Origin of the sequence: Sneathiella limimaris (assembly GCF_012932565.1) — a bacterium.
Lineage (GTDB): Bacteria > Pseudomonadota > Alphaproteobacteria > Sneathiellales > Sneathiellaceae > Sneathiella > Sneathiella limimaris.
This window is the reverse complement of sequence record NZ_JABBYJ010000001.1, coordinates 1150991-1612363: the sequence shown is the minus strand read 5'-3', so window position 1 is coordinate 1612363 and position 461373 is coordinate 1150991. Positions and strand designations below refer to the sequence as shown.

Genomic DNA, 461373 nt, shown 5'->3' with positions numbered 1-461373 from the left:
CCTCACTGATGCAATTGTGGGCCCGCCTCTATCTTCGAAGGCGCGCCAACAACAGATTTACCAAGCCCGCAAAACCTGAGGGCATGACGTAAATGACAAGAATTAGTATGACCCCGAACACCGCATAGGACAGTCCGGTAGAAATCTGTTCGGCAAAGTTCGGCACCAGCAGAATGAACATTCCGCCAAAGATAGCGCCCCAGATGGTTCCTGTTCCGCCGACCACAAGGCCGATAAAGAGCAGGATCGAGAGCTGGAACGTAAAACTGTCCGGTGCGACAAATTCCACGATAATCGCCCCCAATGCCCCGGCAACACCTGTGTAAAAGGCACTCACACCGAAGGTCAGAGATTTGTAAAGGGACGTGTTTATACCCATGGAGCGGGCCGCAATCGGGTTATCGCGAATGGCCATCATGGCCCGGCCAGAGCGGCTGTTGATCAGGTTCCATGCCACCCAGAACAACAGGAGCATGATGCCAAAGGCAATCAGGTACCACCACTGATCCATACTGATCGGCAGGAATTCCGGCACGCTTGGGCGGAACAGATCCATTCCCTGCACCCCACCGGTTAATCCTTCCAGATGGGAGGATTTGAGGATTTGCGGAACTGCCACCGCAAGGGCAAATGTCGCCAGCGCCAGATAGAGCCCCTCCAGCCTGAGGGCCGGAAGCCCAAAGAGAAAACCCGCCACAAAGCAGACAACCCCACCAAGCGGAATGGTCACATAAACGGGGAAATCCAGATGGTTGACCAGAACCGCCGCCGTGTAGGCGCCGATCGCATAAAAGGCACTATGACCTAAGGAGAACTGCCCGTTAAACCCGGTGAGCAGATTAAGCCCCAAAATCGCGATGGCATAGATAACCACCATAGTCGCCTGAAAGACCGTATAGCCATCCAGTACAAAGGGGACAACCAACCCAATGGCAATGAACAGGGCCACCCATTTCACATTAATCTTGCGACCCTCCAGCAGGCTTTTGTCTGCCGGTTTTTCCATATTGACGTTTACATCTGTAGTCATGACATTACACCCGGGTCACAATTGATTTTCCGAACAGACCGTTCGGCTTGAACAGGAGAACCGTGACGATCAGGACAAGAGCCACTGTCAGTTTCAGTTCACTTCCGATTGCTGGCAGATAGGTTCCGGCCAGGTTCTCGATAATTCCAACGAGAAAGCCCCCTGCCACGGCACCGCCAGGATTGGAGATACCGCCCACAATAGCCGCGGCAAATCCATAAAGCAGGATACCGAGCATCATGTTCGGATCGAGGAACACGATCGGGGCAATCATCATCCCCGCAACCGCACCAATGGCTGCAGCAAGTCCCCAGCCCAGTGCCAGCATCCAACTCACCCGAATACCAACCAGTTCGGCACTATCCGGATTGGCCGCTGCCGCCTGCATGGCCATGCCGATGCGCGTATAGCGGAAGAAGCAGAAGATGCAGAGCAACATAATCAGCGTGACAAAGAACATGCCCACCTCATGCATTCCGATGAGCCCCTGGAAAGAGCCTTCAGGGAAAGGAGATGGGAAGGTCTTGATGGTGTGATCCCAAATGGCGCCCGCCATACTGTTGAAGATGGCCAAAAGCCCAATAAACACAATAATATGACTGAGAACCGGTGCGTTATGCAGGGGCTTGAATATCACCCGCTCAATGGTGACACCGGCAACAAAGGAAATGACAATGGTCAGGAAAAAGGCGAGCCAGTAAGGCACACCCACTGCAATCATGCTCCAGCAGATATAAGTGCTGAACATGGCCATTTCGCCCTGGGCGAAGTTGAAGTGATCGATGGCCTGGTAAATCATCACCACAGCCAGCGCCAGACAGGCATAAATCGAGCCGTTAGCCAGTCCCGTCAGGATTTGTTGTAAAAAAAGATCCATAGCGTTTTTCCTAGTATCCCAAGTAGGACCGCCGGACGGTCTCATTTTCCAAAATTGAATCCGCCGTGCCGGAAAGGACGATACTCCCTGTCTCCAGCAAGTAGGCATGGTCAGCCAGATCAAGTGCAAGGGAGGCGTTCTGCTCGACGAGCAACATGCTGACCCCTTCCTCCGCGTTGATCCGTCTCAGGATTTCAAACAATTCAGCGACAATCAGCGGGGCAAGACCGAAAGACGGCTCATCCAGCAACAAGAGTCGTGGCCGCAGCATTAGCGCCCGGCCAACGGCCAGCATTTGCGCTTCACCGCCACTCAAGGTTCCGGCCTGCTGATTGCGGCGCTGCTTGAGGATCGGGAAATAGCTGTAAACCCGCTCCATATCCTCGGCGATGCCGGCCTTGTCATTGCGGGTATAAGCACCAAGCGTCAGATTTTCCTGCGCGGAAAGACGAACAAATGTCCCCCGCCCTTCCGGCACATGGGCAACACCGCAGCGGGTAATATCCGCCGCACGGGTTCCCGCAAGTTCCTGACCCGCAAGCTTGATGGATCCTTTCAAGGAAACCATGCCGCTGATGGCCCGTAATGTTGTGGTTTTGCCGGCCCCGTTCGCGCCCAGAATGGTGGTCACGCCGCCCTGTTCCAGGTTAAAATCAAGACCGTTCAGGACCTTGGATTGCCCATAGGAGGCCTCCAGCCCTTTGACTTCCAGTAAACTACTCATTTGCCTGTCCCAAGATATGCTTCGATAACGTCTGGATGCTGCTGGATAACGCTGGGCGGTCCTTCCGCCAGTTTGCGTCCCAGGCTCATGGCAACCACCGTGTCGGACACCTCCATGACAAGGCCCATGTGATGTTCAACCAAAAGGACAGTCACGCCATACTCGTTGCGGATTTTATGAATGGTGGCGATCAGATCCGACAGCTCATTGTGATTAAGCCCGCCCGCGGGTTCATCCATCAATAAAAGCTTTGGCTTGCTCAGCAGCGCCCGGGCAATTTCCAGCCGCTTCTTCACCCCAAATGGCAAGTCACTGATCCGTTGCTGGGCCGTATCTTGAAGCCCCAGAAAGCTAAGAACCTCCAACGCCTGCTCCCGTAGACGCCGTTCCTCCCGCCGGGTCCAGGGCAAATGCAGGGCATTGCTGATGTAATCGGTTTTTCCGGTGCTGTGACCGCCAATCATGATGTTGTCGAGAACCGTTAGATTGGCAAAAAGGGCCAGGTTCTGAAAGGTCCGACCAACGCCGAGGGAACACATATTGTGAACCGGCTCATTCAGGATGGAGTGATCCTCTAAAAGGATGTCCCCTGCATTGACGTTGTAGAGCCGGCTAATGCAGTTAAACAGGGTGGTTTTACCAGCCCCGTTAGGCCCGATCAGACCAACGATATGACCCGCCTCGATATCAAAGGAAACCCCGTCAAGCGCGATGATGCCGCCAAAATTCACGCTAACATCCCGGACACTCAATAAGGGCCGCGCGCGCCCGCTCTCGGGCACGACTTTGCTCGCTAGATTATTATTCAAACACTACCATTGGCTACACAGGCCACAAGATGCATATTCTTGCTTTTTATAGAATTACGCCCCTTGGCACCTGAGTGCCCCTCCCATAAAACGTATTCTTAATTTATTGTTCCCTAATTCTGACAAACTTGAACCCATTTGAACAGGGGGAAATAATATTTTTCTAAGAATAAATATGATGTAATTAAATTTCACCAACCACACATTTTATGAAATTAATTTAAAAACAACCAGTTAGGATTAGATCGCAGGGTTTGAGCAGGTACGCCTCATCCTCATGGTATTCCCCTATCTTAAAACATGAATACACACTCAAAATGTGAATAGATTTCACCACTTCACACGTGTGTTTGTGGAAATCCACATCTGAAAACACTTTCACAAATCATATACTCATTATATTATAATAATCGCAAAAGGGGGAGTGGGGGCGACGCTGTTGCAAAAAGAAGAATTGGCAATACGGTCGGGCTGCTGAGAGCCTGAACGGCGGGACCGCATGAGCAAAGATATGTGAGGACAAATCCGAGTGACTACAAACAACGCGAGTTTTGAGACACTAGCCAAACTGTGTAAAGACGGCTACCTGACAGAAGGAGATCAGCGCGGTAGCCTATTGCAATATATGCCCGACTGCCCGTCTAGAATTGGGTATGAGTTTTGGTTGTCACTGTGTAATGGCAACAAAATCCCCAAGGAAAAAGACTTGAGGCCCGAGGCAATACCACCCATCTGCTTCGAGCATATCGGCTTTTTCGAAGTCATTGATGGCGGGGCCGATTTTATGGCGAAAATCTTTGGTGAAAAAGTTTCGGACTGGCAGGTTCTAAAAACCAAGGAATTGGTCTCTACCATGTCCGAGCGGGTCCAGGTTTCCTCTATCCTAACTCGGTTCCGGGATGTGGTCGAACATCGCTTTGCCGCACTTGATGTCTATGAATTCGTTCATGTCCAAGGCTTCAAACGGCATCTGCTCGGCCTCGTTTGCCCGCTTGCCAACGAGGCGGGCGAGGTCACCAAACTCTTCGCCGTCGGATCGCCATTTGAGTTGGGTAAGGATTAAGGGTTCGACCTTCCGCTAGGGGACAATTTCCACATTTGCCCAGTTATTGCCATGGGCCTTCAGGAATTTGGCGAGGGCCTTGCTGCGTTTCTGATAACCCTCAACATCATTGTCCCATCGGTCCTTTGCAGACTTGTGGATTGCCCCAGCGACATCGCGCGTAATCTTGTCCCTGAGCAGATAAATACCTTTGCGCTCGGCATGGATTTTAGAACCATGATCAGGGTCTATCCAGGTGTTGATTTGATCTTCAAACTCAAGATCAAAGCTTTCTGCTTCCCCCTTCATCCACTTGCAGGCCGCATCGCTCAACCCATGTACCTTATAGCCGCCGCCCACATCCGAATGAACGCCAGGGAACCACACCTCTTTGAGGTCTATGGTGGAGTTGGGCTTTAAATCAAAGCGGGTGACCTGGAAATCCTCCCGATCCTCATCGATCGACATCGCATGCCGCAAGTGCCGAATAATGCCGCTTGGAGAGGTGTCATGAAACAGGAATTCCTTCTTGCCAAGTGTTCCCCAGAAAGGAACCGGGATCCCCAAGGCGCCAACCGTATCCCACGCCCCCACAAATTTGACCGGGGTCTTATTTGCGACAGAATAATCCGCCCGAAATTGCTTGGCCATATCTTCGTCTGGATGGCTGGATTTGGTGCGCTTACGGTACAAAGCATAAGCTTCGGGAATTCGGATCGCGTGCTCGCGCTTTAGCAGTCCGCAATTGCGAATAAAGCCGGTCAGAGAGCGAACCGTATAGGCGCCCCGGCTGAAGCCGAAGAAAAAAAGCTCATCCCCCGGATCGTAATTATGAACAATGAAGCGGTAGCAATCCTGGATATTTTTGTCGATCCCTTCGCCTGACACACCGCCCATCAGCTTCTTGCGATCCGTCCCAACACCCCAGTCATAGAAGACGACCTGTTTGCTCCCATCATCCGCGACAGGCTTTACGCTTCTGGCCATCATCAAGACATTGGTCACACCCTCTTCTTCTGGTGAATTCCATGTGCCGTCAGCAAAGACTACAATCCGTTTCATCTTCCCCTCCCCCAAGGTTCCAGACTAGGTCCAATTTACATTAGAAACATATTATAAGTTGAGTTCGCAATGAAAACAACTCCACTTGGGGTTATTTTTGTTTCTTGGGACATAAATAGACCGACAACAATCGGGCTTATTCTAGGTGGCCCTTCCTAGTCAAAGAAGGTTGTCGAGAATACCACAGCTCCTCAGCTAAATCTCCAATACGGTTTAATATTTATTAGTAATATACTAAATAATTGATTTTTAATGTTTCGGCCTCGGCAGTGTTTTTTTTCAACAGTTAGATTTTTATGACCGTGGGAGAGAATATTGAGCTCTAATAATCTCAGACGAGAGTATGAAAAAGCCTTAGCATTTTTTTAAAAATCTTAGTGATGGGATGTGTGTTGTTTCCTCGGATGGCAAAGTTGTAGAAGTCAGTAATCGGTTTTGTGAGATGCTGGGTTATTCGAGTGACGAGTTAATTGGATCACAGCCAGTATTATGGGATGAGGCTTTAACTGAAAAAGAGATTGAGTCGTTAATCGAAAAAATTCTGGTAGGTGGGCAGCGAGTTGAATTTCAGACGGTTCATAAAAAGAAAGACGGCACGACATTCATCGCTTCTGTAAGTGCGGCACCATTTCATTTTGAGGACGAACATCTCATCATTTGCTTAACCCGAGATATCTCAGAACAACAGCGGTTGCATACGGCACTGATTGAAAGTGAGGGCAAGTATCGCTCACTCTTCAATAACATGATGGATGAGGTTCACTTCTGGGAAGTGGTCCGGGACGAAACTGGTGAGATCAGGAACTGGCGACTGATAGACATAAACCCTGCCGCTGTAAAATCTTGGGAGATGGAACGGGAAGACGTGATTGGCAAAACAGCTGACGTTATCTTCTCTCCCGAGGCGGTCAAACTCTTCATGCCCATGGTCAATCGAATATTTAAAACTGGCAAGCCTTATTCCTGGACGACTTATTTTCCCGACCTGGACCAACATCTGCAAATGACAAGTATCCCCTTGGGCGAATATTTTATCTCAACAGGATGGGATATTACCTGGGTGAAAAAACAGCAAGAAGAGGCCGAGTTGGCGAGCCAGGTAAAATCAGAGTTTCTCGCGACCATGAGCCATGAACTGCGAACTCCGTTGAACGCGATCCTGGGTTACTCGCAAATGTTACAAATAGGCGTATACGGGTCATTAAACAGAAAACAAGCGGAAGTCATCGAGAATATCTTGAACGGTGGCAATCATTTATCGCGGCTTGTGGACGACGTTCTGGACCTAGCACGCATCGAGTCTAACCAGTTGCAGCTAAAACTCGAAGATTTTGATGCAAGTGAAACAATCGAAGAATGTGTTCAATGGGTCCATAAAAAATGTATAAGCCGCAATATTCGCATAGACGTCTCACTTGAAGATCGCCAAAAACATGCCGTTAGAAGCGACAAAGTTCGCTTAGCTCAGGTCCTGTCTAATCTGTTATCCAATGCAGAGCGCTATAACATCGACGGCGGCATGATTGAGGTCAAGGCAGAGTTGTTAGAAAATGGGTATTTACGTCTTGCGGTCAAAGATACCGGGATCGGCATCCAACCGGAAAACCGAAATCGGATTTTCGATCTATTTGATCGCGGCATTGATAATCCTGAAGTCGCTGGAGGAGGAAGCGGCATAGGTCTCGCAGTTTCTAAAAGCATCATAGAAAGGCTCGGAGGTTGGATCGACTATAAGAGCGAGATTGGCATCGGAAGCGAATTCTGGATTGCAGTACCGTTGGCCGCGAATAAGGACGCCTTGATTTGGACCGATGATTTGCGTGTTGGTGTTGATGAGATTGACCAAGACCATCAGCAAATCTTCGTTTTAATCAATCGGGCGTCACGCCTAAGTCTGGAGAAAGGCCAAGTCGCTGAGATCATTGAGCAAATGATCGCTTACACTCGATACCATTTTAAGCGTGAAGAAGTCATCATGCAGATTGCCGGATATCCCGATATAGACAATCACTTAAACGGTCATCGCAAGCTGGAAGAACAAGTCGACGAGCTCGCCAAGTCTTGGCGGGACCAACCGACCCCCGAAACTTTACATAAGTTGCAACATTTTCTTCGCGATTGGTGGCGCAGTCACATATTAGCGCGGGACATCAGCATCGCTAATCATGCAGATGGTAAACAAAGAGAAATCAAGGAAGCACTTCTCGCCCGGCGGCTCAATCGGTTCCCAAATACAGTTTCCGTAAGGGAAAACACTCTTAAGAGAGTACCTCCAGATCCCGAATTTAACGCCTGAGGCGAGGTTCAGTAACAGACCCAGATCGCTCGGATTAATAAAAACACTAAAAACTTAAAACACAAAAACCGATTTATACATCAAGACGACAGTTGGCAGCTTCGGGGCGAGCTGCCCCCCCGGATGTGCGGATTGTATTTCCGACTAAAAACCTCCCTTTCCCTCAAAGGAAACAGGCATTGCCAGATGAGGTCCCTTTTTCAAAATATCCTATACTTCTGAAACTGACGCGAATATGAATGAGGGAACAAGTTTTGAAAATAGCGTCAAAAACCCTCGCGAGTTAAACCGTTCACGATGACTAAGTCGACATCCCACCATTGCCCAGCGCCGCTCGGCGGAAACATAGTTGCCTGCGGGGGTATCAAGCCGTGCTGACATTTGCCGTTGCAGTTTTTTTCCTGTTGATTACGCCGGGGCCTGGGGTTCTCACGACCGCAGGTGTTGGGGCCGCGTTTGGCCGCAAGGCAGGATTGCAGTATGTTTCAGGATTATGCGTCGGCAATGCGCTTGTCGGGCTTGCCGTGGTCACAGGGTTGGCGGCCATCATCTTCGCCGTTCCCTGGGTCCGAACCATTCTCCTGGTCCTGTCGGCGCTGTATCTGTCCTATCTGGCGTTCCGGATTGCCACAGCGGGATCAAAAATCGCCTTTATTGAAGCGGACAGCCAACCCGGCTTCTTTTCCGGCGTCACCCTGCAGGCCATAAACCCCAAAGCCTACGCGGTGAATACGGCCCTCTTTTCCGGATTTGCCATCCTGCCGGATGCGTTATTGATGGAGACCGTGATCAAGTTCGGGATCCTCAACGCAATCTGGATCCCCATTCATCTGTTGTGGCTGGCCGCAGGGATTTATGTCGAGCGCATGGAGCTCGCGCCCCACATCCAGTTTCGGGTCAATATGATGATGGCCTGCTCCTTGATGGTGGTTGTCGTTCTGGCTATTTATTCGTTGCTTTAAGGGTTATTCTGACGTTTTTTGTGGTTAGTAAAGCAAGTGTTGGGCAGGTATAGATCCTGAGCAGCAAACAGCGTCGCCCAGAGCTGCATGTCTTCATATTCTTTTCACAGAAGAAAAAGGTGGTAGTTTCGGTACGGACTTGAACCCTGAGACGCCGATTTTAACAGGATTTCATTTATACGTTAAAACAACAAGAGCACCAAACCGCGCAATTTAGAATATCAAAAATACACTGTTGTGGGAAACTCCTGCGTATCCCTAAACTCCAAATTCGCATAAGGAACTGCAAGCCCAGACGGAATATCTACCCAGGTATTTTCTTTATCGGGCCAAAATAAGCGATATTCGTTTTGCCATTTATCTTCTATTGATTTTGTAAATGGATCCCTTGAAATCCCATGTACATAGTTACATGGTCCTTGGTTACTCTGATCCCCTACAGCGTTATCCAACACCTTCTTTAATGCATCAATATCTAAAATCTTGACGCAATAATGTTTTTTGAATTTCAGGGCAGTTGGTACTGAATAGCGGTTTGAGCAGCAGAAGACGAGACCATCCCACGTCTCGACTCTACCAACATGCATTCTTTCTATAATCCCCTCAAAAGGGGAGTATGTATTCTCAAATGTACAATTTTCGATTAGAACTTTTTTAGCTTTCAAATTTAAGGGCCCAACTGAGACTCTATTACCATCCCTAACGACAGGATTTCTTATGCTTTGGCTTACTTCGATTCCTTGAATTGTAAGGCCTTCATCCAGAGTTTGAGTTCCATGCCTTTCTTGTTCATAGTAGGTACTAGCTACCTTCAGGGGAATTGAACCGCCATTTACCCAAGTGGTCGCATGCGCACCCTCCGACAAATGTAAATATTTCTCCAAATTCCACCCCCTCAAGTTTCAAATTCTATCCAATATTTTTTCGCCGCAAAGCTCGCCATCGCCACACATTTAAATAATCTTATACAATAATTTTTCGATAAACAAATAGGATGGAATTGCTTTTTGAGGGACGAAACCTTAAGTGATTTCTTGAATAAGAGGGCAGCACAGAGAACTACCTAGAGTGAAAAAGATACCAACCTGAAAAGGTGAACACAAAAATATCAAAAAATTGTATTCAATCCATTAGGAAAAATTGGTAGCGGAGGAGGGACTTGAACCCCCGACACGCGGATTATGATTCCGATTGGTTCCCGCTAAAATTTTGACATATCAAGTATATTTTTAAATTTAGCGCGGGGTAGGTTCTGATCAATCTGGTCACGAAACCAAGTACGTATTTCCTGCATTTTTCGCAAATAACTGTCTTTTTGCTCTCTTTCAATTTCAGACAAGTCTTCACCTGCAAACGCTCTAGCTCGCAGAGGCTCCCTCAGATTTTGGTTGATGAAAAAATCAGTCGATTGTTCCGAAATTTCTTTAATATAATCTATTTGTTCTTCATCAAGAATGAACTCAAGTTGTCTACAAAGAAAGTTAGCCTGTCTCACTGCATCTTCATTTGGTTTTCCTTCACGCAAAAAGCAGTCAAAGCAATGTATAACCGCTTGGTACACTTCCATTCGCTTTTCGAATAAAGCCTCATCACGTTTCGCAAAAAACAATCTTCGGCTAAGTCGATGAGTTCTAAATTGAAGCAAAAACTGCGAAACTGTAAAAACTGCAATTGTAGCAGAGGATACAGCCATTACGTAATCAGTTACGCTAGCGTTCTCAGCATCCAAAAAATCCAATAACGACAATATGACAACAGCAAAAATCGCAATAACTGCTATTGTTTCAGCTTTCCCGAACACCGTTTCTTGATCAAAATTGGACACACTATCTCCTAAACTATTCTCAATAATGCAAACTATTATTACTAACTATGCAGCCCACAAATCCTGTTCCATCTTGGCCATTAACTCAACGTCCTCTGAAGGGTCATGGAAAAGATGTCCATACACATCATACGTCATATTAATAGATGAATGCCCTAGTATAGATTGAATTTTTTTAGGGGACCAGCTTTGCTCAATATAGAGGGAAGCAGCGGCATGCCGGAGACAATGGAAACTGAATTTCGGCTTACTATTTGCTTTTGTGATCTTGCATTTTCTCATCAACGGATTAAACACCCTATTCGTGATGTTTGAGAGCGTTTCGACGTTCCCTGCCCCATTTGGAAAGACCAATCGTAATTCACCCCCAGGACAGCGCTGACGCCATTCTAATAGTGTTTCACATACCTTGGGTGTCATTGGTATGTCACGGCGCCCAGCACGGCTCTTAGGGTTCCCCATCTCGTTATAACGATCCGCGCGCTGACGTACTTTGATCACCCGATTTTCAAAATCTATGTGATCCCAGGTCAAACCTCGGAGCTCGCTTGCGCGCATACCCGTCAGAATCGCTGTAACTATTAGAGGCTTGTGACGTTCCGGAGCTTTCTCAATCAAGGCTTTGATCTCTGCTTTTGTGGGGATGATCTTTTCAGCTTCATTGCGACGAGAACGAGGTAGCCTTATGTCATTGGCCAGATTAACCTCAATCATGTCTCGAGAGACAGCTTCAGCAAGTATTGCCTTTAGGCTCGCAAGTACCTTCTTCGTCATCGCGAGGGAGTTCTTCTCAAGCATCTCATCAATGAACTCTTGTAGCTGAGAGCGCTTCAATTCATTGAGCCGCAGATCCCCGATCTTCGGCTCAATATGATGATCAAAATGCCCTTGATAAGATCGAATAGTCGCGCGTTCTAATCCACGTAACCGGCATCGTTTCAACCATATCTCCGCGGCATCTCTTATTGTATGTTCCTGTGTAGTCATTGAAACCTCTTTCCTCACAATTTCGTATTCAATGACAACATTCTAGGACGAGCGGAAATTGGTGTCGGGCTCTTTCCCGGCCCGATCAAGATTAGTTCTGGCTGGTGTCCAGACGGACACAAGGCTTATCATTTTTTTGTATAAAATCCGCGTATACACTGATTTTATACATCTGCAAACAAGAATCGAAGATCGCAGAAATCTGGCCTTTTTAGCCCGACAGACAAGACCTAAGATGCTATAATTGCATGTATAAAACAGATAGAGAATTTGAGAGAATTACAAACAAAGATAGCCAAAATGAAAACATTGAAGCTCAAAACAACAAAGCAAAAAAATGAATAATTTGAGTTACATCCGTTCACACCTCAACTGCTCCTTAACACCGTCCTTTAGTGACTATAAAATTTTTTAGGATTAAGAGCTTTGCTCCTTGGAAAAAAGAAGAGTGCTGGGCGTTAAGTACTAAACCGATTTACAGAAACACAACAAACTCACACCTCTCATCAGTATATGAGGTCCAATTATTCCTACGACATGTAAACCCCTTACCTCCCGCCCCTTCGATCCTGGAACAGCACCGATCGTTCCCAGGCAATGGAGACATATTAAAGAGAAAGACAGGTTATGGTTTTATGCTGCCGCACTCAACTCAATGGGAAGCCCTGTCACGTTCACAGTACACTTCACTCAGGACATCCACCGGCGCATGGACAGTCAAACATCGATTAAGCACTACATTGCCCAGAGGTTTAGAAGACAGTTTCCCAAAGTTCCTTATTTCTTTGTCATCGAACTCAATAAGGGGACTTCCAGAAAGCATATACATGGTGCATTACATGGAGGATCCCTCTCAGAAGAGGAAATTCGAACTGGTCTTCAAAAAATTAGTGGCGACAAGAGGAAACTGAAAGGGTTTACTGCGGAGTTTTTCTATGACCGGAAAGCCACTCATACGGATAAACCAAACTGGGATCTTGGGTTTCAAGGGAAAAATGGAATTGCGGGCTGGTCTCAGTATTGCGCAAAGGAAACTAAAAAGACGCAATCCATTCTTTGCACTGATAATTCTCTGATTTCATGCTCACAAAGCTTAAATCGAGAGGCAAAGCGCATTTATACAATCAACCACGTAATTTGAATATTTTCAATAAACGCTGGGCAACTTGAGAAGAAATAATTTAGATTGCTAGCTATCTTCACAAGTAAGGCATTCGCCGGAAGTCAGCCCCAGTGTCAAACAAAGCAATATCATTTTTCTACGCCAGGAGACGCCCTGAAAGGCAGTTTTGGAACCAGCCAATAATGTATCCTGGAACTAAATTTCAGAATATAACGCACCAATACTATAGGTTAAAGCACGATTTGCAGCCTGCACAGAGGTCCTATTTCAAATACTCTTCTGGTAAAACGCATAATTTTTTTAATGATCAAGAGTTCAAAGAAGCTCTATGTGAAGCTGAGAAAAGTAACAGCTTATTGCTGATACATGATATTTTCTCGCTTCTGTGGCTTATGAAAAGTGATGAAAATGAAATTGAAAATGTGTTGGGCGTATTGTTTAGCGATAAGGTTGAAATAATAGATACACTTTATGGGATACCAATAAGGATACCACCTGAAACAATTTTTACCCCACTAAATTACAGAATCAAAATGGAAGAAGGTTACAGAAGATGGCTGGGGAAGCAAAGCCACCTCACACATGAAAACGACACGACCAAAGCATCATCAGTTGCAGCCAGTTGGGCCAGATATACTCGAAGCATTTTAAAACCAAAAATTGAGGCGGTTATCGCTGAACTAAAAAAGGCTAAAAAACCGTCGATACAAACAATCGCTGATGAACTAAATGCACGGGGAATAAGAACCCAAAATGGTAGGGTCTGGTCGCGAGGCAATTTAGCTCACACACTTAAAAAGCTAGAAATCGACCATATGAATTGAGAACTAAAAGCTTACGAAATGTAAAAATGTCTCGAAATGTCTCACTTTGTCACGGCTATTTCGGCTTTTTTCATTTGCATGCTCCTCACATGCGTCCGCTATCAAAGCGAAGTCCTAGGAATAAACAGGGATGCTTTAGGGGCATGGCTCCAGAGTTTTAAGAGACACCAATCGGATCCTTACAGTACCAGTCCACCATATATTTCGACACTCTAGATATAAGGATTACATCTCAATATCTTTTGGTCACAGCCCAAGGACCTTTGATTATTTTTCAAACCTTATAGATAGAAACCAAAGTAAGTCACGAGTGACTTAAGTTATTGTTTTTGTTTATTTTTTTAATCTTTCCTCTATAATCTCGACAATGAACTGGAGGTCAGATCAATGCAATTTCGAATACTAGATTTTCTCATTTGCTCATTTCGAGCTCATCCATTTGAAATAGTGGTTTTCTCCCTAATCATCGTCTTATTGGGCTTGATGTTGCTCATGATTACAGCCATTCCAGGCGATGACTGGCGATACCTACTTGAGTTCATTAAGTTCTTATCTTCTTTTATGGTGGGAAGGCTGATTTTTCTACTCGCACGTTAGAAGTCCTAGTCGGCAAATATAGACATCCCATGCCGCTAGATTTAGGGAATATACAAAATCTCAGTTGAGAAAGTGGCGCATAGAAGAAGCAAATTAAGAGCATAGAAGCAAATAGAACGGCTTACGCTTAAAGCATAAACCGCCCTATTAGTTACATTTTGTGGACTAAATCCTTGTTAACGGAAAGCCCAACTTTTCCAGAGTGCTACAAAATGTTCGTTGATCTTACTAGACGAAAGAAATTAATGCAACCATAATGCGTTTAAAGGGGGAAACATGCAAACACGGACACCATGGAGATTAGGAATTGATTTGGGAACCAATTCACTCGGCTGGGCAGCATTAGAGCTAAATCATGCCAAGACTACACCCATTGGTATTGTTGCCAGTGGTGTTCGAATTTTCTCAGATGGACGCAATCCCAAAGACAAACAATCCAACGCTGCGAAACGGCGCGAACCCCGCAGCGCAAGAAAAAATAGAGATCGAGCCAAACGCCGAACCGAGCGACTCATGCGCGAACTCACTGAATTCAAACTCATGCCGACGGATCCTTCAGAGCGCAAAAAACTTGAAGGTGGAAAACACACTCTTTTAGAGGATACTGATCCATGGATTCTGCGCTACCGAGCCCTCAACGAAGAAATCAGCCTATTCCAGTTGGGGCGCGCGATTTTCCACCTCCACCAACGGAGAGGTTTCAAGTCTAACCGAAAAACAGACCGTGCGGATTCAGAAAGCGGCAAGGTCTTTGAGGCAACACAGCGAACATCTGTTGCATTGGAGGAGAATGATGCCCGCACATTGGGCGAGCTGTTTGGGCACTCCCGATACGAAGCTGCTTGCTTCAACAAAACGGCGCCAAAGGGTGAGCGTAAACCACAACCCCTCGCCCGTGTCAGAAAATCCGGATCCGGATCAAAATGGCAGTATGATTATTACCCAACTCGCGCACTGATCATGGAAGAGTTTCATCTCATCTGGGAAGCTCAAAAGAAATACCATCCAGAAGTCCTAACAGATGAAGCCTACGCCCGACTGGCAGACACAATAGAATGGCAACACCCGCTCAAAGCCCAACCAGTAGGACGATGCACCCTCCTACCGGAAGAAGAACGAGCCGCCAAGGCCTATCCTGTGTATCAACGGGCACGGATCCTTCAGGAAGTAAACGCATTGAGAGTTTCAGATGCGGGAAAAGCTGAATACGCTCTTTCCATCGAGCAGCGCAACAAGGTTGTTAATCGACTGATTACTCCAACAAGTAAGACTGGGAAAGTCACATTTAAGCAGCTAAAGAAGCTGCTTGGTTTAGAAGCTGATGTCTTATTCAATTTGGAGTCTGATAAGCGTCAAGAGCTCCAGGGAGACGAAACAGCTGCCAAACTTATGCAACCGGACCGTTGGGGACTAGCATGGCTGGAACTAACCGCTGATCAGCAACACCAGATCGTTTACCAACTTCTTCACGAAGAGAATGAGGAAGCCCTGATCAAATGGCTTTGTAACACTTGGGAACTCAGTCCGGAACAAGCCTATCAAGTATCCAACTGTCCCCTACCCGATGGCCATGGAAGACTTAGCCTGAAAGCTCTCGAAAAAATAGTCCCTGCACTTGAGAATGACGTGATCGTCTATTCTGAGGCGGTAGAACGCGCCGGGCTCGGCAGCCACAGCCAATTTGCAACCGGCGAGATCTTTGACGATGGGCTTCCCTATTACGGTTACATTCTTGAGAGATCAGTTGCCTTTGGCTCAGGAGATCCAAATGATCCTGACGAAAAACGCTATGGAAAAGTTGCAAATCCAACTGTTCATGTCGCTCTCAATCAAATCAGAGCGGTGGTCAATGACCTGATGAGACGCTTTGGCACGCCAGAGGAAATCGTGGTTGAATTGGCGCGGGATCTTCCTCTATCTGCAAAACGCAAAAGCGAGCTGGAAAAGCTGCAAAGGGAAAATCAGGACGCGAATAATAAACGAAGAGAAATCCTAGATGAACTTGGGGTACAAGACAGCTACGAGAACCGCATGCGATTGCGCCTTTATGAAGACCTGAAGGCCCTTGACAAATGCTGTCCCTTCTCAGGAGAGCCCATCAGCTTAACGAATTTGTTCTCTGATCGGGTCGAGGTAGAGCATATTCTTCCGTTTTCCATCACTTTTGATGATAGTTATGGGAACAAGACACTTGCTACGCGAAAAGCCAACCGGGACAAGGGCAAGAAAGCACCCTATGACGCTTTCGGCCACTCTCCCAACGGATATGACTGGCAAGCAATAGCGGATCGGGCGACAGAACTCCCCTATAACAAACGCTGGCGATTTAGCCCGGACGCATTAAAGCGATACACGGAATTTGAAGGGGGCTTTCTTGCCCGGCAACTGACAGACACACAATATATCTCCAGGCTCACCAAATCCTACCTAGAAGCCCTGTACGGGGGTCAGGGGTACAAAGGGGCCAAAAACCGTGTCCGCGTCATTCCAGGCCGTCTGACGGCCGATCTACGACATGAGTGGGGATTAAACGCGGTTTTGAGAGGACATAACGAGCCGGAGGCAGAGGCCCAGAGAAAGAACCGCAACGATCACCGCCATCATGCGATTGATGCGATTGTGGCCGGATGTACGGATCAGAGACTGGTTCAGCATATCGCAACACAGGCCAAAAAGAATGAAGACAATTTCAGTGAAAAGCTAATGGCAGGTATTGCAGAGCCTTGGGAGGGGTTTCGCGAGGATGTGGAACAGTCAGTTCGCGACATAATCGTCAGCCATCAGCCGGACCATGGCATTCAGGCCGCCATGCATAACGACACCGCCTATGGCATTCCAAAAGGCGAAGAAGGACAGCCAGATAAGAAAGGCGTTCGCACAGTTGTCACCCGCAAACCATTGGATAGCGACAGCTTTAAGAAGCAGGAGGATCTGGAGAAAATTCGTGACCCCGACATTCGCGAACATCTGATGTCCGAAACGGCCGGATTGACTGGAAACAGCTTCAAGGAAGCCCTCCTCGCAGCAGGGAATGCCATGAGCCCGCCGGTATACAAAATCCGTATCGAAGAAAAGCTGCGCGTCATTCCAATGAAAGATACAAAGGGCAAGGAATACAAATCTTATAAGGGGGATGGCAATTACTGCTACGACATCTGGAAGACAAATACCGGAAAATGGACGGGCGAAGTCATCTCAACCTTCCAGGCCTATCAACTGGCCAGAAAAGATGAAAACTGGTGGCAAAAGCCGGTTGGACAGCAAGGTCAGAAGCTGCTGATGCGACTTCGCAAAAATGACTACCTGAAAATCCATCATGAAAACCGAGACATCATTGTCCAGGTTGTGAAATTTACTGATGGTACTCTTGCTTTAGCAGAGCATATGGAAGCAAATGTAGATGCACGCGTGCGGGACAAGGATGATGAGTTAAAGTTCATATTCAAGTCCCCTAGCTCTTTACAAAATGCCAACGCAGTGCTCTTAACCGTTAGTCCATCAGGAGTTTCCAAATCACATCAAATTAGAGAATAAATAAAAATTTAACTCAATCTAATATATCTTTTCCTACACAAGTGAGGGGAAAAGATGAAAAACCGTGTCGTCGAAATATCCTCGGACGGGGCACACCTGTCTGTCGACCGGGGGTTTCTGTCAGTTGCAATGGGCAGGGAATGTGTTGGAAAGGTTGCCATTGAAGATATGTCTGCCTTGATCATTCGCGGACATGGCGCGTCTTTTTCAGCCAATATCTGCGCCCGACTGGCAGACGTCAATGTACCAATTGTCATCTGCAACACCAACCAGTCACCTGCTTCGGTGATCTGGCCTGTCAGCGGTCATTTCACACAAGGCCTGACCATGCAGGCCCAAGCCGTTGCAAACAAACCGATGCAAAAGCGGTTATGGGCACAGTTGGTCAAGAGTAAAATTGAAAATCAGGCCGAAGTCCTAAGATTATACAACCAAGAATTCGAAGACATTGCCTCTATGGCTGGTCGCGTCAAATCAGGAGATATAGATAATCTGGAAGCGCAGGCAGCCCGAAAATACTGGAAGCGGCTAATGGGAGAAGATTTTATACGAAGCAGCCACCAAGGAGCAATCAATACCGCCCTGAATTATGGGTACACCATTTTAAGGGCAGCGACAGCCCGGTCCCTGCTGGCGGCAGGCCTTCACCCTTCCCTCTCAATTCACCATCAAAGCAAGGGAGATGCCCTGCGCCTCGCAGATGATCTAATGGAGCCATATCGTCCTTGGGTTGATGATCGAGTCAAACGAATTTCCGAGCAAATTGAGGGACAGGAGTTTTCCCTGACGCCTCAACATAAAGCGGCACTCGCAGCGGTGCTGACGATAGATATGCAAGCTGCTGAAGGGGCGAGCCCGATGCAAGTCTGCATGGACCGAATGGCCCAGTCCCTCGCCCAGGTTTTTCTCGGCAATCGAAAGAAGCTGGAATTACCAGCCCCACCAATTCCCTTAACACTTGGCCAGCCAATATAATGGCACGTCAGAGATACACAGAACTGAGCGGATATAAATTCATGTGGGTGATGGTGTTATTCGATCTGCCGACCGCAACGAAGAAAGAACGGTATCACTATACCAAATTCCGCAACTTCCTGCTTGATAACGCCTTTGAGATGGCTCAATATTCTGTATATGTGCGACACACCTCTGGCAAAGATGCCGTGCAGGCAATTATTCGAAAAATCGAACGCGCCATGCCACCAATGGGAAAAGTAGACATCTTACAATTTACGGACAAACAATATGAGAACATCGTGTGTTTTAGAGGGAATCAGCGCAGATTATCCCTTAAAAACCCGGAACAGTTCATTCTATTTTAAAAAATAACGATATGTTTTTTGTCATTTCAAAACCCAATAAATCTCGTTATTTCAATACCTTATATTGCGATCAGTTATAGCACTCTGGAAAAGTTGAGCCAACCGCAACATATCCTGCAACATAGTCAATTGCGACCCCGTTATAGCACTCTGGAAAAGTTGAGCCAACCGCAACAGTGGCTTCGGGGGATGCATGGGCAGACTTGTTATAGCACTCTGGAAAAGTTGAGCCAACCGCAACAGATGGAAACCAAGCTCCCAAGCTTCAATAGTTATAGCACTCTGGAAAAGTTGAGCCAACCGCAACTAACCCAGGATGATCCGACCGGCTCCCCGAGTTATAGCACTCTGGAAAAGTTGAGCCAACCGCAACTATGAAAGTTGAATTAACAGATAAATTTGAGTTATAGCACTCTGGAAAAGTTGAGCCAACCGCAACAGATGGAAACCAAGCTCCCAAGCTTCAATAGTTATAGCACTCTGGAAAAGTTGAGCCAACCGCAACACGGTTGGTTTATGGGTACAAGACGAAGCGGTTATAGCACTCTGGAAAAGTTGAGCCAACCGCAACTCAATACCCTGAATGGTAATTACCTGTCAGGTTATAGCACTCTGGAAAAGTTGAGCCAACCGCAACATCCGCGCTTGTTTCTTGTGCTCCTCGATCGTTATAGCACTCTGGAAAAGTTGAGCCAACCGCAACTAATATATAGTGTGGTGCTGACTGGCTGGAGTTATAGCACTCTGGAAAAGTTGAGCCAACCGCAACATATAAGGTCCGAACCTTTACCAGCTTGCCGTTATAGCACTCTGGAAAAGTTGAGCCAACCGCAACGAAGACAAGCTAATGGTTCTGGAAGCGGCAGTTATAGCACTCTGGAAAAGTTGAGCCAACCGCAACCAGTTGGTCAGGGTCTAGTGAATAGTGCAAGTTATAGCACTCTGGAAAAGTTGAGCCAACCGCAACTCATTGAGCTGAAGGCACCGAACGGAAGACGTTATAGCACTCTGGATAAGTTGAGCCAACCGCAACTTGAAACCGCTCCGCCATAAAGCGAAGTGAGTTATAGCACTCTGGAAAAGTTGAGCCAACCGCAACCAATTTGCCAAGGGTGGCCGCCCACCGGTTGTTATAGCACTCTGGAAAAGTTGAGCCAACCGCAACGCGGTGATTTCCGACGCCTTTGTCGCCCTCGTTATAGCACTCTGGAAAAGTTGAGCCAACCGCAACTGGGGCCTCCCTCAATACACCTTGCTAGTAGTTATAGCACTCTGGAAAAGTTGAGCCAACCGAAACCTCGGCGCGGCTTTTGCCTCAACGCAAAAGGTTATAGCACTCTGGAAAAGTTGAGCCAACCGCAACTGGCATTACCAAGACCCCCATTTGGATTTGTTATAGCACTCTGGAAAAGTATAACCAAAACCAAAAGTATTCTTACTTAAAGGAATTTTGGTAGCGGAGGAGGGACTTGAACCCCCGACACGCGGATTATGATTCCGCTGCTCTAACCAGCTGAGCTACTCCGCCACACGAAGAACGGCCGTGGATCAGGCCGTCTGGAGCCCGGTTTTTAGGGTCTTTTGCTGAGGCTGTCAAGCGAAGAAATCAACAAAATTAGCTGCAGGATTAGCGCAGGCGTGAACGGCCCGGATGTTGCGGATCTTGAAGACCTGAAAAGAGGTCATCGGCGGCAAGTCGTTAAGCAACCTCGAGGGTAAGCGGTGCTTCTGTTCCAGCGATCCAGCCACCGCCCAAAAGGCGATCCCCGTCATACATGACACAGGCCTGCCCAGCAGAAACACCGGCTTCGGGCTCTGTCAGGTGAACCTCGGCCCAGCCATTGGCCGCACCATAAACGGTTGCCGGGAACGGATCCTGCGTAGAGCGCACCTTGATCATGACCTCTGTGCCCTGATCAGACAGCGGCTCATCACCAATCCAGTTCATTTCCCGAAGGCTGAGCTTGGAGACCAGCAGGGCTTCGCGCGGTCCGACCACGACCCGGTTTCCTTCCGGGTCCAGCCGCACCACATACAGCGGATCGCCAACCGCAATGCCAAGGCCACGGCGCTGCCCAATGGTGTAGTTGATGATGCCATTGTGACTTCCCAGAACCTTACCGGAAAGATCGACAATGTCCCCTTCCCGACCGGCGCCTGGGCGAATACGCTCAATCACGCTGGCATAATTGCCATTGGGAACGAAGCAGATATCCTGACTTTCAGGCTTGGCCGCAACGGCGAGATTGTATTTTTCTGCCAGCGCCCGGGTTTCTTCCTTGGTTAGACCGCCAAGAGGAAACCGCAGATAATCCGCCTGCTCCTGCGTCGTCGCAAAAAGGAAATAGCTCTGATCCTTGATGGCATTTGCACCGCGATATAGACGAGCGCCGCTAAGGCCGCCTTCGCGGCGGATATAATGCCCGGTCGCCAGGGCAACGGCGCCTAGATCCTGAGAGGTTTCCAGCAAATCGCGGAATTTCACGGTTTGATTACAGCGCACGCACGGGACAGGGGTTTCGCCGCGCAGATAACTGTCGGCAAATTCTTCCATCACACTGTCTTGAAAGCGGCTTTCATAATCCAGCACATAATGGGGAATGCCAATGGCATCAGCGACCCGGCGGGCATCGTGAATATCCTGCCCGGCACAACAGGCGCCTTTTTTCTGAACCGCAACGCCATGATCATAAAGCTGCAGCGTGATCCCGACCACGTCATAGCCCTGATCTTTCAAAAGCGCAGCCGTAACCGAGCTGTCCACGCCGCCTGACATGGCGACGACAACGCGGGTATCTTCCGGTGCTGTATCAAAACCTAATGAATTCATGGCGCGCAATATAGGCTGGTTTTTAGCGGATGCAAGTATAACCGTCACACTATAGCCATGCAAAAAAGGCATCCGTCCCTTGGGACGAGATGCCTTTCTCTGGAGATGTTCCTTTTTTAAGGCGTACTAGCTGAGATAATTCAGAAGCGTTGTCCGATTGAGCTGGGAGAGGACGTTATAAGACGCCTCAAGCGCAAAGTTCGCCTCGTTCAACTTCGTGATCGCTTCGGCGGCATCCACATCCTCAATATTGCTGATGAAGATTTTGGTTTGTGTGATCTGCACATCGATCGCCTCAACGGTCTGTTCCATCACTTTCTGGTTGAGACCGTTTTCACCGCGGAGCTCACCCAGATCCCGCACCAGATTCTCCAAATTGGCGATCTCGCCCGTCAGGAAAGCCTGATCCTCATCGCGAAGCGGTGTGGTTACAGGTCCTGCTGGCCCGGTTGGAACGGGCGCAGTTGTTGGAAGAGTTCCGTTCTGCCACATGACAAGACGCTGAACCGCCGTCATGATGTCGAGCCCGACCTCATCCGCCACCAAGCCGATTTCCAGGGTCCGGTTTTCATCCACGCGAACGGTGCGTTTCAATGTATTGTTGTCAAAAACATCGGTTGGAGGCTCGAGCGCTGTCAGCAGATCGTTCATATCGGAAATGTTGATGGGAGACGTATCTTTCTTACTCCCTGCGAACAAGTAGCCTTCCGTATTCTGACTGTTCATAAACCCGACAACTGCATCAAATACACCCTCGATGGTGGCTTCCAGACCAAGGGCGGAGGACGCATTGATCGCGCCCATAACGGCCTCTTTCAGGTCAGTTGCAGCACTTTCCATCCCGCCAAGCGCCTGATCATAGGCTGCCAACTCTGACAACACGACGCCGTTATTCTCTTTATGCTGTTCAAGGCGCGACAGTAGTGATTTCGACCCTGTCAATGTCGAGGTATCCTGATAGATATCCTTGTAGAATTCCGCCACGTGACCTGTGGTCACATGAAACTGGGCTTTGTCAACCCGCGCCTGGGCACCCTGCATGTAGCTGAGCAGCGTCTGGCTTTGGTGGAATGTGGATACGCGTGTCATGAGCTTTCTCCTACGACGATGCGTTAAACGATGTTGATCAGAATGTCATACATGTCGCGGGCGGTTGTGATCACACGAGCCGCCGCATTGTAGGCATTCTGATAGACAATTAGATTGGCCAGTTCCTCGTCCATATTGACGCCGGCAGATTCCAGAAGTTTTTCCTCTAAAACCCCGGCGAGCGCAGCACGGTCCTCTCTTAGGCTGTCGGCACGGGCTGCGTCCAAACCGGACTTGGCCAGGATCTGTGCGGCATATTCACCGACAGTCACATTTGAGCCGGGCAGACCACCCCAGGTATCAAAGCTGGTCGCTGTATTTGCCAGATCCTGAAAAGAGAGAGCACCCCGGTTATCAGAAAGGTTCAAGGCTGGTGTTCCTGTTGCATCCACACGGGCCAACGCCATTGACATGGGAGACGCCAGAATATCCGAGCGGACAGTCAGGCCGGAACTCTGATCAACAGGATAGCGAAGACCCACCCCGAACATGTCGGCAAAGGAGACACCGGTAGCGCCTCGATCAGACGTATCATTACTGACATTGATGCTGTAGTTCTCATAGCCTGTAACATTTGAGATCACAATGGCTCCGTCTGATGTCAGGCTTGCCGTTGCAGCGGGTGAGAGGTTTGTGTTCAGCTCGTTAATGATATCATTGACGGTGCCGCCAATAGCGCCAAAGTCAATTGTGAAGCTGCTCTGAACCTCGCCATTTGGCCCTCGGTTTTCAATATCAATGGTTCCAGTGAACCCGTGCGCATCACCGGCCGCCAGACCTGTATCAAAATTTGTTGGAACCGAAGCTTCCACAAGGTCATTAAGGCCGAAGAAATGGGAAAAGCCCTTGCCGCCTCGCAGGGAAGGATCTGTATCCACCTGCTGAACACCGACGCCCGTTGCACCGCCCTGGGCCGTCATTTCCAGAACGCCATTTGTCAGGGTCAGTGTTCCTGCACCAAGGGCACCGTTCACCTCAGCCAGCACATCGGCCATTGTTGTCGTTCCGCCCGCATCAAAATCAACGGTATAGGAAGCCACGATGTCGTTATTGGTATCAAAACTGTAGAATGTTGCCTGACCGGTGAAGCCATGATCGTCTGTTGCGACGACACCGCTATTGTGGCCTGTCAATGTTGCAGGAGGTGGCACCGCCACATTGGCGTTATGGACAGCGTTCAACTGTTCAGCCATTTCACCAGCGAGCGCGCCGATCTGATTTGCCATGCCTGGCAATTCCACATTCCGCATATCCAGCCAGCCCCGCAAGGAACCGCCGGTTAATTCCGGATCAAGGGCAAGACCAGTTGCCGCGACTGTTTCTGTTGTCGTGTTATAAACGTTAATCGTCACCTGATCGAAAATCGTTTCCGAAGTCACAGTTGCAGCTGCATCGTAAACCAGCTGACGAGGTATAAAATCGAGAAGCTGCTGACCGGCATTGGTGATAACGGCCACGGAGTTATTGCCTTGCGGATAGGTTTTCACATCCACAATATCAGCAATCTCAGAGAGAGCCTGATCCCGTTTATCTTCCAATTCACCGGTTGGCTTGCCGCTGATTGTTGCGGAGGAAATTTCCTGGTTCAACTCGTGGATCCGGAGGATCGCCCGGTTTACAGTCTCAATCTCTGTGACAATATGATTATCTGCTTCTTTGCGCAGGGCCTGGATCTGTGTCTGCAGCCGGTTTGCCTCGATTGCGAAATTCTGAATTTCTGTCAACGCAGAGGAGCGGGCAACCGAAAGCGTTGGATCCACTGTCAACTGGGACAAAGAGGTATGAATGCTATCCACCTTGCCAGTTAAGGATGTGTTTTCTGCCGGATCTCCAAGCAGGGCCTGTAACTTGCCATAAATATCGGACATGGCAGCATATTGTTCGGTGCTCGCAGTGGAAAGGCGCAGTTCGCGCTGAATGAACTCGTCAGTGACACGGCGGACATCTTCGATATCCACACCAGCGCCCTGCCCGCCAAGAACAATTGTGCTGTAGTCCACGACTTTGCGGGCATAGCCTTCGGTCTGGACGTTGGCGATGTTGTTCGACGTAACATTGAGCGCCTGCTGGTGAGCCAGCATACCCGTGACACCCGAATTCATAATTGCAGTCAAACTCATGTTCTTCTCCACTTAACCTGGCTTCAGCCTATGGGCAGTTTTCGCCGGGTTACTCTTTGTAACCTGTCTAAAAGGCAGTTTTTTCCGATCTCTCCACAATCCTGAAAACTGCTTTAACTAATTGAAAATACTGACCTTAATAGATTTTAGAGACCTATATTTTCAACTGGACATGCCACAACTGACATTAATCTCACCCCATACTATGCAATATGGATGCCAACTCCTCGAAACTGAGCCTGAAAAGATCCCCCTATTATAAAGTGTAACCAGTTTTCCGAAGAGAAGCCCCCTCTGGTGGTCACCCTGAAAGACGGTTTTTGCCACCCTAGGCAAGAAAGGGACTCGTGGAGCTGGCAGAAATTGCCTGAACCGACTAGACCCACCGAACCTTGATATGCCCAACAACGCACAAACCATTGATTTTATTGATTTTTATTTTTTTTGAAAAACTGGCCCGCCTTTTGCTTGGTATGGGGCAAACCGCAATAGGTTCGTGAAATACATAAGTGAGATTAAATCAATGGATGTATCACAAGTCAGACATGATACCGACAAGTCCTTTAACTGGGGCCCAACCTTTAAGGATGAAGCCAAGGACGATTTCGCCCGGCACCTTGCCGATGCAGATCGCGCCGAGCGTCCAGAACCCGAAGAAAAGGTCAAAGCCCGCGAGGATGTCGATGATGTCAACGATCACGATGATGACCGAGTAGAGGATACGGATACTGCTGAGCAGAACGACGATACCTACTCCGACAAACCAGCAGTTGCCGCTGACAGCACTGAGACAGTTACCGTCGCTCCTCAACAGGTTCCGGCAGCAGCAAGCCAGGTAACAACGCCCAAGGGTGATGGTGAGGCTACAGCAGCAGTGACCACTGGCAGCACCACTGCAGATGAAACTGCAGCGACATCTGTGGCGGACCCGAAATCGAAGAGTGCAAACGCCGAAGCAGCTTCTGGTGAAGGTGAAACAGGTAATGTTTCAGGCACCACTAAAGAAGTAGGTCTTGAGAATGCAGCCACCAGAACAAGCGGCCAGGCAGCTGAACAAGCCGGTGCTGCCATTGCAGCCGCTAGCCAAAAGCAAAGCGCTGATCCAAAATCAGCGACTGCGGCAGCGTCCAGCACACCAGCCGCAACAGCAGCCGCTACAGCAGTGGGTAAACAAGTAACCAAAGGCGAGAATGGTCAGGTTGCGGATACCGCTGCAAAGGCAAAGAACAATACGCCTGCTCAGGCGGCGGCAACCAACATGACACAGACTGAGGAAGTTCAGTCAAAAACAGCCAACCAGGCACAAACTGTCAATCCGCTTGAAAAAATGCGGCAGGATGAAATGGCAAAGATGACCGAGAAAGAGGTCCTTTCCGCCAAGATTTCTGAAATGCTGGCCAGCGGCAAGGGCAAGATTACAGTAGCCTCGGCCGCCAAGACTGGCACAGCAACCGCGTCTGCTGGATCCATGGTCAGTGGTGGAAATACACTACAAGCCAGCACTGCCGCAACTCAGCAATCCGCAGCAGCATCGGCTCCAAAAGCTGACACTGCAATCGCAATGGTCACCCAGTCAGCCCAACAGGCTGAGACACCGATCATCATTCCAAACGGTGATTTGGCGACCTCCTTGCTGACACCACAAGTGCAGACAGACACGAACGCCGTGACGAGCTCCACTGCCGCCCCAGGCGCTGCAATCGCTGGCGTTGATTCAACCAGCAGCAGTTCAGCCAGCCAGGCAACTCAGGCCAACAGGGCAACAGCCCAGGCTGGAAGTCCTGCTGAGCAAGTCTCTGCCCAGCTGAGCAAAGCTGCCAAGGATGGGGTTGATCAGATCAAGGTTCAACTGAACCCTGCGGAGCTGGGTCGGGTCGACGTAAAGATGGAACTGGGTCATGACGGACGGGTCATGGCGGTTATTTCCGCAGACAACCCAGACAGCCTGGAAACTCTGCGTCAGGACGCTAACCAACTGGCAAAAGCTCTGCAGGATGCAGGTTTCAAAACAGGCTCTGACAGCCTGAACTTCACTTTGAACCAGGGCAACGATCAGGGTGATGCCAATCAGCAGTTTGCTGGTGGTTCACCACTCAATTCAGAAGCCGCTGATGAAGAAATGGCACTGGAAACAGCAGCCTATTCAAATGCGGCAGGATCAGACAGTGGTCTGGATATCCAGGTCTGACCCTTGAAGGAGTAATGTGATGAATATCGAAGAAGCAAATGCTCAATATTATAAGGCAGATAGCACCGCCAATAAATCTGCGGTGAACCTAGCCGATAATTTTGACGACTTCCTGACCATGCTGACCACCCAGTTGCAGAACCAGGACCCGCTAAACCCGACGGATTCCAACGAATTCACAAATCAATTGGTCTCCTTCACCGGGGTTGAGCAGTCCATTGCGACAAACCAGCATCTGGAAGCCCTGATCCAACTGCAATCCATCAGCCAGCAGAACAATGAGGCGACAACCCTGATCAGCTATCTTGGCAAGACGGTTGGTACTGATCTGAACGTGGCCAAATTGGATGGTGAAGGCGCGGCCTGGAACATCAATCTGCAGACAACTGCAGATGAGGTGACCTACTCAATCTATGACAAAGCCGGAAACAAAGTTCATACGGAAAGTGCAGGCACACTTGGTAAGGGCGACCAAACTTTTACGTGGGATGGATCGCTGGTTAATGGCGGCCAGGCTCCTGAAGGGGCTTACTATTTGGTGGTAGATGCCAAGACCGACGGTGGCAGCCAGGTAGATGTGAACTACAGCTTTAAAGGGCTGGCCAGCAAAGTAGAAACAATCGATGGACAACCGGTCCTTATGGTGGGCGGGGTCCCACTTGGACTTGCAAATATCACGACTGTTGAGGTCGCGAACACTGATACTGACGGCGCGTAAAGCGTAATTAGTAACCTGTCTGCCTCTTTAACCGGAGCAGACCTGATTAAAGGAGTAAAGAAATGAGTCTTACAGCAGCAATGTTCTCCGGGGTATCGGGCCTAGCAGCCCAGTCCATGTCAATGGGCATTATCTCTGATAACATCTCAAACAGTAGCACAATTGGTTACAAAGACACTCGGGCGGTTTTCTCCACCCTGGTGACAGAAAGTACAACCAACACAACTTATTCCCCTGGTGGTGTGATTGTTCACCCAAGCCAGCGGGTTGATACACAAGGTTTGATCACAGCAGCGGATGCCGACACACATATGGCAATCGCGGGCAACGGGTTCTTCGTTGTGCACACCCAAAGTGATCCAACCGCATCAGGCGGTAACTACCTGTTCACCCGTGCAGGAACTTTTGAGCCGGATGAAACAGGCCTTCTGCGTAATGCACAAGGATATTATCTGCAAGGTTGGGCGATTGATCCGGACGGAAATATTCCAACCAACCAATCTGACTTGGCAGCACTGGAGCCTGTTAATATTTCAGGCCTGACCGGTAACGCTGAGCCAACCACAACGATTGAGTTGAAAGCTAACCTGGCGAAAGAGCAGGCTACATTTGGTGCTGGTTATGTCGCTGGTGATATGGCCAATGGCACAACAACGCCTCACTTTGCACGGTCCTTCCAGATTTATGATAGTGTAGGTGCGGCTCATTCCGTTACCTTCAACTTCCTGAAAACCGGCACGGGTGTCACGCCAAACGAATGGACGCTTGAAATTACCGCCGACCTTGATGCGGATGGTAATGAAGACGTTCTTTCAACTGAAATTGTTGCCTTTAATACAGACGGCACGATAGATCTGTCTTCAGGCGCAACGACCCAGACCAACACCATTAACATTCCATGGGCTGCAACACTGGGTATTGAGACTCCACAAGCCTTGACCCTTGATTTTGGTACGGATGATCAATCTGACGGATTTACACATTTCGCCGGTAACTCTGAACTGGTTTCTTCAGAAGTGAACGGTGCCTTGTTTGGCTCCTTCAACTCTGTCTTTATTGACGAAGAAGGAAACGTGATTGCCAAGTTTGACAACGGTACATCAAAATATATCTACAAAATCCCGGTCGCGACCTTCCCGAACCCTAACGAAATGGGCAACTTGGACGGTAACGCCTATGATGAAACCCCTGAATCTGGAACATTTTCCCTCAGGGAGGCAACCATTGGCGGCGCTGGCCGAGTCATTAGTTCGGCGACCGAGGCTTCGACAGTGGATATTGCAAACGAATTTACAAAGATGATTGTAACCCAGCGCTCCTATTCAGCTGCAAGTAAGATCATCACCACTGCAGACGAAATGCTTGAAGAACTTATCCGAATTAAGCGATAAATTCTTAAGTAACTGAAAATACTCCTTTTTTCCCGGCCAAAATGCTGCTTTTGGTCGGGAATTTCTGCCTTTTTTTGCCGAAAGATAAAATTAACCATCGGCTTTAGCAGTTTGTTAAATTACCGGCGCTACTATCCGATCTCAGCAAAGATTACGAGTTGGAGTAAGGTAGCACCATAATGCAGCCCTTATCAGAACAAAGAACCAGTAAAATCATCGGCCTCGATGGCAAGCCGATGACCGTTGATGATTTGCCACCAAGAGACACCAAGCGCTGGGTGATCCGTCGCAAGGCCGAGGTTGTCCAAGCCGTTCGCGGTGGCCTGATCAGCCTGGATGAAGCCTGCACAATGTATAAGTTGTCAGTCGAAGAATTCCTTTCCTGGCAAAAGGCAATCGACAAGCACGGTTTGCCCGGACTTCGGACCACCCGGATCCAGCAATACCGGCCTCCGAGCCCTCCAGAATTTGAAAATTAACTTTTTTTAGGGAAACGAGTCAAAAATATCACACCCTAAAAACTGACTTTTCGCGCAGCGATTTGGCCTGAAACCCGCCAAATCGCTTTTTTATTTTCTTTTTCTAATTCAATGACTTCCTAAAAATAGGCAATTTTTTCCTAAAACTCGGCAAATATTGCCGGTCGTTAACCTTCTGTTTATAACAAGTCGTTAGATTACGGTCTCATCGGACAGTGTTCTAACTTGTACTTTTTGCTTTAAAGGTGTCGATCGTGAACGGATTAAGTCAGCTTCTACAGAACCTCGGTACTATCAGGCTCGCCATACTGGGGTCTGTCGCCGTGGGTCTGATCGCCCTGATCATGTTTATGTCCACGCAGCTTGGAAACGCAGACTATGCGCTGCTCTATGGCAATCTGGAACCAGAGGATTCCGGAGCTGTGATCAGCCGGCTGGACGCTCAAAACATTCCCTACAAACTTGAGAATGGTGGCCGGGATATTTTGGTAGTGCGCGATCAAGTGGATAAACTCCGCTTGGGCATGGCGCAGGATGGCCTGCCAAATGGTGGCTCTGTTGGCTATGAAATCTTTGATAATTCAGACGCTTTCGGCACAACGGCTTTCGTTCAGAATGTTAATCTGGTGCGCGCCCTGGAAGGGGAATTGTCCCGAACCATTCGCGCGCTAAACAATGTTTCGACAGCTCGTGTTCATATCGTCTTGCCAAAACGGCAGGTCTTCAGCCGGGAAAAACGGGAAGCCTCTGCCTCAATCGTTCTAAAACTTAAAGGCCGTCTCAGCGAAGACCAAGTTGCTTCTATTCAGCACATGGTCGCTGCAGCAGTCCCCACATTGGCCGTGAACCGGATTTCAATTGTCGATAGCCGCGGAAATCTGCTGGCACGGGGCGATGGTAAAGAAAACCCAGGCAACGGTTTCAGCAGCCAAAGCGAGTTCATGAGGGTTTCTTATGAAGCGCGCCTGCGTGAACAAATCGAAGCCTTGCTTGAACAATCCCTGGGCAAAGGAAATGTCCGTGCCCAAGTCAGTGCGGAAATGAACTTTGACCAGAAAACGGTCAAATCAGAAACATATGACCCAGATGGACAGGTTGTCCGCTCCACCCAGACTGTTGAGGAAAGTAACTCTTCCTCCGATACAACAGGGGGCGCTGAAGGTGTTACCGTTGGCAACAACCTTCCAGAAGCAGAAGCAGCTCAAGAAGGGGGTGCAGGATCTGAAAGTGCCTCCAACCGGGTCGAAGAGACAGTCAACTACGAAATTTCCAAAACCATCACCACAGAGGTTCAGGAAAGTGGTCTTATCCAACGCCTAACAGTTGCTGTTTTGGTGAACGGGCGTGCCGCGGTAGATGCAGATGGCAATCAAACCTATGAACCACTGGATCAGGATGCCCTTGATCAGGTCGCCCGATTGGTCAAATCCTCAATCGGGTTCGATGAGGATCGCGGTGACCTTGTTGAAGTCGTCAATATGCCTTTCGTGCAATTGGCTCCTGTCGAGTTTGAGGAAGATCCGGAAACAATTGAACTGTTCATGGGCCTCACCAAACGCGACCTGTTCAAGATGGGTGAGATGGCTGTCCTTGCGATCGTTGCCATCCTTGCTCTGCTTCTGGTCGTACGGCCATTGCTAACACGGGCTTTAAGCGCAGATGATGCTGGTAATGCTTTGGCGGGTCCTGGCGGCGCCGTCGGTGCAATTGCAGGTGCGCCAGGCTACGCAGCAGCAGGTGGAGGTGTTGCCCAGATACCGGGCGGCGCCGGCGGTACTACCGCAGCCCTTGAGGGCCCTGCAGGTGAAAAGGATCTTGGCCTGCAATCCGAAACCCTATCTGAGCTGGATGAAATGATCGACATTGCCAAGGTTGATGGACAGGTCAAAACCTCTGCCCTCAATAAGGTTGGCGAAATCGTTGAAAAACATCCAGATGAAGCCGTCGCGATCATTCGCAACTGGCTCTATCACGATAAGTAATCCAGGGAAGTCTCATGGCGATCACAGATATCAAACAACTGTCTGGAAATGACAAAGCGGCCATCATGATGCTGGCGCTTGGGGAAGAACATGCTGCTCCGATCTGGAGCCGACTGGATGAAGAGGAAATCAAGGAGATTTCTCAGTCCATGTCGAATCTTGGTACAGTGTCCTCAGAAGTTATGGAAGCCCTGTTTGTTGAGTTTGCTGGCAGCATCTCCTCAACCGGTAACCTGATCGGCACATATGAGGCAACAGAGCGACTTCTGCTGAAAGCCCTGCCTTCCGACAAGGTCGACAACATCATGGAAGAGATCCGCGGGCCGGCGGGTCGGACCATGTGGGACAAGCTGGCCAATGTGAACGAAGCGGTGCTGGCCAATTATCTGAAAAACGAATATCCGCAGACCGTGGCTGTGGTCATGAGCAAGATCAATCCAGATCATGCGGCCAAGGTACTCTCCACGCTTCCAGAGGATTTCTCCCTCGAAGTGGTGAACCGGATGCTGCAGATGGAATCTGTTCAGAAAGAGGTTCTGGACAAGATCGAAGATACACTTCGCAGCGAGTTCATGAGCAACCTTGCCAAGACCAACAAGCGCGACAGCCACGAAATGATGGCTGAGATCTTCAACAATTTTGATCGCAACACTGAAGGTCGGTTCATTGCCGCCCTGGAAGAGCGGAACCGCGACAGTGCAGAGAAGATCAAGGCGCTGATGTTTACGTTTGAAGATCTTCTCAAACTCGATCCTGCAGGTGTCCAAACCCTGCTTCGCAATGTGGACAAGGATCGGTTGGGCATTTGCATGAAAGGCGCTTCCGATGCCGTTCGGGACCTTTTCTTCAGCAATATGTCTGAGCGTGCGGCCAAGATCCTTCGCGAGGATATGGAGGCCCTGGGTCCGGTTCGTCTGCGGGATGTGGATGAGGCCCAGATGGAAATCGTGAATATCGCGAAAGACCTGGCTGATAAAGGTGAAATTATGCTCGCTGACAGTGGCGGTGACGACGAGCTGGTTTATTAAGGGCGTTAGTAATGAGTGCAACTTCCAAATTCCTGTTTGATACCGAATTCGGTAGTTCCGTTAAGAAGGAGCCTGAAAAAGTAGAGGCCCCGGAACCGGAATTGCCACCGGCTATCTACACGGAAGAAGACAAGGAAAGATTATGTGCCGAAGCCCATAGCGCCGGACAAGCTGCCGGCCGGGAAGAGGTTCTGCAAAGTGTTGAAGCGACAACTGCCCAAATCATGAGTGACCTGAGCAGTCAACTGCAGCAACTTGCGCAGGCCCATGAGGCACAGATGGAAAATGTTCGCTGCGAGGCCGCTAGCCTTGCCTTTGCCATTGCCAAGAAACTGGCCCCTTCCCTAATTGCCCGCCAACCGGAGCAAGAAGTGCTGCAGATGGTACAGGATTGCCTGGCTGATTTACATGACGAGCCGCGCATTGTCCTCAGAGCCAATGAACAGGTTTGTAACAGTCTATCCGAGAAAGTGGATATCCTGGCCCAACAATCCGGATTTCAGGGAAATATCATCCTGTTACCGGACGATACAAAAATCGATAGTGACTGCCGCATTGAGTGGGCAGATGGCGGCGTGGAAAGAGACGTCACCGACACAACACAGAAACTAGAAGAGATCATTCACCGATTTGTCAATTCGGCAGATGAAGCAAAGTCATAAGGGTCCTGAAGGAAGATGCTTATGACAGTTATGGAGAGTAACAGTGGCAGATAATGAAGATTTAGAGCTTGATGATCTGAGCGCCCAGCCTACGGACGAGGCAGGTGCTGAAGGGGCCGATCAGGAAGGGGCTAACGCCGCTGCCGAAGACGGAGCAGAGGATCACGATATTCAGGATGATTCCGATATCGCCCGCACAGCCGCCGATCTGGAAGCTGTGTTTGATATTCCAGTGCATGTTTCTGCTGTTCTGGGCAAATCCAGAATGCAGGTCAGCCAGCTTCTAAAACTCGGCCGGGGGGCCGTTGTTGAGCTGGACCGCAAAGTCGGTGAAGCGATCGATATTTATGTCAACAACCGTCTTGTCGCCCGCGGAGAGGTTGTTGTTGTGGAGGACCGGCTGGGTGTCACAATGACCGAGATTATCAAGTCGGATCGCAGATAACTGGATAACCAATAATGAACTTGGATTTTGCGACAATTTTTGGGCTTTTTGGCAGTTTTGCTGTGATTACGGCAGCCGTCCTCATTGGCGGCTCCGCAACAGCTTTTTATAACCTGCCATCAGTTCTTATTGTGCTGGGGGGCACTTTCCTGGTCACAACCATGAGCTATTCGCTCTTTGAGGTCTTGCGCTCTCAACGCCTGATCTTAAGGGCCCTTTTCAAGCCGCATCGGCGCCCCATTGAGGTCGCCATGGATATGATTGAACTGGCAGAGCGCTGCCGGGGCAGAGGTATTCTAAAATTACAGGACTATATCAGTCAGGGAGATCCAGAGAGCTTCCAGAACAAATCCCTTCAACTGGTTGTGGATGGTCTGCCTGCTGACGAGGTCAACCGGATCCTCAGTAACGAGTTAAAAGCCATGTCAGCCCGTCACAACTCTTCTGCGGGTATGCTTCATCGGGCAGCCGAAGTTGCACCCGCCATGGGCCTGATCGGAACACTGGTGGGACTTGTCCAGATGCTCAGCAGCCTGGATGATCCGTCGACAATCGGACCAGCCATGGCAGTTGCCCTTCTGACAACATTTTACGGCGCGGTTCTCGCCAATATGTTTTTCAGCCCACTTGCGTCGAAACTGGAACGCAATTCCGCTGAGGAAGTACTGATTAACCGCATTTATATCGCCAGCGCCACCTCCATCGGCAGACAGGAAAATCCCCGTCGCCTGGAAATGGTACTGAATACCTTGTTGCCGCCGACCGAGCGCGTGCAGTTTTATAATTAGAGTATCGGGAGAATAAGCAGATGCGTTTGCTTATAATTGGATCATTAAACGGACAAATCGGGGCGGCCAGCAAAATTGCTATGTCCCGGGGCGCGAAAGTCAGCCAGGTTGAAGATATTGAAGCCGCGTTGACCTCCTTGCGCTCAGGTCGGGGTGCAGATATGGCGATGATTGATGTCAATCTGCCTATTTCGCAACTGGTTGAAAGCCTGACAAACGAGCGGATCAACCTGCCCATTATTGCCTGTGGCATTAACACCGAAGCCAAGGCTGCGGCCAATGCCATTCGCGCAGGTGCCAAGGAATTTTTGCCGCTGCCCCCAGATCCGGAGCTGATTGCTGCCGTTCTGGAAGCCGTCGCGGAAGATAATTCCCAACTGATTTTCAGTGACCCGGCTATGGCCGAGGTTGTGAAACTTGCTGATCAGATTGCCCCCTCCTCTGCCTCCGTTCTCATCAACGGTGAGACCGGTACCGGTAAAGAAGTGATGGCAAGCTATCTACATAAGAAAAGCAACCGCTCTGATAAGCCGTTTGTTTGTGTAAACTGCGCAGCAATCCCTGAAAACCTTCTGGAATCTGAATTATTCGGACATGAAAAAGGTGCCTTTACCGGCGCGATTGCCCGGCGGATTGGTAAGTTTGAAGAAGCCAATGGCGGAACCTTGCTGCTGGACGAGATCAGCGAAATGGATATCCAACTGCAGGCGAAGCTACTTCGGGCCATTCAAGAGCGGGTGATTGACCGGGTTGGTGGTACCAAGCCAGTTCCAGTGGATATTCGAATTCTCGCAACCTCCAACCGGGATCTGGCAGAAGCTGTTCAGGAGAGAACCTTCAGGGAAGACTTGCTGTTCCGGCTGAATGTTGTGACGTTGAAAATCCCACCGCTTCGGGAACGTCCATCTGATATCGTGACCCTATCCAAACATTTCGCCAAAAAATATTCTGAAATGAATTCCATCCCAGAGCGGGAAATCAGTCAGGCTGCGCTTGAAAAACTGAAACGCAATGGCTGGAAAGGTAATGTTCGGGAACTGGAGAATACGATGCACCGGGCAGTATTGCTGGCGCAGGGTGATGACATTGGTCCAGAAGCCATTCTCATGCCAGATGGCAGCGCAGTTCCTGAAACTCCTGCAATGGCAGGTGCAGCAGCGCCTGCAGCAATGGCGAGCCCATCAGCATCCGCAGCAACTGCAGAGGCTGCAGAGGGCGGCAGCATGGTTGGCCGAACAGTTGCAGATGTTGAAAAGGATCTGATCCTCAACACGCTTGAACATTGTCTTGGCAACCGGACACATGCAGCCAACATTCTTGGAATTTCTATTCGAACCCTTCGGAACAAACTGAAACAGTATTCAGGCGAAGGTGTGGAAGTTCCGCAAGCCGGAACAAGCCGTCCGGCAATGTAACGACCTTTTGGACAGGGATCAGTCGCATAAATGAGTGACAGTCAGGAACAGCAGCAAAGCGCAGGACCCGGTGGGTATAGCCTGCGCGACATCCGGAACATCCTTGGACAAGGAGACATAGGCCTTGCCCTTGGCGTGGTCTGTATTCTTGTTGTTCTGATCCTGCCCATGCCAAGTTGGCTGCTGGACTTTAGTCTGGCGCTCTCGATTACCTTCTCGGTCATCATTCTGATGACCTGTCTGTTTATCGCAAAGCCTCTGGATTTCAGCTCATTTCCAACGGTTTTGCTGATCGCCACAATGATGCGGTTATCGCTTAACCTTGCATCAACGCGACTTATCTTGTCAGAGGGACATACGGGACCTGCCGCCGCAGGTCATGTAATTGAGGCCTTTGGTAACTTTGTGATGGGCGGTAATTTCGTGATCGGGATTATTGTCTTTGCCATTCTGGTAATTGTGAACTTTGTGGTTATCACCAAGGGTTCTGGCCGTATTGCTGAGGTCGCAGCCCGCTTCTCCTTGGATGCCATGCCTGGTAAACAGATGGCAATCGATGCCGATCTCTCCGCTGGCATGATTGACGAGAACACTGCCCGCTCCCGCCGGAAGGAACTGGAGGACGAAAGCAGCTTTTTCGGTTCAATGGATGGTGCGTCTAAATTCGTTCGCGGTGATGCCATTGCCGGCCTTCTGATTACCTTCATCAATATCATCGGCGGTATCATTGTTGGTGTCGCGCAAAACGGCTTGAGTTTCTCCCAGGCGGCAGAAAGCTATACGCTGCTGACGGTTGGTGATGGACTTGTCAGTCAAATTCCGGCGCTGATCGTTTCGGTTGCGGCCGGCATGCTGGTGTCGCGCGGGGGTGTAACTGGAACCGCGGACAAGGCCCTGATCGGACAGCTGGGTGGATATCCACGTGCCCTTGGGGTTAGTGCCTTCCTTCTGGTTAGTCTTTCGTTCCTGCCAGGTATTCCAATGATCCCGTTTCTGCTGCTGGCAGGTACAATAGGATATGCGAGCTATTACCTATCCCGACAACGCCAACAGGAAGAAGTGGCCGAACAACAAAAGGTTATTGAAGAGCAGAAAGAAGCAATCCCAGCAGAAGAGCCAATTTCAACGGCCCTCGCCATTGACGATCTGCGTCTGGAGCTGGGATATGGATTGCTGTCCCTGATCAATGATACTGAAGGCTATCGCCTGACCGATCAAATCAAGGCCCTGCGCCGCCAGATCGCTGGTGATATGGGTTTTGTGATGCCAAGCGTCCGGATCCTCGACAACATGCAATTGCCCGCCAATAATTATCTGGTTCGGGTCAAAGAGCTGGAAGCAGGTGAAGGTGATGTCCGGCCGAGCCAGCTTCTTGTCATGGACCCACAAGGTCTACCCATTGACCTGCCCGGTGAAGAGACAACTGAGCCAACGTTTGGTCTGCCTGCCGTTTGGGTAGATGAAGGTCAACGTGAGGAAGCCTCCTTCCGTGGTTATACTGTTGTCGATCCTGCAACCGTTATCACAACTCACCTGACCGAGATCCTGAAAGATCACATGGCGGATCTGTTATCTTATGCAGAAACCCAGAAACTACTGGACGAATTGCCAAGTGCCCATCAGAAGCTGGTTGCCGATGTAATCCCAACCCAGATTACGGTCAGTGGTGTCCAGCGTGTCCTGCAAAACCTGCTTACCGAGCGGATTTCCATCCGCGATCTCGCCAGCATTCTGGAAGGTATCTCTGAAGCGACAGGATATACGCAGAATATCAATATGATTACCGAGCATGTTCGTGCGAGATTGGCACGGCAGATTTCTGCGACCAACACTGCCCCGGATGGCTTTATTCCGCTGGTTACTCTGTCCCCCCAATGGGAGCAGAATTTCGCAGATGCAATCATTGGTCAGGGTGAAGAAAAACAGCTTTCCATGGCGCCAAGCCTGCTACAGGAATTCATCGCCAACATTCGGGATAATTTTGACCGGCTTGCGCAACAGGGACACAATCCTGTTCTGTTGACCAGCCCAGCAATTCGTCCTTACGTTCGATCAATTATTGAAAGGTTCCGCCCCAGCACTGTGGTCATGTCACAAAATGAAATTCATCCCAAAGCCAAATTGAAAACTCTGGCGCAGCTGTAGGGCAACAGTAAATGCGTATCAAATCATTCACCGGCAAAGACATGGCTGATGCCATGACACAGGTTCGCAACGAGTTAGGAGATGATGCGATCATCCTCTCCACTCAGGACCTGCCATCAGGAGAGGCTCAAGTGACTGCGGCAATTGAAAAACAAGACCCTGCACCACCAACCTATCAGCCCAAAAAATCAAATGGCTGGGCAATGGACTGGGATAGTGACTGGCGACTGGAAGCAGAACAACCCCATGAAAAACGCAAAACACTGCCAAAGCGGGTTATTAAAAAGAAAACGCCTGAGCCGGTAGCAGCGGCCCCGAAAGCCAGCCCGGCCAAAGCGGATACAGCAGAACCGGAAGATCGTCTATTCCTGCGCCAGAAAGCAGAGCAGGAAGTAAAACCAAAAGCGGCCCCCAAACAGGCGCGAGCAAAGACTTCAGGTGCGCAGCCAATTCAGGTTACCCCGCAGGTGGAAACTCTGGTTCAGGCCATGGCATTTCATGGCGTTCCAACGTTACTGGCGGAGAGGATCATTCGAACCGCAATCAGCGCCAATACGGATGACACCAATCTGGCGCTAGCCGCGTCACTTGATGAGCATTTCAACTTCGCGCCAAAATTCACTGCACGGAACAAGCCATTGATGCTTGTGGGCCCGCCGGGAGTGGGTAAAACCATGACCATCGCAAAAATGGCGGCATCTGCAACAGTGGATGGTCGCCCTGTCCACGTCATTACAACAGATAAGAGCCGTGCGGGAGCCGTCGATCAGCTAAAGGCCTTCACGGATATCCTTAAGTTGAAACTCTGGGTGACAAATGGGGCGGACGGACTGCCGGAAACCCTGGCCAAAAAAGAACTCAGAGATGGCGCCCATATTCTGATCGATACAGGCGGCATCAATTGTTACGAGATGAAAGATCTTGAAGAGCTGGCGGATCAAATTATCGCCAGCGGTGCCGAAACCCTAGCGGTTCTGCCCGCTGGACTGGATGCCGCCGAAATGAGTGATACCGCAGCCAAGCTGTCTTCTATTGGAGCCAGACGGTTGCTGATTACACGACTGGATACGACCCGTCGATATGGCGGCGTCCTCACGGCAGCCGACAAGGCTGGACTCAGCTTTTCCTATGCAAGTGTCTCACCAGCAGTTGCCACGGGATTGCACGTTCTTACCCCCGTAAATCTCGCCCGATTAATCTTACGTGATCCGACCCAGCAGGGCGTCAGTAGCGAATTTGACAAGGTTCAAAAATGACAGATACACATAGTCCTTTAACCCAACGGCCCACGGCCCATCCCGCAACCGCCACAGCGGGCAAGAACCTGATTACTGTCGCTTCTGGCAAAGGCGGCGTGGGAAAAACAATTATCTCCACCACACTGGCGCATGCCCTGGCAAAGCTTGAAAAGAAAGTACTGCTTTTCGATGGAGACGTGGGACTTGCCAATGTGGATATTCAGCTGGGTGTCATGCCGGAATATGATCTGGCGTCTGTCATCAGTGGTGAGAAAAAACTGAAAGATGTCGCTTTTCACTATGAGCCCGGTGGTTTCGATATTATCGCAGGACGATCAGGTTCCGGCTCTCTTGGAACCTTGGATTCTGATCATCTACAGGCCGTCCACGAGGAGCTGGTCGAGCTTGGCAAGGATTATGATTACATCATTCTAGACCTTGGCGCCGGTATTGATGCCGCTGTCAGGACCCTTTCCTCTGCCAAGGGGCCAAAACTGGTGGTCACCAATGGGGAACCAACTTCGCTCACCGATGCCTATGCCTTTATCAAGGTGACCCATCAGGCCCATCAAAATGCAGATACCAGAATTCTCGTAAATATGGTAAAATCGCGAAATGACGGGCAGAAAGTCTACGAAAAGTTGTTAGCCGCCTGCCGTAACTTTTTGCAGTTGGAGCCGCATCTTGCCGGGATTATTCCCCAGGATGACACTGTCGGTAAGGCTATCAGGTCCCAGTCGGCATTGTTAAGCCGATATCCAACCAGTGAAGCGGCAAGCGAGATAGAGCATCTTGCCCAAAGCCTGATCCGAAGCTAAGGGCCTCGGATCAACATGTCGGGTAGATTGTATGAGCGGAATAAAATCCACATCAGGCTCAACGCCACCGACACCTGTTGAAAGTAACAGGCCTGCGGGGACGTCCGCCCAACAGATTACACCCGTTAGTCCCTCTAATCCGGCTGGGGGTCAATCCAATCCCGCAGTCCCGCAACCAAACAGTATTTCCAGCCTTTCTGAAGGATCCATGTTGGCCGCAGTGGTCACCGCACGAGCGTCTGGCGGTGATACGATGCTGCATACAGAGGTTGGCAATTTTCGTATGCATAGTCGCTCCCCCATTCCAGTGGGTAGCCATGTGGTACTGGAATTGGAAGCTCTGGATGACATGATCGTTGCAAGGGTGATTGCCATTAATGGTGAAAAACTGGCAGCGCCGCCCTCCGTATCACTCTTGCCTGTGGTAAACGCTCCGAAACAGGATGCCTATGCACTGGTTAATCAGCTAGCCAATCAGCAAGGGGGAAGTGAAAATCAGTTACAAAATCTGACAGCCGCGCTGAACAAAGCACCAGCGCGCTCGCCAGTTGCACCAAACGTTCCGCCAGCTGCAACACAAGGCCAAGGGCAAAATCCAACCAATGCTGCAACCTCGTTCTTGATCCCGGGCAATACGGCCCAAGGGCAAAACACCTCTGCACTTAACAGCACCTTGCTTGCCGCATCTTTATCCGCAGGAAATAACACAAGCCCAACACCGCCGTCATCAGCTGGACCAATTGCCGCCTATGCCCATACGAAAAGCCCGGGCTATAGATCGCAACCCACGACGGCTCAAGGCCCTGTTGGCCCACAAGCAGCAACTTCACCGCCAGCGTCAGGGACAACACCAACCGGTCAGCAGCCTGTCGCTTTGGGACTGGAACTGGTTCGCGCCACAATAGATAATCCTTCTCTCAACCAACGATTGATAACCTCCCTTGGCATGGCGCCCCTATCACCCGGCACGAAAATGTCGATGGTTGTGCTCTCTCCAGACGCGGTTCCCAATGCAGCACCAGACCTGCAAAAAGGTATCGCCACCGGAACTGTTATCAGCCTATCTGGCAGTCTCGCCGGGAAAGGCGGCGCAAGAGCCGTTCAGGTGCATGTACAGTCTCCCGAACTTGGTCTTTTGCGATTTGTAACGACAAATCCCCCAGCCAACGGAAGCCAGATCGCTTTGGCTGTATCAGAGAAACTGGAAGCCTTCCCCTTACTTGCCTCTCTGGGCAGTAGCGGCCTTTTTAAAACCCCACATCTGCCTTTGTTAAGTGGTTGGGAAAACTTGCGCCTAGCCCTCAACATTACGGCGTCCCATGACCCGGATCTTGCCAACTTACTACTGAACTCTCGAATCCCGACGGCCAGCTCCGGCCTGGGAGCAAGCCTTCTGTTTTTCCTTTCAGCCTTGAACGGCGGAAATATCAATAAATGGTTGGGTCAGGACTTTCAGAACTTGATGGAGCGAAGTGGTCACGGGGATCTCATGCGCAATCTTCAGGACGATTTTGCAACCTTTTCCAGGCTCAACTCGGATCAAGGTGGACATGACTGGAAGAATTTCACCTTCCCGTTCCTGATAGAAGGGCGGCTTGAACAACTTAAGATGTTCTATCGTCGCCATGGTCGGGAAAATGATGGCCAAATTGAAGATGAAACCCGGTTTATCATTGAACTCGATCTCAGCAAGAGCGGACCGGTTCAATTGGACGGATTATTCAGGCCTAAGCATTTTGACTTGCTGTTCCGTCATCAAAAAGAATTGGAGACAAGCCTGAAAGACCAGGTCAGCCAGATTTTCATCGAGAATATGGAAATTACCGGTCTAACTGGCAGCTTAACTTTCCGGCAACTCCCAACATTTCCCATTCACCCAACCGAAGAATGGGAAGTTAGAAATCCCAACCTGACACAGGTTTGAAGGTCAGCTCCCTAACTTATGAGATGGATTTGCGGCGATACATTTCGATGGAGAAGCTGTCCATCTCTTCCTGATAGCGTTTTTCCTGCTGCTCTTTCAGAAGCCTGAGACGATTTTCCTCTGAAATTTCGTATTTCTTCAGTTCCTGGAACAGTTCCGCCATTTCAGAGCGAGCTTGTTCGATTCGACTATCAAGTTCTTGAATGCTGGCTTGCAGGTTTTCGCGGCGCAAACGCGCCCCCTCAGCATAACTGGCATAATGCAGGGCAGCGGTCGAATCACCGGAGGCAATCTCTTGCTCACGAACCTGTTCCTGGTTCAGTTTTTCCAACTGAGCCACGAAATTTGCCCGTAATTCTTCAAGATCGGACACTTCCCGACGTTTTTCATCGACTTTAAATTTCTGAACCCTGATCAGGTTTCCAATACCGGCCATGAACTATGTACCCCTCTTCAACATGGCAATTATTCTACTGGCGCTGCTGCCGTTTCCTGCGGCGCAACGTTCAATATCTCAGCCAACAACTGATAGCATTCCTCAAGTGATGTATTTTCATCCTTCTGCTGGGCGAGGAACTGCTCCAGCAATGGATAGTAATGAATGGCTGCATCCACGTTTGGATCGCTTCCCTGACGATAGGCCCCAAGCCGAATCAGTTCCGCCATATCCTCATATGTGGATAAAAGCTGTTTTGCCGCCATGATTACCTGGCTTTCTTCAGGTGTATTACAGCCCGGCATGGTTCGGGAAACCGACTTCAATACATTGATCGCCGGGTAACGTCCCCGTTCAGCAATTTTCCGTTCCATCACGATATGACCATCCAGAATACCGCGCACCGCATCAGCGACCGGCTCATTATGATCATCCCCCTCAACAAGAACGGTAAAGAGCCCTGTAATGGTTCCCTTTCCGGGGCCTGGTCCAGCGCGTTCCAGCAATTTTGGAAGCTCACTAAAGACTGTAGGTGTGTAGCCTTTACTGGTTGGCGGCTCCCCACCAGAGAGCCCCACATCCCGCTGCGCCATAGCAAAGCGGGTCACACTATCCATCAGGCACAGCACGTCTTTGTCCTGATCCCGAAAATATTCAGAAAGAGCCAATGTCAAATAGGCTGCCTGACGGCGCATTAAGGCCGGCTCATCGGAAGTTGCAACGACAACGATACTCTTTGCCAAACCTTCTGGCCCCAGGTCATCCTCGAGGAATTCCTGGACCTCGCGACCCCGCTCCCCAATCAGACCAATAATGTTGACGTCAGCCTGAGTGTAACGCGCCAGCATGGATAACAGGACTGACTTACCAACGCCAGATCCCGCGAAAATCCCCATTCTCTGCCCACGGCAGCAGGTTGCAAACGAATTCAGTGCTCGAACGCCAAGGTCAATTTTCTCCCCAACTCGTTGGCGGGAATGGGCAGGCGGCGCTGCATTTTTCAACGGAACAGGCATGCTGCCTTTCCGAAGTGGCGGGCCACCATCAATGGGTTCACCCATGGCATTGACCACACGACCAAGCCAGCTTTGATCTGGAAACACAACGGGATCGGGATCTGCAATCAGGGCTTTACAGCCCATGCCCACCCCCTCAAGAGAGCCAAATGGCATAAGCAAGGCCCGGTCATCGCGAAAGCCGACAACTTCACACTGAACGACCTTATCGCCACGGGCGAGGAGATCAACACGACTGCCAATACTTAAGTGGCGCTGAATTCCACCAACTTCCACAAGCAAGCCCTGGATCGCGGCAACGCGTCCATAGAATTGTTGTGTAGACACCCGACTAATCTCGGAGATAACACTAAGCACCCGATGCTCCCTGACTACTTTTGTTCACTGACATTTATCCTCTGGACATACACTTTGCCTGACATCTTTTAAAGTTTCGTAAAGGATAAATAATCCTCCTTGATAAATTAGTTAATTTTTTAGCTTTGCCGTTAACCATTTGTTAAGCTAGAATCTTAACAATATCGCCTTAATAGGAGGTCCAACTCAATGCGGGTATTATTAATCGAAGACGATAGTTCAATGGCACGTGGCATCGAATTGATGCTAAATGCCGAAGGTTTGAATGTTTATACCACTGATCTTGGCGAAGAAGGCGTAGATCTTGGCAAACTGTATGATTACGACATCATTATCCTGGATCTGGGATTGCCAGACATGTCCGGTTACGATGTTCTGAAAAAACTACGGACAGCCAAAGTGTCAACTCCCATCCTGATCCTTTCCGGTATGTCTGAACCAGACGACAAGGTTAAAGGACTGGGCTTTGGTGCAGACGATTACTTAACCAAACCATTTAATAAAGATGAGCTGATTGCACGGATCCACGCAATTGTCCGTCGCTCTAAAGGGCATGCGCAATCAACCATCTCAACAGGCAAGCTCACGGTCAACCTGGACTCCAAATCTGTAGAAGTGGACGGACAGCGTCTACATCTTACAGGTAAGGAATATGGTATGCTGGAACTCTTGAGCCTTCGCAAGGGCACGACCCTGACGAAAGAAATGTTCCTCAACCACCTCTACGGCGGTATGGATGAGCCTGAACTGAAAATCATCGACGTATTTGTTTGTAAACTGCGCAAGAAACTGGCGTCAGCAACAAATGGGGACAATTACATCGAAACAGTTTGGGGACGCGGATACGTACTTCGGGATCCAGAGGAAAGCCGGAGTGCCAAAGCAAGCTAAACTCAAAATAACATCTCTCAACCAAAAAGCCGCCTTGTTCACAAGGCGGCTTTTTTAAATGGATTACTGCTGCGGCATAACCGCTAACAAGAAATGGATATAGATCAACCCGCTGCTGCGAGCACCCCACCCTGGGCTGGCGTGTATACACCTTTAAGGCCGCTCACAGGGTTCAGATCATCACAAATCCCCAGAACCGTCTCAGCACCGCCAAGGAACAGGGCACCATCACGCGCCATGATCTTATGCATCTGCTTGAGAACCTGAGCTTTTGTCGGATGATCAAAATAGATCAACACATTCCGGCAGAAAATGACATCGAACGTCCCAAGGCTACTCAAAGGCTCCAGAAGGTTCAGTTTCTGGAATTTGACCATAGCCCGAATAGAGCTATCAATCTGCCACATTTCCCCGATTTGTTGGAAATATTTGATGAGCAATTGGATCGGAAGACCCCGCTGAACCTCAAACTGGGAATAAAGACCAGATTTGGCTTTCTCCAAAACTTCATTTGAGATATCGGTCGCGAGTATTTCAACACGCCACCCTGCCATCTTGGCCGCTTCCTCTTTTAACAGCATCGCAACAGAATATGGCTCTTGCCCTGTTGAGCAGGCTGCATTCCAAATCCGTAAAGTCTTGTTGGCAGACCGTGTCTTCAGAAGATGCGGCAGGATGTTTTCCTTGAAGATGTCGAAAGGTTTATTATCCCGGAAGAAGAACGTTTCGTTCGTCGTCATCGCTTCCGTGATATCTTCTTTCAGCTTTTCATCGTTCGACCGGCGAAGCTCGTTTGCCAGATCCTCAAGTGTATTGAGGCCCCGCTGACGCGCCAATGGGACAAGTCGGCTTTCAAGCAAATAGACCTTGTCTTCACTCAGCACGAGCCCAGATCGATCTCTTACGAGGGTACTAAAAAGCTGGAAGTCCTGACTATTCATGACGGTCTCCCTGTTAGTGCGTTCTCGATGGCTCCTGGAATGCTTGTCAGCGGCAGTACCGCATTTGACAGTCCTGCAGTTGCAACTGCACCAGGCATACCCCAGACAACACTCGATTCTTCATCTTGAGCAATTACGTACCCCCCGGATTTTGCCAATTGCTCACAACCTTTCTGTCCATCCTGCCCCATACCGGTCAAGATGACCGTTAGAAGACGGCTACCAAAAACGGTATCCAGGCTCCTGAGCATAGGATCAACCGCCGGGCGACAGAAATTTTCCGGCGGATTTTGATTGAGACTGATTTTCAAGTCAGTACCATCTTTAACGACAGTCATATGCCAGTCACCCGGTGCGAGATAAATATGACCGTTCTCAACTTTTTCACCATCGACAGCTTCGCGGCACGGGATGCCTGCGATCTTGGAAAGATGCTCTGCCAAAATGGCGGTAAAAGTCGCAGGCATGTGCTGCGTAATAAACACAGGAATTGATGCCAGCTTCCCTTTCAACTTCTCAAACAGAGAGAAAAGAGCTTGTGGGCCACCTGTAGATGAACCGATTGCTAAGGCTTTTGGCAACAAACCGTTGGAGCGGAAAGGTCGCAGCTCCACATTCGCGCCTTTGTAAAGCCCGCCACTCGCTGAGGCGACAGGAGGCAATTCTTTACGCGTAGGCTGGACTGGCGGAGGTGTCTGCTCGCCGAGCTTCCGGCGACGGGTTTCACCAAGAGCCTTGATCTTAGCGACCAAATCCCGATGAAAAATCTCCTTATCGTCAGCCTGACGTGTGCTTTCCGGTTTTGGAATATAGTCAGCAGCCCCCTTTGCCAAGGCTTTCATACTGATATCAGCATTTCGCAAGGTCAAAGTGGATGCCATGATGACTTTAACGTCCCGATCCATCTCGATCAGTTTCGGCAACGCCGTCATCCCGTCCATTTCTGGCATTTCGATATCCAGAACCACAATCTCAGGACGGTGTTTTTCAAATTCTTTAAGTGCTACGGCACCATTTACAGCTGAGGCAACAACTTCAATGTCGGCTTCCTCGTTCAGCCAACGTGATAGGAACCCCCGGATAACCGCGGAGTCATCAACAATCATTACCCGATATGGTGTTTTCATTCTCGTTCTAGTTTCCCCGATCAACGACGGAACAATCTGGTTCACTAAAGGACCCCTACCTGCGAAAATTTGGCTTCAATAATCGCCCGATCAAAAGGCTTCATGATATATTCATTCGCGCCGGCTGATATTGCTTCCCGAATATGGGCCATATCGTTTTCTGTCGTACAGAAGACAACAACAGGCTCAGATCCCCCGTCTGCTTTTCGAAGTTCCCGAAGAAAATCGATGCCGTTCATAACTGGCATGTTCCAGTCCAATAGAATGACATCTGGCATCTTGTCCAGACACACGTCCATGGCTCCCTTGCCATCCTCCGCTTCAATACAGGCAAAATTCAGATCCTGCAAAATCCGCCTGGCCACCATACGGACAACTTTTGAATCATCCACAATCAGACACGAGGTCATAACGATATTATCCCTTATAGTTTATTAGGCCGCGACGGATGCTCCTGCGAAATCAAGCAGACGATCAATCTGCAAGATCACAATCAGCTTGTTTTCAGACCGGTAGATCCCTGAAGAAACTTCCCGCCATCTCGGCTCAAGTGTTGCCGGGTTCATTTCAATCTGATCCGTTTTCAGGCTGAGAACCTCCCCGACGCTATCAATAAGAAGTGAATAGGGTTCACCGTGATGCTCCACAACCACGCTCATCTGATGAGCTGCATCATCCGGCGTTGGAAGCCCAAGACGCTTACGAACATCAATGCATGTCACAATGCGTCCCCGGAGGTTCAGTGCACCAGCCACTTCCATTGGAGCGAGTGGAATATTTGTCAGTTTAATGCTGCCAAGGACATCATGAACCTGCAGAACAGGGATTCCGAACATCTGTCCGGCAATCGTAACCGTTACAAATTCCTGCAATTCGTTGCTACTCATCTAGCACCTCCGCCAGCACGCAATGTTTGAGACAATGTATTCATCAGGGCATCCCGATCAAACTTAGCCACATAGTCGGAGAAACCAACCTGACGACCACGATCGAAATCCTGTGGTGTTGTATGGGATGAAAGGGCGATAATTGGTGTGTCCGCCCAGCGATCATCTTTGAGAACTTCTTCAGCAAACTGGAAGCCATCCATTTCAGGCATCTCAATATCGCTGACAATGATATCGAATTCTTTGCCAGCCTCCCGGAGTGCCAGCGCCTGTTTTGGGTTTTCCGCAGTGCTGACTTCATATCCAGCTACAGAGAGGAGTGGAACCAGCATGTTCCGGAAGAACGGGCTGTCGTCCACTAGCAAGATTCTCTGGTGAGCACGGTCAGATCCAAAGGCTGCTGTTTCGTTACCACCGAACCAGTCACCGAAGCATTTCTGCAGATAGTAACCGACATCCAGAACATCTGTCGCCTTACCGCGGATGATGGCACTACCAATCATTCCCTCGACATGAGAGGACATTTCGACATTCAGCGTATCTTCTACGATATCAACGATTTCATCGACCACCAGACCCATGGTCCGGTCATTATCCGTAAAGACCAGAATTGGCTGACGGCCGGTTTCGACCATTTTGCAATCCGGGCTCATAGTGACCAGAGGCATGATCTTGCCGCGATATTGAACAACCATCTGACCATTTGTCATTTCAATGCTGTCCACATCAACTTCTTCGAGGCGAGCAACCAGAGAAAGCGGTACAGCTTTCGGCTCCTGTCCACCTGCACGGCAGATCAGCATTGCAACCTTGTCAGTTTCCATTGAGCTCTTGCCTGCTTCTTCCTCAACCTGGTGATCCGCGATGACGTTTTCGCCAGTTTGTGAGGCAATACCGTTTGGATCCAGGATCATGATCACGCTACCATCACCCAGAATTGTGTTTCCGGAGAAGATGGAGAGGTGACGCAGGATTGGAGCAACCGGCTTCACAACGATCTCTTCAGTGTCGAAGACGCGGTCAACAACAATACCAAATGTGTAGGCGCCGACCTGGGTTACGATAATAAACTCTTCAGAGCCTTTAACTTCACTCTGTTCAGCAACTTCATCTGCAGCAGTTTCCAAACGCAGGATGTCATTCAAGTGAACAAGTGGCAGCAGACGATCCCGCAGTCTCAGGACCGGAGAGTCATTAATCTGCTCAATTGTGTTTTCGCTCTCACCATCCGTTGAGGCGCGAACCAGTTCAACAACACTAATTTGTGGAACTGCAAAACGCTCACCAGCACATTCAACGATAAGAGCAGAGACAATTGCCAGTGTCAGTGGAATCTTGATGGTGAAAATAGAGCCTTTACCGTCTTCGGATTTCAGCTCAACCGTACCGCCAATTTTCTCGATGTTGGAGCGGACCACGTCCATTCCCACACCACGACCAGATACGTTTGTAATTTTCTCAGCTGTCGAGAAACCAGGACGCATAATATAGTTCTGGATTTGCTGAGTGCTCATATTCTCAAGCTCAGCTTCAGAAGCCAGACCGTTTTCAATGACCTTCTTCTTGATCTTGTCAACGTTCAGACCGCGACCATCATCCGAAATGGTGATGATGATGTGACCACCTTCGTGATACGCATCCAGGACTACGCGACCTGTTTCCTTCTTACCGGCTTGCACCCGCTCTTGAGGAGTTTCAAGACCATGGTCAGCAGAGTTCCGAACCATATGTGTCAAAGGATCCTTGATCAGTTCGAGAACCTGACGGTCCAGTTCTGTTTCTGCGCCGTGCATGACCAGATCGATCTTCTTGCCAAGTTCGTGGCTGAGATCCCGAATAATACGTGGCAGCTTGGACCAGGCGTTGCCAATTGGCTGCATCCGGGTCTTCATCAGACCTTCCTGAAGCTCAGTTGTTACATGGCTCAAGCGCTGCAGCGGCACAGTAAACTCATTATCATCCATTCCGCGAACCATCTGCAAAAGCTGGTTACGGGTCAGGACAAGCTCACTTACCATTGTCATCAGATCTTCCAGAAGCTCCACGTTTACGCGGATGCTCTGGTTGGCAAGAGAGGATTCTTTCTTGGCTTCTTCACCACCGGCAGGCTTCTTAGAAACAGCCGCTTCTGCTGGCGCTTCTGCTACTACTGGTGCTGGTTCTTCCACCGGTTCGGCTTCCAATACAGGCTCATCATCTGGTCCTGGCGCTGCGTTAAACGCTGCTTCCAATTCTTCCAGTGAAACCTCACCTGGTTTTAGATCCCGATCTAGTTCCGGCTCAACCGGAGCTGCGGCAGGTGTTTCTTCAGGTCCTTCTGCTGCCTGGAACGCGGCTTCCAGTTCCGCTTCACTTACCTCGCCTGCTAGCTCAACAACGTTATCATCTGAAGCGGCAGGCGCGGCAGTGGCGGCGGCACCTGTTCCATAAGCAACATCGTTCAGGCGGGCAATGAGGTCTGCATCATCACCTTCTGGTTCCTGCTCTGTCTGCTCCAGCGTATCCAAGAGATCTTTAATCACGTCCATGGCTTCGAGAATGATCGTCACCACATCCGGGGTCACAGTCAGTTCGTTGTCACGAATTTTACCGAGAACGTTTTCACCGGCATGGGCGACTGCTTCCAAACGGGGAAGTCCGAGGAAGCCGCAAGTACCCTTGATGGTATGAACAAGTCGGAAAATGTTGTCAATCTGACTAGGATCGTCAGGATTTTGTTCAAGCGCAACCAACGCCGCGTCTACGATTCCAATATTTTCGTTGGTTTCGGTCAAAAATTCGCTTAACAGATCATCCATGGTCTTATTTTCTCCCCGCCACAGCAGGCCTTACATATAAACTTTGCCACTAAGATGAGCGTAGAATGATGGAAAGAGGTTAACAAGCGGTTACGCCAGCGACCCCTTTTGGAAGAAAATTAGAAGTTTGTGAAAATTAGAGTGAAATCAGGAAAGCCGCAGCCTAGGCAGGACCTAATCTTGCGCCGGCAAACAAATAAAGGCACCCGAGGGTGCCCTTATTAACCAATTTTTTTTACCAAGAATTATTTAAGCGGATTTTGCAGTCAGAACTACAAGGTCTTCCTCCATGCTGGCAATTTCCACCTTGAAACCATAGTTTTCGCAGATTGCCATCATGTACTGAGCGCCAACATTTTGGGTCGAGAGCTCCTCTTCGTTGTAGCCATCTACAAGTGTCTTGGTGATTTCCTCACGAAGTCCTGCCCGCATTCCCGCTGCCCGAAATTCAAAGGACCAATTTCCATCCGCCACATCACCAGAGACGACAAGCTTGCCTCCTCTTGACAAAGCACCAGCCGCAATCGCTGTCAGATTACAAATTACCTTAATGGCTTCCTTCGGCAGATTTTCAGCACCTCCTGCTTCATCCGGCCAATCCAGCTCCACTTTTCCAAATGAAAGAAACGAACGACATAGGGCTCTTGCATCCCGAACGGACACTTCTGCACCCATACCACTAGCAAGACCATAGGCCAGACGATAAAACTGAAGCCGGGCCGCCGCCTCTCCGGCACTTTGGCTCACGAGCTCAACCGCCTGCTCCCGCATATCGGCATTGCTCTCGTCCTGCAGCAACTCGATACCGTTATTCACCGCCCCAACCGGCCCGATGATATCGTGACAAAGCTTTGAACTCATCAAGGCCGTCAATTTCAGATCAATCATTGTCTTTGGCATCCCGCATAATCACATTGAGGTTGAAAGGAACCTTTTACCCGTGGCGGACAGTTTGCTACACTCTACCCCTAACAATCAACCAAGTGATTTCAAATGATTGCATTTTTTTCTCCTGGCCAATTTGTAAAACACCCCGGAAAACCTGACTGGGGCATTGGACAGGTTCAATCAGCGATAGCTGATCGGGTCACGGTCAATTTCCAGCATGCTGGCAAACAACTCATCATTGCCAGCATCGTTGAACTGGAAGGACTGAGTGATCAAGAACTGCAGGAAATGCAAAAAAAGGCTTTTGGTGAAGATTAATCCCCCTGTCAAAAAAGGGACAACCAATCGCCGCTGATAAGATAATGGGAGTCGATCCAGCACAAGCCAGCCCTCGAGAGAACGATAGGGTAAGCACAGTGTTTGGGAATGTGAGGATAGGTCATTGAGCAAGACCGCATCATTTGCGCAGACAACTGCTGCGCCGGGCAAGGCACGTCAGAACCGCAAAGGTCGCTATGCCCCAAGAGGCCGTCAGGCGAGCCCGCGGGCTTTAGAAGAAGTCAGGGCGATCTTGAAAGATATGCCCCGGGACAAAGACCTTCTAATTGAACATCTCCATCGGTTACAGGATGAGTTCGGTTATCTGGCTAAAGATCATCTGGCCGCGCTTGCCACAGAAACACGTCTGTCACTTGCAGAGGTTTACGAAGTTGCGACCTTCTATCACAACTTTGTTGTTGCTGAGACAGAGGAGGATTTACCGAGGCTGACCGTCAAGGTCTGCGATAGTTTAACTTGTGAGCTTAAGGGTTCCAGAAACCTTACAGAACAGCTGACGGAAAACTATGGCAAGTCAGTCCAGGTTACCCATGGCGCCTGTATGGGGCGCTGCGATAAAGCACCTGTTGTGCGCCTTGAGGATCAATACGTCACCAAGGCAACAATAGAGAATAGTAAATTCGCCATTGATAAAGCGCTGACAGGCAATACTGCATCTCAAGTCGATTTGGATCACTTGTCCTATTCGGACTATTGCGAAAATGGTGGTTTCAAGCTGCTCCAGAAAATCTGTGACGGGGATCTGGATTATCAGACTGTCATTGATGAATTGAAGAAAAGCGGGCATCGCGGACTTGGTGGGGCCGGTTTTCCGCATGCCATGAAAATAGAATCTGTCTGCTCCATCCCCGGACCGCGCCTGATGGCCGTGAACGCAGATGAAAGCGAGCCAGGTACGTTCAAAGACCGCTACTACATGAACACAAATCCCTATCAGTTTCTGGAAGGCATGCTGATCGGGGCAGATCTGGTAGATGCTGAGGCTATCTACATCTTTCTGAGAGATGAGTATCCGGATACAGCCCGTATTTTGAAAACTGCGATTGCAGATCTTGAGATTGCAGGACTGACAAAGGGACGGCCCATACATTTAAGGCGCGGCGCAGGCGCTTATATCTGCGGCGAGGAAAGCGCCATGCTTGAGAGCCTGGAGGGGAAACGTGCCCTGCCCCGCCAAAAGCCGCCATTTCCAGCACATGTTGGCCTTTTTGGTCGTCCGACCCTTATCAATAATGTGGAGACCCTTTACTGGCTGCCCGACATCTTAACCAAAGGTGCCGACTGGTATCAGGACGGAGGCCGCCATTCCTCAAAAGGGTTCAGGACTTTTTCCCTCTCCGGTCATGTGAAGAAACCTGGGGTTTATAGGGTTCCCGCCGGTATAACAGCGACAGAACTGATTACAGAATATGGCGGCGGCATGGAAGACGGGCATGTTTTCCGCGCATACCTGCCGGGCGGGGCCTCAGGTGGGATGCTGCCTGCCAGCATGGCGGATATCCCGCTCGACTTTGGAACGCTGGAAGAACATGGATGCTTTATTGGCTCTGCTGCGGTCATTGTCCTGTCAGATCAGGATGACCTGAAAGATGTTTGCCGTAACCTGATGCGGTTTTTTGAGGATGAAAGCTGCGGTCAATGCACACCCTGCCGGATCGGAACGATCAAAGCTCTCGATCTTATGGCAGCTGACAGCTGGGACCAACCTTTACTAGAAGAGTTGAGTGCCGTGATGCGCGATGCCTCTATCTGCGGCCTCGGTCAGGCTGCACCCAATGCCCTTCTTTGCCTGATGAAATATTTTCCGGAGGAGCTGTCATGACAAAGAGCATTCGCTTCACCCTGGACGGACAGGAAATCGAGACGGACGGCAGTCAAACCATTTGGGAAATTGCGAAAGAGGCTGGCAACTTAATCCCCCATCTTTGTCATGCGGATCGACCAGGTTACAGAGCTGATGGCAATTGCCGGGCTTGCATGGTGGAAATCGAGGGCGAACGCGTCCTCGCACCAAGCTGTATGCGAACTCCAAGTGAGGGAATGGTTGTCAAAACAGAAACTGAGCGGGCCAGCAAGGCACGTGAGATGATCATGGAAATGCTGATCGCGGATCAGCCCACCAGAAACAAGGCCCCTGATCCGGAAAGCCACTTTTGGCAAATGTCGGATCTTACAGGAATAAAAAACAGCCGATTTGCCAGAGATCGCGATGCGGACCTTCAGGACATAACTCATCCCGCCATGAATGTGGACCTTACAGCCTGCATCAACTGCGACCTTTGTGTCCGGGCCTGCCGGGAGGTTCAGGCTAATGATGTGATCGGAATGGCAAGTCGTGGGTTCAACTCAAAGATTGTGTTCGACTTCGATGATCCAATGGGTGATAGCACCTGTGTTGCGTGCGGGGAATGTGTGCAGGCTTGCCCGACAGGCGCCCTGCTGGAAAAATCCTGGGTTCCTGATAGTCAAATTGAGCGAAAAGTAGACAGTGTCTGCCCTTTCTGCGGTGTGGGGTGTCAGCTAACCTACAACGTAAAAGGCAATCGGATTATCTCTGTTGATGGGCGAGATGGCCCGGCCAATGAAGAGCGGCTTTGTGTTAAAGGGCGTTTTGGATTTGACTATATTCACAATCCAGATCGGCTCACCAAGCCGCTCATTCGAAAAGACGGAATTGCCAAATCAGATATAGAAGGATTGGACCCTGCCAATCCTTACACCCATTTTCGCGAAGCAACATGGGAAGAGGCACTGGATAAAGCTGCATCGGGGCTGCTGGCAGTGAAAGAGAAAAAAGGGCCCCGTGGGCTCGCTGGATTTGGATCTGCCAAAGGATCAAACGAAGAGGCTTATCTATTCCAGAAATTGGTGAGAACGGGTTTTGGCTCCAACAATGTGGATCACTGCACCCGGCTCTGCCATGCATCCTCGGTTGCGGCGCTACTGGAAACAGTAGGATCTGGTGCCGTCTCCGCCCCGTTTAATGAGGCCGAGAATTCAGATGTCATAATCATCATCGGGGCCAATCCAGCGGTTAATCATCCCGTCGCAGCGACTTTCTTTAAAAACGCTGCCAAGAAAGGAACAAAACTGATCATCATTGATCCGCGGCATCAGGCGCTTAGCCGACACGCGGCCTACCATCTGCAGGAAAAACCGGGCAGCGACGTTGCGCTTCTCAATGCCATGATGCAGGTCATCGTTGATGAAGACCTAGTCGACAAGGATTATATCGCCAATCAAACCGAAGATTTTGAAAGCCTGAAATCTCACCTTCATGGCTATCGCCCAGAAGAGATGGAAGACATAACGGGCGTCCCGGCTGATGATGTCCGCGGCGCAGCCCGCCTGTTTGCGAAAGCCAAGGCGGCAATCATTTTTTGGGGTATGGGCATTAGCCAACATGTCCATGGGACAGACAATTCTCGCTGCCTGATCTCTCTTTCTCTGATGACTGGACAGGTTGGACGCCCCGGTACCGGCCTGCATCCGCTTCGCGGCCAAAATAATGTACAAGGGGCTTCCGATGTGGCCTTGATCCCTATGTTCCTCCCCGACTACCAGTCAGTTGAGGACCCCATTGTTCGCGAAAAATTTGAAAACTTCTGGGGGGCAGAACTCGACCCAAACAATGGGCTGACAGTTGTCGAAATTACCGCTGCAGTTCACAAGGGCGATATTCGCGGCATGTATATCATGGGTGAAAACCCCGCAATGTCCGATCCCAACGTAACCCATGCCAGAGAAGCTCTTAGCATGTTGGATATGCTGGTCGTGCAGGATCTGTTCCTGACGGAGACTGCGGCTTATGCAGATGTCATTTTGCCCGCTTCCGCCTGGCCGGAAAAGGACGGGACAGTTACCAACACCAACCGTCAGGTCCAGATGGGCCGGGCAGCTCTTCATCCCCCGGGCGATGCGCGTCAAGATCTTTGGATTATTCAGGAAATGGCCAAGCGATTTGGCCTAGATTGGCATTACGACCACCCAAGAGACGTTTTTGCTGAGTTGACCCAGGTAATGGACAGCATAAAAGGCATGAGTTGGGAGAGGGTGGATCGTGAGCACTCCATTACTTACCCCTGTAGCTCTGAGGACGATCCGGGGCATCCGCTGATCTTCACGGATAGCTTCCCAACCCCGAGCGGACGCGGCAAGTTTGTACCTGCTGATCTCATTGCGCCAGATGAAGTTCCGGACAAAGACTACCCGATCATTCTAACAACCGGGCGATTGCTCGAACATTGGCATACAGGGTCCATGACTCGCCGGGCCACAGTCCTGGATGCGGTAGAGCCTGAACCCACGGTTCAGATCTCTCCGGCCATGATGGAAAGTCTTCAGCTCACCTCGGGGGATTTTGTCACTGTTCGCTCCCGCCGGGGAGAATTGCGCCTTCGCGCCCGTGCCGATGCAGCGATACAACAGGGTATGGTGTTTATCCCCTTCTGCTATGCAGAGGCGGCCGCTAATCTCTTGACAAATGATGCCCTGGACCCATTTGGTAAGATTGCTGAAGTCAAGTTCTGCGCCGTTCAGGTGGAGAATTCCTCTCAATCCTAATTCCGTCCCAGGTACGATAGAAGTGAAACGAATAGGTATATTGCAGACCGGCAAGGTCGGCGGCCCACTAGGCGAACAATTTGGTGAATATCCAGACATGTTTATCAACATGCTGGGGGCCGATAGCTTTGACTATGTAACCTATGCGGTTGTAGATGGGGAATTTCCTGAAAGTATCGAGGACTGTGACGGCTGGATCATTACAGGTTCCAAACATGGCGCCTATGAGGATCATGACTGGATCCCTCCCCTTGAAGCTTTTATTCGCGCGTTAGCAAAAAGCAACCGGCCAACTGTCGGTATCTGCTTTGGTCATCAGATCATGGCGCAGGCTCTCGGCGGTGAAGTTGTCAAATCTGATAAAGGCTGGGGCGTTGGGTTCCATGAGTATGAAAATCTGGAAACCGGCAAGAGAGCCAAGCTCCTCGCCTTCCACCAGGATCAGGTGATCAAGCTACCAAATGGGGCAACAGTTACCCATCGGTCCGACTTCTGCCCTTTTGCAGGTATTCGTTATTCTGAAAGCTGTCAGTCTCTGCAACCTCATCCAGAACATGGCCCGGGCTTTACAGAGGCCTTGTTGAAAGAGCGCCGCGGCAAAGCCATCGAGGAAAGCGTCGCTGACATCGCCCTTGAAGGGTTGCAGCAAGACAATTCCCACGCTGAGTACGCAAGCTCCCTCAAAGCGTTTTTTGAGAAAATGTGAATAATACAATGATGGCGATTATCAACAGCTTGTGCTCGATATCTCCGATAGCTTTTGGATGAAGCTTGTTGCCCCAGCCTGTCCTTTAACATTAAAAGAGGACAAAACCCATTTGTCTACTGGCTTAAAAAACCAGTAATCTATTGCGACGTGGCCTTCCGTCATAAAAAATACAGAAACCACACGAGCAATTCTCTCTCCGCACTCACGTTTTTTTAGGCTGTCGTGACTAACATAATCACCGTAAATTTTTATTGCATCGATAAAGTCACCAGCCTGCTTGCCAAATTTTACGTAGTTGAATTCTGAAAACCGGTCTTCATCTTTTGAAGTTTCTGCGATTTTCTTCGCAAACTCGTCAGCATTTCCCTTGCGAACTTCCTCATTCAAAATTTTAACCATCTCATCAACTTCATCTGCATAAAGCGATGTAAATGGATTAGCCAAGACTATAAAGCTCAATACTAATGATAGCAGAAATAAATGACGCAACTGCTCCCCCTCCCAATAAACATGAAGGTTTCAACCTATCCGGACATAAAAATAAATTCAACACACGGCTTCTGCGCCATTTATCTTTTTTCTCTGTGTAGATTTTTTACCAAAGACCTCACGCCTTTACTTTTCGCTCTCTGTAGAAGGTGTAGATGCCCATGGCGACAACGATTGCGCTGCCGATCAGCATGCCCGCATCGGGGATATCGCCAAAGACGAGGATGCTGAGGATCATTGAGAAGATCAGGATCGTGTAGCGGAACGGAGAAACAAACCCCACCTCACCGACCCGGACAGCGCTAACACTCAGGATATAGCCACAAATGACGAAAATAGACGCGGCGAAGAGGATGGAAATCCCTGTCCAGGTAACTGGTTCCCAATCAATGAAGGCCAGTGCGATTCCTGAAACAACGGTAATGCAGGCAGAAGTTATCAAGGAGACAGCCGACGATGGTACAGCCCTTGAAATCCGCCGGGTCGAAAGATCGCGGATCATGATAAAAACCACAGCTGCCAGCGCAAAGAAGGAGATAGATGTGAAGCCTTCCGTCCCCGGTTGCACAATGATTATTACCCCCAAGAAGCCAATACCTACCGCCATGTAGCGGCGCCAACCCACTGGTTCCTTCAAAAATATGGCGGCGCCAACTGTCACAGCTAATGGCAGGGATTGCAGAATGGCTGTCGCATTCGCCAGCGGCATATTGAAAACCGCATAGAGAAACAAAAACGCTCCGATAACTTCGCCAAAGCTCCGAAGCCCGATAAGCTTCCAGTCGGACAGAGCAATTACGCGAAACGGAGTCCGCTTGTAAATTGCCATCGCGCCCAGAAAACCTGTGGTAAAGAGAGACCGCAAAAAGATCGCCTGCACCAGCGGAAAATAAGCTGACGAGGATTTGATCAAGGCATCATTAATGGCGAAGGAAGCCATACAGGCGGCCATCAGAAGAGCCCCCTGCATATTCTCGGAGAGGTTTGTTTTCATAAAATCTATTAGGTCTAGATTTACAAAAAGCGCAATCTCTTTTTATAGTGCAATGCAACTTAACCGCGACCTGATAATCGCCTGAGACAGAAAGCGATCCCCATGCCTCTTTCGACAATTGCCTTTGATGCAGATGACACGCTTTGGGAGAACGAAAAAATCTTCAAATTGACCGAAAAGCGCTTTCTTGAACTTCTCTATGATCATGGCGCTGATGAAAGTCTGTACGATCATTTGCTGGAAACCGAAAGACAAAATCTGCGTTATTACGGGTATGGCATCAAAGGATTTACGTTATCCATGGTCGAGACGGCAATCCGGATCACAAACGGGACAGTTCCTGCCCATATCATTCAGGAAATTCTGAATGCAGGACGGGAAATGCATGATCACCCGGCAGAGCCTATGGCGGGCGTTACTGAAACACTCAAACAATTAGCAGGAACCTATCGGATCCTTCTGATTACCAAGGGTGACTTGTTTGACCAGGAACGAAAGCTTGCTCAATCTGGCCTCGGAGAATTGTTCGATGGTGTGGAGATTGTTTCAGAAAAAACAGAGGAAACATACCTTCGAATTTTTGAACAGTATGGAGATGGACCAAAGCGGAGCATGATGGTCGGCAACTCGCTGAAATCAGATATTGTGCCAGCGGTCGCCGTTGGTGCCTGGGGCGTACATGTCCCTTCCGAAATTGAATGGGCCATGGAAAAAGCGGACGCCCCAACCGGAAACGCCCGCTATCATCATCTGGAAACGATAACTGAACTTCCAGCGCTCATTGCTGAGATTTCAGCAGATAATTGATAAGCCTTCATCCTTTTTATTTGAGGGCCGTTACCTGAATTTCAATTTTCATGGAACTATCCATTAATTCGGCCTGAAACATGGTCGCGGCCGGCTTGGCAATAGAGAAAGCTTCACGAAGCGCCGGCCAACAGGCTTCAAAATCGTTGCGGTCGGGCAGGATATAGGTTGTCCGTACCACCTTATCGAGGGAGGAGCCTGCCTCCTGTAAAGCTTGCTCAATATTTTTGAGGCACTGAACGGTTTGCTCAAGCGGCGTTTCAGGCATGGACATGGTGCTGTAATCATAGCCTGTGGTTCCGGCCACATGCACGTACATATCATCAACAACTGCACGGGAGTAGCCAATTTGCTCCTCAAAAGGAGAGCCCGAAGAAATATGTTTGACCATCTTTAAATCCTGTCTGTGGGGGATCAATACTCAAAAAGAAAGGGCCATGATGTTGGTCATGGCCCTATCTCTTAGCTTTCGCGGATCATATTGATGATCCCGGAGAAATCCATCTCGGAACCATCACTGGCCGCATATTTCTCATAAAGTGCCATGGCGGCTGCACCAAGTGCTGTATTGGCGTCGTACCCTTTGGCCGCTTCCTGCGACAGGTTCAAATCCTTCAGCATATTTTGCGCCGTGAAGCCAGGCTTATAGTCATTATTGGCCGGTGACGTCGGAACAGGCCCTGGAACTGGACAGTAAGTTGTGAGTGACCAACACTGACCAGAAGCTGTCGATGCAATATCAAAAAGGGTCTGGTGATCCAGCCCCAGCTTTTCACCCAACACGAAGGCCTCTGATACCGCAATCATGGAAATCCCGAGGATCATGTTGTTGCAGATTTTGGCTGCCTGACCATTACCAGATGCGCCGGTATGAACAATATTGGCACCCATCACCTCTAGAACTGGTTTTGCCGCTTCAAAAGCACCTGCTGGACCACCTACCATAAAGGTCAGGGTTCCCGCAGCGGCACCACCAACACCACCGGAGACCGGTGCATCTACCATCATCATGCCGCGAGCTGCTGCAGCCTCGGCAACTTCACGAGCCGTCGCGACATCAATCGTAGAACAGTCAATAAACAAAGTCCCTTCATCAGCGGCAGCAAGGGCGCCATCATCTCCAAGGTAAACACCCCGCACATGATCCCCTTTGGGCAACATGCTGACGACGATGTTGACGCCTTTTGCAGCGTCGCTTGCGCTGGCAGCGGCTTCACCACCTGCATCGACACAGGTTTTAACAGCAGCTTCAGAGAGATCGAAAACTTTGACATTATGTCCGGCATTCAGAAGATTTAGGGCCATTGGGCCGCCCATATTTCCAACACCGATGAATCCTATTTTTGCCATTGTGTCCTCCCAGGCAAAAAAGGCGTCCCGAGTTTTTCGGAACGCCTTATCTTTGTTACTTATGTGTAGGCATGACAAATTCCGCACCGGCCTTGATTGAGTCCGGCCAACGGGATGTCACGGTTTTCACTTTTGTATAGAAGCGGACGCCTTCTGGACCATGCTGGTTGTGATCACCAAATGCAGATGCTTTCCAGCCACCGAAGCTGTGGAAGGCAAGCGGCACGGGGATCGGAACGTTCACACCAACCATACCGATTTCCACATTGTTGGAGAAGGCACGAGCCACGTCACCGTTCCGGGTGAAGATTGAGGTACCATTACCAAACTCATGCTTGTCGACCATTGAGATCGCATCGTTGAAGTCTGGCGCGCGAACAACAGACAGAACTGGACCAAAGATTTCCTCTTTGTAAATCCGCATGTCAGTTGTCACATTATCAAACAGACAACCACCCATGTAATAGCCGTTTTCATAGCCCTGCATGGAGAAGTTCCGGCCATCAACAACCAGATCCGCACCTTCAGTGATACCAAGGTCAACATAACCCTTCACTTTTTCAAGATGCTCTTTGGTTACCAGTGGACCCATATCGCCATCATCAGCACTTGGACCGACTTTCAGTTCCGCAACTCGCGGAGCAAGACGTTCCATCAGCTGGTCACCAGCATCGCCAACCGCAACGGCAACAGAGATCGCCATGCAGCGCTCACCGGCAGAACCGTAACCAGCACCGATCAGAGCGTCAGCAGCTTTATCCATATCTGCGTCTGGCATAATGACCATGTGGTTTTTCGCACCACCCATGGCCTGTACCCGCTTGCCGGCCGCTGCCGCGCGGGAATAGACATATTTCGCAATAGGGGTAGAACCCACAAAGCTGATGGCTTTAACGCGCTCATCGTCTAGGAGCGTATCCACTGCAACCTTGTCACCGTGAATAACATTCAGCACACCTGCAGGAGCGCCTGCCTCCAACATCAGCTCAGCCAGACGAACTGGCAGAGATGGGTCTTTCTCAGATGGTTTCAAAACAAAAGTATTACCGCAGGCGATGGCAACTGCAAACATCCACATTGGAACCATGGCCGGGAAGTTAAACGGTGTAATACCGGCAACAACGCCAAGAGGTTTCCGCATACTGTACATGTCAATGCCAGAGGAAACATTGTCAGAGAACTCGCCTTTCAGGAGATGCGGAATACCGCAGGCAAATTCAACAACTTCCAAACCTCGGATGATGGAGCCTTTCGCATCGGAGTGAACTTTACCATGTTCGCTGGAGAGCAGAGCTGCCAACTCATCCATGTTATCTTCAACAAGCTGCTTAAACTTGAACATTACCCGTGCGCGCGTAATCGGCGATGTATTTGCCCATTCTGGAAAAGCTTCCAGGGAATTGGCAATTGCATCACCAACTTCTGCCTCAGTTGCCAAAGGGCATTCTTTTGTCTGCTCGCCCGTGCTTGGGTTATAGACCGGGCTGGTCCGGCCGGATTTGCCTTCGACCAGTTTCCCGCCAATGTAATGCTTGATCTGGGTTGTCATCTGTTTCGCTCCCATAAAGGTCATTTGATGTCCGGTACTTTACATGGGTATAAATGCAAAGTAATCAGGTAAGATTGCAGATACTATGTGCAAAAATACACAACCGGATACTGATGATGTTTGACTGGAATGATATCCGTTTCTTTCTGGAGCTTAGCCGCAAAGGCCGACTGACGGAAGTGGCTAAAGCCCTGAAGGTAGACCATACGACTGTGAGCCGCCGGATTGCAACCCTGGAGGCGGAACTGGATGCCAAACTGTTTGAAAGTTCCCCCCGTGGTTATGTTCTCACCTCAGCAGGCGAGCGATTACTCAAAGAGGCAGAACAGATGGAAAGCGCCTCCGCGACGATCCAGGATATGGTGGGCGGCGCTAACCGAAACCTAACAGGCGTTGTTCGCCTGGGTGTCCCGGAAGGATTTGGCAGTCAGTTTTTGTCCCGCGATATGCCCCTGTTTCAAGCCCTACATCCCGAGATCGAGCTTGAGTTTGTCGCCAATGATCGATTTGTAAGCCTCTCAAAGCGGGAGGCTGATCTCTCCATTACGTTGGAGCGCCCGAGATCAGGTCGTCTAATTTCAAAGAAACTGACCGACTATACGCTGCGCCTTTATGCAAGTAAGAGCTATCTTGCAAATCATGCTCCGATCAAAACCATGGCGGACTTAAAGGACCATAATTTTGTGTCTTATATTGATGAGCTCGTCCCGGATCCGCAAATGCTGTATTTGAGCGAATTTGTCTCTAACCCGAACGTAACTTTAAAAAGTTCCAGCATTGTGTTTCAATTTCAAGCGGCCCTGGCCGGTGGTGGCCTGAATATCATGCATTGCTTTGTGGCAGATCAATATCCGGAACTGGTTTGCCTGCTACCCAATGAAATTAAGGTTGAGCGGACCTACTGGCTGAATACTCCTGAAGATATTCATGATCTGGCGCGGATCAAAGCGGTGAGCCAGTTCCTCACCGAACGGGTAGAGGCTCGACGAGAAGAGCTGATGGGCTTGCCCCTTTCTTAGGTTTCTCGTTTTCAGGACACAAATTACTTTTAATTAAGAAAAATCTGATTCAATATATTACATCAATCAGAGTGACCCCATGTTGCAAATTGCTGTCGAAAAAGTCTGTGATGTCATAATCAAGGCCCTTGCCCTAAATTCTTCCTATGAGGAAGAAGGAGGAGACGATTTTGTTGATCTCCCGGTTATCGACGATGAGATGGAATTTTCTGAGAAAGAAGATGATCGTTATATTGAGCTTCGGCGGGTGATTAACAAATTTAACATCGAAGAAAAGCAGGATCTGGTTGCTCTCGCCTGGATTGGACGCGGATCATTTGGTGCTGATGAATGGGAAGATGCACTGGCAGAAGTAGATAATATCAATCCAGAACATATTGCCGATTACCTGATCAATATGGGCCAGCTAGGGGATTATCTGGAGGAAGGGCTATCCGAACTTGGCTATTCCTCAGAAGAGTTTGAAACCGGCATTCGCTAAGACTAATCGATGAGCCGATTTGCTGCTTCTTCAAGATCCTCAGGTCGATTGATGTTGAAAAAAGGATCTCCACCCTCAATCGGCCATTCCACGCTTCTCAAGCTATAACGTTCTGCAAAAACCAGTATTTTCCGAAGATTTTCTTCTGTTACAGCTTTTTCAAGATCTTCCAGCAATGCAAAAGGCCAAAGGGAAATAACCGGGTGAATCCGGTGATCTGAATAAGCCATGGAAATTGAGTAAATCTTGCCACTTAAACCCTCGGTTAAACGCTTCACAAGATCTAATGGAATAAAGGGTGCGTCAGACGGCACGCACAGCAAATGGGTCGCCTTGCTTCCTTGATCTTTAAAGTACTTAAGACCCGTCAAGATCCCAGCAAGTGGACCCAAATGCCCATCCACCATATCAGAAACAATTGGGTAATCATCTCGAGAAATCGGGGTATTACTATTGATCAGGATATCACTGACTTGTGGCTTTATGGTTTGGATCACTCGATCCATCAGGCTCATTCCACCCAACGTTTTCAGGAATTTATGCTCCCCGCCCATACGACGAGATTGTCCTCCAGCCAGGATGACACAAGGTGGCAATGTTGAACCAGCTTCTGTCATTGGCTTCCCTTTCTTTGATGTTTCCTGTCTTCTTCCATAACGGCTTCTGGATCAGCATCAAATTCAAGACGATCAATCCCCGAAACACATTGGAAGCGCTTCCCTTTAGCCCTACCAATCAGAGTGAGTCCGGCTTGCCGGGCAAGCTCAACGCCCCAGGCTGTGAAACCGCTTCGTGAAATGAGGATCGGGATTTCCATCTGTACCGTTTTAATCACCATTTCCGACGTCAGGCGCCCGGTTGTATAAAAAATTTTATTTTTAGGAGAAATCCCCTTGGACCACATATACCCGGCTATTTTGTCAATTGCGTTGTGACGGCCTACATCCTCCATATAGATAAGAGGAGTATTTCCCTCACACAAGACACAGCCATGAATGGCACCTACCTTCAGATAGAGAGAGGGTTGCCGATTAATTTTTCTGGATAGCTCATAGATCCAGGAGGTTTTTAAAACTGCAGCCTGATCCAATGCGACATCCTCAAACTTTTCCATGACATCGCCAAAAACGGTGCCTTGCGCACATCCTGAGGTCTGGATCTTTTTCTTGAGCTTATCCTCAAAATCAGCCTCATTCTCCGTTCGGACGATCACAACCTCCAAATCCTCATCATATTCCACACCCGTCACCTGATCCGATGGGCTCAGCATATTCTGGTTCAGCAAATACCCAATGGCGAGATATTCTGGATAATCGCCAATGGTCATCATTGTCACTATTTCCCGGGAGTTCAAATAAAGGGCAAGCGGTTTTTCAACGATTACTGGTATCGAAAAGGTCTGACCTTCGTGATCAAGGCCTTCCACTTCCTCGAACAGGCGAGGATCTGATATGTCGGGTGAGACTTCGAATTCCTTCATGCGCCCACTATCTCCCTCATCTCAGTTCTTGTAAAGGCCATGAATTAACAGGTGACACAAAGTTGAAATTCCGTATTGTGCCGAAAACGGAACTGACAATTGCCAAAGGCTGGACATGATCGAAAATCGCAAAACCCTTTCCGAGACAATTACCCAGATCGCCATCGATGCTGGCGCTGTTATTCTGGAAATTTACAATCGGGATTTCGAGGTCAATACCAAGGACGACAGCTCCCCGGTTACGGAAGCTGACGTGGCTGCGGAAAAAGTCATTCTGGAAGGCTTAACCAAGGCAACGCCAGATATTCCAGTACTTGCAGAGGAAAGTGTTGAAGCAGGCCGCGTACCGGATCTATCAGGCGGAACATTCTGGCTGGTTGACCCATTGGACGGCACCAAGGAGTTCATCCATAAAAGAGGCGAGTTTACGGTCAATATAGCGCTCGTAGAAAATGGCAAACCCACTATGGGCGTCATTCATGTACCTGCAAAAAACACCACATATTATGCCTATGATAAGGGCGAAGCCTACAAAATTGACGAGGCAGGCAACACGGCAAAGATCACAGTCCGTCCGACGCCAGCTGATGGCCTGACGGTGGTGGCAAGCCGGTCTCACCGGACCCCGGAAACCGATGACTACATCAACAAGTTTGATGTCGCGGATCTTATTTCGGCAGGTTCCTCCCTCAAGCTTTGTCTAGTGGCAGAAGGAAACGCTGATCTTTATCCACGGATGGGTCGCACTATGGAATGGGATATTGGTGCGGGTCAGGCTATTTTGGAAGCGGCAGGCGGATCAGTGGAAACCCTGGATGGCAAGCCACTTGGCTATGGCAAAGACGGCCATGACAATCCCTATTTTGTTGCCAAGGGGAATGTGTAACGCACATCCCCCTTTTTGGGATCCGATTAGAGACATTCCTGAAACTTGACTGGTTGACCAGCAGAAGGACCTAGGAGTTCTCCATCCCGCATGACCTGCCGACCGCGGATGATGGTTCCAACCGGCCAGCCCTCGACAACCTTGCCTTCAAATGGTGACCAACCGCACTTGGATTGAAGCCAGTCAGACGTAATTTCCTGTTTGCGCTTAAGATCGATCAAGGTGAGATCGCCGTCAAAGCCCAGAGCTATGCGCCCTTTTCCTGCAACGCCATAAATCCGAGATGGGCCAGCTGAGGTCAAGTCCATCACATGCTGCAAGGAAAGCTCTCCCTTGTTACAGTGATCCAGCATAAGCGGCAACAGGGTCTGTACACCCGGCATCCCAGACGGGCTCGCTGGATAGGCATTGGCTTTCTCTTCTTTGGTATGTGGGGCATGATCAGATCCGATCACGTCGACAACACCATCGCGGACACCCTTCCAAATTCCCTGCCGGTGATCTTCGGTACGAATGGGTGGGTTCATCTGCGCATAAGAGCCAAGCTGATCGTAGCAGTCTGGTGCGGAGAGAGTTAAATGCTGCGGCGTTGTTTCAACGGTTGCAATGTCTTTATACTGCGCGAGGAGATCCATCTCATCCTTGGTCGTGATGTGCAGGACATGAATGCGGCGGCCGGTTTCCCTTGCAATCTTCAACACGCGTTCTGTTGCCCGATAGGCAACAATCTCGTCCCGCCAGATCGGATGATTGTGAACTGTATCGACTGCAAGGTGACGCCGCTCCAACAGTCTTGGTTCATCCTCAGCATGAATGGCAACCCGGCGAACGCCAGCGCTTAGTACTTTGCGGATATCTTCATCATTATCGACAAGCAAACTACCTGTGGAAGAGCCCATAAACAATTTAACGCCGCTTACTCCTTCCTGCCGCTCCAGCATTGGAAGATGCTCCACATTCTCGGCTGCTGCCCCAATAAAGAAGGCAAAATCAGTCCAAGCCTTCTCCCGTCCGCGGCGAACCTTATCAGCCATATCAGCAGCGGTCAGCGTCAACGGATTGGTATTTGGCATTTCAAAGATTGCAGTAACGCCGCCCATGGCAGCGGCAGCTGTTCCTGTTGCCAGATCCTCTTTGTGCTCAAGCCCTGGTTCGCGAAAATGGACCTGACTATCGATCACGCCAGGCAGGATATGGAGGCCCGAGGCATCAATCTCATCTTTCGCGCTAACGCCACCCACATCCCCAATCGCAACGATCTTTTCATCTTTGATGGCGATGTCCAGCTTGTCGATGCCACGATGAGAGACGACGGTCCCGTTTCTGATGATCAGATCTGCCTGCATGGGTATACTCCTTTTGCCGTTTGAGGACTTTGTATCCTTCATTTAGGAACTTGCCAAGAGATGACCACTTGAAAGGTCAAAAGTTACTGATAGGATACAGGACCAGTTTGGTCTGATTAGTTGGATGGAAACCGAAGAGATCATGAAATATACCCCCCTCTCAAACCGTTCCCTGCTCCGCCTGACAGGTAAGGATTGCTTCGAGTTACTGCAAAATTTAGTGAGTAATGATCTTAAACCTACGAATGAGGGCAAAGCTGTATATTCGGCCCTGCTGACACCACAGGGAAAATTCCTACATGATTTCTTTGTTATTGCTTGGAAGGATGCCCTTTATCTGGATGTACTCGCGGAGCGCAAAGATGATTTGATCCGCCGCCTCACCATGTACAAGCTACGTGCTGACATGACTATTGAGGACGTCAGCGGCAGCTATCAGGTTTATGCCCTGTTTGAGGGAACGCCAGAGAAAACTGATGACAATAAACAGTTCCTTTATCCAGATCCGCGCCTTCCTCAATTAGGGTGGCGTTTGATTGCAGAGAATGGAAGCCAACCAGCGAGTATCGCAACCGCTGAAAAAGTAACCCTTGAAGATTACACTGCCCATCGTCTGGCGCTTGGGGTTCCAGAAGGCGGCACAGACATTGTTCCAGAGAAAAACTTTCTGCTTGAGGTAAACTTTGAAGAACTTCATGGGGTTAGTTTTTCCAAGGGCTGCTATGTCGGACAGGAGCTCACCAATAGGACGAAATTCCGAGCAAAGATCCGCAAACGCCTGCTCAGTTTTACTTATGACGGCGATCTGTCAATCGGCGACGGCATTTTCCTTGATGGAAAAGAGATAGCCACAGTGACTACATTCCAAAAACCGCACGGTCTGGCCCTCACCCGCTTGGAAGCCTGGCGGAAAATTGAAGCTGAAAATCCAACCCTTGAACCTGCTGGATTGGTTCTTGCCAAACCCGAGTATGTAGTCTTGCCTGAACTGGAAGACGAGAAAGACTGACTTGACTTTCAGACTTCCCCTCAGGCATTCTTCAGCAAGAACAAAATGGGAACCCACCTCAAATGAATAATGGTCTCAAAATAGGTGACGATGGGGTTCATCGTTGCAGCTGGTGCGGGGATGACCCTTTTTATCAGGCCTATCATGACACAGAATGGGGTGTTCCTGTATTTGATAGTCGTGCCCTTTTTGAAAAACTGATTTTAGATGGTTTCCAAGCTGGTCTTTCCTGGATAACCATCCTTCGCAAACGGGAAAACTTCATCCAAGCCTTTGATGGATTTAAGCCAGAGCTCATTGCCAACTATGATGATAAGAAGGTAGCTGAGTTGATGTCCAACTCCGGCATCATCCGAAATAAAGCAAAAATTTTGGGAACCATAACTGGGGCCCAGCTTTTTCTAGAAATCGAAGAGAAAGAAAATGGCTTTTCAAATTTGCTGTGGAACTACATAGACGGCAAACCACTGCAACCAAAACGTCAATCCATGGCGGAGATTCCAGCGGAAACCGACCTCAGCCAAAAAATTTCGAAAGACCTTAAATCACGCGGCTTCAAATTTGTCGGCCCGACCATCGTCTATGCTTTCATGCAGGCCGTCGGAATGGTAAATGATCATCCGGTCGATTGTTTTAGATACCCAGAACTGGCAGAGGACTGATATGCGTCGTGACAGCGCTGACATGGTGACCTATTACACAGAGAAATATGGAGATCGTGTCCTGGAACGGCTAGAAGAAGCCGCCGCCTTCTGGGAGGCCGAAGGGAACCTGCATTACCGAAACCGATTGCTGAGAGTTCGGGATCGCATCCTGCTTGCGGCAGAGGACCCTTCACCAATTTCCGACGAGGAACCCAAATGGAAGCGCGCCTAAAAGCGGAGATTTGGGTCAAAGCCCATATACGAACCTGCAACTTCATGAATGTTCCTGCCTTTGTTGTTCGGCGCGGGGATGAAACCGCAGGATCCGTACTCATAAAAATTAACCGGTTAAATGATAAATGTATGGTTTTAAGCCCTGTCACCAACTTTGAAACGGGCAAAAGACAGTGGATGCAAAGTACAGGGGCTGATTGGGTCAGCGAAGAAACCGCCGACGCCTATATTGAAAAGCAGCTTAAATTTGATCCTGATTTATGGGTTCTGGAAATTGAAGATCAGGAGGGTCGGCACTTTCTGCAAGAAGATGTGGTTGCTTAACGACCTCAGAAATTAATTTATCTTGGTACAATCTGCTTAAGCCGTCGCCCCAAAGCCTGATCCAGTTCTGTATGTCGATCCAGCAAATCTAAATACCACTGATACCGATCTCGAAAATGTTCCGACAGCATGCGGTTTTCTTTAACATAGGACCGGCCCATTTCTTGTTTTGCCAGTCGATAGTCGCGCTCATTCACTAGACGGACCAATCCTTTCGCAAAATCATTTGGGCTTTCGCATATCTCACTGAAGTGTTTGTCTGGATCTGTATCCGCATAAACGACAGGGCTTGCCAACGGTACAGCCCCTGCACCGGCACTTTCGATGAATTTCAGATCAGATTTCATCCGATTAAACTCACCACCCGCCAATGGCATAAAGGAGATATGGCAAGTTCTTAGCGTTTGCAGATACTGCTCGTAACTGCCAAGACCATGAAATTTTTTGTGAGACGTTTCAAGCCCATCAAAGAATTTTCGATCATGTAGCACTACAAATTCAAAAGGTTGAGTAAGATCCTTCAGGACTGAATTTACCGCTGGAAGGATGTCTCGATAGTCCTGCTCCCGATTAAGTGCGCCATAGAATATCCGCACAGGTTCATCTGAGGCATCCAAAGCCCTCTCAGGGAAACTGTTCAGCTGGTTGGCAAACACTCCAACTTCTGGGTTATGGCGACGGATCAGCTTAGCGAGCGACTCATTCGTTGTTTGAACCGCATGCACTCCAGCGAAAGATAAATAGTTATTTTCAGAAATCTGAGGCCAGGGAGAGGGATGATCATCGAAATCCACAATGATTAAATAGCCTGCTTTTCGAAGTGCCAGCAAGATTTGTAGCGATGACTTGAACGTCAAAATAGGTCGCTGCCACAGGAAAATCTTTTCAATCCCTTTTTCCTGCCGATTTAAAATGGATTGATCTTCAGCAACTTGAACCTGAACACCAGGCAGGCTTTGCAGGGCCGATAGGGGCTCATGCATCCGCACATCGTTGACCCCACCAACGGGTTTCAGGACTTTCCCCTGAATGCGAATTTGACGCTTTGGCCTTATTGTCAGACGGAGCTGGAAATGTGAGGGAGTAGCAATCCGCCTTAAACTGGATTGCAATTGATCATCAAGGGCATACCTATCCTGCATCTCAGCGAGAAAATCATCAAAACGCTGATCGGTAATCCGATTTATCCGATCCAGAAAAAACTCTCCCTTTTGGATTTCATCACGGAGGTTTTTAGTGAAGACATCTGCTCGCTCAGAGAGAATACTGATTTCCTCTTTCCCAACCTCTACCAACCTTTTTGCTTCTTCTTTTAGCTGGTCGGCAGAGAACGGATTAATAAGCTCCAAAATAAGAACAGCGTCATCTTCCAAATGAGGTTTCAGGTGCTTCGAAATGCGTGGGATTAAATCTCTTGCTGGCGTCGTGTCCAATAAAAGAACAGCGTCATACTTGATTGTTTCATTTTCCAACAGATGGGATGCAAAGGCCAAGAGGTCCAGATAAACTTCCTCATTGGTGGCAGGTGACAGGGAGGTGAACTCGGTCTTCAGCAATTCACCTTCGCGTCCGACGATAGCAACTCGCCTGGCATGTCGGGGGATACTTTGCACAATTGCCATCTGACGATCCGTCATCACTGATTTAGATTTCATTCCCCTCTTGCCTCTCGGACCGATTTTCTTAAACTCTAGCAGCTTCGATATCTTAAGAAGGTCGAAGCCGGAACCCAACCGGAATTTTTATGAAACTAGAGTGATGATATGCAGCAGTACCTGGATCTTCTCAAGACGATCAGAGAAAATGGCACATATAAGGGTGACCGAACTGGAACCGGGACTTACAGCATTTTTGGTCACCAAATGCGCTTTGATCTGTCCAAGGGTTTTCCAGTCCTGACAACAAAAAAGCTGCACCTTAAATCCATCATTCACGAACTTCTCTGGTTCTTGGCCGGCGATACCAATATCAAGTATCTGCAGGAAAACGGAGTGCGAATCTGGGATGAATGGGCCGATGAAAATGGCAACCTGGGACCTGTATACGGCTACCAGTGGAGATCATGGCCTGCGCCTAACGGAGAAAAAATTGATCAGATCGCCAAACTGGTCCAGCAAATCAAAAGTAATCCTGATAGTCGCCGTCACATCGTGACCGCCTGGAACCCGGCGGATGTTGATGATATGGCCCTTCCGCCCTGCCATTGCCTTTTCCAGTTTTATGTGGCTGATGGAAAGCTCTCCTGCCAGCTCTATCAGAGAAGTGCAGACGTTTTTCTGGGGGTTCCTTTTAACATTGCTTCCTACGCGCTGCTCACCATGATGCTTGCGCAAGTGTGTGATCTAGAGGTGGGCGATTTTGTGCATAGCTTTGGCGATGCTCACCTTTATTCCAACCACCTGGAACAGGCGGACATGCAATTAACCCGCACGCCAAAAGAACTTCCTACAATGGTTATAAATCCAGAAGTCAAAGATATCTTCGCTTTTAAGTTTGAAGATTTTGAATTGAAAAACTATGTAGCCGATCCGCATATCGCTGCACCGGTTGCCGTCTAATGTTCAAAGGGAACATTGTCAGCGCTATTCTCGCGGTTTCGGAAAATAATGTCATTGGCTCAGACGGAGATCTTCCCTGGCGTCTTTCAAATGATCTGAAATGGTTCAAGAAAAACACGCTTAACAAACCAATGATCATGGGCCGGAAAACATTTCAGTCTTTACCTGGAATTTTACCCAATCGCACTCATATCATTTTGACCCGGGACCCAAGTTTTCAGGGAGAAGGCAACCCTGTCGCAACAACAATGGAACAGGCCCTCGAGATTGCCGCCAAGGATGCAAACGAGAAATCAGTATCCGAAATCATGATTATTGGCGGGGGTGAGATCTACAAGCTTTTTGCAGATCAGATAGATCGCTATTACCTGACGCGGGTTCATACCGAGCTTGACGGCGACACATTTTTTGGTCCCCTAGCAGAAGCAAGTTGGCGGGAGACCTTTCAGGAAGTGCACCGAACCTCCGAGCGAGATGATTTCCCGCATACCTTTCGAATTCTCGAGCGAAAAACGGAATAACGCTCAAAGATATTTCGCCCCTTTCAATCTCAAGAGGGAATGTCTATATTACAGATGTTGGGCAACCAACTATGGCGATAAACGTTTCGTGGAATAAACGTTGCGGACCCGGGGGCGGTACCCGGCGCCTCCACCAAATTCTCTTTGGGGGCGAAATAGGTTCGACGCGCGCAGTAAAGACGTAATTTTCGCTCGGTGAGATACCACCGTTATCGGTTCAAACTTTACAAATGCAAACGATAACGAAGCATTTGCCGTAGCTGCTTAATAGCTTAGCTACACGGGGTTCGAAGGGGCACCTGGCAACAGAAGCCCCTTCACTTTATTGAACCTTCCAAGCGCGGTTATCCAATTCATAAAGCGCGGAAAGTTTTAGGGCAGGAGTGTGAGAGTATGGCTGGTGATCTTAATTACAATCTTCTGGTAGAGCGCGCTCTATTGAGTGTTGTGCGTGAATCGCTCAATCATGCCGCGGCTCACGGTTTATCCGGTCAGCAGCATTTCTACATTACTTTCAAAACCCGCTTCCCTGGCGTTGTCATTCCTGATCATCTTCGGGAACGGTATAGCGATGACATGACCATTGTGCTTCAGCATCAATTCTGGGATCTGGAAGTAACCGACGAAGGCTTCAGCATTGGACTTAGCTTCAATCATCAGAAAGAAACACTGGTAATCCCTTTTGCCAGCATCACTGCCTTTGCGGATCCCTCTGAGCAGTTTGGCCTGCAATTTACGGTTTCCACACCGGCAGCGGAACTGGATGCGACAGATAGTAGTGATGAGGAAGCCAAAGCTGCTTCTGCAGATACAACCGACACTGACTCAGAAGAAAACAAGGCCGGTGAAGTCATAACACTGGACGCCTTCCGTAAAAAACAATAAGACTGCACTCATCATTTGACGGGAACGGCCCGCCTCATCAGTTGCAGAACCACGGATGATGAACCGGGCTGACGTGTTTTAAACAGGTCTGACGGGACATATCATAATGCCAGAATTTCATTTTCAGGATATTTTCGAACTGGGGAAAGACGAGACCCCTTATCGCAAACTAACCGACAAATACGTGTCAACGATTGAGGTTGATGGAAAAGAAATCCTCAAAATCGAGCCTGAAGCCCTTGAACTGATCACTGCGGAAGCCATGCGAGATGTCGCCCATTTATTGCGACCTGCACATCTTCAGCAACTTGCCAATATTCTCAAAGACGATGAAGCCTCTGAAAACGACAAGTTTGTCGCGACAGAACTTCTAAAGAATGCCAACATTGCTGCTGGCATGGTTCTTCCTGGCTGTCAGGACACTGGCACCGCCATCATCATGGGCAAGAAAGGCCAGTATGTCTGGACAGAAGGTCAGGACAAGAAAGCCCTGTCCAAGGGTGTGTTTAAAACCTACACAGAAACAAACCTGCGCTATTCCCAGCTTGCCCCAATCAGTATGTTCGATGAAAAGAACACTGGTACAAACCTGCCTGCGCAAATTGACCTATATTCAACAGACGGGGATTCTTATGAGTTCCTGTTCATTGCCAAGGGCGGCGGATCTGCCAACAAATCTTTCCTGCATCAGGCAGTACCAAGTGTTTTAGCGCCAGATCGGCTTGTTCCCTTTATTGAAGAAAAAATTGCTGAACTTGGCACAGCAGCCTGCCCGCCATACCACCTGGCTGTGGTTATCGGCGGCACATCTGCTGAAGACACAATGAAGACTGTGAAGCTGGCTTCAACCAAATATTACGATACGCTCCCAACCAGCGGTAATGAATATGGCCGCGCGTTCCGGGACGTAGAAATGGAAAAAGAGATCCATAAAATAAGCCAGAACATCGGCATTGGCGCTCAGTTTGGTGGTAAATATTTCTGCCATGATGTTCGGGTCATTCGCATGCCGCGTCATGGCGCCAGTGTTCCGATTGGCATTGGTGTTTCCTGCTCTGCCGATCGGCAGATCAAAGGCAAGATCACCAAGGAAGGTGTATTCCTAGAGCAGCTGGAAACCGATCCCGCAAAATATCTTCCAGAAGTATCTGAAAACCAATTGGAAGAAAGCGTCGTCAAAATTGATCTCAATCGTCCAATGAAAGATATTCTGGCGACACTGAGCCAGTACCCGATCAAAACACGATTAAGTCTAACCGGCACCATTATTGTTGCGCGTGACCTTGCCCACCGCAAGTTGCGGGAACGCTTGCAAAATGGCGAAGACCTCCCGCAATATTTCAAGGATCACATCATCTATTATGCAGGTCCGGCCAAGACACCGGAAGGTTATGCCTCTGGCTCCTTCGGCCCAACGACCGCAGGCCGCATGGACGGATATGTTGATGAATTTATGGGCCATGGCGGCAGCATGATCATGTTGGCCAAAGGCAATCGCAGCAAGGCTGTCGTGGATGCTTGTAAGAAACATGGTGGTTTCTATCTAGGCTCCATTGGTGGACCTGCTGCTATTCTGGCTCAGAACAATATTAAAAAGATTGAAGTTCAAGAGTTTGAAGAGCTGGGCATGGAAGCTGTCTGGCGCATTGAAATCGAAGATTTCCCTGCTTTCATCGTTACCGATGACAAGGGCAACGATTTCTTCGCTAAGAAGTAAACCGTTCGGGATCGCTCTGTGATGCTTGAGAATGAAATCATCAAACATTCTGTAAGTATCGCAGGGCATCGAACCAGTATCTCGCTGGAAAAACCTTTTTGGGATCTCTTCAAGGCAGCTGCTAACCAAAAAGGACAAAGTCTCAATTCACTGATCGCTGAGATTGATGAAACCCGCAGCGGCAATCTGTCTAGTGCCATCCGACTGTATGTTTTACAGGAATTACTTGATGGCAACTTACCGTGAAGACTTGAACTCTCTCGCTTATTACCTAATCTTTAAGATGGGCGCTGGAAACTAAATCAAGGGTAACGCGACTATGGGTGACGTGGTCAATCTGAATAAATTTCGAAAAGCAAAAGCGAAAACGGATAAAGAACAGCAAGCTTCGGAAAACCGCCATAAATTTGGCCGAACAAAACAAGAGAAGAGCTTGGAGAAACAGGAACAGGATCGTCAAAAATCCTCTCTAGACGGAAAACAGCTCTCTCCGGAAAACCCAGAAGAACAGTAATTTTTCAGTAGATTGCAAGAGATATCAGCTCCCTTTTGACTAAGGCCTGAAAGCTATTCAGCTTTCTGCCTCTATTATTCATTGATTTAGTCATATTACTGCAGCATTTCATGCGTATCTGTGCCTGCGAACAGAATGTTCTACAGGAGAAAACCATGGATAGCCTGACCCCTAAATATCAGGAACCTGAACTGGAAGATTTATTTGGAGACCCCGTACTGCTTGCTGTTTTAAAACGGGATGGTTTAACAATTGACGATGTCAAAGAAGTCATTCAACGCTATCAAGAAATCAAACTGTGCCAGCGAGTAACCTTAAACTGAGGTGATCAGCATCACTTATAGCGTCAACTGTCCGGTTGGCGCTTTTTTGTTTGCATCGTATACTATTCCCCTAAAAAACAAAAATGACATACGGGATGAAACATGACGGCCAGCAGCAAATACAAGAAGCAAAGCGCGACCATCCGTGGTCTCAAGATGGCATTTATTGACGAGGGAGAGGGTGATCCTATCGTCTTTCTGCACGGAAATCCGACGAGCAGTTATCTATGGCGCAATGTCATGCCGCATTTGGAAGCTCATGGCCGACTAATTGCCCCAGATCTGATTGGAATGGGTGATTCCGAAAAACTTCCCGATAGTGGGCCAGAGAGTTACCGCTTTGTCGACCATCAGCTTTTCCTGAAAGAATTGCTGGAATATCTGGATGTTAAATCAAATGTCACCTTAGTCATTCATGATTGGGGATCAGCGCTCGGCTTTGATTGGGCCAACCAGAACCAGGAGGCTGTAAAAGCCATCGCCTATATGGAGGCCATTGTCCGTCCGATTGACGGGTGGGATGACTGGCCAGAAGATGCACGCAATATCTTTCAAGCCTTTCGAAGCGAAGCTGGCGAGGAACTTGTTCTGACCAAAAACATATTCGTCGAGCGGGTTCTGCCGAGTTCCATCATCCGGGACCTTGAGGATGCTGAGCTGGCTGAATATATTCGACCTTTCGCAAATCCAGGTGAAGACCGGCGCCCTACCCTTACATGGCCACGTCAAATCCCCATTGGTGGAGAGCCGGAAGATGTAACTGAAATTGTTCAGTCTTATGCAGACTGGCTATCTCGGAGCCAGGATCTACCGAAACTTTTCATCAATGCAGATCCAGGCTCAATTTTGGTTGGCAAGCAGCGCGACTTTTGCCGGAGCTGGCCCAACCAGAAAGAGGTGACAGTGAAGGGCACTCACTTTATACAAGAGGACAGCCCTGCCGAGATCGGCAAGGCCATTGCCCAATTCCTGAATGACCTGCCATAAGAGGAGAGCTTCCGGTGGCGCCACAGAAAAAAATTAAGCTGAACCCCCTGCAAAGTAAAACTCTGGTTCTGTTGCAGGTCTTGGCCAAGGATCCTAACAGCTCCATGCCTATTGAAGGATCCGAGGATGTAAGGATCACGAGCCTTCCTCACGCCCATGGCAACCATATGCATGTTGGGCCCTATGTCATTTCTTCGAAAGATGCGACCGGTCTTGATAACCCGGCTGTATTCGTTGCCTTGGCCCGAAAAGGACTGATCCAGGAAAGTTATGAAAATGGTATTGTCATCACGGCGGAAGGACTTGCTTTTTCCACCGGTTTGGAAGACAAATTTATGAGCGTTTCTGATCACTGAACTAAGGCACGCGATGACAACGACTGTTGAAAGAAAACTGACAACCATCCTCTGCGCTGATGTTGCAGGTTACAGTCGTTTGATGGAACAGGATGAAGTTGCAACCTTAAATGATCTGAAAATTGCACGCGTCCTTTTTCAAGAACAAATCGAAGCACATGGTGGGCGACTGATCAATATGGCTGGCGATGGGATCATCGCTGAATTCCCAAGTGTTGTTAATGCTGTGCAAGGCGCAGTCACCATCCAGAACTTGCTGGAGGAAAAGCATGCAAAGGGTGATTTTGATGTCCCGATGCATTTCCGTATTGGCCTGAACCTTGGCGATGTGATGATTGAAGGTGATGATATTTTTGGCGACGGTGTCAACATAGCATCGCGCCTTGAAGCCATGGCGCCAACCGGCGGTATCTGCATTTCTGGAACGGTTTACGATCACGTCAAAAACAAGCTACCCGCTAGTTTCACATATCTCGGCGAGAAACATGTAAAGAATATAGAAGGGGCGGTGCCTGTCTATTCGCTTGGCCTTGCAGGAGAAACTGCCGGAACGCAGACACAAACCGAAACGATCACCAACTCGCCGGAAGAAAACTATTCCCCTGAAGATCAAGAAGAAGCAGAGCTTAGAAAACAAGTCCGGCGAAAAGCCTCCTATTATCGGCGCTGCATGATGATGGGCAGTGTTATAATATTCCTCTTTTTCATTAATATCCTCTCCTCACCCGATTACCTTTGGTTCATTTGGCCAGCCCTGCCCATGCTACTCGTTTTAGCCATGGATGGATTTCGGGTATTTGGTAAGGGACACTTTTCCGACGACTGGGAAAACCGGGAAATGGAGAAAGAAAAGCGGCGGCGCAATCGCCACCGCTAAAATCTACACATAATTATTAGAAGCCTTGCTCAGCGCCCATTTGACCCATGCGCTTGCAGATTTCATGAAATCCAGAGACTGTTTCCTCAATAATTTCTGCCACTGGTTTCTGACCGTGGATAAGGGCTGCTGACTGTCCCGCAAGCCCTGCGCTTGCCTCCATATCCCCGCCAAAATAAAGCTCTTGGATCCGCTTAAACATATCCTTAGGCATCACACCTTCCTCAAAGATTTCCAGTGTTCTGTCCGTCTTCAAGGCGCGAATGCATGGGGTGGATTTTTTGTTGAGAACGACTGTACCTACATCCTCGGCTGAAATGATGGCGTTCTTGTAATTGTCATGAACCGGGCTTTCTTTGGCAGAAACGAAACGAGTTCCCATCTGAATAGCTTCAGCACCTGCAGCAAAAGCCGCCGCCATACCACGGCCATCCACAATGCCGCCAGCAGCGACCATTGGGACGTCAACTCTCTCCCGGATGGCTTGCAACAACACAAGTAGGGAAACCTCTTCGGGGTTCTTAAACCCACCTCCCTCACCGCCTTCGACGACAAGTCCGTCCACACCAGCCTCAACAGCTTTTAGCGCCGCCTTAACTGTTGGAACCGCATGATAGACGATGATGTCATGTTGTTTCAGGATATGGATCAGTTTCTCAGGATTACCTGCTGATGTGGTAACAAATTTTACACCGGATTCAGCAACAAATCGGATCATATTTTCATCGCGCAAAAACAGAAGCGGAAGGTTAATTCCAAACGGAGCGTCCGTCAGCTCCTTCATCTTGTTAATTTCAGCGATGCAATTCTCTGTCTCACCAGATGACGTTTCAATAATTCCAAGGCCACCAGCATTACATACGGCAGATGCCAACTGGGATCTCGCGATCCAACCCATTGGTGCTTGAATTATTGGATATTTGGCTCCTGTGTGCTGCAAAAAGCGGTTCATAAAGTTTCCTGCCTGTGTTTTTACTTTTCAAAAAATCAATCAAATTGCCGATCTAAATACTGCCCCAACTCGGTCAGTGTCTGATCTTCAGAAACCACTTTGATGGTTTTCATACCCATAGCAGCCGCCGGTTTCAAGTTAATACCAAGATCATCCAAATATACGATCTCAGCGGGCTCAACACCCATCTGTTCGCACGTGTAGGTATAGATTTCCGGGTCCGGTTTACGCATACCGATTTTACTGGACTCAATGACCTGATCAAAAAGAGCCATGACGTCCAGAACCGCCTTCTGAGCTTCTTCAGAGCGACTCATTCCCGGGCCTTTTCCCGCGGACACATTATTTGTCAGACAAACGCACTTGAAATCTTTTCGAATGTCGTTGAGCGCAGCTATCATTCGAGGCCGTAACGCCCCAGACAACAGTTTTATAACTTCGCTGCCAGGTACAGGATGTCCAAGGGCAGTACTTTCTTCCAGGAAAAGCTGGTCGAATTCCGCAGCTGTTACCATACTCCGTTCGAACTTGGCCCAGGCATTGCGATCCGGGTTCGTCGAATTCACTGTTCGCAGGAAGTTCACGGGAAGACCGTTCTTTTCCTCAAACAGTTTGAACTGCTCGAAAGGGCTCGTCGTGAGAACCCCTCCAAAATCCCAGAGGACTGCCTTTATCATTCGTTTTCCTTTATTGATTGTTCAACTCTTACGAGGCCGTTAGACTTTGATTATTTCTTAATTGATGAGGATAGTGGCAGTATGAAATTTGCTTGTCAAATCTGGACTTGTCACGCTGTCATGCTTATCTATTAGAAAATTACCAAAACAAACCCGGGGTGGATAACGCGGTATGAGAAACACAATCATCTTTGCAGTTTTGATGGGTCCCTTGTTCGCAGGCCCCTTATTAGCAACGGAAAACGCGGATCTGGAAAAATTCAAAAAAACCAACGCTTGCGAGAAATGTGACCTGCGGAATGTGATGTTACAAGGCAACGAGATGAAAGGCGCAAAATTGGAGAAGGTCAATTTGCGTGACAGTCTTTTAAAGAACACGACATTCGATGGTGCGGATCTCTCAGGTTCCGACCTTCGCCGAGCTGATCTTGAAAAAGCCTCCCTGCAAAACGCGGATATTTCGGGCGCAATTCTACGAGACACCGATCTGGAGAAATCTCTGCTCAATGGCACATCTTTCAAAGGTTCAGATCTTCAAGATGCAGATCTTGAGAACACAATCGCTGAAAACGCTGATTTCAGTGGGTCTGACATGCGGAAAACAAACTTGAAACGGGGTGTTTTTAATAATAGCTCTTTTGAAGATTCCCAACTTTCAGAGGCTAATCTCAAACGCGCAGTTGCCCGAAACGCAAATTTCGAAGATGCCAAACTGAAGAGTACTCGCTTGACCCGAGCCGACCTTAGCGGCGCAAATTTTGAGGATGCGGATTTGTCCCTTGCCAACTTTTACCGGGCAACGCTTGTTGGCGCCAACTTCAAGGATACTAACCTGGAAGGTGCTATCTTCTGGAAGGCTGATATCTCTGGGGCGGACTTCTCGAAAGCAGATGATCTGGAGCAGGATCAGCTGACAGGCGCTTGCGGGAATTCAGAAACACGCCTGCCAGGAAAACTTAAAGTCCCAGACTGCGAATAAGACGGGACAGACAGGGCTAGATAATTTTTCCAGGGTTCATGATATTGTCTGGATCCAGCGCAGCTTTGAGGGTCGCCATCACCTCGACAGCCCCTTCACCAAGCTCATTTTTCAGGTATTTTTTCTTACCCAATCCAACCCCATGCTCGCCGGTACAGGTCCCTTCCATGGATTGGGCCCTTGCAATTAAGCGCGCATTTAACTCTTCAGCCTCAGCAATCTCCGCAGGGTCATCCATGTTGAGAACAAAGGCCAGGTGGAAGTTCCCGTCGCCAACATGTCCAACGATTGGCGCAATTAGCGAGCTTTTATCTAGATCCGCTTTTGTTTCCAAGATGCAGTCTGCAAGTCTGGAAATCGGAACGCAGACATCCGTAGCCCACATAGAAGCTCCGTTGCGAAGAGCACGTGCTGCATAGGCCGCGTTATGTCGGGCTTCCCACAACTTGGTGCGATCTTCTGGCTTGCTTGTCCACTTGAAGTCTTCAGCTCCAAAATCCTTGCAGATCTCCCCAACCATTTCCGCTTGTTCAGCGACACCCTGCTCACTGCCATGGAATTCAAGGAACAGAGAAACCTGGACAGGTAAATCAAGGCCAGAATATTTATTAATCGCATCAATCTGTACGTCATCCAGAAACTCAATGCGTGCAATTGGAATACCACTTTGGATCGTCAGAATGACCGACTGGACAGCGCTTTCCACGTCTGGAAAAGAGACCGTGGCTGCAGAAATGGCTTCTGGGATTCCGTATAATTTCAGGGTAATTTCCGTGATAACGCCGAGTGTCCCTTCGGATCCAATATAGAGCCGGGTCAAATCATAACCGGCAGAGCTTTTCTTGGCCCGTCCGCCTGTCTTGATGATCTTACCATCGGGCAAAACAACCGTCAGATTGAGGATATTGTCCTTCATTGTTCCATAGCGCACCGCATTCGTTCCTGATGCGCGGGTCGAAGCCATACCGCCGATGGTCGCATCCGCACCCGGATCAATTGGAAAGAATAGCCCTGTATCCCGCAAATGTTCATTCAACTGTTTCCGCCGGACACCTGGCTGCACGACACAGTCCAGATCCTCCTCATGAACTTCGAGGATCTGGTCCATTTGGTTCAGGTCGAGAGAAACACCCCCTTCGACCGCGTTGATATGTCCCTCCAGTGATGTTCCTGCCCCAAAAGGAACAACCGGGATCTTGTGTTTTGCGCAGATTTTAACAATCTCAGAGACTTCCTCTGTGCTCTTGGCGAAGCAAACCAAATCAGGGGCACAAAGCTCATGCCAGCTTTCATCCTTGCCATGTTGATCCCGCACCGCTTGTGACGTTGAGCATCGCTCTCCCAGTAAGGCAGTCAGTTCTTTTTTCGCAACATCAAGTTTTTCCATGGGGATGGACATATTTTCCTCTTTCCAATGAGATCGACAGCGGAATTAAAAAATTAGTTTCATTTGATACCATTTTAGTCACGGAAGATCAAAAGCTTTTCCTCACACAAATTTTTGATTACTCTCTCCGCCATGATTGAGAATAATAAAAACATACTTCGCCAGTTGACCGTTCTGCCTGAATGGATTGACCATAACCAACATATGAATGTCGCCTATTATGTGCTGATTTTTGATCAGTCGCTAGACGTTTTGCTCGATAATATCGAATTGACCCGTGACTATCGGGCACAGTCCGGGAACACCGTGTATGTCCTAGAAACCCATGTCTGCTATCTGCAGGAAGTGAAAGAAGGCGACCCGCTTGATATTACCTGCCGGGTTATTGATTGTGATGAGAAGCGCATTCACCTCTACCTAGAAATGTATCATGGAAAAGACGGCTTTCTCGCCGCGACATCTGAGCAGATGATCCTGCATATCGATGCTGCTGGTCCGAAGGCAACCCCAATGCCAGCTTTTATCCAAAATAACCTTGAGACATTAAAACAGGAACAAGCCCACCTTCCGATGCCTGAAAAGCTGGGATCGAAAATTGGGATCCGGCGAAAGACAGCTTAAACCATGCCAGCCCTTACCAAACACCAGGTCAATCTCCTGCTTATCGCAATTGGCCTCGCGCTCAGCTACCTTCTTGTCCCACTTGCGGAAGGTTCCATTGGCAATATCATTCAAAAGTCGAGCGCCTGCGTTTTTCTGGCCATCTTGGGTCTGATGGCGACAGAACAGAAAAGGATTTCCAAGCTTTTATGCCTGGCACTCCTGTGTTCTGCGGCTGGCGATGCGTTTCTGGCCATTAGAAATGGGGATTACTTCACCCATGGCCTCGGGGCGTTTCTTATTGCGCATCTACTGTATATTTCCATCTTTGCCAAAACCCAAAGCTGGAAAGAAGTGGCAACGTGGCGAAAAGGAGCTACCGCGTTAGTCGTACTGTTCGCAGCCTCTATGCTGGGTATGCTCTGGCCAGAACTTGGCGCCCTTAAAGCACCCGTCTTCATATACATTGCTGTTATTTCAACGATGGCGCTTTTGGCACTAGGATCCCGACTGGACCCAAGACTTGTTGTGCTAGGTGCTATTAGCTTCCTGATTTCAGACGCGACAATTGCAATTAACAAGTTCCTGTATGCATTCGAGCTATCAGGTCCGCTTATCTGGATTACCTACATCGGTGCTCAAGTGCTATTGACACTCGGCATCATCAAAGGCTCACAAAAAATGCCGGTCGCATGAACCGGCATTTGAAACTTAAATGTTAAGCTTGATCAGGCTGCAGCCGTCTCATCATCTCCGCTGCTGATTTTCGAAATCAGGTAATCCACATTTTCTGCATCGAAGCGATCTTCAAAATGGGTTAAAACCCGCTGGATAACCGCATCGCGGAACCGCTCCCGATCTCCAGGGTCACCATCATACTCAAGCTCGTTTACGAGATCGACAGCGACACGCATCATTTCGACCAAACCTGCTGGGATATCCAACTTCTTACAAAGCTGTTTAAGACCATTTCCGCCTGCATCATTAACCAGCATATGGACGTTAGAGACTGAGATGTCTGCGCCCTTAGCAAGAGCCGTTTCGAAGAAATCAATATCGCCGACACAGAGTGCACGCAGAATAATTGTTGGTGTCAGACGGCCATTATCATAGAGCTGATCGATCAGGCGTTTTAATTCGCCCTGACTTGTGCCCTCTTTCAACAAACCAATCATGGTTTTCTCACGACTAGCAAGGATAAGGTCCGTTGCTGTTGCAGGTGAAAGCTCATGATGGCTGACAAGGTGCTCGCGAAGACGATCGGAAACCAAGCTAACCAACCGCTCAGTAACGGTTAGCGGCAATTTGCTCCGATAGGCCATCGGTTTATTGACTTTTTCACTATCGCCAAATTTGTCCAAAACCTTCTCGAAGGTTTTTTCGGAAATCTGCGCCGTATCATTTTCCATCAGGGTAGCGACGACATTCTCGTTCCCTGTATCCGCCAATTTCTCAGAAATAGCTTCAGATACGTTGGACCTTGCGGCAATTGCCGTTTGATGCTCTTCCGATTTAGAGCTGATAATCTCTGCCAGATCCTCATCGCTCAAGGCTTCAGAAGCGCTCAGCATCGGTGTAGCGACTTCAGAAATATCACTGGCTAGAGAGAAAGCAATATCATGAGGGAGATCTGGAAGCGTCTTCAGGGTCTCTGCCAAGGTCTGTCGGACCAGAACCTCTGCATCAGATACCAACAGACGGAAAATCTGTTCAGCCTCTTTGCGTTCCGTCTCACTGAACTGCTGACTTGTCAATTCAGTTGCGATTTTTTCAACCGTTTGTGCCCGCGCACTGGCAGAGCGATCAGAGAGTAGACGCTCTACGTCTGCCGGGCTAAGAGAACCGTTTTCAGACACACTGGCTCCATAAAATAGAGTTAACCTAGTTAGGCATCTAAATGGATTAATCTTAATATACTGTTAACTGCAGTTGCATAATCACAGTTTTTCACACCAAAGAACTTGGGTTCGCGACAAATTGACACAGATTTACATCGCGCCTTAATTTTTAATGTAATAGGATTATATAAGAGTAAGTCTTCGAGCTAGAGAAAAAAGAGGATGGTAACATCTATGAAAAAATCTCATTTGCTGACAGTCGGTATAGCTACTGTTTTAAGTGTATCTTCGTCAATTGCCTTTGCAGAAGGTGACCCTGCAAAGGGTGAAAAAGTCTTCAAAAAATGTCAGGCCTGCCACACTGTAGAAGAAGGTGGTAAGCATAAAGTTGGCCCTAACCTATTTGGCATTGTGGGCGCTTCCGCCGCAGCCAAAGATGGATACAAATATTCAAAAGCCATGAGCGAATCTGGTTTGACTTGGGATGAGGCAAACTTGGATGAATATTTGAAAAAACCAAGAAGCTTCGTCAAAAAAACAAAAATGAGTTTTGCGGGACTTAAAAAAGATAGCGATCGCGCCGATGTCATCGCTTACTTGAAAACCCTGAAATAATTCGGCCCCAGAGGCCAAAAAAAAGCGGCCTTGATAGGCCGCTTTTTTATTGTGAAATTCTAAGTCCTACTCACGTACAACCAATACGGAGCAGTTTGCGTGACGAACGACCCTTGCAGCGTTCGGACCGAGCAAATAGTCCTGCATCTTAGGTCGATGCGCCCCAATAATGATCAAGTCACATTTCAGTTTCTTCTGCATACGCAGGATTTCCTCATAGGCGTTTCCATGGCCAACGATATGCTGAACCTTGATGTCTGAGGGGATATTGTCTTTGACAAACTGATGCAGTTTATCATTCACCTCCTGCATCATTTTCGCTTCATGATCCTTTGGAAAGAAGGATCCGACAAGGCTCATTCCGAAATCCGGCGTCACTGTCATCACGTGCAGAGTAGCTTCCGCATTTTTTGCGTAATTGACAGCCTCTGGCACCATTTTTACCCAACTTTCTGGATGCTCCAGATCAATTGCAAGAAGGATATGCTTAAACATCGATAATCCCTTTCCTTCAGGATACGGTTGCAGATGAGGCTGCGCCGGAAGGATTCCGCCGCCGCTGCATAAGGAAAATCAACCCCAGAATGACCAGAGCCGGAATATAGAGCAACTCCCGTGCAGGTTGGTCTGATGGGACCAGCACTTGCTTGATCACTTGATCAAAGTCGAGACCTGCAGCTTCGGAAGGACTGTCAAAAGCTGCATTATCAATGATGACTTTGTCATCCTCAATCAACAGCTCCAACCCAAGTGCTTCCAAACGCTCAGCTCCTGTTCCATCACTTTCAATGGGTAAAATGGCTGTAATGGTAAGCGGGTCTCCAACATCATCTAGCCCATCAACGATTAGTCGGATTTCAGTTCCTGTTTCAACAGACCCCAGAACCGCCTCGATTTCCGTTGCAGATTTCTGCTCATACGGGGGAACAATCAAGTCCATCCAGAAGCCTGGCCTAAACAGGGTAAAGGCAATCAGGATCAACAACGCGGATTCCCAAATGCGGGATTTCGCCATGAAGTACCCTTGCGTCCCAGCGGTAAAGAGCAGCATAGCTGCCGTTGCGACAATGAAGACAAACACGCCCTCCAACGGGGTCACATCAATCAACAATAGCTCTGTATTGAAAATGAAGAGGAATGGCAAAATAGCTGTTCTTAACGAATAGAAAAACGCCACAAACCCTGTTCGGATCGGATCTCCACCAGAAACTGCCGCGGCAGCAAAGGACGCAAGTCCCACCGGCGGGGTCACATCTGCCATAATTCCAAAATAGAATACAAAAAGATGAACCGCGATCAGCGGCACAATCAAGCCATTTTGCTGACCAAGACTGACAATCACAGGCGCCAAAAGGGATGACACCACGATATAGTTAGCAGTTGTCGGCAACCCCATACCCAGGATCAGACTGAGGATTGCTGTAAAGATCAACATCAGCAGGATCTGCCCTTGGCTCAAAAACTCAACCAGTTCGGCAAGAACCAACCCAACACCAGTCTGCGAGACCGTTCCCACAATGATGCCGGCTGCAGCTGTTGCAATACCAATACCGATCATGTTCCGGGCACCGGAAATCAACCCTTCAATCAGCTCTTTGAAGCCTCTGGCCGCTGTTCCGCTCAAGGCTTCTTTGCGGAAATAGGCAAAAAGTTGACGTTGGGTGAGCAAGATGAAGATCATCAAGGCCACCGCCCAAAAAGCAGAAAGCTCAGGTGACAGACGCTCGATCATCAAACACCAGATCAGCACCCCGACCGGCAACAGGAAGTGAAGCCCAGCCAAGATCGTTGGACGGGGTTCTGGCAATGCTGTTACTGGCGCATTGGGATCATCCATAACCAGATCCGGTACTTTCGCACAAATTGCAACCAGCGCCACATAGGCCAAAATGATCAGGGCCCCAATTACCCACGGAGCAAAAACAGGACCTGCCATTTCTGTGATAAAGCCAACCAGGAAGAAGACACCAAAGGCACCAATGACCAAGTTGCAAAGGACGATGCCACCAGTGGACACAACACCCAATAATTTCTGCTCATCAGTGATCTGCTTTTTCACGCCAAAGACAAGAACGGCCTGCAGCGCAAAGACGATCAATACAGCAATCAACTGGTTCAGGTTCGTGCCAAGCATTTGGAATAGCATGAAGAGATAGTAGATCGCACCACCAATAGCCAAAATAGCACTGATCGTTATGCCCATAGACAGCAATGCCAGCTTTGTGGGTTTCGGCTGAACTGCCCTTGGCAAGCCTTCCATATTGCTCTTCATTGCTTCCAGATGAACAATATAAACAAGCGCAATATAAGAAATAATGGCTGGAATGAAGGCGTGTTTCACGACTTCGAAATAGCTGATGTCAACATACTCCACCATCAGGAAGGCCGCAGCCCCCATAACCGGGGGCATAATTTGCCCGTTTACGGACGATGCTACTTCAACGGCACCACTTTTTTCAGGTGAGAAGCCCACCCGCTTCATCATAGGAATGGTGAAGGTACCTGTGGTTACCACGTTCGCAATGGAAGATCCGGAAATCAGTCCCGTCATGCCAGAGGCGACAACGGCTGCTTTCGCCGGACCACCCCGCATATGTCCCATCAATGAGAAGGCGACCTTAATGAAATAATTGCCTGCGCCGGCTTTATCCAACAGTGCACCAAACAAAACAAAAAGGAATACAAGACCGGTTGAAACGCCAAGGGCGATACCAAACACACCCTCTGAGGAGAGCCATTGGTGATCTGCTACGGCACCAAAACTTGCGCCTTTCCATGCGAGGAAACCAGGCGCATACGGACCAAGGAATGTGTAGCCCAGAAAAACGATGGCAACGACCATCAAGGGAGGACCCAAAGCGCGGCGTGTCGCTTCGAGCAACATCACAATGCCGATTGACGCCACTATAATATCAAAACTGCCAGGGTTACCTGGCCGGTCACTCAGTCTAGTTCCAAAAATGCTGTTAATCAGAGAACTATCTGCAATGAAGATGTAAAGGGCACAAAGGCTTCCCACTATGGCCAAGATCCAATCTGTGAAAGGGATCCGATGCCGAGGGGAGGTTTTCAAAGCCGGATAGGCCAGGAAAGCCAGGAAAATTGAAAATCCCAAATGGATAGGACGCGCTTCCCGACCAGAAAATACCCCCGTTCCGATCAGGTAAGGCAAGGGTGATGCAATCCAGATCTGCCAAAGTGACCAGATCAATGCAACAGCCGCCATAAATATCGCAATTGATTTATTGTCAGGGGTCCGCCCCCCGGTATCCGTCGAGGCTACAAGATCCTCAAGTTCAGCAGTGCTCAGACTACCTTGATTTGATGAAGTATCTGTCATACTCCCCCCTGCACCAAATTCCCTGTAAATTTTCATCAGGCCCGTTTAAGGCCAGAGTAATGCAGGGTGGGGATAAGCCCACCCTGCTCAACTGATTACATCAAACCAGCTTCTTTATAGTATTTGATCGCACCTGGATGCAGAGGAGCAGACAGGTTGTTTTTGATCATTTCTTCTTTTTTCAGGTTAGCGAATGCAGGATGCATTTTCTTGAACCGATCGAAATTCTCAAAAACCGCTTTCACGATTTCATAGACAGTTGCTTCATCAGTTTTTGTGGATGAAACAAAAGTCGCACCAACACCAAACACTGGAGTGTCGCTGTCTGTGCCTTTGTAAGTTCCACCTTTAACGGCTGTCTTTGCATAGTAAGCGTTTTCGTCAACCAGCTTGTCGATTGCTGGACCGGTTACAGGAATCAGTTTCACATCGCAAGTGGTTGCTGCTTCTTTAATGTTACCTGTTGGGTGACCAACGGTGAAAACAAAAGCATCGATTTTGTTATCGCAAAGTGCAGCTGAATGCTCAGAGGATTTCAGCTCGGATGCGAGCGCAAAATCATCCATGGTCCAGCCCATTTTTTCCATGACAACTTCCATGGTTCCCCGCTGACCTGAGCCTGGGTTGCCAATGTTGACACGTTTGCCTTTCAGATCTTCGAACTTTTCAATTCCAGCGTCTGCACGGGCAACAACTGTAAATGGTTCTGGATGGACTGAGAAAACAGAGCGAAGTTCTTTAAATGCTCCGTCAGGGAATTGCTTAGGAGCAGTTCCGTTATAAGCATGATACTGCCAGTCAGACTGAGCAACACCCATGTCCAGATCGCCAGCGCGGATACCATTGATATTTTTCGTGGAACCGCCTGTTGTATGCGTACATTTGATGTCGTGATCTTTTGTACCGCGGTTAACAAGTTTACAAATTGCGCCACCAACCTGGTAGTAAACACCTGTTTGGCCACCGGTACCGATTGTGATGAACTTTTCCGCCTGAGCAGATGTAGATGCCGCCATCACGCTGGCATAAGCGATAGCAGCAGTTGCTGCCAGTGAAAAGAAACGTTTCATATTTTACTCCTCAACCTGTCATTATTGAGAGATCTATTCAACGGCTTGCGCCAAAGACAGATCCGTTAACAGACTCCAAATGAATCCTATGTAGACAACGACCGTCGTTTTCTGCTGAAAACTCCGTAAGTCAACTACGCACTACTTGATACGAAAAATTTGAGGTCAGCGGCTGTCGCAAGCGGACGGCCAATTGCCTCGGAAACTTGAAAGACCTGCCTGACAAGATCAGCATTGCTTTTTGCAACTGACCCATCCTTTAGCAAAAGGTTATTTTCAAAGCCTACTCTGACGTGCCCGCCCATTGCAATAGCGGCGCTCGCCGCCGCATGTTCAAGGGGTCCAAAGGCACAAACGGACCACGGATCACGAGGATCACGGACCGCTAAAAATGGCAGCAAATCTGCAGGCCTTGAGACCTGATCCTTTGCATACCTACCCAACACAAACAAGAGGAGCGCGGGACCATCAGGAACCACACCCTGCTCTCTGAGTGTATTGAATCTCCTCACATCCTCAGAATCGTACAAAATGAACTGAGGAAGAACTGACTGCTTACGCAGTTCTTCAAAAAAATCTTTCGCCAGCGCTTCACCGCCCTCAGGCACCAGTTCTCTGATCGCCAAGGAAACTGACGGTGGGCATAATTCCAGCGCCATCTTCATTTGTGCTGCAGCGCTGTAAATTCCAACGGCTTCACTAGTTGCCTGAATTAGAATGTCATCACCGCAAACTTCCCGAATAGCCGCGATGGCCTCACGATATAAGTCCACATCCAAAGAATGCTTATCTTCTGCGTCCCTCACATGAAGATGAATGGCAGAAGCGCCCGCCTCCAGACAGGCTTTCGCTTCCGCAGATAGTTCTTCAGGTGAAATAGGCAAGTTTGGGTGGTCAGCCTTGGTTTTGCGCGCTCCGTTTGGCGCGACCATTATCATCAAGGGATCCAGCTTCAAATCGGTCATGACTTTATCCCTTCAAACCAACAGCTAGCGCTGTATCCAGTTTGTCGACGATTTCACCGACCTGATTTTCTGTCAGGATAAAAGGTGGAGCCAACAGAATATGATCACCCTTACGGCCATCAATGGTGCCGCCCATGGGGTAGCACATCAGACCTGCATTCATGGCAGCCTTCTTGACTTTGGCGTTGACCTTTAGAGCTGGATCAAAGGCTTCCTTGGTTTGCCGATCAGCCACCAACTCAAGCCCAAGGAACAGTCCTCGCCCACGAATATCACCCACATTGGGGTGCTGGCCGAATTTGGCCTGTAATGCATCTTTTAATTTCCCACCCATGGCGCGTACATTGCTGAGAAGATCATTTTCCTCAACGTATTTTTGTGCAGCAAGTGACGCAGCGCACGCTAAAGGGTGCCCCATATATGTATGCCCATGCTGGAAAAACCCGCTTCCATCCGCGACGGCCTGAACAATTCGCTTGCTCGCTAACATGGCGCCAATTGGCTGATACCCTGCGCCGAGGCCTTTGGCCGTGACCAGAATGTCTGGGGCAATGCCTTCCTGCTCAACAGCAAAAAGAGAACCAGTTCGGCCCATACCGCACATCACTTCGTCCAGAATGAGTAAAATGCCATATTGATCGCAGATTTCCCGGATGCGTCTGAAGTACCCCTCAACTGCTGGCACAGCACCCAGCGTCGCTCCAACAACCGGCTCACAAATAAACGCGCAAATTGTCTCGGGGCCAGACTTCAGAAGGGAAGCTTCAAGTTCGTTGGCAACCCGCTGACCAAATTCAAACTCACTCTCTCCATCCCTTTTCTCACGATATTCATAACAAGGGGAAATCAGATCCACTGGCATCAGAAGCGGCGCATAAGGCTCCCGTCGCCATTCATTACCCCCTGCAGAGAGCGCTCCTAGAGTATTTCCATGATAACTTTGCTTGCGGGAAATAAACCGGGTTCGTGAACTCTCTCCCGTTTCCAGGAAATATTGACGGGCCAGTTTCAACGCCGCCTCAACAGCCTCTGACCCGCCTGAGACAAAGTAAACCTTGTCCAGATCCCCCGGTGCCCGTTCTATCAGAAAGTCAGCCAGTTCTTCCATCGCCGGATTTGTGAAGAAACCGGAATGAGCAAACGCAATGTTCTTTAATTGGGCTTCTATAGCAGCTGCCACGGCCTCATTGCTGTGACCAAGGCAGGAAACAGCAGCACCACCGCAAGCATCCAGATACTGCTTACCTGTGCTGTCTGTAATGTAGGCCCCATCACCTTTTACAGCGACAGGGTAGTCTGTATTCAATACGCGATGGAACACATGTGTCATCGAAAGTTATCCTTGCCAATAAGTCTCAGCTTCCCTGAGACGTTGATCCGATTTTTCAAGAGCGTCGATAGCCTCATCCCCGAGGCGGGTTACAATCGCAGCAACAAGCGCCTGCACCGTAATTAATGCCCCACTGAGCGAGCGATAGAAGGAGGGGCTCCGATTTCCAACGATAAACAGATGAGCTGCATTTTCAGCCAGAGGCGAGACAGGGCTATCCGTAATGGCGATAATTTTGGCGCCTGCTGTATGGGCAAAACGGACCGCTTCAACAGTCTCTCTCGTGTACGGGTCAAATGCGACCGCGAGCAAAACATCATCAGGTCCGATTTCGGTCAGTTCTTCTATAAATTGACCGGCTGCCCCTGTGATCATTCTGGCAGATGGGAAAAAGACCCGCGTAGCATACTTAAAGAAAGACACAATTCCATTGCATTTTCGAAGACCGATCATGTGAACCCGGTCCGCATTGACAAGGGTTGCAGCCGCATCTCCAAGTAACCTTTCATCCATATTGCCGAATGTGGTTTGCAGGTTATCTTTCTCAGCGCTCAACAACGTTCCAAGTAAGCCCTCTGATGATAAGCCGCCTTGCTCTAGTTGAAGTTTTCTGGCGCGCGCGGCATAGCCACTGGCTGGCCGACTGACCAGTTGACGGAACCGGTCCCTAAGATCGTTATATTTCTCAAATCCAAGCTTGGAGGACAGGCGAACCATGGTAGCTGGCGTGACAAAAGCCCGGCCTGCGATTTCTCGCATGGAATAGACGGCCACATCATCTGGAGAGCTCAACATATAACGAGCCGCAACTTGCAATTGCGGGCTAAGCCCTTGATATTCTTTCTGAATAGTCGCCAGAATATCTGACATTCCTGCCGCCCTCACCCTCTTCAAAAGGTCTTATGCCTTCCGTGTCTTCATATGAGAGTAGACGCAGCTTTCTGATATTGCAACAATTGTTTCATTTTTGCAAAATAAGAATCAATTGCTCCGAATATGACATCCATCACAAAAGCAAATTTTTCTCTGATTTTCTGAAACTTTAAGGGATCGGTTAAGACCTTGTTTACTCGTCCTCGCTATGATCAGCGCATGAGTATTTTCGCGTCCCTAATTCTTTAATTTATTGCTGAGCATAGCTTTGGTTTCAATTAACGCTTCATCGCTGGTACCAACGACAGATACAAATCCTGATGTTGATCTGTCGATTGATTCCGCCTTAAACCTTCAGCCCGATTTACAAACCGTGACGCCTCTCGTGCTGGAGAAGACAAATCGGCTCAGCAGCAAACTCAGTGAATTTGGTATTTTTCCCTCCAAAGTAACGGACAAACTTGGCAGCTCCGTTGATCTATTTGTGTCCGAAGGGAAAACCAATATCGCTTTTGTCGACGTCGAAATTGGTGAAGATCTCATTCTTGAGTTTTTGCGCAAATATGCAATGCGCTACCCACACCTCTCAGTTTTTGTCATTGATGGGGGTGTCGACCTGCTCAATAAGGGGGCCGCTGATCGTATTCCTTTTGATGCACTTAGCAAAGAGCGGCTGGAAACGGCCCTCATTCATGCCCACCGGCTCCGGAAACTGAATACTTTTCTGCCTTCTTCTGTCAATTTGGCAAAAGGGACACATGCGTTTGACACGTTGACCTCTTTGGTCAGCCGGGTTTCGTTCAAACAAAAGCTGCATGCAAAAACCCATGAAGCGAAGATGGACAATGAGGAAATCTCACTGATCATCCTGGATATCGATAGTTTCAAGGGCGTCAATGAGAGTCGTGGCCATGAATATGGCGACCTCATCTTGGCAACAGTCGCCGAACGTCTTCTCCAATTTGCCCCCGAAACAGCAATTGTTGGTCGGATGGGGGACGATGAGTTTGCTCTATTGCTAGATCAAAAAGCGCTTTCCAAAATTTCAGACACAACGATTGCAGCACGCCTGTCTCATGAATTGCGCCAACCCTATTTCCTGAACGGTCACACGACAAACCTGAGCGCGACCATGGGAATTGCAAAACTGGATCAGGAAGACACACCTGACACCCTATTGCACAAAGCCCTTTCAGCACTTTACACTGCCAAACGCGATAAAAACCGATTCATGGTTTACACTCGGCAGGAAGATGCTGAACGCCGCGAGCAATTAAAACTCGTCCACGAACTTCCAGAAGCTATCGAGAAAAACCAACTTCGCCTACATTATCAACCGATGATCCGGATGCATGACAGCACGGTCATTGGTGTTGAGGCTCTCGTTCGTTGGCAGCACCCAAGCCGGGGACTTCTCTTCCCTGATAGCTTTGTTCAATTGGCAGAAAGTTCTGGCAGCATTGAACCGCTCACACGCTGGGTACTTGACGCCGCAATTCGTCAGGGTGCAGACTGGCTCAAGACGGGCAAGCGATTAACCGTTTCAGTCAATATCTCAGCTCTTATTCTACATAATCCGATCTTCCCGGATATCGTCAACCGCCTTCTGGAGCAATCTGGTTTTCCGGCAGATTTGTTGAAGCTGGAAATCACAGAAAGCGCAATTATTTCGGATGTGGTTCGGGCCACTGATGTGGTCAACCGGCTGCACGATCTTGGCGTGAAAGTCTCCATCGATGACTTTGGAACTGGATATACCTCACTAGCCTATATCCGCAAGCTTCCTGTTGACGAAATCAAGATCGATAAAAGCTTTGTTCTCAACATGAACACGGTAGCGGACGATGCTGTTATCGTTCGAACACTGCTGGAACTTGCACGCAATCTTGATCTTTCAGTAGTTGCCGAAGGTGTTGAGGATCGGGAGACCTGGTACATGCTGGCTGGCCTTGGATGTCATGTCGCCCAAGGTTACTATATGAGCCGACCAGTTGATCGGGAAACCTTCGAAAACTGGCTCTTAGACTCCCCTTGGGCAATCGCGAAATAGCGCTGCAAACCAATAAGCACCCTCCTCTATTGGTTTTCTTTCCAACATCTATTTGACGCCTGATCGCTTCCTGATACACTGGTCAGGATTTCTCCTCCTGCTGCCTGAAACTGGCAGAGAAAATGGGAAAATTCACCAAAACTGAAGCAGAAGGACCATCATGACCGATTTCGGGCCGGACGTAACTATCAACTATGCGGCATACATTCATCCAAGCGCCTTGATCTATGGCAAAGCCACGCTGGAAAAGGGTGTCTCCATGTGGCCCTATTCTGTAATCCGCGCCGAGTCCCAGGAAGTCACTATTGGAGAATTTACCAATATACAGGACTTTGTGATGATCCATATTGGGGATACCACTGGAACCCATATTGGATCCCATTGCTCAATCACTCACCACTGCACGATCCATGGCTGCACAATTGGAGATAATTGCCTCATCGGAATTAATACAACAATCATGGATGGGTGTGTTATTGGTGATAATTGCATCATTGCGGGCCATAGTTTCCTGAAAGAGGGCACGATAATCCCAGATAATTCAATCGTTATGGGAACCCCTGGCAAGGTGGTTAGAACGCAGAACAACTATGCTCGTTGCCGCCTAAATGCCTTCATGTATTACCGAAATGCCCTAGCTTATGCGAGTGACAAGCATCGTGAGTGGGCGAGCGAGAACTGCCTGGAAGCGATGAACGCCGAAATGGAAAAACTTCGGGCTGAACAGCAACAACTTGAACAGTAGAGGAAGCCACCTTTTCGTGGTTTGAAGACCAAATGGAACATCCATATCTCATGTATCTTGGAGACGTACCCGATCAACTGGGCGCAAAAACAGCGAAAGGTATCGTAGATTGGCGGCCAGAATGGTGTCTGGGACAAGTTCGCCTGGCGGATTGTAAAGCAGATCTCGGCATTCAGGATATCTCCATCGCAGAAGCTGCCAAAAATGGTGCCAAAACAATGGTAATCGGAATCGTAAATTCTGGCGGCTTCTTACCTGAGCATTGGGTTCGGGATATCATTGAAGCCATGGAAGCAGGTATGGATATTGCCAGTGGTCTGCATATCCGTCTCGGCTCTATTTCTGAGGTCAAAGAAGCAGCAGAACGTTTAGGCCGTAACTTGTTTGACGTCCGTCACCCAACGCAGGACCTGCCAACAGGAAAAGGGACACCACGTTCTGGCAAACGCCTTCTCGCAGTGGGCACAGATTGCTCGGTTGGAAAAATGTATACCGCGCTTGCTGTTGAAAAAGAGATGAAAAAGCGGGGTATGAAAGCCGATTTCCGGGCTACGGGTCAAACTGGCATCTTTATCGCAGGCACGGGTATTTCAATTGATGCGGTTGTTGCAGACTTTATTTCGGGCGCTGTGGAAGTCCTCTCCCCTGCCAATGATGAAGACCATTGGGATATTATTGAGGGACAGGGCTCTCTCTTTCATCCGTCTTTTGCAGGCGTTAGCCTTGGTCTGCTCCACGGCTCCCAAGCTGATGCCCTGATCCTCTGTCATGAGCCAACAAGAACTCATATGCGGGGTTTGCCTCATCAACCGCTGCCAGACCTGAAAGAATGCATGGAACTGAACCTGACGACTGCCCGATTGACGAATAAAGACGCTAAGTTTGTTGGTGTCAGCGTCAATACTTCTGGTCTGTCCGTTGCTGAAGGGGATGCTCTTTTGAAAAAGCTGGAAGACGAACTTGGTCTTCCTTGTGTAGATGCCTTCCGCACTGGTGTGGCTCCGATTATCGATAATCTCTGATGTCTATGCGCAATCTTATCGCCTATCAGGAAAGCTGGCCGATCCGGGGAAGTTTCCGGATCAGTCGTGGTGCAAAAACCTCTGCCGATGTTGTTGTCGTGGAAATCACAGACGGTCGCTTTACAGGCCGCGGAGAATGTGTTCCGTATCCCCGTTACGGGGAAAGTCCATCTACTGTTATGGATGAGATTTCGACAATTCGAGAGGCGATCAATCATGGCGCCAGCCGCACTGATCTGTTGAGTCTACTACCTTCTGGCGCTGCGCGTAACGCTGTCGATTGCGCCCTTTGGGATCTAGAAGCGAAACAAACAGGAAAATCTGTTTCAGAACTGGCTGGAATTCCATCGCCTGGTCCTTTGATTACGGCCTATACTCTTTCTCTGGATACGCCAGAAAAGATGGCTGGGGCGGCTTCTGCCAATGCTCACCGCCCTCTGATCAAACTAAAATTGGGGGGAGAGGGTGATATTGAACGAGTAACTGCCGTTCGAGAAGCTGCACCCAAGACAAGACTGATTGTTGATGCAAACGAAGCCTGGGAGCCAGACATGCTGGGAAGTTATTTTCCGGCAATGGCAGAACTCGGTGTCGAATTAATTGAACAACCACTTCCGGCAGGTGAGGACGACAACCTGGGCGAGCTAGATCGGCCTGTTCCCATCTGCGCTGATGAGAGTTGTCATGACACATCCACCCTTGATCAGGTCGCCAGCAACTACGACTATATCAATATCAAACTGGACAAGACCGGAGGCCTCACCGAAGCCTTGCAGATGGCAGAAGCCGCACGAGAATTTGGACTGGGGATCATGGTCGGATGTATGCTCGGAACCAGTCTTGGAATGGCACCAGCAATGCTTTTAGGTGGAATGGCTCGTTTCGTCGATCTGGACGGCCCGCTCCTATTGGAGAAAGACCGTCCAGATGGGATCCAGTTCGACGAAAGCGTCATGCATCCCAGCACACATGCTTTGTGGGGATAAGTCCCCTTATTCTGTTATCAACGGAAACTATGCCCGTGGATCCAACCAACAACATAATGGCGGGTTCCACGGGTAACTGGTGTTATGCGTTGTAGCCAGTAGGATGGAAAAACAACCAGCGTTCCCTGCTGACGAAATCCTTCTGTATCCTGTCCCATATTATGTAGATGGATATCTCCACCTTCATAACTATTGGGATCTGACAGCTGCAAAATGAAGGTCAGTTTTCTAGAAGACGTAAAACCGCCGCCAATATCTACCAGCCATTCATCATCAGCTATATCGCCTTTCTTCTGGCGAACCATCCACGGCATATCGTCAGCAGGAAATCCGGTTAGTTCAAAACGCCAACCATCAGAATTTACCTGACAGGCCCCATAGTTTATCTGATCCAGTGGATACCCATTTTTACCAAGCGGCAGGCGCTGACGATCAATTGCCTTAAATTCTCTCGCATCAGGAAACACCGGTGCATTTCCAGGGCCCAATGGTAACTTGGATGTCCAAGCCCCCGAATTTGCCTGGGCAACGATTTGGGCACATTCCTGAGCTGAAAACACAGGCCAATGCATTGAAAGTGAAACATTTGTATTGCGAAGTGGCAGCATAGAAATCTTGTTCACAGCATCCCCCTATCGAAAACTCGGACCATGGACCCAGCCGACAACAACTTTTCGTGCGCCTTTTGTCATGGGTGCAACCCGATGTAGCCAGAATGACGGGAATACAATCAGCGTTCCTTTTCTTGTCAGTTCTTCCCGTTTCTTTTTGATCCTATGAAAACCAAGGTCACCCCCCTCATACTCGGAGCCTTCAGTCAGTTGTAGGGAAAACCCTAGCTTACGGGAGGCGGTTGCCGCCTGACCAAGATCCACATGCCAATCATTATGATCACCCTGGCGGCAGTAATCCATGACCCACGGCATATCATCTTCGGCGAACCCTCCAAGATCGAAACGCCAAATTTCTGAATTTGCGCGGCTAATCTCTTCAGCAATCCGGTTCAGCGGAAAGCCCATGTCATCAACAGGAACTTTTTGCTGATAGTTGCTGCGAAAATCCTTCTCGACTGTGAAGACACCCTTTTCCTGAACGCCCCCGACCATGGCCTCTTCCCATTTGTCGTCATCCAGCGTTTCCAGAATTCGATCGCATTCTTCCTCTGTGAATACTGTATTCACGTACACAGCCGCTGTGCCTGAATTCCGCATGGGTGCGGACGGCATAACAATCATACTCGTTCTCCCTTTAGTCACAGACGCTGCTGCTTCCCCTTAAGCGGCTACAGTTGTGACAAACGTCACACTGTGACGGTTGTCACATTTTTAGGCAGATCGATATAGAAAAGCAAGATAGGAATTCCAAAAAATAGAGTACACCGACCCTTTGGAGCTCTCTCACTAAATCAGATTTCCAAGTGAAAGAAGCTAGCCTTCATGATAAAGGTAATCATGTGATCCCATAACGAAGAAGAAACAGCATAATGCCTCTAAACACTCTGAGCTTAAAAGATCTGGAATTTCACCTGAATGACATGCTGCATGTTGATCGATTGTGTGACAGGGAGCGCTTCAGAGACCATGACATGGATGTTTTTCAGGCTGTGCTGGAAACAGCAGGAAAAATCGCCGGCGATCTTTTTGAGCCTCACAATCGAAAAGCTGATCTCAACGAGCCGACTTTTGATGGCAAAACAGTTCATATCATTCCTGAAGTCAAGGAGGCCCTCGATGCCTATATTGAGGCCGGCTTTATTGGCATTCAGCATGACTATGAGGTTGGCGGAATGCAAATGCCAACCTCTATCGCCATGTCCTGCAGCGCCATTTTCAACAGCGCTAATGTGGGAACGTCGGGTTATCCCTTCCTGACTATCGGTGCCTCCAACGTGCTTAGGGCTTATGGATCTGATGAGCAGAAGAAACGCTTTATGGAACCCATGGTGGAGGGGCGTTTCTTTGGAACAATGTGTCTATCCGAACCGCAAGCGGGATCTTCGCTTTCTGATATTAAAACACAAGCTGTCAAACAGGAGGATGGCACTTATCGCATAACTGGCAACAAAATGTGGATCTCGGCTGGGGAACATGAACTTTCTGAAAACATTGTCCATCTGGTTCTCGCCAAAATTCCGGGTGGCCCACCGGGTGTAAAGGGCATCTCTCTGTTTATCGTCCCAAAATTCCTGGTCAATGACGACAGATCGTTAGGCGAACGGAACGATGTTTCGCTTGCTGGCCTAAACCATAAAATGGGCTATAGGGGAACCACAAATACGCTATTAAATTTCGGGGAGAACGAAGGCGCTGTCGGCTACCTGATTGGCGAAGAGCATAAAGGGCTCTTTTACATGTTCCACATGATGAACGAAGCCCGTATTGGTGTTGGCCTCGGTGCAGTAAGTCTTGGCTATGCTGGCTATCTCTACAGTCTCGATTATGCGAAAAATCGACCACAAGGCCGGCATCCCGATGGGAAAGATCCTAACGAACCCCAGCGTATGCTCATTGAACATGCAGATATTAAACGCCTACTCCTCTCCCAGAAAGCGGCGGTAGAGGGGGCGCTGGCTCTTTGTCTATATGCGGCTGATCTAGTTGATGATGAGAAAACGTCAACAGATGAACAGACCCGAAAAGACGCAAGTCTGCTTTTAGATACTTTGACCCCAGTGGTAAAATCCTGGCCCAGCGAGTTCTGCCTGGAAGCGAACAAACATGCCATCCAGATCTTGGGAGGGTATGGATACACCCGAGATTATCCGGTGGAACAATATTACCGGGACAACCGGTTAAATCCGATCCATGAGGGCACCCATGGGATTCAGGGACTGGACCTTCTCGGGCGAAAGGTCGTGATGAATAACGGTGCCGGGTTTAAATTGGTCGCTTCCCGCATTAGTGAGACGATTGACGCGGCTATGAAGGTCGAAGGCCTTGCCCCATTTGCTCATACACTGTCAGTCTCACTCGAAAAAATTGGAGAGACAACCCAAAAGGTCGGCGTTGAACTCGCTAAAGGAAATGTCAATCTGGCACTTGCCAATGCGACGCCTTATCTGGATATGTTAGGCCACCTGATCATTGGCTGGCAATGGCTTCGTATGGCCATAGTCGCCAGAGAAAAATTAGAAAACGGTACAACTGCAGACGCTGATTTCCTTAACGGTAAGATACTTGCTTGCCAATATTTCTACAGGTATGAAATGCCGCGCATTCCAGTTTGGGCCGATCTTGTTGGCTCAATCGATGAGACGACGTTCAATGCAACCGAAGAGTTTTTCTGATGGCACTACGCACAACATAATGGTATGCCGGGCGGCAAATATAGAAACCGCCCAACTCATTTTAACTGGACTATAAGACTTGCCGGAAACTTCAAAACGCTCCTTCCTTTTCTTACAGACCATAGCCAGTCCCTTCTTTCGAAAACTTGGACGAAAGCTCCAATCCGAGGGCTACTCCATACGAAAGATCAACTTCAATGGCGGTGATTGGTTCTACTGGCATGGCTTGAATGAAATCAACTATCGAGGGCGGCCTGAAAAATTTGAAGACTTTCTCGGCACTCTAATCAAACAAGAAGTTTTTACCGATTTCGTTCTTTTTGGTGACTGCCGCCCCTGGCATCTAAAGGCCATTCGCCTTGCACAAAAAACCGGAATCCAGATCTGGGTTTTTGAAGAGGGATACCTCCGCCCTCATTGGGTGACATTGGAAGAAGGAGGTGTCAACGCCAACTCTAGTTTTGAGTTCGATCCTTCCAGTGAACTTTCGAAAACGTCCGAATTCCAAAAACTCTCAGGCGGTTTCAAGCAACGCGTAACCTTTGATTTTATCTATAATTTTTTCAACATAATACTAAAGTGGCGGTTTCCATATCACAAAACCCATCGCCCGTACCCAATTCTGATTGAGTACGCCTATTGGATTAGGCGACTTTTTAAGCTCTCATGGCAAAGGCGGCAGGCACGAGCGGACATTGAAACCTTGTCCCGTCACGAGGGGCCTGTGTTTCTGTTTCCACTTCAGCTGGATTCAGATTTTCAGATACGACTTCATTCTCCTTTTCAAGGTATGCCCGGAGCAATAGATCATGTATTGAAGGAGTTTGCCGAAAAAGCGCCTGAAAACGCGCATCTATTGATTAAAAACCATCCTCTTGATAACGGGATGCTGAACTATCGATCTCATATTCAAAAAGAAGCACGTAGATTAAATATTTCAGGCCGTATCACCTTTATCGACGGTGGTGATTTGAATAGAATATTATCCTATGCAAAAGGCGTGATTACAGTAAACAGCACAGTTGGAATCACTGCCCTGGAAATGCAATTGCCGGTTGCCTTGCTTGGAAAGTCAATTTATGACTCTCATGAATTGATTTACCAAGGAAGTGTTGAGGAATTCTGGACCAATCCGGTGAGTACAGATCCATTGGTATTGGAGAAATTCAAGGACCAGCTTCTCAGAAATTGCCATGTTAATGGCAACTTCTACACAGAAATCGGTATGAATCTAGGTGTTAAAAATTCTTTTCGTAGAATGATCGAAAGTAGTAGTTTAGAGTTACTCCATGACTGATCAGAATTCTAAGCGTATCCCAGCGTCCAACGCCGGTAAAATCGCCATTGTTGGCTCTTCCGTTCGTCTTCCTAAAGGTTGTGATACCCCTAGCCGTTTTTGGGAAGTTTTGATTAATGGTGATGACCTCATCTCGGAAATAAGCCCTGATCGTTGGAACCCAGAAACCTTTTACTATCCGGCAAGAGATATTCAGGGAAAAGCCTATACAAAGGCTGCTGGACAGTTAGAGAATATTTGGGATTTTGACGCTGATTTCTTCAACATCTCGCCGAGAGAAGCGGCTCAGATGGACCCTCAGCAACGCCTATTGCTCGAAATGAGCTGGGAAGCATTTGAAGATGCAGGCATAAAACCATCCAGCATACGGGGCAGCAATGCGAGTGTCTGTGTAGGTATTTCATCCAACGATTTTGGCACGAGCCAATTCGGTGATAGCGCGACAGGCAACTCCTTCTTTATGCTCGGCTCAACCATGAGCATTGCGTCCAATCGCCTCTCCTATTTTTATGATTTGCATGGCTCCAGCTTTTCAGTCGATACGGCCTGCTCCTCATCTCTTTATGCACTGGAGCAAGCCTGTAACAGGATTGCCTCTGGTCAATCGGATATCGCAATTTGTGGCGGCGTCAGCGTCTTGTTGACCCCCTTCCCTTTTATCGGCTTTTCACAAGCCAACATGCTATCCCCCGATGGACGCTGTAAAGCTTTTGACAGCCAGGGTAATGGCTACGTTCGCTCTGAAGGCGGTGGCGTTCTAATCCTGAAAGATCTGGACCAGGCCTTGGCAGATGGGAACCCAATTATTGCCACCATCGAAGGTATTGGAACAAATGCCGATGGGCGGACAAACGGTATGTCATTGCCAAGCTCTGATCATCAGGAAGCCCTGTTACGCCGCGTATACAAAAGCGCCAACATCGCACCAGATGAAGTTCAGTATATCGAAGCCCACGGTACAGGAACCATTGTCGGCGATGCTGCTGAGGTTGGTGCGATCGGTCGCTTCTTTGGCGAAGAACGAAAAACGGATCAACCCTTGCTGATTGGGTCTGCCAAATCAAATGCAGGTCATCTGGAAGCAGGATCAGGCATGATCGGGCTGATTAAAGCTGCACTTGTTGTAAAAAATGCGGAAGTGCCGCCTTCAATCCACGTCAAGGAACTCCGTCAGGATATACCGTTCGAAGATTACAAAATCAAAGTCGCAACGGAACACCACACCTTCGACAAATCAACCAAAATGACGGTTGGCGTGAACTCCTTCGGGTTCGGTGGTGCGAACGGACACGCAATCCTCAGCTCTTACAGTCAGCAGGCTGAAGACCAGAAAACTGTCTCCACAGCAGATGATACGCAACTTCCGCCACTCCTGTTGTCAGCCAGATCTGAGTTCTCGTTAAAAGCACTCTGTCTCGATTACGTTGAGATCCTCTCACAGCCAGAATTTAGCTTGAATGATTTCTCAACCCTTGCTGCCTCAACTGTATTCCATCGCGAAGATTTTGAATACCGGCTTGGTCTGTCTGCGAATACGCTCGATGAAATCCGGCATGCTCTGCTGAAGTATGCAAAGGAAGATACTGCTGACTTCCCTTGCCAAACAGGACACACACATGGGGCGGATAAACCTATTGCCTTTATCTTTAATGGTAATGGCTCCCAGTATGTAGGAATGGCAGCCGACCTTCTCAAAGAAAATGAAACCTTTGCCAAGAAGATCCGTCAGATAGATGCCATAGTCCAAAGTAAAGCTGGTTGGTCAATTGTTGAGACGCTCAAGAACTCAACCGAAGAACATATTGCTGATACCACTGTTGCCCAGCCACTGATTATGAGCATTCAGATCGGTTTGATCGAGGTCTTGAAAAGTCAGGGCATTGAGCCTGAAGCCAGTATTGGTCACAGTGTCGGAGAGATCGCCGCAGCCTACTCAGCGGGCCATTTGTCTCTAGAGCAAGCGGTTACTGTCATCCTCACGCGGAGTAATGCTCAAGGCAACACCCGCGGCCATGGCGGCATGGCAGCTATTGAAATAGCGCCCGAAAAGCTGGATGAAATTATCGCTGAGCTTGCCCTGGATGTGGAAATTGCAGGATATAACGGTCCGACCAGTCTGACATTGTCTGGTCATGACGATCAACTGGATATCTTAAAACCATATTGTAAAAAGAACCGAATTCTCTTTAAAAAACTGGATCTTGAATATCCCTTCCACAGCTCTTTAATGGATCCTGTTGAAGACGAAATTCTCACCAACCTTGCAAAACTATCTCCAGAAAATGGCTCCGGTACACTCATTTCAACTGTGACCGGCCAAGAAATTTCAGGTGAAGAGCTCACAGCAAATTATTGGTGGCGAAACATCCGTAAACCTGTGCTTTTTGATCAGGCCATAAACTCCGCCTGGGATCAGGGCTGCCGCATGTTCTTGGAAATCGGACCCAAAGCGATCCTGGGCGGTTATCTCAAGAACAGCTTCAAACAGAAATCAGAAGGCTTTAGTGTCCTTCCTGCAATTACTGGCAAGGCGGATGCGGATCGAATAGCTCACATTCTGGAAGCCGTCTATGTTGAAGGCGGTCGGATTGATTACGCGTCCCAATTCTCAAAACCTGTGAAATCTGAGTTGCTGCCGACCTATCCTTGGGATCGGCAAACTTATCATCTCGAAACCACCTCTGAAGCTCGATTTTCTCTAACGGCTGATTGGGGAGGCCCTCTGCTCGGTGAGGCGCTTAATCCTGAACAGACAGAATGGATGGTTCATCTGGGCGCCTTGAAACCTAATTTCTTGAAAGATCACCTAGTCAACGACACGGTTATCTTTCCCGCAGCGGGCTTCTTGGAAATTGTGCTTGCAGCAGGTCGCAAAGCGTATGGTGAAGGCAATCTGGTTGTTGAAAACCTCGAAATTCATGCACCCCTTGCCCTCGAAGAAAAAGCTCTTCGCACGCTGATCGTTGACCTTGATCCAGTTGATGGCAAGGTTCAGATCCAAAGTCGCCCCTACCTTAGCGATTCAGCAGGTCTCACCAATGTGACAGCAAATGTCGTAAAAGATACCTCGTCCGAAATACCGAACTGGACTTGGGCAGATCATAACGATGCGCTCGCTGAGGCCCCGTTTGATAAATCCGGCTTCTATGAACTGACCCAATCGTTGGGACTAACATATGGGCCCAATTTTCAGACCGTACAGCAAATCCAACTCGCCGAAAATTTAGTCAGTGCCAAAATTCAATTGGCAACAGACTGCCTTGAGACGGCAGATCTTTATAACCTCCATCCCGCGATTGGCGATGGATGTCTACAAAGCTTGTTCACCCTGCTGACAGATCCAACCAATTCGGTAAAAGCAGCAACCTACCTGCCATCCGTTTTCGGTAAGGTGCGCCTCTATCAGCCCGGAGCAAAGGCGGTCCGCTCAATTGCCCGTATTAATCGGATCAGCAGCCGCTCGATCATTGCAGACTTTAGGCTGGTTGCAGAAGATGGCAGTCCAGTAGCAGACCTGCAGGATTGCCGTTTCCGCCTGTTCGAAAGCCAAGGGCAAAGCAAAACGCCAACGCTGTACCAACAAAACTATGTTCCAACTCCACTCTTGGAAGGGCATCCTCTGCCTTCTGGTATTGAGGAGGCTAACCTTCCTTTTGAAGCAACCAGTGATGCAAGCAGTTATGGTGAAGAAGTTGCCCCTCTGACAGATGCGCTCATTTCTGCCTTTGTCTTGGAAACACTGGAAACCTTGGGCGCAAATCTAAAGTCTGGCTTCCGGGTTCTTGATCTGATTGCCACTGAACAGATCGATCCGGCACAATCCCGGTTTGTGAATTTTCTGCTCAATCTCCTCAAGGAAGATGGTTTACTTGAACGCGAAGACGACACGTGGAAATTGGATGAGGAAGCCGAACTCTTTGCCGCAAGTGACATCTGGCGGCTCCTGATTGCAGATCATCCAGAACTTCTGCCAGAACTCACCATGATCGGTCGGACAGGACAGAACCTTCCGGAAATTCTTTCTGGTGCTGTTCTTCCAGAGGATCTGCCCATCCACTCCGAAACCTCTTTGGCAAAACAGTTGGTGGAAGGATCAGCCTATTCTGCCACATCTGACACGGCTTTAAATTCAGCACTTGCCGAGTTCCTGTCATCCTTACCAGAGAGTATTAGCGTACGTATTCTGGAATTCGGTGGTCAGAATATTCTCAGCACAAAATCTTTCCTTAATCAGGCACCAAAAGACCGATTGATTTACGATTTTGTGGCGACAGACTCCAATGCGCATCACCGCGCACGCCTGGAATTTTCAGCAATGAACGGGGTTTCCTGCCAATACCTGGAAGACACGTCTGGTGAAGCCCTTCAATCCTATATGGAAAATGCCCCTCAGTATGACGTGATTATTTTTAGGGGAACACCAGTTACACCACCTCGTTATGAGGTCATTGCGCCAATGATCCGTTCTCTGCTGAAACTGAACGGACGGTTTTTCCTCGGCCAAAATAGTGGTGGCCGCATCTCTTCTTTCCTTGCAGGCGGCGCGCCCAATTGGTGGGATCGGAGTACCTCTACCAATCAACTCCGGCCACTGACCTTAAACGAAGCCACTTGGATGCAACAATTGGCTGGCAATGAAGAGTTTGAAACCGAACTACTTCTTTCTACTGACAACACGCCATTTCACAACAGCATGCTGCTGACCGGCTCCCACGTTAAAAATGCGGCTTTGCCTAAAGCTCAGCCTGACGTAGAAGCCTCTGGCCTGAAACTGATCATTGTCTCAAATTCAGAGGATGAGCTGAAACTGGCCAAGCGGATTGCCGCGCTAGAAGGGCCGAAAGAGCACCATATTCTAAAGCTTGGAACAGAGTTTACGCCTGACCTACAAGAGGAAATGGGCCTTGGCGCTGCAACTACAGAAGAAATCAGCAGTCTTTCAAAGTTAATAGTGGATAGCGGCAAGACGGTTGAAAGCTGCCTCTATCTGGCGGGCCTCTCTCTCCATAACGAAGCGGAAGCTCTTGCAGCGCAAGATGTTAGATGCCTTCCTCTGGTAAACCTTCTTCAAGGTCTATCCCCTTCTCTGCTCAGCAAAACACGGTTGCTGCTTGTTACACAAGGCAGTCAGAAAATAAATGAAACGGATCAGACCCAGCCTCTACACGCACCTCTTTGGGGCTTGGGTCGAGTCATTACCAATGAATTCCCGGATTTGCAGTGCAAGCTCATTGACCTTCCAGCTGGAACTAAAGCCCTTTTTGGAACGGCAACCGCTGAGATCCTCAGTCGAGAACTGGAAACATTCGATTGGGATCGGGAAATTGTGATCCGTGAAGGTGGCCGGTTTGCTTCGCGCATTCGGCAAGCAGACCTGACAACTCAATCCGCAACTTCGGATAGCCACTTCCGTCTTGATTTTGCAAAACCCGGCGCGCTCGAAAATTTGACCTGGTTTGAGATGGATCATCAGGAAGAACTTGGCGCGGATGAAATTGAAGTCGACATGAAATCAACGGGCCTCAACTTCCGTGATGTTATGTTGGCCATGGGCATTCTGAAAGATGAAGCTGTCGAAAACGGGTATGCAGGCCCCACCCTCGGCATGGAAGGTGCTGGTATCGTCAAGTCAGTTGGCAGCGGAATCACTGATTTCGCTCCAGGTGACCGAGTCATGTGTTTTGCCCCCAATTGCTTCGCCGATATCATTCGCACCCGGACAACTGCCGTTGCCAAAATACCGGACGAAATGTCCTATGACGAAGCGGCAACAATCCCGAGTGTATTTTTTACCATTTACTATGCACTCCACTATCTTGCGCGCGTGGAACCTGGGGAGAAGGTCCTCATCCATGGTGCTGCCGGTGGCGTAGGTCTTGCCGCCATACAGTATTGCCAGCATATTGGCGCCGAAATTTATGTCACAGCTGGCTCTGCTGAAAAGCGGGATTTCCTGAAACTGCTGGGCTGTGAAAATGTGCTTAATTCACGCACGCTCGAATTCGCAGATCAAATTATGGAACTGACCAACGGCGAAGGCGTGGATGTTATTCTGAACTCCCTATCCGGCCAGGCAATTCCCAAAAACCTGTCTATCCTGAAACCCTTCGGGCGTTTTCTGGAGTTGGGTAAACGGGACTTCTATGCAGATAGCAAAATCGGTCTTCGTCCATTCCGCAACAATATTACCTATTACGGGATTGACGCAGATCAGCTACTTGCTGAAAAACCAGCCCTTTCCAGTCGCTTGTTTAAGGAGATGATGGAGCTGTTTGAAACAGAAGCCTTCAGACCTCTTGTGCATCTGAAATTCAAACCCTCTCAGATTGAAGAAGCGTTTCGCACCCTGCAGCAAAGCCGACATATCGGCAAAATCGTTGTGAGCATGGATGACACAGCAGATCGTAAAACTGTCGCTGCACAAAAACAGGCTACAACGCCTCAATCGCATTACGATGGAGCATGCCTGATTACCGGCGGACAAGGTGGTTTTGGCTTAGCCACAGCAAAGAATTTTGCATCCAAGCACTTTGATCATCTGGTTCTCATCGGCAGAAGTGGCGTTAAAACACCTGAAGATCAGGCCATTATTGACCAACTGCGAGCTGATGGCATTCAAATCGACCTCTACAACGCAGATGTTACTAAACGACAGGAACTTGAAACTCTGCTCGCTGATCTTCGCAGCAAAAAAGTTTCTATTTCTGGCATCATTCATTGCGCAATGGTTTTGGAAGACGGCTTGATTGCCAATATGGCGCCTGAAGGACTTCAGAAAGTCGCCGCCCCAAAAATTGCTGGCGCTTGGAACCTACATGAGCTGACCCTGTCAGATCCGATTGAACTATTCCTGATGTACTCATCAGCAACGACCTATATCGGCAACCCGGGTCAGGCAAGTTATGTCGCTGCCAATAGCTACTTAGAAGCCTTAACAGATTACCGCCGTAGACAAGGTCTGCCTGCAACCACAGTCGCATGGGGTGCAATTGATGATGTTGGTGTCCTCGCAGCAAATGAAGACGTGAAGGATATCCTTGTCAAACGGACGGGACTAAAAGCCATGAGCTCTGCTGCGGCACTCTCTGGTCTTGAAGATGTTGTCCTTGCAAATAAAGATAATGTCGCAATGCTTCAACTGGACTGGGGCAATGTAACACGGAATTTTGCTGTGGGTTCAACCTCACGGTATCTGGATATCCAACACCTTGTTGGCGAAGCCGGCTCTGTTGAAGATGCTGATGATTTCATTGCCTCGCTTGAAGGTAAGTCTCATGATGAAATCGTGGAACTCGTCCAAGCTCTTGTCATCAGCCAGATTTCAGCCATCACGGGTTCACCAACTGATAAAATCTCTGCCGAAAAGTCCCTATTTGACCTCGGAATTGATAGCCTCATGGCCCTGGAACTGACCATGGAACTTGAGCGCAAAACAGGCATTGAGCTATCGTCGATGAGCATTATTGGTGGGGGTAACATTTCAGATTTGGCCGATAAAGTTGCTTCTTTGCTAACCGGTGAAGGAGAGGCAACCGAACAAGCCGGAAGCGAGATGGATGTCCTGATGGCTCAGCACGGGATCACTGAAGATCTTGATGACAGTCCTGCGAAAAACAACTAGGTTCATTCCCGCAATCGGTAAGAAAATTCTCAGGTCAGAAGAGTAGTTATGACAGATCAGAAAAAGCCGCAATTTGGTCTTTCCAAGGATGATAAAAAAAACCTGCTGAATAGTCTTCGGGCTAGGAAAAGGCCATCCACAACGGATACCAAAGCAGATGATTTTCATCCGGTCATTCCAACGAGCCATTATAAAATTGAGGAATTTCCGGAATACCAGAAGCTTCATCTTCACCGGATTGTTGCTGAAAAAGCCAAGATCGAAAATCCATTTTTCCGTCTTCAAGATGGTATGGCTGCCAGCACTGTAAGCGTTGGCAATCATCAACTGATCAATTTTGCCAACTACAATTACTTAGGTATGAACGGCCATCCTGAAGTCAGTAAAGCAGCCCATGACGCTATTGATACATATGGCACTTCCGTTTCCGCCAGCCGCATTGTCGCTGGTGAGCGGCAAATCCATCAGGATTTGGAGAAAAAACTGGCCGAAGTCTACAACGTGGATGATGCCGTAGTTATGGTCAGTGGGTACGCGACCAACCTGACTGTAATTGGCAACCTTTTGGGACCCAAGGATCTTATTCTATACGATAATTTCTCTCACAATAGTATTCTGCAAGGGACTCAGCTGTCTCAAGCCAAACGGCGCATGTTCCCCCATAACGACATGAATATGCTGGATCAGATCCTTAAAGACATTCGGCATCAGTATGAACGCTGCCTGATTGTTGTTGAGGGAGTGTACAGCATGGATGGTGACGCGGCTCCTCTTGACAGGTTGGTGGAGATCAAAGATCGCTACAAATGTCTTTTGATGGTCGACGAAGCCCATAGTCTTGGTGTTCTTGGGGCGACCGGACGCGGTGCAGGAGAACATTTTGGCGTTGCTGGCCAGGATGTGGATATCTGGATGGGAACTCTCTCCAAGACCACAGCTGGGTGCGGTGGCTATATTGCAGGGTCGGCTGCACTAATTGAATATCTGAAATTCTCTGCGCCGGGATTTGTCTATAGTGTTGGCATGCCACCGCCTGTCGCGGCTGCAGCACTTGCTAGCCTTAATGTAATGCTCCGCGAACCAGAACGGATTAAACGGTTTCGGGAAAATGCCAACCTATTCATCAAGCTAGCGAAAAAAGCAGGGTTAAATACTGGACTAAGCCAAGGCCATGCAGTTGTCCCAATTATCATCGGGAACTCAGTGAAAGCAGGACAGCTCTCCTCCAGCCTATTTGATGAAGGCGTTTATGCCCCACCAATCATCTACCCGGCTGTTCCTGAAGAAAGCGCCCGTCTTCGCTTCTTCCTCTCTAGCGAACATACAGCCGAACAAATTACAGAAGCCGTTGAAAAAACCAAATCATGTTGGGAAGCGTTAAAAACTTAGTACAAAGTCTGCCTCAACATCACATGAACTTAAACTTCCAGTTTGGCGACGACCTGGCCTTCTTCGACCGGATCTCCCTCGCCAACCAAGAGTTCAACTAACTTGCCATCCTCAGGTGCATCGACCGGGATTTCCATCTTCATACTTTCCAGTATGAGGATGGCATCGTCTTCTTCGAGTTGCTGGCCGATCTCGGTTTCGATCTTCCAGACCTTACCGGCAATTTCGCTTTCCACTTCAATGATCGCCATATTGTCCCCCTCTTGTTCTGATTGTTATGGGCGAAGTTCATGTTTCCACAAGTTTCGCCCAATGCCAATCAAATTTCAATGGGTTGGTGATCAGGTGTATTAGGCATTTTCACCAGCACGGGCAGCTTTTTTCCGCTCGTGTGGATCCAGGTGACGCTTGCGAAGCCGGATATGGTTTGGAGTTACTTCTACGAGTTCATCGTCATCGATATAGGCGATGGCCTGCTCCAGACTCATTTTCCGAGGTGGGGTCAGGCGAACTGCCTCATCAGAGCCAGCAGCCCGGATGTTGGTCAGCTGCTTGGCTTTCAGTGGATTGACTTCCAGATCATTGGGGCGGTTATGCTCACCAAGGATCATGCCTTCATAAACCTCAACGCCGCCGCCAATAAAGAAGGCCCCGCGCGCTTCAAGGTTCCAGATGGCATAGGCAACAGATTTACCCGTTGCATTGGAGATCAGAACGCCGTTCCGGCGACCTGGGATTTCCCCTTTATAAGGCGCATAGGAATGGAACAGTCGGTTCATGATACCGGTACCGCGGGTATCGGTGAGGAATTCGCCGTGATAGCCAATCAGGCCGCGTGTTGGACACAGGAAAGTCACGCGGGTTTTCCCACCACCAGAGGGCCGCATGTCTGTCATCGTGCCTTTGCGAAGGGCAATTTTCTCAACCACAACGCCTGAGAATTCCTCATCCACGTCAACGACCACTTCTTCAATCGGCTCCAGCCGCTCGCCAGTGGCTTCATCTTTGCGGAACAAAACTCGTGGCCGGCTGATGGACAGCTCAAAGCCCTCGCGGCGCATGGTTTCAATCAAAACACCCAGCTGCAATTCGCCGCGTCCTGAAACCACATAACTGTCTGCTTCCGGGCTGTCTTCGACCCGGATGGAAACGTTACCTTCGATTTCCTTCATCAGACGATCGCGGATAACCCGGCTTTGAACTTTGTCACCATCCCGCCCAGCAAGGGGAGAGGAGTTAATGGCAAAGGTCATGGAGATGGTGGGTGGATCGATTGGCTGCGCATCCAGGGGTTCTGTCCCATCCGGTGTGAGAAGCGTGTCTGCCACGGTTGTTTTCACAAGACCTGCGACAGAGACAATATCGCCTGCGCGGGCTTCCTCAATGGATTCCCTCTCCAATCCGCGAAAAGCGAGGATCTTGGCTGCACGGGCATCCTCAATTTTCTTACCGCTCCGGGACATGCCCTTGATGGGATCATTTGTCTTCAGAGTGCCAGATTCGATCCGGCCGGTTAGCAAACGACCCAGGTACGGATTACTTTCAATGGTGGTAACCAGCATCCGGAAGGGGGCGCTTTCATCAACGGTTGGCGCCGGAACATGCTTAACGATCAAATCAAAAAGCGGATCGAGATTTTCCTTTGGCTCAGAAAGGTCGGTAACGGCCCACCCTTCTTTTGCTGAGGCATAAAGTACTGGAAAGTCGAGCTGATCTTCATTCGCGTCAAGCGCAACGAGAAGATCAAAACATTCGTCGAGGACTTCTTCAGGGCGACCATCAGGACGGTCCGCCTTATTGATCAGGATGATCGGGCGAAGGCCAAGGCCCAAGGCTTTCTGCGTCACGAACTTGGTTTGTGGCATGGGGCCTTCAGCCGCATCGACGAGGACGACAACACCGTCCACCATGCTGAGGATCCGCTCAACCTCACCGCCGAAGTCGGCATGGCCTGGGGTGTCAACGATGTTGAGGCGATAGTTGTTCCACTCAACGGACGTACATTTGGCGAGGATGGTAATACCCCGCTCCCGTTCCAGATCGTTGGAGTCCATGGCCCGTTCAGCCACCTGTTGGTTTTCCCGGAACGTTCCGCTCTGTTTCAGCAGTCCATCCACAAGTGTGGTTTTCCCATGATCAACATGGGCGATAATCGCAACGTTCCGAATTTCCATGATAAATAACGCAATCAACTAATTAAAAAAGGCGCGCGCAGTATAGCGATGACGCGCCAGATAGCAAGGTGTTTAATCCTCGCTAAAATTGGCTTAAGCCCATATGTGTTTAGGAGCTAGATAGCTGCAAAGCTATAGCCAAAATGGTTTGTTTAACCTACAATTGGACACTAATTTCATTTATTCAAGCAGACTGGGAAAAGAGCGTGTCCTATTCCATCCGCATGGCAAATCCAAGTGATGTTTCGTCGATTGCCGACCACCTATGTAGAGCCGGTGGGGGATTAATGGAATTTCTATTGCATAATGTTGTCCCAGATGTTTCACCAGAACAACTGCTTGCAGTTGTTCTAACAGAACCCCAGTCAGCCCTGTCCTATAGTAACAGCATTGTTCTGGATGAAGATGGCGAAGTAAAAGGCGTTATGCTTGGTTATCCTTTCAAAGACTTCAATATATCAGAAGAAATGCAGATGTTCGTGGATCAGGAAAAGTTGGATGCAGTCCGAAGCCTCTATACCAAAAAAATTCCGCGAAGCTTTTACATTCATGCCTTGTCCGTTGATGATAGCGTCAAAGGAAGAGGTGGTGGTAAAGCACTGATTGATATCGCCAAGGAAATCGCAGTAGATGAAGGTCTGGACAATCTGAGTTTACATGTTTGGCGAGACAACGAACCAGCCAGAATTCTGTATCAAAAAACTGGCTTTCAAGAGGTTGAGGATATCCCTATGACTCGTCATGATCTTCTGCCACACGATGGGGGAATGATCCTTTTGAAGATGGATATCGAATGACCAAATCTCATCAGCCGGAGTTTCTTGGCAATCTTCAATTCCTTCCAGAAAGCCTGTTTTATCTACCATGAAGCCAACTAAAACCGTAGCGATTACTGGCGGTGGGGAAGGGATCGGGGCTGCCCTTACAAAACTGTATGCTTCGCAAGGGTATCATGTGGCGATTGCAGGTCGAAATGTGGATAAGCTGAAGATAGTGCAATCTGCCTGCACCAAGTTGGGTGGCCTAGTCAGCTATACAGATCTTGATGTCCAGGATGCAAAAAGAGTGAGTGAATGGCTACATGGATTAGATAATGATAGTGATCTGCAGATTGTGATTGCCAACGCGGGCATTACCGGCGGGATAAAACCTGAAGATCAATTAGAGGCGATTGAAAACACTCAATCGATACTCTGTATAAACCTACTTGGTTCAATCAACACATTACAACCGGCTGCAGAAATTTTTCTCAAGAAGGGAACTGGGAAAATTGCAGCGATCAGTTCCTTGGCCAGCTATGTCGGCTTTTCAGGTTCACCAGGGTATTGCAGCAGCAAAGCCGGTCTCAGAATTTACTGTGAAAGTTTAAGTAGGCTACTCCAAAATTCAGAGATATCAGTTACTACAATATTCCCCGGCTATGTGAAAACCTCGATGGCTGATAGAGTAAATGCAAGCAAGCCCCTGCAAATTTCGGCTACGGAAGCTGCCCAAAAAATAGCAAAAGCAATAGAGAAGGGAAAACCGGAGTTTGGTTTTCCTTGCAGCCTTTGGGTTGGTGTGAGATTCTTAAGTATATTACCAGCTTTCCTTAAGCATAAATTAGCAAATTTTTTTGACTACAGTGTCAATTCACAATAGGTTCAGTCATCATTCTTGATGATTAAGACCTTTGGATAATTCTGTACAGAAGATTGCATAGCTAATCTTTGCGTTTGCAATGGAAAAACAAGACACATGTGGATCACATTTTCATCCATATTCTTACTAATCTCAGCAATATGGCTTTTGGATCATATTGTACTCCCAAAACGAGAACGCAGTCGTAAAGGGCATCTTTTTACACTTTTCACGATAACCCCACCGATTATGTTCTATGTCAGTGTCTTAATGCTGACCTACAGACCAATCTTCTCACTTCTCATATCAACTGTAACTTACGCTGTTATTGTCGTTCTGAATAACGCGAAATTTAAGGCTGTCAAAGAACCTTTGGTTTATAGCGATTTTCAGCTTTTTCGTGAGGTCATTCGGCACCCCCATCTCTATGTAAAATATATTGGACTTGCTAAGCTCATTGCTCTGCTCTCATTGGGCGCAATTGCAATTGGAGGGTCAATATACTTCGAAAAACCATTTATCGAAAGAAACGCCACAGCTGATTTCTTCCCAACGCTTGCATTCTTCGGAGTCACACTTGGCGTTATTTACATGATTGTGAAAGGGCCATTCCAAAATGAGTTCAAACGTATATTACTCAGTTTTGGCCCCACAGCTGACGTCAAAGAAAATGTCACTCAGCTAGGTCTAGTCGTTTGCTTGATTTTCTACTTTTTTCTTGCCGGCACGGATAAAATCGAACTGGAACAACCCAAAAGAGCCAAAAAGCCCGGTAAAACTCCTTCCTTCCCTCTCGCAACGACTAGTTTCCACAAAGATAGGAAATCCAAAAGAGAGTTACCGAACATAGTAGCGATCCAGGCGGAGTCATTTTTTGATGTTCGGTTCATGCATCCTGACCTGGATAGCTCTATACTGAGGCATTATGACCACGCTAAAAGAAATTCAACATATTTTGGTCGGCTTAATGTGCCAGCCTGGGGTGCCTACACCATGCGAACCGAGTTCGCATTTCTAAGTGGTTTGCCAGAAGACGTACTAGGGCATCATAAATTCAACCCATACCTACAACTTGCAAGCGCACCTTTTTGGACAATCGCTCATAACCTGAAAGCTCTCGGGTATCGGACGGTTTGTATTCATCCTTTTGCAGGGACCTTCTTTAATCGTAAGAAAATTTTTCCGAACTTAGGCTTCGATAAGTTCATTGATATGGCAGAATTTGAAAAAGAAGATCAGTTCGGTCCCTATATCAGTGATATTGCCCTAGGGAAAAAGGTCATTGAAACTTTAACAACAGAAGATGAACCTCTTTTCATTTTTGTAATTACCATGGAAAATCATGGCGCCTGGCCGCTTGATAGGCTCACGAAGTCAGGAATTGAAATGCCCCCTAAACAATCATGGCCTCTTGGTTGCTACTCACTCAGTCACTATCTGACACACATGAAGAATACTGATCAAATGATCGGAAATCTAACCCAGCATATGAGCGCTACAAAGAAAGACTCCATCTTATGTTTCTATGGAGACCACATGCCAAACCTTCAGAACGCATTTCGCAAAACCGGCTACACCGATCACAAGACAGATTATTTCATATGGAAAAACTATGGTTTCCGAAGCCGTGAATTCGATACATCTGTTGACACCCTGGGCAGGCTAATCCTGGATGCAGGATTGAATGATCGCAAAGATACTCATACGGAAATCAATAATGAGGCAATCACCGGTTAGGCCTGGGGCCTGAGCAAATCGATCATTATTTTTCTTTGCACCGCCGGGCTAAATTTTTTGTTTGCTAGCGTACACTTTTCTTCCCAATTGGGGTCATTTTTCAGGCTACTTGCCTTCTGAAGAGCTTCTGCAATTTGATTTGCCTCGAACTCATGAAAACAGAGGCCCATCCCCGTCTCTTCTACAACCTTTAGAATATCTGGAAATGCGGGAGCAACAACAGGCAACCCCGCCTGAAAGCTCTGAAACAATTTATTAGGAAGAGCGTAATAATAACTCAGACACCTATTTTCAACACCGATAAAGCTGACATCTGCAAAACTGATCTCCTGTATCACATCTTCTGGCGGCACAGGGCCGCACAGTTCAATTCTATGAGAAATAGAGAGACTTTCAGCCAACTTGAGTAATTTTTTGTCATTTTCTGGAGGGCTGCCTCCGATACAAACCAATCTGAAATTCTCAGGAAGAAGTTGCAGGGCACGTAGCAACCACTCCAAACCACGCCCGTTTCCCCTGTAACCGACATAAAGAATAATTTTATTCTGGTTGTTTGCAGGCTCCGGGGAAGTCCCTACATCCTCTTCCCCACAAACTTGCAACGGAATGTTGTAAATCACTATTGGTGTATTGCGTAAGTTGTATGCATTAGCTAGATATGCTGCGATCGACGGAGAGGGAACCGTCACAACATTAACCTGCTTCAATGCCTTCCGCTCAAGCCACCTGCGCTTTCTCTGTAAATTCAAAGAATATCTGGCATTACGATGCTGCTCAAGTTCTGGGGAGTCATAAATAATTTGGCACCCAGTCTGGTTTTGTACTTTCTGAGCTACCTTAAGAGCATTCAGTCCGCAAGCGACAACAACATCGGGCTCGAACTGCAACAGTTTTGGCTTGAGCTTAGCGACGATTAGCTCGGGCAGGAAATAGCGAAACAGGGACCTGATAAAGGGAAGATTAACGAGGCCTATCAGTAGGTCTGTCTTATTTTTTAGTCCAGCCAGTTCGTATTCTTCCGGCGTCAGGATATACCTAAATTGCTCTATCCCACTCTGCTTATCAAAAGGATTCCCCTTGAATTTCCCATAGCGAGTACAAAACAGAACTTGAAAACCAGAGGTTGATGCAACTGTCGCCCAGTTACGGAGCCTTTGATCATTATGACCACTTTCACTTCCTATAACGGCGACAGTCTTCTTCATTCCCTGATACTACCTGTTACAATCAGGACCATTTTACACGTGGCATAATCTTCCGAGTGGCAATCTTATCCTTATACTTCAGGATTTTTTCTATCATGGCGGCCAGAACATCATCTGTCATGAAATGAGGTTCCAGTCCCAGTTCGATCAACCCGTGATGTTTCGCATTATAATAATGCTCTTCCATTTCCTTCCGCGGGTTTTCGATATTTTTGATTTTCACATCCAAGCCCATTGAGTTTCCAACACGATGAACCCGATCGGCAAGTTCATTGACAGTAAACTGTTCCGTAAACTGATTGAATATTCTGAGCTCACCCTTATTCGCAGGGTTGGTGGCCGCCAGTTCCACACAATTAAGCGTGTCCATCAAATTTAGGTAACCACGGGTCTGCCCACCTTTTCCATAAACAGTCAATGGGACACCTGCAATTGCCTGAACGAGAAAACGATTAACGACTGTTCCAAAAATATCATCGTAATGAAAATTGGGGAGCAAATCATCGGACAGCTGACTTTCTTCAGTTGACAGTCCATAGACCGGCCCCTGCATCAGATCAGTCACACGCAAGCCATAAGTCCTTACGTAGAACCATAGAAGATCAGTATCCAGAACTTTGGTCGTATGGTACAAACTACCAGCTTGGCGGGGATACAGAAATTTTTGGGTTCGACCATTATGCTCGATATCAATCCACCCCTCCTCAATATCAATGTTAGGCGTTCCATACTCACCCATCGTACCAAGCTTAACAATATGACAATCTGGACAATTTTCCAGAACGCTCCAGATCGTATTGAATGTCACACCAAGATTGTTTTGAAGCGTCATCTGGGCTTCATGAAATCCTTTCATTGAGTACGGTGCAGATGGCTGCTCTGCATAATGAACAATAGCTTCTGGCTGAAAGTCCTTTACGACCGTATTGAGAAACAGCATGTCAGCACAATCGCCAATCTTGATCTCAACCTTCTTCCCAGTTTGCTGATAAAAAACTTGTGCGCGCTCATCAAGATTAGGAGTTGGGATCAAAGCTTCTGAGTCAGTTTCCAATGCAATCTGACGTCTCTGATAATTGTCCACGGCCATTACATCGTGACCTTTTGCCGCAAAATGCATGACAGTTGGCCATCCCAGATAACCATCTCCGCCCAGTACCAATATTCTCATTGTCTCGCTCTTCGTCCTCTCGACATAAGTGTCTCAAAATTATTTTCCACAAAAGCGGATAGCTTTTATTTACAATCAGTTCCTGACCTGTGCTAAAGGTCTAGTCAGTTTAGATATATGAACCCAATTCATAGACGAATGAGACCGGAAAGTCTTCATGCAAATCCAATTAAATAAGTTAAGTGAAAAACCACTTTCTCCAGAAGTTGGCTTAGTCGTCGGCACTCGCCCGAGTATTGTAATGTTTGCACCTCTCATTCATAAAATGCGGGAAAGAAAAATCCCACATTTTGTGATCCATACAGGACAACATTTTTCGCCAAGTATGGATTCTGCTTTTTTTCAGGATCTCGAATTACCCCAACCCGACTATAAGCTGGAGGGCGTGTCAGAAAATAAAACCCATGGCAGCCAAACCGCAGCAATGCTGCAAGGCGTCGAGAAGATTTTGCTTCAAAGACTACCTTGCTTTTTCCTAGTGGGCGGAGATGCCAACACCAATCTAGCAGCCGCATTGGCAGCCCGAAAGCTCCATATTAACATTGGGCATATTGAAGCTGGAGAACGCTCATTCGACAAAAGAATGCCTGAGGAGCACAACCGAATTATGATCGACCATATTTCGGATTTCCTGTTCGCAACCAATGAAAACAGTATCAAGAACCTGAAAAACGAAGGCTTAACCAGTCATGTGTTCCTGACAGGTAATCCCATTGTGGATGCAACCCTACGCCACTATGAACTGACGAAGAAGAATGCGGAAATTCTCAGAGAGCTCAATCTGGAGCCAAACCGGTATTTGCTACTGACAACACACCGGGAGGAAAATGTTGACACTGTTGCCAACTTGAGAGGATCATTGCAAGGTGTACAAGATTTTGCCGCACAGAAAAGTCTGCCAGTGATATTTCCTGCTCACCCCAGAACTTTGAAACGGATTGATGAATTTGGCCTCAACGATTGGCTAAAAGATCTAGACCATATCAAAGTAATAGAACCTCAAGGGTACCTCAACTTTCTGGAACTGTTGGCCAGCGCCAAACTGGTTTTTACGGACTCTGGGGGCGTACAACAAGAAGCAGCAATTCACAAAGTTCCTGCCGTTACTCTCAGAGACAATACTGAATGGATTGAAACTCTTGATCTTGGTGCCAATCAGCTAGCCGGTTGTAACCCTGAGAGGATATTGGCCTCAGGTAACGAAATGATTTCTAAAGAAAGAAATTGGCCGACACCATTTGGAGACGGATCGACATCAGATCAGATTGCAGATATCGCAAATGAGGTCATCGGGCATTACAGTGCGAGCTAACCGTCAGCCAACCTGTTCTTGATCTTATCAAAATGATTAAGAAATCCGTCGGCAGTTGGCTTTCCTGTTTGTTCAAAGCCATAGAGATATTCTGATTTTAGCCAGGTTAAGAGTTTCAGCTGCTGCAAAACACGGCGCTGTCTAATCCCCACGGCTTCGTCCTGCAATTTTCTAAATCCGGCCGCAATATCTCGTGCAAATATTAGACTATCACTCTGATCGTAAAGAGAAAACCCACGTTGCAAGACTTGCTTTCCGTGAAAAAAAGCATCTATTGTCGAACCGGAGTTGATTGTACAGACCCAGTTGGATTTTTGTAGAAAATCACCGATCGCAGCAGTTGATAAAAAGATTATCTGATTATCCACATACTGCCTCAAGACCCAGGAGATATGATCACTCTCCAGATCTCGAGGATGTGGTTTGAAAACAACCCTAACACCAGTTTCTTTTGCTGCAACGCTAACCTCGTGAACAAAACCCCGGACAGTCACCTCAGAGTCATTTATGATTTGCCGATCCCGGCCGCTTTGCAAGGGAACAGCAACATAATTGTCAATTTTGACTGAACCATTTTGATCTTCAGGATATTTTGTTTTCTGCCCCTGTTTGTAACTTTCAATCCAATCAAGATCAGGTTCAATATTCGAAAGTAAGCCCGGAAGTTGCTCCCTAAATCCCGACTGCTCCCCCAAACCTCTATCAATAATGATTGACTGGTAGAGTGGCCCTGTTTCGAAATAATAGACAGTTTCAGCGCTAGAAATAACAGGTTTCTGCCATTCAAAACGCCCATTGAAACAAAGCAAGGTTTCTATTTTTAAGTTTTTCAGGAGCGAGTTCCGTGCAATATGAAAACGAACACCTCTCTTCACTGCCTTCCAAATCCACCCAGCAGGCGGAATAGCCTGTGGACTGATAAATATTGGCCAGCCCAGTTCGGCAGCCGTCTCTATCACCATATCATTCCAGTGATCAAGATGGGCCCGCCAGGCAAAACAGCAAATCGCACCTTTATATCTCAAGTGCGGGCCTCTGCTGCTTCTGATGCATGACTTTCAGCTTCCGAGTCTTTCATCTCTTGGTTTGTATTGTCATGAAATCTTAAATCCGATCCAGAAGGATCAGGTTCTGGATCTCTGTATTTGTGATATTGGACCTTAGCGTGGAACAATTCTTCTTTTGGCAGTTCCAGGCAAGCGACATGGACATCGTGGCCATTCTCCACGAGGGTTTTACTCATTCGGAAAATTCTGTCGTTTCGCTCAAGCCCCTTGCAAGCGAGTATAACTGTTTTGCCCTGTTGTGGTCCGCTTTCAGCCATAGCGGTTTGTACAGCTGCGAGGAATTGCTTTTCCTCCTCTTCCCAACACAACAGTTTATTGGCCTTTTTTAATGATTTTTCGAGTTGTTTTTGGCGCCTCTTCTCAAGAGAGAATAAGATTTTTTCGGCCATATCGCCAGGATCAGTCGCCTCATAAACCTCCCCAATATCGTAGTCGGCAACAATTTTTCCGATATCCCGCAAATTAGGGGCAACAAGGGGAACAGACGCTGAAATAGCCTCAAACACCCGATTAGGAAGACTAATTTCATTGTTTAAATTGCTGGGCCTTCTGACAATAGCCATAATATCCGCACCAGAGATATAGCGGATCAGCTCTTTCGGCTCACGGGCTTCAATAAATGTACACCTTTCAAACAAGCCGATTTTCCGGAGCTCGACATTTATATCTTTGCCTCCTTCCAGACGTTGGACACCGCCCAGAAAGACAAACCGGATATAGTCTGGAAGCTCTTTTAGCGCCTCCATCGTTTCTTCAAAACCATCCCCATAGTTGATGGTATTCAGAAAAAGGACAACCTTGTCATCCTTCTTACAACCGACATCCTTGCGGATTGAATTACTGGATTTAAAAGGCTGCGTATATCGACAGTTTCGCACGACGGTTGGCCGCGCGGCCCCTGTCTGTTCGGCAACCACATCTGCCAATCCATCACTAATACTGATCAGACTGTCTGCCCGCCGGATCAACTCATATTCAGTACTCATGATAAAATCTGCGGCATAGATATTGGTTGCATACCCTTTTTGAGCGGCAAGAGATCGATCCCGATAGTTCGGCACCTCTACGGCATCATAAAGCACTCTGGCGCCATATTTCTTTCGAAATAGCTCTGCGGCCTGCAATGAGTATGTATCATGGGCCAAACATAGCCTGACTGGTCCATCGGTAATATCTTCGTAGGCAAATTGCGCGAAATCGAAGGTTTTCTTCAAATGCCGAAGCCACAAGGCATAGTTTCGGTTTTTACGAAGCTCATTGTAGTTTGCAACAACAGTATCGCGGCGCTCTTCCAGCTCTCCAATCCGCTTCAGCAGCGCCAGACGTTTTTTCTCCAGATCCGCTAGCCGTTCAAGCAGCGCCTTGTTGGTTTTTCTCAGCTGAAACTTGACCTGCTGAATATGCCTGGAAATTTTTTCGTGCGCTTCCGGATCAGTTTTTTTCAGTTCAGCCAGAATGCGCTGGCCACCTCCTCGAGAGGATCCCTGTTTCTTCCACCTGGACGTAAAATCAAAAAACCACTTCATAACTCACCGAGCTTAGTATCCGAATGTCATCACTTTAGCAGGAGATATAGAAAGTTCTAGCGTTTGGATAAAGCTTTTGAAACACCTCTCGGAGTTTTCTTCTGCTCTGTACCATCCTCTGACGGCATTTCCATATACCTGACCCCGTTGACCTGGAGCTGTGGGTCGGGGATTTCGAGTGCCATGACGGTGATGTCATGCCCCCAGTTGGCCAGGGTCCGGGTATGTCGGTAAAACCGGCGGTTCGTCGTCAGCGGCTTGTTGGCCAGGCACAGGATCTTCCTCGGGGGATCCGAGGGGCTCAGAACCGGCGACATCGCGGCCTCAAAGGCGCCCTCTTCCTGTGACCAGCACATCTCCTTCGCCGTCGCTTCCATCCGCTCCCGGTAATAGTCCAAACGAGACAGCATCTTCTCTAGGGATCGGGCTATCGTCTCCGGCTGGCTCCCCTCATACACAACCCCACAATCATAGGTCTCGACAACCTCCTGCACATAAGGCAGGCTCGAGACCAGCATCGGCACCCGGCTCATGATCAACTCAAACACCCGGTTCGGCAGCATCGTTCGATGATTGCCAATCGTCGGGCGGATCGGAATGATTCCGATATCCGCCCCGCTGCGATAGCGGATCAGATCATCCGGTCCCTTCAGGTCGAGAAAATGCACCCGCCCTTCCAGGCCCTGACGGGCAATTCGCTCCTTCAACGGATCGCCCAGAAACGCCGGGATCCACCCCATGATCGCCAGGTGAACCGTTTCCGGCAGATGCTTCAGCGCCGTCACCGTCTCCTCAACCCCACAATCAATAAAGACCGAGTTCGGATACAGAACCAGCCTGTCCTCTGGTTTCAGGCCACAATCCCGACGGATCTCGTCATCCCGCTCAACCTCTTCATAATCCAGGCAGTTGCGGACAATCTTGGCCGGAACCACCCCGTCCTGAGCCCCATACCAGCCCGCAACCCCACGAGTGCCGACCATCAGTGCATCCAGCTGCCGGTAGATCTCCAGCTCATGCCGGTGGACCAGCGCCGTGCCCCGCTTCTCAGCCGCAAACATCTCACCAGCCCGGCCAGAGCGGCCGCTATATTCTGGATATTCAACCCCGTCATAAACCAGGGGACAGCCATAGCGCTCCTTGACCACACGCGCTGCCTCAAGCCCCAAACTGTCATGCAATAAACATAGATCATACTCTTCCGAGCCAAGCGCAGCCTCAACCCAGTCCGCATACCCAAAAACACGGTCAAAATGTCGCTTCCAGATCTTGTTGGCGGAACGGAAATTTGCCCTTACCGTTTTGACAGCCGCTCTCGACTGCTCCAACTGTCGGGTCAGTTTAGTAATCTCTAGCTTCTGCTGCTGAAGTTCCTTCTTTAAGGAGGCGGGATTTTCTTTTACCTTCTGAACACTCTTCCCGCCCTCCCTGTTTTCTGGGGAAGACTCAGTGTTAGTCAAGCGCAACAGCTTTTGGAGTGTTTTTTTCACGAGGTAAACCAGATAGTAGTCGAATTGGGTCAGGTCACTGAATATCAGCCTTCCGGACCTGACACAATCCCAACTTTGGGAGAGTTCGTCTCACTCCTAACTCTCATCCCCAACGGAAATACCCAGCGCTGTCAATTGTTCACTGGTTAGAGTCCCGAGGTCCGCATCACCGAGGAAATTGTCATTAATTTCAAACTGCATGGCAACGCCGCCATCCGGCACGACCGTAATCTCTGTTCCTGATCCCTTCTCCATCAGTTCAACCATCCCTGCCCGGTCAGCTGTGGCAATTTCATAGAAATCAAAGATCTGATCAAGATTAACTGAGAGATCATCATCAAGCCCGTCAAAATCAATAAAGGGCATATTGAAGAGCGTATCGACCTCATTGGTATTCAGATCCCGAACCTTGAGCATCAGTTCCTCAACGATAATTTCGTAATCTGAAGTATCTCCTTCAAACAGCGCCGTTGCGGCATGATAACCATTGAGAATATCTTCGCCGGCACCACCAATAAGCGTGTCGCCGCTATCCCAGGCAAACAAGGAATCTGCCCCAGCCCCACCGACGAGCAAGTCAGCTCCATTGCCATCCCTCAGGATATCATCGCCGTCCCCACCGTAGAGCTCATAGCCAAGACCATCGCTGTTGGACGCATCCAGACTGTCATTTCCACCCATTCCGTACATCACCCCACCGCCAGCAGGATCCAGGATTACGTTATCGTTGTCGTCGCCACGCAGGGTGTCTTCAAAGTCGGAGCCATAGATATTCTCAACATTGGAAATAACATCGTTACCTTCTGTGGCTGAGCTCGCAACACCTGTTCCGAGGTTAACCTGAACCAGCGATGCGGCGTCTCGGTAGTCGACAAAATCCTCACCAGTACCACCATCAACCGTGTCATCACCGGCACCACCGCGAAGTGAGTCATTCCCTGCATAACCCAAAATCTGATCTGCACCCTCGTACCCATAAAACACACTTGCACCAGCATCTCCGAACATCTGGTCTGCGGCATTGGTTCCGTATACTTCTGAATTACCATCCGCATAAACAGCATTCAATTCAGGTCCAATCTCGTCCGAGACAAAGATTCCAAGATCCGCTAAGTCCGATGCAGTAAGAGTTCCAACACTATATGTCGGTAAGCCCATATAATATAACCGATAGTATGAATGAAACTCGCCTCCGACAAAAACCTCTATCCGATGACCAGAGGTCTGAATGTGTTCAGCTCGTGTGTCTGCGCCCATGATCCCCAACGAGTCAAACAACTGATCAAAATCAATATACGTATAATCCCCATAGGAAGTAACATCTTCTTCAAAACGATCATCAAAACTGAATTCATATGCATTAATGACAGTATCTTGATCAGACGACACAAGATCATTAACTTCTATATAATCTTGAAAAACATCTATTTTGTATCGCTCAGCGGCCCCCTCATACATCAGAGTAAGGTTGCCATTTCCTTGTATCGTGTCATCACCCTGCCCCCCTCTTACTTTATCGGAATATGTATCTGGATTTGACTGGATAAAATCGTCTCCACCGCCTCCGTCTATAACATAGGCACCTCTCGACCCTCCTATGATCGTATCGTCATATCTGGATCCAATTATTCCCATCGGTGAAAATGAATTTTTTGTAAAATCTAACAACGTATCCGTGAAACCGTAGCCATCGTCACTAACTAAACCTGAGCTCAGATCAACTGAAATTCCATGTTCAATTTCGTCATCGCTATAGGAAACACTCGAATCATAGCCGCCTGAGATGCGCAATGTATCATTCCCTCGACCACCAAATGCTTCTCTGGCTTCGATATAGTCGTCTCCATCCCCACCGTAGACAGTATCTCCAAACGCCGAAATACTATCATTACCGAATCCACCGTAAATTGTATCTTCGCCATCATATCTGCTTGAAATTGTATCGTCGCCTAGCCCGCCATAGACAATGTCCGATCCGGCATCATCAGATATATTATCGTTGCCATCCCCGCCGAAAATGGTGTCATTACCGTCCCCACCATCAATCGTATCATCACCGTCCCCACCACTCAGGGAATAGCCATTACCTTCAGAGTCGATAACACTGATGCGATCGTCACCTCCCCTACCGTCTATTTCTCCCCCCCCTCGAATGTCAGAAATATAATTGTTTTCATCATTCCCAAGTAGGGTATCCCGATAGTCGGCGCTCTTACCCCCAAAAATATTTTCAATATTTAAAAGGGTATCATTTCCATCTCCCGTCGCAGTACCAGCATTCAAATCAACTCTGATTGCGGCCGCAACCTCGTCAAACCGAACAGTATCAGCACCATCTTCACCATCCAGGTAGTCATCACCTGAACTGCCGGTCAGTATATCATCACCTTCTCCCCCAAAGAGTTGATCTTGTCCACCATATCCGTAGAGGTGATCATTCGCAGAGGACCCTATGATACGTTCATTTTCATCAGTTCCGTTTGTATAACCACCAGATGCAGCTGCAACAGTAACGACCCTGTAAAGTCCATCGCCAAGCAGAAGATCATATTCAATATTTTCAACCCCATAGAGTGACAAAATTTGATCGCCGGCAATGTGGGTAATTTTAAGATGATCTCCCATATCCTGAACATCGTAGTCGGAGGCTCGCCCACCTAAATAGACGGTATCGACACCACCGCCACCTCTGACAATGTCATTTCCCAAATTTACATAGAATAGGTTGTCTTTGTCATCGCCAGCCATCGTATCATCATAAGCTGAGCCCCTAATCGCCTCGACCGTGCTAATCCGGACAATGCCTTCGCTCACAGAAACGCCAGCGGCCAGATCCACATCAACACCGTTTTTCGATCCGGAAAAATCAATAAGATCTAGGCCGCGCCCCCCGATCAATGTGTCAGCTCCACCGCCGCCAATCAGCGTGTCATCGCCACTACCGGCGCGCAGCTCATCCGCGCCTGTCCCTCCATCCATGTAGTCATTTTCACTGCTCCCATAGAGCGTGTCATCACCCGCGCCGCCATGCAGGGTATCATCCATATACTGGCCATAGATCAGGTCATCCCCGCTGCCACCATGAATGTAATCTTCGTCCTGACCACCGTTCAGATAATCATCACCCCCCTGCCCCATGAGGGTATCCCACCCACGAGAGCCTCTGATGGAGTCAAAATCTGTACCGCCATAGACCAGATCGTCCCCAGGTCCTGCATGCAGCCAATCCTCCCCTGCTCCGCCATCAATGGTGTCATGACCTAAATGCCCGACAATCCTGTCATCGCCACCGTTCCCGACCAGGTTGTCATCGCCCTCACTACCTCTTAAGGAGTCGGCAAAGCGGGTGCCGTTGACATTCTCGATATTACTGATCTCGCCCGCTTCATCCAGCTCATAGATACCCCTGGACAGCTGCACATAAGCTTTCACATTCGAGCTGGAAAAATCCACCCAGTCACTGCCAAAGCCACCGCTCAAGGTATCAACGCCGCCACCGCCGATCAGCGTATCATCACCGGCCCCTCCCCATAAGTACTCCCGAAGTGAAGAACCTGTCATGGAATTTGCGCCATCGCTTCCTCGAACTAACAGACCGTCAATGCCACGCAAAATCTCAATATCCGGGGCATTATCTGTTAGCTGGTAGGCGTCAACGATCCCATCCTGATTACCATAGAGCTCCCTAATTCCGTTGATGTCATCCGTTTTCAGGCTATTCATACTAGAGCCATATGTCGGCCACATAGCCGAGTTTCTGACATCACTGTGCTTTAACCCTAATGAATGGCCTATCTCATGCAACATCACACGAAAAAAGCTAGTTGCGGTCCAAAATGATCGCTCTGTCCCGTCTAAAAAAATATCCCCACCGTATGCATGGCGTGGATTTGGATATGCACCAAAAGCTAGATTATTCCCCGAACCATCAATGCTGCCCATAGAAATTCTGATGTCTGCACCCCACCCGTCACCAAGGTTTCCACCCTCATCACTCACTTGCACAAAATTAACGTTGGCGACGCTACTCCATGCTTCAAAAGCTTTAGCTGCCTGGGCTTCATAGTCAAAGCCCAGCTGTGCGTCTATATCCCAACTCCGCCCACTATATATGTCGACATCATCAATGTAATTCGGACCCACAAAACTGTAAGTCAGGGTTCCGCCAGACACGCCATCAGTTTCTGGCTGTTCTCCCCAAGTGTAATAGTTCGTTGAATAGGCTGCACCAATTTCGTGATGATGATCAGGATCTGTCATAATTTGTACGCCACTTGATTTCCACAGATAGACTTTCTGTTTAACACTTTCTTAACCTTTCACTATCAAAAAAGGAGAACAAAGTAAAACCCTACACCCCAAAAAGATGAGGCGACAGTCACACCATTGCTGATTGGCAGATGCCCAATCCCATTTTCCTTCCCAATTTTTTTCACGGGAAAGTGCAGAATTTCTGCCGTTCGGAAAAACTAATGCAGAATTCTTAATTTCAGTGGTTTTGACCTTTACTTGCCTCAAAAAATCAACAGTATACAAAGGGTGTGTTTTGGCACGGCAAATGACGAATAGCAAATTAGCGAATCTGACGAGTTGGATTAATGAAAAAAATTCTTGTGACCGGTGGCGGCGGATATATCGGATCATCCGTTGTAGATATTTTGATTGACCGGGGTTACCACCCAGTGGTGTTCGATACCTTTTACTGGGGAGCTGAAGGGATCGCCCAACAGAATAACAAGATTACTGTCATTGAGGGAGATGTCAGGAGCAGCCGTGACCTGATATATGCCCTGCAGGGAACCGAAGGCGTGATCCATCTTGCCGGGATAGTTGGCGCACCGGCCTGTGACAAAAACCCGCTTGCTCATTTCACAACCAATGTTGAAAGCACACAGACACTCGTCAACTGCATGACCGACCCTGAAATCGGATTGGTCAGAGACTTAATCTTTTGCTCTTCCTGTTCCGTGTATGGAAATGTGAACGGCCTGTTCGACAAGGTTGATGAAGGCTCAGAAACCATGCCGCTATCCTCCTATGCAGATGGAAAGCTCCGCGCGGAATCGATTATTATGGAGAAAGCCAAACAGGTTCCCCATTTCTCCCCAACGATCCTTCGACTGACAACTATTTTTGGCTGGTCCTTGCGCCCCCGTCTCGACCTGGTGACCAACCTGTTTGTTTATAAAGCCCTGAAAGACAAAAAAATTACGATCCATGGTGACGGCATGCAGTATCGCTCCCTGATCCATGTCCGGGATGTAGCTCGCGCGCTGGTTGATGCACTGGAAGCTCCCCGTTATGTCCGGGATCGGCAGATTTTCCATGTCGGTGAGGAAACCAACAATGTGACCGTTCGGGATCTGGCTGAAATGGTGAAAAAATATCTTCCAGAAACAGAAATCGAATATCAACAGGTTGAAGAAAGCGATCGCCGCGACTATCGGATCACTTGCCAGAAAATCAAGAACCGCCTTAACTGGCATGCCGATTACTCGGTGGAACAAGGTATTCAGGAACTGATCGAAAAGTTGCAGTCTGGCGTTATCGATCTGGAAGGGCCTCAATACCGGAACAACAACTTCGATTATCGCTAATCATTCCTGATTTCCCACTCTTTTCAAACATGAGAAAACCCATATGAAAATCAAGGTTGCCTCCCCCTCGATTAATCAGGCAGATGTGGAAGCGCTGAACGCGTCACTCCTTTCCGGCCATTTGACCTCAGGACCACGGGTTAAGGAATTCGAGCAGACTTTTGCCGACTATGTTGGTGTTAAGGAAGCTATTGCGGTGAACTCTGGAACAGCGGCCCTTCACGCTGCTCTCGCTGCCAAGAATATCGGTTTTGGAGATGAGGTCATTGTACCTGCCCTGACTTTCTTCTCAACAGTGACTGCGGTTATCCACCAGGGTGCTGTTCCGGTGTTTTGTGATATCACGCAGACTGATTTCAGTCTCTGCCCTGAAGACTTGGAAAACCATATCACCCCTAGAACCAAAGCGATCATCCCAGTCCATTATTTTGGCCACTCTGCCGAAATGGATAAAATCATGGAGATTGCCAATCGGCATGGGCTTTCTGTCATTGAAGATTGTGCCCAGTCTCATGGAACGATCTATAAAGGGAAAATGACTGGTAGCATTGGTGAATTTGGAGCGTTCTCCATGTTCGCCACCAAACACATGACCACCTGCGAAGGGGGCATGATCACAACCAATGACCCGGACGCTGCCGATTTCATGCGAAAGTTCCGGAGCCATGGTCTTGAGGGACGCAACGATCATACAATGCTCGGCTATAACTATCGCATGCCTGATCCTCTCGCCGCACTGGGTAACAGTCAGCTCAAAAGACTGGACCAGATGAATAGCGACCGGATCGCTGCTTCCGAGAAAGTCATTGCCGCCATTCAGGACATCGACTGGCTGGAAACGCCGATTGTTCCGGAACATGTAAAGCATACCTATTTCTGGTGTCATATTCTGATTGATGAAGACTTACTCGGAATGAAGACCTCTGAGCTGATCCAAAAGCTTTCTGAAAACGGAATTGAGTGCCGAAACAGATATGAAGAGCCGCTGTACAAACAGCCGCTCTTAAACGCAAATCTTCCTGAAATCCTCAAAATTTCTGGTGGGGACAATCTACCTGATTATGGTCGTCTCTTTCTCAAAAATTCAGAGCGCGTTGCAGGAAGCATTATTGGTCTTCCTAATCGTCCAGATTTGAGCGAGACAGAAATTACGAGAATAAGCGACGTCTTGAGATCCTTTTAACAAGACGTTTTTACGTACAGGCTGGAATAAGATGTCCATCATCTTGATAGGCGGGGGAGCGCAGGCAAAATATGCTGCTGAGACATTCCATCAGTTGGGGAAAAAAGTCTCGGCAGTCATTAACCTGCGAAATGGTCAGGAGCCACTGGAATGGTGCCATTCCTATGGGTTGAAGGCATATCCCCTAAAAGATCTTTCTCAAGTCATTCTGGAAACAGAAACCACAAAAGCCCTGCTATGTACTGCGTCCGCGAGCGAAAAAAAATCGCTGGAAAAACTGATTCAGGAAACCGGATTGGCTCTGACCTCGGCCATTCACCCCAAGGCCAGCATCGCCTCAACCGCTCATGTAGATGTCGGATGCATCATAAACGCCGGCGCTGTTATTCAGCCTTTTGCCCGCATAGAAAAAAATACCATGATCCACGCTAATGCTATCGTTGAACATGATTGCCATATTGGTGCGTTCTGCAACCTTGCACCTGGGTGCAAACTGGCCGGCTGGGTTACGCTGGAAACAGGTGTTACAGTATTTACTGGCGCCTCCATCATTCCAGGAAAGACAATCGGTGCAGGAAGTATTATTGGAGCCGGCGCTGTCGTAATTGACGATATCCCTGTAAATAGTAAAGTTGTTGGTGTCCCTGGCAAGCCGTCACCGACCAACCCCAAGGAGCTGCAGAATTGAACACCCCCAAGAGCCGTGCCTCAATCATTTCCTACAAGTTCATTCGCCACCACCCGCGGGTCAATAAAATCGCGGCCGCGATCGCAGACCAGGGTCATGAAGTCACAGTTGTCGGCTTCAGCGATCATGGCGACTTCAAGAAGGCAAGAGACTGGAGAACAAAGGTCAATTTTCGATTATTTCCCAAGCCGAACTTCCGTCTTTTTCTGTTTAGAATAATCTCCTTTCCCCTGGTTCTCATCTACAACATTCTGGCCCGCATCTAGGTGTAATTATGTCTACCACGGACAAGGTCTTTTGGATCGACGACAAAAAGCTGAAAAATGCCGATTTAAGTCTGGATTTTTCAAGACAGAAGCCCCTGAAAACTCTTCAGAGGTTATGGCAGTTTTTGGGAAAATTCAGAAAGAACAAGATCGTCCCTAACTTCCTTCAAGCCATAGGGACAGAGGGCACAGAAAAATCAGTAATCTTACGATGGCAAAGCCCTGAAAACCTCAAAAACTTTGTGCTCAAAATAACTCCGAACGGCACACAACAGCACCGCTTTGCATCCATCGATGGAAACCAACATAGTGTCAAGTTAGGTCCATTACCCCCTAGCGTATACCGATGGTGTATTATTGCACAAATGAAAGACGGTACTCGGGTAAGTTCTATCACCCGCAGCTTTCAGATGAATAAATCTGGCACTATTTCTTCACGGCCAAATGACATAACGCTCACAGCAATAATTGGGGAGATGTTTACACCTGAACTCGACAGAATACGTCTAGCGCAATTCCAGAAAAATCCAACGGATCAACCTTTCCAAACGACATCTGAAGTCATACGCAAAGGCAGTCGTTTCCTGAAACGGCCATTTCTCGTTTTCCTCAACAAGCAAATACAGCGATTGCGGAAATTTATGTGCGGGCAAAGCAAGGGATCGCTGCGCTTTGTCCGCATGATAGAAATTTTAATTTTTTCATCCCTCGTTTTAGTTCTCATCCGAAAGCGCAGAACCAAAATTTGGATTGCCCACGATCTATATGCGATCCCGGTCACATGGCTGCTGGCGAAGCTGACACGTGGGAAATTTATGTATGATGCGGTGGAAATGAGCCTGGGTCGGCAGCGCAAAACACCTCCTGGCTGGCTGAGTCGGAAAATCATCTTATGGTCTGAAGGGCGCAGTCGGAACGCGGACGCTGTCTTCGTGGGATGCCCTTATCTCAAAACGGAAATTGATGCTCGAAATGAGATTAACTCAACACTCATCTTAAACGGGCAGTTACCCGAACATGCAGAGACAGACATCAACCTCCGAAAACTGTTGAAAATTGAAGACCGACCAGAATTCAAGATTGTCATTTACGTTGGCTTTATTGCACCGGGGCGTGGGCTTGAAGAATTTGTGGAAGCCGTCCAATATTGTAAATCGAAAGTCGTGCTGGTAGCGATGGGACCAGGTCCCGAAAGCTACGCCGGGAAATTACAGATCCTCGGGGATCGAATAGCAACGGACAATTGCTGGGTAAGCCTTCGAAAAGCCGTAAAAGAAGACTTTGTCGTTTCCATATGTAAGCAAGCTGATGTCGGCATTTCACCTGTCAGCCGCGAGTTTGGAAATGGGAAATATGTTTTGAACAATAAGCTTTTCCAGTATATGGCTGCGCAAATTCCTATTTTGGCAAGTGACGTCCCTGGTGTTGGAGGTTTTGTTCAACGAGAGAAAATTGGCTTGGTTTTCGATGAACGGGACCCAAAAGACATTGCACGTGCAATCGACGACATTCTGGCCTTGAAAGCCGAAAATAAGGACCTTCAAAAAAATGTCGAGGAAACTTCTTTAAAATACGGGTGGCCTGCTCAGAAACTTCTGCTATTGGAAACGTTTAATTCTGCTGTTGAGAATCCATCAGGATTAGAGGAAGCCGGGTAATGGACCCTAGTCTGATTGTTATTGCATCAGGGAGCAGTAGTGGGAGCCATCTGCTGGCAAGGTTACTTTGTCATTTTCCGCCGCTTTGTGCCGGACCCGAACTTCAGATCTTATCTCAACCTGGATTGCTGAACGAAGCGGCCTACAAAAAGACGCTCCACGACGGGCTAAAACTTGACGCTCCATTTCATGTTCCCTTCCTCTCAGATACCGCGTCACACCTGGACCTGCTGGATAGAAAAATAATTGCGAACCGTAAATTCTACTCTTGCTCGACACAAGAGCAGAGGGAAATGATGGTCCACTCTACAAATTCAATACTTGAACTGATTGCATATCTGAAAAAAGATCTGATTGAACAACACGGATGGAAGAAGGATGCGGTTCTCATCGACCATGCTCCAATGTCATCAATAATGCTGAATGAAGCTGTCGAGAAAATCCCTGGGCTTAAAGTTATACATATTGTCCGAGATTTGAGAGATGTAATTGCATCTATGAGATCGCGACGTGCAATTGGCCCAAGATTTAAAGACCTGACTGTTGAGGAGATCGACAATTTTACTGCGCAGCAATGGAGCCTGTTAAATCACGCTGCCAATCAAATCGACGCTTTACCGAACTATGTGCGCATCCGATATGAAGAACTTGTGAAAAACCCGTTGCGGACTGTTGTCGATGCCCTAAGAGCAATCAAAATAAATTATGTTCACCAAGCGAAGAGGGATATTTCCGTCAACATTGAGCTTACCAAGCAGGAAGGTTGGAGAAACAGCCCCAATCAAAAAGTTTCAGACCAATCGGTAAATCGTTATGAAGATGAACTAACACCAGAGACCGTCAACAGGATTTTCCAGCTAGAGTTTGATTTCAAGAATTCTATAGGAACAGTCTGCCCTGCTGATCTGCAAAAACTTTACGGATATCCGACAGACTTTTCGCCAACTCGTTTTTCCTAGAGCAGTCTTTGCCGTAATTCTTCTTTCAAGACATTTGGTAGTTTTAAAAACTCGCGAATTTCAGCCTTGGTCATTAACTCTTCATTCGAAGAATTAAACACTCGGTCAACAGGTTTCGGCTCTCTACCATCGTATGTATATTCAAAAGAAGAATAAATATTTCTTGCCGCTGGTGTTACAACAAGAAGATCCTCTAGCTCAAAAGTCCGCCGAATTTCTTCATCAGTATTCAGCTCTTCAAACATTTTCTCGCCTGGGCGAGAGCCAATTATCCTAATCTCGATATCCTTTGGGTCACGACCGTATAGCGGAGAGATTTCCTCAATCATGACTTCGGTTAGATCAGCTATATTTACGACTGGCATCTTGGTGACAAACACTTCACCGCCCTTAACCAATGTTAGAGCCTCAAGAACCAGCAAGGCAGATTGCTCCAGGCTCATAATATAGCGACTCATATCTCTGTCCGTCAGCGTAATAGGTCCCCCATTGGCAATCTGCTTACAGAATGTAGGAACGACCGAGCCAGCTGAACCGGCAACATTCCCAAACCTGGTAGAAGCGTAAATCGTCTGTGCACCATCAACAGTTAAAGCGTTAGCTGCTGTAATCAGTCGCTCACCCATCAACTTGCTGGTTCCCATAACGTTAGTTGGATTCACCGCCTTATCAGAACTGGTAAACATGACCTTTTTGACATTGGCAGCTCGAGCGGCATTGATAACACTTTGAACACCCAAAATATTTGTATTAATCGCCTCTGCAGGCATGACCTCGCAAAAAGGGACATGCTTAAGGGCCGCTGAGTGAATAACGTAATCCATATTATGGAATAGATCTTTTAGCACCCCCTCATGTGAGATATCACACAGGAAAGTTCGAAAGTTAGGCGTATCAAAATAATTCAATTCGACATCATAAAGTGCCGTTTCGTTATTATCGAGAATTCTCACCTCTGAAACATCGACTGTAGACAAGAGCTTGACGATTTCTCCACCCACGGTGCCAGCACCGCCAGTAACAACGATCTTCTTACCGATGAAATTTTCTAGAATTTGCTTTTTATACATACTGATTATCTTGCCTCACACGCATCTTTAATAAGTTGCATCGCTTCCATGACCTTAACTGAGTCAGCAACAGTACTTCTGCAAGGAGCATTTCTAGAGCTTATCGCCCTGACGAACGCCCGCATCTGCACATCAAACAACCTTGAGGTCACAAACTCAATTTGATTATAACCGGGCTTGTAACCACCGGCTGGGGAAATGAGATAAACATAGTTTGGAAATTCTTTCTGAATTGATCCAAAAAAAGATCCATTGTCCCCTTGGACTTCCATAAATTGTGTAAAAGCTGGCGTTATCAAATCTGCCTGCAGGTTGATCAAGATCCCACTTTCCGTTTGAACCTTCAAAGTGACATAGTCCTCTGCATCGACAGATTGCTCTATCCCCTCGACTTCACGTATTGGGCGTCGCAGGTCCAAATCATTAATCTCGACCGAAATGACTTTACCAAAATACCAAATCGCCAGATCAAGCATATGGACCAACATTTCATTGATAGCCCCACCCCTTTCGCACTTCAGATGCTTCCACAAGCGGTGCCCCCCTCTTCCACCTATCCGAAATGAGACACTATTGATATTTCCGAGAACGTCTGAATGTCGATCGCTTGAAAAAACCCGACTGGCTTCCTCAAAAGCGGGAGCAAATCGATATATGAATCCGACCATTCCAATGAGATTACGCTCAGAAGTAATCCGTTCGAGTTCCTGGGCTTCCGCTAATGTATTACAAAGTGGCTTTTCACAAATCCAATCCTTGTTGTTCGCAACTGACATTCTTATAAGATCAGCATGTGAACTGGTTGGTGTACAAATATCCACCGCTTTGACTTCTGGGTCAGAAATTGCGTCCTCTACAGATTTGACGGGAAGTTGTTGTGCTTCACTTAGAGAAATAGCCGCATCAATATTACTGTCCGCAATCACGATGTCTTCGATGCCGGCAGCCCTTAATCCGGAGATGTGTTTCTCCGCCTGCTTTCCACAACCAATAAGCGCAATTCTCATTTAAAAAACCTAGATAATTAATAATTCCCCCATTAATAGCGTTTCAAACCACCTGATGGAATAAAAACTTCTATAGTTTGCTAATTTTTATTAATTGCTCCACCCTTCTTTCGACGCATTCGATATACAAGTTCCCATTTGATTTCCCTTAGAGTTTTACCCCGATAGACTTTCAAATGGGATGCCAGCTTTCCTGCACGCCGCCTTAAAGGAGAGGATCGTTCCAGATGAGCTGTTCTGAGCATAGGAAGATACAACTCTTTCGAGTTTTTTGATCGATAGAAAACTTCATCAAAACAATCCGAACCAGTGTTTCTTATTGGAAACAATTGAAAACAAAATGCTTCAATTAAAAAGTCCTCGAAACTTCGAAATTCTTCCAGCGAAAGCTGCCCACTTGCTGAACCTTTTTTCAACAAAGGGAGCAATTCTGCAGGATCTGTCAAATCATATGTAAATCCCCTTCTTCCGTAAAAAGGGCTACCAAGAACAATGGGTTTCAACCCAAGAGCAGCAGCATCAATACCAGCCTGAGAAGACAATAAAATCACCCAATCCGCATTCGACATAAGACATTCCAGCGGCTCGTCTTCATAGATGAGGACCCGTTTCTGAAGTTCGTCAGGAAAGGAAGAAATATAACGCTCCAACTCACACTTTGTTTTTGGGGATTTTACATTTGTACGACGTCTCTCCCAAGGATGAGTTTTAATCCGCAGCATGTAATCGGTCTGCTTCAATATTCTATTGATAATGTCTTTGTAAACTGGCCAGGATGCAATTCCGGTTTCACCTGTCTCTATCAAAGAAAAATCATTCATTACTTGAGTAACTAATAGGATTTCTTTTCGATCGGTTCGCTCAAGATCCACAAAGGAAGAAGTCCCAACTTTGACATTCTTGTTATTTTTTGATTTCAAAACCTTCCATGCTAATGACAGATATTCTGCACGCTCCAGCTCTGACGTCCAGTCTGGCAATCTTTGGATTTTTTCATTGATCCTTAATTGTGAGTTATTTGCAATCGGAGTATCGCGCTCCTCAAGATAAAACTCGTTGCCTGTCATGAAATGCTCAACTACAAAACTTCGGATACGGGATATTTTGGCAAGTCTTAATAGGGTCTTCGTGTATATATAACTGCCAGAAAACACAATGACATGGGTGAGGTCTGGTTTTCTTTTCAGTAATGTTCTCCAATAGTCGATCCACTCCATGGCTGCCGCCATGTTGAAAAGCAGCGTTTCTCTCTCTAAATCTATAATCTGCTGAAAAAGCTCGCTTCTTGAGGGGGGCAAAGAGCGCGACTGCCAGCTTTCATAGGTCAGCAATAAACTCATAAGCTCAGACCAGCAGCAATCATAGACTTCCACGCCATGATAGTGAAACACTTGCAGTTCGACATCTTGCAGCTGTTTCAGTTTTTCCAGGTATGGCTTCAACTGCTGCTGCCGCCACAAATAATTTCCATGGGCAGACAACCATTTTTTTGATGCCTTGTGATGAGTTAGAAGCTTGTCACCGTGCTTCAGATACCGTAATAAACTGGAAAAGCCCCTTTCGTGGAAATGCCAATCATCGGCTACCAGGACATGCATAGATTGTTTGCTCACGGCCACGATTACATTTCCATCAGCTTTTCTGGCGCAATGTCATTGTAGTTTTGCTTTCCAGAAAGAATATTCTCAAACAGCTCAAAATAGGTTTCTATTGTCGTCTTCCAGCTCGGAACAAGCCCTGCTTTCAACAGAAGCTCTTCTTCCATCCCCTTCAAAAGCGTTTTTCCATCAGCAGCAAGAGTATTCAAAAGGCTAACGTCCAACTCAAGGGAACCAGTTAAAAAGTGGCCATTTCTGGCCTCTTCAATCCAGTCCTTAATCATGCCAATTTCAAATCCGATTACAGGAGTTCGACTTGCCACCGCTTCCGGAATACTTGCAGGCCCACCCTCTGCTGTACTGGTTATCAACAACAGATCGATCATCTCATATATATGGGGGAGCAGTCGATACGGAAGCATCTCCCACAAACGCACTGAGAAGCCCAGCTGAGCTGCAAGTTTGGCTTCATGAAGACGGCCTTCACCCACAAAGACAAAGTCAAACTTTTCAGGAGACAGAGATTTAAGAATCTCAGCAAAATAAGTCTCCCCTTTGATTAATCGCTCATAGCGTTTGGAAATAAAGCCTATCGTCAATTTACTGGAATCTGTTTGCTTAGAACCACATCGCTTAAAGGCGTCAGCACAACCATGCGGAATGATGATACAGTTCTTGAAACCTTTTTCCGCCAAAAACCCCTTTTGACTTTTGTTCAGGCACACAATGGCTTCGGCCTCTTCATACCGCTTCCTAAACCTTTCAAAATCCAGCCAGTGCAGTGGATCCTTAAAATCATGGTGCACTGTCACAACAGAATTTCTAGGAAGCCTTCTCTCCAAATGGGGTCGATTGAATAAGTAGATGTCTGTTAAGCTCATACGATTTACAGACTCAGCTACCCGCCAACTATCTGGGCGGTATCGATTAAACCAACGCGCTATGTCGCTGAAAATCCGGCTTTCCATGTGAACTGAATTCACAATATTTAACTGCTTCCTGTTGCTCACAAAACTCCGTTCTTTCTTCGCCACTATTGTCACTTTAAGGACTGAAAAGGTTGGCCTACCCAAAAAATAAACCTACAATTCACTTAAGATAATACGTCCCTTTTCAAAACGCAAAATGCGAGAGCAACTCAAACATGACCAAAGACACCCAGCATGACATTCCTACCACCATTCAGGAAGGAAGCACCATAAATGTCGGCCTAAATGAGCAATCAATCGCATTTCAAGTTGGAAATAACGGAATTGTTCGGAGCGGCTCCGTCATCTACGCAAATGTCACGGCAGGTGACTATTTTCAAACTGGTCACAACGTCATGATCCGTAGTGACACAGAGATTGGCGATCATGTTGTAGTCGGGACAAATACGGTTATTGAAGGGACCGTAAAAATTGGAAACTTTGTCAAAATAGAAGCGAACTGCTTCATTCCTACACATGTCACAATCGGAACACGCGTATTCATAGGCCCCAATGTTGTCATGACAAATGACATGTACCCTTTAAAACTCCGCGATGAATATATTCCAAAAGGTCCCACTCTAGAAGACGGCGTCACCATCGGCGGCAATGTCACTATTTGCCCCGGTGTAACAATCGGCAAAGGATCTTTTATTGCGGCAGGCGCTGTTGTAACAAAAGATGTCCCGCCTATGTCGCTTGCAATGGGGAACCCCGCCCGGACAAAGCCTTTACCAGACCACCTCAGGGAAAATAATATGGCATTGTCTTGGCGTAAATATCTGAAAGCGTAAATCCAGACTAATGGCCCCACTTTTTAAATTCATCTGGAGACTATTTCATCGGGAAATTTGGTCTCTCGGTATCTACCGAAAAGGAATTGACCAATTTCTGAGCGATCCAATCTCAGAACCTCAATGGATCGAAACCAACTCGACCTTCAGTTTTCTGGCTGATCCGGTCCTTGCCCCAATAAGACAGGACGGCTCGGAGAAAACAATCCTGATCGCCGAAAGGATGAATTTCCTCAAAGGGCGCGGCACACTCGCCTATGCAGAGCTCCCTCAAAATGTGAATAGCCCTCTTAAGTGGAAAGTCATCAAAAATGAGGCATTTCACCTTTCTTATCCCTGTTATTTGAAGATCCCCACAAGAGAGCCGGAAATCTGGGCTGAAGGACATGAAACCTTTTCAATTCCAACTTTCGAATTCTCCAATAATGCATCCTCCCTCACGCGCAAAAGCAGTATCAACCTGGGCGGGATACCTTTTGTAGACCCAACCCCGTTTTGGCATAAAGGGCTTCTTTGGTTATTTGCAACACGTCAGGATGACAACCCAAATCAAAACTTATACCTGTACTATGCGGCTCCTCCGTTCAACGAGTGGCAGGCCCATCCGCAAAATCCAGTAAAGGAAAATTTATCATCAGCAAGACCCGCTGGCAGTCTTTTTCACATGAAAGATGGGGAGCTGATCAGACCTGCCCAGGACTGTAGCAGAACATATGGCGGAGCCGTGACCCTGAACAGGATCACAGAGCTTTCCACACGCCATTTCCAGGAAGAATATTTCATAACATTAGCGCCTCAATCCGACTGGTCTTATTCGGATGGACTCCACACGATTTCGACATACCAGAACATGACAATCATAGATGCAAAAAAGTGGCGTTTCAGCCTTATCGAGCCAATTCGTCAGCTCGCAGTTGGATTATACAACCGAAAGCGCCGTCAAAAGCTTACTAGGCAATTCCAGTCGTAACTTCGTTTTTTATAACCTCAGCAATCAGCGCCTGCACTTCCTCTTCAAGATAAGGATGCATCGGCAAACTAATCAGAGTCTTACTCAAGGCTTCGGTAACTGGAAGATCACCCGGAGCAATCAGACCATCCTGATACGCAACTTGTTGATGCACTGGTTTAGCATAGTAGATCTGAGCAGGAATGTTTTTATCCTTCAGCGCTTTCGCAACTTGATCTCTCTTGTCAGTCGAAATGGTATATTGAGCCCAGGCCGACTTCATGCCTTGTGGGACTATTGGGCACACGACGCTGTTACCCAGATGCTTAGCATAGTTTGCCGCGACAATCTGACGGCGCTCCAATTCATCCTCAAGGATCTTGAGCTTCTCTATCAGGACAACCGCCTGGAGTGTATCTAGCCGGGCGTTCATTCCAACGCAGATGTTATCATACTTCCCGGTTCCGCGACCATGAACCCTTACAGATTTAATTTTTTCGGCCAGTTCATCATCATTTGTGAAAACTGCCCCGCCATCGCCATAGCACCCAAGTGGTTTCGCCGGGAAGAAGCTGGTTGCCGTAACCTCAGCCAGCGCCCCAACTTTATGACCCGCAACTTCTGCACTAAAGGATTGAGCCGCATCTGATATGCAATGCAATGAATATTCCGCGCAAATTGCTTTGATGGACTGATAGTCAGCAGGAATACCAAACAAGTCGACAGGCATAACTGCCTTCGGTTTCAGGTTATTCTCTGCAATCACCCACTCAATAGCAGCCTTCAGACTTGCCGGGTCAGTATTGAAGTAAATGGGATCAACATCTACAAAAACTGGGGTTGCGCCAACCAATGCAATAGCCTCAGCTGAAGCTGTAAACGTAAAGGAAGGAACGAAAACAGCATCACCTTGTCCAATTCCCAATGCCATCAGCGGTAAAACCAGTGCATCCGTCCCACTAGAACAGGAAATGGCATTTCCCACATTACAGTAAGTCTCAAGCTCCTTCTCAAGCTCCTGAACTTCGGGACCCATGATATAGATCCCGTGATCAAGGACCTTCGCAAAACCTTTTTCAACAGCCTCCCGCACCCGCGCTTGCTGGGTTTGAAGATCAATAAAAGGAATATTTTCAGGCAAAACACTCATAGGATTTGGTCCACCATAAAATGAGCAGGAAGGAATGCAGCAGTTTGAGGTTAATCATCAAAGATTTTAACGACGACACCGGTTGCCAAGGCCACCTTATACAGCACATCGATAATATCTTTCATCACCAGGAAAGTCCGGCTATCACTATCAGGTAAGACCATAATCTGATCTCCAGGCTGGATAGCGATATCACTTCCCCGAATAAGCTGGCCGTTCTGACGAAGAACCAGAAAATCATCGTCATTAGCGCGCTCAGAAAAGCCACCGGCATGCTCAATATAATCGCTGACATGATAACGATCATCATAAAGGACGGTTTGGGGAATTTCGACCTCGCCTACAATCATGACTGTGTTAGTCCGGCTTGGTACAACAATTGTGTCACCGTCTTCCAGCGTTGTCGATGTATGGGTTGCTTGACTGGCCAATACAACGCGCCCTTCAGGTTTAAGTGCCTGAGCTTTCTCAATAAATTTTTCAACAAGAGCGGCTTCCTGAGCCCTGATCCCGGATTCAGATTCTGTCGTTACTTTTGCCGTCAGAACGGAACGCTGTAAGCGACTAAGTGACTGCTGTAGGGCAAGCAACTGCTTTTCCGCGACACTTTCCCTTTTCAGATAGACGGAGTCAGGCAATGCCTGATCAGGGTCAACTTCAATCCGCGCCAATGCTTCATAGACCGTTGACCATCTTGGTAGCACAACATATGACGGGCCATCACTGACACCATCCACTTTCACCAAAATATTCTTTCCAACTGCGTCAGAAATAAACTCTATCGTATCACCTGCGTTCAACCGACGATTATCGAAAGCCTCAATGGGAACGTAATCAGAGTACACATCTCCACCAACGGCACCGTTCACGATCACATGCGTAACATCTGGTTGCGGCCCAGCGATCTGCTTAATGTAACTTCCAGTTCCCGGATTTGCTCCAAGTTCAAACACATAGGAATTACGAATTTTTCCCTTTGTTGTGATGGTCGGCAGTCGTTCTGAAACAACTATCACATCGTTGTTTTCAAACTGAAAATTATCAATCTCACCAGTGTACAGGAACTGATAGAGATCCAAGCTGGCTGCTTTTCGATTACCTCTCATCACGGTAATATTTCGAAACGACCCTCTCTCAAGGTCAATACCACCTGCCTGCTGTAAATAGTAGATTGCCGTGTCAATACGATCTCCTGCATACCTACCAGGACGCTTGACCGGTCCTGTCACAAAGACACCAATGGGCTGAGTATTTAAAAGATTTGCATAGATTTTGACATTATCGACAAATACTTTTCGAATAGCATTCGTCATAACACTGTTAAGCTGATGTTTTGGGACACCCTTCAGGTAAACAGGGCCTACATCTGGAATAAAAATATTGCCTTGCGAGTCAACATCAGCAGACATGATAAGACTTTTTGCGCCCCACATCTGAATTGAAATTCGGTCTCCAGTAGATATGCGATATACCGGATTGTCTGGGGCCACTCTTGAAACAACCGCCTGACCCTTGAAAAGACTGGCACCGAAAACTTCTGGTTCAGCCTGAGAACCCTGTCCATCAGGAATTTCTATTTCGGTCGGAGGTTGCTCTTCTGACAAGCTCCCTTCATTTGCAACGGGCGCGATCTGCTGCAGTTGTGTGGTATCTTGCAGACCTGTATTTTGAAGGATTTCCGTCGACGTTTTGTCCAATGTCTGAGAACTTGCGTTCGCCATTATCATGACTGACAACACGCACCCGCCAAGTAACTGGATGAGAGATTTTTTAAACATAGTGACTGTCTTCCAATTCTCAGTTCTCTGTTTTCTAGTTTCTATACTGTCTGCCAATTAGTTTCCAGACTTTCCCTGACTGACAACTATAAAAAGTTTGACTGGAATTTGTTTCCGCCCCTGATTTCACTTCAAACATTTTGCAATTTTGAAGATTGCCAGAGACATAAGATCTCAAGACAACTGCATTTACGGCCCCACCGAAGAGGGGATCATTCACAAAGACGGACTGATTTTCATTGGTGACGGCCACAGTTTTCAGCAATTGGCTCTTATCACTAGATATTTTGTATCCACTCGTCTCCACAACTTCTGAGGCGACAGATCCAGTTGATTTGGTCGATTGTACAGTCGAACAACCAGCCAACATCATCATACCTATTCCCAAGGCGGTATATTTTCTCAATTTTGCGTTCATGTTCATACCAAACCTATTGATCTTTCGCCTGTTCTTGATCCAATTGTTTTTCAAAAGCCATCTTGACCTGATCCAAGTGCTGGGCCTTGGCTTCATCATTCTTTGCTGTCTTGATCATCCGCTCCGCCTCATCAAAACGGTTCAAGTTTATCAGACACATCACGACAGCTTGCCAATAGTTCCCTCTGTCAGGGTATTTATTAAAGAGCGGGTACCAGAGATCAAGTGCTGTTTCATATTTTCTCATCTCCATGAGCACTCTTGCCAAGTTAATCTGCGCAACCTCATCATCTGGAAACAAGTGCGTTGCTACTCTCCATCTTTGGAATCTTGCAAGGTTAAAGGTTGCAGCCCTGGCAAACTCATGGAGACTCTTTTGAAGTTTCTCCAGTTTTTCATTGTCTGTACTATCACCACCGATGCTGGTAGAACGGGACCGCCCAACGAATTGAATAGGCTCATGCGTATAAAGCTCGAACGGGTCGTCATCAAACAGAGATGCCTCCCATCTACGCTGCCTTTTTCTCACCAATGATGTTAGCAGAAACAAAATAACTCCCACCAGCAAAATCGAGCAGACACCATTGAAGAAACTGAACTGATCGGTTATCGGGGCAAGGGCAAAGATCGAAAAGATCAAAAGACAAACAGATATGAGCAGAACAGCAACTGTTTTCCCAAAAAAAGCAAATATGCTGTTCAACATAATCAAAACGACGAATATGAAAGCTGGAATTGTCGAATTAAATATCAGAGACCGGGATATGGAATAAAAAGCATCTAACTCCTGCCTATTGGCAAAAAAAGTAAATTCCAGATCGACAAAAATTGACGAGACAGAAAGAACAAGCGCAAGCCATAGAAACGTGTAGGCAATAAATTTACCTGCCCAACCGTTCGTCTCTAAAAGACCTGGGTCACTTTGGCTTTCCTGTGCAATATCCGCGTTCATTCCGCTTCTCTATGTTTACCGTATACTTGCCGTTGAAGCTTAAGATATAGATTTCCAAGTACAAGCAATAAATTAAGCTCGTTTAACATTACCCCGAAGAGACCCAGTTACGAACGCTTGAAAAACTTATAACATCTCACAATGACACGGAAAATCCATGAAGGTAAAATTCGCCTCAAGGCCGCATCAAGTAAAAAAACTTTTGGAAAAACCTGTAAATTATGCACAGTATTCGCTGTAATCTCTAGCAAAGGTATTCCAGCTTCAAGTCGCGCCTCTTGAATCTTTTGTTTCTTTTGCAAATCATCAGATCGCAACCAATCATTCAGTTCCTCGGCTATGACATACCTGACCCCGTTGACCTGGAGCTGTGGGTCGGGGATTTCGAGTGCCATGACGGTGATGTCATGCCCCCAGTTGGCCAGGGTCCGGGTATGTCGGTAAAACCGGCGGTTCGTCGTCAGCGGCTTGTTGGCCAGGCACAGGATCTTCCTCGGGGGATCCGAGGGGCTCAGAACCGGCGACATCGCGGCCTCAAAGGCGCCCTCTTCCTGTGACCAGCACATCTCCTTCGCCGTCGCTTCCATCCGCTCCCGGTAATAGTCCAAACGAGACAGCATCTTCTCTAGGGATCGGGCTATCGTCTCCGGCTGGCTCCCCTCATACACAACCCCACAATCATAGGTCTCGACAACCTCCTGCACATAAGGCAGGCTCGAGACCAGCATCGGCACCCGGCTCATGATCAACTCAAACACCCGGTTCGGCAGCATCGTTCGATGATTGCCAATCGTCGGGCGGATCGGAATGATTCCGATATCCGCCCCGCTGCGATAGCGGATCAGATCATCCGGTCCCTTCAGGTCGAGAAAATGCACCCGCCCTTCCAGGCCCTGACGGGCAATTCGCTCCTTCAACGGATCGCCCAGAAACGCCGGGATCCACCCCATGATCGCCAGGTGAACCGTTTCCGGCAGATGCTTCAGCGCCGTCACCGTCTCCTCAACCCCACAATCAATAAAGACCGAGTTCGGATACAGAACCAGCCTGTCCTCTGGTTTCAGGCCACAATCCCGACGGATCTCGTCATCCCGCTCAACCTCTTCATAATCCAGGCAGTTGCGGACAATCTTGGCCGGAACCACCCCGTCCTGAGCCCCATACCAGCCCGCAACCCCACGAGTGCCGACCATCAGTGCATCCAGCTGCCGGTAGATCTCCAGCTCATGCCGGTGGACCAGCGCCGTGCCCCGCTTCTCAGCCGCAAACATCTCACCAGCCCGGCCAGAGCGGCCGCTATATTCTGGATATTCAACCCCGTCATAAACCAGGGGACAGCCATAGCGCTCCTTGACCACACGCGCTGCCTCAAGCCCCAAACTGTCATGCAATAAACATAGATCATACTCTTCCGAGCCAAGCGCAGCCTCAACCCAGTCCGCATACCCAAAAACACGGTCAAAATGTCGCTTCCAGATCTTGTTCGGTTTTAACATATCTAACACCGAACGTTCAGTCGATTTTTTGACCTGGGAATCCCAAGGTCAGTGGCGATTTGACAGAAACAATTCCAGGTCTAAGGACAATATCAACTTCCTGCTCGGGCCAAACCCCGGTATTCAAGAGGTTTCTCAAATCGACATTTTGGTCAGGGAAGGCAGCAACCAGCGATCCATTCGCTTCATAGATATTCGCCCTTTTCCACTCTGCCTGTTTGATACCTAATGACTTCAATTGCTCGACCATGGAACTGTTTACAACAGTCTGACCCAAATTCTTAAAACGATATGACAGCTCATCCATTGCCTGGTCCAGGACAGTCATCAACTCTCTGCATTTCTCTATCACTGCACAATCTTCGTCGTCATCAGCAAGAAACGCGATTTCATGAACTGTTGGCAAATGCTGGATAATCAGCTTAAGCTCCTTCAATTTCAATGAAAGAGGTATACCAAGCACCGGTTCGATGCCTTGCCGACGGCACACTTCTATCGCCTGTGAAAACTGTTCAGTGACAATCGATGGATATGTCCAATTGGCATCTGATACAGAAAGTACAACACCACTATCTTTAATGTGTTTCGGAATATCCGTTTCCAGGAGCTTTTCCGCTGTCAGGTACTCCCAGTTATATCCATATTCCTCCATCATTCTTACCCAAAATGGATCTGACTTAAACCTTTCGGCATCGGCAAAGGTCAAGTGATTAGCCCAGTCACCCACCACGCCTTTCCGCATATGACTCTTTTTTTCCTCATGCTTCCGTCCGGTAGCAGCTCCAAATTCTGTATTCAGAAGACAGGTCTCAATGATTTCATTAGTTGTGCGGACACCCAAAAACTCAAAAATTTTCGAAGTTGTGATGGAAAAATTCTGGTGTAAATCTTCGTAGGTGAATTCAAACAAGGACTGATGTCCTTTAACCGCTTCATAGCCTTGAAAATAATGTCGTGTTCTCGTCATAGCCGCATCAAAACTGCTTTGCTGGTCAGTCCATTGCGCTCCAGTTCGCTGATAGGAAATCAGCACATCTCTTGGATCTCGAACTATGTAAATATATTGGGATTTGGGAGATGCTAATAAAATGTCTTTCAAGACCACAGAATTAGCTGGAGATTTCGTAATAAACCGCTTTCCGTGAGGATAGAAACCAGCCTCCCCCACCTCTATCTGCTGCAGCCTATTTTGCATCAATTCTGCAGTTACGCCTTGTTTGGCATTATGAAATTCAACCTGCCCTGGCACCTCAAAGATCTCTGGATGAGCCGCGATGACCCGTCTCGCCCATGTAGTACCGCCACGGGCAAAGCCACACAGGAATATACCCTTATCCAAAGGTACGGGTTGCACCGGAAATACCTTACCTTTGACTTTTGGCTTGGGAGAAGGGCCTTGATGTTCGTTTACTTTGTCCGTTTTTAACGAGGACGGCAACTCGGATACAGCCTTGTTAGTGATATCTTTTATAGCCTTTTTTTCAGGCTTAGAAACCGGCATCTGTTTCTTAAATCCGAAAAGATTTTTAGGTATACTAAAGAAATTGTTTCTAGCATCCAAATGAGAGACAAATTCAACATTATACTGTACGGCACCCGATCTGAAATTATCCGGATGATTAATCAGAAAAACTGGGTTCCTTTTTTTCAGCTCGTTATTTAGCCCTTCGAAATACTCGGTTTTATTTCTCATTTCAGGATAGAGTAAAATATCCCTATTCAGGCGCCAAATATTGGCGAGGCTCTCCTGAAGACCCAATCGGCTAAGTCTCTCAGGGTTATAAAAACTGCTGGAGCTGGCACCGAGCTGCTCTATCAGATCTGGGGCGAGTGTTTTATTTGCCAAGGAAGCGACGCGACCGATCTCATCTCCATGATGATTGACCAGCTCAATTTTTGAGAAGCATGATTGCATCTCTTTCAGGTTACTTTTGAGGAAAAGCTCCATCCCATCAAGTGCATCCTTGAGTTTATACTTACCGAACGCCAGCTCATTCGTCTCATCAGACAGTTTTGCAATCTCTGCCTCTACAGTCTTGGCATCCTTTACCCAGTTCATGAATTGGGCATCATCTCCATGAAAGACCGAATACCTAATCCATGAGGAGAATGGACCAGCATGCATTCCAACTTGTACTTCCGGGCTTTGCAAATGACGGAAAACCCTGTATGAGGCTTCCCGTTCACGATCAAGAGGACTAAATCCCCAGTTCAGAAAAAAGGTACTTCTATACCCTTCTTGTAAATTCACGTCAGCGACCGCCATCGCAGCCAAAACGTCCCAGGCATGAACATCATGATACAGGCACAGAACTGAACGCTCGGCTCCTTCACGGAGATAATCACTGACCCCTTTAAAGGTATATTCATTGAGCCGGAATAATCGCATCAAAGCAAAATATTTGCTTTGCCATTCAGAAAAAACCGGCCTCAGATGTTCAAACACCTCCTCCCGACCCAGCTGCTCAAATGAATTGTCAAGCCTCTGCCAGTCCTCAACACTCAGAACACCAAGAACATTCAATTTCCCACCACAATTTTGGGCGGTTTTCAATTTTTCTAGAATTGCTTTTAGAGAGTCGGGTACTGCCTGCCGCTTTCTATAATTTGGTAAAATCCGATCCCACGCTAAATTCATTTGTCTCTCTATGAATGTTACTTGCTCAATTGGAATATGTTTCTTCTGATAAACACTTGCATGGTTATTACATGCATCCAGAAATGTACAGGTCTTAAGAGCTCTACCTTAGCCACAATATCAGACAGAATAAACCCGCTTGTATGGCGCATATGACAGAGGACCTGAACTGCGCAAAATGGTGGAACAAAAGCTCTCAAGGGTCTCAAATGAGACTTGGTTAGCCAAGTTCTCCAAATCAGCATAGTTTCACTTGTTTGAAAAAAATACATTCTTTAGACTGCGCCAGATTTCCAAGTTCTTGTACAGAGCCGATATGCAAGCTAAAAAGACCAGCATGACAACTCTTCTTTCCAATTGGTGGACTGCTTTTTCAATTCATATGAGAATTGTATGGGCACTGGTTATCAGGGAAACCCGTACGCGTTTCGGACGTCAGAAAATTGGTTATCTCTGGGCTTTCATCCTGCCTTTGCTACAGATCTCGGTCTTTTACCTCATTCGAACCTATGTTGGTCGGCTAACCCCCGTCGGCATGCCATTGGAACTTGTTCTCATTACAGGTTTCATCCCGTGGTTCTTGTTTTCTGATAATCGAACACAATGTACCAACTCAATTCGGGGTAATCGAAATCTGCTAACTTACCCCTTGGTAACCGTCTATGATGTTCTCATCGCCAGGACGACGTTGGAATTCTCCACAAAAATTGTTGTTTTCTGCATTTTGCTAATCGTTTTTCACACTGCATTAGGAACAAAGCTAGAGGTAGACGATGCCATTGGCTGCATTTTTATCGCCAGCTGCCTCGCATTGTTTGGAATGGCATTTGGCCACATTGTCTCGTGCATAAGCTTTTACATTCGGGCAATCAACGAACTGATTGGTGCGTGCTTTCGCGTGATGTTCTTTACGAGCGGTGTCTTCTTTATTGTTTCAGACCTCCCTGCCGCCTATCGAGAAATAGTTCTATATAATCCTATTGCTCATATGATAGACCAGTTCAGAGGTTTTTACTTTGACAGTTATGAAGCCCGGTACAGCAATTTAGAGTATATCGTCCAAAGTCTCTTGATAATGTTGATTATTATGTTTCTCGTTGACTCTGCAACGAAGCAAAAGCAAATGACCGCTGAACAATGATATTATTTGACAGAGTTTCAAAAGGATACCCAACAAAAACTGGATATAGGGAAATCCTCAAGAATATTAGCATTGCCCTCCCAACGGATAAACATATCGGGATTCTTGGCCGAAACGGCTCTGGGAAATCCACAATTTTACGAATGATCGGTGGCTCAGAACGCCCCGACAAAGGACGAATTAGAATTTCCAACGCGCGCGTATCTTGGCCACTTGGGTTTGCAGGTGGTTTTCATGCAGAACTCACAGCTAAAGAAAATATTCGCTTCATATCTCGGATATATGGGGCAAATATCAATTACGTCACTGAGTTTGTCGAAGATTTCGCGGAAATTGGCGAATATATAAACATGCCAATCAAAACCTACTCTTCAGGTATGCGCTCTCGAATTGCCTTTGGCTTAAGCTTGGCAATTGATTTTGACTTTTACCTAATTGACGAAATCACTTCAGTTGGCGATCAATGGTTTAGAGAAAAAGCCCAGAAAGCTTTTGCCGCTAGGCGTCACCGGTCTGGCCTGATCATGGTCTCCCATAACCCGGGAACGATCCGAAACTATTGCGATATGGGCTTGGTTCTGAGAGATTCAAAGTTTATTGTCTTCGAAGATTTGGAAGATGCGATCTCATTTTATAAAAAAGGCTAATGTAAGTTGAATATTCCTGCAAAGCAAAATCAGGAGCTCACGAATAAAGGGGCCCAAGAGATCACGACTGACAAGTCTGGGAGCCAGACGCTGCAAGAGACTTCTCAATACCCTGCCAACCCGCAACGAAAACGTTCATTGGTTGGTGTTTTTGTCATACTTGGATATGCACTTCTAGTCCTGGTCCCCAGTACATTTGCCTTTGTTTACTATTATTTTGTCGCGTCTGATATTTATGTAAGCGAAATGCGGCTGGTTGTCAAAAGCACTGAATCCTCCCACTCCCCTTCTGCATTGGGAGGTATAATGGGAGCATTGGGACGGGGTGCAGGTAGCCAAGACCTCAACATGGTGGCTGAGTATGTTCACTCCAATGATCTGCTTGAAAAGCTGTCTCATTCAGTTCCGATCAGGACGATCTATTCAAACTCCAATATAGACAGCTATGCTCGTCTTCCCACAGATGCATCTCAGGAAGATCTCAAGAAATACTTTGAAGATTTTGTCATTGTTTCTGATGATGGTACTGGAACGCTAGAAGTTCAGGTAAAAGCCTTCACGCCTGAGGAAGCTACATTGATTGCCATGGAGATAACCCGCCTCAGCGAAGAGATGGTGGATCAGGTCTCAGACCGCGCCAAACACGACTCAATCAAGTTTGCTGAAAAAGAACTCGAAAAAGCGAAAAACAAATACCTAGAGTCTGCCAAACGCCTAGCTGATTTTCGAAGTTCTTCTCAGTTCGTAGATCCAAATGTAAACGCTGCCGCCATCATGGCTCAAGTGTCGAAACTGGAGGCTCAAATAGCACAGGCGCGCACTGAAATGGCAGAAATGAGAAGCTACCTTGCCGATACAAGCCCTCAAATCGTAGCGATAAAATCTAAAATCGCTGCTCTTGAAGTCGAAAAACAACGGGAATTAAAACGGCTTGGAAACTCAAGTGCCTCTGACATGAGTGCACAATTGGAAGCTTTTGAAGAACTCCAGTTACTGGTTGAGGTGAACAAAAAAGTTTACGAAGACACTTTAATAACGCTGGATGCAGTTCGAAATGAGGCTTCCCGTCAAAGTGTCTACCTGGTGCCATTTGTCCCTCCAAGCTTCCCGGAAGAGCCAACGGAACCAATTCGCTGGAAAGAAGTCCTCTCAATTTTTATCGGGCTATCCATCATTTATGGACTTTGCCTGCTGATAATCTCGGCAATTCATGAACATGTCCGAACATGATGCTTGGGAAGAAAAGCCACGAACCAAAGATCAGCAATCCTCTTTTCAAAGGAATCGGTGGTTCCTAGGCCTTAGAGTTGCAAATGACCGTTTTCAGGGAAGCATTCGCTTAAATGATAGCGCTTCCCTGGAAGATGTCCCAGGTGAACTGCAGAAAATTCTGGACAGCTATATTCAGGCCTTTCAACAAACCTATGGAAGCCTGAATGCCGACGCGCGGCTTTGCCTAACGGATATCAACCCAGACCTTTGGCCAGCGCATAAAAACGGCACTTTATTGGCAACTGAGAATGGTATAACTCTCACGCACTTGGCTGTTAAGAGCTTTCCCCTGCCACTCTTCAAACCATCCCCAATTAAGCCAGGATGGATCTACCATCTCGCTAAAGCGGGAAAAGTCCTTTCTCAGGCGGACATCGTCACCTTGTTTTGTCAGTTGCTGGACGTTCCGGTTTACCGGTTGACCAAAAGCGGAATTGAGGAGCGACACCAATGGGATAGGGATAAGAAAATTGCCATTCTATACGACCTTTTCCAGAAAGACGGCTGGCAATTTCCAAACCAAACTAGCCTGAAAGCACAAGAAAACCTGCTCTATGATGTTCTTGCAAAAAGCCGGTTCAAGCGTCTTTTGCCGCCCGTACTTGCCTGTCTTGGGTTTTCTAAATGGAAACGCGGCCATATCAAAAAAATGCTCGCACCCTCAAAAATTAGGTTCTTCAACGATGATGCCGCGGCTTTAGACTGGAGAAATGAAAGAGATGGCGAAATTTTAGTCTGGTCATCAAAGCTCCCACAATTTCCAGGCCTGGCATCAGAAAGGACCAGTGTCAGCATTATCCATATGGAAGACGGCTTTATCCGCTCAAAAGGACTGGGTGCACATCTAGTCCCTGCTCAATCTCTGGTGATAGACAGAAGTGGCATTTACTACAATCCCTCTCAGGCAAGTGATCTGGAGAGGTTTTTAAACACACATGAATTTTCAAAATTCGAAAAAGATCGGGCTGCAGAGCTTCTGAAAACTATCCTTGAGAAGAAACTTAACAAGTATAATCTGCAAGACGAGCCTCTGAAGCTTCCACTCTCAGAGAAAAAAACCATCTTGGTCCCTGGTCAGGTCGAGGACGATGCCTCTATTATCACCGGAACAAATGTCATTCAATCTAACCTGAAACTCCTACAAAAAGTTCGAGAAGATTTTCCAAAAGCCCGTATTCTCTACAAACCTCACCCGGATGTGGAAAAGGCAGGTAGAGAAGGTGCGATTTCAGTTGAGAACGCCAAAGAATACGCAGACATTATTCTAAACACCGGATCGATAGACCAGTTACTCCCGTCTATTGACCAGGTTTGCACCATGACCTCCCTTCTGGGATTTGAAGCCCTGCTTAGAGGCATTTCGGTGACAACTTATGGCGGCCCGTTTTATGCCGGTTGGGGACTGACCGATGACAGAGGAGGTTTAGATCTGTCGCGACGACAAAGAAAATTATCAATCGAACAACTCATATTTGGAACCTTAATCCACTATCCATTCTACCTGGATCGTGAGTTCCGGATCATCTCTGCAGAAACATTTTTAACCACAGAGTTCTGACTAAACCCGCCAAAAGGCAGGTTTTTTAATGGCTTACCATTTCCAGGTTTTAGGATCCGGGTAAGGTGTTTTCTGATCCAGGTATTTAAGACCTTTTACGCAGCGAAGGATATACCAGATGAGCAACGCCAGCAGTACGAGAAAGCCAACAAAGACTGCTGTCAGAGCCGCACCAATAAATCCGATCAGGAGGGAAATCCAAAAGGTACGGATCTGAAACTGGTAATGGCTTTGTACCCAGGGGGCAGCATCACCCTTATTGACATAGGCCATGATCACACCGACCACATTGGCCATTGGCACAACGATAGCCGCGAGATAAAGAAAATAGACTATCTGGGCCATCTTGGCAGTCCCTTGCGCCTTGGCCTCACTCACAACATCCTTGGACGGCTGGTCAGTCATCCTAAACCCCTCTAGTAGCTGTAAATTTTAATATGAACCGTACTCAGATGAACGAAAGATGTCCATCAATTCCTAGTCATCACCCAAGGCATCATTGAGCATGAAGTAAACCTTACCAATGTCAGAGCTGGAATAGGTCTCAAACAACATCTTGGCATGTTCAGACTGTTCAGTCTCCTCCAGGAGCTGACGGAAGGACCGACGATATTCATCCACATAGCGACGGAAATCCCCGCTTTCTTTATAAAGCGTCTTGATCTTGTCTTGATCCCGGGATTTCAACAGCTTCTTAGTGAAAATACTTTTCTCTCCCTTGCGATATCGGTTCCAGAGCTCTTCTGGAAGCGTGTTATCCAAGGAGCGAGCAAGATCGATCGAAATTGAATGCAAGCTGTCAATAATAAGAGCGGAAGCTTTTCGGAAGGCCTCCCCGCCTCTTGATTTCTGACGGGCGGAGATCTCTTCACTTTGCTGTTGGACCCGTGCAGAAGCCTCTTTCAACCGTTCGGCCTGCTTCTGGAATTTCAGGCTGGAAATCAACGCTTCTTCAGCAGCTGTTGTCGAAGCATCCTTCAGGTTCTTGCTCTCTTCCTGCAACAGGTTGGATGTTTGTTTCAGGGAATTCTCGACCTGCTGGGCGGTTACTTCCAAGCGTTTCTTCTGTTGCTCGAACTGCTCCAGCATCCGCGCGGATCCAGCCTGTACATTTCCAACATATGCGGCCAACTGCTCAGCGCGTGTTTTGAAAGTATTGGCGGTCTCTTCAGAAAGGTGGTTGGCCCTCTCTCCGGCCTGGTTCATTTGATCGGTCAGACTATCCAGATCCACCTGGAAACGAGCACGGGTATTCTCAATCTGCTTGCGATGACGGTTCAGTGCCTCATCCGCTGTCTGCAGACCGCTCAGCATCAACTCACTAGCCTTAGCAAGCTCCAATGTTTTGCGCCGGTACGCATCCCCTGCCACATTGGAAAGGCCTCGTGTTTTCTCCAGAAGGCGCGTCCGTTCGCTCAATGATTTCTCTATATATTCGGATTTCTCAGCCAGATCTCGCGCGACTTCCGTCATGGCCGCTGTCTCCTCGCGCAGAACCTTTTCCAGACTCTCTGCATTCATCCGAGCATTTTCGGAAAGCGCTGAGAGATCCTCAAACTGTTCTTTGGCGGCCTTGCTTGCATCCTCAATCCGGGTCACATTGGCATGAGTTTCATCCGACAAGCTGGCCCCCTCAGCACGGGCCCGACTGGCTGCCTCTTCAAGACCTTCCACATATTGATGAGCCTGATCACCAAGAGCTCTCAGCTCGGCAGAAGTTTTCTCTGCGATCCGTGCAAGCTCTGCGCTTTGCGACTGAGCATTTTCGCCAGACTGGCGGGCCTGCAATGTCGCCCGTTCTGCGCTTGCCATCAGGTCCTGATGATGACGAACCGCTTCCTCGATTGCCATGGAGAGTTTAGAGCTGGAAAGCTCAGCACCTGTTGCCAGATCCTTCTGCTTCTGCTCCAACTCAGAAACCGCTTCACGCAAACTGCGAGAGGTCCGAGTGCCAGATTGTTCAATATCCTGAGTTTCCCGTTTCAGCCCTTCACCCGCTTCTTTCAACTCTTCACGCATACGGCTGGCTGCCACATTCAGCGCTTCTGCCTGCCGCTGGAAGCCACTGCCAAGCTGGGTGATTTGGTTGTTAGCTTCCAGGCTGGCTTTAGACAGATTGTCCACGTTGCTATCAAGTCGGGCGGCAATATCTTGGGAGAGCTCATCAATCTGACCCACCGCCTCTTGCAAGGAGAGGATCTGCTTCTTGAACTGATCCTGGATTTCTGTGGTACGACTGGCAGCGCGGTTGGTATTGCCATCCAGCTCTTCTGCATAGTCGCGAAGCCGTTCCTTCAGGTCATCCGCATTGGCAAGCGACCGGGCGCCAGCGTCTTTCAGCAAGGTCTCGCCTTTTTGTAGGATCGCCTCCACATCGCCAAGGTTGGTCTGCGTGGCCTTAAACATATCCTGCATTTGCTGCATTTCATCACGAAGACCCTGCATGGCGCCGCGAATTTCGTCGGCAAGCTCGGCCGACATACCGGCCATTTTGCGTGCTTCATCAGACAACATGCCACTGTTATGCCCAAGATCTTTCACTGCCTCGTCGGCTTCACCGCGGAAATCAGCCTGGCGCGCCTGAAGAGTTTCCATGGCTGTTTCGATCTGACTAATGCTTGTAGCCATTTGATCGCGAAGATCCAAGAGTCGCTGCGCACTGGCCTGCCCGGTTTGTCCCATATCACTGGTCCGCTCCCGCAGCTCATCTGAGGCTTTTTCGAGCTCCGCCCGGCTCCGGCGGCTTAGATCCTCTATCTCCTCAATGCGCTGTTTGAACTGATCACTACCGCGATCCATTTTCTCCCGCGCCAGATCGGAGGTGTTATCAATGCTGCGGATTTGGCTTCCAAGCTCGTCACTGACACTGCTCGCTTTTTCCAGCATCCGAACGGCCGCGGCTTCAAGCCCCTGACTGGTTCCGGATAGCAACTCTGTCATGGCTGCAGCCTTGGCTTCTGATACCGCAACCGCTTCTTCAAGTGCCTCTATCTGACGGGCTAGAGAAGCTTCAATCGCGGCTGTACGGTCATCCGCTAAGGCGTAGGCTTCTTTCAGCTTAGCATCCTGTTCCAGTGCAATTTCATCAAGCCGGCCAGATTGTTCAGAAGATTCCTTCAACAACGCATTGATCACGGCAATTCGCGCATCCAGCTCGCCCTGTAGCTGATCCGTATCTTTCAGAAGTTTATCAACCACCTCGCGCGCAGCAGATTGCTGCCCTGTCAGTTGCTGGTTGACTTCGCGAAGACGGGTTGCGGCATTTTCTGTCTCTGCCTGAATTTCCCGGGCATGACGTCGCAAGGTCATCGTCAGACTGGCAACGCGGGCCTCGGCTTCCGGGCTTGGATACGAAAGCTCCCGCAGCAAGGCATCCAGACTTGCACCTTGCAGGCGATTATCAATTCCGCGCCGGGCATACGCGCCGAGCAGCCAAAGAAACGCCAACGGAGCAAAAGCACCAGCAAAAAACGCCCCAATTTCATGGGGCAGCATCTGCAAGACATTGGCCCAGCCAATATTTCGGTCTGCATATACAAGGACAGCCGCTAGCCAGATCACCGATGTCAGAAACAGCATCAGGAAAAACAGCCGCGATGCCATGGTTGATCGACGAACAGATTTCTCCTGCTCGTGACTTCCCAGTACAAGTGGAGCTTCATCCCCATCGTCGGCATTTGGATGTTTCAGCAGCATGGTCTTTCCCTTTTAAAACCGTCCCTTAAGAGTCGTTTATAAAGGAGAAAAGGTCAAGAGGATGACTACCTTGCCGTGAAATGAAAAAAGGCCGGAAAAATTCCGGCCTTTAATACACAGATTAAAAACCCTGTTTAGCGAACAGCGCCCTTTGCTTTCAGGTCTGAAATGGCAGCAGCATCAAATCCCCAATCGCTAAGGGCTTCATCGGTATGCTGGCCAGCCGAACAAGGTGGATGCTGAATTTCACTTTGGGTGCGAGAGAATTTTGGTGCCGGACCCGGCTGCAGAACTCCGTCAATTTCCACAAAGCTCCCCCGCGCCTTGTTGTGCGGATGATCCGCCACTTCCGAAAGGCTGAGAACGGGCGCAAAACACACATCCGTGCCTTCCATGATATCGCACCACTCGGCACGTGTTTTGGTCTTGAAGACGCCAGCCAGTTTTTCCTTCAGCATCGGCCACTGGCTTTCATCCATCTGTTTTGGCAACTCTTCCTGATCAAGACCCGTCAGCTCCAGAAGCAATTTATAGAATTTGCCCTCGATGGAGCCAATGGACACATACTCACCATCTGATGTTTCATAAACATCATAGAAATGGGCACCACTATCCAGAATGTTAGTGCCCCGCTCATCAGACCAGCGACCGGCTGCTTTCAGACCAAAGAAAGTGGTCATCAGGCTGGCTGCCCCTTCCACCATGGACACATCAACAACTTGCCCCTTGCCGGACGTTTTTGATTCCAAAATTGCCGCCAAAAGGCCCATAGCCAAGTACAGGGCACCACCGCCAAAGTCACCAACCAGGTTCAACGGGGGTGTTGGTGGGCCATCTTTACGGCCGATTGCATGCAGCGCACCGGACAGCGCAATGTAATTGAGGTCATGACCCGCCGCTTTCGCCATAGGTCCATCCTGCCCCCAGCCTGTCATCCGGCCATAGGCAATCTTCGGGTTACGGGCAAAGACATCATCTGGTCCAAGTCCGAGCCGTTCCATCACGCCGGGGCGAAACCCTTCGATCAAGCCATCTGCCTGCTCAATCAGTTTCAGGATGGTCTCCCGCCCTTCCGCGGATTTACTGTCAACGGCGACCGACCGGCGCCCGCGCATTAAAAGATTGTATTTTGGATCCGTGTGAACACCCAGGCCAGCATCCTCCATCCGGTCAATCCGAACAATGTCCGCGCCCATATCTGCCAGGAGCAGCGCACACATGGGCCCTGGTCCAATACCGCCCATTTCCACAATTTTCACACCAGCCAAAGGTCCCATTTTTATTCCTTTCTTATTTCCGCCCTAGGGCAAGCCCCATCTGGTTTTGCCTCTAAATTAGTAAGTCAGCTTATTATGTCCGGCATCTTATTATGAATTATGAGCGCCTGTCACCCACCCATGATTGATTTTCATCGCTTTTCTCCAAAATGCGACAAAGGGTCCTAAATTAGCTGAACTAAAGAATTGCACCTACCTTTCAATCGGCGCTATACCAGAAAGGGACACAAAATAATTGGAGGGGTTTCCAATGGGTAAGATAATTGGTGGCGTTGTCGCCGCACTCGTGATCATCATCGCGATTGTTGTTGGTGTTGTGTATTTCAATCTGGACAAAATCATTATCGCAGCCGTTGAAGAATATGGCTCCGAAGTGACCCAGTCAGAAGTTTCCCTCAATGAGGTCGACATCGATATGACTTCCGGCAAGGGTGGTCTTCGCGGTTTAACCGTCGGCAATCCATCTGGTTTTGAGGAACCAAACGCTTTTGAACTGGGAGAGATCGCTGTTGAAGTGAATATCGCAGATACAAGCGGTGAGCTGATCCACATCACGTCAATCAAGGTGGACGCGCCACGAGTTGTTTACGAGCTGAAAGAAGGCGGCAACAATCTGGACGCGCTTAAGAAAAATGTTGATGACTATGTGAAAGCCATGGGCGGCAGCGAGAGCTCCAGCTCAGAAGAAGGTGAAGGTCCAAAGCTGATTATCGACAGCCTCGTCATTCAAGGCGGTAAAGTGGTGGTAAAAGCCCCGATCACGATGAATAAAAGCATTGAAGGCAACCTTCCAACCATCACCCTGAAAGACATCGGCAAGGAAGAAGGCGGCGCGGATCCCGGTGAAGTCGCGGCGAAAATCATCGAATCTATTACCGCTGGCAGTATGTCTGTGATCGGTGATCTTGGTGTTGGCAAGACCCTTCAATCCCTGCAGGATGGTCTTGGATCCGTTACTAAAGGTGTCACTGATGGGGCGGCTGGTGCTGCGTCTGGCGCATCAAAAGCAGTTGAAGGTGTTGGCGGTGCCGTTAAGGGACTGCTCGGCGGATCTTCTGACTAATCAGACATAAGCCAGAGAAATGAGAGAGGAAGTTAGGGCATGGACGAGATTGAGCAGAATCTGGAAGCAGTGAATAAATATCTGGATATGGTCATCGAGTTTGGCGTTCAGTACGGTTTCCAGATCGTCGGCGCCCTCGTCTTCCTCCTCTTCGGCCTGATGGTCGCTAACTGGATTGGCAACAGGGTCACCAAAGTGGCCCTCGCCAAGAATATCGATCAAACATTGAGCGGATTTATCGGCAGCACCATCAAACTGGTGTTGCTGGTGATGCTGGTGATCATCACCCTTGGCAATTTCGGGATCAGCATTGCCCCGCTGATTGCTTTGGCCGGTGCCGTTTCCTTAGGCGCCACCTTGGCGTTGCAAGGTCCGATCTCCAACTTTGGCGCCGGGATTGCCATTATCCTGACCCGGCCTTTTGTGGTTGGTAACGTGATCAATGTCCTGGGGGTTAGCGGTGTGGTCGATAAAATCACCCTCGGTATCACCTTTATTACCGGGGAGGATGGGGAACAAATCTCAATCCCCAATAAGGAAATTGTCGGGCAGGTCATCGTCAACTCCCATGACACTCGCATTCTGGAAACAACAATCGCGGTGCCCGCCGGTGTTGATACTGACCAATTAACTGAAAAGTTGTTAGCGATCCTCAAGTCCCACCCGGATATTGTGCAGGAGCCGGATCCGCAAGTGGGTATCCATGATTTTACTTATGGTGGCTATATCATGGGACTTCGCTCCTGGGTGCCGGGCCGGAAATATTTCCAAGTCAGGTATGATGTAAACAAATCCATTCGGGCGGCGCTTAAAGAGCTGAAGGTAGAGCTTCTGACACCAGCCAATATGTCTCTTGCCTTGCCCGACCTGGCAAAGGCTAATCAGACAGCTTCTGCGGGAAAAGCGTCCAATCAGCCTTCAGCCTGAGCAGTCATGTCCGCCTCTGATTAATGGCGAACCAGCTTGAAGCCTTCCTCTTCCCGGGGTGGCTCGAAATAGCCGGTGACCATCATAAACTCTTCCGGGCTTGAAAACTTGCTGCCTTCCGGTTTGTCCTTATTGCGCTTTTTCAGCTGAACAAGGCATTCCGCATTGCTCCGATCCAGAAAATGCAGTTCATGATCAACGGCGGTTTCATTGATCAGGCTCTTGAACCAGGCCCGCTGCGTGCGGGTATTGCCCGGAAAATCCATGATCACGGTAGCGCCGGAATTCAGCAGCTCCATCACATGATCTTTCAGGATCCGCTTTAACCGCGCAGAATGGGTGATGTATTTCTCAAATGTTGTGATTTCATCGGGGAACAGCCGGCTCAGCCAGACATCTTCACTGATCAGGATCGCCTTCTCTTTCTCAGCCAAACGGGACGCCAGCGTGGATTTGCCGGAAGCCATCTTTCCGCAGAAAAAGTGCAACTTGGGTGAGTTGGAACTTGGGGAACTCTGATACGTCTTCATTTTCTTCTCCTCTCAGTGCCCGGAGGGGAAGAAAAACTGCACAACGATCCAACCCCTCAAAAGGGCGGACGTTTTGAAACCTTTTAAACCTCCGCCATTCTATTTTTAAGAATGACGGCCACAATGGTCATATGTGCGAGTACGTTTTTCATGAGCGCGATGTTAGCGACGGATTTTTAGGATGTAAACCCAGAAAATGCAGCTCGTGAATTTTTGATGGAGGAGAGTATGAGAAACTTTAACTGAGGTTAAAAATATTATCCGGATAAGCAAAAAAATACACTTCTCGAAACCCCCGCAAATCAAAACCACAAGCTTTTTTTAGATCAAGCTTCCCACTGCTGTTACGTCTGTTAGCGTATATGAGCAGACGAACATCTTCCCCAAGAGCTCTTTGATATTGCTTTAACTTTAGCGCCTTCTTGTTTATTGCATCTTGAATTATTGGCTTTGGAGACATTCTGACGAAACCTCCCCTATCATTTAATAGATACCAGTCATCCATGTAGGCAACCGTCACAAACACTTTAAGGGTCGGACCAAGCTTAAACTCGAAATACTGACCCTTCTGATATTGTTCAAGCTTCATATCAAGTAAAACGCGAGGCAGTTTTTCTATATTTTTGGAACGAATATCTCCTAGCAACTTTACAGTCAATTTAACGTTAGAGCTTTCGTGATACTCTGCTTTTAAACGATTAATTATTTGCTGGTTAGTCCGCTCTCTTCTCTTATCTTCGGATCCAGAACCAGATATATAGCCCTTGAACACCTCTGTAAGCTCCAAACCAAATTCTGAACTACCGCTTTCAATTAGAAAATCGGGTCCAGGAGGTACACAAGGCGAAAAAACCCAGTCGACATCAAGTAGCCGGATCGCTTCCTCAAGAATGAAAATTTCGTGCTTCTTTTTTTTGTGTTCTGTAATACTCAAAGTTCTTAAAGCGACCCTCTATTGATCTAGTAAAAAACCTATCACAAATTTGGCCTATCAACGAACCATTTGAAAAGAACAACTCGGCGCTTGCGCAGCTCTTGAAAAAATAATTCTAAATTTTCTATGGGAAAATGGTGGGTGTAACAAGATTCGAACTTGTGACCTCTGCCATGTCAAGGCAACGCTCTAACCAACTGAGCTATACACCCTCCGGCATGCATCTGCATGAGAAGTGGGCGTCTTATAATCCGCTGGGAAAAGCTTGGCAACCCTCTTTTTTGCGCATCTTCCCAATTCGCGGGTTTCAGGACGCCTGCTGGGCAGCCAGGGCCTTGTCTACGGCCTCAACCAGAGAATTCAAATGAAAAGGTTTTGAGAGAAGCTGGCTAAAGTTTACTTCTTCGCCCGCGTCTTCCATGGTGATGGCGGAAAAGCCGGTGATATAGATGACCGGCACTCCCGGCTTCACAGCTTGCGCCCGCATGGCCAGCTCCAGCCCCCCAAGGCGATCCATCACAATATCAGTGATCAGGATATCGAAAGGCCCTGCCTGCAGGGCGGGAAGCGCATCCTCTCCATCGGCAAACGCGAGGACTTCGTGTCCTGCATTTTCCAGGCTCCGCGCCAGGAAATGCCGCATGGAGTTGTCATCTTCCGCAAGTAATATACGAGCCATAAGGGTATGTACGCCACTCTGTATCTAGCATTGTATTCTTATTTTCAGCCTATACTATAGACATCTGGAACGCAAAAGGCGTGAACCAAAATGGCGGTTTTTAGCGGTTCACATTTGCGTTAAAGGTTAGCTGAAGTGGAGTTACGGGTGAAAAGCCTAGAATCGCATCCTATCGAGATTACATACCCGGAAGATTGGCGCCTGCCCCTGATTTTTTCATCACCCCACAGTGGCGATCATTACCCAATAAGCTTTGTGGAGGCTTCCTGTCTCAGCCTGACCGACCTTCGCCAGTCGGAGGATTATGCCGTCCATCATTTGTTTGAGGCCTGCGTTCCCTTGGGCGCTCCGCTTCTCACGGCGCGCTTTCCCCGTGTCTTTTGCGACGCCAACCGTGAAGCGTGGGAGCTGGACCCGGACATGTTTGAAGATCCGCTGCCGCCCTTCGTCAACCGGCACTCCCCCCGGGTCAGTGCGGGTCTTGGGACCATTCCGCGCATCGTCTCGGCCGATGTGGCCATTTTCGATCGCAAGCTTTCCTTTGCTGAGGCAGAGCACCGCATTACGGCCTGCCATATGCCCTACCATGAGGCCTTGCAGCGCCTGATTGAAAAATGTCGCCGGCAATTTGGGTTTGCCTTGGTGATTGATTGCCATTCCATGCCTGGCAACTCGGGAAGGGAAATGGCTGAGCCACCGCTCAGTGACTTTATCCTTGGCAACCGTTTTGGCCGCACCTGCCCTCAGGAGATTACTGATCTTGTCGCGGCAACCTTGCAGGAAAAAGATCATTCAGTTGCGTTCAACTCACCTTATGCAGGCGGCTATATTACCCGCACATATGCTGATCTGGCGCGCAACATCTATACCCTGCAGATTGAGATCAACCGCGATCTTTATATGGATCCGAAAGCCCTTTCCCTCATCCCAGGTGCCCAAGATCTTCAGGAGGTGTTAGGCTTCCTGCTCAAACGACTTGGCGATTATTTCCAGAAAAGTGGTCAGAAATATAAAACGGCATAGGCTTTGCATCGTTTAGGGCAGAACCGGTATCAGGAGAACCTAAATGCCTAAACTGACGACGAACTTAATTCTCTTCTTTGTTCTGCTTGCGACCACGCCAGCGGCGGCTGGCACCTTTCCAGCGGGAGGGGCTAAGTATTTGGAAACATGCAGAAATGCCACCGAAGCCATGGAGAAAAAATTCAAGCTTCCCAAGCGGCTTTTAAATGCAATCTCACTTACCGAGACAGGCCGTTGGCACAAAGCAAGCCGGGAAATAATTGCCTGGCCCTGGACAGTTTATTCCGAAGGACGTGGGCGATATCTGCCCAACAAGGAAGCTGCCATTGCCGAGGTACAGAAACTGCGCGCCAAAGGCGTGAAGAATATCGACGTAGGCTGCATGCAGGTGAACCTTTACTGGCATCCAGAAGCCTTTGACAATCTGGAGGATGCTTTTGATCCCAAGATCAATGCCAATTATGCCGGGAGCCTCCTGAAAAAACTGCAAAGGGAACATCGTTCCTGGACAACAGCTGTCGCCTATTATCATTCCCAAACCCGGAAATATTACATCCCGTACCGCAAGAAAGTCATGAAGATTTGGCAGGAGCAAAAACGCAAAGATAGCGAAGCGCGTATGGCCAAGGCACGTGAGGCCTACAAAAAACGCCGCGAAATGATTGCCCGAAAAATGGCAGAACAAAAAGCCCTGCGCCTTGCCAAGAGAGAGGGAGAGGAAAACAGCTGATCAGGCAGATTTTGCTGGCTTTTCGGCCCGCTCTTTGACTTCTTCCAGCTCCCACTCGATCAGGGCTTCTTTACGCTCAAGCCCCCAACGATAGCCATGCAGCTTTCCGTCACTGCCCATCACCCGATGACAGGGCACAATTAACGAAACCGGATTGGTGGCGCAGGCACGCCCCACCGCACGGGAAGATTTGGCCCGGCCCATTTCAGTGGCCACCTGATGATAGGTTTTTGTCTCTCCCGGTGCGATTTTCAAAAGCTCATTCCACACCAGCCGCTGAAAGGCAGTTCCATAAATATCCAGCGGCACATCCAGTGTTACCTGGCCCTTTTCCTCCAGATACCGCGTGATCCGTTCTGCCCAGTGGCTAAGAACCCCAAGCTCCAGACCAATTTCTGCCTTCGGAAATTCTTCAGCCAATTCATCAATCAGCTGGTCATCATCATCTCCAAAATAGACAGCACAAACGCCTTGGCGCGTTCCCGCGACCAGCATACGCCCGAGGAAACAATCCACGATACTGTAAGCGATCTCCGCCCCGCGCCCACCTTTAGCGTAAGAGGCTGGTGACATTCCAAGACGAACGCTCGCCGCCTCATATAACCGACTGGATGATCCAAACCCCGCACCATAGGCCGCATCAGCAACCGTTCCCCCGGATTTCAGGTTTTCTTTCAGTCGCCGGTTTCGAAGTGCATCGAAATAATCAAGTGGGCTCACCCCAACCAGTTTCTTGAATGTCCGGGACAGATGATCCTCGCTATACCCAACCTTTGCTGCCAGCATCTTCAGGCTGGGCTTTTTCTCAGGTCCATCAGCCAGCCAGGTTTCCAGCAGGGAACAGATGTCCCGAACCATCCGGATTTTATCTGAGACGATGATGGAGCTGTCCGGCTGACATTTCCGGCACGCCCGAAAGCCCGCATGCCTTGCCGCCAGCGCACTGCCAAAATAAGTCATATTGGCGGGCTTTGCCTGACGGGAGGAGCAGGAGGGACGACAAAAAATACCGGTCGTCTTTACCCCATAAAAAAAGACACCGTCATATTCCGCATCCCGGTCCTTGACGGCTTCCAACATCACTGTTTCTGTCAGCATTTCAAAATCCCTTTCACCGAACCTTGTGTGAAGGGTTTAGCAAAGACACGCAACTGAAAATATCCGCTTTCCGTTGTTCAATTGAGGAACCAATCAGGTCTTGGTTTTCTCCAGTTCTGGCTCGTCTTTTTCATCATCCGGCTCAAGCTTGTTTTTTCGGCGGATAATGATATCCCCGTTTTCCAACATTTCCGGGGCCGAATATTGAGGGATTGCATCCACGAACATCTCCAGCGCTTCCATCAGTTTGCTGATCCCTTCCAGCGCCAGATCATCAGCCCCCTTTTCATCAGCAAGACTGCCCCCAACTGCAGCAAACATGAGACCAGCACCTGTAAAGCAGCCAATCAACAGTTTTCTCATCTTGATCTCCTGTGTCCGTAAATCACAGTTTGAACAATGGGACGTGAATGGGGCATTTTCAAGAATAGTCCGAAATTTTCGCCTCTCACCTTGCGCATCCATGCAAGCCAACTAAACTGGCGGTGGATGGATCATTGAAAAGGAAATTATAATGGGAAATCTTGTTGGTCTTGGGCAATTCTGGGGCGGTAATTTTGGCTTCTTCGGCGGGTTAGGCGTGTTTTTTATCGGTCTTGGCGTCCTCTGGTATCTCTCCCTATACAAAAAACAGTTGGAAAAAGCTGGTAAGATCTAAGGTAACTGAAGGACCTGCATCTGTTTATGTCAGATAAATTGCCCTCCGAACAGGCATTCAACCTGATCGCTGTCGTGGATTGGTCCGCTGCGGCCAGCCCGGGCCCCAAACGGGAAAGCCCGGACCGCTGTTGGATCGGCTGGTCGGATGTGGCGGGGAAAGAGGGCATTGAATATTTCCGCACCCGCCATGACTGTCGCAAGCGCCTTCAGGAGCTTGCAAGGCAATCCGGTGGGCGGGCGTTACTTGCCTTTGATTTTCCGTTTGGCTATCCGGCGGGCTCCTCCCTTGGAGGTGGCCGGGCCGCCGCAACAGCAATTCATGAGCATCTTATTTCAGAGCCTGATGATGCCAATAACCGATTTGTCGCGGCATCAATCCTCAATCAACGCCTGTCGCCTCACCCGGGCCCATTTTGGGGGCATCCTGTGGGACAAACTCACAGCCACCTCAGCCGAACCAAACCCCCATTTCACCATCGGGGTTTTTCCGAATGGCGGATCTGTGAGGCCCTGTTAAAGAAACAAGGCTTTGGGATCATGAATGTCTGGCAATTGCTGGGCCAAGGGTCTGTCGGTAGTCAGACCCTGACGGGACTATATGAGCTTCTGAACCTGGCACTGCAGCTGGAAGAGGATCATTCCGTATCCTTCTGGCCTTTTGAAACCAATTGGGATCAAAAGCTCGATGGCATCATCTTGGGAGAAGTCTGGCCAAGCCTGTCTGATCATCAATCCGTTGATCACCCTATTAAGGATGCTCGCCAGGTCACTGCTTGTCGGAACGATCTCATGACACGAAACCGCAAAGGTCACCTCCAGGAAGCCCTTGCTGCCCCTGATCTTCCTTCTGACGAGCTTGCAGCAGTTACGAGCGAAGAAGGCTGGATAATCGGCATGAACCACCTAATAGCGTGACAGAAGATCGCTTTTGCTGGGCTGAAACTTCTCATCGATCCAGAATTGCTCCAGCTCTTTCAGCTTTATGCCAATCTCTGGCCCCGCGGCAAGGCCGGTCTCCAACAAATCCTGACCGCTGACCGGAAACTCCGGCATTTGCCATTTCATCCCCTCTTCCTGCTGGAGCTTCCAGTGAGGGTTATCCGGATCATCCGCAATCAGCAAACTAACCTGATCATAATATGTATCCCGCCCCAACCGATAGATCTGCTCCTCAAAGGGACGGCTATCCGTTGCCAAATCCCGATAGGTCCATAAAGCCTCCAATCGCTTCATTTGCCGGTTAGACAGGCGCAAACCATGGCGCATGAAGGATGGATCCGGCAATTCCCCTGCAATCAGGGCTGCCAGCCTCAGGATTGGGTCCGGTCGTCTCAGTTGGGTGCGCATCAACCCCTGAAACCGGATCCAGTTGGCCGGGCTCTTAAAAACCTGTGCCCAGACCTCAGTCTCGATCATTTTTTCAACGGCAAAGGATGGATCATCTGTCGCCAGTAAAGTCAGGATCTCCTTGGCAATCCGCTCAGCGGACAGCTGCCGAATTCCGCTTCGCTCTGTCCGGCAGGCCTCCATGGATCGCTGATCAAAGATGGTTCCCGAAAACCGGCCCAAAAAGCGGAAATAGCGAAGGATCCTTAAATAATCCTCCTTGATCCGCTCAACCGGATCACCAATGAAGCGGACAAGGCCTCGCTCCAAATCTGCAAGTCCTCCAAAATAATCATGAAGGGTTCCATCCCCCTCCATATAAAGCGCATTAAACGTAAAATCCCGACGGGCTGCGTCTTCCTGCCAATCATCGGTAAAACGAACTTCTGCGTGTCGGCCATATGTTTCCACATCTTCGCGCAATGTGGTGACTTCAAAGCGCCGCTCACCCAGCATAGCGGTCACCGTTCCATGCTTCAGGCCCGTTGGCAGCACGCGGATCCCTTCCTCTTTCAAGGCATACATCACTTCGTCCGGGGGCAGACTTGTACAGATATCCAGATCTTCACTCACTATTCCAAGAAGCGCGTCTCGCACGCAGCCACCAACAAATCGCCCTTCTCCACCTGCGCCTTCAAGACAGGCTAAAAGCTCCTGACTTTCTGGATAAAGTAGCCATTCAGGCGGTTCTGTCTTCAGATCTTTGAGTGTAAACACCGCCCCCTCCCCGGCTAATCCGGTTCGCGCGGCAGGATCTGGCCTTCGATCAGCTTTCCATCTTCATAGCGGGGTGGAATGTAAACACCATCCTTGGGGTTGTCCTGAACGGCCCAGAGAACGATAAAGCTGCCGCCCATCAGGACAAGGCCGATGATCGCCGTAATGGCAACAGATCTGCCTTTAACAGTTCCCTCGCCCCCGGCCCGCTTCACCATCAGCAGGTAAATCCCGTAAATCACGAACGGGATCAGGAACAGCATCAAATGGAATAACATCCCCCTAATCACAGCTTTTTCACCCTTTCTGACAGATCTTTCAGCATTCCTGCGGTTGCACCCCAGATGTAATAATCATTATACGGCATGGCATACCAAAACCGTTCAACCCCGTTATGAAATCCGGAATGCTTGCGGTGGTTCGCTTCATCAAGCAAAAATCGAAGCGGTACCTCAAAAATTTCTGCAACCTCGCTTTCCTCCGGCGTCAAATCAAAGGAGGGCTCGACCAGTCCAACCACAGGAATAACCGTGTAGCGGGTCACTGTTATGTATGTGGAAAGGCTACCCACCACTTCCACAAGGGATGGGTCCAGCCCAATCTCTTCCTGGCTTTCCCTGAGGGCAGTGGATACGGGACTATCATCATGTGCTTCTGCCCGGCCACCCGGAAAACTGATCTGGCCCGCATGTTTCTTCATATGGGTGGCACGTCTTGTTAGGATGACAGAGGGTTCAGCCTCCCGCACCACAATGGGAACAAGCACGGCCGCAGGTTTGAAATCATGAACCTGGCCAGGAAAGCTCGCCGGATTAAGGTCATGATCCCCCCGCAAGCCTTCTGCATCGGCCATCCGCATAATATCCTGCTCTGGCACCGGATCCAGTAACGACTGGAAACTCTGCCTCAGGATATTTTTGTCACTCGCCAAATAGTTCATCTACTGTCCCGAACTCGTAAAACTTTCCGCTACTCCAGACCCCAAATCGTTTCACACCATTAATCTCTTCTTCTGTCGATAGCTCCACCAGATCATAAAAGACGGATCTGACAATCAGGGCTTCCAGATTAGATCTGACCAAAACATAGGGAGAGGGCTCTCCCGTTTCTTTTTCAAAGGCCATGCGAATGGGGTAGTCTTCATCTACAATAACATATTCATCCACATGTGTCCTGAAACTTAGGACCTGATCACGCCCTTCCCCCTCGTGAAACATTTCCACGGCAACAAAAGGGGCATCGTCCACCGTGATGCCGATTTTTTCAACCGGGGTCACCAGATAGTATCGTCCGTCCTCGTCATAGCGAAGAACACTGGAAAAGAGTTTCACAAGTGGTTTTCGACCAATGGGGGAGTTCATGTAATACCATGTCCCGTCCCGTGCAATGCGGATATCCAAATCTCCACAATAGTCGGGATTCCACAAATGCACAGGCGGATGCTTCTTATCCTTTATCTGTTTAGCAATTTCACTCAGTGCGTCTGTCGTCACAGGACTTGTCATATTTTAGCCTTATCCTAGCTTATTCTGTATGATGTATTAATATGTACTCATGGCGCGGTGAATTTCAAAAGGAACTTGGGGATCTGATGGAAAAACTCGACGGCACGGCTGAAGAAACCCTTGAGGAAATCGGGGTTCTATCAAGCAAACTGGGGGATCTGAAAACCGAAATCGGCCATCAGATTTTTGGACAGACCGAGGTAATTGAGCAGACGCTGATAACCCTTCTTGCGGGCGGTCACGCACTTTTGATCGGTGTTCCGGGACTTGCCAAGACCCGTTTGGCGGAAACTCTCGGCAAAGTCTTCGGCCTCAGTGAAAAGCGGATCCAATTCACGCCGGACTTGATGCCCGCAGATATTCTCGGATCAGAAATCCTGGAAAAAGATGAAACCGGCCGTCAACAATTCCAGTTTGTTCCGGGCCCTGTGTTCAGTCAGCTTTTGATGGCGGATGAGATCAACAGGGCAAGCCCAAGAACCCAGTCAGCCCTTCTGCAAGCCATGCAGGAGAAAAAAGTGACAGTCGCCGGTGTGTCTTATGACCTGCCAGAGCCTTTTCATGTGCTGGCGACCCAGAACCCGATTGAACAGGAAGGCACCTATCCCCTGCCAGAGGCTCAGCTTGACCGCTTCCTGATGCAGATCAATGTGGAATATCCGGACGCGGAAACCGAACGCCGTATTCTGGTAGAGACAACCGACAACCGCTCTGTTGAGGTGAAGTCGGTCTTTTCTGCAGAAGATTTGATGAAGGCTCAGCTGTTAGCGCGGGATATTCCGGTCACTGACCAAATCATCGAAACAATCCTGGAGCTTGTGCGCAATGCCCGCCCGGAAAGTACCAATAACGAACTGGTCCGCCAGTATGTCACTTGGGGACCTGGGCCGCGGGCCAGTCAGGCATTGATCTTAGCGGCACGGGCGAAGTCGCTTCTGGATGGTCGCTTCAGTCCATCAGTCGATGACATTCTTGAATTGGCACCCCCCGTGCTCAAGCACCGCATGGCCGTTTCCTACGCTGCCAAGGCAGAAGGGATTGATGTGGGTGCAGTGATTTCCTCCCTGCTGGAGGCGTACCGATAGAATGGGGTTTAGGGAGCAGTTTTCACCAGCCAACTTGAAACTGCGGGGCGAGGCCGAAAAACAGGCGGCCGCCCTTTCCTCTCTCCTATTGCAGGCCCACCAGATCATTGATCATGTGGATATGGGCCAGCATGGCCGTCGCAAAACCGGCAAGGGGGAGGATTTCTGGCAGTTCCGCCCCTATACACAAGGCGACAGCAGCACGGAAGTGGACTGGCGCCAAACCGCCAAGCGCGGCGATCTGTACATCCGCCAAAAAGAGCTGGAAACGAGCGAGAGCGTCTGGTTCTGGCTCGACAGTGCCGTGACCATGCCATACCGATCGCACCTTGCCGACCTTTCCAAACAGGACTATGGCCGACTTCTTATTCTGGCCCTTGGCCTCCTTCTGAACCGGGGGGAGGAGAAATATAACCTCCTTGGAAAAACCAACAAGGCAGGGCACGGGACCGGCCATTTCGAAACTTTCGCCGCCGATCTTTTCACTCAAGCTAGCCCGCCTTTGAAAAAAGCCCTTTTGGCCAGCAAAACACCCAAGCAATCGCAGTTTGTTCTGATCAGTGATTTCCTCACCCCAACTGAAGAATTGCTGGACGCGCTGAAAATAGCCATCAGTTCAGGCGGACGGGGTCTGCTGCTCCAGGTTGTTGACCCGGCTGAGGAAAAACTTCCTTTCACAGGGCGCACGAACTTTCTGGATATGGCAGGTAATCCAGTCATCACTTTTGGCAAGGTGGAGAGCATTCGCGAGGATTATGAAGCCCGCTTTGCTGCTCACTGCCAAAGCTTGCAGGACTTGGCCCGGCAGGTCGGCTGGCGGCACCTGAAATGCAGGACTGATGACCGCCCATCGGAAACCCTGGCCCGGCTTTATGGATATCTGAGGGAGGGGATCTGATGTTTACTGCCCTCACATCTCTCTCTTTTGCGACCCCATGGGTTCTTGCTTTACTGTCACTGCTGCCCGTTTTTTACTGGCTCATTCGCATCACTCCGCCGCGGCCGAAATCTGTCACATTCTCGGCCGTCTCTTTCCTGCTGCAGCTTCCTAATCGGGAAGACAGCACCGTTAGCATCCCCTGGTGGCTTCTTCTGCTTCGTCTGCTGATCGCAACATTGATCATTCTCGCCCTCTCCGGGCCCCGACTGAATGCACCAGATGAGGTCTCTGGCGATGGTCCGGTCGTTGTTTTGGTGGAAAATGACTGGGCGGCCGCCCCTCATTGGGAGGATATAGAAGCGCGCCTCACCAGCTTGCTTGAAAACCTCAAAGGGGAAAGCCGTCTTGTCTATCTGGTGCCGATGGCCAGTATTCGTGTGAACGAGAATGAAGGCCTGCGTCCCCTCACACCCGATCAGGCGTTGGAGCAGGTTGCCTCCCTGCAGCCGGTATCCTGGCATCCCTCTGCAGATCATCTAAAATCAATCGTTGATCAACTATCTGAGCTGACCGCACCGCGGATCTACTGGATCAGCGACGGCGCAATTGCTGGTGAGGATACTGATCCATATGAGGCTGAACTCACCCGACTTTCTGATCTTTTTGCGATCACACTCTATACCCCGGCTGACCGCGACGCACCGGTGATTGTTGGCAAACCGACATATGAAGATGGCAAGCTCAATATTCCGCTGACCCATGCCACAGACGGTCTCGCGCCAGAGGGAAATATCCTCATAAAATCGGCCAATGGCAGTATCCTGACCGTTCTGCCCTACCTCTTTGAGGAGGGATCCAAGACAACACTGACAGCGCGCCTTCCCATCAGCCTTTATAACGAAATTGACCGGATTGAGGTTCAAAGCGGGCAGTCCGCCGCCTCTCTCTACCTGATCGATAGTCGTAGCAAACGCAAAACGGCGGGAATTGTCATTAGTGACGATAGCAACCCGGCGCAAGCACTCCTCAGTGAAGTTCACTATCTGGAAAAAGCACTTCAGCCTCATTATTCCCTGCTCAAAGGGAATGTCGAAAAACTGGTGCAAGAACAGGTTTCCGTTATTTTCCTTGGCGATGGTGGCATCAGTGTTGATCAGGATGAAACAGCCCTCGCCGACTGGGTGAGAGACGGGGGAACATTGGTTCGCTTTGCAGGCCCCCGCCTTGCCAACTCCAAAAGTGAACTCACGCCGGTTCGCCTGCGCGAAGGATCCCGGAACCTGGATGGCAGTATTTCCTGGACCCGGCCCCAGCCCCTTGGTGCTTTCGGTGAAAACAGCCCGTTCGCAAATCTGACCATTCCAGAAGATGTGACCGTCAAAAAGCAGATCCTCGCCCTGCCCACCGTTGATTTGAGTGAGAAAACCTGGGCCTCCCTAGCGGATGGAACACCACTGGTTACCGCCGATGTCTGGGAAGATGGCAATATCATCCTCTTTCACACCTCAGCGACCCCCAGCTGGTCGAACCTGGTGCTTTCCGGTCTTTTCGTGGATATGCTGAAAGAAATCGGCAGTTTAAGCCGAAACAGCCGTCAGGACATTCAGGGTGGAACTCCCCTGCCACCTTATCGGCTTCTCGATGGTTTTGGGCGCTACACCGATTTCAAACTGGATGCTGAGCCACTTGATCTGGGGGCAGAGACGCCCCTGGTTGTCAGCAGAACCCATCCCGCAGGCTTTTACGGCACCGAACAGCAGAAAGTTGCCCTTAATATCGGCGACGGTACAACCGCATATAAATCTTTAAGCCCGCTTCGCTTCACAACACAATTCTATCCGCTGCAATTGGCGGCGGAAATGGACATGGTTCCCATTCTGCTCACCCTGCTGGTAATGTTGATCCTAATCGATCTTCTGCTCGCCATTTACTTGCAAGGCAAGATGCCCGGACTGCCTGGACGGCGTGCCGACAATACCATCAGCACTCTGTTGATCGCGGTTGTCATGGGTTTTGCTTTGCTATCAGCCAAACCTGCGACTGCGCAGTCTGAAAACCTGGAAAAAGAGATGCTGGCGGCCCTCGATACCCGCCTTGCCTATATCCTGACCGGTGATCTGGAGGTAGACCGCTTCAGTGCCGCTGGCCTTGCTGGCCTCAGCCTCACCCTTACCCGGCGAACATCGGTGGAGACCGAAGCGCCGCTCGCCATCAATATTGAGCGGGATGAGCTGTTATTCTATCCTTTCGTCTATTGGCCCGTAACTCCCGACTTTCCTGAACTGAGCACCAATGCCATCCGGCGGATCAATCAGTATCTGAAAGAGGGAGGAACCATTCTTTTTGATACCCGAAACCAGCATCTGGCGGCGCGCTATGGCGGTGTTCTCTCCAACAGTCCGGAAAATCTCCGCCTGCAGAAAATCGTCGCCCGCCTGCAAATCCCGCAGTTGGTCACCGTACCGGTAGATCATGTGCTGACCCGATCTTTTTACCTGATGCAAAGCTTTCCCGGCCGCTACGAGACCGGCAATGTCTGGATTTCCTCAACCGAAGAGGGAGACGCCAATGATGGCGTATCGCCTATCCTCATCGGCAGCAATGACTGGGCTGCCGCCTGGGCGCTTGATGAAAACGGACGTCCCATGGCGTCTGTCATCCCAGGAGGAGAACGACAGCGCGAGCTGGCCTGGCGGTTTGGTATTAACCTTGCCATGTATACCCTGACCGGCAGCTACAAGGCGGATCAGGTTCATATCCCAGCCATCCTCAACAGGTTGAGCCAATGACCGAGAGTGCACATTTCACCAATCTGGCGTTCGATCCGCTCCTCTCAGTTGAGTGGCTGGCGGTGCTGGCTGGTATTTCGCTACTGGTCCTGATCTTTGGTCTGTGGCGGCGCTCACGGGGGATCTCTATCCGCTTCCTCCTGCTTGCCCTTGTTTTTGCACTCCTCGCCAATCCATATTTGGTGACAGAAAGCCGCGATTATCTCAATGACACGGTTCTTGTGATCACGGACCAGTCGGGCAGTCAGAAAATCGGCGACCGACAAAGCCAGACAGCCGCCGCTCGCCTCGCCGTTGAAGAAAGGCTGCGGAATTTCGAAAACCTTGATGTCGAATTTCTGGAAATTACCAATAACCCCTCAGGCCTTGACCGTCAGTCTGAAGGAACGGCGCTCTTCAAAGCCCGGGATGACTACTTAAAAAGCTTTCCCGCCAATGGGGTCGCCGCCACGATCCTCATTACGGATGGGCAGGTTCATGATGCCCCCGCCGCCGAAGAGGCAAGTCCAGATGCAGGACCCGTTCATGTGCTTTTAAGCGGTGAGCGCGACGAGATTGACCGCATCCTCTTTGTTGAGACCGCGCCAAGTTTTGGGATTGTCGGCAAGTCCGTCACCCTTGGTTATAAAGTGGTTGATCACCGCCCGGACAATGTCGCTAGCACTGTTGTGGTCACCGTCAAGCTGGATGGTCAAGTGATCCGCCGCATTGCCAGTCGCACAGGGCGCAGCGAAACATTTGACCTGGAAATTCCCCATGGCGGCGCCAATCACATCACGCTGGAGGTAGACCCGCTGGATGGGGAACTCAGCGAGAAAAACAATCTTGCCGTTGTCACCGTAAACGGCGTTCGGGATCGCCTGAAAGTGCTTCTCGTCTCCGGTGAGCCGCATATGGGGGAACGGAGCTGGCGCAATATCCTGAAATCCGACCCGTCGGTTGAGCTGGTGCATTTCACTATTTTGCGCCCGCCGGAAAAACAGGACGGCACCCCCTTGAAAGAACTCTCCCTGATCCCCTTCCCGATTGTGGAATTGTTCGAGAAAAAACTGGAAGAATTTGACCTGATTGTCTTTGATCGCTACCGGCGAAGAGGCGTTCTGGCCTCCCGCTTCCTCAATAACATTGTCAATTATGTTGAGGGCGGCGGCGCCCTTCTGGAAGCGGCAGGTCCTTCTTTCGCGACCCCGCTCAGCCTCTATCGCACGCCACTTTCTGTGGTTCTGCCGGGTGTTCCAACCGGGTCCGTTTTGGAAGAGCCTTATCTGCCAGAAGTCAGTAAAACAGGCCACCGTCATCCCGTCACCGCATCTCTTGAGGATCGCTATCAGGCCCGCAATTGGGGTCGCTGGTTCCGTTTGATCGATAGTGAGGTCACGGGCGGCGATGTGCTGATGACTGGCCCAACTGATCGCCCCTTACTCATTCTCCACCGGCAGGGAGAGGGCCGCGTCGCCCAGCTGATGTCAGATCATGCCTGGCTGTGGGGTCGGGGTTTTGATGGCGGCGGACCGCAATCTGAACTCTTTCGCCGGATCGCGCACTGGCTGATGAAAGAGCCCGAACTGGAAGAGGAAAACCTGACCGCAAGGCCTGTTGGGGAAAATCTGCAGATCACCCGTCAGACCCTGGATCTGGACGACACTGAGGTTGAAGTTACCCATCCAGATGGCACCAAGATCACTGTCAATCTGGAAGAAACAGGGAAAGGACAGTTTCAGGCCGTCACGCCCCTCGCTGGACGCGGGCTCTATGAGCTGAAAACAACGGGCGTGAATAACATGGTCGCGGTAGGCTCCCTCAACCCACTGGAGGAGAGGGACATTCGCGCGACCGAAAATCGCCTTCGTCCTGCCACCACGGCAACAGATGGCGGTATTCACTGGATCTCCGATGGGGCCATGCCGGACCTTCGCCGAACCGATCCTGCCAGCAGCCAGTCCAGCGACTATTGGTGGGGACTTCGTGCCAATAACCGGTTCGACGTCACCGGCTATTCCCGGACGACACTTCTGCCGCCCTATCTTGGGGTTCTTCTACTGCTCAGTATTCTCGCAGCTCTTTGGTGGCGGGAAGGCCGCTAACTCAGCGGCTTAACGGCAGGCAGATTTTTTCTTCGCAGCAGGGACACCTTCAACCATGCCGCTCACACCTTCCAGCGCCCCATCTGCAAGTTCGCAAACCAGGAAGCGATGGGACTCAACCGGTCCCGGCATCTGAAACCCCTGATCAAAAGCAGACACAAATCCGAACTTGCCATAATAGCCCGGATCACCAACCAGAATGACCAGCTTATGCCCCCGTTCCTTGGCAATTTTCAGGGTGTCCCGAATGAGGCCAACACCAATGCCCTGCCCCTGAAGATCCGGCTGCACAGCTATTGGACCAAGCAACAAAGCCGGGGTCTTTCCGCCGATGGTCAGCGGCCAATAACTAATCGTCGCCAGAAGTTTACCTTCCTTTCGCGCCACCAGACACAGCTCTGGGATCGCTTCGGAATTTTCCCGAAGCTTATAGGCAGTCTTGCGGTGCCGATCCGGCCCGAAGGAGAGATCAAGGAGGGTTTCAATCGCAGCCGCATCCTGCGGCTTTTCCCGGGTAATTTCATACATGACGACGTCCTAACCTGACAGGGACAGCCTAACACCATCCGGCCAGCAATACTTCAATTTTTAAGGAATAAAAAACAGGCAGCCCTTCGGGCCGAGTGCGCGTTACGCACTCCCTATCGTCGTCGTCGGATGATGGTCATTACCTTGTTCATAAATTCCAATTAGCATAACCCTACTGGCAAATAAAGCTTTTTAAAAAGACGCTTGCGCAATTCCGTCCGGAAACGATACTTTTAGGGTCAATGGGGCGATAGAGATAACAGACAAACAAAGAGGCCTGCATGTTTTATAAAACATCTGATCATCATGGAATGAAGCATAATCCGTTTAAGGCGTTGGTCTCTCCACGGCCAATCGGCTGGATCAGCACCCAATCCACAGATGGGGAATTGAACCTGGCGCCTTTCAGCTTCTTTAATGCCATGGCTGAAAGCCCACCTGTCCTCGCCATGGCTTTCACGGGCAATCATATTGAGGGCGGCGCAAAGGACTCTCTTTCCAATATTCGGGAAACTGGCGAGTTTGTCGTCAATATGGTCACCTATGAGCTTCGGGATGCCATGAATGCCAGCTCAGAAATGGTGGGACGTGCGGTCAACGAATTTGAGCTTGCCGGGCTCACCCCTGTGCCAAGCGAAATTGTTAAACCGCCGCGGGTCAAGGAAAGCCCGGTTAATATGGAATGCAAGCTTCTGCAGGTCATTGATCTGCCCACCAGCAACCCGGAAGTTCCCAACATCATGGTTTTGGGGCAAGCACACGCAATTCATATCAGTGACGATATCATCACTGATGGGATGGTGGATATGAGCAAATATCATCCACTGGCACGGCTCGGATATCGGGATTATACCGCTGTCATGGATGTCTTTAGTCTCGACCGGCCAGATCAGGCCCGCCAAGACAGGACCCACCGCTAACTGCCATAGAAAACGCCGCGGATTTCCCGGGCCAGCTTTTGCCGGATGGCCTGGGCAAAATTGGTAAAATCGGCGGCGATTTCCACGAAGGCACCATATCCGCCGATCACATGGGCTTCGTAATATCTGTTCAGGGTCGGCTCCTCATTCAGGATGGGAAGCCCGTTTATTGTAATCCCTGAGGCGACAATCTGGTCACGGATCTTGTCAGGCTCCGCCCCCAGCGTCACCCGACCATCACCGGAAACATCTATCACCTGACGGGTTCCGCGATGACCATCCCGTGCCAATAAATCAACAGCAAAACGAAGGGCGGGCGTTATGGCTGTTCCCCCAAAATCAAATGCGCGCGGCACATATTCAAGCCGATCAGCAAAGGCTTCTGCCTCTGCATCCGATCCGATTTCCGTCCAGTTCACACTCAAGGCCTGCTGATCTGATCCGGCCCATTGCATCATGGCAACCCGGATACGCCCGACCGCTCCAGATCGGATCGCGTCCTTCACCTCAGCACTTCGAAAGGCAGCCACATAGCCTCTCATCTGAAGGTCATATTCCTCGTAATTGACACTGGAAGAGACATCAACGGCGAGCACAAGCTGCAGGTCCACCAATTCATTTGCCCTGGCAGACGTCAGACATACACAAATCCCGGCCAGCAGCATTGCTACGACCTTTTGTATCTGAAATGAAGCTCCCGTCACTGTCATGCCTCTATTCTATCTCGGATCATGTCGGAATTTTGTCCACGTGCTCTTCAACCCATAAAAAAGGCGCCTGATCAGCGGCGCCTTTTTCATCTTTCAAGTTCCGGGCTAATACCCCCGCCAACTGTCGATCAGCTCTGGCAGGAATAGGGATATCTCCGGGATATAGGTAATCAGGATCAGGAAGAAGAGCAGCAAGCCAAGCCATGGCAACGCCGCCCGAACCACCCAAAGAATGTCCCGTCCCGTAATCCCTGCGGTCACAAACAGGTTCAACCCCACCGGCGGCGTGATCATACCGATCTCCATATTGACCACCATGATGATCCCCAGATGAATAGGATCGATGCCATACTCCATGGCAATCGGGAACAGGATCGGGGCCATGATCAGCAGGATCGCTGATGGCTCCATGAAGTTCCCGGCAGCTAGCAGCAGCAAATTCATGACAATCAGGAAGCCCCACGCAGGAAGCCCCATCCCCGTAATCGTCTCCGTTATGATATGAGGGATACGCTCGGTGGTCAGCACATGGGCAAACAGCATGGCATTGGCAATAATAAAGAGCAGCACGAAGCTGATCTTGGCACCGTCCAGAACCGTTTTCCGGACATCCGCAGAAAAGCCTGCTGTTGCAATGGCGTAAACGCTCTGCCAAAGGTTACGGGTGATCGCTGCCCCCAGCGCCTCACCGTCTTTACGCCAGGGAACACCTTTCAGAGGACCCATATCCCGATAGCCGACAACAGCAATCAGAAAGGCATAAACGGTGGAAACCGCAGCGGCTTCGGTTGGGCTGGCAACACCGCCATAAATCGCCCCCAGAATAATCACGATCAGGATAATCCCGCCAGACGCACTAAAGCCGGAGGCCAGGAACTCTCGAAGTGACGCCCGCTCCTGCGCAGGCAGCCCCTTGATCCGGGCGTAAATATAAATGGCGATCATCAACAGAAGACCCATCATGATCCCGGGAATAAAACCCGCCATGAACATGCGGGCGGCTGACACTTCCGTTGCCGATGCGTAGACCAGCATCACGATGGACGGTGGGATCAGGATCCCCAGCGTTCCCGCATTGGAAATAACGCCCGCAGCAAACTTCTCGGGATAGCCGGTTTTCACCATGCCAACAATCACAATTGAGCCGATGGCAGCAACAGTCGCCGGGGAAGAGCCGGACACCGCCGCAAACAGCATACAAGCCATCACCGAGGCCATGGCAAGACCGCCCCGAATATGCCCGACGCAGGCCACCGCAAAGCGGATCAAGCGTTTCGCAACACCGCCGGTTGACAGGAATGCACTGGAGAGCACAAAAAACGGAATGGCGAGCAGCGTATAATGCTCCGTGAGGTTATCAATGAACTTGAGCCCCATGGAGGCGATACTGTCACCGGAGAGAAAATAGATGGTCACTACACTGGAAAAGCCAAGTGCGATCGCAATGGGCATGCCCATCAGCATACAGGCGAACAGAATGATGAAAAGGATCGTTGCAGTCATCGGCCATCCCCTCCCGCATCAGCGCCCGGTTTTTCGGCCAAGTCCTCCAGCGCGTCCTTCGCTTCATCAGCAAGATGAAAGCCATACTCTTCTTTTCGGATCATTTTCCAAAGAAGCTGCAGAAACCGGAAGAATAACAGGCCAAAGCCAATCACCAGGATTGAATGCGCCATCCATTTCTTGATGGTCATATCCTGCATCTCCAGGCCGATTTTCTGCATCTTGCCCAGATACTCCCAGGATCCCACAAACAGCAGGCCGCAATAGAATAGGCACAGAAGCACCGCCACGATGGAAATCCAGCGACGCGTTTCAGGCTGAAAGATTTTAACAAAGGCATCCACGCCGATATGGGCACCGACCCGGACACCATATGAGGCCCCGAGAAGCACAAACCAGCCTGAAATAAGCAAGGTCAATTCCTGCATCCACAGAAAGCCTGAATTGAACCCGAAGCGCATCACAACCTCAACAAAAACCAGCAAGGTCATGATAACGAGAAGGAGGGAAATTATTCCCTCCTCCAGTTTTCCGACAAATTGACGCAAGTTCTCTCCCCCTTGTCGTGCAAAGTCGTTATCCGTCTAGGACGGTAAGAGCCTCTTAGTTGTTAGAGGCGACTGCAGCGTCGATCAGGTCCTGACCGATTTCACCAGCGAATTTATCCCAAACCGGCTTCATGGCTTTCACCCACATCGCCCGTTCTGCATCGCTCAGCTCCAGAATTGTGGAACGGCCTGAATCTGCAATCCGCTTGCGATCTCCGGTTACTTTCTGTTCTGCAATCATGTTGCCATGGGCAATCGCTTCCTTCATGGATTTCTCCAGAACCGGGCGAACATCATCTGGCAAGTCATTCCAGAATTCAGCTGAAGTCACCACAAGATAGTCAATCAGACCGTGGTTGGAGGCTGTGATATGCTCCTGCACTTCAAAGAATTTTTTGGAATAGATGTTGGACCAGGTGTTTTCCTGACCATCAATGGCTTTCGTCTGCAAGAGCAGGAACACTTCTGAGAATGGTTTTTTCAGCGGTGTCGCTCCCACAGCTTCAAACTGGGCGGCCAGCACGTCAGAAGACTGGATCCGGAATTTCAGACCATCCGCATCGGAAGGCTTGCGCAGCTCCTTGCTGGCAGAAAGCTGCTTCAGACCGTTATGCAGATAACCCAGACCTAACAGACCTTTGCTGGACATGGAGCTGAGAAGCTTCTGCCCTTCTGGTCCGCTTTGGAATTTTTCAACGGCTGTCATGTCCTTGAACAGGAATGGCAAATCGAAAACCTGCAGTTTTTTGGTATATTTGTTGAACTTGGACAGGGATGGTGCCGCAAGTTGCACGTCACCCAATAGCATGGCTTCCAGAACGTTATTGTCATTGAAAAGCTGGGAGTTCGGATAAACCTCCACTTCCACTTTTCCAGGAAGACGGCTTTCTGCCAGTTCCTTGAATTTCAGGGCCATCTGGCCTTTGGGGGTATTTTCCGCCACCACATGGGCAAACTTGATCTTGATGGCATCTGCCTGGGCTGTCGCCATTCCCAGCATTAGGGCAAGGGCAGTTGTTGCAGCTGTCAATACACGCATTCACTTTTCTCCTCTGTTTTTCTGGATTTGGGCCGTTTGTCCATGGCCTTCTTGATTATTCGGGTATCACTTTTTGCATACCTCTTGGCTCTCAATCTACTTCACATTTTATCGAAAAACCATCCACTGTGTTAAAGTATGATAATTTTTTTCTTCATCTGGCCTCTTGCATGGGAATTGGCGACGGTCTTAAAGTAAAGGAACCTGTACCCGGCCCATTCCTTCCGAAGTTGATTTTCTTCATGTCCATTCCCTCCTCCTATCATGCACCCTTATACGTTCTGGCTTTTGGGTTCATTTTTGGAACGACTGTCAGTATGGCAAAGTTTGGCTCGCTGCATGGGATTGACCCGGTGAGCCTGGTTTTCTGGCAAATGGCGTTTGGGGGATTACTGCTTCTGGCGACAGCCCTGTTTCGGGGGCACCCCGTTCGACTTGGGGGCCGGTTTCTGCGCTATTATTTTGTCGCGGGTCTAATGGGCAATGCAATCCCAACCACGCTTGCCTTTGTCGCCTCCGTCAAAATCGGGGCGGCACTGACTGGCCTTGTCTATCCCTTGTCGCCGCTGACAACATATGTCTTTTCGATCGCCCTTGGCATTGACTGGATCCAGTCCCGCAAAATCGCTGGCACGCTCCTCGGGCTCGCCGGCGCAGCGCTTATCGTGTTGCCACCGGTATTAGCAAGCCCTGGCACCACAAGCGGAGAGATCTCCATCCTTTGGCTGCTTCTGGCCTTCACGATCCCCATCTTCCTTGGTATTGGCAATGTATATCGGCGCATGGACTGGCCGCACGGCTCTCGCGGGTTACCCTTGGCTGCGGGCATGCTGCTGGCCACCAGCATCCTGATGGCTCCGCTCTTTTTCTTTATCGATGCCCCAGTTTGGCCTGATTTATCCGCCAGCATTGCACCTTGGATTTTTGCGGGAAATATCCTTCTGTCATATCTGGGCTTTATGGTCTATTTCGAGCTCCAACGGATCGCAGAGCCTGTTTATTTCAGTCAGATCTCCTATTTTATCACCATAGCCACCATGATTTTTGGCTTTATATTGTTTGATGAGTCTATCGAGTTTTATGTAGTTCCAAGTATCGCACTGATTTTTACCGGCCTGGCTCTGGTCAGTATGAAACCAAAAAAGCCAGCCAAAACAGACTAAAACGAGAGGCGCCCAATGAAAAAAGTTGTCTACGGCATCATCGCAGTTGTTGTCATCCTGATCGCTGCCGTCATTGCCCTGCCCTTTTTGGTTCCGGCTGAACGGATCAAGCAGGAGATCATGATCGCCGCCAATGACGCGACCGGTCGAACCCTAACGATTGATGGGGATTTCGGAGTTAGTATCTTCCCGGTTCTTGGGCTAAACGCCAGCAAGGTTTCGTTCTCTAACGCGCCCAATAGCGAAATTCCGAATATGGCGACCATTGATCAGCTTACGCTTGAGCTGAACCTCATGCCGCTTCTAAGCGGACAGGTCTCCGTTGATAAGTTCATTTTGGACAAACCGGTTATCGTTCTGGAAGTCGACAAGTCGGGCAAAAAAAACTGGGAATTTGAAACCGCCTCCAGCGCGCCTGCAGAAAAAACCGAAAGCAGCGATGGCGGGGCTGCGGATCTGGGGATCAGTGACTTGAACCTGGGTGATGTTCAGATCAAAAACGGGGCCATCACCTATCGGGACTTGCAAGCCGGCGTCACTCACGAAATTAAAAACGCCAACCTGGCGTTAGAACTCAATGGCCTGGATCAGCCCTTTAAAACCGCAGGATCCGCCGTCTGGAGAGACGAGAAAATTGAACTGAACACCGAGCTCGGCGCCCTTCGCGCGGTTCTGGAAAATAAGGCAACTACCGCTTCGGTCGGCGTTAAATCCACCAAGGTCACCCTGACATTTGATGGTAACATCAATAGCCTGACCCCGGTTAATGTCACCGGCGCAACTGAACTGAACGTGCCTTCCCTTAAAGGACTGCTCGCCTGGGCTGCTGAACCGATTGAGGCCAAAGACGGCACCATGGAAGCGGTGATCATCAAAGGCGATGTTGGCGTTAAGGGAGACACCTATTCCTTTACAAATGCAGACCTGAGCTTCGACGCCATCAAGGCAACGGGTAATTTTGCGGCTAACCTGGGCGGCAAGGTCCCCTCGTTAAAAGGCGATTTGAACCTGCCGGTCCTTGATGTGAACCCGTATATGTCAGAAGGCGGTGCGTCAGAAAAACCAGCAGCGGCAGCGCCCGCCAAGTCTGGTGAGAAATGGGACAGCACACCAATTGATTTCAGCGCCCTTAAATCTGTCAACGCAGACTTTAAGCTCTCCGTTGGCCAACTTCTGGTTCAGAAAATAAAAGTCGGCCAGACAAGCCTTGCGGCACTTCTGAAGGACGGGATCCTGAAACTGGACCTTAACGAGCTTGCCCTTTATCAGGGATCCGGCAAGGGCAGCGTAACTGTCAATGCCCAGGGCTCGTCAGCCAAAATCGCCAATACCTTTGCGCTGAAAGGTTTGAACCTCCAGCCGTTCCTCAAAGATGCGGCTGATTTTGACAAATTGGAAGGAACCGGCAATTTTGACATTGATGTCACCACAGCCGGTACCTCCCAGAAAACATTCGTCGATAATCTAAATGGCAAGGGCAGCATCCTCTTTACCGATGGGGCCATCAACGGCATCAATCTTGCGGCCATGGCTCGCAATGTGGCCAGTGCCTTCACTGGCAGTGGGGAAGCCCAGAAAACTGACTTTGCGGAGCTTTCAGGCACCTACACCATCACAAACGGGATCCTGAAAAACAATGACCTGAAAATGCTGAACCCGTTTATTCAGGTGGCTGGCAAGGGCACCGTCAGCATGCCACCCAAAACCCTCGATTACCGGGTTGAGCCAAAAGTCACTGCCTCCAGCAAAGGTCAGGGCGGGAAAGATGCATCCGGCGTTATGGTCCCGGTGAACATCACCGGCAGCTGGGAAGATCCGAAATTTGCACCTGATCTGGCAGGTGTTCTCTCTAATGCGGTCAACACTGACAACCTGAAGGACCAACTGAAGGGAGTTACGAGTGGTGGCACCAGCGATGGAGGCAGCATCACCGACAAACTCAAAGAGGATGCGGGCAACGCCCTCAAAGGACTTGGCGGTCTTTTAGGCGGCAAGAAAAACTAGGCCCTACGATTAGAAACCTTAAAAAGGCGGCTTTCACGAAACGCCGCCTTTTTTGAGGCTATCCCATAACTCTGCCCCCACCAAACCCACCTTACTATCCCGCCTCCGGATCTTGAATATTCTGGATGTTCTGGAGGGAAAATCTTCAATATCCAGCGGTACCAACAGCCCGCTTTCCATTTCGCTTTCAATCAAATGATCCGGCATTCCACCCCATCCATGACCGGACAGGATAATCTCTTTCTTCGCGTAGAAATCTGAAACCGTCCATCTTTCCGCACCCGGCAGCAAATCCCGGCTTTGAGTAAACTCCCCCTGACGGCTATCTGCGACAACAACTTGGGTATAGCGTTGCATCTCCAGCCTGGAATAAACGCGGTTATCTGTGTCTGAAATCAGTTTGGGACTGGCCACTGGTAGGATTGTCACCGTTTCCAGGGCGGCGACCTCAACATCCTCTAGCGGAACACCATCGAGCGTTGCGATGATCACGTCAGCCTGTCCCGTCATCAATTGGTTTAACGCCCCACCCATATTCTCTCTAGCAAGCTTAATATGTGTCGCGGGCCATTTCGACTTCAGATCAGCAACCAAATCCAGCATCGGGAAAAGCGGATACGTCGCCGTCACTGCCAATTTGACCTCTGCCTCCTGTCCAGCGTTCAAAGACTGGGTGACATTTCGCAACAAATGCATCTGCTGTAAGACCTGCTGCGCCTGCTGATAGAATATCTTCCCTTTCTGGGTCAGCTCCGGCCGGTAGGTCTCTCTGGATAAAAGCGGAAATCCGACATCGTCTTCAAGTTTGGCAATCGCATGGCTAAGAGCAGACTGTGCCTTGTTCATTCGACTGGCGGCTGCCCGAAAGCTGCCTTCAGTTACAATCGCATGTAATGTCTGCAAAGCTTCAAGTTTCAAGGGCCACCCTTATGATCGAATAATTAGATCATTTAAATTACAAAACAATATTATTTATTGATCATTAGGTCAATTACCTATGTCTTGTCCCACAACAAGGAGAGACACAGATGAAACTTTATATGAAACCCGGTGCCTGTTCACTTGCCAGCCATATTATCCTGAAGGAAGTAAACGCTGTTTTCGAAACAGAGCAGGTAGATACTGAAAAGGGTCTGACGGCTTCCGGAGTAAATTATCATGCCATCAATGCAAACGGCTATGTACCAGCCCTGCAACTTGGTGAAGAGGAGATCCTAACCGAAGGCCCTTCAATCTTGCAGTATTTGGCAGATACCCACCCCGAAACCGGTTTGGCGCCAGTATCAGGAAGTCTTCAACGAGCACGGATGAACTCCTATCTCAACTATATTGGTTCGGAATTACATAAAGCTTTCAGCCCCTTGTTCCACTCTGCATCCTCTGCAGAAGCCAAGAAAGCGGCCATTCAAAATATCGGTCAAAAGTTTGACTATATTGCCAACCTGTTTGCAGATGGGCGTCGGCATTTGCTAGGAGATGAATTCTCGGTTGCAGACGCATATCTGTTTGTCGTGGTCAACTGGTCAAACTTCGTTGGCATCGAGTTGGCAAACTGGCCTGATCTGGAAGCGTATCAAAAACGCATCGCCAGTCGTCCGTCAGCTGTAAGCGCAATGCAGGCCGAAGGCCTCCTTTAATGAGCACCGAAATACAGCTAATCACTGACCTGATGGAAACTTACTTTACTGCTCTTCATCAGGCAGATCCCGATCTGATAAGGCCGATCTTCCACCCCGATGCCCGATATGTAGATGCCACACAAGGCTTCTATCGCAACCTTTCAGTTAAGGAGTATCTACAAGTTCTGGTAGACCGGGAATCCCCTAAAAGCAAGGGCGCGCAGATAACTGGTCAGATAGAACGGATCGATATTGATCCCGGCGGGATGGCATTCATACGGGCTAACATGCAGATGCTGAACCGCCACTATACGGACTATCTCACCCTCACCAAATCAGAGGGAACATGGTTAATCCAGTCCAAGATCTTTGTCTGGGAAACCCTTTAGTAACCCGAAAGGAAACATCAAATGCCTTATGTAAACATCAAAGTCACCCAGGAAGGAGGACCGAATGGAACCGGGCCTTCGCCAGAACAGAAAGCCCAGTTAATCAAGGGGGTGACCGATCTTCTCCAAGACATTCTGGGGAAGAGCCCGTCCTCCACTTTTATCACCATTGATGAAGTAGAAATGGCCAATTGGGGGATCGGGGGCCTACCCGTTCCAGATTATCGTAAGTCCCTATCCGGCAATTAGGACATCTAAATTAATTCTACCAATCCACCAAGATTTCAGTTTGCTGGATTTGAAAAGGCAATGTTCAACTTTCCTGGCATTGCCTTTTCAGTATTTCTCAGCGTCTTATTTCGGGGATTTTTCCTCTGTAGGGCCGCCGGCTTCTTTCCAGGCACCAAAACCGCCATCTATGTGACAGACATTTTCAAGCCCCATGGACTGGACCGTATCTGTTGCCAGGGCAGAGCGCCATCCAGCCGCGCAGAAGAATACAAATTTCTTGCCGCTGGCAAATTCAGGGCGGTGATAGGGGCTTTCCGGATCAACCCAGAATTCCAGCATGCCGCGCGGGGCATGCATGGCACCGGGGACAGCACCTTCCCGATAAAGTTCCCGAACGTCGCGAATATCCACAAACTGAACATCCTCGTTGCCCAGTAGCGCCTTTGCCTGGTCCACTGAAATTGTCTCAATTCGGCTATTTGCGTCCGCAACCATTTCTTTTACTGTTTTTTTCATTTCTTCTCCGTGAAACTGGTTGTATGCTTCCCTCATCCCATTAATGACAGAAACTCATTTATGCTACAATTTACGCCGGGTCGGCGCTAGTTGGAATATAAGTAATAAAAAAGAGGAAAGCATGGATCTCTCATTTTCAAGTAAGGATAACGCCTTTCGCGAGGAAGTCATCGATTTCATTAATACAAATCTGACCGATGACCTCAAACAGAAGATGGCTGATAACCGCAACAGCTACCTTCCGAAAGAAGACCATGTCCGCTGGCAAAAAGCGCTGAACGAAAAAGGCTGGCTCGCCCCCGACTGGCCTGTTGAGTATGGCGGACCTGGATGGACAACGACCCAGAAATATATCTTCGATACCGAAATGGCCAACCACAACGCGCCAGGTATCATGCCGTTTGGCATTAAGATGTGTGCACCTGTATTGATGAAGTTCGGTAGTCAGGAGCAGAAAGACTACTACCTGCCTCGGATGCTGAGCAACGAAGACTGGTGGTGTCAGGGCTATTCCGAGCCGGGTTCAGGTTCTGACCTTGCGTCTCTTCAGATGAAGGCTGAGGACAAAGGCGATCATTTCCTCTGCAACGGCTCCAAAATCTGGACCACTTTGGCCCAGTATGCAGACTGGATCTTCTGCCTCGTGCGGACCAGCAAGGAAGGCAAGCGTCAGGAAGGGATTTCTTTCCTGCTGATCGATATGAACACACCAGGCATCACCATTGATCCGATCTACACACTTGATCAACCGATCGAAGGTGCGCAGGAAATCAATCAAGTGTTCTTCCAGGATGTGGTTGTTCCAAAAGAAAACCTTGTTGGCGAAATCAACAAAGGCTGGACCTACGCCAAGTATCTTCTGGAATTTGAGCGGGGCAATGCCTATGCCGGTCGCCTGAAACGCGGAGCGCAGAAAGTGCGCGCTATCGCGGCAAAAGAAGTGGATGGTGGAGAGCCTGTAATCAACAATCCGGATTTCCGCAATAAGTTGGCAAAACTTGAGGTCGCCATTCAGGCCCTTGAAATGACCGAGCTTCGGATCCTTAGCAAGCTGACCTCCGGCCAGAATATGGGTCCTGAAAGTTCTCTGATGAAATGTCGCGGAACGGACCTTTATCAGGAAGTTGTCGAGCTTGCCCTTGAAGCTGTGGGCACATACGGCGTCCCCTTCTTGCCGCTCATTCCGGGTCAGAACACAGATCCCGTCGGACCGGATTACGCCAGCGGCGCAGCGCCGCGTTATTTCAATGCCCGCAAGGTGTCTATCTATGGCGGCTCCAATGAAATTCAGCGGAACATTATGGCTAAGCTGATCCTTGGCCTCTGATCCGCTTCGGTTTTTACGAATGAGGGGACGGTTTCGTCCCCTCTTTTATTTGAGAGTAAATGGAGGGTAGATGTCAGACGGCAGCAGCGCCACAATTCTGTCCATGTGGTCCGGACCTCGCAATATCTCCACCGCCATGATGCGCTCCTTCGGCAGTCGCCCGGACTGCCAGCCTGTTGATGAACCTTTCTACGCCTATTACCTGACAGAGACCGGGCTTAACCATCCCATGCGAGCGGAAATTCTGGCAAGCCAGCCTGAGGACTGGCGGCAGGTCAGTTCCGACATCAACGCACCCCTGCCCGATGGGAAAACCCTGCGCTATCTCAAGCATATGACCCAGCATATGTTACCGGATATCGATCTTGGCGCCTTTGCCAGTCACAAGCATTGCTTTCTGATCCGCGATCCCCGTCTGGTCATCGCGTCTTTTTCAGCCAAATATGATCAGGTCACCGCGGAGGCCACCGGCTTTCACCAGCAAATGCGTCTCTTTGAGTATTTCGATCAGCAGGCTGACCATAAGCCCGTCATTGTGGAGGGTGAGGATATCCAGAAAAACCCAAGCGGGATGTTGCATGCGCTTTGCAGCACGCTTAAACTCTCTTTCTATCCCCAGATGCTGGAGTGGGAAAAGGGGCGCAAACCAGAAGATGGTGTCTGGGCTGCTCATTGGTATAACGCCGTGGAAGCCTCAACCGGATTTGCCCCTTACCAGGCCAGAGAAGCGACTTTAACGCCGGAGCAGGAAAAACTAGCCCGGGAGCTGGAACCGATTTATCTTGAGTTAAAGTCCAGGAAACTGAAGCTGGAGAATTAGGAACCCCTATCGATGTTGACCCGCGAAGAACTTACCCGTGAACGGGTTGACATGCTAATCGAAGAGGCCCGCAAACAAGGGCGGTTTGACGCTCTCACCCATGAAGAGCGGGATGAGAGCCGCCATAATTTCCTTCAACAATCCCCTATTTCTGAGGAAGGTCTGTGGGTCTTTGGCTATGGCTCCCTCCTCTGGAACCCGGCTTTTCATTATATCGAGTCCGTTCCCGCCCGGCTTTATGGCTATCGGCGGCATTACTGCCTGCATCTCACCATGGGTCGGGGCAGTCCGGAAAAGCCCGGGATCATGCTGGCACTCGATACCGGTGGCTCCTGTAATGGGCGCGCCTTCCTGATTGAACCTGCCAAGATTGATAGCGAAACCGAAATCCTCTGGCTGCGGGAGATGATTTCCGGCGCCTATTTACCCCGCTGGGTAAAAATGAAGACCGAGGATGGTAAATCCATTGAAGGGCTCACCTTCGTCGTCAATCGGGACCATTCCCGCTATCGCGATCATTTAAGCGATGAGGATCTCGTTCAGCGGATCTGTCAGGGTGAGGGTCATCTTGGCTCCAGCCGGGAGTATCTTGAAAACACCGTCGCGCATCTGGAAGAAATTGGCGTCCGTGATCAGTATCTGCACCGCCTGCTGGCAAAGGTCAAAACCCGCGATTAAACGCACTAAAAACCCAATAAATTGAAATAAAACTGGTCAAATACCATTCTTGCTTTATATCATTCTAAAGTAGATGTGATGTTAAGAGAAAAAGAGAAACCAAGCCAATCACCTATTTTACAATGAACAGTCCTGAATATAAAACTGGACGATTATGGATCGGAATTGCTTTTGTTCTGGTCCTGTTGATCAAGTCAGCATTCGCGCAGGCAGAGGGAAAAACCCTCAACGTTGTCACCTATTATGACTATCCGCCATTTGTTACAGACAAAAACCAAGGCCTATTTTTCAATTTTATTGAAGAACTAAAGGAGCTTGCCGGCCCTGACTATCAAATCAACTCGCAAGTGCTTCCTCGAAAACGCCTAAATGAGCTGTTGCAGGAAGGCCGATCAATCATTGTTCCATTCATTCACTGGAGCTTTTTTCAGGACCCTGAACAAGATCGATATATTTGGACACCAGCCTTTGCCGTTGAGAAAAACCTGATCCTGTCTCATACCAACAACCCGGTGTTATACAGAGGCGAGGCTCAAAATCTCACAGGGTTGAAATTTGCTTCTGTTCGCGGACATGTCTATGTCGAATTGCAGCAGGCCATTGATGAAGGAAAAATAAGAAACATCATAACTAATTCCCAGATTTCCTGCCTGAAACTTCTTCTCAATCAACGAGTTGACTTCACCACCTTGCCCAGCTCAACACTTCAGTTTTACTTGCGAAAACTCAATGCGAAGGAAGAGATCCATATTGCCACAGTGCCCCGAACCGTGTTTGGCCGTCATGTCATGATGACCAAAAATCTGGTCGGCCAACGCGAGCTCCTTAATCAGGTTGTTGAGAAAATAAAAGACTCTAAGGAGTGGCAGAAAAATCTGATTTTCAACGGCCTGGAGCCGGTGGAGTAATAAGATCTGTTTGGGGAAGAAGTGGCCAAAACCTTAAGGTCGCGGGGCTCATGCCGATAAAATTACCCCTAAAACGTAAATGACCCGGCACGAGGGGTAGTGTGCCGGGATCATTACATCTGACTGGTTAGGCCTTGGCCCGTCCAGTGGGGTACTAGGGTACTTGGTACTTGGGGTACGTTGTACTACTTGGTACTTTGGGGTACTTGATACTACTTAGTACTAGTTGCGCATTTCGGGGTACATAATACTACTTGGTACTAATCGAATATCGAGGGGGGGTGATATTCGAACAATCAGTGCGCGTCTGATCGATGAAGACAGTATCCCCAGAATTGATGTAATTCGCAAGTCAAATTGAAAAATAGTCTTTTTTTAAAAACAATCTTTTATCAAGGACTATAGATATATTGCAGTTATTTTTTGTTCATTACTTTAACGTTTCTCTATATCAATTATGTAATACTTTTATTTCTTTAGATCCTTATTTTGAAATAAATTTGTTACAATTTTTCCGAATCACAGTGCAAAATTCAAAAACCCAATAAAAAACGGCGCTTCCGTAAGGAAACGCCGCCTTTTTCGTAATTCTGTGTGGGAGCTTAGGCCGCTTTCTTGCGACGGCTCAACCAACCCAGACCCAGCATCGCACCACCGAACAGCAGCATTGCGGGCGGAAGTGGAACTGCGGACAGCTGCACATCATCGATATAGCCGCCGTAGCTATCGCTTGTTCCGTCTGCCCAGAATTCTAGGGTGTACCAACCTGAACTTGTGATAGTGAAGTCTTGAACAATATTCCACCAACCATAACTTTTTGGAGCTGAGTTTCCGTTGATACCGAACACGGTACCATTGTCATTTGTTTGACCATTGCTGACTGCACCAATTTCCAGATCGTAGTTAATCCAGTTAGTCGAAACATTTTCGGTACGGCCCAGATACTGGAAAGACAGCTGGTACGCACCGGAATTCAGATAGACCTGCTGATACATGCCGGAGTTGGAATGACTGTCCAACTCAACCTTGTTGCTACCTTCATATGCTGTAGCACCGCCAACGTTACCGGTCTGAACCTCAATACCTGCTGTACCCGCAAATTTTGTCCAGCCATCGATGGAGTCATATACTGACCACGAGCCGTTAGACTGTACTGGGTTTTCAAAACCACCATTTGTCAGGAGAGCTGCAGAAGCGCTAGAAGCGCCAAATACACCAGCTGCCATGGCGACAGCTGCAAACCATTTTTTCAAAGCCATATCTTCGTTCCTCTTACAGAACGCCCCCATTTTGATATGCACTCGAGATAATGTGATCTGTGCAATCAGAGACGCTAAAGGTTAAACCACGCACTACATGAGAAATTAACTAAAATTTAATATTATTTTTGTCAATCCATTCTTACTCGGCCCCCAGTTTTCTGCCAAAAACCGGCAATATTTTCTCATTTTTGTTAATAAATATGGTTAATTTAACCAATCATATGGTTAACGTTTTCCGGCAAAAGAATCATACTTATTACTTCTGGAGACATTTTCCGGTCACCCAGCACAAAAAAACAGGCCGGGAGGGGGAACCCGGCCTGTCTTCAGTGTCCTCATCTGCTCAGATGGGAGGGGGGAGGTTATTTTTTGAGGAGGTAGTCAAAGGCAGAAAGCGCTGCTTTTGAGCCTTCACCCATGGAGATGACAATCTGCTTATAAGGCACGGTTGTCACGTCACCGCAGGCAAAGATGCCTTCCTTGTTGGTCTCGCATTTCTCGTTAATCAGAACTTCCCCATATTTAGAAAGATCGACAACACCTTTGAGAAACTCACTGTTGGGCAGCAGGCCGATCTGGACAAAAATCCCGTCCACATCTGCAACCTTGACGTCCTCATTTTCCCGGTCCTGATACTGCAGCCCCTTGACCTTGCCGCCTTCTGCCAGGACTTCCTGGCTGGCAACGTTTTTGAGAATTTTGATATTCTCGGTCTTCTCGGCCTGATTGACCAGAACCTGGTCGGCTTTCAGCTCCGGCAGGAATTCCAGAACTGTCACGGATTTCACAATCCCGGCCAGATCCAGTGCTGCCTCAATACCGGAGTTACCACCGCCAACAACTGCTACGTCCTTGCCTTTAAAGAAAGGTCCGTCACAATGCGGGCAGTAAGCCACGCCATTACCTACATTTTCCTTCTCACCCGGAATGCCGAGCTCCCGCCATTTGGCACCGGTCGCAATGATCAGCGTCTTGGAGGTGATTTTCTCGCCAGAGGAGAGAATAATCGTTTTGGGATCACCATCCTCGATCCGCTCAACCTTCAGATGCTCCTTCAAAGTAACATCATGCTTCATCAGGTGATCCATAAGCTTGTTGGAAAGCTCAGGGCCTGTTGTGTATGGCACAGAAATCAGGTTCTCAATGCCCATGGTGTCTTTCACCTGACCACCGATGCGATCCGCGATGACTGTTACTTTCAAGCCTTTACGAGCCGCGTAAATCGCAGCGGATACACCAGCCGGGCCACCACCGATTACGGTCACGTCCTGCAAAGGAAGTTCCTCAGCAGAGGCAGCCAATTCCTCGGTAATGTTTGGGTATTTGGCCATCAGTTTTTCCAGAAGCTGACCGGTATCGATCTTGCCGTTGGCGAAGACCTCGCCGTTCAGGAAAACAGTTGGCACACCCTGAATATTCCGCTCTTCGATCAGGTCTTTATAAAGACCGCCGTCGATTGTCTCGGTAGAGATTTTCGGATTAAGCACGGCAAACTGGTTCAGCGCCTGCACCACATCCGGGCAGTTATGACAGCTCAAGGAGACAAAGACCTCGAACTTCAACTCTTCCTGCACGCTTTTCACAATGCTCTGGACACTATTATCCAGCTTAAGGGCGGTTCCGGAAGAATGGAGCACAGCCAGCACCATGGAGTTAAATTCATGCCCCCCAGGAATACCAGAGAACACAATGCCGTTTGGCGTGCCATCGACTTCCAGCAGGAAGCTGAGCGGGCTGCGCAGCAAACCGTTGGTATCGCGCTCTTCAAACTTCAACTTGTCGGAAACTGAGGCAAAATCCTGCAGGAACTTGACAAGTTCAGCCCGTTTTTCGTGTTCACCGGTTTGCAGAACCAATGCCACTTCGCTTGACATATTTGCGGTATAGCCCTTGAGGGCTTCTAAGATATCATTCGTTAACATGAGTCTGCCTTTGAATTACATGGGTGTAATTTGGGGGTATCTGGCGCCACATTGGGGCCATTTGGGGGTGGGTAGCGGCGCACCGCTACCCAAAGCCGTGTAAGCTGGTCGCTTAGATTTTGCCGACGAGGTCGAGGCTTGGAGTCAGAGTTTCCTGACCTTCTTCCCAAGCAGCTGGGCAAACTTCACCGTCGTTAGCGGCTACATACTGAGCTGCTTTCACCTTACGAACCATGTCTTTTGCTGAACGGCCGATACCCAGGTCATGGATTTCAGCAACTTTGATGATACCATCTGGGTCTGCGAGGAATGTACCGCGCAGTGCCAGGCCATCTTCTTCGATCATCACGTCAAAACCGCGAGAGATTTTGCCTGTTGGATCGCCGAGCATTGGGAATTTGATTTTGCCAATTGCGTCGGAAGAAGCGTGCCATGCAGCGTGTGCGAAGTGAGTGTCTGTAGATACAGAGTAGACTTCAACACCGAGGGCTTTCAGCTCATCATAATGTTTTGCCATGTCTTCGAGTTCTGTTGGGCAAACGAATGTGAAGTCTGCTGGGTAGAATACGAAGATTGACCATTTACCTTTTACGTCATCAGATGTGACAGTTTTCAGCTCACCATCGTGGAAAGCGTCAGTTGTAAATTCTGGGATAGACTTGTTAATGATAGCCATTTTTCTTTAATCCTATGATGAACGTTTAATCAAATTTCGGAACGCCGTTGCCAGCGTTGATTGGGAATTTAGGCACTTGCGTTGTTAAAGTAAATTGAATATTTTTGAAGATATTGATTAATTTTTTTGAACATTAAATGATCACTCTGAAACAGCTCACATACGCTCTTGCAGTGGCCCGGGAAAAACATTTCAAACGCGCAGCGGAAGCTGTGGGGGTCACCCAGTCTGCGCTCAGCACCGCGATTTCCGAGCTGGAGGCCCAGCTTGGCTTCCAGGTTTTTGAGCGGGACAATAAAAAGGTGCTGATCACGCCGCTTGGCGAAAAAGTGCTGGAAAAGGCCCGGGCCATCAAACTGGAAGTGGATGATCTTTATCTGCTGAGCAAGTTCAAAGCAGACCCTCTGAGCTATCCCATGAAGATAGGGACCATCCCGACCATTGGCCCTTACCTGCTGCCCAAGGTCTTGCCGGAGTTACGCCGCCGTTATCCCAACTTCAAGCTGACCCTTTTTGAAGAGCAGTCACATGTGCTGGTGGAGATGGTGCGCACAGGAGAAATTGATACGGCGATCCTGGCCCTGCCCTTTGCCCATGCAGGTCTGCATGCCTTTGAGTTTTGGGAGGAGGATTTCTACGTCATTGCCCATGCGGATGACGTTAAAGAAGGCCAGACGGAAATCCTAGGATCTGAACTTCATTCCTCGGATCTTCTCTTATTAAAAGACGGGCATTGCCTGAAGGATCATGCGTTATCCGCCTGCAAGCTGCCGCCAACCGATGTGGACAGCTCCCTCTCCGGCACCAGCCTCAATACACTGGTGCAAATGGTCGCCGGCCATATGGGCACCACCCTGGTCCCCCAGATGGCACTCGATCAACTCTTGCATGAAAGTTCAGACCTCAAGGCCCTGCATCTGAAGGATCCCGGCCCGCACAGAACCCTCGCCTTTATTACCCGGCCCAATTACGTAGGGGTCAGCAATATCGAGATCCTGATGAAGATCTTCCGCGAGCAGCTGGAAAAACACTGCAAAAAATGACCTTGGGTCATTAATTTCCCAAAACCGCCGAAAATTCGATTGAGCAGGCGACTTTCGGCCCGTATAAAGGGTGGTCCTCTAAACAGGGGAGGATGCCGCCAAAGCAATGATAAAAAAAGATTGAGGAAGTGATTTATCATGTCAGAAAAAGTCTGGTACCAGCATTATGGAACCGCTATCCCCCAAGAAGTTGATCTAAACGCCTATCCCAGCGTCGTGGCCATGTTTGACGAGGCCATTGCCAAATTCCGCGATCAACCTGCATTTGAAAATTTCGGCGCCAAACTGACTTATGGCGACATGGACGAAGCAGGCAACAAGATCGGCGCATATTTGCAGAAAACGCTCGGCCATCAGAAGGGCGACCGGGTCGCTGTGATGATGCCAAATATCCTCGGGTTTCCAGCTGCCATGCTGGGGATCTTGCGGGCTGGTCTTGTGCAAGTGAACGTAAACCCCCTCTACACCCCGCGGGAGCTGAAACACCAGCTCAATGATGCGGATGTAGAAACCATCATCATCTTCTCTGGCTCAACCCCGGTACTGGCTGAAATTCTGGGTGAAACACCGGTCAAGAACATCATCACCGTAAACCTTGGCGACCTTGGCAATCCAAATCTGCCAAGCCCACCTGTGGATGAGCGGATCTCCAATTCTGTGACCCTGCAGACCGTTCTGGAAGAAGGCGCCAAGCTGGAGCTGACCCCGGTTGAGATTACCCAGGATGATCTGATCTTCCTGCAATATACAGGCGGGACAACGGGCCTCTCCAAAGGCGCCATGCTGACCCATGGAAATCTTGTCGCCAACGTGATGCAGTATCGCGGGTTTGTCGGCAGTCTGGTGGAAGAAGGCAATGAGCTGGTCATCACAGCCCTGCCGCTTTATCACATCTTTGCCCTGATGGTGAATTTCATCACCTACTTTATCTCCGGTGCGGAAAATGTGCTGATCACCAACCCGCGGGATATGCCAGGTTTTGTTGAGGAGCTCAAAAAGCATCGCTTCAGCGTCTTCACTGGCGTGAATACCCTTTACGCGGGTCTTCTGATGACCCCTGGGATTGAGGAATGTGATTTCTCCAACCTGCGCAACGCGGCCGGCGGCGGCACAGCCGTTCAGAAAGTTATTTCCGATCGCTGGAAGACGCTAACCGGTAGCCACATCCGCGAAGGTTATGGTCTCTCGGAAACCTCCCCGATCCTGACCTTTAATCCGCCCACCGCGACCGAGTTCAAAAACTCCATCGGGATCCCACTGCCGATGACGGATGTCTCCATCCGGGATGATGAGGGTAATGAGGTTCCGCAAGGAGAGACCGGTGAGATTTGCGCACGCGGCCCGCAGGTTATGAAAGGCTACTGGAAGCGCGAGGATGCAACCGCTGAGGTAATGACCAAAGATGGTTTCTTCCGCACCGGTGACGTCGCCTATATGGATGAAAGCGGATATTTCTACATCGTCGATCGCAAGAAAGACATGATCCTGGTTTCCGGCTTCAATGTATTCCCGAACGAAATTGAAGCCATCGCCGCTGAGCTTGACAACGTGGCCGAATGCGCCTGCGTTGGCGTTCCTGATGAAAGAACCGGGGAAGCTGTGAAGCTGTTTGTGGTGAAAAAGCCGGACACAGAAATCACGACTGAGGAAATTACCGAATACTGCCGGAAAAACCTCACCGCCTATAAGGTGCCAAAACAGATCGTCTTTATCGATGAAATCCCAAAAAGCGCTGTTGGCAAGATCCTTCGCCGCGAGCTTCGCGACGTTTAACAAAAGATCTGACAGAAAAACGACCAAAGGGTCCCGGTAACGATCGGGGCCCTTTTTTTGGGGAAGGCTATTTCAACGGCGCCATAATAATCTTGCGGGACGGGTTCAGGGCTTCCTGCAACTGCTGGTTCGGAACATACCCTTCCAGATCGTCAGAAAATTCCGGCTTCAACCGATCAAGGAAATACATTTCCATGGGCGCTTTGTTCTTCACCTCAATCGTTCCCTGCTCGACAAAATCAAAATAGGGCTGCATCTGCTGATAAATGGGTTTGCTCACATTGAGTCGCCCCGGCTCCCCGCTACTTTCCAGTCGGGCGGCCACATTGACCGCATCGCCCCAGATATCATAAGTGGATCGCTGATTACCAACCAACCCGGCAATCACCGGACCCGTGTGCAGCCCAATCCGAAAATCAAAGGACGGCAAATGCAGCTTATCGCGCTTGGCTTTCAGCTCTTTGATCACCCGGATCAAACTGAGCCCACAAAGGCAGGCATTCAGCACATGCAGCCGATCCTGACCCGGCACACCGGAGACAGCCATATAGGCATCACCGATGGTCTTGATTTTTTCAAGACCATGTTCGCTCACCATATCATCGAAACGCGCAAAATAAGTATTGAGTAATCCGACCAACATGGCCGGCTCAGCGCTTTCCACAAACTTGGTGAAGCCTTTCACATCGGCAAAAAGGATTGTCGCCTCAGGATAGAATTTCGGTGCAACTTTGCCATTCTCAATAAGCTCTTCCACGATCGGGGCTGGGAACATGGCGGCAAGCAAATTGTCCGCCCGTGCCTTTTCCTTCGCCAGCTCAGCATTGGCGCTATCCAACTCGCGCATGGTTTGATCCAGTTCCAGCAAGCGACGACGATGCTCCAAATGGGTCATCAGCTGCTGAGCAAGGCGCCTCAGGCATTCCTGCTGCTCGAAGGTCAGCTCCCGCGGCTGAAAATCCATCACGCATATGGTTCCGATGGAATAACCCTCCGGCGTGACAAGTGGCATGGCGCTGTAGAATTTAAAGAAGGGATCGTTGACGACGAAATGAAAATCCTTGAACCGCTCATCCTGCGTGAGATCTTCGGACAGTACCAGATCTGCCCCGCATACCGTGATGGAGCAAAAGGCAATCTCCCGCGGGCAGCCCTCAAAATCATCGGGCAGTCCATACTTTGACTTGAACCAGAACCGGTCTTCCTCAATAAAACTCACGTAAGATACGGGGCATTCGCAGATCTGCGCGGCAAGCTGACCAATCTCATCAAAGTAAATCTCTGGCGGACTGTCCATGACCCGGTAGGCGCGAAGGGATTTATTCCGATCAACTTCGTTATCCGGCACCGGATATTTGCGTTCCGTATCCATAGGACTCACTCACCCTTAATTTACATTTTACTTATGTATTTTGGGAAATTTCAAATCTGAAATCCAGCAGAAATGCGATTTATCAGACGTAACCGAGCCCTGAAGCATTTGGCAAGCACCAAAAGCCTCGCCAGAGGGGTGCTCTGCAAGGGTGTGAAATCTATGTGGGTTAAGGGCGCCAGGATTGAATTTACTGTTATAATTCAATGATTTTAGGGCGCTGCGTTCATAACGATCAACGGATCCTTTCAAAAAAGATCGCCGATGATGCGGGGACTTGATACGGTACTTCTGTTACAACTCTTTACTACGCGACTGGTGCATCACCGGCGACAAGTTTATTTATCGTTGATTTTGCACGTGACGAATTTTGGATCAGATCTGTTGTACCGGTCTTTTGGAACGGCCCTGTCTTCCTTGGCTTCCTGCCACATGAGCCCTCTGTCCCCGATTGGGTACTTGCCGACACAAGTTCCCGCCCGCACGATCCAGCGCCTGATCACCGGAGGCTGCCACCCCCACTCTTACGCAAGACGGCTCATGTGGGACCCCACCCCCAAAGCTTCAAGCCTTTTCCTCAAAAAAGTGGAATAAGTATTATTTATTCACACCCCATGGTTAATAATTGCACTAATTTAGAAGCCTCCCCCAAACCGCGCTGACAGTTCGGCGTCCGACATGGACTGCAACTCATAAAGGGTTTGGTAGGGATCGCCGGGGATGGCGAAGGCTTGGGCGAAGGCGGGCTCGGTTTTGAGGCCTTCTGATTTCAGGGTACGGATACGCTCCCGGGCTGCGGGACCCCCGAGATTAAGAAGACGTTGCTCGATCAGCAGATGAACAACGGCAGACTGCTCAAGCACTGGACGGTCTTGGGCAAAGATTTCAAATTCAAACCCTTCGGCCCAAAACCGAATGATCAGGCTTTCCCGACCCTCCACCCGGCGACGGACGGCGCTGTAACCCCGATGATTTCCGTAGATGCTGGCCACCTGCGCTACAAAACCGTCCAGATCTTCTGATGCACAAATAATGTCAAGATCACTGTCCGCGATATCCACATCAAGGGGAATGGTCCCGGCCAGAACCGGGGTATAGGGCTTTAAGCGCTCAAAAATCTGAAGCGCCTGCAACGCCGCGAAGGCCGCCTGCTGCCTGGCAGTCCCGCTCCGCAAGGGTTCATGTATTAAAAGAGAGTGTGACATAAATCAGAATGCGAGCATTAAAATCGATACTATAGTATTAATTCTAAATTCAGGTGAACGGTTAAACCGCCCACCACCGCCAAAAAATAAAAGGGTTTGCAGGCGGGGACCCACAAACCCTCAGAGAGATGAGTTAAAAGGTTGTTCAGTCCCCTCTAACCCAGATATTACAAGGCAATAGCCTGAAATATCTTACCCGGATCAGTATCCCCATTTCGATATATTTATCAAACGATTATATTACATAAATGCAATTTTATTAAACTTTTCAATTAGGCCTAGGATTGCCTCGCACACTAAACCACCTCAAAGGTGTAAGACTTGAGCTATAAGTATGGTTTTTCTGGGAAAATGGCTGGGGTGGCAGGATTCGAACCTGCGCATGACGGGATCAAAACCCGTTGCCTTACCACTTGGCGACACCCCAATGCGGCCCTCTTTCTATACAAAGGGCGGGGCAAGCTCAAGCCAAAAAATGAAAAAAATCAGGATTTTGTCCAGAAGGGCTCAGCGGAACAGTCGACGGTCGAGAAACTGGAGCATCTGGGTGAAGACGATCGGCTCCAAAAGCACGTTCAGGCTATAGCTTTCAGAAAGACGTAGAAAGCGGTTCTCCGTATTATCAGCCATATCACCAGAGCAGTCCCGACCCGCCGCAGCCAACATCATGGAAACAGAGAAAACAGGGGAGAGAGCCGTGTCCCGAAGGCCGCCAGTTGACAGCCCCTGACAGTCCCAGCCGATGAGGACCCGTCCAGCGGTTTTGGCCGGCTTCATTCGGGCGACAGCGGCACCCGCCTCAAAAAACCCGAGGACAAAGACATGATCCGGATCAACCCAGTTCAGCCGATCCAGGGCATGCAGGGCAAAGGTCAGCTCCGCCCCTTTTTGGGATTGAATGGCCGCCGCATTTTCCAACAGGGTTTTCTGAGGATCACAAGCGAGTGGTTCATGCCGGCGAGCCTCACTTGAGAGGCTGAGCGCCACATATCCCTGCTCTGCCAGCGCCTTAAGCAGACGTGGCGGTGCGGGCGTGCTGCATCCCTCCAGCATTAAAAGGACCGGCCAGCGTGTCCCCGGTGAACCCCCGGCCATCACCAGAGGTGAGACCCCAGCGCCCATAGTGGTGACAAGGGAAGAGGTTGACCCCCTAACGGGCAAGGCAACACGGGCGGCCTGCCAGACAAGCTCCGGATCACTGCCGGCAGGCGCATCAAATTGAGCGGTCATAGGCTGCGGTGAAGCGGCGCGTTTTGGCGCCTCACAAGCGCCCAGCAAACTCAGGATCAGGAAACAGCCCAGTAAATGTCGCGTCAAACCCGGTCCAAATCCTGTTGATGCCATAAAGTCGGCCTTACGTTGGCTGAACAGCCGTGGGGAAAACCCACCAGGTCGGGTGCTGGGATTTCAGGAAATCAACCGCTTCCTCTAGACTTTTGGGGTCCTCAAACAGGCCAAAACAAGTGGCGCCACTCCCGCTCATCCGAGCGATCCGGCACCCGGGACGAACCCGAAGCTTTTCCAGAACCTGATGAATAACCGGAGCGAGGGCAATCGCTGGCTCCTGCAAATCGTTGGTCCCCTCCATCAGGGTCTGCCAGGTCATCTCCACCCCTTCAAACGGGGGATGCCCGGGATTGGGATTTTCAGGCCAGTCGAGAGCCTTAAACACTTCCGGCGTTGAGATCGCTTTTCGCGGATTAACCAGGATTATATGTAGCGGGGCATTCAGCAGAAGCGGCGTCAACTGATCACCAATCCCGCGCATCAACAGGGGCTGCCCATAAAGGCAGGCGGGAATATCCGCGCCAAGGGCAAGCCCTATGTCAGCCAGTTCCTCATCACCGATTTTCAATCCCCAAAGCTGATTGAGAAGTTTAAGCGCAGCAGCCGCGTCAGCAGATCCCCCACCAATACCAGAGGCAATCGGCAGGTTTTTCTGCAACGTCAAATGCGCGCCTTTTGAGGTATTTCCAGCCGCCTGAAGGGCCTTTGCAGCCCTCAACACCAAATTCTGGGATGGATCTTCCTTTTTTAGGTCATCTGCAAATGGGCCTGTGATTTCCAGCGACAGATCATCTGCGGCTTCAGCGCTTAACTGGTCCCCGCCTTCGGCGAAAACCACAAGGCTTTCCAGATCATGATAGCCATCATCGCGCCGCCCGGTCACACGGAGTGTTAGGTTTATCTTCGGGTTAGCAACTTCGCTTAAATTCATTCTTTCCTTGGCACCTCAGGGGGTAAGCCATTTTGCAGCTTCTCACGGATCAGAGGAATTTGATCCTCCTCCGGATCGAGCCAAAGGGCCCGCTGCCACTGATATCGGGCTTCGCCAAACCGTCCAACCCGCCAATAAGCATCCCCCAAATGGTCATTGATGGTTGGATCCGCTGCCTGCAGGGAAACTGCTTTTTCCAACTGCAGAACCGCGTTCTCGAAATCCCCGATCCGATAATACAGCCATCCGAGGCTATCGACAATATAGCCATCGCGCGGCCGTAAAGAGACCGCCTTGATAAGCAGTTCTTTCGCCTCTTCCAGATTTTCACCCCGATCGACCCAGGAATAACCCAGATAATTGAGGATCTGCGGATGATTGGGGCGCAGTTCCATGGCTTTCACCAAATCCGCCTCGGCCTCATCCCAAGACTTCATCCGTTCATAGGCAATACCGCGGGCATAAAGAAGTGACCAGAGGCGGGGCGCCCCTTCCTCGAGCTTACTGATGGCTTGACCATAGGCCTCGGCAGCCTGTTGCCAATCCTGACGATCCCGGTAGATATCTGCCAAAACCACAAGCGGCTCTGCATCATTCGGGTTCTGAACCGCAATAGCCTTCAGGTTTGAAATGGCGTCCTGATCCTGCCCCAACTTATAGGCAAGCCAGGATTTCCGGATTTGTGCGTTCCGGTAATAAGGTGAGCTTTGCGCAACCTTGCTATAGAAGAGATGCGCCTTTTCATACTGATCCTGGTCTTCGGCAATTTCGGCCAGCAACACATAGGCCACCGGAAATTCAGGACGCAACATCAAGGCAAAATAACTGAGCGTGATGGATGTGCCATTCGCTCGCTCCTGCCCAATGATAGCAGCAGAGCTGTAAAGGGCTTCTGCCGCGCCCTCAATCGGGTTGCTGATCAATGGTTTGATATTTCCGCCACCGTCAAGGGTTTCCAGCAGCGCAGACATCGTCGGGCTTGCCGGATACCGCTCCTGATAATCGGAAAAGAGCTTTAAGGCTGCCTCACGCTTGCCCTGCTCAATCAGGAAAATTCCATAGGACTGCACAAGCCGCACGGCCTGTCCCGCAGGCCCCTTCAGCGCGAGTTCATACTGCTGCTGAGCCAATTCAGCATTGCCAGCCGCATGGGCAATCAGAGCTAAATGGTAGGATTTCAGAAGTTTGAAACCTTCGTAGTTATCGAGGCTTTCAAGCTGTCCAACAGCAAGATCGGTTTTCCCCTGCGCAATATCAGTCCAAGCGGTCAAAACCGGCTTTAGAAGGATATTAACTCCCTGAAGACGGAGATCCGCAAGCCGCTCTTGAACCTGTTCATATTGCTTGGAGCGAAGGGCATCCAGCGCTAAAACAAGACCGATGGTGTCATCCATCTCATCGCGTTTTTCCAGCTCCCGCGCGAGCTGCAGGGCAACATCCATGTCCCCGTCCGCAAGCGCCGCGCCAAACGCGTTCTGCAGCAGATAGGTATCCTGGCTGTCGAGGGCATAAGCCTTGTCAAAATATTTGAAAGCTGCGCTTGTGTCCCGCTCACGAAGAGCCTGACGTCCGGCCAGATACTGACCTGGCAGCGTATCGCCAATTGCCTCACCCATCCCGGCTTCATCCAGGAAGGTCGGCAGAGCGTAATCAACGCCAGTTCCCTCACCGACTGCAGTACAGCCCGACACAAGGCCCAGCGCCACCAGCCCCAAAACAGACCTTCGGATATTGGACCCAAGCTTGTTTGACATTCTGCCTTTACCTCTGCTTCTGCACACTGAAACGCCTAAACCTTTCAGCTATTTAAATACACTCTGGGCAAAGGGTCCAGACCCTTTCGGGTATTTTCCGGACCCTGTCCAACAGAGATAAGGCACATTCTGGCGGATGCCAGCCCCGATTACATGTTCGGATAGTTGGGGCCGCCAGCACCTTCAGGAACCACCCAGTTGATATTTTGGGTCGGATCCTTGATGTCACATGTCTTACAATGCACACAGTTCTGGGCATTGATCTGAAGACGAGGATTTGATCCATCATCATCGGTTAGGAATTCATACACGCCAGCCGGACAGAAGCGTTGCTCTGGTCCCGCATATTCGGCGTAGTTGACCTTCACAGGAACGCTATCATCTTTCAGCGTCAAGTGAATTGGCTGGTCTTCCTCATGATTGGTGGCTGAGAGGAATACAGAAGACGGCTTATCAAAGCTGTAGACACCATCATATTTCGGATAGTCGATCTTCTTGCAGTCTTTGGCTTTCTTCAGTTGACTGTGGTCGTCATGAATTTCGAATGTCCATGGCTCTTTGCCGCGGAAAAGTTTCAGTGACACTCCAGTATAAAGCGTACCGGCAAGCAGCCCCCAACGGAAGGCTGGACGAGAGTTCCGCACCTTGTGAAGTTCTTTATAAACCCAGCTTTCCTTGAAGAGTTCTGCATATTCGTCCAGAACCTTGACCGGTGTTTCACTGCCACCTTTCAGCGCATTGAAAGCTGCTTCAGCAGCCATCATACCGGTTTTCATGGCTGTGTGCGTACCCTTAATTTTCGGAACGTTCACGAAACCTGCGGAACAACCAATGATCGCGCCGCCTGGGAAGACGAGCTCAGGAATGGACTGGAAGCCACCTTCGTTAATGGCACGAGCACCGTAAGCCACGCGCTTACCGCCTTCCAACATTTCCTTCATCATTGGATGGGTCTTGAAACGCTGGAACTCATCATATGGAGAAAGGTATGGGTTGGTGTAGTCAAGCGCCACCACAAAGCCCACATATGCCTGATTGTTTTCCAGATGATAGACGAAAGATCCGCCATAAGTATCGGAGCCCAGCGGCCAGCCGAATGTATGGAAGATTGTTCCTTCCTGATGCTTTTCAGGATCCAAGTCCCAGATTTCCTTGATGCCGATACCAAAGGACTGAGGATCGCAATCATCGCGAAGACCGAATTTATCAAACAGGGTTTTGGTCAGAGAGCCGCGAACCCCTTCGGCAAACATTGTGTATTTGGCATGCAGTTCCATACCGGGTTCAAAAGCTGGCTTTTTCTCACCATCCCGGCCAACACCCATATCGCCGGTTGCAACACCTTTAACGCTGCCATCCTCGTTATAGAGAACCTCGGCTGCGGCAAAGCCCGGATAAACTTCAACACCCAGCTCCTCAGCCTGTTCGGCGAGCCAGCGGCAGAGGTTACCAAGGCTGATAATATAGTTGCCCTTATTATGAAGATCGGCTGGCAACAGGAAGTTCGGGAAGCGAAGCTCACTGTGCTCTGTCATGAAATAGAAGCGCTCTGCCTTCACCTCGGTATTAAGCGGCGCACCCTTTTCTTTCCAGTCTGGGATCAGTTCATCCAGTGCACGGGTTTCGAATACGTTACCGGACAGAATATGTGCCCCGATTTCGGATCCTTTTTCCAGAACACATACGCTGAGATCCTCACCTGCTTCCATGCTGAGTTGCCGTAATTTGATGGCTGCGGACAGACCGGATGGTCCCCCACCAACAATCACAACATCAAATTCCATAGATTCGCGTTCCATATCCAGCCTCTTCTAGCGTCATTATTCATACCACCCCAAACACACTGACCATTCCTGCACTTTGCGGCGAGCTGGCGTCCGGGTTGGGTCTTTTTTCCCCTGACACTATATTTTTTTTGCGGTGCGTCAATCCTGTTTTGTATAATGTTTGGCGGTTTTCTGCCCTTCTGCAGTCCCTCAGTAACAGTCCTGCGCCCCTGCCAACCGGTTGGAATAGCAATTCCCCTACGGAATCCGCGCCCTTGGGTTAAAAAAACTGTCACAAGGAAGGAAGGCCTTCCAGAGAAGCGCGAACGCCTGCTATGATAGGGTCATGATGAGCGATGCAGGATTGAAAGAGATACTGGATTTTTATGTGAGCGCCGGGGTGGATGAAACCATCGCGGAGACGCCCACCAACTGGTTCGAGGTAAAGGACACCCCTGCAAAGCCAGCAGCCGCACCATCATCAGTCGCAAAACCCGCCCCGCGGGGGACTGGTTCGGCAAGCGCGCTGCTGCAAAAGGCGGCAATGGATAAAGCCACGGCCGCCAAACCGAAAATCAGCGCCAATTCCAAGGAAGTAATTGAAAGAGCTGCGGCCACAGCAAAAGCAGCAACGACACTCGCGGAATTGAAAGAGGCTATTTTAGGCTTTGAGGGCTGCACGTTAAAGCAATGGGCAAACAGCACGGTTTTCGCCGATGGGAATGAAGCTGCTGATCTGATGCTGATCGATCGTCCACCATCTGCAGATGAAGACCGAAGCGGACTGCCTTTTGCGGCCGCTCATGGAGAGATGCTGACAAAGATGCTGGCGGCGATCGGGATTGAGAAAGACAGCCAGACTTACATGACAAGTTGCCTTCCCTGGCGACCTCCTGGCGGCAAGACCCCAACGCCGGAAGAGCAAGCAATTTGTCTGCCGTTTATTGAGCGGCACATTGAACTGAAAGCCCCCAAGATGATCCTCTTTTTCGGAGAAGCGGCCGCCTTCGTGCAAAGGCGTAAAGAAGGGATCAATAAGCTGCGCGGTAAATGGATCGATTATGAAGTTGGAGAGCTGAGCATTCCTGCAACAGCGATCTTCCACCCCCACTTCTTAATGGAACATCCGGCCAGTAAACGGCTGGCCTGGCAGGATCTGTTGTCAGTGAAGGCTGTACTTTCTTCGTGACTATGATACCAACTGCCGCAACAAGAAAAGTTCTGAAATCCAACCGAGGCGTTAGCCTGCCCGGAGTATAAGCGTGCCCAACCGTCGTTCTGTCTTAAGTTTTTTCTATTTCAGCCTGTTCATTGTCGTCCTCGCGACAATGGTGATTGGCCATGGTCCAAACCGGGCTGAAGCACAAGAAATCCCAAGGGTCCTGACACTGAAAGACGCCAATCTCTATGCCAAGATCTTTGAATTACAGCATGAGATGAAATGGAAAGCCGCAGACAAACTGATCAAGCAGGTCAACAACAAGATCCTGATGGGTCATGTGCTTTACATGCGCTATATGCATCCGACCCACTATCGATCCACCTACCCAGAACTTCATATGTGGATGAAGTCTTACGCGGATCATCCTAACTCTGATCGTCTGTATCGCCTTGCAATCACACGGCATCTTTCCGACTGGAAGGCAACCCCGAGGCCAAAAAACACGTCCTATCTCGGGGGTACAGGTCCCGGTCAGCCCTTTCATTATTCCAGATCTTATAAGAGTAAGCGCAAACGTTCTGCACAGGATCGAAATAATGTGGCCCATGCACAGCGGGTGGTGCGCCGATACCTTTACCGCGGTCAACCGACCAATGCGTCTGAATATCTCAATCAGAAAAATGTCAGCCGTCTTCTCGACAAAGTGGAGTATGCCCAGCTTGCTGAGAAAATCGCGCAGAGCTTCTTTCTGTATGGCAAAGATGCCGAGGCCATTGAATATGCGGAAAAATCCCTGCAACGTACAACCTATTACGCGCCCATGGCACACTGGACGGCAGGGCTTGCCGCCTGGAGAGAGGAGCGGCTTGAAAAAGCGGCCAATCATTTTGTTGCCTTGTCCAAGGCCAAGAACATCACCGACTGGATCAAGTCACGGGCCAACTGGTGGGCATCTCGCGCATTCTTAAAACTGGGACAGCCTGAAAAAACCAATGAACATTTGATCGCTGCGGCCAAATACCCGCGCACCTTCTACGGCCTCCTCGCCCTGCGCCAGTTGGGCGTTCGCAAACCATTTGAGTGGGATCTACCGGAACTGAAGGATAAAGATATTGACCGCTTGATGAAAATGCCGGCGATCAAAAGGGCCAAAGCCTTGAGTGAGGCCGCACAGTATCATCTGGCGGAACGGGAGTTGAGATCTGCCTTCCCTGCGTCCAAAACCCAAACCGCTTTGCAACTGCTCTCCCTCGCGGAAAGGATCGGCGCCCCGTCTGTTGCCATGCGGATGGGCATCTATCTTTGGGAACATAAAGACAGCCCCTGGGATGCAGCGATCTATCCCTTGCCCCAGTGGCACCCGCACGGCGGCTTCAAGGTGGATCGCGCGCTGCTGTTCGCTTTCATGCGGCAGGAAAGCGGCTTTTATTCCCGGGCCGAAAGCCCAGCAGGCGCCAAAGGCCTGATGCAGCTGATGCCGCGCACAGCCAGTTATATTGCCAAGGACAGCAGTCTTCGCAACCGAAAGAACCGCAAACTCTTCAACCCGTCTTTTAACCTGGAACTGGGCCAGAAGTATCTGCAATATCTGATGCGCGATGATGCGGTTTCCAACAATCTCTTTTACCTGACCATTGCCTATAACGGGGGCCCTGGAAACCTGATCAAGTGGAAGAAGCGCGCCAAAGGCAGCGAAGACCCCCTCTTTTTCATTGAGGCCATGCAAAGCCGCGAGACCCGCCAGTTTATCAAGCGGGTTCTGACCAACTTCTGGATCTATCGCCATCGGTTGGGTCAGGAGCTTCCAGCCCTTGATGATATTGCAGAAGGTCGCTGGCCGGAATATCATCCCCTGGATAGTAAATCCAAAGACAATAAGGTTGCCACCAATGCCCGGAATTGACGAAAGCCGCCCCTTTATTCCCGTTCGAATTGCCGTCCTGACCGTTTCTGACACGCGCGGGCTGGATGAGGATCGATCCGGCAATACGCTTGTCGAGCGGATTGAAAAGGCGGGTCACATTCTGGCGGACCGCAAAATCGTCAGAGATGAAGTCGAGCTTATCCAGGCGGAGCTGAAAGCCTGGATCGCCAACGACGAGGTGGATGTTGTCATTTCAACAGGCGGCACAGGGGTTACCGGCCGGGATGTCACACCCGAAGCCTTCGAAGCCCTGTATGAGAAATCCATCCCCGGTTTTGGGGAGCTGTTTCGCATGCTGAGTTATCAGAAAATTGGCACTTCCACCATTCAGTCACGGTCCACAGGCGGCGTTGCTGGCGGAACGTACCTCTTTGCGCTGCCCGGCTCCACCGGTGCGGTGAAAGATGGATGGGACGATATTCTGGTGCATCAACTGGATTACCGTTTCATGCCCTGCAACTTTGTCGAACTGTTTGATCGCCTGCAAGAACATCAGAAACGCACCAAGAGCTGACTACCGCGCACCCCCTTCAGAAACTGCATGGCCGATATTTAACCGGCCTTTTGACAAAAAAAGAGTTATTTGCTCACCGATTGTTAAGACTTTGGGCTGATAGTTTAAGTTCATCATTACTTCTGGGGGCTTGTGTTCAGCGAAAATGGCTAACTTCTTTACTGTCGGAAAATACCGGTCGCATAATCGTAGAGACCACCGATTTGAAGTCCCCCGCCTCAATATTGTGCTGGCAGGCAAGCATTTTGAAACCTACGACTGGAGCCTGGGCGGATTTCGCATTCAGGATTTCAAAGGCAGACCCCCTGTTGGAAACGTCCTGACAGTAACTGAACTTTCCTATCCACCAGCCCATCATTGCAAGGTCAATTGCAAAGCAACGGTTACCCGAGTGATTCTCGGCCGCAATCAAGTTGCCTTTTCGTTCCAGGAGCTGGATGAAGACGCCTTTAACTTCCTGGAAGCCGCAAGCCTGCAACGCTTATCTATCCTTTCCAACTCCGTCTAAACTCTTCAGATTCAATAAATACTATTTATTGTTCGCTAAATGTTCTTGTTTTGAGCATGGTCTGTGCTAAAATAAAACATGAACATCCGAAATCTGGACAATTTAGGCGAAAAAACCATCCGCGGGCGCGGTGCGACCCAAAACCCGGATGGACGCTTCCTGACCAGCCAGCGGATCGCTGCCGATGATGGGTGGCAGATAGAAGAGGAAGCGCTTCCCCTTCGGACCCAGGTCACACTGGAACATCCCAAAACGATCCTCTCAAAGAACACATCTCCGGATCTGCCTTTTGACCGATCCATCAACCCTTATCGAGGGTGCGAACATGGCTGTGTTTATTGCTACGCAAGGCCAACTCATGCGTATCTGGATCTGTCCCCCGGTCTTGATTTTGAAAGCCAGCTTTACGCCAAACCGAACGCAGCGACGCTTTTGCAAAAAACGTTGAGCCATCCCGGCTATAGTCCCGCACCCATCGCTTTTGGCACCAACACCGACCCTTATCAACCGATCGAGAAAACCTACAGGATCACGAGGGAGCTTCTGGAACTGCTGGTCGAGGTCAAACACCCCTTTACCATCACGACAAAGTCTGATCTGGTCTTGCGAGATATGGATCTTCTAAGGCGTGCCGCATCAGAAAACCTCACTTGCGTTTGTCTGTCCGTCACGTCCCTCGATAATCGGTTATCCAGAAGGATGGAGCCACGAGCATCGGCGCCCCACAAACGCCTCGCCGCGATCGAGAAATTAAGCCGCGCAGGAATAAGGGTGATTGTCCAGATGGCCCCGGTTATTCCGGCCATAAATGACATGGAGATGGAAGCCGTTCTGAAAGCAGCGAGGGACGCCGGCGCAACGCAAGCCGTCTACATCCCGATCCGACTGCCGCTGGAGGTTTCGGATCTGTTCCAAGGTTGGCTGGAAGAGCACTATCCGGACCGGGCCTCCAAGGTCATGAAACTCATCCGCTCCATGCGGGAGGGTAAGGATAACGACGGCAATTTTGGCAGCCGCATGTCTGGGAGCGGTCCTTACGCAGAACTGATCCGCAGCCGGTTCAGCAAAATCTGCCGCGACCTTGGCTTCAAGGGCCGCAAATACGACCTCGCCACCGACCGCTTCATCCGCCCCTCAAAACCAACGGATCAGTTCAGCCTGTTTTAAAGGCAGGAAAAGCAGCCCCCCCCAACAAATCAGCCCTTGCTATTTTCTAGACGATCGGTCTATAAATAGGAATGAGCAATTCAGAACCCTTAAAAAGAGGACGTGGTCGGCCGCCCAAGCAGTTTGCTGGGGAGATGGAGGGACGCGACTTACTTGTTCGTAAGGGTATGGAGCTGCTGACTGAGAAGGGCTTTATCAGCACCGGAATCAGCGAGCTTCTGGAAGGAACGGATATTCCCAAAGGGTCCTTCTATCACTATTTTAAGAGCAAAGACGCGTTTGGACTGGAAGTGCTGGAGGCTTATGGCCGGTATTTTGACCACCTGCTGGACGGGTATCTCCTTGCCGAGGATGTCCCGCCGCTCAAACGCCTGCAGAATTTTATGGATGGTGCGATCGGCTGGATCGAGCGACATGAATTTCGCCGCGGTTGCTTGATCGGCAATATGGGACAGGAAGCCAGCGGCCTGAACGCCGAGTTTAGTGAACGGCTGGAAGCTGTGTTTGAAGGCTGGCAAAACCGAATTGCCAGATGCCTTGACGCGGCTCAGGTCATTGGCGATTTAAGTCCGGATATTGAGACCCATAAAATGGCGACCTTCTTCTGGATAGGCTGGGAGGGCGCGATCCTTCGGGCCAAACTGGTGAAATCGACCGAACCGCTTAATCTGTTTCGGGAGGTGTTCTTCTCCCAACTCAAAATTTCAACCCAATAAATTCAAAACTCAATGTGCTGAAAAAAGGAAACTGTCATGAAGGCCATTCTCATCACCAAAGATGACGATAAGTACGAAGCCAAGCTGACCGAGGTGGACGAGCAGGATCTGCCGGAGGGAGATGTCAAAATCAAGGTGGATTATTCGACCCTGAATTATAAAGACGGGCTGGCGATTACAGGCGCCTCACCTGTGGTGCGCAAATTCCCGATGATCCCAGGTATCGATGTTGCCGGCGTGGTCGAGGAAAGCAGTCACGCTGACTATAAAGCCGGAGACAAAGTTGTTCTGAATGGTTGGGGTGTTGGCGAAGTCCATTGGGGTGGCCTTGCCGAGAAGATCCGCCTGAACGGTGACTGGCTGGTCCCGCTGCCTGAAAAATTTAGCGCAAAACAGGCGATGGCAATTGGAACAGCCGGCTATACGGCAATGCTGTGCGTAATGGCCCTTGAAGATCAGGGCGTCACGCCAGACAAGGGCGACATTCTGGTTACTGGTGCAGTTGGCGGTGTAGGCAGTGTCGCGGTTTCCCTGCTTGCTAAGCTGGGATACCGGGTTGTGGCATCCACAGGTCGCCCGGAAGAGGAAGACTATCTAAAATCCCTTGGCACTGCTGAGATTATCAACCGTGCGGAGCTATCCGAAAAAGGACGCCCACTTGGCAAAGAGCAGTGGGCCGGCGCCGTTGATACGGTTGGCAGTCACACCCTCGCCAATGTTTGCGCTGGTATTAAATATGGCGGTGCGGTTGCAGCTTGCGGTCTTGCACAAGGGTTTGATCTTCCAGCAACCGTTATGCCCTTCATCCTGCGCGGCGTGATCCTGAACGGTGTGGACAGTGTGATGTGCCCGAAAGAGAAACGCTTGAAAGCCTGGGCACGGCTCGCCAAAGATCTGGATATGTCCCATATCGACCTGATCACCAAAGAGATCACCCTGGAAGAAGCCATTCCGACAGCCAAGTCCCTGCTGGAAGGCAAGGTCAAAGGCCGTGTCGTCGTCAACGTAAACGCATAATTGGGTAAGGATCCTAAAATGAGTGTAAAACCCATCAGTCGGTATTCTGTTCCCGATGTCCTGGATCTGCCAGAGGATATGAAAGAGTTGATCCTTGGTGTTCAGGAAAAAGCAGGCTTTATTCCCAATGTGTTTCTCGCCCTCGCCCATCGGCCAGACGAGTTGCGCGCCTTTTTCAATTATCATGATGCGATCATGCTGAGAGAAGGGTCCAACCTGACCAAGGCAGAAAAAGAAATGATCATTGTGGCCACCTCATCCGACAATCACTGTCTTTATTGTGTGGTGGCTCACGGAGCTCTTCTTCGGATTTATGCAAAAGAGCCGCTGATCGCCGATCAGATTGCCACCAACTATCACAAGGCTGACATTACAGAGCGGCAAAAAGCCATGCTGGATTTCGCCCTGAAAATTTCCAACGAAGCCCACACGGTTGGAGAGGCGGACTTCGAGATTTTACGTAGCCATGGATTTGATGACGAGGATATCTGGGATATCGGCGCCATCACCGCCTTCTTTGGATTGAGCAATCGAATGGCAAACCTGACAGCAATGCGTCCTAATGACGAGTTTTACGCCATGGGACGGGAGCCACGCTGATCCATGCCGGACTTTGCCTTTGAGGATCAGCTGGATGGTTTGATCGCTGGTGTGGATGAAGTTGGACGGGGCCCCTTTGCGGGCCCCGTTGTCGCAGCTGCTGTGATCCTGGATCGAACGAATGTACCGGAGGGAATGACGGACTCAAAAAAGCTGTCGTTAAAAAGCCGAGAGGCCCTTTTCGATCTGATCATCAGCTCTGCAATGGTTGGAATTGGAGAGGCCAGCGTCCCCGAAATCGATGAATTTAATATCCTGAAAGCCACTTTTCTGGCTATGAAACGGGCGGTGGAAGCCCTTCCCCAAAAGCCGGATCATCTGCTTGTGGACGGCAACCGAGATCCGAAAATTCACCCCTCAACACAACTTATAGTAAAAGGTGACAACAAATCACTCTCCATTTCGGCGGCATCCATTGTTGCAAAAGTGACACGGGATCGAAAAATGAAGGCTCTTTCTGAGCGATATCCGCACTATGGATGGGAGCGAAATGCGGGTTACGGGACAGCCGAGCATCGCAAGGGATTGTTGCAATTTGGTGTCACGCCACAACATAGGCGAAGCTTCGCCCCAATCCGGAAACTTCTGGAATCCACTGAGTCTTAAATTTAACTCTTTGCTCTAACTTACTGATTCCACAAATTTTATTGACGGAGCGAATCGGCCGACTCAGAATTACTGTCACGCGATATCAAAACCAACTGCGAAGACAGACATGAAAACCATACCGCTTAACAAGATCCTGAAAGGCGACTGCATCGAGCTGATGAACAGTCTGCCAGAAAAATCCGTGGACATGATTTTTGCGGATCCACCCTATAACATGCAACTCTCTGGTGAGCTCCGCCGCCCCGATGACAGCCGGGTCGATGCCGTTGACGATCACTGGGACCAGTTCGACAGTTTCCAGGTTTACGACCAGTTCACGAGAGACTGGCTAAAAGCCGCAAAACGGGTCCTGAAAGACAATGGAACCCTGTGGGTGATCGGCTCGTATCACAATATTTTCCGGGTCGGCGCGACATTGCAGGATCTGGGATATTGGATGCTGAACGATGTGATCTGGCGGAAAAGTAACCCAATGCCCAACTTTCGCGGCACCCGCCTGACCAATGCCCATGAAACGCTGATCTGGTGCGCCAAGGACCAGAACGCCAAAAACATCACCTTCAATTATGACGCTTTGAAAGTGATGAATGATGATGTGCAAATGCGTTCTGATTGGCACCTGCCGATTTGCAGTGGCAATGAACGCCTCAAAATTGATGGCGAGAAAGCACACACAACCCAGAAACCAGAAGCCCTGCTCTATCGGGTTCTGATGACATCTTCCAAACCCGGTGATGTGATCCTGGATCCTTTCTTTGGTTCAGGCACCACAGGCGCCGTTGCCAAGCGACTGGGCCGGCGGTACATTGGACTGGAACGAGAAGACAAATATATCGAAGTTGCGACAAAACGGATCGCCAAAGTTCAACCTTTAAAAGGGGAAGAGCTGGAAGTCACACGTGGCAAACGGCAGGAGCCAAGGGTTCCTTTTGGATCCGTGGTCGAGCGGGGACTTCTCAATGCCGGTCAGGTCCTGTTTGACAGCCGCAAACGATATAAAGCCAAAGTCCGGGCTGATGGCAGCCTGGTCGCCTCTGACATCAGCGGGTCTATCCATAAAGTGGGTGCCCAGCTGCAGGGATCGAGTACATGTAACGGATGGACATTCTGGCATTTCGACGTGGAAGGCAAAACGGTGCCGATCGACGTCCTTCGCCAGCAAGTCCGATCCGAAATGACCAACTGATCAGGGGGTCCGCCCCCTTTCATCCATATGCAAGGGGGCATGATGAAACAAACTTTACTTGGAACTGCACTTTTCCTGCTGGCCAGCACAACCATGGCCAGCGCGCTTACCTTTAATTCCGCTCAGTTTATCGGCATTGATCGTAATGCTGACAACATGATCTCGATGGAAGAGGCGCAAGGCTTTCGCCATCGGTATTTCACGACATTGGATATCGATGGGAATGGCGAGGTTTCCTTCGCTGAGTATGTCGAAGCCAATAAGCTGAAAAGTGTAAGTTCCAACCCGGATGCACCGGTTAAGATGACCGACGAATTCAAAGAGGCCGACGCCAATGGCGACAAGACATTGACCATGGCTGAATTTCTGGCTGTCGGCGAAGCACATTTCAAACTGCTGGATAAAGATGGGGACGGGTTCGTCTCCCGCGATGAGTTCGTAGCCCCCGGCCTTTAAAATCGCCTAGAGGGGCAGGCTCCCCTGCCCCTTGGACACCACCTTTACCACCTTGTTCATCAGGGTTGGCAGCGCAATATCCCCAAAACCGGTTGGCGCTATCCATTGGAGCTGATTGGACGGGCGAACCTGATCCGCCGCAACCTGATAGATTTGCGGACTGAGTTTAAGCTGAAAATGGGTGAAGGTATGAACTACCTCCTGCGCAACTGCCTGAACATTTTCATCTGCCTCAAGACCCAACTCGACCTTTAATTGACCAACCTCAGAAGGCTGACTTTCCCCTTCTGTCCAGTCCGTGGACGGAAATTCCATCATTCCACCAAGAAGACCCTTTTCGGGTCGGCGTCGCATCAGAACCTCACCTTTTTCATTCTCTATCCAAAGAACAAACGCCGATTTAACAGGCTTGACCTTTTTAGGTGCCTTTTTGGGATAGGCTTCGGCAATTTCCTGTCCGGAAACATGGCAAAGATCAGTTACCGGACATCTGTCACATGCAGGCTTTTTAGGCCGACAAATCCGCGAGCCGATATCCATCAAGGCTTGTGCATAATCACCGGGTCTGTCCTTTGGGGTTACTGTGGCGGCATGCTCCTTGATAACAGGCCGCCCCGCAGGCAAAGTTTCCTCAAGCTGAAAAACCCGGCAAATAATGCGCTCAATATTTCCATCAATGACAACGGCGGGCTCATCGAAGGCAATAGCAGCGATGGCGGCGGCGGTGTAGGGGCCGACACCGGGCAAGGTCAGCAATTCGTCCTCACTTCCCGGAAATTGCCCGCCATAATTATGCCAAACTACCCCCGCACATTTATGTAAATTACGTGCCCGGGCGTAATAGCCAAGCCCCGCCCAGGCCGTCAGCACATCATCCAGAGGAGCCAGCGCCAGATGCTTCACGGTCGGCCATTGGTCCAGAAATTTCTGAAAATACGGCCCGACTGTAGCGACTGTCGTCTGCTGCAGCATGATCTCGCTCAACCAGACATGATAAGGATCCGGTCGCTCTCCCCCTTGGCTGCGCCAGGGCAACTCACGGGCATGTTCGTCATACCAGGTCAGGATCTTTTCGGGAAATCTGTCGCGCGCGATATTGTGACTAGCCATCTCACCTGAAATTAATCATTCTTTTGAACCGTTTGGGTTCCTATATCACAAGGATCAGTCAGTCCGATAAAGAGTTTTGGAAATTTGAGAAAGTTTGCACAGAAAGCCGGGCCTCAGGCCATTGGCCGATTTATCGACAAGAATACCAAGGCAGCCCTTGTAAAGAGGGGCTTTGCCCAGGCTGACATCCTGTCCAAATGGGCGAGCATTGTTGGCCCGACCCTTGCCGGTGCGTCCAGTCCTGAACGGATGAGCTATGGCAGGTCAAAAACTCATGAGGCAACACTGAAAGTTCGGGTAGCCCCCGGCTTTGCCCCGGAATTTCAACAGTTTGAACCCTTGATTATTGAGCGAATCAATAGCTTCTTCGGATATAAGGCTGTTGCTCGTCTACAATTAATCCAGGCACCTGTAAAACTGCAGAAATCTGCGGATAAAAAGCCACTTCCAGCGCTAAATAAGGATCAGGAGGCGTGGCTCGATGCCAGCCTTCAGTCGGTCTCCGACCCGGATTTGAAGGATCAGTTGACCCGTCTTGGGCAAAAACTGGTCAGCAAAAACGCCCTGCTGAACAAGCAAAAAACAACCTGAAATCAACGAATTAACGCCTAAATTCAGAACAAGACAGAAATGTTTGAGGAATCAATTATGAAAGATTATAATTGCACAACATCTAGTATGAAAGAGTCCAAATTGAAGCTTACACGACGACATTTTGTATCATCCGCCGCCATGACTCCGGTTGCTTTTGCTGCCTCCTCATTGATTGCAGCAACACCTGCCAGAGCAGATGTTATGGAAATCCGCGAAGATGACACGATCCTCGGCGATCGGACGGCCCCAATTGCCATTGTTGAGTATGCATCCCTGACCTGCCCACATTGCGCTGACTTTCACAGGATCGTTATGCCTAGTCTGAAGAAAGATTACATCGATACCGGCAAGGCTTACCTGATCTATCGGGACTATCCTTGGGATCAGAATGCGTTCTTTGCGTCTGTCCTTGCACATACAGCAGGTGAAAAGCGGTTTTTCCCAACTTTGGAAATCCTCTATGCCAAGCAGGCTGAATGGGGCAACGCAAGCGATGTGATTGCGGCGCTGAAAGATATCGGAAAGATGGTCGGCGTTCCTGCAGCCAAGTTTGATGCAGCGCTGAAGGATGAAGCCCTTGGGGAAGCCATTCTTATGGACCGCATGGTTGCCGCCAATGAGTATGACGTGAATGCCACGCCAACGATCTTCATTAATGGTGAAGAATTTGAGGGCGATTGGGAAGAGTATGAAAACGTCGACAATTACCTCAAAGATCTTCTGTAAACCATGATGGAGGGGCCGTGAAATTTTCTCAATTACGTCTGTCCGGTTTCAAATCCTTTGTGGAGCCAACAGAATTATTGATTAAAGACGGCCTCACCGGCATTGTCGGACCCAACGGGTGCGGCAAGTCCAATCTTGTGGAGGCGCTGCGCTGGGTCATGGGGGAGACATCCGCCAAAAATATGCGCGGCGGTGCCATGGACGATGTGATCTTTGCGGGCACTACTAGCCGCGCCCCGCGCAGCTGGGCCGAAGTTACCCTGGGCTTGGACAATAAAGACCGGGCAGCACCTCCTGCTTATAATGACACTGAAGAGCTGGATATCACCCGGCGGATCCGCAGAGAAGCCGGATCTGATTACCGGATCAACGGGAAAGTGACCCGTGCCCGGGATGTGCAACTTCTGTTCGCTGATATGGCGACAGGTGCCCATTCAACAGCGATTGTCAGTCAAGGCCGCGTCGGGTCCCTCATTAATGCCAAGCCCAAAGACCGACGCCATCTGCTGGAGGAAGCCGCCGGGATTTCCGGCCTGCATTCCCGCCGCCATGAGGCAGAGCTGCGACTGAAAGCAGCTGAGAATAACCTTGAACGGGTTGATGATGTTTCCGGTCAGCTAGAAGTCCAATTGGGGAGCCTGAAGCGGCAAGCCCGGCAGGCAACCCGTTATCGCAATATTTCTGGTCATATTCGAAAAGCAGAAGCCATGCTGCTCTTTCGGAAATATGAAAAAGCAGCCGCTACCGAAGCTGATGCCCGCCAAAAACTGAAAGAGGCAAGCGATGCCGTTGCCGAACTGACAAAACAGGTAGCCCTTGCCCAAAATGCAAGCTTGAAGGCGGGCGAAGCCCTCGGCCCTTTGCGGGATGCGGATGCTGCTGCAGCGGCACAAGTCAACAAACTGACATTGCAAAAAGATCATTTGCAAACGGAAGAAGACCGCATCCTGAAAGCCCGCCAACAGCTTGAAGACCGAAAAACCCAGATTTCCAGTGATATGGAACGGGAAAAATCCCTGGAGACGGAAGCCGCCGAAGCGATAGAGGCTCTGGCGCAAGAAGTCGAGAGCTTGACCGCAACTGAGGAAGCTGAGGCCCCGACCTTAGAAACCCTCACCAAAGAAATTGACGACAAACAAGCGATCATCCGCAACCTGCAAGCAGAACTGGATGAAAAGACGGAAGCGCTCGCCGCTGCCCGCGCTGAACAAAACAGTCTGGAACAGCAACTGGCTGCTGCCACGCGCGAGAAAGAACGCCAGGAAAGCAAACTTTCTGAAATCGAAAAAGAACGGCTTGTTCTTAAAAATAGCCTTGAACAGCTGGAGAAAAATGAACCGGTTGAGGCGGAACTGAAAACGGCCCTTGAGAAATCCCAAAATCTTCAAGCAGAACTGGACGGACTGGAAAGCCAAAAGGCAGAACTGGATCAAGCGGAAAAAGACGCACGGAACCAGCTTCAGACTTCTGAGAAAAGTCTTGCTGCAACGGAGGCAGAGATCAAAGCGATCAAGAGCCTATTGGCGGCGTCTGATCAAGGAGAATGGACGGGAGTTGCTGAAGGTCTGGACGTAACTGCAGGTTACGAGACGGCGCTTGGTGCCGCGCTTGGCGATGACCTGGATGCTCCAACGGATGCGGATGCACCCGGATATTGGAGCGGCGCAGCAAAACCGGATCAAGGCTTTGCCGACAAAGTTGAGACACTAGACCAATTTGTGAAGGGTGAAAGTGCGCTAGCGGCCAGACTGTCGCAAATTGCGGTCGTTGATCCAAGTGATGTGGACGCTATTGTTAAAAGCCTGAAACCCGGACAGCGGGCTGTCACCAAAGAAGGTGATCTTTATCGCTGGGATGGGTATCGGCAAAAAGCCGGGAGCAAATCCGCTGCAGCTCTTCGTCTGGAGCAGAAAAACCGGCTACAGGATTTAGAAGAAACACAGCGGACACAGGAAGCTGCAAAAGATCAACAGGCTGAAAAACTTTCTGTTGCCGAAAGTAATGCCCAGGAGGTTAGAACCCAGGAGAAGGAAATCCGGCAATCACGAAGAGCTGTTGAGGAAGAGCTCAATCGCTTGCGCGCCCGACAAGCCGAACAGCAGCGCGCAGTTGCTACCAAGACCAGCCGACTGCAGGTCCTCAACGAACAAGTAGAGGCCCTCACTCAAGATATCAGCGACACTAAATCCCGCCAGAGTGAACTGACCCGCCAACAGGCAGAGATGAGCGATCCTGGTGAAGGACAAGCGGATCTGGACAGATTGAGAAACACCTTGCGGGAAAAACGCGAAGAGGCTGCCCGCACCCGATCAGACCTGGACCGAAAACTTCGTGATGCGGCGATCCGCAAAGACCGGATCAAATCCGCGACTCAGGAGCGGGAAAACTGGATCCGTCGATCCAGTGGCATGGCAGATCATTTTGCCCAGTTGGAAATCCGCTTTTCCAGCACTGATCAGGAACTAAAAGATCTGGAAACCAAGCCGCAAGAGCTTGAACGCCTGCGCGGCGAGTTGATGGATGAAATGGCCCGGGCAGAAGGCAAGCGCACGACTATTCGTGAACAGGTGGCAGAGGCCGAATCAGTTCTTGCCCAATGTGACGCTGCACTTCGTCAGGCACAGGACTCGCTGGCAACCTGCCGCGAAGAGCGGGTTCGCTATCAAGCCGATGTAGAACATAGCGAGGATATCCTGAAATCCCTGGCTGAGCAGATCCATGAAAAGCTGGAATGTATGCCTGACAAGATCAAGGAAGCCGGCGGCATTGAGGAGGGAGAAGAGATTCCCCCCGTTGATGTCAGTGAACGGAAAGTTGAGCGGCTGAAGAAAGAACGCGATGGCATGGGTCCTGTGAACCTGCGAGCGGAAATCGAAGCCAAGGAAGTAGATGAGCAGCTCACTACCCTTTTGGAAGAGCGTGCCGATCTGGAAGCCGCCATCTCCCGCCTGCGGCAAGGTATTGCCAGCCTTAACAAAGAAGGTCGGGAGCGGCTCCTCAACGCTTTCAAACAGGTAGATTCTCATTTTCAGGATCTGTTCAAGCAGGTGTTCGGCGGGGGTTATGCTCATCTGAAACTGACGGAATCAGAGGACCCACTGGCTGCAGGACTGGAAATTATGGCCAGTCCGCCTGGCAAACGCCTTCAACTTATGTCGCTTTTATCCGGTGGGGAACAGGCATTAACAGCAGTTGCCTTGCTCTTTGCCGTGTTCCTCACCAACCCAGCACCTATTTGTGTACTGGATGAGGTGGACGCCCCACTGGATGATGTGAACGTTGAACGCCTGTGTAACCTGCTGGATCAACTGGCAAAAAATTCCGAGACGCGCTTCCTTGTCGTCACCCATCACCCCATTACAATGGCCCGGATGGATCGGCTGTTCGGGGTTACGATGGCTGAGCGGGGAATCTCTCAACTGGTTTCAGTTGATCTGCAACGAGCCCGCCTGATGACAGAAGAGCCAGTCTAGGGACGAAGAAAGGCTGAAACTCCGCCATTTTGGGCTTTCCACAATGGTTCATTTTTCGGTGTCGTTTGCACCTTGACAGCCCGGGAGGCAGAACGTATGTTTCCCGCGCTTTGAGTAGGGGGAACACAGATGATGTTAAATTTTCGTGAATGTGGCGAAAATGACAGACTCTGACCCGGACGAGAAGAAAGAATTCAAGGCTCGACTTGAGAAAGCCCGCAAGGAACATGTAGAAAAGTCCTGGGACGGGAATTTGAAAGTTGAGCAAGGCAGTGCGTTAGGACGAGCCTGGCGTCTCTCGGTTGAGATGATAGCGGCTCTGATTGTATGCGGTGTTTTTGGCTGGATGCTCGACAATTGGTTGGAGACCCGGCCTATATTTTTGTTAGTGTTTGTTGTGATTGGCATGATTGTTGGCGTTTATAACGTAATCAAGGTTGCCACTCGAATGAACCAGGCAAATATTGATGAATAAGGGGAGTGGGCAACTGCTTCTCTTTGTGCGAAAAACAGATAAGCGGGATTAAGTATCGTGGCAGAAGGTCAGGGACTCCATATCGACCCGATGGGGCAATTCCAAATCAAACGATTTGTCGAATTGGAAGCATTTGGTGTTGATTACTCTTTTACCAATTCCTCATTGTTCATGCTGATCGTTATTGCAGCGATTACTGTCTTCCTGACATTCAGCATGCGCGGCCGGGCCATGGTTCCGGGTCGCCTGCAATCCGTTGCTGAACTTTCTTATGAATTCATTGCCAATATGCTGAAGGAAAATGTGGGGTCCGAAGGACGCAAATACTTCCCCTTCATCTTCTCTGTCTTCATGTTCGTCCTCTTTGCGAACCTGATCGGCATGATCCCTTACAGCTTCACAGTGACAAGTCATATCGTTGTGACTTTCGCTTTGGCATTGACTGTCTTCATTCTGGTAACCATCGTTGGCATCGTGCGCCACGGGTTCAAATTCCTGACCCTGTTTGCGCCATCCGGAGTTCCGATCTTCCTGATGCCGATCCTGGTTCCCATTGAAGTGATTTCCTACTTTGTCCGCCCAATCAGCCTTTCTGTTCGTTTGTTCGCCAACATGCTGGCGGGTCATGCGCTCTTGAAAGTATTTGGTGCGTTCGTGGTTGGACTTGGTTGGTTGGGAGGCTGGCTGCCGCTTGCCTTTATCGTGGGCCTGACAGGCCTTGAATTCCTGGTTGCATTCCTGCAGGCCTACGTATTCGCAATCCTGTCTTGCCTGTACCTGAACGATGCAATTCACCTGCATCACTGATTACTCAAAACGATTAGATTGTTCTTTAAAGAAGGAAGAATATCATGGAATTAGAAGCCGCTAGAATGATTGGTGCCGGCCTTGCAACTATCGCCCTTGCTGGTGTTGGTCTGGGTCTGGGTAACATCTTCGGATCTTACATCTCAGGTTCTCTACGCAACCCAGCAGCTGCACCAAAAGTATTTGGTAACGTTCTGCTCGGCTTTGCTCTGACAGAAGCTGTTGCTCTGTTCGCACTGGTTATCGCTCTGATCATCCTGTTCGTTTAATCTCTTTAACCTCATCGTTAAAGAAGACTTGAACACTAGGATTTAGGAACGGTTATGCCGCAATTAAATATTGCAGACTTTCCTCCACAGCTTGTGTGGCTGGTAATCTCCTTCGTGATCTTATACATCATGATGGCGAAGGTTGCTGTGCCACGCATCTCTGAGGTTCTGGAAAATCGTCAAGACCGTATTGCCCGGGATCTCGATGAAGCCAAGCGCCTCAGCGAGGAATCCGACAAGGCAAAAGCGGATTATGAAGCTGCACTGGACAAAGCCCGGAGCGAGGCACATGCCATGGTTTCCGAGCTGAAAGCTGACCTTGCTAAAGAGCAGGAAGCTAGCCAGGCCGATCTTGAAGCCCAATTGGCCGAAAAAGCCAAAGCTGCGGAAGCCAGTATCGCATCTGCACGGGAAACAGCACTGTCCAACGTTCGGACAATCGCTGGTGAGGCCGCGAAAGCGACTGTTGCCAAGCTGATTTCTGTGGAAGTCACTGACAAAGATGTTGAAGCTGCTGTGGAAGCAAATGCGAAAGGACGTGCCTAATGCATTATGATGCTTTTTGGGTCGCCGTCGCATTCTTCATCTTCTTGGGTGTACTTGTGTACTTCAAAGTACCAGGTGTCATTGCCAAGCAGTTGGATGCCCGCGCAGATCGGATCAAAAACGAGCTGGAAGAAGCACAGCGCTTGCGTGAAGAAGCACAAGCCATGTTTGCCGATTACCAGCGCCGTCAGCGTGATGCCCTGGCAACTGCCGAGGAAATCGTCGCTAAGGCTAAGGAAGATGCTGAAATCATCCGCAAGGAAAGCGAAGCTGAGCTTGCAGCTGCCCTGACACGTCGTCAGGAACTGGCTGAAGCCAAAATTCGCCAGGCGGAAGAAAAAGCTCTGTCAGAAGTCCAGAACGTTGCCGTTGAGATCTCCATCGCAGCTGCTGAAAAGCTGATGAAGGACAATCTCAAAGCCAAGGAAGCTGGTGCGCTGATTGATCAATCTATCAAGGATCTGGGTTCCCAATTGAACTAAATTCGGTGTTCCCGTCAAAGAACAGCCCCGCAAGGTTTACCTCGCGGGGTTTTTTCTTGCCTGAATACAAGTCCCCCCTGCCCCGACACTCACGCACAAAAAAAGCCCCGCTATCTGCGGGGCTTTTCTCGTTTCTTTGATCTGACCGAGGATCAGGCTGCGTCGTTTTCCGCACTCCAACGGAGGATTGGTTTACGGGCAGCAGCCGTTTCATCAAGGCGACGACGCGGTGCAAAGTGCGGTGCCTGCTTGAAGAAGTCCGGATCATTGCTGGTCTTTGCTTTCTCAATGAGATGGCGAAGACTACCAATAAAGAGATCCAATGTTTCCTTGGTTTCGCTTTCTGTTGGCTCGATCAGCATGGCGCCATGCACGACCAGTGGGAAATACATGGTCATAGGATGATAGCCCTCATCAATCATTGCCTTGGCGATATCAAGGGTGGTCACCCCTGTATCCTTCAAGGTGCTGTCATCGAAGAGCGCTTCATGCATGCAAATCCCATCGAACGGTGAATGCAGCAGATCGTTCAAGCCGACCCGAACATAGTTGGCGTTCAGAACTGCATCCTCAGCAATCTGGCGAAGGCCATCTGATCCATGGCTCAGCATATACGCCATAGCCCGGATAAACATACCCATCTGTCCATGGAAAGTCTTCATCCGGCCAAAGCTTGCCGTGGCATCGCCGCTGACATGCTCCTGTAGCCCATAGCCATCCTTGCCATTGACGACATAGGGAACCGGCGCAAAGTCAGCCAATGCCTCAGAGAGTACAACAGGACCAGAACCCGGTCCGCCGCCGCCATGAGGCGTGGAAAAGGTTTTGTGCAGGTTGATATGCATGGCATCCACACCCAGGTCACCCGGCCGTGTCCGGCCCAGAATGGCGTTGAGGTTGGCACCATCGCAATAGAAGTACCCACCGGCAGCGTGAACCAAATCTGCGATTTTCTTGATGTCATTTTCAAAAAGACCACAAGTGTTCGGGTTGGTCAGCATGACACCCGCAACATCAGGTCCGAGGGCAGCTTCAAATGCCTCCAGATCCATCCGGCCGTCTGCACGGGCAGGCACTGATTCTACCTTATACCCACAAAGAGCAGCCGTTGCCGGGTTGGTGCCATGAGCTGATTCAGGGACCAGAATACGGGTCCGGCTTTCGCCCTTGGCATCATGAGCGGCCCGGATTGCCATCACACCGCAGAGTTCCCCATGGGCGCCCGCGGCAGGTGACATGGCAACGGCAGGCATGCCGGTGATGGTCTTTAGCCAATGGCCAAGATCATCAATCAGTTCCAGCGCCCCCTGAACGGTGCTGACAGGCTGCATAGGATGAATATCCCCAAGACCTTTCATGCGTGCCGCTTTTTCGTTAATGCGGGGGTTGTGCTTCATGGTGCAGGAGCCAAGCGGATAGAACCCGGCATCAATAGAATAATTCTGGCGGCTCAGACGCACGTAATGGCGAAGGACCTGAGGTTCCGACAGATCTGGCAATTCAGGATCTTCGGGGCGTTCAAGTCCACCAAGGCGGTTCTTCACCTTCTTAGGCGCACGCAGGTCAACTCCAACGCGTCCCTTGACCCCTTGCTCAAAAATCAGTGGCGTTTCGAGGTTGAGGGCTTTGTTACCTGTAAAGGTCCCATCCAGATCCACATTGCCAGAAGTGCCTTCAGGCCGGGTTGGACGTCCAACATTATTCAGCATTGGCGATCTCCTTCAGTGCGGCAACCAACTGGTCCACTTCTTCATCTGTATTCGTCTCTGTCACCGTAACCAGCAGCAGATTTTCAAAAGCAGCTTCACCCGGAATCAGACGGGAAACAGGGACGCCGCCCAGAATTCCCTTATCAGCAAGTGCCTCAACCGCTTTCTCAGCAGAGCCCGGCAGCTTGACCGTGAATTCATTGAAAAAACTGTCATTGAGAATTTCAAGGCCAGCAGCTTCCAGCTTTTCAGCCGCCGTGACGGCTTCGCCGTGGTTGATCTCAGCCAGTTGTTTAAAGCCAGATTGACCAAGGAGGCTCATGTGAATACTGAAAGCCAGTGAACAGAGACCAGCGTTGGTACAAATGTTACTGGTCGCTTTTTCCCGGCGGATATGCTGCTCCCGCGTTGACAGGGTCAACACAAAGCCACGGTTGCCTTCCTGGTCAACCGTTTCACCGCACAGACGGCCGGGCATCTGCCGCACATATTTCTGGCGCGTTGCAAAAAGACCGACATACGGTCCACCGTAGGACAGGGCCACACCAATGGACTGGCCTTCGCCCACAACGATATCGGCGCCCATTTCCCCAGGTGATTTCACCAGACCGAGGGAGACGATTTCTGTGACCACAACGACCAGAAGTGCACCCACTTCATGACATTTATCGGCAAGATCGCTCAAGTCCTGGAGGCGACCAAAGAAATCCGGGTTCTGAACCACAACACAAGCAATATCTTTATCCAGGTTGGCAGTCAGATCTTCGACACCATCCAGCACAGGCGCATCAGACGCGACTTCAAACTCGGTGAACTGAACGGTTGTTTCTGTCACTTCCCGGTAATGGGGATGAAGGTTACCGGAGAGAATAGCCTTTTTCCGACGGGTCGCCCGGCAAGCCATCAGAACAGCTTCTGCGCAGGCTGTTGCCCCATCATACATAGAGGCGTTTGCCACATCCATACCAGTGATCATGGCCACTTGTGTTTGAAATTCAAACAGGGCTTGCAAGGTTCCCTGACTGATTTCCGGCTGGTAAGGCGTGTAGGCGGTTAAAAACTCAGACCGCTGGATCAGGTGATCCACAACAGAAGGAACATGGTGGCGATAAGCCCCTGCCCCAAGGAAACACGGATTTTCAGATGGCGACAGGTTCTTCAGGCCATAAGCCTGCATTTTTCTGTCCACATCCATTTCTGGTGCATGGGTCGGCAGATCCAGAAGCCCTTTCAGGCGGGCTTCTTCAGGGATATCAGCGAAGAGATCATCAACAGATCCCACACCAACCTTTTTCAGCATTTCCGCACGATCCTCGGCGGTATGCGGCATATATCTCATTAGCCAAGACCTTCCACATATTCTTTATACTCATCGGCACTCATCAGCTCGTCCAGCTCTCCGGCATCGGAGATTTTAAGCTTTGCGAACCAACCGCTGCCTTCTGCATCTTCATTGACAAGAGACGGGTTGTCTTCAAGCTCGGAATTGACCTCAACCACTTCACCGCTCACCGGTGTGTAGACGTCTGAAGCCGCTTTCACGCTTTCAACAACAGCCAGGCTGTCAGATTTACCAAGAGATTGATCCATTTCAGGCACTTCAACGAAGACAACGTCGCCAAGCTGTTCCTGTGCATAGACGCTAATGCCGATAGTTGCGACATCGCCGTCAACGGTTACCCATTCATGATCTTTGGTATATTTGATGCTCATTACTCTTTTCCCCTAAAAACCGGCCCTCAGCCGCGATAATAACGTTGCTCAACAAATGGCATTTTAACAACTTTTGCCGCCCTTGGCTTCCCGCGGACGATCAATTGAATTTCAGTTCCCACAGACGACAGTTCCAGCGGAACATATCCCATGGCGATGGGGGCCTGCAGACTTGGTGCAAAACCGCCTGAGGTCACCTCTCCGATCACATTGCCGTCCAGGTCAGCAATCTCAGTATGCTCCCGAGCAGGGGCTCGACCTTCTGGCAAGATCCCGACACGCTTCATTTTCGGCTTATTGGCAATTTCTGCCAAAATAATGTCAGCTCCTGGAAAGCCCCCCTCTTCGCGGCGCCGTTTCCCGATCGCCCAGAGGAGCCCTGCAGATACAGGTGTTGTTTCAGTTGTCAGGTCATGACCGTAAAGGCATAGCCCCGCCTCTAAACGCAAGCTGTCCCGAGCGCCCAATCCGATCGGAGCAACTTCAGTTTCGCTCAACAATTTCCGACAGAGCACATCAGCAGCGGCATTCGGAATTGAAATTTCGTATCCATCTTCGCCCGTATAGCCGGACCGGGTTACAAAGCAAGGGAAGCCCCCAATTTCCATTTCCTGGTAGGTCATGAACGGCATCGTTGCGACATCTGGATTGTAGCGGGCCAGCACTTCGGCAGCTTTAGGTCCCTGCAAGGCAACCAGAGCCCGATCTTCCAGCACCTCAACAGTGACCTCACCGGAAAGAGCTGATTTGAAATGCGCAATATCCTGATCCTTACACGCAGCGTTCACCACGACAAATAGCTCTCGCGCACTTCGGCGAGTGATGATCAGATCGTCAAGGATACCGCCTGCTTCGTTCGTCAGGAAGCTGTATCGCATTTCCCCATCTTTCAGGGACTGGATATCGCCTGGAACCAGTTTCTCAATAGCGGCAGCGGGATCATCACCGCGGATAACAACCTGGCCCATATGGGAGACATCAAACAGTCCGGCAGATTCGCGGGTCTGCAGATGCTCTTTCATAATGCCATCAGAATACTGAACCGGCATATCATAACCGGCAAACGGAACCATTTTTGCACCCAATTCCAAGTGCAAGTCATGGAGAATAGTTTGTTTTATTTCAGAAATGTCGCCCATCTCTCTCTCAGTCCGCAAAGGAGTCTAAAAGCTCCCGCAAAACTGCTGCAGGAACACCCCCTCTGTCTTATGGACCTGAGAGATTTGACAGAATCTAGAGGATCCTGCTTACCCCTTCGGTGAAATCGATTACTCGATCTGCTTTCCAGAGTTTCATCCCCCTGCGGTCCGGGTGCCTGAGAGTTTCCGGGGCGGTTGCTCCTTCGGCGTCAGGCTAACCTGACTCTCCCGCAGGGATCTTCTGTATGAATGAGGAAAGATCATAGGCATGCTTTCCTTTCTGTCAAACATCTTTAGGGTCAATGTTTCGATTTACTGCCCTAGGTTAATTAATACTGTGCTTTTTCTTCGTTTGTTTTGAATCTCGGTCTAGCGCTTACTTTGTATTAACCAATTTCAGTAATGATGCATGTCAAACGATATATACCTCCACAGTAAAACAAATCTACGGTGCCATTTAATGAGACCCTCAGTCACCCCCACAGGAACCGAAAGAGTTCTTCATACAAAAGAAATTATCGTCAGTAAGACAGATCTGACCGGTAAAATCACTTATGCTAACAAGCAGTTCCTTGAAATTTCAGGATATAGTGAGGACGAAGTCCTTGGGGTTCAGCATAACTGTATCCGGCACCCGGATATGCCTCGCTCTATATTTCAGTTTCTCTGGGATCGGTTAAAGTCCGGGAACGAGGTGTTCGCCTACGTGATCAATCTTTGTAAAGAAGGCGATCATTATTGGGTGTTGGCACATGTCACCCCGTCCATGGACGAAAGTGGAAATGTCCTTGGATATCATTCAAACCGACGGGCTGTGAACCCAGAGGTTGTAAAGAATGTCATTGCCCCAGTTTATGCACAACTGAAACAAGTTGAGAATGCTGCCAGTTCCCCAAAGCAGGGACTGGCTGACAGCATGGAGGTCCTCAAAGCTTTCATCGCCGAAAAAGGAGGAAACTACGACCGCTGGATCTTCTCTTTATAGGAGCCGGCTTTCTTGAAGCAGATCATATGATCAACCCAAGACAAGTTTCCATTGGACTTTGAAAGACTGTTACCGACATGACTATTACTACAATTGCCCTAATCGTTATTGCCTTCCTAATCCCAGCAGGGGTCGCCCTGTTCTATCGCTCTAAAGCTGTTAAAGCTGCCAAAGAGCGGGACAATATGCTTCTTATGCTGGAATCAAGAGCGTCTGACTATGATGCCACTTCCGCAGTCGCATCTGGTACCGGCAGCATACTTGAGGAACTTTCCAGAACCGCAGAGGTCTGCAAAACTATATCCGAGGGGAATTTTGAGGCCCGGATCCTTAATATTGATCCGAGTGGCCCACTCGCCAACTTGCAGTGGTCTGTCAACGAACTGGTAGACCGCATTGACGCCTTCATGCGCGAGGCTGAAGCCTCCATGCAGCATGTAGTTGACCAGAAATACTACCGGAAAATCCTTGAATTCGATATGTCCGGATCTTTCAAGAAAACAGCTAACCGGATCAACGCCTGCACAACGTCTTTCGATGAGCGAACCAAACAGTTCGAGACAGTTATCCTGCAGTTCGAACAACAAATTGGTTCTGTTGCACATGCAATCTCAGAAAGCTCAAGAACCGTTCAAGGATCTGCCCACAACCTTTCAGATAATGCGGGTAGCACTGCGGATCAGGCAAAACGGGTTAGCACTGCGGCCCATAGTGCTTCTCAAGCGGTACAGACAGTGGCAAGTTCTGCAGAAGAAATGGCAGCCTCCATTCAGGAAATCGGCCGCCAGATCCAGCATTCCATGAACAATACCAATACTGCACGTGAAACAGCGCAAAGCGGCAATATCAAGATTAAAGGCCTTGCTGATGCTGCCCAGTCTATCGGTGAAGTGGTCAAACTGATTGAAGATATCGCCAGCCAGACTAACCTTCTCGCACTGAATGCGACAATTGAGGCTGCTCGTGCAGGTGATGCCGGCAAAGGCTTCGCCGTTGTTGCCAATGAAGTGAAAAACCTGGCGAACCAGACAGCTAAAGCGACAGAAGACATCAGTCGCCAGATCGTTGACATTCAGGCAGCGACCACTGATGCGGTTCAATCCATGGATACAATCAACGCATCTATCGAAGACATCAACAACGCGGTTCAGACCATTGCCACCGCGGTTGATGAGCAAAGCACTGCAACGAGGGAAATTTCACAAAGCGTTCTGAGCGCTTCCAACAACACTGAGGAAGTCTCCCAGAATATTGCAAGTGTCGAAAGTTCAGCAGATCAGACATCGTCCACTAGCAATGCCTTGTTACAGGAAGCCACAGGCCTTCAGAACAAATCCGAAGAGCTGGAACACAATGTGGCAGGCTTCCTCTCTCAGGTTCGAAAAGTCGTTTGATAGAGCCAAACCAACAGCAAAAAAACCCGCCGAAAGGCGGGTTTTTTATTGCTTAATGAATAAGTCTTAGCGGATTGTCTTCCGGTTATATTCCAGCTGTTCACCTGATAACTGGAACCCAATTACAATGGCATAGTCCGCACCTGTGCGGCCGCTCAAGATCGGGATCCGCTGGATCATTTCTTCCTGAACCGCACCGCGCTTCTGGCCCGCTGGAATTTGAATAGTCGTATCGAATACCTTCTTACTAAGAACTTTCTTGTCGCGATCGGCAATCGCCACAAAGAAAGGAACAGTTGGTGTTTCCGTATTCGCCGCGGGTCCTTTCACGACAGAGACCTGCAACAGCAGTTCAGCAACAACTAGCGCATCATCATCTTCATAAACGCATTCACCACCAATAGGCTCGATCACACCCTCAAAGGTAACGTCTACCAGGTCTCGCCCGGGGCCTTCTCTGAAAATAGTAATATTTTCCGCACCTGGCAAAACGGTCACATTCGGACATGGCAGAGGTGCTTGATCTGACCCAAACAGGTCTGTCGAAAAATTGCCCCCACAGGCTGATACAAACAAAGGTCCCATCAGGACAGCAAATGTTCTGAGCGTCTTTTTCATGACAGGTTGATCTGCCCTTTCATCTGATGGTTGCCCCTTGATCTGATTTATGTGACAACACTGGTAATCATCGGGGTTTTGATATACTAATTCGCCGAATTTAGGATGGTCTCATTTATTTAGCAACCCGGCTCTTGCCAAAGTCGCAGATAGAACCATCTACCGTTGCATTTTTGGGAACAACCCAGGTTTTGTGAACATGTCAGTACCGGAAAAAAAGCTTCTTCTAGCGGCCCCTCGTGGGTTCTGTGCCGGCGTAGACCGGGCAATCCAGATTGTTGAAAAAACACTGGAAAAATACGGGGCTCCCGTCTACGTCCGTCATGAGATCGTTCATAACCGCTACGTAGTGGAAAATCTTGAGCAAAAAGGCGCCGTTTTTGTTGATGAGCTGAACGAAGTTCCCAAAGACGCGCCCGTTATCTTTTCTGCTCACGGTGTGGCAAAATCTGTCCCGGCAGAAGCCGAAAGCCGGCAGATGTTCTATATCGATGCGACCTGTCCACTGGTCAGCAAAGTTCACCGGGAAGCTGAACGCCACGACAAGGATGGAATGGAATTGATCCTCATCGGACATAAAGGACACCCGGAAGTCATCGGCACCATGGGTCAGCTCGAAGAAGGTCGCATCTCACTGGTTGAAACTGTCGAAGATGCTGCCAGTTTTGAGCCGCGCCAGCCAGGCGCCCAACTTGCGTATTTGACACAGACAACCCTTTCCGTAGATGAAACAAAAGATATTGTCGAAAAACTGCGGGAAAAGTTTCCTGACATTGCCTCCCCTAAAAAGGAGGATATCTGCTACGCCACCACAAACCGGCAAGCGGCCGCCAAAAAGCTTGCAGAAAAATGTGACGGCATGCTGGTCATCGGGGCACCCAACTCATCAAATTCCATGCGATTGGTTGAGGTGGCCAAGAAAAATGGGTGTGAGCGGGTCAGTCTTGTGCAACGGGCTGCCGATATTCCCTGGGACCTTCTGGAGGGATGCAATGTAATTGGCATTACCGCTGGTGCCTCAGCCCCAGAAACATTGGTTGAAGAAGTCATTGAGGCATTCTCAAAACGATTTACAGTATCCATCGAGGAAGTGGTTACCAGCGAGGAGAATGTGACCTTCAAGCTGCCCCGCGTTCTGGAAAATTAATCCCGGTCTTTCAGGGGGAGAGGCGAAACCGTGGCGGTCTATACAGAAATTTCAGATGATGAACTGGATCAGTTACTAGAGCAGTACGATCTAGGTGAATTGCTGTCCTGCAAAGGGATCGCCGAAGGCGTTGAGAATTCCAATTTCCTCCTGCATACGGAAAAAGGATTTTATATCCTGACCCTCTATGAAAAACGCGTCAATGCAGATGATCTTCCCTTCTTTTTGGGGTTGATGGACCATCTGGCCACGCACGGATATGTCTCTCCTAGGCCGATTTCCGACAAGACAGGATCATCTCTGACACAGGTGGCTGGCCGCCCGGCAGCCATTATTGAATTTCTCGAAGGTCGCTCCATCAAGCGGATCACGCCCGAACATTGTGGCCTACTGGGTGACAGTCTGGCTGATCTGCATCAAAGCGCCGCCAGTTTCAAGCTGAGCCGGGACAACTCGCTGAACCAGTCCAGTTGGCAGGAGCTTTTCGATAACAGCATCGCCTCAGCGACTGATGGCATTCTTCTCGATGATGAACGGCAGGAAATTCAACGTGAACTGGATTACCTCGCCGCAAATTGGCCGACTGATTTACCATCAGGCGTTATTCACGCAGACCTGTTTCCCGATAATATCTTTTTCCTGGGCGGCAAGGTGAGCGGTGTCATCGATTATTATTTCGCCTGTAATGACTTTCTCGCATACGACATTGCCATCTGTCTTAACGCCTGGTGTTTTGAAACTGATCATAGCTTCAATATTACAAAAGCCCGCAAACTTCTTCAGTCTTATTCTGCACGGCGCGATTTAAGTCAGACAGAATTAGATATGCTGCCCCTTCTTTGTCGGGGAGCAGCCATGCGCTTTTATCTAACCCGTTTATATGATTGGATAAATCAAATTGAAGGGGCCCTTGTCAAACCCAAGGACCCTTCAGAATATTTGCGAAAAATTCGCTTCCATCAGGATGTAAAAAGCATTGCATCCTATGGGCTTTAAGCCGCGACCCTAGTCAAAAAGGGCGTCAATTTCAGCCTGGGTAATTTCATGACCTTCAGGTGTTGGGCCGCTCAAGGCAACCTCACCGTCCATTTGCAGGTCTTGAGCGATTCCTTCAAGCGCTGCAAACTGTTCTTCCCCACCCAGAATATCAATCATGGCAGCGATGCGATCTTCAACAAATTTAAGGGTTCCAACAACCTTTGAAATGCGCTGACCAGTAATGTCCTGGAAGTTACAAGCTTCGTATATCTTCATAACGGCATTACCAATAGCTTCGGTAATTTCCAGCTCTTCAGGATCCGTTGCGTTAAGCTCAAGGCTCTCGTTTTTATCCTCAATGGTCTCAACGGCGGCAAGAATGGCATTGGTTGCAGTCTCAGTATCACCGACAACAGCATCCAACTGGTCAGTCATTGCGTGAATTTTTGGTCCCTCATCCTGGCTATTAATCGAGGAAATTTCCCGACGAGTTTCCATAATGACACGAGAAAGCTCTTCCAGTTCCCGTTTAAGCTCAAGAGATTCTGCAAACTCCTTGCGAAACTGCTCAAGTAAATCCTCGTTGATCGCTGGCGCGGCTGCTTCCTGAACAGCAACACCGCTCGTAATATCCTGGCGCAGAGACTGAATTGCCTCCATGATATCGTTATATTGATCCTGACTGATACCGGCACCTGTTTCTGCCGGAGTTGCTGCAAAGCCCCCACCATTTTGCATTTGCTTCAATTCAGCGGTAAACATTTTTTTTTGCATATAAGTTCGAGAGCTCCCAAATACAGAATCCAAACAGGTCTATATTCGCATTCTGCTTATGAGCGCCTAATATAAAGTTAATTTGTCACAAATTGATGTTGCTTGATTTATCTGGCATAAGCTGTTCTTCACAATCAAAAGCAAGCGTTGAAAAGAGACAAGAGTGACTGACAAAAGCGTGACGATTTATACCGATGGAGCTTGTTCCGGGAACCCTGGTCCTGGTGGTTGGGGCGCCTTGATGGAATATCAGGGTAAAGAAAAAGAACTTTTCGGCGGGGAAGCGGAAACCACCAATAATCGCATGGAGTTAAGCGCTGCAATCAACGCACTCAACGCGTTGAAACGGGCCAGCACGGTCGAGCTTTATACCGACAGCACTTATGTGCGCGACGGCATTACCAAATGGATGGCCAACTGGAAGAAAAACGGCTGGAAAACGGCGGCGAAAAAGCCTGTCAAAAATCAGGATCTTTGGGAAGAACTGGATACAGCTATCAATCGTCACAAGATTAACTGGCATTGGGTCAAAGGGCATGCGGGCCATCCTGGAAATGAACGGGCCGATGAGCTTGCTAATAAAGGGATGGAAGATTTTAAATCAAAATAAAAAGGGGGAAGACTGATCTTCCCCCCAATACATAAAATGCCTGCAGCTCTTAGAGTTGACCAAGCAGTGTATTTGCATCAGATACTTCGAAACCACCTGTTTCTTCCAGGTTGAGCTGGCTTACGGTTCCATCATCCACCAGCATGGAATACCGACGTGAACGAACGCCAAGTCCAGCACCAGACGCATCAAATTCCACATTCATGGCTTTCGTCAGTGCAGCGTCTGGGTCTGCCATCATACGAACCTGACCAGCCTCTTGAGCCTTACCCCAAGCTGCCATAACAAATGGATCATTTACAGACAGACAAATCACTTCATCTACGCCTTTTGACTTCAACGCATCCAGATTTTCAACAAATCCTGGAAGATGTTTGGCTGAGCAAGTTGGTGTAAAGGCGCCTGGCACTGCAAAAAGAGCCACTTTCTTCCCAGCAAAAACGTCAGCAGTAGAGACTTTCGCCGGCCCGCTGGAAGTCATTTCCATCAGTTCCCCTGCTGGAATTTTGTCGCCAATTGAGATTGTCATTTTCTGTTCCCCGTACGTATATCAAATGGAGTATTTATTAGGTCTGAGATTATAGTTGTGCATACGCTTCTCAAAATCAAGAACTGCTTGAACCGCGCTTAATTCACTTTTGCGATGCCTTCTACGGCAAAACCATGGTCAAAAAACGTTGCAAACAGGTACCTTCCGCTCAAAGAGGGGGTCTTGCGAACGACTTCTGCCTTAATCAAAAAATCAGCACGTTTGTGATCTGACGCAATATTCGTCTGCTCAATTGTGAAGAAATCGCCATCCTCACCCTCCAAAATCAACACCGGATCTTTTAATGGAACGGTTGAGGTCACCTGTAATTGCAACTGACCACTCTTCGCTTCACTTAAAGCGAACCGGGTCACCAGATCAGAAGTCTTCAGGCTTGTTGGTGCTTTGTCTAAAAATGCAGTTGCCAGCAAAGATTGATCAAGACCAGAACTTGCTCCTGCCGGAATTTCCAACGCAAATTCCTGGGTCAGTGGGATGCAGATTTTCTCGCAAACACCATAGTCAACTGTCAGGCGCGCTTGAACCGGATTGGCACTGTCCTTCAACTTAACGATCAGGGGCAGGACAACTTCGTCTTCATACCCCCAGGTTAAATAACCAAAACTATCAAAAGCACTCGGCACAGGCCATTTTACAGAAACCCGTTCGATATTTTCAGACCCTTGCCAGTTAAACCTCGGTGGGATGCCAGAATCGCCGGGGCTCCGCCAATAGGTTTTCCAACCCGCCGCCAACTTTATCTGCAGTCCCAGCAGTAAAGTATTCTTTTCACCGTCTGCATATTGACCCGCTATCAAACGGGTTTTTGAGACATCAGTCTCAATCCATTCACTTGTAAAACTGGTGTCCGCTGAAACAGTTGAGGTCGGTCCCAAACCGCTGACTAGCACCAAAAGTAGAACAAAAATACCAAGTTTAATCTTCATTTTTTTGTAATTTTCACCACATGAAAAGAATAACCCTTCTATTCATGTAGTATAGTCGGGTTCAACTGTGAAGGACTATCACAATTGTGTCATCTGAACTGTCACAGAAAAGAGTAAGCGTATGAATGAAGACATCAGTAAAGATATGGAGCCAGATAAGGATGGTTATCTGGATGGTCAAATCCTGATCGCAATGCCGACCATGTCTGATCCCCGTTTTGAAAAATCGATTATCCTCCTATGTGCCCATGGTGAGGACGGCGCGATGGGAATCGTTCTGAACAAGAACCTGGACACGCTCTCCTTTGAGGACCTGCTGGACCAATTAAACATTTCCTATGAGGAATATCTTGGTGACCTTAAGGTGCATTTCGGCGGCCCAGTTGAGGCTGAGCGTGGTTTTCTACTTCACACGACCGATCATGTGCACGAAACCTCTATCATGATTGATAAGGATATCGCCCTGACCGCTACCATGGATATGTTAAAGTCTGTAGCAGAAGGAACTGGGCCGCAAGATTGCTTACTGGCACTTGGGTATTCTGGTTGGGGCCCCGGTCAGCTGGAACGGGAAATTCAGGAAAACGGTTGGCTAGTTGTTGATGCGGACACGGATCTGGTTTTTGGCAAAGCTGTCAGCTGTAAATGGCAAAATGCGATCCGGAAACTCGGGTTTGATCCAAGTGCGCTTTCAGGCGAGATCGGTCACGCCTGACGCTTTGTGAAGAGCGGCATTATGGGAATTCTCTTGCCCAATCTGATCACCTTTCAAGATCGCAAACAACAGATGATCCTGCCAGATCCCATTAATGCATAGATACTGCCGCGCCAGACCTTCAGAGGTGAAGCCAGCCTTCCTGAGCAAATTGGCACTGGGTTCATTCTCCACAAGGCAAGCTGCTTCTATTCGTCGGAGAGCATAATCCTCAAATAAAGTGGGCAAAAGCGCGCAAACTGCTTCCAGCATATATCCATTACGAACAAATGGCAGACCTGTCCAATACCCCATTGTACCCGTTTGGGAAACACCGCGCCGGATGTTGCTGAGCGTGATGCTCCCCAAAAGCTGGTCATCAGATTTTCGAAAAATGAAGAAAGCGTAGCCGTTATCTGCTTTGGCATCTGCAGAATAACGGCGCAAGCGATCGCGAAAATTTCGCCGGGTCAAACTATCAAGCGCCCAAACCGGCTCCCACGGGACAAGATGCTGGCGACTGATTTCTCGCACCGTAGACCACTGTCGCCAGTCTTCTAATACGGGATAGCGGAGATAAACCCTCTCCGCGTCAATGGTCCGGTTGCGTTCCCTGTTCCAAAAACTGTCCAGTAACATGGAACTCCAGACCTCCCGTGTTTATCGCTAGATTATGAATTCCCTAGTTAAATCTTGCCGCAAACCGATCATAGCTTTCAAGATTTTTTACAGGTCCCATTGATGCGATGGTAGGTGTTGCCCCCACAAAAAGCCTTTCCGCAACCTGCCGAAGCTGTTCAGCCGTAATTGCATCGATGGTCTCTGCAATCTCAGTCGCGGAAATAACCCGATCATAAATCAACATCTGCCGAGCATGAACTTCACAGCGGGCCGCAGGACTTTCCTGCCCCATCAACAAGCCGGCTTTATGCTGCGCTTTCGCCCGGATAACTTCTTCTTCCGTAATCGCTTCTGTCGCTTTCAAAAGCTCATCAACAACAACTCGGCTTAAGTCACCGATCTGATCTGGACCGGTCCCCGCATAAACGGTGAAAAGGCCCGTATCCGCAAAAGACGATGCAAAAGAAAAGATACTGTAGCAAAGACCGCGGCGTTCCCGAACCTCTTGAAACAACCTGGAGGACATACCGCCGCCAAGCAAACCTGCAAGGATCTGACTGGTATAGAAATCCTCATCCTTATAGGAAACACCTGGAACCGTTAGCGCGAAATGCACCTGCTCCAGATCCCGGGCTTCCCGATAGTCGCCGCCCTGATAATCTGCTGCATCCATATTCGATTGGCCATCAACGGCAAGGGCGCCGAACTTTTCAGTCGCAATCCGAACCAGTTCATCATGGTTGACCGACCCAGAAGCGCTCAATACCATTTTAGGCGCCAAATAACGGGAAGACATATAGTCCGAGACTTTCTCCCGGCTGAAGCCCCGCACACCTTCTGACGTCCCGAGAATAGATCGACCTAACGCCTGATCCGGATAGGCTGTTTCCTGTAAATGATCAAAAATTATGTCATCCGGCGTATCATGTGTTTGCCCGATTTCCTGGACAATCACTTCTTTTTCACGGCTGAGTTCTTGCTCATCAAAGGTGGAGTTTTGCAGGATATCACTCAGGATATCCACGGCGAGGTCCATATCCTTATCCAGAATGCGGGCGTAGTAAGCCGTCTGGTCGCGGCTGGTATAAGCGTTCAAATGGCCGCCAACGGCCTCAATGCTCTCCGCAATATCGAGTGCCGAGCGGGTTGTTGTCCCCTTGAAGGCCATATGCTCCAGGACATGTGAGATGCCGTTCTGTTCCGGTGTTTCGTGGCGTGCCCCTGTATCAACCCAGACACCAACTGCTGCGGTTTCAAGATGGGGCATACTGTCGGAAATGACCCGAAGACCATTATCCAGCGTTGTTACCTCTACTGTCATTCAGAACCTAACTTTCACTCCTAACGATTTAATATCCGTGCTTTACCAGATATGTAATTTTGTACAGTTTCCAAGTCATTTGGCAACGCATCAAGGCGTTCAGGCCGATCAAACAAATCCTGCATATGGGCTGGCAACTCCGGATAGATACCAGATGCTTTTTCGACTGCTGCAGGGAATTTCGCCGGGTGCGCCGTTGAGAGGGTCACCATCGGCACTGTTTTATCAGACCTACAGTCGGCTGCAACCTTAAGACCAACTGCGGTATGTGGATCAACCAGCTTTGCGCTTTCAGCCAATGTTTTCTGGATCGTCGCGAGGGTTTCTTCCTCGCTACAGGCACCCGCAGCGAAGATGACTTTATTGAGGGTTTTAAGATCAACTTCGAACCCACCATCCTCATCCAGTTGTTGCATAAAGCCGCGAACCGCACTGGCATCGCGACCACACAGATCGAACAAAAACCGCTCAAAATTACTGGAGACTTGAATATCCATACTGGGGCTAATTGTTGGATCAACCCCTTCTTTGCGATAACTGCCCTGATTGAAGAACCGGGACAAAATATCGTTACGGTTTGTGGCAACAATCAATTGTTCGATGGGTAATCCCATCTTATAGGCACAGAATCCAGCATATACATCCCCGAAGTTCCCGCTTGGAACCGAGAAAGAGATCGGACGATCCGGCCCACCTAAAGAGACTGCAGTCGTGAAATAATATACGATCTGAGCCATAACCCGAGCCCAGTTAATCGAATTAACAGCTGAGACTGCCAGTTGGTCGCGGAAATCATGATCGTTAAACATAGCCTTTACCAAGGCCTGACAATCATCAAAATCCCCTTCGATCGCAATATTATGGACATTGCCATCCAGCACTGTTGTCATTTGTCGCCGCTGGACATCTGACACCCGGCCCTTTGGATGAAGGATAAAAATGTCAACCGCATCCCGGCCCCGACAAGCTTCAATCGCAGCAGAGCCGGTATCACCAGAGGTCGCGCCAACAATGGTTACCTTCTTGCCTTGTTTTCCGAGCAGGTGATCATATAAAAGCCCCAGTAGCTGAAGGGCAACATCCTTAAATGCCAGAGTGGGTCCGTGATACAGCTCCATCAGAAAATCATTTTCTGCGAGCTGCGAGAGAGGGACGACAGCTTTGTGAGAGAAAGCACCATAGGCTTTCTCTGTCATAGCCCGAAACTCTTCACGAGAGATACTTCCCTCGACAAAAGGATAGAGAATAATCTCAGCGGCCTCAGCATAGGTTTTACCAGCCAATTCCCTGATTTCTTCATGAGATAATTGCGGCCAGGTTTCTGGGACATATAATCCACCATCCCGTGCCAGACCGGTCAATACAACCTCTTCAAAATTCAGCGACGGCGCTTCACCGCGCGTACTGATATATCGCACTTTATCTCTCCACCCACTATTTGTCTTTTGGGCTCAAAAATGAGGGAATTTCTCCCGTCAGCATATAATGTCTTTCTATACTGGCTTGACGCAAATGGACAGAGAATTCAACCCTACAGATAGCGGCTGATCAAATGATCGATGAAAGCTTGCGAGCCGAGCTCCGAGCCAGTGGCCTCCAATAGAATTTCATCGGTCGTGAGCGAAGAAGCCTTTTCATGGATATTGGTCTTCAGCCAATTCATCAATGGCTGGAACGATCCCTTTTCAATTTGCTGATCCAGATCAGGAATTGCATCAGACGCTGCCTTGAAAATCTGTGCTGCAGCCAACGCCCCAAGGGTATAGGTCGGGAAGTAACCAATTGCCCCACCCGGCCAATGGATATCCTGCATGCAGCCAAGGCTATCTGTAGGCGGTGATACCCTCAACAACTTATACATTTCGTCATTCCAGGCACCTGGCAGATCCGCAACCTTCAACCCACCATCCAGCAACGCCCTCTCAAGATCAAATCGTAAGATGATGTGCAAGGGATAGGTGACTTCATCAGCATCAACGCGAATAAAACCTCGCTCTACATGGTGATAAAGTTTCTTGAGATTATCAAATGTCCAAGCGTCGCCACCATTTCCAAAAGCCCTTTCCAGTATCGGATAAGCATAGCGGAGGAAAGGCTCGCTCCGGGAAAGCTGCATTTCTACAAGGAGCGATTGGCTTTCGTGCAATGCCATACCCCGGGCATCCCCAACCGGTTGTCCTCGCCACTCTTTCGGTAGATGCTGCTCATATAAGGCATGTCCAGTCTCGTGAAGTGTACCCATCAGGCTTTGGGTAAAGTCATCTTCCTCATACCGGGTTGTCAGGCGCACATCGTCAGGGATCCCGCCCGTAAAAGGGTGATGGCTGATATCAAGCCGCCCATGATTAAAATCAAAGCCAAGGGCTGTCATGAATTCCAGTCCAACCTCTTTCTGGTTTGGAATGGGATACATGCCTTTCGGCTTGATATAAGTTCCGTCTTTATCCTGTTTGTCCAGAACCTGATCCAGAAAATTGGGCAAAAATGCTTTTAAACCCGAAAACAGAGTTTCAATCTTTTGCTCTGTGCATCCAGGTTCATACTGATCAAGTAGCGCGTCGTAAGGGCTGAGGCCAAAGGCCTCAGATTTAACCGCTGCCAGTTTCTGAGTTAAGGAAACAACCTCTTCCAAGGAAGGTAAAAGGTCTGAAAACCTGTTTTCTTGCCGAGCGCTTCGCCAAATCATCTCACATTCGGAAGTCGCGCGGGATAAAGCCTCCACGAGGTCAGCATCCACAGCAGAAGCATGCCGCCAGTTTCGCCGCATTTCCTGTAAATTTGCCTTCTGCCAATTTGAAAGACTGCGAACGTCTTCTTCAGCCTCATCGAGCAGATCCGATAGTTCTGGAGCCGTTTGCATTTCGTGTTTCAGCACTCCAAGCAACGCCATCTGGTCAGATCGCGCCTCAGCCCCACCGTTTGGCATCATGGTCGCGTAGTCCCAACTCAATGTTGCCACGGCACCGTCAAGAGTTGCCATCCGGGCAAAGCGGTTTTGAAGATCTTCATAGGCAGACATGGGATATCCCTTATCCAGTTTTATTTTTAGCCTTACGCATCCCGTACAAACCGTAAATAACCAGCATGGCCACCGCAAGACCAAACCATGTGATCGCATATTCAACGTGATTATTTGGAACCGTAATTCGGGTCTGCCCCCCCTTTGGAAACCCTCCCGGGACGTCCATTTTATCCAGTTCAACAAAAACTGGCTCAACAGTCAAATTCAGATGGGCTGCCATAGCATCCAGCTCACCATAGAGCCAGACATTACTCTCAGCGTTGCTTTCTGGCAAAAACGAATAACTCTTTTCCCAGGGTTTCCGAACAATACCGGAGATTCGAATTTCGCCGGTGATATTACCCTCAGCTCGATCATCGGCTTCTTTCTTATATTCAGGCACCCAACCTCTATTTACCAACACGATTGTATCCGCATCAGACCGTTTGAAAGGCGTAATGATCTGAAAGCCTTTAAGGCCCTTTTCGGCATGGGCAAAAAGATGAATTTCTTTGTCATGCAGGAATTCACCCGTCAGGAAAACCCGACGATAATTCCATTCTTCGATATCATCGACCACAGAAGGCAGTTGCTGCGGCTGTTCCGCTAACTGCTGCTCCAGATTATCGAGGAGGTCTACTTTCCAGCTATAACGATTAATTTGCCAGAGACTTAACCCTAATAGAATCAAAACCAGGGGAATGGTCATCAGGGTTGGCAAAATTCCGGGGGAAAACTTTTTCATGTGTCAGGGGTTTCTTTATCTGCTTGCGTTTCATCGGCCTGGTTCTCGGCCTCTTGCTGGCTGGTAATATGTTTGTAGTGGAGCGCAATCATCACGCCTTTCAAGGGTTTCAGTAAACCCAAAGATAGGCCAAGAATTGCAGGAATCCATATTAAAAGCTGCAGCCAAAATGGCGGTCTGAACGCAAGTTGCACCCAAAAGCACAAAGCAATGACCACAAAGCCGACTATAAAAATAACAAAAACGGCCGGACCATCACCGCTATCAATCGATTTAAGATCCTGACCGCATTCACTACAGACCGGCTGTACATCGATATAGCCGGAAAACAATTTCCCCTTTCCACAAGCCGGACATTTGCAGGTAATGCCGGTGAGGAAAGGGGAAAAAACTTCTTTTGATGGCGTAGAAGACAAATCTACATCACCTTTTCCGTGGTTACGCTGCACCCCACCAGTAGATGGCAACGAAAAGGAACAGCCAAACAACGTCCACAAAGTGCCAGTACCAAGCTGCAGCCTCGAAGCCAAAATGATGGTTTGCGGTAAAGTGGCCTTTAGCTGCGCGGATCAAGCAAACCAGCAAGAAGATGGTTCCGATGATCACATGTGCACCATGGAAACCAGTCGCCATGTAGAAAGTCGAAGCGTAAACAGTTTCATCGAACGCAAATGCCGCGTGAGAGTACTCGTATCCCTGAACGATACTGAAGACAACGCCCAGAATAACTGTCAAAGTCAGACCCTGGATAAGACCTTTGCGATCACCATGCTGAAGCGCGTGATGTGCCCAGGTCACTGTTGTACCAGATGTCAACAGGATCAGTGTGTTCACAAAAGGCAAATGCCATGGATCAAAAACCTCAATGCCTTCTGGCGGCCAAACCGCACCAATTGCCTCAGTTGGGAATAACGCAGCATTGAAATATGCCCAGAACCAAGCAACGAAGAACATCACTTCAGAGGCAATGAACATGATCATGCCATAGCGAAGGCCTAGCTGAACAACCGGTGTATGATAACCCTGATGTTCGCCTTCTTTCACAACATCCCGCCACCAGGCAAAGGCTGTATAACAAAGAAGGATCATGCCAATTGTGAAAACTGCATATCCTTTGTCATGCATCCACATAACAGCACCAATAGCTGCAACGAACGCAGAAATAGACGCCAGAGCCGGCCATGGACTTGGGTCTACGAGATGATAGTCATGCTTTTTAGCGTGAGCATCTGCCATTTTTTAACTCCTGCAATAGCTCCAGTTCCCCCCAGAGCAATTAAACCAATGACCTTTTACAGATCAGTTAACCGAAGCGGAAGTATTTTCCGCCAGTTTTTTGTTTTTATCTTCATCTTCCAATGAGGCTGAACTCTCAACCACAAAGAAAGTGTAAGACAACGTAATCGTTTCGACTTCTTTCGTGTTGATATCTTCCTGAATCGCCGGATCAACATAGAATGTAACCGGCATATCAACACGTTGACCTGGTTGAAGCGTCTGCTCTGTGAAGCAGAAACACTCAATCTTGGTAAAATACTGTCCCACCTTCAAAGGTGACACATTAAAAGATGCTGTACCCGTGATCGGCTTATCAGTTGGATTATAGGCCTCATAATAGGCCAGACCAGTCTGTCCAATTTTCAGGGTTACTTTTCGTTCGACAGGCTTGAATTCCCAAGGCATATCCCGTGATGTGTTGGCATCGAAATCGATAGTGATGTCCTTATCCAGAATCACATCAGAGCCCATGTCCGCCCGCTGAGTTGTTCCACCAAATCCGGTCACACGGCAAAAGAGGTCATAAAGCGGAACAGCTGCATAGGAAAGCCCCAGCATACCGACCACAACAACAACCAGTCCAATTGCCATCCGACGCGATGTTTTGGAAGATGAACTCATATGACACCCACCTCCAGCTTCACTAGAGTAATCAGGTAAAACAGAATAACGATCGCCGCTAAAATTCCACCGACGACATAGTTCCGGGTTTTCAGGCGTTTTCTCTCTTCTTCCCGATCCATTAGATCACTCCTTTGACGATGGCTTCACCGAGAAGCAAAGCGAAGATCAAAAACAGGTAAAGCAAAGAGAAAGCAAAAAGCTGCTTGGCACTTTTCTCATCCTTCTTGAGCCAGACTTTCACGGCACCATAAAGGAATATTGCTCCAAGAATAGCTGCACCTGCGCCGAAGACTGGTCCTGCAAAACCCAGGAAATATGGTGAAACACCAATGGGCAGCAAAAGAACGCTGTAAATCAGCACTTGGCGGCGAGTAGCTTCTCGACCAGCCACTACGGGCAGCATCGGAACACCAGCGTTCGCATAATCAATATCCCGCCAAAGTGACAGGGCCCAGAAATGCGGAGGTGTCCAGAAGAAAATAACAGCAAAAAGCACAAGGCTTTCGATGCTGACGTCACCTGTTACGGCAGCCCACCCGATCATGGGAGGGAATGCGCCGGCGGCACCACCAATGACAATGTTCTGCGGTGTCCGACGTTTCAGCCACATAGTGTAAACGAAAATGTAGAAGGCAATAGTGATTGCTAGCAACGTAGCTGCAACCATATTAACCGCGAGGCCCATCAGAAGGACCGAAGCAACCGAAAGGGCTACTCCAATGCCAAGGGCTTCTCCTGCAGTTACCTTGCCAGCAGGGATGGGACGGTTCTTCGTCCGTTCCATAATCTGGTCGATATCTGCATCGTACCACATGTTGATGGCACCAGAGGCACCTGCTCCAACAGCGATACATAACAATGCTGTAAAGGCAAGGACAGGGTGAATGTCACCTGGCGCAACGGCCAGTCCAACAATTCCCGTAAACACAACAAGTGACATCACCCGTGGTTTCAGAAGGGCGAAATAGTCACTTGCCCGGGCGCCTTGATACGCCCGGGCTGTGCTGTCCTGTAACAAGCTTGTGTCAGACACAAGAGACTCCGTTTACTTACTTAACAACTGGCAGTTCATTGAACTGATGGAATGGAGGTGGAGAAGACAAAGTCCATTCCAGTGTTGTTGCACCTTCACCCCATGGGTTATCAGCTGCTTTTTCACCGCGCATAAAGGCGTGAACTACAGTGTACAGGAAGATCAAGACACCAAAAGCAGAGATGTAGGAGCCATATGATGCAATCGCATTAAAGCCTGCATAGGCATCCGGATAATCCGGAATACGACGTGGCATACCGGCCAGTCCCAAGAAATGCATCGGGAAGAAGATCAGGTTCACCCCGATGAAGGTGACGAAGAAGTGCAGTTTCGCAAGTGTTTCGGAGTAAGTAACACCGAACATTTTGCCAAACCAGTAATAGAAACCTGCGAAGATCGCAAACACGGCACCCAGGCTCAGAACATAATGGAAGTGAGCTACCACATAGTATGTATCGTGCAGGATCACATCCAGACCACCATTGGCCAGAACCACACCGGTCACACCACCAACGGTGAACAGGAAGATAAAGCCGAGAGCCCAGATCATTGGTGCCTTAAATTCGATGGAGCCGCCCCACATTGTGGCAATCCAAGAGAAGATTTTCACACCAGTTGGAACCGCGATCACCAGTGTTGCGCCCAGGAAGTACGCCCGAGTATCGACGTCCATACCAACTGTAAACATATGATGGGCCCAAACGATAAATCCGACACCGCCGATAGCAACCATGGCGTAAGCCATTCCGAGGTAACCAAAGACAGGTTTGCGGCTAAAGGTCGAGATAATCTGACTGATGATGCCAAAGCCTGGCAAAATCATGATGTACACTTCTGGATGACCGAAGAACCAGAACAAGTGCTGGAACAAGAGCGGATCACCGCCTCCATCTGGAACGAAGAAGCTTGTACCAAAGTTCCGGTCTGTCAGCAGCATGGTGATCGCACCAGCCAGGACAGGCAAAGACAGAAGCAGAAGGAAAGCTGTCACAAGAACAGACCATACAAACAGCGGCATCTTATGCATAGTCATGCCAGGTGCACGCATGTTGAAGATGGTTGTAATGAAGTTGATCGCACCCAGAATTGAGGATGCACCGGCAACGTGAAGGCTCAGGATCGCGAAGTCCACCGCCATACCAGGCTGACCAATCGAAGAGGCAAGCGGCGGATACATTGTCCAGCCACCACCGACACCATTTGCGCCCGCAGGACCTTCAACAAAGATAGAAATCAGAAGAAGACCAAAGGCAGGTGGCAACAACCAGAAGGAAATGTTGTTCATCCGCGGGAAGGCCATATCTGGCGCACCGATCATCAACGGTACAATCCAGTTACCAAAACCGCCGATCACAGCTGGCATCACCATAAAGAAGACCATGATGAGTCCATGGCCGGTGACCACAACGTTAAAGAAGTGGAAATTGCCATTGAGGAACTGGTCACCAGGGACCTGCAACTCGGCACGAATGAAGACTGACATCGCACCACCGATGATCCCCGCCATAATGGAGAAGATCAGATACATTGTTCCGATGTCTTTATGGTTTGTTGAGTATACCCAACGCTTCCACCCTGAAGGGGTATGATCGTCGTGAGCGGCTGCTGCAGTGTTCGCCATTTTCTTGCCTCTCTCTAGCCGATTACTGAATTACAGGTGCAGCGGAAGCAACTTTGGTTGCCGGCGCGATACCTGCGTACTGTTCTTTGGCCTTAACCAGCCAGTTTTCATATTCTTCTTTGCTGACCGCCTTGATCATGATTGGCATAAAGCCGTGGCGGGCACCACAAAGCTCGGAACACTGTCCGTAATACATGCCTTCCTTTTCAATCCGCATCCAGGTTTCGTTAATCCGACCTGGAACCGCATCCATTTTAACACCGAATGCAGGCAGCGCCCATGAATGAAGCACATCTTCTGCAGTCACAAGGAGACGGATATTTGTATCTACAGGAAGAACGATTGTGTTGTCGGTTGCCAACAAACGAGGCTGACCTTCTTTAAGCTGATCCTCTTCAAGCATCACGGCGTCGAAAGCCAATCCTTCATGATCGACATATTCGTAACCCCAGTACCACTGATAACCGATGGCTTTCAGAGTCATGTCAGCTTTCTCCACACGATCTCCAAAATACAGGAGCTGCATGGAAGGAATTGCAATGATCACCAGGATAATGACTGGAACAACGGTCCAAATCACCTCAATCAAGGTGTTGTGGGAAGTCTTGGATGGCGTTGGATTGGCCTTGCGGTTGAACCGCAGCACCACATAAATCAACAACCCCAAAACGAAGAGTGAAATCAGAGTGATGATAACCAGCAACAGATTGTGGAAATCATGCATCAAATGGGCAACAGGTGAAAACGCTTCCTGAAAACCAAACTGCCAAGGTTCAGGCTGACCCTGAGCCGCAGCACTTCCCATTGTCAGAACGAGAGTTGCAAGAGTTGCAACAACGCCGACAATATTTTTAACCATAGCCATCATAAGTTCCCGTCTCGAATAGCTCATTACTTCTTGTTATTTAATTCACACAACACACTTGGACAAATTTCGCATGAATATGCTTTTATAGCCAGTCTGTTCGTGCAAATCAAAAATGATTCAGATCAATTTGGTGCGGAAATTACACTATGGAATGGCAAAAGAACAAGATGCTTAGTGGAAATAAAAGCAAAGGATATGAAATCTGTTGCCAGACCAACACCCTATAACGCACAAAGAATAATAAAAAACAACAACTTAACGCAATACTGGTTTTCCATATCAGACAAATCAACTATGAAATTTACGGGTATTCATCTGTCAAGATGTGTCATTTTGTCGCATGATAACCTCGGATAAAGTGCGACTGTTTGATTCAAAATTGAAAAACTCTCCCCTCGACATTTGTATTGGCACCGCACATATTCTCAAGATAGGACCTGAAAAGGACTTTCATCGCCAGCGATTGAGTGGAGCAACACGTGACGGATAGTAAAACAGCAGACAAACTCTTTTTTGAATCAACAGGCATGGACAGGCAGGCAGCGGAGAAGATTGTTTCTGACGCCCTTAACCACGCCGATGATGGGGAGTTGTTTCTGGAATACCGCCAGTCTGAAGGATTTAGTTTTGATGATGGCCGTCTTAAGAGCGCCAGTTTCGACACAACTCAAGGATTTGGGCTACGCGCCGTTTCTGGCGAGGCAATTGGTTTTGCCCACGCCTCTGAGCTGAGTGAGCAGGCGATCGAAAAAGCAGCTGAAACTGTTCGTGCCGTCACCCAAGGCAAATCAGGCAAGATGGCCCTCGCCCCTGCTGGTGGCAATCGGGCTCTTTACTCTGATGAAAACCCATTGAGTGAAATTCCGTTTGATACCAAGGTCAAAACTCTTGGTGAAATTGACGCTTATGCTCGATCGAAAGATCCGCGTGTTGTCCAAGTATCGGCATCTTTATCCGGTTCCTGGCAAGCTATTGAAATTATCCGCTCAGGCGGTGAGCGTGCCGGAGATATTCGGCCACTCGTCCGATTGAATGTATCAATTGTTGTTGAGAAAGATGGCCGCAGGGAAAGCGGTAGCCATGGAACTGGCGGCCGAACCGGTTATGATTTTTATCTGCAGGAAGACACCTGGAAATCAGCCGTAGATGAAGCCCTTCGTCAGGCAGTTGTAAATTTGGATAGTGTGGATGCTCCAGCAGGCGAAATGGACGTTATCGTTGGTCCTGGCTGGCCTGGCATCATTCTTCATGAAGCTGTCGGTCATGGCCTTGAAGGTGATTTCAACCGAAAGAAAACTTCTGTCTTTTCTGGGCTGATTGGGGAGCGTGTTGCCGCACCAGGGGTTACAGTCGTTGATGATGGGACAATTCCAGATCGCCGTGGGTCCTTAAGTGTAGATGATGAAGGCACTGCCAGCAGCTGCACAACCCTAATCGAAGATGGCATTCTGGTTGGTTATATGCAGGACCGACAAAATGCCCGGTTGATGGGTGTGGACCCAACTGGCAACGGTCGGCGCGAAAGCTTTGCCCATTTGCCGATGCCCCGCATGACAAACACCTACATGACAAATGGCAAAGAAGATCCAGGAGAAATTCTTTCTTCCGTCAAGAAAGGCCTCTACGCCATTAACTTTGGGGGCGGTCAAGTTGACATTACCTCTGGCAAGTTTGTGTTCTCCTGCACAGAAGCCTATCTGATCGAAGATGGAAAATTAACAGCTCCCGTCAAAGGGGCGACTCTGATTGGAACCGGCAGCGAAGCTTTGAAGAAAGTAAAGGCTGTTGGTAACGATATGGAGCTGGACAGCGGTGTTGGCACCTGTGGTAAGGGTGGACAAAGCGTTCCAGTTGGTGTGGGGCAACCAACTATGCTGCTGGGCGGCCTCACCGTAGGCGGTACTGCCAGCTAGGACCTGACAGAATGTGGCGAGCTCACACTCTTCTCCTGTTTGCAGGGCTCGCCTTCTTCACTTCTGGAAACGTATATTCTGCGCCCGAAGACTGGATGCCCAGTGGCGCTCAGGTTTCAACTTCCTCCGTAGAAGTCGAATACGTTTCACCCGGGCATCAGCTATTAGGTCAAGCCCTTCTCGGCAAACTGCTCTTCAATACACCGGGTATTTTAGGAGAGCGGGCCACACGCATGGGCCTTTCCTGTAACAGTTGCCATCCGGCGGGACATAAAAATCCGAACTTTTTTATTCCTGGTTTATCCAATAAGCCCGGACATATTGATATCAGCCACCGCTTCTGGACAGATCAAGAAGACAACAAAGCTTTTGATCCTGTTGAGATACCAAGCTTACAGAATGTCAGTCAGACAGCTCCCTTTGGAACGGTGCTTGAGTTCACAACGCTTAGCGACTTTACCCGGCATGTGATCGTCAATGAATTCGCTGGCCCTGAACCAAAATCTGAGACCATTGATGCCCTAGTCACTTACATGGGTTTATTAAGGACACCAGACTCAGGCGATCAGATTGACAGCCCAATCCCCTTTGCAAACTACCTTCGTCTTTTAGAAGACCCAATTGCGGAAGGAAATATTGATAAAGTTCGACAGCGCGCCGTCCTATTGCGAGAGGAACTGGCACGGCGGGCAACACAGGGAAAATCTGAAAAACAGCTGCACCTATTGGCCAATAAACTTCGGCAACTTGCCAATGTGATGACCCGTGATCAGGAAAATGCAGCTGTTATTCTAAACGAGATGATTGAACTAGCAGAAGATCAATAAGCGTATTCACGGAAAACCTGATCGATATCACCAGCCCACTCACCATAGTATTTGGAGAGCAGTTCTTCGGCTGGTGTGATCCCGGTTTCAACCGTTGTTTTCAGTGCATTGAGGAAATGAACCTCATCCTCACCAAAGCTATCAAGGCGTTTACGCGCCTTCAGACCAGCACTTGCAATATCTAGAACCTCTGCCGCCAACTCACGCATGGTGCGCCCATCAGGGACTTTCGTTTGCAAAGCTTCTGTGAAAACGTCGTTGCGCATCTGCATCCGGTCTTCTGCAGTCCAGTTCTTAACCAGATCCCAAGCTGCATCCAGCGCGCCTTGATCATAAAGCAGCCCCACCCAGAAAGCAGGTAACGCGCATAAACGGCGCCAAGGTCCGCCGTCAGCCCCCCGCATCTCAAGGAACCGTTTCATTCGCACTTCAGGGAAAAGGGTTGTCAGGTGATTGTCCCAATCGACCAGAGTTGGCTTCTCGCCTGGCAAACCTGGCAATTCCCCTTTCAGAAAATCACGGAACGATTGCCCGGAAACATCAATATAGGTGCCGTCCCGATAGACAAAATACATCGGAACATCGAGGGCATAATCCACATATTGTTCAAATGAGAAACCATCCTCAAAAACAAATGGGAGCATACCGGTTCGGTCTGGATCTGTGTCTGTCCAGATAAAGCTACGGTGACTGAGATGCCCGTTGGGTTTACCTTCTGTGAACGGAGAGTTGGCAAAAAGGGCTGTTGCCAAAGGCTGCAAAGCAAGGCTGGTGCGAAACTTTTTAATCATGTCTGCTTCGCTACCATAATCAAGATTGACCTGAACCGTGCAGGAACGGAACATCATATCAAGACCATGGTCGCCTTTTTTCGGCATATAGGCCTTCATGATGCCATATCGACCCTTAGGCATAATTGGTGTTTCTTCGCGCGTCCATTTAGGGCTGAACCCCAGTCCTAAGAAACCAACACCAATTTCATCACCAACTTCACGCACCTGAGCCAGATGCGTATGAACTTCACTACAGGTTTGGTGAAGATTTTCGAGCGCCTCACCAGAGAGCTCAAGCTGACCCCCTGGCTCCAGACTGACAGAATGGCCCTTCATAGTCAGTGCGATCACATTGTCGCCTTCATACTGGGGTTGCCAGCCAAAGCGTTGCAATCCCTCCAGCATGGCGCGGATGCCACTCGGCCCTTCATATGGAAGCGGCTCTAGAGTCTCTAGATTAAAACCGAACTTTTCGTGTTCGGTCCCAATGCGCCAGTTTTCCTTTGGCTTTGATCCGCTTTCCGCAAATTCTACGAGCTGGGCTTTATTGGCGATCTCGGTCGCCTTTCCTGTAGCTGGTCCTGACATATCGTTTCCTTTTGGTTACCCTGCCGGTTTGAGCGCCCACTCGCCGACAATTCTTTCAATTAATAGAAAGAAATTAACGCATCAAGTCATAATACGACTATTTCACCGAAGAGTTATTCAGGTCCAGTCACCACATACGGCCTGTAAAAGGGTTAAAGAGGCGGCGACAGCCGTCTCTGCTCTCAAAATTCTAGGGCCCAATGATAGAGTGTGCGCCCCATCACAAGACATGATTTTTTCCCGCTCTTCATCTGTAAAACCGCCCTCTGGTCCGATCAGAACCGCATAGCGACCTGCACCTTTTATAGTCGCAAGTCCTGAAATCGGATCTTTTCCGTCAAATCGCTCATGGCAGAAAATCAATGGCCTATCTGCCTCCATCTCCTGCAAAGCCTTATCCAGTTTTACCAGTGGCCGGATAGTTGGAACTGTTAGCCGCTCACATTGTTCTGCCGCCTCAATCACTTGAGCAAGCATCTTATCTTCCCGCAATCGATCGGCATTGGTCCGAGTTGTCTGTACAGGGACAAGTTCACTCACACCCAGCTCTGTTGCTTTTTGAAGGATAAGGTTTGTCTGTATCTTTTTTACCGGAGCGAAGTAAAGACGGATGTCGGGTCCTGCTGACTGAGAGCGGATTTGCTCTTTAATATGAACGAGAACCTGCTTTTTACGAATATCCTGAATCTCACCCAGCCATTCACCATCTCGACCGTTGAATAGAAGCAGCTCATCACCAACGCTCTTGCGCATGACCGTTCCCACATAGTGAGCTTGCGCCTGATCGAGAGCAATTCCAACATCAACTCCAAGATCTGCATCCACAAATAAGCGAACCTGAAACTGTTTTTGCGCCATCTAAAATCCAATCCTTGATCGCATATGGCTTGATATAGCCCTAATCACTATTTGATGTCATCCGATCATTCAGGTAAACCCTAGCAAGACCAAAGTAAATTGCAGGCGATTTATGCAAAATTTCAGTCAACAGGATCAAGACCGGATCATTGCGGATGCCAGCCGCCAGAACTGGGTCGACAAATACGCGCCGGAAAATATCCAGCCCTATCTGAAGCTGACCCGGATTGATCGGCCCATTGGGACATGGCTCCTATTGTTTCCTTGTTGGTGGTCACTCGCCTTGGCAACTCCTGCTGGCGCCTTTCCGGATCCGAAGCTGTTTTTACTTTTTGCTGTTGGCGCTCTTGTCATGCGAGGTGCAGGTTGCACTGTCAACGATCTTGCCGATCGCGATTTTGATGGCAAGGTGGAACGGACCAAAAAGCGCCCTATCCCAAGTGGACAGGTCTCGGTTCTCCAAGCCTTCATCTGGCTGGGAATTCAATGTCTGATCGGTCTTGTCATCCTGCTGCAGTTCAACTTGTTTGCAGTCTATGTTGGTATTTTTAGCCTGGTTTTTGTTGCCATATACCCTTTTGCCAAACGCTTTACCTACTGGCCGCAATTCTTTTTGGGTCTTGCCTTTAACTATGGCGCCTGGCTGGGCTGGGCTGCGGAGCGGGGTGAACTGGGTATCGTCCCCCCTATTCTTTATGTGGCGGGTATATTCTGGACCCTCGGCTATGACACCATTTATGCCCATCAAGATAAAGAAGATGATGCATTGATCGGAGTAAAATCCACTGCGCTAAAATTTGGGGAAAGCACGGTTCATTGGCTGACTGCGTTCTATACCCTGACAATTGCGTTGATTGTCATGTGTGGCTTATTGATGCAGTTGTCCCTTAGCTTCTACATCATAATGGCAGGAGCGACTGCGCACTTAATCTGGCAAATCAAGACGCTGGATATTGATGATGGGGATCGTTGCCTTATCCTCTTCAAGTCCAACAAAATATTTGGTGCCATCGTACTTTTCGCTATTGTAGCTGGAAAATTTAACCTGCCACTATGAGGATTTCGGCATGCCTTTCGCCTCTCTTCGGGATTTCATGGCTCAGTTGGAGCGTGAAGACAAATTGGTTCGGGTCAGCGAGCCCGTTTCCACCGATCTTGAGATGACGGAAATCCAAACCCGCTTGCTTGCCGAGGGGGGACCCGCTGTTCTCTTCGAAAATCCAGTTAACGAAAAAGGCGAACCGACCAACATGCCAGTGCTGGTGAACCTTTTTGGAACCGTCGATCGAGTAGCCATGGGCATGCAACGAAAGCCCGAGGAGCTTCGCGAAGTTGGTGAGACTCTTGCATTTTTGCGCCAGCCAGAACCACCTGCAAACCTGCGCGAAGCCATGGGTATGTTGCCGGTTTTGAAAACGGCTATGACCATGCGGCCAAAGACAACCCGTTCGGGCCCCTGTCAGGAGGTTGTTCTGACCGGCGATGACATCGACCTTGATAAGCTGCCAATCCAGACCTGTTGGCCGGGAGAGCCCGCCCCCCTGATCACGTGGCCGCTGGTCGTCACGAAAGGTCCCAGCAAAGGCAAAGAGGATAATTTTAATCTCGGCATCTATCGGATGCAGAAATTAGGTAAAAACAAAACCATCATGCGGTGGTTGAAACATCGCGGCGGCGCCCAGCATTTCCAGCGTTGGAAGAAAGAAAAAATTGAGCCGCTTCCAGTTGCGGCCGTGATCGGCGCAGATCCTGGAACCATCCTTGCCGCGGTAACACCGGTACCGGATACACTATCAGAATATCAATTCGCTGGTCTTTTGCGCGGCCAGAAAGTCGAACTGGTGGATTGTAAAACCATTCCCTTAAAAGTGCCGGCATCAGCTGAGATTGTCTTGGAAGGCCATGTCTCTTTAGAGGAGTATGCTGATGAAGGCCCTTATGGAGATCATACAGGGTACTACAATTCAGTAGAACCATTTCCAGTGTTTACCATCAGCGCAATTACCATGCGCAAAAAACCTGTTTACCTGTCAACGTTCACAGGACGCCCACCGGATGAGCCAAGTGTTTTAGGGGAAGCCCTCAATGAGGTTTTCATCCCGCTTTTGCAGCAGCAGTTTCCTGAAATTGTGGATTTCTGGCTTCCGCCGGAGGGATGCAGTTACCGAATTGCCGTAATTTCTATGAAGAAGGCTTATGCAGGGCATGCGAAAAGAGTGATGATGGGAGCTTGGTCATTCCTCCGCCAGTTTATGTACACAAAGTTCCTGATTATTGTGGATGATGATATTGATGCCCGCGACTGGAAAGATGTGATGTGGGCAGTCTCCACCCGTATGGATCCGGTTCGTGACATCACAACCATTGAAGGCACACCGATTGATTATCTGGATTTCGCTTCCCCAGAATCTGGGCTTGGCGGGAAACTTGCTCTTGATGCCACAAATAAGCTGCCCCCAGAAACACATCGAGAATGGGGGGAGAAAATCCAGATGGACAGCGAAGTTGTAGATAAAGTCAGCGATATGTGGGAGCGTTTGGGCCTTCCCGGGAGCGGCAAGCCCATATGGAAATAACCTATATTACTGACCCCATTTTTTACATGGCCGCTGTTCCGGCCATGCTGATCGTTGGCATTTCAAAAGGTGGTTTTGCCGGGACCCTTGGTATGCTTGGGGTGCCTATTATTACCTTGGTTATCTCCCCCATTCAGGCAGCGGCGATTATCCTGCCAATCCTCTGTACTATGGATATTCTGGGCTTAATCGCTTACCGACGAAAAGCAGATTGGGTCAACCTGTCCTGCATGGTGCCTGGCGCTATTGTCGGAATTTTCTTAGGCGCCGTTTTCTTCAAATATCTGAATGATGACTTCATACGGATATTAGTCGGCGTGATCGCTCTGTTATTTACACTAAACCATTGGCTAAAAATCAAAATCGCCAAGGGGGAAGTAGGTCCGAGCTTCCTCAAAGGTAGTTTCTGGGGAAGCCTTTCAGGGTTTACGAGCTTCATTGCCCATGCGGGCGGGCCACCACTACAGTTTTACATGCTGCCCCAGAAAATTAACAAGACACTATTTGTTGGAACTTCAGTCTGGTTTTTCTTCATCATCAATTACGTGAAGCTGATCCCTTATGCCTATCTGGGGCAATTTTCGACTGAAAATCTGGGAACATCGCTGCTCCTTGCACCTCTCGCCCCAATTGGCATCTGGCTTGGGGTCAAGTTACATAAACTGGTCCCGGAGGAGCTTTTTTATAAACTAGCATATGTTTTGCTGTTTATTACCGGTTTAAAACTCCTTTGGGATGGGCGCGCGGGCCTCATTCAATTTTTCTGATTTTATTTTCATTGGAGGCTTCTTACCTTATAAGAAGAACAAGACCTTCAATCATGCCGAGAACTCATGCCTGATCATAAACAAAACGAACAAAATTCGCTTAATATCCTGGAAGATCTTATTGCCAAAGGCCTAAACAAAGGCGCCGAAGCAGTAGAGGCTGTCCGCATACAGGGAGCTTCGACCAGCATTTCCTATCGCCTTGGCGAAGTTGAGGAAGTGGAAAGATCAGAAGCTCATGACCTTGGGCTTCGAGTTCTCATCGGCAAAAAACAGGCTTTTGTCTCCTCCAATGACACGAAACCTGAGCTGCTGGATGAGTTAGTGGACCGCGCCATCTCCATGGCTAAAAACATGCCGGATGATCCTTATTGTGACATTGCTGATCCGGCCCTTCTGGCAACCGATATTCCAGACTTGGATCTTTATGATGCGACCGAATGCAGCCCGGAAGAGCTGGAAGAAAATGCTCGCATTGCAGAAGAAGCTGCAAGGGCCGTGGATGGCGTTACCAATTCAGAGGGTGCATCCTCCAGCTTTGGTCACAGCTCAGTTGCGCTTGCCTCCTCAAACGGGTTTCGGGGTACCTACTCCGGCTCCAGCTATTCAGTCGGTGTCTCCGTAATTGCAGGAGAAGGCACGACGATGGAGCGGGACTATGACTATGACAGCAAGCGACATTATTCAGATCTGAGAACTGCGGCAGAGATAGGCAAAAGTGCGGGTGAGCGAGCCGTTAAAAATCTAAACTCCCGAAAAATGCCGAGCGCTCATGTCCCCGTTGTTTATAGCACCCGGGTTTCGGCCAGCCTTCTCAGTCATTTTGCCGGTGCCATTTCCGGTGCGGCTGTGGCGAGGGGAACCAGTTTTCTCAAAGACCATATGGACAAACCAGTCTTCGACGAGAACATCACGATTGTTGATGACCCCCACCGCATTCGTGGGATCGCCTCCAAGGCTTTTGACGGCGAAGGTGTCAAGAATGAGCGTTTGAACCTGATTGATCAGGGACGCCTGACAACTTGGATCCTCAATACTTCCTCTGCCAAGCAACTGGGTCTTCAGACCAATGGGCGGGCAACACGGGGTACCTCATCCCCTCCCGGCTCCTCCACAACGAACCTTTATATGGAAGCAGGTGACCTCAGCCTTGAGGACTTAATCAAGGACATCAAGTCGGGTCTTTATATCACAAGCCTGATCGGGTTTGGCGTTAATGGTGTTACCGGTGACTATAGCCGGGGCGCCTCTGGCTTCTGGATTGAGGATGGGGAAATTGCATTCCCTGTCTCTGAGTTGACGGTTGCCGGTAACCTGAAAGACATGTTCAAAAACCTAACGCCAGCCAGCGACCTGGAATTCCGTTTTGGCACTAATGCCCCCTCCATTCGGGTTGAAGGCATGATGGTGGCTGGCACGTGACCCACCGATACGCCAAGGAAGAAGAAGAGCTTATCAAGGCCGTTCGCGCTGCCGGGGAAATTGCCCTGAAATACTTTCACGGCGATGTCAAAAGTTGGGATAAGAAGCCCGGCGACCCGGTGAGTGAGGCAGATCTGGCAATCGACACATATCTGAAAGAACACCTGCTAAACTCTCACCCTGATTACGGTTGGCTGTCAGAAGAAACAGCTGATAATCCAGCGCGTCTTCACAAAAGTCGCTTATGGATAGTTGATCCGATTGACGGCACCCGATCTTTCATCGCGGGTAAGCCAGAGTTTACAATTTCTGCAGCCCTGATTGAGGATGGAAAACCCGTTGTCGCGGTTCTTTTTAACCCGGTTACCGAAGAATTCTTTGAAGCGGTTGTGGGTCAAGGATCTTATCTAAACGGTGAATTGCTGCGCTGTAGCGATCGATCCGACTTAGAGCACAGCAAGCTTTTGGCTAGCCGAAAAGCGTTTGAATGGCATAACTGGCTCGAAGATGTACCGGGCGCCAAGTTTGATCATTTAAACTCAATAGCCTACAGGATCGCCGTCGTCGCCAACCAGAATTATGATGCATCCCTTTCCCTCTCTGCAAAAAGTGATTGGGACATTGCAGCGGCTGACCTCATTCTTTCCGAGGCTGGCGGCATTTCAACAACCTCAAAAGGCGGCGAAATCCAGTACAACCGGGAAAACCCGGTTCATGACACGGTCATTTCAAGTGGCCAATCCCTACATCCTGCATTGATGGATCTCTTGAAAGATTTCACGCCAAAAAGCTGAAATCTGTCAATTAGTGGCTGGTAATTCAGGGAGTAAAAGTTCTGGATCCAGGCGCTCTTTAAACCAGTTGAGCCGCCAATCCAGATGCGGGCCGCTGGAGCGACCTGTCGAACCGATCTCTCCAATCTTTTCGCCTTGGCGGACGAAGGTTCCCGGCTCAACCGTGAGCTTTGAGAGATGGGAATAAACTGAGACCAAGCCAAACCCATGGTCAATCATGATGGTCCCACCTGTGTAGTAGAGGTCTTTTTCCGCCATCCGGACCATGCCGTCAGTTGTCGCAACCACTTCGGTGCCCACCGGAGCGGCTACATCAAGCCCAAAATGAGGTCGCTTTGGGATCCCATTGAGGACCCGCTGACTACCGTAAACACCGCTCACCCGGCCCTTGGCCGGCCATATCCAGCCGGAATTAAACCAATTTTCCTCTGTAAAGATAGCTCGAATACGGGCGATTTCTGCATTCTCTTTGCGGATACGGGCAATCACATCAGGCTTTGGCGTCACCTTGGAAGGCGGCAATCCATCAATCCGCTCAACTTTATATTTTCGGGATTTGATCTCCAGCGTACGATTAAGTTCCTCCCCGGTCGGAAGGACAATTTTTAAGTCAGCAGAAGGTCTATGATCGCGGCCGAAACCGAATACAAACTGCCCTTTACTGGAGACTCGCACAGGCTCACCTTTCAGATAAACCTGGGCGGCAGGATCCGTTTTCCCAAGCACCATGCCACCTTGGGTAAGGTTGCCCTGCAACTCAATTCGCTCATCCGCCTGCACCCACCCAGCTAAGGTAAGAAAACCAAGCACCACAACAGAAAATGCTAATTTCATTAGTGACATTAGAGAAGTGTCCCTTGTTCTGGCTTTTCAACCTTGGTGGGCTTTGATTTACGGCTGGGTGTCGCCTTTACTTTTCGAGCTGCAGCGTCACCCTCCTCAAACCGTGCCTGGCGGGTGTCATCCACAAATTCAACAGTGGCAACCTGACCCGCCACTACACCTGCTGCGGATGAAATTACCTGACCATCCTCACCTTTCACAATGGCGTATCCGCGAGAAAGAACCCGTTTAAAGGAGAGGCTCTCCAACAGTCGAGTTGCAGCCTTCAATCGATCTTCTGAACGGGTCCCAATTGTGCTCACAGCGCGCTGCATTCGCCCGCCATATCCGTCCAATCGCTCCAAACTTTGATCAATACCCCGGCGTAAGAGATCTGGCCGCAGTCGACCCTGCACTGACGTAAATTGCTGTGCGCGTAGATTGACAAGGTTCATCATATTGCTTCTGAGACGGCTTTCCAGATGATCCAAATGCTGGGTTTTCTCCAAAATCATGGATTGCGGGTCCCGAAGTCCTCGCGATAGACCAGAAAGGCGCTCTTTTTTATCGGAAATGGAGCGCATCAGGCCCCGGCGAATACGACGATCCTGATCCTCAACATACATCAATAATTCTGATCGGACGGGTACAGCCATTTCCGCTGCAGCGGTCGGGGTTGGAACACGGCGGTCAGAGACATAGTCGATCAAGGTTGTATCCGTCTCATGTCCCACAGCGGAGATAACCGGTATCTCGCATTCAGCGACCGCCCGAACAACTTCTTCTTCATTAAAAGCCCATAGATCTTCAAGACTACCGCCGCCTCGGGCAACAATTAACAAATCGGGCCTTGGAATATCACCGCCTACCTCGATCTCACCAAAGCCCCGAATAGCGGCTGCAATCTGACCAGCTGCTGTGTCCCCCTGCACAAGAACAGGCCAAAGGAGAACATGGCTTGGAAAGCGATCTCGCAAACGATGCAAAATATCACGGATCACAGCCCCTGTTGGGGACGTCACAACGCCAATCACACTTGGCAGATAGGGAAGTGGCTTTTTTCTCTCTGGCGCGAAAAGCCCCTCAGCGGCGAGCTTTTTCTTTCGCTCCTCCAGAAGTGCCATCAAGGCGCCAACGCCAGCTGGCTCCATACTGGTGATCACAATCTGATATTTGGAACGCCCAGGATAGGTTGTCAGCTTGCCGGTACAGACAACCTCCAAGCCATCCTCGGGTTTGAATGTCAAGCGTCCAGCAGTCCCCTTCCACATAACCCCGTCGAGAACCGCATTTTCATCTTTTAACGCCAAATAGACGTGACCTGACGCTGCCCGTTTCAAGCCAGAGATTTCTGCCCGGACCCGAACGTGACCAAACTGCTCCTCGACGCTTCGCTTCAAAGCCCCGCTGAGTTCCGAAACTGTAAATTCGTGAATATTGCTGCCTGCTTCGGGAATTTCTGACACGACCTCACCAATCGCCTGTTTGTTTCATCATAGGGGTATGCTACAAGCTTACACGCTCATGTCGAGATGTCGAAACAGGAAAATTACACGTCGGAAGAATGAAGGTACTGGTAATCGGATCGGGCGGCCGTGAACACGCTCTTTGCTGGGCTTTAAGCAAATCACCCATGATCAACGAGCTGATCTGCGCACCCGGAAATGGCGGCATTGAAGAAGTTGCCACCTGCATATCTCTGAACGGAGAAGATGTTTCTGCGGTCGTGCAATACTGTCAGGAAAACAGCATTGATTTCGTTGTTGTAGGCCCAGAAGCACCACTTGTTATTGGCCTAGTGGATGCCTTGAAAACTGCTGGTATCCCGGCATTTGGCCCGACTGCAGCCGCAGCTCAACTGGAAGGTTCTAAAGCCTTCATGAAAGATCTGTGCCGTAAGTACCAAATCCCGACCGCCGCCTATGAGCGCTTTACAGATTCAGCCTCAGCAAAAGCCTATTTGCAAAACCAGAAAATCCCGATCGTCATCAAGGCTGATGGCCTTGCAGCTGGTAAAGGTGTTATTATCGCCGAAAGTCTGGCGGAGGCTGAAAAAGCTGTCGATGACATGTTTGGGGGACTCTTTGGCTCCTCAGGCGCAGAAATCGTCATTGAAGAATTTATGGAAGGTGAAGAAGCCAGCTTCTTTGTTCTTACCGACGGGAAATCTGTTCTACCGCTTGCCACGGCCCAGGATCACAAACGGGTTGGCGATGGCGATACAGGTCCAAATACAGGCGGTATGGGCGCCTATTCACCAGCGCCTGTCATGACTGAGGAAATGATCAACCAGACACTGGAGCGGATCATTAAACCGACTGTCGCCGCGCTTGAAGCTGAGAACGCCACTTATACAGGGGTATTATATGCTGGTCTGATGATTACATCGGAAGGGCCCAAGCTGATTGAATATAATGTGCGCTTTGGTGATCCAGAATGTCAGGTATTGATGGCCCGTTTGACAAGCGATTTGCTACCAGCTCTTATGGCAACTGCTGACGGCACACTGGATAAAGTTTCCCTTGATTGGGCCGAAGATGTCGCAATGGTTGTTGTTATGGCGGCAAACGGATATCCCGGTTCCTATGAGAAAAATACAGAAATCAAGGGTCTAACTAAAGCCAATGCCCATGATGATGTCATCGTTTTACATGCGGGCACCAAAAAGGAAGGTGATAAACTTCTCGCCACAGGTGGACGTGTATTGGGCGTCACGGCGCGCGGAAAAACGGTTACCGAAACTGCTGAAAAAGCATATGCTGCTATTAGGGAGATTGATTGGCCTGACGGGTTCTGCCGAAAAGATATCGGCTGGAGGGCCATCAAACGCGAAAAATAAGGCGGCGCAATAATAACAAGAAGGAAGAAACATGACGGATTCCTCAGCACAATTTTCAGGCACGATGGAAGTCCAGGAAACTCACAAGCTGGATGAAGCAGCCCTTGAAGCCTACTTGAAAGTAAATATTGAAGGCTTTGAAGGTCCGCTGGAAGTCCGCCAGTTCAAGGGTGGACAATCCAATCCCAGTTATTTTCTGGTCACGCCAAAACAAAAATACGTCCTTCGGAAAAAACCACCTGGAAAATTGCTACCTTCCGCCCATGCGGTTGATCGGGAATATAAGGTCATCAAGGCCCTCGGACAAACGGATGTTCCTGTTCCAAAAGCCTACACACTTTGCGAAGATGAAAGCATTATCGGTACCATCTTCTATGTGATGGAATTTGTCGATGGAGATGTGGAATGGGATCCTGCCCTGCCCCATTTCACCAACGAGCAACGTTTCGCAGCCTTTAACTCCATGAATTCTGCGCTCGCCAAACTTCATATGGCCGACTACAAGGCGATCGGGCTTGAGGATTTTGGCAAACCGACAGACTATCTTGCCCGGCAGATCAATCGTTGGACGAAACAATATAAGGCATCAGAGACTGAAACGATTGAGGAAATGAACCGCCTTATGGAGTGGTTACCTGAAAATATACCCGCGGGGGATGAGACGTCTGTAGTTCATGGTGACTTCCGGCTCGACAATGCGATTATCGATCGTGACAGCAAGGAAGTCATAGCCATGCTGGATTGGGAACTTTCCACGCTGGGTCATCCACTTGCCGATTTTTCATACCATTGCATGACTTGGCGGCTGGAGCCTGAACTTTTCAGAGGTTTAGGTGGTCTGGATCTCAAGTCCCTCGGGATTCCAACCGAAGAAGAATATGTGCGCATGTATTGTGAACGGACAGGTCGAGAGGGAATTGAAAACTGGGATTTCTACATGGCCTACAACATGTTCCGCCTGTCAGCTATTTTACAAGGGATTATGGGCCGAGTGGTTGACGGAACAGCCTCCAGCGCGCACGCTGTTGAAATGGGCAAAAAGGCCAAGCCTCTTGCCAAAAAAGGCTGGCAACAGGTAGAATTAATCCTCAACGCCTAAAAAACGAAAACAAAAAAGATCGGGGAGACGAATGGCGGATACTGGTGATGTAACACCTGTGCGCGACGCACATAAATTTGATGAAAATCGCTTGGCTGACTATATGCAAGCGCATGTAGACGGCTTCAAGGGACCTTTAAGTGTAGAACAATTTGAAGGCGGGCAATCCAATCCGACATTCCTTTTGAGGACACCGGATCAGGAATATGTCATGCGCAAAAAGCCGCCAGGAAACCTTCTGCCGTCTGCCCATGCCGTGGATCGGGAATACCGGGTTATGTCCGCACTTCAGGAGACGGATGTCCCTGTCGCAAGAACCTATGCCCTTTGTGAGGATCCAGAGGTAATCGGCACAGCCTTCTATATTATGGAAAAAGTTGCAGGTCGGGTGCTTCGCAAACCTGAACTCCCTGGCATGGACCCTGCTGAGCGATCAGCAATTTACGATGCCATGAACGATACCCTTGCCAAGATGCATAATGTAGACATTGATGCAGTAGGCCTTGGCGATTTTGGCAAAAAAGGAAATTACTTTGAGCGCCAAATCGGTCGCTGGACCAAACAATATCGGGCCTCGGAAACAGAAACCATTCCGACCATGGAAAAGCTTATCGAATGGCTTCCTGAAAATATGCCAACCAAGCTTGAGAACACGATTTGCCATGGGGACTACCGGCTTGAAAACATGATCATTCATCCGACAAAACCTGAAGTCGTGGCTGTGCTGGATTGGGAGCTTTGTACGATCGGACATCCTTTGGCTGACCTTGCCTATAACTGCATGACTTACCATTTCATGCACCCATCGGCAGGCGGATTGGTGACGACCAACTTCAAGGAAAGTGGTATCCCGTCAGAAGAAGAGTATATCGCTGCTTACTGCCGTCGCACGGGTCGGGATGGAATTGAAAAATGGCCTTTTTATATTGCCTTTTCCTTCTTCCGCCTGGCCGCAATTGTACAAGGAGTTTACAAACGCGGACTTGACGGTAATGCCAGTTCAGAGAAAGCCAAAACCTACGGCACTTTTGCACGGATGCTGGCAGATCTTGGCGCTAAAAACATCTTGTTGGCTGAAAAATAGGTAAGTTTCCAGTTCTGGAAAAACCAAAAGGCCGGAATTTCCGGCCTTTTCTTTTTTACTGGGCGTGCGCTTCCGCTTCAGCCTCTTTTTCTTTCACCCGTAGGTCCATCCAGTTCTGCAGGCACTGCCCCGTGCTCATGACGGTTCCAGCCGCGCCCCCAAGACCAGAAATACCGGGTAAGCTTGCGAACTGGGTCAAATCCTGTGTCAACCATTCGCAAGGATCAAGACTGTTATAACGATATTGAAAGCCACCAACTACGATGACAATTGCGGCTAAAAACCAGCCTGCGGTCTTGACCATTCGATAGATATCCTGAAAAGAACTACTCAGACAAATTCTGTATATAAGAGCGTATGTTGCATTGCAAAAGAAAAAGCCCCTGAGGACCTCAAGGACTTCTTCTAATTCCTAAATGTGATCAGATTTTGAAGTTACAAGGATCACATATATTTCTTCAATTCCAGACGACCGATCTGGTTGCGATGAACCTCATCTGGACCATCTGCCAATCGCAATGTCCGGGCTCCGGCATAGGCTGCAGCAAGACCAAAATCACTGGTGACACCACCGCCACCATGCGCCTGAATTGCCCAGTCGATAACCTGGCAAGCCATATTTGGCGCGACAACTTTGATCATGGCGATTTCAGCTTTTGCCTGCTTATTGCCAACTGTGTCCATCATATAAGCCGCTTTCAGCGTCAGCAGCCGTGCTTGCTCGATCATGGCACGGGATTCGGCAATCCGTTCAAGGGTAACTGTCTGTTCTGACACCTTTTTACCGAAAGCAACACGAGAGCTTACCCGTTTACACATTTTCTCAAGTGCACGTTCTGCAACACCGATCAGGCGCATGCAATGATGGATCCGTCCTGGGCCAAGACGCCCTTGGGCAATTTCAAAACCACGGCCTTCACCGAGCAAAATATGATCAGCGGGAACACGGACATTTTCGAAGTCCACTTCTGCATGACCATGTGGCGCATGATCATATCCAAACACAGGCAGGAAACGCTTAATGGTAATACCGGGTGTATCAAGCGGAACAACAATCATGGACTGCTGGTTATAGACGGCTGCGCTTTTATCGGTTTTTCCCATAAAGATAAGAACTTTACAGCGAGGGTCCATAGCGCCGGATGTCCACCATTTGCGACCATTAATGACATACTCGTCACCATCACGAATAATGTCTGATTCGATGTTCGTTGCATCCGAAGAGGCAACCCGAGGCTCGGTCATGGCAAAGGCTGAGCGAATCTCGCCTGCCAACAATGGTGTAAGCCAGCGCTCTTTCAGCTCTTCAGAGGCATACCTCTCCAACACTTCCATGTTGCCAGTATCTGGTGCTGAACAGTTAAAGACTTCTGGTGCGAAGTGAACCCGTCCCATGATTTCACAGAGCGGCGCATATTCCAGATTAGTTAGGCCCGCACCGCGATCACTTTCTGGTAGAAACAAGTTCCAAAGACCTGCGGCCTTGGCTTTTTCTTTCAGCTCCTCAACAATCGGAGTGGGCTGCCAACGATCGCCTTCATCAACCTGCTCTTCAAAGACTTCTTCATTTGGATAAACATGTTCATCCATAAACGCCTGAACGCGCGCTTGAAGATCCTTCACTTTATCAGAATATTCGAAATTCATTTTTCTCCCCTTTATTCTTGTTTTTTATTTCTAGATTTATCTTACCGCCGGGCGGCGAAAAATTCTTTCAGTAGTTTAGCGGCCTGAGCCTCTCCTACGCCACCATAAATTTCAGGTTTATGATGACAAGTTGGATGATCAAAGATACGAGGGCCATATTCCACCCCGCCGCCTTTAGGGTCAAACGCCCCAAAATAGACTCTTCTCAGCCGGGCCAGCGAGATGGCAGCCGCACACATCGGGCAAGGCTCAAGCGTAACATAGAGATCGCAATCCACCAGCCTTTGACTGCCGACCATGTTCGCCGCAGCACGAATAGCCAGCATCTCAGCATGTGCTGTTGGATCGAACCGGTTTTTCATCTGATTTCCGCTACGTGCAATCACCCGACCTGTCTTGCTGTCCACAATAACAGCACCAACAGGCACTTCACCGCGCTTCGCGGAAAGCTCTGCTGTGTGCAGCGCATCTTCCATATAGTTGGTTAACTCGAAATCCATGGCTCAAAAGTGACGGCAGAAAACGGCTCCGTCAAGCATCAAGCCATTTCCTAATTTGTTTTTTAAATTGTATGTTCTAGTTGAGTTGTACCTCAAGCAGGCTTAAAAGGAAGCATGAAAAAACCAGTTATCGGCATTACCCTCGATTCAGAGGATCCTGGCGGCTATTCCAACATGCCATGGTACGCCTTGCGTCAAAATTATGCAGACGTGATTACCGCTGCTGGCGGTGTTCCTATGCCCCTTCCCCATGAACCCGAACTTGCGGAAACTTATGGCGAGTTGTTGGACGGCCTTGTGGTCACGGGCGGTGCATTTGATGTGGATCCTACTATGTTTGGAGCCGCTAATCGCCACGCAACGGTCGTCACCAAAGACCGCCGCACTGAATTTGAAAAATCGGTTACAGAAGCCATGCTGGCCAAAGACAAACCCGTTTTGGGGATTTGTGGAGGGCAACAGCTTTTGCATGTAATCCTCGGGGGAACCCTTATCCAGCATATCCCTGATGAAGTGGATAGCCCCCTTGCCCACGAACAACCAAACCCTCGGACAGAAGCAGGGCATGATGTGGATGTCAAAGAAGGGACTTTGCTCCATCGGATTGTTGGGACAACCACACTTCCTGTAAATAGCGCCCATCATCAGGCCGCCAAAGATATTTCAGAAAATATCGTCGTCAATGCATGGGCATCCGATGGTGTCATCGAAGGCATTGAAGATCCGCGATATAAATTCTGCTTGGGTGTGCAGTGGCATCCTGAATATTTGATCTCTGATGGCGATCGAAAAATTTTCGATGCTTTTATCAAAGAGGCACAAAACCCAAATGACTGAGCCAGTTGAAGAAACGAAAGAGCGGATTGCCAAACGGATGGCCAGGGCGGGTCTCTGTTCCCGTCGGGATGCAGAAAAATGGATCCTGGACGGCAGGGTCAAACTTAATGGTCAGGTCCTGACAACTCCCGCAGTAACCGTTAGTGATGAAGATGATATCCTCGTTGACGGCAACCCATTACCCCAAAAAGAGAGAGCTCGTCTGTGGCGGTATCATAAACCAGCGGGTCTCGTAACAAGCCACAAGGACGAAAAAGGGCGGGATACTGTTTTCAGCAAACTCCCTGATGACATGCCTCGCGTTATTTCTGTCGGGCGCCTTGATCTGAATTCCGAAGGGCTATTACTCCTCACTAATGATGGAGAACTCGCCCGTCGTCTTGAACTTCCTGCAACTGGCTGGAAACGGAAATATCGGGTTCGCGTTCATGGGCATCCGAAGGAACGGGAACTAAGCCGCCTTGCCGACGGAGTTACAATCGAAGGCGTTAAATACGGATCTGTAGAAGCCGTGTTGGATAGCACCAAAGGCGCTAATTCCTGGCTGACAATCTCCATTCGGGAAGGCAAGAACCGCGAAGTCCGTAAAATTATGGAACACCTGGGGTATCCAGTACTCCGGCTAATCAGGGTCTCCTACGGCCCACTACAACTGGGTGAATTGGCATCTGGGGAAGTTGACGAAGTTCGCGCCAAAGTCTTGCGCGAGCAGATGGGCGTCAAAAAGATGGAAGTCTCAACTGAGGAGCCCAAAGCCCCCGCCAGCCGCAAACCTAGAATGCAGGGCAAATTGAACCTGAAGGGTAAAACCGTTGAAAGCCGCAAAGGCAAATCGGTTAAAGTTGTCACACGCGGGAAAGCAAAGCCAACAGGCGAAGGCAAAGGTCGCCCGGCACCTAAAGGCAGAAAACCCCGGAGACCCTAATGCGGATCGTTGGTGGGACCTACAAAGGGAAGCGGCTTTATCTTCCGGAAGACAAGCGGATACGCCCAACTGCGGACCGCACCCGAGAGGCACTTTTCAACATTTTAGCCCACAATGCTGACTTTCGCTTAGATACCGGCCCCATGCCCAGGGGCGCAACGGTTTTGGATGTTTTTGCAGGCACAGGAGCCCTCGGGGTTGAAGCTCTCTCCCGTGGGGCGGCGCATGTCACATTTATGGATAATCATCCCGACAGCCTCAAACTCATCAAACAAAATGTTGCGCTTGTCGGTGGTCAACGCAATGCCTCAATCCTAAACAGGGACGGGACATTTGCGGGTCAAAGCTCAAAGCCTATGGACCTCATCATGATGGATCCTCCCTATAAGATGAACCTTGCGGGACCAGCACTTGAAAGTTTGCAAAAGGGCGGGTGGATTGGCGATAAAACAGTTGTTGCACTGGAACTGGCAGCCAAAGAACCGTTCGAGATCCCAGAAGGCCTTAATCTGCTGGAGGAGCGGAAATATGGCGCAGCGAAACTTCTGATTCTGAAAACAGTCTAGTTTTCTGAACCGTCGGATCAATATGCCGATATTTTTCAAACTGCTCTGACATAAGGCGCAGGCGCGTTTCAAAATCAGGCATCTGCCGTGTTGACAGAAGGGGCTTTGCGAGAGGATCAAAGCTTGTGTTTTGAAACTCAAATGACAAGCTGCGACGAGGAGTTTTCGCCCCGTCTCGATACTCTCCACCGAAATGATACAGATCCTGCGGCCAGCCCAAAACGGATCCGGCTTTTGCTGGTAACGGCTTTGCAAAGGGCAAAAGGTTTTCCCGATCCAGTTCCATAAGCTTTTGTATATTGTTCTCCTCAGATCGCGGAATTACAAACATACAGCCATTTCGTTCATCCACTTCGGTAAGTGGCACCCATAAAGATAAGCTCATCAAGAGAGTATCGCCGCCGATATCAAATACTGTTTCCGCATCACAATCGCGATGAGGCGACCATCCTGCTTCACCTGCCGCAGACAGGTTCCAGGCCCAAAAATTTGGAAGAAGCGCATAATCTTCACCCAAAAAGTGACTGATCAGCTGACGCAGGCTTTCAAATAACTGCCAGGGTTGATCATAGATATAGATATAAACCGCTGGAATATTGTTATTAGCAAGTATTTCCATGGCATCAGAAAGCTGCTCACATAGAGATGAAGGCAGAACTGACGAAAGATTTAGATACCCATCTTTATGAAATCCGGTAGAGATTTCTTCCAGTTCCCATCCATCCCATTGGCAATAATGATCAGGAGTAACATCTCCTTCAATTGTTAATTCTGGACATAGATGAAGCCATTCATCTTTAGACCAATTAAGCATTCTGACCTGCCACAAAACCGGAAGACCAGGCCCACTGAAAATTGTACCCACCCAAGAAACCGGTTACATCAACGGCTTCTCCAATAAAGAAAAGGCCCGGAACTGTCTTGCATTCCATTGTTTTTGAACTGAGATTATCCGTCGAAACACCGCCAACAGTGACTTCAGCCTTGCGGTAGCCCTCTGTTCCGTTGGGTTTGATCTCAACCTCACACACCGCTTGATGAATTTTTCGAAATATCTTGTCTGAACAATTGCCAAGTTCAGGTAACACTCCTAATGGCGTTAGCAGGCGGTCCACCAAGCGGTTTGCCAGAAACTGGGTCAAGACTTTATAAACGCTGCCTTTCGGTGTTTGAGATCTCGCCTCTCTCAACATTTCGAAAAGATCATGATCCGGTAAAAAATTAATCCGGACAATATCGCCAGGATGCCAGAAAGAGGAAATTTGCAGGATAGCGGGACCGCTAACTCCCTTGTGAGTAAAAAGCACATTCTCACGAAAGGCAATTTTGCCAACCCGCGTGATAACCTCTGCAGACACCCCAGAAAGCCCCTGAAACCGATCCATGTCCGCCTGCTCAAAAGTGAAGGGCACCAAACCTGGTCTTGTCTCGGTCAAAGACAGGCCAAAGGATGCGGCAATCCGGTAGGCTATATCATTTGCGCCCATTTTAGGGATTGAGAGTCCCCCGGTTGCGACAACGACAGTATTTGCATCGACCCGCCCATTATCGGTCTCAACAAGAAAAGTGCCTTTTTCAGTTTTAGTAACGCGCTGAACTCCGTTATTCACCTCAAGTTTGACGTCAGCCTGATCACATTCTTTAAGAAGTAGATCTGTTATCTGGCGAGCACTCTCGTCACAAAAAAGCTGCCCCAGTTTCTTCTCATGATAGGGAATATTATGGGATTCAACGAGCTTGATAAAATCTGTCTGGGTATATGCCTTCAGTGCTGATTTACAAAAATGCTTGTTATCAGAAACATATCGATCAGCGGCCGCCTGTAAGTTGGTGAAATTGCAACGCCCACCACCAGAAATAAGGATTTTCTTCCCTACTTTCTCGGCCTTTTCCAGAAGCAGAACATTTCGTCCCCGCTTTCCTGCCTGCCAGGCACACATGAGTCCGGCCGCACCAGCTCCAATCACTACCACATCAAAAATCATGGATCTTTCCGATACTAAAGATGCCCGTTCATATCGGGAAAAAATAGGCTAATCAATGATGATCAGCGTCGACCAAAGAGTTTTTCAATCTCTGGAAGCTGTAATTCCACATAGGTTGGACGACCGTGATTACACTGCCCAGAATGAGGGGTAACCTCCATCTCCCGCAACAAAGCATTCATTTCCTCAATGGTGAGCCTTCGGCCAGAACGCACTGAGCCATGACAGGCCATTGTTGCGAAAACATCGTCAATCCGATCTTTCAAGGCAAGCGCCGTATCAAATTCAGCGAGATCATCGGCAAGATCCTGAATAAGGCCTTTCACATCGCAGGTTCCAAGCATTGCGGGTGTTTCGCGCACGACAATAGCACCATGACCGAAAGGTTCGATCACGAGACCCATTTCTGCCAGCTCTTCAGCCCGTTCACAGACCCGTTCGGCAGCCGCTTCATCGATTTCAATAACGTCTGGTAGAAGCAACAATTGCCGACTAACGGATTTTTCCGCATAAGCCTTTTTCATCCGCTCCATCACCAGCCGCTCATGCGCTGCATGTTGATCTACCAAGACCATCCCGTTTTGGGTTTGAGAAACGATATAGGTTTCATGGAGCTGTCCCCGAGCAGCGCCAAGAGGGTAAGACATGGCATCATCAGAACTTGGCTGAGCTTGATCTGCTTGTAAATCTCTGGCGGATGGTTCGATCGGCTGTCCTGTGGCATAGTCATCTGGATAGGCAAAAGAGCCTACTGAAGGAGACGCAGATTGATCCGAATTCAGAGGATGATGGAACCTGGAAGCTTCTTCGGCAACTCCCGAGTGATACACTGGTTCAGTTCTAACGTCAGACCAGTTCCCCATACCAGCGGGCCGTGATGGACGAGAATGGAGAGAAAGCTGTGAATGTTCTGGTTTAAAGGAGCCAAGAGCTTGTTGGCTGACCGTAGAAGATGCCCTGTGACCATTTTCAGCTAATGCATTTCTAAGCGCCCCAATAATCAGACCCCTCACACCACCGGAATCCCGAAAACGAACTTCTGCTTTCGCGGGATGCACGTTGACATCCACCTGATCGGCTGGCAGCTCAAGAAACAAGGCCATCAACGGGTGCCGATTTCGGGCAAGCAAATCCATATATGCAGCGCGAACTGCGCCAGTGAAGGTTTTATCTTTTACTGGCCGGCCATTCACGAACATGAACTGCATAGCCGCATTCCCACGATTGAACGTCGGAACACCTGCATAACCGGTCAGAATAACGCCGTTACGTTCCGCCTCAATCTTCAAGGCATTATCCGCAAACTCCCGTCCCATAATGGATCCAAGCCGGTCAAGCCATGCTTCGAACAGATCACCCTGCGCTGCGGAGACTTTAAGAGCTGTGCGCTTTTCATCCGCAAGCGAAAAGGCAATTGCCGGATAGGCCATTGCAAGTCGTCGCATGACATCAAGGGCGGCGCCAAACTCTGCCCGCTCTGATTTTAGAAACTTCAAGCGGGCAGGCGTAGCATAGAAAATATCGCGAACTTCAACACGCGTCCCTTGAGACAAAGCTGCAGGCTCCAGATCTCCCTTTCTGCCACCTTCGACTGATAATTTCCAAGCTGTGTCAGCATTTTCAGTCCGGGTCGTGATAGTCATCCGACTGACCGAAGCGATCGAGGGGATAGCTTCTCCGCGAAAGCCCAGGTGCTGGATATTAACCAGATCCTCATCTGGTAGTTTTGAAGTGGCATGCCGCTCAAAACAGAGATCCAGCTCCTCTGGGGTCATCCCCTTACCATTGTCCGTAATCGAGATAAGTGATCGACCGCCATTTCGCATAACCACGTCGATCCGATCTGCACCAGCATCAATGGCATTTTCAACAAGTTCTTTTACGGCTGAAGCAGGTCGTTCAACAACTTCACCTGCCGCGATTTGGTTGACGATATTGTCCGGTAGCTTCCGGAGGGTCATTAATCACCTTTAAGATACATCTTGGTCAGTTTCTTGCCTTCTTCAACGGCGGGCTGATCAAACGGATTAACCCCCAGAAGATGACAGGCAATTATCGTCTCCAACATGAAATGCATCAAGAGTGAACCGATGGTTTTTTCGTCCAGCTTGTCGATATAAATGCATCGGAGATATTTTCCCCGATCGGCCAGCGTTTTTGCTGTTGCATTGGCCTCTGCCTGCACAACATCGCTAATCTTGTGATCTTTAAGGTAATCAAGCGCAGGGATGTTATCAGCAATCCCGACATCCATCAGGGGGCTACTATCTGTTGCCCGGTTAATAATCAGGCTAAAAAACTTGTCATTTGGTCCATCCAACCAAAGTTGCAACTGGCTATGTTGATCAATGGGCCCAAGAGCGTTCAAAGGTGTAGTGCCGCGTCCTTCTTTACCAATACTCTCCGCCCAAAGCTGGCGGTACCAGTGCGTGAAAGGCTCAAGCTGTTTTGCATAAGGCATGATCACATTCATGGAGACACCACAAAGCTCATTGAGCGCATGTGACATAGAGGCCCCGACCCGCGCAGCAGATTCTGGGTTATTCAGGGTATCGTCCAATACCTCTTTAGCACCTTCGCGGACTTTGCACATATCAATACCGGCAATAAGCGCTGGCAATGCCCCAACCAGGGAGAGCCCAGAGTAGCGCCCTCCGACATTTGGGTCATGATCCAACCGCTCAATACCCCATTTGTCAGCAATGTAGCCAAGTGGATTGTCGCCGGGCTCGCAAATCGCGAGGCACTGATTTTTGACAGCATCAGCACCGCCCATATTATTCAAGGCCTCAATCACCATAAGGGTTTGAGCCATAATTTCAGGGGTGGTTCCAGATTTAGAAATCAGCAAAAAGCGGGTCGAGCGGAGTTTTTTCCCCTTCTTGAGATACGGCAGCATCACATGATAATCGAGTGTGTCCCAAAAATTGAGATATGGTGCCTCGTCACGTTCCCTCAAACTCACCAGAACCTGACCACCCAAGGAAGAGCCACCGATACCAACAACCACGAACCGCTCATACTCCTTATCAGTCACAAACGGATGCCGGGAAAGCATCTCCAGGTCATCTGTTTGCTCCGGGAGTGATAGAATGGGCAGTCGCCCCTGATCCTTCAGAGACTCCATTTGCGCAACGATCGTCTCAGTTCGGGTGAGAGCCTTCATAAAAGCAGTGCGAACCCAATCCTGATCCCCACTGTCCACAGAGAAGCAGTTCTCAAAAGTTTGTCTGTAAGTCATTTTAAGTTGTCCAAGTTTCCTGATGGTACCCCAAGTCCATCACCCTACCCCACGGAACCTAACAAATTCATGAGATGCAACCTAAGGAATTTTTAGACCCTCATCCCACTCTTTATGATAGGTCGATTTACCCGCAATCGTTATTATCAACTTTTCTGGATCTAATAACATTTGAGCTACTCTCTGAACGTCTTCTATTGTCACAGCATTTATCAATTCAGCCCGTTGATCTAAATAAGTAATTGGCAGATTACTATATTGCATGCTGGTCATTATCCCGGCTATCCGAGCGTTTGAAGATAAACTTAGCGGAAAAGATCCATTCAGGTATTTTTTAGCCGATTCAAGTTCAGCCTTTGTGACACCATGTTCCCGAATTTTTCGAATTTCGGATTTTACCAAATTGATCGCTTCTAAAGTTGTACTGCCATCCGTTCCAAATGACCCCAGCATTAAACCAGCAGATTTTAGGGGATAGAGATAGCTATAAATCGTATAGACGAGCCCCCGTTTTTCGCGCACCTCTTCAAAGAGCCGAGATTCAAAGCTCCCTCCTCCCAATATGTAGTTGAGCAGATAGGCTGCATAGTAATCTGGATCCTCGCGTTTCAAACCATTGCCGCCAAAAATGATAACGCTTTGTGGGATCTCAAGATCAATAATTTTATGAGCCGGTCCTGGAATTTCGTTGACCACTGGTACGTTTGGCCGATTAGTTGTTTCAGGCAAAGAACCAAATGTCTTATCCAACAACTTTCCAAGCTTTTCAGGCGTGATATCTCCGATCACCGATATAATCATATTATCTTTGGCGATCTGAGTTTTGTAAAAAGACTGCAGGTCTGTTGAAGTTAGTGCAGAAACAGTCTCAATCGTTCCTTCAACAGGAATAGCATAGGGATGATCTGGAAAGGCCAGTTCAAACCACGCATCTCCAACCAGATCCCTTGGGTTCGATTGCTTTCGGCTTAAACTTGCAAGTAATTGGTTCTTGATCCGCTCGACTGGCTCTGGATCGAAACGTGGCTTTGTCACAGCTTTGGAAAATAGGTCAAAAGCTACATCTGCATTCGAGGAAAGCGTTTTCAAAGAACCGCTGTAACTGTCCAGGCGCGCGTCAAAACTCAAAGAAATCGATAACTCTGCCAGCTTTTTTTGAAATTCATCACTATCAAGTTCATCGGCCCCCTCATCCATCGTCGCAGACATTAAATCCGCAAGACCGGCTTTGTCTCTCGGGACTATGCTCCCGCCACCCTTCCAGAGAACTTCCATATTTACAATCGGAATAGAGCTTTCCTCAACAAACCAAGCTTTGATACCACCAGGGCTCACTATCTCTTGTATATCAGCAGCTACGACGTAAGAAGTGCTCATGACAATTGTAATCAAAGACAAAACTGTTAGACGCAAGTGCTGCACGAGATGAGTTTTGAGAAATGCAAAATATATCGACATCCTATTTCTCCTCCGGCATCAATTTTCCGACAACCGAAGTCCTCTCATCAAAGACCTTACGAGCCGCTCTAAGAATATCTTCCTGAGTAACCTTCGAAATCTGTTCGGGCCAATTCACGATATCTTGCATTTTGACCCCGCTGGTCAATGCCCGACCAAAAAGATTGGCTGCACCATTGAGATCATCACGAGCATAAATCGCCGCTGCAAGCATTCGATCTTTCGCTTCAGACAGTTCGCTCTCTGTTACGCCTTTTTCAAGAACGTCATTGATAACATTCCAAACTGCTTTTTCAACATCCTGCAAAGAGGAACCATTTACGGGAGCTGCCCAAAACACAAATATCGATGGGTCATATGATCCTGAATCGTAATAGCAACCAGCGCCTGCAGCGACTTTCTGTTTCCTCACGAGTTCTGAATAAAGGCGACTGGTGGTTCCACCACTTAAGATTTCATCCAAAACCTCAAGAGCACGAACTTCTTTCAAATCTCCAGTCCGAGCTACTGGCGCCATAAATGACTGCCGCCAAGAAGGTTCACGAACTCTCTTATCCCGCATCTCAAGAGTTCTCTTCGCCAATTGAGGCGGTTCCTGAATACGTTCCCGTTTTGGAAGTGACTGAGGCACTTTCGGCCCGTAGTAGCGCTTGGCAAGCTCAAAAACTTCTTCGGCTTTCACGTGACCAGCAACAATCAATATTGCGTTATTCGGCGAATAATAGGTCTTGTACCAGTCTATGGCATCCTGTGTTGTTAGCCCCTCCATTTCGTGGCGCCATCCAATAACAGGCGTTCCATAAGGGTGTGCCAGATACTGGGCAGCATCCAACTGTTCCCCAAACTGGGCCCCAGGATTATTGTCTGTTCTTTGAGATCTCTCCTCAAGTATGACCTGGAGCTCCGCACCAACCACTTCATCATTTAGCTTGAGGCCCTGCATTCTATCCGCCTCCATCTCCATCAGGAGCGGAAGATGCATTACATTCGCCCGTTGGTAATAGGCAGTATAGTCTTGAGAGGTAAAAGCGTTATCCTGACCACCAAGCTCAGCAACGATACGGGAAAATTCACCGGGACCATACTTATCGGTACCCTTGAACATCAGATGCTCCAAGAAGTGAGCAATACCCGCTTTCCCTCTTGGCTCGTCAGCCGCGCCGATTTTATACCAAACCATATGTGTCACGACAGGCGCCCGATCATCCTCGATCACAACGACTTGCATACCATTTTCAAGGGTAGTTGTCTTTGGATCGAATAATTTTGGAATATCAATATTTGCCTGAGCGGCGGTGGAGATATACAGACCGAAAATAAGTCCGAACAGTAGTCGTGTGGCAACACCGGTTCGTAGCATGGAGATCCCTGAACTTTTGTTATTCAACAGCTATTCTTAATAAAGGCACTTTAAGCTGCCATTACAAGAGCGAACCTCTCATTAACAAAAATAGCGTGGCCAAATTGTGAACCACGCTAAAAAAATTCAGATTTTAGGAGTTTTCAAATTTAATTGAAAAGACCTTCGAGCAACGCTTTCTTTTTGCGTTCAATCGTCGGAGTATCTCCACCATCACTTGGTGAGTTGCCCAGGGCCGCATTTTCCTGAATACGCTTACGCTCTTTTTCGGCGTCAACTACAGTTCCGTATTCCGGCTGATCCTGCCAGAACATGATCCGCTCGATCAGTGTTTTATCCTCTTCAGCAAGAACACTTGTCTCTTCATCGACAATCCGCCGGATAGAAGGATCAACATCAACGGCATCAGCCTGCCGAAGAAGAGCCAACTCACCAGCTGAAGTTCCTGCCTTGGCAGCCTGTTCCTGTGTAATCACCCCACTTGGTGCCTGCTGACCAAATAAAGCCTCGCGCGCAGAAGTTCTAGCAGCCTCTTCACGAGGGCTTTGCTGCCCAGGGCTAGGGGGACGCAATGAAAAATCAGGAGGAATAATCAGAGGCGCTTTCGTGACAACAGCAAACTCGTCAGGCGCTTTCTTTCCTTCAAGGCCGAGGGCTTGACGCGTGCCTTCGCAGCCAGACAGAACCATCGATCCTGCCACCAGCGCTGAGGCGACTATAATTTTACCCGAAGATGTCATTTCCCCACCTTTTAAGATCAGATTTCTTTTTTAGACGATTTATCGTCAAAAAACAAGCTGTCCACCAATAGGACACAGACCCCGAAAACAATAGCCATATCTGCAATATTAAACGCAGGCCACCTCATAAAGATAAGATCGAAATCAAAAAAATCAGCCACTTTTCCGAAATGAATCCGATCGATAATATTTCCCACCGCACCGCCAATTACAGAGCCAAGTCCGATGGCCAGAAATGTTTGGGAAACTCTAGTAAGCCACACAAGCAATCCAACGGTTACACAGCTTGAAACACCAATTAGAATCCAACGGGTTGTCTCTCCCCCTGAGAACATCCCAAAACTCACACCACTGTTCCAGACCATCACCAGTCGAAAAAAAGAAGTCACTTCAATTCCAAAAGGGTGATTGGCCATGAAATCGACCATATAGATCTTGAAGGCCTGATCTATTGCAATGATCAGGCCCGCAAGAACGATGCCTTTGAGGGATGCGCTATTCACGAGGCTTCGAGATCCACATCAAGAGTATCCACAACCTCAGCACATCGAGAACACAGTTCTGGATGGGCTTCATGGCTGCCAACATCATCCAAAATCTTCCAACAACGACCACATTTTTCGCCATCAGCGAGCGCGGGAACCACGGCTACACCTTCCACTTCTTCTAGCGTGAAGGCATCCGCAGGGGCAGTTTCCTCGCTCAAGACAAGCCCAGAAGTAATGCAAAGATCATCAAGCGGCAGGTCTTTCAACAAAGCCGCATAGTCTGAACTAACATAAACAGTTGGCGCGGCCTGCAAGCTGGCCCCTATCCGTTTTTCTCGGCGCTCAATTTCCAAAGCTCCGGTTACAACACGCCGGAACGCGCGGATCTTGGACCATTTGTCATGAAGTTTAGCATCGGTCCATTCGGCAGGAATGGTCGGGAAGAGGTTCAAGTGTACAGAACTGTCATCGCCCGGAAAACGAGCCAACCAAGTTTCTTCGGCTGTAAACACAAGGATCGGTGCAAGCCACGAAGTCAAGCAATGGAACAAATGGTCCAAAACTGTACGAGCGGCCCGGCGACGCGTGCTGGTTACAGCATCACAATAAAGAACATCTTTTCGAATATCGAAATAGAATGCGGAGAGTTCCAACGTACAGAAGTTATGAATCGCCTGGAAAAGACGGCTGAATTCATATCTTGAAGTGTTATCCCGAATTTGCTGATCTAACTCCGCCAGGCGATGCAACACCCAACGTTCCAGCTCAGGCATTTCAGAAACATCCAAGCGTTCGCTTTCATCCCATTCTGACAGATTACCCAGAATGAACCGCAATGTGTTCCGAAGCCGACGGTAGCTATCAACCTGTGTGCGGATAATCTCATCCCCGATGCGCATATCATCAGTATAATCAGAAGCAATCGTCCAAAGTCGCAGGATATCTGCCCCGCTTTGCTTGATGATTTTTTCAGGCGCTACGATGTTTCCAAGTGACTTGGACATCTTACGGCCCTTGCCATCCAACACAAAACCATGCGTTAGAACGCCATCATAGGGCGCACGGCCACGGGTTCCGCAAGATTCTAGCAAGGAGGAGTGGAACCAGCCCCGATGCTGATCAGTACCTTCTAGATAAAGATCAGCCGGCCATTTCATTTCTGGACGGTTCTCAAGAGTAAAGGCATGGGTACTTCCTGAGTCAAACCAGACATCCAGGATATCCTTCACCATTTCATAATCAGCAGGATCATATTTGTTTCCAAGGAAACGGGACGGTTCGGAATCAAACCACGCGTCTGAACCTTCTTCCTCAGTGATCTGGGCAATGCGGGCATTTACGTCTGGGTCCCGCAAGATCTCACCGGTTTCCTTGTTTACAAAAACAGTGATTGGAACGCCCCAAGCCCGCTGACGAGAGAGAACCCAGTCAGGGCGGTTTTCAACCATACTATACAAGCGGCGGTGTCCAGATTTCGGATACCATTTCGTATCGTCAATGGCCTTCAACGCTTTTTCCCGAAGAGAGTTGGTCTCCATGGAGATGAACCACTGGCTTGTATTCCGGAAAATCAATGGAGCTTTAGAGCGCCAGGAATGAGGGTAGGAATGCTTGATCTTGCCTCGCTTGAGAAGCGCTCCTGCGGCTTCAAGCTCATCAGCAACATGATCGTTGCACTTATAGACATGCTCACCTGCAAACATGGGAACATGCATATAGAATGTACCATCCTCATCAACAGTTTGCGGAACTTCCAGATTATATTTGAGGCCAACCTCATAGTCTTCCTGACCATGTCCCGGCGCGGTATGTACAAAACCTGTACCCGCATCCACTGTTACGTGGTCACCATCTAAGAGGGGAACATCAAACTCATATCCTTGCCCAGCAAACGGATGGCTACAGGTTACACCTTTAAGCTCGCTCCCTGACCCCTGCCAGACAACTTCGACCTCTTCAATTCCACAAACAGATTTCAGCTCTTCCAAAAGATCAGCAGCTACAAACAGCTTCTCACCCACTTTCCCAAGAGATGTTTCTGTAACAGATTTCACCTCGATACCAACATATGAGATATCATTTCCGTAGGCGATAGCCCGGTTACCTGGCATTGTCCAAGGTGTTGTCGTCCAGATTACGACGCTGCCACCCTCAAATGGAGCGCCACCAAACTTCACCGGAAAACGCACATAGATGGTTGTGGATGTATGATCGTGATATTCAATTTCGGCTTCTGCCAGCGCTGTTTTCTCAACCGGCGACCACATAACCGGTTTTGATCCCCGGTAAAGACCGCCGTTCATGGCAAATTTCAATAGCTCTTTAACAATCTGCGCTTCAGCATCAAAACTCATGGTCAGATAGGGATTTTCCCAATCACCCAGAACCCCAAGACGCTTAAACTCTTCGCGCTGGATATTAATCCAGTGCTCTGCAAAGTCGCGGCATTCCTGCCGGAATTCGTTAATAGGGACTTCGTCCTTGTTCTTGCCTTCCTTGCGGTATTTTTCCTCGATTTTCCACTCGATTGGCAAACCATGGCAGTCCCAGCCCGGCACGTAATGGGCATTCTTACCCATCATCTGCTGGCTACGATTGATCACGTCTTTAAGGATTTTGTTAAAAGCATGACCCATATGCAAATGTCCGTTTGCATATGGAGGGCCATCATGAAGAACAAACTGTTCCCGATCTTTGGATTGCTCGCGCAGTTTGTCGAACAAGCGCATCTCATTCCAGCGCTCCAACAACCCAGGTTCCTTATTCGGCAATCCTGCCTTCATCGGAAAATCGGTCTTCGGCAGGAATAGTGTTGGTTTATAGTCAGTGCTCATTTTGGCAAACTGATCCTAACAGTATTAATCATAATCAAAATGGGACCTTGATACGGTCATTCTCTTTCATTGTCCGAGGCGGTATGTTCAGACAATATTACCCGGCCTTATTTGTCTAAGGCCGGGTTGCTAATTCGACTGATCGCGCCGCCTATTCGGTGGCAGCAGATCCTTTTATTCCGTAGAGAATTCATGGCGCCTTTTTTATCAAGTCATTAGATCGGTGTCGAGCAAACTATTCATAGCTGCCAGATTTTGTCGTTTTAGCCAGCTAACCGCCGCTTCATTTTCTTGTCAGCATACTTATCCTGACGACATTCCGCTCGCGAAAGGATCTCCCTGGCAGAGCCCTCATCTTTTTTGATCTGGGCTTCAAGTTCCTCAATTCCACCGAACTTCATTTCAGGACGAATAAAATCAACAAAGGCAACTCGAATTTTCTTTCCATAGAGATCGCCATCAAAATCCAGTAAATGAACCTCAAGAAGGACATCCTTTTTATCAAAAGTTGGCCGGCTCCCAAAGTTTGCGACACCGTCCACCCATGAGGTCGCACCGTCTTCTGAGGTCATTCCAACCCGCACAGCATATACGCCCTGTTTGGGCTGATGATAGTGAGTTATTGGAATATTGGCGGTGGGAAACCCAATTGTTCGGCCGCGCTGATCTCCTTTAATCACAACGCCATCAACCTCCCACCAATGTCCAAGCAAACTGGCAGCAACTAGGGGATTGCCTTCGCTTAGGAGGTTACGGATTGCGGTCGATGAATAGATAACCTGTTTTTCACCAACAGGTTCAACGACACTCACACCAAAACCGTATTTCTTTCCCAATTCAGAGAGAACAACAGTCGTTCCCTGACGCTTGTGGCCGAAAATGAAATCATATCCAACCACAACATGAGAGACGGCGAACCCATCGACTAAAACATCTTTAACGAAGGCTTCTGCGGACTTTTCCGAAAAAGATTTATCAAATTCCAAAGCCGCCATTATGTCGACCCCGAGCCAATTTAAGTGGGCGGCTCTGGTATCCAGCATGGAAAGCCTGAAAGCTGGGGCATCTGGCGCAAAAAATTCTCTCGGGTGAGGTTCAAACGTTAAAACACCAGACTTAACATCAAGCTCCGCCGCGATCTTCTGAGCCTGCCCGATTACAGCTTGGTGCCCCAAATGAACCCCATCAAAATTTCCAATTGCGAGAACCGCCCCTTTTAGGTCATCGGGAACGTCCCTATACCGTCTTTGGATTTCCATCTATTACTCCGCCTGACCTTAAGAAGGTTTTTTAGCAACCATTAAGGTAGCTTCACCGTCAAGCACGACAGTATCTCCTACGGCGCAGACACAGTCAAAAGTTACGCGGCGACCATTGATTTCCCGAAGCTCAACCTTGGCAACCACTGTATCACCGATACAAACGGGTGCCTTAAAATTCAGGGTTTGATTCATATAAATAGCGCCAGGTCCTGGCAACTTGGTTCCAAAAACTGTGGAGATCAAACTCGCCGACAACATACCGTGAGCAATCCGCTCCTTAAACATTGTCTGCTCAGCAAACTCAGCATTCAAATGGACGGGATTTGTATCGCCAGACACCCCCGCAAACATAACGATGTCTGCTTCGGTCACGGTTTTGGCGAACATTTCGGTCATTCCTACACTTAAATCCTCCAGGAAATAACCGTGTAACTTTTCAAACTCAGACATTCGGCCCTCTATTGCTTTATTTTTGCGATGCAATATAGGGGGGAAAGGTGAGTCACCGCAAGCAAATCCAATGAATTTGACATTCTTTTGCAGACAGTTATCGAAGATTGAAGAGTTTTAATCAGCTTATATTCGAAATTTATTTAAATTCGATTTGTTACCACTGACATTAACCATTTTTTTAGTTTCCAACCGTAATGTTGGCTCATGATTGTTCCACCCCCGTCCGGTGGATCTCATCTTGTATGGTAGAAAATAGAATTTAAAGAGGGTATTTCAATGGCCGTCGACATGAAGATGCCGATCCTGATCATCGATGACTACAAGACCATGTTGCGCATCATTCGCAACCTGCTGAAACAGCTTGGTTTTGATAACGTAGACGAAGCTACGGACGGGTCACAGGCATTAGCGAAAATGCGGACCTCCAAATATGGCTTAGTTATTTCTGACTGGAATATGGAGCCGATGACGGGCTACCAACTGCTTCAGGAAGTTCGTAAAGACGAAGCCTTAAAAGATACTCCGTTCATTATGATCACAGCTGAATCCAAAACAGAGAATGTGATCGCTGCGAAAAAAGCAGGCGTGAACAACTACATTGTGAAACCATTTAACGCTGCAACTTTGAAAACAAAAATGTCGGCGGTTCTGGGCGACTTCTAATGGTCCCGCAGGATGAAGTCACAGCGCTTCGAGCAGAGATCAATAGTCTGCATGCAGATTGCCGAGATCTTGTAACCTTTATCGTTTCGGCGCGATCTGAGATTTCTCAGATCCGCCCAAAAGATCTAAAACAAGATAAGCTCCCAAGAGCAGGCAAAGAACTTGATGCGATTGTGGAAGCAACGGAGTCTGCAACGAACCAGATCATGGAAGCCACAGAGAAAATTCTGTCTGCTAAAGTGACTGATGCCGACGTTGTCAACGACGCATGCATGGAAATCTTCGAAGCTTGTTCCTTCCAAGACATTACGGGTCAGCGAATCAGCAAAGTTGTTTCAACACTCGAATATATTGAAACATACCTAGACAAACTGACATCCGCCTGGGGTCATGACGAAGACGCTGCCCAAAGTGAATCTGCAGAGACTGATGAAGAGGCATCCCTCTTGAATGGTCCGGCGCTTGCGGGTGAAGGCATTGATCAGGACTTTGTAGACAGTATGTTCGACAACGGCCCAGCCGTAGAAGGTGAAGCAAAATCTGACGAAGCAGAAACTTCTGAAAAGTCAGAGAAAAAAGCGAACAAGCCTCTGCCTGCCGCCGACGAGTCAATTGATCAGGACGATATAGACGCCTTATTTAATTAGGACTTGAAAACTTAAGTTCAAAAACCGCTTGATCTTCAGGCGGTTTTTTTATGCCCAAATCATATGGCCGGTTACAAATGTCGGGGCAATACCATGTTGAGAAACAAGATCCTCCACTTGATGATTTGTCGGAATATCCCCCTCAACAAGTCCCCATTCCTCAGCATGGATGCCCCCGCTTACGAGAACACAATCAATGCCTGCGCCTGTTGCCCCTTTAATGTCGGTTCTCATACTGTCCCCAACAGCTAAAATCTTGCTCGGGTCAGAGACATCCAGCTTTTCCATTGCAAGTTTATAGGCCCAGGGATATGGCTTTCCGAAGAGAGTAACCTCGCCGCCCAAAGTTTCGTAAAGTTGGGCTAACGACCCCGCACAATAATGCATGTTAACTCCCCGCATTACCGTTAAGTCCGGATTTGCGCAGATCATTGGGAGTTTATACTCTGCCGCCTCAGTTAAAAGAGCGCGGTAATGTTCAGGTGTTTCAGTTTCGTCATCAGCGAGGCCGGTACAAATCACAAAATCTGCCTCAGCAAGTTTATCAACTTTCCGGTAGTCCAGACCATCCTCTAAGCCTTTATCCCGTTCGGCACCAAATTGATAGAAAGCCTTACTTTCCCCTTCCAGATATGGAAACCTTTTGTCTTCCAGTATCATGCGCGTCATGTCTCCAGACGTCAGAATTAAGTCATAGACATCCCGATCCACGCCTATATTCTCCAGAAAATCTTGAACGAAATTGCTGGTCCTGGGTGCATTGGATAATAGAAGAATTTTCCGACCATTCTCTCGAAGTTTCGCCATACATTCTAGCACTCCAGGGTATGGTTCCAGCCCATTATGGACAACGCCCCATAAATCCAGAATGTAGGCTTCGTAATTTTCAGCAAAATCCGCAAGTCCCGGAACAATCCGAAATGTCATAAGTTCTTCTTTCGTGGCATGTTTTGTCAGCTAGGGTTAATGGCTCGATTTTAACGAGGTCTTAGCAGAGGATAAAGATTGCAAGCAAATGATCAGTTTGTAGTTTGAGGTGGTTTTGGAACACCAAAGAGATAACCCTGGCCAAAGCTCACATCCGCATCCAACAATCCGATAACAGTATCTTCATCTTCAACCTGGCTTGCGATCAGCTCCACCTCAGCGCGTGCAAGGGCTTCATGAAGGTCTTCTGGATGGATGTTCATTGGCAAGCCGAAGCCACCCGGCAAGAGGTCTGACGCAGAGACTTTCAAATACTTGAAATTATCCTTGGCAAGCTGATTGAAATCCATATCCAGGCGAACAACCTGATCCATGGAAAAAACAAAACCCATATCAGAGAGCATTTTCAATCCGGTTTTAACCTGCTCCGTCGCATTATCAATGTCCTCTTGCGCAAACTCCAAAATCAAATTTTCAGTCAAATCTGAGTTCCGGTCCAGAAATTCGACGAACTGATGAAAGAAATTGGAGTCCCGCATGGTTCGCGCAGACACATTTACAAAGAATCCCACCTCATTGTTGCGTTGGCGAACACGCCGAATGAGTTGAACACACCGAATAAGAAGCAGATTATCAATCGTTCCCACAAGACCTGCTTCCTCAGCAATGGAAAGGTACTGGCGTGGCGTTATTATCTCTCCCTCTGGTCCCCGGATACGAGAAAAAGCTTCATAGAATTTAGCACGTCGTTGTGGCAGTCGCACGATCGGCTGCAGATAGAGATCAACCCGATTTTCTTGTAGCCCAGAGCGAACAATTTCGAGTATTTCGCTTTTTCGGACTTCATCCCGTTCTGGATCCTCAACATGATCAGCTTCTTTTGGAACTGCCACCAGGTGAGGCCTCGTGTTTGCTTTAGCTTTTGGCTTTTCAGGAGCGACCCCCTCTGGAATTTTGCTGACGGGTCCCTTCTTCATTTCCTGCGACAACTGGTTCAAAAGTTTACGCAGAATTTTCATATCGTCAGCAAAACCATCTAGGCTTTCATCTTCGCCAGCGATCCCCCCCAGAATCCCCTCAAAACGCTCGAGACCACTTTCCGCAGTTGAAAGGTCCCGCCTGATGTTCCGGATCTCCTTTTGAAGCTCCACCCGCTCAACTCTGCGCATAACAAACTCATGCAACAATGCACAGCCGAGGAAGAAACAGCCCCCAACCCAATAACCAGTCATCGGATCTAAGTTTGGAATAAAAGCGGGGAGTTGCCGACCAATCACAAGAGATGTCATGGCATAGGCGGCAATAATCACTAAATGATAAAGCACCTCTATTTCCCCTTTTCTTGCCTTCTCAACTGTACTGGCGAATACCACTCTAGAATAATCTCTAGTCTAAGCTTAGCTAAGTAATTCATCCATAAAATAAATTTTTAACAGCTTTTCCCTTTGATAGCCTATCAGTGAATTATACAATAAACCATCCCAAGACAAAAATTTTATAAGAGGGTTCAAAATGGGAAGACTACAGGGAAAAGTGACAATCATTACAGGTGGAACCAGCGGCATTGGGCTTAGGTCCGTCGAGCGCTTTATCGAAGAAGGCGCAACCGTCGTCTTTTCAGGACGGCGTGAAAGTGCTGGCAATGAAATTTCCAAGCGTCTTGGCGACAAGGCTCATTTTGTTCGCGCGGATGTCGCGGTAGAAGAAGATGTCAAAAACCTCATCAACGGCACCGCTGATAAATTTGGTCGAATTGATGCCCTTTTCAATAATGCAGGCGGGCCCGCTCCTGTCGGCAGTATTGAAACAGTTGATTATGAAAAAGCCATGGCGGCTGTCGCTGTCCTGTTCGGTGGTGTCATGCTCGGCATTAAACACGTAGCTCCTATTATGAAGAAACAGGGATCTGGCAGCATCATTAATAATGCCAGTATTGCTGGACATCTTGCCGGCTATTCCACCTCTATGATTTACAGCTCTGCCAAAGCTGCAGTTCTTCAATTAACCCGCAGCACTGCAATGGAACTGGGTGAGAGCAACGTAAGGGTCAACTCCATTTCTCCAGGCGCAACGGCAACCGGCATTTTCGGAAAGGCTTTGGGTCTCTCAGCAGAAGCGGCCGATGACACCTCGACCATCGCTGGCGAGTTGCTATCCAAAGCCCAACCAATCCCTCGGGCGGGTCTTCCCAATGATATTGCAAATGCCGCAGTCTTTTTCGCCTCTGATGAAGCAAGTTTTATCAATGCGGCTGATTTGGTCGTGGATGGTGGAATGATCGGGGGGCGTCACTGGACGCCGCATCAGGAATCCGTAAAAGCCATGGGGATTGCCTTTAAGGGCAAAGCCGGGATCTAAAACAATAAGGGGGCCAACAGCCCCCTTATAAAATACAAACTCTAAATTTAATTATTCAACACCTTCAAGCCGACCCATGGCGAGGAATTTCCGGCGGCGACCTTCTCGAAGCTCCCCGGGCTCTTTTTGGGATAGAACCTTCAGTTCTTCTTCAACCGCATCACCAAGCTTTTCAATAGCACCTTCAACATCCCTTTGTGCGCCGCCAAGTGGCTCCTCAACAATACGGTCAATGATACCTAGTGCTTTCAGATCCTGCGCCGTTAGCTTCATGGCAGTCGCCGCATCCTGAGCTTTTTCTCGAGTTTTCCAAAGAATAGCTGCACAGCCTTCCGGAGAAATCACTGAATAGATGGCATTTTCATACATGAGAACAGAGTTTGCAGTGGCAAGAGCAACTGCACCACCAGACCCACCTTCTCCGACGATACATGCGATTACAGGAACACGCAGATCCATGCTAACCTGAATAGAGCGGGCAATCGCCTCAGCCTGCCCCCGCTCCTCAGCGCCAATACCTGGGTATGCACCGGAAGTATCCACAAACGTCACTACAGGAATACCGAACTGATCAGCCATTTTCATCAGACGCTGGGCTTTCCGGTAACCTTCAGGACGCGCCATCCCAAAATTATGCTTTAATCGAGTTTCCAGGTCATATCCCTTTTCGGTTCCAATGACCATGACTGTACGTCCCCGAAAACGGCCAATTCCACCAACGATCGCGTGGTCTTCGGCAAAACCGCGATCGCCAGCAAGCGGAGTGAAATCATCTATCAGCTGTTCAATAATTTGAAAAAGCTTTGGACGGTCCACGTGCCGAGCCACCTGCGTTTTCTGCCACGGGGTGAGTTTGCTATAAGTGGATTTTAGGAGCTGTGTCGCCTTTTGGCGGAGCTTGGAAACATCTTCATTGATTTCCAAATCACTGCCACTATCCAGGCTTTCCAGCTCACGGATCTTGCCTTCTAGGTCAGCAATCGGTTTTTCAAAATCGAGAAAGTTATCCATTTTCAATTCTCACCCACTAAAACAGGTTATTCAGTGTGTGAGTAATAAATAGGCGGAACGATTCAGTCAACAAACCGTTCCACCTATTTTTTTATTGTTGCGGCAAATTCTCCGGGTCAATCCGGATCAGCCTGCGTTCCGTGCTGCAATGATATCGGCCTGCGCCACCAATGCTTCTGCCTGTTTGATGGATGCAATATCAATCAAACCGCCGTCGAGTGCCACGGCGCCAGAACCTTCAGCTTGAGCTTTTTCCATGGCTTCCAGAATCCGGCGTGCTTTCGCCACTTCTTTTTCATCAGGAGTAAAAATCTCATTGGCAAGCGGAATTTGGCTTGGATGAATTGCCCATTTTCCTTCACAGCCCAGAATAGCCGCCCGGTTACCATGTGCCCGATATCCATCTGGGTCAGAAAAGTCACCAAAAGGACCATCGATCGCGCGAAGGCCATTGGCACGAGCGGCAACAACCATGCGGGCAATCGCATAATGCCACATATCACCCCAGTGATAATCCCGGCTTCCATCTTCAGCTGGATCGGTTAGCACGCCGTAAAGCGGGTTTGGACCACCAATTGAGGTTGTCCGGGCTTTAGTAGATGCCGCATAATCAGCAACGCCGAAATGCAGGCTTTCATTCCGTTTACTGGCAGCAGCAATTTCATGAATATTCTGCATACCCAAAGCCGTTTCGATAATCAGCTCAAAGCCAATTTTTTTCTTGCGGCCTTTTGCTGTTTCAATCTGTGTCGCCAGCATATCCAGCGCATAGATGTCAGCGGCAGTTCCAACTTTTGGAATCATGATAAGATCGAGACGCTCACCCGCATTTTCCAAAATATCAACCACATCGCGATACATGTAATGAGTATCAAGGCCGTTAATGCGAACGGACATAACTTTGTCGCCCCAATCCACATCGTTCAAGGCTTCGATGATATTCTTGCGGGCCTGTTCCTTATCGCTTGGCGCAACTGCATCCTCTAGATCCAGGAAAATTGCATCCGCGTCGGATTTCGCAGCTTTTTCGAAAAACTTCGGGCTGGAACCCGGGACTGCAAGTTCACACCGGTTTAGGCGCGATGGGCAAAGTTCAGGGATCGTAAAGCTCATGGCAGCATCTCTCTTTTCATTGATTACACAGTTATTCTTGATTTTTATTTTGCGAAATTGCTGCAACTGCGCAAAAGAGTCAAGAATAGCTGTATTTATTTTGCATTTGCGAGAGGATGATGAGACTTCACCAGGCTGATCATTCGTTCAGAAAGAACATGGGTATAGATTTGTGTCGTTGAGATATCTGCATGCCCCAACATCTTTTGTAACGATCTCAGATCTGCTCCATTCGCAAGTAAATGACTTGCAAAAGCATGCCGGAGCACATGGGGTGATACCCGTGATGGCTGCAATCCCGAATCCACCGCCAAATCCTTCAACATCTGCCCAAATCGTTGTCGTGTAAGATGCCCACCTTTTCCGTGGCTAGGAAAAAGCCAGGGAGAATGATCCGCGCCGCTCATGAAATTCTCCCGGATCACAAGATAGGATTTTAAAGCGTCTTTTGCAGCTTCATTAACTGGAACCAACCGTTCCTTGTTGCCCTTGCCAATGATGATCAGAAAGTTATCGTCTTCTCCCATGGGAGGATATTTAAGGGAAACAAGCTCTGACACGCGCATTCCCGTTGCATATAACAGCTGTAGCAAGGCGTAGAGACGAACTTTCTCAGGCTCGTCTCCTTCTGCGCTCTGCAGCAATAGATCCACTTCCTGCTCGTTTAGATACTTAGGTAGCCTTTTCCCTAGTTTCGGAGCATCCACGTTCATGGCAGGATCATCATCCCGAACACCTTCCAACAACAAAAATGCTGAAAACTGTTTCAATGCGCTTAAGCGCCGTGACTGAGTTGAACTGCTCAGCCCTGATGCCGCGATGGAGCGGATATATTTGCTAATATCCTCTTGTGTGGCTGTCGTAAAATCCCGTTCTGTGCCAGAGAGAAAATCGCAGAAATCTTCTAAATCCCGGCGATAGGCGTCACATGTGTTTGCCGCCGCATTTCGCTCCAGGACCAGCATTTCCAGGAAATTTTCCAAGAGATGCTGCGACATGATTAAAGGTCCATTAGAATAGCAATCTCAAGCGCCAGTTTGCGAGCATCCTCTTGTAATCCAACGGCTTTCAAGGCGGAAAGAACTGCCCGTGTGGATGTAAGAGAAATCTTGTCTGGCGACTCCGAACCTACAGAGAGAAGACCAAGACTAACCGTTTTGCCCTTCGCTTTTCTCAATGCTGAATTCACAAGTATATTTTCATACGTGTGATTGCTGTAGGACTGAGCGGGAGACTGTTCAAGATAAAGAAGACGGTCCCAGTCAGCTTCACTTACCGAATAGCCGAAAACCTCCATTGCCATAAGCAGATAAGCACCCTTCTTTGCAGCATTAGGATCTTCCTTCACCGCATCCAGCCATGTCGTAAAACTTTGGCTATTCCATCGTGCAATACCGTCTTTACCAGAAAGTAAAACATAAACATCAAGTCGGCTAATATCTTTACGAGCTTGCAATCGATCTTCAGCGGTTCCCTGAATAGCTGCCCGGCGACTAGCTCGCTCCCACTGTAGGGCTAGACCTGGTTTCCCGTTCATCAAAAGTAAGGAGGCAGCTTTGCGCATAAATTCCTGAGATTGCGCAGCAACCTGCAAGTTTTCCAAAACAGGTAATGTCACCTTGGAGACTGCAAAAAGATCACCCTGTGCTTTAGCTTCTTCCCAAAGTTGACTTAACAGTTGCGCTTTTTCTTCTGGTGCCTGCGCCAATGTAATGGCCTGCAACAAGCGCGAATAAACAAGAGTGTCATCTTCTAGTGGGGTTTCAGCTGCTGGCGCTGCTTCTGTTGGATTTAAAAAATCTGCTGCTAAAGAAACTGAATTTCCGCTCTCTAAGACATCCAGAATAATGTCTAACTTCGCATCCTGAATACGATTTGGCGTTGCCAACATCGCGTTTTGGACGGCGGCACTTGCATTTTGGACTAACATTTTCGGAAACGCTGCGTCTAATTTCTTCAACAGAGCAAAATGAACTGGGCTCAATGGCTCGCTTCGTTCTGAAAAATCAATTTGGCTCCCTTGTATTGCCGCTGCGAGCGAAAAGAACAGAGGATCCTTCTCTCCTTTTTCCTCTAGCAGGGCAATCTCCAGATCCGCCCGATCAAAATCCTGATTTGCAAGCTTACAGAATATGTCCAGCTTGGCCCAGAATGTGGAGTTGGAGTCTCTATCCAGTGGTTGCCTAAGATCAGCACAAGCTTCTAAATCCCTACCCACCAGTAGATTTAATTCTGCCTCCAGCTGATTAATAGCGGGAGTTCGCCGGTTAGCTGGAATGCGGGCAAAATAATCTTTTGCAGCCTCAAACCAGCCCTGATCCATTATCTTGCGGATCCGGAGCTCCATAATCTTATCTGCATTTCGGGCACCTGCTGGCAAATCACCACCAGTGAGGAGCAATTTCCGATAAACAGTCATCATGGCAGGAGATTTAACCGGAGCCGCAAGCTTTAGAAGAAGCTCAGAAATGATTTCTGGGCGCGTTCTATTCCACAAATCAAATCCCAAGCCACCTTGATCTACGGAAATTAAATTAACAGACGCAGGATGGACTGCACTCAGAGACTGAACCTGTAAACCTGAGGATGACTGCGGTGCAAACAGATCCCTTGTATTTGTTGAGGTTTCCGGTTGCGTTTGATTATCGGCTGACGGAACCGGTTGCGTTTGATCTTGGTTCAGTGACGGCACCAGGCTACGCGGTTTATTCTGCGCAGAAGCCGGGGCTACCATTAACACCGCCCCGACCAATGAAATGGTCAAACGACTAAGAATAAGCCTAGCTTGGGAACTGATCATTGGGAATTACCCTCTCAACAGGGACTGTCGGTGCTGGAATATCCCATGCTGAAAGGAATACACCTCCACCAACGACCACGGCAGCAATCAGGAACAGCAGAAAAAGCGAAAATTTTGACATTTACCCGATAGACCTCTTGGTGCATCCTAAAATTAATGGACTTATGACGTATTCGTCTTGCTATTTGTTTTGCTAAGCTGCGATTATGGCATAAATTTGTCTAATAGAATTAACACGCCTTCTGGATTGTCTTCAACCATTCGGTTCGATTTCTATCCGGTCGAGGCACTGACGCTTGAAAAGTATACGCATGAATGTAGGGATAGACGCTCCGAACAATTCGGATGCGCTGGGAAATGGTGACAAAACAATTGTGTTGGTTGGGCTGATGGGAGCTGGAAAAAGCTCCGTCGGACGGCGACTTGCTGGTGAATTAAACCTTCCGTTCAAAGATGCAGATACAGAGATTGAAATTGCATCCAATCTATCAGTCCCGGAATTTTTTGAAAAACACGGTGAAGCCGCTTTTCGCGAAGGCGAACGGAAAGTGATTTCCCGCCTTTTGGATGGACCGCGACATGTCCTCGCCACAGGTGGTGGGGCTTACATGGATCCAGAAACTCGTCAATTAATCAGCGAAAAGGGCCTATGTATTTGGCTACGAGCTGATTTGGATACATTGCTGAAACGGTGTTTAAAGCGAAATACCCGGCCTCTTCTCAAAACAGGGGATCCAAGGCAGATACTGGATAATCTGATGAAACAAAGATACCCGGTATATGCTGAGGCCGATCTTGTTGTTGATAGTGGCGATGGCCCACATGAAAAGGTGGTCACCCAAATCATTGAGAGCCTTAGCCAGTACGAGGCCGAACATTCTGAGCCCACCCAAGAGCAGAAACGATCTCACAAATGAGCATAACTTCGGCGCCCGATGACAAGAATGCCGCCCCAGATCAAATTGTTGAAGTCTCTTTGAAAGAACGATCCTACCCGATTATCATCGGAGCCAATCTTCTCCAAAGAGCGGGACAAGAAATTGCGGCCCGCCTGAAAGGGCGGCGTGTCGCGATTATAACGGACGAGGTTGTCAGCGAGTTTCACCTCAAGACCTTGGAAAACAGCTTGTCTGAAGCAGGTGTGAAATCCCTTTCATTTATTCTTCCGGCTGGTGAACAAACCAAAAGTTTTCAACAATACGAAAATTTATTGGATCAATTGCTAGAGGCTCAAATCAGCCGTGATGAGGCCTTAGTTGCATTGGGTGGCGGCGTTATTGGAGACTTAACCGGGTTTGTGGCGGCAACTTTAAAGCGCGGCATCGATTTTATCCAGATCCCAACCACTCTACTCTCGCAGGTAGACAGTTCGGTAGGTGGTAAAACGGGCATAAACTCCCGCCATGGTAAAAACCTCATCGGTGCATTTAAACAACCTCGCCTGGTTCTGGCTGATGTAACAACTTTGAATACGTTGCCCAAAAGGGATGTATTGGCAGGTTACGCAGAAGTCCTGAAATATGCGCTTCTGGGCGATTTTGATTTTTTTGAATGGCTAGAGCAGAACGGAAAGTCAGTTGTCGATGGAGACTTAACCGCCCGAATTCAGGCTGTTAAGACCAGCGTAGAGGCAAAGGCCAGAATTGTTGCGGAAGATGAAACAGAAAAAGGGGTTCGGGCTCTTCTAAATTTGGGCCATACGTTTGGTCACGCTCTCGAGGCGGAAACCAACTACAGCTCTAATTTGGTTCATGGTGAGGGGGTTGCGATTGGCATGCTCATGGCAATGGAACTCTCCGCAAGTATGAACCTGCTGACTACTCAGGAAGTTGAACGGACCAAATCACACTACGCACTTACGGGCTTACTTTCTCGGTTACCTGCGATCAACGGCGTGCATTGGAATGCCGAAAATCTGCTTGCCCACATGGCCCAGGATAAAAAAGTAGACCAAGGTAAATTGACTTTTATCTTGATGAAAAAAATTGGCGACGCATTTATTACGCAGGATGTTGAGAAATCTGCTATTCTCAACACCTTAGAAAGATTTATTCAAAACAGATGACGAGGAACCTTAAGTGCCAGAAATGGATCTAGAATTTCTTATTTCACTTGCGGGTATCATTCTACTTCTTGCCTTTTCCGGCTTTTTTTCTGGCTCTGAAACAGCGCTTACCGGTGCCTCCCGTGCCCGACTGCATCAAATGGAGCAATCCGGCGACAAACTGGCGGGCATTGTAAATCGTTTGCGGGATCAAAAAACAAAACTGATCAGCGCAATTTTGCTGGGTAATAACCTGGTCAATATTTTGGCGTCCGCGATGGCGACCAGTATGTTGATCACTCTATTTGGGGACGTGGGTGTAGCCTACGCCACCCTGATAATGACAGCATTGATCCTGATTTTCTCCGAGGTACTGCCGAAAACATATGCCTTGCGCCGTCCTATTCAGGTTGCGCGCTTTGTGGCACCTTTGCTAACACCAATAGTTTATGTCCTGGCGCCTTTTGTAATGGGCGTGAACATGGTGGTGGATGTAACTCTGCGGCTTTTTGGCGTAAAGCAGGCAGACGAAGATCCTGATGTTCTAACCGATGCGGCTCAAGACGAACTGAGAGGCGCAATTGACCTACATTCTGAGGATGCAGGCATCATCCAGCACGAAAAATATATGCTGGATACCATCCTTGATATGGATGAGGTTGATTTGTCGGAGATCATGATCCATCGAAAAAATGTGGAAACCATTGATGCAAACAAGCCAGTTGGTGAGATCATTGATCAAGTGCTCCAAAGTCCTTACACACGGCTGCCCATGTGGCGCGATGATCCTGAAAACATAGTAGGCGTCATCCATGCCAAGGACCTCTTGAGGGCTGTCATTCCACTTCATGGGGACTATAGCAATCTGAAAATCGATGATATTGCATCTGTTCCCTATTTCGTACCGGAGACAACGACACTGAGAAATCAGTTAAATTCATTTCTGGAACGGCATTCTCATTTCGCACTCGTTGTTGATGAATATGGAGCGCTGATGGGTCTGGTGACACTGGAAGATATTCTGGAAGAGATCGTCGGCGAAATTTCCGACGAGCATGATATTGAACTTGCAGGTGTTGAAATCCTCGATGACGGAGAAGTCGTTATCACCAAAGGGACCGTGACAATCAGGGACCTCAACCGGAAATGTGACTGGTCTTTACCTGATGAAGAAGCAGCAACCATCGCTGGGCTTGTGATAAATGAAGCCAAAATCATCCCCGAAGAAGGTCAAGCTTTTACTTTTTTTGGTTTTCAGTTTGATATTATGAAGAAAGAGCGTAATCAGGTAACAGAGCTTAAAATTACGCGCCTGCCTCAGGAAAGCATTGAGTAACGCTTTCAACCTGCTGGAATATTTATGTACGAGATTTTATTTAATATTATTGCGCCGGTTTTTGTATGCGCAGGCATCGGCTTTTATTGGGCAAAATCCAAACGTGCCTTCCATATGGAGACCATCACGGGTCTTGTGACCAACGTTGGTGCACCAATGCTCATTTTTAGCACTTTGGTTAAACTTGAGGATTTGAGAAATTTCCTTCAGTTTGGCTTCATTGCGCTTCTATCACTTCTGGCGTTTCTTATCGTTGGGTTCCTATTTCTTAAAATTCTGAAATTGAATTTCAGGGACTTTCTCCCCTCCCTCGTATTTCCAAACACTGGAAATATGGGTGTACCGCTCTGCCTTTTTGCGTTTGGAGAAGAGGGGCTAGCACTCGCACTCGCCTTTTTCGCTGTTTATGCAATTTTGCAGTTTACTCTTGGAGTGTGGCTCGCTTCCGGAAGCACGTCCTTTGGACAGCTTTTGAAAACCCCAATTTTGTATGGAGTGATTGCAGCTCTAATCTTGAGATTCTCGAATATAAATCTTCCGGATTTTATTGTTGATACAGCTGACCTATTGGGAGGATTTACCATTCCACTTATGCTGATGGCACTTGGGGTTAGCCTTGCTAATCTATCCGTTCAGCATTTAAAAGTGGCAACAATCATATCCGTTGCTCGGCTGATTATGGGTTTTGGCATCGGAACAGGGCTTGCGTATATTTTCGGACTTGAAGGTGCGGCCAGAGGTGTCGTCATTCTGGAATGCACAATGCCTGTGGCCGTCTTCAATTATTTATTCTCACTTCGCTACGAACGGGCTCCTGGACAGGTTGCAGGTGCAGTTTTGATCTCAACTGCCTTATCCTTCCTTACAATGCCCCTATTACTGTTGTTTGTTCTGCCTTGATCATTCAGCCTCGGAAGGCGTCTTTAGCTCTAAAGACAGAGCGTGGATATAGGTTGCCAGATCCTCTTTCAAACTCTGGTGAACCATTTTCTGGCGCTGAACACGACTCTGCCCCTCAAAAATCGCCGAAACCATTTTAACATGAAAATGACTTTCGCCGCCTTTCGGCGCGCCCGCATGTCCAGCGTGTAAATAGGATTCATCTTTCACCTCTAGGGTGATTGGCGAAAAATCTTTTATTAGTTTATCACTAATTTTATCTGTAGCTTTCATATCGTCTTTTAATTTCTAACTTTATCCAATTTTAAAAACGGTATCCTAAATAACTAGCAGCCTCTTTTTCAACAAATAGTGACAATAGTTTTAACTATTAAAAATATAGGTTGCATCGATAAATTTTTATATTTATCTTATATTAGAGTAGAAGCATGTACAAAGTGGTAAAGGTACCGTCCTATTATCTGCAATGCGGAGACTTATTATGACCGTCCATGCCGATGTTCGCAAACATGTACGTACCGCGACTACATCTGAATTACCTCCATCCGATGAAATCTGCGTCCAACATATCGATAAGCATGTTGGAAACAAGATCAGAGAAAGACGCATACTTCTTGGATACACGCAACAGCAAATGGCTAACCTTATTGGGGTGACATATCAACAGGCCCATAAATATGAGCGGGGGATTAACCGCATATCTGCAGGTCGCCTTTACAGCATAGCCAGAGCTCTGAATGTTCCCATCAGCTATTTCTTTGAGAATCTGGAAAACACCAATAATAAAGAGCCATCACCACGGCAAAGAATGTGCCTGGAAATGGCCCGCAACTTTGCTCAGATTGAAAATGAAAAATATCAGGATGCATTGAGCCATTTAGCCAGGGCCTTAAGCGACTCTGCTAACCCCTGACATTGATGTTGAGCTGATAATGCGTCAGCTCTCTTCTTATCCTTGAAACTTCGCATATTTTCGTTAGCATGCCTTGCCCGCCCGTGCAGAAACACGATAGAATAAGGCATGAAGAAATTTGACCCCCTAGACCTCAAAAAATCTGGTCAAGAAGCAATGCGCCTTTGCGCAAAGGATGGCTGCCCAGAGCCAGGGGAATTTCGTGCGCCTAAATCACGACTAATGGATCGAGGGTCAGACAACGATTACCAGTGGCTTTGTCTAGCGCATATTCGGGAGTTCAACAAAAACTGGAATTTCTTCGATGGAATGAGTGACGACGAAGTCCTTCACTACAAAACTGAAGATATAACTGGACATCGCCCAACCTGGAAATTGGGAAGTCGAGCTGGACGACCCAAGGCCGATGTACATTATGACGATCCCTTTGAATTTCAGCGAGACGGTGAGTTTGGTGAATACGCCAACCGCCGGCAACAGCATCAGGACACAAATGGAACTGAAAATCTGGACGAAGCTCATCGCCAAGCTTTGGCGACCCTAAACCTTGAACCAGGATGCACGATTGCAGACATCAAAAAACGTCGGAACGAATTAGCTAAGAAATTTCATCCCGACATTCGTGGCGGTGACAAGCAAGCAGAAGAAATCCTAAAAACCATAAATCAGGCATATACGCACCTTCTGTCTTGCACTCCCTCCTGAAAACACCGTAAATAAAAGAATAGAGCAGTATACGGAACGATTATGACGCCATTAGAACTTGCCGGAGAGGCACCGGAAATAAATTTGCCCGACATCAAAGTATCTGTCAGAGACGTTTTTGGCCTGGATTCTGATCTGGAGGTTCCGGCCTTTAGTGTCAAAACCGAGCTAGTCCCTGACCTTGATCCGACTTATGTTTTTGACCACGACACAACCATGGCCATTCTCGCTGGCTTCGCCTTTAACCGACGGGTGATGGTTCAAGGATATCACGGTACTGGTAAGTCTACGCATATCGAGCAAGTAGCTGCGCGTCTGAACTGGCCATGCGTCCGGGTCAATCTTGACAGTCATGTCTCTCGTATCGATCTGGTTGGTAAAGACGCCATTGTCCTTCGGGATGGCAAACAGGTAACTGAATTCCGCGAGGGTATTCTGCCTTGGGCGCTCCAGTCCCCTACAGCAATTGTGTTTGACGAATATGATGCAGGTCGTCCTGATGTAATGTTCGTGATCCAGCGGGTTTTGGAAGTTGAAGGTAAGTTGACCTTACTCGATCAAAACAGAGTGATCCGTCCACATCCAGCATTTCGGATGTTTGCGACAACCAACACCGTGGGACTTGGCGATACAACAGGCCTCTATCATGGCACTCAACAATTGAACCAGGGTCAGATGGACCGCTGGAACATTGTTACGACGCTGAACTACCTTCCTGAAGAAGCGGAACGCAAGATTGTTCTATCTAAGCTTCCAAGCTATGACACGGAGGAAGGCCGGAAAACCATTCAGTCCATGATCGCTTGTGCTGAACTTACACGGGCTGGGTTTATCGGCGGTGATATTTCAACTGTGATGAGCCCCCGTTCAGTGATTACTTGGGCTGAAAATGCTGAAATTTTTGGTGATGTAGCCTTTGCGTTCCGAGTTACCTTCCTGAACAAATGTGATGAAATGGAGCGGCCAATCGTCGCTGAATATTACCAGCGGAGCTTCGGTGTCGAGCTTCCGGAATCTGCTGCCAACATTGCAGGCTGACCCACGTGTCTTTTTCAAAGCACAAGGAAAGCCGGGCTGAGCAATTCAAGCGGGCAGTAACATCAACCATGCGGGCCATGTCGGAAGACAAAGAGCTGGCCGTTACTTTTGGAAACGACCAGCCAGGCCTCAGCGGTGAACGCGCGCGGCTGCCAAATCCGCAACGGGACCTGCCAACGGAAGACATCCAGAAAATTCGGGGACAGTCCGATAGTATGGCGCTTCGCAAGCGTTATCATGATGACAAGGTCCATAACAAGCTGATGCCACAAGGCGGCGAAGCAAAAGCTGTCTTTGATGCAATTGAACAGGCCCGGGTGGAAAGCCTCGGCGCAAATCGGATGCAAGGCGTATCCGATAATCTGTTCAAGCAGCTTGATCAACGCTGCAAGGAAATGGGCTTTGAGCGGGTCTACGATAAAGCCGACGCTCCAATTGCAGAAGTCGTTGGGCTTCTTGTTCGTGAAAAACTGACAGGGACACCGTCTCCATCCAGCGCGACCAATATGCTTGATCTGTGGCGAAAAGAACTGGAGCTTAAAGGCGGCGATGATTTCCAAGCGCTAATCGACGCGGCAACTGACCAGGCCGAGTTTGCAAAGGCTGCAAGACAGCTACTGAAAGATCTCGATCTTTTTGATGATGCGGATGGAGCAGATGCTCAGGACGATTCTGAAAGCGATGGAGATGACGGAGAGCAGGAACCCGAATCTGAAAGCAGTGGTGCTGAGGGCGATGACGAAGCCCAAGATGCCAGTGCTGCTGAAGACGCGTCCGCTCAAGAAGGTTCCGGAGAAGATAGCTCAGAAACTGAGGCAACCGAAAGCCTTGAGCAGGATGCCTCTAGCTCTGGCGACGAGGCAGGGCAGGAGAGAAAAGCATCCTACCCAGATGATTTCCGGAATTTCTTGGAAGGCCCGGCCTATAAAGCCTTTACAACCGAATTTGACGAAGTCGTTGAAGCTCTCGACTTAACCGAACCGGAAGAGCTTTCAAGGTTGCGCCAACAATTGGATCAACAACTAGAAAGTCTACAAAGTCTGGTCAGCCGGTTGGCAAACCGTTTGCAGCGGAAACTACAGGCACAGCAGAACCGATCTTGGTCCTTTGACCTGGAAGAAGGTATTCTGGATGCCGCAAGGCTCTCTCGCGTCGTTGCAGATCCATTGCTCCCTCTCTCCTTTAAACAGGAAGAGGATACGGATTTCAGGGATACGGTCGTAACACTGTTGATCGATAATTCCGGCTCCATGCGCGGCCGACCTATTTCGATTGCAGCGATTTCAGCGGACATCCTTGCTCGCACACTGGAACGTTGCGGTGTGAAAGTCGAAATCCTTGGCTTTACTACCCGCGCCTGGAAAGGTGGACAGTCCCGAGAAAAATGGTTGTCCGAGGGTAAGGAGGCCAATCCAGGTCGCCTGAATGACCTTCGACACATCATCTACAAACAGGCAGACATGCCATATCGGCGTGCGCGCCAATCATTGGGCCTGATGCTGAAAGAAGGACTTCTGAAAGAGAATATCGACGGGGAGGGCCTGCTATGGGCTCACAATCGTCTGCTAGGTCGTCCTGAACAGCGCCGTATTCTCATGGTTATCTCCGACGGCGCGCCTGTTGACGATAGTACATTGTCCGTCAATCCCGGCAACTATCTGGATAAACACTTACGTGATGTCATCAGCTGGATTGAAAAGAAATCCTCTGTTGAGCTGATTGCCATTGGAATTGGTCACGATGTCACCCGTTACTATCAGCAGGCAGTAACGATTATTGACGCCGAACAGCTGGGTGGTGTCATGATGGAGCAGCTGGCTGATCTGTTTGATGAGAACAAACCAGCCAGAAAGACCGGAACTAGCTGGTAGCCGTCAACCGATTGTTTTCTTAAGGAAATCGGTTGTCCGCTGCCAGGACAGCATGGCGTCCTCTTCGTCATAACGGCCACCTGACGGATTTGCAAAAGCATGGTCAGCTTCGTACCAGTGAATATCTGGCGCAGGCTGGCCAGCCTTTTCCATCTCCGTGACGAAACCATTGACCATTTTCTCATTTATCCACTGGTCTTTAGTTGCGAAATGCCCCAGCACAGGTCCCTTCAGGGATTTGAGGGCGGCGGCTTCACGCGTTACATTTCCGTAATAGATAATGGTTCCATCCGCTGGAGAAGCAATTGAAGCATTTAGGGACCAGCCTCCTCCAAAGCACCAGCCAACAGTTGCAACCTTACCTGTGCTTCTCTCGTGCAAACGAAGCCACTCCATCCATTTAACTAAAGTCTCCGTGGCAACGGGTGCTTGAACCGCTTGCATATTGGCTCTGGCCTCATCTGGCGTTTTAGCGACCTTTCCCCCATATAAGTCAACTGCCAGTGCTACATAGCCCATCTTACCAAGTTCTGCTGCAACCGACTTGATCTGGTCGTTCAAGCCCCACCACTCGTGAATCAAAAGGACCGTTGGTGCCACTTCCACTTCTGGATAAGCAACTGTCGCCGAAACGGGGGTTCCATCATCTAATTTTAGAGTAACTTCACTGAGAGTTGCGGCCGCAGCCTTCGCCAACATAGGACTGGAGAGAACTGTTGCCAACGGAACCGCAGCAGCAGTTTTCAAAATATCTCGTCTTGCATGCATTTGACATTCCCATAATTTTTATCGCCCCACTTTGAAATAAGGAGAGATTCGGGGAAAACAAGTTTGCAAGAATTCTCTATAGCTATAGACAACAAAAAAGCGAGCGGCTCACGGGCTCACTCGCTGATCTGTTCAGATAACTGTTCAGGCGTAGGTTTACGCGGCTGCAGCAGCTTTCTTGACTTCGCGTTTAACGCGACGTGCCTGCAGAGACAGGTTTTCGTCTTTAGCTTTCATCAGGAAGTTATCCAGACCACCATTATGTTCAACAGAACGAAGAGCGGCAGCAGAAACTTTCATGCTAAATGAGCGGCCAAGAGCTTCTGACATCAAACGGACGTCCTGAACGTTTGGCAGAAAGCGACGGCGAGTTTTATTGTGAGCATGGCTGACATTGTTGCCGGCCTGAACACCTTTACCTGTCAATTCACAACGACGGGCCATAGCGCACCTCATTAGAAGAAATAAAACAAAATACCGGCCTTCTCAGCCGGTTGTGAAGACGGCTTTTAAGCAATGGATCCGCGTCCGTCAAGTCTAATCCACCAAAAAACCTCTATTTAGAGAAAAGGAACTAAAATCCGCCCCTATTTTTTCATGAAAATCCCTAAAACTGCTCGCGCAGCAGCCGTTGGGCTCAATTTTCCGTCTCGAACATCCTCTTCCATAGCGCTAAGTTTGCTGGCGACTTCCGTATCTGTTTTCAGGTGATTCATCAAACTGTCTTCAATTTCTGACCACATCCAGGCGGATGATTGCTCTGCCCGTTGAACTTCCAACTCGCCCGCGTCTCGTCTGGCATCCAGATATTCGCCGATCGTCTGCCAAAGCTCCTCAATACCGATTTTTTTCAAAGCTGAAGTCAATAGAACTTTTGGTGTCCAGCTTTTGGTTTTGGGTCGCATCAGGCGAACGGCACTGCGATATTCATTGGCTGCCCGCTTGGCTACCGGAATCAGCTCACCGTCGGCCTTATTGATCACAATAATATCTGCAAGCTCCATGACACCGCGCTTGATGCCCTGCAACTCATCCCCGCCAGCAGGCGCCAGCAACAGCATGAAGAGATCCACCATGTCCGCAACAGTTGTCTCAGATTGTCCTACACCAACGGTTTCAATCAAAATGACATCAAAGCCCGCAGCTTCACAAAGCAGCATGACTTCCCGTGTGCGACGCGCCACACCACCCAAGGATCCCCCTGAGGGAGAGGGGCGAATAAATGCATTAGGATCCCGGCTCAGCTCCTCCATCCGGGTCTTATCGCCAAGAATAGACCCTCCCGTGCGTTTAGACGAAGGATCAATCGTTAGAACTGCAACCTTCAAACCTTCGCCAGTCAGAAACTTGCCGAAGGCTTCAATAAAGGTGGATTTTCCCACGCCCGGAGTCCCCGAAATACCGATGCGGATAGATCCGCCTGTACTCGGCATTAGCTCATTCAGCAGGGCCTGCGCTTTTTCCTGATGATCCGGCCGAATTGACTCTGCCATGGTAATGGCACGCGCCAGCATCCGCCGGTTTCCCTGTCTGATCTGATCGGCGATATCCTCAATTTCACTTGAGTTGATTGTTGTTGAATTGCTCATACACATGGGTATGAAAAAATACGCGCCCGTCGTCAAGTAGAATGCTATGTTACGGGTTAATTGAGATGACAAGCGATCTCATTTACTGCTGGCGAGGAACTTTCGAACATGATGGCACCAATTCGAACCGTTGAAATGCATACAGGGGGTGAGCCTTTACGCATTATCACAGATGGTGTCCCGGTCCCTGAAGAGGGAACCTTGCTCGACAAACGTCGCCACTTGAAAGAAGAGGCTGATCAGTATCGGCGCTTCTTAATGTTTGAGCCTCGCGGACACATAGATATGTATGGAGCGCTCATTGTTCCAGCCGATCATCCTGAGGCTGATTTTGGGGTCATTTTCATGCATAACGAAGGCTACAGCACCATGTGTGGCCATGCGATCATCGCACTTGGGCGCTATGCATTAGACTATGGCCTTGTTGAAAAGACTGGAGAGCCAGAGCAGGCCATTAATATTCAGTGCCCGTGTGGTCTGGTCAAAGCCCACGTGACGGTTACAAATGGTCATACAGGTGCCGTTCGGTTTGAAAGTGTGCCCGCCTTTGCCTATCGCATCGGACAGTATGTCAACACGGCTGAATTTGGTCCCGTTGAATTAGACCTGGCCTATGGCGGTGCCTTCTATGGAATTCTGGATGCCTCTTCCGTCGGCCTTGATTTAAAAACCTCTCCCATCAACACTATCGTTCAAACGGCAAATCAACTGGCGGCGGCAACAACTCAGCAGATTGAGATCACTCATCCGGAAGAACAGGATCTTGGGTATCTATATGGAATAATATTCACTGATGGCTCTATCGGATCAGAAGGAAACCCCAGTCGCAATATTTGCGTTTTTGCCGACGGTCAGGTGGATAGAAGTCCTACAGGTTCAGGCGTTACTGCGCGTCTTGCCGTTACGCACGCCAAGGGACTGTCCAAGCCTCATCAAGCCCATAATTTCGAAAGTGTCACTGACGCCGTATTTTCTGGTCAAATCCTGACTGAAACGCGTGTCGGGCCCCACAAGGCGGTAACTGTTGAAGTCAGTGGCCGTGCCCATTATTGTGGCCGCGCTGAATTTGTAATGGAAAACGACGACCTGCTGGCGAGCGGCTTCCTGCTGAGATAGGAATAGAGATGTCCAATACCCCCAAATCGCTTAAAGACCATGCCGAGCTTGCCGTCCAAAAAGCGTACGCACCCTATTCCAAGTTTTCTGTTGGCGCCGCAATTCTTCTCGAATCCGGGGAAATTTATACAGGCTGCAATGTTGAAAACATCTCATCGGGTTTAACTGTTTGCGCCGAAAGAAACGCCGTCGGCAAAGCTGTTTCTGACTTGGGCGGCGGCATTCGGATAAAAGAAGTCTTTGTTACAAACATCAATGAGCACGGGAAGACCATTCACTGTTCCCCTTGCGGCGCCTGCCGACAAGTCCTGGCAGAGTTCTCAACACCAGAAACTAAGGTCAGTTATCATGGTGAGGGAGATATCACCACCACCACCATGAAAAACCTGCTACCAGACGGTTTTGACCACTATTGATCCGAAGCCCTTACCCTTCGAAACCTTTTAGGAAACTAGAAATATTAGCCCCGAGAAAGTCGCGGTTATAGCCACCTTCCTGAACCAGCACAGTCGGCATATCCAGCTCTGAAATTGCGGCTCCGATTTGCCCAAAACCTCCTGTAGTGATGGAAAGCCCGATCAGCGGGTCCCCTTCAAAAGCATCCAGCCCCAGTGCAACAAACAACACATCAGGAGCATAAGATCGCAATGCTTGCTTGGCCTGCTCCAGATAAGGCATATAGTCCGCATCACCTGTTTGCGGGGGAATAGGGATATTTAGGTTATATCCCTCACCATCGCCTTCACCACGCTCATGCGCATAACCAGAGAAGAAGGGATAGAAATCAGTTGGGTCACAATGAAGTGAGATAGTCAGCACGTCACTGCGGTTATAGAAAATCCCCTGTGTCCCGTTTCCATGATGGACATCCACATCTAAGATGGCGACCCGATTAACTTCGCTCAGGGCATATTGGGCAGCGATCGCAACATTATTCAGAAAACAAAACCCACCGCACATATCCTGAAAGGCATGATGTCCCGGTGGACGACAGAGAGCATAGGCTGAACCAGCTTCTGGTAATTGATCAAGAACCAACTCAGTCGCGGTCAACGCTACATTGGAAGAAGCAACAGCCGCCTCCCATGTCCCTTCACCAATCGGGGCTGACATATCTGTTGTATAATATCCAACTTCGCCGACAATGCCTTCTGGCATTGAGTTCATACGCCTACCCGGATGAATGTTGGGCAACACCTCTTCATTTTCCATTCCAGCAGCCTTCCAGCGCTCAGAAATGGTTTCCAAAAAATAGAGGTAACCGGGATTATGAACAGCCCCTCGGGGTTTGGGCCCAAAATCCATGGACTGAATAACTTCATGACCAGCTGCCTCAATGCCGGAAAGAAGCGCATCAGCACGTCCTGGCACTTCCTGAGGCTCATGAAAGGTGCCTGACTTGAAATAGGTTTTTGGATGATGCCGGGCGTGATCCGGACTAAAAACGACCTTCATTTCCTGCCTTTCTAATTGGGGCTATTCTTATCCCTATAGAAGGCAGGAAATGTTAGAAAAGGTCAAGCGGCCTGTTGTTTACGGATTAATTCCAGAACTTCGGCAGCTGCTGCAGGAATATTTGTTCCAGGGCCATAAATTGCTGAAACACCTGCACTGTAAAGGGCATCATAATCCTGTTGAGGGATCACACCGCCGCAAACCACAAGGATATCATCAGCACCTTGGGCTTTTAGTTCCTCAATAATCTGTGGCACCAGAGTTTTATGTCCAGCCGCTTGAGAGGAGATGCCGATCACATGAACATCGCTTTCAATGGCATCTTTGGCGGCCTCTGCTGGTGTCTGGAACAAAGGTCCAACATCGACATCGAACCCAATATCGGCAAAGGCTGTCGCAATGACTTTAGCGCCGCGGTCATGTCCGTCCTGGCCTAGTTTCACAACTAGCATACGTGGACGACGACCCTGTTCAGCGGCGAACCCTTCAATATCTTTCTGAATTTGCTCAAACCCAGCATCACCTTCGTATGCCGAGCCATATACACCTGAAATGGACTTAATTTCAGCCCGGTGGCGGGTAAAGACTTTTTCCATAGCGTCTGAAATCTCCCCAACAGTCGCACGCTCGCGTGCAGCATTTACACAGAGCTCAAGGAGGTTAGCGTTACCTTTTGCCCCTTCAGTCAGCGCATCCAACGCTGCCTGACAAGCCGTCTCGTTTCTGTTAGCGCGGATCTTTTCAAGACGGGCAACCTGCTGACGCAGAACCTCGGTATTATCAACGTCCAAGATTTCAATATTACTGTCGTCTTCCTTCAGCGCGTATTTATTAACGCCGACGATGGTTTCTTCACCCCGGTCAATGCGGGCCTGTTTTCGCGCTGCAGATTCCTCGATCTGCAGTTTCGGCATACCGCTTTCGACAGCTTTGGTCATACCACCCAGTTCCTCAACCTCTTGAATCAGCTTCCAGGCATCTTCAATCAGGGAGTTGGTCAGGCTTTCTACGTAGTAACTGCCACCCAGCGGATCGACCACGTTAGGAACACCTGTCTCTTCAGCGAGGATAAGCTGAGTATTCCGGGCAATCCGGGCAGAGAAATCGGTTGGTAGCGCGATCGCTTCATCCAATGCATTTGTATGAAGACTTTGGGTTCCACCCAATACAGCCGCCATGGCTTCATAGGCAGTGCGGATCACGTTGTTATAAGGATCTTGCTCTGTCAGGCTTACTCCGGATGTCTGGCAATGTGTCCTAAGCATCAAGGACTGTTCTTTCTGAGGATCAAACTGTTTCATCACTCTGGCCCAAAGAACACGAGCAGCCCGAAGTTTGGCGACCTCCATGAAGAAGTTCATACCAATAGCAAAGAAGAAACTGAGCCGAGGCGCGAACTCATCAATTTTTAGACCTGACGCCATAGCCGCGCGGGCATATTCAAGGCCATCTGCAATTGTGAACGCCAGCTCCTGAACCTGGGTCGCACCGGCTTCCTGCATGTGATAACCAGAAATTGAGATGGAATTAAACCGCGGCATATTTTTTGACGTGTAGCCAATAATATCCCCAATAATCCGCATGCTCGGTTCTGGTGGATAAATGTAGGTATTGCGAACCATGAACTCCTTCAGAATATCATTCTGAATTGTGCCGGCCAGTTTGTCCGGTGTTACCCCTTGCTCTTCAGCCGCGACAATATAGTTTGCGAGAATCGGAAGCACCGCACCGTTCATGGTCATGGATACAGACATCTCATCGAGCGGAATCTCATCGAAGAGGATTTTCATATCCTCCACAGAATCGATTGCCACGCCTGCTTTACCGACATCACCAACGACGCGCGGATGATCGCTATCATATCCACGATGCGTTGCTAGATCGAATGCAACGGAGAGGCCTTTTTGACCGGCTGCAAGGTTACGTTTGTAGAACGCGTTTGATTCTTCTGCGGTTGAAAAACCTGCATATTGGCGGATAGTCCAAGGCCTGTTGGCATACATACTGGCGCGAACGCCCCGTTTAAAGGGGGCAAATCCGGGAAGTTCTTCTTCCAGAGCCAAAGACTTGACGTCATCCGCAGTGTAGAGCGGTTTAACCGTAATCCCTTCAGGTGTTTCCCAGTTCAGCTCATCTAATGACCGACCGCGAAGCTCCTTTTCGGCCACCTCTTTCCATGCATTCAGGCTTGCTTTCGGAAACTCGCTCATCTTCTCAATCCCTCATTTTTTGGCGCAATATTGCACCGCAACAGTAACGCTTGTCAATTTGACAGAACGAAATGCCCTTTTTGCTTATTATATATGTTTCATGCCTTTTTAAGCTAGATCGCATGCGATTTTCAATAACAAAGCAAACACTTGTTTGGTTTAGAAGAATAGGAAGACCCAAAACGGCCCAACGTATGAAACAAGAAGTCGAGCTTCCAACCTTCTCTGCCTTTGCCTTCAGCGCCAAATGTTGCTATCAGAGAGCTTCCGCTTATATCTTGAACGATATACCCGATTGTATGACTTAAGTTGATCCTGTGGCAGCATCCTCCCCAAAAACAAAAGAGTTTAGCCCAGTTACCGCCGTATTGGGCCCAACCAATACTGGGAAAACCCATTTGGCAGTCGAGCGGATGATGGCTCATACAGATGGCATTATCGGCTTGCCGCTTCGACTTTTGGCTCGGGAAATATATGACAGGGTCGTCGCGATCAAAGGAGCTGCCAACGTTGCTCTTGTAACAGGCGAAGAAAAAATCACGCCCCCTCAGGCCTCTTATTTCATCTGCACAGTTGAGGCGATGCCACTCACCCGCGACTTTCAATTCCTGGCGGTGGACGAAGTTCAACTCGCGGCCGACCCTGAACGGGGGCATGTCTTTACAGATCGTCTTTTGCATGCGCGTGGAACCCATGAAACGATGTTTTTGGGCTCTAGCATCATAAAAGGCTGGATCCAAAAACTGATCCCAAGAGCCAAGTTCATCCAACGGAAGCGGTTTTCAGAACTGACCTACAAGGGCGCCAAAAAGCTATCAAGGCTTCCAAGCCGAACAGCGATTGTGACCTTTTCCACCAATGATGTGTATGCGATCGCTGAACTGGTTCGTCGCCAACGGGGCGGCGCTGCCGTTGTAATGGGTAGTCTGTCACCGCGAACCCGAAATGCACAAGTAGAGCTTTATCAGTCTGGCGATGTGGATTATCTGGTGGCGACTGACGCCATCGGCATGGGCCTCAATATGGATATCGACCACGTCGCCTTTGCCAGCACTTACAAGTTTGATGGGCAAATCAATCGAAGCCTCACCGCAACCGAAATGGCGCAAATCGCGGGCCGAGCCGGTCGGCATATGAATAACGGTAGCTTTGGTACCACAGCGAATGTGCCCCCAATGGACGAAGACCTGATCGAGCAAATTGAGAACCACCAATTTGAAGCAGTCAAACAAATCCGCTGGCGAAATCGGAATTTGGCTTTCAATACAGTTCGGGATTTGCAAAGAAGTCTTGAGGTTCCCTCAAAGCATAGCGGACTAATTTCTCCGCGGGAACCAGACGACTACAAGACACTCATGTCACTTGCCAAAGATCCAGATATCCAAAAGATTTCCCATGGCAGCGCTGCGGTACGTCGGTTATGGCAAGTCTGTCAGGTTCCAGATTTTCGAAAAACCATGCATGATGTGCATGTGAAACTGCTCAAACAGATCTTCATGAATTTGCAAGGTCCGTCGGGTAAGTTGCCAACGGATTGGATCGCCGGGCACCTTGAAAAACTGAAGAGAACTGATGGAGACATTGATACTCTTGCAACACGGATTGCCCATACGCGAACATGGACATATATTTCCCATGTACCGGATTGGGTCAATGATTATAAATATTGGCAAGACGTTGCACGTGGAATAGAAGATAACCTGTCAGATGCCCTGCATGAGCGTCTGACTCAAAGATTTGTAGATAAACGCACCGCAGTACTGGTGCGAAAACTGAAAGACAGAAGTCAATTGGAAGCCGAAATTAACGAAATGGGAGATGTCCACGTCGAAGGACATTTCATCGGAACTTTGAAGGGTTTACGTTTTACATCGGACATGTCTGTAAGTCACACCGATGCCAGAACGCTGAAAAATATTGGAAACAAAGCCGTCGTTAAAGAGCTCAATGCGCGGGCTCAAGCCCTTTCGCAGGCTGAGGATGACGCTTTCTCTCTCAGTGAAACTGGTGAAATCCTTTGGAATGAAATGCCTGTTGGCAAGCTCTCCAAGGGAGATTCTGTCCTTCGCCCTAAAGTTAATCTTCTGGCAAGTGAACAGCTCAACGGTGCTCCATTGGAAGCTGTCACCAAAAGACTGAATACGTTTGTAACTGATCAGATCAATACGCGTTTGGCGGCATTGGTAAAACTTGCCGACCTGCCACTGACTGGCACAACTCGCGGTATTGCCTATCAAGTGAGTGAAGCCCTCGGTGCCATGCCCCGCTTCAAGCTGAATGATCAAATCCGCACTTTGGATAAAAAAGATTTCGGTCGCCTTAAATTTGGCGGACTGCGTGTAGGCTACGAGCATGTCTTTATGCCGCTTCTGTTAAAACCAGATCCAACACAGCTTCGTATTCTTCTTTGGGCTATCCATGAAGAGCGCGGTCAAATACCACCGCCGCCACCTGCAGGCCGGGTTTCCTATGAAGTTACGGAAAAACTTCCTAGGGAATATTACCTGACCGCTGGTTATGCCCTGATCAAAAATTTGGCAGTCCGTCTGGATATGCTCGACCGTTTGGCGGGTCTTCTTAGAAAAGCGTCTCGCGGTCTTCTGGAAACAGAGGAAAAACCAGCTGCAGCATTGACTGAAACCAGCGAGGCAACCGCTGAAGAAACAAACGCAGAAGGAACCAAAGCGGAAACTTCAGCTGAAACAGTGGAAGCGCCTGCGGAAGCCTCACCCGAGACACCCGTAGCGGAAGAAAAACCAACATCAACTGAAGCCAAGGCGAAAGAGCAGGACAAAAAGAACCTGCCTCGCAATCTGCCCTTTAAACCAACCCATGAGATGCTGTCTCTCGTTGGCACAACAAAGGAACAGTTTACGCTGATCCTTGAACATCTTGGATATGAAGCCTCAGGCGAAGGTGACGATGTCACTTACAAGAAAGTCGGCTTCAAAAAACGGAAGTTTAAAGGCCCCAAAGGCGATGGCGCCAAGCCTCAGAACAAAAAAGGCAGTAAGCCTGGCAAAGGGCCAAAGACCCCTAACAAATTTAGCAAAGCAAAAGACAAAGGATTCGATCCCAACTCTCCTTTTGCAGTCCTAAAGGGTCTAAAAACCAAATAAATGGCGGAAGCTGACCAAAATCCGCAAGCCACAATCCGCGTTGATCGCTGGCTGTGGTTTGCGCGTTTTTTCAAAAGCCGAAGCCTGGCCGCTAAAATGGTGCAATCTAAAAAAGTTCGCATCAACAGCGTTGTCGTCAGCAAACCCAGCGTCACGGTAAAAGTTGATGACGTGCTCACCTTTCAGCAGGCCAAAGAAATTCGGGTCGTGAAGATTTTGAAAATTGGGGAGCGCCGAGGACCAGCACCTGAAGCTCAGACGCTTTATGAAGATCTGGCACCTGTCGATCAGAAAAAAACTGATGAAAAGAAAAAGGCGGCATCCAAAACCTTTATCCGGGAACCTGGAAGCGGCCGCCCGACGAAAGCGGATCGACGGGCACTAGACAAATTAAAGAAACTGACCGAAGAATAATGCAATCTAGCTTTGCAAGAGACCAGTCATGACAAACACAAAAGATCTTAAGAAATATTTCAAATCCTGGGATGAAGGCGAAATCGGTTATTTTAAAATTGCGCCGATCAAACTAAGTGTTACGACAAATGCCAAAGACCTTGAACAGGCTGCTCGCGAAGCCGCAAAGGAAATCGAGGCTGAAGTATCTTACGCCTGGGACCTTGGGGAAACTGAAAGCGAAGCTTGGTGGCTTGAATGGGGTGGCTTCCACCTTGAAGAAGAAATTCCTTACTACGCAGCTATCACTCTACCCGAAGCTAAAAAACAGATTCAAGAATTCGACCCTAATGATAATGAGTTTGAATGTGATTCTATCGATGAGTTCAAGGAGATACTATTCAGCGCCTATGATGAAGAGCTCACCGCTAAAGACCTAGATAGAGGCTTTGCTGAGTGGCTCGGTACACTCAAGCCAGATGTTTTAAAAGTCCTGACCCATGACCTAAAAAGCTGGACCAGCCGCGCAAAATAACATCTGCTCAGTTTCGAAAGGCCAGGTAGGCCGCATATATCCGGGTAAGTGTAGTAACCCAACACATACCCGCAAATATAAGTGCTATGAAACCGAAGTAATCTGGCAGCAGGCAGAAGAGAATAAATACCAAAATGGTTTCAGCTCCTTCTGCCAATCCACCTAGATAATACAGCGATTTCTGTCCGCGAATATCAGTTGAGATTTTGTATTTTTCCGCCATTACCGCATAGGTAAGAAACGTTGCTGCCGTTCCCATAAAGCTGAAAATCAGAAAGGCTGCGGGAACAGCATTCTCTGGGCGGGCAACTGCAAATGCAAAAACGACCCCGGAATAGAATATAAAGTCACAAACGATATCCAGATATCCGCCAAAGTCAGATAGCAATGTCTGACGTGCGACAGCTCCATCCAACCCATCAAACAATCGGTTAATGAGAACCAGCGTCAGCGCCAGTAAATACTGCTCCCAAATAATTGCTGGAATGGCCGCCATTCCAATACAAAATCCAAAAATGGTAATTGAGTTTGCAGAGGCCCCTGTTTTTGCAACCACCTTCCCCAATCTATTCAATGGAGGATCAATTACTCGTCTCAAGGATGCGTCAAACATATAAAGCGATATTTTCCTGGTCAGCTGCAGTATTTAAAGAATGTCCATTCTGCCCATAAATACGAGATTCGAAAAGGTTATTTACTGTTCCTTCACAGGGATTTGAGAGTTACTGGAACCGTCCAACCCGATGTCAGAAAGACTAAGCTTCTGTTAACCGTTGACGAGTAAACTGGCGCGGAAGTCTGTAGAAAGTTGTGATCATAATGCCAATGCTCAGAAAATATGAAGCCGCCGTATTTAATGAGGACGTCCTTAACGCCCTGCAAAATGGTGAACGGCACAAAGATCTGTCCGATGATTGGGCAGATACCCACTATTTTGAGCTAAAGGCAAATACTCTACAGGAAGCTTGGAGCATGGCTAATCGTAAATGGCGAGCCGAGCATGGCTTTGTCATCAAAGCCATTGAAGAGATGGATCTGGATTAATATCCTGCGTAGTAAGGGTTCGTGCCCTCAGCATGATCGGTTACGTCTAGAACCCGCTCAATACTTGGGACAGCGCGCTTAATCTCGACTTCAACTCCCTGCTTCAAGGTCGCATCCGCCATACCACAACCCTGACAGCCACCGGCCATTTCAACATAGGCTGTTTCTTCTTGGATATCGATTAGAGAGATATAACCCCCGTGGGCCGCAATCGCTGGATTGATCCGGGTTTCCAAAAGGATACGAATAGATTCAGCTTCAGGCGTCCGAAGACCCGGACGATCCTCACCGTCATGATCGCTTTCTTTTTCCATGCGATCAAACCGCACTCGGAAAATCTCTGGCAAAAAATGTTTTAGCGTATTTTCAATTTTGATCTGAGTACCGAAAGCAGGTGTTGATAGACCACTACTGTCCATAGCCAGTGTCACTGTTTTTTCAGATGGATCGTATGTTTTGAAGGCAACATCACCGCCATCGTCCAAAAGTTGCGGACGAATACGCTCTTCAACCAATTCTTTGATGCTATCGACCATCTTCTGATCTTCTGCGGAATAAGACGTCTGATCTTCAGCGTCTGCAACAGGCCCGTTCAAAACGGGCATTCCGGTCATGTAATGATCCATTATCGCGGCCAAAACCATGGGTTTCAGCTGGATCCACATAGCACCCTTCTCATCTTTGGAAAGCTTGGTAATTGTTATGCTGTCCTCGGCAAGTTCCACAGCCTTTACACTTGGAATATCAAAAAGCCGGCTAGCCAAAGGAGATTGCTCACGCGCAAGGTCTGCATCGGCAAAGCTCACACTGCCACTTGGCAGCACCTGCCGACCAGGCAGAAATTGCATTTTATCTTCGTCGGATAAAGGCAAAGTCTGTATGAACATGAACGTAACTCCAACTCACAAGGTTCCATCAACCATGTCTGCTATCAAAAATTTGGATCGCAAACAAGCTCTATCCATTAGATAAACCCTTTGCCTGCCGATGCAAGGCTGTTTAAACAATCAAACTGTAGCCACAGGATTTGCTGGGGAGCCGACAGCTCCGGGCAAACGAAGTGGAGGGGCCGTCAGGAAAAACCGCGTTCGACCGGCTGTCTTTAGCCAATCATTTAACTCTGTCAGATACCAAAGCTCTCCCAAATGGATACCAAGTTTAAACAGACAATGTTCATGTAGAGGTAATGCCGCACAACATCCTTCCCCTTTTTCAGCTGGATAGGATTCCACCGCATAGTTGTCCGCAATAATGACTGCTAGTTTGCTATCTGTGACCCAGTTCAGCAATTTGCCATCCCGACCGTTCAGAGCTGAGCAAGAGGAATGGAGCTTGTCCTTGTCTGGTTTTCCTGCCATTTCAACCAGCATCTGGGCAAAACCTGTATGCAGGCAAAGCATGTCACCCTCTTCAATCTCAGCGCCCGTTTTATCCATGACGCGCATCAGATCGTCATATCCAACCGATACATGCTCGCGGCCATATTCTGATGCCAGGTCGACCATTACCCCGCGTCCCTGCACACCCGTTTCGGCCATTCTCTCAATGCCGAGTGCACCAGCATACATTTGGCCATCATGGGCTTCGGTTCCGATGTGCTCAGCCGCGGAAAAACCATTATAATAAACGGCCTCAGCAACGCCATCACCGTTGGCATCAAACTCCTGCCCTACATGGGATAACCCATCCCATTGGGAGGAATATTGTGTGTGCAATAGCACCGCATCATCACTGATTACGTCTTTGAAATTTGGGAAATCTGCTGATAATCGGTAATTGCTATTGGGTTTATCGCCTCTAAGCGTAGCTTGCAGGTGTGGCGGATGCCGCCCAGCGTTTAGCGCATTCCCCCCTGGCAGGTTCAGGGGCAGACTGAGGCAGAAACGCTCACCCGTGATGATCTCACGGGCGGCGGTTTTTATTTTTTCTGCTGTAATGAGGTTCAGACGGCCAATTTGATCGTCTTCCCCAAAGTCTCCCCAGTTAGAGCCGTCTGGCCTCTGTTTCCATCGCTTCATCTTCCCCTCCCTATTTTTGGTTTTTATTGTATTTAACAGATGGATTGGGAAGCAGATGTCAGTATCTAAAGTTGCTTCCTTTACGATCTAGGATTCGTAAAAGCCCAGGCCACTCAAGAGCAAATTTTCCATCATTCGCCGCAAACTGGCCAAGTGCAGTTTCACACACTTCAACAGGGGGGATAATAATTTCAGATCCGCCTGCCAACGCATCAATTTGAGCCTGACATGACTTTTCGAGATAGAAAATCCGCCGGAACGCTTCGGCAACTGTAGAGCCCACAGTCAGCAATCCGTGATTCCGAAGGATCATTGCGATATTGTCACCCAGGTCCCTGACCAGACGTTCACGCTCATCCAGATTAAGGGCAATGCCCTCATATCCATGATAGGCGAGACGGTTATAGAACATCATGGAATGCTGCGAAATGGGCAAAAGCCCTTGTTTCTGAGCTGACACAGCCATTCCAGCTCGCGTGTGGGTGTGCAATACACAATCAACGTCATGACGAGCACCATGAACCGCACTATGAATTGTGTAACCAGCTGGATTGATGTGAAATTTAGTTTCATCCAGCACATTGCCGTCGATATCAACTTTCACAAGACTGGAGGCCGTAATCTCATCAAAAAAGAGACCATACGGATTGATCAGAAACTGATCTTCTGTTCCCGGGATCCGAGCCGAGATATGGGTGAAAATAAGATCTGACATGTCATAGTGGGCAACAAGTTGATAGCAAGCTGCCAAGTCCACCCGTGTTTGCCATTCCTCTTCAGACACTTTGCCCTTAAGGCTTGGGACCATATCTTCGATTAAATCTACACCCATAGCTCTTTCCTCTCTTTTTGTTTTTTTGATCTGTTACCCTTGAACAGATTTAAGCATGTTCCGTCCGATCACCATTTGCTGGATCTGCGTCGTCCCTTCATAAAGACGTAGCAGGCGCACATCGCGATAGAACCGTTCCACCTTATATTCTGCCATATAGCCCGCACCGCCATGAATTTGAACAGCACGGTCAGCAATTCGGCCTGCAGCTTCAGTTGTAAACATCTTACAACATGCTGCCAGCATGGAAATATCATCACCAGAATCGAATTTCTTAGCCGCATCACGCGTCATGGAAACGCCAGCATAAAGCTCGGCCTTGCTATCTGCCAGCATCGCCTGAACCAGCTGAAACTCACCGATAACCTTGCCAAACTGCTTTCGTTCAGCCGCATAGTTGAGAGCTTCTTCCAAAATTCTCTCGGAGATGCCTGTCGCGACGGAGCTCAAGTGCAAACGGCCACGGTCCAGGACTTTCATGGCGGTGTAAAAACCTTGACCTTCCTCACCCCCTAGTAGGGCTGATGCTGGAACACGCGCATTTTCAAAAATGACGTCACTGGTTTTCGTGCCCCGCTGACCCATTTTTTCATCAGCCTTCGCGATATGGACACCTTCTGTGGCCGGATCGACAAGGAAAGCGGATACGCCGCCAGCTCCTTTATTATTACGGTCAGTCCGTGCCATCACGGTCAGCATCCCAGCCCGCAAAGCATTCGTGATATAGCGCTTGGTGCCATTCAAAACATAATAGTCACCATCACGGTCGGCCGTTGTGCGAAGGGATGCCGCATCAGACCCGGCATCGGGCTCCGTCAAACAGAAGGATGAGCTAATTTCACCAGTCGCCAATCTTGGCAGATACTGTTTCTTCTGCTCTTCCGTTCCGGTCATGACAAGGCCCTGGCTTCCAATCCCAACAGTCGTCCCGATAACGGAACGGAAAGAGAGTGAAGCCTTGCAAAGCTCGTGAATAACTTCACACTCTTGCAACATACTCAGGCCAAGCCCGCCATATTCTTCGGGGATGGAAAGGCCAAACAGGCCTAGCTCCCGCATATCTTGAATTATATCCTCTGGGACATCATTTGTTTCTTCAACAATGTCTTCCGCAGGGATCAACCGTTCGCGGACAAACCGGCTAACTGCGTCTTTCACTTGATTGAATGTATCCTGGTCAAGTGCCATTCCATTTCCTTTTATTATTATTCGTTGTTTTGAGCCTTTCGAAACCAGCCTATAGGGGGACGGCTGACTTCCGTTCGTTTTTTTCGACGCTCTATTGTATTTTTAAAGTGAGCAAATGAAAAGATGTCTCTCCGATATTTTCAAAAGGACAAAAGTGACCGTTTAAAAATTAACCCTCGACACGCATTGTCCTGTTCTACTATCCAAGACCTAGCACGTTTCATCGAAACCAGACAGGTAAGCCATTGACCCGAAGCCTCTCATTTGTTTTCCATTTAGTTTCCATCATAAGCCTGCTTCTATTCGCTGGAACAATAAAAGCAGATGAAAGCTCAAAACCTTTTGCGGCAACAATTTTGAGTGATAGCGTCCTTTCCGGAGGGTTTGTGCAGGGCTTGGCGATCAAGGACAGCCTGCTAGCAACAGGCAACGCTAATATCGAGATCCGACCAGTTAGTGATCCTATTACCCGAACAAAATCATTCATGGAGGGATCCGCAGATTTCTGCATCTGTGATGTTGATGTGTACTATGCGCAGGAAGGCTTACTTGGCTATGACACCGAAAATAGTGGTCCCTCTGAAATCAGGCTGGTTTTAGCCTCGAAAACAAATTTTGCAGTTGGTCTTGGACTATCAACAGACATTGGATCTAAAGCAGTTTCAGACCTTCGAAACCAACCTGTTCCGTGGATCAGAAAGTCACCTCAATTAAACGCTTATATGACTGCATTTCTTGCCTATGGCGGACTGACTTGGCAAGACGTTCAGCAAATGACTTACCCTAACTTTGAGCAAGCTAGGATCGGGTATGAAAAAGGTCAATTGTCGGCAATCATCGTTCCCTTGGGATCAAGTGCGGATCAACAACAAACAGCCCCACGCCGTCCGTACCAAATGGCAAAAATCGATCCGAATCAGAAGGCCGCGTGGTCACGATTGAAATCGGCAGCGCCCTATATAGAAAGCTCAAATATATTTCCGGGTATCGGCCTGACCAGTCCTTATCCGCTTCTCGTTACATCTGCATCAGAGGACAGAGAGAAGGTCTACCAACTCACCAAGCTAATCTCTGAAAACTTGAACGACTTATCAGAACGCGTTGCTGGTGGGGAAAACTGGCACCCAACCTGGCAAAACTTTTCATGGATTTTGCCATACCATGAAGGGGCCGTTGACTATTTCAAGGAGCTGGGTATTTGGACCCCGCAAGCGCAAATCCATCAGGAATTCTTAGTAAGCCGACAAAAACGCCTCGTCAAAAGCTTTGACGACTTCTCGAAACAGACACCGTCACCTAAGAATTTCGCATACGAATGGCAAGTTTATCGGGCGGATGCACTTTCCAAACCAATTGAATAGACTTACCCAGACTTTTCCCCCGTTCGATCTTGTGCTATTGCGTGGCTCACGATATCGAAACTTAAAACGGGTTGCCTCATGAAAAAAGGTGTGTTGATCGCGATTTCCCTCATCCTGCTAGTCTTTATTGGCGGGGTGGCTTTTATATACGCGTCCATTGGCTCCGTTATCTCCGAAACACTTGCGAAACAGGGAAGTGATATTACGCAAACCAGTGTTACTGTGGGGGAGGCTGACTTTTCAACGACTTCCGGCCTCGCTGCAATTGACGGATTACAAGTGGCAAACCCTGCGGGATTTAATTCTGAGCTCGCGTTCAACTTCGACCGAACTGAACTTTGGATCGATCTGGAAACTTTAAATAGCAAAGCTCTTCACATCAAATCCCTCGTCGTCCCCTCCTTTGAGGTCTTTTATGAAATCGCTGACAATACGGATAATCTTCGTACCTTAAAAAAGCAGATCGAACGCTCAATAACTACAGGGGTTGGCGCGGATAGCAAGAAGCTGATTATTGAGTCCCTACAGCTCAAAAATGGTGTTTTAGTTGTCGTTTCAGATAGCCTCCAAGGCGCAAAGAAAACAGCAACACTTGAAACGATCAGCCTGTCAGGCGTTGGTGTTGATCAAGGTGGGGTGACAACCGCTCAACTTGCCGAACTTCTGACTATCCAGATTTTGCGGGCCAGCACAATTGCCGCACTTGAGACTGACTTGCCTCTAGATGAACAGGCCCGCAACATCATGAACGGCGCCCTTGATGAGACTCAGAATGCAATAAAGCTCTTTAAGGATCTGATCAAATAAGGAACTTCATGCTATAAGTATGGAGAACAAAGCTAGGCAAAACATCCAACGAAAGCCCCATTTAATGACATTTGTATTGCCGTTTTGGCGATCCCATGCGTAAATTTAAAAAACAAAAGCGTGTGTTTGGGGGAGTGTAGTGACTGAAACATCAAGCGATAGTCCTTATCGCAGTGATAACAGGCGCCAGGAATTGATGGCGGCGGCGGCCCATTTATTCAATCAACGGGGATATGACGCGACTTCTATGCGGGATATCGCTCGGGAAGCCGGAATGTTGGCTGGCTCAATGTATTATCACTTCCCTTCAAAAGATGATCTCATCATCGCGACCTACGAGGAAGGAACGCGTCTGATTACTGAAGCGGTTCTAGAAGCGATTGAGGCTATTGAGGATCCGTGGGAGCGCCTTGATAAGGCTGCAATCGCCCATATGAATACCCTTTTTGGCGGAAATAATTTCTCAATCCTCCTTTGCGCAGACATCTCTCGGACTTCACCAGCACTTCGTATTCGACTGATTGAAATTCGGGACAGCTATGACAAGCTCTTTAGCAACCTAATTGACAGCCTCCCCCTGCCCTCAGATGTAGATCCAACCTTACTTCGATTGAGCTTATTAGGATCGCTTAACTGGTCTTCGAGTTGGTACCGGCCAGGTGGTCAGACACCTGAACAAATTGGGTCTTTCTTCGTTCGACTATTGCGTGATGGATTAAAAGACTAAAAGTTATTTATACATATTTTTTGTGTTATATTTTTTTATTTACATACTTAATTTATAAAATATATTGGACTTGATGTGTTGATTATCATATGAGTGCGTACAATATTGGCATATGAAATTGGCTAAAGCCGGTTGACGGCAAGCGCATATGCGTAAATATGAAGGTTATTGATCGGGAACAAACTGGCGGAAAGCCATTTATGGATTAATAACCGCTTGAGCTAGGAAAAGGATGCTTCATCGCATCCTCAAGATGCTGCACCAATTAGAAGCGAGTAGCAAAGTTGAGTGAATTAAAAGCAGAATTGGCAGCCGGCCCTGAAAGCCGTACTGCCCTCCCATCAGTTGTCATCAGATTTGCTGGCGACTCAGGGGATGGAATCCAGATCACAGGTAGCCGTTTTACGGACACAACTGCATTGGCAGGGAATGATCTGGCAACGTTTCCAGACTTTCCGGCCGAGATCCGGGCACCTGTCGGAACAACCTTTGGTGTCTCCGCTTTCCAAATCAATTTTGGCGCACGACATATCGAAACTCACGGCGATGATCCGAATGTTCTCGTCGCGCTTAATCCCGCAGCGCTCAAAGTGAATATCAACCGCTTGAAAAAAGGCGGTAGCATCATTGTCGACACAGGTTCTTTCAATTCCAGAAACCTGAAAAAAGCGGGCTATGATGAGAATCCACTCGAGGATGGATCCCTTTCTGATTACAACATTTTGGAAGTCGATATTTCCAGGCATGTTTTGGAATCTGTAAAAGACTTTGGCCTTAGCCAAAAAGAAGGCCTGAGATGCAAAAACTTTTGGGTTCTGGGCCTTGTCTATTGGATTTACGGCCGAGACAGGACTGACACTGTTAATTGGTTGAAAGCCAAATTTGCCAAGCGCCCTGAAATCGCTGAGGCCAATATAGCCGCCCTGAATGCCGGCCATGTTTATGGTGAAGCCGCCGAACTATCAGATAGTATAGGTCTTTTCTCAGTTGCTCCTGCGGAAATGAAGAAGGGCCTCTATCGGACCGTAACAGGTGCAGAAGCACTGGCTTGGGGACTTGTTGCTGGATCGGAATTAGCTGGGCTTGATATTTTCTTTGGCTCATACCCAATTACACCCGCCTCACCCATCCTGCACTCACTCGCTAAACTGAAACAGTTTGGGGTTCAGACATTCCAGGCTGAGGACGAAATCGCCGCTATTTGCTCCGCGATTGGAGCCTCTTATGCAGGTGCATTGGGAATCACCTCATCTTCTGGTCCTGGTATCGCCTTGAAAGGTGAAGCAATCGGCCTTGCAATTTCTACAGAATTGCCGTTGGTCATTGTGAACTCCCAGCGTGCAGGTCCATCCACAGGCATGCCAACAAAAACTGAACAATCTGATCTCTATCAGGCAGTTTATGGGCGAAACGGAGACGCACCACTGGCAGTTGTCGCTGCCCATGGTCCGGGCGACTGTTTTGAGGCTGCGATTGAAGCCTGCCGGATTGCCACGAAATATATGACACCTGTTATGCTGCTGACCGACGGATATATCGGCAATGCGGCAGAGCCTTGGTTAATCCCTTCCATGAAAGATCGTGAACCGTTCAAAGTTACTCACGAAACGAACCCGGAAGACTTCCATCCATTTGATCGGGATGAAAAAACACTGGCTCGTAAATGGGCTATTCCTGGAACGCCCGGACTGGAGCACCGGATTGGCGGTATTGAGAAAGAAGACGGTGCAGGTCATATTTCTTATGACCCTGCTAACCATCAGCGGATGACAGATCTTCGTCGTGACAAGATCCTGAATATTGCCAACGACATACCGAAGGCAAAACCTGAACAGGGACCTGAGACCGGTGATCTTGCTGTAGTTGGATGGGGATCAACCTTTGGACCCATCAGTCGCGCTGTTGCGAACAAGCTCAGTGAAAACAAGTCAGTTGCCCATATTCATATACGTCACCTGTGGCCATTCCCAGCTAACCTGGAAGAACTGCTCAAGGGTTACAAGAAAGTCATTGTTCCTGAAATGAATGATGGCCAACTCAAAACTGTCCTTCGGGATCAATATCTGCTGGACGCCATACCGGTGACAAAGGTAACCGGACAACCGTTCAAAATCAGCGAAATCGAAGCTGCGATCGACGCTGCATTGGAGAGTTGAGATGAATGTGATTGCACCCAAAGATAAAATGAAACCTGCGGATTTTGCCTCTGACCAGGAAGTCCGCTGGTGTCCTGGTTGCGGTGACTATGCGATCCTGAAAGCCGTACAACGGACTTTACCGGATCTGGACACACCGAAAGAAAACTATGTTTTTGTTTCTGGTATTGGTTGCTCCTCCCGCTTCCCGTATTACATGTCAACTTACGGCTTTCATACAATCCATGGTCGGGCGCCAGCTTTTGCAACAGGCATCAAGCTTGCAAACCCTGAATTGGATGTCTGGATGGTCACAGGTGATGGCGACGGATTTAGTATTGGTGGGAACCATATGCTCCACGCGCTTCGCCGGAATGCAGACATGCAAATCTTGCTTTGCAATAACGAGATTTATGGTCTGACAAAGGGACAATATTCCCCAACATCCGAGACCGGGTTAAAAACGCCTTCTTCTCCGACCGGTTCAGTGGAAAGCCCATTGAAACCATGTGTGTTTGCTCTTGGTTCCGGTGGACATTTCATTGCCCGCGGTTATGACACTCAAAAGACATTGCCAGAAATCCTGAAACGGGCCCATGCCCATAAAGGAACTTCATTGGTTGAAATTCTGCAAAACTGTATCGTTTATAATGATGCCGTTTTTGACAATGTTCTGGCACGTGACGTGGCCTCTGACCGCCAATTGCATCTGGTCCACGGAGAGCCAATGATCTTTGGCAAAGATAGTGACAAAGGCATTCGCTTTAATCCGTTGACCTTCAGCCTTGAGGTTGTCACGCTCGGTCAGGATGGCATCACTGAATCCGACCTGTTGGTTCACGATGAAACCAATAAGTCTCTTGCAAGTTTGATTGCTGAAATGGGGGGGGATGACTTCCCGACAGCGTTTGGCGTTATCTATTGCAATCCAGCTGCAACGTATGATGAGAACATGACTAAACAAGTTGAACAAGCTAAAGCGTATGACCCAGAACCCTCTCTGGATGCTCTTCTTCGTCAAGGGCACACTTGGGAAGTCTAAGGTTCTGTAGTTACGATCAAAATTTCCAAAGCCGATGCTCTACGCATCGGCTTTTTTGTTTTGGTGTAAAAGCTGATATGCTCCCGATGGAGGGAGATGTCAGTTGACCAATGATCCGAAAGTCAAATTGCTGGAACAAAAAGCAAGGCTACTTGCCATCATGGAGAGTAGTGACACTGATGACGATCCAGTCGAACTCGATCAGACGCGTATGGGGCGCCTGTCCCGTATGGACGCGCTGCAAGGGCAAGCAATGGCTCAAGAAACGCGCAGGCGCAGAGAAGTGGAACTTAAGCGCATTGAGGCCGCATTAGAACGTATTGCATCCGGAGATTATGGATACTGCGTTACCTGTGAAGAAAAAATCGCGGACAAGAGGCTGGAGCTTGATCCCAGCACTCCAACCTGTATCGACTGCGCATCTAAATAGGGCTTACTCGTCCATTTTCCGAGCGGCCCGCTTCTGCCTCTTGGTTTTCGCTTGTAAGTAATTCAAAAAAGCGACAATTCCCCAGATTGGCAAGACAATAACAGCCCCTAACAGAATATATTCAGCCGCCCATCTAACTGTCGAAAGTGCCCACCGATAAATTGCACCTATCGTTCCTGTCAGATCTTCAAACAACTCAAGCGGTGTAATTTCCAGCCAGGTTAAAACCCAGCCAACCAGAAATGACCCAATCAGTAGTTTAACAATTAAAGATCCGATATTGTTTGGCATATGCTTGCCTGCTCCACATCCCGCTCAACGATAAGCAACCGATCATAAGACCTGTTTTTGACAGTTGCCAGTCAAAACAGAAAAAAGCCCGATAGAGACTACCGGGCTTTTCTTTTAACTAGTGAATTATCAGCGCTGATCAGCTTTCATCGCTCACAATAATTCCTCTGGCAAGCAACTCAGCTGAACTGAAAGCGCCGTCTGTTTCGCCAAGTTCCACCGCATCAACTGTGATGGAGAAGTCAGCTTTACCGTCGATGGTGATAACTGTATCCCCGTCAACATGCTCCATATTGATCAGATCTGCCCGGTCCTCGATATTGGCAACGCCAAGCTCATCGAAAATAGCATCCAGATCAATGGCATCTTCCTCTTCATCAAAACCACGGATTTCATCATGACCATCGTCTTCATTTTCCGGATAGCCGAACATGTAGACATCAGAACCTTCGCCGCCGATAAGGACATCATCCCCTTCACCGCCGAGGATCGTATCATCACCAGCACCGCCGCGAATTGTATCGGCTTCTTCACCGCCAACGATAATTTCATTGGCATCACCACCTTGAAGCTCATGACCTGTCTGATAGAAGACATCAACATGAGCATCGTCAGTTGCATCGCCATCGTCAGCAGTATAGTCAAAGTCCCGGTTGCTAATATGAACGCCTGAAATTTCTGGGTCCAGCGTTCCGTCATTAGAGATACCCCGGAATTCCAACAATGTGTCGGTTTCCCCGTCGGCACCGACGACATCATACTGCAGCTGTGTCTCGCCTGGGAAAATACCAGAGACTGTATCAAGCAACTCTCCATTCCACCAAACTTCAATAGAGTCTGATGTTCCAAATACCATCGGATCAAATGTAAAGGTCAGGGTCAGCTCTTCACCAGCTTCCGTTGGAATATTTTCAGAAATTGAGCCGCCAGCAGTCAGGCTTGCTGGATCCAGACTATCAATCCGGTTTGCACCATCAAGAACAGCAAAGTTTGGATCGTAATCACTCGCCGGATCCGTTACGGCGCTGACACTCAGGTCATCACCTTCCATGTCCGTATCATTTGCCAGAAGACCTGATTTCGGAACATAAATTGGATCAAGACTATTGGTAATCACAATATCATCAGCCGCTACCGGACCGTCATTGACGCCGTTCACATTGATGGTGACCGTAGCGTCCTCAGTTCCTTCTACATCTGCAGAATACTTGAAGACAATCTTGGCAGTATCACCAGTATCCATTGGATCCCAGATGGTGTTGTCCCCTTGTGGGATATCCAGGGTGACAGTAACCGCCTCTGGATTTGTCGCATTGACAATCAAGTCACCATAGTCGTCACCACCGTCAACAAGATCAAGTGTCCAGACATCGCCAACCTGTACCCAGTCAGAAGCGTCATAATTCACAACAACCGCTGTCAACGGCAAGGTAAAGGCTACCGCACCAGGTGTATGGAAATTGGTAATCTGAGCGTTTGGAATAAAGTCCTGCTCGTTTGGATCTGCAGTCAATTGCTCGTTCAGATCCGTATCTTCATCTGTTGTGAATTCATCATCAATCAGAACAGGAACTTCCTCGCCATCCACATGCACAGCAACATATTCAATGTTGCTTGCATTCAGTATGCGGCCGTCGACCGTCAATGTGCCGGAACCAAAATCTTCAACATCGTTTGAGAATTTAGCAATTGCAGCTTCATGGGCAGCGAACTCAGCCGCCGTAAAGTAAAGCTCAAGCGTATCGGTATCAGATCCACCATTGTAGTTGTCAGTTGCACCAGCATTTTCCGACATTGTCCAGCGCAGGATGTCATCGCCAGAATTACCCGCAACATCATCACTACCGGAGTTACCATCCAGAGTATCGTCACCGGATCCACCTGACATGTCGTCATTATGCTGATCACCGGACATAGAGTCGTTACCAGAACCACCAAGCATGGTGTCTGATCCACGACCACCTGTCATGATATCAAGACCAGCGCCACCGTACATTTCATCAGAACCGCGATCACCTGACATAGTGTCGTCGTCAGCTCCTCCATACATGGTATCCCGACCACGCCCGCCGAACAATTCGTCATTACCGCTGTTGCCGTAAATCAGATCTGCGCCGCGTCCGCCATCAATGTAATCATCACCGGAATTGCCAGACATGGTGTCGCGGCTACCACCACCAAACATGGAGTCGTTGCCAGCTCCGCCTGACATTTCATCAGAGCCGTCTTCACCGAACATAAGGTCATTATCGCCACCACCGAACATGGTGTCGTTTTCATCACCGCCATACATGGTATCTTCACCAGAGTTACCGTGCATGACATCATCGTCAGACTGACCATACATCAAGTCGCCATCAGCGCCGCCGAACATGCTATCGTTGCCAGAACCGCCATACATGAAATCGGCACCGGAATTTCCGTACATAACGTCATCGCCAGACTGACCATACATCAAGTCGTCATCGGCACCGCCGAACATGCTATCGTTACCAGAACCGCCATACATGAAATCGGCACCGGAATTTCCGTACATAACGTCATCACCGGACTGACCGTACATCAAGTCGCCATCAGCGCCGCCGAACATGCTATCATTGCCGGAGTTGCCGTACATGAAATCCATACCGGATTGGCCGTACATGACGTCATCGCCGTCGTTACCGAACATTTGATCGGAGCCAGCTCCACCAAATAAGGAGTCGTTACCAGACCCACCTACCATGAGATCGTTATTAGCGCCCCCAAACATCTGATCATCACCGGACTCGCCGACCATGAAATCGGCACCTGAGCCACCATACATAACGTCATCTTCTGTACCACCGTACATGATGTCATTATCGGCACCGCCATACATGAGATCTTCGCCAGAACCGCCCACCATGGAGTCATTTCCAGACCCACCATGCATGGTGTCGTCGCCGCTTTCGCCCATCATAAAGTCATTGTCGGCGCCGCCATACATAGCGTCGTTTTCGCTACCGCCACGCATGGAGTCTGCGCCAATGCCACCATAGAGCGTATCATCACCGTTTTCACCGAGCATGGTATCGTTGTCGGCACCGCCGATCATCAGGTCATTGCCGGATCCGCCATACATAGCGTCGTTTCCGCCATCTCCATACATGATATCGTTGCCAGAGTTCCCGTACATGAAGTCAGCGCCTTCACCGCCTGACATAATGTCATTGCCGGAGTTCCCGTACATGAAGTCGCTGTCACCCTCACCATACATGACATCAGCGCCAGAGCCGCCATACATGGAATCGTAACCGGAACCGCCATACATGAGGTCGTCATCTTCCATGCCCATCATGTAGTCGCTGTCGCCACCGCCATACATGGTGTCGTCACCAGTACCACCGTAAAGGCTATCGTAACCTAGGTTACCGCGAATAACGTCATCGCCGGAACCACCTAGCGCAATATCATTGCCATGACCTGCCAAAATCAGATCGTCGCCGCCCTGACCGAGAATAATATCGTTGCCCCAACCACCATAAATGAGGTCAGCACCGCCATAGTTAAGCTCAACCATTCTTTCGAGGAAGTAAGGGAATTCTTGTGGACCTACGTAATACATTGGCTCGAAAAGATAATACCAATACTCGTAAGTCACACCTGGGCCGTAATCAGGAAGATTAGCATTATCACCAAAGATCACATCGTGGCCATCTCCAGCAACGATGATGTCCCGCATGAAATCTTCTTCGGACTCAAGTTCACTGCCATACATGCTATCGCTGATTGCCGCCAATCTCACTTGAGGGAAGTCATTCTGGCCGCCCCCATACATGAAGTCATTACCGGAAGCGCCAAAGAAAAGTTCATCACCAACCAGAACGTCACCACCGCTATAGTCGGTTGCACCGTCCTCATCACCAATTTCATCGCTCTCTGACTGGCTATCAATCTTTGCAGAAACAAAGAACTCATTGCCTCCACCGCCATACATGGTGTCTTCAAAAGCACCGCGGCGACCAAAGAGAACATCTGTTCCTGTTCCACCGACCAAGATATCGTTACCCTGATCATCAATCAGGACGTCGCCACCAGTGCTACCATCAAGAATATCATTACCGGCACCACCGTCGAGGAAGTCATTATGGGCACCGCCGTCGAGTTCATTGTCGTTTTCATCACCAATGATGAAATCTTGCCCACGACCGCCTTCAACAACACCCTCATCATTGATAAAGGCTGAGTCGTCTTCACCATCGCCCAGCAAAATAACGTTCTGACCGTTACTGTCAGCGTCTTCACCGGCAGCCGCACCTGGTCCGGCTGGTTGGCCTGGATCCATATCATCATTGTAAGGATCCTGTGGGTTCATATCTGAACCACTATTTGCGAGCCCGATTGTGTGCGATTGACCAGTTGTCCAGTCAGCGGCGCCGTCTGAATCGAAGTTATCTACACGTGCGAAAATATTATTGATATCGATATTGTGGAAGAAGTCAGCACCAAGAGGTCCTTCATCCACCATCTGCTGCAGGCTAACAGGCGCATACTCATCAAAGAGTTTTTCACTCACATCTTCCTGCTTGGAAATCTGGCCATCGAAAGTATCGCTATCACCAAAAATGTCCAAAGCAGCGGCAACTGCAGGAATACCCTGCCAATTCTCGTTCAAGGAAGCAGGCTCAAACTGAGCACCATTTGCGAGGAAAGTATCAAGTTGGCCGACTTCGCCATCGATAGACCAAGTCACAAGAACGCCTAGTGGCTGGCTTGTGTTGCTGCCCATTGGCCAATCGCCAACGTCAGCCAAGTTGCCTGCATCCGTGATGTTGCCATCCGCATCAAAAACCAGATAGAGGGTTTCAACCCCGCCACCGACTTCTGCCTGCAAGACAACTACTTTACCACCTGCAGCAACTGTCAGTGATGGCAAATCAAAGGAGACTGGTGAACCTTCAGGACCAATCACAGAAATTGTCGTTGTTCCCTCAACATCACCACCATTGCCGCCTGTTGATTGCTCTTCATCGGTATTGTTTGCAAGCTCGATGAAATCAACAGCACCTTCACCTGCAAGTTCCAAGAAGCTATCCACATCGGCATTGTTCAGAGCAACCAACTTGTCAAAGAGGCTTTCCCCTTCCAAGGCCGCCGCAAAAGCAGGCCCATCGGTTGAATCGTCACTCGGTGTGAAATCACGATCAAAAATAAAAGAACCTAGGCCAATTTCGTTAAGCGCAAACTCGGGCTGATCGGCCAATTCTTCAGCGAACACCAGATTTTCACCAATGAACTCTTCAATATCATCGTCACCAAACCCAAGCTCTGTTGGATCGAGCAATCCATCAATGCCAATGCCATCGCCAATACCATCATCGAAATAGGCTCCAAAACCAGCACCACCGCCAGCACCAGGCAAACCACCCGCAGCAGGAGCAACAGCATCCGGATCAAAGTTTTCGACAAGGCCAGTAACTTCTTGGGCTGTAATTACAGTTCCATCTGCCAATGTGAGTTGCGGTGGCAAAGCTGTAGTGGCCTGGGAAAAGAAACCATCTAAGACGATTTTGGCGCCATCAGCGATGTTTGTGATAACCAGATCACTGCCATCTTGTGAAAAGACCACAAGGTCGGGATTAACGACATCCAGTAAAATATTCTGTCCGCCTTCAACTTCAACAACGGTACCGTTGGCGCTTGCACTGATAATGCCGTTTTCTGTCTTAGCCATAATCTAATCCTATTCAATCCCTGCCCTAACTGAGGGCAGTCCGCAACTCTAGTAATTTCGCGCGAAGATATTCCTTCAATTGTTGGAAACTTTACTTTGCAGCACAAGCGCTGTCATACCTCAAATGAGTGACAGATAGAGTTTTTTTAGAATTTTATGGAAATTATTTGGATTGTTTTATCGCCCTTATTGGGGATACGAAATTTGCAAATTCTGCAGTAATATATAAAGTATCCACAAGAATGACCCTAAGTTCACATGCATTTAAGACTTGATGAGATCGTCAATAAGGGCTTATTCAATTACTAACTGGCAAAATTGCTAGCGTACAGCAGGGGGCTTAAACGCATGTCTTTGAAATTCCGTATACCCGCAGGAGAAAAAATTATTGTGAACGGTGCCGTGATTACCAACACGGGTACCAAGGCAATGCATTTCTCTCTGGAAAATGATGCCTCTATTATGCGTGAGCGGGATATCATGCTTCCAGATCAGGTCAAGACCCCACTGCATAACGTCTATATGCAGGTTCAGATGATGTATATTGAGCCGGAAAATCACGCGACACATTATAAAGCGTTCCAAGAGGCGGCGCAGTTTGCATTCCTCTCTACAGACGACATCCCCCAGCGGGAAATGATTTTTGAAGTTGTCGGCATGGTGGGTGAGAAAAATTTCTACGGCGCGTTAAAAGTTCTGCAAAAACATCTTGAGGACTAAGCTGAAGCCCCCTCTAAGAATCTTGCCGGAATCACCCTCGATTTGCCCCCATTTCATCCCTTAAGATGCTCTTTTTTTGAGCGGCAAACGCCGCCTAACGTCCTTAATTGTTTTCAAAATTAGAAAACACATAATATTCGATCTCAGCCATTAGACCGCAGAAATAAACGGATTATATGGTTAACACCTCCTAATAGCTAAAATCTGATCCATTCATTAACTCGTTATTAGGAAATTCCTCGCATATTGCTATCACGGTTTCAAAGCAAACCGGGGCTCAAAAGAGCCGCTTTCGTCGCAACAGCGACTTACTCTAATATGAGGAATATACATTATGGCTTTTTCAGTTAATACCAACGCAAACGCAATGGCTGCTCTGCGGTCACTTTCTAGCACGCAGAATAACCTGACTAGTATTCAGGCTCAGATTCAGTCTGGCTTGAAAATTGGTGGTGCCACTGACGATCCATCTACTTTCGTGATCGCACAGGGCATGCGCGGTGACGTTGGTGCTCTTAAAGCTGTTCAGGAAGGTCTGAACTTTGGTACAGCTACATTGAACATGGCGCTTGCCGCAGCTACTCAGGTTTCTGATCAGTTGACTGACATGCAGGCTAAAATCACTCAGGCTCAAAACGACGGTCTGGATGTTACTATCCTGCAAGCAGAAGCAGATGAAATGGTAAACCAGATTACAACGATCGTGAGCTCAGCCGAATTTAACGGCATTAACCTCCTCGATAACGGTGGTACAACTTCTGGCATGACAGTTCTGACTGGTCTTGGCGGCGCAACTCTGTCTATTGCTGAACAGAATGCAACAACAACCGGTCTTGGCATTAACGGTCTGGACCTGTCTTCCGAGAAAACCACTTTGACATTGGATAACTCCTTGTCAATTGCTTCTGGTGACACTCTGACATTTGCTTTCGGTGGTGAAACTCACGTCTTTGAATTCTATGAAGGTGCAACTGCACTGGCTTCATCTCCAGACGAAGCTAACGGCACGTTCGTTCATGGTGTTCAAATCGACACAGCAACAGAATCTTTCCAGGAAATGATTGGTAACCTTGCCTCAGCAATGCGCACAGAGGCTGGTCTTACTGTCAACATTGGTGAAGATGGTGTTATTGATGTCGTCGCTTCAGGTCAGACCATTACAACAACTAACGGTGTTTCCGGCGGTGTAACCGCTGCAGACGGTGTTGGCGGTGGTGGTATCGCTGCGGTGGATGGAGCAAAAACTGCCATTGGTTCTATCTTGACAACACTTGGTACGGCTGCAAACCGTCTTGAAAGTCAGGCTGAATTTACTCAGGTTCTGACAGACAAGATTGAAGAAGGTCTGGGTATCCTTGTTGATGCCAACCTGGCTGAAGTTTCTGCGAAACTGCAGTCTGAACAGACTAAAGAGCAGCTGGGTATCCAGTCTCTGTCAATTGCGAACGCGGCTTCTCAGTCTATCCTGGGACTGTTCCGTTAATCAGTCAAATAATCGAGACGGCTCTTCTTGGAGCCGTCTCCTTTATACCCCTCTCTTTTTGAGTGATTTGATTACAGGAGTAGTACGATGTTCTTTGAAGCTTATAAAAAAGCCAATCTTTCTGCAGAGCATCCGGCACAGACCGAATATCGTTTGTTCGCAGAAATTACTGGAGAGCTTGTTGCGGCCAATAAGCCCGAAGCCTCACCTTCAGAAAAAATTAACGCAATTTTTAGAAATTCTCAGCTATGGTTGACATTGCACGCAGATCTGATGTCAGAAGACAACGGATTGAACAAGGAAACCAAGGCTGGACTGATTTCGTTGGCACTTTGGGTCAACCGGTTTACTTCTCAGGTTATGAGAACTAAAACTGACCTAGAACCCCTAATTGCTGTCAACAAAGATATCATGGCTGGCCTTCGCGACGCTGCAAAGCAGAAAACGCAACCTGTTCAGGAAACAAGTGAGCAAGCGTTTAGTGAAATTGCGATATAGGTAGATACCATGCAGTTGTCGTCCACAAGTTCTCTTCTTTGGTACAAATTGGCCAATGATCAAAAAGAGTCTCATATGAAACTCTTTGAGGCTCAGCCAACAACTGCGCGCGATATCGAAACCTTCAAAGAAGAAATCGTCAACGTAAAATCCGTTGACGATTTAATGAAAAATCGAACTCTCCTCAAAGTTACACTCTCCGCGTTCCAGCTCGAAAGCGAAATCGACAAATATGCGATGGTCGAAAAAATGCTTTCAGAGGATCCGGAAGATAAGAACAGCCTCGTCAACAAACTGGTTGAGCCAAGATGGACTAAGCTTTCTAAAGCAATGTATGGTCTCAACCTTGATCCAAACTTTTTCCAGAATGAAGCAAATGTAAACCTCATTCTGGAAGGTTATAAGACCAACGAGTTTGAAAAGTTTGAAGGCACCAACGCGCCTGGCATCCGGGAAGCCATGTATTTTGACCGCGTGGCTGGGGGTGTTGAAGAGGTTTCTCAGGTTCTGGCTGACAAAACACTGATGCATGTCGTCAGGGTTGGTTTGGGCCTGCCTGAAAGCTTTCAATCGCTGGAATATGAGCAGCAGAAAGCGCGTCTGGCAAAGGAACTTGATATGGATGATTTCAAGGATCCTGCAAAGATTGACAAGATGGTCGAACGTTTCCTGATCATGACGGAAATTAACAATACAGACGCCACGGCTAATCCGATGTTATCGCTATTCCAGCCTGTATCGAACGGCGGGGTTGGCCCTATGCCACAGGGCGTTAACATATTCGTATAAAATTTTAACCAAAAATTATCCCTAAATTGCAAGGATTGGGTAGTTTCTTCTTGTGTCTTTCTGGGGATGATCGGTGATTGCTCAACAATCCATAATTAATAATGCTCTAAAGCAGGCTGTGCAATTGCACCAGCAGGGTCAATGGGACCAAGCTGAGGCTATTTACCGCCAACTGATTACCCAGTTTCCCAAAAACCCTGATCCCTATAACCTCCTCGGAACGCTTTATCATCAACGTGGGAAACACCGGATTGCGATTGAGCTCATTCAGAAGGCGTTGGAAATAGGGCCGAAAAAGGCCATGTTTTACAATAACCTTGGAAGTGCTTTGCGTGAAATTGGAGAGGCAAAACAGGCCGAAAAGGCATTTCGCAAGGCCATCAAAATAGAACCCAAATATGCGTCGGCCATGAATAACTTAGGCGGAATCTTGCTGGCGATGGGAAATATCCCCTCTTCAATATCGGTTCTCAAAAAAGCACTTAAAACAGATCCAACTTTCTACCCTGCCCGGCATAACCTTGGAAACGCGTTCTACGAAAAAGGTGAGAATGAAACAGCGATCCAGTTTTATCGGGAAGTTCTCAAGCAGCAGCCTGGCTACACCAAGTCCGCCAGAAACATGGCAGAAGCAAAAAAATTTGTAGAGGAAGATGAAGACTTTTTACTTCTAAAGACATTGGCAGAAACAGAAAGCTTCACCGGTGAAGACAAGGCAAACGTGTTATTTGCTTACGCAAAAGCCTTGGAGGACCTTAAACAAAACAAAAAGTCCTTCAGCGTCTATCTGCAAGCAAATCAGGCGCATAGAGCAACCTATTCCTATGACATCGAGGAAACCGCAGCAGAATTCGAAGAGATCCGGAATACAATTTCACCAGATTTTTTCAAGGCACACAAAAACTCAGGGGTTCAAGATAACCGCCCCATTTTTGTACTCGGGATGCCAAGGTCCGGGACGTCCCTTGTCGAACAAATTCTGGCATCACACCGTGCCGTTTACGGTGCCGGAGAGCTTTACAATCTTGAAAAGACGTACTTCTACCTCATCCGACAGAAGGGAGAGCGAAGTTTCTCAGAAGCATTTGCGAACGCATCAGAGGAATTCCTCAAGGAGCTGGGTTCAGACTATATCCAACAATTAAATAAGTTGGGGAGTAAGGCATCTTTTATAATCGACAAGATGCCCAGAAACTTCATCTACACCGGCCTTATTAAATTAATACTTCCCAACGCGAAGATTATTCATTGCAAAAGAACCCCGGAAGACACTTGTCTTTCCATATACAAGAAATTCTTCGTCGGGGACCAGAAATTTGCCTATGATTTGGAAGAGCTTGGCAGGTTTTACAATCTGTACCTCAATCATATGGAGTACTGGAAATCTCTCTTGGGGGATGACCTTTATGAGGTCACATATGAAGAGATGATTGCCGACCAAGAGAGTGAGACCCGAAAACTCCTTGATTATTGCGAGTTAGATTGGGACGACAATTGCCTACAGTTTTACAAGACAAAACGAGCTGTCAGGACAGCCAGCACTGACCAGGTTCGTCAACCGATCTATAAATCTTCTGTAGAAGCATGGCGAACTTATGAAGAAGAATTACAGCCTCTAACTGCTATTCTCAATCAATCCAGATGATTATGTCTTAAGCCTCCAACACCGGCGCCAATGTGTCCAGGAGCGGTTTCAGCAAATCTCCATACCGCTCATAGCGACCAACCGAACTGTTGTAGATTGGTTGGCGCACCTGTGTTGTACTCGCTGTGTGAACACTTCGCTTCGTCTTGTGGAATGATAAACAGGCGTCATCCCAATCCAATCCGCAATAATCAATGATTTTTCTGGCTTGCCCTTCTAAATCAGCGACGACATCTTCGTACTGAACCGTCAAAAACCTGCCTGGAAGCACTTTTTCCCAATGTTTCATTAGCCGATCGTACGCCAGATAGTACCGTCCAATATCTCTCAGGTCATAGGTGTATTCCATTTTTTCGCCAAAAAGGATCCTGAAGTTGGACAGGCACGTATCGACTGGATTCCGGCGACAATGGATAATCTTTGCCTTGGGCATCAGAACATGAATTAGACCCAGGTAGCGAAAATTCTGCGGCATTTTATCCGTAATGTGAGCAGCCTTAGGATCATATTTTCTCAATTCAGAGACAAATAAATCACCTCTCCGGCGAATGTCTTTCTCAAATTTCTCCAATACGCCTTCTGCTGTCGGAAAGAAGCCCTCGTTATTTACTGCCAATCCATTCGCAGCGACATTCAACAATTTCAACTCACCGGCACCGAATACTTCCGGATGACTTGCTAGAATTTGTTCTGTCAAGGTTGTCCCGGAACGTGGCATCCCAAGCACAAAAATTGGAACATCGGACTGAGATCCAACATCTGTCCTTTGAGGCCAATCGCTTTCCTCTGAAAACACCTGCTCCATTTTCAGCATCATATTTTCAGCCGTTTCCACAGAATAATCCAGCGTTTTCCGTTTCAAACTGTTGGCATTCAAATAATGCGAAAACCCTTTCTTATAATCTTTCAGATCTTCATAATATTTACCCAAGGCAAAATGCATGTTCATTTGATCTGTTTCAGTCATCTTCTCCAGATTGGATTCGCCGGCCTGGAGTATTTGGGAAAAATGATCCCCTTCTTTGAATTTATGCCCCGTCGCAATGTTATAGTAGGCCTTTCCAAAAAGAGGATTGACCTTGGCCGATTTTTCAAAAAACGGCATTGACTTATCCATCTGACCCAAGACACTCAGAACACTGCCTTTATTATTTAGGGCTTCATGATAATTCGGTTTCAGCTTCAGGCTCTTATTCAATGCAACCAAAGCTTCTTCATGCCGATTTAAAAATTTGAGGGCAATTCCGTAGTTGTTCAGGGAAATAGGTGCATTAGGAGCAATCTTGAGTGCCTGCTCAAACAAAGCGACGGCTTCTGCATATTTATCCATCTGCAATGCAATACCACCAAGCAAGTGATAAGGATCTGCATATTTAGGATACATCCCTAATGCCAGCTTACAACATTTCTCCGCTTCTGGATAACGCCCCTCTGCAAACGCGGTATCAGCGAGCGTCATGATCTTCTTCAACTGAATAAGCTGCTCGTTTGACAAACCTGTGGAGGCTGGAGACAGCACAAGTTTCTTTGCCTCTTTCTTTTGTTTTAGGGCCTGTTTTCTCTTTAATGCTCTACTCACGTCCGCGCCTCTTGGATGTCTCAACTGTATCTAGTCTCAGTATCCAACTTTATGGTTAACAGATCCTCAATCAATAATCATTTTTCCAGAACTCAACTCATTAGAGTCATATGCGCATCAGATACTCGCCCTGCAGGCAATTGATTCCGAGCTAAGCAGTTTTTTCCTAGTTAAGTTCCGTTTTTCCTTAGCAAATTCTCCGCAAATTTTTTATCAAATCTCTAATATATCAACAAAATCAATTATTTATAAAACTGGCACACCTGTTGCAAATCAAGGCCCGAGTGAGTTTGCGATCAAATGATTGCTATTTGAAATTGCTACAGGAGAAAGAAAATGGCTTTTTCAGTAAATACTAACGTTACGGCAATGGCTGCACTGCGCACATTGTCATTAACACAGAACTCGTTGAATACTGTTCAGCGGCAAATTGAAACCGGACTTAAAGTTGCAGAAGCGAAAGATGACCCATCCACGTTCACAATTGCTCAAGGCATGCGCGGCGATGTTGGTTCTTTGAAAGCGATCCAGGAAGGTCTCTCTTTCGGTCAGGCAACAGTGAACATGGCCAACGCAGGCGCCCTTCAGATTTCTGAAGTACTCATCGACCTGAATAAAAAAGTAACCCAGGCATTTAATGATGGCCTTGATGTTACGATCTTGCAGGAAGAAGCCGATGCGCTTGTTGAGCAAATTACATCTATCGTAAATACATCAATTTTTAACGGTGTTAACCTGATCGATGGTTCTGGCACCGACCTTGAAGTTTTGTCAGCGCTTGGCGGCGTTACACAAACAGTAGCCGCTCAGGATGCAACTGTTGCATCCCTTGGTCTGTCAAACTTCGATCTGTCCGGTCAGGCCGCTACCCTAACACTGGACAACACCTTCTCTGTTTCAGAAGACGACACGATCACTCTGACACTCGCCAGTGGTGATGTTCACATCTTCGAAATTACAGAAGACGGTAACCCTCTTACATCATCTGTCGATGAAGCTAACGGAATTTATGTCCATGCAGTGACAGTTGACACCGCGACACAGTCAAACAACCAGATGGTTGGCATCATGGCCAATGTCATGCGCCAGGAAGGCTTTGCCGTCACTATCGAAGAAGATGGTGTCGTTGAAATTGCCCATGGTGAAACTGTCACAGTCGCCACAACTTTGACAGGCGCAACTGCCGGTGTGATCGCCGGTGATCCGATTTCGGTTCTGGATAACGCGGAAACTCTGGTTGGCCAAATTATGACTACCTTGGGTACAGCCGCCAACCGTCTGGATACGCAAAGTGAATTCACCCAGTTGCTGGTTGATAAGCTTCAGGAAGGCCTGGGTATCCTGGTCGATGCGAACCTTGCCGAAGCCAGCGCTGAACTGCAGGCACTGCAGACCAAGGAACAACTTGGTATTCAGTCTCTGTCAATTGCCAACGCGCGTCCACAGTCAATCCTCTCTCTATTCCAGTAAGGTAAGACAATCGTAACGATTTTCGGTGAAAATTAAGTACGATGTCAGGGATAGTAAGAGTCTAAAGAATGTCTGTAGCAGCATATCAAAAGGCAAATCAGAGCACCGAAAGCCCGAAACAGACGGAATATCGGGCATTCGCAATCTTCACTCGAGCTTTGGAAAAAGCTGAGGCGGAAGGTCCAGTTGCAGTCGTAAAAGCCGTCGCCGACAACCGGCAACTCTGGCTCACATTGCAAGTGGACCTCGCTTCCGAGGAGAACAAACTCCCCCTGGAACTCAGGGCTCAGCTTATTTCCCTAGCGATCTGGGTGAATAAGTACAGTATTCCAGCCATGAAAGGCGAAGCCGAACTGGCTCCTTTAATCTCTGTAAATAAGCAGATTATGGAAGGTTTAAAACCACAGAATAAACCTTCAGGGGAAATGTCAGAGCAACCCGCCACATAAATTCTGAAACCAAATCAGAACTGCAATCAAACCCCGCTTGCGGGGTTTTGCCTTTTCAATAACTTTTTGAAACTTCCCCCAATCCCCTTTAATCTGATTCTCCCGTAAACCATCTGAAATGATCTATGGAGAAATCATGAGTTGGGAAAAAGAAGTTGATGAACTGAATGCCCTCAAGAAGAAAGCACTCGAAATGGGTGGTGACGAGGCAATTTCTTCTCAGCATGCCAAAGGGCGCCTCACAGTTCGTGAACGAATAGATCTTCTCCTTGATGAAGACAGCTTCAACGAGCATGGAAAAATCGCTGGTGGCTCAGAGCGGAGTGAAGATGGCTCCTTGCTCGATTTCACACCTGCCAACTATGTAACCGGCCTTGGCACAATCGAAGGTCGTCCAGTTGCTGTTGGCGGCGAGGATTTTACGGTCAAAGGCGGCTCACCCAACGCAGCAGGCCTTCGTAAAAGTGTTTATGCAGAAGAACTAGCGCTTCAGTACAAACGCCCCCTCATTCGCTTATTGGAAGGTGGCGGCGGTAGTGTTGCCGGAGGTAAATCCAACGGGCCGGTGGGAAATCCTGTTTATGAACGACCTCGCTTTCAACCCATCGCAAAACTTTTAGGTGTCGCTCCGGTTGCTTCCGCGGCCCTTGGACCTGTAGCTGGCTTTCCCGCAGCCCGTTTTACGGCATCACATTTTTCAGTCATGACCAAGGAAACGGCTCAAATCTTGATCGCTGGACCGGCGGTTGTCTCGCGTGCGTTGAACAAAGACCTCACCAAGGAAGACCTTGGAAACTTCAAAATTCATAGCAAAAATGGTGTCGCCACCAACATTGCCAAAGACGAAGAAGACGCCCTTGATCAGGTCAAAACGTTCCTCAGTTTCCTACCGACAAATGTGTGGGACCTTCCACCCGTTGTCAGTCCGGGAGACAACGTGGATCGGTGTGAAGACAAGCTTCTGTCCATTGTTCCCAAAAACCGCCGACAGCCTTTCGATATGCGGAAATTGATCCAGCTTGTGGTCGATCGCCGCGATTTCTTTGAAATGAATAAATCATATGGCCCAAGCTTAATCACGGGCTTTGCACGTCTGAACGGGCAACCGGTCGGTATCATCGGCAACGACTGTCGCTATTATGCAGGTGCCATGGGGGCTGATGCCGCAATCAAGACCAAACGCTTTATTGAACTTTGCGATCTCTTTCACATGCCCATAGTGAATTTTGTTGATGAGCCGGGCTTCATGATAGGGCCAGATTCCGAAAAGGCCGGAACTATCCGCTTTGGCACATCTGCCGTCGCTGCAGCAGTATGCTCCGTCGTCCCTTGGGCAACTGTTATTGTGAAAAAGGCCTTTGGCGTCGCTGCGGCGGCTCACTTCAGTGACAACAGCTATGTCCTCGCCTGGCCGAGTGCGGAAATGGGTGCTTTGCCAGTAGAAGGCGGTGTTGCCGTTGCTTTTCGAAAGCAGATCGAGGCCGCTGCTGATCCTGAAGCCTACCGTCAGCAATTAGAGGCTGAGCTTGCTGCCAAACAATCCCCCATGCCCAGGGGAGAAAGCTTTAGTGTCCATGAGGTTATTGATCCCCGTGAGACAAGACCCCACCTCTGTCAGTGGATCAGTTGGATCAGCCCAACACTCGAAGACCTAAAAGGTCCGGTCACTTTTGGCTACCGTCCCTAAGAAGAGAAATAAGAGGAGTTAATCATGACAGCACAACTTAATGTCACAATCGACGGATGGAACGATGGAGAGGAAATTCCAGGCCGCTTCGCATTTGGTGTTCAAGCGGCCGAAGGTCACGTCGCATTAAGTACCAACATTAATCCAAAAATATCATGGTCTGGCGCCCCTGAAGGAACAAAATCCCTTGCCCTCATTTGCCATGATCCAGATGTACCTTCAGTCGGTGATGACGTAAATCAGGAAGGCAAAACGGTTCCTGCCGATTTACCACGGGTGGACTTCTATCACTGGGTTGTTGTTGATATTGACCCCTCAATCTCTGCCATCGAGGAAGGTGACGATAGCTCTGAAATCGTTGCAAAAGGAAAAACGCCCGGCCCTCAAGCCTATGGGATTACAGGGGTTAATAACTACACAGACTGGTTTGCAGGAGATGCAGACATGGGCGGCACCTACGGCGGATATGACGGCCCTTGCCCACCCTGGAATGACAGCATCGTCCACCATTATCATTTTACGGTTTACGCCCTGGACGTGGAAACGCTTGGTCTTTCCGGAAATTTTGGTGGACCTGAGGCTCTTGCGGCTATGGAGGGGCATGTCCTTGCCAAGGACAGCTTTGTTGGCACTTACAGCCTGAACCCTGCTGTCAAAGCTTAAGGAACAAGTCGCCGGTATAGAGACCGGCCCAAGATCCTGACCTTTGTGCCAACGGGGAACCGTTTAAAGTTGGTTTGAACGGTTCCCTTTGTAAATGCGGTTTTCTTGGAATAATCAATAAGTACATTTACGATTACAGGCTTTCCGCCCCTTGCAACCGAAAGCGCATCCTTCGCGACACCTTCCGCATTTTTGTTGGAAAGAATTTCAAGATACTCCGCCCCTGTGGCGGCGGCGATTGCCGCTACGTTCAGCTCTCCCATCACAGTGCATGTTTTCTGGTTATAGGGAAGATCCTGCGCTTGGGCGATTTGCGATAATTCCCCATCATTGAAGACATAATAGACAATCCCAAGTTTATTCCGGCTTGCGGTTAGAATCTCCATACAGGTCATGGTAAACGCCCCGTCCCCGATGACGGCAACCACATCAGAACTTGGGGAGGCCAACTTAGCACCGATAGCTGCTGGAGCCGCATACCCCATGCAGTTAAAATCAGACGGACAGATAAAGCCTTTTACCCGATGAACAGGTAATAATTCCGCCGCCAAAAAGGTATGATTTCCATCGTCCACGACAATAATTGCATCGGATCCAAGCGACCGATCCAGCCCGTCAAAAAACCGGGCCGGATTAACTCGACCCTTACTATCATGGCCATACCATTCTTCTCGATAAGCCGATTTTGAAGTAGAGATAAGCTCTTCCAGAGCTGCCTTTGCCCGATCCCGCGTTCCGGTATCATTGCCGAGAGTTTCAAGCAATCCTTGCAAAACAGCTTGCGCGTCCCCCGCAATGCCAACCTTTGCCGGATAATTGGCCCCTAAAGCATCTGGATTGATATCAATATGGATCAGATTTTCGGGAACCTTGGCCCCAAAGCTGCCCGTTGGAATTTCACTGAACCGGGTTCCGATCGCAATCAGGCAATCGCAGTCTTCAAATGCTTTCTGGGCTGCGGGAACAGTAGACGGCCCAATGCCCATCCCCACATGGAGCGGATGATCTGCGGGAAAGACAGACAGCCCTTGCAACGTCGTTGCAACTGGCGCAGTCAGCCTTTCGGCCAAAGTCGTTAGTTCGGGTGCTGCATCCCGGCTTCCCCACCCGGCAAAAATACAAGGCCGCTTTGCGCTTCGGATAAGCTCAGCCGCCTCATTCAAGGCATCTGAAAGATCCGCCTTCACATTCCCTTTTTCAAGCGGATGATAGGCAGGCATGTCAGAGACTTCCCCTGCCATCAATTGGATGTTGACCGGAATTTCCACGAAAACGGGACCGGGCTCCCCTGAAGTTGCAATCCCGTAAGCCTCATACAGCATTGGGATCACATCTTGATGGCTCTTGACCAAAAAGGTTTCCTTGGTCAGACCTTTCATAAATTGATGTTGGTCCATCTGATGAAGCTGAAACTCAAACTCCAGATCATTTCGGGTTCCGCCGCAGATCACCAGCATGGGAATTCCATCCAGAAACGCCTCACCAATCCCACTGGCGGCGTGAGTTAATCCAGCGGCTGGCACAACAACAATCGTTCCAATACTATCACTAACTCGACTTACCGCATCCGCCATAAAGGCGGCACCCGCCTCATGCGTCACCTGGATCGGTGTGATTTGTCTCGACAGATTTAGTTGATCGTAAAGTTCCGTATTATGGACGCCTGGAATGCCGAATGTGTGGGTTACGCCCACCTGTTCCAGGGCAAAGCGAGCCAGTTCTGCGCCGGTTTTCTTCATCTCAACTCTCCTGCGATGGCTGCTGCGGCATATCTTGCCGTCAGCACGCATCCTCCCAAAAACGTTCCTTCCAATGCCCGTTTGCCATGCATGCCACCACCACCAAAACCGGTCGCCTCTCCAACCGCATAAAGACCCTCAATAGGGAACCCTTCACTATCCAAGACCTGTCCCTCCAGATTTGTCTGGATCCCGCCAAGGCTTTTCCGGCTGATGATAAATTGCCGGATCGCTATCAGCGGCATGGCTTTTTCATCCATAATCGGTTGCTTCTTACAAATCCGCACCCGGTCTCCTCGATACTGACGAAGGTGGCTGATGCGGCGAAGTTGATCATCGTTTTGATACTTCTCTGGCAACCGGATTTGCGCGTCATAGGCCTCTATCTCCGACCTCAAAACGTCGGGGTCTATTTTTACCGGATTTTCGAGAGCATTCATCTTGGTGGCCAATTCGTCAACGGACCCTGCGGAGACAAAATCAATACAGTTATCCACCATGTCATTGACCAGCTCATGATTGCCAAACAGGATTGTATTCAGGAATTTTATTTTCTTCTTATCCCTGACAGCAGGGTTAGATTCTGCGCCTGAAATTGCCAACTCTTTCAATGCTATTTTTCGGTTCAAAATCGCCCAGGAGTATTTATGCTCCTGCGCGCAAACCCGCCGAACCAGCTCCCATGTATCATAACCTGAAACAAGTGGCTCCGGTCCAAACCGTCGTCCGCCAGCATCAAGCCAAAGCGCTGTCTTGGGCGGAACCAAACTAAGCCCATGCCGCGGTTTTCTTGGTCTGGGATGGTGAACACCTGCTGCATAATCCCACATTTTGTCTAAATGAGTGACTGTACCGCCCTGCGCTTGAACTGCCTCATGCAACCGGCCATCCGCATATTGGTGGGAGCCGTTCAGGATCACGTCTGGAGCTGCTGTCCACTCACTTTGCCAGTGTTGACGAATTTTCGCATCACTGCCGTTAATCCCGCCAGCGGCAACCACGACCACATTTGCAGAATATGAAAATGGCTCCCCGCTTACTTCACGTTGACCGGAAACGCCGCTAATTCGACCCGCAGCACGCTCCAGCTTTTCGACCCGGTGGCCAAACAGAACCTTAACCCGATCGGCGTCGATGTGCTTTTTGAGGTGGTCAATATAGACCCGTGCCAACTCATACCCGGTACCCCAGACAAGATGAAAACGGGGGATGGAGTTACCAGGCCTGTACATGCCTCGCTCCACCCAGTTTACGACCGGAAAATAAGAAATCCCACGGGCGGTTACAGCCTCATAAATATCGGGAATATTACGCTCAACATAGGCTTTTGCCCAAGCTCGTGGCCAATGATCCTCAGGTCCAAACTCAGCAAAAGAGTTCCAGTCTGAAAGCGCAAGTTCAGGACTGTCCTCAATCTTAGCTTTGCGCTGTTCGGGGCTATCAACAAAGAACATGCCCCCAAAGCTTTCCTTGGCTAAACCGCCAAACTTATCCGCCTTATCCCGATCCAGGATCAGAACGTTCAAGCTGCTCTCTGCAAGTTCCAGTGCCGTGATGATGCCGGCAATCCCACCGCCGACAACAATGGCATCCATCTGTTCAGTCATTCCCCCGACCCGACTGCTAGTTTTCTCCCGAATTCATAATGAGAGCAGTTGGCAGAAATGTAAATTCTTCTGTTGTCTGAATGTGACGGATATTTCTAAATCAGATAATCAACTTCGCTGACCTCATCGCCCAGGGTAACCGTCGAAATCTGCTTTGGTTGAGACGCAATTTTGCTGCCCCGTCTAAACACGGCAATACGGGTTGGAGAGAGCCTAAGAGCCTCAATCTCATCGCGAGCCTGCAAGACAACAAAATCCGCAGATTTCCCTATCTCCAGTCCAAAATGATCAAGTCCCAATGCTTTCGCACCGTTGATGGTGACTGCGTTAAACATTTCCCGCATCTCGGCCTGACCGGTCATCTGCCCCACATGCAAGCCCATAGAGGCCACTTCCAGCATGTCATGTGAGCCGAGGGAGTACCAGGGATCCATCACGCAATCATGACCAAAAGCAACATTCAGCCCAGCCGCGACCAGTTCTTTAACCCGCGTCATGCCGCGCCGCTTAGGGTAGGTGTCATGTCTTCCCTGCAATGTAATATTGATGAGCGGATTGGCCACAACCTGAATGTCTGCTTCTTTCATCAACGGGATCAGCTTAGACACATAATAATTGTCCATGGAATGCATGGACGTGAGATGCGAGCCGGTAACACGTCCCTCCAGCCCGAAATGAACTGTTTGCTGGGATAGCATTTCAATATGACGCGACAGTGGATCGTCACTTTCATCGCAATGCATATCGACCATCAAACCGCGATCAGCGGCCAGACGGCAAAGTTCTACAATCGACTGGCTGCCATCCTGCATACTGCGTTCAAAATGAGGGATGCCCCCAACCACATGAACACCCATATCCAGCGCACGGATCAACTGCTCTTTCGCGTTTGGGTCTCTTAAGAAACCATCCTGCGGGAAGGCCACCAACTGCAAATCCAGATAAGGGGCAATCTCATCAACCACTTCTAACAAGGCCTCAACCGCCACCAGATCCGGGTCACAGATATCCACATGGGAGCGAATGGCAAGGTTCCCCCGTGCAATCGCCAGCCGACACAGGCGATGGGCACGCGATTTAATTTCAGCCTTATCCAGAAGAGGTTTCAACTCCCCCCAAAGGGCAATCCCCTCAAGCAAGGTCCCACTTTCATTCACCCGCGGGCGACCATAGGTCAGGGTGGCGTCCATATGAAAATGGCTATCCACGAAGGGAGAAGACACAAGAAAGCCTTCAGCATCAAATTCCTCTGCCGCCTTGGCGTCCACCGACGGCTCAATGGCCATGATCTTGCCGTCCTTGACAGCAATATCCATCGCGATATTGCTGATCCCGGCGCATCGGGCATTTCGAACAATCAGATCAAACATGAAAACCCTTTCTGAACTTTATCTCTGCCCCCGCCTAAACGGGACCAGCAATGCTTTTGGATATGCTGCTTTACGGGACATGATCACCAGCGCCAGAATACTGAAGATATAGGGCATCATCAGGAAGAACTGGTAGGGAATAAAGCTGATACTGGATTGCTGCACGCGGATCTGAATGGCATCGAACGCCGCAAAGAGCACGGCGCCCAGCAAGGCTTTTCCCGGCCGCCATGAGGCAAAGATCACCAGCGCAACACAGATCCAGCCGCGACCATTGATCATGTCGAAATAAAACGCATCGAAGACTGATATAGTCAGGAACGCCCCGCCAACGGCCATAAAGGCACTTCCAACCATCACGGCCCCAGTCCTCACCCGATAAACATCAATCCCCTGCACTTCTACAGCCATGGGGTTCTCGCCCACCATCCGAACGGCAAGGCCAACCGGTGTCCGATAGAGCACGTAAGCCACAACACCGACCATAATAAACGCCAGATAGGTCAGGGGTGACTGATTGAAAAAAGCAGGTCCGATAACAGGGATTTCTGAGAGAAACGGAATTGGCAGAAGCTCAAAAGGAACGATCTTTGGCGGGGTGGTCACACCCGGCAACAATAATCGGAAGGAATAATAACTCAGTGATGTGGAAAGAAGCGTAATCCCAATTCCAGTCACATGCTGTGACAACCCCATATAGACTGAGAAAATACTGTGTAAATATCCAAACAGCATTCCAAAGGCCGCAGCGACAAATACTGCCGACCACAAGTCACCACCTTGATAAACCCACATCCAGGCCACCATGGCGCCGGTGGTCATAATCCCCTCGATCCCTAGATTAAGGACACCAGCCCGCTCGCAAATCAATTCACCAAGCGTGCCAAAAATCAGCGGAGTTGCCATCCGAATGGTCGCAGCCCAGAACCCGATATTGAGGAACATTTCAAAGAAATCCATCGTCCCGTCCCCCTATTTGGCAAAGCGGATTTTCATCCGCGTCAGCATGACCGCCAGCATCACCAACAACAGCGAGGTCGCAGTGATTACATCCGCAATATAATTAGAAACATCCATAGCCCTGCTCATGCTGTCGGCGCCGTTGTAAATTCCCGCGATGAAAAGCGCTGCCACAACAACACCGAGCGGATTTAGACCTGCCAACATAGCCACAGCAATTCCGGTGTAACCAAAGCCCGGCGAGATATCGAGCGTGAGATATTCCTTCGTTCCAGCAACCTCCGTCACACCGGCACATGCAGCCAAGCCGCCGGAAATCAACGCGGTCCGGATGATGGTTTTATTGATGGGAATTCCGGCAAATCGCGCAGCATCCTGATTGATACCAACGGCACGGATCTCCAACCCCCATTTTGTTTTGGTCATGACAATCCAGACACTGATCGCAGCGATCAGGGAGAAAATCAGTCCCCCATGCAGGCGGGTCTTGGCAATTAACTTGGGCAGGATCCCTTCGTCAATAATCGGCGCGCCTTGCGGCCAGCCCATCGCCATTGGATCCTTCCATGGGCCGAAGAGCAGATAATTTGTCAGCAAAAGAATAATGAAGTTCAAAAGTAGCGTGGTGACGACTTCATCCACCTTCAGGCGCGTTTTCAAAAGAGCCGGGACCAACAATAGAAGTCCCCCTGCGATCGCCCCTACAACGAAGAGAAAAGGGATCATCAATCCGCTTGGTAAAGTGATCAAACCGGTTCCAAAATATGTGGCAGCAAGGGCGCCCACATATAGCTGTCCCTCCCCCCCGATGTTCCAAAGCTTGGCGCGAAAGGCAACAGCCGCAGCCAACCCGGTCAACATCAGCGGTGTCGCTCGAACCAAAGTTTCTGCGATGGCAAACTTGGATCCAAAAGCACCTTTTATCAAAGCGATATAGGAAGGTATCACGGGCACATCAGCCCAGATAATTAGCCCTGCACATAAAATAAGTGCAGCAATCACCGCCAAGATGGGCGCGGCAATAGACATCCAAATGGGTGTATTTAATCTAGGTTCAAGCTGCATGGGCAGCTCCTTTACCAGCAGGCACGAAACCCTCTCCACTCATCAATAACCCAAGCTCCTGCAATGTCACCTGCTCCACCGGCTGGGGCGGACTTAACTGGCCGTGATACATAACAGCCACCTGATCGGAGACTGCCAGCAACTCCTCCAGATCTTCAGATATCAGAATAATCCCTGCGCCCGCCTCTCTCGCCTTGAAAAGCTGTTCATGCACAAAGGTGGCCGCGCCAACATCCAAACCACGGGTCGGCTGATTGGCTAAAATAACCTCAGGCTGGTTTTCCAAAACCCGAGACAAAATCACCTTTTGCATATTGCCGCCAGATAGCCCCCGGATCACGGTTTTGGGGTTCGCCCCCCGGATATCGAAACCCTTAATCAGGGCTTTGGCATGCTCTGTAATATTCAGTTGTTTCATCCAGCCGAACGCAGAAAACCGGTCGGCTTCATATGTCTCAAGGATCATGTTTTCCTCGATGGAAAAATCCCCGACAACTCCTTGATGATGGCGATCCTCTGGGATCCTACCGATCCCCTTTGACAGCATGAAGCGGGGATCAAATCGCTCTACTTTTTCGCCATGCAAATCAAACAATCCGTCTGTTGGACTGATAATCCCGGAAATCAAATCAGAAAAGGGCTTTTGCCCATTACCGGAAACACCCGCGATGCCAATTACCTGGTTGCGCTTCAACTCGAAACTCAAGCCCCGAAGCAGCGGTTGCCCCTCTTCTCCCTTAACCTCAATATCTGACATTTTCAGTAAGGTCGCACCCGCAGGCATGGGTTTGCGCTTGGGCTTGGGAATGACCTCACCCACCATTTTTTCCGCAATAATCTCGCGGGAAGCCTCGCTCTTTGGAAACTCTGCCACCAGTTTGCCATGACGCAACACTACAATATCATCAGCAATTTCCATGACTTCGCCCAGTTTATGGGAAATGAAAATCACCGAGAGGCCAAGCGCCAGCATATCTTTCAGGATCTTGAATAACTGATCGGTCTCCTGCGGCGTGAGCACGGCTGTCGGCTCATCCAGGATCAGGATTTTCGCCCCCCGATACAGGGCTTTTAGAATTTCAACCCGTTGTTTTTCCCCAACGGTCAGGTCGCGGATCAACCGATCGGGATCCACATGCAAGCCAAACTCCTGCGAAAGTTCAACCAGCCGGTTTCGTCCTTTCTGCTTATCCTGGCGAAGCTGCCATAATGGCTCGGTTCCTAAAATAATATTTTCCAGAACGGTCAGGTTATCGGCCAGGGTAAAATGCTGATGCACCATGCCAACACCAAGGGCGAGAGCCTCTGCCGGATTGGCCGCCGTCAGCGTCTTTCCAAATATCTCAACGCTGCCCTCATCTGCAGCGTAATGACCAAAGATGATATTCATCAATGTGGTCTTGCCAGCCCCGTTCTCTCCCAACAGTGAGAGAACTTTGCCCTTGTGAAGGGTAAAGCTGATGGCGTCATTGGCCACAAGATCACCAAATTTTTTTGTGATGTTATTGACGCTTAAGACAGGTTGCGAAGCGGCCAACGGAATATCCCCCAAAACACTGAAAAGAAGAGGTGGCGAACCACCTCTTCACACTTAATCACTCAAATCAAAAAAATGGATCCGTTGATCAGAATGTTGATTTTGGTTCATCGTCGATGATTTCGACTTCGAACTCACCTGCCTTGATTTTGGCAGCCAGTTCTTCGACTTTCGCTTTAGTCTCAGCTGGAATTTTGGAGTCAAACTCATAGTAAGGAGACAGGGAAGCACCACCTTTTTGCATCATGGTCCATTCCTTGTAGTTTTCAGCCTTGAAGTTACCGGCTTTTACGAGATCAATCGCGTAATTAATCGCATTTTCCATATGCCAAAGAGCAGATGCGACAACCACATCCGTGCCGTTTTCTTCCTTGTTCATGTCGTTCACGTTACCAAAGGCAAGAATGCCTTTTTCCCGAGCGGCGTCTACAACACCAGCCCGCTCCGCATACAGGATATCGACACCGGATTCGACTTGCGCAAAAGCAAATTCCTTGGCTTTGGGCGGATCATACCAGGACCCAATGAAGGAAACTTTGAACTCCACGTCTGGATTGACAGATTTTGCGCCAGCCATGAAAGCATGGAACAGGCGGTTCACTTCACCAATTGGGTACCCACCGATCATGCCGATCTTGTTGGTTTTGGTCATTGTACCGGCAATGACACCCATCAGGTAGCATGGCTCGTGAATGTAGTTATCAAAAACGGAGAAGTTGGAGCCGTATTTGTCCCCTGGATCCCCCATAAGGAACGCCACTTCAGGATAATCATCCGCCACTTTACGCGCTTCACGGCTAATACCAAAGGCTTCCCCAACGATCAGTTTGACGCCGCTTTCAGCATATTCGCGCATTACCCGGACATAGTCTGTATTGGCTGTCTTTTCGGAGAAAACATAATCAATTTTGCCTTCTTCTTCAGCCTTCACAAGCGCCCGATGCAGTGTACCAGCCCATTTTTGCTGAACTGGCACGGTGTAAATACCGGCAACCTTCAGTTTTTCAGCCTGGGCTGCTGCCATCCCTGCGAGCAGGGTCGCGCCGACAACGACGGCTGACAGGATTTTTCTCATCCCCATTTTTCGCTCTCCTAAGTCATGCCGGGACTATCCCGGCGTTTTTTAACTGTCCGTTTCTTTTATCAAGTTCCGTGCCAGTTTGGCAGGGCCTTAATTTTTTATTTACCATAGCAGAAAAACCTGACCAACTGATCAAGAAAATGCGGTTTTTGGCGGCTCACAAGCCTAAACCCGCACAAATGCTTAAGTTCCGATTCCCTGATAGAAGAAGAAAATCGAAGTTTATGTGTCCGTTTCACGAGCAGGTTGCTCAAAAAACAGGCGTTTTTTTATTGATCTATGATCCAGGGCTCAGCTTCAGCCAGTTCACGCCAAGTGACAAAATCGGGCAACGCCCAAAGCGCGTCAATATAGGCTGAGGCAACTTCTGGAAGCGGAAGAGAGCGGCTTTTAAATCGCACTGCAACGGGCGCAAAGGCGGCATCTGCAAGCGATAACTTGCCAAACAGAAAAGGCCCCTCCGATCCATATTTTGCCCGGCAATCCGTCCAGATTTGAACGATTCGATCCACATCAGCCTGAACGTCATCCGGAAGCGGCTCAAATTCATCTACTCGGGCAAGGTTCATGGGCACCACGCTTCGAAGCGGCACGAAAGAAGAATGCATTTCCGCCGTAATCGAACGGGCACGGGCGCGGGCTGCCTCATCCTTCGGCCAGAGCGGCCCCTTCCGGGATTTCTCTGCGGCATATTCAAAAATGGACAAGGTGTCCCAAACAGCGTCTCCTTGATCTGTAACCAGGACAGGAACCCGAGCCGGTGCATCAGGCGCTATTGCTTTAATTTTAGCGGCCGTGTCTTCCTGAAAGAGGGGAATAACTGTCTCCTCAACTTCAAGACCAGCAAATTTGACCGCCAGATATCCCCTCAGTGACCAGGATGAATACCGCCTGTTTCCGAGCAATAAATGCATAAATTTTCCTTTTTGTGTATCGTCTGGCCAGAGCTGCCTTGGCCAATTACGTCAGACTTCTTTGATGTTTGATCTACGGGAGATGAAAATCAGCACCCACCCTAAAGCGAAAAGGATCCCTGAAATAACCAGGATCGGGATATTCAGATCGGACACATTGCGGCGCACCTTCAGGGTGGCTTCTTTTATGCTGGCTTTCTTGGGATTTAAATCCCAACTCACCTGGTAGGATCCTGTCACCGGTACATCAAAACTACTTATGATGTGGTTTTGACTATTGGCCTCATAAGCACTCCCTTGATCACCGAGAGATTTTTCATGAGTGCGATCTTCCTCTGCAACCAACTGCCCGCCTTGATCCCTCAAGGCAACTTGGTAGGTGTAGAGCCGGTTCAATCCTTCCTGCAGGTTGACCTCGTAAGAGATCGACAGGATCAGCCGGGTCTTCGACATTTCAGGCGTCAATATCAGGTTGTCGATTGTTCCGGTGTTGGCGGATAGCGGGATTGACGTGATTTCCGTACCACTGGTTGCATAGCGGTTCATCTCCCACCCAAAAAGACCGGCCGAGACCACGAACAATACCAAAATTAACGCCTTTTTCATTTCCTACCCCTCATCATATTGGATGATTTCCCAGCCAACTGCACCATATTGAATGGATTGGCTTTTGAAAACGGAAATTACGGGCTGCAACTGCTGCATTTTTAGTTATGCTGTCTTAGCATAAGTCTTTAAAAAAGGTCTGTGTGTGTATTTTGTTAAAAGGTTCATCGACGTGGGGCTTCTGACAAGAATTTGTTGCCTTTCAGCCATACTCATCCTGAGTGCTGGAATACTCATCTCTGCACCTAGTGCGGAAGCCACTGAACATGACAAAGAGCGAACCCTCAAGTTACGCACAGATTTGGATACTGAGTTCAGTGAAAGCTTGGATGCCACAAATTCCCGCCACATGGAGACAGTTCAGTGCATTCTGGATCGCATCAACTGGCGGTATGAAATTGTCTCGTCTCCTGTCATGCGAAACAGAATTCTCACCCGCAAAAATGAAATAGACGGTTTCTTTCTGCACTCCCCCAAATTAGTGTCGGAGGACATCGCCCTGGCTTCACAGCCCGTTGCCATCGAACGCTGGTATATGTTTCAGCGAAAAGAGGGACTTTCAAGCAGCGCAGGAGGGCAATCTGTTGGGGCTGTTCTTGGTTCAAACGAACATCGCTGGCTCAAGCAACGGAATTTCGATCACATTGTAACCGCACCAAGTCTGAGCTCCATCGTCAAGATGCTGCATCGGGAAAGGATTTCTTATGCACTTGCCGATCAAACACGGTTCTGGCGAAATGTCTTTCTGACCGAAACACCCGCGAGAGAATTCTCAGCGTATTTCGTGCGATACGCCCCGCTGGTTATGTACTTTTCCAACGGTTTTATTGAGAGAAATCCAACTTTTCTGGATACCTTCAACAATAATATCGACTACTGCGTTCAGGATCGCCTCAAACCAAAGATCGAGGAAGCAAGACTTCTCATGAATATTCAGCAGGAACTCCTGCTAAGTGATGGCAATTTCAGAACTCTGTTAAAGCTGACAAAAGAAGCTCTTGAGTCTCCCCCAAAGATTGTTAGCACAGAAGATGAAGACAACCGGTGGAAAGAAGCTCAGATCAAAGGCAATCGTACCCGGTTGATGGACGAAATTGAAAACACCCCCCTTTCAGAGTTCCTACGTCGGCTAACGGGCCTAACCAATGGCAAGATCAGTGAATTATTCATCATGGATATAGATGGGTATCTGATTGGCATGAACCAGGTAACCAGCGATTATTGGCAAGGAGATGAGGCGCCCTATCAATCCATTATCGAAAAAGGCTACAGGCTCCACATTTCAGAAATTGATTTCGACGCCTCCACCCAGAAGTTCCAAATCCAGATCACGACCCCGCTCATGGATCCGAAAACCAATACAGTTCTGGGCCTGATGACAACGGGATTTGATGCAGATCTGGCACTGACGACCGCGCTAGAATTTTAGGCTACCGTCAAAGGGCATCTATTTTTTGAGGAAATGGTGCCGCCGGAGAGAATTGAACTCTCGACCTCTCCCTTACCAAGGGAGTGCTCTACCACTGAGCTACGGCGGCTGGGAGCGCCTTGGATAGACGCGTCGCGATTGCGCAAGGTGTATATAAGACCAAAAGTCTTTCTGCAATCCTAAAATTCAGTTTTTTGTTCATCTCTTTTCCCATTCCTGATAGAGACAGATCCATCCTCCTCAACGCAGATGAGAGCATGACAGAGAGCGACAAAAAACCCTTAAGCCCGAAAGAGCAGGCAGCGGCCGAAAAAAAGGCCCGGCTGGAAAAAGCCTTGCGGGAAAATCTAAAACGCCGGAAGGGCTTGCAGCGCGGCCGTGGTGAAGCAGCCCCGGATGCGATTAAGAACAAGAACCGTCTGACCGATTAGCCTGCAGTCAAGTCTTGTCAGGGCTGGTTTTTGTGCGCAATCGGTTTTTCCGCGCTTCCCCCTTGGCCCCGACCGAAACTGTCTATAAGATACCGCAAATTTTCGTGCGCTTTTTTAGTGGAGATGCCGTTTATGTCCATCCTGTCCGATAAGTGGATCCGGTCAGCCGCCCTTGATCCAAACCAAAGAATGATTGAACCGTTTGTGGAAAGCCAGAAACGGGAGAACATGATTTCTTATGGACTGTCATCATACGGATATGACGCCCGGGTTTCGGATGAGTTCAAGATCTTCACCAATGTCGATTCGGCAACTGTGGATCCAAAAGCTTTCTCCAGCGATAGTTTCGTCGACCGGAAAACAGATGTCTGTGTGATCCCACCCAATTCTTTTGTGCTGGCGCGGACGGTTGAATATTTCCGCATTCCCCGCGATGTCCTTGTCATCTGCCTTGGGAAATCCACCTATGCACGGTGCGGTATTATCGTGAACGTAACCCCGCTGGAGCCGGAGTGGGAAGGGCATGTGACCCTGGAATTTTCCAATACCACACCGTTGCCCGCGAAGATTTATGCCAATGAAGGCGCCTGCCAGTTCCTGTTCCTGAAAGGGAATGAGCCTTGCGAGGTGTCCTACAAGGACAGATCCGGTAAATATATGGGACAGGAAGGGGTCACCCTGCCGCGCCTTTAAGTTGCCGCAAAACTGGTCTTTAACGGACCGCACCAGAGTTTCTTTACGGAGGTGGCTTTGAACAAGCCCCTCCTTTCGTCTTTAAAATACCCTGCTGGCAAGACACACCAGCAGGATCGATAACAGGTTCAGATGGATAGTATTCGAATTCGCGGTGGCAAGCCGCTTTACGGAAAGATAGAGATCAGTGGCGCAAAGAATGCGGCCCTTCCCCTCATGGTGGCCTGCCTGCTGACTGAGGAAACCGTCACCCTCAGCAACCTTCCCCACGTGGCTGATATTTCCACCCTGATTAATCTGCTCTGCCAACATGGCGTCAAGGCGCACCTCAACGGCAATGGCTGCTCCAGCGGCCGATCAGTCGCACTGGCCGCAACGGATATCACCAGCACCGAAGCTCCTTATGATATTGTTCGAAAAATGCGGGCCGGCGCGCTTGTTTTGGGGCCCCTTTTGGCGCGGGTTGGCAAAGCAAAAGTATCATTGCCCGGTGGCTGTGCAATTGGCACACGCCCTATGAACCTGCATGTGGATGGTCTGGAAGCGATGGGAGCAGAAATCCACATTGAAGGTGGCTATATGGTGGCAGAAGCCCCGAACGGATTGAAAGGCGCAGAGATCCGTTTTGATACTGTCTCTGTCGGCGCTACCGAAGATCTGCTGATGGCGGCAACACTTGCTGATGGGGTTACCGTGCTTGAAAATGCCGCGCGGGAGCCGGAAATCACAGATCTTGTTCATTTGCTCCGCGCCATGGGTGCTGAGATTGAAGGTGATGGCACAGATCGATTAGTGGTGACCGGCAAGAAATCCCTGCACGGGGCAGAGCATCGGGTTATGCCCGACCGGATCGAAACCGGCACTTATGCCATTGCGGCGGCGATTGCAGGCGGCCGGATCGAGCTTCATAATACCGATGCGGAATTGATCAATGCTGTTCTGGAAGTATTGGAAGAGGCTGGTGTAAGCATTGAACGTACCGATGATGGGCTGATTGTGGAACGGGACCCTGCGACACCGATCCATGGCGTAGATATTCTGACCCAACCCTATCCGGGTTACCCGACAGATATGCAGGCTCAAATCATGGCCTTGATGAGTGTTGCCGATGGCGCCGCCATGATTACGGAAAATATTTTCGAAAACCGTTTCATGCATGTGCCAGAACTCTCACGCCTCGGCGCCAATATCAACGTGCATGGCCGCTCGGCTATGGTCCGGGGGGTTCCAGAACTAGTTGGTGCCCCGGTAATGGCGACAGATTTGCGCGCTTCAGTCTCCCTCGTTCTAGCCGGTCTTGCCGCCAAGGGAGAGACTGTTATCAACCGGGTTTATCATTTGGACCGGGGCTATGAGCGGTTGGAAGAGAAACTTGCCGCTTGCGGTGCAGATATTGAGCGAATACAAGAAAGTGCTTGAGTAAGGTCTTAGGGGGCATGACAGTGAGCGACGAATTGAAACTCTATGCCATGGATGCAGAGGATATTTCCATTCTCTCAGCAGCGTTGGAGGGGGCAATTACCAGCCCTGGGGAGATGAGCTTTTCCTCTAAGCAGCGGCAGTTTACCCTGACAGCATCCCGTCTCAGATGGGAAGATCGCAGCAGAAGCGAGCAGAAAGCCAGCCGCGTCCGGTGCGGTATCCTGTTCACCGATGTTATGAAAATCCGGGCAAAAAACATCCCGCAAACGGACAGAACCATGGTCATGGAGCTGCTCTCCATCGAAACCAGCGAAGAGGCTGACGAAACAGTCCTTATCCGCCTGAATTTTGCGGACGAAAGAACCCTCGAAATGCAGGTCGAATGTATTCACGCGGCCCTCACTGATGTCGGGGAAGCCTGGAATACGGACAAAATTCCGTCTCATCCACTGGAAGATTAGATTTTTTAAGGCTTTCACGTTAGAACAACCCCCAATATATATAAGTAACCGTAACCGCTATGGAGCAATAAAGTGCCCGCGAACGAAGAGTTGGTCATCGCCCTGCCTAAAGGGCGTATTCTGAAAGAGGTCATGCCTCTGGTTCGGGCTGCCGGAATTGAACCGGAAGCCGCTTTCGACGATCCGGACAGCCGCCTGCTGCATTTCAGGACCAACCATCCTCATATTTCTATCATCCGGGTGCGCTCATTCGATGTGGCTACCTTTGTTGCCTTTGGCGCAGCCCAGCTTGGCGTTGCCGGAAATGATGTGCTGCTGGAGCATAACTATCCGGAAATCTATGCGCCGGTGGACCTGGATATTGGTCATTGTTATCTGGCGGTTGCCCAGCCTGCTGATATGGAAGAAGACAGGGACCCATCCCGCTGGAGCCACGTCCGTATCGCCACCAAATATCCAAACCTGACGAAACAGTATTTTGCAGAACAGGGTATTCAGGCTGAATGCATCAAACTCTCGGGCGCCATGGAATTGGCCCCGGGACTTGGCCTTTGTCGCCGGATTGTGGACCTGGTTTCTTCCGGCGCAACATTGAAGGCCAATGGACTGGTGGAAGTTGAAAAGATCCTCGACATTACCTCCCGCCTCGTGGTCAATCGCGCCGCATTAAAAACCCGCTCTGAAGAGCTTAATGACTGGATCCAGAAATTCAGGGCTTTGATCGATGGCGAATAAACTGAACCAAACCGATGCAGGCTTTGATGCTGCTTTCGAAACCCTGCTGGGCCAAAAGCGGGAAACCGATGCTGATGTAAACGCCACTGTTGCTGATATCCTCAGCGATGTGCGCGCGCGAGGGGATGCAGCCGTTATTGACTATACAAACCGCTTTGATCGGTTGAACTTGCAAACCGGCAAAGACCTTCTGGTCAGCGCGGAGGAAATTAAGGCTGCTATTGCGGACTGTGATGACGCAACACTCGATGCGCTCAAAATTGCAGCGGATCGGATCGCGTCCTATCACGAAAAACAAAAGCCTGAGGATCTTTCCTACACAGATGCTGATGGAATTGAACTTGGCTACCGCTGGACAGCTATTGAAAATGTCGGCCTGTATGTACCGGGTGGCCTTGCGACTTATCCATCCTCAGTGCTGATGAACGCCATTCCGGCGAAAGTTGCGGGTGCATCCCGTCTTGTCATGGTGGTACCAACACCCGATGGTGCGATTAATCCATTGGTCTTGGCAGCTGCCGATCTTTGCGGCGTGGATGAAGTTTATCGCATAGGCGGGGCACAGGCTGTGGCCGCACTTGCCTATGGAACGGAAACCATTGCCAAGGTGGATAAAATTGTCGGCCCGGGCAACGCTTTCGTCGCCACCGCCAAGAAACAGGTCTTCGGAACCGTTGGCATTGATATGATTGCGGGTCCGTCTGAAATTCTGGTGGTTGCGGACAACAAGAATGATCCCGCCTGGATTGCAGCCGACCTTCTGTCCCAAGCTGAGCATGATCCAGTCGCCCAGAGTATCCTGATCACGGATGATGCCGCGTTTGCTGTTTCAGTGGAAGAGGCCGTTCAAAGTCACCTTAAAAACCTACCACGGACCGAAATCGCCGCTGCCAGCTGGAAAGATTATGGCGCGGTAATTGTTGTTGATGATATTTCCAGGGACGCCCCGGCGCTTGTCGATCGTCTGGCACCTGAACATCTGGAACTTTGCGTCGATGATCCGAAAGCCCTGTCCGAAAAGATCCGTCATGCTGGCGCGATCTTTATGGGGCGCTACACCCCTGAGGCCATTGGTGACTATATTGCGGGTCCGAACCATGTGCTGCCAACGGCGCGCACGGCCCGGTTCTCTTCTGGCCTGTCGACCCTGGACTTCATGAAGCGCTCATCTCTTATTCAGCTGGATGCAGACGGTCTTGGTTTAATCGGGCCGCCAGCCGTGCGCCTCGCCCAGTCAGAAGGGCTGGGGGCTCATGCGCTTTCCATCGCTATCCGTCTGAATATGCCGGATCAAACCTAACCTCAGGAGGCAAGAATGGCAGCCGATCATCAGCAAATTGTCAATATCACCCTGGATGAAAAATCAGTCGTCCGGCGGAACCCAGATATTGAGCATGAGCGCAAAGTTGCCATTTATGACCTCCTTGACCAGAACCATTTTGCTCTTGTCGGTCAGGAAAATGCGGGCCCCTTCTCGCTTCACCTGGCGATCGAGGATAACCGCCTGATCTTTGACATCCGGGCCGACGATGACAGCACAGAACTTATGCGCCTACCCTTGCCGGTCATCTCCTTTCGCCGAATTATCAAGGACTATTTCCAGATTTGCGAAAGCTATTTCTCAGCCATTAAAAGTGCCTCTCCTGCAAAGATTGAAGCGATTGATATGGGGCGCAGGGGTTTGCACAATGAAGGCACAGAGCTGCTTCTCGAGCGCCTCAAAGAGAAAGTCGATACCGACTTCGATACCGCCCGAAGACTTTTCACCCTGATTTGTGTGTTGCATATCCGGGGCTGAGATCGTGACAAACTGCAGCAACCGCAGCAGATCACTCATACACAGGGGCGAGTGATCGATGGAATCGACTTTTGCGCCAACCAGTGTGCTATTCGCCTGCACTCATAACAGTATCCGCTCCCCCATGGCTGAGGAAATCATGCGCAGCCTTTATGGCAATCGGATCTATGTGGACAGTGCGGGTGTCAGGGCTCGGGAGATCGATGGTTTTGCTATCGAGGTTATGGATGAAATCGGCCTTGATGTGGAAAACCACTTGGCGAAAAATTTTGATGAGCTGGAAGACAACTCCTTCGATCTCATTATCTGCCTGTCTAAACCTGCCCAGGCTGCAGCAGAGGAAATGACCCGCACCATGGCCTGTGATGTGGAATACTGGATCACACCGGACCCATCAGAGGTGGAAGGCAGCCGGGAAATGCGCTTAAACGCCTACCGGCAAGTCCGTGATGATCTCTATCAACGGATCCGCAGCCGCTTCTCAACCCTGCCACATCCGAACGTTTAGGCCAAAAATTTAAAAAAACCGCTATTTATGGTATAATAGGTGTGATAACTGCGACCTAAATGCCTGTTTTAGGGGCTAAATTGTGAGAATTCACAAACTAGGGCTTGCAATTTCCCGCAGGCAATCGCATTTTGCATTCACTTTTTGAACAGCTTAACAAGGTAATCTATGGCTAAAGAAGAACTGCTTGAATTTGAGGGAACTGTTACGGAACTTCTTCCGAACGCAATGTTCCGCGTCAAACTGGAAAACGACCACGAAGTGCTGGCACACACAGCCGGTAAAATGCGCAAACACCGTATTCGCGTATTGCAGGGTGATCGCGTCACCGTTGAAATGACACCTTACGACCTGACTAAAGGCCGTATCACTTTCCGCTTCAAGTAAGTTGTGTGGAGTGGTCGGCCTTACTTGAGCTCTGCTCCCTCGGGCCGTCCTGTCGCGCCAAAAACCGGACCTGATGACAGACACTAACCGCTCCCCCTTATTGATCCTTGCCTCCGCTTCACCGCGCCGCAAGGAACTTCTTCTTCAGATCGGGATCACTCCCGACCAGATTGACCCCGCCGATATTGATGAAACGCCAGGCGGGGACGAACAGCCACGCCCTTATGCGGAGCGGTTAGCCCGCGAAAAAGCGGCTGCGGTCATGGAACGCCACAAAGGGGCCTATCTGCTCGCCGCTGATACAGTGGTTGCGGTTGGCCGTCGCATTCTGGGTAAAGCGGCTAACGAGGCAGAAGCAAAAGGCTTCCTTTCCCTGCTATCTGGCCGGGCTCACAAGGTTCATACAGGGCTTTCCCTCATCACACCCGATGGTCAGCAGATTACCAAGTCTGTAACCTCAGCCGTTAAATTCAAGCCTCTGGACTCGTTTGAAATCGACTGTTACCTGAAAAGTGGGGAATGGCAGGGCAAAGCAGGCGCATACGCCATTCAAGGACTTGGCAGCCTTTTCATTCGTCAGATCCAAGGCTCCTACAGCAACGTAGTTGGACTGCCCCTGCAGGAAACCGGGGCACTCCTCAGCGGGAACGGCTTTCCTCTTTGGCAACGGGCACTTCAGCCCTCTACAGTCCAAGAATGACCTATTCCCTACTGATCGAGCGAGATCTCTTTCAAACCCGTGCCTGCCTCCTGCAGGGCGACACGCTTATTGACTACTTACTGGAACCCGCCCATCACCAAAGCCGCAAAGGTCAGATCATCAAGGGGCGCATTCTGAAGCTGGATGATGCGCTCAATGCTGCCTTTGTGGATCTTGGTCAAAACCAGTCAGGCTTGCTTCCCCGCAAAGCCATAAGGGGCGATAAATCCAGTTCCCTTCGCGATTTCTTCACAGAAGGTCAGCGCCTATTGGTCCAGATCCAGAAGGACCCGGTTGACGGCAAACCTGCGGAATTGACCACATTTCTGGAACTGCAAACCCCAACCCTGATCTATCGCCCTCTGGGCAGCGGCATCATCTTTCCGGGCAAATGGAAGGATGCAGATAAAAAAGCGGCGCTGACCAAACGGGTTTCGGATCTGCCGGGTGAGTTCAGGCCCCGAAGCAGGGCCGAGGCAGAACCACTGGAGGTGACGTTCGCCGCAGCAAAAGCGCTGCACGACCAGTGGCAGGACATTAAATCACGCGAAGGGACAGCAAAGAAAACCGTCACGCTTTACACACCTCCGCCTCAGGCAGCTAGCTTGGCGCAGCATCTGCCACCAGGAGAGGAGTTGGAAGTCCTCAGCAATGATCCTAAACTGATTGCTGCAGCAAAATCTCTATACGGCGAAGACACTCCCTCCGAGATTTGGGCGCGGCGGGAAAGCCTTCTTGCGCATCACGGACTGGAGGATACACTCACCAGCCTGACGGAAAAACAGATAGCGTTGACGGGCGGGGGAAACATCACTGTTGAACAGACCGAGGCGCTCGTCGCCATCGATGTCAACTCAGGAACGTCTGATATGGGCGGCGGCGCAACGGAAGGGCCGCTTTCCCTCAATCTTGTGGCCGCAAAGGAAATTGCCCGCCAAATCCGTCTTCGCAATCTGTCGGGAATTCTAATTATTGATTTTCTCCGCCTGCAGGAAAAAGAAGCCCGTCAGGCCCTTAACGATGCCCTTAGCCGCTATATCGTCGATGATCCGGCGACGGTTCGCTTAATTGGATTTACCTCCCTTGGCCTCTTCGAAATGACCCGCCAGCGGACCCGCCCGTCTCTTGCCCACCTCCTCTCGCTACCGGCTGTGCCGGGCGCACCAGAGGTCAGCCTTCGCCGCGCCAGTAAGTTAGTGACGGATTTCCGCCAGCAGCTGGACGCTGGACAAGGAGCCCGTCTCACATTTACTTACGGCCCGGCCTGGCAACGATTTTGGAAAATAACGTCAAGTGAGATATCCTCTCATCTTGGGTGTCATATAACTGGGGTTGCCGCAAAAGAGACAGGCCCCTGGGACTATGACATCAGCCCTGCATAAATCAGATAAAGGAAGTTCCATGACGACGCGCATCCGCGCCAGCAAATGCCCCCAATGCCAGAAGCCCGCAACAGAAAAGTACCGTCCCTTCTGTTCAGAACGGTGTCAGCAGCTGGATCTTGGGAAATGGTTCAATGAAAGCTATCGCATCCCGGCAGAAGAAGCACTGCCAAGCAATGACGAAGATGAAGGATATTAACCAACTCTCTTGCCGAATGTATCGTGAATTAGGGGCATAAGGCCTCTTGCAAGCGATAGAAAAGTCGCAAAAAACCAAGCAAAATCAGGGCGCCGCAGTTTTTTGACTTTTTTGCATCAAGGGGGATGGACAGTCCTGAAATTTTCTTCTATAACCCAGCTTCCTTCAGGCGCTCAGGCGCCCCGGATGCCCAGGTAGCTCAGTTGGTAGAGCAGCGGACTGAAAATCCGCGTGTCGGTGGTTCGAATCCGCCCCTGGGCACCACTTTTTTCCAGAAAAACTGAATGTTTCCAGTCGCTGTGGTGAGCTTTTACGCACTCGCGCTTTATCCACTCATGCAGTTGAATTCAGAGCGGTTTAACAACCTGAATATGTAAGATGTATATACGTTGTCTATTTTAAGACATTGTGTGAGTCTTGATTTGTTTGAAATTATGGGTCTTGTCTACTTGAGCATCTTCCAAGCCCTCCATTTGTTTATACTAGCGAGTTGCTTACCTTTATGTCTTGCGCTCACACATCCCAGACAACGTCATTAACTCCGACAAATTTCTTCATACGTTCCAACTCCGCTGTCAGTTTTTGGTAACGGCTGACGGGCCATTGGCATCCTTTTTCAGGCCAAAAGCTGATCACGTTTAGTAAGGAATTTTTGCGATCCGCCTTAATTTCTATGCGACCAACAAACCGGTGGCCTTCCAGGATTGGATACACATAGTATCCCCAAATGCGTTTAGCCGCTGGCACAAACATTTCCACCCGATACTCAAAACCAAACAAACGAGATAAGCGATCCCGATCACGAATAACTGGATCAAAAGGATTGAGAATACGAAGCCGACTAGTGGCGGGCTTTAAACCAGCTAGTCTTTCTTCTATTCCTGCAAGTGCAAACACAGTAACCCTGCTTCTTTGCGCCGTTTCAATTTCAACAGTTTGGAGGGTTGAAGTCGAAGAAGCGATCCAATCGCGCACTTCTTTGGCGGTTAACGCATCCCAATATCTTTGAATTTCACCAACAGTCCCAAAGCCCATTCGATCCAAGGCAGCGCGACATAACCAGTCAATCTGCTCTTCATCACTCATTTTGGTATTGCGCAATTCCTCAGGGAAAACACGTTCCGCCAGATCATAGAATTTGGTGAAATTCACTCTGTGGCAAGTCGCAAGTTCACCGCTGTACCACATGTAGTCCAGTGCAAGTTTATGCGGTGGACGTGACCACATCTTCTTCTCGCCGACAACTTTCGTATCAAAGGCGTGGGTCGACAATGGTCCCTCATTGCGAATGCGCTCCAATACGGCCTTGCGTATAGCTTTATCAGGTGGATTTTTAAACCATCCTGGGCGATCCATCTGCTCCTTTTTCCGTCGAAACTGACGCTGCCACATCGGAAGATAGTCCATCGGAATAACGGATGCATCATGGGTGAAGTGCTCAAAAATAGACCGGTCTTGTCCAAGCAATTGATCAAGCATGGGTTCACGATAGTGTTGATTGCGACTCCAAAGAATATGATGATGCGCGCGCGAAACGACTTGTATCGTATCAAGCTGTACGAAACCGAGTTTCTTTATCATCCCCAGTACATCTAACGGGCCGGTAGGAGCATCGCCTAACCCTTGCGATGAAAGCCAAAGCTGGCGGGCTTCTTTATTTGAAATGGATATCGGTTTCACAAAATTCTCAGTCTATCCAGGAGGTGGCGCATTCTTGACAGATGTCATTCTATCATCTGATTGGCGAAAACTACTTCGCGCTAAACACGCTCCCAAACAACTCACCAATGCCGTTGGCAAGGTGCTATCCCCCTTACGGCACGAGTTTAAGTGACTATTTGCAGAGGGACTTTCAGGGTCTTGCCGCACGGTAAACTTAGGCAGTCAATCGTGCGGCCAGAGCCCTAATGAGTGATTACTTCCACGGCTCAACGAGATATTTTTCACCCGTTTTCATCAACCGATAATCGGTTACCGCTTCTTTTGTCAGCATCTCCTCGAGACTGACGCTTGTTTTATAGTGGCTGGCGAAAGTGGTCGTCAGGTTATTCAGAACACGCTGGCGCATCCGGCCCACAGTTTCCATACCTGCCTGTTGCAAGAAAGGCGTTAGCAGCCAGCCTGATAACACCCAACCGAACCCGTAACTTGGTGACAAGACTGTTTGACCAAGATCCAACCGCCCATAGATGAACATCTGCTTTTTCTGGTTGGAGCCATAACGGGAATATTCTGTCATCTTTGAGACGGCGACCTGCTCCATCGCCTTGAAAACAGTATCAACCAGGTTTCCGCCGCTGATCGGATCAAACCCATAGAAGGCTTCGGTATCGTCAATAGCTGAGACTAGCTGAGCCATAAAGTTGTCATCCGAAGAATTGACCACATGGGTGGATCCCAGATTTTTCAGCAATTCGGCCTGACTGTCTTTGCGAACAATATTGACCAGCCCAAGACCGTCTTCCTTGCAGATACGGGTCAACATCTGGCCAAGGTTAGAGGCGCCAACAGTGTGCAAGATCGCGTCCTGTTTATCCATCTTTGCGTTTTCCGCGAACCCAAGGGCGGTCATCGGATTGACAAAAGCACTTGCCCCGTCTTTAGCCGAATGGTCGCCGAGCGGCAGACACATAGCCGCATCAGCAAGACAATATTGGCTATAGGCATTCCCGGGAACGCAGGCAACCCGCTGACCCACCAATGCTTTTGCCATGTCACTATCACCGGCAGCGACAACAGTCCCCGCGCCTTCGTTCCCGGCAGGCAATTTCATGCCATGGCGAGCTTTTGAGCCCGTGTTAAAGGGTTCAGGCATCTTGGCAACAAATTTACCTGGGGAATATTCGGCATTATCGAGGTCAGCTGCCCCGGTTAAAATGGCGAGGTCCGACGGATTTATGGGCGCAGCCTCCATCTTCACCAGCACTTGGTTCCCAACAGGATCTGGAAAGGTTACATCCTCAATAGCAACGGTGAGGGTACCGTCCGCCTCAAGGGTCGTGAAAAGCTGTTTACCAGTTGTTGTCATTTATTTTCTCCCGGGTATTGAGGCAGGGATCACCTCAGTGTTTTGGTTCGTTGTTTCAAAATAGCCTGAACCACACCCTGCATCATTTTATTTCTTAGTCAAACGTTACAATTATCACAAAGTAATAATGCGCGACATTTCAACGGGCTTTTGAAAACTTAACCTATCCATGAACGCCCATACAAAAAAACGGCCCGGAAATACCGGGCCGTCTGATTTTAGATTTCAGCTTCCGCTAGGTTCATTTCTCTGGAATAAGACCGCGCGGGCTGAAGCGGAGCACGATCAGCAGAATGACCCCCATGGTCATCAGTCGCATGTGCGCTGCACTTTCCAGAAGGTGAAGGCGAAGTCCATTGTCCTCGGCCATACCTGAGGTCAATAGATCCATCAACCAATGCCCAAAAGGTTCTGCCTCAACCCAGACAAACCAAATGAGGAACCCACCCAAAATCGCCCCAAAGTTATTTCCAGATCCACCAACGATCACCATCACCCAGATGATGAAGGTAAAGCGCAGCGGCTGGTAGGAGGCTGGGGTGAATTGCCCATCCAGGGTTGTCAACATGGCACCGGCGATCCCGATCACAGCAGAGCCGAGCACGAAGACCTGCAAATGGCGTCCGGTGATATTCTTTCCCATCGCTGCGGCAGACAGTTCATTATCCCGAATAGCGCGCATCATCCGGCCCCACGGGGAGTTGAGCGCCCGCTCCGACAACCACAGCAAGATCAGCAAGACGACGACAAACAGTCCCGCATAGCAGAGCTTCACAAAGATGGACGAGAAATCCTCCGGTGTCAGGTTCAATGTGTTGGCCCAGTCCAGAAACCACTGGGCCTGCTGCAGATCAATTTCGTAGGGAACCGGGCGCGGAAGGCCGGTCACATTCTTGACGCCGCGGGTCAGCCAATCCTCATTTTTCAGAATAGCAATAATGATCTCGGAAATGCCCAGGGTCGCAATCGCAAGATAATCCGAGCGAAGACCTAAAGAGATTTTCCCAACAAGCCAAGCGGCTGCAGCCGCAAACAAGCCCCCAATGATCCAGGAAAACAGGATCGGCAATCCGAGCCCGCCAAGATACCCGGTCCGGGCTGAATCAACTCCCTCGATCGCTTCAACGGCTGGATAAAAGAAATACCGAGTCAGGAAATAGCCCCCGCCAATAATTGCGATCAAGGCAAAGGTGCGCGGCTTACCTTTCGGCATTCGCCGATAGACAAAAACCGCGGCCACAACAGTGACCAGCATCAAAAGAAGCGAGAGAAGGATCCCCGCTCCGCCGGCCTCAATAGCCGCCGTTACCGGAGGCATGGAAATTAACACCCCTGCCAGACCACCAAGCGCGGTAAAGCCCATAACACCCACATTAAACAGTCCGGCATAACCCCACTGGATATTCACACCCAGCGACATGATGGCTGAAATCAGGCAAAGGTTCAGGATTGTCAATGCCAGTGGCCAGCTCTGGAATACACCCACGGCGACCAGAGCAGCCGCCATTGCTGCAAAAAGTCCTATGTTTCGTGTGCTACTGGTCATGCGCCTTTTCCTTTAAAGATACCCGTCGGTCGGATCAGCAATACCAACACCAAGATTACGAATGACACGGCAAATTTATAGTCGGTGGACAGGAGTTGGACCAGGCCATCAGGCGCCCATTCATCGGGCACCAGATAGGTCAGGAACCGCTTATAGGCATAGGCCACGACGACCTCGGAAAACGCGATGACAAATCCGCCTGCGATGGCACCAACTGGACTGCCAAGCCCCCCCACAATGGCGGAGGCAAAAATAGGCAGCAAGAGCTGGAAATAGGTAAACGGTTTGAAGCTTTTGTCCAACCCGTACAATACGCCGGCGATGGTCGCGAGTGTTGCCGCAACTGCCCAGGTAATCATCACCACCCGTTCCGGGTTGATCCCGGACAAACGAGCCAGATCCTCGTTGTCTGAATAGGCCCGCATGGATTTTCCGGCGCGGGTTTTATTCAAAAACCAGAAGAGAGCCGCAACGACGATAACCGCAGTGACGATAGTCAGCCCCTGACTAGTCTTGAAGGCAATGCCTTCGCTCAGACCCGTCATTTCCTTGAATGCCCGAGCCTTGATAATAAAGCGCTCCCCATCCGCAAACCGTTGATCACCCGGACCGATGATAAACCGGACAACACCGTTTAGCACAAACATCACGCCAACGGATGCGATCAGGAAAACCACCGGGACCGCCCGGCTTTTGCGGTAAAACTTGTATACGGTTCTATCGAAGAACAGACACATCAGTATGGTCGCAACGATCCCAACCGGAAGCGCCAGCAAGGCCGTTGGCAATGGGGAAATGGAAACACCGACCGCCTGCAGGCCCCAGGTCACAAAGATCGTGACCATCGTTCCAAAAGCCATGGTATCGCCATGGGCGAAGTTGGAAAATCGCAAAATCCCATAAATCAGCGTAACGCCAAGCGCACCAAGTGCAAGCTGGCTGCCATACGCCAAGGCGGGAACGATCACAAAATTGGAAAGCAACGCAAAAGCGTTCAATAGATCAACCACGCACCTATCCTCCCAGAAACGCTCTACGGACTTCTGGATCCGCCAGCAGCGCCTCTCCGGTATCAGTATAGGCATTCCGCCCCTGAACCAGCACATATCCTTTATCGGCAATATTAAGGGCTTGCCGCGCATTTTGCTCAACCATCAGGATCGCAATACCGGCTTTGGCCACTTCAATAATCCGGTCAAATAATTCATCCATCACAATGGGGGAGACACCCGCCGTCGGCTCATCCAGCATCAGCAACTTGGGCTGGGTCATCAAGGCGCGCCCAACGGCGACCTGTTGCCGCTGCCCGCCTGACAATTCTCCGGCCGGCTGATGCCGCTTTTCCTTTAGGATCGGAAACAGCTCATAGACCTGCTCCATAGTATCCGAAAAATCATCCTCCCGGATAAAAGCGCCCATCTCCAGATTTTCCTCCACCGTCATGGAGGTAAACACATTGTTGGTTTGCGGCACAAAGCTCATCCCTTTGGCCACACGGTCTTGCGGGCTAAGCTTGGTGATATCTTCACCATCCAGCATCACTGAGCCTTCCCTCAGGTCCAGCATGCCAAAAATGGCCTTCATCGCTGTTGATTTTCCAGCGCCATTAGGTCCAACAATGACTGCAATTTCCTCAAGATCAACCGATATGGTGCAGTCATGCAGAATATCTGCGCTGCCATAACCGCCGGTCATATGATTACCTGTAAGATAACTCATGACTGGGCCTCCGGCTTGTTCTTGAGCCCTGTTCCAAGATAGGCCTCGATAACTTGCTCATTGGATTTTATCTCTTCGATCGTGCCCTCTGCCAACAACTGACCCTCGGCCATCACGATCACCGGATCACACAGGCGACCGACGAAGTCCATATCGTGCTCGATCATGCAGAAGGTATATCCATGCTCCTTATTCAGTCGCTGGATCGCATCGCCAAGGGTGTTCAGCAGCGTCCGATTTACGCCGGCGCCAACCTCATCCAAAAAGACGATTTTGGCATCAACCATCATAGTTCGCCCAAGCTCCAGCAGCTTTTTTTGGCCCCCGGACAGGTTCCCGGCCAGTTCGTCCGCGACATGGGAAATTTCTAGAAACTCAATAACACTGTCGGCTTTTTCCCGGATCTGCTCTTCTTCTTCACGGACTTTGCCCGGGCGAAGCCAGGTGTCGATGAGGCTCTCACCGCTTTGGTCTCCCGGCACCATCATCAGGTTTTCCCGCACCGTCAGCGTGGAAAATTCCTGGGCAATCTGAAATGTCCTTAGCAGGCCTTTTGCAAACAGCTCGTGTGGCTTGAGACCAGTAATTTCTTCCCCGTCCAGAAAGATTTTGCCACTGGTAGGGGTATAGGCTCCTGCAATGCAATTAAATAACGTGGTTTTGCCAGCACCATTGGGACCAATCAGCCCCGTTATGCTGCCCTCCTCGATGCTCAAGGAGACACCGTCAACGGCATGAATGCCGCCAAATTGCATATGGAGATTTTCAATTCTAATCATCAACAACTACTTTAACAAAAAGGGAAGTGACCTCGGAATCCGTGATCACTTCCCAATATCTTCAAGTCATTCTGCTATATGAAATTAGCGGAATTTGGCCGTTGTGTTCTTGCCATTTGCAACTTCGATTTCACGATAGTTACCGGCACTTTCACCTGGGCCAATCAGCTCAACCGCAGAGGCACCAACATAGTCAACATCGCCGCCTTCAGCGATAATTTTAAGTGCTTTCGCCAGTTCACCTGGATAGATTTTTTCACCAGGCGCGTTTGCAACTGACATGACTTTGTCTTTGAAAACGTTGCTGTCACTTGATTTTGCAGCCTGCATGGACAACAGAATAAGTGCTGCTGCGTCATAGGATTCTGAAGCAAATGGACCTGCCTTGAAGCCAGCAGCTTTTGCCATTTCAGAGAATTTACCAGCACCTGGGCTATCTGTTCCAGGAACGGTACCGAAAGAGCCGTCCAGGTCTGAGCCGATTGCCAATGGAAGGCTGTCACCGATCATGCCGTCTGGCAGAACGAATGTATCAAACGCACCTGTATCCAGCGCTGCCTGAATAATACCTTTACCGCCTTGGTCCAAGTAACCAGCAACGATCAAAACATCACCGCCCGCTGATGCAAGTGCACCAACTTCAGCAGTGTAGTCAGCTTTGCCATCTTCGTGCGCAGCAGTGATTGTGACTTTACCACCCATTTTTTCAAAGTTGGATTTGATGCTTTCTGCCAGGCCCTTACCATAGTCATTATTGGTATAGGTCAGCGCCGCAGAGTTCACACCACGATCCTTCAGGATTTCAGCCAGAACCTGACCCTGACGGGCATCAGATGGCGCTGTACGGAAGAATAGTCCGTTATCTTCAACACTCGTGAGGGCTGGAGATGTTGCAGAAGGTGAAATCATCACGACGCCATTTGGCAACGCAACATTCTGCAGCATTGCTGTGGTCACGCCGGAACAGTCACCGCCAACAATTGCATTGATTTTATCGGATGTGACAAGACGCTCTGTCGCAGCTGTCGCAGCAGCAGCATCTGTACAAGTCGTATCTGCACGAACGGATGAAACCTTCGATCCACCCAACAAGGCGCCGCTTGCATTAACTTCTTCAATTGCCAGCTCTGCGCCAGCAGCCATGTCTGGGGTCAGAGATTCAATGGGTCCCGTATATCCGAAGATTACGCCCAACTTGATATCTTCCGCCTGTACAGACGTGCTCATTAGGGCCATCGCTGTCGCGGCCATAAGTAGCTTTTTCATTTGTGCCTCCCAATTAGTCCTAAATATTTTCTTGAATGTACCTTTTGTGGGTACCAAGTCAATTTAATACCATACTTCAATCGTTCCAATCTAATTCCGTTACCCGCCTCAGCGTGTCGCTCAACAGGTATAACGGAACACCGGTCACGCCCTAAGCCATTCCAGCCTCTGCCATTAAAACCAAAACTGCGACTTTCAGCTTTAACAAACATCACGCCAAAATAGCGATCTGGGGTTTCGGTCAACCCGCGCTTTTACGCTGCATTTTGGTAGTAAATAGCGAAAGATCTCGCAAGTATTTTTTATCTCCCGCCCCGGTTGATTTTGTGGTCAGCCCAGTTAAAATTAGAAAATGTTGGGGTAATATTCATTCTTGGGGTGGGGTTTATGGTTGGAAATATTGTTCGCGTCTTGCCGCTGATGCTGCTGTTCTTGTTAGGTGGCTGTTTTGTGGTTTCAGAAAAACCGGTTTTGAACGCAACGAGCAATCCGGGACTACCCGATCAGAAGTCTTTACTTCAGTTGATTGATGGCCCTATCAAGCTTCAGCAAAATGTCCAATTCGATGTTGAGCCGGGATCAAAAGAATACACCTTTTATGAAGTTGGCCCGCGACTAACCGCCGCTCATTTTGGATCAGAACTCAACCCAAAAGCGGTTCGGTTTGTACCGCTTTTCAAACCCGACGGGATCTATCTTGCACAATTTAAAAATAGTTCGAAACAATACTATTATTACATCGTCCATCATCAGAATGACCGCTTCTATGTCAATGAAATGAAGCTCTCACCAAAAGAACGTGATGAGGCATTTAAACGAAAGATACCTAGCGTCTATGATAAGGGTGTTTCCCCCAAAACTGTTGACGGATTAAAAGCCTACGCCCGATATTGGGTCGGGATAAGAGGTGCCGACTGGATCATGAAGGATCCTGCAAGCTACACGTACCGCTTATACACAGACCCAACAGAGCAGGAAATTATGCGCGAAGCCCATATGGACTTCATGTGCCTTGCCTATGCCGGCCACCCCGAAGATCCAGCGGTTAAAAAACTCCGCGCACCTTATAATGACGGCCGGATCCTCTCCCGGGTTGATGAGAAACCTGCGACTGGCTATTGCAAGCATGGCGTTGAACCCACGCAAAGTCCCTCGGTAACTTTTGCGTTAGCCCGGGCAAAGTATAAGATCGAGGAATATACCGGCTCCCGCCAAAACCCAGGGGCTCTGGATCTCGCCGAACGGCTCCACCAACAAAATTTTGGTCTCGGCAGTGTTCTGTTATCCGAAGCCTACCGCTGGGGCAAAGGCGTCCCGCGGGATGCAAAACGGGCAGAGCAAATCCTCAAAGCAGCTGATCAGGAGGATCCCAATATCCTCAATGCGCTTGGCTATCACTATCGAGGCGGTCACGCTGGCGGTATTCGAAACGAGGAAGCCGCCTACTATTTCACCCGCGCCGCCGATAAGGGTCATGCCTCCGCGATGGCCAGCCTGGGTGTCATGTACCGGTTTGGTAACGGGGTTAAAAAAGATCTGAAAAAGGCCATCAGCCTGTTTCGTAAATCGGCAGAAGGGCGAGATGTGATAGGCCTTTCAGAACTCGGCAAGGCCTATTATTTCGGCGAGGGTGTTTCTCGCGACTACAAAAAAGCTATGCCACTTTTTCAGGCATCAAAAAAACTGGGATCGGGAGAGGCCGCCTATTACATTGGCTATCTTTATCTCTATGGTCTGGGCACCAAAGCCAATCAGGGCCTGGCACTTAACAACTTCAAAACTTCCGCAGACCGGAACTTCGTATCCGGGCGCTATGCCTACGCGGAAAACTATTATAATGATTTGAAAAAGGCAAAGCGCGGCCAACCCCAACATGACTGGCTGGTCAAAGCCTCCAAAACGGGGCGCAACGACGCACTTTATGTGCTGGCGAAAAAATATATTCATGGCTTCGATGTCAATCAATCGGGCAGTGAAGCCGCCAAACTGCTGCAAAAAGCGATCGCAAATGGGCATATCGGTTCCATGCTGTATCTTGCGGCGCATTATGAAATTGGATCCCATCTGAAGCGGGATTTTGCAAAAGCCGAGCAGCTCTATCAAAAAGCTGCGAACAAGGGAAATTTGATCGGCATGTATTACCTCGCGGAATTTTACCGGAAGGGAAATGCAGGTAACAATAGAAAGTCTGAGGCAAAAGGATGGTATCAAAAAGCGGCAAACAAGGGCCATCAAAAGTCCAAGGATGCGCTGAAGAAATACTATGCCTCACTTTCCGCCCCGTCCGCACCTTCAGGACCTTCCGCCCCGCCAGCCAGTAGCACACAATCCGAGTTGGAACGGGCACAGAAGTTTGAAAGATGGGCCCGTGAGGGGAAAGACATCTATTACTATTATGCTGGACTTACCTACCTCACCAAGCTCGGCAACGCGGACAAGGCGGAGGAGAACTTCCTGATCTCATCTCGCAAGGGGAATACCTGGTCACAATATTACATGGGCCTTATTCACAGCCAGTATGACAATTATCCCAAACACTGGAAGCCAGAATATGCGCTGATGTGGCTCTATACCGCCGAAAAAACAGGGCTCAAGGCCGGTAAAGATACAGGCAAGATCAGTAAATATTATGGGGAACTGGAAAAACTGCTCAAACCGGAACAGCGGATCCGGGCCCTCGATCGCTCACGGAAATGCTTTGGCTCCAACTACAGGAACTGCTGAGCTGAGAGAACTGGTTCAAACGTAAGGTGATCGTTGCGGGCGCAAGGTCAGCTCGGTCACGCAGGCAGTGTTCGGCAAGGTGATGGCTGTTGCGATCATTTCCGCAATGTCTTCTTGCTGGATCATTTTAGCGCGATCCTTCCCGTCCGAACTAATGGCGGGTGTGTCAACAAAACCGGGGTGAACCAGCGTGACACGCACGCCATCCTCTCGCACATCCTCAAACAAGGCCTTGGCAAATCCCGCCTGCGCATGCCTAACGGCGCAGTGAATAGCGTGATTTTTCCATCCAAGCCATGAAGTCGCCCCGCAGATATACACATAAGCCCCCTCGCTTGCCTTAATAGCAGGGAGCGTATGGGCGGTCAGGCGGATACTTGCCCGCAACACCCGATCAATTGTCAGGTCCCAATCATCAAAACGCTCGGTTGAGACAGGGCCATAAGTGAATTTCGCCGCACAATAAATAACCGCATCCAGCCGTTCGCCAGATTGCGCCCAATCGGCGAGTGCGGCAACCGACGCCATATCGGCCATCTCAGCCTGGAAAAAGGACCCACTTCCACCGGCCTTCTCAATGTCTTGAACGGTCTCCTCAAGGGCCTCCAGGTTACGACCATGGGCTAAAATATGCCACCCATCACGGGCAAGGCGAATAGCAGTACCACGGCCTATTCCGCTCGAGGCACCTGTGATCAAAGCTGTTTTCGTCATTGAACTCTCCCAGTTGCCAAATGACTCAGCCACATCATATCACTTTTATCTAATTTTGCGGTGAAAATGCTCTTTCGTCCTGCGTGAGAAACAGCGGTTGGTCCTCTGTTCGGTTTTTTTCACCATCAACCTTGATCGCAATCTCAGCCAACCATGAAAAAAGGCTCCGCCGTGTCGGGGAGCCTTTTTAAACTTGCGCCGGTTGAAACACGCAGTTATTAGCGGTGGAATTCACCTTTGGCAACCGCAGGAATATCAGCGCGTGTAATGCCAATGTCAGTCAATTCGCGATCTGTTAGTTCGTTCAGCTGGCGCATTGTTGCGCGGGCCTGAAAATAATCCCGAGCAGTCTGAAACATGTTGCTCAGGCTGGAATCCACATAAACAGGTGGCTGTGAATTGATCAAAAAAATCTTGCTTGAATACGGGGTCATGGCGTCACTCCTACACACTACATCTACAAAATACGGATAGTTCAATAAGGCCACACATCGAGCCTTTGAATTTCTTGACGCTCATATACGGCTTCAAAAGTGAATCCGCAATTAACAAAAGTCTAATTTTCCATGGCCTTTTTACAAGACTGATCTGCAATTTCTGCATAGCAGCATGTCAAGATAGCTGAGCTTTACAGGCGAAAGACATTCAAAAGCTGTTTCTTGGCAGCCCGGGACAAGATAGGGTAAGGCTCACACCACCACAGGGTTTCCAAGAGGGAACAGGTCATGACCCGGATATCGGGATTAGCAATTTTACTAGTTTGGACCCTTATCTCAACCAGTGCAAACGCCTCAGACGGTTTATCAGAACACACACTTGTCCATGAGGGTATTGAACGCCAATACCTGAGATATGTCCCGCCTGCAGCCCACCAAATTGGAACACCAAAACAACTTATTATTCTCCTGCATGGCGGCGGAGGGACGGGCCGTTCCATGATGCGATCCACTGGGTTTAACCGTCTCGCCGCGAGAGAGGGCTTTGTCGGACTTTATCCCTCTGGCGTGAACCGGCACTGGAATGATGGCCGCCCCCAATATCAAGGTGTTGACGATGTGGGGTTTATTCTTGCTGCTATTCAAGAGACCATGGCAGAGATACAGTTTCTTGATGAAACCCAAATCTTCCTTGCCGGCATGTCGAATGGCGGCCATATGATCCAGCGCCTGATCTGCGAGCAAGCAGCGCGCTTCGCCGGGGCGGCAATTGTAACGGCCCAACTCACACCAGAACTCATAAAAAGCTGCCGCCCTTCCAAACCGCTCGGAATTCTCTACATAAATGGGACCGAGGATCCACTGATGCCCTTTGATGGCGGTCCAATTGCGCCTCAATGGGGATCTCGCGGAACGGTCACATCAACTGCCGAGACACTCGACTTCTGGCGCATGCACAACACCTGCGCAAGCTTTCCCAAAGTCACACAACTACCGGATCTTGACGCAACCGACGGAACATTGACCGAGCGTCTGGACTGGCCAGACTGTGCACCAGGCGCCCCCCTTCGGTTATATCGGATTAACGGAGGCGGTCATGCCTGGCCCAGGAAAAAGCAGTATCTTCCCGAGCGCGTAATCGGTCGCACCTCCAAAGATATTGATGCCAATGACTTGATCATCGATTTCTTCAAATCCTTGGACAGGGCAGGCAAAAATTGACAAAAGTCAAATTTTCCAGGGCCTTAATACACGACCGGCTTCAACCCCTTCTTACATTCTTTTGGAGGGCGCTTGTCCGTTGAGTAAGCCTCAATGCCGCACTTTTTGCACTGCCATTTTCTAAGCGCCTTTGTTTTTCGATTTGGCAAATGGCGCCACGAGCAAGCTGCCCCTTTACCTTTGTGGAAAAAGTGAACGAAGAGGAAGTAGCCTCCCAAGACGCCCGCAAAAACGAGCACAAAGAGAGTGATGTTTGAGTAAGACAGCACGAAAAACGTCTCACCCAACATCAAGGTAATTCCATAATCATCCCATGTCATTTTCACACCTGAGAACAACCATAAAGCGTTACAGAACTACATTAACTCTCTTTATTATCCCTTAATATTATCCTTCAAAGCCAATAAAGGTCGCGACCTCTTCTGCAGGGCGGCGGGTTGAGACAACCGCATTGGCGGGAAAACTGTCATCAGGATAGCCCATGGCCACCGCCGTCTGGATCACGTGATTTTCCGGAATACCGGCATTCTCACGGACGACAGGGGATTGCATGATACCCTGACTGTTAATGACAGCGCCAATTCCCCGGCTCCAGGCGGCAAGCACCAGTCCATAGGTAATCGCACCAAGGTCAAAATGCCGGATATCGCCCTGCAATTCCTTGTCATAGGCAACAATGACCGACACGGGTGCGTCAAACTGGCGAAAGCCCCGAAGCACCCAATCCTGACGTTTTTCCTTATCATGACGTTCGATCCCCATGGCCTCAAACAGTTGGATGGCAATATCCACCTGCCGTTGCCGATGAACACCTTCGTATTTACCTTCCACCCGGAACTCACGAGATGGCGGAACACCCGCCAGATTATTTTTGGTATTGCCCTCGCGAATACGATCCAGCGGCTCCCCGCTGATCACATGCAGGTGCCATGGCTGGGTGTTCATGGAAGACGGCGCGCGTGAGGCCAGTTCTATGATTTCCAGCAGAGTTTCTTTTGGGATGGGATCAGGCTTAAAACCACGGGTTGATCGCCGCCCGCGCACAACTGTATCAAAATCCATTCTTTTTATTCTCTTCTTATTTTCTATTTTGCTTGGGTGCGCCCCTAACACCGAAACCAGTCTAGCGCAGGTGAAGATTAACTCAATAGGTCTAATAGACAAAAAAAGCGCCATCCAGGTGGCGCTTGCAGCTCAAGCGGGATCAGCCCTACATCAACAGCGGTGACATGATCTGATCAATATACTTTTGCAAAGTGCCATCCGCCTTCATCTCCCGAAGTGCATTGGCAACCAGCGGCACCTTGTCTGCGTGCTTTTTATGGAGATAAAGATACATGTCTTTTGTGGCCAGCAGCGGGTCCAGCACCTTAAAGCCGCTAATTTGGTTTTCCTGAAGATAGGCCAGACCCTGCCACTGATCATAGAGGGCAACCTCTACCCGGCCTTTTGACAGCAAGGAGAAAAGCTGGTCCACATTCTTGACCTTGGTGACCCTTTCGGATTTCACATTCAACTCGAAAATCTTCCAGCCGATTATCAGCCCGATTGAATAGGGGGTTAAGCTATCCCAGTCCTCGGTCGGGACGGTCTCGTCACGACTAAAGGCGCCAAAGCGCATATCAAATATTTTTTCCGGCACCCGGATCAAATTGGGATAAATTCGCTCGAGACCCGCAACCCGGTAGCCATCCCCATCAAAATCGCCGTTATTTGCGCCATGAATGGCCCGCTCTGCCGGATATTTGACGACATCCACCTCTACGCCAATCCGTTCGAAAGCTTCCTTCAGAACAAGATCAACAAAGCCTGTCTGGCCGGATTTATGAAAAGGGGAGCCTGCGGCGATACTGATTTTCAACGGCTCGCTCGCTAAAGCTGGGCTCAACCAGCCTAACGCGACGACACCAATAACGAACAACAGCCGCGCCAGAACCTTGTTCAGATCCCGAGGATCGACATTAAAAATTCCAGATGGCATCCGTTATTAATCCCGCAAAAAACGCACTGAAAGTACAATTAGCCCAGTATGTGAAGATATACTTATTTAAGACAAAAGCAATATGCCGTCCGGCGTTTGCTTATCTGTACTTCTTGAGAATTGCGTCATAGGTCCCATCGGCCTTGATTTCAGCAAGCCCTCTGTTGAACTTTTTGAGAAGCTCAGCCGAACCTGGCGCTGGCTTACTGAAGCAGGAATAATAGTCCGTCGAGGAAAGCTCCTGATACTTAACCTTCTGCGCGTCCTGTAGCTGTGAGAGGTAATAGCGGGCAGGCGCCTCATAACTGTAATAAAAATCGATCCGGCCCTTTAGCAGCATCTGAAGCCCCTGCTTCTCACTGGAAAGCTCAAACGTCCGCTGAACTTTTGCCGCCTCCAGTTTTTTGATCAGATTATATCCATTGATTGCCCCAACGGATCTTTTGCCCACCTCTTCAAGCCCCTGGACTTCCTCGAAATTTTGTGACGCCAGACTGAACAATCCAGACGAGGCTTTTCCCAATGGCTCAGAGAACAATAAATAGGCCTCTCGCTCCTTGGTGTAGGAGCAACTGCACACCCCGCTTACCTCACCTTTTTTGGCTGTATCCAGGGCCCGCTTCCAGGGCATATATTGAATTTCCAAGGGAATGCCGACGCGGTCAAAAGCTTCCCTCAGGAATTCCACATCAAAACCGGGCAGGCCTGACGGACTATTCTCCATTTTGTAGGGGGGAAATTCATTGCAGACAAAAACCGCTGCTTCTTCAGACTGCGCTGGCCGGATGAAGACAAGGCAAAAAAATATGAAAGCAACTATCCCAGACCGCAAATTCGCCGTACCACTTCTGTTAGTGCCGCTTGACCTTTTGCAGATAATATTAGGCATTTTCGAAATAATGCAACTAAAGATCAGGACTTTTCGGTATTGCAGATCAATCCGCACGCAAAAAAGCGGAGACCAACCGCCTTCTCTTCATCAGATCGCTTTACTAATTCAATCAGTGATTTTAATCTGATGGACAAAAGAATTGAGCTTGGGAGGGATCAATGACAAACGGGGATGAAAGCAGTCCAAATGCCCGGACCACTCGCGGTCCAAGCAAGGCCAACCTGCTGGTGGAGGACATGCGCCTCGTCAGCGATGTCACGACCGAAGATGTGTGGCGGTGGCTTGCTGCTGGCTGGTCGGATTTGAAGGCGAATACCTTTGTCAGCGTCTCCTATGCGGCTCTTTTCATCATTGCCGGGATCATTCTCTCCTTCGGCTTCTATTTTATGGGCTGGCCTTACCTGATCCTGCCGGGCCTTACCGGATTTCTGCTGGTCGGGCCTGCCGTCGGGATCGGTTTCTACGAAATTAGCCGCGCCCACGCAGCGGGGGAGAAAGCCACCTTCTGGGGAGCTGTTACCGCCGCCCGATACAACAAGCTGGGTATCTTTGGCTTCGGCATGGCCATGGCCTTTATCTTCCAGATCTGGATCCGCATTTCCTTCACGGTTTTCGCCCTCAACTTCAAAGGCGTGATGCCGGACTGGATGGTCATTCTGGAGCGGGCCCTGAGCATGGACGGGATTTATTTCGGCATTTCCATTGCACTGGTTGGCGCCGTTTTTGCGGCGGTTATCTTCGTCGCAGGCGCCTTTTCCATGCCCATGATGGTCGACCGCAAATCCGTGCTCCTGCCCTCCATTATCACCAGCGCCTATGCGATTGTGCGCAACAAGAATGCCATGATCCTGTGGGCGGCCATGATTGTCATTTTCACAGGAATCGGACTTGCCACCGCAGGCATCGGCCTTGCCATTACCCTGCCGCTCATTGGTCATGCAACCTGGCACGCCTACAAGCAGGTCATGTCTGGTGACCTGCCAGAGGGGCAATCCCACCCCTCCGGCAGCCTGATGACGGACGACTAAACCTTAGAGAAAGTCCCGAAGCTCTGTCATGAAGCGATCAAACTGATCGTGATGTAGCCAGTGCCCGGCCTCCTCATAGGTCTTGACCGTGGCCGTCTTGAAATGCGCGATCCGCCCATCCTCCACGGGGTTGGACGCCCAGCTATCCGCCCCATAAAGCAGCAGGGTCGGGCAGGTAATCTCTGACCACAGCTCCTGAACTTCCTTGGGCTCTGTATCAAACGGCCACCAGGCGCGCATGGCCGGATCAAACTTCCAGCTAAAGGTTCCATCCTCATTCTGGTTCACCGCATGCACGGTGAGATGCAGGGCCTGTTCATCCGACAGGTGCTTATTCTCCGCCTTCATGCGGGCCAGCGCATCGGCGAAGGTCTCATATTTTCGGTGGGATTTAGTGCTGGCGGCCCGCTTTTTATCGATCCATTCGCGCCACCGCTCGGCAACCGGTTTGGCAGCCGTCTCCGCCTGTACTTTTGGTGACATGCCAAGTCCCTCAATCGCCACGAGTTTGCGAACTGTTTCCGGATAGAGCCCCGTATAGCGAAGCGCCACGTTACCACCCATGGAATGGGCAACAATGGTGACCGGGCTCAGCTCCTTCTGATGAACAAGTTGGGCGATGTCATAGACATAGCTTTGCATGGGGTAATTACCATCATTGGTCCAGCTGCTATCCCCGTGCCCGCGCAAATCCGGTGCGATCACATGCCAGTCATGGCGGAGCTCCTCGGCAACCCAGTCCCAGTTGCGGCAATGATCCCGCCCGCCGTGGATCAGCAACAGGGGCGGCGCCCCCTCATTCCCCCAATCCACATAATGAAGCTTCAGGCGCTGCGAGATATAACTGTTTGAAATCGGCCCCATGGGTTCTCCCCCAAATGTTGGTCTTGATTAAGTTACCGCGAGTATAAGCGAAGAGAAGATGGAGGTCTATTGGCGCGGGGCTGAAACGATAGAGCGCGATGCCATGCACGATCCGTCAAACGGTTTTCAAACCGTTCAGACAAGAGATTTCAGGCTGGAATTTGAATATTAGAAATTCTTGCAATCCGCATATATCCTGCGATTTATTGCCTGTCCCCCGATCACCAATCTGTCAAAACAGCGGCCATGTGGTTCACTGCCAGGCCTCTGAGCGGTGCGCCAGCTTTGGAAACTTTATTTGTCTCGCTATGGCAACAGTGTATATTGTTGGAAAAAAGTAACGAAAAATGAAGAAATTCCACCCTATTTGCTGAGATAACAACCTTCATTTACAGTTTCCAAGCCACAGGCCTGCCATTCAGACTTTCCAAATCCAGCTAAATCTATCTAGGTTTCGGATCAAAAATTTAAGGAGTTCCTTTTGCTCCCCCCCCTATTGCGCCTGTTGAGTACCGTTTTATGTCTTTTATGTCTCGCGACCTTTTCGGCAGGTGCTACCCCTCTTAAAATAACGATCGCAGTCAATCACTCTCCGCCTTACAGGATAGTTGAAAAGCTTGGCTCTGAAACCAATTACTCTGGCTATTATGTGGATATCATCAGGGAAGCCTGTAAACGCTCTTCCATAGAGACGAATTTTATCAATGTCCCTTTCAGGCGAGCACTTTTCCTACTCGAAAGGGGAGATGTCGACTTAATGCTTGGGCCTAACAAAACTGAAAAGCGCAAGCAATATATGTATTTTCTTGAAACCGCTTTACCAAGAGAAGACAAGTCCTTCTATGTTCAAAAAGACGCCACCGACATACAGTCACTTGAGGGCTTGACCGGAAAAACGGTAGGCGTCCTGAGAGGATCAACCTATACGCAACAATTTGATACGGCCCGCCATTTTACCAAACTCAAGGCCACCAACTATTCCGGGTTATTCAGAATGCTCGGAAAAGGAAGAATAGATGCTGTAATAGTTCCTTCCCTTTTGGGGAAATATCTTGAAAAAAAATATTCACAATCCATCAAAAAATCATCCCTCATACTAGAGGGTCGGCCATCGTTTATTGCTCTCTCCAAATTCTCCAATTTCTATAAAACTCAAGGGTATCTGCCTCTGGAAAAAGCCCTGAAAGATATGGAAAGGGATGGAACGTTGTACAGGATACGAAACAAGTATACTGAATAATCGGATCCTTTTAGCCATTATGACAGCCTGGTTATGTCAACCGATCTCCTCGGAAACGACCGAGGTCTTCGCCCTGCCACCGGGCCTTCTCCCCAAATGTTGGAGGTCTATAGGGTGGAGGGGAGTTGTCATTCAAAAAAGGTTCGAAACAGATCGCACTCAGGAAAAATGAATGCCACCATCCATGATCAAGGTCTGTCCCGTGACGCTTTCGCTTTTACAGAACGTGACGGCCTGATTGGCGACATCCTCAAGGCTGGTCGTGCGCTTTAGCAGGGCCTTCCCCTGCCATGTTTCAATATACTCGCCCGGGGCGCCGCCGCTCATCTGGGTGCCCTCCATTAATCCGGGGGCAATGCAGTTCACAGTTACATCCGGGGCTAGAGCCGCTGCCAGATAGCGGGTCAACGGGATAACCGATCCTTTGCTCGGCGCATAGGCAGCATCTGCATGCGATTGCCCTTCGCTGATGGTCGAGCCGATATTGATCACCCGACCCCATTTTGATCGTTTGAGATGAGGCGCCGCCGCCCGGGAGACAAGATAGGGCCCCCGAACATTTATCCTCATCAATTGGTCCCAAATCTCCGGGGTGAGTGCATCAAGGTCACCCGCTGGCAGATGATGTCCGGCAGAGGCCACACCCGCATTATTGATCAGCAAATCAAGTCCCCCAAACGTCTGCAGGGTCGCCTCGATCGCAGCGTCAATTGAGGGGGCATCCTGAAGATCCAGCTTGATAGGGACGGCCTTTACCCCCCGCTGTTGCATCTTGTCTCTGATTATCTCGACACGATCCTGCCCATGAAGATAGCCCAGTGCCAGTTGCACGCCTTCCTTCGCGAGTGCCTCAGCAATGTGGTAACCCAAACCACCGGAGGCCCCTGTCACAAAAGCTATTGCGCCGTTAATGTCCAAACCACATTCCCCATCTGAATATCGCCGTCAACTCTTCACGCGGCTTTTGCGATGACGACGTTGGATACGTGCGGAAAAATCAGGGATTTTCCATCAAAATAAGAACCAAAACCGCTGAGTATCTCTGAAATCAGGCCGTCCTTCTTTTCCAGATCCCAATCCGCGATCAGGGCGGCCAGTGGCGTCGACATGATCCCATTGCGGACAAATTCATGCCCATCAGGATAAAATAGGGTCAGATCTTCTGTGGACGCTTGAATATCCTGATATCCAGCTTCCTCGAAAAGTCCGGCAATGGTCCCGGCATCCGGCAACCCACAGACGGCACGGATCCCGTTTGCGGCCTCGGCGCTGATGGTCTTCTCAAGGGCTTGAACCTGACTTTTCATCAATGGATTTTGATCCAAAGGGCCAGCAACAACAGCCACACAGGTGCCGCCCGGCTTTAAAAGACGCGCTATTTCTGTTAGCGCGGCAACCTTATCTGGAAAAAACTGCAGCCCCTGCTGACAATAAGCCTTATCAAATTCGTTATCTCCGAGCGGGATATCGGCGACATCTGCCTGCACCCAGTTGATGGACCCATCGGAAACGATCGACCGGGCAACCTCCAGCATACCCGGATTTAGATCAACGCCTGAAACATGGCCTGAAGGGCCCACGCGGGCGGCGGTCATGCGCGCAACAATGCCCGTCCCGCACGCCACGTCCAGAACATGTTCCCCGAATGCCGGAGTTACCCGCGCCAGAACATGCTGAGCCCATGGAATAAAGATGGTGGGTACGAGAAACTGCTCATATAACTCAGCTGCATTCCCCGTTAGTTGCCATTTAGTGTTTGCCGTCAAATCCACCTCCCCAGCTATAATCCATTTTCTTAATATACCTGGATTGGAGATTTTTTATAGTCTTCTTATGTCAACCGGTCTCCTCAGAAACGACTGAGGTCTTTGCCACCGCCTCTGCGCCCTCTCCCTCAGGATCGCTGATCATCCGGTCCAGCACCACGGCGGCGGCCATGTCACCGATCACATTGACCGAGGTTCGGCACATGTCGATGATCCGATCGACCCCCATGATCAGGGCAATGCCGGCGGCGGGGATGCCAACACTTTCCAAAATGGTGGCCAGAATGACGATGCCGACCCCCGGTGTACCTGGCGAACCGATGGAGGCGCCGGTTGCCATCACCACCACCAGCACCATACCTGAAAGGCCAATATCCACCTGAAAAACCTGCGCAAGGAACAGGGTTGCCCCGCCTTGATAAAGGGCGGTTCCGCCCATGTTGATGGTTGTGCCGAGCGGAATAACAAAGCGGGAAATGCCTGTCCGCACGCCAAGCTTTTCCTCTGTTGTGCTGAGGGTCAGCGGCATCACTGCCGCCGAGGAGGAGGTTGAAAGGGCCAGCAGGATCACCTCCCGCGTGTTTTGCAAAAACTCAATCGGCCCTTTGCGCCCAATGAGATAGAGGAGGAGGAGATAAACGATCAGTAAGCCGATCAGCCCGGCCAGCACCGCCCCCACATAGACCGCTGTCGCCAACAGGGTGGAGATCCCGACCCGTGCACTGATGCTGGCGATCAAGCCAAAGACAGCGTAGGGCACAAACTTCAGTACCCAACCGATAATCACCATGCAAACCGACTGGATGGAGCCCAGAAGATCAAGGATCGGCTTGCGTTGGCTTGCGGGCATGGCGACAAGGGCAACGCCAATGATAACCGCGCTGATCACCGTCTGCAGCATGTTGCCGCTGACGAAAGTGGCAAGGGGGTCTTTAGGGAATAGCCCGGTCAGAAGGCCGGGCAGCTCCTTGAGTGTCGGCAGGCCCGCCGCAGCACCCTCGACGCTCGGCATATTTTCAGGGATGATGGCTTTGAGCTGTCCGCTGTCGATATAAGCACCTGGCTGGATCAGGAGTGCAGCCCCGATCCCAAGGCTCACAGCAATGATGGTGGTAAAGACAAAAAACGCGATGGAGGCAACCCCCAGCTTGCCGATATTTTCCGTCGCCTCGCCCGCCGCGATCCCCCGAATGACCGAGGCCACGATCAGCGGGATGATGACAAACTGAATGGCGAGGAGGAACACCCGTCCCGGCAGCGCGACCCATCCGGCGATGGTCTCAGCCATGTCTTTTTCAAAGAGGCCGGTTGCCGGACCGATCAGCACACCAAAGCCAACTCCCGCAATCATGGCAATGATCACCTGCAGCCACAGCCGCCCGGCCACCAGGCTAGTAAGGTTATCCTTCAAACTGATAAGTGATCGTGAAACCGCCATTGATGCTGCCCCCGCGACTGCTGTTCGTGATCAGTGGCCAGTATAACGCCACCGACCTTGCTTGTCAGGTCAGCTAAACGGGGTAGTTCACGGCGACTACTAGCCAAACGATCACAAATACCGTAGTAAATACAATTCTAATGTTACGTATGGCCCCAGATGGCCACTGCTTGAACGCTTTGGGGGAAGTGAAATGGATGGAAACGAGCAAGCACTTATACAACACTACCTTGCCGCCGCAACGGCTATTGTCGGCATGTTGCTCGGCAGTGGGCTGCTGATCTGCGTCTGCATTGTCTACGTCAAGAAACATCTGTTTGGGGTTGGCGGCTCTGTCATGAGTGTCGTTGGCACCATCCTGGTCGGCATCGGGATCTGGAGCACGATCGAGATCTCCATAGCCCCCGATGGCAAGATTGAGGCGACCCTCAATAAGAAAATAGCCTCTCTGCAGCAGGAAGTGCAGACTGCTAATGAGACGAACGTCAATTTCCGCAACCAAGTGATCAACACAATTTCCTCAGTTCCTAACGTCTCCCAAAACAATATTGAAAAGCTCAAAGAACAGGAAAGAGTTAAGACACTTATTGATAACAAACAATATCTCGAGGCGATCGAAATTGACCCGGATAACGTCATTGCCATCATGCGATATATTGAGGAACAGCTCAGGATTGGCAAATATCGGGAAGCGATACGCTATAAGGATCAACTGAAAGTCGCTAACCGGAGCGGGGTCGGCTATTCGGTTTATGCAGATTTGGCTTTAGCCTTTGACCAACTGGAGGAAAGCCCGATCGCGATTGACCTGCTCAAAGAATTGGAAGGCAAGGTCTCAAGCGACATCCAGCAGGGACATGGTTACCTGTCCCGAAGCGATCAGATGGAGTGGATCCGAAACGATCTCGCGCGGGTCAAACCTCAAATCAAGGATCAAAAAGTCAAAGCCACAATCACTGACCTCGATAATAAGCTGGCCAACTGGATCAAAAAACACACGGAAACTAGCTGCCCGTCGCTACTTCACGATTTCCTGTCCGTCTGAGAACGCATGAAAGACGAAGGCGAACTCGACGAAATAAACCACGTCTTTTCCACCCCGCGTAGCGGTGACGTTGCCGATATCTTTTCCTTCACTGATGGATCGGTGGCCAAGTGCGGTGCTTTGACCGGGTGACCAGCTGAAACGGGTTCCATCAGGTGCCTCTATTTCCCCCTTTTCTCGCAACAGGCTCAGGGAATAGGCAATCTCTCGCGCCTCTGTCGTGACCACCCGCTCCAGCGGATTAATCCCCTCTGGCATCTCCCCGCGGTAAAGGAACGGGCGCGCTTCATCATATCCCTCGTAAGGGTTGGTCCCGTAATCTCGAAGGTCCGGATTGTTGGGCACCAGAACCGGGGCATCCGAACCTGCACGAGCCTTGAAATCCGCAAAGCTCTCCAGACGGGAGGGGATCATCTTCAGTTTTTCGCCCATCAATGTGCCAATGATCGCGCGGCCGGTTGCCTGTTGAAAGAAGCTTTCTGTCTGCCGGTCATACATAATCAGGTCAGAATTTCGAAGCCGCCCCGTGGTCCCAAAATCCAGCAGCCGGGAGCCCATCTCCCGCCGAAATGTAATCGCCGCATTGCAAAGCGGACAGTAAGTCACCGTAATCGGCACATCACCCAGCGTATCATTGGCGATCTCATGCCACATCAGTACCCGAAGCGGGTAAGCTTTATAGGCGCCGCCAATTTCCACCCCGATAACTGGTTCTGTCGCCACAAGATCCAATTCGCTTGCCGGGCGAAAAACCGGATTATCAATCGCGGGAATGCCATCGCGCGGCGGACCGCCTGACTGGATCTCCGACAAAGGAACTGCCTGTTTTGAAAAATCCGCCTTGGGAAACTCCCGTTTCAGCAGATCCAGTTGCCACTGCTCCGGGTTCGCCGCCGCGGGGCTTGCCAGAAGGAGAAGAAAAAGTAGGTAAAGTCCGCGCATCCATACCTCCCATCACACACTTCCAAAGGGTCCCCGGATTAGGCCGATGGATCAAATCACAATGCCGTGTAGAGCATCTGCTGTCTCAAAAAAAGAGGCCGGGCTGCGGCCGACCTCTTCTCCACAGGGACAGACCAACATGCAGAGAGGGTCTGTCACATGTCTCTTTAGCTTAGCGTTTTGGCAGTTCAACAATCCCTGTTCCAAACGCGGACAGCTCGCCATCCTGATTTGTCGCTTCTTGTGCGATCTCCACCAGATATTGGCCATTTTCCTCATACTTTTTCACCACATGGCTCTTGATGAACAAAAGGTCGCCAGCCGGGTTATGACGCCGCACCTGGCAACTGGCTTTCCGCAAGAAACCATCATCACCCATCCAGTTGGTGAGCTGATGGGTCAGCCAGGAGCACCTTTCCGGCCCATAGTCATAGGCACCCGGCGCGCCCACTTTCAGGGCAAACTCTTCTTCCCAGTGAACCCGCTCCGGACAATCGGGGATACCTTGCGCGTTCTTGATGCCAAGTCCCGGATGGGCGTGGATCTGCTGCCAGTTCAATTTGTTGGCGCGAATATAGAGCCCGCCCCAGCCTTGGGCATAGGCAATAAAGCCTGTCACTGTCATGGGGCCCTTAACGATGGTTTGCAGATCTTCCCCATCGCTTACATCATCCCAGTAACGGGTTTCGCTGCCGCGAATTTCTTCCTTGGCATAATGACGATAGAAATCCACCAGTTCCTCATCGGTGTAGACCTTTGGCTCACGGGCTTTCACTTCTGTATATTTTGTGCCTTGTTCGCGCGCAATATCCCGGTCAGTCCGGAAGCACCAGCTATCCGCCTCCGCCAACAGCTCATCCTTCTGGTTATAGAAATTCACGTGATAGATCTGCTGGATGGATTTTCCGGCAAAACGGGTTTCATGCTCTACAAGATCTTTCAGCCAGGCTTCGGTCCGGATCTCATCATTGCGCATAACCGGTTTATGCCATGTCCAATCAGCTCCGGACCACATGGCGTGCACGCCTGGCATCCCGCCCACATAACCAGAGACAATCCGGCTTGTTGCAAACAGGAAGCTTGGCAGTGCGATCACATCGCCATATTTGGTGGTTTTGGCATATTCAGGATCACACCAGAGCGGATTATCATCCCCAATACCATGGGCGTAATGGCGGATATTGTCCCGCGTCGCCTCATAACACCAGGGCTCCACTGTTTTCTCAATCTTGACGCCGATCCGTTTACGCAGGTCCTCTAGCCCTTTTTCGGTGATCTTGGGAAAGAGTGTTTTGGATTCTGCATTCATGTCGTTTTCTCCAGTCTAAATTTTCTTATTCTGTCAATGTTGGTTGATGAAGGTCCTCACGCGGCAGCTTCCCGGTCGCGCAGGATTTTTCGGTGAATTTTCCCAGCAGGGGTTTTGGGCAGATCTTGTACAAAGCTGATCAGGCGTGGATATTCATGCTGGCTGAGGCGCCCGCGAACCAGATCCTGAATTTCTTTTGTGAACTGATCATCGCCGGCTCTTTTCGACACGACGAAGGCCTTAACCACCTGGCCCCGCAACTCATCGGGCACCCCGATAACCGCTGCTTCCAGTACATCCTCATGTTTGAGGATCGCATCCTCGATTTCCACGGCACTCATTGTCCACCCGGCAGAGATGATCACATCATCCGCCCGGCCTCCGTGATAGAAATAGCCGTCAGCATCCCGCCGCCCGAGATCTTTGGTCTGGTACCATTTCCCCTGCCGGAGAACGACCAGCTCGCCCATTTCGTCTGGCGCACATTCGCTGCCATCAGCCCGGTGCACCTCGACCTCGACACCCGGAACGGCTTTACCCAGCGATCCGCTGCGCACTTCAAAATCCGGGGCTCCCGGATAATTGGCGAGGATCACCCCAACCTCGGTCGTGCCGTACATGCTGCAGACCGGTAATCCGAAAACCTCTTCCAGGAACTCGGCTGTATCCTCATCGATCGGCTCCCCGGTGAAGGAGAGTTTCTCAAGGGAATACTGATGTTCACCAGCCTTTCCAGAATTCTTGGCCAGGCGGTAGTGGGTTGCCGCAGCAGACAGGTTGGTCACCTTCAGCTCCTCCAGAACCTCCAGCAGCCTGCCGCCATCGAACTTCCCGCAAAAGGTCCCCGTGGTAATGCCCAAGGCCAAGGGCGCCAGCGTTCCATGCCAGAGCCCATGACCCCAGGCGGGGGAGGACGGACAGAAAAATACGTCGCCCGGCCGTAATCCCGTCGCATAAAGAGCGGCATTCATCAGCGTGACGATAGAGCGATGGGTATGACGAACGGCATCCGGTAATTGGCGAGTGGTTCCGGACGTATATTGAAACACGGCTAGATCACTTCCTGCTGTCTTACAGTCATACTGAGCGGGGTATCCCTCAAGGCTTGCCAGCCAATCAGCATCGGCGACAACAATTTCCATATCCGCACGATCTGGACAGAGCGCTGCTTTTTCCGAATTGGTCAGCATTAGAGAAGGGCTGCAATCCTCAACCCGAAGAGCAATGCCATCCGGACCGAACAGGGTAAACATGGGAACAGCAATCGCACCCATCTTCATGGCCCCGAACAGACCCACGTAATATTCCAGTGACGGCTCCAACATGATCGCCACCCGCTCGCCCGGCTTGACCCCTTTGGCAACCAAGGCATGAGCGAATTTGGAGGACAGCTCCGAAATTTCCTGAAAGCTCAGGGAAACCGTGTCCATTTCGGTGGAGACAATATTCAGCGCGATGCGATCCCCGACTGCATGTCTATCGATACATTCATGGGCAATATTGATCCGCTCCCGGTCACCGTCAAACAGCTCCCACAAGCCCTCTTTCGAATAATGTTTTTGTGCATCCGCATAGGACGTGAATTCAGTCAGCATCGCTATCGTCTCTCCCAATCAATCGCACTCTTCTTATTTTTCTCTAGTCAGACGAAAATGAATTGTATTGTCAATATGATTCTATTATTGTACATAGACAATAAAATCAGGAGTTCTTAATGCCCCCAAAAGCCAAGGAAAACAGCGGCTCTCAAGCCAGAATCAGACAGGTCCCCGCCCTCACAAGAGGCATTGCCATTTTACGTCATCTGGCTCAGTCGGATGAGCCATTAGGGGTGAATCAGATTGCTCGGGACACGGATTTGATTCCCAGTACCTGCCTGCATATTTTGCGTACCCTGGTCGAAGAAGAACTGGTTGTGGTTGAGGAAGAGACCAAACGCTACAGCCTCGGAATTGGGGTCCTGCCGCTTGCCCGCACCGTGCTCATGAAGAACGTGTTCAATCATGTGGTCCAGACTCATTTGGATAATCTCTCCAACGACTTTGGCATGACCTCTATTGGGGTTCAGGTGACCGGTGTGAAGCATATGGTCGTCGTGGCTATTGCCCGCTCCCGCCTGCCCTTTCGCCTGCAGGTGGATGTGGGCAGTCGGTTCCCCGGCCTGATCAGTGCGACAGGCCGTTGCCATGCCGCGTTTAACAATCTCTCTCGCCGGGATCTAAAGCGTCAGTTCGACGCCTTGAGCTGGGACAACCCACCCACGTATGAAGACTGGATCTCCCAGATCGAAGAAACCAAAAAACGGGGATACGGTATCGATACAGGCGATTATATCCGGGGTGTGACCATTCTCTCCGCCCCGGTCTTCAACAAGGCTGGCGCGATGACAAATTGCATCGTCACTGTCGGGGTGTCGGAGCAGGTGAAATCAATGGGGCTAGAGCCAATAGCCGAACAACTGCTGATCGCTGCGAGGGAGACGACAAACAGTATCAATATGTAAATGCCAAGCAGGTGACAGCCTGAAACGAAGGATCAATAAAGGGACAGAGAAACCCAGATCCTGCCTAAAACCGATAATAAGGGAGGTGTGAAAATGATAACAGATAAGGGGCCCCTTGATGGGGTGCGGGTCCTCGATTTTACGCGAGTGCTCTCCGGTCCCTATGCGACCATGATCCTTGGGGATCTTGGGGCGGAGGTCATCAAGATTGAAAGCCTTGAAAAAGGAGATGAGACACGGAACTTCCCGCCATATGTGGGCGACCTCAGTCATTATTTCATTGCCCTTAATCGCAATAAATCAAGCATCACGCTGGATTTGAAAACCCCGGAAGGGGCCAAGATTGCCAAGGATCTTGCCGCAACATCCGATGTGGTGATTGAAAATTTTCGACCCGGCGTGATGGACAAACTCGGCCTCGGGTACGAGGAATTGAAAAAAGATAATCCTGCCCTCGTCTATTGTGCCATATCCGGTTTTGGGGCGGAGGGGCCATTGAAGGACAAGCCCTCCTTTGACATCGTCGCCCAGGCCCTCTCTGGGATCATGAGCGTTAATCGAGAACCGGATCAAAGCCCAACCAAGCTCGGCGTTCCGTTGGGGGATATGTCCGGCGGTATTTTTGGGGTCTTTGGCATCCTGGCCGCCCTGCATGAAGCCACCACGAAGAAAGTCGGGCGAAAGGTGGATATCTCCATGCTCGATAGCCTGCTCGGCATGCTGGGATATCTCTCCCAGCTGTATTTTGTCACGGGCAAAACACCAGAGCCTTATGGCACCCGTCATCCCAATATTGTACCTTATGGGGCCATTGAAACCGCAGATGGCCATATCATCGTCGCCTGCCTGACCGAGGGGTTCTGGCGCAATTTTGCTAATGCCATGGGCCGTGCTGATTTGCTGGAAGATCCGCGCTATGCCGCATATGAGGATCGCCTTGCCAATCGCGAAGGGCTGGAGGCCCTGATTACCGAGATTTTCAAGACCGACACCACTGCCGCCTGGACCCAAAAGATGGAGGAATTTGACGTTCCCCATGCCCCTATCCTCAGTATTGCTGAGGCATTGGATCATCCAAACACGGCCGCGCGGGGCATGATCCAGACGGTCACCCACCCTGAAATCGGTCCGCTTAAAATGGTCTCCAACCCGGTCAAGTTTGTTGGTCACACACCGCCTGAACCAACCCCGCCGCCGAAGCTTGGGGAAAATACAAACACGGTTCTAAGCGATCTTCTGGGGTATACCACGGATGAGATTAATTCCTTAAAAACCAAGGGCGTCATCAGCTAAAAGTTGCAGGCATCCGCGGGAAGCTTATGATTACGAGATCGATCATAAGCAAAGTGGATGCCGTGGCCCCGCAGCCCCTACAACAGGAAATTATACCCAACCAAACCGCCGCCTCTGAAGACGGGGTTTGGTTTGTCTATGATGGGGGATGCCCATTATGCACCCGGGCGGCGATGGCACTGCAAATCCGGCAGGCCGCAGGATCGCTTCACCTGCTGGATGGACGGAGCGACCCGGACCATCCCCTGCTTAAGGAAATCCGAAAGGCAAATCTCGATCTGGATGAAGGCATGATTCTGAAATATGGCGGGCGGCTCTATCACGGAGCCGATGCGCTACAGATGATGGCGCTCCTCGGTAGCGCTCACGGCTGGTTTAATCGGCTCAATGCCTGGCTTTTTAAATCCGCAACTGTCAGCCGGATCAGCTATCCAATTCTCCGGGCCGGGCGGAATACCCTTCTGATGCTGCGCGGTGTTCCCAAAATCAATCTGGATGAAAAGCCGAACTAACCTTCGCCGTCTGTCTTATGGGTATAAATCTCAACCGGTTCAGCAACGCCCCGGATCTCCACCGCGCCGAGGGACCTTAACACTGCTGATGGCAGGTGAGCCGCCGCAAAATGAGAGATGAGCAAGCGGGTTCCTTGAGTTTTATTCAATACCTCAAGGCGGGAGGCCAGATTTACCGTATCCCCATAAACCGTATAACTTTGACGACCGCCGCCGCCAATATTACCGGCAAAAACGGGGCCCGTTGTCAGCCCGATCCGGATGTTAAACCGGGTCCCGGCAAAGTCCCGGCTTTCGACCAGCGCCAATAGCTCTGACGCCGCTTGATAGGCGTGACCAACATGATCCTCCACCGCAATCGGGACGTTGAAAACCGCCAGAATACCGTCTCCCTGAAACTGGGTCACAATACCCCCGTGGCGACTGATAATCTCTGTCGCTGCATCGAAATAGGCATTGAGGATATCAACTGTGGCGCCAGGTCCTTTTGCCTCGGTCAGGCTCGTAAACCCTTCGACATCGACAAACATCACGGTTGCCTGCCGTTCAATCGGATCAAGGGCGCCTTTATCCTCGATCATGGTCTGGGCAACGGCTTCGGGCACATACCGGCCGAAAAGATTGGTCACCGTCGCCACATCCTGCTCCGCCTCAAATCGGCGGCGAACCGTCAGCCGGGCCCGGTACATGACAACTGCAACCAGCAGCGCCACCATCAGATAAATGATGGCCTCCTGCACCCGGCTGCCGGTCGCCACAAAATCCGGATGCAAAATGATTTTCGAGAAATAGTCGCTGCTCCCTTCCGTCAGCGCATCCCCCCACTCCAGCGGTTTTTCAATCCCGCTTCGCACCCATAAAAAGGCACTGAGCCACCCGATTGCCCCCAGAACGCCTGAATAAAGCACCAACCCGGGGGAGAAGCTGAACGCCGCCACGGCAATGATCACATAGTAGTAGTGAAACACATCAAAGCGGAAGATGAAGATCTGCGGCAGGTCAAGGCCCGGCTCCGGCGGGACAAGGGCCATGGCACCAGAAAGGAGCGCCAGATCCACCGTGATGAAGACATATTTCACCCATTTCCGGTCCCAGCGCGAGCCAATGAGGAAGAAATGCAAAAGCCCCAGCGCCACCAGAACCACCAGCGCTAGAATAATATCCGCGGCCCGATCAGCACCGCGCGATGGCACCATCCAAAGCCCAACAACCACCAGCGCGATCAGCCGCCCTTTAATGGCCAGCTTCAGACCCTGCTGCTCCGCACCAAGAAGGGTTTGCTCAATCTCTGATCCAATCCCCTCACGCCCCTTAAACACCCGCATATATTTCCATCCGCCCGTTAAATGCGACACGTCTGATAGATACCCTATCAGATCCGCCCTCAATCCACTGTGACTAATTCTACAAAGCTGAACCTCTAGACTTGAGATGGCACCGCTTCTGCCATTCGACAAGCCTGCCATTCCATCCTATGCTTTCCCTCAGGGCGCTAAAATAAAACCAATAATGAGGAGCAGGGACATGACACTTTCCGGAAAAATTACATGGGTAACAGGGGCTGGCACCGGGATTGGATCGGCGGGCGCGCTGAAGTTGGCGGCGGCAGGCGCACATGTCATTCTGTCTGGCCGGCGGGTGGAACCACTTGAAGACATCTCCCAAAAGATCGCGTCAGCGGGCGGATCAGCGGAGATCCTGCCCCTCGATGTGACGGACGCAGACGCCGTCAAAAAAGCAGCGGACAAGATCGAGGCAGCGCATGGCAAGCTTGATATCCTGGTGAACAGCGCTGGCCTGAATATCCCCGATCGAAGCTGGGAGCGGGTGACCCCGGATGGATTTGACAGCGTCATTTCCGCCAACCTCAATGGCAGTTTTTATTGCTGCCAGGCGGTCCTGCCGCTGATGCGAAAACAGGCCGATGGGCTTATTATCAATGTCTCCTCTGTTGCGGGCGTGCGCCCATCCATCCTGACCGGTCCGGCGTACACCGCCGCGAAGCATGGCGTCGTCGCCTTTAGTGAAAGCCTGAATATGGAGGAAGGGGATCACGGCATTCGCGCCACTGCCCTCTGTCCGGGAGAGGTGAACACCCCAATCCTGGATAAACGCCCCGTCCCACCCTCTCCGGAAGATCGGGAAAAAATGCTGCAGGAGGAAGATCTGGGTGAAACCATTCTCTTCCTTGCCAACCTTCCCAAACGCGTCTCCGTCGGCACACTCGTGATCAGCCCCAGCCACAACCGGGGTTATGTAAAGATGAAAACCTGAAGACGGATAACCCGCCTAAATCATTATCCTGGAATTTGAACACCTTCTTCACGCATGATTTGCAGGCTTTTGGAGACGGCATAGCGTACATAAACCCGCAACCGGGCCAGAGTATCCTTCATGGCATCTTCACTCTGATAGACATCAATTATCTTGACCAGGTTGGGAAAAAGCTCGAACCCCCTAGCAAAATAGCTCATGGCTTCTTCTAGTCGCCCTTTTTTTGTCACCTGGGACCATTTGACAAAATAGGCGGCAGCAAGAATTCTCCGCGCCTCGTAATAATCCATTTTTTCAAGAGCTTGTTCCCCATAGCTTATTGCTGCATCCACATCCCGTTTATGCATGAGCTGATAGTAGGCTATTTTACTATAGTTCCATGCAATTGGCTGCAGTTGCAAAAGGCGCTCATACCACTGATCTGCTTCCGAAAAATTTTCTCTGTTGACATAAAAACGCGCCATTTTCTCCAACGCGAAGGAATAAGCGTTCTCATTATTTGGCTTTTTCTCAATCACCTTCAGAAGATGTTTAAATGCCTCGTCCCGCTGACCGGTAAACTGATAAACTAGCATTCTATTTAGATGCAACCAGGGACTCTTGCTGCCCAGTTCTTCAGCATGATCAAGAACAGTTAATGCTTCCTCATTTGCACCTTCCTGATATAGCTGATAGCCAAGCAGGACATAAGCATCCTCATAGTCAGGCTCAACTTCAATTGCCCTCTCAATGGCAGCTCTAGCCATACTCCTTGTTTGAGACTTGAATACGCCCCCAAGGATATGCCCCCCTTTATAATAAAGTCGGGCATATTCGACATAAGCAGGTGCGAAATTTATATCCTGCTCAATCGTTTTATCCAGCAGTTCCTTGGCAACCAATAAGGGCTTTCGAATTCCATCAAAATTATCGATTAATTCACGAGCTTTGCGGAAGTCCTTAAACAATTCCGGCTGACTGGCTTCCAGTTTGTCTTCTGTAGCAGATCCCCAATGTCCCGCCTGAGCATATGATACCAAAGCACAAAATGTAATTACCAAAGCAAGTATTAATCGCATCTTTTCACCCCTATTAATGGCGCATAGCTACAGCTATTTGGTTTAATATTGATTAATCAATACCCCAAAAATGAGTAAAACTTTATACACCTTAAAACACCCCAAAAGGCCCGCAAACACAGAATTCGTGCCGGGTGGGTGGTGTCGATAGATGTTGGGTTGGCAGGCTGATCGGGTTGGTTTGATTTTATGTTTTGGATCAGTCCCTTAGCCGCTTTACGGCGTGTATTTCTGCATGGTGTCTCATCCCCCAATGAGCGTGTTTCTGTACGCAACCGGAAAAAGACCGGTGATGCGGTTACTTCTGTACTAACAGGTTACTCGGTATCAAAATTGGTACGCATGCATCACCGGCAAGTTTACTGAATTTTTAAAGTGGTTTTGCACGTGTCGAAGATTTGGATCAGGCGCATTGTAAAGTCGGTCACTTGTGCCCGACGCCCTGATCACAGGAAACCCAAAGAGACGTAAACTCAGAGGAAGCCCTTTCTGCACAGGAATGGCCATATGGGAGGGCCAAACCCGCATTTCAAGAATTTTATTTAAGAATGTGCAATTAATAATATTATTAAACCCTAATTCTGCATTTTTAAGCTCAGGAATGTCGTTTCCTGTTGGCCATACAGACATATTCGCCATACCTTATGAAGCGGGGGATAATCTGGGAGCCGGCTTCGCATGTACCTGCGTTCACTTCTTTTCCAAGTGTTGATCATGACTGGCATTTCGAGCACAGCTTTTGCCGCGGAGCCCCCTAAAACCACATGCCTGAAAATGAATGCCCTTGGCGCCATCTCCGAGGATCTTGAGTATATAGGGCGGAATTTCAAAGCCCTCATGGACAATTCCGGGATATGCGTTGAGATCCTGAACATCCCCTGGGAAAGGTCAATCGAAATGCTAAGAGATCGAGAGATTGATGGCTTTGTTGTCCTATCGGAAGAATTTGAACCGATCATTGAGAACTTCACCGTTCAGGTAGAGGTTCCTTTTGGGAGAACCGACACCCAGATCGTGTTTTGGCCCCATCAGGACGTAGAAATCAAAAGCGTCGGGATCATTCGGGGCAACAAGTGGGCGCAACGTTTACTAAACCTAAATCCGCCTCCGCTGTTAGCTTCGTCTTACACCCTTGTTGAAGGGAGGACATACGAGAATTTATTTTCCCTATTATCCCGAAATCGCATACAGGCAATTATTGGGACGGTCAGTGGAACTCAGTCATCGAATATTGACCGGCTAGGCCTCGCCACGAAGCATCTCGGGGTTCTATACGGCTACACATACCTTCATAAGAACCAATCTAGATATGCATCGCTAATCAGCAAAGTTTATCGCTCATATACCGATAAAGGGTGCGTCCTACTTGACCGTAGAGGTATCAAGGAAAGCTGTCTGCCGACGAATTAGCCGGGCTGGCTCGGCGCCTAATTGCCTAAATATTTTCTGTTGATTTTCTCAAAGCTGCCATCTGCTTTTGATTGGCGGATCTCATCATTAAAGCGATGCAGCAAGTCGTGGTTTTTCTCATTTTTATGGAAACAGATGTAATAGGGTCTGCGCTCAATCGTATGAAAATCAATAGGAATATCCAAATTATGCTTCTGGATAATATGCCTCATCACATCAATATATCCGAACACGGCATCCACGCGCCCCTGCTGAAACAGGGTGATCGCTTGCAGATCATCCTTCACCCGAACAACATTTGGGACAAGGCCTTCCAGCTCGTTGGAGAGCTGATACCCCCTCACGACAGCAAGGGAATATTCATCGAGTGATTTTCCCTGCTCGAAATCGTCACTGATGGCTGATCCGGGAGACGTCAGAAAGCCTTGAGCATGAGTGCCAAATTCATCGGAAAAATAAAAAAACTCTGTCCGTTCTCTTTGATAGGAACACCCACAAAGGGCATCCTGCCGTCCTGTCTTCACTTCCTCATAAGCCCGTGCCCAGGGGAAAAATGTATACTCAGCCTGCAGACCCAGCCGATCAATGATTGTTGAAATCCGCTCAACATCAATTCCCGGCGTTTCACTGTCCTGGATTTTAAAGGGCGGGAACTGGGTGCAGGCAAATTTCAGTTCATGCTCATCGGCAACAGAGAGACTGCTCAAAAAAACTGCAAATAACTGCAGAAACAAAATCTTATTCAACATGCCGGTCCAGTTTTTCTTCAAGAGAGTGGTTGGACTGAGGAAACGACCCACCGGTAGCATAAGACATGTGTGAAAAAATCGACTTTTCTACATCCAACTGACTCGCATCCAAGTTTTCTAGGGTCGGTCATTTGAATTAAGTTTTTGTTAATTATCTTTCATTTTTTTGCGCATTCATCACAGCTTATGACATCTAACGCGAGATATATTTAAAAACATGGGCTGATCGCATTGACCTATAGATCATGCGAACCAGATTAGAATTTGGACCGAAATTTTGAAAGCTTCATCCCCCAATGAAACCTTTAAATTTCATACTGTTTCTAGTTCTCATTGCAGGCCCTTTAAAAGCAGGGGAAGCTCAGGCGCAGGAGTGTCTGAGGATGAATACGCTGTCAGCCGTTTCTGCAAAGCTCAAACATCTGGGCGAAAACTTCAAAACCATTGTTGAAAGAGCGGGGATCTGCGTCGAGTTAATCAATTTTCCCCTTAAGAGAGCGACCGAGATGCTCAAGGAAGGATCAATCGATGGTTATGTGGTTGTGTCTGAGCAATATGGAAAAACACTGGAACAATTCTCTGTTGTTGTTGAGGAGCCGTTCGGCGTATCGGAAGGATGGCTGGTCTTCTGGCCTGAGGACATCCACAAAATTGATCCAGTTGGGGTGTTGAGAGGCGCCAAATGGCCGCTTGTTGCGTTGCAAAGATTCGCCACGCGAACAAATCGCCGGGCCTTCTCGGTTGTGGAAGCGAACAGCCATGAAAACCTGGTTTCAATGCTGCTCTATCGCCGTGTGTCGGTAATAACCGGGAAATCAAGGGTATCGATTTCGAAAAAACCGACCTGCAAAAGCAAAAGATTTCCGAGCATAAGGGATATATTTACCTTCATAAAAACAAGGCAGCTTATGCCCCAGCAATTGCTGAAATTTATCGAAACTATAAGAAGAATGGGTGCGAGCTTGATAATCCATCCGGCATCGTTGACACCTGCCTGCCCACCAACTGACATTGCTTTTTCTTTTCTAGTATTCGACTTGAAATTGCCCCAGTGAGAGGACTTATTGGGCATCAAACTGGGGTTTTAGAAGGCGCCTCACCATAACGGCGATCCGTATCATGAGACGCTCATGCCCGGGCCACCCCACTAAATTAATATTGTCTAATTGATAAACTCGTATATCTTTAGAAATAGTTCGATTTAGAAAAGTCCCAACATGTCATTCATACGGTATAGTCTTTCCCTAGTTTTTGCCCTGCTCATTTCCAGCGCGGCTATCTCTGCCGAGATCGACAAGACAAAATGCCTGCGCATGAATACCGTGAAAGCCATCGCGGAAAAATTATCCTTTCTTGGGGAAAATTTTAAGACAGTAATGGAAAGTCACGGGTACTGTATCAAGCTTGTCAATTTGCCGTTGACCCGAGCTGTCGAGATGCTAGAAGCCGGCGAAATTGATGGGCAGGTTATTGCCTCCGAAGAGTTTGGAGAACTTATCCAACATGTCACCGTCAAGGTTCAGGAGCCGTTTGGCGGTTTTGATGCGTGGCTGATTTACTGGCCCGATTTAGACACTCTAACTAACCAAATAGGTGTGGTTCGAGGCTGAGCCTGGGCTCAAAAAACACTGGAGAAAAATAGCGCCAACCTCCCCTTCCCCAGCTATACAAAAGTTGAGATTAATTCAAACGCGAACCTCAAATCCATGCTCCTTCGCAAAAGGATTTCTGGCATCGTCACCGACAGTGCCCAGCGTGAATTGATGGAGCCGGAAATATACGGTTTGAAAGAACAAAAACTCGACGCAGTTTATACCTACACCTACTTGCACAAAGACAAGAAAGCCTATGAGCCGATTATCAGCGAGATTTTTCGAAAATATAAAGCCTTGGGCTGTCTACTGGATAGCGCAGAAGGTATTCGAGAAACCTGCCTGATGACCAATTAAAAGAGCCCCTGACAACTCAAGGGCTCTTTTATCCTCACGGCGCATCGCGGAGATGGCTGATCCGGCGGTACACAAGTGCTTGCCAGGCAGGGGTCCCATACCCATGAACAGCGTCATGATGGATCTCCTGCCAGAGGGCGTCACACTCCTCATTCAGGTTAATCGCCTCAAGGAAATCATCCTCGACCACCACAAACTGGGTTTTATACGGCACCAGCGTATATCCCTGGTTTCGAAGGAGAAAGACCTTGGCTTCCTGATAGTCTGCGAACCAGTGGTTCAGGAACGGCATACACCGGTTTGAGTACCAAAAGGTACCTCGGTTTGCCTCCCCTGTCGCGGTGCCCTCCAACACATCACGCGCATGGGCCCAGTCACGAAAACCAAGCTCCATCCCGATGGCATTAAGACACAGCTTGCGTTTCAGCTCCCCCTCTCCCTTCCACACACGGCGGAGGCGTTTCAAGGCAGCAGGATCGCCTGCTAATGCTGATTTCTGAAGTTTTTTCGCCCGGATTTTGAGCTCTTCAATCGACATGTTTGTCATCATCATAACCCTCAAGTTTATCTGGCAGCCCCGCAACGCCAACTCAAAAGTCTTGTTTGTTCAAACAGTCATTTTGCTCATTTGGAAAGAGAGGGTGATGTCATCTTTTGCGGGCAGGCCTCCCTCACGGCCTTGGCGCTTCTTACCCCAACCGCCGATAAAAGGCAACCATGGATCTGCCAAATTTTATATAAGAGTTTTACATATATGCAAAATTCCTTTATCAACACAAAGTCCATCCGAACGGATGGCTTTATCCTGTTGTGTTGTAAGGTTTTGTTGATGTCGGTCCCGGATTTGAAACATGCTTTCACCCTCTCATCCGAGCTGTTGAAGGCCAGATCCTATTTTGATCTGACCCAGCGCATGATCCATATGTTGCTGGAGCTGGACGGTATTTCCGATGTCAAATCCTATGAAATCCTGGGAGATACGCCCAAACGCAATGATACGGTGAATAAAACAACGGATTTGATAATCCGCCGGTTTCCCCTGACATTGGATGCAGATTTTACGGATGAAAATCAGGATCTCATTACCGAGATAGCGACCGCCGATGTGCATGGATATCAGGAAATCCCGGGTGAGAACGCCAGCGACATCGCCATTTACCTGACCCGGAATATCGACCCCAAGCGCCTGTTGATCCTGAAAGGGCAGCCGGATGCTTCCGTGCGGGAGGTCATCAAGGGCCTCGCCCAGGTTTATGGAGAGCTGATCTGCCTGCTGGACGCCAAGGAGCGGGACCCACTGACGCATCTACATAATCGCCAAACCCTGGACTTGACCCTGGAGCAGGTACTGAATTTCTATCGACAAAAGGCAGAGGCAGACCCCGCCTCCCAATCCTGGATTGCGTTTCTGGATATTGATTTTTTCAAGAAGGTGAACGACCAGTTCGGGCATCTTTATGGCGACGAAGTGCTCATCCATTTTGCCAACCTGATGAAGCGATCCTTCCGCTATACGGACTTTCTGTTCCGCTATGGCGGAGAGGAATTTCTGGTCATCATCAACCAGACTGACGAGGCGGGCGTTAATACCGCGCTTGAGCGCTTTCGTACGCTGGTGGAGGATTACAAATTCCCCTCCAACCGGATGACCGTTAGCGTTGGTTATACCCGCGTAGATCATAACAAACCGGCCTATTCCCTGATAGAGACGGCAGATCAGGCGGTCTATGCCGCCAAAACCAGTGGTCGGAATAAAGTTGTCTTTCAACCAGACGTGATCAGCCAACCAAGCGTCACCACAGATATCGAACTCTTTTAAGCCTGAAGCGGCATCACAATCGGATTTGCCAAACCCTCTGGCAGAGGTCTATAGTGATGCAAAAAAATAATAATAGGATCACCTGAATGACCACCCGCGAGGCAATTCGCCCTGTTCTGCCCATCCTGATTGCGGCCTCCTTCATGCTAACGATTGCCTTTGGCATTCGGCAAAGCCTTGGCCTTTTCCTGCCGCAAATCACAAGTGATATCGCCGTTACGATTACCCAGTTCACAGCGGCCATTGCGATCCAGAATCTGGTTTGGGGTTTCTGTCAGCCCATCGCCGGGATTGCCGCCGACAAGTGGGGGTTCCGCCCCGTGATGCTGGTCGGTGCCATCTCCTACCTGGTCGGGATGCTGACCATGGCCTCGGCAAACGGGGCGTGGATGATCCTGTTCGGCGCCGGGATTTGTGTGGGTATTGGCATGGCCTGCGCGTCCTTCGCCATGACCCTGGCCGTGACATCTAGGCTGGTTCCCGTGTCTGTTCGAAGTACCGCTCTTGGGATCGTCTCTGCTGCCGGCTCCATCGGCGCGATGGTCACCGCCCCATATGGGCAGTTTCTACTGAACGGTTTTGACTGGCGAATTGCTGCCCTTGGATTTGCAGTGCTGGCACTTTTGATCATCCCTGCCGCCTGGATTGCAGGGCGCGTCGATAAGGAAGCACCGCTTGAGCTTTCCGCAGATAATGCGGATCGGCTATCGGCCACCGGGGCCATGCAAATGGCATTCAAGAACCCAAGCTTTGTGGTTATGGCCATGGCCTATCTGGTCTGCGGCATGCAGCTTGTGTTCCTGACAACGCACCTTCCCTCCTACCTGCAGATCTGCGGAATGGATCCCATGCTGGGGGCAAGCGCCATTGGCATCATCGGTGGGTTCAACATTCTGGGAAGCCTCTTTTTCGGCTGGGCGGGGCAACGCTGGAACAAGCAGGCACTCCTGGGGCTCATTTACTGTTCGCGCTCCCTCGTGCTGGCGGTCTATTTCATCACCCCGCCATCGGCGACAAGTACAATTGTCTTTGCCGCTGTGATGGGCTTCCTCTGGTTAGGTGTCTCCCCATTGGTGGCGGGATCGGTCATTGAGATGTTTGGCCTCAGGTGGCAGGCCATGATCCAGGGATTTGCCTTCTTTAACCATCAGTTTGGCAGCTTCTTGGGCGCGTTTGGCGGTGGCTGGCTGTTTGATAAATTTGGCTCTTACGATGTGGCATTGGTAATCGGCATTTCCATGGGCCTGACAGCCGGATTTGTGCAAATCATTTTCGCACTGATACGACCTCCCACCCGACCGGCAACAGCTTGAAGCCAAGTGGCTTTGCAATTTGATCATTTCGCGATAAAACTGCCCCGAGAGATTTTGGGGGACATATGAATTTATCACTGGAACAGGAAATGGGGCTGGCAGCCCGGCTGCAGCGGGATGGAAACCTGCCCGCAGCGGAGAGCCTTTACCGGAAAATCCTGAAATCCAACCCCAAGCTATCAACGGCCCATTATAATCTGGCACTGATCCTGAAAAATGTGGGCAAGACAGCGGCAGCGGATAAATCCTTCAAGCTGGCCGTAAAAACCAACCCAGCCTACACGCTCGCCTGGCAGGGCTATGCCCGGTTCCTTAGCGATCGGGAGCGTCATCGGGATGCGGTTCGCTCCGCATTGCAGGCGGCAAAACTCCTGGACGGGTCAGCCGAAGCCAGCCAGTTGGTCGCTGACATGCTGCAAACAGCAGGTGAGGCCCCGCTTGGCAAAATCGGAGAGGAAGCCTTGCTCCTGACGCTGGGGCGGAGCGATGTAGACGGCGACATTACCATTCGCGCCGCGCTTCAGATCCTCCGAACCGACCCGGTGTTAAAAGTCTTCTGGGCGGATCAGACCCCGTCTCAATCCCCGTCCCCCCCGAAACTCATTGAGGCCATCACGGCCCCGATTAACGCCGCGATTATCGCCAACCTGATCCTGCCAACAGCTGAGGGCGAGAGCCTGATCCGGACATTGCGCGATCTGTTGCTGGCGGCAGAAACAGCTCCCAATCAAGCCAATCAGCTGGAGGCAATGGCGGTCGTCGCCCTGCAGTTGGAACTTCGGGAGTATTGCCTGCCACGACCAGAAAGTATCGCTGAATTCAGGGCGGATCCTCTGGAGGATGCGGTTCGATCAGCCTTGATTGAAATGGACGCTCCCGCCCTTTATGAAGATCTGCTGGAAGCTGAAGCTGAGCGGCTGGAGGCGTTGCCTTTTACCCGCCTGTTACTGACCCGGCTCGGACCCGCCCGGCAAAAGATTGCAACCTTAAAAGCCCGCTTCAGTGCAGGAGATGCGGCCCAGGATACGGTTTCCAAAGCCGTTCAGGATCAATATGAAGAAAGCCCCTATCCCCGCTGGCAAGGGGTTCGACATGGGGACCGGAAAAGCCTGCCCGCACTTGTGCAATCCCTGTTTCCAAGGGTTACCGTCAAGCGTTTGGCGGAGGAGCCGAAGGTTCTGGTCGCAGGCTCCGGAACCGGTCGGCATGCCCTTCGAACGGCCTTGCGGCTTGAAAACGCAGAAGTGACTGCCCTTGATCTCAGCGCCGCATCGCTCGCTTATGCGGAAATGAAACGGGAAATTCTGGACCTTCAAAACATACATTTCCAACGGGCTGACATTACCCGCCTGCCAGAGGATCTTGGAAAATTTGACCTGATTGAATGCTGCGGGGTGTTGCATCACATGGCCGATCCTGAAGGCGGCTGGAGCGCCCTTTTGACACATCTGAAACCGGATGGGGTCATGAAGGTTGCGCTTTATTCAGAAGCCGCCCGACAGGATGTGGTCGCGGCGCGAGAGACATTGCAACTGGACCCCAAAAACGCGACCCTCGATGAGATCCGGGAGGCGAGAGAGAAACTCCTTGATCTGCCAAATGACCATCCGGCCAAACCCGTCACGAAGGAGCTGGATTTTTACTCTTTAAGCGGTTGTCGGGATTTCCTTTTTCACCGGCAGGAACAGCGCTTCACTATTGGGCGAATTGCCAAGGCGCTTGAGGATTTGAAGCTCGAGTTCCTGGGCTTTGAGTTTGTTGATCCGGGACTAATGGAAACCTACCAGCTGGCCTTTCCAAGCGACCCCTTTGGGCGCCGGTTGGAAAACTGGGAAAAGGTGGAAGAGATGAACCCCAGCCTGTTTCGCGGCATGTATCAATTTTGGTGCAGCCCTCTTTGATGGATCCATAAAAAAAGGCCGGGGAAAACCCCGGCCTTCTCTTTCACTACCCGCTTATTTATCGCGGGCAGCCTCCCCAATATTATCAACGCCGCGTTCTTCAAGCAAAGTGGTGAGCCAGTTGGGATCCATTTCCGGAACTGAAGAGAGCAACAGATCCGTATAGGGATGATGAGGCGGGGTGAACATCTCATCTTTGGGTCCCTGTTCCACAACCCGGCCTTCCTTCATCACCACAACTTCATCCGCGATGGAGCGGACCGTCGCCAGATCATGGGTAATGAACATATAGGCAAGGTTCAATTCCTTCTGCAGCCGATCGAGCAGACGGAGAATACCCTCGGCCACCAGCTGGTCAAGTGCACTTGTCACCTCATCACAGATGATGAAGGCAGGTTCCGCCGCCAAGGCACGGGCAATACCAATCCGCTGTTTCTGACCCCCGGAAAGCTCTGAAGGATAGCGGTTATAGAACTTGGAGGGTTCAAGCTCGATCAGATCAAGCAATTCGTCCACCCGGCTTTTCAACTTGCCGCCCCGAAGACCCTTATAGAACTGGGCCGGACGGCCGATCAGTTCACTGATTTTCAATTTCGGGTTCAAGGCCGTGTCGGCCATCTGATAAATCATCTGGGCCTGACGCAACTGGTCTTTTGACCGGTCCGTATATTTGGCGGGCAGCTCTTCACCGTTAAAAAGGATCTTTCCCTCTGTCGGTGGAAGCAGACCGGTAATACAGCGCGCTGTGGTGGACTTGCCTGAACCAGACTCGCCAACCACCGCAACTGTGCGCCCCGCATAAATATCAAACGAGACATTATGCAAAACAGGCGTATCGCCATAAGATGCGGAGACATTCTGCACAGAAACAACTGGTGTTTCATCCGGCGCCGGCGGCGGCTTCTGTTCCCGCTTGTAGCTTCGAACCGCCCAGAGGGACTTGGTGTAATCCTCTTCTGGAGATTTCAGCATGGTTTCGGTATCAGCCTCTTCAACCTCATCACCTTTGAGGAGTACCTTGATCACATCGGCCATCTGGGCAACAACCGCCAGATCATGGGTGATATAGATAGCAGCAGTGTTGAACTGATCAACAATGTCTCGGATCGCGGCAAGCACCTCAATCTGTGTGGTCACATCCAGCGCGGTTGTCGGCTCATCAAAAATGATCAGATCAGGGCGACATGCCATGGCCATAGCGGTCATCGCCCGCTGCAACTGTCCACCAGAGACCTGATGGGGATAACGAAACCCAATTTCCCGCGGATTTGGAAGCCGGAGGCGGGCATACAGCTCCATCGCGTCTTCCTGACTTTCGATCCGTTTCTGGATGCGATAATGGGTCGGCGATTCCGTGTACTGATCAATCAGCTTGTGAGCCGGGTTAAAGGATGCCGCCGCGGACTGCGCCACATAGGCAATGCGTGACCCCCTAAGAGCCAGCAGATCCGACTTGGAGCTAGTTGTCAGTTCCATCCCGTCAAATTCAACGGACCCGCCAGAGATACGGCAGCCATCGCGGGTGAAGCCCATGGAGGCCAAACCCACTGTCGACTTACCGGCACCGGATTCCCCGATCAAGCCAATCACTTCCCCGCGGTGCAGGGTCATGTTGATACCATGCACGATCTCCACCCACTTTTCATCGGAGTAGCCTTCGATCCGCAGGTCCTTGATCTCCAGAAGCACTTCTTTTTTATTCGGTTTTCCAGACATGTGATTAATCCTTCAAGCCAGAGGAACGGTGCAGCATCCAGTCGACAACAAAGTTGACGGCGACCGTCAGCAAGGCAATTGCTGCAGCTGGGATGAGCGGTGTGATGTCCCCGAACGAGATCAGGGTTGCATTTTCCCGAACCATGGCACCCCAGTCCGCAGTTGGCGGCTGAATACCGAGGCCCAAGAAGGACAGACCCGCGATCAAGAGGAATACGAAGCAGAATTCCAAACCGAATTCGGCAACAAGCGGAGCTGCCGAGTTGGGCAGGATTTCTTTTCGGATCAAATACCAGAGGCCTTCACCGCGAAGACGGGCCGCCTCAATATAATCCATAACCACAATATTCCCGGCGACAGCTCGCGTCAGACGATACACCCTTGGTGAATAGATGACCGCAATAACGATCACCAGGGTCACCAAATTGGTGCCAAAGATACTCAGCAACAGAAGCGAGAAAATCAGGGATGGAATGGACATGATCACATCCACGACCCGACCCATGATCTGATCAATCCAGCCGCCTTTAGTCGCCGCAATCAGGCCTGCAACAGCGCCCATCAGGAACGCAAGCGAGGTTGCAATCAGCGCAAGACCAACTGTGTTCCGCGCACCATAAACCAAACGGCTGAAGACGTCGCGGCCGAGCTGATCCCCGCCCAGCAACAGGTTTTCATCTGGCGGTGCGAAGGCAGAGCCGAGAACTTCTGCCTCGCCATAAGGGGCGATGATTGGCGCGAAAATTCCGGCGATGGCATAGGTGCCGATAACAAACAGGCCGAAACTTGCCGTGAGCGGCGCCGTTCGCATGATCTTTGCCCCCTCCCGCGGGAGAAGAATGACCAAAAATTCGCGAAACGCATAAGAGGTTCCAGCGGCAAGCGCAATAGCGCCGGCACAAACTGTAACGGTCCAAAGAGCAGATTCCCCGCCAATGATCCCCATAATGAAGGAGGCCAGTGTCAGCGAGAAAAGCAGCAGAAATGCCTGCCGACGACTGTAGTAAGCCGCAAGACAGGAAAACCCGATGAGAAGGGCGTAATAGCCAATGACAAAATAGTTCATATCGAGCCCCCTTATTTCGGATGCCGCAAGCGCGGGTTGGTCAGGATCGCGCCGATATCCGCTGCCAGATTGAGCAGGATAAAGGTCGCCGCGAAGATCAGACAGCAAGCCTGAACAACAGGGAAATCCCGTTTGGTCACGCTATCCACCAGAAGCTGGCCAATACCCGGATAAACGAACACCACTTCGACCAGCACAACACCGGTGATCAGATAAGCCAGGTTCAGGGCCACCACATTGATGATCGGCGCCCAAGCATTTGGAAGCGCATGCCGTGTAATAACCTTAAAGGCCGGAACCCCTTTCAATCGCGCCATCTCAATATAAGGAGAGGCGAGCAGATTGATAATCGCTGCCCGCGTCATCCGCATCATATGGGCAACCACCACCAGCACCATAGTCAGCGCGGGCAGGAAGGTTCGATACAGCTGATCCGTGAAGCTCATATCCGGGCTGATCTTGGCGATCGCCGGAAAGTAGCCGGTTTTCACAGCCAGATAGAGGATCAGAATGTAGCCTAAGAAAAATTCTGGTGAGGAGATTGAGGTCAGCGTCAAGACGTTCGCAACCCGATCAAAAATTGAGTTGCGGAACAAAGCCACCAGAACACCCAAAAAGATCGCAACAGGAACAGCGATCACAGCCGCATATAATGCCAGGAACAGGGTGTTATAAAAGCGCGGCCCGATTGCAGCAGCAACCGGCTCCTGGTTCACCAGGGAAACACCGAAGTCCCCTGTCACCGCACCGCCCAGCCATTGCAAATATCGCAGCGGCGCCGGTTGATCCAATCCCAGATTGGCCCGCATTGCCGCAACGGTTTCTTCCGTCGCCCCCATCCCAAGAACCGCTTCCGCGATATCCCCAGGCAACAATTCAACAGCCCCAAAAATAATGATTGAGACAATAAACAGGGTCAAAAGCCCCATGCCCAATCTTTTTAAAACAATAAGACCTATGTCTTTCATAGGTTTATCTCCCCATACCCGAACCGGGTCCTATCAGATCCCGCAGTGATGCCAAGGTTGCAGACATCCATACATTTCAACTGAACTAAAAAAAACGGGACTGACCATATCCCCTCCCCCGAAGAGGAGAAGACTGATCAGTCCCGCTTGCATCATAAATTATGAGCTAAACCACCAGCGGCTGGCACCACGGGCACCATCAACCTGCCAAGCACCTGACAAGTTCTCGCCATGAGCCACATTCTTGCGGCGGGCATATACGAAGTTGGTGAACATTGGAATGATGGTTCCACCGTCATCCTTAGCCAAAATCTGCATTTCCCGATACATTTCCGCGCGTTTCGCCTGATCCAGTTCGGCTTTGGCCAGCAACAGCAGTTCGTTGAACCGCTTGTTCTGCCAATGGCTTTCATTCCAGGCTGCATCATCTTTATAGGCCAGAGACAGCATCACATCCGGTGTTGGACGCGCGCCCCACTGCACCATACAGAATGGCTTCTTCAGCCAAACATCGGAGTAGTAACCATCATTTGGTTCACGCACCACGTTGATATTGATGCCAGCCTTCTTGGCCTGCTCAGCATAGAGAACGCACATATCAACAGCGCCAGAATACACGCTATCCGCCGTTGACAGATTAACGCTGATGCCGTCATGACCGGCTTTCTTCAAATGGAATTTTGCTTTTTCCGGATCATATGGCCGCTGCGGCAGATCTGCCCAATAAGGCATATTCGGGGAGACGTGGTAGTCATTACCCGGAATAGCCGTACCGAAGGCGATTTTCTCAATGATTTCATTCCGGTCGATTGCATATTTCATCGCCAGGCGAACATTCACGTCATTGAATGGCGCCACGTCACAGAACATTGGCATGCTAATCGCTGCGCCACTTGGGACGTTATCAACAAGAATGTTTGGATCCCGTTTCAAAAGGGCCAGTGTCTTCAGGTCGAGCTGCGTAATCGCATCCACATCACCGGTGACCAGTGCTGTCTGGCGAGCGTTTGGATCGTTCAGAACGACCAGTTCAACGGAATCAAAATAGGCGCCTTCCAGATGCCAAGCGTCGTGGCGAACCAGTTTGGTTCCAACACCTGGCTCATGATTGACAATTTTATAAGGGCCGGAACCGTCACCGGATTTCCAGTCAATTGTTCCATCTGAATTCGCCGGACACATCGCCAAATGATAGTCCGTCATCAGCCAAGGCAGGTCTGCGTTACCAGTTGCCAGCTTGATCGTTACTGTATGATCATCGTCCTTGACGATATCAGACACGTCTTTCAAAAGGGCTTTTGCCGCCGAGGTCGACTTGTCACCCCGATGATGGTTCAGGGATGCAATCACATCGTCAGCAGTCAAAGGCTTGCCACTGTGGAAAGAAGCCCCTTTGTTCAGTTTAAAGGTCCAGGCTTTCGCATCTGGTGTTGCTGACCAGGATTCCGCCACATCCGGACCCAATTCATTGTCCGAGGTGATCAGGGTCAGGTAGCTGCGGTAAGTGTGAGCCAGCTGAATCATGGAGAAGCTGAGATAGGTTCCTGGATCATGCGAGTCAGATGTATTCCCGTCATGGGACCCCAGACGGAAATTACCCCCTTTTTTAGGGGTCGCGGCCTGAACTTCCTTTGTCCAAAGCGCTGATGCTGCACTGATGGTCAAACCAGCCGCAGCAGAATACTGCATGAAATCACGACGCGTGATGCGGCCTTTCCGCCCATCAGCGAGAAGCTTCGCTGTTAGATCGGAATTCATCTCTTTATCCATACTATTTTCTCCCTGTTTTTCTGTAAACAGTCTAAATTTTAATGAAGTCTTAACATGTTAGATTAATCCATGCCACTTTGTTTTTTTCACTTTCTTGTGGTTTAATTAAAACTCATTTATTCAGTACAGTTATTAATACTAATTCATAGAATACAATTACTATTAAAAGTATTTTTAATATTTATTATGACTGAAATTATATTTGGTTATTTGTTTTTACTATTGAAGACATGACCATTAGGTCGAATATAAATTTCTATATTTGACAGCTAGAGGATGTTTTAATTTGACGCCTCAATTGCGAAACCAAGAAGAGAATCAATTGAAGTCAAAAGCGCACTGCAGTGTGACGAATGAAATAAAATTGCGAATTGTGAGTTGTATCTAGGCAGGATCTATACAAAATAAGACACTGTTGGGCGCATCCAATGAGAAACAGAGACAAGAAACCAGGAGATCCAATTATGTCGGAAGAAACTTCCTATACCCCTCCTAAAGTCTGGACCTGGGAGCAAGGAAATGGAGGCAAGTTCGCCAACATTAACCGCCCAATCGCCGGCCCTACCCACGACAAAGAGCTGCCAAAAGGCAAGCACCCCCTGCAACTTTACTCCCTTGCGACCCCCAATGGTGTAAAGGTTACGATCCTGCTGGAAGAATTGCTCGCTGCAGGTCACGCAGGTGCCGAGTACGACGCCTGGCTCATCAACATCGGTGACGGCGATCAATTTGGCAGTGGCTTTGTGGATGTTAATCCCAATTCCAAAATCCCGGCCCTGATGGATTACAGCACAGAAAAACCAACACGGGTTTTTGAATCTGGCGCCATTCTAATGTATCTGGCTGAAAAATTTGGTAACTTCCTGCCAACAGATCCATCCAAGCGGGCGGAGACTCTCTCCTGGCTGTTCTGGCAGATGGGCAGCGGACCTTATCTCGGCGGCGGCTTTGGTCACTTCTATGCCTATGCCCCATTCAAGATTAAATACGCCATTGATCGCTTCGCCATGGAAGTAAAGCGTCAGCTGGATGTGCTGGATCGGCAACTGGCCAACAATGAGTATATCAGCGGCGATCAGTATACGATTGCAGATATCGCCATCTGGCCGTGGTACGGCGCACTGGTGCAAAACAAAGTTTACGGCGCGGCTGAGTTCCTGGACACAGCGTCATACAAGAACGTCAACCGCTGGACAGAACAAATTGGCCAGCGCAAAGCGGTGCAACGGGGCCGCATGGTCAATCGGGTTTCCGGACCGGAAGAAGAGCAGCTGCGCGAAAGACATGATGCCAGCGACTTCGAAACCAAGACCCAGGACAAGTTGGAAGCTGCAGGCGACTAGGCCAGTACTCGAAAATCAAACTAAAAAAGGCCGCCCTAAAAGGCGGCCTTTTTCATTTCCAAATCCAGCTATAGATCAGGTTTTCTCTGAAGCGCCGCCTTTAAATCGGACAATTTCATTGGATTTTAGCCGGCTGAAATAGCTGGTCATTTCGCGTTTCACAATCGGCATCAAGACGTAAAGCGCGAGAATATTAATGACCGCCATGGCAAAGATCATTGCATCAGAGAAATCGATCACGGCCCCCAATTGCGCGGCAGCCCCGATCACAATGAAGATGCAGAAGATAACCTTGAAAACAGTCTCTTTTGCTTTTCCTTCGCCCACCAGATATGTCCAGGCCTTCAAACCGTAATAGGACCAGCTGATCATGGTTGAAAAAGCAAAGAGGACAACAGCAATGGCCAGCACATAGGGGAACCAGCTGATTGAGGACCCAAAAGCTGCAGAGGTCAATTGAACCCCGGAGGAGCCATCAACCGTTTGGATGGACCCACCGTCCAGAAGATACATTCCGGTACCAGGATCTGTCACCAACACACCAGAGATTGTAATCACCAGAGCCGTCATCGTACAAATCACGACCGTATCAATGAAAGGCTCCAGCAAAGAGACAACACCTTCGGTAATCGGCTCTTTAGTTCGAACCGCAGAATGGGCAATCGCAGCTGAGCCCACACCAGCCTCGTTGGAGAACGCGGCACGCTTGAACCCTTGGATCAAAGCACCGACAAACCCGCCGGCAACCCCAAGCCCTGTGAAGGCGCCTTCAAAAATCTGTCCGAAAGCCCAACCAATCAAATCATAATTTGCAATCAGGATTATCAAAGCCGCGCCGACATAAAGAACCCCCATGAAGGGAACAACTTTTTCCGTCACATTCGCGATGGACTTAATACCGCCAACAATCACAAGGAAGACAACGGCCGCAAGGATCAGGCCAGTCAACCAGCCATTTCCAGCGAGGAAACTAGCCTCACCTCCTGTAATTCCAACGAGCTGCGCATGGGCCTGGTTGGCCTGAAACATGTTACCGCCACCAAGCGCGCCGCCAATTGTAAAGATAGAGAACAGCACAGCCAACACCGCGCCGCCCGGCAATCCCCGCTCCTTAAAGCCCTTAGTCATGTAGTACATGGGGCCACCAGAAACGGTTCCATCCTCATATTCGTTCCGGTATTTCACCCCGAGCGTACATTCAGTGAATTTGGAGGCCATGCCCATTAACCCGGCAAGGATCATCCAGAATGTTGCCCCGGGTCCGCCAATGCCAACCGCAACAGCAACACCGGCGATATTTCCAAGTCCAACAGTTCCCGACAACGCCGTTGCCAGTGCCTGGAAGTGGCTGACCTCACCCGCATCATTAGGGTCCGAATAATCACCCTTCACCAGTGATATTGCATGGCCAAACGCCCTGAACTGAATAAAACCGAAATAGAGCGTGAAGATTGTGGCCGCAACAACGAGCCATAAAACGATCCAGGGAAATGATGTCCCTGGCAAAGGCGCAAATATCAGGCTGACAAACCACCCTGTAGAACTTGCAAATATATCATTGACCTGCTGGTCAAAAGTCATCGCTTCTTCCTGTGCCCAGGCCAGTCCTGGCAACAAAGTCAGAAACAGGGCAAATGCCCCGCGCATTTTAGTTTGTAAAGTCATGTTGCCCCCTTATGGAATGATCGTAACCGGCACAGATGCAGTGGCAACAAGCCGTCCACTCACCCCACCAAATAAACGCTCTTTCAAACCCCGGGCCCCAACACGGCCAACGACAATTTGCTCAGCTTTGTTCTGTACCGCGATTTGATCCAGGAGTTCCGCAACATCTCCGTGGCGAACAATACCTTCAACCGTGAACCCTTCTGCAGCCGCAGCCTTTACGGCCGGATCCAGAACACGTTCTTTGGCGAGCGCGATTTCCTCTTCGCGGCGCTTATGACGTTGTTCATTTTCCTCAGCTGTCTGAAATGAAAAGGGTGACCATTCGATGACGTAGCAAATCAGGATTTTCCCATCCCCGATCAGCTTTGCCCGGCTTTTCGCAAAGGCAAGCGCCTTTTCGCCGGATTGGGAGCCATCAATCCCTACGACAAATGTTGTTTGACTCATATCCCTGTCCCTGTTTTTTTCGCTTAAAGGCTGTAAAAGACCAACTAAAACGATACTAAACCGGACTAAAAAAATAAGATCATCCCACAGCCATCACAAAACCGTAACACGACAACTTGCGGAAATCTATACAATTAAGATGATGAAATTAATGAATATTTTGAATTGAAAATAAGTTCCAATTTTTCATTATGGTTTAAAGATTGTTTTATTTGAATAAAATCAGAAATTGAGCGCAGAAGTAATAAGAATTTAGAATCCCTGGAAGTGGATATTATAATACTATTTTAAAGCGAAACTAAGATAAGGAGAAATCTGTGGGGGTGACTTCAAAAACCACCACAGAGTCCATCTTCCCCCGCACAACTTGAGGGCCTTTGGAAAGCAAATTGAAACCGGCGCGTTCCGTACCGGGCAATAGAGCCTCCGTCGCTTCGGTAAGCAGGATCCGACTGTCAAAATCCTTATTCATTTTCTCTAGCCGTGACGCAATGTTCACAGCATCCCCGTAAACAGTATAAATGGCCCGCTCCGGCGGCCCCACAACACCTGCGATTACTTCACCTGTGTTAATTCCGATGCGACAGGACAATCGCTCACCATGGGGAAACACAAAATTCTGCAAGAGCATCTGGATCTCAACAGCCGTCCGAACTGCTTTTGCAGCATGATCCGCATCAACCACTGGAACATTGAAGGTGACCAGCATAGCGTCCCCTTCGAAATGATTGACCACCCCATCATTGCGCGCAACGATCTTGACCACCTCCCCGAAGTAAACATTGAGGATCTGGGCGACCGTTTTTGGCTCGTAACTCTCACACAGGCTGGTGAAGCCCTCGATATCGATAAACATCAAAGTCGCAGTTCGAACCTGGGGCGTGAACCGATCCCGGTTTTCCAGGATCAGCTCCGCCACCTTTTCCGGAACATACCGACCAAAGGTCTGGCGGATGAAGTTCCGATCCCGGATCTGGGCAATCATGGTATTGACCTGGCCTGACAGAATTCCAAGTTCGTCATCTGTTAGCGGAATGGCCTTGGCCTCCAGATTATCGTCCTGGACTTCCTCCACCACGTCTTTCAGGTTTCTAAGAGGTTCGGTCAGGGATCGACAGATGAAATAGATACAAAAGAAAGAGGCAATAATCGTTGAGCTGATATCCAGAACCACAGCTGAGCGAAGATCAAGCCCCTGCAATGCCCGAACGTCTTCAAAAAAGTATAGGTCCGAAACGATCAGGATTGCGGGCAAGAGCACGATCGCCAGGGTCCCGATCAGCAGTCTGGCAAGCAAGGATTGGTAAACTGGAGACATGGTAACAGGAAGACTGGCGTTTCGCGCTAACCAGCCCCGCCCGTACATGCTTGCCTCGACCGTAATGAAATACGCGTAGACGCAAAACTGACAGGCATAAATTAGGGAAAACCAGAGAGCGGCTGTAATCAATTGGCCATCGGTGACCCCAATCCACTCGGTTTCACTGATCAGATACTCACCACGAGAGATATTGATAAGCTGGTAGGCAAAAGTCAGTACAAATACCCAGAAGGTAATTCGGATGTGCAGGGCATGGAACACACCACCCACATTTTTCTGGTCGGACAGTGGCTCCGACCGCTCCAGCCGCCGAAGATCTTTCGACAACCAGTAGGCCAACAGCACGAGCGCCGGACCAAAAATCACGAGACTTCTGAGGATTGAAGACAGTGCGCCCGACCAGTTTCCAGACAAAATGGCGTAAATCAGAATAAACGCCTGATCAATTGGAACCAAACCCAGCAAATAGATAGCCAGATATTTGGAGGGTTGAAGGGTGTCAGAAAAATTTGATGCTTTCGGTTGCTCCGACACTCAGCTTATCCTCTACCTTAACCTGGGAAACCAATCCCAAAAATCCTAACTCACAAATCCAAGCATCCCTGCAAGCCGTAACAGTAATGATTACTCTACTACCATAGCTTAAGAATGACATCTTCTAATACGTTCATAACTCTCCATTGGTTCAGACAGGATCTTCGTCTGTCTGATAATCCTGCTTTCCTTGACGCTTGCCAGTCTGGCAGTGTCATTCCGGTCTTTATTCTGGATGATAAAACGCCGGGTGATTGGACAATGGGTGCTGCGAGCCGTTGGTGGCTTCACCGATCCCTGACACAATTGAATGAGAGCCTTGGTGGGAAACTGGTCATTCGAAAAGGGAGATCCGAAAGCGTTTTGAGCGAGCTGATCCGGCAAAGCGGCGCGAAAAAGGTGACCTGGAACAGAAGTTATGAGCCTTTTGCCATCACGCGGGATACAGAGATCAAGAAGAGCCTGAAGGCTGATGGGCTTGAGATTGAAACCTTTAACGGTCGCCTGTTGTGGGAGCCTTGGACCGTTCAAAAACCTGACGGCACACCCTATAAGGTGTTCACAAAATTTTTCCGCAATGGATGCCTAAACGCGGAGGCCCCTAGATTTCCACTGAAGGCGCCGCGTGAGATCACCTTCGCACAGCATGATCTTGAAATGCCGGCGGTGGAAAGCCTTGAGCTGCAACCTAAACAGAACTGGACCCTGACACAGGAGCCGAGCTGGCAGCCTGGAGAAAAAGGCGCATGGCATCAGCTGGATCTGTTTTTAGAGAACGGACTTGCGAATTACAAAAAGGGTCGAGATTTTCCCTCTCTACTCTCCACATCGCGCCTCTCTCCGCATTTGCATTTCGGTGAAATTTCCCCCAACCAGGTGTGGCACCGGATTATGACCCTCGCCGGGTCAGAGGGGCTTGATAAAAACATGGACCATTTCCTCATGGAACTGGGCTGGCGGGAGTTTTCGTATTCGCTCCTCTATTACAATCCAGAGCTTCCTCGCAAGAATATACAGCCCAAGTTTGACGGCTTCCCCTGGAGATCTGATCCGATCGCCCTTAAAGCATGGCAAAAAGGGCAAACCGGTATCCCGATTGTGGATGCCGGCATGCGCGAACTTTGGAAAACCGGCTACATGCATAACAGGATCCGCATGGTCGTCGCGTCCTTTCTGACCAAGAATCTGTTGATCCACTGGCACGAAGGGGAAGATTGGTTCTGGGACACGCTGGTAGACGCAGATCTTGCTAACAACAGTGCAAGCTGGCAATGGGTCGCCGGGTGCGGCGCCGATGCAGCCCCTTATTTTCGGATCTTCAATCCAGTGACCCAAGGTCACCGCTTTGACCCTGATGGAGAATATGTGCGCCATTGGGTACCGGAGCTTTCAAAACTGGACACCAAGTATTTGTTCTCCCCCTGGGAAGCCGACGAAGCGACTTTGCAGGCAGCTGGGGTCACGCTTGGAAAGACGTATCCTAAACCCATGGCGGATCTGAAAGCATCCCGCGGGGCAGCGCTAGCGGCCTACGAAGAGATCAAAGCAACCGCATAACAAGGGCATGAAGGATTTAATTTTCCATCAAACCACTTGACTCACTATCACGCTATTGATAATCATTCTTAATAGCAACGGAGTTACCGCCGTTTCCTTAGCGTGTGAGCAGTTTTCTTATGAGTACCGAGCAGCAAAAATCAGACCCGCGGGTTCGACAGATTCCAGTGGTCGATAACAGGATTGAAAGTGAACAGATCTTCCAGTCCTGTCGTCAGCTGAGCATTTTGCATAATGGGGACGAGTACAAACTGCAACTTACCGGAAACGGCAAGCTTATATTAACGAAGTAGGTTAGTAGCAAGCCACCCAGCCATCCTCCCGCGGGAGGTCGCAAGGCAGCAAGCCATCGCCTTTTAATCCAGTCAGTGGGAATTAACATGCGAAGAGTGTCTTGCGTGCGCTTTACGGCTGCGCTTTTAACAACAACAGTTTTATCGTCTCAGGTCCTTGCGGAAGAAGTCGCCGACAGTTCAACCTTAGATACGGTCACGGTCTACGCGACCAAGAGTGAACAATCCTCCTTTGATGTACCATTAATGGTCAACACCATCGATGCCGAGGCCCCAGGAACGGCTCTGTCCAACGATACTGAAGGTCTTTTAAAAATGACCCCGGGTGTGGATGTCATCAACGGTCCACGCCGCAATGGTCAAACCGTTACCATTCGCGGATTTGACAAAGAAGCCATCATTACCCTGATGGATGGACGGCGACAGAATTTTGAGTCTGCTCATGATGGCCGCTTCTATTTCGATCCTCTTCTTTTGAAACGGGTTGAAGTGGTCAAGGGTGCTGCATCCTCCATTTATGGTGGCGGCGCCATTGGCGGCGTTGTTGCCTTTGAAACCAAGGATGCTTCAGACCTTCTCAAACCCGGTCAGTCTATCGGCGCCATTGGCAGCTTTGGTGTTCGCACGGCAAATGAGGAAACTTCCTCTATGGGCAGTGTCTATGGCCGAACAGGTAATCTTGATCTGTTGGGCAGCGTGACATTCCGTAATTCAGGCGATATCCGGGATGGTGACGGAGAGGATCTCTCCACTGATGACCAGGTTCTCTCTGGCCTCTTTAAAGCGGGCTACACATTGGGCGACTGGCACACGGTTAAATTCCAGTACCAAGGCCTTCAGAACGATGGGCAGGAGCCCAACAACCCATCCGGTGGGATCGGCTCCTCCAACCCGGTTGTCGACAAGCTGGTGGATGATGACCAGTTCAGCCTGCGCTACGAATATGACAATCCAACCGACGATTTGGTGAACCTGAAAGTTCATGCCTATTATAACGATACAGAGGTTGAGGAAACCGATATCAGCGGCTCCAACCTTGGACGTGTTCAGGTGCGTGCGCTCGACACAATAGGCCTTACCATTGATAACCAAAGCAGGTTTGACGTCTCAGACGGCCATTCACATACATTCTCTTATGGTGTGGAAGTCTACCAAGATGAACAGGAAGGCTTTAGCACGGCTACCGCTGATGGATCACGTCCAGGCGTACCGGATGCAGAGGCCCTGACATGGGGTATCTATCTGCAGGACGAGATTAAGCTTGAGACAGGTGCAGGGCAGTTCCTGATCATCCCAGCAGTGCGCTTTGATCAGTATCGGAGCGATGATGACGATGGCAACAGCCAGAATGAAAGTGCCGTTTCCCCGAAAATTGCGGTGAGCTACAAACCTACTGAAAACTTTGTTTTCTTTGGTAGCATCGCGCAAGCCTTCCGCGCACCAAACATGACCGAGCTTTATCCAAGCGGTCAGCATTTCCCGGGCTTTCCACCCTTCATTCCAAACAACAACTTCGTCCCGAACCCGGATCTGAAGCCGGAAACCGTGACAACGTTTGAGCTGGGTGCCGGCGTCAATTTCCAGCAACTTGCAAGCGAGGATGATGAGCTGCGCATCAAGGGTGCCTGGCACTACAGCAAGGGCAAAGATTTCATTACGCAGGAAGTTGATGTTTTTGCCGGAACCACTGAAAATTACAATGTGGACAATGCCCGCTTGTGGGGTTTTGAAGTCGAAGGCGACTATCGCATTTCAAACTTCAGCTTCAAGACAGGCCTCAGCTACGTCGAAGCAGAGGATGAAGATACAGGTGAGTATCTTGGCAACAATGTTCCGCTAACGCTAACTACTGATGTCAGCTACCTGTTTGAAGATATTTCTTCCACGTTCGGTTGGCGTGCCCGTTACGCAAACGAAAACGATCACGCGGAGGAAAGTGAACAGACAGCCGGTTACGGCGTTCACGATATCTACTATCGTTTCGCACCAAGTGAGGGCGACTTGCAGAACCTGTCCCTTGATCTGGCCGTCGAGAATGTTTTCGACAAATATTACACGAAGCGGTTCGCCTCCCTTCCAGAAGAGGGCGTGAACTTCGCCGCGAGGGTCCGCATTAAATGGTAGTCTCTCGGTCAATGGACATGGGTGATCTGGTGCGATGGGGTGGGGTTCTCACCCTGTCGCTCTTTGTCCATGGGTATCTTTTCAACTCCATTGACCTGAGCGCCAAACCAAACCCAATTCCACCTGTTGAGCAAATCCAGATCTCAATTCAGACACTGTCAGCACCAAAATCAGAACCGGTACCCGAGGCCACGCCTGCCGAGATACCGCCGGAACCCGTGTCCGTTCAAAAGCCTGTTGAAGAGGTGATTGAGCCTGCAGTCCTGCCCGAACCCCCTGCCCCGGTTAAGCCTAGTGTTGATGTTGAAACTCAGGATTTTGCCGCTGCCGACTGGCAGAAATTCGAGCCGGTTAAAGACATGGTTGAACCGATTGAGAAAAAGGTTGAACCAACGCCAGAACCAAAGCCCGTTGAAAAGGTAGAGCCGGTGCCAACACCGCGTCTTGTGGCCAAAAAGCCAAGCCTGCCGGAACCACCCCAACAGGTAGCGGAAAAGATTGTCGAAAAGCCGGCTGTCAAACCAGAGACGGTCAAGCCTAAAAAGCCAATCGAAACGCCACAGGTTGCCAAACTGGCACCCGCCCCTGAGGCAAAAAAGACTGAAAAACCTGTCCAGAAACACGTTGAGCAACCTTCTCAACCAACGAAATCATCTGTCTCTGACGATCAGGGACACAGCAACTCCACCGTAATTCAAAACGCCAAATACCGAAAGCGCACCCCACCGGTCTACCCAAAGCGGGCCTATGACCTGGGTCAACAGGGTCTTGTAACCCTGACCGCACTGATTGAACCGAACGGCAAAACTAGAGAGCTGAAAATCGAAACATCGTCCGGCCATCGTCTGCTGGACAAGGCCGCGATGGCGGCTGTGAAAAAGTGGGAGTTCGAACCGCTGGTTCGAAATGGAGTGAGAGTTTCAAGCTGGGTCCGAGTACCCGTGAGCTTTGTCATTAACTAACTGGAGTAGACCTTAAATGACACAAGAGATATCTGAGCTGGCGTCACGCTATGAAGCGATGAAAGCAGAAAACCCGTCAATGCGGATCCGCAACATCGCTGAGGCGTTGGGCGTATCTGAAGCAGAACTATTGGCAACCAGGATTGGGAAGGATGTTATCCGTCTGGAGAACCGGCCCAAAGAAATCCTCGCCGAGCTGGAACCACTGGGAGAGGTAATGGCCCTGACCCGCAATGAAAGCTGCGTCAATGAAAACAAGGGTATCTATAAGGGCGCAAAATTCTTTGAGCGGGGCAAAATGAACATGGGTCTTTTTGTGACGCCAGAAATTGATCTGCGCCTGTTCATGGATCATTGGACCTTTACCTTTGCCGTGACCGACGAGACAAAAGCGGGCACAAAAAAGAGCCTGCAGTTCTTTGATAAATCCGGCGAAGCGCTTCACAAGATTCACCTAACCAATCATTCTGATGAAGCAGCTTATGACGCTGTTGTTGCCAAATATCAGGCAGAAGATCAGAACCCGGCACTGGCGCTCACGGCCTATCCAGCACCTGCCGCAGATCTTCCCGATGAAGAGATCGATTGGGAGGGCCTTCGCACTTCCTGGGAGAACATGAAAGATACCCACGATTTCTTTGGCATGCTCCGTAAATACAAGGTTGGCCGGGAACAGGCATTTCGCAAGATCGGCACTGACCTTGCCTATGAGGTCGACACGGATGCCGTTCGCAAAGTCGTCGAGATGGCTCGCGAAAAGGAATGCGAGATCATGATCTTTGTTGGCAATAGAGGTTGCATTCAGATCTTCACCGGTGCGGTCAACAAGCTGGTGGATTATGGCACCTGGTTCAACATCATGGACCCAAAATACACCATGCATCTGAACGAGGCTGAAATCACCCGGTGCTGGGTTACCAAGAAGCCAACCGTTGATGGAGATGTGACGGCTCTGGAAGTTTTTGACAAGGACGGCAACATTATCGCCACGTTCTTTGGCAAGCGCAAACCAGGTGAGAAGGAGCTCGACACCTGGCGGGAAATCATTGCTGCCTTGAGCCCACGGAAGGTGGCAAATGCCGCTTGAGATCCTGCTATCAGACAGCTTTGAAAAGCTGGGTGTTATGGGCTGGCCACTTCTGGTCAGCTCAATCCTGGCAGCCATGATTATTCTCGAGCGCGCGATTTTTTTCCTGCTGGTGGATTTCAACGGCCGCAAATTGAGCAAGCGATTGATGGGTATTCTCAATATCCATAAAGCCGAGCCAAAAGCCTTGCGTGATGAAGTTGTTAGCCTGGCCGTCAGCGAAAATGCGAGGCCGCTTGCCCGAGGGTTAAACCTGCTCAAACTGGTTGCGGCTGTCGCACCGCTGCTTGGACTTTTGGGAACGATCCTAGGAATTATTGATGCGTTTCGGGTCATTGCGGCGGCGGATGCACCGGTGACCCCAAACATGATCGCGGATGGTTTGTGGGAAGCATTACTGACCACTGCATTCGGACTGATGATTGCTCTGCCATCTGTAATCAGTGCCGGCATTTTTCAGAGCCACAAGCAGCGGATCATTGAAACTGTGGTTGCCCGCTTAAATGCCCAGTCCCTGAGTTTCGAACTTGAGAAAACCAGCCACGGTATAGATCAATCCAATGCCAATTCCTCTAATCAACACAGGATCGCCTCATGATTAGCGCCGGCGGAGCTGGTATTGGGGAACAGGAAGAGGATGGCGGGTTTCTGCCCGACCTGACCACTCTTCTGGATATCCTGTTTATCCTGCTGGTTTTTTTCATTCTGACGGCTGGTGCTGTTTATCGGTCGCTGGATCTGACCTTGCCAAAATCGGTGAGCGAACAGCAGACCCGCACCGCCGAACAGAAACACATCATGCTGGAACTTCGCGCTGACAATTATGCGGTGGATGGCACCGAGTTTTCCGATCTGGAAGGTTTGAAAAAAGCGCTTGAAGATACACTGGCCCAAAAACCGGAACACAAACTGGTCATCGCAGGGGATAAATCCGTCTCACTTGAGCGGCTCCTTGGTGTTTTGACTTATCTGCAATCTCAAGGGATTGAGGCTGCAAATATCCTGATGCAAAAAGAAAGTACCCCATGAAGAAATTGCTTGCCCTCGCCCTAATTTTACTAACCCCCACATTTGTTCATGGCGAGGACTTAAACCGGATTATCTCAATCGGGGGGAGCCTGACAGAAACGGTCTATGCGCTCGGGCAGGAGGCAAAACTGGTAGGCAGTGACACAACCAGCTATTTCCCGCCCGCAGCCGAAGACCTTCCAAAGGTCGGTTATATGCGCACGCTATCGACAGAAGGAGTTTTATCCCTAAAACCAGGGGCTGTTATCCTGACAGAGGAGGCTGGACCGCCCCCAGTTCTGGCGCAACTTCAAGCTGCGAATGTAAAACTGGTGAAGTTAAAGGCTGCCAAGTCATTGGATGACGTCATGGGCAACAATGTGGAATTGGCGTCACTCTTAGGGGTGCCAGCCAAAGGCGCTGAACTTAATGCCCAAATGACTGCAGCCCTTCGCAATCTGGAGGAGCTGAAATCCAAACAGAAGGCGGCACCGCGGGTCATGTTTCTGATGAACCACGGCGGGGCCCCTATGGTTGCCGGTAAGGGAACTTCTGCAGATAGCATCATTGAACTGGCCGGGGCAGAGAATGTGGTGCAGGATTATGAGCGCTATAAACCGCTGACCCCGGAAGCTGCCGTAAAATATGCCCCGGATTATCTGATCGTTTCCACCAGCTCCCTTCAAAGCGTTGGCGGTATCGAGAAATTTCTAGAACTTCCCGGACTAGCCCTAACACCTGCCGGCCAGCAGAAGAAGGTTGTTGATATGGACGCCTTGCTGTTGCTTGGGTTTGGACCGCGCACCGTGGATGCTGCCATAGAACTTAACAGGAAGCTCACCGCAAAATGATTGCTGCCTTAAGGCGGTTTACCGCAGCAGACAGGTTTTCGGAAAAACCGCCAATACTTGGGATCCTTATCGCCCTTGCAGTTCTTGTGCTGCTCGCTGCCCTGTTTGGGGCAAGTATGGGCGCTATTGAAATTCCCGTCATCCAGATGATTTCGGGAACCCTTTCTGAATTCCATCAGCAGGTCCTTGTCAGCATTCGAATACCCCGCGTCCTGCTGGCCATATTGGTTGGAGCAGCACTCGGCATCTCAGGGGCAGCTATGCAGGGAATTTTCCGCAACCCACTTGCTGATCCGACACTCATCGGGATTACGGGCGGCGCCGCTTTGAGTGTCGCCTTTGTGATTGTTTTTGCAGGGGCACTCACCGGTATCGGTGGTCTTTATGGGCTCGGCTTTGCCGCGTTCATCGGGGGCACCATCACTTCCCTCCTCATCCTTCGGTTGGCGCGCATTTCCGGTGTCTTTTCCGTCACCCATATGCTGCTGGCCGGCATTGCAATCAATGCTCTCACCTTTGCAGGGGTTGGCTTTCTGAGCTTTCTCAGCACGGATCAGCAGCTCAGGGAAATTTCCATGTGGACCATGGGCAGCCTTGGCGGCGCCATGTGGGAGCCGGTTCTGGTCACGGCCACCATCATCCTGCCTTGCGTCTTTATGATCACCCGCAAGGCCCGAGAGCTCAACATTCTTTTGCTGGGAGAAGAGAACGCCACTTATATCGGTGTGGATACCCATAAACTGAAACGTGTTATTGTAATTTGCGCGGCCCTTTGTGTTGGCGCATCTGTTTCGGTGAGCGGCGTTATTGGCTTTATTGGCCTTGTGGTACCGCATCTCATCCGACTGACCTTTGGGGCAGATCACAAACTGCTTATTCCCGGATCCGCGCTTTTTGGGGCAGCGCTTCTTCTTTTTGCAGATACGATTGCAAGAACGGTTGCAGCACCCACCGAAATTCCGGTAGGTATCCTCACCAGTCTAGTCGGGGGGCCCTTTTTCTTATGGCTTCTCATCCGTCAGAGCAGAGGACAAATCTGATTATGTTGCGTGCCCAAAATCTCTCTTTCCAGATTGCCGGAAAGGAGATCCTTGTCGATATCTCCGTTGAAGTGAACAGAGGCCAGATCTTCGGCATTCTGGGACCCAATGGAGCGGGAAAATCCACCCTGCTCAAATGCCTGTCCGGATATCATCAACCGACAAGTGGTGAGATCTATCTGCTGGACCAACCCCTTAATGATTATGCACTGGAGGATCTCTCTCATAAAAGAGCGGTTCTAACCCAAAACATCACCCTGAACTTCCCTTTTAAAGTGCTGGAAATTGCCAGTATGGGCCGAGGACAGCAAAGCGGTCTTGGTCATAGCGAGAAGGATCTGGATATTGCGCGGGAAGCCCTGAAGCTAACGGATGTCTTGCATCTAGCGGATCGACAATTTACCAGCCTGTCAGGTGGGGAGCAGCAACGTGTCCATATGGCTCGCGTGCTTGCCCAGCTGTGGGAGCAGGACGGCGCGCTTCTGTTTTTGGATGAGCCCACATCTGCCCTGGATCTGAAACACCAGTTCCATTTGTTTGATCTCTGTCGGGATTTGGCTCAACAGCGAAATTACGCTATCTGCGTCGTGCTCCATGATCTGCACCTGGCGCGGCAGGTGTGCGATCGGGTTCAACTCCTTCGGCATGGGCAGGATTTTGCCTCCGGCGCGACAGAAGAGGTGTTGACGGTTGAAAAGGTCAGCAGCCTCTATGAGATCCCGAAAGAACGGGTACACCTTTAGGAGACTTCTTCGGTCTGTCCGCTCACCTTGCGAATGATATTCCGCAGCTCCAGCCGCTCCCCAGTATTGGCATCCGTCAATTCCGGCTTCAGTTTTTTACCTGTGTCACGAGCAACAAACTCATAGGGTGAGGAACTGTCGGTGGGGAATTCTTCATCAGCCCAGTTGATGAGCGTCATCAAGACCGGAAAGAAGGCCTTCCCCTTCTCCGTCAGTTTATATTCATAGCGTTTCGGGCGATCCTGATAGGGCCTTTTTTCCAATACCCCGCGATCACAGAGAAGCTTCAAGCGATCCGCCAGCACATGGCGGGTAACCCCGAGATTTTTCTGGAAATCATCGAACCGGCGCACCCCGAGAAAACAGTCCCGAAGCAGAAGGAGGGTCCAGCGATCCCCCATAACGGATAGTCCCCTTGCTACCGGGCAGTCTTCATTTTGCAAATCTTTCCATTTCATGAGCTAAGCCTAACACAGTTTGACAAGTTCCAAAAGAGAACTTATATCTAATAATCATTAAGTTCCTTTTTAGAACTAACTATAGGCAAAAATATGCAGACGGATATTCAATCCCCGCCAGAAGTGGCAGTAGAGCCCTTTCCCACCTTGATCGACCGAAGCGAAACTTCCAAACAGCCGCGAAAGTCTAAGAAGCCGGGATTTGGTATTTTGGTTTTTCTTGCCCTTAACCGACTTGCGAGTTCCACCTCCACCGGATGGGGTAGCAAGCGTTTGCAAAAAATATTCGAAACGCCGCAACGGCATTCAATCCCCCAAAAGGAACAGCAATGGCTGAAGAGTGCAAAACAGGATTGGTTTGATCACGAAGGACATCGCGCGGCTGTCTACACGTTTGGGCAAGGCCACAAAAAAGCGCTTCTGGTTCACGGGCTTTCTGGTCGGGCCGGGCAGCTCTCCGCCTTTGCAGATCCGTTGCTGGAAGAGGGGTATCAGGTCATAGCCCTGGATCTTCCTGCCCATGGAAATGCACCGGGCAAGCGCATCTCAATGCCGGCAATTGCTCGGCTACTAGCGGCTTTTCAGAAATCATACGGCGACATTGACACGCTTATCGCTCACTCCAACGGGGCGGCGGCAACCACCCTTGCACTTTCCTTTGGGATGCAAATTGAAAAAGTGATCTATCTGGCCCCCCCAGAAGATCTGAAAGGTTACCTCTATCGGTTATCCAAGCTGATCGGGTTTAATGCGAAGGTCACAAGGCATGCTGAAGCACAATTGGCCACGCGATATGGATTGCCATTTGACGCCGTTCGTGGCTCTACCCTATCCAAAAATTACAAACTCCCTGCCCTCATTTTTCATGATCTGAAGGATAAGATGGTCCCGTTTGAAGAAGGGGAACGGCTAGCCAAAAGCTGGCAGGATGCGGTTTTCGTGCGGACCGGCGGACTTGGTCACAACCGCATTTTGCAGGAGCCGGAAGTGATTGCGATCAGCAGAGAGTTTTTAAGGCGCAATTCTAGTTAATGATGTTTTCCTAAATTTCTATTATCTGATACTATTTTCCCATAGTCCTGGAAAATGGGGGAACCAGTGTCAGAACCAATCACGGAAATCACCATCGTCGGCGGCGGAACAGCCGGTTGGCTTACGGCCGCTTTTCTTGTTCGCTACATGAACGCCAACAAGAAGGAATCGCCTACCAAAATCACGCTGATTGAATCGCCGAATGTGCCGACGATTGGCGTTGGGGAAGCGACCGTGCCCAGCATGTCTGACCTGCTTCGCAGTCTCGCCATTTCGGAGCGGGAATTTTTCAGGCGCTGTAACGCCTCTTTCAAGCTGGGGGTGCGCTTCGTCAACTGGTCCCATGATCACAAAGGCAATGCGACGTCTTTCATTCATCCTTTTGATGGCAACAGTGCCCAGCTTGGCGGACAAAATCCCGCCTACCATTTTCATAAGTTCGGTGGCCCCAACGGCAAACGGAATATTGATGATGTTCTGTCCGCCAGTGTCGGCGCCATCCGCGCAAAAAGAGGACCCAAAACCCTGGATCAGGGGGATTACGAAAAAACACTGAATTATGCCTATCACCTGGATGCTGGAAAATTTGCTGAATTCCTGAGAGACATTTCCATTGAGCGCGGCGTGAACCATGTGCTTGATGACGTGGAAGCCGTCAACCTGGATGAGAAGGGGTTTGTCTCCAGCCTGACCCTGCAACGGAATGGCGAACACCCCATCCAGCTTGTCGTTGACTGCACCGGTTTTAAAGGGGTTATCATCAATGAAGCCTTGGGTGTCAAGCGTCAGGATTACAGCAAATATCTGTTGAACAACCGGGCCCTTGCCGTTCAAATTCCCCATGAAGACGTGACCCAGATCGAGCCATGCACAACCTCAACAGCACTGGGCGCAGGGTGGGTCTGGAATGTACCGCTGTTTAACCGGGTTGGAACCGGTTATGTCTTTTCCAGCGATTTCAGATCCGATGATGAAGCCATAGCGGAGTTCCTTGCTCATCTCGGCCCTCGCGGCGAAGGCGCTGAGCCCCGCGCTATTCCGGTGCATATCGGTGGAATGGAAAAAACCTGGGAGAAAAACTGTATCGCGATCGGCCTGTCAGCTGGCTTTATCGAACCATTGGAATCCACAGCCATCTATATGATTGAAAATTCCATCAAGATGCTGCTGCTCAATTTCCCCGATATGTCCTTCCCCGCATCGCTGGCGCGGCGGTTTAATGAAACAACTGACCGGATGATGGAATCCATTCGGGATTTCATCGTCCTGCATTACTGCATCAACAACCGACAGGATAGCGAGTACTGGCGGGTTGCGCGGGAGGAAATGGAAATCCCGGACAGCCTTGCGGAGATGCTGGATGAGTATCAGCATACCCTGCCGCTAACCACACCGTTTGACCGGACGTTCCTTTTCAACCGCATGAGCTTTGAGACAGTTCTTTTTGCCAAGGATTATTTCAAGGACACCACATTTCCAGCAGAGCGGTTCATTCGAAAAGAAGACTGGGTCAAACGGGTTACCCAAATGAAGAACCGGGAAAAGGCACTGATCAAAAAGTTGCCAGGTCATTATGAATTGCTCACGGCATTTCGGGGAGAGGGTACTGCAAAGCCTGCTGCTGCCCCAAATCCTTATGGCAATCTGGCCGCGGCTTATTCGTCAAAAGCAACGGTTGGCGTACCCATGGGCGGGCAACCAACAGTGATGTTTGGCGGGCAAAGTGCCAAGCCCAATATCAGTTTCAAGCCTAAGGAAAAATCAAAAAGCGACTTTTCGGAACCGAGTATCCTTTAAGACCTGAACCGTTTCCGCCAGAGCTTATTGCGCGCTTCATCACGTGCTTCATAAGCCTGAAGTGCGGCTGGAAGGGTTGAAGCATCCTCAACAGGTTCATCTCCGCCGAGGTGGGTGAGCTGCATGCTGTACCAGGCTGTAATTCCTCCCTCGGGTGGAGAGGTAAATCTTGGGAACGGCAGGGGAGCTTTGTCACCTGATTGCCATTTCTTTGGAAATGCTGGATCCAGAACGAAAGCGCGTGCCATTCCAACCAAATCGACCGCACCTGATTTAACCGCATCGATGGCTTGCCGGGGGTCCTTGAAACCACCTGTCGCCATCAGTGGCTTCTTTGTCAAAGGTCGCGCCTGTGCCGCGAAATCCAAAAAATAGGGCCCCTTACCAAGCCCGTCGGATGCGGATTTTGCCCCCGGAAAATAGGTGCCGCCGCTGATATCAATCAAGTCAATTGAGGTCGCATCCAATGCAGCGACGACTTTGAGTGCATCCTCTTCCTCCAGACCACCTTCAAGCTGATCTGTTGCATTCAGTTTAACGGCAATGGGAAAATCCGGACCGACAGCGGCGCGAACCTGTTGAATTACCTCTAATAACAGGCGCATTCTATTTTCAATGGACCCGCCATAGTGATCAGTCCGCTTGTTAAAAAGAGGCGACAAAAATTGACTGAGCAAGAAACCATGGGCCGCATGAATTTGTACGCCGCCAAAACCGAGCTTTTTTGCAAGCGCTGCCGTCGCAGCAAATTCAGTAGATACGTCTTGCAGTTCCGCCCGGCTGTATCCGTCCGATTTCAAACCAGCGATATCAAGGGGACTGGGTCCTTTGGGTGTACTGATGGGAGGATGAGACATGGCCCCAGCATGACCAAGCTGCAGCCAAAGCTCAGCGCCATTTACGGACCCACGCCTTGCAAGTTCGCGAAATTTATCCAATTCACCATCAGGCCGAAGAACCAGATTTCCCGGCTTTTCGGCAAAATTAGGATTTCCCTGGACCTCACCGATAATAGCAACCGCAAGCCCGCCTTCCGCCCATCGCTCATAAAGCCGGATCTGGGCTTCCGTAGGATTTCCCTGGCCATCTCCCAGAGAGTCTGACATCGCAGATTTGACAATACGGTTCTTTAAAATTCGACCGCAGGGTAATGTAAAGGGCTGGAATAGCTGATCCATATGATGTGTCCAAGGTTATGGGATTTTGGATGTAGTGATACTCCTTAGACTTGGAGAGCCATTTCCCACAATCAAGGTTAGCGCCCTTGACGAAGCTTTTGGTATTTCCGAAGAAGCGTATTGCGTTTGAGGCGAGATAGGTGATCAAGGTAAGTGCGCCCCTGCAAGTAATCCATCTCATGCTGAATGACGGTGGAGAGAAACCCATCTGCTTTTAAGGTTCTCTCTTCTCCCTGTTGATCCAGATACTGAACCTCGATTTGGGCAGGACGGGTAATCGAAGCCGAAATGCCGGGGTAGCTTAAAGACGCTTCTTCAAACTCTTGTGTCTCTTCAGAGCTTTGCAGGATTTGCGGATTGATCATGGCAAGATAATCACCTGGGCCTCCGTCTTTCATATGGATCACAATAATCTGCTCTGTCAGGCCCACCATATTGGCACCAATTCCGATCCCCTTCTCAGTCTCAAGAATATCAAACATCTGGCGCACATAATCCCGGGTTTCATCCGTGACCTCTGCAACCGGTTTGGCTTTCTGACGAAAGATTGGATCTGGGGCAACCACCAGAGAGAGTTTACGTGTTGTCATGATTTATATGGCGAAGCTTAACTTGATACCGTCGACGATGTACTGAATGGCAAGTGCGCCGAGGATCACCCCAAGCACGCGGGAGACAATCTGTGTGAAGGTCACCCCCATCAGTTTTTCAAGGCGCGGCGCGAGCAAAAATAAAATCAGGGTGATCAAAAGAACCACACCTAACACCAGCAATACTGTTCCCTGATGGACAAGATTATCCCGGTTCGCACTCATGAGCAGCATGATAGAGGAGATGGCGCCAGGGCCCGATATCAACGGAATAGACAGGGGAAATACCGAGACATCATCAAAGGCGTGATGCTCATTCTCGTGCGCCTTAATCTCATCACGCATGGACTCAGCACTGCTTTCCCGGCGTTTACTGCGTTTATCAAACACCATTTCCAGCGCCATCAAAAACAACATGGCACCGCCAGCGATCCGAAAAGAGGGCAGACTAACCCCGAGCAGAGCTAAAAACTTATCCCCCAGCAGAGCAAAGAACAGCAGCATGGCACCGCCGATCAGGGTTCCCTTAATAGCCATGCGGCGCTGATGTGAAAGCGTTGTCCCCTTGGTCACACTGATAAAAATGGGCAACAACCCCAAAGGGTCGATAATGACGAACAGGGTGACAAACGCGGTTAGGGCAACGTCCAAAACGGCGGGCGTGATCATGTGAGCTGCTCCTTCAAGGAAAAACCGGGAACGGATCCTAAACTCAGATTGACCCTACCATCCAGTCAGGACGAATGCCACTTTTGTCGATATAAAGCTCTGGATCCAGTCCCTTGAAGAGACCGTGATCAGTGACAAGCGCAGTTTTCCACCCCCGTGCAGCCCCGCCAAGCACATCCGTATGCAAAGTATCACCGACCATGCAAATACGGCCAGGTTCGATCTGAGATCCCTGAAGGCGCTCTTCCACTAAGTCATAGACAGAGGGAAACGGCTTGCCATGGAAGTGAACATCAATACCGTAATGTCGATCCATCCGATGCCCGAAGTAACCAGGTTCTACCGAGAAATACTCACCGCGCGGCGCGACAATATCTGGATTGGCAATGACAACAGGCCGCGGGTTTTGGCTCAACGATTTTTCAAGCAGCGCCTGACGCGCTTCTGTCCAATTCTGTACGGACAGAAACAGAAAGGCTGACACATTTTCATAGGTTTCGGGATCATCCGTAATTTCAAGGGACTGGCAGGCCAGATCCTCAATCCGGAATGTATCGGTAGCAGCAACACCCCAACAATGCTCCGGCCCGAAACTCGCCAGATCCAGTTCGGCAGCATTTCGACTGGTCACCAGTTCGTCATGAGTGAAATCAAAACCCAGCTTATTGAATTTTTCAAATGTCTCATTGCGGTTGAAGCTGGCCGCATTTGTCAGCACAAACACCTTCTTCCCCAGCCTTCTGAGTTCCTGAATACAATCGCTTGCGCCAGGGATTGGAGTGGTTCCAACATTCAGCACACCAAAGGCATCAAAAACGAACGCATCCACAGATGGAGCAACATCCAGAAGTCCTGAATGGCGTTCCGAATTTGTCGGATGAGAGGCAAAAGGAAGGCGGTCCTTGACCGCCTCATAAAGAGTAAAAGCCTGTTCCCCATCCAAGGAGGGAAACAGGTCTTCAAACAGGTTAGATGATTGCACCGCGCACCTTTGCAGAAACCCACTCGCCGACCACAACAGCAACCAGGATCACAATCAGGATCAGGGCAACCTGCGGCCAAGCCAGAACATTTAATGAGGATTGCAGTTGTAGACCAATACCGCCTGCGCCCACAAGGCCCAGAACGGTAGACTCGCGGATATTAATATCCCACCGGAAAACCGAGATCCCGGCAAAGGCTGGCAAGATTTGCGGGACGATGCCATAAACCATGACCTGCCAACGGGAAGCACCCGTCGCTGAGATTGCCTCAATCTGTTTGGGATCAATCTCCTCAATCGCTTCATAAAGCAGCTTTGCACAGAAACCGATCGAGCGAATGGCAATCGCCAAGAGGCCGGCAACCACACCTGGACCAATAATCGAGACGAGCAATAGTGCCCAAATCAAGGAGTTAATGGACCGGGTGGAGACAATGACCACCAAGGCAATCGGGCGCACAAAAACCTTGCTTGGGGTTGTGTTACTCGCCGCAAGGAAGGCAACCGGTACTGCCATCAGCAAGGCCAGAATGGTTCCCAAGGTGGCGATGTTCAGGGTATCCCAAATCGGCAGCCAAAGTTCGTTGATATATTCCCATTTTGGGGGGAAAGAACGACTGCCGATATCAGCTGCAATGCGCGGCGCATCCCAGACAAAATACCAAGTGGTGGATTTGGAGATTTCCGCCCAGCACCACATGAAGGCCGCAACAGTTACCAGATAGGCAAACCAGCGAATTAAGGTCTGATTGCGGGTTCTGAGCTGCCAGATTTTCTGACCGGATGAGGTTTCAGTGACTGGCATTACTGCACCTTCTTTCTAATGATGCCGGAGAGATATTCCAGAACCATCACCGTACCAATAATGATCAACAAAATGGCCGCAGCCGTATCAAATTCATACCGATCAAACGCTGTATTCAAGGTTGCCCCGATACCCCCAGCACCCACTAGCCCAAGCACAGCAGATTCCCGGAAATTGATATCCAGGCGATACATGGAAAGTCCGACCAACCGCGGCAAAACCTGTGGCTGAACACCATAATTGATCCACTGCATCCATGTCGCACCAGTAGATTTCACAGCCTCCGCCTGAACGCGGGACATATCCTCAATATCCTCTGCCATAAGCTTTGCCAGAAAACCGATGGTCGCGAAACTCAAGGTGATGAAACCAGCCAAAGGACCAAAACCAAAAATGGCCACCATCAGGATCGCCACAATGATTTCATTCAAAGCACGGGAGAGCGCCACAATACCGCGGCACACCAGATAAACCGGCAGAGGCGCAATATTGCGCGCGGCACCAAGACCAATAGGGATCGAGATGGCAATCCCGACAATCGTCGAGGTGATCGTCATGATCACACTTTCGATCAAGCCATCGCGAATATCAGTTCCGCGAGAGACAAAATCTGGCGTTGCGAAGGCAATGATAAAGTTCCAGCCCCGGATGAGACCTTCGCTAACCCGCGCCCAGTTGACCTCAAGCGATCCGGTCGCCAGCGAGATATAAACAAGCGTGCCAATAATCAGTCCCCAACGGAGGACCGGATTTTTGATGAAGTGAGGCTTCTTCCAGGGTTTCCCCAGCCGCATATCGAGTGTGACATCACTCATTGGGCTGCCTCTTCGAGGTCTTCCTCATCTTCGACTTTTTCAATCGTGGCTTCCCAGTCCTCCTCCCCATAGATGCGGGTGAGAACATCTGGGGTCAGTTCATCAGGGGCCCCATCAAACTGTAATTCGCCCAGCTTCAAGCCGATAACCCGCTGGACGAACATTTTGGCCAGCGCAACATCATGAATATTGATAATTGCGGCCAATTCCCGCTCTGCGCAGAGCTCACAGATCAGACGCATGATCTGGCGGGATGTTTTTGGGTCCAACGAGGCGGTTGGCTCGTCGACCAGCAACAACTCCGGATCCTGCATCAGAGCGCGGGCAATACCTACCCGTTGACGCTGACCACCGGACAGCTCATCCGCTCGTTTATCAGCCATCGCCAAAAGGCCAACCCGATCCAGCAGGCGAAACGCCTCGTCGATGTCTTTTTGAGGATATTTACGAAACAGGCTTCTCCAGAAACCGACATATCCAAGACGACCGGAGAGAACATTTTCCATGACTGTCAGGCGCTCCACCAGCGCATATTCCTGGAAAATCATTCCCATTTTCCGACGGGCGCTCCGAAGACCCCGGCTACCAAGACTGGTGATATTGACACCGTTCAAAACTGCACGGCCACTTGTTGGTTCAACCAATCTGTTGATACAGCGGATCAGGGTACTTTTACCGGCACCTGATGGGCCGATCAGGGCAATCACCTGCCCTTTCGGAATTGTCAGATCGACAGCGTTCAGGGCCAGATCCCCTGTTGGGTATCTCTTGGTCAGTTTTTCGATTTGAAGCATAACTACCTACACCGGGCGCTAAATATAAAAATGCCGCAGAAGGGATACTCCTGCGGCATGGACTGGATGCTTATTTACAGGTGTATTTCACACCATTTGCAGCGTCAATTTTCCGGATCACATCCCAGAACTCCTTGTAGGTCATTTTCAGGAATTGACCTTCGTTGGATTTCTCGAATTCCTTCTGCAAGGATGTACCTTCCCACTCAAAAGTGAAGAAAGCTTCTTCGATTTTCGCTTTCAGTTCTGGCTTCAGGTTGTAGACAACACCAAAACCAGTTGTTGGGAATGTTTGGGATTTGTAGATGGATTTTACCTGATCTGGCTTGATCACATCACGCTTAATCATCCGGCTTAAAACAGAGTTGGCAATAGAAGCGGCTTTGTAGTCCTTGTTGGCAACACCCAAGATGGAGTTGTCATGCTTACCAGAGAAAGCAGGTTCGAAATCCCGCTCTGGGATCATGTTGAAATCCGCTTTCAGGATCGCAGATGGCGCCTTAAAGCCAGAGTTTGATGTTGGAGACGTAAAGGCAAGTTGCTGGCCTTTGATATCTTCAACTTTATCAATGCCACTTCCAGGATAGGTGATGATTTCCATCTCATACCCGAAGTTACCATCCTTGGAAGCCATGATGGTGAACGGATTAAAGCCCGCACAGTTCACAGCCAGAGGGTTTGAACCTGTATTGAAGCCCGCGATGTGCAACCGACCAGAGCGCATTGCTTCAATCTGGGCAGCGTTACTCTGAACGGGGAAGAAGACGACACTTTTACCGGTCACTTTTTCCATATGGTCCAGGAAATCACTCCAAGCTTCTTTGTAGACAGCAGGGTCTTCAACGGGCGTGTAGGCAAACACAAGCGTATCCGGATCCAGTTGCTTGGATGGATCGGTTGGTGTATCCGCAAGCAGGTCACCATCACGATCACAGAAGCGCGCATCCAGCGTACCACGCGGGCAATCTTCCGCTGCTGCTGTACCGCTCATAAAGGTGGATGCAATCAAGGCGCCAGCAGCACCCATCAGAATTTTCCTGATCATATTTCGTCCTCCCAAGTTTCGAAATGTTTCAGTTTTATTTCATTTTAATGACAAATTCATGACACAGAGAAACGGGCACGACAAGCTTTTTATGTCTAATATCGCCAAGGCCTTATATTTTCTGCTATTCGTAAAGATCAAAAATAAAAGGGAAGAAAAAAATGGGGAAACTGGTCAATTCTGCGGGTGAGATTCCCTTTGGCATTTTGAAAAAACCAGCAGGGGAAATTAACTACCAGGACTACCCGCTTCGCGATCCATTTCGGCGTCTTCTGGCGGTAGAAGAACGTCATCGGCGCTTTGTTCATTTTCATTTTATCGGCTTCACCAGCAAGGCATATATCGGGGGGTGCTCTCTCACGCTTGTCGGAAATGAAAAAACCGCCTTCTTTTATCTGTTTGATCGCAAAGACGGGAGCCTTCTTAAAAAGGGGCTGCGCCTGACGGACCCAGCGGAAGGTAAAATCACCCTCGACCCAGATGACGGAATTTCCTCCCTCTCAAGGCCAGGATTTTCAGTCACCTTCACCGCGAACAAGGATAGCATGAGCAAGTCGCTAACGGTTGATGCGGGAGATGAGCTGTCCCTGCGCTTGAGTTTTAGTGAAACCGAAGATCAGTTTGAAACCTTGCGCCTGACGACCCCAACAGGACCGAACGGCTGGACCTACTGTCAGAAAGTGGCCGGCATCCATGCCCAAGGGGAGCTAACCTTTCAGGGAAATCATATTGATTTATCGTCTCAGTCGCTGACTGCGCATCATGATTTCACTGCCGGGTTTCTGCGGCCTGATACCTTTTGGAACTGGGCCTGTATTACCGGTGTGGATACCACAGGAAACCTAATAGGGCTCAATGTCTCGAATGGGGTCAACGAAACCGGGTGGAGTGAAAACAGGATCTGGATTGATGGCAAAAGCCATGAGGTCGGCCTCTTTGCTTTTACATATGATCCAGATGACCTGGAAAAGCCCTGGTTGATCACATCAGAAGAAGGATCCCGGCTTACATTTACGGCTGAAGGCAAGTACGCGGCAATGAACGATAAGATCCAAACGGCCTTCGATTTTCACCAGCTATTTGGCCATTTCGATGGGATTATCAGAACCAGTTCTGGCGCAGAGATTGAAATTCAAAACCTGCCCGGCTTCTGTGAACGCCAATACGCAATTTGGTGGATTTAAAACGAACGGACTAGACAGACGGCGATTTTTCAGGGAACATTGTCTCAATAATAAGAATAAGGAAACCCTGTGCCTATTCCAGCAGCACTCCAGAGCAACAGAACGTTGCAAGGCGTCTTGTGGATGATCCTAGCGACCCTCCTCTTTGTCGCCATGACAAGTGTCATCCGATATCTCGGCTCCAACATCCCGAGCATCCAAGCTGCCTTTATCCGCTATTTATTTGCGGTTATCATGACCATCCCAGTGATCATTCGGTACTGGCCGTTTAAAATGAGCTTAAGAACCGCTCAACTCTATTCGGCTCGCGCTATTGTTCATGCGGTTGGGGTTATGTTGTGGTTCTATGCCATGGCCCGTATTCCGGTTGCAGAAGTCACAGCCATTGGATACGCCTCCCCAATTTTTGTCGCCATCGGAGCTGCCCTTTTCCTCGGTGAGAAAATGAGGGCTCGGCGCATCATGGGAATTGTTTTTGGCTTTATAGGAACACTGGTTATCCTTCGCCCAGGATTTCAGGATATTAACCTGGGTCAACTTGCGCAGCTTTCTGCCACCCCGCTTTTTGCCATCTCCTTTATTCTGGCGAAAAAGCTTACAGAGACAGAGCGTTCAGTGGTCATTGTGAGTTTCCTCTCAATCGGATGCACCCTAGCCTTGTTGCCCGGTGCCATTTACCAATGGCAAACCCCGTCAATCGAAGAGTTATTCTGGCTGTTCCTGACCGCTTTCTTTGCAACAGTCGGTCACTATGCCATGACACGCGCTATTGAAGCGGCCCCCTTAACAGTGACCCAGCCACTTGGGTTCTTGCAGCTAATCTGGGCAATCATTGTTGGCTATGTTTTGTTTGGAGAAGAAGTTGATCACTTCGTTCTGCTCGGCGGGGCAATTGTCGTCGCCTCAACGACCTACATTTCACACAGAGAACTGAAATCGAGTAAGGCTCCGGGAGATGAATTTGTCAAAAAAGGCAAGTTTCAAGGTGGTACGCACGAATAGCGATTTCCAAATCGAGGCAACCGATCGAATTTTCCGTTCCAAAAAATGAGAAATCAGATCCTCCATTGCGGCAAATCAATGCTGGAGGCTGCGAGTTGAAGTGATATGCGGGTGTCGAATTCTAAATATGGATGGTGAATAACATGACACACGTACCGCACGAACTGGCCGAAGAGTTTCCAGAAGCAAAAGAAAAAATCCAGGAACTCAACAAGACAGACCAGCATTTTGCGAAATTGACTGAGGATTACCACAAACTGAACCGGGAAATTCATCGGCATGAGACTAATGTCGAACCCGTTGATGAGGGGTTCGAGAAGCAGCTTCGCCGGCAGCGTCTGGCGCTATTGGATGAGATCAAGACATATTTCTGATCCCCGAAAAACTCAGATACATTTAGGCCCGGATTTCCGGGCCTAATTCATTTCCGCAATAAATTTTCGGATTAACTCCACGCCTTCTTGATCAATTGTAGACCTTCCAAGCTCCGGCATCATGATCCCAGGATCCGTGCTATCCATCCGAAACAGCAAAATTGATTTTTCAGGCGCACCAGGATGGATATCCACCAGCAATCCGCCTGCTCCTCGGCCAGCTGCAACGGGGGGCTTATTGACGCCCCAATGAACTTCACGATTTTCCTCATAGTTTAAATAAAGACCACTGGTATCTGCAGGATGGCCCGGCGAATGACAATGCGCACAGTTCCCATCAAGATATGCCCGCGCCCGTGCCTGCAAATTCCCGTCATCAGGATTAAAGGGTTCGGGAACCCGAGGGCTTTCCTCCAGATTTTCAGGCCCGCCTTTCAAATAACCGGCCTGCCTGAGGAGTTCCAATTGATTTTCGGATTTCCCCTTTGCCTGTCGGTTAAGGTTACGCACCTTTGGCCCAATTGGTGTAAAAGCCTTGTCCGCGTTTACATGACAACCCTTGCATTGGTTCATGTTGGGAACCGCATAATTAATAATGTCGGATTTTCCATCTGCCCAGACCACTGGAATCTCAAGCCGCTTTCCAGCAACCTTAAGACGGGCTTCGGTCTGCTCTTCATTCCACACATAAGGATAGGCTTTCCACCCATCTCTCTTGTGGATCAACAGACGCGTTTCAATGTAGCGAATATCTGCGTCCGGCTGTTCAAAGCTGGCGGGATAGGCAAAGGTTTTGACAAGGACGGTCCCCACTGGAAATTCCAACACGCCATCCTCCTGATAAGTAGCAGGACCACTTTCCTTCGGGATATAAAGATAGCGGATTTTCAGGGCGTAATCCGTGAAAAGGGGATTATTCAATTCATATAGAACCAGGCCTTCAGCCTGATTTCTGGCTCCGGCATCTTGGAATAAGCCATATTCCGAGAGTGTGCGAGCCGGCTTGGTCGCCAGTAACTTGTTCTGATCAATAGCCCAAACCGACTGAGACGCACCCCCCAACACACTTACTGCGAACAACAGCAACCAAAAGCGGATACCCTTCATTGAGCAACCAGTTCCATGGCAGGTCGTCCGCGAATGGTGACGTCAACCGCGGGCAAAGACGGATAGGATTTGGCATATGGCGCCATATCAAAATCCGGAGAATGGAAAATTGGGGCCACCACATGCATGATCATATTGGCATTCCCATAAGGCTTCACCCCATCCAGATGCGTGTTGTCATGAAGTGCAAGACTGTCTTCTTCGGCCTGCCCAAAGAATAGATAATCCATGAGAGGGAGAACTCCGTCCCACACGACATCTGGTACCGGAGTACCGACCGTTTCCCGCAAAATGGTTCCGAATTGACCGGGGTCTGGATCCATTCCTGATTTTCCGAATTTGTTATGATGGATATGAATTTTTTTAGGAGTCGGTTGATAGTTTTCATCCTCAAACTCGTCCACATAACTGGCAACAACTATATTCACAGTATCGTTGCCATAAAACTCGTTCTCAAAAACCTCCACATTCTCATTAGCCATGACAATCATGCCAGTTCCGCGCGGCACGATACCGACGATATTTCCTTCTGGCGCAAAATTATCCGTATCATTGTCAAAGGACTTATTTCTGAAAAACCGAACATTGTGGCCACCCTGTTTGGGCAGATTTGGTAAATCAAAAACCAGCAGTCCCCCTGTGTTACGGGTCATGACATTATCAAACACATCAGCGCGGTAACTATTTTCGATCTCAAGCCCAGCCACATTAAATTCGCCGCGACTTTTGGTGACAATTATATCTTCGCTTTGTCCGACATATATCCCAGCGTCGGAGGCTCCAATTGCTACACATCCATAAATAAAAACATTTTTGGACTGAACTGGATAAAGCCCATACGCACCGTTTGTAGATTTGGGTCCACCCGTCCATTCAGTGCGGATATTGATCATGGCGATCCCGTCCACACCTTTTGCTTTGACGGCGTCACCTTTTGAATCCTCAACAGCAAAATCTCTCAGCACCACCTGGTCTGAGGTAACCAGCAGCCCTTCTGATCCGCCTTTCTGTCCCTTGAAAGAGAGAATGGTTTTATCCATCCCCGCGCCCTTCACTGTCACATTTGCAACATCGAGGGATAATCCATCGGTTAACTTATAGAAACCGGCTGCCAGCTCAATTGTCTGACCTGGCTCTGCCAGAATGAGCGCCTCCTGAATTTCTTCCTGTGCATTTTCGCTCGGCGATACCCGAATGACATCGTCTGCCAGAACCGGTCCCGACAAAATGATTAAAGCTGTAGCTATAATTCCCAGCATACCCCGCTGCACCCTCAAAAAGGTAGCGGGCATCTTCCCCCTGATAGATTGCATAGGTTTTCTTCCCTATTTATTAGCTGTATTCCCAAATAATAATGGACATATTAGTCTTTTCGATTTATGAGTTATCGTCAAGACAAAATGTGAAAAGTATTCACTTTTAAAAAAAGTATTAAGCTGTATAGATTAAATATGAACAACCGCAAACAGCCCACCCAAGCCCGCTCCAGACAACGGGTGCAAAAAATAATTTCCGCAACTCGAGAGCTAGCGACAACAGCCGAAATCTCCAATATTACGACAAGCTCTATCGCCAAGGCTGCTGGCGTTCCTGTGGGATCTGTATATCAGTATTTTGAAGATAAAAATGATGTTTTACTGGCGGTTGCTGAACAACTTGTAAATGAACAGGACCAAAAATTGCAGGAGCTATATGCGGAAATCAGCTCTCATGCACACTGGCGCCATATTGTGAAAGCTGTTCAACAAGCGTTTATCCGAATAAATAGCGAAGATATTCTTTACCAGCGCCTCAGTCGGGCTCTTTCCTGGACCAAAGAATGGGATCAAATGAATTCCCGCTCCACCAACAAAATGGTCGAGTTTTTTGCAAATTATGGCCTGCTCACCGAACGGGGCTTCTCACCTGCAGAAGCCCGCAACATTGTTCGTGTGATCGTCACCCTGACATCATCCTTGTCCCGCGCGGCCCATGAACTTCCCACAAAAGAGGAAGCTGATAGGCTTTTGGAAGAGATGCCAAAGATGACAATTGCCTATCTGGCAACAATTCTTGGCGACTGATCAACCTCTGCCGATATAAGGCATTGCCGTTGCCATCACAGTCATGAACTGTACGTTGGCATCAAGAGGTAAACTATCCATATAAAGAACGGCAGATGCGACATTGCTCACGTCCATAACGGGCTCGGGCTTGACCTCTAGATTGGCTTGGGGAACGCCTTTTTGCATCACCTCAGTCATATCTGTGGCCGCATTTCCAATATCGATCTGGCCGCAAGCGATGTTAAAGGCCCGCCCATCCAACGACAGGGACTTCGTCAGCCCTGTAATGGCGTGCTTTGTAGACGTATAGGGAGCGCTATATGGGCGTGGTACATGAGCCGAAATCGAGCCATTATTGATAATCCGTCCGCCCTGAGGATCCTGGTGACGCATGATCGAGAAAGCTTCCCGCGCACAGAAATAAGATCCGTTCAGGTTGGTGTTGACCACATTTACCCAGGAGTCGATGGAAAGTTCGTCACACGGAACTGGTGAGGCGCCAATACCGGCATTGTTAAACAGAAGATCCAGCCGCCCCGACTTTTCACGCACCTTTTGAAAAAGCTCAGTAACGCTGACCGGATCGGCAACATCAACACCAACTGCAATTGCACGGCCTGACGTGTCGCCTGCCAGACGAACAGTTTCATCCAATCGTGACAGGGTTCGACCTGCCAGATAGACTGTGTATCCAGCCGCCAGCAATTCCAAAGCGACGGCACGGCCAATACCGGATCCAGCGCCGGTAACAACTGAAACTTTACTCACTTCCATCTCCTTTTAAGCACTCTTACGCTTTGCCCGTTTTTCGGCTTGGCCCGCAACCAGTCGACGCTTGCGAGGAGCCGTCATCCAAACAGCCAAACAAGACGTCAGGCAAACCACTATAGCCAATGCAAACCCCGCCCGATAGTTCCCTGTTACGTCATAAAGATATCCTGTAATCCATGGGCCAACACCTCCCCCGAGCAGTGAGATCATGCTGAACACGCCAAAAATGGCCCCGTATCGCCGTCCCTGAAACAAATCGGCTGGCATCGCCCCAAAAACGGCAGCCATCGCATAACCCAGGCCTCCTTGTGCGATCACCATGAGATACATCATGAAGTGGCTGGGTGAGAATTCTAACACCAGAAGACAGATGTAACACAGGGTGAAACCGCCAACGGAAATGCTCCAAACCCATTCACGACCGATACGATCCGATAAGTGCCCAAGGTAAATTTGGCCAATTACGCCCGCAAATCCAACAAAGCCAAGGGCAAAGGAAGCGTCCAGTTCAGATATCCCGATCTCTATCAGGTACTTGGTTTGGTGAACCTGTACCGCATACCAAACATAAAGGGCACTGCTGGCAGCAAGGCTCATCCACCAGAACTCTTTTGTTTTCAAGGCCCGAGGCAAAGACCAGTCAGTCGCCGCCCATTGATGATCAACAATCGGATCGATATCGGGCGCAGCGGCGGCAGCTGGATCATTGGTTTCTGTCACAACCGTTACGCCATCAGGCTTAAGCCCAAGGGTTGCCGGGTTTCGCCGCTGAAAAACCAGATTAAGAGGGAGGACAATTACCATCAAAAGGATTGCCATAAACCAACAGGCATAACGCCACCCCTCCTCATTGATCATGCTTTGAATAACGGGCATCAGGATAATGGAACCAATCCCAACCCCTGAAAAAGCAATCCCAACGGCAAGACCCCGTCGCTTTTCAAACCAGGTTGGCAAGAACATGGAATGACCGACGTAAGTCATCATGATCCCCGCCCCGACAACCAACAAGCCAAGCGTCGCATAGATATGCCAGGGTTGGCTCGCGTAAGTCGCCAGAACCATTCCCAAACTGACACAAAGAGCAGATCCGGAAATCAGATAGCGACTGTCGACGCTGTCCATCAACCGACCCAGAACCGGGGAAATCAATCCTGCGAATATGAAACCCACGGTGAACGCAGCTGCCGTCGTTGCCCTATCCCAACCAAATTCATTAAGGATTGCTGGATACAGGAGGGAAAAAGCGGTTCGGACGTTGACCCCAATTCCCATGGTAATAAAGACGATTGCCACCACAATCCAACCATAGAAGATCGGCGAGCGCGCAAGAAACTGGTTGAACGGATTGAGCGATCTCTCCCCAACAGACATGAGCGTTTCCTTTTATTATTTTGAGGAAACTGTACCTGAGTTTTAGAAACACTCAAAGCATGTTGATCAGGAAATGTCTTAAAAGATCAGTCTTGGGCCGGTGAAAGTTGAGCCTCAGAGGAGAGGCGAAGGTCCTGACAATTATGGAGATAACCCGTTTTGCGAATAACTTTTCCGTCCCGATCACGCCCCTGACTGCCATAGGCAATACAGTATTTCACATGTGGTTTTTTAGCATTGGCGGCTGCAAACATACCGCGCCACCAAATACTGGAACGGCGGGTAACCCGGGCATTTTCACCACTTGGCAAATAAGTCTGGGACGAATAATCCAGTACATTACAAAAAACAAACTTATCTGCTGCCTGAAACAGACTTTCAGTCACCCAGTAGAGGTCTTCTTCGGGGATGAGATCCAGTACATTGGTTGCAATAACGCCGTCATAAGTTTTGGATAAGGCCTGGTCCTGATCATTTAGGGCAGGGTCATAACAGGTGACCTGCTTCAATTGCCAATAATCACAAAGATTATCCGCCACCAATTGCCCATTCTGGAAAACCTCATCCGTATATTGGCGCCCTTTACCACTTCCAAAATCCAGAAGAGTTTCAGCCTCAGTCGCTCGTGATAATTTTCGGATTGTTTTTGCGTGTTTGAAAACGCCTCGCCCACTGAATGTCTCCAGCGGCGTAAATTTAACAACGTCCCCATCCTTTCGCCGCCATACACCGTCTGAGTGCATCACACGATAGTAGTCAAGTAGCTGCCGATAGCGAGGGCTGGGACTGTCAAACGAATACATACAAATCAATTAGCTACACTAGATCAAACCAAGTCTGGGAGAGATATTAACACAAACTTAACAAATGGGTTGTGATTTTTGTAACTGGACAGCAAAAAAGTGGATGATAGATTGTCTGCGGTTGATTTCACTGCCCCTTCGGCATTCCCAGCAGATAATTCATTCCTAATCTGGAGCTAAAATTGGAAGATGCATCCCGCTCATCGTCAGTCGGTCCCGTTGAACAGGTCATTCTTCTGGCACTGCTCTCCTCTCTTATCGCCCTGTCGATAGACATCATGCTGCCTGCATTGGCGCATATCGAGAACGAGCTGCAATCCAACAGTCCAAATGGGCGTCAATTTATTATTGGCGCCACCTTTGTCGGGATGGCGGTAGGCATGATGCTGTATGGCCCAATATCAGACAGCGTGGGTCGAAAGCCGCCGATTTATGCGGGCATTACAATTTTTCTAACGGGTTGTCTTCTCTCCTTTTTCAGTGAGTCCTTTGCGGTCATGCTGGTCGGCCGCTTCCTGCAAGGCCTTGGGGCTGCAAGCCCACGGGTAGTCTCCATTGCTTTAATCCGGGATCAATATTCAGGACGGGAAATGGCCCGCTTTACCTCTTTGGTCATGACCGTGTTCATCCTGGTGCCTGTGCTGGCACCTGCCCTTGGCCAGTCTGTAATGTTGCTATCCTCTTGGCGGATGATTTTTGGCGCCATGTTCATTCTTGGGACGATCGCAATTTTTTGGTTTGGGTTTCGGCAGGTTGAGACACTCGAACGACCAAGGCGCATCGCCTTTTCGTTTTCCCGCCTTGGCATTGCTGTCATGGAAGTGGTCAAGACACCTGTTTCTCTAGGCTACACACTTGCAACCGGGTTTATCTTTGCGGCATTTCTGAGTTTCCTCAGCATGTCTCAGCAGATCTTTCAGGATCAGTATGGCGTTGGCGAACTCTTTCCGCTTTATTTTGCATCTCTTGCTCTTTCTTTTGGGGGTGCCAGCTTTGCCAACTCAACATTGGTCATGAAACTCGGGATGAAAAGTCTGGTAGCAAAAGCCTTGTGGTCCTTCGTCGTCATCTCCATCTGCTTCCTGATTTATGCTTTTTCAGTCGGTGGGCATCCGCCACTATTCATACTGCTTCCATTTCTGATGCTGGTTTTCTTCTGTGTGGGAATTTTGTTCGGGAACATGAATGCCCTCGCTATGGAGCCGCTTGGTCATATCGCGGGCGTGGCATCTGCTGTAATCACCTCCCTTTCAACCTTTATGTCCGTAATTTTCGGAACCATTGTGGCGCAGTCCTATAATGGAACAATCTTGCCGCTGGTGATTGGGTTTAGTATTTTCAGCCTCACATCACTAACCATCATGTACATCACGAATTCAAAGGTACCTATTACAGAGGCCTAATGGCTCTTGCGATGTTATTTCAGTTACAATAGCTTTCTCAGAATTTGATTTAAAAGGATACCCTGCCATGTCTGTTCGAACCGGTCGCGAGTTCTTGAGTATTCCCGGGCCAACCAATATCCCTGAGCAGGTGCTGAATGCCATGCATCACCCTGCCATTGATATTCATCGGGCAGATTTTCCAGGACGAACTGAAAGCTTACTCCAGAACCTGAAAAACACATTCAAGACTGAAGGACGCACGTTTATCTATATCGCCAACGGTCATGGCGCCTGGGAGGCTGCCCTCAGTAATGCTTGCAGCAAAGGAGACAAGCTCCTGGTTCTGGAAAGTGGTTTGTTTGCGAACGGCTGGGGCGAATTTGGTCGGTCCTTGGGTCTGGATATTGAAATTCTGGCTGGATCCTGGCGGAAATCGGTTGATCCAGACAAAGTCAAAGAACGTCTTGCCAAAGATACTGACCATACGATCAAGGGCATCCTGATGGTTCAGGTCGATACTGCATCTGGGATTTGTAATGATGTTAAGGCCGTAGGAAAGGCTATCAAAGAGGTTGGGCACCCTGCACTCTTTATGGTGGATACGATCGCATCCCTTGGCACCATGGAATTTAAGATGGATGAATGGGGAGTGGATCTGGCTGTTTCAGCAGCTCAAAAAGGGCTCATGTCACCCCCCGGTCTCAGCTTCAACGCCGCTGGCCCGCGTGCCATGGACGTCCACCAAACCGCAGGACTTCGAACCGCTTACTGGGACTGGACTGCCAGAATGGGTGATGCCCATTACCTGAAATATGCAGGAACCCCGCCTGAGCATCTTCTGTTTGCGCTTGAGCAATCTTTTGAAATCCTGAATGCAGAAACGCTTGAGAATTCCACTTTGCGTCACCAATTGCTGGCAGGTGCCTGCTGGGCAGCGGTTTCTAAATGGGCCGAGGGTGGCGTTCTGGAATTTAATGTTCCCGACCCGGCAGAAAGATCAACCGGTGTGACAACGATCCTCTTCAACAAAGGCTACACGCCTGAGCCCCTTTTGAAATATTGTAACGAGAAATGCGGTGTGGTCGTTGGTATCGGCATTGGCGCCCTCGAAGGTTTGGCGATGCGCATTGCCCATATGGGTTACGCTAACGCCCCAATGCTGCTTGGAACGCTCAGTGCAATTGAAATGGGACTACAAGCTCTCGAAATTCCTCATGGGGAGGGTGGAACCAGCGCCGCCATCAAATACTTGTCAGAGAATGTGCCCATTTCGTGATTTCCACCACGTGAAACTCTCTTCTGAAATGAGGATGCCTGACATATGATAAAGGCGTCTTGAAGTGGGAGGATATTTTCATGACAGGAAAATCATCCAAGGATCATGCAGGTGTAAAAATTCCACCGCCGCTCTGCTTTGGGAGCTTTCTGGGGGCAGGAATTCTCATTCAGTCTGACTGGGTTTACGGAAGACTTCCTCCATGGAATGAAGTTATTCTTGGCCTGCTTGTTTTCATTGCAGGCTTCGCCGTCATTCTGCTGGAAGCCTACCGTCATCATCAACACGGCACCAATGTCGAGCCTTGGAAACCGACCACAGAAATCATCACGACAGGTTTCTATAAATACTCCCGCAATCCCATATATGTTGGGATGATCGTATCTTATATCGGGGGTGCGATCATGGCCAACAGTTGGCTGGCAATTTTGTTATTACCCATTCCTATCTGGATCATTCGCTTCCATGTGATAGCCAAGGAAGAGGCGTATTTGGAGGATAAGTTTGGCAAGGATTACAAGGATTATAAGTCTCGGGTGAGACGCTGGATCTAACTTCAGCGTTCCAGCGGCAAGTCACTTAAGCCGGGATAGCTTGGCCGGTCGCTTTTTCAATCAGCGCCTTGGCCACCACCCTTGCGTCCCCTGCCGGATCCTTCGCATAACCGAGTTGCGCAGAGACTGTAGCCCCCTCCTTCACCAACATGAGCTGGCGAGCCAATTGCTCCGGCCTATCGGCATTTGCCTTGATCGCCAAATCTGCCAAATAGCGAACTATCGTTTCCTTATGCTCTGCTGCTTTTAGATGGATCGGATGAGTGGCTGCCCCATATTCACCAGCTGCCCGCATAAACATACAGCCGCAGAAATCGGGCTGTGCAAACCATTCACGCAATACATCAAACAGAGCAAGCAACTGACCGGCAGGAGTATCTGCCAGTTCAGCAATCCGGACAAACATCCAGTCCCGAAGCTTTTGATCCCTAAGCTCCAACACAGCCAGGATCAAATCCTCTTTCGTTCGAAAGTATTTGTACATGGACGTCTTGGAAATTCCGGTTTCCAGCGCCAGCAAATCCATACCGGATGCCTGATACCCATTCCGGTTAAAAATTTTCAAAGCTTGTTCCACCAGTTCATTACGACGGGATGGGCGCATTCTTTTTCCTTAAGTAACAGATCTGTTCTCTAAACCAAATTTACAGAACTTAAGTCAAAGCCAAACTGAAATATCGAAATACGTGACTTCTATCACAAAACCAACCTGTTTGGGAAAATTCTTATTGATAAATGAACAGATCTGTACATTTTATTTAAAGTGAACAGATCTGTAAACTTTAGAGAAGGAAATCAAAATGACCCGCCCTCCCCTTCCTCCCTTTACCGAGGAAACAGCCAAACAGAAGGTCCGAGCAGCGGAAGATGGCTGGAACAGCAGAACCCCTGCCAAGGTTGCTCTCGCCTATTCCGAAAATAGTGAATGGCGCAATCGGGCCGAAATTTTTTCAGGACGGGAGAAAATTGAAAAATTCCTGACCCGGAAATGGGATCGGGAGTTGGATTATCGCCTAATTAAAGAACTTTGGGCATGGAGCGAAAACCGCATCTCTGTCCGATTTGCTTATGAGTGGAGAGATGACAGTGGGCAATGGTACCGATCTTTCGGAAATGAAAATTGGGAGTTTGACGAAGGTGGTTTTATGCAGCGCCGCTTTGCTTGCATTAATGACAAACCTATCAATGAGACTGACCGAAAATTCCGTTGGCCAATTGGGCGTCGCCCAGATGATCACCCCGGCCTGAGCGATCTCGGCCTTTAACCCCAACCCCTTCACAACCCTCTAAACAGGAACACAAAATGCAAAACTCAGCTCTTACGCAAGGCGCACATCATATTGGACTGACAGTTCCGGACCTTAATCAAAGCAAAAATTTCTTTCTTCAAATCCTCGGCTTCAAGCAGGTTGGTGAAGTCCCAAGCTATCCAGCAGCGTTTGTTTCCGATGGCATTACCATGATTACGCTATGGCAGGCCGTAGATCCAAAAGATGCAATTCCATTTGATCGAAAAAACATCATTGGCCTGCATCACCTGGCCCTGAAAGTTCCCTCATCTCAAGCCCTGGAGCGCCTGTACGCGACGCTGCTGAACACAGCCGACGTAGAGATTGAATTCGCACCACAAAACCTGGGTAAAGGTCCAACACAACATATGATGATCTATATCCCGGGCGGGATCCGTCTTGAACTTATCGCACCTGCAGCCTGAACTGATACCAGAGAGACCCCAATCATGTCTGATCCCAAGTCCCCAAACTTTGAAGATACGCCTGAAAACGCGCCCCTGCATGAAGGGGAGCTCTCCCTGCAAGCACAGCAAGGTGCTTACAATGTCCGAAAATGGGCTACGCGTGCAATTTTCAACTACCTGCCTGACCAGCATCGGAATTTCTATGAACAACAACCTTTCCTAATCGCTAGTGCGCTCGATCGACAAGGGCAACCCTGGGCAACCATCTTAAGCGGTGGCGATGGGTTCGTGACCTCCCCAGAGAGGGATTTGCTGGAATTGAGAGGTGATATTTTTAAAAACGATCCTTTGGAAGGCGCCATTGCCGAAGGAAGTCAAATGGGCATCCTTGGTATTGAGCTTCATTCTCGTCGCCGTAACCGGGCCAACGGCATAGTCCGGAAGATCGACAAAACCCGTTTGTCTTTTGAAATTCGGCAAGCCTATGGCAATTGCCCGCAACATATTCAAACCCGTCAACTGGTTCCCTCGCCAGATCACGAAGCAATACAACCAACACCGGGAACCCAGTTAAACCCTAGCCAAATCAATTGGATCTCCCACGCGGATACTCTGTTCATGGCAAGCGGCTTTCTGAAAAATGACGAGGACCCAAGATATGGAATGGATGTTTCTCACAAAGGAGGAAACCCAGGCTTCGTTCACGTTCTAGATGACAAGACACTTCTGCTGCCAGATTACCCAGGCAACAACCTGTTCAATACACTTGGAAACCTATTGCACTATCCAAAAGCCGGATTGTTATTTATCGATTTCAAAACGGGGAGTTTGCTGCAGTTGACAGGCAACGCGCAGACAGACTGGAACAGTCCGTATCTCAATGACTTTCAAGGAGCCCAAGCCGTGATCACTTTTACAATAACGGAGCTCTATGAACGTCCCTTCGCCCTTCCGCTGAGGTCACCGGACTGAAAATTGTTATTCTGTGAGCAAATGGCTACCCAACACCAATAACGCGAGATAAACTCTTCTTCATCTGACGTGAGGGAGAGGATATGAAAGCGCATTTTACAAGGTTTAGCCAGTATAACCGCTGGGCTAATCAAACCCTATATGCAGCCGTAAAGGAGTTGAGTATTGAAGAACAAAACAGGGAGCTTGGGGCGTTTTTCGGCACCGTGATTAACACACTCAACCATATATTGGTTGCTGATCTTTTCTGGCTGGAAAGGCTGGATGGGCAGGGTCCAAAACCTGAAGCACTAAACCAGATCCTGCATACAGAACTTTCAGACCTTGAGATGCACCGGGCTGAAATTGATGAAAGATTAAGTAGGTATGTTCAATCCCTGAAAGAAGAAGAACTCACAGGGTTTCTGGATTACCAAACCACGTCAGGAATACCTTGTCATGACGGAATTTCAGATATTCTCAGCCATGTCTTCAATCATCAGACGCACCATCGGGGGCAGTGCCACCATATGCTCAGTCAGCTTGGCAAGTCACCGCCCCCGTTGGACATGATCTATTTCATCAGAAGCTTAGGCTAGGCCTTGGCGCTCGGACGGGCTGAAACTTCATCGTGCCAGCGCTTCAGGTTAGGACAGTTTTCGGGAATGGCTTGCTTCATCATTCCAGCAAAATCAACCGCCACCAGAGCATTGACATCTGCGACGGTATATTTGTCACCGGCCACATACTGACTGTTTGCCAAAATAGCGTCCAGATCTTCAAAGAAGTAACCGATCCGCTCTATACCCCGTTTTCCAAGTTCTTCAATCTGAGCGAAGTTGCGAGGTCCGGTTAGCGCCCTGTTTTCAAAATTCGGAATTGAATTTCTGACCGCCTCAGCAACGGCCATATACCCATCGACCTCAATCATCCGAAGCCGGTTGGTCACAATCGCCCGCTCTTCCGGCGTATCTCCAAAGAGAGGAGGATCTGGATATAATTCTTCCAAATAACGCTGGATCGCTTCACTTTCAGTCAGAACGACGCCGCTATCCAGTTGTAAGGCGGGAATTGTCAGCCTTGGGTTGATGGAGGAGAATTCAGGATTAAACTGCGCTTTTTCCCGAATATTAATCTCTTCCCGGTCCAACTCCAGCCCTTTTTCCGCGAGGAAAATACGAACCCGACGTGGGCTTGGCGGTCCGGCCATATCATATAATTTCATTGGTCCCTCATAATCTGATGATTACTAAAGAACGCCCCACGCGTTCCTACCACATTGTCACTTAAAATACACCTGTTTGCTGGACGATCACACATCTGTGTCTACTGCGTCTATATCCAACCAAAAACTCCCATCCGCCTCGCGCTTTACATACCCCGCTGAGGGAGATGCAAAGTGGGTTCCAAACATCAACGTTTCTGTATCTGCAAGGCCTTCCAAAATACCTGTCCGCGTTCGAATAGCGGCGTCCTTGTCTGCATCTGCACTACTCGCCCAGTCAAGTCGTGCCATCTGACAAGGGTGATGCATGGCATCGCCCGTAATATATGCCTCTTGCCCTTTTGATGAGATCCGGATACTGACGTGCCCTGGCGTATGGCCCGGCGTTGGCACCAATTTGACCTGATCACAGATTTCGGCGTCTACACGCACCAGGTCAACAAGCCCGGCATCAAAAACCGGCTTAACGGAATCGTCAAAAGCCTCCCCATATTTATCACCGTCCCCACCATTCCAATGCTCCCATTCCTGATCTGCAATCAGATAGCGGGCATTGGGAAAAGTCGGCACCCATTCTCCTTCCACCAGCATGGTATTCCAGCCCACATGATCCACATGCAAATGTGTACACAGAACTGTATCGATCGTGTCAGGAGGATAGCCGGCCGCTTCCAGATCTTTTAAAAAACTGGTCTGCAGGTTGTTCCACCCCGGGATTTCCCGCTCTTTATCGTTGCCAATGCAGGTATCAACAATGATCCGCCGATCCCCCGTATCAATCACCAGGGCATGAACACTCATGATCAAACGACCCTTTTCATTCATGAAGTTTGGATACAGCCAACGGATGGGCAAGACTGCATCCGGAGCTGCATCTGGCAAAATAAAACGGGTACCCCCGACCATTTCCAGCTCGACAATCCGCGTGACCTTGACGTCACCAATTTGCCAGGTGTTCATTTCGTCTCCCCTATTCTTTTTGTTTTTTATCAGGTTAAACTGAAGTGAAGCGAGCGACAAGAGAGAGACTTTTTATTCAACGATAGTTTGCTCTATACTGGCAACAATTCTATTTGACGTGAGACTTCCCCCAATGCTGTATTGTTTCGACCCCACCCCCACTCCTGTTGTTCCTGTAGAGGGAAATGATGCGCTCTTCCCGGTTCATCGGATCTATTGCGTTGGCCGTAATTATGCCGAGCATGCCTTGGAGATGGGCGGAAACCCGGATCGGGAACCACCTTTTTTCTTCTCCAAACCAGCGGATACAATTGTTCCATCAGGTAGTCAGCTCGCGTATCCACAGGCGACAGAAAACTTTCATTTCGAGATGGAACTGGTGATTGCCATTGGAAAAGACGGAAAAGATCTTAAGGCAGAAGAGGCCGAAGATGTGATTTTCGGTTATGCCGCCGGAATTGATCTAACCCGGCGTGATTTACAAGCTGCAGCAAAGAAAGCCGGCCGACCCTGGGATACGGCTAAAGGCTTCGACTATTCGGCTCCATGCGCTGCGATAACCCCAAAAGAACAGACTTCAGATATCGAGCAAAGCCGTATCTCGCTTTCTGTTAATGGTGAAGTGAAGCAGGACGCAAAAATTTCAGATATGATCTGGAATCCCTTTGAAATTGTCGCGCATCTTTCCCATTTCTATACCATAAAGGCCGGAGATCTGATTTACACTGGAACGCCGGCAGGGGTTGGGGCACTTAATCCTGGTGACACTGTTGAAGGTAAGATAGAGGGCCTGTCCCCCATAACACTGATGATCGTGTGAAGGAGCTTTCTGATGAAACGCCTAATTCCAGCCTGTCTTGGCAGTTTATTAATGCTTAGTGCGACAGCCCAAGCAGGAGATATCTATTCGACTTTGACACCCTACAAAGCAGAGGACTGCAAACCGGTTGTCGACGATTACCTTGAAAAGCACAGCATCGATCTGGATAAAATAACCCGCACTGAATATGTCACAAACTACGTGAATGGAAGTGATCACGGTGAGGTCAAGGAATATGAAGCCTGGACAAGCTTTTCAACCTGTACAGGCAATCTGGTCATTCGAATGAACGAAGCCTGCTTCATCCAAGCGGATTACGCGACTTCCGAATGTAAGAGTAAAGGCCTTCCCAAGCGCTAGAGACGTGGCTCAAGCCCGCCGGTCTTGATAATAAAATCTGCGACTCCGGCAACCCCGTCGCCTGCCTTGATATTTGTGAAGACAAACGGCCGCTCACCCCGCATTTTTTTGGAATCCCGGTCCATTACACCCAGGTCTGCGCCAACTAATGGCGCCAGATCAATCTTATTGATCACCAACAAGTCGGACCGCGTAATGCCGGGCCCTCCTTTGCGCGGAATTTTATCGCCTGCGGAAACATCAATCACGTAGATGGTGATATCTGCAAGTTCAGGGGAAAAGGTGGCGGCCAGGTTATCCCCACCACTTTCAATCAGGATCAGCTCCAGGCCCTCAAATGTCTCATTGAGATCGGCAACCGCCGCCAAATTGATAGAGGCATCTTCGCGAATAGCCGTATGGGGGCATCCCCCTGTTTCAACGCCCAAAATGCGATCAGGAGATAAAGCCCCCGAACGGGTCAGGAATTCCGCATCTTCACGGGTGTAGATATCGTTGGTAATCACAGCGACATTATAATGGTCGCGAAGATGTTTACATAAGGCGTCTGTAAGCGCCGTTTTACCGGAGCCAACCGGTCCCCCGATACCAACGCGCAAAGGACCGTGAGCTGCTGCTGTCATGATCTAAATAACCTCGTATACTGTGTTTCATGATTTGCGGAACACCAATCCACCATGAGGGTGGCCGTTCCCAAGTCTTCTAAAGTCGCAAAAAGAGCTGCCTGAACCTCTTCGGCACACTTGTCAGAAAGAGACGCGATTGCCTTTTGCCCGTCCGTTTGTCCAAGCGGCACAATTCGAACCGCAGCCGAAACTAGGTTAGAGACAAAACCGTGCAGATAGGCCATCAAAGCTGGCTCTAGTGGAATGTCCTTCCCCGCGGCCGCCGCTCCAACCGCGACGGGATAAGCAACAGGACCATTCCAGACTTCACGGAGTTGCTGGAGCGCGAACGCCGGAAAAGCACTATCCGTAATTGTCAAAAATGCACGGCCTTGCGCTGTGGTTTCCAGCTCCAATTCCTTGGTGGGTCGATTGGCGTAGGCAAGCTCTGCAACCTCCCGCAATTTTTCGAGATCAGCTCCAGCAATGGCGCGGTAAGTTTCCGCAAACAAAATCGCATCTGAATGACCTGACCCATAGGTCACGATGTCGGAAACCCACTCCACCAAGCTGTCTTTATCCCGGACAAACCCAGCCTCGACTGCATACTCAATTCCATGGCTATAGGTATAAGCCCCAACTGGATAGGAAGGGGACATCCAGGACATCAATTCATAAAGTCCGGCCAGTTTCATGACGCCAAATCCGTTTTATCAGCTGCCCCGTGAGAATGGGCGTGCCCATGGGAATGACTATGAGAGTGAGAGTGACTGTGGGAGTGGGAGTGAGAATGGCTGTGACCATCTCCATGATCATGCCCTTCCGTTTCCCCGTGACCGTAAGCACCTCCTTCAGGATTAAAAGGAGCTTCAACCCTTTTAGGTTCCGCCCCCAGGATCACCAGCATTTCCTCAATCACATGATCCTGACGAATTCGGATTTTGTCACCCATCAACTGGGTTGGAAGATGTCTGTTCCCCAGATGCCAGGCAACACGGACAAGCTCCGCCGTATTTTTACAAGTCACATCGACAACTGGCTCAGGCGCGGCCTTAACCTCGATGCCCTCATCTGCTGAGAGCTCCAAAATATCGCCATCCCGAAGAGTGGCAACGTCTGCGAGGTTCAATAGAAAGGGCTCTCCCTGATCTGTTTCAAGACGGATCCGACGGCGACGCCGACTGTCGAAATCAAGCGTAACAGTTCCGATCAGACGCCCATTAAATTTCTCAGGCGCTTTAATAACTTTAAGTGCTGTCTTCATGCCTTAGTACATAAAATAAAGCTGCGACATGGGAAGGCTGGTGGCGGGCTCGCAAGTCAGAACCTCCCCATCCGCTTTCACAATGTAAGTTTCTGGATCGACCTCCAGCTCCGGTGTTGCATCATTTAGCAACATGGCCGCTTTACCAATTCCACCCCGAGTATTCTTTACTGGGAGCAACTCACGCTCCAGCCCAAGGCTCTCTCCAAGCCCAGCCTCAACAGCATACTGGCTGACAAAGCTTACAGAACTTGCAATCAGGCTTTTACCATATGAACCAAACATAGGACGATAATGAACAGGTTGTGGTGTTGGAATGGATGCATTTGGATCCCCCATCGGGGCCATTGCAATCGTTCCGCTTTTAATCACCAGGTCGGGTTTGACACCAAAGAATGCAGGTGACCAGAGGGTTAAATCCGCAAGTTTTCCAACCTCAATCGAACCAACATAGCTATCGATCCCTTGCGCAATGGCTGGATTAATTGTGTATTTGGCGATATAGCGCCGAACCCGGAAATTGTCATTATCTCCAGTCTCTTGCGCCAATCTTCCCCGCTGTTTTTTCATCTTGTCGGCTGTCTGCCAAGTCCGGATCAAGACCTCGCCCACCCGGCCCATGGCCTGACTGTCAGACGAGATGATCGAGAAAGCCCCCATATCATGCAGAATATCTTCCGCAGCTATTGTCTCCCGACGGATCCGGCTTTCGGCAAAGGCTACATCTTCTGGAATATTGGGATCCAAATGATGGCAAACCATCAACATATCCAGATGCTCGTCAATTGTATTTACGGTGAAAGGCCGTGTTGGATTGGTTGAAGAGGGAATAACGTTTCCTTCGCCAGCGAGGCGAATAATATCCGGTGCATGACCGCCGCCTGCGCCTTCAGTATGGAAGGCATGAATGGTCCGGCCCTTGAACGACGCGATTGTATCCTCCACGAAACCGCTTTCATTAAGCGTATCTGTGTGGATCAGCACCTGCACATCCATCTCATCCGCGACGGACAGGCAATTATCAATAGCGGCAGGTGTGGTTCCCCAATCTTCATGCAATTTCAAGCCACAAGCGCCAGCCTGCACCTGCTCAATTAGGCCATCAGGTAGACTGGCGTTTCCTTTGCCAAAGAAGCCAAGGTTCATCGGGAAAGCTTCCGCTGCCTGCAGCATGCGACCAATATGAAAGGCCCCTGGCGTACAGGTCGTTGCGTTGGTTCCTGTTGCCGGTCCCGTTCCACCGCCCATCATGGTTGTGACACCACTTGCCAATGCTTCTTCGATCTGCTGCGGACAAATAAAGTGAATATGCGCGTCAATGCCACCCGCTGTGAGAATTTTCCCCTCACCCGCAATAATCTCTGTCGAAGGACCAATAATGATCGTGACGTCCGACTGAATGTCAGGGTTCCCGGCCTTACCTACGGCCGCAATCTTGCCATCCTTGATCCCGACGTCCGCTTTCACAATTCCCCAATGATCAATAATGGTGGCATTCGTGATGACCGTATCAACTGCGCCGCCAGCACGGGTAACCTGGGATTGTCCCATCCCATCGCGAATAACTTTACCGCCGCCAAATTTGACTTCTTCGCCGTAGGTTGTGAAATCCTTTTCCACCTCAATGATCAGATCTGTGTCTGCAAGTCGGACTTTGTCTCCGACAGTGGGGCCGAACATGTTGGCATAGCCGCGTCTTGAAATTGTAGTCGCCATCTTAGTTCTCCCCCAGTGGGCCCATGACGTCCCCTCTAAACCCGTAGATTGTCCGCTTGCCACCAATTGCCGTTAAATTGACTTCCCGCTTTTGACCGGGCTCAAATCGAATGGCCGTTCCTGCCGCAATGTCCAGTCGGAAACCCTTGGCCTGATCGCGATCAAACTCTAGCCCGGCATTGACCTCAGCAAAATGATAATGACTGCCCACCTGTACCGGGCGATCGCCTGTGTTGGCAACTTCAAGGGTTTTCTTCTCGGCCCCTGCGTTCAGTTCAATGTCCCCTTCAGCGGGAATGATTTCACCTGGCTTCATCTTGACCCCCTTTAGCGAACCGGATTATGAACAGTGACAAGTTTGGTTCCGTCCGGGAATGTTGCTTCCACCTGAACCTCGTGCAGCATGTCGGCAACGCCATCCATGACCTGAGATTTGGAGACAACCTTGCCCCCTTCACTCATCAGATCGGCAACCGATTTCCCATCACGGGCCCCTTCAACCACATAGTCTGTGATCAGCGCAATCGTTTCCGGATAGTTCAGCTTGACCCCACGCTCCAGCCGTCCGCGGGCAACCATCGCCGCCAGGGAAACCAGCAACTTATCTTTTTCTCTCGGTGAAAACTGCATCCTTTATCCCTCTCATACTTCCCATACGGCAGGCATCGCCATGGTCAGTCCCGTCATTTTTTCCCGTAAGGCTGAGACAATCCCAACTATAGATTTTCTCAAGCGATAGGGGTCTTTGTCCAGCCCCCGAATAACCAGCGGCCCTTTATCCAAAACGGTTAAGCCGAACAGGCTTTCCATGCCGGCTAATTTATCCCGCAATGGATCTCGCACCTCCTCAACACCATCAACATAAGCAATGATCGTTGTCATCGCCCGCGCACCAGCCAACAAGGCCGGGCGGCTCAAAACTTCCTGCATCAATCCGTCAAATCGAAACCGGTCGAACCAAATCAAGTCTCCATCAAGGCGAATTTTCCAGCCATCGCTCAGAGCCGCTTCAACAACCGTCTCGCCGTAAGCCTCGCGTCCAAAGACAGTTGTCTCCAACGCGAGTAAACGAGAGCTTGACGTCAAGTTCACTTCATTCATCCGCTGCAGGCGCGCCCGATTGAACAGAATTGTTTCCTGCGGAAGCCACTCGAGGTAACTATCAGCGGCCAAATCCAAACGTCCGTCAATAACCACATCCGGCCCAACGGACTTGTATATTTTTTCAGCCGCCTGCCCCGTTACAGTGAGCGCCGCCCCGGCCTCCAGCGCAACCTCATAGGTCATGTGATCACCGCCAGTTAGCCCACCGGCGGTATTGATGAGAACAGCCTCCGGCATATGCGGATTATCAATACTTGGAAATCGAACGCGACCACAGCCAGATTGAAAAAGATGATCGATCGCATTGTCCTCTCCATCCTTTCGGAAGGACATTTCCACGCGGCCAACAGAACGGACAAGCTTTGATGTGTCCAGTTCCTCAGACGGTAAGATACTTACGAACGACACTTTCCTGCATATCCTTCTTCAAGCCCTCAAGGACAATTTCCCCCCGATCCATCACCGCAAATCGGTCGGCCAGATCACGGGCAAATTCAAAATACTGCTCTACAAGCAAAATTGCCATACCTCCTTTGTCCCGAAGCATGGAAATAACGCGGGCAATATCCTTGATGATTGATGGCTGGATACCCTCGGTTGGTTCATCCAAAACAAGAAGTCGGGGTTTCGTCACCAGCGCCCGACCAATGGCCAATTGCTGTTGCTGCCCCCCCGACAGGTCACCCCCTCGGCGGCCTAACATGTCTTTTAACACAGGAAACAGGTCAAAAATCTCTTCATCGATTTTACGTTCTGAACGGGGAAGGCAGGCGAACCCGGTCTTCAGGTTCTCCTCCACCGTCAGCAAAGGAAAGATATCTCGCCCCTGGGGTATCACGGCGATCCCACGCCGCGCCCTGTCCGATGCCCCAAGGGACGAGATATCTTCTCCCTCCCAGGTGATCGTCCCTGATGAAATCGGGTGTTGACCCACAACTCCCCTCAGTGTGCTGGTTTTGCCAACACCGTTCCGTCCCATCAAAGACGTCACCTCTCCCATGTTCACTTCAAGAGAAACTTTGCGAAGCGCCTGGCTGGCGCCATAGAAAAGATCAATATTTTCAACTTTCAACATGATCAGCGCCCCAAATAGACTTCAATAACTTCTGGATTTGTAGACACTTTGTCCAAAGACCCTTCAGCCAGCACACTGCCTTCATGAAGGACGGTTACCCGGCATTCAAGGGAGCGAACGAACTCCATGTCATGCTCAACCACCACAACGGAATGATTGCGGGCAATCACCCGAAGAAGATCAGCCGTCTGAACCGTTTCGGCATCCGTCATTCCGGCAACAGGTTCGTCCACCAACAATAGTTCTGGATCCTGCATCA

The 461373-nt window shown here is 49.5% G+C and carries 432 protein-coding genes, 5 tRNA genes, 1 other RNA gene, 1 pseudogene, 1 CRISPR repeat array and 2 riboswitches (1 of these 442 running past the window's edge); of the genes and pseudogenes, 223 read left to right on the top strand and 216 right to left on the bottom strand.

Translation table 11 applies throughout. From position 1 onward, the window contains the following. Positions 1-28: 28 nt before the first annotated feature. The 4 genes from HH301_RS07745 to HH301_RS07730 are packed head-to-tail and all read right to left on the bottom strand — an operon-like array spanning position 29 to position 3413. Positions 29-1030 (bottom strand): branched-chain amino acid ABC transporter permease, encoded by a 1002-nt coding sequence (locus HH301_RS07745; RefSeq protein WP_169568180.1) that lies wholly within the window; start codon positions 1028-1030, stop codon positions 29-31. A gap of 4 nt (positions 1031-1034) precedes the next feature. Beyond that, positions 1035-1907, bottom strand: coding sequence for a branched-chain amino acid ABC transporter permease (locus HH301_RS07740; protein ID WP_169568178.1), 873 nt, complete (start codon positions 1905-1907; stop codon positions 1035-1037). Positions 1908-1917: 10 nt separating this feature from the next. Beyond that, complete coding sequence (locus HH301_RS07735; protein WP_169568176.1) at positions 1918-2631, bottom strand: ABC transporter ATP-binding protein; 714 nt, start codon at positions 2629-2631, stop codon at positions 1918-1920. Next, entirely contained in the window at positions 2628-3413 is a 786-nt protein-coding gene (locus HH301_RS07730) for an ABC transporter ATP-binding protein (protein WP_169568174.1), read from the bottom strand. The genes HH301_RS07735 and HH301_RS07730 overlap by 4 nt, the downstream gene beginning before the upstream one ends. Before the next feature lie 556 nt (positions 3414-3969). Between HH301_RS07730 and HH301_RS07725 the strand changes: the two genes are divergently transcribed. Continuing rightward, positions 3970-4503, top strand: a complete 534-nt coding sequence (locus tag HH301_RS07725; RefSeq protein ID WP_169568172.1) for a hypothetical protein — start codon at positions 3970-3972, stop codon at positions 4501-4503. Positions 4504-4518: 15 nt separating this feature from the next. Here the strand turns inward: HH301_RS07725 and HH301_RS07720 are convergent, their stop codons facing one another. Continuing rightward, complete coding sequence (locus tag HH301_RS07720; RefSeq protein ID WP_169568170.1) at positions 4519-5544, bottom strand: DUF2235 domain-containing protein; 1026 nt, start codon at positions 5542-5544, stop codon at positions 4519-4521. 373 nt (positions 5545-5917) lie between these two features. On the opposite strand from HH301_RS07720, the pseudogene HH301_RS17765 reads away from it, so the two are divergent. The 3 genes and pseudogenes from HH301_RS17765 to HH301_RS07710 all read left to right on the top strand — a co-directional run. Then, positions 5918-6235: pseudogene (locus tag HH301_RS17765) on the top strand (PAS domain-containing protein); the annotation flags it as partial. 54 nt (positions 6236-6289) lie between these two features. Next, entirely contained in the window at positions 6290-7840 is a 1551-nt protein-coding gene (locus tag HH301_RS07715) for a bacteriohemerythrin (protein ID WP_338091380.1), read from the top strand. Positions 7841-8211: 371 nt separating this feature from the next. Next, entirely contained in the window at positions 8212-8802 is a 591-nt protein-coding gene (locus tag HH301_RS07710) for a LysE family transporter (RefSeq protein WP_169568166.1), read from the top strand. Between the two features lie 221 nt (positions 8803-9023). On the opposite strand, the gene HH301_RS07705 is transcribed toward HH301_RS07710, so the two are convergent. The 3 genes from HH301_RS07705 to HH301_RS07695 all read right to left on the bottom strand — a co-directional run bounded on the left by HH301_RS07705 (position 9024) and on the right by HH301_RS07695 (position 11614). Further along, the gene (locus HH301_RS07705; protein WP_169568165.1) at positions 9024-9686 is read right to left on the bottom strand and encodes a hypothetical protein; all 663 of its coding nucleotides are present in this window, start codon (positions 9684-9686) and stop codon (positions 9024-9026) included. 317 nt (positions 9687-10003) lie between these two features. After that, positions 10004-10627 carry a hypothetical protein gene (locus tag HH301_RS07700; RefSeq protein ID WP_169568163.1) on the bottom strand — a complete coding sequence of 208 codons (624 nt, stop codon included), beginning with the start codon at positions 10625-10627 and terminating at the stop codon, positions 10004-10006. Between the two features lie 45 nt (positions 10628-10672). Further along, complete coding sequence (locus HH301_RS07695; protein WP_169568162.1) at positions 10673-11614, bottom strand: tyrosine-type recombinase/integrase; 942 nt, start codon at positions 11612-11614, stop codon at positions 10673-10675. Positions 11615-12323: 709 nt separating this feature from the next. Between HH301_RS07695 and HH301_RS07690 the strand changes: the two genes are divergently transcribed. From HH301_RS07690 to cas2, 5 genes are all read left to right on the top strand, one after another. Further along, a complete protein-coding gene (locus HH301_RS07690) occupies positions 12324-12755 on the top strand; it encodes a hypothetical protein (protein WP_169568160.1) in 432 nt (143 codons plus the stop codon). 92 nt (positions 12756-12847) lie between these two features. Further along, positions 12848-13561 carry a recombinase family protein gene (locus HH301_RS07685; RefSeq protein WP_169568158.1) on the top strand — a complete coding sequence of 238 codons (714 nt, stop codon included), beginning with the start codon at positions 12848-12850 and terminating at the stop codon, positions 13559-13561. A gap of 873 nt (positions 13562-14434) precedes the next feature. Continuing rightward, entirely contained in the window at positions 14435-17692 is a 3258-nt protein-coding gene (gene cas9, locus HH301_RS07680; RefSeq protein ID WP_169568156.1) for a type II CRISPR RNA-guided endonuclease Cas9, read from the top strand. 54 nt (positions 17693-17746) lie between these two features. Next, the gene (gene cas1 / locus HH301_RS07675) at positions 17747-18667 is read left to right on the top strand and encodes a type II CRISPR-associated endonuclease Cas1 (protein WP_169568154.1); all 921 of its coding nucleotides are present in this window, start codon (positions 17747-17749) and stop codon (positions 18665-18667) included. Further along, complete coding sequence (gene cas2 / locus HH301_RS07670; protein ID WP_206378224.1) at positions 18667-19014, top strand: CRISPR-associated endonuclease Cas2; 348 nt, start codon at positions 18667-18669, stop codon at positions 19012-19014. The genes cas1 and cas2 overlap by 1 nt, the downstream gene beginning before the upstream one ends. Before the next feature lie 73 nt (positions 19015-19087). Then, a CRISPR array of direct repeats spans positions 19088-20442; the repeat unit is 36 nt; unit sequence GTTATAGCACTCTGGAAAAGTTGAGCCAACCGCAAC. Positions 20443-20465: 23 nt separating this feature from the next. Here cas2 and HH301_RS07665 read toward each other — a convergent pair. The 4 genes from HH301_RS07665 to flgK form a co-directional block, all read right to left on the bottom strand. Continuing rightward, positions 20466-20542: transfer RNA gene (locus HH301_RS07665), tRNA-Met, on the bottom strand. A gap of 171 nt (positions 20543-20713) precedes the next feature. Continuing rightward, the gene (gene mnmA, locus HH301_RS07660) at positions 20714-21844 is read right to left on the bottom strand and encodes a tRNA 2-thiouridine(34) synthase MnmA (RefSeq protein WP_169569535.1); all 1131 of its coding nucleotides are present in this window, start codon (positions 21842-21844) and stop codon (positions 20714-20716) included. Positions 21845-21970: 126 nt separating this feature from the next. Continuing rightward, the gene (locus tag HH301_RS07655; protein WP_169568152.1) at positions 21971-22933 is read right to left on the bottom strand and encodes a flagellin; all 963 of its coding nucleotides are present in this window, start codon (positions 22931-22933) and stop codon (positions 21971-21973) included. A 23-nt stretch (positions 22934-22956) separates the two neighbouring features. Next, positions 22957-25053 carry a flagellar hook-associated protein FlgK gene (gene flgK, locus HH301_RS07650; protein ID WP_169568150.1) on the bottom strand — a complete coding sequence of 699 codons (2097 nt, stop codon included), beginning with the start codon at positions 25051-25053 and terminating at the stop codon, positions 22957-22959. 523 nt (positions 25054-25576) lie between these two features. Here flgK and HH301_RS07645 point away from each other — a divergent pair. The 14 genes from HH301_RS07645 (at position 25577) to HH301_RS07580 (ending at position 42274) form a co-directional block, all read left to right on the top strand. Continuing rightward, complete coding sequence (locus HH301_RS07645) at positions 25577-27241, top strand: flagellar hook-length control protein FliK (protein WP_169568148.1); 1665 nt, start codon at positions 25577-25579, stop codon at positions 27239-27241. Between the two features lie 19 nt (positions 27242-27260). Then, a complete protein-coding gene (locus HH301_RS07640; protein WP_169568147.1) occupies positions 27261-27959 on the top strand; it encodes a flagellar hook assembly protein FlgD in 699 nt (232 codons plus the stop codon). A gap of 62 nt (positions 27960-28021) precedes the next feature. After that, positions 28022-29350: a flagellar hook protein FlgE gene (gene flgE / locus HH301_RS07635; protein WP_169568145.1), complete on the top strand. Its 1329-nt coding sequence runs from the start codon at positions 28022-28024 to the stop codon at positions 29348-29350. Positions 29351-29529: 179 nt separating this feature from the next. Then, on the top strand, positions 29530-29829 hold the full coding sequence (sciP, locus tag HH301_RS07630) for a CtrA inhibitor SciP (protein ID WP_169568143.1): 300 nt from the start codon (positions 29530-29532) through the stop codon (positions 29827-29829). A 254-nt stretch (positions 29830-30083) separates the two neighbouring features. After that, positions 30084-31811, top strand: a complete 1728-nt coding sequence (gene fliF / locus HH301_RS07625; protein WP_169568141.1) for a flagellar basal-body MS-ring/collar protein FliF — start codon at positions 30084-30086, stop codon at positions 31809-31811. A 14-nt stretch (positions 31812-31825) separates the two neighbouring features. Then, on the top strand, positions 31826-32839 hold the full coding sequence (fliG, locus tag HH301_RS07620) for a flagellar motor switch protein FliG (RefSeq protein WP_169568139.1): 1014 nt from the start codon (positions 31826-31828) through the stop codon (positions 32837-32839). An 11-nt stretch (positions 32840-32850) separates the two neighbouring features. Beyond that, a complete protein-coding gene (locus HH301_RS07615) occupies positions 32851-33501 on the top strand; it encodes a FliH/SctL family protein (RefSeq protein ID WP_169568137.1) in 651 nt (216 codons plus the stop codon). Between the two features lie 169 nt (positions 33502-33670). Continuing rightward, positions 33671-33946 (top strand): flagellar motor switch protein FliN, encoded by a 276-nt coding sequence (gene fliN / locus HH301_RS17880; protein WP_420821181.1) that lies wholly within the window; start codon positions 33671-33673, stop codon positions 33944-33946. 14 nt (positions 33947-33960) lie between these two features. Then, positions 33961-34734, top strand: a complete 774-nt coding sequence (locus HH301_RS07605; RefSeq protein WP_169568135.1) for a motility protein A — start codon at positions 33961-33963, stop codon at positions 34732-34734. A 20-nt stretch (positions 34735-34754) separates the two neighbouring features. After that, positions 34755-36149 (top strand): sigma-54-dependent transcriptional regulator FlbD, encoded by a 1395-nt coding sequence (flbD, locus tag HH301_RS07600; RefSeq protein WP_169568133.1) that lies wholly within the window; start codon positions 34755-34757, stop codon positions 36147-36149. Positions 36150-36179: 30 nt separating this feature from the next. Then, entirely contained in the window at positions 36180-38294 is a 2115-nt protein-coding gene (flhA, locus tag HH301_RS07595) for a flagellar biosynthesis protein FlhA (RefSeq protein WP_169568131.1), read from the top strand. Positions 38295-38305: 11 nt separating this feature from the next. Beyond that, entirely contained in the window at positions 38306-39550 is a 1245-nt protein-coding gene (locus HH301_RS07590; RefSeq protein WP_169568129.1) for a flagellar biosynthesis protein FlhF, read from the top strand. Continuing rightward, positions 39547-40350: a MinD/ParA family protein gene (locus HH301_RS07585; RefSeq protein ID WP_169568127.1), complete on the top strand. Its 804-nt coding sequence runs from the start codon at positions 39547-39549 to the stop codon at positions 40348-40350. The genes HH301_RS07590 and HH301_RS07585 overlap by 4 nt, the downstream gene beginning before the upstream one ends. Positions 40351-40381: 31 nt before the next feature. Then, entirely contained in the window at positions 40382-42274 is a 1893-nt protein-coding gene (locus HH301_RS07580) for a hypothetical protein (RefSeq protein WP_169568125.1), read from the top strand. 16 nt (positions 42275-42290) lie between these two features. Here the strand turns inward: HH301_RS07580 and HH301_RS07575 are convergent, their stop codons facing one another. Continuing rightward, positions 42291-42710: a flagellar export protein FliJ gene (locus HH301_RS07575; protein WP_169568124.1), complete on the bottom strand. Its 420-nt coding sequence runs from the start codon at positions 42708-42710 to the stop codon at positions 42291-42293. A 29-nt stretch (positions 42711-42739) separates the two neighbouring features. Continuing rightward, positions 42740-44083: a flagellar protein export ATPase FliI gene (fliI, locus tag HH301_RS07570; protein ID WP_169568122.1), complete on the bottom strand. Its 1344-nt coding sequence runs from the start codon at positions 44081-44083 to the stop codon at positions 42740-42742. Between the two features lie 189 nt (positions 44084-44272). Here fliI and ctrA point away from each other — a divergent pair, with 189 nt between their 5' ends. Next, positions 44273-44974, top strand: a complete 702-nt coding sequence (gene ctrA / locus HH301_RS07565) for a response regulator transcription factor CtrA (protein WP_169568121.1) — start codon at positions 44273-44275, stop codon at positions 44972-44974. 104 nt (positions 44975-45078) lie between these two features. Here the strand turns inward: ctrA and HH301_RS07560 are convergent, their stop codons facing one another. The 6 genes from HH301_RS07560 to HH301_RS07535 all read right to left on the bottom strand — a co-directional run bounded on the left by HH301_RS07560 (position 45079) and on the right by HH301_RS07535 (position 51615). Then, positions 45079-45915 carry a CheR family methyltransferase gene (locus HH301_RS07560; protein WP_169568119.1) on the bottom strand — a complete coding sequence of 279 codons (837 nt, stop codon included), beginning with the start codon at positions 45913-45915 and terminating at the stop codon, positions 45079-45081. Further along, positions 45912-47042 carry a protein-glutamate methylesterase/protein-glutamine glutaminase gene (locus HH301_RS07555; protein ID WP_206378221.1) on the bottom strand — a complete coding sequence of 377 codons (1131 nt, stop codon included), beginning with the start codon at positions 47040-47042 and terminating at the stop codon, positions 45912-45914. Before HH301_RS07555 ends, HH301_RS07560 begins: the two co-directional genes overlap by 4 nt. 44 nt (positions 47043-47086) lie before the next feature. Next, the gene (locus HH301_RS07550; protein WP_169568117.1) at positions 47087-47452 is read right to left on the bottom strand and encodes a response regulator; all 366 of its coding nucleotides are present in this window, start codon (positions 47450-47452) and stop codon (positions 47087-47089) included. 24 nt (positions 47453-47476) lie between these two features. Next, the gene (locus HH301_RS07545; RefSeq protein ID WP_169568115.1) at positions 47477-47929 is read right to left on the bottom strand and encodes a chemotaxis protein CheW; all 453 of its coding nucleotides are present in this window, start codon (positions 47927-47929) and stop codon (positions 47477-47479) included. Beyond that, positions 47926-50727, bottom strand: a complete 2802-nt coding sequence (locus HH301_RS07540) for a hybrid sensor histidine kinase/response regulator (RefSeq protein WP_169568113.1) — start codon at positions 50725-50727, stop codon at positions 47926-47928. The genes HH301_RS07545 and HH301_RS07540 overlap by 4 nt, the downstream gene beginning before the upstream one ends. Before the next feature lie 249 nt (positions 50728-50976). Next, complete coding sequence (locus HH301_RS07535; protein WP_169568111.1) at positions 50977-51615, bottom strand: histidine phosphotransferase family protein; 639 nt, start codon at positions 51613-51615, stop codon at positions 50977-50979. A gap of 105 nt (positions 51616-51720) precedes the next feature. Here HH301_RS07535 and HH301_RS07530 point away from each other — a divergent pair, with 105 nt between their 5' ends. The 4 genes from HH301_RS07530 to HH301_RS07515 all read left to right on the top strand — a co-directional run bounded on the left by HH301_RS07530 (position 51721) and on the right by HH301_RS07515 (position 57223). Then, the gene (locus HH301_RS07530) at positions 51721-51933 is read left to right on the top strand and encodes a DUF3553 domain-containing protein (protein WP_169568109.1); all 213 of its coding nucleotides are present in this window, start codon (positions 51721-51723) and stop codon (positions 51931-51933) included. A gap of 124 nt (positions 51934-52057) precedes the next feature. Continuing rightward, positions 52058-53776 (top strand): NAD(P)H-dependent oxidoreductase subunit E, encoded by a 1719-nt coding sequence (locus HH301_RS07525; RefSeq protein WP_169568107.1) that lies wholly within the window; start codon positions 52058-52060, stop codon positions 53774-53776. Continuing rightward, entirely contained in the window at positions 53773-56517 is a 2745-nt protein-coding gene (gene fdhF, locus HH301_RS07520) for a formate dehydrogenase subunit alpha (RefSeq protein ID WP_169568105.1), read from the top strand. The genes HH301_RS07525 and fdhF overlap by 4 nt, the downstream gene beginning before the upstream one ends. 22 nt (positions 56518-56539) lie before the next feature. Then, on the top strand, positions 56540-57223 hold the full coding sequence (locus tag HH301_RS07515) for a glutamine amidotransferase-related protein (RefSeq protein WP_169568103.1): 684 nt from the start codon (positions 56540-56542) through the stop codon (positions 57221-57223). Between the two features lie 21 nt (positions 57224-57244). Here HH301_RS07515 and HH301_RS07510 read toward each other — a convergent pair whose 3' ends face one another. Beyond that, the gene (locus HH301_RS07510) at positions 57245-57715 is read right to left on the bottom strand and encodes a hypothetical protein (protein WP_169568101.1); all 471 of its coding nucleotides are present in this window, start codon (positions 57713-57715) and stop codon (positions 57245-57247) included. Positions 57716-57833: 118 nt separating this feature from the next. Then, positions 57834-58709, bottom strand: coding sequence for a DMT family transporter (locus HH301_RS07505; protein ID WP_169568099.1), 876 nt, complete (start codon positions 58707-58709; stop codon positions 57834-57836). Between the two features lie 102 nt (positions 58710-58811). Between HH301_RS07505 and HH301_RS07500 the strand changes: the two genes are divergently transcribed. After that, positions 58812-59516, top strand: a complete 705-nt coding sequence (locus tag HH301_RS07500) for an HAD family hydrolase (RefSeq protein WP_169568097.1) — start codon at positions 58812-58814, stop codon at positions 59514-59516. Between the two features lie 16 nt (positions 59517-59532). Here the strand turns inward: HH301_RS07500 and HH301_RS07495 are convergent, their stop codons facing one another. The 3 genes from HH301_RS07495 to HH301_RS07485 all read right to left on the bottom strand — a co-directional run bounded on the left by HH301_RS07495 (position 59533) and on the right by HH301_RS07485 (position 62415). Beyond that, the gene (locus tag HH301_RS07495) at positions 59533-59907 is read right to left on the bottom strand and encodes a RidA family protein (protein WP_169568096.1); all 375 of its coding nucleotides are present in this window, start codon (positions 59905-59907) and stop codon (positions 59533-59535) included. Positions 59908-59978: 71 nt separating this feature from the next. Then, positions 59979-60866: a 3-hydroxyisobutyrate dehydrogenase gene (mmsB, locus tag HH301_RS07490; protein ID WP_169568094.1), complete on the bottom strand. Its 888-nt coding sequence runs from the start codon at positions 60864-60866 to the stop codon at positions 59979-59981. 55 nt (positions 60867-60921) lie between these two features. Beyond that, the gene (locus tag HH301_RS07485; protein ID WP_169568092.1) at positions 60922-62415 is read right to left on the bottom strand and encodes a CoA-acylating methylmalonate-semialdehyde dehydrogenase; all 1494 of its coding nucleotides are present in this window, start codon (positions 62413-62415) and stop codon (positions 60922-60924) included. 116 nt (positions 62416-62531) lie between these two features. Between HH301_RS07485 and HH301_RS07480 the strand changes: the two genes are divergently transcribed. After that, complete coding sequence (locus HH301_RS07480; protein ID WP_206378220.1) at positions 62532-63434, top strand: LysR family transcriptional regulator; 903 nt, start codon at positions 62532-62534, stop codon at positions 63432-63434. A gap of 79 nt (positions 63435-63513) precedes the next feature. Beyond that, positions 63514-63915 (top strand): DUF3775 domain-containing protein, encoded by a 402-nt coding sequence (locus HH301_RS07475; protein ID WP_169568090.1) that lies wholly within the window; start codon positions 63514-63516, stop codon positions 63913-63915. Positions 63916-63917: 2 nt separating this feature from the next. On the opposite strand, the gene mobA is transcribed toward HH301_RS07475, so the two are convergent. Continuing rightward, positions 63918-64532, bottom strand: coding sequence for a molybdenum cofactor guanylyltransferase MobA (gene mobA / locus HH301_RS07470; protein ID WP_206378219.1), 615 nt, complete (start codon positions 64530-64532; stop codon positions 63918-63920). Next, positions 64529-65395, bottom strand: a complete 867-nt coding sequence (locus HH301_RS07465) for a formate dehydrogenase accessory sulfurtransferase FdhD (RefSeq protein ID WP_169568088.1) — start codon at positions 65393-65395, stop codon at positions 64529-64531. Before HH301_RS07465 ends, mobA begins: the two co-directional genes overlap by 4 nt. Before the next feature lie 115 nt (positions 65396-65510). On the opposite strand from HH301_RS07465, the gene cysQ reads away from it, so the two are divergent. Further along, positions 65511-66281, top strand: a complete 771-nt coding sequence (gene cysQ, locus HH301_RS07460) for a 3'(2'),5'-bisphosphate nucleotidase CysQ (protein ID WP_169568086.1) — start codon at positions 65511-65513, stop codon at positions 66279-66281. 26 nt (positions 66282-66307) lie between these two features. Here cysQ and HH301_RS07455 read toward each other — a convergent pair whose 3' ends face one another. Continuing rightward, on the bottom strand, positions 66308-67669 hold the full coding sequence (locus HH301_RS07455; RefSeq protein WP_169568084.1) for a dihydroorotase: 1362 nt from the start codon (positions 67667-67669) through the stop codon (positions 66308-66310). A 100-nt stretch (positions 67670-67769) separates the two neighbouring features. Between HH301_RS07455 and ygfZ the strand changes: the two genes are divergently transcribed. The 4 genes from ygfZ (at position 67770) to HH301_RS07435 (ending at position 69838) form a co-directional block, all read left to right on the top strand. Further along, complete coding sequence (ygfZ, locus tag HH301_RS07450) at positions 67770-68636, top strand: CAF17-like 4Fe-4S cluster assembly/insertion protein YgfZ (RefSeq protein ID WP_169568082.1); 867 nt, start codon at positions 67770-67772, stop codon at positions 68634-68636. A 62-nt stretch (positions 68637-68698) separates the two neighbouring features. After that, positions 68699-69298, top strand: coding sequence for a DNA-3-methyladenine glycosylase I (locus tag HH301_RS07445; RefSeq protein ID WP_169568080.1), 600 nt, complete (start codon positions 68699-68701; stop codon positions 69296-69298). 1 nt (position 69299) lies between these two features. Further along, on the top strand, positions 69300-69512 hold the full coding sequence (locus HH301_RS07440; protein ID WP_169568079.1) for a hypothetical protein: 213 nt from the start codon (positions 69300-69302) through the stop codon (positions 69510-69512). Then, positions 69497-69838: a DUF1491 family protein gene (locus HH301_RS07435; protein ID WP_169568077.1), complete on the top strand. Its 342-nt coding sequence runs from the start codon at positions 69497-69499 to the stop codon at positions 69836-69838. The genes HH301_RS07440 and HH301_RS07435 overlap by 16 nt, the downstream gene beginning before the upstream one ends. A 17-nt stretch (positions 69839-69855) precedes the next feature. On the opposite strand, the gene HH301_RS07430 is transcribed toward HH301_RS07435, so the two are convergent. Further along, positions 69856-71493 carry a glycosyltransferase family protein gene (locus HH301_RS07430; protein WP_169568075.1) on the bottom strand — a complete coding sequence of 546 codons (1638 nt, stop codon included), beginning with the start codon at positions 71491-71493 and terminating at the stop codon, positions 69856-69858. Positions 71494-71601: 108 nt separating this feature from the next. On the opposite strand from HH301_RS07430, the gene HH301_RS07425 reads away from it, so the two are divergent. From HH301_RS07425 to HH301_RS07375, 11 genes are all read left to right on the top strand, one after another. Beyond that, positions 71602-72396, top strand: coding sequence for a thymidylate synthase (locus HH301_RS07425; protein WP_169568073.1), 795 nt, complete (start codon positions 71602-71604; stop codon positions 72394-72396). Beyond that, the gene (locus tag HH301_RS07420) at positions 72396-72917 is read left to right on the top strand and encodes a dihydrofolate reductase (protein WP_169568071.1); all 522 of its coding nucleotides are present in this window, start codon (positions 72396-72398) and stop codon (positions 72915-72917) included. Before HH301_RS07425 ends, HH301_RS07420 begins: the two co-directional genes overlap by 1 nt. 17 nt (positions 72918-72934) lie before the next feature. Further along, positions 72935-73239, top strand: a transfer-messenger RNA (tmRNA) gene (gene ssrA / locus HH301_RS07415). A gap of 71 nt (positions 73240-73310) precedes the next feature. Beyond that, the gene (locus HH301_RS07410; RefSeq protein WP_169568069.1) at positions 73311-73802 is read left to right on the top strand and encodes an SspB family protein; all 492 of its coding nucleotides are present in this window, start codon (positions 73311-73313) and stop codon (positions 73800-73802) included. A 106-nt stretch (positions 73803-73908) separates the two neighbouring features. Continuing rightward, a complete protein-coding gene (locus tag HH301_RS07405; RefSeq protein ID WP_169568067.1) occupies positions 73909-75519 on the top strand; it encodes a fumarate hydratase in 1611 nt (536 codons plus the stop codon). A 21-nt stretch (positions 75520-75540) separates the two neighbouring features. Further along, positions 75541-75765 carry a ribbon-helix-helix domain-containing protein gene (locus tag HH301_RS07400; protein WP_169568065.1) on the top strand — a complete coding sequence of 75 codons (225 nt, stop codon included), beginning with the start codon at positions 75541-75543 and terminating at the stop codon, positions 75763-75765. A gap of 73 nt (positions 75766-75838) precedes the next feature. Next, positions 75839-76033, top strand: a complete 195-nt coding sequence (locus tag HH301_RS07395) for a DUF4169 family protein (protein ID WP_169568063.1) — start codon at positions 75839-75841, stop codon at positions 76031-76033. Between the two features lie 155 nt (positions 76034-76188). Further along, positions 76189-76356, top strand: coding sequence for a hypothetical protein (locus HH301_RS07390; RefSeq protein WP_169568060.1), 168 nt, complete (start codon positions 76189-76191; stop codon positions 76354-76356). A 102-nt stretch (positions 76357-76458) separates the two neighbouring features. Then, positions 76459-77343, top strand: coding sequence for a haloalkane dehalogenase (locus HH301_RS07385; RefSeq protein WP_169568058.1), 885 nt, complete (start codon positions 76459-76461; stop codon positions 77341-77343). A gap of 14 nt (positions 77344-77357) precedes the next feature. After that, a complete protein-coding gene (locus HH301_RS07380; protein ID WP_169568057.1) occupies positions 77358-77699 on the top strand; it encodes a hypothetical protein in 342 nt (113 codons plus the stop codon). Between the two features lie 13 nt (positions 77700-77712). Next, entirely contained in the window at positions 77713-78576 is an 864-nt protein-coding gene (locus HH301_RS07375) for an adenylate/guanylate cyclase domain-containing protein (protein WP_169568054.1), read from the top strand. 16 nt (positions 78577-78592) lie between these two features. On the opposite strand, the gene HH301_RS07370 is transcribed toward HH301_RS07375, so the two are convergent. Further along, entirely contained in the window at positions 78593-79528 is a 936-nt protein-coding gene (locus HH301_RS07370) for an NAD(P)H-dependent flavin oxidoreductase (RefSeq protein ID WP_169568052.1), read from the bottom strand. Between the two features lie 35 nt (positions 79529-79563). Next, positions 79564-80205, bottom strand: coding sequence for an HAD-IA family hydrolase (locus HH301_RS07365; protein WP_169568051.1), 642 nt, complete (start codon positions 80203-80205; stop codon positions 79564-79566). Between the two features lie 172 nt (positions 80206-80377). Between HH301_RS07365 and HH301_RS07360 the strand changes: the two genes are divergently transcribed. Next, entirely contained in the window at positions 80378-81184 is an 807-nt protein-coding gene (locus HH301_RS07360; RefSeq protein WP_169568049.1) for a pentapeptide repeat-containing protein, read from the top strand. Positions 81185-81200: 16 nt separating this feature from the next. Here the strand turns inward: HH301_RS07360 and HH301_RS07355 are convergent, their stop codons facing one another. Further along, positions 81201-82583, bottom strand: coding sequence for an FAD-binding oxidoreductase (locus HH301_RS07355; RefSeq protein ID WP_169568047.1), 1383 nt, complete (start codon positions 82581-82583; stop codon positions 81201-81203). Positions 82584-82703: 120 nt separating this feature from the next. Here HH301_RS07355 and HH301_RS07350 point away from each other — a divergent pair, with 120 nt between their 5' ends. Both HH301_RS07350 and HH301_RS07345 read left to right on the top strand, forming a co-directional pair. Further along, a complete protein-coding gene (locus tag HH301_RS07350) occupies positions 82704-83192 on the top strand; it encodes a thioesterase family protein (protein WP_169568045.1) in 489 nt (162 codons plus the stop codon). 3 nt (positions 83193-83195) lie between these two features. Then, the gene (locus HH301_RS07345) at positions 83196-83867 is read left to right on the top strand and encodes a lysoplasmalogenase (RefSeq protein ID WP_169568043.1); all 672 of its coding nucleotides are present in this window, start codon (positions 83196-83198) and stop codon (positions 83865-83867) included. A 32-nt stretch (positions 83868-83899) separates the two neighbouring features. On the opposite strand, the gene spbR is transcribed toward HH301_RS07345, so the two are convergent. Further along, positions 83900-85027, bottom strand: coding sequence for a SpbR family protein (spbR, locus tag HH301_RS07340; RefSeq protein WP_169568041.1), 1128 nt, complete (start codon positions 85025-85027; stop codon positions 83900-83902). Positions 85028-85243: 216 nt separating this feature from the next. Here spbR and HH301_RS07335 point away from each other — a divergent pair, with 216 nt between their 5' ends. Further along, positions 85244-85624: a c-type cytochrome gene (locus HH301_RS07335; RefSeq protein ID WP_169568039.1), complete on the top strand. Its 381-nt coding sequence runs from the start codon at positions 85244-85246 to the stop codon at positions 85622-85624. Between the two features lie 66 nt (positions 85625-85690). On the opposite strand, the gene HH301_RS07330 is transcribed toward HH301_RS07335, so the two are convergent. The 6 genes from HH301_RS07330 to HH301_RS07305 all read right to left on the bottom strand — a co-directional run bounded on the left by HH301_RS07330 (position 85691) and on the right by HH301_RS07305 (position 93199). Next, a complete protein-coding gene (locus tag HH301_RS07330) occupies positions 85691-86119 on the bottom strand; it encodes a universal stress protein (RefSeq protein ID WP_169568037.1) in 429 nt (142 codons plus the stop codon). A gap of 16 nt (positions 86120-86135) precedes the next feature. Next, entirely contained in the window at positions 86136-88964 is a 2829-nt protein-coding gene (locus tag HH301_RS07325) for a TRAP transporter permease (protein ID WP_169568034.1), read from the bottom strand. 95 nt (positions 88965-89059) lie between these two features. Beyond that, a complete protein-coding gene (locus HH301_RS07320) occupies positions 89060-90034 on the bottom strand; it encodes a TAXI family TRAP transporter solute-binding subunit (protein ID WP_169568032.1) in 975 nt (324 codons plus the stop codon). A gap of 134 nt (positions 90035-90168) precedes the next feature. Further along, positions 90169-90999 (bottom strand): beta-keto acid cleavage family enzyme, encoded by an 831-nt coding sequence (locus tag HH301_RS07315; RefSeq protein ID WP_169568030.1) that lies wholly within the window; start codon positions 90997-90999, stop codon positions 90169-90171. A 4-nt stretch (positions 91000-91003) separates the two neighbouring features. Continuing rightward, complete coding sequence (locus HH301_RS07310; protein ID WP_169568029.1) at positions 91004-92329, bottom strand: aspartate aminotransferase family protein; 1326 nt, start codon at positions 92327-92329, stop codon at positions 91004-91006. Positions 92330-92335: 6 nt separating this feature from the next. Then, positions 92336-93199, bottom strand: coding sequence for a MurR/RpiR family transcriptional regulator (locus tag HH301_RS07305; protein WP_169568027.1), 864 nt, complete (start codon positions 93197-93199; stop codon positions 92336-92338). 271 nt (positions 93200-93470) lie between these two features. On the opposite strand from HH301_RS07305, the gene HH301_RS07300 reads away from it, so the two are divergent. From HH301_RS07300 to dgcA, 4 genes are all read left to right on the top strand, one after another. Then, positions 93471-95252 (top strand): putative bifunctional diguanylate cyclase/phosphodiesterase, encoded by a 1782-nt coding sequence (locus HH301_RS07300; RefSeq protein WP_169568025.1) that lies wholly within the window; start codon positions 93471-93473, stop codon positions 95250-95252. A 160-nt stretch (positions 95253-95412) separates the two neighbouring features. Beyond that, the gene (locus tag HH301_RS07295) at positions 95413-95997 is read left to right on the top strand and encodes a gamma carbonic anhydrase family protein (protein ID WP_169568023.1); all 585 of its coding nucleotides are present in this window, start codon (positions 95413-95415) and stop codon (positions 95995-95997) included. 32 nt (positions 95998-96029) lie between these two features. Next, complete coding sequence (gene dgcN / locus HH301_RS07290; RefSeq protein WP_169568021.1) at positions 96030-97019, top strand: N-acetyltransferase DgcN; 990 nt, start codon at positions 96030-96032, stop codon at positions 97017-97019. A gap of 5 nt (positions 97020-97024) precedes the next feature. Then, positions 97025-98005 carry an N-acetyl-D-Glu racemase DgcA gene (gene dgcA, locus HH301_RS07285; protein WP_169569530.1) on the top strand — a complete coding sequence of 327 codons (981 nt, stop codon included), beginning with the start codon at positions 97025-97027 and terminating at the stop codon, positions 98003-98005. 17 nt (positions 98006-98022) lie between these two features. Here the strand turns inward: dgcA and HH301_RS17875 are convergent, their stop codons facing one another. Together HH301_RS17875 and HH301_RS07275 are read right to left on the bottom strand one after the other, a co-directional pair. Beyond that, on the bottom strand, positions 98023-98628 hold the full coding sequence (locus tag HH301_RS17875) for a 2OG-Fe(II) oxygenase (RefSeq protein ID WP_169568019.1): 606 nt from the start codon (positions 98626-98628) through the stop codon (positions 98023-98025). A gap of 9 nt (positions 98629-98637) precedes the next feature. Next, complete coding sequence (locus HH301_RS07275; RefSeq protein ID WP_169568017.1) at positions 98638-99240, bottom strand: 2OG-Fe(II) oxygenase family protein; 603 nt, start codon at positions 99238-99240, stop codon at positions 98638-98640. A gap of 248 nt (positions 99241-99488) precedes the next feature. Here HH301_RS07275 and HH301_RS07270 point away from each other — a divergent pair, with 248 nt between their 5' ends. The 4 genes from HH301_RS07270 to HH301_RS07255 all read left to right on the top strand — a co-directional run bounded on the left by HH301_RS07270 (position 99489) and on the right by HH301_RS07255 (position 111598). Next, complete coding sequence (locus HH301_RS07270; RefSeq protein WP_169568015.1) at positions 99489-101291, top strand: acyl-CoA dehydrogenase; 1803 nt, start codon at positions 99489-99491, stop codon at positions 101289-101291. A gap of 79 nt (positions 101292-101370) precedes the next feature. Next, entirely contained in the window at positions 101371-102588 is a 1218-nt protein-coding gene (locus HH301_RS07265) for a capsule biosynthesis protein (protein ID WP_169568013.1), read from the top strand. Beyond that, a complete protein-coding gene (locus HH301_RS07260; protein ID WP_169568011.1) occupies positions 102581-110209 on the top strand; it encodes a type I polyketide synthase in 7629 nt (2542 codons plus the stop codon). Before HH301_RS07265 ends, HH301_RS07260 begins: the two co-directional genes overlap by 8 nt. Before the next feature lie 48 nt (positions 110210-110257). Continuing rightward, entirely contained in the window at positions 110258-111598 is a 1341-nt protein-coding gene (locus HH301_RS07255) for an aminotransferase class I/II-fold pyridoxal phosphate-dependent enzyme (RefSeq protein WP_169568009.1), read from the top strand. Positions 111599-111627: 29 nt separating this feature from the next. Here HH301_RS07255 and HH301_RS07250 read toward each other — a convergent pair whose 3' ends face one another. Together HH301_RS07250 and typA are read right to left on the bottom strand one after the other, a co-directional pair. Beyond that, a complete protein-coding gene (locus HH301_RS07250; RefSeq protein ID WP_169568007.1) occupies positions 111628-111849 on the bottom strand; it encodes an acyl-CoA carboxylase biotin carboxyl carrier protein subunit in 222 nt (73 codons plus the stop codon). Between the two features lie 99 nt (positions 111850-111948). Continuing rightward, the gene (gene typA, locus HH301_RS07245) at positions 111949-113772 is read right to left on the bottom strand and encodes a translational GTPase TypA (RefSeq protein ID WP_169568005.1); all 1824 of its coding nucleotides are present in this window, start codon (positions 113770-113772) and stop codon (positions 111949-111951) included. 206 nt (positions 113773-113978) lie between these two features. Here typA and HH301_RS17870 point away from each other — a divergent pair, with 206 nt between their 5' ends. From HH301_RS17870 to HH301_RS07230, 3 genes are all read left to right on the top strand, one after another. After that, positions 113979-114569, top strand: a complete 591-nt coding sequence (locus HH301_RS17870; RefSeq protein WP_169568003.1) for a GNAT family N-acetyltransferase — start codon at positions 113979-113981, stop codon at positions 114567-114569. A gap of 67 nt (positions 114570-114636) precedes the next feature. Next, positions 114637-115413 carry an SDR family NAD(P)-dependent oxidoreductase gene (locus HH301_RS07235; protein WP_169568001.1) on the top strand — a complete coding sequence of 259 codons (777 nt, stop codon included), beginning with the start codon at positions 114637-114639 and terminating at the stop codon, positions 115411-115413. A 450-nt stretch (positions 115414-115863) separates the two neighbouring features. Beyond that, the gene (locus tag HH301_RS07230) at positions 115864-117129 is read left to right on the top strand and encodes an LTA synthase family protein (protein ID WP_169567999.1); all 1266 of its coding nucleotides are present in this window, start codon (positions 115864-115866) and stop codon (positions 117127-117129) included. On the opposite strand, the gene HH301_RS07225 is transcribed toward HH301_RS07230, so the two are convergent. Together HH301_RS07225 and HH301_RS07220 are read right to left on the bottom strand one after the other, a co-directional pair. Then, positions 117126-118334, bottom strand: coding sequence for a glycosyltransferase family 4 protein (locus HH301_RS07225; protein WP_169567998.1), 1209 nt, complete (start codon positions 118332-118334; stop codon positions 117126-117128). The two genes, HH301_RS07230 and HH301_RS07225, sit on opposite strands and share 4 nt — an antisense overlap. Before the next feature lie 22 nt (positions 118335-118356). Beyond that, positions 118357-119505, bottom strand: coding sequence for an NAD-dependent epimerase/dehydratase family protein (locus tag HH301_RS07220; RefSeq protein WP_169567995.1), 1149 nt, complete (start codon positions 119503-119505; stop codon positions 118357-118359). A gap of 157 nt (positions 119506-119662) precedes the next feature. On the opposite strand from HH301_RS07220, the gene wecB reads away from it, so the two are divergent. After that, the gene (gene wecB / locus HH301_RS07215) at positions 119663-120817 is read left to right on the top strand and encodes a non-hydrolyzing UDP-N-acetylglucosamine 2-epimerase (protein WP_169567994.1); all 1155 of its coding nucleotides are present in this window, start codon (positions 119663-119665) and stop codon (positions 120815-120817) included. Here the strand turns inward: wecB and HH301_RS07210 are convergent. The 4 genes from HH301_RS07210 to HH301_RS07195 all read right to left on the bottom strand — a co-directional run bounded on the left by HH301_RS07210 (position 120814) and on the right by HH301_RS07195 (position 129160). After that, positions 120814-121842, bottom strand: coding sequence for a capsular polysaccharide export protein, LipB/KpsS family (locus tag HH301_RS07210; RefSeq protein ID WP_169567993.1), 1029 nt, complete (start codon positions 121840-121842; stop codon positions 120814-120816). The two genes, wecB and HH301_RS07210, sit on opposite strands and share 4 nt — an antisense overlap. Next, the gene (locus HH301_RS07205; RefSeq protein ID WP_169567992.1) at positions 121839-123410 is read right to left on the bottom strand and encodes a glycosyltransferase family 4 protein; all 1572 of its coding nucleotides are present in this window, start codon (positions 123408-123410) and stop codon (positions 121839-121841) included. Before HH301_RS07205 ends, HH301_RS07210 begins: the two co-directional genes overlap by 4 nt. Positions 123411-123466: 56 nt before the next feature. Beyond that, the gene (locus HH301_RS17865; protein WP_169567991.1) at positions 123467-124900 is read right to left on the bottom strand and encodes a glycosyltransferase; all 1434 of its coding nucleotides are present in this window, start codon (positions 124898-124900) and stop codon (positions 123467-123469) included. Positions 124901-124996: 96 nt separating this feature from the next. Then, a complete protein-coding gene (locus HH301_RS07195; protein WP_169567990.1) occupies positions 124997-129160 on the bottom strand; it encodes a matrixin family metalloprotease in 4164 nt (1387 codons plus the stop codon). 338 nt (positions 129161-129498) lie between these two features. Between HH301_RS07195 and HH301_RS07190 the strand changes: the two genes are divergently transcribed. From HH301_RS07190 to HH301_RS07165, 6 genes are all read left to right on the top strand, one after another. Beyond that, positions 129499-130497 carry an NAD-dependent epimerase/dehydratase family protein gene (locus HH301_RS07190; protein ID WP_169567988.1) on the top strand — a complete coding sequence of 333 codons (999 nt, stop codon included), beginning with the start codon at positions 129499-129501 and terminating at the stop codon, positions 130495-130497. Between the two features lie 43 nt (positions 130498-130540). Further along, positions 130541-131680, top strand: a complete 1140-nt coding sequence (locus HH301_RS07185) for a DegT/DnrJ/EryC1/StrS family aminotransferase (RefSeq protein WP_169567986.1) — start codon at positions 130541-130543, stop codon at positions 131678-131680. 31 nt (positions 131681-131711) lie between these two features. Beyond that, positions 131712-132368: a NeuD/PglB/VioB family sugar acetyltransferase gene (locus HH301_RS07180; RefSeq protein WP_169567983.1), complete on the top strand. Its 657-nt coding sequence runs from the start codon at positions 131712-131714 to the stop codon at positions 132366-132368. Further along, positions 132365-132634 (top strand): glycosyltransferase family protein, encoded by a 270-nt coding sequence (locus HH301_RS07175; RefSeq protein ID WP_169567981.1) that lies wholly within the window; start codon positions 132365-132367, stop codon positions 132632-132634. Before HH301_RS07180 ends, HH301_RS07175 begins: the two co-directional genes overlap by 4 nt. A gap of 365 nt (positions 132635-132999) precedes the next feature. Next, a complete protein-coding gene (locus HH301_RS07170; protein WP_169567979.1) occupies positions 133000-134292 on the top strand; it encodes a glycosyltransferase in 1293 nt (430 codons plus the stop codon). Continuing rightward, on the top strand, positions 134292-135251 hold the full coding sequence (locus HH301_RS07165) for a sulfotransferase (protein WP_169567977.1): 960 nt from the start codon (positions 134292-134294) through the stop codon (positions 135249-135251). The genes HH301_RS07170 and HH301_RS07165 overlap by 1 nt, the downstream gene beginning before the upstream one ends. Here HH301_RS07165 and HH301_RS07160 read toward each other — a convergent pair. The 4 genes from HH301_RS07160 to HH301_RS07145 all read right to left on the bottom strand — a co-directional run bounded on the left by HH301_RS07160 (position 135248) and on the right by HH301_RS07145 (position 139960). Next, positions 135248-136321 carry a polysaccharide biosynthesis protein gene (locus HH301_RS07160; protein ID WP_169567975.1) on the bottom strand — a complete coding sequence of 358 codons (1074 nt, stop codon included), beginning with the start codon at positions 136319-136321 and terminating at the stop codon, positions 135248-135250. The genes HH301_RS07165 and HH301_RS07160 overlap by 4 nt on opposite strands. A 5-nt stretch (positions 136322-136326) precedes the next feature. Beyond that, positions 136327-137328, bottom strand: a complete 1002-nt coding sequence (locus tag HH301_RS07155; protein WP_169567974.1) for a Gfo/Idh/MocA family protein — start codon at positions 137326-137328, stop codon at positions 136327-136329. 80 nt (positions 137329-137408) lie between these two features. Next, on the bottom strand, positions 137409-138947 hold the full coding sequence (locus tag HH301_RS17860) for a capsular polysaccharide export protein, LipB/KpsS family (RefSeq protein ID WP_169567972.1): 1539 nt from the start codon (positions 138945-138947) through the stop codon (positions 137409-137411). Between the two features lie 2 nt (positions 138948-138949). Continuing rightward, positions 138950-139960, bottom strand: a complete 1011-nt coding sequence (locus tag HH301_RS07145) for a glycosyltransferase (RefSeq protein ID WP_169567970.1) — start codon at positions 139958-139960, stop codon at positions 138950-138952. A gap of 110 nt (positions 139961-140070) precedes the next feature. On the opposite strand from HH301_RS07145, the gene HH301_RS07140 reads away from it, so the two are divergent. Beyond that, a complete protein-coding gene (locus tag HH301_RS07140) occupies positions 140071-140688 on the top strand; it encodes an acyltransferase (protein ID WP_169567968.1) in 618 nt (205 codons plus the stop codon). A 10-nt stretch (positions 140689-140698) separates the two neighbouring features. Further along, positions 140699-141658, top strand: a complete 960-nt coding sequence (locus HH301_RS07135) for a glucosamine inositolphosphorylceramide transferase family protein (RefSeq protein WP_169567967.1) — start codon at positions 140699-140701, stop codon at positions 141656-141658. Here HH301_RS07135 and HH301_RS07130 read toward each other — a convergent pair. From HH301_RS07130 to HH301_RS07105, 6 genes are all read right to left on the bottom strand, one after another. Further along, on the bottom strand, positions 141639-142766 hold the full coding sequence (locus HH301_RS07130) for a DegT/DnrJ/EryC1/StrS family aminotransferase (protein WP_169569529.1): 1128 nt from the start codon (positions 142764-142766) through the stop codon (positions 141639-141641). The genes HH301_RS07135 and HH301_RS07130 overlap by 20 nt on opposite strands. 71 nt (positions 142767-142837) lie before the next feature. Further along, positions 142838-144565 (bottom strand): polysaccharide biosynthesis/export family protein, encoded by a 1728-nt coding sequence (locus tag HH301_RS07125; RefSeq protein ID WP_169567965.1) that lies wholly within the window; start codon positions 144563-144565, stop codon positions 142838-142840. A gap of 34 nt (positions 144566-144599) precedes the next feature. Beyond that, on the bottom strand, positions 144600-144983 hold the full coding sequence (locus HH301_RS07120; RefSeq protein WP_169567963.1) for a hypothetical protein: 384 nt from the start codon (positions 144981-144983) through the stop codon (positions 144600-144602). A 13-nt stretch (positions 144984-144996) separates the two neighbouring features. Next, positions 144997-145935 carry a hypothetical protein gene (locus tag HH301_RS07115; protein ID WP_169567961.1) on the bottom strand — a complete coding sequence of 313 codons (939 nt, stop codon included), beginning with the start codon at positions 145933-145935 and terminating at the stop codon, positions 144997-144999. Between the two features lie 107 nt (positions 145936-146042). After that, positions 146043-147431, bottom strand: a complete 1389-nt coding sequence (locus HH301_RS07110) for a glycosyltransferase (protein WP_169567960.1) — start codon at positions 147429-147431, stop codon at positions 146043-146045. A 16-nt stretch (positions 147432-147447) separates the two neighbouring features. Next, on the bottom strand, positions 147448-150069 hold the full coding sequence (locus HH301_RS07105) for a sulfotransferase domain-containing protein (protein WP_169567958.1): 2622 nt from the start codon (positions 150067-150069) through the stop codon (positions 147448-147450). Between the two features lie 316 nt (positions 150070-150385). On the opposite strand from HH301_RS07105, the gene HH301_RS07100 reads away from it, so the two are divergent. From HH301_RS07100 to HH301_RS07085, 4 genes are read left to right on the top strand one after another with little or no spacing between them, the layout of a single operon-like run. Continuing rightward, entirely contained in the window at positions 150386-151210 is an 825-nt protein-coding gene (locus tag HH301_RS07100) for an ABC transporter permease (protein ID WP_169567956.1), read from the top strand. Then, positions 151207-151857, top strand: a complete 651-nt coding sequence (locus HH301_RS07095) for an ABC transporter ATP-binding protein (RefSeq protein WP_169567954.1) — start codon at positions 151207-151209, stop codon at positions 151855-151857. The genes HH301_RS07100 and HH301_RS07095 overlap by 4 nt, the downstream gene beginning before the upstream one ends. Positions 151858-151863: 6 nt before the next feature. Next, positions 151864-153087 carry a KpsE/RkpR family capsule polysaccharide export protein gene (locus HH301_RS07090; protein WP_169567952.1) on the top strand — a complete coding sequence of 408 codons (1224 nt, stop codon included), beginning with the start codon at positions 151864-151866 and terminating at the stop codon, positions 153085-153087. Continuing rightward, positions 153074-154687: a capsular polysaccharide export protein, LipB/KpsS family gene (locus HH301_RS07085; RefSeq protein ID WP_169567950.1), complete on the top strand. Its 1614-nt coding sequence runs from the start codon at positions 153074-153076 to the stop codon at positions 154685-154687. The genes HH301_RS07090 and HH301_RS07085 overlap by 14 nt, the downstream gene beginning before the upstream one ends. Before the next feature lie 33 nt (positions 154688-154720). On the opposite strand, the gene HH301_RS07080 is transcribed toward HH301_RS07085, so the two are convergent. The 3 genes from HH301_RS07080 to HH301_RS07070 all read right to left on the bottom strand — a co-directional run bounded on the left by HH301_RS07080 (position 154721) and on the right by HH301_RS07070 (position 159666). Beyond that, the gene (locus tag HH301_RS07080; protein ID WP_169567948.1) at positions 154721-155092 is read right to left on the bottom strand and encodes a DUF4870 family protein; all 372 of its coding nucleotides are present in this window, start codon (positions 155090-155092) and stop codon (positions 154721-154723) included. 72 nt (positions 155093-155164) lie between these two features. Next, positions 155165-158383: a hypothetical protein gene (locus tag HH301_RS07075; RefSeq protein ID WP_169567946.1), complete on the bottom strand. Its 3219-nt coding sequence runs from the start codon at positions 158381-158383 to the stop codon at positions 155165-155167. Positions 158384-158517: 134 nt separating this feature from the next. Beyond that, positions 158518-159666 (bottom strand): CaiB/BaiF CoA transferase family protein, encoded by a 1149-nt coding sequence (locus HH301_RS07070; RefSeq protein WP_169569528.1) that lies wholly within the window; start codon positions 159664-159666, stop codon positions 158518-158520. Between the two features lie 244 nt (positions 159667-159910). Here HH301_RS07070 and HH301_RS07065 point away from each other — a divergent pair, with 244 nt between their 5' ends. Further along, positions 159911-160723 carry a hypothetical protein gene (locus HH301_RS07065; protein ID WP_169567944.1) on the top strand — a complete coding sequence of 271 codons (813 nt, stop codon included), beginning with the start codon at positions 159911-159913 and terminating at the stop codon, positions 160721-160723. Between the two features lie 39 nt (positions 160724-160762). After that, positions 160763-161650 carry a mechanosensitive ion channel family protein gene (locus HH301_RS07060; protein WP_169567942.1) on the top strand — a complete coding sequence of 296 codons (888 nt, stop codon included), beginning with the start codon at positions 160763-160765 and terminating at the stop codon, positions 161648-161650. Positions 161651-161670: 20 nt separating this feature from the next. Here HH301_RS07060 and HH301_RS07055 read toward each other — a convergent pair whose 3' ends face one another. The 4 genes from HH301_RS07055 to HH301_RS07040 form a co-directional block, all read right to left on the bottom strand. After that, a complete protein-coding gene (locus HH301_RS07055; protein WP_169567941.1) occupies positions 161671-162180 on the bottom strand; it encodes a P-loop nucleotide/nucleoside kinase family protein in 510 nt (169 codons plus the stop codon). 238 nt (positions 162181-162418) lie between these two features. Continuing rightward, positions 162419-163114 carry a hypothetical protein gene (locus tag HH301_RS07050; RefSeq protein ID WP_169567939.1) on the bottom strand — a complete coding sequence of 232 codons (696 nt, stop codon included), beginning with the start codon at positions 163112-163114 and terminating at the stop codon, positions 162419-162421. A 135-nt stretch (positions 163115-163249) separates the two neighbouring features. After that, positions 163250-163326 (bottom strand) — tRNA-Val (locus HH301_RS07045). A gap of 95 nt (positions 163327-163421) precedes the next feature. Beyond that, a complete protein-coding gene (locus HH301_RS07040; RefSeq protein WP_169567937.1) occupies positions 163422-163793 on the bottom strand; it encodes a response regulator in 372 nt (123 codons plus the stop codon). Positions 163794-163940: 147 nt separating this feature from the next. Here HH301_RS07040 and HH301_RS07035 point away from each other — a divergent pair, with 147 nt between their 5' ends. Both HH301_RS07035 and HH301_RS07030 read left to right on the top strand, forming a co-directional pair. After that, positions 163941-164816 carry an N-formylglutamate amidohydrolase gene (locus HH301_RS07035; RefSeq protein WP_169567935.1) on the top strand — a complete coding sequence of 292 codons (876 nt, stop codon included), beginning with the start codon at positions 163941-163943 and terminating at the stop codon, positions 164814-164816. 43 nt (positions 164817-164859) lie between these two features. Beyond that, on the top strand, positions 164860-165546 hold the full coding sequence (locus HH301_RS07030) for a lysozyme family protein (RefSeq protein ID WP_169567933.1): 687 nt from the start codon (positions 164860-164862) through the stop codon (positions 165544-165546). Here HH301_RS07030 and HH301_RS07025 read toward each other — a convergent pair whose 3' ends face one another. After that, positions 165547-166644, bottom strand: coding sequence for a bifunctional transcriptional activator/DNA repair enzyme AdaA (locus HH301_RS07025; RefSeq protein WP_169567931.1), 1098 nt, complete (start codon positions 166642-166644; stop codon positions 165547-165549). It lies immediately after the preceding gene. 93 nt (positions 166645-166737) lie between these two features. After that, positions 166738-167007: a hypothetical protein gene (locus HH301_RS07020; protein ID WP_169567928.1), complete on the bottom strand. Its 270-nt coding sequence runs from the start codon at positions 167005-167007 to the stop codon at positions 166738-166740. A 151-nt stretch (positions 167008-167158) separates the two neighbouring features. Between HH301_RS07020 and HH301_RS07015 the strand changes: the two genes are divergently transcribed. Both HH301_RS07015 and HH301_RS07010 read left to right on the top strand, forming a co-directional pair. Further along, a complete protein-coding gene (locus HH301_RS07015; protein ID WP_169567926.1) occupies positions 167159-167302 on the top strand; it encodes a hypothetical protein in 144 nt (47 codons plus the stop codon). Positions 167303-167328: 26 nt separating this feature from the next. After that, positions 167329-168219 (top strand): hypothetical protein, encoded by an 891-nt coding sequence (locus HH301_RS07010; protein ID WP_169567925.1) that lies wholly within the window; start codon positions 167329-167331, stop codon positions 168217-168219. Here the strand turns inward: HH301_RS07010 and HH301_RS07005 are convergent. From HH301_RS07005 to HH301_RS06990, 4 genes are read right to left on the bottom strand one after another with little or no spacing between them, the layout of a single operon-like run. Beyond that, positions 168208-169407, bottom strand: coding sequence for a tRNA nucleotidyltransferase/poly(A) polymerase-related protein (locus HH301_RS07005; protein WP_169567923.1), 1200 nt, complete (start codon positions 169405-169407; stop codon positions 168208-168210). The genes HH301_RS07010 and HH301_RS07005 overlap by 12 nt on opposite strands. A gap of 14 nt (positions 169408-169421) precedes the next feature. Next, positions 169422-169685 (bottom strand): DUF6111 family protein, encoded by a 264-nt coding sequence (locus HH301_RS07000; protein ID WP_169567921.1) that lies wholly within the window; start codon positions 169683-169685, stop codon positions 169422-169424. Between the two features lie 8 nt (positions 169686-169693). Beyond that, positions 169694-170347, bottom strand: coding sequence for a CoA pyrophosphatase (locus HH301_RS06995; protein WP_206378214.1), 654 nt, complete (start codon positions 170345-170347; stop codon positions 169694-169696). Then, positions 170328-170912 carry a DUF1285 domain-containing protein gene (locus tag HH301_RS06990; protein ID WP_169567919.1) on the bottom strand — a complete coding sequence of 195 codons (585 nt, stop codon included), beginning with the start codon at positions 170910-170912 and terminating at the stop codon, positions 170328-170330. The genes HH301_RS06995 and HH301_RS06990 overlap by 20 nt, the downstream gene beginning before the upstream one ends. A gap of 86 nt (positions 170913-170998) precedes the next feature. Here HH301_RS06990 and HH301_RS06985 point away from each other — a divergent pair, with 86 nt between their 5' ends. From HH301_RS06985 to HH301_RS06970, 4 genes are read left to right on the top strand one after another with little or no spacing between them, the layout of a single operon-like run. Further along, a complete protein-coding gene (locus HH301_RS06985) occupies positions 170999-171997 on the top strand; it encodes an AAA family ATPase (protein ID WP_169567917.1) in 999 nt (332 codons plus the stop codon). A gap of 1 nt (position 171998) precedes the next feature. Beyond that, on the top strand, positions 171999-172895 hold the full coding sequence (locus tag HH301_RS06980) for a DUF58 domain-containing protein (RefSeq protein ID WP_169567915.1): 897 nt from the start codon (positions 171999-172001) through the stop codon (positions 172893-172895). Continuing rightward, positions 172895-175666: a DUF4159 domain-containing protein gene (locus HH301_RS06975; RefSeq protein WP_169567913.1), complete on the top strand. Its 2772-nt coding sequence runs from the start codon at positions 172895-172897 to the stop codon at positions 175664-175666. Before HH301_RS06980 ends, HH301_RS06975 begins: the two co-directional genes overlap by 1 nt. Further along, complete coding sequence (locus tag HH301_RS06970) at positions 175663-177750, top strand: hypothetical protein (protein ID WP_169567911.1); 2088 nt, start codon at positions 175663-175665, stop codon at positions 177748-177750. The genes HH301_RS06975 and HH301_RS06970 overlap by 4 nt, the downstream gene beginning before the upstream one ends. Positions 177751-177759: 9 nt before the next feature. Here the strand turns inward: HH301_RS06970 and HH301_RS06965 are convergent, their stop codons facing one another. After that, positions 177760-178278, bottom strand: a complete 519-nt coding sequence (locus HH301_RS06965; RefSeq protein ID WP_169567909.1) for a GNAT family N-acetyltransferase — start codon at positions 178276-178278, stop codon at positions 177760-177762. A gap of 281 nt (positions 178279-178559) precedes the next feature. Here HH301_RS06965 and HH301_RS06960 point away from each other — a divergent pair, with 281 nt between their 5' ends. After that, the gene (locus tag HH301_RS06960; RefSeq protein WP_169567907.1) at positions 178560-179198 is read left to right on the top strand and encodes a flavin reductase family protein; all 639 of its coding nucleotides are present in this window, start codon (positions 178560-178562) and stop codon (positions 179196-179198) included. Here HH301_RS06960 and HH301_RS06955 read toward each other — a convergent pair. The 4 genes from HH301_RS06955 to HH301_RS06940 all read right to left on the bottom strand — a co-directional run bounded on the left by HH301_RS06955 (position 179195) and on the right by HH301_RS06940 (position 182998). Continuing rightward, entirely contained in the window at positions 179195-179908 is a 714-nt protein-coding gene (locus HH301_RS06955) for a DUF1194 domain-containing protein (RefSeq protein ID WP_169567905.1), read from the bottom strand. The genes HH301_RS06960 and HH301_RS06955 overlap by 4 nt on opposite strands. A 105-nt stretch (positions 179909-180013) precedes the next feature. Further along, positions 180014-181411 carry a TRAP transporter large permease gene (locus tag HH301_RS06950; protein WP_169567903.1) on the bottom strand — a complete coding sequence of 466 codons (1398 nt, stop codon included), beginning with the start codon at positions 181409-181411 and terminating at the stop codon, positions 180014-180016. Beyond that, a complete protein-coding gene (locus tag HH301_RS06945) occupies positions 181408-181959 on the bottom strand; it encodes a TRAP transporter small permease (protein ID WP_206378212.1) in 552 nt (183 codons plus the stop codon). Before HH301_RS06945 ends, HH301_RS06950 begins: the two co-directional genes overlap by 4 nt. Positions 181960-182014: 55 nt before the next feature. Further along, positions 182015-182998 carry a TRAP transporter substrate-binding protein gene (locus HH301_RS06940; RefSeq protein WP_169567901.1) on the bottom strand — a complete coding sequence of 328 codons (984 nt, stop codon included), beginning with the start codon at positions 182996-182998 and terminating at the stop codon, positions 182015-182017. A 170-nt stretch (positions 182999-183168) separates the two neighbouring features. Here HH301_RS06940 and HH301_RS06935 point away from each other — a divergent pair, with 170 nt between their 5' ends. Together HH301_RS06935 and HH301_RS06930 are read left to right on the top strand one after the other, a co-directional pair. Then, positions 183169-184161, top strand: a complete 993-nt coding sequence (locus tag HH301_RS06935; protein WP_169567898.1) for a DMT family transporter — start codon at positions 183169-183171, stop codon at positions 184159-184161. 15 nt (positions 184162-184176) lie between these two features. Beyond that, positions 184177-186165, top strand: coding sequence for an AsmA family protein (locus tag HH301_RS06930; RefSeq protein ID WP_169567896.1), 1989 nt, complete (start codon positions 184177-184179; stop codon positions 186163-186165). 33 nt (positions 186166-186198) lie between these two features. Here the strand turns inward: HH301_RS06930 and HH301_RS06925 are convergent, their stop codons facing one another. Beyond that, positions 186199-187083 carry a LysR family transcriptional regulator gene (locus HH301_RS06925; protein ID WP_169567894.1) on the bottom strand — a complete coding sequence of 295 codons (885 nt, stop codon included), beginning with the start codon at positions 187081-187083 and terminating at the stop codon, positions 186199-186201. Positions 187084-187193: 110 nt separating this feature from the next. Here HH301_RS06925 and gstA point away from each other — a divergent pair, with 110 nt between their 5' ends. The 3 genes from gstA to HH301_RS06910 are packed head-to-tail and all read left to right on the top strand — an operon-like array spanning position 187194 to position 188422. Then, on the top strand, positions 187194-187802 hold the full coding sequence (gene gstA, locus HH301_RS06920; protein ID WP_169567893.1) for a glutathione transferase GstA: 609 nt from the start codon (positions 187194-187196) through the stop codon (positions 187800-187802). Further along, positions 187802-188173, top strand: a complete 372-nt coding sequence (locus HH301_RS06915; protein WP_169567891.1) for a nuclear transport factor 2 family protein — start codon at positions 187802-187804, stop codon at positions 188171-188173. The genes gstA and HH301_RS06915 overlap by 1 nt, the downstream gene beginning before the upstream one ends. Before the next feature lie 21 nt (positions 188174-188194). After that, positions 188195-188422 carry a tautomerase family protein gene (locus HH301_RS06910; protein ID WP_169567889.1) on the top strand — a complete coding sequence of 76 codons (228 nt, stop codon included), beginning with the start codon at positions 188195-188197 and terminating at the stop codon, positions 188420-188422. Between the two features lie 105 nt (positions 188423-188527). On the opposite strand, the gene HH301_RS06905 is transcribed toward HH301_RS06910, so the two are convergent. Further along, positions 188528-188920, bottom strand: a complete 393-nt coding sequence (locus tag HH301_RS06905; protein WP_169567887.1) for a rhodanese-like domain-containing protein — start codon at positions 188918-188920, stop codon at positions 188528-188530. Positions 188921-189041: 121 nt separating this feature from the next. On the opposite strand from HH301_RS06905, the gene HH301_RS06900 reads away from it, so the two are divergent. The 4 genes from HH301_RS06900 to HH301_RS06885 all read left to right on the top strand — a co-directional run bounded on the left by HH301_RS06900 (position 189042) and on the right by HH301_RS06885 (position 192653). After that, positions 189042-190247, top strand: a complete 1206-nt coding sequence (locus HH301_RS06900) for an acyl-CoA dehydrogenase family protein (protein WP_169567885.1) — start codon at positions 189042-189044, stop codon at positions 190245-190247. Positions 190248-190317: 70 nt separating this feature from the next. After that, a complete protein-coding gene (locus HH301_RS06895) occupies positions 190318-191067 on the top strand; it encodes a sulfotransferase-like domain-containing protein (protein ID WP_169567883.1) in 750 nt (249 codons plus the stop codon). 12 nt (positions 191068-191079) lie between these two features. After that, the gene (locus tag HH301_RS06890) at positions 191080-191745 is read left to right on the top strand and encodes a gamma-glutamylcyclotransferase (protein ID WP_169567881.1); all 666 of its coding nucleotides are present in this window, start codon (positions 191080-191082) and stop codon (positions 191743-191745) included. A gap of 122 nt (positions 191746-191867) precedes the next feature. Further along, positions 191868-192653, top strand: coding sequence for a substrate-binding periplasmic protein (locus HH301_RS06885; protein ID WP_169567879.1), 786 nt, complete (start codon positions 191868-191870; stop codon positions 192651-192653). 602 nt (positions 192654-193255) lie between these two features. On the opposite strand, the gene HH301_RS06880 is transcribed toward HH301_RS06885, so the two are convergent. From HH301_RS06880 to ahpC, 3 genes are all read right to left on the bottom strand, one after another. Then, complete coding sequence (locus HH301_RS06880; protein ID WP_169567877.1) at positions 193256-193912, bottom strand: hypothetical protein; 657 nt, start codon at positions 193910-193912, stop codon at positions 193256-193258. Positions 193913-194277: 365 nt separating this feature from the next. Next, entirely contained in the window at positions 194278-195837 is a 1560-nt protein-coding gene (ahpF, locus tag HH301_RS06875; protein ID WP_169567875.1) for an alkyl hydroperoxide reductase subunit F, read from the bottom strand. A gap of 112 nt (positions 195838-195949) precedes the next feature. Next, positions 195950-196513, bottom strand: a complete 564-nt coding sequence (ahpC, locus tag HH301_RS06870; RefSeq protein WP_169567873.1) for an alkyl hydroperoxide reductase subunit C — start codon at positions 196511-196513, stop codon at positions 195950-195952. 137 nt (positions 196514-196650) lie between these two features. On the opposite strand from ahpC, the gene HH301_RS06865 reads away from it, so the two are divergent. Both HH301_RS06865 and HH301_RS06860 read left to right on the top strand, forming a co-directional pair. After that, positions 196651-197556, top strand: coding sequence for a hydrogen peroxide-inducible genes activator (locus HH301_RS06865; protein WP_169567871.1), 906 nt, complete (start codon positions 196651-196653; stop codon positions 197554-197556). A 138-nt stretch (positions 197557-197694) separates the two neighbouring features. Beyond that, positions 197695-199329: an AMP-binding protein gene (locus tag HH301_RS06860; RefSeq protein ID WP_169567869.1), complete on the top strand. Its 1635-nt coding sequence runs from the start codon at positions 197695-197697 to the stop codon at positions 199327-199329. Between the two features lie 67 nt (positions 199330-199396). Here HH301_RS06860 and HH301_RS06855 read toward each other — a convergent pair whose 3' ends face one another. The 7 genes from HH301_RS06855 to HH301_RS06825 all read right to left on the bottom strand — a co-directional run bounded on the left by HH301_RS06855 (position 199397) and on the right by HH301_RS06825 (position 207677). After that, positions 199397-200701, bottom strand: coding sequence for an adenylate/guanylate cyclase domain-containing protein (locus HH301_RS06855; protein ID WP_169567867.1), 1305 nt, complete (start codon positions 200699-200701; stop codon positions 199397-199399). Positions 200702-201336: 635 nt separating this feature from the next. Beyond that, complete coding sequence (locus tag HH301_RS06850) at positions 201337-201906, bottom strand: DUF4269 domain-containing protein (RefSeq protein WP_169567865.1); 570 nt, start codon at positions 201904-201906, stop codon at positions 201337-201339. A gap of 352 nt (positions 201907-202258) precedes the next feature. Next, positions 202259-202333, bottom strand: a tRNA-Gln gene (locus HH301_RS06845). Positions 202334-202413: 80 nt separating this feature from the next. Beyond that, positions 202414-203250 carry a dienelactone hydrolase family protein gene (locus tag HH301_RS06840; RefSeq protein WP_169567863.1) on the bottom strand — a complete coding sequence of 279 codons (837 nt, stop codon included), beginning with the start codon at positions 203248-203250 and terminating at the stop codon, positions 202414-202416. Between the two features lie 10 nt (positions 203251-203260). Beyond that, the gene (locus tag HH301_RS06835) at positions 203261-204124 is read right to left on the bottom strand and encodes a 4-(cytidine 5'-diphospho)-2-C-methyl-D-erythritol kinase (protein ID WP_169567861.1); all 864 of its coding nucleotides are present in this window, start codon (positions 204122-204124) and stop codon (positions 203261-203263) included. Then, positions 204121-205878 (bottom strand): tetratricopeptide repeat protein, encoded by a 1758-nt coding sequence (locus tag HH301_RS06830; RefSeq protein WP_169567859.1) that lies wholly within the window; start codon positions 205876-205878, stop codon positions 204121-204123. Before HH301_RS06830 ends, HH301_RS06835 begins: the two co-directional genes overlap by 4 nt. A 149-nt stretch (positions 205879-206027) precedes the next feature. Further along, positions 206028-207677: an electron transfer flavoprotein-ubiquinone oxidoreductase gene (locus tag HH301_RS06825; protein WP_169567857.1), complete on the bottom strand. Its 1650-nt coding sequence runs from the start codon at positions 207675-207677 to the stop codon at positions 206028-206030. Positions 207678-207990: 313 nt separating this feature from the next. On the opposite strand from HH301_RS06825, the gene HH301_RS06820 reads away from it, so the two are divergent. The 11 genes from HH301_RS06820 to HH301_RS06770 all read left to right on the top strand — a co-directional run bounded on the left by HH301_RS06820 (position 207991) and on the right by HH301_RS06770 (position 217503). Next, the gene (locus HH301_RS06820) at positions 207991-208833 is read left to right on the top strand and encodes a uracil-DNA glycosylase (RefSeq protein WP_206378211.1); all 843 of its coding nucleotides are present in this window, start codon (positions 207991-207993) and stop codon (positions 208831-208833) included. A 73-nt stretch (positions 208834-208906) separates the two neighbouring features. Then, complete coding sequence (locus HH301_RS17855; RefSeq protein WP_169567853.1) at positions 208907-210709, top strand: transglycosylase SLT domain-containing protein; 1803 nt, start codon at positions 208907-208909, stop codon at positions 210707-210709. After that, positions 210696-211244 carry a molybdenum cofactor biosynthesis protein B gene (moaB, locus tag HH301_RS06810; RefSeq protein ID WP_169567851.1) on the top strand — a complete coding sequence of 183 codons (549 nt, stop codon included), beginning with the start codon at positions 210696-210698 and terminating at the stop codon, positions 211242-211244. The genes HH301_RS17855 and moaB overlap by 14 nt, the downstream gene beginning before the upstream one ends. Positions 211245-211389: 145 nt before the next feature. Further along, the gene (locus HH301_RS06805; RefSeq protein ID WP_169567849.1) at positions 211390-211752 is read left to right on the top strand and encodes a hypothetical protein; all 363 of its coding nucleotides are present in this window, start codon (positions 211390-211392) and stop codon (positions 211750-211752) included. Between the two features lie 78 nt (positions 211753-211830). Then, the gene (locus HH301_RS06800) at positions 211831-212919 is read left to right on the top strand and encodes a PA0069 family radical SAM protein (protein WP_169567847.1); all 1089 of its coding nucleotides are present in this window, start codon (positions 211831-211833) and stop codon (positions 212917-212919) included. A gap of 71 nt (positions 212920-212990) precedes the next feature. Beyond that, positions 212991-213635, top strand: coding sequence for an acrylate utilization transcriptional regulator AcuR (gene acuR / locus HH301_RS06795; protein WP_169567845.1), 645 nt, complete (start codon positions 212991-212993; stop codon positions 213633-213635). A gap of 36 nt (positions 213636-213671) precedes the next feature. After that, positions 213672-214652: an acrylyl-CoA reductase (NADPH) gene (acuI, locus tag HH301_RS06790; protein ID WP_169567844.1), complete on the top strand. Its 981-nt coding sequence runs from the start codon at positions 213672-213674 to the stop codon at positions 214650-214652. Between the two features lie 18 nt (positions 214653-214670). Beyond that, entirely contained in the window at positions 214671-215252 is a 582-nt protein-coding gene (locus HH301_RS06785; RefSeq protein WP_169567842.1) for a peroxidase-related enzyme, read from the top strand. A 3-nt stretch (positions 215253-215255) separates the two neighbouring features. Beyond that, positions 215256-215858, top strand: coding sequence for a ribonuclease HII (locus tag HH301_RS06780; protein ID WP_169567840.1), 603 nt, complete (start codon positions 215256-215258; stop codon positions 215856-215858). 109 nt (positions 215859-215967) lie between these two features. Next, entirely contained in the window at positions 215968-217047 is a 1080-nt protein-coding gene (locus HH301_RS06775) for a site-specific DNA-methyltransferase (RefSeq protein ID WP_169567838.1), read from the top strand. A 42-nt stretch (positions 217048-217089) separates the two neighbouring features. Then, entirely contained in the window at positions 217090-217503 is a 414-nt protein-coding gene (locus HH301_RS06770; RefSeq protein WP_169567836.1) for an EF-hand domain-containing protein, read from the top strand. Positions 217504-217509: 6 nt separating this feature from the next. Here HH301_RS06770 and mutY read toward each other — a convergent pair whose 3' ends face one another. Continuing rightward, positions 217510-218613, bottom strand: coding sequence for an A/G-specific adenine glycosylase (mutY, locus tag HH301_RS06765; protein ID WP_169567834.1), 1104 nt, complete (start codon positions 218611-218613; stop codon positions 217510-217512). Between the two features lie 84 nt (positions 218614-218697). On the opposite strand from mutY, the gene HH301_RS06760 reads away from it, so the two are divergent. From HH301_RS06760 to HH301_RS06725, 8 genes are all read left to right on the top strand, one after another. Further along, complete coding sequence (locus HH301_RS06760; protein ID WP_169567832.1) at positions 218698-219204, top strand: DUF721 domain-containing protein; 507 nt, start codon at positions 218698-218700, stop codon at positions 219202-219204. A 57-nt stretch (positions 219205-219261) separates the two neighbouring features. Beyond that, positions 219262-219933, top strand: a complete 672-nt coding sequence (locus HH301_RS06755; RefSeq protein WP_169567829.1) for a DsbA family protein — start codon at positions 219262-219264, stop codon at positions 219931-219933. Between the two features lie 17 nt (positions 219934-219950). Next, the gene (gene smc / locus HH301_RS06750; RefSeq protein ID WP_169567827.1) at positions 219951-223406 is read left to right on the top strand and encodes a chromosome segregation protein SMC; all 3456 of its coding nucleotides are present in this window, start codon (positions 219951-219953) and stop codon (positions 223404-223406) included. A gap of 160 nt (positions 223407-223566) precedes the next feature. Beyond that, the gene (locus HH301_RS06745) at positions 223567-223881 is read left to right on the top strand and encodes an AtpZ/AtpI family protein (RefSeq protein ID WP_169567825.1); all 315 of its coding nucleotides are present in this window, start codon (positions 223567-223569) and stop codon (positions 223879-223881) included. 57 nt (positions 223882-223938) lie between these two features. Continuing rightward, positions 223939-224688, top strand: coding sequence for a F0F1 ATP synthase subunit A (locus tag HH301_RS06740; RefSeq protein ID WP_206378210.1), 750 nt, complete (start codon positions 223939-223941; stop codon positions 224686-224688). 44 nt (positions 224689-224732) lie between these two features. Then, positions 224733-224957: a F0F1 ATP synthase subunit C gene (locus HH301_RS06735; protein ID WP_025898179.1), complete on the top strand. Its 225-nt coding sequence runs from the start codon at positions 224733-224735 to the stop codon at positions 224955-224957. 54 nt (positions 224958-225011) lie between these two features. Next, on the top strand, positions 225012-225503 hold the full coding sequence (locus HH301_RS06730) for a F0F1 ATP synthase subunit B family protein (protein WP_169567823.1): 492 nt from the start codon (positions 225012-225014) through the stop codon (positions 225501-225503). Then, entirely contained in the window at positions 225503-225985 is a 483-nt protein-coding gene (locus HH301_RS06725) for a F0F1 ATP synthase subunit B family protein (RefSeq protein ID WP_169567821.1), read from the top strand. The genes HH301_RS06730 and HH301_RS06725 overlap by 1 nt, the downstream gene beginning before the upstream one ends. 152 nt (positions 225986-226137) lie before the next feature. Here HH301_RS06725 and gcvPB read toward each other — a convergent pair whose 3' ends face one another. Genes gcvPB through gcvT form a run of 4 tightly spaced genes read right to left on the bottom strand, consistent with a single transcriptional unit; the run spans position 226138 to position 230546 of the window. Then, positions 226138-227694 carry an aminomethyl-transferring glycine dehydrogenase subunit GcvPB gene (gene gcvPB, locus HH301_RS06720; RefSeq protein WP_169567819.1) on the bottom strand — a complete coding sequence of 519 codons (1557 nt, stop codon included), beginning with the start codon at positions 227692-227694 and terminating at the stop codon, positions 226138-226140. Next, positions 227684-229033, bottom strand: coding sequence for an aminomethyl-transferring glycine dehydrogenase subunit GcvPA (gene gcvPA, locus HH301_RS06715; RefSeq protein WP_169567817.1), 1350 nt, complete (start codon positions 229031-229033; stop codon positions 227684-227686). Before gcvPA ends, gcvPB begins: the two co-directional genes overlap by 11 nt. Then, positions 229033-229407, bottom strand: coding sequence for a glycine cleavage system protein GcvH (gene gcvH, locus HH301_RS06710; protein WP_169567815.1), 375 nt, complete (start codon positions 229405-229407; stop codon positions 229033-229035). Before gcvH ends, gcvPA begins: the two co-directional genes overlap by 1 nt. A gap of 26 nt (positions 229408-229433) precedes the next feature. Then, complete coding sequence (gene gcvT, locus HH301_RS06705) at positions 229434-230546, bottom strand: glycine cleavage system aminomethyltransferase GcvT (RefSeq protein WP_169567813.1); 1113 nt, start codon at positions 230544-230546, stop codon at positions 229434-229436. A gap of 60 nt (positions 230547-230606) precedes the next feature. Beyond that, positions 230607-230697, bottom strand: a riboswitch (glycine riboswitch). A gap of 3 nt (positions 230698-230700) precedes the next feature. Next, positions 230701-230787: riboswitch (glycine riboswitch) on the bottom strand. A gap of 219 nt (positions 230788-231006) precedes the next feature. Here gcvT and HH301_RS06700 point away from each other — a divergent pair. After that, positions 231007-231531: a PAS domain-containing protein gene (locus HH301_RS06700; RefSeq protein ID WP_206378209.1), complete on the top strand. Its 525-nt coding sequence runs from the start codon at positions 231007-231009 to the stop codon at positions 231529-231531. 77 nt (positions 231532-231608) lie between these two features. Beyond that, on the top strand, positions 231609-232925 hold the full coding sequence (locus tag HH301_RS06695) for a methyl-accepting chemotaxis protein (protein ID WP_169567809.1): 1317 nt from the start codon (positions 231609-231611) through the stop codon (positions 232923-232925). Between the two features lie 66 nt (positions 232926-232991). Here the strand turns inward: HH301_RS06695 and HH301_RS06690 are convergent, their stop codons facing one another. Then, positions 232992-233543 (bottom strand): hypothetical protein, encoded by a 552-nt coding sequence (locus HH301_RS06690; RefSeq protein WP_169567807.1) that lies wholly within the window; start codon positions 233541-233543, stop codon positions 232992-232994. Positions 233544-233742: 199 nt separating this feature from the next. Between HH301_RS06690 and ispH the strand changes: the two genes are divergently transcribed. Together ispH and thrB are read left to right on the top strand one after the other, a co-directional pair. After that, entirely contained in the window at positions 233743-234690 is a 948-nt protein-coding gene (ispH, locus tag HH301_RS06685) for a 4-hydroxy-3-methylbut-2-enyl diphosphate reductase (RefSeq protein WP_169567805.1), read from the top strand. A 30-nt stretch (positions 234691-234720) separates the two neighbouring features. Next, positions 234721-235686 (top strand): homoserine kinase, encoded by a 966-nt coding sequence (gene thrB / locus HH301_RS06680; protein ID WP_169567803.1) that lies wholly within the window; start codon positions 234721-234723, stop codon positions 235684-235686. A gap of 9 nt (positions 235687-235695) precedes the next feature. Here thrB and HH301_RS06675 read toward each other — a convergent pair whose 3' ends face one another. Then, a complete protein-coding gene (locus HH301_RS06675; RefSeq protein ID WP_169567801.1) occupies positions 235696-236442 on the bottom strand; it encodes a hypothetical protein in 747 nt (248 codons plus the stop codon). A gap of 163 nt (positions 236443-236605) precedes the next feature. Here HH301_RS06675 and rnhA point away from each other — a divergent pair, with 163 nt between their 5' ends. Then, positions 236606-237052 carry a ribonuclease HI gene (gene rnhA / locus HH301_RS06670; RefSeq protein ID WP_169567799.1) on the top strand — a complete coding sequence of 149 codons (447 nt, stop codon included), beginning with the start codon at positions 236606-236608 and terminating at the stop codon, positions 237050-237052. Between the two features lie 49 nt (positions 237053-237101). On the opposite strand, the gene HH301_RS06665 is transcribed toward rnhA, so the two are convergent. Then, a complete protein-coding gene (locus HH301_RS06665) occupies positions 237102-237581 on the bottom strand; it encodes a peroxiredoxin (RefSeq protein WP_169567797.1) in 480 nt (159 codons plus the stop codon). A gap of 98 nt (positions 237582-237679) precedes the next feature. Next, entirely contained in the window at positions 237680-238528 is an 849-nt protein-coding gene (locus tag HH301_RS06660; protein ID WP_169567795.1) for a protein-disulfide reductase DsbD domain-containing protein, read from the bottom strand. 121 nt (positions 238529-238649) lie between these two features. On the opposite strand from HH301_RS06660, the gene HH301_RS06655 reads away from it, so the two are divergent. Then, positions 238650-239243: a YqgE/AlgH family protein gene (locus tag HH301_RS06655; protein ID WP_206378208.1), complete on the top strand. Its 594-nt coding sequence runs from the start codon at positions 238650-238652 to the stop codon at positions 239241-239243. On the opposite strand, the gene HH301_RS06650 is transcribed toward HH301_RS06655, so the two are convergent. The 12 genes from HH301_RS06650 to coxB all read right to left on the bottom strand — a co-directional run bounded on the left by HH301_RS06650 (position 239220) and on the right by coxB (position 250331). Then, positions 239220-239861 (bottom strand): GNAT family N-acetyltransferase, encoded by a 642-nt coding sequence (locus tag HH301_RS06650; RefSeq protein ID WP_169567793.1) that lies wholly within the window; start codon positions 239859-239861, stop codon positions 239220-239222. The two genes, HH301_RS06655 and HH301_RS06650, sit on opposite strands and share 24 nt — an antisense overlap. 43 nt (positions 239862-239904) lie before the next feature. Next, positions 239905-241164, bottom strand: coding sequence for a M16 family metallopeptidase (locus HH301_RS06645; protein WP_169567791.1), 1260 nt, complete (start codon positions 241162-241164; stop codon positions 239905-239907). Positions 241165-241184: 20 nt separating this feature from the next. Continuing rightward, a complete protein-coding gene (gene thrC / locus HH301_RS06640) occupies positions 241185-242582 on the bottom strand; it encodes a threonine synthase (protein WP_169567789.1) in 1398 nt (465 codons plus the stop codon). 113 nt (positions 242583-242695) lie between these two features. Next, entirely contained in the window at positions 242696-244183 is a 1488-nt protein-coding gene (locus HH301_RS06635; RefSeq protein ID WP_169567787.1) for a carboxypeptidase M32, read from the bottom strand. 10 nt (positions 244184-244193) lie between these two features. Then, complete coding sequence (locus tag HH301_RS06630; RefSeq protein ID WP_169567785.1) at positions 244194-244910, bottom strand: SURF1 family protein; 717 nt, start codon at positions 244908-244910, stop codon at positions 244194-244196. Next, a complete protein-coding gene (locus tag HH301_RS06625) occupies positions 244907-245326 on the bottom strand; it encodes a DUF983 domain-containing protein (RefSeq protein WP_169567783.1) in 420 nt (139 codons plus the stop codon). Before HH301_RS06625 ends, HH301_RS06630 begins: the two co-directional genes overlap by 4 nt. 22 nt (positions 245327-245348) lie before the next feature. After that, positions 245349-246146, bottom strand: coding sequence for a cytochrome c oxidase subunit 3 (locus HH301_RS06620; RefSeq protein WP_169567781.1), 798 nt, complete (start codon positions 246144-246146; stop codon positions 245349-245351). A 63-nt stretch (positions 246147-246209) separates the two neighbouring features. Continuing rightward, the gene (locus HH301_RS06615; protein WP_169567779.1) at positions 246210-246809 is read right to left on the bottom strand and encodes a cytochrome c oxidase assembly protein; all 600 of its coding nucleotides are present in this window, start codon (positions 246807-246809) and stop codon (positions 246210-246212) included. After that, positions 246806-246931, bottom strand: a complete 126-nt coding sequence (locus tag HH301_RS06610) for a DUF2970 domain-containing protein (RefSeq protein WP_169567777.1) — start codon at positions 246929-246931, stop codon at positions 246806-246808. The genes HH301_RS06615 and HH301_RS06610 overlap by 4 nt, the downstream gene beginning before the upstream one ends. Then, entirely contained in the window at positions 246931-247845 is a 915-nt protein-coding gene (cyoE, locus tag HH301_RS06605) for a heme o synthase (RefSeq protein ID WP_169567776.1), read from the bottom strand. Before cyoE ends, HH301_RS06610 begins: the two co-directional genes overlap by 1 nt. A gap of 16 nt (positions 247846-247861) precedes the next feature. Further along, positions 247862-249466: a cytochrome c oxidase subunit I gene (gene ctaD, locus HH301_RS06600; RefSeq protein ID WP_169567774.1), complete on the bottom strand. Its 1605-nt coding sequence runs from the start codon at positions 249464-249466 to the stop codon at positions 247862-247864. Positions 249467-249488: 22 nt separating this feature from the next. Beyond that, positions 249489-250331, bottom strand: a complete 843-nt coding sequence (gene coxB, locus HH301_RS06595) for a cytochrome c oxidase subunit II (protein WP_206378207.1) — start codon at positions 250329-250331, stop codon at positions 249489-249491. Positions 250332-250813: 482 nt separating this feature from the next. Between coxB and tldD the strand changes: the two genes are divergently transcribed. After that, positions 250814-252247, top strand: a complete 1434-nt coding sequence (gene tldD, locus HH301_RS06590) for a metalloprotease TldD (protein WP_206378206.1) — start codon at positions 250814-250816, stop codon at positions 252245-252247. Between the two features lie 11 nt (positions 252248-252258). Next, positions 252259-253074 carry a hypothetical protein gene (locus tag HH301_RS06585; protein ID WP_169567772.1) on the top strand — a complete coding sequence of 272 codons (816 nt, stop codon included), beginning with the start codon at positions 252259-252261 and terminating at the stop codon, positions 253072-253074. Here HH301_RS06585 and HH301_RS06580 read toward each other — a convergent pair. Further along, positions 253068-254435 (bottom strand): glutamate--cysteine ligase, encoded by a 1368-nt coding sequence (locus HH301_RS06580; RefSeq protein ID WP_169567770.1) that lies wholly within the window; start codon positions 254433-254435, stop codon positions 253068-253070. The two genes, HH301_RS06585 and HH301_RS06580, sit on opposite strands and share 7 nt — an antisense overlap. A gap of 117 nt (positions 254436-254552) precedes the next feature. After that, entirely contained in the window at positions 254553-255293 is a 741-nt protein-coding gene (locus tag HH301_RS06575; RefSeq protein WP_169567768.1) for a 16S rRNA (uracil(1498)-N(3))-methyltransferase, read from the bottom strand. Positions 255294-255405: 112 nt separating this feature from the next. Here HH301_RS06575 and ubiA point away from each other — a divergent pair, with 112 nt between their 5' ends. The 5 genes from ubiA to HH301_RS06550 all read left to right on the top strand — a co-directional run bounded on the left by ubiA (position 255406) and on the right by HH301_RS06550 (position 260852). Beyond that, positions 255406-256350, top strand: a complete 945-nt coding sequence (gene ubiA / locus HH301_RS06570; protein WP_169567766.1) for a 4-hydroxybenzoate octaprenyltransferase — start codon at positions 255406-255408, stop codon at positions 256348-256350. Between the two features lie 10 nt (positions 256351-256360). After that, positions 256361-257869, top strand: coding sequence for a UbiD family decarboxylase (locus HH301_RS06565; protein WP_169567764.1), 1509 nt, complete (start codon positions 256361-256363; stop codon positions 257867-257869). Continuing rightward, complete coding sequence (locus HH301_RS06560) at positions 257860-258636, top strand: sulfite exporter TauE/SafE family protein (RefSeq protein WP_169567762.1); 777 nt, start codon at positions 257860-257862, stop codon at positions 258634-258636. The genes HH301_RS06565 and HH301_RS06560 overlap by 10 nt, the downstream gene beginning before the upstream one ends. Before the next feature lie 66 nt (positions 258637-258702). Then, positions 258703-260058, top strand: a complete 1356-nt coding sequence (locus HH301_RS06555) for a TldD/PmbA family protein (RefSeq protein WP_169567761.1) — start codon at positions 258703-258705, stop codon at positions 260056-260058. Next, positions 260055-260852, top strand: a complete 798-nt coding sequence (locus tag HH301_RS06550) for an inositol monophosphatase family protein (protein ID WP_169567759.1) — start codon at positions 260055-260057, stop codon at positions 260850-260852. Before HH301_RS06555 ends, HH301_RS06550 begins: the two co-directional genes overlap by 4 nt. 6 nt (positions 260853-260858) lie before the next feature. Here HH301_RS06550 and HH301_RS06545 read toward each other — a convergent pair whose 3' ends face one another. After that, a complete protein-coding gene (locus HH301_RS06545) occupies positions 260859-261695 on the bottom strand; it encodes a M23 family metallopeptidase (protein WP_206378205.1) in 837 nt (278 codons plus the stop codon). Next, positions 261695-263140: an exodeoxyribonuclease VII large subunit gene (xseA, locus tag HH301_RS06540; protein WP_206378204.1), complete on the bottom strand. Its 1446-nt coding sequence runs from the start codon at positions 263138-263140 to the stop codon at positions 261695-261697. The genes HH301_RS06545 and xseA overlap by 1 nt, the downstream gene beginning before the upstream one ends. Positions 263141-263238: 98 nt before the next feature. Between xseA and purD the strand changes: the two genes are divergently transcribed. Genes purD through HH301_RS06525 form a run of 3 tightly spaced genes read left to right on the top strand, consistent with a single transcriptional unit; the run spans position 263239 to position 266696 of the window. Then, complete coding sequence (gene purD / locus HH301_RS06535; protein WP_169567757.1) at positions 263239-264513, top strand: phosphoribosylamine--glycine ligase; 1275 nt, start codon at positions 263239-263241, stop codon at positions 264511-264513. A gap of 31 nt (positions 264514-264544) precedes the next feature. Beyond that, a complete protein-coding gene (locus HH301_RS06530) occupies positions 264545-265612 on the top strand; it encodes a phosphotransferase family protein (RefSeq protein ID WP_169567755.1) in 1068 nt (355 codons plus the stop codon). Between the two features lie 31 nt (positions 265613-265643). Then, positions 265644-266696, top strand: a complete 1053-nt coding sequence (locus HH301_RS06525) for a phosphotransferase (RefSeq protein ID WP_169567754.1) — start codon at positions 265644-265646, stop codon at positions 266694-266696. Positions 266697-266751: 55 nt separating this feature from the next. On the opposite strand, the gene HH301_RS06520 is transcribed toward HH301_RS06525, so the two are convergent. From HH301_RS06520 to HH301_RS06510, 3 genes are all read right to left on the bottom strand, one after another. Continuing rightward, a complete protein-coding gene (locus HH301_RS06520) occupies positions 266752-267000 on the bottom strand; it encodes a hypothetical protein (protein WP_169567752.1) in 249 nt (82 codons plus the stop codon). 140 nt (positions 267001-267140) lie between these two features. Further along, a complete protein-coding gene (locus tag HH301_RS06515) occupies positions 267141-268343 on the bottom strand; it encodes an acyl-CoA dehydrogenase family protein (protein WP_169567750.1) in 1203 nt (400 codons plus the stop codon). 41 nt (positions 268344-268384) lie between these two features. Next, positions 268385-268843: a nucleoside deaminase gene (locus HH301_RS06510; RefSeq protein WP_206378203.1), complete on the bottom strand. Its 459-nt coding sequence runs from the start codon at positions 268841-268843 to the stop codon at positions 268385-268387. A 114-nt stretch (positions 268844-268957) separates the two neighbouring features. On the opposite strand from HH301_RS06510, the gene HH301_RS06505 reads away from it, so the two are divergent. The 3 genes from HH301_RS06505 to rsmD are packed head-to-tail and all read left to right on the top strand — an operon-like array spanning position 268958 to position 271171. Then, a complete protein-coding gene (locus tag HH301_RS06505) occupies positions 268958-269680 on the top strand; it encodes a gamma-glutamyl-gamma-aminobutyrate hydrolase family protein (protein WP_169567748.1) in 723 nt (240 codons plus the stop codon). Then, the gene (locus HH301_RS06500) at positions 269673-270605 is read left to right on the top strand and encodes a pseudouridine synthase (RefSeq protein WP_169567746.1); all 933 of its coding nucleotides are present in this window, start codon (positions 269673-269675) and stop codon (positions 270603-270605) included. The genes HH301_RS06505 and HH301_RS06500 overlap by 8 nt, the downstream gene beginning before the upstream one ends. After that, positions 270605-271171 (top strand): 16S rRNA (guanine(966)-N(2))-methyltransferase RsmD, encoded by a 567-nt coding sequence (rsmD, locus tag HH301_RS06495; protein ID WP_169567744.1) that lies wholly within the window; start codon positions 270605-270607, stop codon positions 271169-271171. The genes HH301_RS06500 and rsmD overlap by 1 nt, the downstream gene beginning before the upstream one ends. On the opposite strand, the gene HH301_RS06490 is transcribed toward rsmD, so the two are convergent. From HH301_RS06490 to HH301_RS06440, 11 genes are all read right to left on the bottom strand, one after another. After that, on the bottom strand, positions 271110-271985 hold the full coding sequence (locus tag HH301_RS06490) for a phytanoyl-CoA dioxygenase family protein (RefSeq protein ID WP_169567742.1): 876 nt from the start codon (positions 271983-271985) through the stop codon (positions 271110-271112). The genes rsmD and HH301_RS06490 overlap by 62 nt on opposite strands. Next, the gene (locus HH301_RS06485) at positions 271978-273156 is read right to left on the bottom strand and encodes a BaiN/RdsA family NAD(P)/FAD-dependent oxidoreductase (protein ID WP_169567741.1); all 1179 of its coding nucleotides are present in this window, start codon (positions 273154-273156) and stop codon (positions 271978-271980) included. Before HH301_RS06485 ends, HH301_RS06490 begins: the two co-directional genes overlap by 8 nt. Before the next feature lie 62 nt (positions 273157-273218). Next, positions 273219-275117 (bottom strand): DNA mismatch repair endonuclease MutL, encoded by a 1899-nt coding sequence (mutL, locus tag HH301_RS06480; protein WP_169567739.1) that lies wholly within the window; start codon positions 275115-275117, stop codon positions 273219-273221. After that, complete coding sequence (locus HH301_RS06475; RefSeq protein WP_169567737.1) at positions 275117-276397, bottom strand: glucose-6-phosphate isomerase; 1281 nt, start codon at positions 276395-276397, stop codon at positions 275117-275119. The genes mutL and HH301_RS06475 overlap by 1 nt, the downstream gene beginning before the upstream one ends. An 81-nt stretch (positions 276398-276478) precedes the next feature. Then, positions 276479-277855 carry a M16 family metallopeptidase gene (locus tag HH301_RS06470; RefSeq protein WP_169567735.1) on the bottom strand — a complete coding sequence of 459 codons (1377 nt, stop codon included), beginning with the start codon at positions 277853-277855 and terminating at the stop codon, positions 276479-276481. A 1-nt stretch (position 277856) separates the two neighbouring features. Continuing rightward, a complete protein-coding gene (locus HH301_RS06465) occupies positions 277857-279215 on the bottom strand; it encodes a M16 family metallopeptidase (RefSeq protein ID WP_169567733.1) in 1359 nt (452 codons plus the stop codon). A gap of 149 nt (positions 279216-279364) precedes the next feature. Beyond that, a complete protein-coding gene (locus HH301_RS06460; RefSeq protein WP_169567731.1) occupies positions 279365-279955 on the bottom strand; it encodes a DUF3035 domain-containing protein in 591 nt (196 codons plus the stop codon). A gap of 17 nt (positions 279956-279972) precedes the next feature. After that, positions 279973-280458, bottom strand: a complete 486-nt coding sequence (lspA, locus tag HH301_RS06455) for a signal peptidase II (protein WP_206378202.1) — start codon at positions 280456-280458, stop codon at positions 279973-279975. Next, positions 280455-283277, bottom strand: a complete 2823-nt coding sequence (gene ileS / locus HH301_RS06450) for an isoleucine--tRNA ligase (protein WP_169567729.1) — start codon at positions 283275-283277, stop codon at positions 280455-280457. The genes lspA and ileS overlap by 4 nt, the downstream gene beginning before the upstream one ends. A gap of 263 nt (positions 283278-283540) precedes the next feature. Next, positions 283541-284536, bottom strand: a complete 996-nt coding sequence (locus tag HH301_RS06445; RefSeq protein WP_169567727.1) for a bifunctional riboflavin kinase/FAD synthetase — start codon at positions 284534-284536, stop codon at positions 283541-283543. An 18-nt stretch (positions 284537-284554) separates the two neighbouring features. Further along, on the bottom strand, positions 284555-284989 hold the full coding sequence (locus HH301_RS06440; RefSeq protein WP_169567725.1) for a MaoC family dehydratase: 435 nt from the start codon (positions 284987-284989) through the stop codon (positions 284555-284557). A 279-nt stretch (positions 284990-285268) separates the two neighbouring features. Between HH301_RS06440 and HH301_RS06435 the strand changes: the two genes are divergently transcribed. Together HH301_RS06435 and HH301_RS06430 are read left to right on the top strand one after the other, a co-directional pair. Then, positions 285269-285655, top strand: a complete 387-nt coding sequence (locus HH301_RS06435; RefSeq protein WP_169567724.1) for a response regulator — start codon at positions 285269-285271, stop codon at positions 285653-285655. Then, on the top strand, positions 285655-286302 hold the full coding sequence (locus HH301_RS06430) for a protein phosphatase CheZ (protein WP_169567722.1): 648 nt from the start codon (positions 285655-285657) through the stop codon (positions 286300-286302). Before HH301_RS06435 ends, HH301_RS06430 begins: the two co-directional genes overlap by 1 nt. 48 nt (positions 286303-286350) lie before the next feature. On the opposite strand, the gene HH301_RS06425 is transcribed toward HH301_RS06430, so the two are convergent. Together HH301_RS06425 and HH301_RS06420 are read right to left on the bottom strand one after the other, a co-directional pair. Further along, positions 286351-287229 (bottom strand): TIGR01459 family HAD-type hydrolase, encoded by an 879-nt coding sequence (locus HH301_RS06425; RefSeq protein WP_169567720.1) that lies wholly within the window; start codon positions 287227-287229, stop codon positions 286351-286353. 92 nt (positions 287230-287321) lie between these two features. After that, a complete protein-coding gene (locus HH301_RS06420) occupies positions 287322-288554 on the bottom strand; it encodes an EAL domain-containing protein (protein ID WP_169567718.1) in 1233 nt (410 codons plus the stop codon). Between the two features lie 187 nt (positions 288555-288741). Here HH301_RS06420 and HH301_RS06415 point away from each other — a divergent pair, with 187 nt between their 5' ends. Continuing rightward, positions 288742-289587 (top strand): SDR family NAD(P)-dependent oxidoreductase, encoded by an 846-nt coding sequence (locus HH301_RS06415; protein ID WP_169567716.1) that lies wholly within the window; start codon positions 288742-288744, stop codon positions 289585-289587. A 51-nt stretch (positions 289588-289638) separates the two neighbouring features. Here HH301_RS06415 and HH301_RS06410 read toward each other — a convergent pair whose 3' ends face one another. From HH301_RS06410 to HH301_RS06390, 5 genes are all read right to left on the bottom strand, one after another. After that, positions 289639-290598 (bottom strand): acetyl-CoA carboxylase carboxyltransferase subunit alpha, encoded by a 960-nt coding sequence (locus HH301_RS06410; protein WP_169567714.1) that lies wholly within the window; start codon positions 290596-290598, stop codon positions 289639-289641. Between the two features lie 126 nt (positions 290599-290724). Continuing rightward, a complete protein-coding gene (locus tag HH301_RS06405) occupies positions 290725-291711 on the bottom strand; it encodes an HpcH/HpaI aldolase/citrate lyase family protein (RefSeq protein ID WP_169567712.1) in 987 nt (328 codons plus the stop codon). Positions 291712-291806: 95 nt separating this feature from the next. Continuing rightward, on the bottom strand, positions 291807-292709 hold the full coding sequence (gene xerD / locus HH301_RS06400; RefSeq protein WP_169567710.1) for a site-specific tyrosine recombinase XerD: 903 nt from the start codon (positions 292707-292709) through the stop codon (positions 291807-291809). A gap of 2 nt (positions 292710-292711) precedes the next feature. Next, complete coding sequence (locus HH301_RS06395) at positions 292712-294445, bottom strand: hypothetical protein (protein ID WP_206378201.1); 1734 nt, start codon at positions 294443-294445, stop codon at positions 292712-292714. A gap of 46 nt (positions 294446-294491) precedes the next feature. After that, positions 294492-294632 (bottom strand): hypothetical protein, encoded by a 141-nt coding sequence (locus HH301_RS06390; protein WP_169567706.1) that lies wholly within the window; start codon positions 294630-294632, stop codon positions 294492-294494. 190 nt (positions 294633-294822) lie between these two features. Between HH301_RS06390 and HH301_RS06385 the strand changes: the two genes are divergently transcribed. Genes HH301_RS06385 through HH301_RS06370 form a run of 4 tightly spaced genes read left to right on the top strand, consistent with a single transcriptional unit; the run spans position 294823 to position 298791 of the window. Further along, on the top strand, positions 294823-295428 hold the full coding sequence (locus HH301_RS06385; RefSeq protein WP_169567704.1) for a shikimate kinase: 606 nt from the start codon (positions 294823-294825) through the stop codon (positions 295426-295428). After that, positions 295425-296576 carry a 3-dehydroquinate synthase gene (gene aroB / locus HH301_RS06380; RefSeq protein ID WP_169567702.1) on the top strand — a complete coding sequence of 384 codons (1152 nt, stop codon included), beginning with the start codon at positions 295425-295427 and terminating at the stop codon, positions 296574-296576. The genes HH301_RS06385 and aroB overlap by 4 nt, the downstream gene beginning before the upstream one ends. A 22-nt stretch (positions 296577-296598) precedes the next feature. Further along, complete coding sequence (locus HH301_RS06375) at positions 296599-297891, top strand: HlyC/CorC family transporter (protein WP_169567700.1); 1293 nt, start codon at positions 296599-296601, stop codon at positions 297889-297891. 24 nt (positions 297892-297915) lie between these two features. Then, positions 297916-298791 carry an AEC family transporter gene (locus HH301_RS06370; RefSeq protein ID WP_169567698.1) on the top strand — a complete coding sequence of 292 codons (876 nt, stop codon included), beginning with the start codon at positions 297916-297918 and terminating at the stop codon, positions 298789-298791. Here the strand turns inward: HH301_RS06370 and HH301_RS06365 are convergent, their stop codons facing one another. After that, a complete protein-coding gene (locus HH301_RS06365; RefSeq protein ID WP_169567697.1) occupies positions 298792-299064 on the bottom strand; it encodes a BolA family protein in 273 nt (90 codons plus the stop codon). Positions 299065-299272: 208 nt separating this feature from the next. Here HH301_RS06365 and HH301_RS06360 point away from each other — a divergent pair, with 208 nt between their 5' ends. The 4 genes from HH301_RS06360 (at position 299273) to cobT (ending at position 303318) form a co-directional block, all read left to right on the top strand. After that, positions 299273-299704 carry a helix-turn-helix domain-containing protein gene (locus HH301_RS06360; RefSeq protein WP_169567696.1) on the top strand — a complete coding sequence of 144 codons (432 nt, stop codon included), beginning with the start codon at positions 299273-299275 and terminating at the stop codon, positions 299702-299704. A gap of 108 nt (positions 299705-299812) precedes the next feature. Then, positions 299813-300409 carry a J domain-containing protein gene (locus HH301_RS06355; RefSeq protein ID WP_169567695.1) on the top strand — a complete coding sequence of 199 codons (597 nt, stop codon included), beginning with the start codon at positions 299813-299815 and terminating at the stop codon, positions 300407-300409. A gap of 42 nt (positions 300410-300451) precedes the next feature. Continuing rightward, a complete protein-coding gene (gene cobS, locus HH301_RS06350) occupies positions 300452-301447 on the top strand; it encodes a cobaltochelatase subunit CobS (protein WP_169567694.1) in 996 nt (331 codons plus the stop codon). A 5-nt stretch (positions 301448-301452) separates the two neighbouring features. Further along, complete coding sequence (gene cobT, locus HH301_RS06345) at positions 301453-303318, top strand: cobaltochelatase subunit CobT (RefSeq protein WP_206378200.1); 1866 nt, start codon at positions 301453-301455, stop codon at positions 303316-303318. Between the two features lie 3 nt (positions 303319-303321). Here cobT and HH301_RS06340 read toward each other — a convergent pair whose 3' ends face one another. From HH301_RS06340 to meaB, 3 genes are all read right to left on the bottom strand, one after another. Beyond that, the gene (locus HH301_RS06340) at positions 303322-304086 is read right to left on the bottom strand and encodes a dienelactone hydrolase family protein (protein WP_169567693.1); all 765 of its coding nucleotides are present in this window, start codon (positions 304084-304086) and stop codon (positions 303322-303324) included. Positions 304087-304242: 156 nt separating this feature from the next. After that, positions 304243-304530, bottom strand: coding sequence for a 50S ribosomal protein L28 (gene rpmB, locus HH301_RS06335; protein WP_169567692.1), 288 nt, complete (start codon positions 304528-304530; stop codon positions 304243-304245). 143 nt (positions 304531-304673) lie between these two features. Further along, entirely contained in the window at positions 304674-305675 is a 1002-nt protein-coding gene (gene meaB, locus HH301_RS06330) for a methylmalonyl Co-A mutase-associated GTPase MeaB (RefSeq protein WP_169567690.1), read from the bottom strand. A gap of 108 nt (positions 305676-305783) precedes the next feature. Here meaB and HH301_RS06325 point away from each other — a divergent pair, with 108 nt between their 5' ends. Together HH301_RS06325 and HH301_RS06320 are read left to right on the top strand one after the other, a co-directional pair. Further along, a complete protein-coding gene (locus HH301_RS06325; protein ID WP_206378199.1) occupies positions 305784-306791 on the top strand; it encodes a proline racemase family protein in 1008 nt (335 codons plus the stop codon). Positions 306792-306799: 8 nt separating this feature from the next. Then, positions 306800-307207 (top strand): cytidine deaminase, encoded by a 408-nt coding sequence (locus HH301_RS06320; protein WP_169567688.1) that lies wholly within the window; start codon positions 306800-306802, stop codon positions 307205-307207. 10 nt (positions 307208-307217) lie between these two features. Here the strand turns inward: HH301_RS06320 and HH301_RS06315 are convergent, their stop codons facing one another. Then, positions 307218-308246 carry a histone deacetylase family protein gene (locus tag HH301_RS06315; RefSeq protein ID WP_169567686.1) on the bottom strand — a complete coding sequence of 343 codons (1029 nt, stop codon included), beginning with the start codon at positions 308244-308246 and terminating at the stop codon, positions 307218-307220. A 62-nt stretch (positions 308247-308308) separates the two neighbouring features. Further along, complete coding sequence (scpA, locus tag HH301_RS06310; RefSeq protein WP_169567684.1) at positions 308309-310456, bottom strand: methylmalonyl-CoA mutase; 2148 nt, start codon at positions 310454-310456, stop codon at positions 308309-308311. Positions 310457-310773: 317 nt separating this feature from the next. On the opposite strand from scpA, the gene HH301_RS06305 reads away from it, so the two are divergent. Genes HH301_RS06305 through HH301_RS06295 form a run of 3 tightly spaced genes read left to right on the top strand, consistent with a single transcriptional unit; the run spans position 310774 to position 314503 of the window. Then, complete coding sequence (locus tag HH301_RS06305; protein ID WP_169567682.1) at positions 310774-313575, top strand: helicase-related protein; 2802 nt, start codon at positions 310774-310776, stop codon at positions 313573-313575. Continuing rightward, positions 313576-313989 carry an RNA-binding S4 domain-containing protein gene (locus tag HH301_RS06300; protein WP_169567680.1) on the top strand — a complete coding sequence of 138 codons (414 nt, stop codon included), beginning with the start codon at positions 313576-313578 and terminating at the stop codon, positions 313987-313989. It begins immediately after the preceding gene. A gap of 28 nt (positions 313990-314017) precedes the next feature. Continuing rightward, complete coding sequence (locus tag HH301_RS06295) at positions 314018-314503, top strand: hypothetical protein (protein ID WP_169567678.1); 486 nt, start codon at positions 314018-314020, stop codon at positions 314501-314503. Between the two features lie 7 nt (positions 314504-314510). On the opposite strand, the gene HH301_RS06290 is transcribed toward HH301_RS06295, so the two are convergent. Further along, positions 314511-315116, bottom strand: coding sequence for a CDP-alcohol phosphatidyltransferase family protein (locus tag HH301_RS06290; RefSeq protein WP_169567676.1), 606 nt, complete (start codon positions 315114-315116; stop codon positions 314511-314513). 206 nt (positions 315117-315322) lie between these two features. Between HH301_RS06290 and HH301_RS06285 the strand changes: the two genes are divergently transcribed. Further along, positions 315323-315547, top strand: coding sequence for a hypothetical protein (locus HH301_RS06285; RefSeq protein WP_169567674.1), 225 nt, complete (start codon positions 315323-315325; stop codon positions 315545-315547). Here HH301_RS06285 and HH301_RS06280 read toward each other — a convergent pair. The 4 genes from HH301_RS06280 to HH301_RS06265 all read right to left on the bottom strand — a co-directional run bounded on the left by HH301_RS06280 (position 315544) and on the right by HH301_RS06265 (position 319585). Next, the gene (locus tag HH301_RS06280) at positions 315544-316434 is read right to left on the bottom strand and encodes a NifU family protein (protein ID WP_169567672.1); all 891 of its coding nucleotides are present in this window, start codon (positions 316432-316434) and stop codon (positions 315544-315546) included. The two genes, HH301_RS06285 and HH301_RS06280, sit on opposite strands and share 4 nt — an antisense overlap. 120 nt (positions 316435-316554) lie before the next feature. Beyond that, positions 316555-317565, bottom strand: coding sequence for a cyclase family protein (locus tag HH301_RS06275; RefSeq protein WP_169567670.1), 1011 nt, complete (start codon positions 317563-317565; stop codon positions 316555-316557). Positions 317566-317623: 58 nt separating this feature from the next. Further along, complete coding sequence (locus HH301_RS06270) at positions 317624-318397, bottom strand: class II aldolase/adducin family protein (protein ID WP_206378198.1); 774 nt, start codon at positions 318395-318397, stop codon at positions 317624-317626. A gap of 33 nt (positions 318398-318430) precedes the next feature. Further along, positions 318431-319585, bottom strand: a complete 1155-nt coding sequence (locus tag HH301_RS06265; RefSeq protein ID WP_169567669.1) for an acyl-CoA dehydrogenase family protein — start codon at positions 319583-319585, stop codon at positions 318431-318433. 356 nt (positions 319586-319941) lie between these two features. Between HH301_RS06265 and HH301_RS06260 the strand changes: the two genes are divergently transcribed. The 6 genes from HH301_RS06260 (at position 319942) to HH301_RS06235 (ending at position 326087) form a co-directional block, all read left to right on the top strand. Beyond that, positions 319942-320946 carry a TAXI family TRAP transporter solute-binding subunit gene (locus HH301_RS06260; protein WP_169567667.1) on the top strand — a complete coding sequence of 335 codons (1005 nt, stop codon included), beginning with the start codon at positions 319942-319944 and terminating at the stop codon, positions 320944-320946. Between the two features lie 78 nt (positions 320947-321024). Beyond that, on the top strand, positions 321025-321753 hold the full coding sequence (locus HH301_RS06255; RefSeq protein WP_169567665.1) for an AsmA family protein: 729 nt from the start codon (positions 321025-321027) through the stop codon (positions 321751-321753). A gap of 139 nt (positions 321754-321892) precedes the next feature. Next, positions 321893-322480 (top strand): TetR family transcriptional regulator, encoded by a 588-nt coding sequence (locus tag HH301_RS06250; protein WP_206378197.1) that lies wholly within the window; start codon positions 321893-321895, stop codon positions 322478-322480. Between the two features lie 284 nt (positions 322481-322764). After that, positions 322765-324636 (top strand): 2-oxoacid:acceptor oxidoreductase subunit alpha, encoded by a 1872-nt coding sequence (locus HH301_RS06245; RefSeq protein ID WP_169567663.1) that lies wholly within the window; start codon positions 322765-322767, stop codon positions 324634-324636. A 1-nt stretch (position 324637) separates the two neighbouring features. Next, positions 324638-325657, top strand: coding sequence for a 2-oxoacid:ferredoxin oxidoreductase subunit beta (locus HH301_RS06240; RefSeq protein WP_169567661.1), 1020 nt, complete (start codon positions 324638-324640; stop codon positions 325655-325657). A 103-nt stretch (positions 325658-325760) separates the two neighbouring features. Further along, entirely contained in the window at positions 325761-326087 is a 327-nt protein-coding gene (locus HH301_RS06235) for a TraR/DksA family transcriptional regulator (protein WP_206378196.1), read from the top strand. A 3-nt stretch (positions 326088-326090) separates the two neighbouring features. Here the strand turns inward: HH301_RS06235 and HH301_RS06230 are convergent, their stop codons facing one another. Together HH301_RS06230 and HH301_RS06225 are read right to left on the bottom strand one after the other, a co-directional pair. After that, positions 326091-326378: a DUF6460 domain-containing protein gene (locus HH301_RS06230; protein WP_169567659.1), complete on the bottom strand. Its 288-nt coding sequence runs from the start codon at positions 326376-326378 to the stop codon at positions 326091-326093. A 139-nt stretch (positions 326379-326517) separates the two neighbouring features. Continuing rightward, positions 326518-332073, bottom strand: coding sequence for an Ig-like domain-containing protein (locus HH301_RS06225; RefSeq protein WP_169567657.1), 5556 nt, complete (start codon positions 332071-332073; stop codon positions 326518-326520). Positions 332074-332421: 348 nt separating this feature from the next. On the opposite strand from HH301_RS06225, the gene HH301_RS06220 reads away from it, so the two are divergent. The 5 genes from HH301_RS06220 to HH301_RS06200 all read left to right on the top strand — a co-directional run bounded on the left by HH301_RS06220 (position 332422) and on the right by HH301_RS06200 (position 337208). Continuing rightward, positions 332422-332793 carry a flagellar biosynthesis repressor FlbT gene (locus HH301_RS06220; RefSeq protein ID WP_169567655.1) on the top strand — a complete coding sequence of 124 codons (372 nt, stop codon included), beginning with the start codon at positions 332422-332424 and terminating at the stop codon, positions 332791-332793. A gap of 334 nt (positions 332794-333127) precedes the next feature. Further along, the gene (locus HH301_RS06215; RefSeq protein WP_169567653.1) at positions 333128-334276 is read left to right on the top strand and encodes a flagellin; all 1149 of its coding nucleotides are present in this window, start codon (positions 333128-333130) and stop codon (positions 334274-334276) included. 87 nt (positions 334277-334363) lie between these two features. Continuing rightward, positions 334364-334774, top strand: coding sequence for a flagellar biosynthesis regulator FlaF (locus HH301_RS06210; protein WP_169567651.1), 411 nt, complete (start codon positions 334364-334366; stop codon positions 334772-334774). Between the two features lie 75 nt (positions 334775-334849). After that, positions 334850-335563, top strand: a complete 714-nt coding sequence (locus tag HH301_RS06205) for a DUF1217 domain-containing protein (protein ID WP_169567649.1) — start codon at positions 334850-334852, stop codon at positions 335561-335563. Positions 335564-335636: 73 nt separating this feature from the next. After that, on the top strand, positions 335637-337208 hold the full coding sequence (locus tag HH301_RS06200; protein WP_169567647.1) for a sulfotransferase: 1572 nt from the start codon (positions 335637-335639) through the stop codon (positions 337206-337208). Positions 337209-337215: 7 nt separating this feature from the next. Here the strand turns inward: HH301_RS06200 and HH301_RS06195 are convergent, their stop codons facing one another. Further along, positions 337216-338787 carry a sulfotransferase gene (locus HH301_RS06195; RefSeq protein WP_169567645.1) on the bottom strand — a complete coding sequence of 524 codons (1572 nt, stop codon included), beginning with the start codon at positions 338785-338787 and terminating at the stop codon, positions 337216-337218. A gap of 336 nt (positions 338788-339123) precedes the next feature. On the opposite strand from HH301_RS06195, the gene HH301_RS06190 reads away from it, so the two are divergent. From HH301_RS06190 to HH301_RS06175, 4 genes are all read left to right on the top strand, one after another. Beyond that, the gene (locus tag HH301_RS06190; protein WP_169567643.1) at positions 339124-340257 is read left to right on the top strand and encodes a flagellin; all 1134 of its coding nucleotides are present in this window, start codon (positions 339124-339126) and stop codon (positions 340255-340257) included. A gap of 68 nt (positions 340258-340325) precedes the next feature. Then, positions 340326-340706 (top strand): flagellar biosynthesis regulator FlaF, encoded by a 381-nt coding sequence (gene flaF, locus HH301_RS06185; RefSeq protein ID WP_169567641.1) that lies wholly within the window; start codon positions 340326-340328, stop codon positions 340704-340706. 136 nt (positions 340707-340842) lie between these two features. Further along, on the top strand, positions 340843-342393 hold the full coding sequence (locus tag HH301_RS06180) for an acyl-CoA carboxylase subunit beta (protein WP_169567639.1): 1551 nt from the start codon (positions 340843-340845) through the stop codon (positions 342391-342393). Positions 342394-342417: 24 nt separating this feature from the next. Continuing rightward, positions 342418-343056: a YbhB/YbcL family Raf kinase inhibitor-like protein gene (locus tag HH301_RS06175; protein ID WP_169567637.1), complete on the top strand. Its 639-nt coding sequence runs from the start codon at positions 342418-342420 to the stop codon at positions 343054-343056. Here HH301_RS06175 and HH301_RS06170 read toward each other — a convergent pair. The 9 genes from HH301_RS06170 to HH301_RS06130 all read right to left on the bottom strand — a co-directional run bounded on the left by HH301_RS06170 (position 343053) and on the right by HH301_RS06130 (position 353935). Continuing rightward, complete coding sequence (locus HH301_RS06170) at positions 343053-344795, bottom strand: thiamine pyrophosphate-binding protein (RefSeq protein ID WP_169567636.1); 1743 nt, start codon at positions 344793-344795, stop codon at positions 343053-343055. The genes HH301_RS06175 and HH301_RS06170 overlap by 4 nt on opposite strands. Continuing rightward, entirely contained in the window at positions 344792-346402 is a 1611-nt protein-coding gene (locus HH301_RS06165; protein ID WP_169567634.1) for an FAD-binding dehydrogenase, read from the bottom strand. The genes HH301_RS06170 and HH301_RS06165 overlap by 4 nt, the downstream gene beginning before the upstream one ends. A gap of 95 nt (positions 346403-346497) precedes the next feature. Continuing rightward, the gene (locus HH301_RS06160; RefSeq protein ID WP_169567632.1) at positions 346498-347772 is read right to left on the bottom strand and encodes an amidohydrolase family protein; all 1275 of its coding nucleotides are present in this window, start codon (positions 347770-347772) and stop codon (positions 346498-346500) included. An 18-nt stretch (positions 347773-347790) separates the two neighbouring features. After that, positions 347791-348732 carry an ABC transporter permease gene (locus HH301_RS06155; RefSeq protein WP_169567630.1) on the bottom strand — a complete coding sequence of 314 codons (942 nt, stop codon included), beginning with the start codon at positions 348730-348732 and terminating at the stop codon, positions 347791-347793. 12 nt (positions 348733-348744) lie between these two features. Beyond that, positions 348745-349797: an ABC transporter permease gene (locus HH301_RS06150; RefSeq protein WP_169567628.1), complete on the bottom strand. Its 1053-nt coding sequence runs from the start codon at positions 349795-349797 to the stop codon at positions 348745-348747. After that, positions 349787-351334 carry an ABC transporter ATP-binding protein gene (locus HH301_RS06145; protein WP_169567626.1) on the bottom strand — a complete coding sequence of 516 codons (1548 nt, stop codon included), beginning with the start codon at positions 351332-351334 and terminating at the stop codon, positions 349787-349789. The genes HH301_RS06150 and HH301_RS06145 overlap by 11 nt, the downstream gene beginning before the upstream one ends. An 88-nt stretch (positions 351335-351422) precedes the next feature. Next, positions 351423-352409 carry a BMP family protein gene (locus HH301_RS06140; RefSeq protein ID WP_169569512.1) on the bottom strand — a complete coding sequence of 329 codons (987 nt, stop codon included), beginning with the start codon at positions 352407-352409 and terminating at the stop codon, positions 351423-351425. A 275-nt stretch (positions 352410-352684) separates the two neighbouring features. Continuing rightward, the gene (locus tag HH301_RS06135; RefSeq protein WP_169567624.1) at positions 352685-353329 is read right to left on the bottom strand and encodes a glutathione S-transferase; all 645 of its coding nucleotides are present in this window, start codon (positions 353327-353329) and stop codon (positions 352685-352687) included. Positions 353330-353380: 51 nt separating this feature from the next. After that, on the bottom strand, positions 353381-353935 hold the full coding sequence (locus HH301_RS06130) for a hypothetical protein (RefSeq protein WP_169567622.1): 555 nt from the start codon (positions 353933-353935) through the stop codon (positions 353381-353383). A 172-nt stretch (positions 353936-354107) separates the two neighbouring features. Between HH301_RS06130 and HH301_RS06125 the strand changes: the two genes are divergently transcribed. After that, the gene (locus tag HH301_RS06125) at positions 354108-355364 is read left to right on the top strand and encodes a transporter substrate-binding domain-containing protein (protein WP_169567620.1); all 1257 of its coding nucleotides are present in this window, start codon (positions 354108-354110) and stop codon (positions 355362-355364) included. A 34-nt stretch (positions 355365-355398) separates the two neighbouring features. Here HH301_RS06125 and HH301_RS06120 read toward each other — a convergent pair. Next, positions 355399-355473, bottom strand: a tRNA-Thr gene (locus HH301_RS06120). A 148-nt stretch (positions 355474-355621) separates the two neighbouring features. On the opposite strand from HH301_RS06120, the gene HH301_RS06115 reads away from it, so the two are divergent. The 13 genes from HH301_RS06115 (at position 355622) to HH301_RS06055 (ending at position 364344) form a co-directional block, all read left to right on the top strand. Continuing rightward, positions 355622-355795, top strand: coding sequence for a hypothetical protein (locus tag HH301_RS06115; RefSeq protein WP_169567618.1), 174 nt, complete (start codon positions 355622-355624; stop codon positions 355793-355795). Between the two features lie 132 nt (positions 355796-355927). Next, a complete protein-coding gene (gene dcd, locus HH301_RS06110; protein WP_169567617.1) occupies positions 355928-356488 on the top strand; it encodes a dCTP deaminase in 561 nt (186 codons plus the stop codon). A 132-nt stretch (positions 356489-356620) separates the two neighbouring features. After that, positions 356621-357907 (top strand): UDP-N-acetylglucosamine 1-carboxyvinyltransferase, encoded by a 1287-nt coding sequence (murA, locus tag HH301_RS06105; RefSeq protein WP_169567615.1) that lies wholly within the window; start codon positions 356621-356623, stop codon positions 357905-357907. 17 nt (positions 357908-357924) lie between these two features. Continuing rightward, positions 357925-358371, top strand: a complete 447-nt coding sequence (locus HH301_RS06100) for a DUF2948 family protein (protein WP_169567613.1) — start codon at positions 357925-357927, stop codon at positions 358369-358371. A 72-nt stretch (positions 358372-358443) separates the two neighbouring features. Beyond that, entirely contained in the window at positions 358444-359106 is a 663-nt protein-coding gene (hisG, locus tag HH301_RS06095) for an ATP phosphoribosyltransferase (protein ID WP_169567611.1), read from the top strand. Continuing rightward, on the top strand, positions 359096-360406 hold the full coding sequence (hisD, locus tag HH301_RS06090; RefSeq protein WP_169567609.1) for a histidinol dehydrogenase: 1311 nt from the start codon (positions 359096-359098) through the stop codon (positions 360404-360406). The genes hisG and hisD overlap by 11 nt, the downstream gene beginning before the upstream one ends. A 15-nt stretch (positions 360407-360421) precedes the next feature. After that, positions 360422-360904 carry a UPF0262 family protein gene (locus HH301_RS06085; protein WP_169567607.1) on the top strand — a complete coding sequence of 161 codons (483 nt, stop codon included), beginning with the start codon at positions 360422-360424 and terminating at the stop codon, positions 360902-360904. A gap of 58 nt (positions 360905-360962) precedes the next feature. Further along, entirely contained in the window at positions 360963-361412 is a 450-nt protein-coding gene (locus HH301_RS06080; protein WP_169567605.1) for an arsenate-mycothiol transferase ArsC, read from the top strand. 168 nt (positions 361413-361580) lie between these two features. Then, on the top strand, positions 361581-361799 hold the full coding sequence (gene infA / locus HH301_RS06075; protein ID WP_169567604.1) for a translation initiation factor IF-1: 219 nt from the start codon (positions 361581-361583) through the stop codon (positions 361797-361799). A 73-nt stretch (positions 361800-361872) separates the two neighbouring features. Then, the gene (locus HH301_RS06070; RefSeq protein WP_169567602.1) at positions 361873-362499 is read left to right on the top strand and encodes a Maf family protein; all 627 of its coding nucleotides are present in this window, start codon (positions 361873-361875) and stop codon (positions 362497-362499) included. Beyond that, entirely contained in the window at positions 362496-363881 is a 1386-nt protein-coding gene (locus HH301_RS06065) for a ribonuclease E/G (protein WP_169567600.1), read from the top strand. Before HH301_RS06070 ends, HH301_RS06065 begins: the two co-directional genes overlap by 4 nt. A 19-nt stretch (positions 363882-363900) precedes the next feature. Continuing rightward, positions 363901-364080, top strand: coding sequence for a DNA gyrase inhibitor YacG (locus tag HH301_RS06060; RefSeq protein WP_169567598.1), 180 nt, complete (start codon positions 363901-363903; stop codon positions 364078-364080). 188 nt (positions 364081-364268) lie between these two features. Then, positions 364269-364344, top strand: a tRNA-Phe gene (locus tag HH301_RS06055). Between the two features lie 249 nt (positions 364345-364593). Here the strand turns inward: HH301_RS06055 and HH301_RS06050 are convergent. The 7 genes from HH301_RS06050 to HH301_RS06020 all read right to left on the bottom strand — a co-directional run bounded on the left by HH301_RS06050 (position 364594) and on the right by HH301_RS06020 (position 372418). Further along, positions 364594-365760 carry a DNA glycosylase AlkZ-like family protein gene (locus HH301_RS06050; protein ID WP_206378194.1) on the bottom strand — a complete coding sequence of 389 codons (1167 nt, stop codon included), beginning with the start codon at positions 365758-365760 and terminating at the stop codon, positions 364594-364596. 235 nt (positions 365761-365995) lie between these two features. Continuing rightward, on the bottom strand, positions 365996-367108 hold the full coding sequence (locus HH301_RS06045; RefSeq protein WP_169567596.1) for a zinc-binding dehydrogenase: 1113 nt from the start codon (positions 367106-367108) through the stop codon (positions 365996-365998). Positions 367109-367349: 241 nt separating this feature from the next. Next, positions 367350-368654 carry a branched-chain amino acid ABC transporter permease gene (locus HH301_RS06040; protein WP_169567594.1) on the bottom strand — a complete coding sequence of 435 codons (1305 nt, stop codon included), beginning with the start codon at positions 368652-368654 and terminating at the stop codon, positions 367350-367352. Then, a complete protein-coding gene (locus HH301_RS06035) occupies positions 368651-369664 on the bottom strand; it encodes an ABC transporter permease subunit (RefSeq protein ID WP_206378193.1) in 1014 nt (337 codons plus the stop codon). Before HH301_RS06035 ends, HH301_RS06040 begins: the two co-directional genes overlap by 4 nt. Before the next feature lie 4 nt (positions 369665-369668). Further along, on the bottom strand, positions 369669-370373 hold the full coding sequence (locus HH301_RS06030; protein ID WP_169567590.1) for an ABC transporter ATP-binding protein: 705 nt from the start codon (positions 370371-370373) through the stop codon (positions 369669-369671). Beyond that, on the bottom strand, positions 370370-371152 hold the full coding sequence (locus HH301_RS06025; RefSeq protein ID WP_169567588.1) for an ABC transporter ATP-binding protein: 783 nt from the start codon (positions 371150-371152) through the stop codon (positions 370370-370372). Before HH301_RS06025 ends, HH301_RS06030 begins: the two co-directional genes overlap by 4 nt. An 84-nt stretch (positions 371153-371236) precedes the next feature. Then, entirely contained in the window at positions 371237-372418 is a 1182-nt protein-coding gene (locus HH301_RS06020; RefSeq protein ID WP_169567586.1) for an ABC transporter substrate-binding protein, read from the bottom strand. 387 nt (positions 372419-372805) lie between these two features. On the opposite strand from HH301_RS06020, the gene HH301_RS06015 reads away from it, so the two are divergent. Then, positions 372806-375142 (top strand): tetratricopeptide repeat protein, encoded by a 2337-nt coding sequence (locus HH301_RS06015; protein WP_169567584.1) that lies wholly within the window; start codon positions 372806-372808, stop codon positions 375140-375142. Between the two features lie 15 nt (positions 375143-375157). Here the strand turns inward: HH301_RS06015 and HH301_RS06010 are convergent, their stop codons facing one another. After that, complete coding sequence (locus HH301_RS06010) at positions 375158-375856, bottom strand: SDR family oxidoreductase (protein WP_169567582.1); 699 nt, start codon at positions 375854-375856, stop codon at positions 375158-375160. A gap of 218 nt (positions 375857-376074) precedes the next feature. Then, positions 376075-376290 carry a DUF1127 domain-containing protein gene (locus HH301_RS06005; RefSeq protein ID WP_206378192.1) on the bottom strand — a complete coding sequence of 72 codons (216 nt, stop codon included), beginning with the start codon at positions 376288-376290 and terminating at the stop codon, positions 376075-376077. A 291-nt stretch (positions 376291-376581) separates the two neighbouring features. Between HH301_RS06005 and HH301_RS06000 the strand changes: the two genes are divergently transcribed. Next, complete coding sequence (locus HH301_RS06000; RefSeq protein ID WP_169567581.1) at positions 376582-377514, top strand: CE1 family esterase; 933 nt, start codon at positions 376582-376584, stop codon at positions 377512-377514. 23 nt (positions 377515-377537) lie between these two features. Here HH301_RS06000 and HH301_RS05995 read toward each other — a convergent pair whose 3' ends face one another. The 4 genes from HH301_RS05995 to HH301_RS05980 form a co-directional block, all read right to left on the bottom strand. Next, positions 377538-377834 (bottom strand): hypothetical protein, encoded by a 297-nt coding sequence (locus HH301_RS05995; protein WP_169567579.1) that lies wholly within the window; start codon positions 377832-377834, stop codon positions 377538-377540. Between the two features lie 67 nt (positions 377835-377901). Beyond that, positions 377902-378576, bottom strand: coding sequence for a nitroreductase (locus HH301_RS05990; protein ID WP_169567578.1), 675 nt, complete (start codon positions 378574-378576; stop codon positions 377902-377904). A 148-nt stretch (positions 378577-378724) separates the two neighbouring features. Continuing rightward, positions 378725-379495, bottom strand: a complete 771-nt coding sequence (locus tag HH301_RS05985; protein ID WP_169567576.1) for a substrate-binding periplasmic protein — start codon at positions 379493-379495, stop codon at positions 378725-378727. Between the two features lie 100 nt (positions 379496-379595). Further along, positions 379596-380384: a substrate-binding periplasmic protein gene (locus HH301_RS05980; RefSeq protein ID WP_277348804.1), complete on the bottom strand. Its 789-nt coding sequence runs from the start codon at positions 380382-380384 to the stop codon at positions 379596-379598. Positions 380385-380545: 161 nt separating this feature from the next. Here HH301_RS05980 and HH301_RS05975 point away from each other — a divergent pair, with 161 nt between their 5' ends. Beyond that, positions 380546-381415: a DUF2189 domain-containing protein gene (locus HH301_RS05975; RefSeq protein WP_169567572.1), complete on the top strand. Its 870-nt coding sequence runs from the start codon at positions 380546-380548 to the stop codon at positions 381413-381415. Between the two features lie 3 nt (positions 381416-381418). Here HH301_RS05975 and HH301_RS05970 read toward each other — a convergent pair whose 3' ends face one another. After that, positions 381419-382279, bottom strand: coding sequence for an alpha/beta fold hydrolase (locus HH301_RS05970; protein WP_169567570.1), 861 nt, complete (start codon positions 382277-382279; stop codon positions 381419-381421). A 481-nt stretch (positions 382280-382760) separates the two neighbouring features. On the opposite strand from HH301_RS05970, the gene HH301_RS05965 reads away from it, so the two are divergent. Further along, positions 382761-383519 carry a substrate-binding periplasmic protein gene (locus HH301_RS05965; RefSeq protein WP_169567568.1) on the top strand — a complete coding sequence of 253 codons (759 nt, stop codon included), beginning with the start codon at positions 382761-382763 and terminating at the stop codon, positions 383517-383519. 159 nt (positions 383520-383678) lie between these two features. Here HH301_RS05965 and HH301_RS05960 read toward each other — a convergent pair whose 3' ends face one another. From HH301_RS05960 to HH301_RS05950, 3 genes are all read right to left on the bottom strand, one after another. Beyond that, a complete protein-coding gene (locus HH301_RS05960; RefSeq protein WP_169567566.1) occupies positions 383679-384437 on the bottom strand; it encodes an SDR family NAD(P)-dependent oxidoreductase in 759 nt (252 codons plus the stop codon). A gap of 35 nt (positions 384438-384472) precedes the next feature. Beyond that, the gene (locus HH301_RS05955) at positions 384473-385285 is read right to left on the bottom strand and encodes a methyltransferase domain-containing protein (RefSeq protein ID WP_169567564.1); all 813 of its coding nucleotides are present in this window, start codon (positions 385283-385285) and stop codon (positions 384473-384475) included. 70 nt (positions 385286-385355) lie between these two features. Continuing rightward, entirely contained in the window at positions 385356-386723 is a 1368-nt protein-coding gene (locus HH301_RS05950) for a dicarboxylate/amino acid:cation symporter (protein ID WP_169567562.1), read from the bottom strand. A 193-nt stretch (positions 386724-386916) separates the two neighbouring features. On the opposite strand from HH301_RS05950, the gene HH301_RS05945 reads away from it, so the two are divergent. After that, positions 386917-387768 carry a tetratricopeptide repeat protein gene (locus tag HH301_RS05945; protein WP_169567560.1) on the top strand — a complete coding sequence of 284 codons (852 nt, stop codon included), beginning with the start codon at positions 386917-386919 and terminating at the stop codon, positions 387766-387768. On the opposite strand, the gene HH301_RS05940 is transcribed toward HH301_RS05945, so the two are convergent. The 3 genes from HH301_RS05940 to HH301_RS05930 form a co-directional block, all read right to left on the bottom strand. Then, positions 387742-388710, bottom strand: a complete 969-nt coding sequence (locus HH301_RS05940; RefSeq protein WP_169567558.1) for a DUF3179 domain-containing protein — start codon at positions 388708-388710, stop codon at positions 387742-387744. The two genes, HH301_RS05945 and HH301_RS05940, sit on opposite strands and share 27 nt — an antisense overlap. A gap of 172 nt (positions 388711-388882) precedes the next feature. Then, the gene (locus HH301_RS05935; RefSeq protein ID WP_169567557.1) at positions 388883-390019 is read right to left on the bottom strand and encodes an FAS1-like dehydratase domain-containing protein; all 1137 of its coding nucleotides are present in this window, start codon (positions 390017-390019) and stop codon (positions 388883-388885) included. Between the two features lie 56 nt (positions 390020-390075). Next, on the bottom strand, positions 390076-391620 hold the full coding sequence (locus HH301_RS05930; protein WP_169569509.1) for an acetate--CoA ligase: 1545 nt from the start codon (positions 391618-391620) through the stop codon (positions 390076-390078). Positions 391621-391733: 113 nt separating this feature from the next. Between HH301_RS05930 and HH301_RS05925 the strand changes: the two genes are divergently transcribed. From HH301_RS05925 to HH301_RS05915, 3 genes are all read left to right on the top strand, one after another. Beyond that, on the top strand, positions 391734-392522 hold the full coding sequence (locus tag HH301_RS05925; protein ID WP_169567555.1) for an IclR family transcriptional regulator: 789 nt from the start codon (positions 391734-391736) through the stop codon (positions 392520-392522). A 93-nt stretch (positions 392523-392615) separates the two neighbouring features. After that, on the top strand, positions 392616-393815 hold the full coding sequence (locus tag HH301_RS05920) for a CaiB/BaiF CoA transferase family protein (protein ID WP_169567553.1): 1200 nt from the start codon (positions 392616-392618) through the stop codon (positions 393813-393815). 62 nt (positions 393816-393877) lie between these two features. Further along, positions 393878-394327 (top strand): DCC1-like thiol-disulfide oxidoreductase family protein, encoded by a 450-nt coding sequence (locus HH301_RS05915; RefSeq protein ID WP_206378190.1) that lies wholly within the window; start codon positions 393878-393880, stop codon positions 394325-394327. Here the strand turns inward: HH301_RS05915 and HH301_RS05910 are convergent. After that, positions 394324-395793: an adenylate/guanylate cyclase domain-containing protein gene (locus HH301_RS05910; RefSeq protein WP_169567549.1), complete on the bottom strand. Its 1470-nt coding sequence runs from the start codon at positions 395791-395793 to the stop codon at positions 394324-394326. The genes HH301_RS05915 and HH301_RS05910 overlap by 4 nt on opposite strands. Positions 395794-395851: 58 nt before the next feature. On the opposite strand from HH301_RS05910, the gene HH301_RS05905 reads away from it, so the two are divergent. Further along, positions 395852-396601 carry an SDR family oxidoreductase gene (locus HH301_RS05905; protein WP_169567547.1) on the top strand — a complete coding sequence of 250 codons (750 nt, stop codon included), beginning with the start codon at positions 395852-395854 and terminating at the stop codon, positions 396599-396601. A 23-nt stretch (positions 396602-396624) separates the two neighbouring features. Here the strand turns inward: HH301_RS05905 and HH301_RS05900 are convergent, their stop codons facing one another. Beyond that, positions 396625-397659, bottom strand: coding sequence for a tetratricopeptide repeat protein (locus HH301_RS05900; RefSeq protein WP_169567545.1), 1035 nt, complete (start codon positions 397657-397659; stop codon positions 396625-396627). A 714-nt stretch (positions 397660-398373) separates the two neighbouring features. On the opposite strand from HH301_RS05900, the gene HH301_RS05895 reads away from it, so the two are divergent. After that, positions 398374-399069 carry a hypothetical protein gene (locus HH301_RS05895; protein WP_169567543.1) on the top strand — a complete coding sequence of 232 codons (696 nt, stop codon included), beginning with the start codon at positions 398374-398376 and terminating at the stop codon, positions 399067-399069. A gap of 17 nt (positions 399070-399086) precedes the next feature. Here HH301_RS05895 and HH301_RS05890 read toward each other — a convergent pair whose 3' ends face one another. Then, complete coding sequence (locus HH301_RS05890; RefSeq protein ID WP_206378189.1) at positions 399087-399818, bottom strand: substrate-binding periplasmic protein; 732 nt, start codon at positions 399816-399818, stop codon at positions 399087-399089. A gap of 383 nt (positions 399819-400201) precedes the next feature. Between HH301_RS05890 and HH301_RS05885 the strand changes: the two genes are divergently transcribed. The 3 genes from HH301_RS05885 (at position 400202) to HH301_RS05875 (ending at position 401767) form a co-directional block, all read left to right on the top strand. Beyond that, on the top strand, positions 400202-400873 hold the full coding sequence (locus tag HH301_RS05885; protein WP_169567539.1) for a hypothetical protein: 672 nt from the start codon (positions 400202-400204) through the stop codon (positions 400871-400873). Between the two features lie 162 nt (positions 400874-401035). Continuing rightward, positions 401036-401428: a hypothetical protein gene (locus HH301_RS05880; RefSeq protein ID WP_169567538.1), complete on the top strand. Its 393-nt coding sequence runs from the start codon at positions 401036-401038 to the stop codon at positions 401426-401428. Between the two features lie 96 nt (positions 401429-401524). Continuing rightward, positions 401525-401767 carry a hypothetical protein gene (locus HH301_RS05875; protein WP_169567536.1) on the top strand — a complete coding sequence of 81 codons (243 nt, stop codon included), beginning with the start codon at positions 401525-401527 and terminating at the stop codon, positions 401765-401767. A 34-nt stretch (positions 401768-401801) separates the two neighbouring features. Here HH301_RS05875 and HH301_RS05870 read toward each other — a convergent pair whose 3' ends face one another. Beyond that, positions 401802-402314 carry a hypothetical protein gene (locus HH301_RS05870; RefSeq protein WP_169567535.1) on the bottom strand — a complete coding sequence of 171 codons (513 nt, stop codon included), beginning with the start codon at positions 402312-402314 and terminating at the stop codon, positions 401802-401804. Positions 402315-402521: 207 nt separating this feature from the next. Between HH301_RS05870 and HH301_RS05865 the strand changes: the two genes are divergently transcribed. From HH301_RS05865 to HH301_RS05855, 3 genes are all read left to right on the top strand, one after another. Beyond that, the gene (locus tag HH301_RS05865; RefSeq protein ID WP_169567533.1) at positions 402522-403586 is read left to right on the top strand and encodes a GGDEF domain-containing protein; all 1065 of its coding nucleotides are present in this window, start codon (positions 402522-402524) and stop codon (positions 403584-403586) included. An 86-nt stretch (positions 403587-403672) separates the two neighbouring features. Beyond that, positions 403673-404899 (top strand): MFS transporter, encoded by a 1227-nt coding sequence (locus HH301_RS05860; RefSeq protein ID WP_169567530.1) that lies wholly within the window; start codon positions 403673-403675, stop codon positions 404897-404899. A gap of 65 nt (positions 404900-404964) precedes the next feature. Continuing rightward, positions 404965-406800: a class I SAM-dependent methyltransferase gene (locus tag HH301_RS05855; protein ID WP_169567528.1), complete on the top strand. Its 1836-nt coding sequence runs from the start codon at positions 404965-404967 to the stop codon at positions 406798-406800. A gap of 54 nt (positions 406801-406854) precedes the next feature. On the opposite strand, the gene HH301_RS05850 is transcribed toward HH301_RS05855, so the two are convergent. From HH301_RS05850 to HH301_RS05835, 4 genes are all read right to left on the bottom strand, one after another. Next, positions 406855-408516, bottom strand: coding sequence for an ABC transporter ATP-binding protein (locus HH301_RS05850; protein ID WP_169567526.1), 1662 nt, complete (start codon positions 408514-408516; stop codon positions 406855-406857). Positions 408517-408520: 4 nt separating this feature from the next. Beyond that, a complete protein-coding gene (locus tag HH301_RS05845) occupies positions 408521-409582 on the bottom strand; it encodes an ABC transporter permease (protein ID WP_169567525.1) in 1062 nt (353 codons plus the stop codon). 11 nt (positions 409583-409593) lie between these two features. Beyond that, complete coding sequence (locus tag HH301_RS05840; RefSeq protein WP_169567523.1) at positions 409594-410550, bottom strand: ABC transporter permease; 957 nt, start codon at positions 410548-410550, stop codon at positions 409594-409596. A gap of 159 nt (positions 410551-410709) precedes the next feature. Beyond that, on the bottom strand, positions 410710-412320 hold the full coding sequence (locus HH301_RS05835) for an ABC transporter substrate-binding protein (RefSeq protein ID WP_169567521.1): 1611 nt from the start codon (positions 412318-412320) through the stop codon (positions 410710-410712). A gap of 464 nt (positions 412321-412784) precedes the next feature. On the opposite strand from HH301_RS05835, the gene yghU reads away from it, so the two are divergent. Next, entirely contained in the window at positions 412785-413663 is an 879-nt protein-coding gene (gene yghU, locus HH301_RS05830; protein WP_169567518.1) for a glutathione-dependent disulfide-bond oxidoreductase, read from the top strand. Positions 413664-413738: 75 nt separating this feature from the next. Here yghU and HH301_RS05825 read toward each other — a convergent pair whose 3' ends face one another. The 3 genes from HH301_RS05825 to HH301_RS05815 all read right to left on the bottom strand — a co-directional run bounded on the left by HH301_RS05825 (position 413739) and on the right by HH301_RS05815 (position 417633). After that, complete coding sequence (locus tag HH301_RS05825; RefSeq protein WP_206378188.1) at positions 413739-415328, bottom strand: alanine/glycine:cation symporter family protein; 1590 nt, start codon at positions 415326-415328, stop codon at positions 413739-413741. Between the two features lie 9 nt (positions 415329-415337). Continuing rightward, positions 415338-415778, bottom strand: coding sequence for a universal stress protein (locus tag HH301_RS05820; RefSeq protein ID WP_169567516.1), 441 nt, complete (start codon positions 415776-415778; stop codon positions 415338-415340). A 298-nt stretch (positions 415779-416076) separates the two neighbouring features. Further along, entirely contained in the window at positions 416077-417633 is a 1557-nt protein-coding gene (locus HH301_RS05815; RefSeq protein WP_169567514.1) for an adenylate/guanylate cyclase domain-containing protein, read from the bottom strand. Between the two features lie 114 nt (positions 417634-417747). Between HH301_RS05815 and HH301_RS05810 the strand changes: the two genes are divergently transcribed. From HH301_RS05810 to HH301_RS05765, 10 genes are all read left to right on the top strand, one after another. Further along, the gene (locus tag HH301_RS05810; RefSeq protein ID WP_169567512.1) at positions 417748-419190 is read left to right on the top strand and encodes a cryptochrome/photolyase family protein; all 1443 of its coding nucleotides are present in this window, start codon (positions 417748-417750) and stop codon (positions 419188-419190) included. A 119-nt stretch (positions 419191-419309) separates the two neighbouring features. After that, positions 419310-419483 carry a hemin uptake protein HemP gene (gene hemP, locus HH301_RS17960; protein WP_169567510.1) on the top strand — a complete coding sequence of 58 codons (174 nt, stop codon included), beginning with the start codon at positions 419310-419312 and terminating at the stop codon, positions 419481-419483. Positions 419484-419570: 87 nt separating this feature from the next. Beyond that, on the top strand, positions 419571-421607 hold the full coding sequence (locus tag HH301_RS05800) for a TonB-dependent hemoglobin/transferrin/lactoferrin family receptor (protein WP_169567508.1): 2037 nt from the start codon (positions 419571-419573) through the stop codon (positions 421605-421607). After that, the gene (locus HH301_RS05795) at positions 421601-422569 is read left to right on the top strand and encodes an energy transducer TonB (protein ID WP_169567506.1); all 969 of its coding nucleotides are present in this window, start codon (positions 421601-421603) and stop codon (positions 422567-422569) included. Before HH301_RS05800 ends, HH301_RS05795 begins: the two co-directional genes overlap by 7 nt. Before the next feature lie 16 nt (positions 422570-422585). After that, positions 422586-423656: a hemin-degrading factor gene (locus HH301_RS05790; RefSeq protein WP_169567504.1), complete on the top strand. Its 1071-nt coding sequence runs from the start codon at positions 422586-422588 to the stop codon at positions 423654-423656. After that, positions 423646-424254, top strand: coding sequence for a MotA/TolQ/ExbB proton channel family protein (locus HH301_RS05785; RefSeq protein WP_169567502.1), 609 nt, complete (start codon positions 423646-423648; stop codon positions 424252-424254). The genes HH301_RS05790 and HH301_RS05785 overlap by 11 nt, the downstream gene beginning before the upstream one ends. Further along, the gene (locus tag HH301_RS05780; protein WP_169567500.1) at positions 424251-424685 is read left to right on the top strand and encodes an ExbD/TolR family protein; all 435 of its coding nucleotides are present in this window, start codon (positions 424251-424253) and stop codon (positions 424683-424685) included. The genes HH301_RS05785 and HH301_RS05780 overlap by 4 nt, the downstream gene beginning before the upstream one ends. Then, a complete protein-coding gene (locus HH301_RS05775; RefSeq protein ID WP_169567499.1) occupies positions 424682-425515 on the top strand; it encodes a heme/hemin ABC transporter substrate-binding protein in 834 nt (277 codons plus the stop codon). Before HH301_RS05780 ends, HH301_RS05775 begins: the two co-directional genes overlap by 4 nt. Then, on the top strand, positions 425512-426555 hold the full coding sequence (locus tag HH301_RS05770; RefSeq protein ID WP_169567497.1) for a FecCD family ABC transporter permease: 1044 nt from the start codon (positions 425512-425514) through the stop codon (positions 426553-426555). Before HH301_RS05775 ends, HH301_RS05770 begins: the two co-directional genes overlap by 4 nt. 2 nt (positions 426556-426557) lie before the next feature. After that, entirely contained in the window at positions 426558-427298 is a 741-nt protein-coding gene (locus tag HH301_RS05765; protein WP_169567495.1) for a heme ABC transporter ATP-binding protein, read from the top strand. On the opposite strand, the gene HH301_RS05760 is transcribed toward HH301_RS05765, so the two are convergent. Further along, positions 427295-427756, bottom strand: a complete 462-nt coding sequence (locus tag HH301_RS05760) for a winged helix-turn-helix transcriptional regulator (RefSeq protein ID WP_169567493.1) — start codon at positions 427754-427756, stop codon at positions 427295-427297. The genes HH301_RS05765 and HH301_RS05760 overlap by 4 nt on opposite strands. A 93-nt stretch (positions 427757-427849) precedes the next feature. Between HH301_RS05760 and HH301_RS05755 the strand changes: the two genes are divergently transcribed. Continuing rightward, a complete protein-coding gene (locus HH301_RS05755) occupies positions 427850-428788 on the top strand; it encodes an alpha/beta hydrolase (protein ID WP_169567491.1) in 939 nt (312 codons plus the stop codon). 66 nt (positions 428789-428854) lie between these two features. Next, positions 428855-430585: a tryptophan 7-halogenase gene (locus tag HH301_RS05750; protein ID WP_169567489.1), complete on the top strand. Its 1731-nt coding sequence runs from the start codon at positions 428855-428857 to the stop codon at positions 430583-430585. Here the strand turns inward: HH301_RS05750 and HH301_RS05745 are convergent. From HH301_RS05745 to phnD, 8 genes are all read right to left on the bottom strand, one after another. After that, positions 430582-431763, bottom strand: a complete 1182-nt coding sequence (locus tag HH301_RS05745; protein ID WP_169567487.1) for an oxidoreductase — start codon at positions 431761-431763, stop codon at positions 430582-430584. The genes HH301_RS05750 and HH301_RS05745 overlap by 4 nt on opposite strands. A gap of 77 nt (positions 431764-431840) precedes the next feature. Beyond that, positions 431841-432353 (bottom strand): peptide deformylase, encoded by a 513-nt coding sequence (gene def / locus HH301_RS05740; protein WP_169567485.1) that lies wholly within the window; start codon positions 432351-432353, stop codon positions 431841-431843. A 3-nt stretch (positions 432354-432356) separates the two neighbouring features. Next, positions 432357-433022, bottom strand: coding sequence for a MarC family protein (locus tag HH301_RS05735; protein ID WP_206378187.1), 666 nt, complete (start codon positions 433020-433022; stop codon positions 432357-432359). A 43-nt stretch (positions 433023-433065) separates the two neighbouring features. Then, complete coding sequence (locus HH301_RS05730) at positions 433066-434004, bottom strand: HAD-IIA family hydrolase (RefSeq protein ID WP_206378186.1); 939 nt, start codon at positions 434002-434004, stop codon at positions 433066-433068. After that, positions 433991-434809 carry a phosphonate ABC transporter, permease protein PhnE gene (gene phnE, locus HH301_RS05725; protein WP_169567483.1) on the bottom strand — a complete coding sequence of 273 codons (819 nt, stop codon included), beginning with the start codon at positions 434807-434809 and terminating at the stop codon, positions 433991-433993. Before phnE (HH301_RS05725) ends, HH301_RS05730 begins: the two co-directional genes overlap by 14 nt. Further along, positions 434809-435624 carry a phosphonate ABC transporter, permease protein PhnE gene (gene phnE / locus HH301_RS05720; protein ID WP_169567481.1) on the bottom strand — a complete coding sequence of 272 codons (816 nt, stop codon included), beginning with the start codon at positions 435622-435624 and terminating at the stop codon, positions 434809-434811. Before phnE (HH301_RS05720) ends, phnE (HH301_RS05725) begins: the two co-directional genes overlap by 1 nt. Then, entirely contained in the window at positions 435621-436418 is a 798-nt protein-coding gene (phnC, locus tag HH301_RS05715) for a phosphonate ABC transporter ATP-binding protein (protein ID WP_169567479.1), read from the bottom strand. Before phnC ends, phnE (HH301_RS05720) begins: the two co-directional genes overlap by 4 nt. A gap of 70 nt (positions 436419-436488) precedes the next feature. Further along, positions 436489-437445: a phosphate/phosphite/phosphonate ABC transporter substrate-binding protein gene (gene phnD / locus HH301_RS05710; RefSeq protein WP_420821180.1), complete on the bottom strand. Its 957-nt coding sequence runs from the start codon at positions 437443-437445 to the stop codon at positions 436489-436491. 179 nt (positions 437446-437624) lie between these two features. Here phnD and HH301_RS05705 point away from each other — a divergent pair, with 179 nt between their 5' ends. The 3 genes from HH301_RS05705 (at position 437625) to HH301_RS05695 (ending at position 440023) form a co-directional block, all read left to right on the top strand. Continuing rightward, the gene (locus HH301_RS05705) at positions 437625-438647 is read left to right on the top strand and encodes a DUF2804 domain-containing protein (protein WP_169567475.1); all 1023 of its coding nucleotides are present in this window, start codon (positions 437625-437627) and stop codon (positions 438645-438647) included. 69 nt (positions 438648-438716) lie between these two features. After that, positions 438717-439649 (top strand): EamA family transporter, encoded by a 933-nt coding sequence (locus HH301_RS05700; RefSeq protein WP_206378185.1) that lies wholly within the window; start codon positions 438717-438719, stop codon positions 439647-439649. A 143-nt stretch (positions 439650-439792) separates the two neighbouring features. Continuing rightward, entirely contained in the window at positions 439793-440023 is a 231-nt protein-coding gene (locus HH301_RS05695) for an HP1242/YdcH family protein (RefSeq protein ID WP_169567473.1), read from the top strand. A 42-nt stretch (positions 440024-440065) separates the two neighbouring features. On the opposite strand, the gene HH301_RS05690 is transcribed toward HH301_RS05695, so the two are convergent. Together HH301_RS05690 and HH301_RS05685 are read right to left on the bottom strand one after the other, a co-directional pair. Continuing rightward, entirely contained in the window at positions 440066-441130 is a 1065-nt protein-coding gene (locus HH301_RS05690) for an SO2930 family diheme c-type cytochrome (RefSeq protein ID WP_169567471.1), read from the bottom strand. Beyond that, complete coding sequence (locus HH301_RS05685; protein ID WP_206378184.1) at positions 441127-442422, bottom strand: parallel beta-helix domain-containing protein; 1296 nt, start codon at positions 442420-442422, stop codon at positions 441127-441129. The genes HH301_RS05690 and HH301_RS05685 overlap by 4 nt, the downstream gene beginning before the upstream one ends. Positions 442423-442581: 159 nt before the next feature. Between HH301_RS05685 and HH301_RS05680 the strand changes: the two genes are divergently transcribed. Beyond that, the gene (locus tag HH301_RS05680; RefSeq protein ID WP_169567469.1) at positions 442582-443193 is read left to right on the top strand and encodes a TetR/AcrR family transcriptional regulator; all 612 of its coding nucleotides are present in this window, start codon (positions 442582-442584) and stop codon (positions 443191-443193) included. Here the strand turns inward: HH301_RS05680 and HH301_RS05675 are convergent, their stop codons facing one another. The 3 genes from HH301_RS05675 to HH301_RS05665 form a co-directional block, all read right to left on the bottom strand. Next, entirely contained in the window at positions 443194-443949 is a 756-nt protein-coding gene (locus HH301_RS05675) for an SDR family oxidoreductase (protein ID WP_169567468.1), read from the bottom strand. Between the two features lie 6 nt (positions 443950-443955). Then, a complete protein-coding gene (locus HH301_RS05670; protein ID WP_169567467.1) occupies positions 443956-445320 on the bottom strand; it encodes an MFS transporter in 1365 nt (454 codons plus the stop codon). An 86-nt stretch (positions 445321-445406) separates the two neighbouring features. Beyond that, the gene (locus tag HH301_RS05665; protein WP_169567466.1) at positions 445407-446123 is read right to left on the bottom strand and encodes a hypothetical protein; all 717 of its coding nucleotides are present in this window, start codon (positions 446121-446123) and stop codon (positions 445407-445409) included. Positions 446124-446305: 182 nt separating this feature from the next. Here HH301_RS05665 and HH301_RS05660 point away from each other — a divergent pair, with 182 nt between their 5' ends. From HH301_RS05660 to HH301_RS05650, 3 genes are all read left to right on the top strand, one after another. Beyond that, positions 446306-447526: a multidrug effflux MFS transporter gene (locus HH301_RS05660; RefSeq protein WP_169567465.1), complete on the top strand. Its 1221-nt coding sequence runs from the start codon at positions 446306-446308 to the stop codon at positions 447524-447526. Positions 447527-447593: 67 nt separating this feature from the next. After that, on the top strand, positions 447594-448784 hold the full coding sequence (locus HH301_RS05655; RefSeq protein ID WP_169567464.1) for a pyridoxal-phosphate-dependent aminotransferase family protein: 1191 nt from the start codon (positions 447594-447596) through the stop codon (positions 448782-448784). A gap of 80 nt (positions 448785-448864) precedes the next feature. Next, positions 448865-449338, top strand: coding sequence for a methyltransferase family protein (locus HH301_RS05650; RefSeq protein WP_169567463.1), 474 nt, complete (start codon positions 448865-448867; stop codon positions 449336-449338). 25 nt (positions 449339-449363) lie between these two features. On the opposite strand, the gene HH301_RS05645 is transcribed toward HH301_RS05650, so the two are convergent. Further along, positions 449364-449942 (bottom strand): TetR/AcrR family transcriptional regulator, encoded by a 579-nt coding sequence (locus HH301_RS05645; RefSeq protein ID WP_169567461.1) that lies wholly within the window; start codon positions 449940-449942, stop codon positions 449364-449366. A 196-nt stretch (positions 449943-450138) separates the two neighbouring features. Between HH301_RS05645 and HH301_RS05640 the strand changes: the two genes are divergently transcribed. From HH301_RS05640 to HH301_RS05625, 4 genes are all read left to right on the top strand, one after another. Beyond that, a complete protein-coding gene (locus HH301_RS05640) occupies positions 450139-450603 on the top strand; it encodes a nuclear transport factor 2 family protein (protein WP_169567459.1) in 465 nt (154 codons plus the stop codon). 38 nt (positions 450604-450641) lie between these two features. Continuing rightward, positions 450642-451052, top strand: a complete 411-nt coding sequence (locus HH301_RS05635; RefSeq protein WP_169567457.1) for a VOC family protein — start codon at positions 450642-450644, stop codon at positions 451050-451052. A gap of 24 nt (positions 451053-451076) precedes the next feature. Next, on the top strand, positions 451077-452006 hold the full coding sequence (locus HH301_RS05630; RefSeq protein ID WP_169567455.1) for a PNPOx family protein: 930 nt from the start codon (positions 451077-451079) through the stop codon (positions 452004-452006). 83 nt (positions 452007-452089) lie between these two features. Continuing rightward, a complete protein-coding gene (locus HH301_RS05625) occupies positions 452090-452584 on the top strand; it encodes a DinB family protein (protein WP_169567453.1) in 495 nt (164 codons plus the stop codon). Here the strand turns inward: HH301_RS05625 and HH301_RS05620 are convergent. Together HH301_RS05620 and HH301_RS05615 are read right to left on the bottom strand one after the other, a co-directional pair. Then, complete coding sequence (locus tag HH301_RS05620) at positions 452581-453210, bottom strand: glutathione S-transferase family protein (RefSeq protein ID WP_169567451.1); 630 nt, start codon at positions 453208-453210, stop codon at positions 452581-452583. The genes HH301_RS05625 and HH301_RS05620 overlap by 4 nt on opposite strands. An 87-nt stretch (positions 453211-453297) precedes the next feature. Then, complete coding sequence (locus HH301_RS05615) at positions 453298-454170, bottom strand: MBL fold metallo-hydrolase (protein WP_169567449.1); 873 nt, start codon at positions 454168-454170, stop codon at positions 453298-453300. A gap of 133 nt (positions 454171-454303) precedes the next feature. Between HH301_RS05615 and HH301_RS05610 the strand changes: the two genes are divergently transcribed. After that, complete coding sequence (locus tag HH301_RS05610) at positions 454304-454990, top strand: fumarylacetoacetate hydrolase family protein (protein ID WP_169567447.1); 687 nt, start codon at positions 454304-454306, stop codon at positions 454988-454990. A gap of 12 nt (positions 454991-455002) precedes the next feature. Then, complete coding sequence (locus HH301_RS05605) at positions 455003-455350, top strand: hypothetical protein (protein ID WP_169567445.1); 348 nt, start codon at positions 455003-455005, stop codon at positions 455348-455350. Here HH301_RS05605 and ureG read toward each other — a convergent pair. The 9 genes in view from ureG to urtD are tightly spaced (at most 12 nt apart) and all read right to left on the bottom strand, a layout consistent with a single transcriptional unit that may run on beyond the window. Further along, a complete protein-coding gene (gene ureG / locus HH301_RS05600) occupies positions 455347-455973 on the bottom strand; it encodes an urease accessory protein UreG (RefSeq protein WP_169567443.1) in 627 nt (208 codons plus the stop codon). The genes HH301_RS05605 and ureG overlap by 4 nt on opposite strands. After that, positions 455970-456650, bottom strand: coding sequence for an urease accessory protein UreF (locus HH301_RS05595; RefSeq protein ID WP_169567441.1), 681 nt, complete (start codon positions 456648-456650; stop codon positions 455970-455972). Before HH301_RS05595 ends, ureG begins: the two co-directional genes overlap by 4 nt. Further along, complete coding sequence (gene ureE, locus HH301_RS05590; protein WP_169567439.1) at positions 456647-457219, bottom strand: urease accessory protein UreE; 573 nt, start codon at positions 457217-457219, stop codon at positions 456647-456649. Before ureE ends, HH301_RS05595 begins: the two co-directional genes overlap by 4 nt. A gap of 3 nt (positions 457220-457222) precedes the next feature. After that, positions 457223-458935: an urease subunit alpha gene (gene ureC / locus HH301_RS05585; protein ID WP_169567437.1), complete on the bottom strand. Its 1713-nt coding sequence runs from the start codon at positions 458933-458935 to the stop codon at positions 457223-457225. A 1-nt stretch (position 458936) separates the two neighbouring features. Next, the gene (locus HH301_RS05580) at positions 458937-459251 is read right to left on the bottom strand and encodes an urease subunit beta (RefSeq protein ID WP_169567435.1); all 315 of its coding nucleotides are present in this window, start codon (positions 459249-459251) and stop codon (positions 458937-458939) included. An 11-nt stretch (positions 459252-459262) separates the two neighbouring features. Then, a complete protein-coding gene (locus HH301_RS05575; protein WP_169567434.1) occupies positions 459263-459565 on the bottom strand; it encodes an urease subunit gamma in 303 nt (100 codons plus the stop codon). Positions 459566-459577: 12 nt separating this feature from the next. Further along, positions 459578-460447 (bottom strand): urease accessory protein UreD, encoded by an 870-nt coding sequence (locus tag HH301_RS05570; RefSeq protein WP_169567432.1) that lies wholly within the window; start codon positions 460445-460447, stop codon positions 459578-459580. Further along, positions 460419-461114 carry an urea ABC transporter ATP-binding subunit UrtE gene (gene urtE / locus HH301_RS05565; RefSeq protein ID WP_169567430.1) on the bottom strand — a complete coding sequence of 232 codons (696 nt, stop codon included), beginning with the start codon at positions 461112-461114 and terminating at the stop codon, positions 460419-460421. Before urtE ends, HH301_RS05570 begins: the two co-directional genes overlap by 29 nt. A 2-nt stretch (positions 461115-461116) precedes the next feature. Further along, positions 461117-461373: the end of an urea ABC transporter ATP-binding protein UrtD gene (gene urtD, locus HH301_RS05560; RefSeq protein ID WP_169567429.1), read on the bottom strand. Its footprint extends 517 nt past the window's final position; 257 of the gene's 774 nt are visible here — the last part of the coding sequence; its start codon lies beyond the right edge, outside the window; the stop codon is at positions 461117-461119.

What these genes read in the sequence shown, in the direction of transcription:
- HH301_RS07030 (WP_169567933.1), top strand. Translation starts at nt 164,860, where the DNA reads ATGCCTAAACTGACGACGAACTTAATTCTCTTCTTTGTTCTGCTTGCG.
- HH301_RS07540 (WP_169568113.1), bottom strand. Translation starts at nt 50,727, where the DNA reads ATGGATGATCTGTTAAGCGAATTTTTGACCGAAACCAACGAAAATATT.
- HH301_RS07430 (WP_169568075.1), bottom strand. Translation starts at nt 71,493, where the DNA reads ATGAAATCTAAATCAGTGATGACGGATCGTCAGATGGCAATTGTGCAA.
- HH301_RS06650 (WP_169567793.1), bottom strand. Translation starts at nt 239,861, where the DNA reads ATGTTACTGGACAGTTTTTGGAACAGGGAACGCAACCGGACCATTGAC.
- ahpC (WP_169567873.1), bottom strand. Translation starts at nt 196,513, where the DNA reads ATGGCTATCATTAACAAGTCTATCCCAGAATTTACAACTGACGCTTTC.
- HH301_RS06930 (WP_169567896.1), top strand. Translation starts at nt 184,177, where the DNA reads ATGAAAAAAGTTGTCTACGGCATCATCGCAGTTGTTGTCATCCTGATC.
- acuR (WP_169567845.1), top strand. Translation starts at nt 212,991, where the DNA reads ATGAGCAATTCAGAACCCTTAAAAAGAGGACGTGGTCGGCCGCCCAAG.
- HH301_RS06955 (WP_169567905.1), bottom strand. Translation starts at nt 179,908, where the DNA reads ATGACAGTGACGGGAGCTTCATTTCAGATACAAAAGGTCGTAGCAATG.
- HH301_RS06990 (WP_169567919.1), bottom strand. Translation starts at nt 170,912, where the DNA reads ATGACAAGTCCTGTGACGACAGACGCACTGAGTGAAATTGCTAAACAG.
- gcvPB (WP_169567819.1), bottom strand. Translation starts at nt 227,694, where the DNA reads ATGCTGAATAATGTTGGACGTCCAACCCGGCCTGAAGGCACTTCTGGC.
- HH301_RS06970 (WP_169567911.1), top strand. Translation starts at nt 175,663, where the DNA reads ATGACCGAGAGTGCACATTTCACCAATCTGGCGTTCGATCCGCTCCTC.
- HH301_RS05925 (WP_169567555.1), top strand. Translation starts at nt 391,734, where the DNA reads ATGCCCCCAAAAGCCAAGGAAAACAGCGGCTCTCAAGCCAGAATCAGA.
- HH301_RS06530 (WP_169567755.1), top strand. Translation starts at nt 264,545, where the DNA reads ATGACGGATTCCTCAGCACAATTTTCAGGCACGATGGAAGTCCAGGAA.
- cobS (WP_169567694.1), top strand. Translation starts at nt 300,452, where the DNA reads ATGACGCCATTAGAACTTGCCGGAGAGGCACCGGAAATAAATTTGCCC.
- HH301_RS06325 (WP_206378199.1), top strand. Translation starts at nt 305,784, where the DNA reads ATGATGGCACCAATTCGAACCGTTGAAATGCATACAGGGGGTGAGCCT.
- HH301_RS07580 (WP_169568125.1), top strand. Translation starts at nt 40,382, where the DNA reads ATGAGCGGAATAAAATCCACATCAGGCTCAACGCCACCGACACCTGTT.
- ubiA (WP_169567766.1), top strand. Translation starts at nt 255,406, where the DNA reads ATGCAAAATTTCAGTCAACAGGATCAAGACCGGATCATTGCGGATGCC.
- ispH (WP_169567805.1), top strand. Translation starts at nt 233,743, where the DNA reads ATGTCAGTACCGGAAAAAAAGCTTCTTCTAGCGGCCCCTCGTGGGTTC.
- HH301_RS06340 (WP_169567693.1), bottom strand. Translation starts at nt 304,086, where the DNA reads ATGCATGCAAGACGAGATATTTTGAAAACTGCTGCTGCGGTTCCGTTG.
- mutY (WP_169567834.1), bottom strand. Translation starts at nt 218,613, where the DNA reads ATGGCTAGTCACAATATCGCGCGCGACAGATTTCCCGAAAAGATCCTG.
- acuI (WP_169567844.1), top strand. Translation starts at nt 213,672, where the DNA reads ATGAAGGCCATTCTCATCACCAAAGATGACGATAAGTACGAAGCCAAG.
- HH301_RS07370 (WP_169568052.1), bottom strand. Translation starts at nt 79,528, where the DNA reads ATGAACCGCTTTTTGCAGCACACAGGAGCCAAATATCCAATAATTCAA.
- HH301_RS05985 (WP_169567576.1), bottom strand. Translation starts at nt 379,495, where the DNA reads ATGCCATCTGGAATTTTTAATGTCGATCCTCGGGATCTGAACAAGGTT.
- HH301_RS05850 (WP_169567526.1), bottom strand. Translation starts at nt 408,516, where the DNA reads ATGTCTGGAAAACCGAATAAAAAAGAAGTGCTTCTGGAGATCAAGGAC.
- flhA (WP_169568131.1), top strand. Translation starts at nt 36,180, where the DNA reads ATGAGTGACAGTCAGGAACAGCAGCAAAGCGCAGGACCCGGTGGGTAT.
- HH301_RS06410 (WP_169567714.1), bottom strand. Translation starts at nt 290,598, where the DNA reads ATGGATAACTTTCTCGATTTTGAAAAACCGATTGCTGACCTAGAAGGC.
- HH301_RS05775 (WP_169567499.1), top strand. Translation starts at nt 424,682, where the DNA reads ATGAAGAAATTGCTTGCCCTCGCCCTAATTTTACTAACCCCCACATTT.
- gcvH (WP_169567815.1), bottom strand. Translation starts at nt 229,407, where the DNA reads ATGAGCATCAAATATACCAAAGATCATGAATGGGTAACCGTTGACGGC.
- cysQ (WP_169568086.1), top strand. Translation starts at nt 65,511, where the DNA reads ATGATCGAAAATCGCAAAACCCTTTCCGAGACAATTACCCAGATCGCC.
- HH301_RS05575 (WP_169567434.1), bottom strand. Translation starts at nt 459,565, where the DNA reads ATGCAGTTTTCACCGAGAGAAAAAGATAAGTTGCTGGTTTCCCTGGCG.
- HH301_RS05580 (WP_169567435.1), bottom strand. Translation starts at nt 459,251, where the DNA reads ATGAAGCCAGGTGAAATCATTCCCGCTGAAGGGGACATTGAACTGAAC.
- HH301_RS07255 (WP_169568009.1), top strand. Translation starts at nt 110,258, where the DNA reads ATGACAGATCAGAAAAAGCCGCAATTTGGTCTTTCCAAGGATGATAAA.
- HH301_RS06225 (WP_169567657.1), bottom strand. Translation starts at nt 332,073, where the DNA reads ATGGCTAAGACAGAAAACGGCATTATCAGTGCAAGCGCCAACGGTACC.
- flgE (WP_169568145.1), top strand. Translation starts at nt 28,022, where the DNA reads ATGAGTCTTACAGCAGCAATGTTCTCCGGGGTATCGGGCCTAGCAGCC.
- HH301_RS06435 (WP_169567724.1), top strand. Translation starts at nt 285,269, where the DNA reads ATGGCCGTCGACATGAAGATGCCGATCCTGATCATCGATGACTACAAG.
- HH301_RS05595 (WP_169567441.1), bottom strand. Translation starts at nt 456,650, where the DNA reads ATGAAACTGGCCGGACTTTATGAATTGATGTCCTGGATGTCCCCTTCC.
- HH301_RS06635 (WP_169567787.1), bottom strand. Translation starts at nt 244,183, where the DNA reads ATGTCTGCCTATGAAGATCTTCAAAACCGCTTTGCCCGGATGGCAACT.
- HH301_RS06210 (WP_169567651.1), top strand. Translation starts at nt 334,364, where the DNA reads ATGTTCTTTGAAGCTTATAAAAAAGCCAATCTTTCTGCAGAGCATCCG.
- HH301_RS07315 (WP_169568030.1), bottom strand. Translation starts at nt 90,999, where the DNA reads ATGACCGATTTGAAGCTGGATCCCTTGATGATAATGGTCGCGCCAAAC.
- HH301_RS07170 (WP_169567979.1), top strand. Translation starts at nt 133,000, where the DNA reads ATGAAAGACGGTACTCGGGTAAGTTCTATCACCCGCAGCTTTCAGATG.
- HH301_RS05635 (WP_169567457.1), top strand. Translation starts at nt 450,642, where the DNA reads ATGCAAAACTCAGCTCTTACGCAAGGCGCACATCATATTGGACTGACA.
- HH301_RS05780 (WP_169567500.1), top strand. Translation starts at nt 424,251, where the DNA reads ATGATTAGCGCCGGCGGAGCTGGTATTGGGGAACAGGAAGAGGATGGC.
- HH301_RS06240 (WP_169567661.1), top strand. Translation starts at nt 324,638, where the DNA reads ATGAATGTGATTGCACCCAAAGATAAAATGAAACCTGCGGATTTTGCC.
- HH301_RS07385 (WP_169568058.1), top strand. Translation starts at nt 76,459, where the DNA reads ATGACGGCCAGCAGCAAATACAAGAAGCAAAGCGCGACCATCCGTGGT.
- HH301_RS07305 (WP_169568027.1), bottom strand. Translation starts at nt 93,199, where the DNA reads ATGTCAGATATTCTGGCGACTATTCAGAAAGAATATCAAGGGCTTAGC.
- HH301_RS06690 (WP_169567807.1), bottom strand. Translation starts at nt 233,543, where the DNA reads ATGAAAAAGACGCTCAGAACATTTGCTGTCCTGATGGGACCTTTGTTT.
- HH301_RS06485 (WP_169567741.1), bottom strand. Translation starts at nt 273,156, where the DNA reads ATGATTTTTGATGTGGTAGTGATTGGAGCTGGTGCGGCCGGACTCATG.
- moaB (WP_169567851.1), top strand. Translation starts at nt 210,696, where the DNA reads ATGCCCGGAATTGACGAAAGCCGCCCCTTTATTCCCGTTCGAATTGCC.
- HH301_RS05620 (WP_169567451.1), bottom strand. Translation starts at nt 453,210, where the DNA reads ATGAAATTATATGATATGGCCGGACCGCCAAGCCCACGTCGGGTTCGT.
- HH301_RS07560 (WP_169568119.1), bottom strand. Translation starts at nt 45,915, where the DNA reads ATGAATAGTCAGGACTTCCAGCTTTTTAGTACCCTCGTAAGAGATCGA.
- HH301_RS06040 (WP_169567594.1), bottom strand. Translation starts at nt 368,654, where the DNA reads ATGACCAGTAGCACACGAAACATAGGACTTTTTGCAGCAATGGCGGCT.
- HH301_RS06230 (WP_169567659.1), bottom strand. Translation starts at nt 326,378, where the DNA reads ATGCCAAACAATATCGGATCTTTAATTGTTAAACTACTGATTGGGTCA.
- HH301_RS06755 (WP_169567829.1), top strand. Translation starts at nt 219,262, where the DNA reads ATGAAAGATTATAATTGCACAACATCTAGTATGAAAGAGTCCAAATTG.
- HH301_RS07020 (WP_169567928.1), bottom strand. Translation starts at nt 167,007, where the DNA reads ATGAGAAAACTGTTGATTGGCTGCTTTACAGGTGCTGGTCTCATGTTT.
- HH301_RS06565 (WP_169567764.1), top strand. Translation starts at nt 256,361, where the DNA reads ATGCCTTTCGCCTCTCTTCGGGATTTCATGGCTCAGTTGGAGCGTGAA.
- HH301_RS06985 (WP_169567917.1), top strand. Translation starts at nt 170,999, where the DNA reads ATGGAAAAACTCGACGGCACGGCTGAAGAAACCCTTGAGGAAATCGGG.
- HH301_RS06300 (WP_169567680.1), top strand. Translation starts at nt 313,576, where the DNA reads ATGGCGGAAGCTGACCAAAATCCGCAAGCCACAATCCGCGTTGATCGC.
- HH301_RS07350 (WP_169568045.1), top strand. Translation starts at nt 82,704, where the DNA reads ATGATTGAGAATAATAAAAACATACTTCGCCAGTTGACCGTTCTGCCT.
- HH301_RS05605 (WP_169567445.1), top strand. Translation starts at nt 455,003, where the DNA reads ATGAAACGCCTAATTCCAGCCTGTCTTGGCAGTTTATTAATGCTTAGT.
- purD (WP_169567757.1), top strand. Translation starts at nt 263,239, where the DNA reads ATGAAGGTACTGGTAATCGGATCGGGCGGCCGTGAACACGCTCTTTGC.
- HH301_RS07410 (WP_169568069.1), top strand. Translation starts at nt 73,311, where the DNA reads ATGGCTGGTGATCTTAATTACAATCTTCTGGTAGAGCGCGCTCTATTG.
- HH301_RS06850 (WP_169567865.1), bottom strand. Translation starts at nt 201,906, where the DNA reads ATGTCACACTCTCTTTTAATACATGAACCCTTGCGGAGCGGGACTGCC.
- HH301_RS07260 (WP_169568011.1), top strand. Translation starts at nt 102,581, where the DNA reads ATGACTGATCAGAATTCTAAGCGTATCCCAGCGTCCAACGCCGGTAAA.
- HH301_RS05790 (WP_169567504.1), top strand. Translation starts at nt 422,586, where the DNA reads ATGACACAAGAGATATCTGAGCTGGCGTCACGCTATGAAGCGATGAAA.
- yghU (WP_169567518.1), top strand. Translation starts at nt 412,785, where the DNA reads ATGTCGGAAGAAACTTCCTATACCCCTCCTAAAGTCTGGACCTGGGAG.
- HH301_RS06395 (WP_206378201.1), bottom strand. Translation starts at nt 294,445, where the DNA reads ATGGTAGCCCCGGCTTCTGCGCAGAATAAACCGCGTAGCCTGGTGCCG.
- gcvT (WP_169567813.1), bottom strand. Translation starts at nt 230,546, where the DNA reads ATGGGCGACATTTCTGAAATAAAACAAACTATTCTCCATGACTTGCAC.
- HH301_RS07455 (WP_169568084.1), bottom strand. Translation starts at nt 67,669, where the DNA reads ATGAAGGATACAAAGTCCTCAAACGGCAAAAGGAGTATACCCATGCAG.
- HH301_RS05825 (WP_206378188.1), bottom strand. Translation starts at nt 415,328, where the DNA reads ATGACTTTACAAACTAAAATGCGCGGGGCATTTGCCCTGTTTCTGACT.
- HH301_RS06445 (WP_169567727.1), bottom strand. Translation starts at nt 284,536, where the DNA reads ATGGAAATCCAAAGACGGTATAGGGACGTTCCCGATGACCTAAAAGGG.
- HH301_RS06865 (WP_169567871.1), top strand. Translation starts at nt 196,651, where the DNA reads ATGATCACTCTGAAACAGCTCACATACGCTCTTGCAGTGGCCCGGGAA.
- HH301_RS06370 (WP_169567698.1), top strand. Translation starts at nt 297,916, where the DNA reads ATGTACGAGATTTTATTTAATATTATTGCGCCGGTTTTTGTATGCGCA.
- HH301_RS07000 (WP_169567921.1), bottom strand. Translation starts at nt 169,685, where the DNA reads ATGTTATTCCATTTGATGCTGTTCCTGATCCCGTTCGTGATTTACGGG.
- HH301_RS06100 (WP_169567613.1), top strand. Translation starts at nt 357,925, where the DNA reads ATGACAGTGAGCGACGAATTGAAACTCTATGCCATGGATGCAGAGGAT.
- HH301_RS06885 (WP_169567879.1), top strand. Translation starts at nt 191,868, where the DNA reads ATGAACAGTCCTGAATATAAAACTGGACGATTATGGATCGGAATTGCT.
- HH301_RS06315 (WP_169567686.1), bottom strand. Translation starts at nt 308,246, where the DNA reads ATGAAGGTCGTTTTTAGTCCGGATCACGCCCGGCATCATCCAAAAACC.
- HH301_RS07715 (WP_338091380.1), top strand. Translation starts at nt 6,290, where the DNA reads ATGATGGATGAGGTTCACTTCTGGGAAGTGGTCCGGGACGAAACTGGT.
- HH301_RS06525 (WP_169567754.1), top strand. Translation starts at nt 265,644, where the DNA reads ATGGCGGATACTGGTGATGTAACACCTGTGCGCGACGCACATAAATTT.
- dcd (WP_169567617.1), top strand. Translation starts at nt 355,928, where the DNA reads ATGTCCATCCTGTCCGATAAGTGGATCCGGTCAGCCGCCCTTGATCCA.
- HH301_RS07065 (WP_169567944.1), top strand. Translation starts at nt 159,911, where the DNA reads ATGGGTAAGATAATTGGTGGCGTTGTCGCCGCACTCGTGATCATCATC.
- HH301_RS06280 (WP_169567672.1), bottom strand. Translation starts at nt 316,434, where the DNA reads ATGTTCATACAGACTTTGCCTTTATCCGACGAAGATAAAATGCAATTT.
- typA (WP_169568005.1), bottom strand. Translation starts at nt 113,772, where the DNA reads ATGGAAATTCGGAACGTTGCGATTATCGCCCATGTTGATCATGGGAAA.
- HH301_RS06830 (WP_169567859.1), bottom strand. Translation starts at nt 205,878, where the DNA reads ATGTCAAACAAGCTTGGGTCCAATATCCGAAGGTCTGTTTTGGGGCTG.
- HH301_RS07135 (WP_169567967.1), top strand. Translation starts at nt 140,699, where the DNA reads ATGGCCCCACTTTTTAAATTCATCTGGAGACTATTTCATCGGGAAATT.
- phnD (WP_420821180.1), bottom strand. Translation starts at nt 437,445, where the DNA reads ATGGGTGCTGCTGGCGCCTTGATTGCATCCACCTTTATGAGCGGTACA.
- HH301_RS06140 (WP_169569512.1), bottom strand. Translation starts at nt 352,409, where the DNA reads ATGAGAAAAATCCTGTCAGCCGTCGTTGTCGGCGCGACCCTGCTCGCA.
- HH301_RS06015 (WP_169567584.1), top strand. Translation starts at nt 372,806, where the DNA reads ATGGTTGGAAATATTGTTCGCGTCTTGCCGCTGATGCTGCTGTTCTTG.
- HH301_RS06390 (WP_169567706.1), bottom strand. Translation starts at nt 294,632, where the DNA reads ATGTCAAAATTTTCGCTTTTTCTGCTGTTCCTGATTGCTGCCGTGGTC.
- HH301_RS05735 (WP_206378187.1), bottom strand. Translation starts at nt 433,022, where the DNA reads ATGATCACGCCCGCCGTTTTGGACGTTGCCCTAACCGCGTTTGTCACC.
- HH301_RS05765 (WP_169567495.1), top strand. Translation starts at nt 426,558, where the DNA reads ATGTTGCGTGCCCAAAATCTCTCTTTCCAGATTGCCGGAAAGGAGATC.
- HH301_RS07180 (WP_169567983.1), top strand. Translation starts at nt 131,712, where the DNA reads ATGTCCATCATCTTGATAGGCGGGGGAGCGCAGGCAAAATATGCTGCT.
- scpA (WP_169567684.1), bottom strand. Translation starts at nt 310,456, where the DNA reads ATGAGCGAGTTTCCGAAAGCAAGCCTGAATGCATGGAAAGAGGTGGCC.
- HH301_RS07435 (WP_169568077.1), top strand. Translation starts at nt 69,497, where the DNA reads ATGGAAGCGCGCCTAAAAGCGGAGATTTGGGTCAAAGCCCATATACGA.
- HH301_RS07040 (WP_169567937.1), bottom strand. Translation starts at nt 163,793, where the DNA reads ATGGCTCGTATATTACTTGCGGAAGATGACAACTCCATGCGGCATTTC.
- HH301_RS05755 (WP_169567491.1), top strand. Translation starts at nt 427,850, where the DNA reads ATGCAGACGGATATTCAATCCCCGCCAGAAGTGGCAGTAGAGCCCTTT.
- HH301_RS05675 (WP_169567468.1), bottom strand. Translation starts at nt 443,949, where the DNA reads ATGGAAGTGAGTAAAGTTTCAGTTGTTACCGGCGCTGGATCCGGTATT.
- HH301_RS05810 (WP_169567512.1), top strand. Translation starts at nt 417,748, where the DNA reads ATGACATCTTCTAATACGTTCATAACTCTCCATTGGTTCAGACAGGAT.
- HH301_RS07165 (WP_169567977.1), top strand. Translation starts at nt 134,292, where the DNA reads ATGGACCCTAGTCTGATTGTTATTGCATCAGGGAGCAGTAGTGGGAGC.
- HH301_RS07115 (WP_169567961.1), bottom strand. Translation starts at nt 145,935, where the DNA reads ATGAACGCGGATATTGCACAGGAAAGCCAAAGTGACCCAGGTCTTTTA.
- HH301_RS06915 (WP_169567891.1), top strand. Translation starts at nt 187,802, where the DNA reads ATGAGCACCGAAATACAGCTAATCACTGACCTGATGGAAACTTACTTT.
- HH301_RS07480 (WP_206378220.1), top strand. Translation starts at nt 62,532, where the DNA reads ATGTTTGACTGGAATGATATCCGTTTCTTTCTGGAGCTTAGCCGCAAA.
- HH301_RS06460 (WP_169567731.1), bottom strand. Translation starts at nt 279,955, where the DNA reads ATGACATCTTCGGGTAAAATTATAGTCGCCTCAGCGCTGGTGGCAGGA.
- HH301_RS07025 (WP_169567931.1), bottom strand. Translation starts at nt 166,644, where the DNA reads ATGCTGACAGAAACAGTGATGTTGGAAGCCGTCAAGGACCGGGATGCG.
- HH301_RS06085 (WP_169567607.1), top strand. Translation starts at nt 360,422, where the DNA reads ATGGCAGCCGATCATCAGCAAATTGTCAATATCACCCTGGATGAAAAA.
- HH301_RS05945 (WP_169567560.1), top strand. Translation starts at nt 386,917, where the DNA reads ATGGATGGAAACGAGCAAGCACTTATACAACACTACCTTGCCGCCGCA.
- dgcA (WP_169569530.1), top strand. Translation starts at nt 97,025, where the DNA reads ATGCGCAATCTTATCGCCTATCAGGAAAGCTGGCCGATCCGGGGAAGT.
- fliG (WP_169568139.1), top strand. Translation starts at nt 31,826, where the DNA reads ATGGCGATCACAGATATCAAACAACTGTCTGGAAATGACAAAGCGGCC.
- HH301_RS07310 (WP_169568029.1), bottom strand. Translation starts at nt 92,329, where the DNA reads ATGACACATGTGTTCCATCGCGTATTGAATACAGACTACCCTGTCGCT.
- ileS (WP_169567729.1), bottom strand. Translation starts at nt 283,277, where the DNA reads ATGAGCACTGACTATAAACCAACACTATTCCTGCCGAAGACCGATTTT.
- HH301_RS07530 (WP_169568109.1), top strand. Translation starts at nt 51,721, where the DNA reads ATGATTGCATTTTTTTCTCCTGGCCAATTTGTAAAACACCCCGGAAAA.
- HH301_RS06255 (WP_169567665.1), top strand. Translation starts at nt 321,025, where the DNA reads ATGAAAAAAGGTGTGTTGATCGCGATTTCCCTCATCCTGCTAGTCTTT.
- wecB (WP_169567994.1), top strand. Translation starts at nt 119,663, where the DNA reads ATGCAAATCCAATTAAATAAGTTAAGTGAAAAACCACTTTCTCCAGAA.
- HH301_RS07535 (WP_169568111.1), bottom strand. Translation starts at nt 51,615, where the DNA reads ATGATTGATCTGAAATTGACGGCCTTGATGAGTTCAAAGCTTTGTCAC.
- HH301_RS05910 (WP_169567549.1), bottom strand. Translation starts at nt 395,793, where the DNA reads ATGGCAGGCTTGTCGAATGGCAGAAGCGGTGCCATCTCAAGTCTAGAG.
- HH301_RS06695 (WP_169567809.1), top strand. Translation starts at nt 231,609, where the DNA reads ATGACTATTACTACAATTGCCCTAATCGTTATTGCCTTCCTAATCCCA.
- HH301_RS06620 (WP_169567781.1), bottom strand. Translation starts at nt 246,146, where the DNA reads ATGGCAGATGCTCACGCTAAAAAGCATGACTATCATCTCGTAGACCCA.
- HH301_RS07615 (WP_169568137.1), top strand. Translation starts at nt 32,851, where the DNA reads ATGAGTGCAACTTCCAAATTCCTGTTTGATACCGAATTCGGTAGTTCC.
- flaF (WP_169567641.1), top strand. Translation starts at nt 340,326, where the DNA reads ATGTCTGTAGCAGCATATCAAAAGGCAAATCAGAGCACCGAAAGCCCG.
- HH301_RS05770 (WP_169567497.1), top strand. Translation starts at nt 425,512, where the DNA reads ATGATTGCTGCCTTAAGGCGGTTTACCGCAGCAGACAGGTTTTCGGAA.
- HH301_RS07745 (WP_169568180.1), bottom strand. Translation starts at nt 1,030, where the DNA reads ATGACTACAGATGTAAACGTCAATATGGAAAAACCGGCAGACAAAAGC.
- HH301_RS07505 (WP_169568099.1), bottom strand. Translation starts at nt 58,709, where the DNA reads ATGAAAACAAACCTCTCCGAGAATATGCAGGGGGCTCTTCTGATGGCC.
- hemP (WP_169567510.1), top strand. Translation starts at nt 419,310, where the DNA reads ATGAGTACCGAGCAGCAAAAATCAGACCCGCGGGTTCGACAGATTCCA.
- phnC (WP_169567479.1), bottom strand. Translation starts at nt 436,418, where the DNA reads ATGCTTCAAATCGAAAAACTGACCAAGAGATACCCAACAGGGGATCTG.
- HH301_RS07550 (WP_169568117.1), bottom strand. Translation starts at nt 47,452, where the DNA reads ATGACCTCGTGTCTGATTGTGGATGATTCAAAAGTTGTCCGTATGGTG.
- HH301_RS07125 (WP_169567965.1), bottom strand. Translation starts at nt 144,565, where the DNA reads ATGTTTAAAAAATCTCTCATCCAGTTACTTGGCGGGTGCGTGTTGTCA.
- HH301_RS07220 (WP_169567995.1), bottom strand. Translation starts at nt 119,505, where the DNA reads ATGAGAATATTGGTACTGGGCGGAGATGGTTATCTGGGATGGCCAACT.
- gstA (WP_169567893.1), top strand. Translation starts at nt 187,194, where the DNA reads ATGAAACTTTATATGAAACCCGGTGCCTGTTCACTTGCCAGCCATATT.
- flgK (WP_169568150.1), bottom strand. Translation starts at nt 25,053, where the DNA reads ATGAGTTTGACTGCAATTATGAATTCGGGTGTCACGGGTATGCTGGCT.
- HH301_RS05855 (WP_169567528.1), top strand. Translation starts at nt 404,965, where the DNA reads ATGAATTTATCACTGGAACAGGAAATGGGGCTGGCAGCCCGGCTGCAG.
- HH301_RS05655 (WP_169567464.1), top strand. Translation starts at nt 447,594, where the DNA reads ATGTCTGTTCGAACCGGTCGCGAGTTCTTGAGTATTCCCGGGCCAACC.
- HH301_RS07405 (WP_169568067.1), top strand. Translation starts at nt 73,909, where the DNA reads ATGCCAGAATTTCATTTTCAGGATATTTTCGAACTGGGGAAAGACGAG.
- cas9 (WP_169568156.1), top strand. Translation starts at nt 14,435, where the DNA reads ATGCAAACACGGACACCATGGAGATTAGGAATTGATTTGGGAACCAAT.
- HH301_RS06080 (WP_169567605.1), top strand. Translation starts at nt 360,963, where the DNA reads ATGGAATCGACTTTTGCGCCAACCAGTGTGCTATTCGCCTGCACTCAT.
- HH301_RS06630 (WP_169567785.1), bottom strand. Translation starts at nt 244,910, where the DNA reads ATGAAAAAGTTTTCCCCCGGAATTTTGCCAACCCTGATGACCATTCCC.
- HH301_RS05705 (WP_169567475.1), top strand. Translation starts at nt 437,625, where the DNA reads ATGGGGAAACTGGTCAATTCTGCGGGTGAGATTCCCTTTGGCATTTTG.
- HH301_RS07500 (WP_169568097.1), top strand. Translation starts at nt 58,812, where the DNA reads ATGCCTCTTTCGACAATTGCCTTTGATGCAGATGACACGCTTTGGGAG.
- mutL (WP_169567739.1), bottom strand. Translation starts at nt 275,117, where the DNA reads ATGACCCTCCGGAAGCTACCGGACAATATCGTCAACCAAATCGCGGCA.
- HH301_RS06665 (WP_169567797.1), bottom strand. Translation starts at nt 237,581, where the DNA reads ATGACAATCTCAATTGGCGACAAAATTCCAGCAGGGGAACTGATGGAA.
- HH301_RS07555 (WP_206378221.1), bottom strand. Translation starts at nt 47,042, where the DNA reads ATGAAAACACCATATCGGGTAATGATTGTTGATGACTCCGCGGTTATC.
- HH301_RS06770 (WP_169567836.1), top strand. Translation starts at nt 217,090, where the DNA reads ATGAAACAAACTTTACTTGGAACTGCACTTTTCCTGCTGGCCAGCACA.
- HH301_RS06360 (WP_169567696.1), top strand. Translation starts at nt 299,273, where the DNA reads ATGACCGTCCATGCCGATGTTCGCAAACATGTACGTACCGCGACTACA.
- HH301_RS07060 (WP_169567942.1), top strand. Translation starts at nt 160,763, where the DNA reads ATGGACGAGATTGAGCAGAATCTGGAAGCAGTGAATAAATATCTGGAT.
- murA (WP_169567615.1), top strand. Translation starts at nt 356,621, where the DNA reads ATGGATAGTATTCGAATTCGCGGTGGCAAGCCGCTTTACGGAAAGATA.
- phnE (WP_169567481.1), bottom strand. Translation starts at nt 435,624, where the DNA reads ATGAGTGATGTCACACTCGATATGCGGCTGGGGAAACCCTGGAAGAAG.
- HH301_RS06025 (WP_169567588.1), bottom strand. Translation starts at nt 371,152, where the DNA reads ATGATTAGAATTGAAAATCTCCATATGCAATTTGGCGGCATTCATGCC.
- HH301_RS06175 (WP_169567637.1), top strand. Translation starts at nt 342,418, where the DNA reads ATGACAGCACAACTTAATGTCACAATCGACGGATGGAACGATGGAGAG.
- HH301_RS06560 (WP_169567762.1), top strand. Translation starts at nt 257,860, where the DNA reads ATGGAAATAACCTATATTACTGACCCCATTTTTTACATGGCCGCTGTT.
- HH301_RS06475 (WP_169567737.1), bottom strand. Translation starts at nt 276,397, where the DNA reads ATGACTTACAGACAAACTTTTGAGAACTGCTTCTCTGTGGACAGTGGG.
- HH301_RS07695 (WP_169568162.1), bottom strand. Translation starts at nt 11,614, where the DNA reads ATGACTACACAGGAACATACAATAAGAGATGCCGCGGAGATATGGTTG.
- ygfZ (WP_169568082.1), top strand. Translation starts at nt 67,770, where the DNA reads ATGAAATATACCCCCCTCTCAAACCGTTCCCTGCTCCGCCTGACAGGT.
- HH301_RS06585 (WP_169567772.1), top strand. Translation starts at nt 252,259, where the DNA reads ATGTGGCGAGCTCACACTCTTCTCCTGTTTGCAGGGCTCGCCTTCTTC.
- HH301_RS06430 (WP_169567722.1), top strand. Translation starts at nt 285,655, where the DNA reads ATGGTCCCGCAGGATGAAGTCACAGCGCTTCGAGCAGAGATCAATAGT.
- fdhF (WP_169568105.1), top strand. Translation starts at nt 53,773, where the DNA reads ATGACAAAGAGCATTCGCTTCACCCTGGACGGACAGGAAATCGAGACG.
- HH301_RS06065 (WP_169567600.1), top strand. Translation starts at nt 362,496, where the DNA reads ATGACCTATTCCCTACTGATCGAGCGAGATCTCTTTCAAACCCGTGCC.
- HH301_RS06940 (WP_169567901.1), bottom strand. Translation starts at nt 182,998, where the DNA reads ATGCGTGTATTGACAGCTGCAACAACTGCCCTTGCCCTAATGCTGGGA.
- HH301_RS07250 (WP_169568007.1), bottom strand. Translation starts at nt 111,849, where the DNA reads ATGGCGATCATTGAAGTGGAAAGCGAAATTGCCGGTAAGGTCTGGAAG.
- ureE (WP_169567439.1), bottom strand. Translation starts at nt 457,219, where the DNA reads ATGAAGACAGCACTTAAAGTTATTAAAGCGCCTGAGAAATTTAATGGG.
- HH301_RS06780 (WP_169567840.1), top strand. Translation starts at nt 215,256, where the DNA reads ATGCCGGACTTTGCCTTTGAGGATCAGCTGGATGGTTTGATCGCTGGT.
- HH301_RS07120 (WP_169567963.1), bottom strand. Translation starts at nt 144,983, where the DNA reads ATGAACGCAAAATTGAGAAAATATACCGCCTTGGGAATAGGTATGATG.
- HH301_RS07545 (WP_169568115.1), bottom strand. Translation starts at nt 47,929, where the DNA reads ATGAGTAGCAACGAATTGCAGGAATTTGTAACGGTTACGATTGCCGGA.
- HH301_RS06820 (WP_206378211.1), top strand. Translation starts at nt 207,991, where the DNA reads ATGATGAGCGATGCAGGATTGAAAGAGATACTGGATTTTTATGTGAGC.
- HH301_RS07335 (WP_169568039.1), top strand. Translation starts at nt 85,244, where the DNA reads ATGAAAAAATCTCATTTGCTGACAGTCGGTATAGCTACTGTTTTAAGT.
- HH301_RS06290 (WP_169567676.1), bottom strand. Translation starts at nt 315,116, where the DNA reads ATGTTTGACGCATCCTTGAGACGAGTAATTGATCCTCCATTGAATAGA.
- HH301_RS05610 (WP_169567447.1), top strand. Translation starts at nt 454,304, where the DNA reads ATGCTGTATTGTTTCGACCCCACCCCCACTCCTGTTGTTCCTGTAGAG.
- HH301_RS06010 (WP_169567582.1), bottom strand. Translation starts at nt 375,856, where the DNA reads ATGACGAAAACAGCTTTGATCACAGGTGCCTCGAGCGGAATAGGCCGT.
- HH301_RS07345 (WP_169568043.1), top strand. Translation starts at nt 83,196, where the DNA reads ATGCCAGCCCTTACCAAACACCAGGTCAATCTCCTGCTTATCGCAATT.
- HH301_RS07445 (WP_169568080.1), top strand. Translation starts at nt 68,699, where the DNA reads ATGAATAATGGTCTCAAAATAGGTGACGATGGGGTTCATCGTTGCAGC.
- HH301_RS06425 (WP_169567720.1), bottom strand. Translation starts at nt 287,229, where the DNA reads ATGACATTTCGGATTGTTCCGGGACTTGCGGATTTTGCTGAAAATTAC.
- HH301_RS06000 (WP_169567581.1), top strand. Translation starts at nt 376,582, where the DNA reads ATGACCCGGATATCGGGATTAGCAATTTTACTAGTTTGGACCCTTATC.
- dgcN (WP_169568021.1), top strand. Translation starts at nt 96,030, where the DNA reads ATGGAACATCCATATCTCATGTATCTTGGAGACGTACCCGATCAACTG.
- HH301_RS07075 (WP_169567946.1), bottom strand. Translation starts at nt 158,383, where the DNA reads ATGCTGCTGAAACATCCAAATGCCGACGATGGGGATGAAGCTCCACTT.
- HH301_RS05645 (WP_169567461.1), bottom strand. Translation starts at nt 449,942, where the DNA reads ATGCGCCCATCCCGTCGTAATGAACTGGTGGAACAAGCTTTGAAAATT.
- HH301_RS07055 (WP_169567941.1), bottom strand. Translation starts at nt 162,180, where the DNA reads ATGAAGACGTATCAGAGTTCCCCAAGTTCCAACTCACCCAAGTTGCAC.
- HH301_RS06205 (WP_169567649.1), top strand. Translation starts at nt 334,850, where the DNA reads ATGAAACTCTTTGAGGCTCAGCCAACAACTGCGCGCGATATCGAAACC.
- HH301_RS06510 (WP_206378203.1), bottom strand. Translation starts at nt 268,843, where the DNA reads ATGGATTTCGAGTTAACCAACTATATGGAAGATGCGCTGCACACAGCA.
- HH301_RS07575 (WP_169568124.1), bottom strand. Translation starts at nt 42,710, where the DNA reads ATGGCCGGTATTGGAAACCTGATCAGGGTTCAGAAATTTAAAGTCGAT.
- HH301_RS05630 (WP_169567455.1), top strand. Translation starts at nt 451,077, where the DNA reads ATGTCTGATCCCAAGTCCCCAAACTTTGAAGATACGCCTGAAAACGCG.
- HH301_RS05870 (WP_169567535.1), bottom strand. Translation starts at nt 402,314, where the DNA reads ATGACAAACATGTCGATTGAAGAGCTCAAAATCCGGGCGAAAAAACTT.
- HH301_RS05940 (WP_169567558.1), bottom strand. Translation starts at nt 388,710, where the DNA reads ATGCGCGGACTTTACCTACTTTTTCTTCTCCTTCTGGCAAGCCCCGCG.
- HH301_RS06130 (WP_169567622.1), bottom strand. Translation starts at nt 353,935, where the DNA reads ATGAAAAAGGCGTTAATTTTGGTATTGTTCGTGGTCTCGGCCGGTCTT.
- HH301_RS05980 (WP_277348804.1), bottom strand. Translation starts at nt 380,384, where the DNA reads ATGCCTAATATTATCTGCAAAAGGTCAAGCGGCACTAACAGAAGTGGT.
- HH301_RS05970 (WP_169567570.1), bottom strand. Translation starts at nt 382,279, where the DNA reads ATGGGGCCGATTTCAAACAGTTATATCTCGCAGCGCCTGAAGCTTCAT.
- mnmA (WP_169569535.1), bottom strand. Translation starts at nt 21,844, where the DNA reads ATGAATTCATTAGGTTTTGATACAGCACCGGAAGATACCCGCGTTGTC.
- HH301_RS06730 (WP_169567823.1), top strand. Translation starts at nt 225,012, where the DNA reads ATGCCGCAATTAAATATTGCAGACTTTCCTCCACAGCTTGTGTGGCTG.
- HH301_RS06980 (WP_169567915.1), top strand. Translation starts at nt 171,999, where the DNA reads ATGGGGTTTAGGGAGCAGTTTTCACCAGCCAACTTGAAACTGCGGGGC.
- xerD (WP_169567710.1), bottom strand. Translation starts at nt 292,709, where the DNA reads ATGTCGCAGCATCTCTTGGAAAATTTCCTGGAAATGCTGGTCCTGGAG.
- HH301_RS07485 (WP_169568092.1), bottom strand. Translation starts at nt 62,415, where the DNA reads ATGACAACCCAGATCAAGCATTACATTGGCGGGAAACTGGTCGAAGGC.
- HH301_RS07400 (WP_169568065.1), top strand. Translation starts at nt 75,541, where the DNA reads ATGCTTGAGAATGAAATCATCAAACATTCTGTAAGTATCGCAGGGCAT.
- HH301_RS07465 (WP_169568088.1), bottom strand. Translation starts at nt 65,395, where the DNA reads ATGAAGGAATTCGAAGTCTCACCCGACATATCAGATCCTCGCCTGTTC.
- HH301_RS06030 (WP_169567590.1), bottom strand. Translation starts at nt 370,373, where the DNA reads ATGAGTTATCTTACAGGTAATCATATGACCGGCGGTTATGGCAGCGCA.
- HH301_RS07195 (WP_169567990.1), bottom strand. Translation starts at nt 129,160, where the DNA reads ATGACAGATCCTGATCATCATCACGAAATTGGTGCAGCCTATTCAACG.
- HH301_RS07140 (WP_169567968.1), top strand. Translation starts at nt 140,071, where the DNA reads ATGACCAAAGACACCCAGCATGACATTCCTACCACCATTCAGGAAGGA.
- HH301_RS06700 (WP_206378209.1), top strand. Translation starts at nt 231,007, where the DNA reads ATGAGACCCTCAGTCACCCCCACAGGAACCGAAAGAGTTCTTCATACA.
- HH301_RS05990 (WP_169567578.1), bottom strand. Translation starts at nt 378,576, where the DNA reads ATGGATTTTGATACAGTTGTGCGCGGGCGGCGATCAACCCGTGGTTTT.
- HH301_RS07160 (WP_169567975.1), bottom strand. Translation starts at nt 136,321, where the DNA reads ATGTATAAAAAGCAAATTCTAGAAAATTTCATCGGTAAGAAGATCGTT.
- HH301_RS06960 (WP_169567907.1), top strand. Translation starts at nt 178,560, where the DNA reads ATGTTTTATAAAACATCTGATCATCATGGAATGAAGCATAATCCGTTT.
- HH301_RS06840 (WP_169567863.1), bottom strand. Translation starts at nt 203,250, where the DNA reads ATGGCATCAACAGGATTTGGACCGGGTTTGACGCGACATTTACTGGGC.
- HH301_RS07275 (WP_169568017.1), bottom strand. Translation starts at nt 99,240, where the DNA reads ATGATTGTTATGCCGTCCGCACCCATGCGGAATTCAGGCACAGCGGCT.
- HH301_RS06855 (WP_169567867.1), bottom strand. Translation starts at nt 200,701, where the DNA reads ATGGATACGGAACGCAAATATCCGGTGCCGGATAACGAAGTTGATCGG.
- hisD (WP_169567609.1), top strand. Translation starts at nt 359,096, where the DNA reads ATGGCGAATAAACTGAACCAAACCGATGCAGGCTTTGATGCTGCTTTC.
- HH301_RS06270 (WP_206378198.1), bottom strand. Translation starts at nt 318,397, where the DNA reads ATGGGTGTAGATTTAATCGAAGATATGGTCCCAAGCCTTAAGGGCAAA.
- HH301_RS06465 (WP_169567733.1), bottom strand. Translation starts at nt 279,215, where the DNA reads ATGCTACGAACCGGTGTTGCCACACGACTACTGTTCGGACTTATTTTC.
- HH301_RS06895 (WP_169567883.1), top strand. Translation starts at nt 190,318, where the DNA reads ATGTCAGACGGCAGCAGCGCCACAATTCTGTCCATGTGGTCCGGACCT.
- HH301_RS05745 (WP_169567487.1), bottom strand. Translation starts at nt 431,763, where the DNA reads ATGGATCAGCTATTCCAGCCCTTTACATTACCCTGCGGTCGAATTTTA.
- HH301_RS07735 (WP_169568176.1), bottom strand. Translation starts at nt 2,631, where the DNA reads ATGAGTAGTTTACTGGAAGTCAAAGGGCTGGAGGCCTCCTATGGGCAA.
- HH301_RS07585 (WP_169568127.1), top strand. Translation starts at nt 39,547, where the DNA reads ATGACAGATACACATAGTCCTTTAACCCAACGGCCCACGGCCCATCCC.
- HH301_RS06500 (WP_169567746.1), top strand. Translation starts at nt 269,673, where the DNA reads ATGACTGAGCCAGTTGAAGAAACGAAAGAGCGGATTGCCAAACGGATG.
- HH301_RS07320 (WP_169568032.1), bottom strand. Translation starts at nt 90,034, where the DNA reads ATGAAACGTTTCTTTTCACTGGCAGCAACTGCTGCTATCGCTTATGCC.
- HH301_RS06860 (WP_169567869.1), top strand. Translation starts at nt 197,695, where the DNA reads ATGTCAGAAAAAGTCTGGTACCAGCATTATGGAACCGCTATCCCCCAA.
- cas2 (WP_206378224.1), top strand. Translation starts at nt 18,667, where the DNA reads ATGGCACGTCAGAGATACACAGAACTGAGCGGATATAAATTCATGTGG.
- HH301_RS06785 (WP_169567842.1), top strand. Translation starts at nt 214,671, where the DNA reads ATGAGTGTAAAACCCATCAGTCGGTATTCTGTTCCCGATGTCCTGGAT.
- ureG (WP_169567443.1), bottom strand. Translation starts at nt 455,973, where the DNA reads ATGACAGCAGCAGCTCACGGTCCTTTGCGCGTTGGTATCGGGGGACCG.
- HH301_RS07295 (WP_169568023.1), top strand. Translation starts at nt 95,413, where the DNA reads ATGACCGATTTCGGGCCGGACGTAACTATCAACTATGCGGCATACATT.
- HH301_RS05905 (WP_169567547.1), top strand. Translation starts at nt 395,852, where the DNA reads ATGACACTTTCCGGAAAAATTACATGGGTAACAGGGGCTGGCACCGGG.
- HH301_RS07360 (WP_169568049.1), top strand. Translation starts at nt 80,378, where the DNA reads ATGAGAAACACAATCATCTTTGCAGTTTTGATGGGTCCCTTGTTCGCA.
- HH301_RS05935 (WP_169567557.1), bottom strand. Translation starts at nt 390,019, where the DNA reads ATGAATGCAGAATCCAAAACACTCTTTCCCAAGATCACCGAAAAAGGG.
- HH301_RS05920 (WP_169567553.1), top strand. Translation starts at nt 392,616, where the DNA reads ATGATAACAGATAAGGGGCCCCTTGATGGGGTGCGGGTCCTCGATTTT.
- HH301_RS06440 (WP_169567725.1), bottom strand. Translation starts at nt 284,989, where the DNA reads ATGTCTGAGTTTGAAAAGTTACACGGTTATTTCCTGGAGGATTTAAGT.
- HH301_RS05625 (WP_169567453.1), top strand. Translation starts at nt 452,090, where the DNA reads ATGAAAGCGCATTTTACAAGGTTTAGCCAGTATAACCGCTGGGCTAAT.
- HH301_RS06070 (WP_169567602.1), top strand. Translation starts at nt 361,873, where the DNA reads ATGACAGACACTAACCGCTCCCCCTTATTGATCCTTGCCTCCGCTTCA.
- HH301_RS06415 (WP_169567716.1), top strand. Translation starts at nt 288,742, where the DNA reads ATGGGAAGACTACAGGGAAAAGTGACAATCATTACAGGTGGAACCAGC.
- HH301_RS06745 (WP_169567825.1), top strand. Translation starts at nt 223,567, where the DNA reads ATGACAGACTCTGACCCGGACGAGAAGAAAGAATTCAAGGCTCGACTT.
- HH301_RS05880 (WP_169567538.1), top strand. Translation starts at nt 401,036, where the DNA reads ATGTCATTCATACGGTATAGTCTTTCCCTAGTTTTTGCCCTGCTCATT.
- HH301_RS06355 (WP_169567695.1), top strand. Translation starts at nt 299,813, where the DNA reads ATGAAGAAATTTGACCCCCTAGACCTCAAAAAATCTGGTCAAGAAGCA.
- HH301_RS06675 (WP_169567801.1), bottom strand. Translation starts at nt 236,442, where the DNA reads ATGCAAAAAAAAATGTTTACCGCTGAATTGAAGCAAATGCAAAATGGT.
- HH301_RS05640 (WP_169567459.1), top strand. Translation starts at nt 450,139, where the DNA reads ATGACCCGCCCTCCCCTTCCTCCCTTTACCGAGGAAACAGCCAAACAG.
- HH301_RS06165 (WP_169567634.1), bottom strand. Translation starts at nt 346,402, where the DNA reads ATGACTGAACAGATGGATGCCATTGTTGTCGGCGGTGGGATTGCCGGC.
- HH301_RS05650 (WP_169567463.1), top strand. Translation starts at nt 448,865, where the DNA reads ATGACAGGAAAATCATCCAAGGATCATGCAGGTGTAAAAATTCCACCG.
- HH301_RS05615 (WP_169567449.1), bottom strand. Translation starts at nt 454,170, where the DNA reads ATGAACACCTGGCAAATTGGTGACGTCAAGGTCACGCGGATTGTCGAG.
- sciP (WP_169568143.1), top strand. Translation starts at nt 29,530, where the DNA reads ATGCAGCCCTTATCAGAACAAAGAACCAGTAAAATCATCGGCCTCGAT.
- HH301_RS06285 (WP_169567674.1), top strand. Translation starts at nt 315,323, where the DNA reads ATGCCAATGCTCAGAAAATATGAAGCCGCCGTATTTAATGAGGACGTC.
- HH301_RS06045 (WP_169567596.1), bottom strand. Translation starts at nt 367,108, where the DNA reads ATGACAACAACTGGTAAACAGCTTTTCACGACCCTTGAGGCGGACGGT.
- def (WP_169567485.1), bottom strand. Translation starts at nt 432,353, where the DNA reads ATGACAACACGTAAACTCTCTCTGGTGGTTGCCCCAGATCCAATCTTT.
- HH301_RS06275 (WP_169567670.1), bottom strand. Translation starts at nt 317,565, where the DNA reads ATGAAGCGATGGAAACAGAGGCCAGACGGCTCTAACTGGGGAGACTTT.
- HH301_RS06505 (WP_169567748.1), top strand. Translation starts at nt 268,958, where the DNA reads ATGAAAAAACCAGTTATCGGCATTACCCTCGATTCAGAGGATCCTGGC.
- HH301_RS05680 (WP_169567469.1), top strand. Translation starts at nt 442,582, where the DNA reads ATGAACAACCGCAAACAGCCCACCCAAGCCCGCTCCAGACAACGGGTG.
- urtE (WP_169567430.1), bottom strand. Translation starts at nt 461,114, where the DNA reads ATGTTGAAAGTTGAAAATATTGATCTTTTCTATGGCGCCAGCCAGGCG.
- rsmD (WP_169567744.1), top strand. Translation starts at nt 270,605, where the DNA reads ATGCGGATCGTTGGTGGGACCTACAAAGGGAAGCGGCTTTATCTTCCG.
- HH301_RS06470 (WP_169567735.1), bottom strand. Translation starts at nt 277,855, where the DNA reads ATGTCGATATATTTTGCATTTCTCAAAACTCATCTCGTGCAGCACTTG.
- HH301_RS07740 (WP_169568178.1), bottom strand. Translation starts at nt 1,907, where the DNA reads ATGGATCTTTTTTTACAACAAATCCTGACGGGACTGGCTAACGGCTCG.
- HH301_RS07605 (WP_169568135.1), top strand. Translation starts at nt 33,961, where the DNA reads ATGAACTTGGATTTTGCGACAATTTTTGGGCTTTTTGGCAGTTTTGCT.
- mmsB (WP_169568094.1), bottom strand. Translation starts at nt 60,866, where the DNA reads ATGGCAAAAATAGGATTCATCGGTGTTGGAAATATGGGCGGCCCAATG.
- HH301_RS06115 (WP_169567618.1), top strand. Translation starts at nt 355,622, where the DNA reads ATGACAGAGAGCGACAAAAAACCCTTAAGCCCGAAAGAGCAGGCAGCG.
- HH301_RS06660 (WP_169567795.1), bottom strand. Translation starts at nt 238,528, where the DNA reads ATGAAGATTAAACTTGGTATTTTTGTTCTACTTTTGGTGCTAGTCAGC.
- HH301_RS05665 (WP_169567466.1), bottom strand. Translation starts at nt 446,123, where the DNA reads ATGTATTCGTTTGACAGTCCCAGCCCTCGCTATCGGCAGCTACTTGAC.
- HH301_RS07110 (WP_169567960.1), bottom strand. Translation starts at nt 147,431, where the DNA reads ATGTTAAAACCGAACAAGATCTGGAAGCGACATTTTGACCGTGTTTTT.
- HH301_RS07105 (WP_169567958.1), bottom strand. Translation starts at nt 150,069, where the DNA reads ATGAATTTAGCGTGGGATCGGATTTTACCAAATTATAGAAAGCGGCAG.
- HH301_RS06060 (WP_169567598.1), top strand. Translation starts at nt 363,901, where the DNA reads ATGACGACGCGCATCCGCGCCAGCAAATGCCCCCAATGCCAGAAGCCC.
- HH301_RS05800 (WP_169567508.1), top strand. Translation starts at nt 419,571, where the DNA reads ATGCGAAGAGTGTCTTGCGTGCGCTTTACGGCTGCGCTTTTAACAACA.
- HH301_RS07720 (WP_169568170.1), bottom strand. Translation starts at nt 5,544, where the DNA reads ATGAAACGGATTGTAGTCTTTGCTGACGGCACATGGAATTCACCAGAA.
- HH301_RS05865 (WP_169567533.1), top strand. Translation starts at nt 402,522, where the DNA reads ATGCAAAATTCCTTTATCAACACAAAGTCCATCCGAACGGATGGCTTT.
- HH301_RS07420 (WP_169568071.1), top strand. Translation starts at nt 72,396, where the DNA reads ATGTTCAAAGGGAACATTGTCAGCGCTATTCTCGCGGTTTCGGAAAAT.
- HH301_RS06995 (WP_206378214.1), bottom strand. Translation starts at nt 170,347, where the DNA reads ATGAACTATTTGGCGAGTGACAAAAATATCCTGAGGCAGAGTTTCCAG.
- HH301_RS05995 (WP_169567579.1), bottom strand. Translation starts at nt 377,834, where the DNA reads ATGACATGGGATGATTATGGAATTACCTTGATGTTGGGTGAGACGTTT.
- HH301_RS06610 (WP_169567777.1), bottom strand. Translation starts at nt 246,931, where the DNA reads ATGGATCGGGAAGAAGAGAGAAAACGCCTGAAAACCCGGAACTATGTC.
- HH301_RS05950 (WP_169567562.1), bottom strand. Translation starts at nt 386,723, where the DNA reads ATGGCGGTTTCACGATCACTTATCAGTTTGAAGGATAACCTTACTAGC.
- HH301_RS06555 (WP_169567761.1), top strand. Translation starts at nt 258,703, where the DNA reads ATGCCTGATCATAAACAAAACGAACAAAATTCGCTTAATATCCTGGAA.
- HH301_RS07225 (WP_169567998.1), bottom strand. Translation starts at nt 118,334, where the DNA reads ATGAAGAAGACTGTCGCCGTTATAGGAAGTGAAAGTGGTCATAATGAT.
- HH301_RS06655 (WP_206378208.1), top strand. Translation starts at nt 238,650, where the DNA reads ATGAATGAAGACATCAGTAAAGATATGGAGCCAGATAAGGATGGTTAT.
- infA (WP_169567604.1), top strand. Translation starts at nt 361,581, where the DNA reads ATGGCTAAAGAAGAACTGCTTGAATTTGAGGGAACTGTTACGGAACTT.
- HH301_RS06890 (WP_169567881.1), top strand. Translation starts at nt 191,080, where the DNA reads ATGTTGACCCGCGAAGAACTTACCCGTGAACGGGTTGACATGCTAATC.
- HH301_RS06520 (WP_169567752.1), bottom strand. Translation starts at nt 267,000, where the DNA reads ATGGTCAAGACCGCAGGCTGGTTTTTAGCCGCAATTGTCATCGTAGTT.
- HH301_RS06910 (WP_169567889.1), top strand. Translation starts at nt 188,195, where the DNA reads ATGCCTTATGTAAACATCAAAGTCACCCAGGAAGGAGGACCGAATGGA.
- HH301_RS07330 (WP_169568037.1), bottom strand. Translation starts at nt 86,119, where the DNA reads ATGTTTAAGCATATCCTTCTTGCAATTGATCTGGAGCATCCAGAAAGT.
- HH301_RS05690 (WP_169567471.1), bottom strand. Translation starts at nt 441,130, where the DNA reads ATGAAGGGTATCCGCTTTTGGTTGCTGTTGTTCGCAGTAAGTGTGTTG.
- HH301_RS07235 (WP_169568001.1), top strand. Translation starts at nt 114,637, where the DNA reads ATGAAGCCAACTAAAACCGTAGCGATTACTGGCGGTGGGGAAGGGATC.
- HH301_RS06220 (WP_169567655.1), top strand. Translation starts at nt 332,422, where the DNA reads ATGTCTTTGAAATTCCGTATACCCGCAGGAGAAAAAATTATTGTGAAC.
- HH301_RS06150 (WP_169567628.1), bottom strand. Translation starts at nt 349,797, where the DNA reads ATGCAGCTTGAACCTAGATTAAATACACCCATTTGGATGTCTATTGCC.
- HH301_RS07395 (WP_169568063.1), top strand. Translation starts at nt 75,839, where the DNA reads ATGGGTGACGTGGTCAATCTGAATAAATTTCGAAAAGCAAAAGCGAAA.
- HH301_RS06005 (WP_206378192.1), bottom strand. Translation starts at nt 376,290, where the DNA reads ATGACCCCGTATTCAAGCAAGATTTTTTTGATCAATTCACAGCCACCT.
- HH301_RS07495 (WP_169568096.1), bottom strand. Translation starts at nt 59,907, where the DNA reads ATGGTCAAACATATTTCTTCGGGCTCTCCTTTTGAGGAGCAAATTGGC.
- HH301_RS05760 (WP_169567493.1), bottom strand. Translation starts at nt 427,756, where the DNA reads ATGAAATGGAAAGATTTGCAAAATGAAGACTGCCCGGTAGCAAGGGGA.
- HH301_RS06135 (WP_169567624.1), bottom strand. Translation starts at nt 353,329, where the DNA reads ATGCATTTATTGCTCGGAAACAGGCGGTATTCATCCTGGTCACTGAGG.
- ureC (WP_169567437.1), bottom strand. Translation starts at nt 458,935, where the DNA reads ATGGCGACTACAATTTCAAGACGCGGCTATGCCAACATGTTCGGCCCC.
- HH301_RS06965 (WP_169567909.1), bottom strand. Translation starts at nt 178,278, where the DNA reads ATGTATGAAATTACCCGGGAAAAGCCGCAGGATGCGGCTGCGATTGAA.
- HH301_RS06545 (WP_206378205.1), bottom strand. Translation starts at nt 261,695, where the DNA reads ATGTCACTAATGAAATTAGCATTTTCTGTTGTGGTGCTTGGTTTTCTT.
- HH301_RS07080 (WP_169567948.1), bottom strand. Translation starts at nt 155,092, where the DNA reads ATGACTGACCAGCCGTCCAAGGATGTTGTGAGTGAGGCCAAGGCGCAA.
- HH301_RS06825 (WP_169567857.1), bottom strand. Translation starts at nt 207,677, where the DNA reads ATGGAACGCGAATCTATGGAATTTGATGTTGTGATTGTTGGTGGGGGA.
- HH301_RS06020 (WP_169567586.1), bottom strand. Translation starts at nt 372,418, where the DNA reads ATGAAAAAGCTACTTATGGCCGCGACAGCGATGGCCCTAATGAGCACG.
- HH301_RS07645 (WP_169568148.1), top strand. Translation starts at nt 25,577, where the DNA reads ATGGATGTATCACAAGTCAGACATGATACCGACAAGTCCTTTAACTGG.
- HH301_RS07640 (WP_169568147.1), top strand. Translation starts at nt 27,261, where the DNA reads ATGAATATCGAAGAAGCAAATGCTCAATATTATAAGGCAGATAGCACC.
- HH301_RS07440 (WP_169568079.1), top strand. Translation starts at nt 69,300, where the DNA reads ATGCGTCGTGACAGCGCTGACATGGTGACCTATTACACAGAGAAATAT.
- ahpF (WP_169567875.1), bottom strand. Translation starts at nt 195,837, where the DNA reads ATGTTAACGAATGATATCTTAGAAGCCCTCAAGGGCTATACCGCAAAT.
- gcvPA (WP_169567817.1), bottom strand. Translation starts at nt 229,033, where the DNA reads ATGAGATATATGCCGCATACCGCCGAGGATCGTGCGGAAATGCTGAAA.
- HH301_RS06900 (WP_169567885.1), top strand. Translation starts at nt 189,042, where the DNA reads ATGGATCTCTCATTTTCAAGTAAGGATAACGCCTTTCGCGAGGAAGTC.
- phnE (WP_169567483.1), bottom strand. Translation starts at nt 434,809, where the DNA reads ATGCCAGTCACTGAAACCTCATCCGGTCAGAAAATCTGGCAGCTCAGA.
- HH301_RS05835 (WP_169567521.1), bottom strand. Translation starts at nt 412,320, where the DNA reads ATGGATAAAGAGATGAATTCCGATCTAACAGCGAAGCTTCTCGCTGAT.
- HH301_RS06490 (WP_169567742.1), bottom strand. Translation starts at nt 271,985, where the DNA reads ATGCTTAATTGGTCTAAAGATGAATGGCTTCATCTATGTCCAGAATTA.
- HH301_RS06935 (WP_169567898.1), top strand. Translation starts at nt 183,169, where the DNA reads ATGGGAATTGGCGACGGTCTTAAAGTAAAGGAACCTGTACCCGGCCCA.
- HH301_RS06405 (WP_169567712.1), bottom strand. Translation starts at nt 291,711, where the DNA reads ATGAGCTTTACGATCCCTGAACTTTGCCCATCGCGCCTAAACCGGTGT.
- HH301_RS06515 (WP_169567750.1), bottom strand. Translation starts at nt 268,343, where the DNA reads ATGAATTTCGAATATTCTGATAAAGTGAAGGATCTTCAAGCGCGCGTT.
- HH301_RS06320 (WP_169567688.1), top strand. Translation starts at nt 306,800, where the DNA reads ATGTCCAATACCCCCAAATCGCTTAAAGACCATGCCGAGCTTGCCGTC.
- HH301_RS06735 (WP_025898179.1), top strand. Translation starts at nt 224,733, where the DNA reads ATGGAATTAGAAGCCGCTAGAATGATTGGTGCCGGCCTTGCAACTATC.
- HH301_RS05795 (WP_169567506.1), top strand. Translation starts at nt 421,601, where the DNA reads ATGGTAGTCTCTCGGTCAATGGACATGGGTGATCTGGTGCGATGGGGT.
- HH301_RS05860 (WP_169567530.1), top strand. Translation starts at nt 403,673, where the DNA reads ATGACCACCCGCGAGGCAATTCGCCCTGTTCTGCCCATCCTGATTGCG.
- HH301_RS05670 (WP_169567467.1), bottom strand. Translation starts at nt 445,320, where the DNA reads ATGTCTGTTGGGGAGAGATCGCTCAATCCGTTCAACCAGTTTCTTGCG.
- HH301_RS06155 (WP_169567630.1), bottom strand. Translation starts at nt 348,732, where the DNA reads ATGGATTTCTTTGAAATGTTCCTCAATATCGGGTTCTGGGCTGCGACC.
- meaB (WP_169567690.1), bottom strand. Translation starts at nt 305,675, where the DNA reads ATGAGCAATTCAACAACAATCAACTCAAGTGAAATTGAGGATATCGCC.
- HH301_RS06170 (WP_169567636.1), bottom strand. Translation starts at nt 344,795, where the DNA reads ATGAAGAAAACCGGCGCAGAACTGGCTCGCTTTGCCCTGGAACAGGTG.
- HH301_RS06375 (WP_169567700.1), top strand. Translation starts at nt 296,599, where the DNA reads ATGGATCTAGAATTTCTTATTTCACTTGCGGGTATCATTCTACTTCTT.
- HH301_RS05695 (WP_169567473.1), top strand. Translation starts at nt 439,793, where the DNA reads ATGACACACGTACCGCACGAACTGGCCGAAGAGTTTCCAGAAGCAAAA.
- HH301_RS06725 (WP_169567821.1), top strand. Translation starts at nt 225,503, where the DNA reads ATGCATTATGATGCTTTTTGGGTCGCCGTCGCATTCTTCATCTTCTTG.
- HH301_RS06805 (WP_169567849.1), top strand. Translation starts at nt 211,390, where the DNA reads ATGGCTAACTTCTTTACTGTCGGAAAATACCGGTCGCATAATCGTAGA.
- HH301_RS07010 (WP_169567925.1), top strand. Translation starts at nt 167,329, where the DNA reads ATGTCAGATAAATTGCCCTCCGAACAGGCATTCAACCTGATCGCTGTC.
- HH301_RS06575 (WP_169567768.1), bottom strand. Translation starts at nt 255,293, where the DNA reads ATGGCGCAAAAACAGTTTCAGGTTCGCTTATTTGTGGATGCAGATCTT.
- HH301_RS05685 (WP_206378184.1), bottom strand. Translation starts at nt 442,422, where the DNA reads ATGCCCGCTACCTTTTTGAGGGTGCAGCGGGGTATGCTGGGAATTATA.
- HH301_RS06905 (WP_169567887.1), bottom strand. Translation starts at nt 188,920, where the DNA reads ATGAAAAAAACAGTAAAAGAAATGGTTGCGGACGCAAATAGCCGAATT.
- HH301_RS07325 (WP_169568034.1), bottom strand. Translation starts at nt 88,964, where the DNA reads ATGACAGATACTTCATCAAATCAAGGTAGTCTGAGCACTGCTGAACTT.
- mobA (WP_206378219.1), bottom strand. Translation starts at nt 64,532, where the DNA reads ATGACAGAAGCTGGTTCAACATTGCCACCTTGTGTCATCCTGGCTGGA.
- HH301_RS07425 (WP_169568073.1), top strand. Translation starts at nt 71,602, where the DNA reads ATGCAGCAGTACCTGGATCTTCTCAAGACGATCAGAGAAAATGGCACA.
- HH301_RS07390 (WP_169568060.1), top strand. Translation starts at nt 76,189, where the DNA reads ATGGATAGCCTGACCCCTAAATATCAGGAACCTGAACTGGAAGATTTA.
- flbD (WP_169568133.1), top strand. Translation starts at nt 34,755, where the DNA reads ATGCGTTTGCTTATAATTGGATCATTAAACGGACAAATCGGGGCGGCC.
- HH301_RS06160 (WP_169567632.1), bottom strand. Translation starts at nt 347,772, where the DNA reads ATGTTTGATCTGATTGTTCGAAATGCCCGATGCGCCGGGATCAGCAAT.
- HH301_RS07185 (WP_169567986.1), top strand. Translation starts at nt 130,541, where the DNA reads ATGAAAATCAAGGTTGCCTCCCCCTCGATTAATCAGGCAGATGTGGAA.
- HH301_RS05845 (WP_169567525.1), bottom strand. Translation starts at nt 409,582, where the DNA reads ATGAACTATTTTGTCATTGGCTATTACGCCCTTCTCATCGGGTTTTCC.
- HH301_RS07475 (WP_169568090.1), top strand. Translation starts at nt 63,514, where the DNA reads ATGTTGCAAATTGCTGTCGAAAAAGTCTGTGATGTCATAATCAAGGCC.
- HH301_RS07155 (WP_169567974.1), bottom strand. Translation starts at nt 137,328, where the DNA reads ATGAGAATTGCGCTTATTGGTTGTGGAAAGCAGGCGGAGAAACACATC.
- HH301_RS07205 (WP_169567992.1), bottom strand. Translation starts at nt 123,410, where the DNA reads ATGAAGTGGTTTTTTGATTTTACGTCCAGGTGGAAGAAACAGGGATCC.
- HH301_RS06295 (WP_169567678.1), top strand. Translation starts at nt 314,018, where the DNA reads ATGACAAACACAAAAGATCTTAAGAAATATTTCAAATCCTGGGATGAA.
- HH301_RS06975 (WP_169567913.1), top strand. Translation starts at nt 172,895, where the DNA reads ATGTTTACTGCCCTCACATCTCTCTCTTTTGCGACCCCATGGGTTCTT.
- HH301_RS07095 (WP_169567954.1), top strand. Translation starts at nt 151,207, where the DNA reads ATGATATTATTTGACAGAGTTTCAAAAGGATACCCAACAAAAACTGGA.
- HH301_RS07100 (WP_169567956.1), top strand. Translation starts at nt 150,386, where the DNA reads ATGCAAGCTAAAAAGACCAGCATGACAACTCTTCTTTCCAATTGGTGG.
- HH301_RS07655 (WP_169568152.1), bottom strand. Translation starts at nt 22,933, where the DNA reads ATGACACGCGTATCCACATTCCACCAAAGCCAGACGCTGCTCAGCTAC.
- HH301_RS07270 (WP_169568015.1), top strand. Translation starts at nt 99,489, where the DNA reads ATGCCTCTAAACACTCTGAGCTTAAAAGATCTGGAATTTCACCTGAAT.
- HH301_RS05890 (WP_206378189.1), bottom strand. Translation starts at nt 399,818, where the DNA reads ATGTTGAATAAGATTTTGTTTCTGCAGTTATTTGCAGTTTTTTTGAGC.
- coxB (WP_206378207.1), bottom strand. Translation starts at nt 250,331, where the DNA reads ATGGCTATGGTTAAAAATATTGTCGGCGTTGTTGCAACTCTTGCAACT.
- HH301_RS05885 (WP_169567539.1), top strand. Translation starts at nt 400,202, where the DNA reads ATGAATACGCTGTCAGCCGTTTCTGCAAAGCTCAAACATCTGGGCGAA.
- ctrA (WP_169568121.1), top strand. Translation starts at nt 44,273, where the DNA reads ATGCGGGTATTATTAATCGAAGACGATAGTTCAATGGCACGTGGCATC.
- HH301_RS06190 (WP_169567643.1), top strand. Translation starts at nt 339,124, where the DNA reads ATGGCTTTTTCAGTAAATACTAACGTTACGGCAATGGCTGCACTGCGC.
- ctaD (WP_169567774.1), bottom strand. Translation starts at nt 249,466, where the DNA reads ATGGCGAACACTGCAGCAGCCGCTCACGACGATCATACCCCTTCAGGG.
- HH301_RS07365 (WP_169568051.1), bottom strand. Translation starts at nt 80,205, where the DNA reads ATGATAAAGGCAGTCCTCTGGGATTTTGGAGGGGTTCTCACGACGAGC.
- HH301_RS07015 (WP_169567926.1), top strand. Translation starts at nt 167,159, where the DNA reads ATGGGAAATCTTGTTGGTCTTGGGCAATTCTGGGGCGGTAATTTTGGC.
- HH301_RS05785 (WP_169567502.1), top strand. Translation starts at nt 423,646, where the DNA reads ATGCCGCTTGAGATCCTGCTATCAGACAGCTTTGAAAAGCTGGGTGTT.
- HH301_RS06950 (WP_169567903.1), bottom strand. Translation starts at nt 181,411, where the DNA reads ATGACTGCAACGATCCTTTTCATCATTCTGTTCGCCTGTATGCTGATG.
- HH301_RS06775 (WP_169567838.1), top strand. Translation starts at nt 215,968, where the DNA reads ATGAAAACCATACCGCTTAACAAGATCCTGAAAGGCGACTGCATCGAG.
- HH301_RS07355 (WP_169568047.1), bottom strand. Translation starts at nt 82,583, where the DNA reads ATGTCCATCCCCATGGAAAAACTTGATGTTGCGAAAAAAGAACTGACT.
- HH301_RS06265 (WP_169567669.1), bottom strand. Translation starts at nt 319,585, where the DNA reads ATGGCACTTGACCAGGATACATTCAATCAAGTGAAAGACGCAGTTAGC.
- HH301_RS06615 (WP_169567779.1), bottom strand. Translation starts at nt 246,809, where the DNA reads ATGAGTTCATCTTCCAAAACATCGCGTCGGATGGCAATTGGACTGGTT.
- HH301_RS06215 (WP_169567653.1), top strand. Translation starts at nt 333,128, where the DNA reads ATGGCTTTTTCAGTTAATACCAACGCAAACGCAATGGCTGCTCTGCGG.
- HH301_RS06385 (WP_169567704.1), top strand. Translation starts at nt 294,823, where the DNA reads ATGAATGTAGGGATAGACGCTCCGAACAATTCGGATGCGCTGGGAAAT.
- HH301_RS07690 (WP_169568160.1), top strand. Translation starts at nt 12,324, where the DNA reads ATGGACAGTCAAACATCGATTAAGCACTACATTGCCCAGAGGTTTAGA.
- cas1 (WP_169568154.1), top strand. Translation starts at nt 17,747, where the DNA reads ATGAAAAACCGTGTCGTCGAAATATCCTCGGACGGGGCACACCTGTCT.
- HH301_RS05840 (WP_169567523.1), bottom strand. Translation starts at nt 410,550, where the DNA reads ATGAAAGACATAGGTCTTATTGTTTTAAAAAGATTGGGCATGGGGCTT.
- HH301_RS06835 (WP_169567861.1), bottom strand. Translation starts at nt 204,124, where the DNA reads ATGAATTTAAGCGAAGTTGCTAACCCGAAGATAAACCTAACACTCCGT.
- HH301_RS07375 (WP_169568054.1), top strand. Translation starts at nt 77,713, where the DNA reads ATGACAACGACTGTTGAAAGAAAACTGACAACCATCCTCTGCGCTGAT.
- aroB (WP_169567702.1), top strand. Translation starts at nt 295,425, where the DNA reads ATGAGCATAACTTCGGCGCCCGATGACAAGAATGCCGCCCCAGATCAA.
- HH301_RS06365 (WP_169567697.1), bottom strand. Translation starts at nt 299,064, where the DNA reads ATGAAAGCTACAGATAAAATTAGTGATAAACTAATAAAAGATTTTTCG.
- HH301_RS05820 (WP_169567516.1), bottom strand. Translation starts at nt 415,778, where the DNA reads ATGAGTCAAACAACATTTGTCGTAGGGATTGATGGCTCCCAATCCGGC.
- HH301_RS05875 (WP_169567536.1), top strand. Translation starts at nt 401,525, where the DNA reads ATGCTCCTTCGCAAAAGGATTTCTGGCATCGTCACCGACAGTGCCCAG.
- HH301_RS06800 (WP_169567847.1), top strand. Translation starts at nt 211,831, where the DNA reads ATGAACATCCGAAATCTGGACAATTTAGGCGAAAAAACCATCCGCGGG.
- HH301_RS05895 (WP_169567543.1), top strand. Translation starts at nt 398,374, where the DNA reads ATGACTGGCATTTCGAGCACAGCTTTTGCCGCGGAGCCCCCTAAAACC.
- HH301_RS06645 (WP_169567791.1), bottom strand. Translation starts at nt 241,164, where the DNA reads ATGACAGTAGAGGTAACAACGCTGGATAATGGTCTTCGGGTCATTTCC.
- HH301_RS07590 (WP_169568129.1), top strand. Translation starts at nt 38,306, where the DNA reads ATGCGTATCAAATCATTCACCGGCAAAGACATGGCTGATGCCATGACA.
- HH301_RS06580 (WP_169567770.1), bottom strand. Translation starts at nt 254,435, where the DNA reads ATGTCAGGACCAGCTACAGGAAAGGCGACCGAGATCGCCAATAAAGCC.
- HH301_RS06880 (WP_169567877.1), bottom strand. Translation starts at nt 193,912, where the DNA reads ATGGCTTTGAAAAAATGGTTTGCAGCTGTCGCCATGGCAGCTGGTGTA.
- HH301_RS05975 (WP_169567572.1), top strand. Translation starts at nt 380,546, where the DNA reads ATGACAAACGGGGATGAAAGCAGTCCAAATGCCCGGACCACTCGCGGT.
- HH301_RS05900 (WP_169567545.1), bottom strand. Translation starts at nt 397,659, where the DNA reads ATGCGATTAATACTTGCTTTGGTAATTACATTTTGTGCTTTGGTATCA.
- HH301_RS06180 (WP_169567639.1), top strand. Translation starts at nt 340,843, where the DNA reads ATGAGTTGGGAAAAAGAAGTTGATGAACTGAATGCCCTCAAGAAGAAA.
- HH301_RS07085 (WP_169567950.1), top strand. Translation starts at nt 153,074, where the DNA reads ATGTCCGAACATGATGCTTGGGAAGAAAAGCCACGAACCAAAGATCAG.
- rpmB (WP_169567692.1), bottom strand. Translation starts at nt 304,530, where the DNA reads ATGGCCCGTCGTTGTGAATTGACAGGTAAAGGTGTTCAGGCCGGCAAC.
- HH301_RS07190 (WP_169567988.1), top strand. Translation starts at nt 129,499, where the DNA reads ATGAAAAAAATTCTTGTGACCGGTGGCGGCGGATATATCGGATCATCC.